The sequence below is a fragment of the Sphingobium sp. EP60837 genome, assembly GCF_001658005.1.
Classification (GTDB): Bacteria; Pseudomonadota; Alphaproteobacteria; order Sphingomonadales; family Sphingomonadaceae; genus Sphingobium; species Sphingobium tyrosinilyticum.
Map to the genome: position 1 here is coordinate 1,427,501 of NZ_CP015986.1, position 456,952 is coordinate 1,884,452.

Sequence of the window (456,952 nt, forward strand, 5' to 3'; positions counted from 1 at the left end):
TCCGCATCAGCTTGGCCTTTATGCCGAAGCGCTGTTCCTGACCCAGATTTTCGTGTCGAAATTCATCCCCCCGCTCAACGACGTCGCCTTCCCCGCTTATGCGCGGATGCAGAAAGATCCCGGGCGAATCGCCTGGTCGTTCTGCAAGGCGGTGCGCTTGCTGCTGCTGATTTCCTGCCCGGTCTATCTGGGCATGGCGGTGACGGCCGAGCCGCTGGTCGAAACGCTGTTCGGTGAAAAATGGCTGGAGATGGCGCCGTTCGTATCGGTGCTCGCGCTGGCGATGCCCTTCATGACGCTGCAGGTGATGTTCGCACCGGTCAGCAACGCATTGGGGCGGCCCGGCACCACGGCGCGAATCGCGGCGGTCGGTGCAGTGCTGATGCCCGCTGCCTTTCTTGTCGGCATCCAGTTCGGAGCCATTGGACTGGCCTGGGCATGGCTGGGCGCTTTTCCGATTCTCACGGCAGTGACGGCGTATCTGGCTGGACAGCCCATGGGGCTGCGATTGGTGGACCTGATTCGCGCTTCGGCCCCGGGTCTTGGGTGCTCGATACTGATGGCGGGCGCGGTAGCGATACTCGATTCGCTCTTGCCTGCACTGCCTGCACCGCTCCGCCTGAGCGTGCTGGTGCCCGCAGGCGGCCTTGCCTTTCTTGCCGCACTGATGCTGTGCGCGCGCGGCACGATGATGGAGTTGGCGGCCCTGGTGATTCGCCGGGCGCCGCCACAGCCCGCCTCCGCCTGATGGCTCAGGCGGACTGGATATAATCGCGCAGCGCCGCTGCTTCCGATTCGATCGTATCGATGCGGAATTTGACGAGGTCGCCGATCGACACCAAGCCGATGAGAACGCCATCGACCACGACCGGCAAGTGACGCACGCGTTTCTTGGTCATCAATGAGAGGCAGTGGATGACGGGGGTCTTATCATCGGTGGTGATCGCCGGCGCGGTCATCACGTCGCCGACGCGCCGTTCCAGCACCCCCGCTCCGTCGCGGGCTATATGGTGGACAAGGTCGCGTTCCGAGAAGATGCCGAGCACCCGGCCGTCATCGACGACCGGAACGCAGCCAATCCGCCGCTCCGACAAAAGCTGAACGACTGAGAGGACGCTATCGTCCGACCTGACCTGAGTGACTTCGCGCCCCTTGCCTTGCAGAATCGCGGTGATCGTCATGCCCCGTCTCCTTGCCGTTATGACTTTATGGTCCAGTCCCTTGATGATCCCACTTTCACACCCCAAAGAAAAGGGATGAGACACCCGCAAGCCCTGGATGATCCGCAGATCGCCGCAACGGCATGGAGGCGGTTTCGCCGCATCATGCTGTGGATGGCGGCAGGCGGTGCACTGTGCGTCGGCATCGCGCTGATCTGCCTTCGCCTTTGGGCCGGACCCATGCCATTCCACATGATCCTGGCGACCGTCCTTGGGGTCTGGTTGACCTTCATGCTCGGGACAGCTTTGATGGCGCTCGTGTTCCTGTCGAGCGGAACAGGCCATGACGATCAGGTGATTGACCCGCTGAAGGACGAGGTATCCATTGACGACTGACAATAGGGGCGAACTGGTCCTGCGCGTGGTGCCGCGCCTAACGGAGATCAACAGCAACGGCCATATTTTCGGCGGATGGATATTGAGCCAGATGGACATCGCCGGAGGAATCGTGGCCGGGCGGCTTGCGCGCGGCGCGGTTGCGACCGTGGCGATTGATGGCATGAAATTCATATCCCCCATGCTGGTGGGGGATGTCGTGGCTGTCTATGGGCGGGAAGAAAGGCGAGGCAGGACCTCGCTCGGCATCCGCGTCGATGTGGTCGCGACACGGGGCGTGGACCAGCAGGAGGTCGATCTCACCAGCGGTCTGTTCACCTTCGTAGCGCTGGACGAAGAGCATCGGCCAAGAGTGCTGCCCGAAGGCTGACGCGCAAATGAAAAAGGGAATGACGCACGCGCCATTCCCTTTTTCATTCCGAAGGCCGCTCTTTCGAGCGCCGCCTATTCAGTTCATTCAGCCGCTTCGGCAGCGGGACGCGCGCGGCGGGTGCGCTTGCGGGGCGCTTCCTCTGCAGCGGGCTCGCTGTCATTGTCAGCGCGCGCGATCGATGGCGGCAGGACGGCCAGGTCCAACCCCTCGCTGCCCTCCGACTTTACAACTTCGGCCTTGCGCGGCCGGCCCCGGCGGGGGCGCGGCGCTTCGGCCTCCGCGGCCACCTGCGGTTCTGGCGCGCGATCGGTCACAGGGGCAGGCGCCTCGACTACCTCCATCTGCGGCTGTTCGGAACCGCCTTCATAGGCGGGGCGATCACGGCGCGGACGGTCGCGGCGGTTGCGGCCGTCGCGATTGTCCTGATAGTCGCGGGGCTGTTCCCGGCGGCGCTCGCCTTCATAGCCACGGTCAAACTGCTGCTGCGGCTGCTGCGGTTCAGAGCGACTATCCTCACCCCCATATTCGGAGGTGTCGAAATCATCGCCTTCATAATCGAGATTGTCGTCCGGACGGCGATAGCGCTGTTGCTGCTCTTCCTGTCGGGCGCGGTTGTCGGCAAGGACGCGGAAATAATGATCGGCGAACTGCAGATAATATTCCGCATTCACCCGGTCGCCGGCCATCTGCGCGTCGCGGGCCATATTCTTGTATTTTTCAAGAAGCTGAGCCGCATTGCCGCGTGCGCGGCTGTCAATCCGGTTGCCGTTGTCGCCGCCGCCCCGATTACCACCATTGGGACGACCGTTATTGTTCCGGCCGCGATTACGGCGACCGGCCTGCCTGTTGTTGATCAAGACCTGGTCCTTGCGTTCACTTTGCCAACATTCACTGAAATCATAGTTCAGTCGCTATCCTAAAGCACGGCCCGCTTATCAGGCCGGGTAGGGCTCCGCCGGACAGGGGCTGCGACAGCCCTTGCCCTTACGCTGCCAGAGGCGCTTGCGCAGCAGCGCCGTCGTGACTTTGAAGGAGCGGGAAAACGGCCTTTTCTCAGCTAAGCCCCACAGGGCAGATCCTCAGGATAGTGCCGTCCCTGCTCCTCATGTAGTGTCTTTAAAGCCATAAACCAAGCAAATTTCACGCGGAGCCATGCAATTCCGCCTCTGGTTCAGCAGGTCCCCGGCAGCGTCGCGACAAGGCAACGGTCATGCCCCGCCAGATCCGAGCGGCAGGCGACGCTAAGCCCTTGATCGGAAAGCAAAGCAGACACGGTTTCGCGCTGATCATAACCTATCTCGATTGCGGCCATTCCATCCGCGGTAAGCAGGCGGGGCAGCATGGGCGCGATCCGCCGGTAATCGTCGAGACCCTGGGCACCTGCATATAAGGCGCCTTGCGGTTCATGCAGCACATCCCCTGCAAGCGCCGCATCGCGAGCGATATAGGGGGGGTTGATCAGGACCAGGTCAAACGGCCCGGTCACGCCCTGCCCCCAGTCCCCAAGGCAGAAGGACGCCCGGCTGTCCAGCCCGAACCGCTCCGCATTGCCCCGCGCCACGGCCAGCGCAGCGGTAGAGATATCGACGCCCAGCCCCGTCGCCTCTGGCCATTGGTCGAGCGCCGCGAGCAACAACGCGCCCGAACCGGTCCCCAGGTCAAGGATGCGGGCCGGTGGCCGGTCTTTGAAATGTTCGATAGCCGCTTCGATCAGCGTTTCGGTGTCCGGCCTGGGTATGAGAACATCGGGCGTGACATGTAGGCTGATTGTCCAAAAATCCCGCATGCCGATGATATAGGCGACGGGTTCGCCAGCGATACGGCGCTCTATCAAAGCCCGGTAGCCGGAGGGCACAGCCAGTTCACGCTGGCGGAGCAGAAGGTCGTTTCGATCCAAGCCTAGCGCATGGGCGAGCAGCAGTTCGGCGTCGAGGCGAGGCGTATCGCTGGTCTCTTGAAGACGGGCGGCCGCATCACGCAGCGCCTGCGCGATACTCACCCGATGCCGTCCAACTGGGCGAGGCGCGCCGCTTCATCTTCAGCGATCAGCGCGTCGATAATTTCGGAGAGGCCGGGGCCTTCGAGAATTTCCGGCAGGCGGTGCAGGGTCAGGTTGATGCGGTGATCCGTCACCCGGCCCTGCGGAAAATTATAGGTGCGGATGCGCTCCGAGCGATCGCCGGACCCCACCATCGCCTTGCGGGCCCCCGCCTGCTCGCTTTGGGTGCGCTCCCGCTCTGCTTCATAAAGGCGGGCGCGCAGCACCTGCATCGCCTTCGCCTTATTCTTGTGCTGGGATCGTTCGTCCTGCTGCGTCACCACGATGCCGCTGGGCAGATGGGTGATGCGCACGGCGCTGTCGGTCGTGTTGACATGCTGGCCGCCAGCGCCCGAAGCGCGGTAAATGTCGATCTTGAGGTCGCTGTCCGCGATCTGCACATCAACCTCCTCCGGCTCCGGCAGCACGGCTACCGTCGCGGCGGAGGTGTGGATACGCCCGCCGCTCTCGGTGACGGGCACGCGCTGGACGCGATGGACGCCGCTTTCGAATTTGAGCTTGGCGAAGACGCCGATGCCGGTGACGCTGGCCACGACTTCCTTGAAACCGCCCACTTCAGCCGCGTTGGCGGAGATCATCTCCATCTTCCAGCCCTGCGCGTCGGCATAGCGCTGATACATGCGGAACAGGTCGCCCGCGAAAAGTGCGGCCTCGTCGCCCCCGGTGCCCGCGCGGATTTCCAGCATCGCCGGACGCGCGTCCGCGGAGTCCCTAGGCAATAGTTGCAGCGCGAGGGCGCGCTCAGCCGCGGGCAGTTGGCCCTTGATCAGCTGCATTTCCTCCTGCGCCATTTCGCGCATGGCGGCATCAGCGTCAGCGTCGTCACCGCCCGCCATATATTCGAGCGCCTGAAGCTCCTGCCGCAGCCGCCGCACCTCATGCGCGGCCTTGGCCACCGGCTCGATCTCGGCATATTCCTTGGACAGCCGAACGAACTCGTCGGGCGCGAGATCGGCGCGCGTCATCGACGCCTGCACCTCGTCCCGGCGCGCTTCAATCTGCGCGATGCGTTCGGCGGAAATATGCATCAGGTGGCCGTCAGCGTCTCAACCAACGCGGTTAACGGCACCGCCTGTTGCTCGCCCGAGCGCAGATCGCGCAACGCCGCCTCGCCTCGGGCCAGTTCATCGTCGCCAAGGATGATCGCCCAGACAGCGCCCGAAGCATTGGCGCGCTGCATCCGCTTTTTCATATTACCGCGATAGCCCATGTCACAGGCCAATCCTGCACGGCGCAGATCAGCGATGATGCCTGTAGCCTTGGTTTCGGCGGCCTCACCCATCGGAATGACCGCGACACTCGGCTTGTCGAGTTCAGGCGCCTCGATCAGCATCGCCAACCGCTCGATCCCCGCCGCCCAGCCGACCGCAGCCGTGGACGGTCCGCCGAGATTTTCGATCAGTCCATCATAGCGCCCACCGCCCAACACGGTCCCCTGCGCACCGAGGCGATCGGTAATGAACTCGAACGCCGTATGGCGGTAATAATCAAGGCCGCGCACCAACCGCGCATTGCGTTCCCAGGCGACGCCTGCCGCATCAAGGCCAGCCGTCACCTTGTCGAAGAAGCTGCGCGCTTCGTCGGTCAGATAGAGGTCGATATCCGGTGCGCTATCCGCCACAGGCCGGTCACGCGGGTCTTTGCTATCGAGAATGCGCAAAGGATTGCGGTGCAGACGGTCGAGGCTTTCCTCCGACAGCTGATCGCGATGCGCTTCGAAATGGGCGACCAGAGCGGCGCGCCAGGCTTCGCGGCTCTGCGCGTCGCCGAGCGTGTTAAGGTTCAGCGTCACGCCTTCCGACACGCCGAGTTCGCGCAGCAGCTGGTCGGCGAAGACCAACAATTCCACGTCCGCGCCCGGCTCACCCGCGCCGATAATCTCGGCGTCAAGCTGGTGGAATTGGCGGAAACGGCCCTTTTGCGGGCGCTCATAGCGGAACAGCGGACCGTGGGTGGCGACCTTCAGCGGCGCATATTGCTGCCAGCCTTCGGTCACATAGGCGCGCGCAATCCCGGCAGTAAATTCCGGACGCAGCGTGATGCTGTCGCCGCCGCGATCCTCGAACGTGTACATTTCCTTCGAAACGACATCCGTGCTTTCACCCAAGGAACGGGCGAAGACGGCAGTGGCTTCGAACACCGGCACTTCGACGCGTTGAAAGCCGTAGAGCCTGCGCACCCGGTCGAAGGTCGCAACGACATGGGCGAAGCGTTCCTGGAACGCCTCGCTCATACCACCCAGCATGTCCTGCGTACCGCGCACCGGACGCGGGGTTTCGATTTTCGCCATGGGGATGCGCCTTTAGCGGCAAAGAAGCCCCATGGAAACGCGCTTTTTTGCCATATGATAAGGCTTCGGCCAATGGGGGTGGACGGCGCCGGTCCGGCTCGTCATTCTGGGCTCCTTAAGGCGTTCCAGCCGCATCTTTTTTTCGGAGATGGCCATGATCCGCAGCCTTGCTGCCGCTCTTCTGCTTTCCACCGCAATCGCCAGCCCCCTATTCGCCCAGAATGCCGTAAGGTCAAAGCCTGCCGCCCTGCCCGTCAACTACGCGAGCCCTGCGCCGCGCGATGTTCCTTATCCGGGCGGCGCCATCCGCCTGGAGGTCGATGCCAGTGATACGGTGCAGCGCATCTTTCGCGTGAAGGAAACCATCCCGGTGGCAGCGAGCGGCCCGATGACGTTGCTGATGCCGCAATGGCTGCCCGGCAATCATGCGCCGCGCGGGCAAATCGAAAAGCTCAGTGGCCTCACCTTCACCGCGGACGGAAAGCCATTGGCTTGGAAACGCGACCCGCTGAACGTCTATGGCTTTGTCATTGATGTGCCGCAGGGCACGAAACAGGTCGTCGCGGAGTTCCAGTTCCTGTCCGCCACCCAATCCAATCAGGGCCGGGTAGTTGTCACGCCCAAGATGCTGAACATCCAGTGGGAGTCAGTATCGCTCTATCCCGCCGGCTATTTCACGCGCCAGATTCCGGTGCAGGCGACCGTCACCTATCCCGATGGCTGGCAGGCGGCGACGGCGTTGCGAGGGAAGAAGAGTGGATCGACCGTCGCCTATGAGACGATCGACTATGAAGCCTTGCAGGATTCGCCGATCTTTGCCGGTCGCTATTTCAAGCCGGTGGACCTCGGCCACAATGTCACGCTCAACATGATCGCCGATGATGCCGATGAGCTGGAAGCCAAGCCCGACCAGATCGCCAAGCATAAGAAGCTGGTCGATGAAGCGGGCGCGCTGTTCGGCGCCTATCATTTCAATCATTATGATTTCCTCTTCGCCATCACCGACGAGATGGGCGGCATTGGCCTTGAACATCACCGCTCATCGGAAAATCAGGTGGAGCCGGGCTATTTCAAGAAATGGAGCGAGGGCGAGGCGCTGCTTGACCGCAACCTTCTGCCCCATGAGTTCACCCATAGCTGGGACGGCAAGTTTCGCCGCCCCGACCAGCTGTGGACGCCCGATTTCAACGTGCCGATGCAGGACAATTTGCTGTGGGTCTATGAAGGGCAGACGCAATTCTGGGGCTATGTGCTTGGCGCGCGCTCGGGCCTGTTCACCAAACAGGAGACGCTGGACGCTTACGCCCATATCGCGGCCAAACTGGACACAACGCGCGGCCGCGAATGGCGGCCGATGGAAGACACGACCCACGACCCCATCATCTCGGCGCGGCGGCCCAAGGGCTGGTCTAGCTGGCAGCGGTCCGAAGACTATTATAATGAAGGGTTGATGATCTGGCTGGAGGCCGATGCGATCATCCGCCAGCAGACCAAGGGCGCCAAGGGCCTGGATGATTTCGCCAAAGCCTTTTTCGGCATCAATCCGGGGGATTGGGGACAGGTCGTCTATAATCGCGGCGAGGTGATCAAGACGCTGAACGCCATCGCTCCCTATGACTGGACCGGCTTCTTCGACAAATATGTGGACAGCACCACGCGCGAAACACCCAAAGGGGGTTTCGCCTTGGGCGGATACAAGCTCGTCTATGGCGACACGCCCAACGCTTTTACCAAGGCGGCCGAGGGCAAGAATCTCGACCAAAGCTTCGGTATCGGCCTGATCGTGAAGGGCGATGGCGAGGTTTCGAACGTCGTCTGGGACAGTGCCGCCTTCAAGGCGGGCCTGGTCACCGGCGCGAAGATCGTCGCGATCAATGGCGACGAATATTCCGCCGACGTCTTCAAGGCTGCACTGAAGGCCGCAAAACCGATGCAGATGATCGTCAAACAGGATAAATACTATCGCACTTTGACGCTCGCATATTCAGGCGGGCTGCGCTATCCGCGCCTCGAAAAGACAGGAGAGGGTGAAGGCAGCCTGGACCGGCTGCTCAGACCGAAAACATGAATCACCCGTAACGCCAACGCGTATCGAAAAAGGCTTGAAGTCCATGAATATCGAACTGATCCCGGTCGGCGACGATCCGCCCAACAGCTTGAACGTCATCATCGAGGTCCCCGTGGGTGGCGAGCCCGTCAAATATGAGTTCGACAAGGCATCGGGCGCGCTGTTCGTGGATCGCATCCTGCACACGCCGATGCGCTATCCCGCCAATTACGGCTTCGTGCCGCACACCCTGTCGCCCGATGGCGACCCGCTCGACGCGCTGGTGATCGCGCGTTCGCCCTTCGTGCCCGGCTCTGTCGTGCGCGCGCGTCCGATCGCCGTGCTGAATCTGGAAGACGAAGCCGGTGGCGACGAAAAGCTGGTCTGCGTTCCCGACAACAAGACCTTCCCTTATTATAGCGACGTCGATGAGAAGGACGATCTGCCCGGAATCGTGATGGAGCAGATCGAGCATTTCTTCACCCACTATAAGGATCTGGAAAAGCAGAAGTGGGTGCGGGTCGGCACATGGGGCGGCGCGGAAGACGCCCGCCGCATCACCATCGAGGCCATCGAACGCTACAAGGCTGAGAAGAAGGCGGCGTAAGCGCCACTTCAACTGTTAAAGAGGCCGCGCGGGAGATGTCCTGCGCGGCCTTTTTTCATGCCCGGTGTCGGCCACCAACCGTCATTCCAGCGAAAGCTGGAATTTCAGGAGATGTGGCGCTACATGGCCTGAGACCCCAGCTTCCGCAGGGGTGACGGTAAGGTGGCGCGTCACCTCCCATCCACACCAACCTCTCACATCGACGACAAACATCAAATCAGCCGATCCGCCTCTAGCGCCGCGGCAAGCGAATCCCGCCCACGCGGCATGCGGGCGTGCAGCCGGGCGTCGGCTTCCGCCAATCGCTCGACCCCCATCGTCAGCTGCTCCTCCGGCAAGGTGAAGGGCAGACGCAGGAACCGTTCGAACGCGCCGCTGACGCCGAAGCGCGGCCCCGGCGCCACCCGTACCCCGTGACTTTCCGCGATCGCCGCCAGCGCGGTCGCTTCGGCGCGGGGCAATTCAGCCCAGAGCGAGAGACCACCGGCCGGCGATTCGACACGCCAGTGCGGCAGATGTTTTTCGATCTGGGCGATCAGATGATCGCGGCGGGCGCGCAACAGATCAGCACGAGGTCCTAGCCCCTCATCGCCGTCGATCAGCTGCGCAACGGCAAGCTGCTCGACCACCGGGCTGGCCATGTCCATCGTCGTGCGCAGCCGCCCTAGCGCTGCGATCGTCTGCGGATCGGCGCGGATCCAGCCGACGCGCAGCCCGCCCCAGAAGATCTTGCTCGCCGACCCCATGGTGATGACCTGGCGGCCGGAAGGATCATGGATCGCCACCGGCGGCGGCGCAGGGAAGTCGAGCCCCATCGCGACCATCGTCTCGTCGATGATCAGCGGCGTATGGCTGCGCGTTGCGGCGGCGACCAGCGCGCGCCGGGTCGCTGGATCCATGCTGCGGCCAGTGGGATTGTGGAAGTCGGCGATGACATAGGCAAAGCGCGGGCTGGTCTGGCGGAAGGCCGCCTCTATGGCGTCAATGTCCCACCCTTGCGCGGGGAGGCCGACGGGCACTGGCACGACATGGGCGCGCTGCAGCGCCTGGATGACATTATGATAGGTCGGATGGTCGATCACCGCCCGGTCACCCGGTCCGGTCAGCCATTGCAGCAGGAGAGCGAAACCCTGCTGCGCGCCGTTGGTGACGATGATCTGGTCGGGGCTGGTGGGACAGCCGCGCCGCTCGAACTGCGCAGCGATGGCGCGGCGCAGCGGCGGCAGTCCCAACGGATCATAGCCCAGCTCTCCCAGGAAAGCGGGCAGCGCCTCCACCGCCGCTTGGCAGGCGCGGCCAACGCCCGGTGCGGCTGGCAAGGCGGCATGGGTCCAGTTGAGGATATTGCCATGAGAAACCATGTCGATCTCAGGCGTCTCCAGCTCCACCCGGCCTGGTGGCAGACGAGTGACGCTACCGGAACCCTGACGGCTTTCCAAATAGCCTTCATCGCGCAGCCGATCGAAAGCGGCCGCGATGGTCGTGCGGCTGAGGCCCAGCGCAGCGGCCAACTCCCGCTCGCCGGGCAGCCGGACATTGAGGCCGACGCGCCCGTCCAGCACCAGCATGCGCAACGCCTGGGCCAGCTGGCGATAAGCCGGCTCGGCGCTCTCCTCTACCCGCCAGGCGCCCAGCAGGCGAAGCAGCGAAGGAGGGCGAAGCGCGGAAGTGGACATGACCAGTTCTTTTCAAGAGGAGAACGACAAGTCCACCTATCGTCAAATGGATGTGTTGTAAAAGGCCATTTTATTGCAAGCCAGCGGAAGACCCTTGCCCCCTGACCGGCCAGCAGAGCCCGCTGGCCGGTCCTTTTCTTTTATCAGCGACCGATCAGCCGCATCGAGGCGCTCGACACCCAACCGCTCAAGCAAGGCCCTTCATAGGACTGCTTACGTTCGGCTGGTTCCGACAAACCGCAATCTCTGGTGGTATCTTCCACGACCACGCCCAGCCATTTCTGGTCGAGGCTACGCGTGCAGACATAGGCCCGGCCACCTTCCGCCAGACGCGCAACTTCCTGCGCCTCGGCAAAGGGCGCGGCACGGATAGCGAGGCCGCGAGCGCCGACGCGCACCGCCTGCCCCATCGCACCGCATGGGTCGAGCCGAGGGCCATCTTCCCCGATCGTCACCGGACGCCTGATCTTCGCTTCCAGCCGCGTCTCCGGCATATCTTCACGGGGTGCGCCGGCGATAGAACTATTGGGCAAATCCTGCAGCACGTCGCTGCTGTCGGAGCAGGCGCCAAGCATGAGAAGAAAAGGAAGAATGGCGCGCATTCCACGCTGATAAACCCCGGCGGGGACAAGCGGAAGATGCCATGTTTCGCTTTAGTTTCTTAGGGGATGTCCCTATATGCTCGCCATGAGCGAGGAAAGTCAGAACAGCCCCAACAGCAACGCCTATGGCGCCGACAGCATCAAGGTCCTGAAAGGGCTGGATGCCGTGCGCAAGCGGCCCGGCATGTACATTGGCGACACCGATGACGGGTCGGGCCTGCATCATATGGTGTTCGAGGTCAGCGACAATGCGATCGACGAGGCGCTGGCCGGACATTGCGACCGCATCTTGATCACGCTCAACCCCGACGGGTCGGTCAGCGTGGAGGATAATGGGCGCGGCATTCCGACCGGCATTCACAAGGAAGAAGGCGTGTCGGCGGCGGAGGTCATCATGACCCAGCTGCATGCGGGCGGAAAGTTCGAGAACACCAACGACGACAATGCCTACAAGGTCTCAGGCGGCCTGCACGGCGTCGGCGTCAGCGTGGTGAACGCGCTCAGCGAGTTCCTGGATCTCAATATCTGGCGGGACGGCAAGGAGCATTATATGCGCTTTGCCTATGGCGATGCCGTCGCGCCGCTGAAGGTCATTGGCGACGCACCCGAGGGGAAAAAGGGTACGCGCGTCACCTTCCTCCCCTCGACCGAGAAGGTCCCCGGCGACGGCGGCACCTTCAAGAATCACACCGAATTCGATTTCGAGAAGCTGGAGCATCGCTACCGCGAGCTGGCGTTCCTGAACTCGGGCGTGCGGCTGTTCCTGATCGACGCACGGCACGAGGAAAAGAAGGAAATCGAGCTGTTCTACGAAGGCGGCATCGCGGCCTTCGTGAAATATCTCGACCGCAACAAGACGCCGTTGATGCCCGATCCCATCGCGATTTCGGGCAGCCGCGACGATGTGACCATCGACGTAGCGTTGGAGTGGAACGATTCTTATTATGAGAATGTCCTCTGCTTCACGAACAACATCCCGCAGCGGGATGGCGGCACGCATCTGGCCGCCTTCCGCGCCGCGCTGACCCGCACCCTCAACAATTATGCCGACAAGTCGGGCATGTTGAAGAAGGAGAAGGTGTCGCTGACCGGTGAGGATATGCGCGAGGGCCTGACCGCGATCGTCTCGGTCAAGCTGCCTGATCCCAAATTCTCGTCACAGACCAAGGACAAGCTGGTCAGCTCCGAAGTCCGCCAGCCGCTGGAAAGCCTGATGGCCGACAAGATGGCGGAATGGCTGGAAGAGAACCCGCAGCACGGCAAGATGATCGTGCAGAAGGTGATCGATGCCGCCGCCGCCCGCGAGGCCGCGAAGAAGGCGCGTGAACTGACCCGGCGGAAAGGCGTGATGGACATTGCCTCGCTGCCCGGCAAGCTCGCCGACTGTCAGGAGCGCGACCCCGCCAAGTCCGAACTCTTCCTGGTCGAAGGTGATTCGGCCGGCGGCTCCGCCAAGCAGGGCCGCAACCGGCACAATCAGGCGATCCTGCCCCTGAAGGGCAAGATCCTGAACGTCGAGCGCGCCCGTTTCGACCGGATGCTTTCGTCCAAGGAAGTCGGCACGCTGATCCAGGCGATGGGCACGGGCATCCGCGACGATTTCAACCTGGAAAAGCTGCGCTACCACAAGATCGTCATCATGACCGACGCCGACGTCGATGGCGCGCATATCCGCACGCTGCTGCTGACGTTCTTCTACCGCCAGATGCCGCAGATCATCGAGGCGGGGCATCTCTATATCGCCCAGCCGCCGCTCTATAAGGCGACGCGTGGCCGGTCCGAGGTGTACCTCAAGAATGAAGCGGCGCTGGAACAATATCTGGTCGATAATGGCGTCGAATCCATGGCGCTGGAAACGACCCAAGGGAAGCGGTCGGGCGACGACCTGCGTTCATTGATCGAGCATGGACGGCGGATGCGGGCGGTGATGCGCTATGTGCCGCGCCGCTATAATCCCGCGATCATAGAGGCGCTGGCGATCAACGGCGCGCTCGATCCGGAACTCAGCAATGACGCGCAGGCCGAGCGCCTGGACAACACGGTCAAGTGGATGGATGCGCAGGACAATGAGGGCAACTGGAGCGGGCGGGTCGCCGAAGAGGGCGGCTTCCACTTCGAACGTCTGTGGCGCGGCGTCACCGATCATCACATGATCGAACATGGCTTTATCGGATCGGCCGAGGCGCGCAAGCTGCACACCATCGCCGCCGAGGAAGCCGACAGCTATCGTAACACCAGCCGCCTCGTAACCGCCAAGGCCGCTGCCGCCGCCGAGGAGGCAGGCGAGGATGATCTGCCGGTCTTGGCGAAGGGCGCGGTGGCAGTAACGCGGCCGAGCGAATTGCTGGAAGCGGTGCTGACCGCCGGGCGCAAGGGCTTATCGATCCAGCGCTACAAGGGCTTGGGCGAGATGAATGCGGAACAGCTGTGGGAAACCACACTGGATCCGGACAATCGCTCCATGCTGCGGGTAGAGGTCGAACAGGCGGACGTCGCCGACGAAATCTTCACACGCCTGATGGGCGATGTGGTCGAGCCGCGCCGGGAGTTCATTCAGGACAACGCGCTGAACGTCGCTAATCTGGATGTGTGATTTTTCGGGTTGAAGCGGTTATTTGATAGCCGCTTCAACCTATCAGCCGGACCGCAGTCAACGACCATTTGTTGTTCCCGCCGGGTAGATCGCACGTATTAGTAATGGTCGCATTGCCACTAAAGGAGAGGCGCAGCGCGACCATCTGAAAACAGTTTAGTGACATGCCTGACGTGCCGTTGAATGTCAGCGTATCGTTGGGGAAATAGAAGGCTCCGCTCAGCGTCGAGTTTGAATTTCCATTGATCTGACAGCATTGATTGCTCGCTGCCGCCCTACTGTCCCGGTATATGGTGATGCCATTATAGGTGCCACTGGTCGATTGAGTAAGATCAACCTCCGCGCCTCCATTGATGTCCATAGTTGCGAAGCTGTTCGCGTTGTTTGGCGTAGTGCTGGTGAGCACAAACGTACAACCCGAACAAGTGAGATGACCCTGAGCTCCTACCTGCAGACCGGCATTGTTGGCGCCATTAGCTAAATAGTAGGTTCCAGACGACAGTGTGAGGTTGCCCTGAACGTTGATGGTTCCATAACAGCCCGGCGGATGAGTAGATCCGTCGTCGGTCGTTCCAGACGGAACGTCGATAACTTTCCAAGTATTGTTATTGATTTTGCACGCGCCGTTCGAAACATCGCTGGTGCTGGGATCATAATTGTTGCCTGCTAGCGGGTCGGTCAATGCGGCGTGATTGGGCATTAGCAATGTGCCGCTTGCATATGCTGTCGATGAAGGAATCCCCCCCATGGCGACGATCGGCGACACCCTCACCGTAGGCTGACCGTTCACATTCACGGCGTTCGTGGCGATCGAGTTGGTCCCTGCGCCGCACCCCAGATCTAAGGTCGAATTGCCCGCGAAAGTAATGCCGGTGTTGTTGCCGCTTTCCTTGGCAAAGAAGCAGACCTTTCCATCGGAAACCACCGCAGCTCGCGCTTCGGCGGCTACATCGGATGTAGAGCGGCCGAACAATGCCATGAGGGGGGTCGGCTGAGTGCTGACAAGGCGCACATACATCGCTGATGCGTAGGTAGTGCTGCCGCTCGTATAGGCCCCGGGCGTGATCGTGGCGGTTGCGCTCGGAACAAGGGGGTTCTGCGTCAGCGCTTTGTTCGCCTGTGCAGTGGCGGTGCTATTTGTCTGGTCCTGATAGAGCGAATAGGCTCCGGCCATCGCCGCAGAGTCAGCCTCCCGCTGCAATTCCCGCTTCACATGCGCCAGCTGCATCGTGTGGACCCCGAGACCCGCTGCGCCGATTGCGACAGGCAGCGCCAGGGCAGTCAGCATGAGCGCATTGCCCCGCGCGTCGGACCAGAGCGTGCGAAGACCGGCAAGGCGGTTGAGGAATGGCATGGTCAGGTCCTCGGCTTAGCTGATGACATAGGCTCTGCGCGTTTCCGACAGCGCGATGGTCTTGCTGCCGAGCACATAATTTATCGTCAGATTATAGCCCATCGTGATGGTGACGTAGCTCGGCGTTCCGCTTGTGAAGGTGACGGTCGGCGCGACGATGTTCGCCGGTTCCATCCCGAATCGCTTGGCCGCTATTCTCGCCTGAATGTCGGCCTCGCTGGGCTTGGGCCATGTGGTCGCATATCGCGCCGCGTCTTCGACGGTGCTCCGCAGTCCCGCCTGCGCGTAAAAGAGGACGCCCAGCGCCGGGATAGCGATCAGCATGCCGAGCAGGACCGGCGCGACGAGCGCGAATTCGAGCACGCCGACACCACGGCAGTCCAGCGCGAGCTTGCAGAGGAGGCGCAAGAACCTCATTGTATCCTCAGCACTCCGGTCACGGAAATGGGCACCACTCCGTTAGAATTACCCAGCGCTCGCGTCAGGGGGCTGAGCGCAAAGGACGGCGTGAAGGTCGTTGAAATCTGAATCTGCGTGTAGCGCGCCGTTTCACCCGAAGCGCATGTGCTGCTCCAGCTAGTCGCAGTTCCGCCGCATTCCAGTGTCTGGGTGACAGTTACCCCCGCCGCATCGACATTCGCCTGGGCCGCCGCCTGCGCCTGTATATCGCTTACGGCGATATCCTTGCCCCCCATCCACGACATTTCCAGGCCGCGATTTACAGCCTGTTGTATTTTCATTTTGGCAGCGCCGTAGCGGGCGATATCAACCGTACCCATGATGGTGAGGGCAAGAAACGGCGCGACCATTGCCGTTTCGACCAGAGCAACGCCGTTGGCATCGCTGAACAGCGCGGCAAAAAGCCTGCGAGGGGATAATGCTGTGTCGCCAGCGCGTTGAAAACGCCGCCGGCTCCCCAGCTGGGGCCGCAGCAATCGGCCTGAAATGGCATGCAGCATGAAAAATCCACCAAACACAGAGGATTTTCTACTCGCGCATGCTGTGCATTTGCTTAAATAGCGTGGTTAATTACGAATTAAGACCTACGCTAACAGTCCATATATACCCAACGATATATTTATAAACTGCTAAAAGGGAGGCGAAGTATGAAAGCATGGCTGTTTATTACGGGCATGCTGCTTTTAACCGGGTGCGGCCGTAAAGAAACGATGGCGGACCTAAGCACTAATGATGCGCCGATTGCTCAAACCGTGATCGCCGCCCAACCATCTGTGCCACAGGTCGCTATGTCTTCTACGCCTCGCGAATCGGCTTCGCCCGCGCCAACTCCCGTCGATACGACTCCACTCAGCAACGAGACTCGCTATCGCGCGCTGGGTACGGAGCCCTTCTGGGCCGTAACGGTCAAGGGATCGACGGCCACGCTGGAGCGCCCCGACAAGTCACCTGCGCATTACCCCATCACCCGCGCGGACGACGGCCGTACGGTTCGTTACATCGGCGACGGCTTTTCCATAATCGTCACGGAAGGCCCCTGCAGCGACGGCATGAGTGACGCCCATTGGGCCGACCGCGTCGCAGTGTCTTTCGGCGAAGGAACATTGAAAGGGTGCGGCGGCGTCCGCGAGGATTTCTAGTCCGTCCGCATCGCTTCGGCCACCAGCGCTTCCGCTTCGATCAGCAAGGCATCTTCCGCCGCCGTCTGCGCCACCTGTTCGCGGCCGATCAGGATCAATACGGGTACGGCCAAAGGACTCACCCGGTCGAGATCGATATGCAGCATCGTCGCCGACGCGCGGTCGATCAGGTCGCCCAGCCGCCCCACATCCGTCATCCGTGCCCGGGCATCGGCCCAGGCAGCCTTTATCAGCAGATGATCGGGCTGATATTTGCGCAGTACCTCATAGATGAGGTCGGTCGAGAAAGTGACCTGCCGTCCCGTCTTGCGCTTGCCGGGATGTTGCCGCTCGATCAGTCCCGCGATCACTGCAACATCGCGGAAGGCCCGCTTGAGCAAGCTGGATTGCTCCACCCATTCGACAAATTCATGATCCAGAATGTCGGCCGAAAACAGGCTTTGCGGATCCGTCACGGGCTTCAACCCATAGACGGCCAGCGCATAGTCATTCGAAACAAAGCCAAGCGGCATCAGCCCCTGCGCGTCCATACGTCGGGTCAGCAGCATGCCCAGCGACTGGTGCGCGTTCCACCCTTCGAAACTGTAGCAGACCAGATAATGGCGCCCCTCATGCGGGAATGTCTCGATCAGCAGCTGCCCCGGCTCGGGCAAGGCGGACCTGTATTTCTGCACTTCCAGCCAATCGCGGACATCGTCCGGGAAGCGGCGCCATTCCTCCGGCTCCGCTAGGAAATGACGGACCCGGTCGGCAAGCCGCGTGGACATGGCCATGCGGGTGCCGCCCCAAGTGGGGATTCGCGCCTGTTTCGATGTGGCGCGCACGACAAGGTCGGTCAGGTCCATGCGCACCACCTCCAGGGCAGTGCCGGAGAAGAAGAAGCTGTCGCCCGGACGCAATGTCGCGGCGAACCCCTCCTCCACCGTGCCGAGCTTGCGGCCATTGGGGAAGCGCACGTCGAGGACGGGTTGATCGACGATGATGCCCGCATTCAACCGATGCTGCTGGATGAAGCGCGGATGCGAGACGCGCCATAGCCCGTCGGCCTCACGCATCAGCCGCTTGAAACGATCATAGGCCCGCAGCGCGTAGCCGCCCCCCTCTATGAAGTGAAGGACGTTGGCGAACCCCTCGTCGGTCAGCGCGCTATAGGGCGTTGCGGAACGTATCTCCGACAGCAGCTCCTCTTCACGAAAGGGCGCGGCGCAGGCCAGCGCCATGACATGCTGGGCCAGGACATCCAGGCTGCCGGGGCGGAAGTCGTCCGCGTCGCGCTCCCCCTCCTCCACCGCATCGAGCGCGGCACGGGCTTCAAGATATTCAAAGCGGTTGCCGGGGATCAGAATGGCTTCGCTGGGGCAATCCAGCCGGTGATTAGCGCGGCCGATTCGCTGGAGCAGGCGGGAGGACCCCTTGGGCGCGCCCATCTGAATCACGCAATCGACATTGCCCCAATCGACACCCAGGTCGAGGCTGGCGGTTGCGACGAGCGCGCGCAGCTTCCCCGCCGCCATTGCGCTCTCGACCTTCCGCCGCGCTTCGACCGACAGGCTGCCATGATGGATGGCGATAGGAAGGTTCGCCTCATTCACCGTCCACAGTTCCTGGAAGATGAGTTCGGCAAGCCCGCGCGTGTTGCAGAAAACCAGCGTCGTCTGCCGCCGCTCGATTTCCGCCATCACCTGTTTCGCGGCATATTTGCCCGAGTGGCCCGACCAGGGAATACGCCCCTCGGGAATGAATATGGCGACGTTGGGATCGGCCCCCTGCTCCCCGATGACCGGCGTCACGCTGTTGATGTCTCCATCGGGCGCAAGCCAGGCGCGGTAGGCATCCACATCCGCGACCGTCGCCGACAGCGCCACGCGGCGCAAGTCCGGGTTGATCCTCTGCAACCGCGCAAGCGACAGGCTGAGCAGGTCGCCGCGCTTCTGCGTCGCGAAGGCGTGAACCTCGTCGATGATCACGGTCTGCAGTTGTGCGAACATCAGGAAGCTGTCCGGATAGCTCAGGAGCAGCGAAAGCGATTCGGGCGTGGTCAGCAATATCTGCGGCGGCCGCGCCCGCTGCCGCGCCTTGCGATCGGATGGCGTGTCGCCTGTCCGGGTTTCCACCCGGATCGGCAGGTCCATTTCCTCGATCGGCGTCAGCAGATTGCGGCGCACGTCCACCGCCAGCGCCTTTAGCGGCGAGACATAGAGGGTATGAAGCCCCTCACCGGGACTGTCGATCAGATCGACGAGCGTCGGCAGGAAGCCCGCCAGCGTCTTGCCCGCCCCCGTGGGCGCCACAAGCAGCGCATGATCCCCGACGCGCGCGGCGGCGAGCATGTCCATCTGGTGACGGCGCGGCGTCCAGCCGCGAGAGGTGAACCATTGCTCCAGCGGTTCAGGTAGGGCTTGGCTCATGAACGGGATGTAGGGTGCCGGGCAAGCGCTGTCACGGGCCGGGCGAGCGATCCATTCTGTCGAGCGCCGCCATGCGGTTGTGGCCCTTTGCCCTGCCAAGGCGTTACACTGCAATCGATGCGGCGCAGCAGAATGCCGCCCAAGCAGGAGAAATACGATGACCGGCGAAACCGAGGCCGATCTCACTGGTGCGGAACCCGCCCGCAACCGCCGACGTCCCAAACCCGCGATCATGGAGATTGGCGGCCGCAAGCTGAAGCCCGCGACCCTGATGATGGGCCATGGCTATGATCCCACCCTGTCCGAAGGCTCGCTGAAGCCGCCGATCTTCCTCACCTCCACCTTCGCTTTCGAAAGCGCGGCTGCGGGCAAGCGCCATTTCGAGGGCGTGACCGGCATCAGGCCGGGCGGCGCCGAGGGGCTCGTCTATTCCCGCTTCAACGGTCCCAATCAGGAAATTGCCGAAGACCGGCTGTCTGTCTGGGAAGAGGCGGAGGACGCCTTGCTCTTTTCCAGCGGCATGTCCGCTATCGCGACGACATTGCTTGCCTTGGTGCAGCCCGGCGACGTCATAGTCCATTCAGCGCCGCTCTACGCCGCGACCGAAGCGCTGATCGGCCGCATCCTCGGCAAGTTCGGCGTACAGTGGCTCGATTTCCCCGCGGGCGCGACGGAAGAGGAGATTGGCGCGGTCATCGAACAGGCCAAGGCGCTGGGCCGCGTCGCCCTCATCTATCTGGAGAGCCCGGCCAATCCCACCAATGTGCTGGTCGATGTGGAAGCAGTGGTGGCGCGGCGCGATCAACTGTTCGGCGGTGAAGCGCATGTGCCGCCCGTCGCGATCGACAACACCTTCCTTGGCCCGCTGTGGCATCATCCGCTTGCCCATGGCGCGGACTTGGTGATCTACAGCCTCACCAAATATGCGGGGGGTCATAGCGATCTGGTGGCGGGCGGCGTACTCGGCCCCAATGGCCTCATCAACACGATCCGGCTGATGCGTAATACCATCGGGACGATCCTGGACCCGCACAGCGCGTGGATGCTGTTGCGCAGCCTGGAAACGCTGGAATTGCGCATGACCCGCGCGGGCGAGAATGCCGCCAAGGTCTGTGCTTGGCTGAAGGACCAGCCGCAGGTCGAAAAGGTCGTCTATCTAGGATTCCCCGAAACGGAGCGGCAGGCCGACATTTACCAGCGGCATTGCACCGGCGCGGGGTCCACTTTCTCGCTCTACCTCAAGGGCGGCGAGGCGGAAGCCTTCGCCTTTCTCGACGCGCTCAAAATCGCCAAGCTCGCGGTCAGCCTGGGCGGCACGGAAACGCTCGCCAGCCATCCAGCGGCGATGACGCATCTGTCCGTGCCCGCCGAACGCAAGAAGGCGCTGGCGATCGGCGACAATATGGTCCGGATCTCCATCGGCTGCGAGGATGCCGACGACCTGATCGCCGACTTCGCCCAGGCGCTGAAGGCGGTGGGATGAGCTTGGGCCACCCCGTCATCCTGATCGGCCAGCCGCTGCTGAAACCGCTATTGCCCCTGTTACAGCCGCACTATGATGCGCTGCCTCTGTGGGAGGATGAAGGAGAGGAGCAGCGGGGCGAGGCGCGGGCCATCATCTGGGCTGGTGAATTTGCACTTCCTACCGCCCTGCTCGACTCCATGCCGCAGCTCGGCCTCATCGCCTGTTTCACGGTGGGCTATGACGGCGTCGATCTTCAGGTGGCACGCCAGCGCGGCATTGCCGTGACGCATGGGGGAGACGCCAATGCGGAAGATGTGGCTGACCATGCGATCGGCCTGATACTGGCCCACCGCCGTTGGATCGTCGAAGGCGATCGGCAGTTGCGCGCCGGACTTTGGACGCCGGAATCGAAGACGCGCACCCGCTCCATGGGCGGCGCACGACTGGGCATCGTCGGCATGGGGCATATCGGCTTGGCGGTCGCCCGCCGCGCCGAGGTTATGCGGATGCGCATCCATTGGTGGGGACCGCGCGACAAGCCCGGCCTTTCCTGGCCGCGCGCAGAAAGCCTGGAGGCGATGGCGCTGGAAAGCGACATTCTGCTCGTCACCGCGCGCGCCGATGAGGACAATCGCGGCATGATCGATGCCGCCGTCATGGATGCGCTCGGCCCGGAAGGTCTGCTCATCAATGTGGCGCGGGGACAGCTGGTGGACGAAGGCGCGTTGAAAAACGCCCTGCGCAACGGCCGCCTGGGCGGCGCTGCGCTTGATGTGTTCCAGCAGGAACCGACGCCCGCCGTTGGTTGGGCCGACGTGCCGAACTGCGTCCTGACGCCACATATTGGCGGGGCGACCGATGAAGCGGTGGGGCGCATGGCGCAGATGCTGCTCGCCAATCTTGAGGCTTATTTTGCGGGGAAACCGCTACTGTCGCCGGTTACCGAGGGTCCCGCTTGACCTCAGGACCAGTCCACCCGCGTCCAGCCGCGCTGTGCCGCCAGCTTCGCCAGCGGCTTATGCGGGTTGGAAGCAAAGGGCAGGTCGGCAAACTCCAGCATCGGCGCATCCGACACATGGTCCGAATAAGCGCGGATCTGCGCCTGGGCGCGATCGATTGCCTCGGCGGCCATCCACGCCTTGATCATCCGCAGCTTGCCCGTGTCATAGCAATTCTCGCCCGCAATCTTGGCGCGGACATAACGCAGGTCCTGGCTCAGATGATCGGTTGCGATCACCGCGTCGAAACCCAGCCGCCGCGCAATCGGCTCGACATAGAGACGGTAGGATGCCGTGGCGAGCACCAGCTGGTAACCGTCCGCCTTGTCCCGCGCAATCTGGGCGAGCGCCCCTGCGCGAACATTGGTCGCCAACACTTTGGCCGCATAGCTTTCGACATGCGGCATCAGCTTGGTCCGCTCGACATTATAGCCGATCATGAGCGCCTGGTTCAGCTCCTTCAGGCGCTGGCGACTGATCAGCTTCACTACATAAGCCAGCATCAACAGAATGACGCAGGGAAACAGCACCAGCCGCCATGGCGCCATCGCCCTGGCAACGTGGATCAGAAAGCCCGTATAGGTGCCGGAAAAGGTCACCGTGCGGTCCATGTCGTAGATTGCGAGACGGTGCGTCATGCCGTTTCCGAAACTTTTGGGTCCTGCTGTCGTTCTATCGTGCGGATGGGCCGTTTCGGCTTGCCGTGCAACCGATAATGGACCACTAAACCGCCTTGATGAACAAAGCCGCCGATCTTGTCGAAGAAACGCGCGATGGCGGTACTGTCATTCGGCTTCTAGGGCATCTCTCCATTGCATGCCTGCGTGATCTCCCCTCGCGGCTGGAGGCTGTTGCTGGACCTGTCGCGGCGATCGATCTGTCTGACGTCGATCATATGGACACGATCGGCGCCTGGACCGTGCACCGCACCGCCAAGCGGCTGAATTGCGACGTCACCGGCGGCGGCGACGATGTGCAGCGGCTGATAGAGGCGGTTGGAAAGCTGGACGAGCCGGTCAATATCCGACCCGATTATGTCCCACCCATGCAGCGCGTCGTCGGTCAGATCGGCGAAGCCGTCGTCACCGCGGGCTCCACCCTGTTCGGCCTCGTCGGCTTTTTCGGCGGTACGTTGCTGGCGACCTGGAACGTCATCCGCCATCCTAGTCGCTTCCGCGTTAACGCGGTGGTGCAGCGGTTCGAAGTGGTCGGCGTATCGGCGCTCGGCATCATCGGCCTGATGAGTTTCCTCATCGGCATCGTCATCGCCCAACAGGGATCGGTCCAGCTGCGCCAGTTCGGCATGGAGATGCTGACGATCAATCTCGTAGGCCGTCTCACCTTCCGTGAGCTGGGCGTGCTGATGACCGCCATCATGGTGGCGGGCCGTTCCGGCTCCGCCTTTGCGGCGCAGCTCGGTACGATGAAGCTGACCGAGGAGATCGATGCGATGCGCACGATCGGAGTGTCGCCTATGGAAGCGCTGGTGCTGCCGCGAACGCTCGCAGTCGTCGTCATGATGCCGCTGCTCGGTTTCTATTCCTCGGTCGTGGCAGTGATCGGCGGCGGTTTCCTCTGCGCCGTGTCCCTCGACATTCCGCCCATCACCTTCGTTCAACGGCTGCGTGAGGTGGTCCCCATCACCGATCTCTGGGTAGGCCTGCTCAAAGCGCCCGTCTTCGGCGTTATCATCGCGCTCGCGGGCTGTTTCCAGGGCATGCAGGTGAAGGGCAATGCCGAGGAGGTTGGCCTCCGCACGACGTCGGCCGTGGTTCAGGCGATTTTCCTCGTCATCGTCATAGACGCCTTCTTCGCCGTATTCTTCACTTGGCTGGGCTGGAACTGATGGCGGAGGAGGAGGAAGTCGCCGCCGAGGAGGCTCGCGTCAACAAGGCTGTCGAAAAAAGCGACATCGCCATCTCGGTGCGCAATCTCAAAAACAGCTTTGCCGACCAGGTCGTCCATGAAGGGCTCGACCTCGACGTGCGCAAGGGCGAGATTTTGGGCGTGGTCGGCGGATCGGGCACGGGCAAGTCGGTGCTGATGCGGTCGATCATCGGCCTGCAAACGCCCGATGAAGGCGAAGTCCGCGTCTTCGGCGAATCCATGATTGGCCGCTTGGACGATGAGGCGCTCGCCATCCGCAAGCGCTGGGGCGTGCTGTTCCAGGGGGGCGCGCTCTTCTCGACCCTCACGGTCGCTGAAAATGTCGAAGTGCCCATCCGCGAATATTACCCCAATATCGGTTCCCAACTGCGCGACGAGATTGCGGCCTACAAGATCCGCTTGACCGGCTTGCCCGCTGAGGCGGGGCCGAAATATCCCGCCGAATTGTCGGGCGGCATGAAGAAGCGCGCTGGTCTGGCGCGCGCGCTCGCGCTGGATCCGGACCTGCTGTTCCTTGACGAACCGACCGCCGGGCTCGACCCCATCGGCGCGGCGGCCTTTGACGATCAAACGCGCAGGTTGCAGCAGACGCTGGGCCTCACCGTCTTCCTCATTACCCATGACCTCGACACGCTCTATTCGATCTGCGACCGGGTTGCGGTGTTGGCGGACAGGAAAGTGATTGCGGTCGGCACCATCGACGAGCTGCTGGCGACCGATCACGCTTGGATCCAGGAATATTTCAACGGTCCTCGTGGCCGCGCCGCGACCGCGGCCGTGACCCGCGAGCGAGAGAAGACGGCCGAACAGCCATCGGACGGAAGGCGATAGGATATGGAAACCCGCTCCAACCATGTGCTGGTGGGCACGGTCACGCTGCTCCTGTTGGCAGCGATCATGATCGCCGCCTTCTGGTTTTCGCGCCTCTCGGAGGGCGACAACATGGAATATGACATCTTCTTCAAACAGTCGGTGAACGGCCTCGCTAAAGGATCGAGCGTCAATTATTCGGGCGTTCCTTCCGGCCAGGTCGAGAAGATCGAATTGTGGAAGCGCGATCCCAGCTTCGTGAAAGTACGCATCTCCGTGAAGGAGGGGACGCCAGTCCTTCAGGGCACAACCGCGACCATAGCGGGCGTCGGCTTCACCGGCGTCAGCGAGATTGTGCTGGATGGCGCAGTGAAGGGCGCGCCGCCCATCGGTTGCCCTGCCGAAAACCCGCTCTCCGCCTGCCCCGATGGCGTTCCCGTCATCCCGACCAAGCCCGGCGCTTTGGGCGAACTGCTCAACAATGCGCCGCAATTGCTGGAGCGGCTATCGACCCTGACGGAACGGCTGACGGAGCTGCTGAACGACAAGAATCAGCAGTCGATTGCCGGCATCCTCGCCAATGTCGAGCGTGTCTCCGGGGCGCTTGCCGACCGCAGCCCCGAAATCGCCGCGACGCTAGCCGAGGCACGCGTCGCCGTTCAGCGCACCGGCATCGCCGCCGAGCAAATTGGTAAGCTTGCCGCGACCACGGATTCCATGCTGACGGATGAAGGCAAGCCGCTGATGGCTGATCTCCGCAAGAGCGTGCAGTCAGCAACCCGCAGCATAGACACGCTCGACAAGACGATCGCCGAAGCGCAGCCGGGGGTTCGCGCGTTCAGCAACCAGACGATGCCCGAAGTGAATCAGCTGGTGCGCGACCTTCGTGAAATGTCGCGCGCCTTCCGCGGCGTCGCCGAAAAGCTCGATCAGCAGGGCGCGGGCTCGATCGTCGGATCACCCAAACTGCCCGATTACAAGCCATGAGAGGGAGCGAGATGATGTTCCACAAGAAACCTGTTCCGCTCGCCCTAGCCCTGGTTGCCGCGCTTTCCGGCTGCGTCTCCTTCGGCGGCAAGCCTCCCGAACGGCTGCTGTCTCTGGATGCGGCGCAGAAGGTAGCGCCGGGAACGCTACGCACCGTGTCCGCAGGCTCGACGATCACGGTCGCCGATCCCGAAGCGCCCAAGCTGCTGGACACGGTTCGCGTGCCTGTGCGCACATCGCCGACCTCGATCGCCTATGTGACGAAAGTGCAATGGGCCGACACGCCCCGTCATCTGTTCCAGAAGCTGCTGTCGGAAACCATCGCCGCGACCAGCAATCGCATCGTCCTCGATCCCGGCCAATATTCGGCGGATGCCGGCCAACGGCTGATGGGCGAACTGGTCGAATTCGGGCTCGACGAATCCAGCAACAATGCCGTTGTCACCTATGACGCCATTCTCGCTGGCCCAGGCGGCACCGCCCTCGCCCGCCAACGCTTCACCGCCAGCGCTCCGGTGGGTGGCAAGATTGATGCCGGGAATATCGGTGTTCCGCTAAACCAGGCTGCGAACAAGGTCGCGAGCGACGTAGCGGCCTGGCTGGCGGCCACCGGCCGCTAACCCTTGTCGTCCCGGCTTGGCCGGGATGACAATCACCCTATTCCAGACTCTTGCCCACCTGCTCGGTCACGTCCTTCGACAGACCAGGTTCAGCCAGGATGCGCTGCAACTCTCCCCGCATCAGGGCCGCGCGCTCATCATCGAACCGGCACCACCGGCCCAGCGGCGGCACCAGCCGCGCCGCGGTCTGCGGGTTGAGCTTGTCCAGTGCGATGATGCAGTTGGCGACCAGCCGGTATCCCTTGCCCGACCTGTGATGGAACGCCCACTGATTGCCCCCAAAGGCGCCGTAAAGCGACCGGACCCGATTGGGATTGGACAGGGTGAAATCCGGGTGCCGCCCCAGTTCTTCCACCAGATCGACCGTATCGGGGTGGAGGGCGAAAGCCTGCGTCTGGAACCATTTATCCAGTGTCAGCGCGTCATTGCGGTAGCGATTATAGAAAATATCCAGCGCCGCTTCCCGCTCGTCACTGGCCCCGTTGGCGAGCGTCGCGAGCGCCGCCTGCCGTTCGGTCATATTGTCGGCCTCGTCGAATTGCGAAAAGGCGACTGCCGCGCCATCCGGCACGCCAGACGCGACGAGGAAGATCAGCGCCGTGTTCCGCAGCTTGCGCGCGCCCTTGGCAGCGGATGAGAGCGAAAAGCTGTTTGCCTTGGTCCTCGCATGAATGTCACGCCACAGCGGCTCCAACTCTTGCCCGATCCGCCGTTGAAGCGCATCGCGCGCAATGTGGATCGCATCCGGATCCACCTTCGCCATCTGATCGCCAAGATAAGCTTCGCTCGGCAGGCGGATTGCCTCAGCGATAAAGGCGGGGTCGAGATGCGGATCGACAACCGTGTCACGGATCGCCGCAACAACCGCCGCCTCATCAACATTCTGCCCCGCGATACGGCCGACAAGCACATTGACCATGAGCTGTTGCATAGCTTCATAGCGGGCGAAGGGATCATCGTCATGGGCCGACAGAAACGCTAGATCGCCCTGGCTACGGTCCGTCGCAACGATCACCGGCGCGGAAAAGCCACGATTGATCGACAGGACAGGGGCCTCAGCGAAACCGCCAAAGGTAAAGCTCTGCTGCGGCTGGGTCAGCATCAACAGCTCTTCGCCCTTGTGCGCGCTCCCGATCCTATCAAAAAGGGCAGTCCGCAGGGGTATCGCCATGGGCTGCTTGTCCGGCTGTCCCGGCGTCGGCGGCATGCTTTGCTCCAACAACAGTTCGACGGTTTGCGTCGCTTCATCATGTCGCAGGGTGGCGCGGACATGCGGCGTCCCGGCCTGTTCATACCAACGGCGGAACTGACCAAGGTCGATCCCGCCCCCCTCTTCCATGGCCCTGACAAAATCCTCGCAGGTCGCCGCCTGGCCATCGTGCCGCTTGAAATAGAGATCACTGCCAGCCCGGAACCGCTCGGGACCCAGCATCAGCGCCATCATCCGGATCAGTTCCGCTCCCTTGTTATAGATGGTCGCGGTGTAGAAGTTGCTAATCTCAATATAGGATTCCGGCCTCACCGGATGCGCAAGCGGCCCGGCATCCTCCTGGAACTGCGCGGCGCGCAGAACACGGACGTCCTCGATCCGCTTGACCGCATGGCTGCCCATGTCTGCCGAAAAATTCTGATCCCGAAAGACCGTAAAGCCTTCTTTCAGCGACAGTTGGAACCAGTCACGGCACGTGACCCGATTACCCGACCAGTTGTGGAAATATTCATGCGCTACGACCCCCTCAACCCCATCATAGTCGATGTCGGTAGCCGTCTCCGGATCCGCCAGAATATAACGTGAATTGAATATGTTAAGGCCCTTATTCTCCATAGCGCCGAAGTTGAAATCGGCGACGGCGACGATGTTGAACACGTCCAGATCATATTCGCGCCCATAAACGCGCTCATCCCATGCCATGCTGTTTTTGAGCGCCTCCATCGCATGCCCGGTACGGGGCAGGTCAGCTTCCTTCACCCAGATGCCGAGCTTCACCTCGCGGCCGCTCATCGTCACGAAGCTGTCCGCGTTGCAGGCCAAATCTCCAGCCACCAGTGCAAAGAGATAGCAGGGCTTGGGGAAAGGATCGGTCCATCGCGCCCAATGCCGCCCATCCGCCGAACTGCCTTGCTCAATCGGATCGCCATTGGCCAGGAGAACCGGAAAACGCGCCGGATCCGCCTCCATGCGCACTGAATAGCGCGACAGCACATCCGGCCGGTCCGGGAAGAAAGTGATGCGGCGGAAACCCTCTGCCTCACACTGGGTACAAAGAAGCCCGCCGCTAGCGTAGAGCCCCATCAGCTTGCTATTATTCTCCGGCGCGAGTTCGACGAGTGTTTCAATCTGATGCGCGTCGCCCGTCAGCGGAATTATCAAGGCGCCGCCATCCAATGTCCACTCCCCGCTTTCCAGCGGACGGCCATCCACCTTCACTTCCAACGGGACGAGGCCATCGCCATCAAGCTTCAGGTAGCGGTCATGAGCGCCGTTACGCGCAACGCTCAGGACCGCGCGTATCTGAGTGCGTGCGGGGTCGAGCGCAAAATCCAGGTCGATTTCGGGCACCAACCAATCCGGCGGCCGGTAGTCCTGGCGGCGGATGATTGCGGGAGAGGCGGCGTTGGTGGATTGCATATCGGCCATGACTGCAACCTAAGAAGCCGCCCACCAAAAGGCCAGTAGCGCAGCGATCTAATTACGCCGAGCTAGTCTGCCGGATCAGATCCGCTCCCCGGACAGGCGCTGACACAGCATATCGAGTTGATCCAGTGTCGAGTAGCGCAGCAACAAGGTGCCGCCCGCGCCTTCTCCATGGGCGATATCCACCTTCAGCCCCAAAATGTCAGCCAAATGCTGCTCCAGCGCTTCGATGTCAGCATCTTTCCCGTTCGAAGCCGCTACATTGAGGGCGCGGGGTGGCGCTCCATCGCCCTTCTTCGTGCGGCGGACCAGATCTTCGGTGTGGCGCACCGACAGACCCTTGGCCTCGACAGTGCGGGCAAGCACCTCGCAATCCGGCGCGCCGATCAGCGCGCGGGCATGACCCATGGAGAGCTTCTGCTCTACAACCTGCTGCTGCACGGCCGCGGGCAAATCGAGCAGGCGGATAAGATTAGCAATATGGCTGCGCGATTTGCCGACCAGGCGTCCCAGGGCTTCCTGGCTGTGATTAAAGTCGGCAATCAGCTTGCGATAGGCTTCTGCCTCTTCAATGGGGTTCAGATCCTCGCGCTGAATATTCTCGACCAGCGCGATTTCCAACGTTTCCGCTTCATCGAAGTCCCGCACGATCGCCGGGATTCGGTGCAATTGCGCCCGCTGCGCCGCGCGCCAGCGCCGCTCCCCAGCCACGATCTGAAAACCACCACCATGGGGGCGCACGATGATGGGCTGGATGACGCCCCGCTTGCCAATACTGTCAGCAAGTTCGGCCAAGGCGCCCTCGTCGAAGTGGCGGCGGGGCTGCTCCGGATGAGGCTGGATCAGCGCGACTTCAATGCTCTGAATGGCTTTGGTCGAGGCAGAGGGCGTCGTCGGAGCGACGGGCTCTTCCCGAGCGACATCCCCCAGCAGAGCCGACAGGCCACGTCCCAATCCATGTGGCCGCTTGCCAACCTTCAACTTCTCATCATTTTCGTTGCTCAAGCTGCAGCCTCCTGTCGAGGCAGGCGCGAGATCAATTCACGGGCTAGACGCATATAGGCTTCTGATCCTGAGCAGCGGAAATCATAAATAAGGGCGGGCACCCCATGGCTGGGAGCCTCGGACAAGCGGACATTGCGTGGAATAACCGTGGAAAAAACAAGGTCGCCCAGGCATGCGCGAACGTCATCGGCTACCTGTTCCGTGAGCCTATTGCGCCGGTCATACATGGTAAGCGCCACGCCCATGATAGATAGGCCAGGATTGAAGCGCCCGCGGATTCGCTCCACCGTCTGCAACAGCTGAGATAAGCCCTCCAAGGCGAAAAATTCACACTGCAATGGCACTAGCAAAAACTGGGCCGCGACCATGGCATTGATCGTCAGCAAACCCAATGAGGGGGGGCAGTCGATTAGGCAAATGTCCCATCGTCCTGTCTGTGCCTCATTCAGGACGCGTTCCAACCGGTGCGTGCGCTCCTCATATTCGATCAGTTCGATCTCGGCACCCGACAGATCTTGCGTAGCGGGTACAATGTCCAACTTCGGCACGCGGGTAGGCAATACCGCATCATCTACCCCACAATTTCCGACCAATAAGTCGTAGCTCGACCGGGCGCGCTCGGACTGGTTGACCCCCAACCCCGTCGATGCGTTGCCCTGCGGATCAAGGTCGATCAGCAACACTCGCAGGCCGGTGGCGGCTAGGCCGGTCGCCAAATTGATAGCGGTAGTGGTCTTTCCGACCCCACCTTTCTGATTGGCGATGGCAATTCGGATCATCCTCGACCTTTCTTGCTCCTGGGCATTACCGAGCGCGCTGTGATGATGGCGCTATCTGGATCGGTGACGCTTCGTTCCACGTGAAACACACCTTGCCATGTTGGTCGCGCCGCCTCCAGTTCATTTTCGGCATTTCGTCCTTTTGGCAGCAGCCAGATTGTCCGATCGCTTGACAGATGATGAGCAGATGCCAGCAACCGTGGCAAGGGCGCATAGGCACGCGCGCTGATTACAGCCGCCGGAACTGTCTTGGCAGTCTCTACTCGCCCTCCAAATATCTGGGCGTGATCTAGTCCCAACTCAGCGATTACAGCGCATAAAAAGTCGATCCTCTTCCGTCGGGCTTCGACCATCAGCACGGGGCGGTCCGCCAAAATGGCAATAACGATAGCCGGCAGCCCTGCCCCCGAGCCTAAATCGATCCAAGCCCCGTCAAGGGCCGAATGAGCCAGAGGCAATAATTGGGCGGAATCAACAATGTGCCGAGCCCAAACATGACCTCGGGTGGATTCAGCAATCAAATTCTGGACATCCATCTCCGCCAAGAGAAGGCGAACATAGCGTTCGAGCTTGTTCATTGTTTCACGTGAAACATGTAACTGCGTGTTCAGCCAAGTCTTGGCTTCTTCTTCCGTCATGCGGCGCGGCGCCTTACATGAACTAGAAGCGCGGCCAGAGCTGCCGGGGTGATGCCCCGTATGCGTCCCGCCGCAGCCAGCGTGTCAGGGCGCGCCCGTTCAAGCCGCTCGACCATTTCGCTTGAGAGGCCGCCGATCGTTGCAAAGTCGAAACCCGCGGGAATGAGTACACGCTCATTCCGCCTTAGGTCGGCTATCTCTGCCGCTTGTCGTTCGAGATACGGTGCATAGTGAGCGTCCTCGAGAATCTCGTCGCGTAAATCATCTTCGATCAAGTCCAGCGAAGGGGCCATCGAACATAGCAGCCCTCTGGACACTTCAGGAAACCGAGCCCATTCGAACAATGTCCGACGCGCTCCATCCTGCCGCACGTTGGCGCCCGCTTTGGCCATCTCTGTGGCCGTTATAGGTCGCTCCATCTCAGCGACCGTAATTTGCCGCTGACGTGCTCGGCGCTCATAATAGGCCGTTCGTTCCGCACCGATGATGCCATGCATCTGTCCAATTTCCGCTAAGCGGCTCCCCGCATTGTCCGCCCGTAGCCGCAGGCGATATTCCGCCCGCGCCGTTAGCATGCGGTACGGCTCCGTGACGCCTTGCAGCACAAGGTCATCAATCATCACGCCGATATAGCTGCTCGCGCGATCGAGAATGAGCGGCTCTTCGCCACGCGCACGCGCCGCAGCATTGACCCCGGCAACCAGCCCCTGTGCCGCGGCCTCTTCATAGCCTGTCGTGCCATTGATCTGCCCGGCGCAAAACAGCCCTGGCACCTCACGCATTTCCAAGCTGGCGTCCAAGGCCCTTGGATCAATATGGTCATATTCAACCGCATAACCCGGGACGACAATTTCCGCGCTCTCCAGACCGACCATGGAGCGCACCATCGCCAGTTGAACATCGGCGGGCAAAGATGTGCTGATGCCGTTGGGATAAACGAGATGATCCGCGAGCCCCTCCGGCTCAAGGAAGATTTGATGACCATCACGGTCGCCAAACCGCATCACCTTGTCCTCAATGGAGGGACAGTAGCGCGGCCCGCTCCCCTCGATCGCGCCGCTGAACAAAGGCGACCGCCCCAAGCCAGCCCGGATAATGTCGTGCGTGTTATTGTTGGTGCGGGTTATCGCGCAGCTTAATTGCGGCAAGTACCGCCGAGCGGATAATGCCGACATCGTCCACGCGCCGCTGTCCGACGGCTGCTCATCCAACATCGCCCAGTCGATCGTCCGGCCATCGAGCCTCGGCGGCGTCCCGGTCTTTAACCGGCCCATCGGCAGTCCCAGCCCGCGCAATTGAACACCCAAAGCCGCCGCCGCGCGTTCACCCGTCCTGCCGCCTGCGCTGGTATCCTCGCCGCGAAACAGTTTTCCGCCCAGGAATGTGCCGGTTGCAAGCACTATGGCTCGCGTCTCAAGGCGGCTCCCGTCAGCCAACTCCAATCCGCCAACTTCGCCATTAGTCAGCAGCAGCGCCGACGCCTCGCCTTCAATCATCTCTAGCCCCAGCTGCGCAGCGATCATCCGATGGATGGCGGCGCGATAATGCGCGCGATCAGCTTGAATACGCGGGCCTTGAACTGCTGCGCCCTTGCTGCTGTTGAGCATCCGGTAGTGGATCGCCGCCGCGTCCGCCGCCCGCCCGATAAGTCCGTCGAAGGCATCCACCTCGCGGACAAGATGCCCTTTGCCGAGCCCGCCTATGGCAGGGTTACAGGACATGGCCCCGACGGTGGCTCGTTCAAAGGTTAGCAATGCGACACGCGCGCCTTTGCGCGCCGCTGCAGCAGCAGCCTCACAGCCGGCATGGCCACCGCCTACCACAATCACATCAAACGCTGTCCGCATGGCGCGGCCCATATCAGAGTTAGGGCACCATGGTCAAAACTGTTCCACGTGGAACAAGCTATTTGCCGATGCAAAATCCTGCAAAGAGCCGGTCCAGCATATCCTCTGTGCTTGCCCGCCCGGTCAACCGGTCGACAGCCTCGCGCGCTTGGCGCAATTCTTCGGCGATAATGAGAAGATCTGCGCTGCCTGCCGCTGCTTGAACATGATCACGTAGGAGGCGTACGCCTTTCCGTTGACGCTCATGCAACGCATAGTCGCCGGTCGATGGAAGCAATTTGGACGCACGGTCCAGTAGCAGCGCGATTAGCTGTTCCATCCCCTCCCCTGTCAGAGCTGAGATGGGTAACCCCTCCCCTGCCACCTGGCGATCGCATTGAGCAGCAAGCTGGATCGCATCGGCGCGTGGAAGTTGAGCAGCTTCTCCGAGCCACAGAATGATATCAGCGGCTTCAACCGCAGCCCGCGCGCGGTCCATCCCGATGGATTCGATTACGTCGCTGGTGCTTTCCCGAAGACCCGCCGTGTCGGTGAATAAAAAGGCGGTGCCGCCCAAAGCCGCCGGCACTTCAATACGGTCACGCGTTGTTCCCGCGATGTCCGACACGATAGCCGCTTCCCGTCCGACGAGCGCGTTCAGCAAAGTTGATTTGCCCGCATTCGGCGGCCCCGCCAGCACCACCCTTATACCGTCCCGCAGCCGCTCCGCCGAGGGAGCGCTAAGCGAATCGCCAAGCTCATCCGCCAGGTCGGCCAAGCTCGATGTGATACGCCTTTCGGTCGCGTCGTCCGGCACATCATCTTCGTCAGAAAAATCGAGAGCCGCTTCCGCCATGGCAGACAAGTTCAATAGCGCCGCCTGCCACCCTTCGATCCTGCGCGAAAAATGGCCTTCACTCATGAGCAGCGCGGCGCGGCGCTGCTGCTGTGTTTCTGCCGCCAGCAGGTCGGAAAGACCCTCGACCTCATTCAAGTCCATCCGCCCATTTTCGAATGCGCGGCGTGTGAATTCCCCTGGTTGGGCCGGGCGCAGCCCAGGCAGTGCGCTGAGCGCATCCTCAACCGCCGCGATGACGGCCCGTCCCCCATGACAGTGAAGTTCGACCAGATCTTCGCCGGTTGCCGTCCCCGGCCCAGGCAACCATAATGTCAGCGCCCGGTCTAGTGGAGCACTGTCGCGGAAGTCTGTGAGCAGCATCAAGCGCGCCCGGCGCGGCGGCGGCACAGATCCCGTCAAGGCTTCCAGCGCCTCACACGCCGAAGGGCCGCTGACCCTTAAGACGCCGATGCCGGCGGGCGGCGCGCCGCTCGACAGTGCGAAGATCGTATCGGTCACATGCAGCTTAGGATTTGTCGCCATTCTTCCCGGCAACACTCGCCATGCCAATATCCATCATCTGCCGGAACAGCCGCATTCCTGCGTCTCCCAAAGGGGAGAAGCTTTTGAACATCGTTTCCATCTGCTCGACATTGGCGATGCCGTCGAAACTGTCCAATACCGTCTTCACATATTTATCGTGAATTGGCGTGACGTCCGGCAGGCCCAGGAAGGTCCGGGCCTCGGCAGGGGTGCAATCTACGTCCACGGTCACTTTCATCGTCGGCAACCCTTTTGCTGCGGCCAGACAAGCGTCATGCCGCAACATGGGTCGTAAAGGCAAATAATTTGGCTTTTTGGGCTGTTGGCCACCTCGGAAAAGGCGATTATGCCTGCATAAGCACACATAAGGGAAAGGATTTCCGCCATGGGAGAATATAGCTCGGTCTCCGCTTTGGAAGGCGACGGCCAGTTTGACGTGTATGTGGCTCGCCCATCGGCGAAGCCCCGGGCGGCGATTATCGTCATTCAGGAAATCTTCGGCGTGAATGAAGGCATCCGGCGGAAATGCGATAACTGGGCGCAGCAGGGCTATCTCGCCCTTGCTCCTGATCTGTTCTGGCGGGATGAGCCCCATGTCGAATTGGACGCGGATATCCCTGAACAGTTCCAGACCGCTATCGGCCACATGCAGAAGCTCGATCAGGACAGCGCAATCTACGACATCGAAGCGACCATCAAGGCGGCTCGCGCGGAATTGGGCAGCGGCGGTAAAGTCGGCGTGGTGGGCTACTGCCTCGGCGGCCGCCTCACTTTCATGGCGGCCTGTCGTACCGACGGGGATGCCTTTGTCGGCTATTATGGCGTCGGTATCGACAATCTGCTCGGCGAACAGCATGCTATCGGCAAGCCGGTCCTGCTGCACATCCCGACCGCCGATGGCTTCGTCCCGCCAGAGGCTCAAAAGAAGATGCATGATGGATTGCAGGATAATCGCCACGTCACGCTTCATGACTATGAAGGCCTCGATCATGGCTTCGCTGCGGAGATGGGGGTCCGCCGGGACGAGCAAGCGGCGCAGCTTGCGGACAAGCATACCGCGGACTTCTTTGCCGCCCATCTCTGATTGGAAGGTTCATCGATGACACAGGCCTGGCGCATGATAGCCCGCTCGACGGGCGGCCCTGAAGTAATTAAGCGGGAAGCCTTCGACCCACCCAGCCCTGCAGCTGGAGAGGTGCTGATCGCGCAGGACGCCATTGGCCTGAACTTCATCGACACCTATTACCGATCGGGCCTTTACGCAGCACCCCTGCCTCTGACGCTGGGGGTCGAAGGGGCGGGCTATGTCGCGGCCCTGGGCGCGGGCGTCGGGGGCCTCCAGGTCGGGGACAAGGTCGGCGCTGCCGGTGGATTGGGTGCATACTCCACGCATCGTATCGTCGCAGCCGATCGCGTCATCAAAATTCCTGACGCGATCGGCACGGACGCAGCGGCCGCGATGATGCTGAAAGGCATGACGGCCTGCGCGCTTGCCGAAGATGTGCTGCCGCTGGAATCTGGCCAGGTCGCGCTTGTCCACGCTGCGGCAGGCGGCGTCGGATCCGTGCTGGTTCCCTGGCTGCGCGACAAAGGCGTCATCGTCATCGCCCATAGCGGCTCAGCGAAAAAGGCCGCGACGGTGACGGCCGACCACAGTCTCTGTGGCCCCTTCTCCGAACTGGCCGATCAGGTGCGAGCGTTGACGGGCGGCAGGGGCGCTGACGTCGTCTATGATGGGGTAGGCAAGGACAGCTGGAGCACGTCGCTTGCCTCACTGAAGCGTCGCGGCATGATGGTGAGCTACGGAAATGCCTCAGGGCCGGTGCCTCCGGTCACGCTGCTGGAATTAAGCCGCGCCGGTTCGCTCTACGTCACTCGCCCGACCGTGTTCGATTATGTCGCCACGCGCGAAGAATTGGATCATGTGACCGCCCGCCTATTTGAGCGCATGCAACGAGGCGTGGTCCGCCCGCTCATCGGCCAGCGCTTCGCCCTCTCGGACGTTGCCGAAGCGCATCGCCAGTTGGAGGCAAGGCAGACCGTGGGCAGCACTGTGCTGGTGCCATGACCGGTCTGTACGCTCCCTTGGCGTCTGAATATGCATCTACCGATCAAAGCACTGCTCGCGCCATTTTGGGCGGCGCAACTTCACCGGCGCAAAATCCTTTATTGATAACCCGCTCATCGGATCGGCCCGGCTAAACGCCTTGGGCTTACATGCCGCTCGAGTGCGTGCGGCGCACGCAATGGCCCGCTGGCGGCGTGCTGGCCTCGCGGCGCATGTACATCCGGATGAACGCGACAGCTTTCAGCGGGATGGTGTGGTTGAGATCCGTGACTTCCTTCCTCCCGCGCTGTTTCAGCAACTCAGACAGGAACTACTCGGCTTCCGCGGGGCGGCTCGGGAAACGGTGCAAGGCGACACGATCACCCGCCGTATAGCGATCGATGTCGAGCTTCGGAATAGCGCCCCTACTATTCGCCATTTCGCCCGGCATCCACGCTGGCGCGCTTGCCCGCTACATCGCGAGCTTTGACATGGAGCCCCTACTCTACCTCCAGTCGATCCTGCCAAATCGCCATGATGCGCCGCCCGACCCGCAGTTGCAGATCCATACCGACACATTCCACCCGGCTATGAAAGCGTGGTATTTCCTGAATGACGTTGGAGCCGAACAGGGTCCCTTCGCCTATGTCAGGGGCTCGCACAGGCTAACGCCGGAAAGGCTGGCATGGGAAAAAAGCCGCAGCCTCACGGCGCGGGACGGCGTCTGCCGCCTTTCCGGCCGGGGTTCGCTTCGCATCAGGGAGGAGGAACTGGCGGGGCTAAGCCTGCCTCAGCCCACGATCTTCGCGGTGCCTGCGAATACGCTGATCGTCGCCGACACCTTCGGCTTCCATGCCCGCTCACCCGCCAGCACGTCAGAGCCGCGCGTGGAAATTTGGGCTTACAGCCGCCACAATCCCTTCCGGCCGTTCCGCGGCTGGGATATCGGCAGGGTACCGGGCATTGCCGAAAGGCGGATTGGCTGGCGCTGAAGATTGGCGGACATGGCGAGCGGATTGATCAATCAGCCCTGGCGCGCCGTGGCCTTAAAGCGAGCGACGGACGACTAACCCGTCGCTCGCCGCATAGCTTCAGCCAAACAGCGTCAATATGCCGACATTATGATCGACGACGCCCTCATAGATCATCTTCACGGCGACATAGATGATGACGGCAAGGCCGACATAGGCGATCCAACGGAACCGCTCGATATATTTGGCGATGATATTTGCCGCCACGCCCATCAGGGCGACCGACAGGATCAGGCCGATGATCAGGATGCCCGGATGATCGCGCGCCGCGCCCGCGACCGCCAGGACGTTGTCAAGGCTCATCGAAACGTCGGCAACGGCCACGGCCCAAGCCGCCGCGGCGAAGCTCTTGGCGGGGCGCAGACCGGAAATATCGTCGTCGCTGGTGTCGCCGGGCGTGTCACCACCCCGCTTGGGATGCAGCTCCCGCCACATTTTGAAAGCGACCCACAGCAGCAGCAGGCCGCCCGCCAGAATCAGGCCGACAATCTGCATCAGCTGCGTCACGACCAGCGCAAAGCCGATCCGCAGAACCAGCGCGGCGATGATGCCGATCAGGATGACGCGTTGGCGCTGCTGCGCCGGCAGGCCCGCGGCGAGCGCGCCAACGACGATCGCATTGTCGCCAGCCAGCAGGACGTCGATCATCAGCACCTGGCCAAAGGCGGCCAGCGCGGCGGGAGAGCCGATATTGCTGAAATCGTTGACGATGTGCCCCCAGATGTCGGCGGGCGAGCCCAGCCCCTGCGCGGCGGCAGCGGCAGTCGTGATGAGGTCGAGCATGGCGGCCTAACGAAGCTCCCGCTTACTGGTTCATCGAATCGAAGAAGTCTTCGTTGGTCTTGGAATCCTTCATCTTGTCGAGGAGGAATTCCATCGCATCGATCGTGCCCATCTGCATCAGGATACGGCGCAGCACCCACATTTTGGACAGCTTGGCCTTGTCGACCAGCAGCTCTTCCTTGCGGGTGCCCGACTTGCCGACGTCCAGCGCCGGGAAAATGCGCTTGTCGGCGACCTTGCGGTCCAGCACGATTTCCGAGTTGCCGGTGCCCTTGAACTCTTCGAAGATGACTTCGTCCATGCGGCTGCCGGTGTCGATCAACGCCGTCGCGATGATGGAGAGCGAGCCCCCCTCCTCGATGTTGCGCGCAGCGCCGAAAAAGCGCTTGGGCCGCTGCAGCGCGTTGGCGTCCACACCGCCGGTCAGCACCTTGCCCGACGACGGCACCACCGTGTTGTAGGCGCGGCCAAGGCGCGTGATCGAGTCGAGCAGGATCACCACATCCTTCTTATGTTCCACGAGGCGCTTGGCCTTCTCGATCACCATTTCGGCGACCTGGACGTGGCGCGACGCGGGCTCGTCGAAGGTCGAGGAGACGACCTCGCCCTTCACGCTGCGCTGCATGTCGGTGACTTCTTCCGGACGCTCGTCGATCAGCAGGACGATCAGGAAAACTTCAGGGTGATTGTCGGTGATCGCCTTGGCGATGTTCTGGAGCAGGACCGTCTTACCCGTGCGCGGCGGCGCGACGATCAATGCGCGCTGCCCCTTGCCCTGCGGCGAGACGATATCGATGACGCGCGCCGACTTGTCCTTGACCGTCGGGTCCAGCGTATCGAGCACCAGCTTCTGGGTCGGATAAAGCGGCGTCAGATTGTCGAAATTGACGCGATGGCGGACGACTTCAGGATCGTCGAAATTGACCGACATCAGCTTGGTCAGCGCGAAATAGCGCTCGCCATCCTTGGGCGCGCGAATTTCGCCTTCCACCGTATCGCCGGTTCGCAGGCCGAATTTGCGGACCTGATTAGGCGAAACATAAATATCGTCAGGACCGGCCAGGAAATTCGCTTCCGGGCTGCGCAGGAAGCCGAAGCCGTCGGGCAACACCTCGATCGTGCCCTCGCCCATGATCTGCTCGCCATTTTCCGCTTCGGCCTTGAGGATCGCGAACAGCAGGTCCTGCTTACGCAAGGTCGATGCGCCTTCGACGCCCAACTCCTCCGCCATGGTGACAAGGTCGGCGGGTGATTTCTTCTTGAGGTCCTTAAGGTGCATTCGACTAAAGTCCGATGGAGAGAGATGAGGAAGGAAATTCGAAAATCGGGGAGAGCTGCCCGGTATGAAGAACACGGGAGACTCCGGCGCTGGACGGCCGGAAGAGATTGTTCGCGTTTAGCGACCAGCCTGCCCCCAAGTCAAGGCGCAGCAACGCCCCGCACGCAGGGAAAATGCGTGGTTGATGACCTTCGTCGGCAGAAGGTGCAGCAGTTGCGGCGATAGACCATGGCGACGCCTTCATGCTATGAAGGGCCATAACAGCCGGAGAGGTGAGGGCATGAGACATTTTCCTCTCGTCCCCGCAATTGCTGTCCTCATATTCAGCCTCCCTGCGGCGGCGCAGATGCCCCCTGCAACCGATCCCCCTGCGGTCGTGCGGACGCTGTCCACCGACGACGATCGTGTCTCCATCCCGATCCATATCAGCGGCAAGGGACCGTGGAACTTCATCGTGGATACCGGGTCGCAGCGCACCGTCATCTCCCGCGACCTTGCCGAACGGCTCGCCCTTCCCACGCGCCGCTCGGTGACGATCGTCAGCATGGCGGGTCGCAGCGAAACGCGCACCGTTGCTGTCCCGCAACTTGGCTATGGGGATGCGACGATCAACGACATCGAGGCCCCAGTGCTGGAAGCGAACCATCTGGGCGCAGCGGGGCTGCTTGGCCTCGACAGCCTGCATGCCAAGCGCCTGTTGCTGAATTTCCGCACCGGGCGCATGGAGATCGGCTCGAGCCGCCCGAAGTGGCGCGATCCCAACGCAATCATCGTCGAGGCGCGCCGCCGCAAAGGACAGTTGATCCTGCTCCATTCCGACGCGAACGGGCTTAAGGTCAACATCATCCTCGACACCGGCACGCATCTCAGCGTCGGCAATCTGGCGCTGCGAGACAAGCTCATCCGGAAAAAGCGCGCACCGCTGATGAGCACCGTCAGCCTGCTCAGCGTCACCGGCGAGACGTTGACCGGGCAACTGGGTCGCATCGGCCGCATCCGCATGGGTCCCATCGCCTTGACCGATCTGCCGGTCATGTTCGCCGATGCCCAGCCTTTCCGAGAACTCGGCCTGCAAGACAAGCCGACCCTGCTGCTCGGCATCCAGGCGCTCAAGATGTTCGACCGCGTCGCCATCGATTTCGGCCGCGGAAAGGTCGATTTCCTGATGCCCGACGCTGGTTCGCTCGATCGGCAGCGCTTCGCCGCAACCCCGCGCAAAGCCGGTTAGGGGATTAGTGGGGCGCGGACCGCTGCCGGTCGCGGCCCAGCACCTGGTCGATCCATTGCTGGTCCAGACGCGGCGGCATCGTGCGCGCTGCCGGAGCCTGCTCGATCGGTTGCTCATCCTGCTCCGGATCTTCCTGATCCTGCTGCTGGTCTTGGCTGATTGGCAGGCCGTTCTCATCGACCATCATGCCGCCACCGGTCCTATTGTCGGGCTGGCCATAATACGCTTCCTCGTCCGGCTCCAACTGCCATTCGGGCAGCGTCACCTGGGTCTCGAACTGCTCGACCGGGCGGCGAGACACCGCGACTTTCATATAGTCGGCAAAGGCATGAGCCGGAGCGCGTCCACCCTGCAGCACGCCGACAGCGCGCGCGTCATCGCGGCCCATCCACACGCCGGTGGTGATGCCGCTGGAAAAGCCCAGAAACCAGCCATCCTTGTTGCTGCTGGTGGTGCCGGTCTTGCCCGCAACCGGCCGCCCGATCTGCGCCGCCTTGCCGGTGCCGGTACTGACCGCCGTCTGCATGAGGTCGGTCATCCCGGCCGCAACCCAAGGCGCGACTAGCACGCGGCTGGTATCGTCCTGATGCTGATAGAGCAGCCGGCCGTCAGCGGTCGTCACCTTGGTGATGCCATAGGGCGTAACCGCCACTCCCTTGCGCGCGATCGAGGCGAAGGCCCGGGTCATGTCGATCAGCCGTACGTCCGACGTCCCCAAAACCATCGAAGGATGCGTGTTGATCGGCGTCGTGATGCCGAAGCGGCGCGCCATATCTGCAACGGTCGGGAAGCCCACTTCAACACCCAGCTGCGCCGCGACGGTGTTGATCGAATAGGCAAAGGCGGTGCGGATATCGATGTCGCCTGAATAGCGCCCGGAACTATTGCGCGGGCTCCAGCCGTTGATCGTCACCGGCTTGTCCGTGACGCGCGTATCGGGCGTATATCCCGCCTCCAGCGCCGCCATATAGACGAAGATCTTCCACGCCGAACCCGGCTGGCGGGTGGCGGTGGTCGCGCGATTATAGTTGGACGTCACATAGTCCAACCCACCCACCATGGCGCGCACAGCCCCGTCCCGATCCACGGACACGAGCGCTCCCTGCGCGCCCGCAGGCACATTGGCCTGGATCGCCGCCGTCGCCGCCTTCTGCATCCCGAGGTCAATGGTCGTATAGACCTCCAGCGGCTCGTTAGGCTCATCGACCAGCACGTCCAGTTGCGGCAGCGCCCAGTCGGTGAAGTAACGCACGCTGTTCTGCGGCGGCTCCGGAGCCATCTTCACATCATTGAGATCGATGCTGGCCCGCTCCGCCGCGCTGATCGCGCCATTTTCCTGCATCAGCTGCAGCACCACGCCCGCGCGGCCAATGGCGGCCTCGGCGTCGGCAGTGGGCGAATAGCTGGACGGGGCCTTGACCAGACCCGCGATGATCGCTGCTTCAGGCAGGCGGAGCGTGGTTGCCGAATGACCGAAAAACTTCCGGCTTGCGGCGTCGATGCCATAGGCCCCCCCGCCGAAATAAACCTTGTTGAGATACAGCTCCAGAATCTGCCGCTTGGAGAATTTCCGCTCCAGCGCCAACGCCAGGATCATCTCCCGCACCTTGCGGCCCCAACTATAGCTGTTGTTGAGGAAGATGTTCCGCGTCACCTGCTGCGTGATGGTCGATGCGCCCTGCCAGCGGCGGCCCTTGCCCCGGTTCTCCAGCGCCACCCACGTGGCCCGCGCCATGCCGATCGGATCGACGCCAGGATGCAGGTAGAAACGCTTGTCCTCGGTCGAGATCATGGCATCCACCATGACGTTCGGGATCTGATCATAGGCAAGCCAGCGGCCAAAACTCGGCCCCAACGAAACGATCACGCTCCCATCGGCGGCATGCACGCGGATCATCTGGCCGTTGGGCGAGGATTTCAGCGATTCATAACTGGGCAGCGACTGGTAGGCGATGACCACCGCGACCACTATGGCGAACAGTCCACCCAGCGTGGCGACCAGTCCGAACTTCACGGCGCGCACCAGCCACAGCCTCGCCCTGCCCGGCGTCCCCTTGCTCTTGCCTGATCGTGCCATCTATGCCGCTCGCATACGCGCTAAGTGAACGGGCGGCCAGCGGAAATCAGGCGCAAGCAACCCTTGAAACTCGGTTCTCAAGAGAAGCGAGGCTTTACCGGCGATGAATAATTATTCAACCTCGTCCCGCGCTTTGAAATCCAGCGACGCGCTGTTCATGCAATAGCGCAGACCGTTGACGCCAGGACCGTCAGGGAAGACATGCCCGAGATGGCCCTCGCACTTCGCGCAGCGTACTTCAGTGCGGATCATGCCATGGCTGCTGTCGCGAATTTCTTCGACCGCATCGATATCGACGGGCGCCGTGAAGCTCGGCCAGCCCGATCCGCTGTCATATTTCTCTTCCGCGTCGAACAGCTCCGCGCCACATCCGGCGCAATAATATACGCCGTCGGCCTTGTTACTGTTATATCGGCCGGTGAAAGCCCGCTCGGTCCCCGCTTCGCGCAGGACATGATATTGTTCGGGGGAAAGGCGCTCACGCCATTCAACGTCGGTCAGGTTGAGCTTGTCCATGGGCGCAATATGGCGAGCCCGTCCCCAGCGATCAAGCGCTTAGCAGGCCACCCATATGCCTACCTCCCATCCGTTCGCTGGGGCGAAGTCGAGACGTCGCGCGCAATCTCTCCCTATTCCCGCGAAAGGAGATGCACATTTTCTCTACCGCTCGCGCGCCGCCTGCCGCGCGATCGCCAGCAATTCGTGCCGCACCATCAGGTCGCCCAGTCCCCTGCCCGACCGGCTCGCCCGCTCGGCTTGCGCCAGCCGCTGGATGACGCGCGCAATTCCATGCGCATCCCACAGCCGCACCTGCCGCGTCACCACACCCTTTTCCTTCCAGAACACCTGCTTGCCTGCCGCCTCGACCGCCGCATCCAGACGCCCGCTATCGTCAAAGGACGTCCGGATATTCGCCAGCAGCATCGCGCGGGTTAGCAGCGGCCGCAACACCGCGGCCATTGCCGTTCCAGCCTCCGCCAGCCGCCCCAGCTCTCGGTGCATCGCGCGAAGATCACCGCCAAGCACCGCGTTGACCAGCGGCGCGGAGTCGGCGTCGGGGTTGTCCGCCGACAGGGCGTCCAGCGCCTCGCTTGTCGCATCGCCCGGCCGGTCCGGCGCCGCGTCAAGATAGAGCGTCAGCTTCTCGATTTCGCCCGCCATCAACGCACGGTCGCCATTGGCCAGATCGACGATGCGCTTGGCCAGCTCCGGCGCAAGGCGCAGCCCCCCTTCCCGCGCGATGGCTACGGCGATCTGCTCCGCCTCCCGCGCGTCGGGCTGGTAGGACGCAAAGGCCATCGCCGCCGGGCTGTCGAGGACGAGCTTGAGCAGCTTGGACGTACCCTTCAGCGCGCCCGCGGTAGCGATGACCGGGTTACCCGCCGCCTCCGCTTCCAGCAGCGCAGACAGCGCAGGCAGCGATTCTTCTCCCATGCCGTTGATGCGCACCCACCGCTTGTCACCGAACATGGAGAAGGACGCCGCCTCGTCCGCGAGCCGCGCCGGGTCGTCGCGCAATGTCCGCGGGTCCAAATCCACGCGCTCCGCCTCCGGGCCCATGGCGCGCTCCAGCCGCTTGGCCAGCGCCGCGCTCCCGGCTTCATCCGGTCCGTACAGCAGGAAAAAACGTATGTCGGCCGACGGTGCGTCGAGCGCCTTTTCTATCTGGCCCCGATTGGCCTTCAACGCTGCTGTTCCCGCGCGGCGTACAGCGCGAGCCGGGTCACGATCTGGTCGGCGATGGTTTGCGACAGTCGCTCCAGCGCCGTATCTTCCGCCGCGATGGTTGCATATTCGCTCGACGTGACATCGATGCCCGCATCCGAACCGGCGGTGTCATCGATGACCTGGGTTCCCGTCGCCGTATCGATCAGTTGATAACGGGCCCGCAGCGTCCGCCGCTCGCGCGTGACCGCGGCGTCCGCCCGAAGACCAAAGCCGCTGATCTGGTCGTCCAGCTTCACCACCAGCTTGTAGGTGGGGCCATTGCCGCTCATCGCCGCCAGCCGGTCATTAAGCGCATTGCGCACCAGCCAGCCGCCCTTGCCCTCGATCGCCGCGACCTCGACATTACCCAGCCGCTGCGCCACTGCCCCATGGCTGCCCCCGCTATAGACGGGATGCAGCCCGCAGGCAGAGAGCGAAGCGAGCAGGAGAAGGGGGACGGTGCGTTTCATAGACCAATCTCTATCCGTTCGGGCTGAGTCTGTCGAACGAGACGGGTGGCTCGTTCGAACAGGGCGGTCGGAGCTTGCTAGATAACCAGGTTCACCAGACGATCAGGCACCACGATCACCTTCTTGGGGCTCGCCCCATCCAGCGTCCGCACCACATTGGGCGCCGCCAGAGCCAGCTTTTCCAATTCCTCCTTGGGCGTACCCTTGGGCACGGTGATCGTGTCGCGCAGCTTGCCCATCACCTGGCAAGCGATGGTGACTTCATCCTCGACCAGCAGCGCCGGATCGACGTCAGGCCACGCCGCCTCGGCGATCAGACCTTCCTCGCCGATGTCCGCCCACGCTTCTTCGGCCAGATGCGGGGTCATCGGCGCGACCAGCAGCGCCAGCGCCCGGATCGCCGCGCTGCGGCTGGCCGAGGGCTTGGCCTTTTCGACCGCGTTGGTGAGTTCGTAGATCTTCGCCACAGCCTTGTTGAAGGACAGCGCCTCGATATCCTTGGCAACGCCGTCGATGGTCTGGTGCAGCTTGCGGTCGAGCGCCTTGTCCTGCCCTTCCGCCCCCTTATCAGCCTCGCCAAACAGCCTCCAAAGACGGTTTACGAAGCGCCAGGACCCTTCGATGCCGGCCTCGGTCCAGGGCAGGTCGCGCTCCGGCGGGCTGTCGGACAGCATGAACCAGCGCACCGCGTCCGCGCCATATTGGGCGATGATGTCATCGGGATCGACGACATTCTTCTTGGACTTGGACATTTTCTCGACACGACCGACCGTAACCAGCGCGCCACTGTCCAGCATCACGACCTTGTCGCCCTGCCGCTCCACATCCTGCGGGGCCAGCCAGGTGCCTTCGGGCGACTTGTAGGTCTCGTGCGTCACCATCCCCTGGGTGAAAAGCCCGGTGAACGGCTCCGCAAAGCCGATTTGCCCCATATGCTGCAGCGCGCGGGTCCAGAAACGGGCGTAGAGCAGATGCAGGATCGCATGTTCCACGCCACCGATATACTGACCGACCGGCAGCCATTTTTCGACCGTCTCGCGGTCGAACGGCTTGTCCTTGGGCTGGCTGGCAAAACGGATGAAATACCAGCTGGAGTCGGCGAAAGTGTCCAGCGTGTCGGTCTCCCGCCGCGCCGCCTTGCCGCATTTCGGGCAATCGACATGCTTCCAGGTCGGGTGGCGATCCAGCGGATTACCGGGAATGTCGAAGCTGACATCCTCGGGCAACACTACGGGCAGCTGATCCTTGGGCACGCCCACGGCCCCGCAATCCTCGCAATGGATCACCGGGATCGGCGTGCCCCAATAGCGCTGGCGCGACACGCCCCAGTCGCGCAGGCGGAATACGGTGGTGCCAGTGCCCCAGCCCTCGCTTTCGGCGCGGCGGATAACCTCGGCCTTCGCATCCTCGACGCTCATACCGTTGAGGAAATCGGAGTTCACAAGGCGGCCCGGCCCGGCATAGGCTTCGTCGCCAATGCCCTTGTCCTCATCGCCCTCCGCAGCGACCACGCGCTCGACCGGCAGCATATATTTGCGCGCAAAGTCGAGGTCGCGCTGGTCATGCCCCGGCACCGCCATGACCGCGCCCGTGCCATAATCCATCAACACGAAATTCGCGACGAACAGCGGCAACTTGCGCCCGGTAAAGGGATGGATCACCGACAGGCCGGTGTCATAGCCCTTCTTCTCCTGCGTCTCGACCTCGGCAGCGGCGGTGCCCGTATGACGGCATTCCTCGGCAAAGGCGGCGAGCGCCGAGTCCTTGGCTTCCAGTGCCAGCGCCAGCGGATGATCCGCCGCAATCGCCGCGAAGCTCGCCCCGAAGATCGTGTCGGGACGGGTGGAGAAAACCTCCAGTTCGCTAATGCCGTCAACGACCTCATCCAGCTTGAAGCGGAATTGCAGACCGACCGACTTGCCGATCCAATTTTCCTGCATCAACCGCACCTTTTCGGGCCACTGGTCGAGCGTCTTCAAACCCGCCAACAGGTCATCGGCAAATTGAGTGATCTTGAGGAACCATTGGCTAAGCTTGCGCTTCTCGACCGGCGCGCCGGAGCGCCAGCCCTTGCCATCGATCACCTGCTCGTTCGCTAGCACGGTCATATCGACCGGGTCCCAATTGACCGCTGATTCCTTGCGATAGACGAGGCCCGCTTCCATCATGTCGAGGAACAGCGCCTGTTCCTGCCCATAATAATCCGGCTCGCAGGTCGCCAGCTCCCGGCTCCAATCGAGCGCAAAGCCCAGCTTCTTGAGCTGTGTCCGCATCGTCGCGATATTCTCGCGCGTCCAGCTGCCCGGATGCACCTTCTTTTCCATCGCGGCATTTTCGGCCGGCATGCCAAAGGCGTCCCAGCCCATCGGATGCAGTACCTCATGTCCCGTCATCCGGCGGAAGCGCGCCAGCACGTCACCCATCGAATAGTTGCGCACATGGCCGATATGGATCCGCCCGGAGGGATAGGGGAACATCTCCAGCACATAGGAACGCGGCTTGTCGCTGCTGTCGGACGCCTTGAACGTCTGCTTCTCGTCCCAGACGGCCTGCCATCGGGCGTCGGCCTCCAGCGGGTTGAAGCGCCTTTGCATCTATTCCAGTCCTCAAAATGCAGGCGGGCTGAGCTTTTCCAAGCCCAGCCCCAGTTATTCAGGAAAATCCGTTAAACGAAATCTTATCCGGCAATCGCCATCCGGCGCAGGTCGCGCGCCTTGGTCAGGATGATCTCTTCCAGCTTCTGCACGGTCGCGGCCTGGACCGGCGCATCGATCCACTGACCGCCCTGGTTGACCTGTCGGCTGGCAGCCACGCGCAGCGCATCAGCGCGCAGATCCTGGTCCAGGATCGACACGGTCAGCTTCATCCGCTCGTTTGGGCTGTTGGGATTGGCGTACCAGTCCGTGACGATCACGCCGCCGTTCGAATCCGTCTGCACCATCGGCATGAAGGACAGCGTGTCCAGCGTCGCGCGCCACAAATAGCTGTTGACGCCGATGGTCGTCACTTTGGACGCGGCCAGATCGGCCTTCGGACGCTCCTTGGACCCGCCGCCACAAGCAGCGAGCGGCAGAAGCGCGGCCAGCAGCAGACCGGCGGAAACAGAAGCGCGTAGGCGGCGGACCATCAGGCATGTCCCATATTGAGGAAAAACGCCCCGCTTCTATAGAGAAGCCGTGGCAATGGGCAAGGGGGACCGCGGACGCGTAAGAAACGCTTCGCCGACCCGTGCGTTTGGACTCTGTGTGTTCCGTGCAACAGCGCGGACAAAAAGGTCATGACGTACTACCCATTGCAGGCTCTCAGGTGTACAGGTTTAGAAAATTAGTCGGTGGGGAAGAGATTCGCGTCATGCGTATGAAGAGGGGACAGTTAGCATTGGCAGGCTCGGCTATCGCCGTGGCCGGCTTCATGCTGTCTCCCGCTCTTGGCGCCGCAACCGATCTTGTCCGCATGCGGGCTGACGTGCCCGTTTCGCTCGGCGCGCTCGGCAGCATTTCTTCCTTCACCCCAACGACCAAAGACCCGCGCCTTGCCGCCGCTTACGCGCGCATCGCCGCCTCGGCCGGTCGTCAGAATTTCCGCTTCACGCCAACCAGCGGCTCGCTCAGCGGGCAGCGTTCGGTCACCGTGATGGTGCGCGCGGCCGATCTCAATGATCGCATGACCGTCAGCCGTACGCTCGATCCCGTCAGCATCGCTCCCGTCGCCTTCAGCCTGAACAATGCGCATAACTGGCGCAAGTTCGCCCTGCCTGAAGCGGTCGGCCGCAAGGAACTCGACCCGGTTTCGATCGATCAGATCGCGGGCGCAAAGAATTTCTCGCTGGATCAGGGCACCAAGAATCGGTTCAGCACCAAGGTGATGATCGAAAGCCGCCGCGATCCTGGCGCTGCCGTTCGCGCGCCCAATGCGGACAAGGATTATTCGCTGGATCTGGCCAGCTCCTACTCGCTAACGCGCAATCTCAACGTCACGGCCGGGCTGCGCTACAACAACAGCGTCATCGGCCGCCTGACCCCGATGACCGACGAGCGGCAGGATAATCAGGCCGTCTATTTGGGCACGGTATTCAAATTCTGATCGGACGGAGGGTCTTGAACCCTCCTTCGGTCGTACCAGCCAATGCTATCGCATAGCCCCAGCTTCACCTGATCATTCCCTAGCGTTCCTCTGCGAACCCAAGTTGGACGAGGACTCTCGACAAGCCCCATGCGGACGGCGGGTGAGTCTGCTCACGACCATTACCGAACATTTGCTATCAAGGTGTCAGCCGAACCAGTAAGTTGCGGTAACGCCGCCATCCATCAACAAATCGCTGCCGGTAATAAACGCCCCGTCCTGTCCCATGAGCAGTGCAGCGGCGGTTTCTATCTCGTCCGGCGTCCCGGCGCGCTTCGCCACAGAGCTTTCGATCATCTTGCGATAACCTTCGCCGCGCGGCCCCGTGAGTTCGTCATTCGCAAGGGGCGTGATGATGATGCCTGGACTTATGCTGTTGATCCGCGCTCCGCGCCGACCCCAGCGCACCGCCTCGGCCATGACCCGCAGCACATTGCCGCGCTTCGAAAGTTGGTAGGCGTGCAATGTGTCCTTCACCTCGCCAGTTTGCAGAAACGGCAAATTGAGGAGGTCTTCGACAGGGGTCATCGCCAACGCCTTGCTCTGCTCCACCGGAAGCGGGCCAAGCCTGTGCCCCGATTGAGAAGAAATAACGACGCCCGAGCCGCTGGGCGCCATGACATTGCCAAATAGCTCAAGCAAAAGCGCAGTGCCGTAAAGATCGACCTTCAATATGGTCTCGACCGGTGCTTGCGACGGCGACACGCCAGCCGCCTGTATGAGGCCAGTTATATCGCCCATGCCCGTCGCCTGCCGCACCAGCGCCTCAACGGATTGGCGCGACGATACATCGACCGTGGCGGTGGTGACTTCGAAACCCGCATCGCTCAGCGTCTTGGCCGCGGCGTCGGCATTGTCCTGTCGGAGGTCGGCAAGCAAGAGCGCCCTGCCGGAGCTAACCCGACGCGCGATTGCTTGACCAATCGACCCTGCTCCAACGAGAACGACGACGTCCGTCACGAAAGCTCCTTTCGTTTGCGGACAGAAGTCTGCCGGTGCTGCCGAGTTCCAGTGGCTCTCCCCTATATCGGCTTTCCACTCTTCCGACCAACCTTCCGGACAACATCGCCTCCAGACAAGCAAACTTCAGTGAAAATCACGGCTCCCCCTCAATGCTGCCCGCATTTTCCTCCCTCATCCTATTCCGTCAGCCCATCGATCGCCGCCCAGCCTGCCGCGCCAATCCCGCGCAGCAAACCCCGATGCTTTGCACTCACGCCCCCCAGCGCCATCACCGGCATGCTTGCCCGGTGCGCCAGGGCGGCAAAGCGCCTCCGGCCGAGTGCCCTACCCCCTGGATGCGACCGTGTCGGGAACAAAGGCGACAGAAAGATGAGATCAGCCCCCGCACGCTCGGCCGCCTGCAATTCGCGCGCATTATGCGCCGCCATGCTGTGCCACAAAGGCCGCACCGTGCCGCTGACGCTGCGCCCGTGCCATCCGTCCGCGCCCCAGGCCGCCGCCTGCCGCGCGGATCCCGCAAGCAGCAGCACCAGTCGCCTGCGGCGCGCGATCGTCGCCAATTGGTCAAACAGCCGCCGCCGCTCCCGACCGCCGCTCGCATGATGGCGAAAGAGGATGCCACCCCTCCCCTGCGGCAAGCGCGCCGCGCCCTTCAGCAGTGCCGCCGTCGAAACCCGTTCGTCGGTCACCAGCCAGGTCGAAGGCACATTTTTTGCGTAGCGGGCTCTCATTGCCCTCGCCTATAGCAGCCACCATGACGACCGACAGCATCGAAGCCACAGAACGGTTGAACGCCGTGCGCGAAACCATGGGCCGCGCCGCGCGCCTCACCGGCCGCACCGCCGCAGACATCACCCTGATCGCCGTCTCGAAAACGCAGGAGGCTGCCGCCATTCGTCCCCTGATCGCCGCAGGCCAGCGAAGCTTCGGCGAAAACCGCGTTCAGGAAGCGCAGGGCAAATGGCCAGAACTGCGCGCCGAAACCCCGGACATCGCACTGCATCTCGTCGGCCAGCTTCAATCCAACAAAGCCGCAGACGCCGTCGCGCTGTTCGACGTCATCCATTCGCTCGACCGCCCTTCGCTGCTTACAGCCCTCGCCAAGGCAATGGATGCGGCGGGCAAGCGCATTCCTTGCTTCATTCAGGTCAATATCGGTGCGGAAGAGCAAAAGGGCGGCTGCGCCATTGCCGACACCCCTGCCCTGCTGCGCGCTGCGCGCGACGCCGATATTCCCGTGGCGGGCCTCATGTGCGTGCCCCCCGCCGATGTGGAGCCCGCGCCCTATTTCGCCCTGCTGGCGAAGATGGCGCGGGAAGAAGGCGTCGATCGCCTCTCCATGGGCATGTCAGGCGATTTCGAAACGGCGATCATGCTCGGCGCGACCGATATCCGCGTCGGCACCGCCCTTTTTGGAGAACGCCCTGCGCCCGCCCGCTCCCTTCCGGGAAGCGGGCGGGGCATGATCAGAAACTCCCGCGCAACGTGATGCCGTAAGTGCGGGGTTCGGCCAGATAGGCCGAAATCAGCTGGTTCGCCATCGGCGCGCCCCGCGCGAACTGACCGGTCGTCGATGTGCTTGGGCTGCTGGACTGCAGCGGGGCGCTGAAGGCGACCTGCGTATAATCCTGGTTGAAGATATTCTGGCCCCAGAATTCCACTGCCCAGCGCTGTTCCGGTCCGCGAAGACCAACACGCGCGTTGAACACCGCATAGCCGTCCTGCCGCTTTTCGGGGAACAGATCGGACCCTGTGTTAAAGTCGCTCGTCATGCGCCCATCGACATAGAAGAGCGCTGACAGCCCGCTGGAACCCAGCTCGGGTGTCCAAGACGCGCTGACCGTGGTCACCACCTCCGGCGCCTGCGAGTTAATCGATCCGGGCAGCAGGAACAGCGCCTGGTCTAGCGGCACAGAGCCATTGCCGCTGCCGACCAGCCGGTTGGCGAACTTGGCCTGAACATAGGTCAACCCGCCAGCGAATCGCACATTACGCACGGGCGTCGCCGCCAGCTCCAGCTCCACGCCCTGACTGATCAGGCCAGGCCCGACATCATCGCTGTCACAGGTACGGCTCGCCGAAAGCGCCCCGTCACAGCCATTGATATTCTGGACGACGAAGCTGGTGCCGTTGAAGGTGTTCAACTGGAAATTCTTGAACTCCTGCCGGAATGCCGCAATGTTCGCGCTCCATTTGGGCTGGGTGTATTTCAGCCCCACTTCGAACGCATCGACCTTCTCCGCTGCAAAGCGCAGGCTGGTAACATCGGCGTTGCTCCGGGGCGAAAAAACGGCCGGAACAGGGTTTAGCCCTGTCGATCCCAGCTGGAAACGATCAAGATTAAAACCGCCCGCCTTATAGCCCTTCGAATAGCTGCCATAGACCAGCAGTTCATCCACCGGCTTCCACGACAGCACGGCCGTTCCGGAAAACTGGCCATCGCTGATCCTGTCATTAAGGTTCAGCGCGTTGAGCCCGGTCGAGCTATTGCCCAAACAGCCCAGCGTCAGGATGCCCTGCGCCAGCGCCGCCGCGCTACCGAGCGCCGGGGTGGTTGCGATCTCGAACAAGTCGTTGAGCGCTCCCGGATTGCGGGTCTGCAACGCCGCGCAGGTCGCATTATTATTGTTGAAATCTGCCGAGAAACGCTTGCTCTCATGGGTGTAGCGCAGCCCCAGCGTCAGATCGAGCTGCTTGGTGATGTGGATGATATTGTGCGTGAAGAGCGCCCAATTCTCGCTCTTCTGACGATATACGGAAGCGAGATCGCCCGTACCGCTGGGGATCGCCGCCAACGCACGCAGCCCATTGCCCAGACCCGTTGACAGCGCACCAGCCGCACCGGCTCCCAGGGCAGGAGTCAAGGCGGCGTTGAGCTGCGCCTGCGTGCCGGTGATCAGCGCTTGTGTCGCCAATCCGCTGCCGCACGCCGCCAGCTGCTGCGCCGTCAGGTTGCTGTTGACGCCCGCACCCGCCATCAAACGGCAGGCTGTAAACCGGCCATAATCCGCGCCGAAGCGGATATTGTCCTCCAGCGTCAGCTTCTCATGCGCGTAGTAGCCGCCGACCAGCCAGTCCAGCACCTCGCCAAAGGCCGAACCCTGCGCCCTCAGCTCCTGCGTGAAGGTGCGGAACTGGCGATAGGTGTTGGGGTCGCGATAGAGCAGATCCGCGCCGCTATAGTCATAATCGCCATAATCCTGGCTCTTATAATCGCGGTAGGCGGTGATGCTCGTCAGTTTCGCGTCGCCCAGGTCGTAATTGACCTCGCCCGACACGCCCCAATCCTTGACCTTGCTGCCATAATTGCGGCCCGCCGTGATGGTCAGGTCTCTGTCATAGGGATCCGTCGGGAACACGCTGCCCTGCCCGGACAGGATCGCCGCTATGCGGTTGAAGGGCGCAGTCGAATAACCCCCACCCGCGACCGGCCGCCGCTCGCGTGTTTCGATATAGGCCGCGCCGCAGCAGCTTTCGTCGCGATGGGTATAATCGCCGATCAACCGGATCGACAGCGAGTCGTTCGGTTCGAACAGCGCCTGCCCGCGCACGAAATAGCGATCGCGATCGTTGGTCTCGCCCACCTTGCTGCCGCTCGTATCGACCAGATCGAAAAAGCCGTCGCGCTTCGACCATACGCCGTCAAGGCTGAGCGCCAGCTGCTCGGAGACAGGGCCGGTGATGCGCCCGGCCAGCCGCCAATAATCATAATTGCCGTAGGTGACCTCGGCCTTGCCCGCCAGCTTGAACTCGGGTGCCTTGCTGATCACGTTGATGAGGCCCGCCGAAGCGTTGCGGCCGAACAGCGTGCCCTGCGGCCCGCGCAGCACTTCGACCCGCTCGATTTCGCCCAGTTCGTTAAGCCCCGCGCCCGTGCGCGACCGATAGACGCCATCGATGAACACGGCGACCGAGCTTTCGAGGCCCGGATTGTCGCCCACTGTGCCGATGCCGCGGACGCGGGCCGACGCATTGGCTTCCGACCCCGTCGATGACACAAGCAGCGACGGCGCAAGCTGGTTCAGCGTACGAATGTCGCTGGCGCCGCTATTCTGCATCGCCTGGGCGGTGACCGCCGACACGGCGATCGGTACGTCGGACAAGGGGCTGGCGCGGCGCGTCGCGGTGACGATGATGACGCTGCCATCCTCCTCTGCTGCCTGTTGCGGCGGCGCTTCCTGCGCCTGAACGTGGGACACGGATCCGGCCAGCGCGACCACACCGGCAGACAAAAGCCAAAGATTTTTCTTATTCATGGGACCCTTCCTCTCCTGCAGCGCCTGGTTTTCCAAGTCGGCCTTAGGAGTGCGATTATGCGGACACAGCGGATCAAAGGCAAGCTAACCAAGCCTTTACAACCCTTTGCGCCCAGTTGTTGCCGTATTCTAGCGCCATGTGGTCTAGCAGCAACAGCTTAACGCCGCGTTTCCGTAGCGTCTCTACCCCAACGGGAAACGCAGCATCCGGTCCGCGACGGGCACCAGCGCCATTGCCCCCGGACCCACCGCACGGCGAATTTCCCCATGCCCCGCGTCCAGCCCGCCGGTCAGCGCGCCCAACGCTGGCAGGATCAGTTTGGATGAGGATCCGACGAAGCAGCGCCGCGACACATGCCGTCCGCGCAAAGAAAGGCGGAATTTGGGGTGAAAATGCCCCGAAATCTCGGGTCGCGGATCGACCGGATCGGCTTCATGCCGCAACCAGATGCCATCGACCTCGGCTTCCACCATGCGCCTGCCTCCGGGCGTTTCCGCCATGCCCACATCATGATTGCCGGTGATCCACAGCCAATCCAACCGCGCCGTCAGCGCACAAAGCCTCTCACGCACCTTGGCAGGCAAGCGCGCCGCCCCATCTGCATCGTGAAAACTGTCGCCCAGGGACCAGACGGCGCGCGCGCGCGTCCGTTCCACCAGCATCTCGATCATGTCGAGCGTCGCCTGGCTGTCATGCGGGGGCAGGAACTGACCGAACCGACCGAACCAACTCGCCTTTTCGAAATGCAGGTCCGCGACCAGCAACGCCGAGTGCGCAGGCCAGAACAGCGCCGCCTCGGGCAATGCCAGAAACTCGTGACCCGCGAACGAAAAGGGAACCATGCCCCGCCTATGCGCGCTCGCGCCCGGCCTTTCAAGAGGGCGATGAAGCCGCTATGGGCGCGGCATGGCTCCGCCCTTCACCATCGCCGCGCTCTATCGCTTCGCGTCCTTCGCCGACCCAGAGGCGATCGCGGCGGAATTGCGGACACTCTGCGCGCAGCTTGAAACCTGCGGCACGCTGATCCTCGCGCGCGAAGGGATCAACGGCACGGTCGCGGGCAGCGATCAGGCCATTGCCGCACTCCTCGGCCATATCCGCGCCCTGCCCGGCTGCGCCGATCTGGACGTCAAATACGCCACCGCTACCCAGGCCCCCTTCGGCCGCATGAAGGTGAAGGTGAAGCAGGAGATCGTGACCCTGGGCGCAGGCGATCTTGACGCTGCGGCGCAAGCAGGCCGCCATCTCGACCCGGCGGAGTGGAACGATCTGATCGCCGATCCCGACACGATCCTGATCGATACGCGCAACGCTTATGAAGTGTCGGTCGGCAGCTTCGAGGGCGCGATCGATCCGGGCACCCGCTCCTTCCGTGACTTTCCCGGCTGGTTCGACAGCTTCGCTGCAGAATTGCGCGAACAGGGACGCGAGCCGCGCATCGCGATGTTCTGCACCGGCGGCATCCGCTGTGAAAAATCGACCGCGCTGGTGCGATCGCGCGGCTTTGAAGAGGTCTATCATCTGCGCGGCGGCATCCTGCGCTATCTTGAGGAAATGCCCGAAGACCAAAGCCGCTGGCGTGGCGACTGCTATGTCTTTGATGAACGGGTCGCGGTCGGCCACGGCCTGAAGCCCGGCAACCATGTCATCTGCCGCACCTGCGGCCTGGCCCACCGCCCGGATGCGCCGCACGATTGCGCGGGTTGAACGCGCGCCAGCCGGCCGGAAGCCTAAACGATATAGCGGTGCAACGCTCCGCCATGTTCCCGCAGCCACGCCCGCGCAGGCCGCGGGTCCTCTCCCAATATCCGCGCATGCGCCGCGTGAAAGGCGGGGCTGTGGTCCATGTGCAGCAGATGGGCGAGTTCATGCGCCACCGTCGCCCGGCGTACATGCGGCGGGCACAGGATCAAGCGCCAGCTATAGCGGATCGCCCCGTTCGACGCGCAGCTCGCCCAACGGCTGCGCGGATCGCCAATGCCGACCGACGCCACGACCAGCCCATGATCGCGCGCCATCGCATGGCTTTCCATCTCCAGCACGGCCCGAGCCCGCGCCTTGAGCCAGCGCAGCACGCGCGGTCCTACTGACTCCGCCACGCCCCCCAGGATCAGCCGATCCTCGGCCAACCGGACCGAACGCGGCGCGCCCTGCGTCCAGCAGATCCGCACCTCCCGTCCCTCCAGCGGGAAAATCGCGCCATCGCCAAACATGACCAGGGCAGGCTGCGCCGCCATTTGCGTCCGGACCCATCCCTCATGCCCCTGCGCCCAACCGAGCGCGCGATGAAGGTTCGCTTTGGTCGGAAGCGATAACCTTAACTCGCCCCGCGCCCGGTCGAGCGACAGGCGATAGGCTTTCGCCCGGGCCGATCGGCGGACGCGCACCGGCACCGCCACCCCATCGACCAGGATCGCGCCTTCAGAGTTCTCGATCGACAAGATGATTTTCCCAATCGCCCGCATCTGCCTCGGCGATCGTCCAGCCGCGCACGGACTCCTGCGCCCGGTGCACCGCTTCCCGATCGCCGCTGATCAGATAATGCCATGACGGCAAAGGCTTTCCCTCGCTACGCAGCCGGTAGGCGCAGGTGCGCGGCAGCCAGCTGATCGTCTTCACCTTCTGCGGTGTCAGGCGCACGCAATCGGGCACGAAGCTGCGCCGTTCCTTATAGTTGGTGCATTGGCCGCTATGTCGGTCGAGCAGGCGGCAGGCGACGTTGGTCGGGTAGATACGCCCCGTATCTTCATCTTCCGCCTTGTGCAGGCAGCATTTGCCGCAACCGTCGCACAGCGCTTCCCACTCCGCGCGATCCAGCTTGTCGAGGGGCTTTTCCCAGAAGTTCAAACCGTCACTTGACCCATTTTTCGAGGAAGGCGAGCACCTTGTCCGGTGCGCCTTCGTCCTGGTCCGGCGTTCCCGGATCGTCCACCGGAACCAGCGCAACCGGCTGGCCATCCGGCCCGAACAGATAGGGCGTCCGGCTGTGGCTTACCAGATAGCCGCTGTCCTCCTGCGGCTTTTCCTTGTTGAAGATGACGACGAAATCCTTCGCCACCTTTGCAATCTCATCGGGCGTGCCGGTCAGGCCGATCAGGCGCGGATGGAAGGCAGCGACATAGGCCTTCAGCACCGCGGGCGTATCCCTCTCAGGGTCCAGGCTGATAAACACCGGCTGCACCTTGGCCGCGCGCCCGGCGTCGGCCTTCTCGAACTGCGTGAACGCCTGCATGATGCGTTGCAGGTCAAGCGGGCAGACATCGGGGCAATAGCTGTAGCCGAAATAGACCAGCCGGTACTTCCCCTGAAAATCTTGCCACTGCACCTTCTTGCCATCCTGGTTCGTCAGGGTGAAGGGCGCGCCGATCCGCGCTCCGGCAAGGTCGCCGGGCGCGCTCCCTGACTCGCTTGATGCATTGCCGCCCGCGCCCATATTACAGGCAGCCAGCAGGGCGGTGATCGGCAGCAGGATGGAGCAAAGCGCTTTGTTCATGGCGCCGCCAGCCATGCCCTGCTATGGGCGCTTTTGCAAATGCCAACGGGGCTTAACGACGATGACAAGAGGTTTTCCGGCTTGGATGGGCGCAGGCCGCGCCGCTGCTCTGGCTCTCGCGCTGCTGTCGCCGATGGCGGCGCATGCGCAGTTTTCGGACAGCTACAACTTCCTGAAGGCGGTCAAGGACGCTGACGGGCAGAAGGTCACCGACCTTATCCAGAAGCCCGGCTCGACGGTCATCAACAGCCGCGATGTCACCAGCGGTGAAACCGCCCTGCACATGGTCATCGCGCGCCGTGACGTCACATGGCTGTCCTTCCTCCTCGCCAAGGGCGCCAATCCCAACCTGACCGACAATCGCGGCAATACCCCGCTGATGAATGCGGTCCAGGCCCGGTTCGAGGATGGAGTCCGCACGCTGCTTGCTGGCGGCGCTCAGATCGACAAAGCGAACGGCAGTGGCGAAACGCCGCTGATCCGCGCGGTGCAACTGCGTGACGTGGGACTGGTCCGGCTGCTGATTGCGCAGGGCGCCAATGCCGACAGGCGCGACACCATCGCCGGCATGTCCGCGCGCGACTATGCAGAGCGGGAATCGCGCACCCCCGGCCTGGTCGAAGCGGTGACAGCGGCCAAAACCAAGGCAGCGCCCTCCGGCCCAGTGCAAGGTCCGGTTTTCTAGCAAGCGGTTCGTCAGGACAAAGGATCCAGGCGTCACCTTGCGCTAAACGCCTGGCCTTCCCATCTTCATTCCTGCCATCCTTCGCGAAGAGGCAGACCATGAACCGCAAGCCAATGGATATGGAGAAAGCCTGGGAACAGGCGCTCGGCAATATCTTCCAGCCCTATACGGGCACGCAGCACGGATCGACGAAGGCGATGGACGCCTTCGGCGCGGCGCTAAGCTCCAGCAGCTATGACATTCGCCGCCATCTGGCGCGAACCGCGGCGCGTCAGGGTTCCACCGCGCTCAACCAGTTCCTCGCTGAGGAATATTGGGGAAAGCGTCCCTACTAATCCCGCGCGGATCCAGCCTTTACCAGCCCAGTTCCGCTGCATGGTCCGGATCGGCGAGCGCAGTCAGCCGCCGCGCCGCGCGCCTGGCGAAGCGCAATGTCTCAGCTTTTCGCCGCGCCGCCGGAAGCGGCTCCACCGGGGCAGGCCGCAGCAATTCGGCATCATATTGATCGGCCACGATCAACCCGGTCCGTGCGGGCCATAATGCCTCGCTGTCGAACAGCGACAGGTCGAAACCGGAAGGCACCGCCCAGAAAAAGCGGTCGCAATAATCCAGATAATCGGGCCATTTCATATCGCCCAGCAGGTCTGCGCGGCTGCATTTGATCTCGACGATGGTTATCCGCCCCGCGCTGTCCAGCGCCATGATGTCCGCACGGCGGCCATTGGGAAGCGGCACTTCCAATATCCCGCTCATGTCATGGCGGAAAAACAGGCGCAACGTGCCGCGCGCAACGGCCAGGGCCGTGCCATCGGTCAGGGGCGAACAGCCTTGCGCTACGGGAGAAGAGGAACTGGCGGTCATCGCACTATGATAGAACAGGAAGGGAACAAAAGAAAAGGCCGGTTCAGCATTAACTGAACCGGCCTGCTGTTTCCTAAGTGCGACCCGAGGAATCAGCGATAGAAGATATGATTGTCGATCGCGGCCAGCTGGCGCTTGCCCCAGCTCGGCGAAACGCGGCGGGCATGGAAGAACAGCGCGCCTTCGGCCTTGCTGTCCCAGCCGTCCTGCATGGCGATCTGTGCGATCGCGACCGCCTGGCGCCAGCTTTCGGTCGCCATCGGGATCGCGGGCATGCCGCGGCCACGAACGAAGCTGAACTGGCCGGGCTGATAGACGACGCCGCACAGGCTGCTGGCGAACCGGCCGGACTTTGCTCGATTGATGATAACGCGGGCTACGGCGAGCTGGCCTTCCAGGCTCTCACCCTTGGATTCAAAATAAACTGCACCCGCGAGGCACTTCATGTCGCCATCGAGCGTTTCTGCAGCTCCCTGGGCATCAACCAGGGCGGAAAGATTGTCGGCGCGCACATCGGCGCTATCGGAAAGGGTGCCCAGCGGCTGCGCGACTTCGCGCGGCGCGGAGAAAACAACAGCAGGCTTTGCGGCCGCCGGAGCTGAATTCAGCTCTTGATGTTCCGGAAGGGAAACGACCGACGGAGCAGCTTCATTGGCGCTCGACATGTCGGCCGCTGTGACCGCCGCTGTGGCGGACAAAGCAAATGCCGCGGCAATCGCGGCCTTCAGACGAAGACTCATTACAACTCAAAAACGTGCGGTTATTGGCCGTGGACGTCGGGTCAAACCCGTAACTTACAATCGACGTCTGGCCGCCCCCCGTCTGCGTGTTTACCTCCCCCGCCCCCCACGGGCGAATTTGGCAACCTGCGCGTTAAGCGTTGCAGGGGCCGATGCCTTCCCCCGGCCGGAGAGTCAACGATCAGCAGATCGTTTCAGCGGCGAACCGTTCCGCATCCGCGATGTCGAGTTCGATAATCCACAGGTCGGGGTCCGCCCGCCGCCTGCGCGCTATATATTGAGATAGCGAATCCACGCCCTCTTCGGGGGCGGGCCCGCAACGCACCAACTGATAGTTTCCGGCAAAGTCCGGCACCCGTTCATAGAGGCCCTTTCCCTGGCCCCGTTCGGCTGCTTCAATCAGGATGGCGCCGCTGATTTCATCGCCTTTGACCAGCACGGTGGCGAAGCCGCCCGCCGCCGCAGAGCGCCTGATGAGAACGCCGACCAGCATGGCGCTGGTCAGCCGTTCAGCCTGCATAACCCGGCAATGACGATAGCGGAAATTGAGAGCGCATGAAGGTCCCGGTCCCGCGACCCACTTCTTCGCCCTCCATATCGATCAGACTCGCTTCGGCGACGAACACACGTCGCTTGCCGCTGATCCAGCGCCCTTCCGCCCGAATCCGTCCGGGGCCAATGGGCCGGGTGAACAGCAGGTTGAAGGCGGTTGTCAGCAGGAATCGGTCGCTCACCAGGCTGTTCGCCGCGTAGAAGGCGGCATCGTCCATCATCTTGAAATAGACCGTCCCATGCACCGCGCCGGCGGCGTGGAACTGTTCTTCGTCCACATCGAACTCGATGACCGACCGGCCCGCCTCGGGAATCGTCAGTTCGGACCGGAACATCCGGTTGATCGGAGCCGACCGGTACAAACCTTCCAACGCCCGGAAATGCGCCGCTTCGCCGCTTGGCGCGCTATCAGGCTGCATCACGCGCTTCGCCACCGGCCAGCAACGCGTGCAGCGCCTCGGCCGATTTTGCGCCCCTCAACCGGGCGACATGCGCATCTTCACGCAGATAACGCGACACTCGGGCCAGCGTCTTCAGATGCTCAGCCCCGCTATCCACAGGGGAGAGCAAAGCGAACACGACATCGACCGGCGCATCGTCCACCGCGTCGAAGGTCAGCGGCGGGCGGAGCAGAACCACGACCGCGCGCATCTTCTGAAGGCCCGCAATCTTTGCATGGGGAATGGCGATGCCCCCGCCAAAGCCGGTCGATCCCAGCCGCTCCCGTTCCGACAGCGCGTCCGACACCATATCGGCTTTCAGCCCATAGGCGGCTGCGGCCAGTTGCGCAATTTTCTGGAAAAGAGGCTTCTTGCCGTTCACCGACAGGCCCGTAGCGAGCGCATCCGGCGCGACGATATCGTTGAAATGAACCATGACCAACCTGGAACAGCCGAGGCGCGCCATGCCCCAAAATCGCGCGTTGCCCGGGGATATAAAGCCCGGCCCCATAGGCCGCCTGCCGCTCTAGGTCAACTGGCGCCCTGGGGCCGGAACCCTTGTCAGCCGCGCGGTTCCACCCAGCCGATCGTCCCGTCATGACGGCGATAGACCATATTATAGGCCGATGTTCCCGCATTCAGGAACAGCAGCGCATTGGTGTTGCGCAGGTCCAGCATCATCACCGCGTCGGATACGCTGGCTTCGGGAATATCTACGCGGGTTTCCGCAACGATCAGCGGCGCCTCTGCCGGTTCCTCTTCCTCCTGCGACGATGCAAAGATGGTATAGCCCGCGCCGTCCAGCCCATTCAGGTCATAGCCATTGGCACGCTGCGCCTCCGCTGCTGCGGCCTGGGGATGGCGATCTTTCAAACGGCGCAGATAGCGCCTCAGCTGCCGCTCGATCTTTTCTGCCGCCTGGTCAAAGGCCGGATGCGCTTCCTGCGCTTCGCCCGCCCCTTTTAGGATCAGGCCGGTCATCACATGGCAGACGATGTCGCAATGAAAGGCCCCGTGGGGCGCAGGTCGGAACGTGACCTGGGCGGAAATCGTGCGAGCGAAATATTTCTCGGCCATCGCCTCCAGCCGGGTCCAGACATGCTGCTTGAGCGCGTCGCCCGTGTCGACCTGATGCCCGGAAACACGAATATCCATATGCCTTCTCCTTGTTCTTGCCGGGCTGCGGGAAGCAGTCCGGGTGGCGCGAAGCATGAAGGGCAGGGCGTCAGACCAGCCTTCAAGCCTCCTCCAGCCAGAGCGGCTTTTCCAGCGTCGCGACAAACGCTGCATGCCGTTCCAGCTCCGCCGCGCTGACCGTGAAGATTCGCGCGGGACGAACAGGGCGAACCGCGGCGATGCCCGCAAGTTCCACCCGAATGGCGTCATTATCCTCCTCTTGTGCAAGACCGAGGCCGATTTGACGGCCGCCGGTCAGTTCGATGTAAAGCTGTGCCAGCAGTTCAGCGTCGAGCAATGCGCCATGCTTGATGCGATGGCTGCGATCGATGCCGTACCGGGTGCAAAGCGCGTCCAGGCTATGCTTGGCGCCCGGATGCAACTGGCGCGCGATCGCGACCGTGTCGATCATCCGCGCCATCGTCACTTCGGGCAAGCCGCAAAGCTTCAATTCATGGTTGAGGAAGCCGAAATCGAACCGTGCATTATGCGCGACCAGATGGCTGTCCTCCAGAAAGTCGAGCAACTCCGCGACCCCCGCCGAAAAAAACGGCTTGTCCTTTAGGAAGATGTCCGAAAGCCCGTGAATCGCCTCGGCCGCCGACGGCATCGCCCGCTGGGGATTATAATAAGCGTGAAAGGTTCGCCCTGTCGGGACGCGGTTCACAAGTTCAATGCAACCAATTTCCACTAGCCGATCTCCCGATGCGGGGTCGAATCCAGTCGTTTCGGTGTCGAAAATTATTTCGCGCATCGCCCTCTTCACGCCGACTCTGCCGGACTTGTCCTTATCGGCCCGTCTTTGATCCAAGGCAAGCGACCAAGCGCCGCACCTGGGCCCGCGTGACGGCGAATGTGGTGCCGGTATGGATGATATAGTCCGCCCGCCGCCGTTTTTCAGCATCAGGCGTCTGCAAGTGCAGGATTTTCCGGAATTTCCCCGCCGTCATGCCGGGCCGCCGCAGCACGCGCTTGCGCTGTTTCCACGCAGGCGCGGTAACGACGATGACCCCCGCCAGCTTGCGATGGCCATGTTTCTCATAAAGCAAGGGGATGTCGAGCACCACGAAGGCACGCGCGCGGTGGCGGCGCAGGAAAGCCATGCGCTCTTTCTTCACGGCGGGATGGACGATGGCCTCCAGCGCCTTCAGTTCCTGTGGATGACCGAACACCGCCGCCCCGAGCTTGGGCCGATCGACCCCCATCGGACCCGTCGTGCCAGGAAAGCGCGCCTCGATCGCCGGCAACAGCTTACCTTTAGGCCCCTGCAACCGATGCACCTCGGCGTCAGCGTCGAAAACCGGCACGCCTTCGCGCCGCAGCATCGTCGCGACCGCCGATTTTCCCATGCCGATGGACCCTGTGAGCCCGTAGATCTTCATGGTTACACCGCCAAGAGCAGCGCGCGCAGTTCATCATCCCGTTCGCGCGGCGCTTGCGCATCGAAGAAAATATCGAAAGCCAGCGCCGCCTGCCCGATCAGCATCTCCAGCCCATCCAGCGCCTTCAGGCCCTGCTCCCGCGCTGCCTTCAGCAGTCCGGTCTCCAGCGGCGCATAGACAATGTCATAGACGGTCGCGTCCCGCCTCAGCGGCCGGAGGTCCAAATCCAGCACCGGCTGCCCCACCATGCCGAGCGAACTGGTGTTGACAAGCAAATCGGCGGCGGGAAGCGCATCCGCCATGCCGATCACCCGCCCCTTAACCTTGGCCCGGTCAAGCAGCGCCTGACCCTTGGCCGGATCGCGCACCATGACCGTGATGTCCGGCACCCCCAGGCTGGTCAGCGCAAACAGGATCGCCCGCGCCGCACCGCCCGCGCCGACAATCACGGCGCTCTCGCCCTTCCATTTGTCGCGCAGCAACGGCTGCAGGAAACCGCCCGCATCGGTATTGGTGCCAATCAAAGGCCCACCCGTCTCGCTGGCGATAGTGTTCATCGCGCCAATCCGCTCGCGCACTCCGCCCGGATCGTCGGTATAGTCCATCACCGCGATCTTGTGCGGAATGGTGACATTGCATCCCAGCCAGTCAGGATCGGCCCGCCGTTCCAGGAAATAGGCCGCCAGCCCCTCGCTCGTCACATGCGTCTTGCGATATTCCGCTTCGATGCTCAGGCAATCGAGCCAGAAATTATGGATGAGCGGCGATTTGCTGTGCGCGATCGGATCGCCGATCACTTCGGCATAGGGGAGCGTGTCGGTCATGACGGCAGAACGCCCCGGACACGCAGAAAGTCAAGCAGCGGCAGCAGGGGAAGGCCCTGAATCGCAAACTGGCTGCCTTCCACCTTGGCGAACAGCTGCACGCCCGGCCCTTCGATCCGGTAATTGCCGACACACCAGCGGCATTGCTCCCATTCCTGGTCGAGATACTGTGCGATGAAGGCATCCGACAGCAGGCGGACCGTCATCCGCACCCGCTCGACATGGCGCCAGATCGGCTCGCCATTCATTGCGATGACCGCTGCGCTGTGGAGATGATGCACCCGCCCCGACAGCAGGCGCAAAATCCGTTCCGCGTCCGCCCGATCAACCGCCTTGTCGATCATCATGCCGTCGTCCAGGCTCAACGTCTGGTCACAGCCCAATATCAGCCCGCCCGGCACGCGCCGGGACACTCTGAGCGCCTTCAATTCCGCCAGCGCATCGGCCAGGGCCCGCGCGTCCAAGCCATCGGCCCGCAACGCTTCCTTCGCCGCCTCCTCATCGACGCCCGGCGACAGCGCCTCGAAAGGCACCCCCGCCGCGCTCAACAGCGCCCGACGGCTCGCGCTTTGCGATGCCAGCACGATCATGCGTCACTCCCCTCCGCCAGCACGCGGTCGTTGAACAGGTTGATGATGGCCGCCGCCGCTTCCTCGATCGACCGGCGGGTCATGTCGATCACCGGCCAGCCATTGTCGGCGAACATCCGCCGGGCAAAAGCCAGCTCCTCCTGCACCTTTTCCAGATCGACATAGCTCGTCTCGGGCGCCTGGTTGAGCGACAGCAGCCGGTTGCGACGAATCTGCACCAGCCGTTCGGGACTGACGGTCAGGCCCACGACCATCGGATGCTTGAGCGTGAAAAGGCTGCGCGGCGGCGGCGACTGCACGACCAGGGGGATATTCGCAGTCTTGTACCCACGATTGGCGAGATAGATGGAGGTCGGCGTCTTGGACGCGCGCGACACGCCTGCCAGGACGATATCGGCCTCCTCCCAATTTTCATGCCCCACCCCATCATCATGGGCGATGGTGAACTGGATCGCCTCGATCCGCGCGAAATAGGCTTCGTCGAGGATATGCTTGCGGCCCGGCCGATTGCGCGTTTCCTGCCCCAATATGTTGGACAGGGCGTCCGTCACGCTGTCCAGCGCGGCGACATGCGGCAGGCCCAGCGCCCGGCAGCGCGTTTCCAGCCGCCGCCGCAACTGATGATTGGACAGGGTGAACAGCACCAGTCCCGGATTGGCCGCGATTTCCTCCATGATCCGGTCAAGATGGACATCGGACCGCACCATGGGCCAGAAATGGCGCACCGCCTCCACATTCTCGAAGGCGCCGATGGCCGCCTTTGCGACATTTTCCAGTGTCTCTCCGGTGGAGTCCGACAGCAGATGCAGATGGATACGCGACATGAGGCACATCTCTGTGAGGAGGCTGTGGATAAAGCAAGGGATAGGTTGCGGGCAAAACTACCCCTTCTGGATAGCTCCCATTAGCCGGAATCTTATCCACACACCCCCAACAGGCGGCCATTTTCATCCACAGCCTGTGGATAGCGTGGATAGAGCGACTGACTCGGATCGGAATCGATGGGCCTGGAGAGTCAAGCTGTTGGCAAATCGGGGCACAGCGCATAAACCCCGCTGCCAAGCGCCCTACTATCTCCATCATCCTTTTAAGAATCTAAATAAGAGAGTTTATGACGGGACCAGATGCCGGCCTTTCCACCGGGACTTCCAAGCCGCTGCTTTCCGTCCTGAAGGGTGAAAGCCTTGCCGTGCCGCCGATGTGGCTGATGCGCCAGGCTGGCCGTTATCTGCCTGAATATCGGGCGCTTCGGGCTGAGAAAGGCGGTTTCCTGGAACTGGTCTATGACAGTCCCGCAGCGGCTGAGGTCACGCTCCAGCCGCTCCGCCGTTTCGGCTTTGATGGCGCGATCCTCTTTTCCGACATTTTGATCGTCCCCTATGCGATGGGGCAGGATCTTTGGTTTGAAACGGGGGAGGGGCCTCGCTTGGCGCCGATCCTTAGCGAAACGGACCTGTCGGCGCTCAAACCCGATCTCAGCCGCTACGAGGCGGTCTATGAGACGGTGCGGCAGGTAAAGGTGGCACTGGACCCCGCTGTCACCTTCTTGGGCTTTGCGGGCAGTCCCTGGACCATCGCGACCTACATGGTGGCTGGGCAGGGCAGCAAGGACCAGGGCGCGGCCCGCCGCCTGGCTTATCAGGACCCCGAACGCTTTGGCGGGATCATCGACGCGATCATCGATTCCACCGTCCTTTATCTCTCCGGCCAGATTCAGGCGGGCGTCGAGGCGGTGCAGCTATTCGACAGCTGGGCAGGCAGCCTCGCACCGCTTCAGTTCGAACGCTGGGTGATCGAGCCCAACCGGCGGATCGTCGAGAAGTTGAAGGCGCTTCATCCCGGCGTTCCCGTCATCGGCTTCCCCAAGGGCGCAGGCGCGAAGCTTGCCGACTATGCCGCGGGCACCGGCGTCGATGCGATCGGCGTCGATGAAACCATCGATCCGCACTGGGCCAACCGCGTCCTCCCGCAGGGGCTGCCCGTCCAGGGCAATCTCGATCCGCTGGCGTTGATCGCCGGGGGCAGAGCGGTCGAGGAATCGGTCGATAATATCCGCGCCGCCTTCGCGGGCCGTCCGCATATCCTCAACCTTGGCCATGGCATCCTGCCCGACACGCCGATCGCGCATGTCGAGGCGCTGATCGCCTATGTGCGGCAAGGAAAGAAGAGCTGATGCCCTATCTTGGCGCCGCCTATCTGTGGGTGAAGGCCGCCCATCTGATCTTCGTCATCTTCCTGATGGCGGGCCTGTTCATGATGCCGCGCTTCTTCGTTTATCACCACCAATGCCCGGTGGGATCGGACGAGGACCGCAAATGGATCGACCGGGAAGGGCGGCTGCTCAAGATCATCCTCAATCCGTCGCTCGTTCTGGTCTGGGTCTTCGGCCTGATGCTGATGGTGGAAATTGGCGCCTGGAATTTCGGCTGGTTCCACCTAAAGCTGCTCTTCGTCCTTGGCCTCTCCGCCTATCATGGCTGGATCGCCGGCTATGCGAAGAAGCTCGCAAAGGGCCATCGCCCCATGAGCGAGAAGAAGCTGCGTCTGGTCAACGAAATCCCCGGAATCGCGGCGGCGGTTATCGTCGTGGCGGTTATCGTAAAGCCATTCTGACTCTGACTCTCGTCATCCCAGCGGAAGCTGGGATTTCGCGTCCCGACGCTGAACGTCAAAGATTCCAGCTTCCGCTGGAATAACGAACGTCAGGTAACCGGCTCAACCGCAATATTGTCAATCAACCGCGTCCGGCCCAGCTTCGCCGCGCCCAGCAGCCTTGCCGGGCGGTCCAGCACATTCATCGGCTCCAGCGTCACTGCATCGCACAGCGTCACATAGTCGATCGGATCAAATCCATGCGCCGCGAGCATCGCGATCGCCTTGGCGAGAGCGGCCTCCACGGCCACGCCCTTCTCCATCTGCCGCGCCGCTTCGCCCAAGGCGCGGGGCAGGGCCAGCGCGTCCTTGCGCTCTTCCTCGGTCAGATAGGCATTGCGCGATGACAGGGCGAGCCCATCTTCCGCCCGCTCCGTGGGCACGCCGATGATCTCGACTGGCATGTCCAGATCCCGCACCATCTGCCGGATCATCGCCAGCTGCTGATAATCCTTCTCCCCGAACAGCGCGACGTCGGCCTGCACCTGGTTGAAAAGCTTGGACACCACCGTCGCCACGCCATCGAAATGTCCCGGCCGCGCCGCGCCATCCAGTCCCTCCGTCACGCCCGAAACCGAGATATTGGTGGCATAGCCCGCCGGATACATGACCTCGGCTGTCGGCGCCCAAAGTATGTCCACGCCTGCCGTCTGCAGCATCTGCGCGTCCTTGGCTTCCCGGCGCGGATAGCTGTCCAGATCCTCATTCGCGCCAAACTGCCTGGGATTGACGAAGATCGACACCACCACATGCCCCGCATGCCGCCGCGCTTCTTCGACCAGCGCCATATGCCCTTCATGCAGCGCGCCCATGGTTGGCACCAGCGCGACGCGCCGTCCGTCGCTTTTCAACGTTTCGATGGCGGTTCGCAGGGCAGGAAGATCACGCAGCGTTTGCACGGGACGAGGGGCTCCGATATGGCAGCAGGGGACGGGGAATATCCTGCTAAGGCACGACCCGACAATAGGGTCAAGAATCGTTGCGGCAATAAACGGGGTTATCAATGGGTACGAACACCCAAACGCACCATATCGTCTTCGCCAATGAAAAGGGCGGGACCGGCAAATCGACCACGGCCGTCCATACCGCCATTGCGCTCACCGCGCTTGGCCACAGAGTGGGCATGATCGACCTCGATCCGCGCCAGCGCACCGTCACGCGCTACATGGAAAACCGCGCCGAAACCGCTCGCCGCCGCGGTATCGACCTGCCCGCGCCCGACTTCGCCGTGTTCAAGGGCGACACGGTCGAGGCGTTGGAGGAAGAGGCCGCCGCCGTGGCCGAGGGCAAGGATTTCCTGGTCGTCGATACGCCCGGCCGCGACGATGTCTTCGCCCGTCACATGGCCGCTCGCGCCCACACGCTGGTGACGCCGATGAACGACAGTTTCGTTGATTTCGACCTTATCGGCCAGGTGGACGCCGAAACCTTCAAGGTCCGCCGCCTGTCCTTCTATTCCGAACTCATCTTCGAAGCGCGCAAGACCCGCGCCAAGGCCGATGGCGTCTCCATCGACTGGGTCGTGCTGCGCAACCGCGTCCAGCATCATGACGCGCGTAACAAGAAACGCGTGGGCGATGCTCTGATGGAACTGTCGCGCCGCGTCGGCTTCCGCGTCATTCCGGGCCTTTCGGAACGCGTGATTTTCCGCGAACTCTTCCCCTCGGGCCTTACCCTGCTCGACAAGGGGCATCTCGGCGATCTGGGCGTCAGCCATATCGCCGCCCGCCAGGAACTGCGCGAGATGGTCTCGGGCCTCGCGCTTCCCGCTCGCGCCGAAACCGCACCGCTGGATCTGCTCGGCGCGGCCTGATGGGTCTCTTCGCCCTGCTGCTTATCGGCCTTGCGGGCTGGCTCATCTGGACGGGACGGTTGCAACGTATGAGCGCAAAGGATGGCATGGCGCTGGGCGCGGCGCTGGTCGGCGCCGTCATGACCGCCAAGGGCAAGCCGCTCGTCGGCGCGCCGCTGCTCATTGGCGCGACTCTCTTCTTCTTCGCGCAGGGGCAGAAGGCAAAGCCAGCCACGCCGAAGGCGCGGCCCACCCCGCTGTCCGACGATATCGTCAAAGCGCGCGCGCTGCTTGGGGTCGGAGCCGACGCCGACGCGGGGGAGATTCGCGCCGCCCATCGCCGCCTGATCGCCTCGGTTCATCCCGACCGCGGCGGGACGGAGGCGCTCGCCGCCCAGATCAACGCCGCGCGCGACCTCCTTCTGGCGCAGCAGGCGGAAAGCGGGCAATCGCCCGGCCGCTAAGGCCCGGGTAAGGAGAAGCCGCGTCATGGCGCATCATTTCCACCCTTCGCTCATGCGCGAATATGACATGCGCGGCGTCTTCGGCCGGACGCTCCGGGAGGAGGATGGCTATGCCGTGGGCCGCAGCTTCGGCACGATCGTCAGGCGCAAGGGCGGATCAAGGGTCGCGGTCGGCTATGACGGCCGGCTGAGCTCCCCGCCGCTCGAATCTGCGCTGGTTCGCGGCCTTATTGATAGCGGGGTGGATGCCGTGCGCATCGGCTTGGGGCCGACGCCCATGCTCTATCATGCCGAAACGGTGCTGGATGTGGATGGCGGCATCCAGATAACCGGCAGCCATAATCCCCGCGATCATAATGGCTTCAAGCTGGTGCTTGCGCATGAGCCCTTTTTTGGGTCGGACATTCTGCGCATGGGCGCGCTGGCGGCCGCTGGCGACTGGACGGAGGGCGCTGGCAGAATCGAAAATGCCGCCGTGCTCGACCATTATGTCGCCCGCTTGGTCGAGGGCTTCGACGGCGGAGCTTGGCGCATCGGCTGGGACGCGGGCAATGGAGCCGCCGGAACGGTCGTTGAAAAGCTCGTCAAGCTGCTTCCTGGAGAGCATCACACGCTCTTCACCCAGATAGACGGCAATTTTCCCAACCATCATCCCGATCCCACCGTTGAGCGAAATCTGCAGGATTTGCGCGCGCTTGTCCTTTCAAAAAAGCTCGATTTCGGCGTGGCTTTCGACGGCGACGCCGACCGGATCGGCGTGATCGATGGCAAGGGCCGGGTCATCTGGGGGGACCAACTGATCGCTCTTTTTGCCGAAGTGGTGCTCAAAAACAGTCCCGGCGCGACGATCGTGGCGGATGTGAAGGCTAGCCAAACGCTGTTCGACCGCATCGCTGCGCTCGGCGGTCGGCCGCTCATGTGGAAAACCGGCCACAGCCTGATCAAGTCCAAAATGAAGCAGGTCGGTAGCCCGCTGGGTGGCGAGATGACCGGCCACATCATGTTCGCTGACGATTATCCGGGCTATGACGATGGCCTCTATGCCGCCGTGCGCCTGATCAGAGCAGCGACCAGCCTGGGCCGCAGCATCACCGCCCTGCGCAACGCCATGCCCGATCTGCCCGCCACTCCCGAACTGCGATTCCCGGTTCCGGAGACCCGCAAATTCGCTTTGGTGGACGAGATTGCCAAGCGCCTCCGCGCCGTTGGAGCCCGCATCGACGAGACCGACGGCGCCCGGGTCACGACCGATGACGGCTGGTGGCTGCTGCGCGCTTCCAACACGCAGGCCGAACTGGTCGGCCGGGCGGAGGCGCGTGATCGTGCAGGGCTCGATCGCCTGCTGGACGCGCTATATTCGCAGTTGCGAGAATCAGGCGTGACGGACGCTTGATCCGCCATCAACCAGCGGCTCGAAACTCGCCGGTCCTATTTTCTCGCGCAAGTAACGGGTTCAATTCCCTTACGTAAAGCTGCGCATATCCTGACGATTGCGTCAAACGCAATCAACGGCGCTTCTTTCGCATTTGCAACAGATGCGAGTCAGCCGCAAAAGGGACGGGCCTTTCAGGCATCCTCTCCTAAAAACTTTCATAGCCGTCCTTCGGGACGGCTTTTTTTTTGTTCTCGATCGGCCACTTTCCCGAACAAGAAATTAACCATGTCGCTGCTAACCGCCATCCTCAGTATAGAAGTTTCGCGGCTTGGGGGCCGCCACGACCAGTTTGAGGGGGGATGTAAATGCCTGTTAACCGCCATGCCGCCGCTTTTCTTGTGTCTGCAGCGGTGCTTTCAGCGGTCCCTTTGCCGGCTCTTGCTGGGGGGTTCTATCTGCAGGAACAATCGCCAAAGGAAACCGGCAGGGCGCTTTCGGGCGGGGCTGCGGCTGCCGACGATCCTTCCACCGTTTATTTCAATCCCGCGGCCATGACGCAGCTGCCGGGTATCCAGACTTCGTCTGGTGGCGTCCTGCTGTTCGCATCGGCCCGCCAGCAGGATCGCGGAACCACGCGCACGGTGCCTGGCCTTCCCGGATCGGTGCCGGTTGGCGGCACCTCAGGCGGCAATCCCTTCGACAGCCTTATTCCCGTGCCCAGCTTCTATGCGACCGGCCAGCTGTCCGACCGGCTGTGGCTTGGTCTCGGGGTGACGGCGCCCTTCGGGCTCAAGCTCGACTATGCCAATGATTTTTCCGGCCGCTATGACTCGCTGCATACCGAACTCAAAACCTATAATGTCCAGCCGTCGGCCGCCTATAAGCTGATGGACAACCTGTCGATCGGCGGCGGCGTCGATGTCCAATATGCAAAGGCAAAGCTGACCAATGCGCTGCCCAATCTGTCGCCGCTCGCGGCCGATGGTCATTTTCAGGTAAAGGGCGACGATCTGTCCTTCGGCTGGAATGCCGGTTTTTTCTACACCAGCGGCAGGACCAATTGGGGCATCCACTATCGTTCGGCCATCAAACACCGGATCGAAGGCAGCGCAACCTTGTCGGGCCTGTTAGGTCCGCTGGCGGTCGTCAACGGGACCAGCGATGCCAGCACCCCGCTCAACCTGCCCGATATCGTCACCGCCAGCATGATGCACCGCTTGAGTGCGCACGCTCGCGCGATGCTGACGGCCCGCTGGTATAATTGGTCGGTCTTCCGCGACATTGCCATCACCTCCGGCGCCGGCACATCGGTCAAGGAACTTCATTATCGCGATAGCTACAGCGTCAGCGCAGGCGGCGAATATGATGTCAGTCCTGCGCTCACGCTCCGCGGCGGAGCTATGTTCGACCGCACGCCGACCAATCCGCAATTTCTGACGACGCGCGTCCCCGATGGCGACCGCGCCTGGCTGTCGGGCGGCGCGACCTGGAACATGTCACCGGCGCTGGCGCTCAATCTCAGCTACGCCCATAATTTCATCAAGCGGGTGACGATCCTGCGCGCCGACCATTATTATTCCGATCCGGCCGCCGTCACCGTAACGACGCGCTCACGGACCAGCGGCAATGTCGATCAGATCGCTGCATCGGTGACGGCGCGGTTTTAACTTCGCTGATGAATCACTATAGGGGCTCCATCAGCACGGAGCCCCTTTTTCATGTCCGACCATAATCCCGGCCTGCGTCCCTGGCGCGATATCGCCCGGCGGCAATCCCGTCAGATCATGGTCGGCAATGTGCCTGTAGGCGGCGGCGCGCCGGTCACGGTCCAAACCATGACCAATACGCCGACCTTCGACGTCAAGGCGACGATCGACCAGATTCGCCGCTGCGAGGAAGTGGGCGTGGATATCATCCGCGTCTCCTGCCCGGACGAGGAATCGACCGCGGCGCTCAAGCAGATCGTTCGCGCCGCCCGCGTGCCGATCGTCGCCGACATTCATTTCCACTATAAGCGCGCGCTGGAGGCGGCGGATGCGGGCGCGGCCTGCCTGCGCATCAACCCCGGCAATATCGGCAGCGAGGGGCGGGTGAAGGAAGTGGTCGATGCCGCCAAGGCCAATGGCTGTGCGATCCGCATCGGCGTCAATGCGGGTAGCCTCGAAAAGGACCTGCTCGAAAAATATGGCGAGCCTTGCCCCGAGGCGCTGGTCGAAAGCGCGCTCGACCATATCAAGCTGCTGCAGGACCAGGATTTCCACGAATATAAGGTGGCGGTGAAAGCAAGCGACGTCTTCCTCGCCGTCGCGGCCTATATGCAGCTTGCCGAAGCGGTTGATTGTCCGCTCCACCTCGGCATCACGGAGGCGGGCGGCCTGATCGGCGGCACGGTGAAAAGCGCGATCGGCATCGGCAACCTGCTCTGGGCCGGGGTCGGCGATACGATCCGCGTCTCCCTTTCCGCCGAACCGGAAGAGGAAGTGCGCGTCGGCTATGAGATCCTCAAATCGCTCGGCATCCGCACGCGCGGAGTCAAGGTCATCTCCTGCCCCAGCTGCGCGCGGCAGGGCTTCGACGTCATCCGCACCGTGCAGGCGCTCGAGGAACGGCTCCAGCATATCCACACGCCGCTCTCCCTTTCCGTGCTGGGCTGTGTCGTCAATGGTCCGGGCGAAGCGCGCGAAACCGATATCGGCCTGACCGGCGGCGGCGCGGGCAAGCACATGGTCTATCTCTCCGGCCTCACCGACCACACGATCCAGGACGAAGGCATGATCGACCATATCGTCAGCCTGGTCGAAGCCAAGGCGGCAGAGATCGAGGCCGCCAAGCTGGAGGCCGAGACGACTGACGCTGGGAATGCCGAGGCGGCTGAGTAGAGCAGGGGCCTTGCCCATTCGATGAGAGCGGGATCATCCATTCCCGTTCGGGTTGAGCGTGTTGAAGCCGATGCCCCGCCCTCCGTTCGCTTCGAACGAAGTCGAGAAGCCTTTGCGCATGCCTATCTCGACTTCGCTCGATATCAACGGCTGTTGACCTGAATCCGGATGCGGCCAACCGGCGGCACCCCTCCTTCCTTCGCCCTGAGCTTGCCTAACCGAAGGTCGCCTAAGCCAACGGCCTTTCTTCCCCTTCACGGTTCGATGCTTTAGCTGAAGATGATGGCGCACTCCCGAAGTCTGGCGATCCCCTTCTCCGTCTGCTGCGCGGCCGTCGCGCTCTTTGCCATTATGGACGCGACGATGAAGGGCCTCAGCCTCTCCATCGGCCTGTTCAACGCCCTTTTCTGGCGCGCGCTGACGGGCAGTCTGCTGGGGATCGCGCTCATGCTGCTCACGCGGCAGCGCTGGCCTGCGCCAGCCGTGCTGCGCCTCCATTTCCTGCGTGGCGCCGTCGTTTCGCTGATGGCCAGCCTCTTCTTCTGGGCGCTCATGCGGCTGCCCCTTGCCGAAGCCATCGCCCTTTCTTTCATCGCGCCGCTGATCGCGCTCTATCTTGCCGCCCTGCTGCTGGGGGAGCGGATCGAGCGCACGGCCATTGTGGCATCGCTGCTGGGTCTGTTGGGCGTCGCCGTCATCCTCTCCGGCCGGATGCAGGGCGGCTATGATTGGGACGCGCTGCTCGGTGCGGCGGCGGTGCTGCTGTCCGCTGTCCTTTTCGCCTGGAACCTCATCCTTCAGCGGCAGCAGGCACAGCTCGCTTCCCCGGTGGAGGTCGCCTTCTTCCAGCATATCGTCATGTTCGCGCTGTTCGGACTCTGCGCCATGACCGCGGGCCTGGTGCCGGGACTGGCGGCTTTGCGCCTCGATATGCCCACCTTTCATTCCTGGCTGCTGATCGCCATGGCGGCGGCGCTGGCCTTCACATCGCTGGCGTCATTCGCCTGGGCCTATGCGCGGGCGGAAGCGCAATATCTGATCCCGGTCGAATATACCGCCTTCATTTGGGCCGCGATCATCGGCTGGCTGGCCTTTGGCGAGCGGCTGACGCTCTCAACTTTGGCCGGGGCGGGGTTGATCGTCGCCGGTTGCCTCATCGCCGCGCGCACCAGGCGGCCGATCGAAATGCATGAAGGAATCGCATAGCTCGCCTACTGTCGCCTTCTCAAAATCCGCTCCAATTCGCTATTTCCTTCACTGTTTCGACAAGACGAGCCGAAAAGCCGGACTCTTGACGGCGACTCCTCCCTCGGCGCATTGTGCCGGAACGGAACATTTGGGGGACATTCGAGACCATGGCTGTCAGCCGCGGAGCCAAGCGCACGCCGGAATGGCGCGAAATGCTGAAACGCAGCCTGATCCGCAGCGGCGCGCTGATCAGCGCGATCGCGCTGATGCTGGCGACCCTGTTTCTCGCTCTCGCTCTCCTGAGCTTCCGCTTGAGCGACCCATCGATGATGACGGTCGCCGACGATCAGGTTCAAAACATCATGGGCTGGCCCGGCGCCTGGATCTCCGCCTTCCTCTTCACCCTGCTGGGCGTTCCTGTCGCGCTGATCCTTCCCCTTCTGGCGATCACCGCCCGCCGTCTTTGGGGCGACCAGGACATGACCGGGTGGAAATCCCAGTTCGGCAAATGCCTCGGCGGAATTGCCCTTGTCGGCATCGCGCTCGCCATGTTCCAGCCAGACTCCCTGATCGATCTACCCTCGGGCTGGGGCGGTCTGGTCGGTCTTGCGACGGCCAATGGCGTGCGCAGCCTCACGGCCCAAGCGGGCGCTGCGCAGGGCTGGATCACCGGAGGTCTCGTCGTCCTGGCGCTGATCGGCGGGCTCGCCCTCTGGTATCGTAGCCTCGCCTTGGAAAAGCCGATCCTTGCTCTCCGCCGCCCGTCCATGCCCAAGCTCGCCCTGCCACGGCCGAGTTTCGCACTGGCAGGCGCCGGCGCCTCGACCGATCTGGATGATGAGGAAGAGGTGGAGGACCGTGTCGTCAGCCCGCGGCGGACCGTGAGCAACGAACCCAAGCCGCCGATCACCATCCAGACGCCGAAGCCTGCTCCAGCCCAGCGGCAGATGGCACCGGTGTCGCAGGACGATCTGTTCGGTAACAGTTCCCTGCCATCGCCCGACCTGCTCAATCCGATCCCGGCGAGCCAGAGCCAGAAGATCGATAAGGCTGCGCTGGAACGCAACGCCCGCCTGCTCGAAAGCGTGCTCGACGATTTCCACGTCAAAGGCAATATCGTCGAAGTCCGCCCCGGCCCGGTTGTCACCATGTACGAGCTGGAGCCCGCGCCCGGCATCAAGGCAAGCCGCGTCATCGCGCTGGCCGATGATATTGCCCGCAACATGTCGGCGCTGTCAGCCCGCGTCGCGACCATTCCAGGCCGCACTGTCATCGGCATCGAACTGCCCAATGCCAACCGCGAAGGCGTTTCCTTCCGCGAACTGATCACCTCCGAACAGTTCGCGCAGGAAGCGACGCTGCCGATCATCCTGGGCAAAAATATCTCGGGCGAGCCGATCATCGCCGATCTCGCGCCCATGCCCCACCTGTTGATTGCGGGCACCACCGGATCGGGCAAGTCGGTGGGCCTCAACGCCATGATCCTGTCGCTGCTATACCGGATGACGCCGGACCAGCTGCGCCTGATCATGATCGACCCCAAGATGCTGGAACTATCGACCTACGACGATATCCCGCATCTCCTCTCGCCGGTCGTGACCGAGCCGAGCAAGGCGATCCGTGCGCTCAAATGGGCGGTCGAGCAGATGGAGGACCGCTATCGCATGATGGCGTCGATCTCCGTCCGCAACCTTGCCAACTATAATGAGAAGGTCCGCGCCGCGAAGGCTAAGGGCAAGCCCTTGGGCCGCCGCGTCCAGACCGGCTATGATCCCGAGACCGGAAAGCCGATTTACGAGGAAGAGCAGCTCGATTTCCAGCCCCTGCCGCAGATCGTGGTGGTGGTGGACGAGCTGGCGGACCTCATGATGACGGCGGGCAAGGAAGTCGAATTCCTGATCCAGCGCCTCGCCCAAAAGGCCCGCGCAGCCGGTATCCACCTGATCCTGGCGACGCAGCGCCCGTCCGTCGATGTCATCACCGGCGTCATCAAGGCGAACCTGCCGACCCGTATCAGCTTCTTCGTAACGTCGAAGATCGATAGCCGCACCATATTGGGCGAGCAGGGCGCAGAACAGCTGCTCGGCAAGGGCGACATGCTCTATATGCACGGTGGCAAGGGCCTGATGCGCGTTCACGGTCCCTTCGTGTCGGATGACGAAGTCCGCGTAGTCGCCGATCACTGGCGCGCTCAGGGTCAGCCCGACTATATCTCCGCTGTGACCGAGGAACCGGAAGAGGGCAGCTTCGCCCTTGACGGTGTGGACCTTGGCGACGACAGCCCCGACGCCCAGCTATTCCGCAAAGCATGCCAACTGGTCTTTGAAAATCAGAAGGCGTCCACCAGTTGGCTGCAGCGCCAGCTCCGCGTCGGCTACAACAGCGCTGCACGCCTGATCGAACGAATGGAAGAGGAAGGGCTGGTCGGACCGCCCAATCATGTGGGCCGCCGCGAGGTGCTGCGTGATGAGAATGGCAATCCGCTTTGATCACGATTGCGTCAAATGCAATCACTTGCCCGCTCTATGCATTTGTCAAAAGGACCGGCACCGTTCAATGAGGGCGTGCCTTTCAGGCATCCTCTCCTAAAAACTTTTCAGGCTGGTCTTCGGACCGGCCTTTTTTTTGTTCTTGCCAGCCCTTACACCCCGGACGCGCGCTTTAGCCGCTGCTGAGCGTCTGCGTGTTCAGGAACGCATTCAGTTCACTATGGGTTCAATGGGTCATCCCTATTCCTGACCCTCAACAAAAAGCGGAGAAGAATGCATGAAGCGCTCGGTTGCGCCCCTCCTCCTGGCCCTCGCTGCCGCGCCACTGGCGAATCTTGCTGCCCCTGTCCAAGCGCAGCAGACACAGGCCGGTCTGGAGCAGGTGAACGCCTATATCCGTGGGGTCACGACCATGACCGCCGACTTTACTCAGACTGACCGGAACGGCCAGACACTGACCGGCAAGCTCATCATCAAGCAGCCGGGTAAGGTCCGCTTCCAATATCAGAAGGGCGTACCGCTGCTCATCGTCGGCGACGGGAAGGCGCTGACGATGATCGACTATGAAGTCCGCCAAGTGCAGCGCTGGCCGATAGGCAGTTCGCCCCTCGGCGCTCTGCTCGATCCTAAAAAGGACCTGTCGCGTTTCGGCAAGCTGATCCAGACCGGCGACCCCAAGGTGCTGAGCGTCCAGGCGCGCGATCCGAAACGCCCTGAATTCGGCACCATCACCATGATCTTCCAGCGCGATGCGTCTGGTCCGGCAGGCCTGCAGCTTTACGGATGGGTCGCACTGGATTCGCAAAATAACCGCACCACCGTCCGCCTTTCCAACCAGCGGTACGGCGTCGCGGTGGCAGATTCGGCCTTCCGCTGGAACGACCCGCGGCCCAAGGGGCGCGCTGCTGGGGGGTGAAACGGGTTTGGCATGAGATGGACGGATTCGTCATTAATCCTGTTCATCTTGGGCTCATATCCGAAGCCCTAAAAAGAACTCCACGGCGCGAGACGAAGACCGGGATTTCCCCCCTGTTACCCGGAACCCCGCTCTCGCCGCAAAGCGCTTAAAGGGCGCGATCGAGACCCCCGTTCCATGCCCCCGGAGCGGGGGTCTTTCTTTGTGGTCACGCGAAATCGATCATCCCGGCTAACATGGTCGGGCGCTCCAATGCCCGCCAATCACCGATCTTGGGTGGGACTGGGCGTCATCTCGACTGGGCACGGCTCGCTCCTTTCATCTACTGCCCTTGCACGCCCCGCCGCACGGTCTTAGGGGATCAGCATGCCGCAGACACTCAGTATCGCCTCCTGGAACATCAACAGCGTCCGTGCCCGGATAGACATTGTAGAGCGGTTCCTGACCGAAGAAGCGCCTGACATTTTATGCCTGCAGGAAACAAAGGTGGTGAATGAGACATTCCCCACCGACATGTTCCGCCGGATGGGCTACGTGCATCAGGTGTTGAACGGCCAGCGCATGCACCACGGCGTGGCCATTATGAGCAAGGTGCCGATCCATGAAGACGACCGGTTCGACTGGCAGGCCAATGGCGAAGCGCGTCATGTCGGCATCCGGCTCGACAATGGGGTGCGGATCGAGAATGTCTATGTCCCTGCGGGCGGGGATGTGCCCGACCGCGCGATCAATCCCAAGTTCGGGCAGAAGCTCGACTTTCTCGAGCGCATGATCCAATGGTCCTCGGAACTGGAGGACAAGCCGACGATCCTGACCGGCGATTTCAACATCGCGCCCATGGAATGCGATGTCTGGAGCCACAAGCAGTTATTGAACGTCGTCAGCCATACCGCAATCGAATGCGAACTGCTGGGACGCTTGCAGGACTCCAATAATTGGGTGGATATTGGCCGCAAATTCTTTCCGGCGCCGCAGCGGCTCTACACTTGGTGGAGCTACCGCGCGCGGGATTGGGCGGAATCGGATCGTGGCCGGCGGCTGGACCATATGTGGATGACGCAGGATGTAGCGGATAAGGCGATCGGCCATCGCGTCGTCGAACCCGCGCGCAGTTGGACCAAGCCGTCGGATCACATCCCCATCGTCACGGAGTTCGCCTTCTGATGGGCCTCAGGTCATGAAAGGGCGCGCCGCCGCCCGCGCCATCGATGCGCTGCGCCGGGGCTGGGCGGTGACCGTTCATGCCCCTGACGGCGCGCTGCGCATCATGGCTGTCGAAGGGGCCGACGCGGTGACGCTGGCCGACTTCGATCCACTGGGCAAAGCCGACATATTGGTGGCGGCCGCACGTGGCGAAACGCTGAAGCTTGCCAACCAGCTTGCGGCGGCCGATCCGGACATGCCGGTGTTGATTGCCCGTGCGCCGTGGATCGACGGCGATGTCGCCATGGCCATCGCCGATCCGGTACTCGATCTGGCCTCGCCCCTGAAAGGGCCGTTCGCCGCTAAGCCTGTAACAGCCCCGCAAGCCGCCAAGACTGCGTTGAAGCTCGCCCGGCTCGCTGGCATCTTGCCGGCCTTCTTCGTGACGATAGATGGCGACAGCGAAGCAAGGGTCAGCGCGGATGAGGTGGAGGCTTATGATGACGCCGCCCATCTGGCCATCGCGACGCGGGCGCGGTTGCCCGTCTCCGCCAGCGAAACCGCCGAGATCGTGGCTTTCCGCAGCCCAGACGAGCCGCGCGAACATGTCGCGCTGATCATTGGCAAGCGCGATTCTTCGCCGCCCGTCGTCAGGCTGCATAGCGAGTGCTTAACCGGCGATGTGCTGGGCAGTCTCAAATGCGATTGCGGGCCGCAACTGCACGAGGCTTTGCATCAGATCGCAGGTTCGGCCTGGGGCGTACTCCTTTATTTGCGGCAGGAAGGGCGAGGCATCGGCCTCATCAACAAGCTGCGCGCCTATGCCCTGCAGGATCAAGGGTTCGACACGGTCGATGCCAATGTCCGGCTCGGCTTCGCCATCGATGCGCGGGATTTCTCGGTAGCGGCTCGCATGCTGGACCTGCTCGGGATCGGCGGCGTGCGTCTGCTCACGAACAATCCTAAAAAGGTGGAGGGGCTAGAGAAGGCAGGCATCAAGGTGGCGGAGCGGCTGCCGATCATCCTGCCCGCCAATCCGCATAATGAACAATATCTGGCGACTAAGCGCGACCGCACGGGTCATCAGCTATGACGGTCATCCGTGTCGATAGCGCCGCCGGGCGGCTGCGCTTCGGCGGGATCAACATGGCCTGCACGCTGGGCCGAGGCGGGCCTTGCGCAGCGGATGGCAAGCGGGAGGGCGATGGCTGCACGCCGCTGGGTACATGGCCCTTGCGTGGCGTTTTGCTGCGGCCCGGCCGGATAGAAGCAAAAGGCATACGTCTGCCCTGGCGTTGGGTGAGGGAAGGCGACGGCTGGTCGGACGACCCCGCCGATCCATCCTACAATCGCCCGGTGCATTTGCCGCGGCCCTTCTCTGCCGAAGCGCTGCTGCGCGACGATGATGCCTATGACGTTATCGTCGTCCTGGGGCATAATGATGCGCCGCCGGTGCCGGGACGGGGAAGCGCTATCTTCCTTCACCTGTCCGAAGGCCGCCCGACCGCAGGTTGCGTCGCGGTTGATCGCCAGGACATGCTGAAGCTGCTGCCGCTGCTGTCGCCCGGCGATGTCATGGAAATCGCGTAGGAGCCGGCCCTTACGCCTGCTCCAGCGCATCCCCCACTTCGCCGCCTGCTGCCTCGCGCAGCCGCCTTTCCAGCGTCTGGATCCGCGCCTTGCTTTCGATCTTCCCGCCCAGCAGGTCCGTCACATAAAAGGTATCGACTGCCCGCTCGCCATAAGTGGCGACATGAGCGCTGTGCACCGTGACCTTGGACTGGAACAGCGCGTTGGCCAGGCTGAACAGCAGGGCAGGGCGGTCCCGGGCGTTGACCTCGATCACCGTGAAGCGGTTGGACGCCTTGTTGTCGATCAGAACATTGGGCTCGATCCGGAATGCCTCGGCGCGGGTGCGGGGCAGCGGCCGTGCCTCCAGCTTGGTGATCATGCGGTGCCGATTGGCGAGTGAATCCTCGATCGCGTTGCGAATGCGGGTCAGCTGCTCCGGGCTGTGGAATGCGCCGCCCAATGGATCCTGCACGAGGAAATTGTCGATCGCCACGCCGTCACGCGTCGTATGGATGCGGGCGTCGATAATGTTGCCGCCCGCCAAGTGGATGGCGCCGGCGATGCGATAGAAGAGACCCGGATGGTCCGCCGCATAGACGGTTACGAGCGTCGCCCCGCGCTGAGGATAATATTGCGCCGCGATCGACAGCGGGGAATCGCCGGACTCCAGAATATGCTGGGCATTGTGGATCAAGATATCCTCCGGCTCCGCAATCCAGTAGGATTCCGGCAAGCGCTTGCTCAGCTTCTGGAAATCGGCAGCGGACACGCCCAGCGCCTGGCGCAGCGTCTCCTGCTTGGCGGTGACCCGCTCGCTTCTGCCCTTCTGCTTGTGGCCAAGCCTAAGCACCTCCTCGGCCGCCTCATAGAGGTCGCCCAGCAATTGGCGTTTCCAGCTGTTCCAGACCCCCGGGCCGACCGCACGGATATCGACCACTGTAAGGCAGAGAAGCAGCCGCAGCCGTTCGGGGCTTTGCACCACTTCGACAAAGTCCAGGATCGTTTTGTAATCGGCCAAGTCGCGCTTGAATGCGGTCGCCGACATTAGCAGATGGTGCCGCACCAGCCAGGCCACAGTCTCGGTTTCAGCCGCACTGAGGCCGAGCCGGGGACAGAGATGCTCCGCTACCTCCGCGCCGAGCAGGCTATGATCGCCGCCCCGCCCCTTGGCGATGTCATGCAGCAGAACGGCGATGTAGAGTACGCGGCGGGACAGCAGCCTTCCCATGATCTCGGTCGAAAGCGGATGATCCTCCTTCAATTCTCCCTTTTCGATCCGCGCCAACAGGCCGACGGCGCGAATGGTATGCTCGTCCACCGTATAATGATGGTACATGTCGAACTGCATCTGGGCGACGACGCGGCGGAAATCGGGGATGAAGCGGCCGAACACCGACGATTCATTCATCCAGCGCAGCACCGTCTCCGGATCGCGCTGCGATGTGAGGACATCCAGAAAGGCTGTGTTGGCACGCGGATCACGGCGGATCTTCGCGGTGATGAGACCCGCGTCCCGGCTCGCCGTACGCATTGCGCTCGGATGAATGGCGAGCTCATGGCGATCGGCCACCGCGAAAATCTCCAGCAGCCGAACCGGGTCTTCCTGGAAAAAATCATCGCTCGGCAGCGCCAGGCGCCCGCGGTCCAGCACAAATCCGTCCAGCTTCTTAGGCCTGCGGAAGATGGACGGAATATAACGCCGCCCTTTGGGACCTAGCTGATCATCCAGATGCGCCAGGAAAACGGCGGTAAGATCGCCAACTGCCTTCGCGTTCAGGAAATAATAGCGCATAAAGCGCTCGACCCCCGACCGGCCCTGCCGTCCGGTAAAGTGCATCCGCGTGGCGGTTTCCAGCTGCAGGTCGAAGGTTAGGCGGTCCTCCGCCCGTCCTGTGATCATATGCAGGTGGCAGCGCACCGCCCACAGAAAATCCTCCGCCTTCTGGAATTGGCGCAGCTCCAGCTCAGTCAGCAGGCCGACATCGACCAGTTCGGCGACCGATCTTACCCGATTTACATATTTACCGATCCAGAAGAGCGTGTGGAGGTCGCGCAGCCCGCCCTTGCCTTCCTTCACATTGGGCTCGACGACATAGCGGCTGTCGCCCATCCGTTTGTGCCGCTCGTCGCGTTCCTCAAGCTTTTCAGTGACAAAGGCGCGCGCGGTGCCCTGCATCACTTCCGCGTCGAAGCGCTTGGCCGTGTCTTCGTAAAGAGCGCGATCGCCCCAGACATAGCGGGCCTCCAGCAGCGCGGTGCGCACCGTCAGGTCCGCCTTCGCCATGCGCATGGTCTCATCGACGGAACGGCTGGAATGGCCCACCTTCAGCCCCAAGTCCCAGAGCGAATAGAGCATCGATTCGATGACCTGTTCGGTCCAGCCTGTCGGCTTCCAGGGCGTGATGAAGGCAATGTCCACATCGCTATGTGGGGCCATTTCTCCTCGCCCATAGCCGCCCACCGCCATCAAGGTGATGCGCTCTCCCGTGCTGCGGTTGCTCGCGGGATACAGATGATGCGTCGTCGCGTCATAGAGTAGGCGCAATATCTGATCGATCAGGAAGGCGAAGGCGGTGACCGCCTCCCGGCCCCGTGTCGGCTTCGCATCCAGGCGACGAGCGACGTCAATGCGTCCAGCGTCCAGTGCAGCCTTCAACTCCTTCACGATCATTCCGCGCAGCTTGGCCGGATCGCTCCGATATTCCTGCGCCAAGGCATTGATGCTGTCGGAAATCGCGCGCCGATCAATGATCGAGCGGCGCGATCCCAGGGAGGGGAACTGCATGACCATGGGTTTAATCTAGTCTTCGCTACTGGCTGCGGCCAGTTGTTTCAGGTGATAAAGCTGCTCCAAAGCCTCGCGTGGCGACAGAGCGTCGGCATCGATCGCGTCGAGGGCTGCGCGCAAAGGATCGACTTTGTCCTCCTCATGCGCCGCTGCCGCCGCGAACAGCGGAAGGTCGTCTAGACCAGCGGCGATGCCCCCGGTCTTGGCCTTGCCCGCCTCCAGACGCGTCAGCACATCCTTGGCGCGTTTAAGCACCGCCGGCGGCAAACCCGCAAGCCGTGCAACGGCGAGGCCATAGCTGCGATCGGCGGGGCCCTGTGCCAGTTCGTGGAGCAGGACAAGGTCGCCCTTCCACTCGCGCGCCCGTACATGGTGGAGCGAGAGCGCCGAGAGCGTCTCCGCGAGCCGCGTCAGCTCATGATAGTGGGTCGCGAACAGGCAGCGGCAGCGATTGACCTCATGCACCGCTTCGACCACCGCCCATGCCAGCGCCAGCCCGTCATAGGTGGATGTGCCACGCCCGACTTCATCCAGGATGACGAAGCTGCGCTCCGTCGCTTGGGCAAGGATAGCCGCGGTCTCGACCATCTCGACCATGAAGGTCGAACGCCCGCGCGCCAGATTGTCCGACGCGCCGACGCGACTGAACAACCGATCGACCAGGGTGAGCGTTGCCGATTGCGCAGGCACATAGGCGCCAGCCTGGGCTAAGATGACGATCAAGGCGTTTTGCCGGAGGAAAGTCGATTTACCGCCCATATTGGGGCCGGTGACCAGCCAAAGCCGGTCGCTCGCCCCCAGGCGGCAATCATTGGCGACAAAGGGCTGGCCTTCCCGCCGCAGCGCATCCTCGACCACCGGATGGCGGCCGCCGATGATTTCAAGGCAGGGACCTTCGCCATCCTGCGGCAGGAAGTGCGGCCGCTGCCACCCGCCCTCGGCCGCTCTTTCGGCCAACGCGGCCGCCACGTCGAGCCTGGCGAGCGCGTCGGCGGCCAGCGCGATCTCGGACTTGCGGGTGAGGGCGGACTCGATCAAATCCTCCAGATGCGCCGCTTCCGCCGCCAGCGCATGAGCGCCTGCTTGGGCGACCCGGCCTGCCTGTTCATGCAGATCGACCGAATTGAAGCGCACCACCCCGGCCAGCGTCTGACGATGCGTGAAGCCGCTATCCGGCTGCATCAGCGGATCGGCTGCACGCGCTGGCACCTCTACATGATAGCCAAGCACGCCATTATGCCGGATCTTGAGCGAACCGATTCCGCTCTGCTCGCGATATTTCGCCTCCAGCGCTGCGATGGCGCGGCGCCCGTCGCCCGCCATGCGCCGCAGTTCGTCCAGCGCCGGGTCATAGCCATCGGCGATATAGCCGCCGTTTGCCGTTTCCGTAGGCGGGCTCGGCACCAGCGCCCGTGAAAGGCTATCCACCAGCGCGCCATGGCCATCCAGCGCCGGAAGCAGTTGCAGCAGCAGCGGCGGTTGGTCTGGCAGCCTCCCCAGCCTTTCGCGCAGCATTCGTGCTTCGTTCAGCCCGTCCCGCAACTGCCCCAGGTCGCGCGGACTGCCCCGGCCCACTGCAATACGACCCAACGCTCGGCCAATATCCGGGAGCGCCCGCAGCGCGGCGCGGAGCTGGTCGCGAAGCAGCGGGTCATCGTGGAAAAGTTGGACCAGGCCCAGCCGTGCCTCGATCAGTCCTTGATCCATCAGCGGCGCAGACAGGTCCTGAGCCAGCAGCCGTGCGCCTGCGCCCGTGACGGTGCGATCCACCGCTCCCAGCAGGCTGCCCGGCCGCGCGCCGTTCATCGTGGTGGTGATCTCCAAGCTTTCCCGTGTCGCTGCGTCGATGGCGACATGCGCACCGCTCGTCTTGCGCACCGGCGGAGCGAGAAAGGGCAGGGTGCCTTTGCCCGCATGGTCAAGATAGCCGATCAGCCCGCCCATCGCCGCCAGTTCAGCGCGTCCGAACTGGCCGAAGCCATCCAGTGTCGCAACTCCGAACAACCGCTTCAGCGCCGCCTCGGCCCTGTTGCTGGAAAAGGCTGCCCGATCGAAAGGGTGCGAGTCTGCCAGATCAAGCGCCAAGCCATCGGGCACCACGACCTCGCTCGGCCGCAGTCGCGCGAGTTCGGCGGGCAGATCGGCAGGGCGCAACGTCAATGTCTCGAACCGCCCTGTCGAAATATCGGCCGCCGCGATCCCGATTTCACCAGCGCCGTCGCCTCCTGTCTGCGCCAAGGCGACGAGCATGTTGTCGCGCCGGGAGTCGAGCAGCGTCTCCTCGGTCAGCGTGCCCGCCGTCACATAGCGGACGATCGCCCGGGCAACGAGCGCCTTGCTCCCCCGCGCCTTTGCCTCGGCCGGGGTTTCGGTCTGTTCGGCAATGGCGACACGGTGTCCCGCCTTGATCAGCCGGGCGAGATAGCTTTCTGCGCTGTGCACCGGCACGCCGCACATCGGGATCGGCGCGCCGCCATGTTCGCCCCGGCTGGTAAGCGCAATGTCCAGGGTGGCCGCCGCCGCCTTCGCATCGTCAAAGAACAACTCGAAGAAATCGCCCATGCGATAGAAGAGGAGGCAGTCCTGCGCCTCGGCCTTCAGCGCCAGATATTGCGCCATCATCGGCGTTGGTTGGTTTGCAGCAAGGTCCTTGGGGCTATGCATGGTCGTCAGGCGATAGCCGCAAGCGGCACATCAGGAAAGAGCGCGAAAAAACGTGTTTCTCGCGCTTGCCGACAGGTCACGCTTGCCGCTAGGGCCATTGTAGGAAAAAGTGGGGACGGATGTGTCATGGCCGATAAGTCGAATGTGGAATTTTCTGAGCGCGAGGCGCTGTTTTTCCATTCGACGGGTAGGCCCGGCAAGATCGAGATCATCGCGTCGAAGCCCATGGCCACGCAGCGTGATTTGTCGCTCGCTTACTCGCCCGGCGTCGCCGTTCCGGTGCGCGCCATCGCCGAAGATCCCGCAACCGCCTATGACTATACCGCCAAAGGCAATCTGGTCGCCGTCATCTCCAACGGCACGGCGATCCTGGGTCTCGGCAATCTCGGCGCGCTCGCGTCCAAGCCGGTGATGGAAGGCAAGGCGGTGCTGTTCAAGCGCTTCGCCGACGTCGATTCCATCGATATCGAACTTAAGACCGAGGATGTCGATAAATTCATCGACGCGGTCGAACTGATGGAGCCGACCTTCGGTGGCATCAATCTTGAAGATATCAAGGCACCCGAATGTTTCATCATCGAACAGACGCTGAAAGAGCGGATGAACATCCCGGTCTTCCATGATGACCAGCATGGCACCGCGATCATCGCGGCGGCGGGCGTCATCAATGCGGCGATGCTGACTGGCCGTGACCTCAAGGACATGAAGGTCGTCGTGAACGGCGCGGGCGCGGCGTCCATATCCTGCACGGAGCTGATCAAGGCGATCGGCGTGCAGAATGACAATGTCATCATGTGCGACTCCAAGGGCGTCATCTACCAGGGCCGCTCCGAGGGCATGAACCAGTGGAAGTCGGCGCATGCGGTGAAGACCGACGCACGCACGCTTGCCGAGGCGATCAAGGGTGCCGATGTGTTCCTTGGGCTGTCGGTCGCTGGCGCAGTGTCGCAGGACATGGTGAAGGAGATGGCTGGCAAGCCGATCATCTTTGCCATGGCCAATCCAGATCCCGAGATCACGCCCCCCGACGTGCTGGAGGTGCGCCCCGACGCCATCGTCGCGACCGGCCGTTCGGACTATCCCAACCAAGTCAACAATGTGCTTGGCTTCCCCTTCATTTTCCGTGGCGCGCTCGATGTGCGGGCCACCGGGATCAATGAGGCGATGAAGGTGGCGGCCGCGCAGGCGATTGCCGAACTGGCGCGCGAGCAAGTGCCCGAGGAAGTCGCGAAAGCCTATGGCCGCTCGCACAGCTTCGGCCCGGATTATATCATCCCCGCGCCTTTCGATCCGCGCCTGATGGAAGTCGTGCCCGCCGCCGTTGCGCAGGCTGCGATGGAAACCGGCGTCGCGCAGAAGCCGATCGCCGACATGGCGGCCTACCGCCAGTCGCTTAAAGGGCGGCTAAATCCCACGACTTCCGTGCTGACCACCGCCTATGAGGTGGCCAAGGCCAATCCTAAGCGCGTCGTTTTTGCCGAAGCGGAAGAGGAAGTGGTGCTGCGCGCTGCGATCCAGTTCCGTGACCTTGGCTATGGCATCCCTGTCCTGGTTGGCCGTCACGAGGTTTATGACAAGCTGCAGGCGCTCGGTGTCCGCGATCCGCAAAGCTTCGAACTGCACAACAGCGTCAATTCGCCGCTGGTGCCGGACATGGCCGATCGCCTTTATGAACGGCTGCAGCGGCGGGGCCATCTGCGCCGCGATTGTGAGCGCATGGTCAACCGGGATCGCAATATCTTCGGTGCGTTGCTCGTCAGCATGGGTCATGCCGACGCGATGATCACGGGCGTGACGCGCCCCTTCGCCCAGACGCTGCGCGAGGTGAAGCGCGTGATGGACCCGGCGGTCGATCGCACACCGTTCGGCATCCATATCATGGTATCGAAGGACAAGACGGTGTTCCTCGCAGATACGACCGTCAATGAACGGCCCTCCGCCCATGAACTGGCCGACATCGCCGAAGGCACTGTCGCGGTCGCGCGCCGCATGGGCCATGATCCGCGCGTCGCCTTCCTGTCCTATTCCAATTTCGGCAATCCGCCCGGCGGCCATCTGGAAAATGTTCGGGACGCCCTCAAGGTGCTCGACAGCCGGGATGTCGATTTCGAATATGAAGGCGAAATGACCGCCGACGCGGCGCTCAACCCAACGGTGATGAAGAATTATCCTTTCAGCCGCCTGTCCGGTCCCGCGAACGTGCTCGTCATGCCAGGACTCCAGTCCGCGAATATCTCGGCCAAGCTACTGCGCGAATTGGGCGGCACGACGATGATCGGGCCGATGCTGGTCGGAATGGAAAAATCGGTGCAGATCGCCACCATGGCCTCGAATGCGTCCGAGTTGCTGACGCTTGCGGTACTCGCTTCGGCAGGCGTCGCTATCTGATCCGGTCAGCGGGGCGTTCAGCCCTGCCGCCAGAGCGCCACTTCGTCGGGCCCGTCGATGTCCAGGCCCAGGCCGGGCCGGTCGATGGTCAGGAATGGAAGGCGAAGCCGCGCGGCCTCGGCCCGGTGCGCGGCAAAGCTCCCTTCGCCGTAACGGAAACGGAATTGCGATGCGGCGGGCAGGGGCAGGGACAATGCATTGGTGCCCTTCCCCGCGCGGTCAGGCCCGCCAGCAACAGCGTCCGCAGCTACATCAAGCAACGCCGCCACATCTTCGGGTTCGATCGTCGGCAGATCCGCAGATAGCAGGAGCAATCGTCCGATCCCCTCCCGGACGGCGGTGTCCCGCGCGCTTGTCACTGCTGCATTGAGGCCACGCCCCGGATCGGCAAGCAGGCTTATGTCCGCATCCAGCCCATGACGCGAAGGCCCAAGCAGTAGCACCTGGTCCCGCCCGGCCACAGCCTGCGCGGCAGAAACCGTCTTATGCAGCATCTCGGCCACCAAAGCCTGCCGCTCGCTATCGCCCAGCGCCGGGGAGAGCCGTGTCTTGCACGCCTCTGGAGCCTTGATCGGGATGACGATCCAGCAGCGCACGGCTCAACCTGCGATCCGGTCCGCCAGTGCCAGAGCGGCGCGCGCGACTCTCTCCCGATCCTCCAGCGTCTTCATCAGCGTGTCAGTGACGTCATGCGGGATCAAAAGGTCAGCCGCATCGTCCCGTCCGTCGATCAGCAGCCCGTCGATCACACCCGCATAATGCGCAGCAATGCTCTGGTTGGTGACGGCCAGCCCCAACTCGCCCATCAGCTTGGCGGTTGGCCCCTTCACTGCCTGCCCGCCAACGATCGGGGAGACGGCCACGACCGGAGCCTTTGCCGCCGCCAGCGCCTCGCGGATGCCCGGCACCGCCAGCACCGGATCGACGCTCAGCCAGGGATTGGACGGCGCGATCAGGATGGCCCGTGTCTCCGGATCGCTGATCGCCTCGATCACGCCGGGCGCTGGGACCGCACGCGCGGCGCCTTCAAATCGGATCGCCTGTACGGCAGGAGCGCAGCGCCGTTGGACGAAATAACGCTGGAAGGGCAGATCGCCTTCGTCAGTTGTTAGGTGGGTGGCGACCGGGTCATCGCTCATTGGCAACATGGTCAAGCCTAGCCCCCATGCCGCAGCGAAGCGGGCCGTTGTCGCACTCAACGTCTCCCCGTTCGCCAGCAGGTGTGAACGCAGCACATGCAGCGCCAGATCGCCGTCGCCCAGCAGGAACCAATTCTCGCCGCCCAGCGACTTCAGCACATCCATGAAGCTCCAGCTTTCGCCTTCACGGCCCCATCCCTGCGCCGCATTGGCCTTGCCAGCGAGCGTGTAAAGCAGGGTGTCAATGTCCGGCGAAACCGCCAGCCCCATATGGCGGAAATCGTCGCCTGTATTGACGATTGCCGTGATGTCCTTCGGCCGGCATACCCGCATCAGCCCCAAAACGAGCTTGGCTCCGCCCACCCCTCCGGTCAGCACGACGATGCGGCTCATCGGAAAAGATCCTCCTGCAGCGGGCGAACCAGCGCGGCGGCAGGCGCATCGCCATCGGGCAGCGGCAAGCCGCGGATCAGCACCGCCGGTATGCCTTCCGCACCCTCGCCAGTGGCCAGCGCCGCTGCCGTCGCGATCTGGTCTGCAAGTGCGATCTGCGTCACCTCCAGCCGGCGGCCGTCTCTGTCTTGCTCGCCTCGGCGATCAACCAACGCGGGCAGTCCCGCTGCGCCGATCGCAACGCCGACCACACCATGCCGCCATGGCCGCCCGAAACTGTCGGATATGACCACCGCTGGCGCGATCCCGCTTTCACCGGCAAGCGCACGGCTTAGCCCTGCCGCCGACCGATCAGGATCGATGGGCAGCAGCAGCGCCCGCTCCGATCCGCCGGGTCCGATGTTGGACCGATCAATGCCGCTGTTGGCCATAACATGCCCCAGCCGGTGGCGGGTGATCAGCACATGGGGCACGGCGCGCACGACCGCGCTGCTTTCGCGCAGCACCAGTTCGACCAGCCGAGCATCCTTGCGCGTCGTCTCTGCCAGCGCCAGCGCCTCGGGGCTGGGCTCCACCTCGTCCAGATCGACCATGCGGCCTTCCGCCTTGGACAGAATCTTCTGGGTCACGACCAGCACGTCATTTGCCTGCACCGGCCATAGTCCGGGAGCCTCCAGCCCCTCTCGCAGCAGCGTCGCCAGGTCGTCACCGGCGTTGATTTCCGGCATGCCGGTCAGCGGATGAATCGCAATCATAGCGCGCTGTAACGCGCCCGCGCGCTGGTGGGTAGCCGCTCCATGGCGCGAATCGGCGGCGCCTGCCGATCGACAGCGTGGTTTTCCTTGCCAGCCTTATAGCAAGGCGCGAACAATCCAGGCTGAACGCCCTCTCAATCCCGACTCTCGGAAAGACCAGCCATGACCGACGCCGTAGAATTTGACAGCACTACCTTCCGGCGCGTGCTGGGCCATTATCCGACAGGCGTTTGCGTCGTGACCGCGGTGGATCAGGATGGTCCCACCGGCATGGTGGTTGGCTCCTTCACTTCCGTTTCCCTCGACCCGCCGCTGGTGGCCTTCTTTCCGGCGAAATCCTCCAGCAGTTGGCCGCGGATCGAACAGGCAGGACGCTTTTGCGTGAATGTGCTGGCGAGCGACCAGCAACTGCTCTGCCGCCAGTTCTCGGCCAAGGGCGCCGACAAGTTCGCGGGTGTGGCGCATCGCGTGTCTTTCCTGGGCTCGCCAATCTTGGACGGCGTCGTCGCGTGGATCGACTGCACGCTGGAGGCGGTGCATGAGGCAGGCGACCATTATATCGTCCTCGGCAGGGTCAAGGCGCTGGAAGTCGATCGGCCGGACAAGCCGCTGCTTTTCTTCCAAGGAGCCTATGGCGAATTCGCGCATCTCCCCTGACATGGGCGGCTGCGTTACCGCTCCTTAACACGGGTTGGTTAAGGCGGTCGGATCATGACCGACTTGCTGATCACCATTGACACGGAGTTGTCGGCCCTACTGCACGAGCGCGGCGTCGGCTTGGACGACAATGTCCGCTCTTCGATATGGGGTGTATGCGCGCAGGGCCGCGCCTATGGTATCGGTTGGCAGATGGACGAGCTGGAACGGCATGGCCTTAGAGGAGTGTTCTTTCTCGACCCCATGCCCGCGCTTGTCCATGGAACCGAATTTCTAAAGCCTATCGTCGCCGCGATCGCTAGGCGCGGACATGAGGTGCAGCTTCATATCCATAGCGAATGGCTGCGTTGGGCCTCTGGGTCTCCTCTTGGAGGGCGGCAGGGCCGCAATATCGGCGATTTCGCCCTGGATGATCAGGTGACGTTGCTGACGTTGGGGCAACGCTTGCTGGAACAGGGAGGCGCGCCCGCCGTCACGGCCTTCCGCGCGGGCAATTTTGGCGCCAATGATGATACGCTGCGGGCGCTGGCGCGGGTCGGCATCAATTGGGACAGCAGCGTCAATCCCGCTTATCGCCGCTATGGCTGCCGCATCAGCGGCGCGGGCGACCAGATCGGCCCTTCGCACAGGTTCGCCGTCTCCGAACTGCCTGTGTCGGGCATTATCGATCGTCCGGGCGGCTTTCGTCCCGCTCAGATCTGCGCCATGTCGGCTGGAGAGATGCGCATGGGGCTGCGTCACGCCGTACAGGAGCGCCATCCGGCCTTCGTCGTCGTCACGCACAGCTTCGAAATGCTCTCGCGCGACCGGCAGCGTCCCAATCATGCGGTGATGCGCCGTTTCACCGCCCTATGCCGGCAGGCCGCGGAGATCGCGAACTTGCGCGTCTGTGGCTTTCGCGACCTTCCCCCCAGCCTTGCCGATGAGAAGAAGCCGCTCCAGACCCGCGTGCCGCCCAACCGCCTGCGCACCGCCGGCCGCATGGCGCAACAGCTATGGGCAAGCTGGTGTTATGAAAGGCGGCTGATCCCGGCCTGACGCCGGCAGCAGCGGCCGAAGCCGGATCGACGATGGAAAGGTGGCGGAGACGGAGGGATTCGAACCCTCGGTACCGTATTCACAGTACGACGGTTTAGCAAACCGTTGGTTTCAGCCACTCACCCACGTCTCCAAACATGGCCTGAACGCCCGCTTGCGGCGGGACAGCGGCTAGGCGAGAAGCGCTATAACGGCGGCTTTCGCGCAAGGCAACGGGTCTATGCCACGAAATTCTCGCAATTCTGCCTATCGGATTCGTTCCAGCCCGGAATCGACTCGGATCGCCGTTCGTTCATTGTCGTTTCAGCTTGCTATCCGATAATCTAACAGATGGTTGAAGAGCGGGAATTCGGGGAGTTGCGGGCATGATCGGGATGGTAAAGCGGATTACGGCCCGCGTCGCGCGTGGCGGCACATGGGTCTTGGCGACTGCTGGCATGGCGGTGACGCCGCTCGCTGCGCAGGCGCAGGTGCGCACCGTCGATCCCAACACCGCGATTGATGCAGACCTCGCCCCTGTTCCGCCATCGAACGGCGCGCCTACCGACCCGGGCGTCGATAGCAGCGTGCCGCCTTCAAGCGCGGCCACGCAGGATTCGGTCCCTCCTGCTACGGGCAGCAGCACTGCGACGGGCGCGCCCGTCACAGCTAACTCGCCGCCCGCCGCCCTCACTCCAGCTGAGTCCTACCAGGAAGATGATCTGATCGGCGCGGCCGAGGGCGTGTTCGGCAAGGGCGCCGAGGGGCTTGCCGGCATGATCGAAAAGATCCTGAAGGATCAGGGGCGTCCCAACGCCTATATCGCCGGGCGCGAAGCCTCGGGCGCGTTCGTTGTTGGCCTGCGCTACGGATCGGGCACTCTCAACCATAAGGTCGAAGGGCGGCGACAGGTCTATTGGACTGGCCCATCCATCGGTTTTGATGTGGGCGGCAATGCCGCCAACACCTTCGTCCTCGTATATAATCTCTACGACACGCAGGACCTTTACCATCGCTTCCCAGCGGCCGAAGGCACGGCTTATCTGGTGGGTGGGTTCACCGCCAGCTATCTGCGCTGGGGCAGCGTCGTGCTAATTCCGATCCGGCTGGGTGTCGGTTATCGGCTGGGCGTCAACGCCGGTTACATGAAGTTCACGGAAAAGCGGAACTGGCTGCCCTTCTGATGCCGGTTCAGAGCGGGAAGCTGAGTTGCTGTCCCGCCTCTGCGCCCTCCTCCTGGTCGAGATTGTGCACGCCGAGGCCCAGCAGCCGTGCTCCCATGCGGAGCGGCAACTGAGCGACCAGCAAGGCGCGCCCGGTCTCGGCCAGCAGTTCCGCCGAGCGAACCGGCGCGCCCATGCTTTTTGACCGGGTGATGATCCGAAAATCCGCAAATTTGATCTTCAGTACCACAGTCCTGCCATAGGCGCCGCTTTTCTCGATCCTGCTCCACAGACTCTTCGCAATCCGATCGATTTCGGCGACCAGCGCCTCCTCCGTCAGGAGATCGTCGACAAAAGTGTCCTCGACGCTGACCGACTTTCTTTCCTGCCGTTCATGCACCGGCCGGTCGTCTTCACCCCGCGCAGCCCGGTAATAAAAGGGTGCGGCGCTGCCGAAATGCTGCTGCAGGAAGGGAAGGTCTCGCGCTCGCAGGTCCGCCCCGGTTTCTATGCCCAGGACATGCATCCGCTGCGCCGTCACAGGTCCCACGCCATGGATGCGCCGCACCGGCATCTTCGCCATGAAGTCTGCACCTTCGCCGGGCCGGACGACGCAAATGCCGTCCGGCTTGTTCTGGTCCGAAGCGAGCTTGGCGATCAGCTTGTTGTAGGAGACGCCTGCAGAAGCGGTGAGGCCGGTCTCCTCTCGGATCATCCGCCTGATCTCTTCGGCGATCATCGTTGCGGATGACATGCCCAGCTTGTCCGTCGTCACGTCGAGATACGCCTCGTCCAGCGACAGGGGCTGGATGATGTCGGTAAAGCGGGCGAAAATCTCCCGCACCTGCGCCGAGACCGCGCGATATGCCTCGAAACGAGGCTTCACGAACAGCAGGTCGGGGCAAAGCCGCCGCGCCCGCGCGCCCGGCATGGCCGACTTTACGCCAAAGACGCGCGCTTCGTAGCTCGCCGTGGCGACCACGCCGCGGGGCCCGCCGCCGCCAACCGCGATCGGTTTTCCCCGCAGTTCGGGGGCGTCGCGCTGTTCGACCGACGCATAAAAGGCATCCATGTCGATATGGATGATCTTGCGCGGCGGGCTCTCCATAGCGCGGCTTTATGCCACAGCAGGAACGAAAGGGAAACGCGAAGCCTTCAGCTCAGGGCTTCTTGTCCTTGAGCGACAGCAGGGCGGCAAAGGGGCTCGCCTGCTCCTCGCTTAGCACACCTGCTTCGCGAAGATAGGTGTCGGCATCGAGCGAGCGCGGATAGGGCGTCATCGCCAAAACCACTGTTTCGGCTACCGCTTCACCCATGTCGATCATCTGGCCATCAAAGCCGATGACATCGCAATCTTCCGAATCGATCTCCAATTCTTCCCCTTCCGCCGCCTCGCCGCTCTCGGCTACGAAGCGCAGCAGGAAATCAGTATCGATCTTCTCCGGCACCGCGACGCCCGTAGCGACGCATGGCTGGGCCAGCTCAGCCCGCACCCGCCCGCGCGCCACGATCGCGCCATTTTCCTCGCTCATCGCATAGTCGGCTTCCAACCGGTCGAGCGCCAACAGGTTGAAGCGCCGCGCCAATGCCTCGCGTTCACTGGCGTCGGCGGCAATGGTGACGCCTTGCGCGTGCCGGGCGATTTGATCGATGCGGACGGGCCGCGAAAATTCAGGTGCCGGGCTGCTCATCCGAGGTCTCCCGTCAGCAGCGCGTCGCGCGACAGCGCGGCGAGCCGAATCCAGCGCGCGCGCAGACAAGATTCGACATGGGTGATCGCCTCCCCCGCAGGCACCTCCCCGCGGTAGAGGTTGCGTACCAGCGCCTCCCGCAGTTCCGCTTCGCCCGAAAGCGCCGCGCGGTAGGCGGCCGAACGACCGCCCAAGGCGCTCACCATCCGGCCGATATGCTTGCCGACCACCACATCGCCAATGCCCTCCTGCCGGAGCTGCCCGTCCATGTCATCGACGAACAACTCGGTCAGCCATACGCTTTCTTGGCTGGCGCCCAGCGCCTCCAGCCGCATCAGCACCTGCGCCAATATGGCGACGATCATGTCGAACCGGCCGTCGATCGTATCGGGCACCTTGCCTTCCAGATACCAATGCGGCTGACGTCCTTCATGAACGGTAGCCTGATAGAGCGGCTGCATCGCGTCCTTTGGGTCGCTGCGCGCAAACAGGCGCTGGAAGAGGTTGGGCATGATGAAGCGGTTTCCTGGCTGAACGAAGCGGAGGCCCCCTTGCCGGGGCTCGCGCATTTCCATATTGATCGCTGGGCCGCGCGATGCAATGGCGGCTTTGGTTTTCGCGTTTTCCGGGCTCGTCCCGGCAGGAGAAGTTCATGCGTCTGTTCAGCCGACATCTGTTGCTTGCCGTCGGCCTCGGCGCGCTTGTCCTGGGCGCATCGGGCTGCACGCGCATCCGGACCCATCAGGGATATCAGGTGGACAAGCTGCTGGTCGATTCGATCCAGCCCGGCGTCGATAACCGCGCATCGGTCGAAGGCACGTTGGGCCGTCCCAGCTTCACGGCGCAGTTTGGCGATCAGGACTGGTATTATGTGTCGCGCGACATGCGCGCCCTGGCTTTCTCCAATCCCAAGCCCGCGGCGCAGACCATTCTGCATGTCCGCTTCGACGCGGCGGGCAATGTGGTCGCTGTTGATCGTATGGGCTTGGAGCAGGTCGCGAAAATCTCGCCCTCCGGCGACAAGACCCCCACGCTGGGCCGTCATCGCAGCCTGTTCGATGAGATTTTCGGAAATATCGGCGCGGTGGGCGCCGGTGGTATGGGCGGGGCTGGCGGCGGCAGCAATACTGGCGGCGGCGGCGGTCCCAACGGCAGCTAAGCGTTGGGCAAGTACCTGACCCTTTTTCTCCGTTCATTACCGAACCGCAACGATGGACGCATGTAAATAGCGACTGTTGCTTAGAATCCACCATCTCCCGAGTCCCCCGAGCCTAATGCAGCGCGACTGGCGCGGACATGGTTATTGGATGCGATCCAAGTCTTTGTTCTGGTTAAGAAAGCCAATTAATCTTGGCTATTAATAAATAGAGACTCGCAACCTTGCCGGGTGAGGCATATGCTTCCATCATGTCCTCTGCAGTAAGCCAAAAGTAGTATTTCAGGCGCTGCATCTATGACATAGTCAAAAGGGTTAGGATAAAATTTCCAAGCCTTAACAAACTGTTAGCGGATATTGTCACTAACTCGAAATTTCCGCTCGCAGGTCAGGACTCTGACGGCACAAATGTGCTAGTCATAAGTTGTTGAAAGAAAAAGAAAGGGTCGCACTGCAGGCATTTAGTCACTGGTCTTTCATGCTTCGTTTGGGGCCTGCTAACGAACGTGAAAGGGATCATGAGGGGACTACCCAATGGCTTACCCAGTCAATGTGCGTCTGTTGTGCGGTAATGCAATCGTTCGAGAAGGTTTGAGCCGGATCCTTATGGATAGGGATTTCCGGGTCTGCCAATATCCAAATATTGCCACTGCGCTCCAAAAGGTGGAGGTCCCGGAAGAAGACACCGGGCCATCCTTGCTACTGATAGATAATGGCACTGAGGAGCTGGACGCGGACAGCGTTGAAGTCCTTCAGCGGCGATTCCCTTGCTCCTACCTGGTTGTCTTGTCCGACCGGTTTGACTTCCAGACTATGCTCAAGGCGTTCCGGCTGGGCGCGATGGGTTATATCATTAAGGAAATCAGCTGCGATCGCTTGGTTGCGACGCTGCAGCTGGTCGCGATGGGCGAACGGGTACTCCCGCCGCAACTCGCCGACGAATTGCAGTCACGGCCGACGTTGACGGATGCGCTGGAAATAGAACGTCCAGTGGATGCGGCCAGCCTGTCGGATCGCGAGCTTGAAATCCTGCGCTGGCTCATCATGGGATGCCCCAACAAGGTCATCTCCAAGCGGATGGACATCAGCGAGGCGACGGTGAAGGTTCATGTGAAGGCCGTGCTGCGTAAGCTGCGCGTCAAGAACCGGACCCAGGCCGCGATCTGGGCGGCGAACCATGGTATGCGCGGCCGTGTGTCGGAAATCGAACCGGCTATCCCGGTGGAGGTCACCATCCCCCATCCGGCTCAGCTTCCGCCGCTCGAAAGGCTCGCGGCCCCCCTCAGCCGCGTCTGATATCGCCCGCGGCCCATAAAGGGCCGCGGCGCTGCCCTCATGGTTAGAACTTACTTCAGATCGGCCGTCTCGGTTGAGGGGCGGCCGGCATCTCTGTGCCTGCCTGGCGCAGGGTTGCGGAGCTGGCCGACGCCACACTCTGGCACGGCCGCTCCGTAACCACATGGCGGCGAAAGATTGGGCGGCCTGTTGATCGGTTTGCAAAACTGCTATGCTTCCGCCGTCCAAGACTCACGGCAAAGGGAGAGGTCCCATGGCCACGCGCTGGACCATCAAGGGCAAGGAATTCGTGCACTGCAACTGTTCCTACGGTTGCCCGTGCCAGTTCAATGCATTGCCCACACATGGTCATTGTCAGGCTATCGCTGCAATAGATATCGAGCAGGGGCATCATGACGAAACTGATCTATCCGGGCTGCGCATTGGCCTGATCGTCGCTTGGCCAGGGCCGATCCATGAAGGCAATGGCCAGGCCGTGCCGATCGTCGATGAACGCGCCGATCTGCCTCAGCGCGAGGCGTTACTGCGCATCATGAGCGGCCTCGACACCGTGCCTGGCGCCACTTTCTTCCAAGTTTTCTCCACCACCTTCACCAAGGTGCATGAACCTGTCTTTGCCCCTATTGACCTGCGGGTCGATATAGACCGCCGATCCGCGCGGCTGGACATTCCAGGCTGGATCGACGCGCGTGGAGAACCGATCGTCAACCCGGTGACGGGGGAGGAGCATCGCGCGCGCATCAACCTGCCTCAGGGATTCGAATATGACGTCTGCGAAGTCGGCCGCGGCTGGGCGCGGACGCAGGGGCCGGTCGATGTGCAACTCAGCGATTCCCATGCCCAATTTGCGCAACTGCACCTGACCGAGAGCGGCGTTGTCCACTAGGCAGGCTTCCCCGCCCGGCCGGGCGGGGCTTGCCCTCAATCACCTGCTCTCCCGCCACAGCCTGATCGTCGGAGCCGCCTTGCTGGCGCTGGGGCTGATGGCCTGGGCATGGCTTCTGTCCCACCCCCATGCGCTCATGGCTGACATGCCTGCGATGCCGGGCAGGGACATGGCTGGAATGGAGATGGGCGGCATGACCATGAGTGCCGATCCCTGGTCCTTCGCCTATCTGGCCACGGCCTTCGCCATGTGGTCGGCCATGATGGTTGCGATGATGCTTCCCTCCGCCGCGCCGATGATCCTGCTCCATGCGCGGATCGACAGGTCCGACAGCGAGAGCATGCGGCTGCTGCACAGTCTTTTGTTCGTCGCTGCCTATGTCGCCCTGTGGACCGGATTCTCGGCCCTTGCCGCAGTCGCGCAGGCATTGCTGCTGCACAACGGCCTCTTGTCCGCCGCCACGCTTGCGCTCGACCAAAGAGGAGCTGCCTCGGCGCTTCTGCTGCTGGCAACCGCCTATGAGTTGACACCCGCCAAGCATCGTTGCCTCGAAAAATGCCAGTCGCCGCTCATCTTCATCCATCGCTATTGGAAGGCCGGCGCTGCGGGCGCATTCAGCCTCGGTATGCGGCATGGACTTTATTGCGTGGGCTGCTGCTGGGCCTTGATGCTGCTGCTGTTCGCAGGCGGCGTCATGAACCTTGCCTGGATCGCTCCGCTCACCATCCTGGCCGCCATTCAAAAGGTAGCGCCACCGCGCTGGCGGCTGCACCGCTGGACCGCGGCGCTGCTGCTCCTGCTCGCGGGCCTCCTCGCCATCCTGTGACGCTTAAGAACTGGCCGGTAGACGCCTGCCGCCTCCACCCCAGGTCTCGCGGGACTATGCCATCTGCACTCACTCACGCCAAAAACCGGATCGGCGAAAGCCGCACCGGATGAGGTTTGAGGGTCTTATCGTCAGGCGACGGGAGATCGGATAATGAAAGCAGATTGCTGATCGCTGCCAGCGTGATCCCGATCATGGGCTCATCCGATCTACGACCCGCCCGGACCTGGTGTACGCGTCGCTCATCACCGATCCGGAGAGCCATCTGATTGAGGTCTTGTCACGCCTGAACCGATCCCAGAGGCACCCCTTGGAGCCTCGTCCGGCGAAGCGGCGAGTTCTTCCAATTCCGTGTTGGAAAACAGCATCTGCCGATAGGCATCACGCGGCACCTGCCAAATCTCGATGTCGGATTCGTTGAAGATTACTTGTGTGGCATCCGGATCGATGGAGAAATTGAACCCGATTTCGTCCGGCTGCGGGAGCGGGTTGGCAATGCCTTCATGCTCGCTGCCTTCAATCCCAGATGAGCTTAAAGTGCTGGCCAATCTGCGTTCCACAAGCCATGCGAGAGCCAGTTCGGTCAATCCCGCGCCCGGTGCATAGAAAAGCGGTTCGCTAACGTCGGTGCGCATAGCTTCCCGCACGATGGCTGACGAGGCAGGGCTGGGGGTCCATGACGTGCGTGACCGCATTGCCGCGTCAGCACCGGCTATTGGCTTATGTTTTCCATTAAGGTTCATGACCGTGAGCAGTTCGCGCGCCCGCGCGGCGCCATCGCTTGAGTCACGCCCGCTACTGAAATTGGCCGGGAGGTGAGAGCTGATTATCAGCGGAATATTCACGGATGACAAAGGTTATGGTGCGCCAGCTGCAACAAGCCATCTGGATCGCCCGCGAAATCATTGTCTAGGATGACGGGTGCAACTTTGCGTCCCTCATCAGTCCTAGCAGAGAAGCATGGTACCGAAGCTAGCGGCGAGAGCGAAGACTGAGCCGACAAAGCCCTGCGATGCACTTCAACCACCTTCGTCTCCCCTGAAGTCTATGACGAATGCTGATGGCGAAAAAGTCGGAGGAGGCATAATATGGATTTTTAAAAGGGTATAGCTCTGCGCTATGCGTTGGCTAAATATATGAAGCAGCCCAATGCTTTATCTAAATGGCCAACCCACCGAACGCCCAGGAGGCACTTGTCATTTTGAGCTGCGGCCGGTCCGCTTTTGCATGCCATGCGCAAATTAGTGGCTTGATGTAGTTGTCCTTCGAATGGGTCGAAAGCCAACAGTCTTGATAGCAATCGACTTGGCTCGGACATGGAGGGTTTCGTAGATCAGCAGCGACCCTGCCGCAATGTGTGCGTCCGCCTTCGGCAAGATCTTCAGCAGATCGCACGGCGTTCAGCGAAATTGAAGGTGGAGTACCGCTCGGCCGGTTGACCTACCACTTGTATGAGTATATTTGCTTGTATGAGTAAATCAGCTCCTGAGCCTTCATGGTGAACGGAGCCGAACGACCGTGGCGATCTTCATGGCCATATTCGTCCAACATTGATGCCATTCTGCCGCTGACATCATTGCCAAGGGGCGGTGGCCCGCCTCGGAATTGCTGAAATAATCTGGAGATTCACTTTTGATCGATGGTAGCATCCTGATCGGCGGCGAAAGCCGTCAGCGCGAGCCAAGATTTCAGGGCTTCGATGCGGCAAGCGGCGTGGCACGCGCCCAAAGTTTTTCCAGCGCGGGGAAGGAGGATCTGGCCGACGCCTGCAGGCTGGCTGCAAACGCTGCGGAAAGCTTCGCCATGCTCAGTCCCGAAACTCGTGCCGGCTTTATGGAGGCGGTCGCGCAGGAGATCGAAGCGATTGGCGACGATCTGATCCTCAACGCCATGGGTGAGAGCGGCCTGCCGCGTGCGCGACTGGAAGGCGAGCGCGCGCGTACTATCAACCAGCTCCGCCTTTTCGCGTCCGAAGTTCGCGTGGGCCTGTGGCTCGACATAACGATCGATTCCGCGCTTCCTGATCGCGTCCCGCCACGGCCTGACCTGCGCCGTATGAATGTGCCGCTCGGCCCCGTCGCGGTTTTCGGCGCATCGAATTTCCCCCTCGCCTTTTCCGTTGCCGGCGGCGACACCGCCTCCGCCTTCGCGGCTGGGTGTCCAGTAGTCGTGAAGGGCCACCCTGCGCATCCGGCCACCGGGGAGCTTGTCGCGCGGGCTATCGTGCGAGCGGTTCTCGGGTGCGGCCTTCATCCCGGAACCTTCTCCTACTTGCCGGGCGCATCTCACGAACTGGGCAGTGCGCTTGTGGCTGATTCGCGCATCAAGGCGGTTGGTTTCACCGGCTCGCGTTCTGGCGGACTGGCGCTCGCGGCTATAGCGGCAAAGCGGCAGGAGCCCATTCCAGTCTACGCGGAAATGAGCTCCATCAACCCTGTCATACTCATGCCCCACGCCCTTAAGACGCGCGGCGAAGCTCTCGCTGCAGCCTTTGTGGGATCACTGACCCTCGGTGCGGGTCAGTTCTGCACAAATCCTGGAATCGTGATCGCTCTTGAAGGACCTGATCTCAACCGCTTCCTCGCCGCCGCGAAAGCCGCTGTCACATCCGCATCACCCCAAGTGATGCTGACGCCCGCTATTCGCACCGCCTATTCGAAAGGGGTCGCCGCATTGCGCGACAATCCTGGCGCCGATTTGCTGGCAGTCGGACCCGACGATGCAACTTGCGGCAGCGCCGCTTTGTTCGCCACCAGCGCCGAAGCTTTCGTCAGCGACGCCGCCCTGCGCGAGGAGGTGTTCGGCGCATCGTCGGTGGTGATCCGGTGCAAGGATGCCGATGCGATGGCGCAGGCGATCAAGGGGCTAGAAGGACAGCTGACAGCCACGATCCACCTCGACGCGGAAGATGAGGCAGCCGCTTTGCGCGTCCTGCCCCTCCTCCAGGCGAAGGCTGGTCGTGTGCTTGCCAATGGATGGCCGACCGGCGTCGAGGTAAGCTGGGCAATGGTCCATGGCGGTCCCTACCCTGCGACCACGGATGGGCGCACCACGTCCGTCGGCACCTTGGCGATGGCGCGCTTCCTGCGGCCGGTCTGCTATCAGGACATGGCTGACGCGCTGCTGCCGCCCCCGCTGCAAGAGGCCAATCCGTGGAAACTACCCCGTCGTCTCAATGGTGCGAAGGAGGCCGCATGATACGCTCGCTGATACAATTCACCGATGGCGCGGGGCGGGGGGTGGCCGCGCTCAATGCGGACGGCGAGACGCATCGGCTGGTCGCGGTCTCATCCATCCGCAGCCTGGCGCTTGATGCCATCGCGGCGGGCGTCACGCTGCTGGAACGCGCCAATGCCTGCCGCGGGAATCGGATTTCACTTGAAGGAGTGACCATCCTGCCACCGATTGATCATCCGGACCCAGCGCATCTGATGATAAGCGGCACGGGCCTGACGCATCTGGGGTCGGCCGAAGGGCGCGATAAGATGCACAAGGCCGCTGCGGCAGGACATGCCACCGACAGCATGCGCATGTTCCTGATGGGCGAAGAAGGCGGAAAGCCCGATCCCGATCAGGAAGGGGTGCAGCCGGAATGGTTCTACAAGGGTGACGGATCGATTCTCGTCTTGCCAGGCAATCCTTTCGCCATGCCGTCCTTTGCAGGTGACGGCGGGGAAGAGCCGGAGATTGCGGGCATTTACCTGAACGGTCCTGACGGTACGCCCTTCCGCCTCGGCTTCGCTCTGGGAAATGAATTTTCCGACCATGTGACGGAGAGGGTTAATTATCTGTGGCTTGCCCATAGTAAGCTTCGGCAGGCGGCACTGGGCCCGGAACTGCTGCTGGGCGAATTGCCCGCGGACATTCGTGGCTCCAGCCGCATACTGCGCGATGGCGCAACGCTGTGGGAGCGGCCGTTCCTGTCAGGCGAAGCGAACATGTCGCACAGCATCGCAAATCTCGAGCATCATCATTTTAAATATCAGCAATTCCGGCGGCCAGGCGATGTCCACGTGCATTTCTTCGGAACCGCCACACTCTCCTTCACCGACAAGGTAGAGACGCAGCCGGGAGATGTGTTCGAAGTCATGGCCGATTGCTTCACCTTGCCCGCCCGGAATCCGCTGATCCGTGCAGCGGACGAAGGCTTGGCAAGGGTGAGGGCGCTTTGACCGGTTCATTGCAGAGGGGCTGAGCGCATGAAATCGCGCGAGCATCATGAGCAAGACAGGAGTCTGCGGATTCATCAGTCCGTCGCGCGCCAATTGGGCATTGCCATCCTCTCAGGCGAATATCTGCCAGGTCATGTGCTAGGCGGAGAAATCGGAGCATCGGAAGCCTTGAGGGTCTCGCGCACCGCATATCGCGAAGGCATTCGGCTGCTCACAGCAAAGGGTCTGCTGGAGAGCCGTCCGAAGGCCGGCACGCATGTGACCCCGCGCTCGCGGTGGAACATGCTGGATCCTGACCTGTTGGCCTGGATGTTCCTGTCGGGACGGCCGGATCCACGCTTCGTGCGCGAGTTGTTCGAACTGCGCGGCCTCATCGAGCCTCCCGCTGCCGCCATGGCCGCCGCACGCCGCACGGACGATCATGTGCGGCAACTGCGCGCAGCGTTGGACATCATGCGTGAGGAAGGCCTTGCCACAGCAGAGGGCCGCGCGGCTGACCAGCGTTTCCACAGCACCATCCTCGAGGCGGCGGATAACGAATTGCTCGCATCACTGTCCAGTTCGGTAGGTTCGGCAGTCACCTGGACCACACGCTTCAAACAGGAACGCAGCATCGACCCCCGTCCATCCTTCGCCGATCACCTGGCCGTTTTCGACGGAATTGCGGCCGCTGATCCGGTACGCGCCCGCGCCGCTATGGAAGAACTGCTGCGGCTTGCGCTTGAAGATATGGGAATAACTGGCGAACCTGAAGCGGGTGCCGCCAACGCTTCGCCTAACCCCGGGGCTTGAACTGAAAGGCGTCCAGCGCACTCAAGAATGAAAGGAAGACGAATGATCGCCAACGAGTTTGGAGCCAGAGGTATCCGCGCCAACAGCATCGCGGCAGGCGGCGTGGCGGACGCACCCATGTCCGGCGGCGGGATGGCCATTCCTGCGATGCGCCAGCTCTACATGCGGGAGATCCCGCTTTAGCGGTCAGGCATGTCGGTGGACGTCGCCAATGCAGCGCTCTGGCTGGCAAGCGAGGAATTGAGCTTCGTGACAGGTCAGGTGATCCATGTCAGCCCATAGATCAGCGTCGTCGATGTCGAAGCGCAGAAGCGCGAGATTGGGATCGGTTTTCCCGCCGGGAAACCAGGCTTCGGCAGGTTTTGACCAAAGCTTGTCGATCATAGCAAAATGCAAAAATTTCGGACTCCAACTTGACGCGGCGGATATCCAATTTCGTGCAGCCAATAGGGCAGCGCTGCGCATTCAATCTGCGGGCTAAGCAACAGTTAATCTTGCGCTCTTGAGGTTCGCAGAACTGTTGCCTGCGAAGATTGTGAACTCACCCGGCTCCACGCGCCAATTCATTCCCTTGTCCCAGAAAGCAAACGCATCGGGGGTGAGATCAAAGCTGACGGTGCGCCGCTCCCCCTTGCGCAATGTCACGCGGCGGAAGGCCTTGAGCTCAAGTACGGGGCGGGGCACTGACGCCACCATGTCGCGAACATAGATCTGCACCACTTCGTCCCCGTCGCGACCGCCACTATTGGTCACGTCCACCTCGACCCGCACGGTCTCCATCTGGCCGATGCTCGATTTCGCCAAACGAGGCTCCGATATGTCGAAGCTGGTGTAGCTGAGGCCGAAGCCGAACGGGAACGCCGGGGTCCGCTTGCCCTCGATATAGGGCACTTTGTCCGCCGAAGGCTGGTGGTTATACCAGTCCGGCAGTTCACCGACGGATGCGGGAAAGGTGACGGGCAGCTTGCCGCCGGGGTTCACCCGTCCGAACAGTCCGTCCGCAATGGCCTGACCGCCCTGCTCGCCTGGATACCAGGCGACCATCAGCGCGCTCGCCCCTTTCGCCAGTTCGTCGACGATGAGCGGACGACCGTTGATGAGTATTCCGACGACCGGCTTGCCGCAGTCCAGCACCGCCTTCACCAGCGCATCCTGATCGCCGAAGAGGTTGAGCGTTCTGCGGTCACCCGGCAGCATAGGCACGACCGCCTCTCGCGTGGTCGCCTCGGTATCGCCGACGCACAGGATGACGATGTCGGACCGGCGGGCGAGCGCCACCGCCTCCGCGATGCGGCGCTGGTTGTCGGCGGCGGGGACAGGCCGGATGGGCACGGTTTCGGGCGCGCCGACGCCCGGCATGTTGATCCACACGCCGTCGGTCTGTTCGATCACGACGCTCTTGCCCGCGCCGGCGCGCAGCCCCTCGAGGATGCCGACTGCATGGGTGGGTTCGCCGGAATATCCGCCGCGCAGCGCCTCGCGCGAATTGGGACCGATCAGGGCGATGCGCGTCGCGCGCTTCGGGTCGAGCGGCAATATCCCGTCATTCTTGAGGAGGACGAGGCTTCGCTCGGCCAGCCGGCGCGCCAGCACCGGACCCGCCGGGTCGTTGAGCACCCGGGCGGCCCTGGCTGGATCAGCATAGGGATGCTCGAACAACCCTGCCTCGAACTTGAGGGTGAGGACGCGCGATACCGCCGCGTCGATGGTCGCCTCATCCACCTTGCCCTCGCGCAGCATCGCAGGAAGACGGGCATAGCTGGCGCCTTCCGGCAGGTCGACATCGACGTCGGACCGGATCGCCAGCACCGCCGCTTCACCAGTGTTCGCCGCCATCTTGTGCACGGTCGCGTTCCGACACGCCGTTATAGTCGCTGAAATAGGCCCCGCTGAAACCGAGCAGCCCCTGCCCCGTCCGCTGGAGAAGGTCCGCATTGCCATGCGCCGGGACGCCGGCAACCTCGTTATAGGACGGCATTACGATGGCGGCGTGGGCGTCGCGGACCGCGCGCTGAAAGGGCGGCAGATAGACTTGACGCAGCGTTCGCTCCGACATGTCGGATGGGCCGACGTTCAGGCCATTTTGCGGCGTGCCATGGACGAAATGCTTGAGCACGGCGAAGACGCGGTCCGGCGCGATCGGCCGGCTCGGCCCCTGAAGGCCGCGGACGGCGGCCGCGCCCATCTCCCCGACATGAAACGGGTCTTCCCCAAAAAACTCCTCGCTGCGACCCCAGCGCGGATCACGCAGCAGGTCGAGCACCGGACTAAGACCGACGGTGATGCCGCGGAGCCGCGCCTGCCGCCCAACGAGCGCAAAGCCCTGCTCCACCAGATCCGGGTCCCAGGTACTGCCCAGCCCCGTGGGCGTCGGCAACATGGTCGCGCCCTTGACCGCAAGGCCGTGGGCCGTCTCCTCGTGAAACAGCAACGGAATTCCGAGACGGGTCTGTTCCACCGCGAAGCGCTGCATGTCGTTGATGAGGGCGACGGCGTCGTCAGGGTTCCGGAAGCGCTCGGTGGCGAACTTGTTCGTGCCGGCCTTGTCGGAGGGGCGCCCGATCTGGCCGATGCCATTGGGAAGCGCGATCTTCGCCTTCTCGGCTGAGAATTTGCCCGTTGCGGGATCCAGCAGCTTGCCTTTGCCGAACCAGGCGCACTGGAGCTGCGCGACTTTCTCCTCCAGCGTCATGCGGGAGAGGAGGTCCTTGACGCGCCGATCGGTCGCAAGGCGGGGATTCTTATAATCCGGCTGGGATGCGGCCATAACCGGGGTTGCCATCAGGGCGCTGGCGGTCGCCGATCCCAGCAATGTTCGCCGCGAAACTTTCATGCAGGCCTCTCCATTCCAGATCGTTAATTCATACGCGCCCGTTCAAAGCTGATGAGGTTGTACCGTGGGGGGCCTCAGCTTCTCACAAGCAAAGAGTAGTTCGCGATAACTTGTATCGCGGGCGATGCTTCACTTGCGATGAAGTTGTGAATTATGGCCGCCACCTCGAGCAGAATCCATGCGACGGTATGGTTACGTGGATATCATGTCCAGCGACAGCATCGCGGGCTTCAAGCCTTCGCTTTCGATCCTGACCAGGGTTCGTCCCGCTTCGCCAGTGGGCCGCAGGATCAGCAGCGCGCGCCCATGCCAGCTTTTGGCGACAGGCTGCTGGAAACTGGCGACCCCGCGCGGATTGGCGTTGCCGAAGCCCACCAGTTCCGCCGGACCCTTGCACTGGCTGGTCAGGACATGGGCAGCGTCGGGCACCAGCCGCCCGGCCGCATCCACGACCTCCACCGTTACAAAGGCCAGGTCGTTGCGATCCGCACGCAGCTTCATGCGATCCGCTTTCAGTCGCAGCGCGTTGGGCGCGCCTACCGTTTCCAGCGCCCGTTCGCCGATCTTGCGACCGTTCCGGAAAGCGCGGGCGACAAGGCGTCCCGGCGCAAATGGCACATCGAATTGCGCGACCGATCCGTCGTTCTCGGTCAATGCCTTCTCTGCCACCCGCCTGCCGTTCAGCAGGAGTTCGACTCTGTCGCCGCGGGTGTAGATCGACACGTTCACCGGCCGCCCTTCCGCGCCGGGCCATGTCCAACTTTGCAGCTCATCGCGCCAGCCCCACGGCGTTATCTTTTCCCTGGCATCTGCTTGGAGCGGGCGCTGCACCGTCATTTCAACCGTGCTGAGGCCCCAGATCACGTCGCGCAGCAGTGACTGTGGCTTTTGCTGGCCGATAAGGTCGATGTCGCCGCAATTGGCGCCGAACCACGGATATTTGGCGCCGGAGAAATCGGGGGTGGACAATTCACCCCGTCCGATGCCTGCTTCGCCGAGATAGTCCATCGCGGTCCACACGAAGTCGCCGATCAGCCAGGGGTGGCGTTCGGTCCTCCGCCAGATCGCATCGATATCCTTGGGGAAGCTTTCCGTGCCGACGAACACCCGATGCGGGAAACGCGCATGGTCCGGTTCATAGCTTTTCGGCCTGTAATTATAGCCGGCGACATCGAGGAACTGGGTCCCGGCCTGATCGGGCTTGCCATCCGCCCGCACCACATCGGGTCCGTTCGGCGTGTTGATCGCCTGCGTGATCGGCCTTGTATTGTCCAGGCGGCGCAATTCTGTGGTCAGCATCCGGGCGGTCTTGACGCCTTCGGGCGATCCGGTTTCGGGGATCTCGTTGCCGATGCTCCACATGATGATGCTGGGGTGATTGCCGTCGCGCGCGACCGTCGCACGGAGGTCTTCCCGCCAATGATCCTTGAAATACAGCGCATAATCATCGGGGTTCTTGCCCACGTTCCAGCAATCGAAGGGCTCTGACATCACCAGCATGCCCAGCCGGTCGCACGCGTCAAGGAAAGCGGGGGATGGCGGATTGTGGGACGTACGCACCGCATTATAGCCGCGCGCCAGCATCAACTCGACCTTGCGCTCCTCTGCCCGGTCGATCGCGGCCGCGCCCAGATGGCCATTGTCATGATGGACACATCCGCCACGCAATTTGACCGCAACCCCGTTGATCCGTAGGCCATGCTCGGCATCGACCTCGACAGACCGGATGCCGAACGGCACTGCCAACTTGTCCATCTGCTGGCCGTTAATGTCCAGCCTGCATTCGGCGCTGTAAAGACTGGGATTTTCCGGCGACCACAGGGCAGGGCGGGGAAGCTCGATCGTCAGCTGGCTTTCGGCGGCTGCCGCCACTTCCTGCCGCGCGACGCTGCGGCCCCGCGCATCCTTGATCTCGACCTGCAACATCGCGCCGGGCGCCACGCCTTCGACACGCGCGCGGACCTGCATGGTGGCAGAGGACGCGGAAACTCGCGGCGTCGCAACCGCAATGCCCCAGAGCGCAAAGCGCAGGCTGCGCGTCACGTTCAACCTGACATGCCGGTGAATGCCCGATCCTGAATACCAGCGGCTGTTGTGGCCCAAATTGGCGACCCGCACCGCCAAGACATTATTACCCGACGGATCGAGGTGCGGCGTGAGGTCGAAGGAAAAGGGCGTGTAACCATGAATGTGCCGGCCCAGGCTGACACCATTCAGCCAGACCTCCGCATCCATATAAACGCCGTCGAACATCAATTCGACGCGCGCATCCTGTGGCAAGGCGGGCAGGCGCAGGCTCTTGCGATACCAGCCGACGCCACCGACGGTGAACCCCGTGTCGCGCGCGCCGCCCGACCGGCTCGTCGCGCCCATGAGGGCGCGTCCGCCGTCGAACGGCCCCACCGACTTGGGCACGCCCTTTGCGGATTCCCACAAGGGCGCTGTATCGAAAGGCAATATGGTCGAACTGACCTTTATGTCTGAGGAATCGAGGTCCTCGATGCTCCAATCATGGGGCAGATCGACTGTTCGCCACTTGGCGTCGTCGAAGGATTTGGACGCGTAGTCGCTGCCGTCGCCGCGATAAAAGCGCCAGCCGAGCGACAGCGGCTGATCACGTCGATCAGCCAATGCTGTCTCCGGAACTGCCGCGATCGCGCGCACCGGGGCCATCGCCCACAAGGTCATGGCACTGCCGATCTTGAGCGACGTCCGCCGCGAAAATGTCTTTTCCAGGACCAAAGCCTCTCTCCCGATCATCCAGGGTCTGCCACCTGTACTTATTGACCGGCGGCCGAATTAACTCCTACAATAACGAACGACGCCGTGCAATTAGGGAATTATTGCAGTAGCAATAAGCGTCTAGGCCAACCTGAAAGCGGCAAGCCGATCAACAATGCATTCATCGAGGTGTTCACTAGCAAACTGTGCAGCGAATGCGTGAACATGGTGATCAGGAACATCCAACGACAATGCATGCAAACCCAAGCAGGGCAACCAGCCTGTTGGACCCGCTCCAGGCAGAAACTCTTGGCCCGAGCGGTCCAAACTCGGTTGGCAGCGCACCTGCGCCGCAGTTTGCTTGAGCGGACCCGCCGCCGTCACCGACGCATCACAGGCTGAGGTCTGAGTTCTTGGGATCAAGATAGGCTCGCAACGTGAGGGCCTGAGGCATAGATTCCTGCTGCGGCAATCGCCTTGGCCGCCCGGCGACCCGAATAGATGCAGTCGGCGAAGCTGAGACCGCTGACGTAGAGGTTGGAGCAGATGCCGACCGCGCTGCGCCCCGCAGCATAGAGGCCGGGAACGGGTCCGCCAGACAGCCCTTTGACCGCGCCGGTCGCCTCGTCCACGAGCAGGCCGCCGACCGTCATGCAGGAGAGCGGGAACAGGCGCGCGTCGGTGGAGGCATCGACTGCGTAGAACGGACCGGTGGTCAGTTCGGCCATCTCGTCGGGCGCCTTGTGGAATGGGTCTGCGATGTCCCCGCGCGCGGCGCGATTGTACTTGTCCAGCGAACTTGCGAATACCTCCCGCGAGAAGCCCATCTTGGCCGCGAGGTCCGCCGGCGTGGCCGCCTTGGTCGCGCCGACCAGGCAATTCACCAAGGTGATGTCGCGTTGGAAGCTCAGCACGCCTTCGCCGAAGGCGTCCTTCAAGGCTTGCCGCCATAGCTTACGGTCCATGATGATATAGGCCCGGCCATCATGCCGCTCGAGCATCTCGTCACCGATGCGGGCGCCGTACCAGGTCTCGTTGAGGTAGCGCCGGCCTTCTCCGTCCACCACCATGGCCCGGCCCCAGGCGTGCGGCGGCGAGAGAAAGCGCCATCCGGACACGCGCTCCATCAGGCCGGTCTGCCCGCCGGCCGAGACGCCCAGCATGATGCCGCTGCCATTGTCACCCAGAGTGCCGTTGGGCAGGCCGGCCGAGCAATGCGGGGCGAAGTGCCGGACCATCTCGGGGTTGCAGATGAAGCCCCCCGCGCTCAGGACGACCCCCTTTCGGGCACGCAGCCACAGGCTGGTGCGCGCGTCGGCCGCGAGCGCTTCTGCCTTGGCGAGGTAGCGATAGCCGATCGCGACGGTCAGCTGCGCGCCGGGCAGAGTCGAGGGTAGCATGGTCATCCACTTGTTCGCCTTGGCGATGAGCCGCGAGTGGCGCTCGCGAACGACGGGATCGGCGAGCCGCTCGGCCCGGACGCCGATGACCCGGCCGTCGGCATCGACCGCCACTTGGCGAACGTCGGAATGCGTATGAAATTTCAGACCTCGCGCCAGCGCCGCTGCTTTCAGCGGTGCGTAGATGCCCACGCCGAGACCGAACGGGTTCTTGCCGTTGCGGTGGACCGTCCGATGCCCCCGGGCCGCCGGCCGGGTGAGATCGCGGAACGGGCCGGCCAAGCTGCTGTCGGGGTGGTAGAGGAACTTGTCGAGCGGCGGGTAGCTGGTTTTCTTGGCATAGAGCGTGGCGCTGAACGGCGCGCCGTGCTGCCGGAGCCATTCGAAGGTCTCGGCGCTGGACTGGCAGAAATCGCGCAAGGTCTCGGCCGAGACCACATTGCCGACTTCGAAGCGCAGGTACTCTTCCATGCTCGCCGGATCGTCCTCCACGCCAGCTTCCTGCTGGATCGATGTGCCCCCTCCGGCATAATAGACGCCGCCATTGGCCGCGGTGGAGCCACCGCCTTCATACAAGTCGAGCGCGATGACGGACAGGCCTCGTCCAAGGCCGTCGAGCGCGGCCGCGACCCCCGCGCCGCCCAGGCCCACGACGATCATGTCGGCTTCGTCGTCCCAGGCATGCCGCTCCGGGTCGTCGAGCCGAAGCGGCGCATCGATGGCGAGGCCCCACTGGCTGATCGGCTGACCGGCAAGGGGAACCGGAGCAGGCGGGCGCAGGTGCCACGGATCAACCGGCAAGTGTGTCGCTGCCGTTTTCTCGGTGTAGTCCAATGCATGTCTCCCATGTGGATCAGGGCTGTCGATCCGCGCCTCTCGCTGCTTCGTAAACTTAAACTTGACGTATGGTCAAGTTGTTGTTTGTCCGCTATCGCACGGCGAGCGAAAGTGACATGAGGCGCAGCCCGGACAATGAGAAGCGGTGAAAATCCATGAGGTCTCGAAGGGGGGGGCGGCCGGAAGCCGCGGAAACGGCGAGATTGGGGGGTACTATCCTCGCTGCTGCCGAGGCGGCTTTCCTTAAGTTCGGCTTCAGCAAGGCGAGCATTCAAGCGATCGCGGCAGCCGCTGGCACAAGCAAGCAAACCGTGTTCGCGCGCTTCGGCAGCAAGGAGCGGCTGTTCATCGAGGTGAGCAACGCCCTGCTTAGGGAGCGCTTCTCAGCCGAACCGAGCCGAGGCGCGCCGGTGCGAGACAAGCTGATCGAGGTGGCCGCGCAAGCCTTGGATGCCATGCTCGATCCCAAGATGGTGATGATGTTCAGCATCATCATGGGCGAGGCCAAGCGATTTCCCGAGCTTGCGCGCTTGGCCGATGAAGATTCGACTTTCCCCGGACGAGAACGGATGCTGGCGATCATCGCCGAGGCCGCCGCAGCGGGCGAAGTGCGGTGCACCGATCCGCGCCGGGCGATGCTGATGTTGCAGGACATGGTTCTGAGTTCTCCACTCCGGGCGGCCATCGCCGGCGCGGACGACATGCCGGCGGACGCGCGGCGCAACTGGGTGACCGACGCGGTCGATATCTTCATGGACGGTTTGCGGTCTTCCAATTGACCTAATTTGCGCTCGTCGAGAGCTGCAACGCTGAGTTGGCGGCGATTCCCTCCAGGGCGGGTTCTGGTCGCCTTGCCATGTTCGCTAAGCGCCCCTGATCTGCGCCGTCGCGATTGCGGACTCCAAGCAAGGAGAAGTTTCCCAAAGAACTTTCCCTGTCGTGATCGCCGCTTATCAGGGCATGCGATTGAATGTCCAGCTGCTCCTCGCTCTTCAACTCGACGAACCGCATCGTTGGTCGGGTCGCGGCTTCCGGGATTGCCTCCGCGTCACGGTCGTCGTTCTTCTGCGCTTTGACGTAAGGGCGCACATACTCGGGCGGCATGAGCTTGACCGTGTGACCTTGGGCGAGCAACAGGCGGCCGAGATAATGGGCGCCACAGCACGCCTCCATTGCGACCGCGCATGGCGCATATTTCGACGCAAAACTCACGATACCCGCCGATCGCATTCGTCGACGCAGCACCACCGCGCCCCGTTCGTCCAACGCCGCGACGCTGCAGCTGTTCTTGCCTAAGTCGATGCCGATCATCACAATGGTCATGGCTCGCTCCTCTCTGTTAGCACCGGCATCCTATCAGATGCCGGAGAGGTGGGGCGGGCCATTCCATAAACGATCAGCTCTCGATCAGGGCAACCCCTTCTGCTGGGAGATCGAACTGCAACTCGCGCTTCGGCCCGAGGCGTACTGTCTGGGCGGGAGCGATTTCGCTCGCCCGGCGCAGGGTCGCAATCTGTGCAAGCGTGGGTAACTTGGGAGACCCCATGGCGTGCCATGCCGACACAAAGGAACCGCGTTCCTGATCGACATATCGCACCTTGATGGCCTGTCCAGGCTTCAAATCGGGTAGGCTGACGACCATGCGTTTCGCAGAGCCGACGACCGTACGGGCGGGATTGGCGCCTGGAATACCTGCAGGTTGTGATGTTTCCGCGAGATTCCACACCAGTGCCGCCAAGCGGCCGTCTCGGCGCCGTGAGGCGAGCGTCGGTCCGTTCGCGACGAGCCGCTGGTCGCCGAGCGCATGCAATAGCCGGTAGGTGTTGTAATTGGGTCGGGGGATACCGCGGTTCATCATCCCGAACCCCATCGCACCATCCTGCAGAAGATAATCGGTCGGTCCGAGTTCCTCGTACGTGCCGCTGAGCGTCCAGTGCGACATCATGTCTGCCTCGCCCAGAACGTTCGCCAGCACATGAGCGATCATCGCCGGGGAGTCCGATGCCCATTCGTCAATATAGAGTGGCAAGTTGGGAAAGGCGCTGGCTCGAACCTTCGCTCGGGCGCGCCGCACAGCCTCCGGCACTACGTCGTTAACCGACAGTTTCAGGTCTGACCCGAAAAGTTCTTTCTGTGCGTCGCCCGGATAGACGTGAGTGGAGACAAAATCGACCGGCGCATTCTCCGCCTTGCAGAAGGCGAGGAACTCAGGAATCCAGGATGTCGCTGAGGTCGCCGGGCCGCCCACCTGCAGCCTCTGGTCGATGCCCTTCACTGCGACGGCAGCCGACTTGTAAAGCTTGAAATAGTCGGCCTGCGTGCCCGACCAGAACCAGGGTGCTAAATTTGGCTCGTTCCAGACCTCGATCGGCCATCGAGCGACTTTCTCGATCCCATAGCGTTCCACCAGGAAGCGGGCGAAATCACCAATGAATTTGCCCCAATCTTCGTAGCTGGTGGGCGGTGTGTTGATGCCACGGTAGTAGCCGAAAACGCTCGACCCCGCGGCTAGCTTTTTCGGCATAAAGCTCAGCTCGATGATTGGGGACAGGTCACGTTCTACCAGCCCGTCGTACACCTCGGCGACATTCTTGAAATTGGGAGTACGGGCGCTGCTCCGCTGTAGCGTCGAGACATATACGCCGAGTTCGTCGTTTAAGATCCCATGGAAACGAACATAGTTTAGATCAATTTCTTTGCGAGCCTGATCGATGTCTCGGCGCCAGCTTTCTCGCATCGTTATGGCCGCACGATCGCTACCAACCGCATTCCAAATGTGCTTCAGCGGGCCGGCAATAGCGGAGCCTATGGTGACGCGGAGAATTTCAGGCGCGGCCACGGCCTGCGCGATCCCACGCGTGGCTGTACCCAGAGTTAGGGCGGCGCCAGCTCCTGCCACGAAATCCCTGCGGTTCATATTTAGCCTTCTCTAGCTGTGTCGGGGATTACAGAGAGATATGCACGGCTAATTGCCGCCTGCATCTCGTTCACTGACAATTTTCTCATGATAAAGCGGTCGATTGCCGACACTAAGACGCCCCCCTCCGCGCAAACTTTAATGATACTATATCGTTCGATAGTAGCAGGGCTGGCGAGACAAACAAGCGGCTTCGCGCCGCAGTATGAGGATAGCTGGCTGTCGGTATGAAATGGTCCGCACTGGGTGCCTCGCTGTCTGGCAGCTGCCAGACTCTCGAACGACCGGTTGTAGCGTTGCCGCCATTCCCACAATGGCACCGGAACGGCGGAAGCTGGTCGAGAGCCGACGCCGGGCGTGTTAGGCGACATGCAAAACTGACCCCCTCGCGTCACTGAAAACTGGCCCCCTCCGGAAGGAGGACGGGACAGATGAATATGGATGATGAGACGATCTCCGCAGTTGGCTTGCGGAGGGACGCGATGCTTGAGCCTGATGAGGTGACGGCGATGCTGAGGTTGAGGAAGCTGGGCTGGGGCAGCAAGCGCCTGGCGCGAGAGTTTGGCTGTTCGCGCACGACCGTAAAGCGATATCTTGGGGCAGGCCGGTGGCAACCCTATCAGCGGCGGGTACTTCGCGGGATGTTGGCCGGTCATGAGACATGGCTTCGTGAGCGATTTTTCCGGCACCGGGGCAATGCCGATGTCGTTCGGCAGGATTTGGCCCGTGAACTCGGTGTCGTAGCGAGTTTGCGGACGGTTGAGCGAGCAGTGGCTGGCTTTCGGCAACAGCTGGCGGCAGAAGCGCGCGCGACGACACGGTTCGAGACGCCGCCAGGTCACCAGCTTCAGATCGATTTTGGCGAGAAGCGCGTCTGCATCGGTGGTGATAGGGTCCGAATATATGTTTTTGTCGCGACCCTGGGCTATTCCCGCCGCCCCTTCACGATGGCATTCCGCCATGAGCGGCAGTCGGCCTGGTTCGATGGCATGGAGGCAGCCTTTCGCCATTTTGGCGGCGTAACCGAAGAGGTGCTGCTGGATAATGCGGCGGCGCTGGTCACGCGCCATGACGCGGCGACGCGGGAAGTTGTGTTCAACGATCGGCTACATGCTTTCTCACGTTACTGGGGCTTTCGGCCGCGGGCATGCGCGCCCTATCGTGCTCGCACCAAAGGCAAGGACGAGCGCGGCGTCGGCTACGTAAAAAACAATGCACTAGCGGGTCATGGCTTTGCCAGCATGGAGGCACTGGAGCAGCATCTGGCCTGGTGGATGCGCGAGATCGCGGATTTACGCTGCCATGGTTCGACCGGGGAACCCCCGCTGCAGCGCTTTGTCCGTGACGAGGCGAGCAAGCTCAGGCCCTTGAATGGCCGGCCGCCGTTCCGGCAGATCCGCGAGCTGGTGCGCAAGGTGCACGGCGACTGTGCCGTCGAGATCGATACGAACGCCTACTCGGTTCCCTGGCGCCTGGTGGGCGAAACCGTGCAGGTAACAGTCAGTGCTGGACGTGTGTCGGTCTTCCATGCGGGGCGGTTGGTTGCCGAGCATGCCGAGGCTGCGGGTCGCCATCGCCGGCTGACAGACCCTGCGCACTTTGTCGGCGTTGCGGGCGCCAACGGTCCTGTGCGGCGTGCCGAAACCTTCGAGGAGCCACGGCTGCATCTGCCCGAGTTGCTGCGCCCCCTGGCTGAATATGAGCAGCTGGCAGGAGGGCGTTGGTGATGGCTATCGACCATGAAACGCTGCTGGGCTGGCTGAGCCGGCTGAAGCTCACCGCTATCCGCGACCAACTCGATACGTTGCTCGATGAGGCCGCGCGGCAGGATCTGACCATGCGCGAGACATTGGCGTTCCTGTGTGAGCGCGAAATCGCGCGCAAGGACGAGCGCCGGGTAGAGATGGCGATGAAGATCGCTCACTTCCCGCATGCCCGCGAACTTGACGGGTTCGACTTTGACGCCCAGCCCAGCGTCGATCCCCTTCAGATACGGGAGCTCGCCACGGCCCGCTGGGTCGCCCATGGAGAAGCAGTGCTGCTGCTGGGTCCACCGGGCGTGGGCAAATCACACCTGGCGATCGCGTTGGGCCGGGAGGTGATCCGCCAGAACCATACCGTGCTGTTCACCACCGCGCAGGCGCTGGTTGCCGCCTTGGTAAAAGCCCATGGCGAAGGGCGACTTGAAGAGCGCCTCGCCTTCCTTGCCAAACCTAAGCTGCTCATCGTGGACGAACTGGGCTACCTCCCGTTCGACCCAAACGCCGCGCATCTGTTCTTCCAGCTAGTGTCACGCCGTTATGAGCGAGGAGCGATGCTCATCACTTCCAACCGCAGCGTGGGAGAATGGGGAACCGTCTTTGGCGATCCGGTGGTGGCCACCGCAATCCTGGATCGTCTTCTTCACCACAGCCACGTCATCACGATACGCGGCGACAGCTACCGATTGCGCGAAAAGCGACGGAGTGGCCTTTTGCAAAAGGCCACTCCGTCGCTTGAACCAGCAGGCAACGAACCATCATGAAAGGGGGCCAGTTTTAGGTGTCGCTAAGGGGACTCTTTCCGATGTCGCTTGAAAGGGCGACCGGCAGCTTTCCTCAAATCCCGCCTCCGAACCGGACATTCGCCTCCGGCCAACTCTTGTCGTTTTCTGTCTGTGTCCGACGGTCCCATTTGGGCCATTTGCTCGCCACCGGTATATGTTCTGTGTCGGGAAACAAGATCGATGGTTTGACCCCCGGTGGAGCCGCAGCTACCGCCGAAGCTATGATCGTTCTGCTATCTCCAGCGAAGACGCTCGACTTCGAGCGTGCGTTGCCGCCCCTGACGGTTACTGCGCCGCATTTTGCGGAGGAGGCGTGCAGCCTCGCCCGTTCGGCGGCAAATCTGTCGCAGAAGCGGCTTGCAGAGCTGATGCATATTTCGCCGCGCCTCGCGAAACTCAATGCCGACCGCTTTCGTGATTTCTCCGATTTACCGCAAAGGCAGGCGCTCTATGCTTTTGCCGGTGACGTATATACCGGCTTCGAGGTTGACACGCTCGACGAGGCCGGCGTCGCTTTTGCACAGGATCATGTGCGGATGCTATCGGGGCTGTATGGGTTACTCCGGCCTCTTGACGTCATTCGACCCTATCGTCTGGAAATGGGAACCCGGTGGGCGCCCCGCCACAGAAAGCTGACCGACTGGTGGGGCGATCGAATTGCCGCGCTGCTGCGGGCGCAGGTCGCGGAAGAGGGATCGGGTGTCGTGCTCAATCTGGCCAGCCAAGAATATTTCGCGGCTGTCGAAGGCAGGCTCGAGGGCCTGCGCGTGATCCACGTTGATTTTCGCGAGCCGGGTGCCAACGGGCCTCGTTTCGTGAGCTTCAATGCGAAGAAGGCGCGGGGCATGATGGCGCGGTGGATGTGTGAACACCACATAACCGACGTTGAGGCCATGCGCGGCTTCGACAGTGACGAATATCGGTTCGACCCGGCTGAGAGCGACGCTGTGCATTGGCGTTTCATCCGGTCCTGAGCAGTGTACGAACTGACTACCTGCACCTCGGTGCCGAAATTCGATCAGCCTCGGGAATGAAGCCTTTGACGGCTACTGCCGGGCTGCGTCATCTTCTCCCATCCGTCGCCCGTAAACCGGTGACACATCACCGCTGGTGCGTCCATGGAGCGCCTCGATCTCAGCCTTGCGCTGCTCCAGATACAAGTCGCGATAGGCAGCATAGGGATCATCTTCCTTGCGGATCTGCTGGACGGTGTCGTCAAAGGCGGCACGCTCGCCAAGCTGGTTGAGGATCGTCGCCGGAATGACATAGGCTGGTTTAGTGAATGGCTTTCCGATCAGGAAAGGCACTGCCATCTTGTCCACGGTGTCGCCGATGATATCCCGCAAAGTAGTCGGTCCAACGATCGGCAGATACATGTAGGGACCTGGTCCAACGCCATAATAGCCCAGCACATTGGCCAGACCGTTGGGACGATAGCGCAGGAAAAAGGGCTTGCGCTTTGCCATGTCGAACAGCCCAGCGACGCCTAGCGTCGAGTTGATGGTGAAGCGCCCGGCTGTTTCCATTGCCTTGCCGGGCTTCAGCTGCAGCATATAAGCCGCGAAGACCACCGGTTCCTGCAAGTTGGCGAAGAAGTTGCGAAAGCTTTTGCGGACTGGCTTGGGCAGGCCCTTATTATAGGCTTTCGCCACTGGCTCGACCACTGCTCTGTCCACGGACTGAACCGCCTCGAAGCTTTTCGCATTAAGATTTTCAAACGGGTCTCCAGGCGGAGCCCGTTCTGCGCCGGTCACGACGATGTCATGGATCTGGTCGTCCGCGCCGTTCGCCGAAGGAGGAGCTACGGCTATACCCAAAGCGGCTCTGGCGCTTGCCACATCCACCAGTGGCGAAAGTTCGGGTGCCGGTGCATCCAGCCTCGCCGCCTGCGCACCCATCATCAACATTCCCGCGGCCAGGCCCGGTAGCAGCATAGTCCCGTCCTTTTGCAACGGCCAATCGCCACACGCGGCCAGGCCTTCACGTTCAAATTGCATTTCGGACCTACTCTTCAAGTGGTCTGCGCCTGCGCCGCTAAATGCGACGTCGCGCCCCGTCAATAGAGCTGATTTTCCGTTAGGACCGGGCTTGCTGATGCTTCAAATCATGACGGTGAGGTGCGCAGCGGACGGTACCGGCTGGTCACTCATCTTCAGAGGTTAAGTGCGATATCGCCTTGGGCGTCACATTCCCGTCTGCTCCAGTGCCAGCCAACCCTCTCAACAGCATCGGCAACCATCAACCATCAACTTTGTACGGCTATGCTCTTCAGGCTTAAGTACGTGGGTTGCGGGCTAGGTCATCGAGATAATCGGACCATGCTTGCATCATCGCTACACGTTCTTCGCAATACTCTCCCCGGGGCATAGGCCCGCCGAACCGCGTCGGCTTCAGCATGTGCTAATCGGCGTTCAACAGCGTCCGGATGCCATTTACCCATTCGTTGAGCAGGGTGCTCGCCCTGGCTCGAAAGCTGTGACTTGTCATCTCGTCGCCAGAGTGGCCCAGTCTACGCAGCGCTCCGTTCAAAGCGTTCTCGGACATCGGGCGCTTCATAGACTGGAAGCCGGGAAATACAAACTTCCCTGCCCCAGTGACCTTCTGAATGGAAGCAAGGATTGCCAGCGACTGCCTCGACAACGGTACGCGATGGGGTCGGCGCATTTTTCATCTTTTCCGCCGGGATGCACCACAACGCCTTGTCGAAATCGATCTTGGCCCATTCGGCGTGACGTAGCTCGCCGGGGCGGACGAAAACATGAGGCGCAAGTCGCAGAGCTGCCCGTGGGACCGCATGGCCGTCAAAGGCCTCGATCGCCCGCATGAGCGGTCCGACCTGCTGACTGTTGGTGATGGCGGCCAAATGCTTGCCCTTAGGGGTAGTCAGCGCATCTCGCAGCTTGGCCGATAGGTCATGCTCTACCCGCCCGGTGGCGATTGCGTAGCGAAACACCCTGCCACAGACGCTTCTCAACCGTCTCGCGCTCTCGTTTTGCCAGCCACTCTTCGGCCACCGTACGAAAACCGGTGGTTGCTTCAAACGGTTCGCGCGCCTCAGCCTCCTTGCGCGTTGCTGTCGGGTCCGAGCCGGCCGCCAGCAGCTTGCGGGTTGCTTCTCGTTTCTCTCGCGCTACCGCTAGGGTGATCAATGGGAACACTCCCATCGCCATTGTCTTGGCCTTGCCCTCGAAACGGTAATTCATGCGCCAGTAGCGCCCCCCCTTGAGGAGTAATCAGAAGATAGAGTCCGTGCCCCTCTGCGAGCGTGTAGGGCTTCTCGCGAGGCTTCGCTTTTTGAGCGCAAGGGATGAAAGTGCCAGGAGGGTATCTCCTGTGGCCATGCCGGCCGATACCCGCGAAGATACCCTCAGGTACCCCGAATTCTCAAATTCACGAGCGGAAACCAGCGCACACGAGATATAAAAAAACCGCTGAATTCAGCGGTTTTTTCGAGCTCTGCGGATTTCGCCGGAAGAACAAATGGTGCCCAGAAGAGGACTCGAACCTCCACGACCTTGCGATCGCCAGCACCTGAAGCTGGTGCGTCTACCAATTCCGCCATCTGGGCACGGGGTAGGACGGCGCGATTAGCCTTTGCCCTTCACCCTGTCAATCTCGCCCATACCATTATTTTGCTTCCTTTCTGGTTTTCTGCGAACCAGCTTCTATTGGCGCGAAGCAGGACGCATCCTTCTTCCAATGGAGAAAAGCCATGGCCCCTTTCCAAGCCGCGCCGCCCGCGCTGTTCGCCCGTCCCGATGGCGTCCGGCTCGCCTATCGCCACCGCGCGGGCGCGGGGCCGACGATCGTCTTTCTGCCCGGATATATGTCCGACATGGAAGGTGGGAAGGCGGTGGCTATCGATGCCTGGGCGGCGAAGACCGGCCGGGCCATGCTGCGCCTCGACTATGCAGGCAACGGCGCCAGCGAGGGCCGGTTCGAAGATGGCACGCTCGCCAGTTGGCGCGACGACGCGCTGCTGCTGATAGATGCGCTGACGCAAGGGCCCTTGCTGCTTGTCGGATCGTCCATGGGCGGCTGGCTTGCCTTGCTGATTGCGCGCGCCAGGCCCGATCGCGTGGCGGGGGTCGTCGGCATCGCCGCTGCGCCGGATTTCACGGAATGGGGCTTCAGCGACGCGGACAAGGCGCTGCTTGCGACGGAGGGACGGCTCCTGGAGCCCACGCCCTATGGCGACGATCCTTTGGTGACGACGCTCGCCTTCTGGCAGTCCGGCCAATCGCTGCGCCTGCTCGGCGGCGAGATTGCGATCGACTGCCCCGTGCGCCTGCTTCAGGGGCAGGAGGATCGCGACGTCCCCTGGCAGACCGCGCTGCGGCTGGCCCAGCGGCTGCGTTCATATGATGTGCAGACACTGCTGATTAAGGACGGCGACCACCGCCTGTCTCGCGACGGGGATATTGCGCTGCTGATCGGCACGCTCGGCAGCCTTTTGGACACGCTCTGATGCCTTTCTTCCTCTCGCTCCTCCTCCTGACCCCGCAAGCCTACGATCCGGAAACGGAAGCAGTCCTGAACCGCCCGAAAAGGGCGAGAGCCGCGCCCGTCGCGCCCTCCACTCCGCCATCCGCGCAGCCTGCCGCCGCGGACGGCCGTATTCCTGTCCCGGAAAAATTCGCCAAGCCGTTTCAGGCGTGCCTTGACCAAGCGCTGGAATCTCCCGACCAGGGCATCGCTTTCGCGCAAAAATGGCGGCTGGAGGGGGGCGGCTTCTACGCCCGCCATTGCATGGGCTTCGCCTATGCCCGTGCCGAGCGGTGGGCGCCCGCTATCGTCGCCTTCGAACAGGCTGCGGATGAAGCCGAACGGGGCGGGGAGATGGCCCAGAGCGCACGCCTTTGGGCACAGGCCGGTAACGCCGCCCTGGCGGCTGGCGACCCGGCGAAGGCGCGCAGCGGCTTCGACGCGGCGCTGGCGCGAGGTCTGCCCGATGGCATTGAAAAGGGCGAGACCCATCTTGATCGCGCCCGCGCCTTGGTCGCCCTCGGCGACGCCAAGGCCGCTCGCGAATCCCTTGATGTCGCGCTGACGCAAGCGCCGCAGGACCCGCTTGCCTGGCTCTTGTCCGCCACGCTGGCCCGCCGATCGGGAGAATTGAAGCTTGCCCAGGCGCACATCGCGCGCGCGGTGCAGTTGTCGCCCGATGACGCATCCGTCGCGCTGGAGGAGGGCAATATCGCCGTCCTCACCGATCATGCCGATATCGCCCGTTCGGCCTGGCAGCGCGCCGTGAAGCTGGCGCCCCAGTCCTCTGCGGGGAAGGCGGCTGCCGACAATCTCACCCGCCTGCCTGCCGCAACCCCGCCGCCGAGGTGATGGCGGTCAGTTCAGGTAGAAATCGACCGTCGTGACCACCCGCACCTTTTTGTAGGGCGTGTCGCTCGACCCATCGGCCTCGCCGTCGCGCGGGTCGATCGAGAAATAGCCCTGCGTAGCACTCTTGATCCCGCCGACACTCGCCCCGCTGTCGCGTGCGAACTGTTCAGCCGCCGCTCGCGCGTCCTTGGTCGCGGCCGCAACCATCGGCGGTTTGACGTCATTAAGCTTGGTGAAGCTATACCGCATGCCCGACCCTTCCTGCAGCGTCACGCCGCGCCGAACCAGATCGAACTGCTGCGCCACGGCCCGCTGTGCGCGTGCGATGTCGGTCGTGCGCAGCAACATGCGTTGCGTGATGGTGATCGTGTTCACGCCATTGTTGATGTATTGATTGACCCCTGCGCCGGTCGGCGTCAGCGCCTCGGGCTTGAAGCCGAGGCTCGTGAAATAGGCTTTCAACTCCTTGGTATTATTGTCGATCTCCGCCCGCACCGCAGGCAGGTCGAAGCCCGTCGCTGCATAGCTGATCGACCAGGTCGCGAGGTCGGCCGTCACATTGCGTTCGGCCAATCCCCGAACGGTGACGGAGCGATCCGCTGCCTTCGCCCGCTTCAGCCCGTCGCCCAGCAAATAGCCGCCGCTCATGAGCCCAAGCGCCAGCAATCCGGCACAGCCCAGTAGCACCTTGTCGCGATACTCCAGCCCCATCTGCCTCTCCTCTTTCATCCCAGCCCGCGCCGCCCTATCTTGGGAACATTCCTGCCTTACCCGAGATGAACCGTTGCTTTATGGCGACGAACGGAGCGACCCTTGACCAAATATCTGCACACGATGATCCGTGTAACCGACATCGACCGCACGGTCGCCTTCTTCAACCTGCTCGGCCTTCAGGAGCAAAAACGCTTCGACAGTGAGCAGGGCCGCTACACGCTCGTTTTCCTCGCCGCGCCGGGAGATGAGGAGGCGCAGGTCGAACTTACCTATAATTGGCCCCCGGAAGATGGCAGCGCAGGCGAAACCTATGGCGAAGGGCGCAATTTCGGACATCTCGCCTACCGGGTCGATAATATCTACGACGTCTGCCAGCGGCTGATGGACGCAGGCGTCACGATCAACCGCCCCCCGCGCGACGGCCACATGGCTTTTGTCCGCACGCCGGACAATATTTCGATCGAGCTGCTGCAGGATGGTTATCTCGAACCCGCCGAGCCGTGGGCCTCCATGCCAACTAGCGGTCATTGGTGAGCGCCATGCTGCAGGTCGTTCGCGTCCCCGTCCTCTCCGACAATTATGTCTGGCTGCTGCATGACGACGCCAGCGGCGAGACCGTTGCCGTCGATCCCGCCGTCGCTGACCCGGTGCTGGTCGCAGCAGCCGAGCGGGGCTGGACGATCGGTCAGATATGGAACACCCATTGGCATGGCGATCATGTCGGCGGCAACGCGGCGATCAAGGCAGCGACGGGCTGCCGGATCACCGGACCCGCTGCGGAAGCGGGGAAGATCGGCACGCTTGACCGGCAGGTGGGGGAGGAGGATCAGGTCCGCATTGGCGGTCATGTGGCGACCGTCATGGAGGTGCCGGCTCACACTGCGGGGCACATCGCCTATCATCTTGCGGACGACCGGATCATCTTCGTCGGCGACACGCTCTTCGCCATGGGCTGCGGCCGGCTGTTCGAAGGGACGGCGGAGCAGATGTTCGCCAATATGGCGCGGTTCGCAGCGCTCCCGGACGAGACGACCGTCTATTGCGCACACGAATATACGCAGGGTAACGGTCGCTTCGCCCTTACGGTTGAGCCTGACAATCAGGCCCTGGCCGCCCGGATGAAGGAAGTGGATGCCGCGCGCGCTCGGGGCGAAGCCACCGTGCCGACCACCATAGGACAGGAGCGGGCTACCAATATCTTCATGCGGGCTGGCGATGTCGCGGAACTCGCGCGGCGCCGCACTGCCAAGGATACGGCCTGACGGTTCCGGCGTTACTCCACCGTCTCCTTAAAAGGAGAAAAGCTGGAGAAGTGCCATGCGGAAATGCATATATTTGGCGCCGCTGATATTGGCCGCCTGCGCGGGCGGGAACGAGCCTTCGCGCCTAACCGAAAGGCAGGCCGCTCGGCTCGAAACGGCGCTTCAGGGCAAGGTGGCGGGTGAACCGGTCAGCTGCGTCAATCGCAACTCCGCCGCCAGTCTGACGGCGATCAGCGACAGTGTGCTGCTCTACAGGGTCAGCGGACGGTTGATCTATCGCAACGACCTGATCGGCGCCTGCACCGGACTGGCGCGCGGCGACACGCTCATTGTCAAGACCTACGGCACGCAATATTGCCGCGGCGACATGGCGCGGAGCGCGGATCTTGTGACAGGATCGATCACCGGAGGCTGCGCGCTGGGGTCTTTCACCCCCTACCGTACGCCGGGCCGCTGACGGTCAGCCCTTATACAGCGCGTCCAGCCGTTCCTGATAGCGCGCCCGGATGACATGGCGGCGGATCTTCATCGACGGCGTCATCTCGCCATTTTCGATGGTGAAAGGCTCGTCCGCCAGGATGATGCGCCGTACCCTTTCGGTGACCGACAGGTCGTCATTGACCCGATCGACCGCCGCGCGCAGCGCCGCCTGATAGGCTGCGTCCGCCTCGATCCCCTCAACGCCACGGCCCTGCGTCGCCGCCCATTCGCGCGTCCATTCGGGGTCCGGCACGAGCAGCCCGACCAGATGCGGACGCCGGTCGCCATAAACCATCGCCTGGCCAATCTCAGGCTGCAGCGTCAACATGCCCTCGACCTTTTGCGGGGACACATTGTCGCCCTTGTCATTGACGATCAGGTCCTTCTTGCGATCAGTGATGCGGATACGCCCCTTGCCGTCGATCTCGCCGATGTCGCCGGTATGCAGCCAGCCATCCTTCAGCGCCTTCTCAGTCTCCGCCGCGTTGCGCCAATAGCCCTGCATCACCAGTTCGCCGCGCACCAATATCTCGCCATCCTCGGCGATCTTCACCTCAACGCCATTCAGCGGTGGGCCGACCGTATCCATCGCGATGCCCGTACGCGGCCGGTTGCAGCTGACCACCGGCCCCGCCTCGGTCTGGCCATAGCCCTGCAGCAGGGTCAGCCCCATCGCATCGAAGAACAACCCAACATCGGGATTGAGCGGCGCGCCGCCCGACACCAGCGCCTTCATCCGCCCGCCGAAGCGTTTCGCGATCTTGGGCCTCAATGTCCGGTCGAGCAGCAGCTTCATCGGCAGGTCGGCGACCGACTTGCCGCCCCTTTGCTCCTTCGCCGCGATCCGCAGCGCCTGGGACAGCAACCAGACGGGGAATTTCCCCTGCTTCTCGATCGACTTGATGATGCGGGCGCGCAGCACCTCAAATAGGCGCGGCACCACCACCATGATCGTCGGTCGCGCTTCCTCGATATTGCTGGCGAGCTTTTCCAGCCCTTCGGCATAATAGATTTGCGCCGCCAGCATGATCGGCAGGAATTGCCCGCCGCTATGTTCATAGGCGTGGGACAGCGGCAGGAAGGACAGGAAAACCTCGTCATCCCAGCCGAAATCCTCCGATACCAGGCGTCCCGCGCCCTCGATATTGCACAGGATCGCGCCATGATGCTGCATCACCCCGCGCGGCGCGCCGCCCGTGCCGCTGGTATAAATGATGCAGGCCAGGTCCTCGCGTCCCGCCGTCTGCTCGGCCGCGCAGGCGTCCGGATCGGCGATGTGGGAGGCTATCAGGTCAGTCCACACATGGCAGGACACATGGCCCTGTGCCCCTCTCAACGGCTCCATGCCCACGACGAAGCTCGCCTGCGACCGCAGCACGGCGGGCATCAGCGCCTGGGCCAGCTTGGCCGTCGATACGATCACCGCCCGCGCGCCACTGTCGGTCAAGATATGCTGATGATCGCGCGTCGTGTTGGTAGTGTAAGTGGGAACGGTGACGCATCCCGCCGCCATGATGGCAAGGTCCGCGATACAGAATTCAGGCCGGTTCTCGCTCACCAGCATCACCGGATCGCCCGGCTTCAGACCTTGCGCCTTGAGCGCTGCGGCAAGGCTCGCGACCTGCTGCGCCACCTCGGTCCAGCTCAGCGATCGCCAGCCGCCAGCCGCCTTGCGCCACAGAAATGGCAGGTCGCCCATCTCCCTCGCGCGGGCGAAGAACATCGTTACCAGATTGGGATATCGTTCGATCGCCCGCAAGCCGCGCAACTCCTGAATATCAGCGCGTCACCTGCGCGCATCCGCTCCGTCGCCGCTATAGCCGCGCCGAGCCGTAACGGTCACGCATTTTCAATCGAATAGCCCGTCCTGCAGCCCGGTGGGGGGATTAAGCCCCAGATGCTTCCATCCCGGCCCGTTGAGGCAGCGCCCGCGCGCGGTGCGGGCGATCAGGCCAAGCTGGATCAAATAGGGTTCGATCACTTCCTCGATCGTGTCGCGCGGTTCGGACAGGCCAGCCGCCAGCGTTTCCACCCCAACCGGCCCGCCGCGATAAATATCGGCGATCATCATCAGGTAGCGCCGGTCCATCAGGTCGAGGCCCAGCTGATCCACCTCCAACCGGCTCAGCGCCGCATCCGCCGCTTTGGCGTCCACGGCCTCAACGCCTGCAACATTGGCGAAGTCGCGTACCCGTCGCAGCAACCGCCCGGCAATGCGGGGCGTTCCCCGCGACCGCCGCGCGATCTCGATCGCGCCGTCCGATGTAATGCCCAGGTCCAGCAGCCGCGCCGCGCGCCGCACCACCAGTTCCAGTTCCTCGACCGTATAGAATTGCAACCGCACTGGAATGCCGAAGCGGTCACGCAGCGGCGTCGTCAGCAATCCTTGCCGCGTCGTCGCGCCCACCAGCGTGAAGCGCGGCAGGTCGATCCGCACCGATCGCGCCGAAGGCCCCTCGCCGATCATCAGGTCCAGCGCACGGTCCTCCATCGCTGGATAGAGCACTTCCTCGACCGCCGGATTGAGCCTGTGGATCTCGTCCACGAACAGCACATCGCCCTCGTCCAGATTAGTGAGCAGCGCCGCGAGATCGCCCGACTTGGCGATCACCGGGCCCGATGTGGCGCGGAACCCAACGCCCATTTCCTTGGCGACAATCTGCGCCAGCGTCGTCTTGCCAAGGCCAGGCGGGCCGAAGAACAGCACATGGTCCAGCGCGTCGCCGCGCTGCCTCGCCGCCTCGATAAACACGCGCAAATTCTCGCGCGCCGCTTGCTGGCCGATAAATTCCGTCAGCGATTTCGGGCGCAGCGCCGCATCCACATCCTCCACACGGCGGGTGGAGGCGACCAGCCGATCCTCACTCATGCGCGCCTGCCCCCGTGGCTGCCTCTATGCCGACCCCCCTCACTTCGCGGCCTTCCGCAGCGCAAGCCGCACCAGCGCATCCAGTGTGGCGCCTTCGCCCAGTTCCTCTTCCGCCAACGCCACGGCACTGCTTGCCTCGGCCGGTTTGAATCCGAGATTCTGGAGCGCAGAAATTGCGTCTGCGCCAAATCCTTGAGCGGCGACCAGGCCGATGCCTCCGCCCAGCACCGCGCCTGCTCCCGGCGCCGCGCCGATCTTGTCCTTTAGTTCGTTGACGATCCGCAGCGCCAGTTTGGGGCCCACGCCATTGGCTCGCGCGACCATCGCCTTGTCGCCGGTCGCGACCGCTCGATGCAGCTCCGCTGGCTCCAGCGCCGACAAGATCGCCAGCGCCACGCGCGATCCCACGCCCTGCACCCCGGTCAGCAGCCGGAACCAGTCTCGCTCCTCCCCGCGCGCAAAGCCGACCAGCCGGATCGAATCGTCCGACACCAGCATTTCAGTATGCACCGTGACCGCTTCGCCCACCGGCCCCAGCGCCGCCAAGGTCCGTGACGACGCGCCGACCAGATAGCCCACGCCCCCCACATCGATGATGGCGTGGTCCAGCCCCGTGCTGTCCAGCCGCCCCTTGAGCTTAGCGATCATGCCCCGCACCCTTTGGTCATGATCTGTTCTTTACAGCGTCTTGGGCCGCGCGCCAGTCAAAAGCGTTCACGCTGCGGCACCATTTGCCGCGCCGGGCGTAATGCAGCGCGATCCGTTGAAGACAAAGGACTTGCCACGCCCATGCCAGCGCCGCTGCTTTCTCCCCAGGACTTCGCCTGCCCGGCCATCCGCCTGTCCGGCCCGGTCGATCAATCCATGTATCTGCACTTCAAGGACGGCCTGGCGAGCGCGCCGGGGGACGGGCTGGTCGTCATCGAAATCTCCACCTTGGGCGGCGACCCGGAAATTGCGCGGATGATGGGGGAGGATGTCCGCTTTCATTCGGAAATCAGGCCAGCGCAGCGCCTCGTATTCCTCGGCAAGACCGCCGTCTATTCGGCAGGCGTGACCTTCATGGGCTTTTTCGCGCGGGAGAACCGCTATCTGACCCGCGGCACGCGCGTCATGATCCATGAACGGATCATCACTCGCGACATTCACCTGCAGGGCCCGCTCTCCACCTGCATCGCGCCGTTGAAGGCTGCACTCAACGAGATTGAATCGTCGATTGCGATCCAGAATGAAGGCTTTTCCAACCTGGTCCTCGGCTCCACCATCTCGCTGGAAGAGGTGCTGCAGCGCGCGCCGGAAAACTGGTATCTGGAAGCGAATGAGGCTGCCGATCTCGGCCTGGTCGCCGCGATACTCTGACGCCGCTTGCCTTCGCGCTGCTTTTGCGGCTTGTTGCGCGATATGCAGCGCAGCTCTTCCCGATCGCCGGTCTTTCCCTGGCGGTACGGCATGTTCCTGGTGCTGCTCCTATCCGCCTTGCCGCTGGCCTGGCTGATGCCCTGGCACGAAGCCGTCATGGCCGGGTTCGATTGCGCGGCGCTGGCCTTCCTGATCGCAGCCCTTCCGCTCGTCCATGCCGATCCCGACGACATGCGCCGGACCGCGCAGGTGAACGACGCCAATCGCCGCCTGATGCTGCTCCTGACCGGCATCGTCTCGCTGGTGGTGCTTGTGGCGGTAGGCGCGGCGGTCGGCCAGCACGGCGGGCCGGACTCGGCGATCATCGCCCTGCTGCTCGCCACATTGGCCCTCGCCTGGCTGTTTTCCAATTTCGTCTATGCCATGCATTACGCCCATATCTTCTACCTGGCCGATGGCGCTGGCAAGGATCGGCGGGGGCTGGAATTTCCCGGCACGGAAGAACCGGATTATAGTGACTTCCTCTATTTCGCCTTCACCTTGGGCATGACCTTCCAGACTTCGGATGTGTCCATCACCGCCAGCCCCATGCGCCGGGTGGTCACGGCGCAATGCCTCGCCGCCTTCCTGTTCAACCTCGGCATATTGGCCTTCACCATCAACGTGCTGGGCGGCGCATGAGCAGGGTTCACCGCTTGCTTACCATTTCCCGGCATAAGCGCCGCATGACCGCTTCGGCCGATCCCTGCCCCCGCTCCGCCGTCAGCCATGGCGTCGGCCTCGCCGGCTTGGCGGGGCTTGGCCTATGGGCGCTCGTCGCCCGGCATTTCGGCATGAACGGACCCAATGCAGGCTTTACGGCGGTGATCGCCTGCGGCCTGCCGATGGTGCTGTGGTCGCTGCTGGTGGACAAGGTTCACCGCAACGCCTCCACCAACATAGACTGGCAGGCACCGCCGCGCAGCTGGCGCGCCATTCTCGACATCAGCTTGGTCAAGATCGCCGGTCTTTGGGCGACATGGCTCGCCATCGCGATCTTCTACTGCCTCGCCCGCTGGTATTGGAGCGGCAATTATCGCTATTCCATGGACCTGTTCATGGGTGCAGCGCCCTGGCTGCTCGCCTTCTCGCTACCTTATGTAGCCTGGCTCGACCGGCGACTGACGGAGCCAAAGGACGCCACCTATGCCTTCGGCCAATGGGTGATCGGCGGCGCGGCGGGCAAGCCCGATATGAGTCAGGTCGCCAATCATGCCCGCGCCTGGGCGGTAAAGGGCTTCTTCCTCGCCTTCATGCTCTCGATCGTGCCGGGCAATTTCGCCAGCGTCGTCGATTGGCGGCTGGATCATGCCCTCGCCAATCCGGTCAACCTCGCCGCCTTCCTCATCGCCGTCATGTTCATGATCGACGTCTGCATGGCGACGGTTGGCTATCTGCTGACGATGAAACCGCTCGATTCGCACATCCGCTCGGCCAATCCGTCACTGGCCGGCTGGCTCGCGGCGCTGATCTGCTACCCGCCCTTCGTGCTGATGGGAGGCGGCGGCCCGCTCGACTATCATGCGGGCGGCGCCGAATGGGATGTTTGGACACAAGGTCATAGCGCGTTGCAATGGCTGCTCGGCGGCTGGCTGGTGCTGCTGACGGCCCTTTATGCCTGGGCTACGGTGGTGTTCGGCATTCGCTTTTCCAACCTCACCCATCGCGGCATATTGACGCACGGCCCCTATCGCTGGACCCGCCACCCGGCTTACCTTTCCAAAAATCTCTTCTGGTGGTTCTCAGCGCTGCCTTTCCTTACCGTTTCGGGCAGCCTCACCGACATGGTGCGCAACTGCGCCATGCTGGCGGTAACCAACGCCGTCTATTATTGGCGCGCAAAGACGGAGGAGGCTCACCTGTCCACCGATCCAAAATATCGCGCCTATAGCCAATGGATGGAGCGCAACGGCCCCGTGCCGCGCTTCTTCGCTTGGGTCACAGGCCGTGGCCGCGCCACTGCGGCGGTTGTGCCCGCCGAATAAAGGCTAATAGCTTTCCTCGGCATAGACCCGCGAAAGGTCGCCTTTCCATTCGCCATGATAGCGGTCGAGCAGAAGCTCGGCATGGGTGCGCCCCGTTGCGGCGATCTCGTCCAGCGGCGCCAGATAGCCGGTCTCATTGTCGCCAGCGCCATTCAGCTGTGCCCGCGCCTTCAGCCCGCTGCGGCTGATATCCAGCACTTCCCCGGCAATATCGCGCAGCTTCCGCCCGCCCGGCACCGGCGCGTCCAGCGCAAGCTTGGGAGCAGCATCGCGCAGCGTCTGCCGCTCGTCCATGGTCCAGTCCTTCACCAGGTCCCACGCCGCATCCAGCGCACCCTGATCATAAAGCAGCCCGACCCAGAAAGCCGGGAGCGCCGTGATCCGGTCCGCCGGACCCCCGTCAGCCCCGCGCATCTCCAGGAAACTCTTCAGCCGCACCTCGGGGAAGGCGGTGGACAGATGGTCCTCCCAATCCTTCTCGGTCGGCTTCTCGCCCGGCAGGACCGATAGATTGCCATCCAGAAAGTCCCGGAAACTCAAGCCCGCAGCGTCGATGTAGCGGCCGTTTCTGTAAACGAAATACATCGGCACATCGAGCGCATAGTCCGCATAACGCTCATAACCGAAGCCATCCTCGAACACGAAAGGCAGCATGCCGGTGCGATGCGGATCGGTGTCCGACCAGATATGGCTGCGATAAGACAGCATGCCGTTGGGCTTGCCCTCGGTGAAGGGCGAATTGGCGAACAGCGCGGTCGCCAGCGGTTGCAGCGCCAGCGATACGCGGAACTTCTGCACCATGTCCGCCTCGCTACCATAGTCGAGGTTGGTCTGGATGGTGCAGGTGCGCAGCATCATGTCCAGGCCCATCGACCCCACGCGCGGCATGTGGCGCAGCATGATGTCGTAACGGCCCTTGGGCATGATCGGCAGCTCGTCACGCCGCTTGTCGGGCCACATGCCCAGGCTCAAAAAGCCCAGCCCCAGCATGTCGCCGACATATTTGACCTGTTCCAGATGCCGCTCGGTCTCCATGCAGGTCTGGTGAAGAGTCTCCAGCGGCGCGCCTGACAGTTCCAGCTGCCCCGCGGGCTCCAGGCTGACGGTGCCATCCCTGCCGGACAGGGCGATGATATTCTCACCCTCGAACACCGGGCTCCAGCCATAGCGGGTCAGGCCGATCAGCAGCGTGTGGATGCCGCCCTGCTCGTCATAGGAGGGCGCATGATGATCCGCCTTCGCATAGACGAACTTCTCATGCTCGGTGCCGATGCGCCAGCGTTCCTTGGGCTTGGCGCCCTTCGAGAAGGCCGCGATCAACTGCTCGCGGGTCTCGATGACGGGATCAATTCCACCTGAATCGGTTCTGGTACTCATGCCCCGCCTTAGCCTGTCCCCCCGGCGCGTCAATCAGAGCGCGCGGGGCACAAATAGGTTGCACCGCAGGGCGCTGCAATCCCATTTCGGTTTGAAACTATTGCCAGTCGCCATTCAGCGTCATCCAGGCAGAGGTCGCGGCGATCGCCGCTGTCTCTGCCCGCAATATGCGCGGCCCCAGCGAAACCGGCACCGCCTTCGCCACAGCCCGGATCGCTTCCCGTTCCGCCGGATCAAAGCCGCCCTCCGGGCCGATCAGGAATGCCGCAGGCCCTTGATGCGCCCGCAACGTCTCGACCAGCGGTTCGCCGCCCGTCTCATCGGCAAAGAATAGCCAGCGCTCCTCCGGCCACTCCCGCAGCAGCGCGTCCAGCTTCACCATCCCGCCAAGCTCCGGCAGCGCGGTGCGCCCGCATTGCTCCGCCGCCTCGACCAGATGGGCGTGCAGCCGGTCGAGGTTGAGCTTGTCCACCACCGCCCGCCGGGTCAGCACCGGCTGCAGCTTCGCCACCCCCAACTCGCATGCCTTTTCCGCGATCAGATCGATCCGCGCCTTCTTGACCGGGGCGCAGCACAGCCAGAAATCAGGCACATCCTCCAGCGGCTTCGTCTGGCTCACACATTCCAGCACCAGGTCGCGTTTGCGCACGTCCCTTACCCGCGCCGCCCATTCGCCGGACCGCCCGTCGAACAGCAGCACGATATCGTCCGGCTTCACCCGCATGACGCTGATCAGATAATGGGCGGGGTTGCCATCCACCGGCACGGCGACGCCTTCGTCCAGCTGCGTCTCAACATGCAGGCGGGGCGCGCTCTGCGGTGGCCATGCGGGGGTTGCGGTCATCGAAGAATCCATCCATCCGTTCGGGCTGAGCCTGTCGAAGCCTCTCTCTCCCCTAAAGAGCAAAGGGAGCCCTTCGACAAGCTCAGGGCGAACGGAGATGTATCTTGAGCGACACCATAGTCCCGGACAGCCAGGCGCGCGGCCTGCTATCCCGCTTGCCCGGAACGCCCCGCGCCCTCGCGCTGCTCGCCCGTTTCGACCGCCCGATCGGCTGGTGGCTTCTGTTCTGGCCCGGCGCCTGGGCGGTCGTATTGGCGGGAGGAGCAGGGGATCGATGGCCGCTCGTCCTCTGGCTCCTCCTCGGCAGCATCGCGATGCGCGGCGCGGGCTGCGTCTTCAACGACATTGTCGATCGCGATCTCGACCGGAAAGTCGCGCGCACCGCCGCCCGCCCGCTCGCCAGTGGCGCGATGTCGGTAAGGACTGCCTGGGCCTGGCTGATCATGCTGTGCCTCGTCGGGCTCATCGTCCTGCTCCAGCTTCGCCCCTATGCGCAGCTCGTGTCGCTCGGCAGCCTCGCCCTTGTCGCAGCATACCCCTTCATGAAGCGGATCACCGGCTGGCCGCAGGTCTGGCTTGGCTTGGTATTTTCGTGGGCCGCACTGGTCGGCTGGAGCGAAGTCATGGGCGCGCTCACAGCGCCTGGCCTGCTGCTATACGGCGGCACCATCTTCTGGGTCGTCGGTTATGATACCATCTATGCACTGCAGGATCGGGAGGATGATGCATTGATCGGTATCGGCTCGAGCGCCTTGTCGATGGGTCGGCATGTCCGCGCGGGCGTCACAATCTGTTACCTGATTGCCCTGTCGCTCTGGGCCGCGGCGATCTGGCAGGTCCGTCCCCAACTGCTGGCGCTCGCCGCGCTGTTGCCCATGGCGGCCCACCTCTTCTGGCAAGTCGCGACACTCAAGGAGGATGGCATCGATCCGCTCACGAAGTTCCGCTCCAACCGCTTCGCCGGGCTGCTGATGTTCCTCGGCTGCCTTGTGGTGGGCAGCGCATGAGCGGTCCGCAAGAGGGCGAAGATTGCTGGCGCATTGCCCGCGCCGCCAAGGCCAGCGTCATCATCGATGCCGACTGCTATTTCCGCCACGCCCGCGCCGCGATGCTCAAGGCGAAACAGCGCATCATGTTGATCGGCTGGGATTTCGACGCCGCCATCAGTCTGATCCGGGAGGATGAGGCAAAGGACGGCGCCCCTGTCATCATCGGCGATTTCATCAGCTGGCTGGTGGAGCAGAAGCCGGAGCTCGAAATCTTCCTGCTGCGCTGGGACATCGGCGCCATGAAGTCGATGGTGCAGCCGTCTAACCTGTTCACGACGGTCAAATGGATGGCGCATAAGCGCATCCATGTGAAGCTCGACAGCCACCACCCGCCCGCCGCCTCGCACCATCAGAAGATCGTGGTAATCGACGATTGCTTCGCTTTTTGCGGCGGTATCGACATGACGAGCGACCGATGGGATACGCGTCATCATCGCGATGGCGATCCCGGCCGCTATCATCCGGACGGCTCGCCCTATGGTCCTTGGCATGACGCCACGACCGCGCTGCAGGGGGATGTGGCGATGGCGCTCGGCCACCATGCCCGTGCCCGTTGGAAGGGGGCGGGCGGCGGCGATTTGGAACCGATCCTGGGCGAACATGATTGCTGGCCGGACGCGCTGCCGGTGGAGTTCGAACAAGTCGATATCGCCATCTCCCGCTCCGCGCCCGACATGGACGATCAGAACCCGCTTATCGAGATCGAACGGCTCTACATCAACCAGATCGCCTCAGCGAAGCGCTGCATCTACGCCGAAAGCCAATATTTCGCCTCCCGCCGCATAGCCGAGGCCATTGCGGCGCGGCTGGGCGGTCCCGACGGCCCGGACATCGTCATCATCAACCCCGAACAGGCCGATGGCTGGCTCGAACAGCAGGCGATGGACACCGCCCGGGCCCGCCTGGTCGAAGCCCTTCGGGCGCGCGACACTTATGGCAAGCTGCGCGTCTATCACCCCTTCACCGTCCGCGGCGAACCCATTTATGTCCACGCCAAGATATTGATTGTCGATGACCGCGCGATCCGCGTCGGTTCTTCCAACATGAACAATCGTTCGATGCGGCTCGACACCGAATGCGATGTCACGATCGACACCAGCCTGCCCGCAAACAGCGGCCATGAAGACCAGATCCGCAAGATTCGTGACGACCTCATCGCCGAACATCTCGACCTGCCGCTCGAACGCGTGGCCGCCGTCATCGCCGAACGCGGCCTTATCGCCGGCATAGAGGAACTGCGCGACAAGCCCGGCCGCACCCTGCGCCCCTATGTTACGCCCAACCTCAACGATGTGCAGGCATGGCTGGCGGACAATGAAGTGCTGGACCCGGAAGGCCCCGCCGAAATGCTGGAACCGATGACCGCTAAGGGCCTGTTCCGTCGGATGAAGGCAGTGCGCTAACCCCACCTCCGATTTCCGCGTTGCTAAGCCCCGTTCGCTTCGAGCGAAGTCGAGAAGCTGTTGCGCAAGGCTTCCCGATAAGGCTCGAAGCGAACGGAAGCCGCTTACTCAGCCGCCAGCAAAGCCTCCGCCCCGCCCAGATTGACCGACACCAGCCGGCTCACCCCGCGCTCCACCATCGTCACGCCGAACAGGCGGTGCATCCGCGCCATCGTCACCGCATTATGGCTGACGATCAGGTATCGCGTATCCGTCTGCCCGACCATCACGTCCAGCAGATCACAGAATCGCTCGACATTGGCGTCATCCAGCGGCGCGTCCACTTCGTCCAGCACGCAGATCGGCGCGGGATTGGTCAGGAACAGCCCGAAGATCAGCGCCACCGCCGTCAGCGCCTGCTCCCCGCCCGACAGCAGCGTCAGCGCCGCCAGCTTCTTCCCCGGCGGCTGCGCCATGATCTCCAGCCCAGCCTCCAGCGGATCGTCGCTGTCGATCAGTTCCAGATGTGCCTGCCCGCCGTTGAACAATGTCGTGAACAGCCGCCGGAAATGCCCATCCACTGCCTCGAACGCCGCGAGCAGGCGCTGCCGCCCTTCGCGATTGAGGCTGCCGATCGACCCGCGCAGCCGATTGATCGCTTGGGTCAACTCCTCGCTCTCCGCGCGGCTGGTCGCCTGCGTCGTTTCCAGCTCTTCCAGTTCCTGCGCCGCGACCAGATTGACCGGCCCGATCCGCTCCCGCTCGGCGGCAAGCCGGTCATGTTCAGCCTGCTCGCTCTGCGCGATTCGGATCTCCGCACTCGCGAAACCCAATTTTTCGGGCAGCACGGGGGGTGGGCATTCAAATCGCTCGCCCGACAGCCGGTTGGTCTCGACCCGCTTCTCGTCCGCCGCCTCGGCCCGCGCCGCAGCGGTCGCGCGGCGCTCCCGCGCCTGCGCCAGCATCTCTCCGGCCTCGCTCGCCCGCCCCTCGGCAACCCGCAAGGCGGCCTCAGCCTCGCTCTCGGCCTTCCGCGCCGCTTCAGCCGCCTCGGCCAACCCAGCGCTCTGCTCGGACAAGGCCGTGATCGCCCCCGCCAGCCTGTTCGGCTGCTCCGCCAGTTGGGCCCGTTCCGCCGCAATCGCCTCGCCGCGTTCGACCATGGCCGCGATCCGCTTGGCCGCCTCGCCAGCCCGCGCGCGCCAGCCCTTGGCCTCCGCGTCGGCAGCCGCCATCCGTTCACGGTCGCTCGCCAAGGCGCGGTCAGCGAGCGCCTGATCCGCCTGCGATTGGCTGACCGCCAGCCGCGCCTTCTCGCTCGCCTGGGAAAGCGAAGCGACCAGCGCCCGCGTCTCCGCGCCATCGGGCACGGCGGCGTGCGCGGCCTGCGCCTTGTCATGCTCGCCCCGCGCGCCTTCCAGGTCGGCTCGCGCCTCCGCAATCCGTTCCTCGATCGCTTCGCGCCGCCCGGAAAGCCGCTCCAGCGCCGTCGCGGCCTCATCCGCCGCGCGCAAAGCGGTGCGCAGCTGCTGGTCCGCTCCGCCTAGCTCCGTCCGGGCCTCCGCCAAGGCCGTCGCCGCCACGCGCTCGCGCCCAGCCGCACCATCCTGCGCCGCGCGCGCGGCTTCGACCTCCGCCTCCGCAGCCGGCCGTGCCGCCGCAATCGCCTCCAGCCGGTTGAGCCGGATCAGCCGCTCCGCCGCCGCCGCGCCGCCTTCCGCCGCGGCATAGCCGTCCCAGCGCCGCAACTGCCCATCCGTCGTCACCAGTCGCTGTCCCACGGCGAGCGCCTGCCCCTCATCCGTTTCGACCACCGCAACCTGCGCCAGCCGCCGCGCCAGTTCCGCAGGCGCGGTCACGAAGGCCGCCAGCGCCGCGCACCCCTCGGGCAAGGCGGGGTCGCTCTTCAGCGCCGCCGCGCCACCCCAGCGCCGGGTGCCCTGCACCCCGATCGGCGCTTCCAGATCATCCCCCAGCGCTGCCGCCAGCGCCCTTTCATAGCCCGGTGCCGCCTTCAGCTGGTCGAGCGCCCGCTCCCGCCCGGAGCCGCCTTCCACCGCCCGCTTGAGCGCCGCCGCCTCGCTATCCAGCGCCGCCAGCCCGGCGCGGGCCGAAGCCAGCGCCGCCTCCGCCAGGGCCCGCTCGTCAGCCGCCGCCTGCCGCGCCGACTCCGCGTAACGAATGGCGGCCTCTGCCGCATCCCGATCCGCGCCCGCCTGCGCCTGCGCCGCCAGCGCTTCCGACCGCTTCGCCTCCAGCGGCTCGGCATCCGGCAAAGCGCCAGCTTCGCCCTCCAGCCGCGCCACTTCGCGCTCCGCCCGCTCGAGCCGGCTCCGTGCCGCCATCAGCGCCGCCTCGGCCACGCGCAACTCGGCTTGCTCGCCCGCTTGCCGCGCCATCGCCTTGGCCAGTTCCAGCTCGGCATCGCGCGCCGCATCCTCGGCCCGCGCGATCCGCCCGGCAAAGTCCGGCCGCATTGCCTCCGTTTCGGCGATCCGTCCTTTCAGCGCCGCAATCTCGTCGTCTAGCCGCGCAATCGCCTCGGCAGCATCATTGGCCAGCGTCCCCTCACGGGCCCGGTCCTCCTCCAGCCGCTCGGCCTGCTGCGCCAGATCATGCAGCCGCCGCACCACGCCATCCCGCTCGGTCCGCAGAGCCGCGAGCCTGTGTCCCGCCTCATTCTCCTCGTCCCGCGCCGCCTGCGCTGCCGCCCGCCGTGCAGCAAGCGCGTCCACCGCCGCATTGGCATGGACGGCCGCCGCGGCCTGCGCCTCCTGCGCGCCGCTGACGGCGCTCTCCGCTTCCGCGGCTTCCTTGCGCGCCGCGTCCGCGCTCGCCGCCGCCTCGCGCCAGCGGGCGAAGATCACGCGGCCCTCGGCCACCCTTATCTGCTCGGACAGCTTGATATAGCGCTCGGCCGCCTTGGCCTGCCGCCGCAGGCTGCTCGCCCGCGCTTCCATATCGGTGAGTATTTCGTCCAGCCGCACCAGATTGGCCTCGGCGGCGCGCAGCTTCTGTTCGGCATCCTTGCGCCGTACATGAAGCCCGGAAATGCCCGCCGCTTCCTCCAGCATCGCACGCCGTTCCTGCGGCCGCGCGGCGATGACGGCGGCGATCCGGCCCTGGCTCACCAGTGCCGGGCTGTGCGGGCCGGTCGCGGCGTCGGCGAAGATCAACGAGATGTCCTTCGCCCGCACATCGCGACCGTTCGCGCGATAGGCGCTGCCCGCCCCGCGCTCGATCCGGCGCGTGACCTCCAGCTCGCCGTCCGCGCCGACCTCGACCGCGTTGAACAGCTCACCCTGCTCCTGCACGGTCAGCAGCGACACTTCGGCAAAGTCCCGCTGCGGCCGCGTCGATGTGCCCGCGAAGATCACGTCGTCCATGCCCCCGCCGCGCATCGACTTGGCGCTGGACTCGCCCATCACCCATCGGATGGCTTCCAACAGGTTCGACTTGCCGCAGCCATTGGGCCCGACGATGCCGGTCAGCCCCGGCTCGATCCGCAACTCCGTCTGATCGACGAAGCTCTTGAAGCCAGACAGTTTGAGACGTTTTATCTGCATGGGCCAAAGCCCCGCGAGACGACGCCGGGGCAGCGTTCCGCCACCCCGCCTTCAGCGGGAAGCTGGCTCCAGAATGTCAGCCCCCCCTTGGCCAATCAGATACCTGCTTCCTTGAGCTTGGGCTGCAACGACGCCCAGTTGGCGACATTGTCGATCTTCACATTGTTCAGGATGAAGGTCGGCGTGCCTTCGATCTGATACTGGCTGTTCGCCGCCTCGACGCCCTTCGCCAGCTTTTCGGCTGCGGCCGTGTCTGCCAGGCACTGTTTGGCCTGATCCTCGGCTATGCCGCGCTGCTTGGCGAAATCGACCAGCCCCACCGCCTCGGCCAGATTGCCGAAACGCTGCGCGGGGGGCGCGCTCATCAGCTGCTGATATTTGGCGTCACCCAGGCTCTGCGCCTTTTCGAACATCGTATTCTGGTTGGCGAAAAACTGGTCGCTGATCGGATAGAAGACATCCTTGCCGCCGCACCGGGCGAGCAGGGCGGTCGAAATGTCGATCGGATCGCGCACGAAGTTGCGCAGCTCGTAGCTCATCTTGCCGCTATCGACGATCTTGCGGATTTCCTCCGAAGCTTCGGCCGCGAAGTCGCGGCAATGGCTGCAGGTGTAGGACGCATATTCGACCAGCTTCACCTTGGCCTGCGGATTGCCCATCACAAAGCTGCCCTCGGGCGTCTCGGTGACCGTGGTGGACCAATTGGTCCCGGCAGGCGCGGCGACAGCGGCGACGGGTTCACCCGCGACGGAATTTTCCGCATCCTTCTTTCCACAAGCGGAAAGGCTTAGCGACAGGGCGATCAGGGCAAGTCCGGTAAAGGCTTTCACTTCGGCAAGGCTCCGTTGGTCGGGCGTCAGGATCAAGGGTTTAGTTCAGCGAGCGGCCTTGGGCAATGCGTCGCGCAACGACGCCCAGCTTGATCCGCTTGCCAGCGCGCCGTTGATGGTGAAGCCCGGCGTGCCGCCGATTTTCACCTTGTTCCACGCCTCGTCGGTCATGGCCAATATCTGCTTCATCGACGCGGGATCGGCGATGCAGGCGTCTAGCTGCGCCGGCGTAAAGCCGCGCTTGCCCATCAGCGTGTAAAGCCCGGTATTGCGCCCGATATCGCGCAGCGCTGCGATCTGTTCCGACGGCTTGGCCGCGCCGCGATCATAGGCTTGCAACTGCTCCATCCAGGCGTCCTGATTGGCGAACAGCGCCTCATGATTGCCGAAGAAACGCTTTGCGCCCCCGCATCGCGCCAGCAGTGCGGCCGTCAGATCATATTTGTCGCGCACCGCGTTGCGCACCTCGACGCTGACCTTGCCGCCCTTCACATAATCGGCCTTCAACGGCGCGCTCGCCTCTCCCACGAAATGGGCGCAGTGCGAACAGGTGTAGCTTATATATTCGACCAGCTTGGTCGGCGCGGCCGGATTGCCCAGCACATGCCCGCCGATCGGCGACAGCGCCACGCGAGCGGTCCAGTTCACCGCGGGCGCGGCGATCAACGCACCGGGGAGGGCGATCAGAGCAAGGATAGCCAATCGAATTTTCGTCATGCGATAACCCAATGAAGCGCCGCCCCTGTACGGCCGTTGAATTTGTCTGCAGCCGCCTCCGAAAGGCGGGCCGTCTCACTGTTAACGGATCTTCGGCAACCCGTTTGAATTTACAAGCCCTTGCGCCAGCGACTCCAATACGGCCCGTAGCTCCGGATCGCCAATGTCGCGCAGCGAATCGCCAAGCTCCACCGGCACCGGCTTCAGGTTCCGCGGCGGTGGCCGCCGCTCGGGTGCACTTGACCGCACCTCGCCCTGCTTCATCGCCACCTTGGCGACGGCGGCATAGCCGAAGAAGCGATTCACCCGTTCGATAATGTCGGGCAGTACATGCTGGACCATCGGCGCATGGCCGCTCATCACCGTCAGCTGCAGCGTGCCGCCCGCCTTCTTCCCCACCGGGAAGCGGATCGATTCGGGGGCGGAAATCTCCGCATAATGCGATCCCACAATCTCCGCCCAGCGGGTGACGATGCTGGACTGAACAAAGCCGAACTTGCGAAAGGCCGCCGCGCCGATCTGCGGCATCAGGTCGGCGATTTGCCGGGCTCCACCCACGCGCGGACGCTCCGCCGCCTCGGCAGCTCGGCTTTTCATTTTGGGTGTCGCGGGACGTTCCGTCATGGCCCGCTTAATGGCATAGGGCGGCCATGGACGTCGAGCGGAACCTCATGAAAATCGCAGCAGATCTGCTGGCCCATTATGACGTCCATGCCCGCCGCCTGCCTTGGCGCGCCCCGCCGGGGGTCAATGCCGCCGACCCCTATCGCGTCTGGCTGTCCGAAGTGATGCTCCAGCAGACGACCGTCGCCGCCGTTGGTCCCTATTTCGCGAAATTCACGGAGCGCTGGCCGACGGTCGAGGCGCTCGCCGCAGCAGAGGACGCTGACGTCATGGCCGCTTGGGCGGGCCTTGGCTATTATGCCCGCGCCCGCAACCTCCTCGCCTGCGCGCGTGCGGTGGCGAATGACCATGGCGGCGTCTTTCCCGACACAGAGGGCGGCCTGCGGAGCCTACCCGGCGTCGGGGCCTATACAGCCGCCGCCGTTGCCGCCATCGCCTTCGGTCGCCGCGCGGTCGTGGTCGATGCCAATGTCGAGCGGGTGGTCGCCCGCCTCTTCGCCATCGACACTCCGCTGCCCGCCGCGCGGCCCGCCATCCGCGTCGCTGCCAACGGCATCACGCCCGACGCCCGTGCGGGTGACTTCGCCCAGGCGATGATGGACCTTGGCGCAACCATCTGCACCCCGCGCAATCCCGCTTGCGGCATTTGCCCGCTGCGCTCCGATTGCGCCGCCCTCCTCACCGCCGATCCAGCCGCCTTTCCCGTCAAGGCCGCCAAGAAGGCCAAGCCCCATCGCCTTGGGCATAGCTGGTGGATAGAGCGGCCGGACGGTCGTGTCTGGCTGGTCCGCCGCCCGGCCAAGGGCCTGCTCGGGGGCATGCGCGCGCTTCCATCTTCCGACTGGAGCGCCGCGCCGGACGCGACCCCGCCGCTCGCCGCAGATTGGACGTCGCTGGCGGAGCCCGTCGCCCATGTCTTCACCCATTTCTCGCTGGCCTTGACCGTTCATGTCGCCCATGTGGCGGAGGACAGCATGCCGCCGGAAGAGGGCGAATGGTGGCCACTCGCGCAGATTGGCGAGGCGGGCCTGCCGACCCTGTTCCGCCGCGCGGCGGATGCAGCGATGAAGGAGAGAGATGTCCACGTCCACTGACCAGCTTGGCTTCGCCGGGGGGCGGCTCGACCGGGCCGACCATATTCGCGTGAACCCCGATCTTGTGGCGCAGGCCCTCGCGTCGCCGGAAGCCCGCTGCCTCGTTCTGGACGGGCTCGACCCCGTCACCCAGGATGGCCATCTGCTGATGGAACCGATTTTGCCGGACGCCCGGATCGAGGACCATCTTCTCCTTGGTCTCGACGACAGTCAGCGCCCTATCTTCGCCCGTCTCACCGAGGAAAGCGGCGCGAATTTCGTGCCCAGCCCACGCAGCCGCACCATCGCCAACGAAGTCCCCGCGGACGAGGTCGCCCTATATGGCGCCGCGCGCAGCCTCGTCCACTGGCACGGCCGCCATCCTTTCTGCTCGGTCTGCGGTTCGGCAACCAAGCCGGAAAAAGCGGGCTGGGCGCGCCGTTGCGGCTCCTGCGACGCCGAACATTTCCCCCGCGTCGATCCGGTCGTCATCATGCTCGCTGAACATGACGGCCGCGTCCTGCTCGGCCGTCAGCATAGCTGGCCCGAAGGCTTCTACTCCGCCCTCGCCGGCTTCATCGAACCCGGCGAAACGATCGAGGAAGCGGTCGCGCGCGAGGTCAAGGAGGAGGCAGGTCTTGTCGTCCGCTCCATCCGCTATGTGATCAGCCAGCCTTGGCCTTTCCCCTCATCACTGATGATCGCCTGCATGGCCCAAGCAGACGACGATAAGCTGACTCTCGACGAGACGGAGATTGCGGAGGCGATCTGGTGCGACGCCGATGATGTCCGCGCGGCTCTGGCGTCTCAGCCCGGCGCGCGCTTCAACTGCCCACCGCCCATGGCGGTCGCCTATCATCTGCTCAAACATTGGGCCGATGCGCAGGTTGCCCCCGCAGGAGCAAGCGCGTAAGGCCCAATCCCCACCCTTAGCAGGAACGCCCCGCACCCATGCTCAGCCTCGAAGAAGCCCAGTCCCGCGCGCAGGATCTGGTGAGCGCTGCGCGCAGGGCAGGGGCCGATGCTGCCGACGCCATCTATGCCTGCAATGCCTCGACCACCGTCGCGGTGCGCCTGGGCGCGCTGGAAGATGTCGAGCGTTCGGAAGGCGAGGAGATCGGCCTGCGCGTCTTCATCGGCCAGCGGTCCGCCAGCATCGCCGCGTCGGACATGAACCCCGCGACCCTTGGCACGCTCGTCGATCGCTGCATCGCCATGGCGCGCGAGGCGCCGGAGGACCCCTATGCCGGGCTCGCCCCTCAGGACCGCCTGCTGCGCGGCACACTCCCCGCGCTAGACCTAGCCGACCCGAGCGATCCCGAACCCGCCTTGCTGCGCGAACGCGCCCTTGTCGTCGAGGAAGCCGCCCGCGCCATCTCCGGCGTCACCAACAGCGAAGGCGGCGGCGCATCCAATGGCCGCAGCCAGGTCGCCCTTGCCACCAGCCACGGCTTTGCGGGTGCCTATGCGGGCACCAGCCACTCTACCTGGGCCAGCGTGCTGGCGGGCAGCGGCGCGGACATGCAGCGCGACCATGCCAGCCACAGCGTCCGCCATCTCGATGATCTTGAAGACCCCGCCGCCATCGGGGCCCGCGCGGGCGAACGCGCCGTCGCGCGCCTCAATCCTGCGAAGGTCGAAAGCGGCGTCCTCCCCATCCTCTTCGACCCGCGCATCGGCTCCAGCGTGCTTGGTCATCTGATCGGCGGCATGGTCGGCCCGGCTATCGCCCGCCGTTCCAGCTTCCTGCTGGATTCGCTTGGCGAAACCCTGTTCGACAGCGCCATCACCATCATCGACGATCCGCTTCGCCCGCGCGGCATGCGCTCGCGTCCCTTCGATGGCGAAGGGCTCCCCGTCGCCCGCCGCGCCCTCATCGACAAGGGCGTGCTGACCGGTTGGCTGATGGACAGCGCCTCCGCCCGCCAGCTTGGCCTGGAACCCACCGGCCACGCCAGCCGTGGCGGCAGCGGCGCGCCCGGCGCAGGCGTCACCAACGTGCATATGGAGCCGGGCAGCGCCGCGCCCACGGAACTGATGGCCGACATCAAGCGCGGCATCTACGTCACCGAACTCATCGGCATGGGCGTCAATGGGGTCACGGGCGATTACAGCCGGGGCGCGGCCGGTTTCCTGATCGAGGATGGCGCGATCACCGGCCCTGTTTCGGAAATCACCATCGCCAGCAATCTGAAGGACATGTTCCGCGCCTTGGTGCCCGCGAACGACCTCGTCTTCCGCTATGGCATGAACGTGCCCACCATCCGCATCGACGGGATGACCGTTGCCGGGGGCTGACATCGACCTGCGCGCTCTGGTAGGCGCGGTTTCGGACGCCGCAGACCGCGCGCTCACCCTCTGGGCGGGCGGCCAGACGCAAGTGCGCCAGTGGGAAAAAGTTCCCGGCCATCCCGTCTGCGAAGCCGATCTCGAAATCGACGAGATGCTGCGCCAGAGCCTCAGCCTCATCGATCCCACCGCCGGCTGGCTGTCGGAGGAAACCGCCGACACGGTCCACCGGCTCGACCTCGCCCGCGTCTGGGTGGTTGATCCGATCGACGGCACCCGCGACTATCTGCGTGGCCGTCCAGGCTGGGCTGTCTCCGTCGCGCTGGTCGAACATGGCGCGGTGCGCATCGGCATCCTTGCAGCCCCCGCCCGCAACGAACTCTGGCTCGCCCAGTCGGGGGAGGGGGCCACCCGCAATGGCCGCACGCTGCGAGCAGGTTCCCGCGCAATCTTGCCCGGCGCGCGCGTCCCTGCCGACCAGCTCCCCCGGCACGATCGCGACCTCATCGCCGTGCACAAGCCGAACAGCATCGCTCTTCGCATGGCCATGGTCGCCGCCGATGAAGCCGACATCGTCGCCACCGTTCGCTGGGGCAATGAATGGGACGTGGCCGCCGCTGCGCTGATCGCGCAGGAAGCAGGGGCCACCGTCACCGACGCGCTCGGCGATCCTCTATCCTTCAACCGCCCGGAGCCCACCGCCTTCGGCCTACTCTGCACCGCCCCCGGCATCCATGCCGCAGCAACCGATCGCCTCGCCCCCCGCGCCCGAGAACTGCTGGGACGCGGCTAGAGCGAAAGGAAGCGGGAAAGGCCCCATGGGCCTCGCGTGCACAAAGATGCAGAGGCGACCTGCTCCGATTCTTCCCGTCGCCCGGCGCGAATGAAGCGCGTAGTGGCCGAATGTCAGAGGCTCTTAAAGCTTCCCGTACTTCGCCTCGAACCCGGCCTGATCCCCGGCGGCGAGATATTTCGCCTGATCGATCCACTGATCGCGCACGGGCCGCCCCTTGAAATTGCCGAGTTTCGCGTCGATCGCGGCCAGATCGGCATCGGTCCAGCTTGCGATCTGGGCATAGCGGGTGACGCCCAACTCGATCAGCAGCAGGTTGAGCTTGGGCCCGACGCCCTTTAGCTTCAGCAGATCGTCGCGCGCATCGGCCGACGCGGGAGCAGGAGGGGTCGGCTCCACAGCGACGGGCGCGGGCGCGGCCTCGGCGACCGGCATAATCGGCTCAGCCGCAACCGCCGCAGCGACGGCTGCTGATGGAGTGACGTCCCGCGGCTCGACTTCCACCGGCCGCTCGGCCTGAACCACATCAACGGTCTTCTTGCGGCCAGCCAGCAGGAAGACGACGCCGATCAGGATCAGCAGCGCGATCAGCAGCCACAGGCCATAATCAATGAAAAACTGCTGCATCAATCCGTCCTCCCTGTTTCGTCCCATTATCTAGGGGAGTGCCGCCTGTTCCGGCAAGAGCGTCAGCGCCCCTCCCGCTCCACTTCGCGCCAGCCAATGTCCCGGCGGCAGAAACCGCTGGGGAAATCGATCGCATCCACGGCCTGGTAGGCTGCCGCCTGCGCCTCGCCGACGCTGCTGCCGCTCGCGGTCACGTTCAGCACCCGCCCGCCATTGGCGACCAGCTTGCCGTCCTTCCCCACCGTCCCTGCGTGGAAGACTCGCGCGCCGCCCGCTTCCGCCGCCTCGATGCCGCCAATCGCGCCACCCTTTTCCGGCGTTCCCGGATAGCCCTTCGCCGCCATCACCACGGTTAGCGCCGTCCGATCGGCCAGCTGCACCGGACCCTGCTCCGCCAGCCGCCCCTCGGCCACCGCGAGCAGCAGTTCGACCAGATCGCCGTCGAAGCGCAACATCAGCACCTGGCATTCCGGGTCGCCAAAGCGCGCATTATATTCGATCAGCTTCGGGCCTTCGTCCGTCAGCATCAGCCCCGCATAAAGAACGCCTGTATAAGGCGTCCCTTCCGCCGCCAGCGTATCGACGGTCGGCCGGATGATCTTTTCGATGACTTCGGCTTCCAGTTCAGGCGTCAGCACGCGCGCGGGGCTGTATGCGCCCATGCCGCCGGTATTGGGGCCGGTGTCGCCGTCGCCCACGCGCTTATGGTCCTGCGCGGAGCCAAAGGGCAGGATCGCGCTGCCATCGGTGAGCGCGAAAAAGCTCGCTTCCTCGCCGCGCATGAATTCTTCCAGCACCACTTCTTCGCCTGCTGCGCCGAACGCACCGGAAAACATGGTGTCGAGCGCCTTCAGCGCCTCATCCCGCGTTTCCGCGATGATGACGCCCTTGCCAGCGGCCAGGCCATCGGCCTTGATCACTACCGGCAGGCCAAAATCTTCCAACGCCGCGATCGCGCCATCCTTGCTGTGAACGCGCTCATATCCTGCGGTCGGGATATTCGCCCGCTTGCACAGGTCCTTGGTGAAGCCCTTCGAGCCTTCCAACTGCGCCGCCTTCTTGCCGGGCCCGAACACCGGATAGCCCTTCACCCGAAGATTGTCGGCGAGGCCATCGACCAGCGGCGCTTCCGGCCCGATCACCACCAGCCCGATCGCATGGCGCAGGCAGAAATCCACCACGGCGCGATGATCCGTGACATCCAGATCGACCAAGGTCGCATGCTGGGCTATGCCGGGGTTGCCGGGCGCTGCATAAAGGGTCTTGAGGCTTGGCGATTGCGCCAGCTTCCAGGCCAAAGCATGTTCGCGGCCGCCGCTGCCCAACAGAAGGATGTTCATTTCGCCCATGTCCCCGGAATATGAAGCTGGTTTCGATGCGTCGGGCCGCCTGTTAGCGGAGGAAAGGGCGGGCGACAACGCGCCGCCGCTCTCGGTGAGCGAATTGTCGGCCATATTGAAGCGCACGGTCGAGGACCGCTTCGGCTATGTCCGCCTGCGCGGCGAAATCTCCGGCTTCAAGCGCGCGGCTTCCGGCCATCTTTATCTCTGCCTCAAGGACGACAATGCCGTGATCGACGGCGTGATGTGGAAGGGCGGAGCCGCGCGCCTGCCGTTCGCCCCGCAGGATGGGGTAGAGGTGATCGCGACCGGCAAGCTCACCACCTACCCCGGCCGCTCCAAATATCAGATCGTCATAGAGCGGATGGAACTGGCGGGCGAAGGCGCGCTGATGGCGTTGCTCGAAAAGTTGAAGCAGAAGCTCGCTGCCGAGGGGCTTTTCGACCGCGACCGCAAACGCCGCCTGCCCTTCATGCCGCGCACCATCGGCGTCGTGACCTCGCCCACCGGCGCGGTCATCCGCGACATATTGCATCGCCTGGAGGATCGCTGCCCCACCAACGTCCTGCTCTGGCCCGTGCTGGTGCAGGGACAGGGGGCGGCCGAACAGGTCGCCCGCGCCGTGCGCGGCTTTTCTGACATGAAGGCCGGCGGCCCGCACCCCCGGCCCGACCTCGTCATCGTCGCGCGCGGCGGCGGCTCGATTGAGGATCTGTGGAGCTTCAACGAGGAAACCGTCGTCCGCGCCGTCGCCGAATGTTCGATCCCGATCATCTCGGCGGTCGGTCATGAAACCGACACCACGCTATGCGATCATGCCGCCGACATGCGTGCGCCCACGCCGACCGCCGCCGCCGAAATGGCGGTCCCGGTCCGCGCCGATCTGATCGCGATGCTGACCGAGCAGGGTCTGCGCATGAACCGCGCAGTTCGGCGCGGCGCTGCGCAGGCGCGCGAGCGGCTCGACATGCAGGCTCGCCTCATGCCCACGCCAGACACGCTGCTCGCGCCGCAGCGGCAGCGGCTCGACCAGCTCTCCGACAATCTAGGCAACTGCCTGCGCCACCGCCTCGCCGACGCGCGCGGGCATCTGGGGCAGGCCGGCGGTGCGCTTCGTCCCGCGCTCCTCCAGCAATATCTGAACCGGGCCAAGGAACGGCTCGACCGCCTCCGCCTTCGCCCGGATTATCTCACCCGCGTTTTCCATGACCGCGCCACGGCCTTTGACCGGCTCTCGCGCCTGTTCGTCTCGGTCAATCCCGACCTTCCCCTCCAGCGCGGCTTCGCGCGCGTCATGGCCGGGGATCGCCTCGTCAAGACCACCGCCGACGCCCGCGCGGCAGGGGCCGTCTCGCTCCATTTCGCCGATGGCGCGGTAGGGGCAGTGATAGAGGGCGGCTCACCCCCAACACCCCTTGAGAAGCCGCCAAGCCAAGCTATATCCCCTTCATCCCGTCCCGCCCGCAAACCGCAGGAGAGCGGGGAAACCCGGCAGCAGGACCTTTTTTCCTGATGCCGCCGAAAAGCGAAAAAGGCCGCCTGATCCCATGCTGATGTCCAACCGTGATCGCCCGGCCCGGCTGCATTATATGGCCTACAGCTTCCGCGTGCTGCAGGCGGGCGACCATGTCGTCTGCGCCGTCACTGGCCAGAAGATTCCGCTCGATGACCTGCGCTATTGGAGCATCGCGCGCCAGGAACCCTATGCCAGCGCCGAAGCTTCCGCCCAGGCCGAACTTAAGGCCCGCGCCCCGCACTGAAAAGGCTAGCGCTACGCCGCGCCTGCTGGCAGCGCCGTCTTTCAGCCCTGATTTCCCCTCGGGACTACGCAGAAACGAGTCGCGCATCACCCGCGTCTTTGTCGCCGGGCGCATGCCTGCTCGCTGACCCCTATTGCCTCCGCGCAACTTATCCCCTTCCGCCCGCGCGCTGCCCGCAGCAAAGTTCTGCGGGCTTTCGCAGCGCTGTAACAATGTTATTAAACGGTCGTAAAAGTCCCGTTTCTAGTCGATGTGGCAAATTTACGACAGTGCAACAGCAAATTTAACCGCCGCCAGCAACATTGCTTTACACTCTTAAAACGACTGCGCAGACTGATGCGGCACGGATGAAGAGGGGTTTGCTGTCGGGCTCCTAACGCCCCTCTTCATGCGTCGAAAAGCGAAGGACGTGGGCTGCGCCTGCGTCGCTCCAGAGCAAGGGACTGGACTGTGAAGACACTCTCGAACAATTCGTGGCTGCGCGGAAGCGCGGCGCTGCAGGCGCTTGCATATGCGGGCGCCGGTTTTGCGGCCCTCGCCGCGCCTGCCTTCGCGCAGGACACTCCCGCAGGCACCGTGGCTGAAGAGCCTGAGGCCACCATCATCGTTACCGGGTCGATCCTGCGCCAGGACGTGAACAACACGCCTTCGCCCGTCTCGGTCCTGACCTCCGAATCGCTGGAACAGCGGGGTATCCAGACCACGCAGGAAGCGCTGCAGCGCATCTCGTCGAACAACGGCGCGGCGCTCACCAACAGCTTCTCGGCCAATGGCGCGTTCGCGGCAGGTGCGTCCGCGGTCTCGCTGCGCGGCCTCACCACCAGCTCGACCCTGGTCCTGTTCGACGGCCAGCGCGCCGCTTATTATCCGCTGGCGGATGACGCGACCCGCAACTTCGTCGATCTGAACACCATTCCGGACGACATCGTCGATCGCGTCGAAGTGCTGCGCGATGGCGCGTCGTCCACCTATGGCGCAGACGCCATCGCAGGCGTCATCAACGTCATCACCAAAAAGCAATTCAAGGGGATTGGCGGGCGTGTCGAAGCCGGCATCACCGAACGGGGCGACGGCGAAAATTACCGCGCTACCCTGACGGTCGGCACCGGCGACCTTGGCCGTGACGGCTATAATATCTACGCCAGCGGCTTCTGGTATCGCCAGAACGCCCTCTACAACCGCGACCGGCCTTATCCCTATAATTCGCAGGACCAGTCGGGCATTTGTCGCGATGGCGTCTGCGGTCCGCAGGTCGGGCCCAATGGCGGTTCGATCAACCCGTCGAGCACCGGCTATGTCGGCTGGGCCGACGCAACGGGGACGAGCGACCGCCGCTCCTTCGCCACCACCTTCTTCGTCGCGCCGACCGACTCCAACAGCGCGCTCGACGATCCGCTCGGCCGCTATCAGTTCCTCAATCCCGCCGCAGGCTGTATTGCCGGAGAGACGCCTTACACCCTGACCGCGGCTGAACTGGCGGACACCGACCAGAATGCCTTTGCGCCCACGACGGTCTGCCAAGGCGATCTGGTGCGGCAATATGGCGTCATCTCGCCACGGATCGAACGCTTCGGCGGCGCGCTCAAGGCGACCGTCGCCGTCACCGACGACATCGAAGCGTCATTCACCGCCAATTATCTGCAGAGTAAGGTCAGCTACAGCGGCGAACCGGCGACGATCCGCGCCAACGGCCCGGCCGGCATCGCCTTCCCACGCTTCAGCACCTATAACAGCGGCCCGCCCAACGCGCCCGGCTCCTTTGCGCTGGCGCTGCCGGTCTATGTGTGCCCGCTGGTCAATGGCCTGCCCCAGCCGAACTGCGACGCCACCAACGGCACGCTCAACCCCAACAACCCGTTTGCCGCGCAGGGGCTGCAGGCCCGAATCCTCGGCCGCATTCCCAATCTGACCGAATTTAACGAAACGATCAGCCGCACCTATCGCGGGGCTTTCTCCATCGCGGGGCCGGTCACCGACAATTGGAATTTCGCGGCGGACATTGTCGGCATGGTCACCGACCTTACCCGCACATCGACGGGCTATGTCTATATCCAGAACCTGCTGAATGTGGTCGCCGACGGCAGCTATAATTTCGTCAATCCGCTGTCGAACAGCCAGGCGGTGCTCGATTATCTGTCCCCGGACAATATCACCAAGTCGAAATCCGAACTTTATGCCGCACAGATAAGCTTCAACGGCACGCTGTTCGAATTGCCTGCTGGGCCGGTCCAGCTCGGCTTCGGTGGTCAGATTCGCCTGGAATCGATCGATGCGCCTAGCGCCAACGCCGACTTTGCCGGGCCTACGCAGCGCTATTTCGTCCTGAATGCCTTCGGCACGAAGGGTGAGCGCGTCGTTCGTTCGGGCTTCGTCGAACTGAACGTCCCCGCCTTCGAAGGCTTCGAAGTCAACGCCTCGGGTCGCTACGATAATTATAACAGCGGGCAGGACGCTTTCTCGCCGAAGGTCGGTTTCCGCTACAAGCCGATCGATGCGCTGACGCTGCGCGGCACCTGGTCACGCGGCTTCCGCATCCCCAGCTTCGCGGAAGCCAACGCGCTGCCGACGACGGGCTTCGTCAACAACACGGCATCGACCTTCCCGGAATCCTATCTGGCGCAATTTGGCTGCACGCGGGCGACCTTCACCAGCTGCCCGACCTATCTCAGCTCCAGCAGCTATGGTCAGACCCAGCTCGCCAGCCCGGATCTGAAGCCGGAAAAATCGACCAGCTGGACGGCGGGCGTCATCTTCGAACCGACGCGTAACATCCGCCTCAGCGTCGATTATTACAACATCAAGAAGAAGGGCGCGATCATCCCCGCGCCGTTCGGCCCGGCTTTGGCAGCCTATTATTCGGGCCAGGCGATCCCGGCGGGGTACAACATCATCCAGGACTCCCCCGATCCGCAAAATCCCGGTGTCCTGCCGCGCGTGGCCTATGTCCAGGCGCCGCTTATCAACGCCAACACGATCCGGTCCGAAGGTCTGGACTTTGCCGCGACCGGGCGGTTCAACTTTGGCGATGTTCGTTTCACCAGCTCGGTGGAGGCGACCTACATCATCAATCTGGACACGACCTTCGCCGACGGCAGCCGCGAAAGCTATGAAGGGACGATCGGCAATTACAGCCTGACGGCTGGTTCCGGGACGCCCGAATGGCACGGCAGCTGGACCAACACGCTGGAATGGAACAAGTGGACTATTTCGGCGACGGCGGAATTTTTCGGCGGCTATAATCTGTCGGCAGAAGACGTCGAAGGCCCCGGAGCGTCGGGCGGTTGCGGCATGCTTTCGCCGCAGTTCGTCAAGTGCAACGTGGACGACTATATCACCGTCGATCTCACCACCAGCTACAAGCTCAACGACAATTTCACGCTCTATCTGAACGTGCTCAATGTCTTTGACGATCTGCCGCCGATCGATCCGGTCACCTATGGCGCGAACAACTACAACCCGGTTCAGGGCGGCACCGGCATCTACGGCCGCGCCTACCGTCTGGGCGTCAAAGCCAACTTCTGATCGAAGCGATCAGGGCTAAAAAGGGGAGGGGCGCCGGTCATTCCGGCGCCCCTTTTTACGTGCTTAAGTCCCCGCACCTGAAGGGGAGTCGTGTATGGCCGTCACCCCACAGTTAACTGAAGCGCCCCATCGCCTTCATCCACCTTCACCCGCGACCCATCGGGCACTTCACCGCGCAGGATCAGGTCGGCCAGCGGGTCCTGCAGATAGCGCTGCACCGCCCGCTTCAGCGGCCGCGCGCCATAGACCGGATCATAACCGACCCGCCCGAGCCACGCCCGCGCGCCGTCCGTCAGGTCCAGCACCACCTTGCGGTCCTTGAGCAGTTTCTGCACCCGGCCGACCTGGATATCGACGATCGGGGCCATATGGCTTGCGCCTAGGCGATGGAACAGGATCACCTCATCCAGCCGGTTCAGGAACTCCGGCCGGAAATGCGCCCGGACGATGTCCATCACCTGATCCTCGACCTTCTCCACCGGCTCGTCGTCGGCAAGGCTGGCGATGAACTGGCTGCCCAGGTTCGACGTCAGCACGATGATCGTGTTGGTGAAGTCCACCGTCCGGCCTTGCCCATCGGTCAGCCGGCCATCGTCCAGCACCTGCAGCAGCACGTTGAACACATCGCCATGCGCCTTCTCAACCTCGTCGAACAGCACGACCTGATAAGGCCGCCGCCGGACCGCTTCGGTCAGCACGCCGCCTTCCTCATAGCCGACATAGCCCGGAGGCGCGCCGATGAGGCGGGCGACGCTGTGCTTCTCCATGAACTCGCTCATGTCGATGCGCACCATCGCGCTGTCGTCGTCGAACAGGAACCCGGCGAGCGCCTTGGTCAATTCCGTCTTGCCGACGCCCGTCGGGCCCAGGAACAGGAAGGAGCCAAGCGGCCGGTTCGGATCCTGCAAGCCCGCGCGGGACCGGCGCACGGCGGTCGCCACGGCCTTCACCGCGTCGGCCTGCCCGATGACGCGCTTGCCAAGCTCTTCCTCCATGGCGAGCAGCTTCTCGCGCTCGCCTTCCATCATCTTATCGACCGGAATGCCCGTCCAGCGCGACACGACCGAAGCGATGTCCTCGCTCGTCACTTCCTCGCGCAGCATCGCGTCTTCTGTAGCGCCTTCCACTTCGGCGATCTTCCGCTCCAGCTCCGGGATGCGCCCGTACGCCAGTTCGCCCGCTTTTGCGAGGTCGCCCGCCCGCTGCGCCTGCTCCAGTTCGACGCGGGCGGCGTCCAGCTGTTCCTTCAGCTTGCTCTCGCCCGCGATCTTGTCTTTTTCCGCCTGCCAGCGCTGGGTCAGCGCCGCCGACTGTTGTTCCAGATTGGCAAGATCCTCCTCCAGCGCGGCCAGCCGGTCCTTCGACGCCTTGTCGGTCTCTTTCTTCAACGCCTCGCGCTCGATCTTCAACTGGATGATCCGCCGGTCGAGATTTTCGATCTCTTCAGGCTTACTCTCCACCTCCATGCGCAGGCGGCTCGCGGCCTCGTCCATCAGGTCGATCGCCTTGTCCGGCAGGAAACGGTCTGTGATGTAGCGGTTGCTGAGCGTCGCCGCGCTGACGATCGCGCCATCGGTGATCCGCACGCCATGGTGCAGCTCATATTTTTCCTTCAGGCCGCGCAGGATGGAGATGGTGTCCTCCACCGTCGGTTCGCCCACGAAGACAGGCTGGAAGCGCCGCTGGAGGGCCGGGTCCTTCTCCACATATTTGCGATATTCATCGAGCGTCGTTGCGCCGATGCAATGCAGTTCGCCGCGCGCGAGGGCGGGCTTCAGCAGGTTGCCCGCGTCCATCGCGCCTTCGGACTTCCCCGCGCCGATAAGCGTGTGCATCTCGTCGATGAACAGGACGATCTGGCCTTCCGCGCCCTTCACCTCGTCCAGCACGCCTTTCAGCCGTTCCTCGAACTCGCCGCGATATTTGGCGCCCGCGATCAGGCTTCCCATGTCGAGCGCCATCAGCGTGCGGTCCTTCAGCGTGTCGGGCACGTCGCCATTGGCGATGCGCAGCGCCAGGCCCTCCGCAATGGCGGTCTTGCCGACGCCAGGGTCGCCGATCAGCACAGGGTTGTTCTTTGTCCGCCGCGCCAGGATCTGGATCGTGCGCCGGATCTCCTCATCACGCCCGATGACCGGGTCCAGCTTCCCTTCCCGCGCCGCTTCGGTGAGGTCGCGCGCGAACTTCTTCAGCGCGTCATAGCGATCCTCCGCACCCACCGTATCGGCCGTGCGGCCACCGCGCAGATTATTGATCGCCGCGTTCAGGCCTTCCGCCTTCACGCCCGCCGCCGCCAAAGCCTTGCCCGCCGCCGTCGTGGTCGCAAGGGTAAGCGCCAGCAACAGCCGCTCGACGGTGACGAAGCTGTCCCCCGCCTTGGCCGCGACCTGCTCCGCGCTGTCAAGCACCCGCACCGCGTCATTGTCCAGCCCCGGCGTCTGCTGCGCCCCGCTGCCCGATACTGCCGGCACTTTGGCCAGCGCCGAGTCGGTCTCGCGCACCGCCACCGCCGGGTCGCCGCCCGCAGCCTTGATCAGGCCAGACGCCATGCCTTGGCTGTCCTCCAGCAGCGCTTTCAGGAGATGCTCCGGGCTGATCCGCTGATGGCTCATCCGGATCGCGACGGTCTGCGCCGATTGCAAGAAGCCCTTGGCGCGGTCAGTGAATTTCTCGAGGTTCATGCCATCCTCTCGGGGTCTATGATGTCAGCCATGTAGTGTTGCTAAAAAGACACACAAGGGGCGCTTCTCCAAAAAGCTTTTCAATTCTCTATTTTATTGACGGTTTGCCGCCTTCTCCGCCGCCGGCGCAAATTCATCCCCAAAAAAATCCCCCAAATACCATCGCGGCGCTTCATCAGAATCGGCGATTTCCCGGGCAATCGCATAATTCACCCGCGCGAATTTCGCCGCCGCCTCCCAATGGAAAGGCAAGCTCATCTGATCGGACGGCTGATGGTAATCCGTCTTCAAAAAATGCCTGAAAGCCTCTCGCCCCTGTCCGGCAAAGCCCGTCATCAGGAAGACGGCGGGAACCCCTTCTTGCACGAAGCGATAATGGTCCGACCGCGTGAACAGCCCCTCATCCGGCAGCGGGTCCCGCGACAAGGTGATGCCCGATTGCTCGGCCGCCTTCCGGACAATCGGCCCCAGCGTCGAATGTTCAGCGCCAAAGGCTATCACATCCTTAAAATCATAGGTCAGGATCGGCATGTCGAGATTGACCACGGCCACCATTCGCCCGCCGCTGGGCGTCACCGGATGCTTCGCCAGGAACTGCGAACCGAGCAGCCCGTCTTCCTCCGCCGTCACCGCAGCAAACAGGATAGACCGCCGCGGCCGCTTGCCCTCTTGCGCAAAGACCTTGGCCACCGCCAGCATGGTCGCGACGCCAGCCGCGTTGTCCATCGCGCCGTTATAGATCTTGTCCTGTCCCTTGGCTCCCGGCCGAATGCCCAGATGGTCGAGATGGGCCATCAGCAGCACATATTCCTTCGCCAGTGCAGGGTCAGACCCCGGCAACAGAGCGAGCACATTGCGGCTTGCGGTAGTCCTGACCCGGTTGCTTCGTTCCAACCGCACCGTCGGCCGAAGCGGAAAGCCCTTCATCCGCATGCCTTTCGCCGCCTGCTTCCGGACTATCTCCAAGGACGACCCCGCCCCCGCCAGCAAAGCCTCGGCCGCCGCGCCATTGGCATAGGCGCTCGCGACGACGGCTGGAGTCCGGCTAAAGCTCCGCCCATCCACATCCGCCCAACTGACTGCAGGGTCGCCCCCTCGCTCGCGCAGCCTAGCCCAGGGAACGCGCGCCAACTGATTCTCGCTGGGGATGGTGATGAGACCGATCGCGCCTGCCGCCTGCGCAGCCATCACCTTCTCCGCCGCCAGATGCGCGCCTATTTCGCTCGGCAACCCTGTTGGCGCGCCGGAAAGCGCGACCGCGAATTTTCCCTTGAGGTCCAGCCCGGCATAATCGTCAATCTTCTCGCGCACTGACGCGACGCCGTGGCCGACAAACACCGCCTGCGCTTCTATGCTTTGCCCGGGCTCGCGACCAAAGGCGCTAATGACGACGTCGTCGCCATTGTTGAACCGTCTGCCGCCGATGGTGAGCGATGGCGGCGCATCCTTGTCGAGTTCGGCGATGGTGAGCGTCACGGGCTGATACCAGCTTCCCGGCAAAGCCTGCTGCAAGCCCAGAGCTTCGAACCGCGCAGCGACATAGCGGGCGGCAAGGTCATAGCCGCGCGTTCCTGCGTCCCTCCCTTCCAGCAGATCGTCGGCCAGAAACCCCACATCTGCGCGCATCTCGCCGCTGGAGAGGGCAGGCGGCTCATCCTTGGCTGCAGGGGCTGGGCCGGAGATAAGGAGGGAGAGCGCACAAGCGGAAATCAGGCAGCAGCGCACACCCATCAGGTTTCACCCTCTCTCTTGTCGGATCATGAGGTTATCGTGCGACGCTCCCCTGTCCAGCGGAATGCGTATTGCGTGCCTAAAACGCCCCGCTATGCTGCGCCCATATCTGGCGTGCGGCCGCATGCCACTGATTTCATGAGGCGCTGATGACTCTTCCTCCTCTCTCGCGCCGGCTGATGCTGGCGCTTGGCTTGTCCTCTCTCGCGCTCGCACCGATGGCGCCTGCCATTGCCGCGCCCGGGGTAGCTGCGCCTGCCCCGCTCTCCAGCCTGATCTCGGCGGTCGATATTCCCTATCAGCAGTTCACGCTTGAAAACGGGCTGCGCGTCATCGTCCATACCGATCGCAAGGCTCCCGTAGTGGCTGTTTCGATCTGGTATCATGTCGGGTCGCGTTTCGAGCCGCAGGGGAAGACCGGCTTCGCCCATCTTTTCGAGCATCTCATGTTCTATGGATCGGAAAATGCGGACGGCCCCTTCTTCGGGCGGCTGGAGGATATCGGCGCGACCGATTGGAATGGCACCACCTGGTTTGATCGCACCAACTATTTCGAGACGGTGCCGACAGGCGCGCTCGATCGGGCGCTGTTCCTCGAAGCCGACCGGATGGGCCATCTGTTAGGGGCTGTCACCCAGACCAAGCTCGATACCCAGCGCGGTGTCGTCCAGAATGAAAAGCGGATGGGCGAGAATGAGCCCTATGGCCTCGTCGAATATGCCCAGCTCGCCGCCATGCTGCCGGACGGGCATCCCTATCGCCACTCGACGATTGGCTCGATGGCGGATCTGAACGCGGCCAGCCTTTCCGATGTGCAGAATTGGTTCAAGACGCATTACGGCCCCAATAATGCCGTGTTGGTCCTTGCCGGGGACATTGACGTCCCCACTGCAAAGGCGAAGGTCGAGAAGTGGTTCGGCAAAATCGCGGCTGGTCCCGCGCCTAAGGATGTCGATGCGACGGTTCCGACGCTCGACAAGGACGTCGAGAAGGTGATGCACGACAATGTCGCCGCCACCCGGCTCTATCGCAACTGGATCGTCCCCGGCGTCAATTCGGCGGAGCTGCCTCAGCTTGACCTTGCCATGGCGGTATTTGGCGGCCTCAAATCCTCTCGCCTCGACAATATCTTGGTGCGGGGAGAGAAGGTTGCTGTTGGCGTCAAGGCGAGCATCCAGCCCTTTGAAAAGCTCTCGATCGCGGAGATCACGGTCGATGTGAAGCCGGGCCAGGATGCTGTGGCCGTGGGCCGACGACTTGATCAGCTGCTCGCCGACTATCTTGCCAAGGGACCGACGAGCGACGAAGTGCAGCGCGCCGCTACCCAGCAGCTTTCAGGCACCATCGGGGGCTTGGAGAAGGTTGGCGGCTTCAGCGGTAAGGCGGTGACGCTGGCGGAGGGCGCGGTCTATTCAAATGACCCTGAAAAATATAAGAAGGACCTCGCGCTCTACGCGACTGCCACGCCGCAGTCGGTGACCCAAGCTGCGCGCAAATGGCTGGGACGGCCGGTGTTCCGGTTAACGGTCGCGCCCGGTGAGCGTTCGCCCGAGGATAATGCGCTGGCGGGCAATGCGACCCATCATCCCGCCTATTTTCGCGATCCCAAGAAACCCGCGCCGGTTGCCGTCACGCCGCCACCGCCTACCAAAGTCGCGGAGCCGGCGATCGAGCCGGTCAAGGATCTGGAATTTCCCGTGGTTGAGCATGCGACGCTGAAGAACGGCATACCAGTGGTCTTCGCGCGCCGTGCGACTGTGCCGGTGGTCCGCGTTTCGGTGTCCTTCGATGCGGGCAATGCGGCCGATGACAAGGCGAAGCTGGGCACGGCGGGGCTGGCCACGGCGCTGCTCGATGAAGGCACGAAGACGCGCAGCTCGATCCAGATTGCCGAGGAGCAGGAGCGGCTGGGCGCTTCGATCAGCGCTGGCAATGGCATGGATAATACCAATGTCGGCCTTTATGCGCTCAAACCCAACCTCGACGCATCGCTGGGACTGTTGGCCGATGTGATCCGCAATCCCGCCTTCGCGCCCGCCGAGGTGGAGCGCCTGCGCGGGCAGCTGCTGACCCGGATCGCAGCGGAAAAGACCGAACCGATGCCGATCGCGCAACGCCTGCTGCCGCCGTTGCTTTACGGGCAGGCGCATCCCTATGGCATCCCGTTCACGGGCTCTGGCACGGAGAGCGGAGTGAAGGCGGTGACGCGGGCGGACTTGGTCGCGTTCCACGACAAGTGGCTACGTCCGGACAATGCGACGATCTTCGTGACCGGCGACGCCACGTTGGCCGATGTGATGCCGCTGCTGGAGAAGCGCTTCGGCAACTGGAAGGCGCCCAAGATCGCGAAGGGCACCAAGCTCTTCCGGACGGATCGGATGATGCGGCCGTCGCGGATCATATTGGTGGACAAGCCACAGAGCCCGCAGTCGATGATCCTCGCCGGGCTGCTCACAGGGAAGCAGGGAACCGACAATCCGGTAACGCTGATCACCGCCAATGAGGTGTTGGGCGGCAGTTCGACCTCTCGCCTAATCATGGATCTGCGCGAGACCAAAGGTTGGGCCTATTCGGCGGGGAGCGCGCTGCCCGGCGTCAAGGAGACGATCCCGCTGCTGGTCTTTGCGCCTGTGCAGACCGACAAGACGGGCGAGTCCATCGTCGCTGCGCGCAAGGACATTGCCGACTTCCTGACGAGCAAGGGAACGACGCAGGCCGAGCGAAACCAGACGATCAATAGTCAGATCCTCTCGCTGCCCGGGAGTTTCGAGACCTCGTCCGATCTGCTGGGAGCGATGATGCGCAACCGGCTGCTGGGGCGGCCCGACGATTTTTATGAGAAGCTGCCGGCGATCTATCGGGCGATGACTCCGGCAGACCTGGACAAGGCGGCGCGCGAGGCGATCAATCCGGATCGGCTGATCTGGGTCGTGGTGGGCGATGCGAAGCTTGTGCGGCCGCAGCTTGACGCGGTGGGCCTGCCGGTCGAGATGGGCACATTGGCCGACTGACGGCAGATAAGGAGAATGACGATGGCTGGTGTCGATGGAGCCTATGATTGCGTGGCGAAGACGCCGCTGGGTGAGCAGAAGGGCGTGCTGACGGTCGTCAGTTCGGGTGACAGCTTCCATGGCACCTTTGCTGGGATGATGGGATCGCTGGATGTGGCCGAAGGGAAAGTCAGCGGCAACAAGCTGACCTGGAAGATGAACATGACGATGCCGATGCCAATCACCATGGATTGCGAGGCTGAGGTTAGCGGCGATAGCATCAGCGGAACGATGCAATTGGGCGCTTTTGGAGCGGCTGGCTTTTCAGGGACGAAGAGGGCCTGACATCCGGGATTCCGGGGGTTTTGGAACTCTCGGAATTTGAATGCGAAAAGGAAATAGCGACTTAAACGGGATTTTTTGACACGGTTAATTTAGTTGGCTATCTAAATATCATGTCTCGGTCGGAACTTACGCAGTCTTTGACGCAGAAGATGCCGCAGGTGGTTCGCAGTTGGCGTGGACTGGCGGACGAGGCGTTGGCCGAATTTCGCGTGTCTAACAGCGCGGGATGGTGCCTGGTCCATCTTGAGCGGCTGGGGCCGGACGCACGGCAGGCGGATCTGGCTGAATTGCTGGGAATTACCCAGCCATCGCTGGTGCGGACGCTGGATCAGCTGGAGGCGATGGCGCTGGTCGAGCGGTTGCCCAATCCCGATGACAAAAGATCGAACCGCATCGCTTTCACCCCGGCAGGAAGAGAATTAGCGGGGCGGATCAAGGAGCGGCTCGATGGCTTGCGGCGCGAATTGCTGGACGGCGTGCCAGATGCCGCGATCGAAATTAGCGTCAACCTGATGGAGCTTCTCGGCCGCCGGATTGCCGAGCGCCGACAGCGGTCATGATCGCTCGTTTCGGCTGACGTTAACGCTGGGCCAATGCCCGTCGCAGTGCATGGCGGGTATCGCTTGTCGGTGTTATTGGGACTGAGCAGCCCGCGCCTATCACTGATCGCTGATCGCCAATGAGCGAGTTCGCGAGCTTTCCTTATGGGACGATCGCGCAGCTAGCGCGGGTGGTCGTTCGGGCCAGGAAAAAGCCCGCCGATCATGGGACCGGCGGGCTCTCCTGAAGCATTGGTGCGACCCGAAGGCTTCAAATTTCCTGTGTCTGCTGCATTTTCCGGGCCGTCAGGCGAGGGCCACCTGACATGGAAATGCTCAATATTGAACCGTGACGGTCACCGCGCGGCGGTTCTGTGCCCAGGCGGCTTCGTCCGAGCCGAGCGCGGCGGGACGCTCCTTGCCGTAGCTGACCGTGTTGATGCGGCTGGGATCAATGCCCAGCGAGGCGAGGTAGTTTTTCGCGGCGTTGGCGCGGCGTTCGCCCAGAGCGATGTTGTAGTCGCGGGTGCCGCGCTCGTCCGCATGGCCTTCGATCGTGACGCGGACATTGGGGTTCTGCTGCAGCCAGGCTGCCTGGCTCTGCAGAGTCTGCTGGTCCTGGGCATCGACATCATATTGGTCAGTGTCGAAGAAGATGCGGTCCGACGAAACGGAGGCGACGAAATCCTCCTGGCTGCCCTTGGTGGGGCCACTCGTGGCAGGACCTGTGCCGGTTCCGCTCTGCGCGCTGGTGTCGGCGGGCGGCGGGGGAAGGTCCTTGGGCGCCTTCTTGCCGCAGGCGGCGAGCGCCAGGACGGACACGGCGATCAATAGGGGGCGATTGAGTTTCATGAGGGTCTCCTAAAAGGGGATGGATCAGGGAAGCAGCGGGCCCCAGGCGGGGTCGGAGCCGCTCAAGGGCGTGGGAATGCGGCGTTCGTTGACGCCGGTAAGATCGACCTGCCAAACCTGGCTGGAGCCGTCGCGGCCGGGCGAGGTGCGGAAATATTGCAGGACGCGGCCGTTGGGCGACCAGGTCGGCTGCTCATCCTGCCAGCCATTGGTCAGGATGCGCTCATTGCCGCCGTCCGGCGTCATGACCGCAATCTTGAAGTCGCCGCTGATCTTGGTGAAGGCGATCAGGTCACCGCGGGGGCTCCATTCGGGCGTGGCATAGCGGCCGCCGCCATGGCTGATGCGGCGCTGGCCGGAGCCATCGGCGTTCATGACATAGATTTGCTGGCTGCCCGAACGGTCGCTTTCGAAGACGATCTTCGTGCCGTCCGGCGAATAGCTGCCACCGACATCGATGCCGGGTGCGGTGGTGAGGCGAACAGGCTGGCCGCCCTGCGCCGAAACACGGTAGATGTCGGTATTGCCCGCAGCGGCCATGGAAAAGAGGATGTTGCGGCCATCGGGCGACCAGCGCGGGGCGAAGGTGGCGTTGTTGCTTTCCGTCACCAGCTTCTGACGGCCGCTGCCAATGTCATAGACATAGATGCGCACCCGGCTGCCGAGATAGCTCACATAGACGATCGACTTGTAATCGGGGGAGAAGCGCGGGGTCAGCGCGATCGACTGGCCGTTGGTGATGAAGCGGTGGTTCGCGCCGTCCGAATCCATGATAGCGAGGCGCTTGGTGCGGTTCCCCTTCGGCCCGCTCTCCGCGATATAGGCGATCCGGCTGTCGAAGAAGGGGCTTTCGCCCGACAGGCGCGCATAGATGGCATCGGCGCATTTATGTGCGGCCCGGCGCCAGTCGCGCGGGGCGACGACATAGCCCTGGCGGGTCAGTTCCTGTTTGAGCGCGACGTCATAGAGATAGCAGCCGACAGTGATGTCGGCTTCTCCGCCGGTCGTGCGCACGAAGCCTTGCACCAACGCCTGATAGGCGCCCCATTTGTCATAAGCGGGGCTGGTGACTTCGGGGAAGGAAATGGCCGGGATGCCGCCGGGGCCCGACGGATCGAACAGGCCCGAGCCCTTGAGGTCGGTCGCGATCACGTCGGCGATCTTGCGGCCGAGTTCGGTCGAAGAACCCGCCGGCGTCGAAACTTCCGCCTGCGCGGGCAGGGCGGGAACGACGATCTTCAGATTGCTGTCGATCTCACCCGTCACATCGACGGACAACTGGGCGAGCGCGGGAGGGGCAAAGGCTGCGCAAAGGGCAAGCAGTGCGGTTATTCCGAAGCGTTTCATCGCGCTTTCCTTGCATAGACTCTGAGGGGTTTGAGCCAGTTCCACTGGTCATAATATTCGGCAGGCAGATTCTGGAACGGGGATGCCTGCATGACCGCCTGGATGGCCCGTTCCTTGTAAACGGAAACCTGGGGCCGATTGCTGTCATTCACCCCCTGGACGTCGATGACTTCGGGCCTTCCTATCACCCGCCCGTTGCGGTCCAGCTTTACGTCCAGGAGGGCGACGAGCAATTCGACATCAGCGCCCGATGGCAACCGAAGGTGCGGATAGATTTGATTGCTGATCACATTATTGAGCGCGGCCTTCTGCGCCGGGCCCATGGTGGCGGCTGGCGGGGGCGCGGGTTTGCGCGGAGCGTCGGACTCGGCGTCGATGCCCTTGAGGAAATCCTTGCCGAGCAGCGAGCCCTTGGGCTTTTCCGCCTTGCCTTGGCCGGAGGCGCGGGCCGGGGCGTCCCCCTTCGCCTTGGGCGCGGGCTTTTGCGACGCCTTGGCGGGCGCAGGCGCGACGGCGGCAGGCTTGGGCTTCTGCGGGGCGGGCTTTTGAGCGGGCTTTTCAGGCGCGGGCTTGGGCTTGGGCGCGGCCTTGGGCACATCCCTCTTGGGCGGTGCAGGAGTGGGCTTTGGCGCCGGTTTCGCGGCTGGCTTCGGCGGCGCAGGCTTTGGCGGTGGCGGAGCGGGGAGGGGTTCCGGTTCCGGCATGGGCGCTGGTTCGGGAACGGGCGCGGGGGCGGCGTCCTCGGTCGGACCTTCCTCTGGCGCGACGCTGGGCGGCGGAGGCTGGGTCGAGACCTGCGGCGCCATGGACTTCAAGTCCACTTCGTCCACCAGGCTGACGTCCATGGGGGGGGAGTTGAGCTTCAGCGGATTGGGGGTGGCGAGGAAGCCGACCGACAGCAAGCCGAACAGCAGGACATGTCCCGCCGTCGCAACGCCAAGGCCGATTTTCTCCGCGCGTTCCATCGCCTGGTCCTATGGCCCCTATTCTGAACCGCTGGTGACGGCGTTGTCATTGCCGCCGGTGCTGACGAGCGCCACTTTGTTGAGGCCCGCGCGGTTGAGTTCGCCCATGACACGCATGACGCGGCCATAGTCGAGGCCCGTGTCGGCGCGCAGGAAGATTTGCGGCGGCTCCGCCTTGCCCGCATTGGCCGAAACGATTTCAGCGAGGCGGTTGGGAAGGTCGGCGTCGCTGATTTCGGTTTCGTCGATATAGAGGCCGCCGTCGCGGTCAATCGAAACCACGGTCGGCTTCTGGTCCTGGTCCAGCCCCTTGGCGCGCGTTTCGGGCAGGTTCACCGGCACGCCGGTGACGAGCAAGGGCGCTGTCACCATGAAGATGATGAGCAGGACGAGCATGACGTCCACCAGCGGGGTGACGTTGATGTCCGCCATCGGCGCGCGGCCGCGGCCTCGGCGATGGGAGGGAGGGCCGGACATGGCCATTTACAGGACTCCCCAAACTGTTGGACGCAAACCTGTCCCCGTTCGGGCTGAGCCTGTCGAAGCCCTCCACTTTCCCTGGCGAGAAGAAAGGCCCTTCGACACGCTCAGGGCGAGCGGGAGGAGGGGCGGGTGAGCGGCGCCAGAGATCCCAGCTTTTGCTGGGATGGCGGGGCTCAGGAGCTCAATCACCGCTGCGCCTCCAGCTCGCGGCTCAGGGTCGAATAGAAGCCATCCGCAAAGCGGGTGAGCTTCGATTCCATGCGATTGATGCCGTGGCTGAAGCGGTTGTAGGCGATGACGGCCGGGATCGCCGCGAACAGGCCGATGGCGGTGGCGAAGAGAGCTTCGGCAATGCCGGGCGCGACGACGGCGAGCGAGCTGTTCTGTTCCTTCGCGATCGCGGTGAAGGCGCGCATGATGCCCCAGACAGTGCCGAACAGGCCGACAAAGGGCGCGACCGAGCCGATGGTGGCGAGGATATTGAGCCGGTCGGACAGGCGATCGACCTCCGCCGCGATCATGCTCGACATCGAGGTCGAAAGCCGGTCGCGCGTGCCGTCGCGATCGATCACCTTCTGGGCGGTCGAGCGGCGCCATTCGGTGACGCCCGCGGCCATCACCTTGGCGGCGGGAAAGTCTGCCGACTTGCCGCGCGCTTCGTAGAAGCGGTCGATATCCTCCGCTTTCCAGAAATCATCCTCAAAGGTGCTGCTCTGGCGGCTGGCCCTGCGCAGCGTGACGCTGAAGCCGATGATCATCGCCCAGGTCCAGATGCTGGCAAGCACAAGGCCCAGCATCACCACCTTCACGACGATGTCCGCCTGCAGGAACAGGGCGAGCGGCGAAATGGTCGCAGCTTCGGTGGCGGCGCCGACTGCGGCACCGACGTCGGGCATCGAAAGGCTCATGGGTTGATGTCTTCCCCTATCATCAAACGGCTGAAAATATCGATCCAGGGCTTGGGTTGCCGCGTAGGACGGCCCCGGTTGGTCAGGAAGGCGACAGAGACTTCGCCGTCCGTCAGTATTTCATCGTCCCGCCTGACTCTTTGCTGAATGGTGCAGGCGACCGGGCGGATGGCGGTGACGCGGCTTTCGACCATCAGGTCATCATCGAGCCGCGCCGGGCGCTTATAGGCGATCTTGAGATCCGTCACGGCATAGACGCCGGTCCCATCCTCCTGCGCGGCGCGCTGATCGATGCCGACAACCCGCAGCATGTCGGAGCGGGCGCGTTCCATATAGCGCAGATAATTGGCGTGATAGACCAGGCCCGAAAGGTCCGTATCCTCGAAATAGACGCGCACAGGGAAATGATGCACCGCGGCGATGAACCTTCCGGTCGCCGGCACGGGCATGGACGTTGTAACGGACATGCGCGGCCTTTTAACCATCATGCGCGCGCGGCGCAAAGCCGGAAATGCCCGATCAAAAACCGTTCTGCCGAGTGAACGGGTCTGTCCATCCTATCCGTGGGCGATGCTCATCGCGCATTGACACGGCCTGCGTTGTGATTGCCTTGCAAAAGCGCTGGCCGATTGCCCGCCTTGGCGCTACTGGGGCGCCAAATTGATTTACACGGAGACAATAGCAATGACCGACATTCGGACCGTAGGCGTCATTGGCGCCGGTCAGATGGGCGCGGGCATCGCCCAGGTCACGGCGCAGGCCGGCTATGACGTGATCCTGTGCGACGTCGATCTGGAGCGCGCGCAAAAGGGGCTGCAGGGCATTTCCAAGCAACTTGCCCGCGCGGTGGAAAAGGGCAAGCTGAGCCCCGAGGAGTCCGAGGCGGCATTCGCCCGCATCCGTCCGAGCGGGGACCTCAAGCCCTTGGCCGAGGCGCAGCTGGTGATCGAGGCCGCGACCGAGCGGGAAGAGATCAAGCGCAGCATCTTCACCAATGTTGGCGCGGCGATCACCCCGGGCACGATCCTGGCGACCAATACCTCCTCCATCCCGATCACCCGGCTGGCGCAGGTGGTGCCCGATCCGGCGCTGTTCGTGGGCATCCACTTCTTCAACCCGGTGCAGGTCATGGCGCTGATCGAACTGATCCGCGGCCTTGCTACGTCGGACACGACGGTCGCTACGGTCGAAGCCTATATCGCGCGGCTGGGCAAGCAGGTGGTGCAGGCGTTCGATTCCCCCGGTTTCGTCGTCAACCGCATCCTGTTGCCGATGATCAACGAGGCGGTTTTCGCGCTGGGCGAGGGCGTGGCGGATATTCGGGACATCGACATGGGCGTGCGCCTGGGCCTCAACCATCCCATGGGGCCGCTGACGCTGGCGGATTTCGTCGGGCTGGATACCTGCCTTGAGATTCTGAACGTGCTGCGATCCACGACGGGCGATTCAAAATATCGCCCGGCGCCGCTGCTGGTGAAATATGTCGAAGCTGGCTGGCTTGGGCGGAAGACCGGCAGGGGCTTTTATGATTATTCCGGCGCGGAGCCGGTTCCTACGCGCTGACAGAGGCTGACCCCGTTCGCGTCGCGCGACACGAACGGGGTGGTTTACGACGTTCGTTCCGCGCCGAGCCGGTGCTTGCGCATGCAATGGCGCAACTGGTCATAGGTCAGGCCGAGCGCCTTCGCGGTCGCCCGTTGATTATAGCGGAGGCGTTCCAGTGTGGTCTGCACAATGGCGGCTTCATGGGCATCGACGGCTGCGCGCAGATCGGTGACGGGGGCCGTGACGGGAACGGCGGTGGCAGCCACTTGCGCATCAAGCGGTGTGGCTGACTGCGGCTTCCAGGGTGAGGCGAAGGGATCGAAGACGATCTGCGCGATTGCGCCGCCGGGTTCGTTCCAGCGATAGACGGCGCGCTCCACCACATTGCGCAGTTCGCGGACATTGCCGGGCCAGGGATGCGCGTCGAGTTCGGCGAGGCAGGCGGGAGAGAAGCCGGGCCATTCCGGCCAGCCTAATTCGGCCGCCATGCGCCTGCCGAAATGGTCCGCCAGCACCGCCACATCGCCTTCGCGCGCGCGAAGTGGCGGCAGGGTGATCACTTCGAAGCTCAATCGGTCGAGCAGGTCGGCGCGGAAGCGGCCTGCTTCGGCCAGGGCGGGCAGATCTTCATTGGTGGCGGCGACGATCCGGACATCGACCGTCATCGGGCGGGACGCGCCGATGCGCGTGACTTCGCCATATTCGATGACGCGCAGCAGCCTTTCCTGCGCGGCCATTGACAGGGTCGCCAATTCGTCGAGGAAGAGGGTGCCGCCATCGGATTCCTCGAACCGCCCGGCCCGCGCGCGGGCCGCGCCGGTGAAGGCGCCCTGTTCATGGCCGAACAGTTCCGCCTCGATCAAGGTTTCGGGCAGTGCGGCGCAGTTCATGATGATGAGCGGCTCCCCCCAGCGGGGGGACAGGCGATGGAGGCGTTCCGCGACCAGCTCCTTGCCGGTGCCGCGTTCGCCGATGACGAGGATGGGACGGTTCAGCTCCGCTGCCCGGCCGGCCTGCTCGACCGCATCGAGGAAGGCGAGAGATTGTCCGATGAACTGGGTGTTCCGTTCCATGACCAATATATGGTGAAAAATACCATATGTTGGCAAGATGAATCGTGCCAGTTTGACGGAAAAGTCCCGGATTTTGGGCCCTTCCCGCAATTGGCACGGCTTCTGCAATGCTGTCCCGCAAAGCCGTTGAACGGAAGGATTGCAGTTCCCATGGGTATTTTCTCACGCACGCGCGACATAATCGCCGCCAATGTCACCGACCTGCTCGACCGGGCGGAGGACCCGGCCAAGATGATCCGCATGATCATCCTGGAAATGGAAGAGACGCTGGTCGAAGTGCGCGCCTCGGCTGCACGCACCATCGCGGATCAGAAGGAGATGCGCCGCCACATCGGTAAGCTGCAGGGCTTGCAGGACAGCTGGACGGAAAAGGCCCAGTTGGCACTGAGCAAGGACCGCGAGGACCTGGCCAAGGCAGCGCTGGTGGAAAAGCAGAAGGCGGCAGACATGGCCGAGCAGCTGTCCCACGAGATCGAGGTGCTGGACGAAGCGCTGAAGGTGTCGGAGGATGATATCGCCAAGTTGCAGGCCAAGCTGCGCGAGGCGCGAACCCGGCAGAACAGCCTGGTCACGCGCATGGAAAGCGCGCACAATCGACTGCGGATGCGCGAAGCCTATGCGGGCGAGAAGGTGAATGAGGCGTTCGCCCGCTTCGACATGCTGGAACGGCGCGTCGATATGGCGGAAGGGCGCGCGGATGCGCTGGGCCTGGGTCAGGGCCAGAAGAGCCTGGAGGAGGAGATTGCCGATCTCCATTCCGCTGAAAAGGTGGACGCCGAACTCGCCGCGCTGAAAGCCAGCATGACCAGCAGCAGGGGTGCGTGAGGTGATGGAAGATGTGATCGTCCCGATCGCCATCGTGGGCATGCTGTTCATCGGCATGCCCTGGCTGATCCTGCATTATACCACCAAATGGAAGCAGGCGCCCAAGATCACCGATGAGGATGAGCAGCTGCTGGATGAACTGCATCTGCTCGCCCGGCGGCTGGAGGACAGGCTGCAGACGGTGGAGCGGATCGTCGCTGCCGACAATCCCGACTTCCGCCCGTCGCGCCCGCTGCAAGACGATACCTATGATTTCGACCGGAGGAACTGACATGGCTGCGCGCCGCACCAAATTCTACCTCGACAAGCAGAATGGCAAATGGATGGGCGTATGCGCCGGCATCGCCGACTATACCGGGGTCGATGTGACCTGGGTCCGTGTCGGCGCGGTGCTGGTGACGCTGATGGGCGCCTTCCCATGGTCGCTCATCGCCTATTTCGCCGCCGCCTATTTCGCCGAAGCCAAGCCCGCGGGTCTCTATTCCGACCGGGATGATGAGAAATTCTGGCAGGGCGTACGGTCCAATCCCGCGCGTTCGGCGCGGGACGTGCGGTCCAAATTCCGCGACATCGACCGGCGGCTGGCGGATATCGAGGCGTTCTACACAAGCCGCAACCGGCGGCTCGCCGATGAGATCGACAGCCTGCGGTAAAGCCGCGCACAAGGGAGGCATTCGTCCATGAACCAGTTCGAGATGATCGTCATGATCGTCGCCATCGTGTCGGTCGCCAGCATCGCGCGCGCCAAATATGGGATCGTGCGCCGTCATCGGGGCGAGGAGTTGGTACAGCGTGGACCCGATCCCGAAGCGGAACGGCTGCGGGCGGAGCTCAAGGCGCTGAAGGATCGGGTTGCGGTGCTGGAACGGCTTGCGACGGACAGCAGCAGCGCGCTGGAGCGCGAGTTCGACCGGTTGCGCGAGCGGGCCTGAGGAGGAACGAGGTGGACGACCCTGTTTCGATAATCATCCTGGCGCTGAGCGGGCTGCTGGCGCTGGCGATCGTTGCGGCGGCAGCGTTGCGCGGCTGGAGCGGCTGGCTGGAGCTGAAGCGGGCCGAACTGGCGCAGCCGCGCACGGATGCGCCTCCCCCCGCCAGCGCGCGGATAGAGGTGGCGGACCTCAAGGAGCGCATCCGCAAGCTGGAGGCGATCGCGGCGGGCGTCGATATTTGAGAGGAAAGCGGCTTTCGCGGGCCGCTTTTCTGCCTATATGCGGGCTATGACCGATGTGCCTGCCCTTGCCGATCTACAGGAAGAATATGAATTTCTGGATGCCGATGATCGCTATCGGCTGCTGATCGATCTGGGGCGCGCGCTGGAACCGATGCCGGATGCGCTCAAGACCGACGCGACGCTGGTGCGCGGCTGTTCGGCGGCCGTGTGGGTCTATCCTACCGTGCGGGATGACGGGCGGCTGCATTTTCTGGCGGACAGCAATGCGGCGATCACCAAGGGAATCATCGCGCTGGTGCTGCTGACCGTGCAGGACAAGCTGCCTGCCGACATCAGCGCCGCCGACATCGAAGGCGCGCTGGAGCCGTTCGATCTGCGCAATCAGCTCAGCTCCAATCGGACACAGGGCATCCCCAACATGATCGCGCTGATCCGTCAGACGGCCGTGCGCTACAGCTGAAGGGGGAAACCTCTTAAGCAATGCGCGTTCTCCTTTACGCAGGCGAAACGGAAAAGGAGAAGCGCGATGCGCGGCATCTTGGCGCTGGCGGCGATCGGGCTGATCGCGGCATGTTCAGGCGAGGATAAAGGCCCCACCCAGCGCGAGCAGATCGGTCAGCAGTGGAAATATGAAGCCGGGGAGGGCGGCCAGCCCAAGCTCGCCTATATCGGCAGCGCCAACAGCGTCCAGACGATGACGGCGGAGGATACATTTTCCGTGCTGCTGGTCCATCCCATGCCCGAGGGTGGGGGCGAGGTCACGGTGAAGCTGGTCGGTGCGCCCTTTAGCTGCGACCTGTCGGACTGCCGCGTGACGGCGGTGACGGATGATGGAAAGAGCCATGATTGGCGCGGGCGGATGACCGATAACAAGGACGGGATCGAAGTGCTTCCTGCGGCGAAAGCCTATGAGGCGGTGGAGCGGAGCAAAGTGGTGAAGGTCAATCTGGTCGTGGGACCGAAGGACAAGACCTTCCCGTTCGAGTTTCGGGTGGCGGGGTTGGATTGGAAGAAATGACGTCAGCCCCTAGTATATGGTCATCCCAGCGAAAGCTGAGATCTTCCCGAGAGGACGCGCGACCGGCCTGAGACCCCAGCTTTCGCTGGGATGACGGGAAAAAAAGGATGGGTGACGGGGTCGTTACTCCTGCAGCGAAACGCCTGGACTTCTTGGATCGGCGGCCCCCTGCCAATGGCCGTCCGCGCTCCGTTCGGCCGCGTTGGCCTTGAGGCCCATGGGCGCGATTGTCACCTTATGGCCCCAGGCTTCGAGCGGTGCCTTGAATTTCTCCAGCGCGCTGCCCTTTTCCAGGACGAGGCCGCTGGCATCGAAAAACTCCAGGCCGAGCGCGATTGAATCCTGGGCGGAGAGGCCCCAGTCGAAATGGGCGATCAGCGCCTTGGCGACCTGCATGATGATGGTGCGCCCGCCCGCCGCGCCGACGGTGAAGATGGGTGTTCCCTTCGCATCATAGACGATGGTCGGCGACATGGAGGAGAGGGGGCGCTTGCCCGGTTCCACCCGGTTGGCGACGGGCGCGCCGTTCTTTTCCGGCGTGAAGCTGAAATCGGTCAGTTCATTGTTGAGGATGACGCCATCCGCGATCAACTGGCTGCCGAAGAAGCTTTCGATCGTGGAGGTCCAGGCAGCGATGTCGCCATTGCGATCCACGGCAACGAAATGGCTGGTGCCGCTTTCGGGCTGCGGCAGCGCGGCGGTGCGCGGCTGCGCCCCCGGCGGGGAGCCGGGGCGATAATCATTGAGGCTCCGGCCGAGCGCGATGAGCGCGGAGCGCTTCTTCAAATAGCCGGGATCAATCAGGCCCGCGATCGGCACAGAGACGAATTCAGGGTCGCCCAGCCAGGTGTCCCGGTCGGCATAGGCGAGGCGCATGGCTTCGCCGATGACATGCCAGGAGCGCGGATCGTCCCTGCCCCATTGGCCGAGCGGAAAGCGTTCGACCATGCCCAATATCTGGAGGATAGTGACGCCGCCTGCCGAAGCAGGCCCCATGCCGCAGATGGTGTAGGCGCGATAGGGGCCGCAGACGGGCTTGCGCGCCTTCACCTGATAGGCGGCGAGGTCCGCTTCAGTCATCGGCACCGGGTTTTTGGGTGCGTTGGTGACGGTGGCGGCGATCAGGCGAGCGGTTTCGCCCTTGTAGAAGGCGTCGGGACCCTCCGCCGCCACGCGGCGGAAGAGCGCGGCGAGCGGCGGATTTTTGAGTGTCGTGCCGATGGGAGCAGGGGCGCCGTTCACCCCGAAATATTTCTGGATCTCCGGGAAGTCGGCCCAGATCGGCGCGACCGCCTTCATCGCTGTGTCGAGCCGCTGGCGTACCTCAAAGCCATTTTCGGCCAGGCGGATGGCGGGGTCGAACAGGGTGGCCCAGGGGAGCTTGCCCCATTTGCGATGCGCTTCCCATGCGAGCCGGAGATTGCCCGGTACGCCCACCGAATAGCCGCCCGGCCAGGCGGAGCGAAAGGCGAGCGGCTGGCCGTCCGCGCCGATGAAACGATCGGGACGCGCCGCCGCCGGAGCGGTCTCGCGACCATCGATCGATTCGAGCAGCCCCGTCTCGCCATCATGATGCATCAGGAAGCCGCCGCCGCCGATGCCGCTATTATGCGGTTCGACGACATTGAGCGCGAGCATCATGGCGATGGCGGCGTCTATTGCGCTGCCGCCTTGCCGGAGCATCTCCTGCCCGGCTGCAGCCGCGCGGGGATCGGCGGCGGATACGGTGGCGTTGAGCGCTATCGGCTCCCGCGCGGCGATCGGCGCGGGGGAAAGGGTGGCGAAGGCAAGGAGGGCCAGCAGGCCGGGGAGGCGGGGCGTCATGCGCGCCACCCTATAGCCCCGCCCCCGCGCTGCAAGTCCTTCAGATCAGGCGTCGATGCCGACGACCTGGCTGATATGGGTGAAGCCGTCGCGCGCCATCAGCCGCTTTAGCCCCGCGTTGATGCGCTTGGGGAGATAGGGGCCTTCATAGACGAGGGCGCTGTAAAGCTGGATGAGGCTGGCTCCAGCGCGCAGGCGGGCATAGGCCTGCTCGGCCGTTGCGATGCCGCCAACGCCGATCAGTGGCAGGCGGCTGCCCAGGATCCGGCGAAAATCACGCAGCCGCTGCAGCGACAGATCGGTGAGCGGAGCGCCGGACAGGCCGCCGCTTTCCCCGGCGAGGGGAGAGCGGAGCGGCGGGCGGGAAATGGTGGTGTTGGACACGATCAGCGCATCGACCTGATGGTCGAGGCAGGCGGCGGCAATATCTTCGACATCGGCGGGCTCCAGGTCTGGCGCGACCTTGAGGAAGATGGGGGTCTTGCCGGTTCCCCGCGCCGCCATGACGGCCCCCAGCAGCTGGTCGAGCGCTGCGCGGTCCTGCAACGCGCGCAGGCCCGGCGTGTTGGGGGAGGAGATATTGACGGTGAGATAGTCGGCGAGCGGCGCCATGCAGGTCACGCCCGTCACATAGTCGGCGATCCGGTCGGCAGCATCCTTATTCGCGCCGATATTGATGCCGACCACGGGACCGCCTTCGCCTGCGGGCTGACGGCGCTTGGCGACTCGTTCCGCCGCAGCGGCAAGGCCGCCATTGTTGAAGCCCATGCGGTTGATCACCGCCCGATCCTCGACCAGACGGAACAGGCGCGGTTGGGGATTACCGCGCTGCGGCATCGGCGTCAGCGTGCCGAGTTCGGTAAAACCGAAGCCCAGGCCATGCATTTTGTGCGCGACCAGCCCCTCTTTGTCATAGCCCGCAGCAAGCCCGACCGGATTGGGGAAGTCTATGCCCGCGATGTTTTGCGCAAGTGCCGTATCGGCTCGCAGCGGAGCCGGGCTCGGCATGAGGCGTAGGAGCGCGATCGAGAGATGATGCGCACGTTCGGCATCCAGCGCGAAGAAAAGAGGACGGAAGAGGCTGTATGACATGGGCGGCGCTATGCCAGCGCGAGGCGCTTCCGTCGAGTCGCTGTGGCAAGAGCGCAACAGTTGATACAGAAGGATAATTTCCGCGGGGGAATCATTCGGAATCGTCTCGATTCAGTTCAACATATGTCCGTTCCATCCAATCAAACGCGTCCGATTCGGACTTATGACGGACCTGCGACCCGAAGGCTCTAAGCCAATTGGCTGACGAGACCTTTTACTGACCCGGCGGATAAAACCGTCGGGTCATTTTTTTCGAAAAGCTTTCGGAAAATGAAGTGAGCCGCAGTATTCCATCTTGCGCATGCGAGTGGAAGCTTCATAGTAGGCTCATGGGGTGAGTATGGGGCCACATCGTGACGGGGCATCCGGGGGGATGCCACATAAGCTGGAAAAGGACGGAGAACCGTCACTTTCCTATATGGTTGAAGCAGCGCAGGGGCCGGTGCGGCTGCGTTATTTCGCCCCGCCCGAACATTTGCGCTCTTATTTCGGGTCCCTCTACATATTCACGGAAAGTGCGGGCAATTATTCGGACGTGACGCGCGCCGACGTGCCACAGCTGCGCTTCATGGTGCGAGGCACCGGCGATTATCATTTCCAGGACGGAGTAGTCAGGGAGACGCCGGACGTCTGCCTGCTTGGCCCCACCTTGGGCGCGACCCGGTTCGAGTTGGACGGTCCGTCTCATGTCGTTGGCATTTCGCTGCTGCCTGCGGGCTGGGTAAGCCTGCATGGCGGTGACGCCAGCCTGCTGGCGGACCGCTTGCGCGACATGGGGACGGAGAAAAAGGGCGCGCTTACGGCTCTGCTGGCGCAGTTACGGGACTTGGATGATCCGGAGGAGGTGGCTGCCTGCTGTTGGGACCGACTGGCGCAATGGATCGAGCCGCTGCCGGATGCGACCTGGCGGCTGCTGGAGGCGGTGGACGGCTGGCTGATGGATGAGGGGTCGCCCCGGATCGAAGTGCTGGTGGAACGGACCGGCCTGTCGCCCCGTCAGCTCGCGCGGCTGACTAATCGCTATTATGGCTGCCCGCCCAAGCTGTTGGCGCGCAAATATAGGGCGCTGCGCTGTAGCGCCCGGATCGCGCTGGACCAGCATAGCTGGCAGGAGCTGTGTGAGGACGGGCGGTTTTACGATCAGTCCCATTTCATTCGGGAGATCAAGCATTTCATCGGCCTGACCCCGCATCAGTTGCAGACGGAGCCGACCGCCGTGGCGCAGCTGACGCTGCTGCGCCGATCGCTGGGTGGCGATGTGGCGGTGCTGAACCGCTTCAGCTGATCGATCGGCTTAGCAAAAATGCCTTGATTCCGCGGCCGCGCGGGACCACATGCCAATCGGATTGATTCTATCCGATTGAGAATGGTTCGCAATGCGGGGCGCCCGATAGGGACATGAGGCTTTCGAGTTTCGCAGATTATGCCGTGGTGCTGATGTCAGCCGCCGCGCGCCATTGCGGCGCGGCCAAGATGAATGCCACGACGCTGGCCGCCGAAACCGGCATCCCGCTGCCCACCGCGCAAAAGCTGGTGAGCCGGCTGTCGGCGGCGGGCCTGCTCGAATCAAGCCGGGGTACCGGCGGGGGCGTACGCCTCAGCCGCCCGCCTGCAGCGATCACCCTGGCGGATGTGGTGGAGGCGGTTGAAGGCCCCATTGCCATGACCGCCTGCGCGGAACATGGCGCGCATGATTGCTCGCTGGAGCAGGACTGCCGCGTCCGTTCGCATATGAATTTGGCGAATGAAGCGATCCGATCGGCACTGGCCGGCGTAACGATCGCCAGCCTGACACTTCCCCCACCTCCGCTCGTTTCGGGCGAAGTCGAGAAACAAGTGGCGCTATGACCGAAGAAGCAACCACCGTTCGAAATCAGGAAGCCCATGAGGCCGCCGAGCGTGCCTCGACCTACGAGCATGGCTGGTCTTCCGCCATCGAGCAGGATTTCGCGCCCAAGGGCCTCAATGAGGATACGGTCCGCTTCATCTCGGCGAAGAAGAAGGAGCCGGAATGGCTGCTGGAATGGCGGCTGAAGGCATTCCGCCTGTGGTTGACGATGGAAGCGCCGGATTGGGCCAAGCTCAACATTCCGCCGATCGATTACCAGGACGCCTATTATTACGCCGAGCCCAAGAAGAAGGCGGAACTGAATTCGCTGGATGAGGTCGATCCGGAGATATTGGCGACCTATCAGAAGCTGGGAATCCCGATCGCCGAGCAGGAAGTGCTGGCCGGGGTCAAGGGCAGCCGCAAGGTCGCGGTCGATGCGGTATTCGACTCGGTGTCCGTCGCCACCACCTTCCGCAAGGAGTTGGAGGAAGCGGGGGTCATCTTCCGCTCCATCTCCGAAGCGGTGCGCGAATATCCGGATCTCATAAAGAAGTGGCTCGGCAAGGTCGTGCCTATGCACGACAATTATTTCGCGACCCTCAATAGCGCGGTCTTTTCGGATGGGACATTCGTTTACATCCCGAAGGGCGTGCGTTGCCCGATGGAGCTCAGCACCTATTTCCGCATCAACGCGGAGAATACGGGGCAGTTCGAACGCACGTTGATCGTCGCGGACGAGGGGAGCTATGTCTCCTATCTCGAAGGCTGCACCGCGCCGATGCGGGACGAGAATCAGCTCCACGCCGCTGTAGTCGAACTGGTCGCGCTGGACGATGCCGAGATCAAATATTCGACCGTCCAGAACTGGTATCCTGGCGACGAGAATGGCAAGGGCGGCATCTATAATTTCGTGACCAAGCGGGCGCTCTGCCAGGGCCGCAACAGCAAGGTCAGCTGGACCCAGGTCGAAACCGGCTCCGCTATCACCTGGAAATATCCCAGCTGCGTGCTGAATGGCGAGAACAGCGTGGGCGAGTTCTACTCGGTGGCGCTGACCAACAATATGCAGCAGGCCGACACCGGCACCAAGATGATCCACAATGGCAAGGGGTCGCGCTCGACCATCGTGTCCAAGGGGATCAGCGCGGGGCGCAGCAACAACACCTATCGCGGGCTGGTGCGCGTGGCGCCGGGCGCGGAGGGCGTGCGTAACTTCACCCAGTGCGACAGCCTGCTGCTGGGCGACCAGTGCGGCGCGCATACCGTGCCCTATATCGAGGTGCGTAATCCCTCGGCGCAGATCGAGCATGAGGCGACCACCAGCAAGATCAGCGATGATCAGCTGTTCTACGCGATGCAGCGCGGGCTGGATCAGGAAAGCGCGGTGTCGTTGATCGTGAACGGCTTTGCCAAGGAAGTGCTGCAACAGCTGCCGATGGAGTTTGCGGTCGAGGCGCAGAAGCTGCTGGGTATTTCGCTGGAGGGGTCGGTCGGTTGACCCTCGAATCCTTCTCCTACGTCATGCCGGACTTGATCCGACATCCCGCTTCGGTGTGCGCGGGAGGACAAGGCAGCGGGACCCCGGATCAAGTCCGGGGTGACGATGAATTTATAAGTTCAGAGGACTGAGACTTGAGCGACGAAGACGATATTCAGGATGCCCTCGCCGATTTCGCGGAGGATGTCGGCAATGGCCAGTCATGGACCGCCGCGATCCGCATCCTGACGGAAGATTATGAGCTGGAAGAGGGCGAGTTGCAGGCCCGTGCCGCCAAGGATTTCGGCGATCTCGACGCCTATCAGGCCGAGTGCCGCGCTGCGTTGGAACAGGGCGACGTCGCCTTCACCGAGAAGCTCAAGACCGACAAGGCGTTCCACAAGGCCAAGGCTCCCAACCTCGCCCGCATGGGGCCGGTAACCGAGTTCGTGACCGGCATATTGGAAAAGGGCGCGCCTGAGCCCGGCTCCGATTGGTGGCCCTATATGCCAATCAAGCGCCACATCGATACGCTGTTCCCCGCGCCGGGCGATGTGCGCGACATGGCTTTCTGGACCGCGCGGACGCTGCAGCGCGCGCATAAGGGTTGAATGATGCTGACGATCGACAATCTGACCAACGAAATCGACGGCAAGGCGATCCTGAAGGGCCTGTCGCTCTCCATCAAGGCGGGCGAAATCCATGCCATCATGGGGCCGAACGGCGCGGGCAAATCGACGCTGGCCTATACGCTGGGCGGTCGTCCCAATTATGAAGTCACTGGCGGTAGTGCCTCCTTTGACGGTGTGAACTTGTTCAGCTTGGATCCGCATGAGCGCGCCGCCGCTGGGCTGTTCCTGGGTTTCCAATATCCGGTCGAGATTCCTGGGGTCTCCAACCTGCAGTTCCTGCGCGAGAGCCTCAATTCGCAGCGCCGCGCGCGGGGCGAGAAGGAATTGAACGGCGGCGAGTTCATCAAGCTCGCCAAAGAGAAAGCGGGTCTGCTCGGCCTCGACATGGAGATGCTCAAGCGTCCGGTGAATGTCGGCTTTTCGGGCGGCGAGAAGAAGCGCGCCGAAATGGTGCAGATGGGCATTCTCGACCCCAAGCTGGCGATCCTGGACGAGACCGACTCCGGCCTCGACATCGACGCCCTCAAGATCGTGGGTGCGGGGATCAATGCGATCATGCGCAAGCCCGACAAGGCGGTGTTGCTCATCACCCATTATCAGCGCCTGCTCGACTATGTGAAGCCGGACTTCGTGCATGTGCTGGCCGGTGGGCGGATCGTGAAATCGGGTGGCCCAGAACTGGCGCTCGAACTGGAGCGTGAAGGCTATGCCGAGGTGGTTGCGGCGTGACCACGCTCACCCTTCCCACGCGCAAGGCCGAAGAATGGCGCTACAGCGACCTTGACGCGCTGGCCGCAATCTGGCCGACGCCTGCGCCGACGCGTATCGACGTAGCCGCCGGAGAAACTGCGCGGCACCATTTGTTGCAGGACGCGGCCGAAGGTGCAGCGGCGGTGCATGACTATGCGATCAGCATCGCTGATGGGGCGCGTTGCGACTTTCATGTCCTCAATATCGGCGGGAAATTCGGCCGCGCGACCTTCACCGTCACGCTGGGCAAGGGCAGCCATTTCGAGTTGAACGGTGCGATCATAGGCGGCGGCGATCAGACGTTGGAGATCATCACCGCGGTCACCCATGCAGAGCCGGACGCGACCAGCGGCCAGACGATCCGATCGATCCTGGGCCAGCGCGCCACCGGCAGCTATCTGGGCTCCATCAATGTCGCCCGCGACGCACAGCGCACCGACGCTTTCCAGTCGTTCAAGGCGATGCTGCTCGACCGCACCGCGACGGCCAATGCCAAGCCGGAGCTGGAAATCTACGCCGACGATGTGAAATGCGCCCATGGCGCGACCGTGGGCGAGTTGGACAGGCAGGCGCTCTTCTACATGGCCTCGCGCGGCATGGACCCGGCGACGGCCAAGACGCTGCTCCTGAAAGCCTTCGTCGCGGGCGTGTTCGACGATGTCGCCGACGAAGCGGTCAAGGAAGGGCTCGAAGCCGCCGCGATCGCCAAGCTGGAGACGCTGGTATGACCGTCACCGCCTTTGATCAGCTTGACCTGCGCCACGATTTTCCGGGCGTCGGAAGCTGGCACTATCTCGACAGCGCCGCCACCGCGCAGAAGCCCAATGCCGTGATCGACGCCATCGCCCGCGCCTACGGCCCGGACTATGCGACCGTCCATCGCGGTGTCTACGAGCGTTCGGCCAACATGACGCTGGCCTATGAGGCGGCGCGTCGCAAGGTCGCCAGCTTCATCGGCGCGGCTTCGGACAGCGAGATCGTCTACGTCCGTGGCGCGACCGAGGGCATCAACCTCGTCGCGCAGAGTTGGGCAGGGACGCAGTTGAAAGCAGGCGACCGCATCTTGCTGTCGATGCTGGAGCATCACAGCAATATCGTCCCTTGGCAGATCGTGGCCGAGAAGGTCGGGGCGACGATCGACGTCGTGCCTCTGACGGCAGATGGCAAGATCGATCTCGATGCCATGGCCGCGATGATCACGCCACAGCACAAGATGGTCGCGCTGGCCCATGTTTCGAACGTGCTGGGCAGCTTGCTCGACGTCCGTCGTGCCGCCGACATCGCGCATGGCGTAGGCGCCAAGATCCTGATCGATGGTTGCCAGGCCGTCCCGCGCCTTGCCATCGATGTGCAGGCGCTGGATTGCGATTTCTACGTCTTTTCCGCGCACAAGCTGTATGGCCCGACGGGCATCGGCGCGCTGTGGGGCCGGAAGGAATTGCTCGACGTCATGCCGCCCTATCAGGGTGGCGGGTCGATGATCGACAAGGTGGCGTTCGAAAAGACGACCTACGCTCCCGCGCCGACCCGGTTCGAGGCGGGGACCCCGCATATCACCGGCGTGGTCGGCCTGTCGGCGGCGATCGACTATGTGCAGGCCATCGGGCTCGATGCGATCCATGCTCATGAATGTGCGCTGGTCGCCAAGGCGCGGGCCGCGCTGGAGAGTTTGAACAGCGTGCGGGTCTTCGGGCCGGAGGATTCAGCCGGTATCCTCTCCTTCGAGGTGGAGGGGGTGCATCCGCACGATGTCGGCACCATATTGGACGAAACGGGCGTGGCGATCCGGGCGGGGCATCATTGCGCGCAGCCGCTGATGCGTCACCTGGGCGTTGAAGCGACCGCGCGGGCCAGCTTTGGCATCTATAGCGATGAAGGCGATGTGGATGCTCTGGTAAAGGGCATCGAGCGAGTGAGGAAGATCTTCGGATGACCGGGGAACGGAAGATTTTGGTTGAAGAAGTTGAGGCAGTCGATGCGCCGGTCAAGGCTCGTGTCGAAGAGGCTCCGCGCCAGCGTGATTATCTGGAAGGTTTCCTTGCGCAGAAAACTGCTGAGGTTCCTGCGGGAGAGCCGGGGGGCAATCTCTATGATGCGATCATTGATGCGCTCAAGGAGATTTACGACCCCGAAATTCCGGTGAACATCTACGACCTCGGGCTCGTTTACGGGGTCGATGTGACAGATGATGGCCATGCGGTGGTCACGATGACGCTGACGACGCCGCATTGTCCGGTCGCTGAATCGATGCCGGGCGAAGTCGAACTGCGCGTCGGCGCGGTGCCGGGCGTGGGCGATGCGCAAGTGAACCTCGTCTGGGACCCGCCATGGGACCCGCAGAAAATGTCGGACGAGGCCAAGCTCGAACTGGGAATGCTTTGATGACCGCCGAGACGAAAATCCGTGCCCGCCCTGCCGCCGTCATCCTGACCCCCGCCGCTGAGAAGCGCATCGCGGACCTGATGGCGCAGGCCCCCGAAGGCACGATCGGGGTCAAGCTATCGACCCCGCGCCGGGGCTGTTCGGGTCTTGCCTATTCGGTCGATTATGTGGCCGAGGAAGTCAAGTTCGACGAGAAGATCGAAACGCCCGGCGGCATCTTCTATATCGATGGCGCGTCGGTGCTGTATCTGATTGGATCGACGATGGATTGGGTGGAGGACGACTTCACCGCCGGCTTCGTCTTCAACAATCCCAATGCGAAAGGCAGTTGCGGCTGCGGCGAGAGCTTCACGGTTTAGACGCCTCGGCCGTTCGTTTCGAGCTTGTCGAGAAACATGTAGTGCAGCCCTTCAGTTTCTCGACTTCGCTCGGAACGAACGGAGGTTGGTAACATGCCCCACATGCTCATCCTAGGCATGGGCTATACGGCCGCCCGCATGGCCAAACGCCTGCGCGCAGAGGGTTGGTATGTTACGGGCACTCGCCGTACCGCTGATGCCGAAGCACTCGCCTTCGACGACGACAGCGCCGTCAACGCCGCCATCGCTCGGTCAACTCATATCCTGTCGTCCGTCCCGCCCGACGGCGGGGCGGATCCCGTCTTGACTCGCTATGGCGCCGCGATCGCCGACGCACCCGCGCTCTGGACCGGCTATCTCTCCTCTACCGGCGTCTATGGCGATGCGGCGGGGGCCTGGGTGGATGAGAGCAGTCCGGTCGGTTCGGATCGGCGAAGCGCGCGGGTGCAGGCGGATACGGACTGGGGCGCGCTCAGGCCGGATATGCGCCGTTTTCGGTTGCCCGGCATTTATGGTCCCGGCCGGTCTGCGCTGGATCGGGTGCGGGAGGGGAGGGCGCATCGGATCGACCTGCCCGAACAGATTTTCAGCCGCGCGCATGTGGACGATATTGTCGCCGGGATCACCGCCTCCTTCGACGCGCCGCCTGGCGTCTATAATCTCGCTGACGATCTGCCCTGCGCGCAGAACCGGCTGATCGAAGCGGCCTGCACGATGCTGGGTGAGCCGCTGCCGCCGATGCTGACGCTGGAGGAGGCGCAGCTGTCACCCATGGCACGGAGTTTTTACGCCGAAAACCGGCGGGTCGCCAATGGGCGCGCGAAGCGGCTGCTGGGCTGGGCTCCGCGCTATCCGACCTATCGCGAGGGGCTGGCCGCCTGTCTTGCCGAGGCGGGATGAAGCGGTTCGGCTTGTCGCTTACGTCGCGTTAACCAAAGATAGCGATGGATGGTCCCGACGCTTCGCAGGGACTTGAGACATGGATCCGATCGACCGCAACTTCGCCGCGCTCAGCCTACAGATGAGCCGCTTGGCCGTGCCCGAGCGCGCCACGACGGCACCGCCGCCGTCGCTCGCCAGCCTGATCGACCGGGTGAATGCAGCGAAGCGACACTATGAACCGGGACTGCGCCGTTAGAGACTATCCAGATTAGATTGAATCGGGATAGGCTCTATTTTTCCTTGTTTCCGTGATTTCCGAGCCGTGAAATGTTCCATTCACGCGAAGTCATTCTAAGCGCTTTTCGCCCGCAGCGCGATTACCATGCCTGCCACCGCGAGCAGCGCGCCTGCTGCGCTCAATGTGGACCAGCGATAACCCTCCGCCACGGTGGAGATCAGCATGGCGATCACCGGGACCAGCACGCTCGAATAGGCCGCACGCCCCGGCCCCATGCGCTGGATCAGCTGAAAATAGAGCGGGAAGGTGACGACTGACCCAGCAATGCCCAGCCAGGCGATGCCGAGCAGATAGCCCGTGCGCCATTCCATTACGGGCGGGCCAACGGTTGCCCAGGCATAAAGTGCGTCGGCCATGCTGCCGATCAGCATCGCCCAGGTGAGGACCGCCGCCATGGGCAGGCGCCGGGCGATCTGCATACCCTGCATGACATTAGCGGTGGAAGCGCTGAGGAGGCCAGCGGCGCTGAGCGCGATGCCCAACAGCACCGCTTCGGCAGAGACAGGCGCCGCGCGATACTCGCGCAGCAGGAGCAATGCGATGCCCGTGATCGCCACCAGCGATCCCAGGATGAAGGAGCGGCTGACCGGCTGGCGGAAGGCGATCCAGCCAAGGATGCTGTTCGGAATCAACAGCAGGGCATAGACGGTCGCGACCACGCCGGAGGTCAGATAATGCTCCGCGCGATAGACGAAGTTGAAGTTGAGCACGAACTGCGCGATGCCCAGCACCGCCGCAAAGGCGATGCCTGCAGGCGGCAGGCGCAGCGGCACGCGCCGCGCGAATGCAAACAGCGCCATGCCGATAGCGCCCAGCAGGAAGCGGTAGCAAACCGACCAACTGGGCGGAACGGCGGCAAGCTGGTCGCGGATGACGATCCAGGTCGAACTCCAGATCAGCGTCACCAGTAGGAAGGGGATGATGACGCCGCCCTTCGCGCTCTCTCCGCTCATTGGAGCGCCTTCAAGGCGTCGGCGAGGGGCTGGATGCTGGCGGCGTCCTGCGCCCAGTTGGTGACCAACCGCGCCGCATCCTCGCCCCAGTCGTAAAAGTCGAAGCCCTGCGCACGCAGGGCCGCTGCTTCGGGGGCGGAGAGGTGGAGGAACAGTTCATTCGTCTGGACCGGGTGCAGCAGGCGTTCCGGAGCCAACTGTGCCAGCATCGTGGCGGCGGCATTGGCCGCGCGACCGTTGTCGAGCCAGAGACCATCCTCGATCAGCGCGAGGATTTGGGCGGCGAGATAGCGGCCTTTGGAGAGGAGGTGACCGCCGCGCTTGCGCCAGCGCGCCGCCTCCGCCGCGCGCGCGTCCGCGTCCGGGCCGAAGAAGAGCAGCGCCTCGCCCACCATGCCGCCATTTTTGACGCAGCCGAAGGTCAATATATCGACGCCCGCACGCCAGCTGACGTCACCGGGATGGCAGCCCAGATGCGCCATGGCATTGGCGAAGCGAGCGCCATCCATATGCAAGCCGAGGCCGTGATCCCGCGCCACTTGGCCGATCGCCGCGACCTCATGGGGCGTATAGACCAGGCCATATTCGGTTGCCTGGGTAATGCTGATCGCGCGCGCGGGGATCTGATGCACGTCGGGGCGGATCGCCTTCAGCCGATCGATCAAGGTAGCGGGGGCAAGCTTGGCGCCCTTGCCGGGCAGCGGCATCAGAGTGGCGCCATGGGTGTAGAAGCCGGGCGCGCCGCACTCATCGACGGCGATATGCGATTCTTCATGGCACAATATCCCGCCATAGGGCGGGCAGAGGCAGGCGAGCGCGATGCTGTTGGCCGCGGTGCCAGTAGCGACCCACAGGGCGCGGACGGGCGCGGCGAACAGGTCCGAAAAGGCGCTGTCGAGCCGGGCGCTCCAGGCGTCGCCATCATAGCCGCGATCGGCACGGTCTGCGGCGGCGATGGCGGCCATGACCTGCGGGCAGACGGGCGTCGCGTTGTCGGAGAAGAAATGCATGGCGGCGGGGATAATGGCAGGGCGCCTCTGCGCCAAGATGCCAGCATGATCGGAGCGGCCCTTTCGGAACCATAATGAATTGGTCAGTAATGGTGACCAATTGTTTCGTCAGGCCGTTTGTGACATAGGCGGCCCCAAAAGGAGCATCGATCATGGACGTCCAGCAGAAGTCGCGCTTTACCGTCACCCGAAGCAGCAAGGCTGTGTCGGCTGACCAGCGCGCGGTATTGCTGGTGGAACCCGGCTTTGGGCGGCTCTTCACCGATCATATGGTGACGATTCGCTATAGCGAGGGACAGGGGTGGCATAGCCATTCGGTTGGCCCCCGTGAGCCGTTCCAACTCGATCCCGCCTGCGCGGTTCTGCACTATGCGCAGGAGATATTCGAAGGGATGAAGGCATACCGCTTGGAAGATGGCAGCATCGCCATGTTCCGGCCAGAGGAAAATGCCCGCCGCTTCGCCGAATCGGCCGAGCGCATGGCAATGCCGGTGCTGCCGGAGGACATCTTCCTCGAAGCCGTCGAGGAACTGGTGAAGATCGACGCGGACTGGATTCCGGGCGGCGAGGGCAGCCTGTATCTGCGTCCCTTCATGTTTGCGAGCGAGAGCTTCTTGGGCGTGCGCCCGGCGGCGGAGTATATTTTCTGCGTTATCGCTTCCCCCGCAGGCGCTTATTTCAAGGGGGGCAAGAAGGCGGTCACGCTCTGGGTGTCTGAACATTATACGCGCGCGGCCAAAGGCGGCACGGGCGCGGCGAAGTGCGGCGGCAATTATGCCGCCAGCCTGGTGGCGCAGTCCGAGGCGACCAAACATGGCTGCGACCAGGTCGTCTTCCTGGATGCGGCCGAACATAAGTGGGTCGAGGAATTGGGCGGCATGAACGTCTTCTTCGTCATGGACGATGGGGCGATCATCACCCCGCCGCTGTCGGGTACGATCCTGCCCGGCATCACGCGCAACAGCATCATCACGCTCGCCCGCACCAAGGGGCATGACGTGCGTGAGGAGCCCTACAGCTTTGCGCAATGGCGCGCCGATGCCGCGAGCGGCAAGCTTCGCGAGGCATTCGCCTGCGGTACGGCGGCTGTTGTCACCGCGATCGGCACGGTGAAGAGTGTCGAGGGCGATTTCACCATCGGCAATGGCGATGGCGGGATCGTTACCGAAGCCTTGCGCACGGAACTGACGGGCATCCAGCGCGGAACGGTGGCCGATCCGGCGGGCTGGGTGCGCAAGCTGTAAGTGTGTCGAACGGCCTTTTTCTTTGAAGAAAACGGCTGCGACAAGCGCAGCCCGAACGGTTTAGGGGGCGAGGGCACGCTTTCCAATCCTCACCCAAGCGCCTAGAAGAACCTCATGCAACGCTTTGACGTCGTCATTCTGGGCGGGGGGCTTGTCGGCCTGACCCTGGGCATCGCGCTTTCGGGCCATGGGGTGCGCTGCGCCGTCATTGACCCTGCGGATCCGGTGGAGACTACCGCCAGCGGCTTTGACGGGCGCGTGTCGGCCATTTCCTCGACCAGCCATGCCATGCTGTCGGCGATCGGCGTGGCGGCGCTGCTGGAGGGCAAGGGCTGCCCGATCGATCGTATATGGGTGAGCGACGGGCTGGAGCCGGGCGCGCTCGACTTCGCGCCGGAGCCGGACGACGGTGTGATGGGGATCATGTTCCCCAATCGCGACCTGCGCATCGCCTTGGCCCAAGCGGCGGAGAAGGCGGAACACCTCACTAGATTTCAGCCTGACCGCGCTACCCATGTGGAACGCAATGCCGATGGCGTCACGCTGACGCTGGCCAGCGGACAAGAGCTTCAAGGGGCACTGCTGGTGGCGGCGGAAGGGCGCAACAGTCCGACGCGTGAGGCGGCGGGCATTCGTACGACGCGCTGGCAATATAAGCATACCGCCATCGTGACGGCGATCGACCATGAGGTGCCGCACGCCAACACCGCTTACGAAATTTTCTATCCCGGTGGGCCCTTCGCACTGCTGCCGATGCTGCCGGGAACGCGATCGGCGATCGTGTGGACCGTGCCGACGGAGCAGGCGCCGGTAATGTTGAAGCTGTCCGAGCGCGCCTGGCTGGCGGAAGCACAGAAGCGCATGGGCGGCTTCCTGGGCGAAATTGCGCTCGCCGGCCCGCGATCCAGCTATCCGCTGGGCTTCCACCATGCGGCGCGGATTACCGATACCAGGCTGGCTCTGGTCGGCGATAGCGCCCACGCGATCCATCCGATCGCGGGGCAGGGGTTGAACCTCGGTTTCCGGGATGTCGCCGCGCTGGTGGAAGTGCTGGTGGACGGCATGCGGCTAGGGCTGGACCCCGGCGATGCGCAGTTGCTGGCGCGCTATCAGCGCTGGCGCGGGCTGGATGCCATGTCGGTCAGTGTGGCGATGGATGGGCTCGTGCGGCTGTTCGATGTGCCGGGGCGGATTCCGTCGCTGGTGCGGCGGGCAGGACTAGCAGCGGTGCAGCGCACTTCAATGCTCAAAGACCGGTTCATGGCGGAAGCGCGCGGGGAATCGGGCGCACTGCCTAAGCTGCTGATCGGCGAGATGATTTAGGTCACATTCTCTGTCGTTCCGGCGGAAGCTGGAATCTCGACAAGGCATGGCTAACTCCGGTGGTTCATGGTTTCGGTCATCCCAGCATCCGCCGCAGCACATTATCCTTCAGGATGAAGTGATGGCGTAGCGCGGCCGCCACATGCAGCGCTATCAGCGCAGCCCATAGGAAGCCCACAATCTCATGCGTTTCGGCCGAGAAGGCGACGACCGCATCGCCCTTCGAAACGCCGAATTTGGGGACGTCGAACAGGAAGAACCAATTCAATGGCCGGTTCCCGGCCGAACTCATGATCCAGCCCGTCAGCGGCATGACCATCATGAAAATGTAGAAGGCGAGATGCGTGGCGTTGGCCGTGAGCTTTTCCCAGCCCGGCATTTGGGCGGGAAGCGGTGGCGGCTTGTGCGTCAGCCGCCACAGGATACGCAATAGGGTGAGCGCTAGGACGGTGAGGCCCACCGACTTGTGAACCGGCATCACCTGCCATTGGCGCGGCAGGGAATCATGGGCGAAGCCGAGCCAGAGGTTGAAGAGGATCAGGATCGCTATGATCCAGTGCAGCGCACGGGCGACAACATTATAGCGATCCACGGCTGACCCTCTTCCGATGGTGGCGGCTTACCCCTGACGATTGGCGACCAGATTATCCACCACCGACGGATCGGCGAGCGTGCTTGTGTCGCCCAGCGCCTGGGCCGAAACCTCGCCCTCCGCGATCTTGCGCAGGATGCGGCGCATGATCTTGCCCGAACGGGTCTTGGGCAGGCCGGGCGCGAACTGGATGACGTCCGGGGTCGCGATCGGCCCGATTTCGGTGCGGACCCAGGCAACCAACGCCTTGCGCAGAGCATCACTTGGCTCTTCGCCGCTGTTCAGCGTCACATAGGCATAGATGCCCTGGCCCTTGATATCGTGCGGGAAGCCCACGACAGCGGCCTCCGCCACTGCTTCATGCAGGACGAGCGCGCTTTCGACCTCTGCCGTGCCCATGCGATGGCCGGACACGTTGATGACGTCATCGACCCGGCCGGTGATCCAATAATAACCGTCCGCATCGCGCCGCGCGCCGTCGCCGGTCGTATATTTGCCGGGGAAGGTCGTGAAATAGGTCTGGAAAAAGCGTTCATGGTCGCCCCAGACGGTGCGCATCTGGCCGGGCCAGCTCTGCGCGATGACCAGATTGCCCTCGGCCGTGCCGTCCAGCACCTTGCCCTCGCCATCGACGATCTGCGGCACCACGCCCGGCATCGGCAGGGTAGCGGAGCCGGGCTTGAGGTCCGTGGCGCCGGGCATCGGCGCGATCATGGCGGCGCCCGTTTCGGTCTGCCACCACGTGTCGATGATCGGACAGCGATCCTCGCCGACGACATGATGATACCAGCGCCAGGCTTCGGGATTGATCGGCTCGCCCACGGTGCCGAGCAGGCGCAGCGACTTGCGGCTGGTCGAGCGCACGAACTCGTCGCCTTCCTTCATCAGCGCGCGCAGGGCGGTGGGAGCGGTGAAGATGGTCTGGACCTGATGGCGGTCAACAACTTCCCAAATACGGCTGGCGGTCGGATAGTTGGGCACGCCTTCATACATCAGCGTGGTCGCGCCGTTCGCCAGCGGGCCATAGACGATATAGCTGTGGCCGGTGACCCAGCCGATATCGGCCGCGCACCAGTAGATGTCGCCGGGGCGGTAATCAAAGCAGAGTTCGTGGGTCAGGCTGGCCCAGAGCAAATAGCCGCCGGTGGTGTGCAGGACGCCCTTGGGCTTGCCGGTCGAACCAGAGGTGTAGAGGATGAACAGCGGATCTTCCGCATTCATCGGTTCGGGCGCGCAGTCGGCGGAAGCTTTGGCCGCTTCCTCATGCAGCCACAGGTCGCGGCCATCCTGCATCGCGACGGCGCCGCCGGTTGCCTGGACGACCACCACCGTCTTGACGCCGGGGCAGTCCTTCAGCGCCGCATCGACATTGGCCTTGAGCGGCACCTTCTTGCCCGCGCGACAACCTTCGTCGGCGGTGATGACGAGGGTTGAATCGCAGTCGATGATGCGTCCGGCCAGCGCCTCGGGCGAGAAGCCGCCGAAGACGACGCTGTGAATCGCGCCGATCCGCGCGCAGGCGAGGAGGGCGAAGGCGGCCTCCGGGATCATCGGTAGATAGACGGTGATGCGGTCGCCCTTTTTCGCGCCCGCGCTCTTCAGCACATTGGCGAAGCGGCAGACTTCCTCATGAACCTGCCTGTAGGTGTAGCGGCGCGGTTCAGCGTCGGGGGAGTCCGGTTCCCAGATGATGGCGGTTTGATCGCCACGTTCGGCAAGGTGGCGGTCGATGCAGTTGGCGCTGACGTTGAGGACGCCGTCGGCAAACCACTTCACGCCAAAATCAGCTTCGTTGAAGCTGCTCTCATTGGTCTTGGCAGGGAAGGTCAGCCAGTCGAGCCGCTTCACCCGTTCCAGCCAATAGGCGTCCGGGTCCTGGATCGATCGCTGATAATCTGCCGCACGTCCATCCCGGTCGAGCAGCGCCGAAGCGGCCCATTCCGAAGGTACCGGGAAAAAATCGTCAGACATCAGGCATCCTTTCCTTTGCGGTCGCCTGCCCCTCTAGAGACTGTATCCGATCATCGGAAGCCCGGATCGCGCCTCTATGGCCAAAGTTTTCACCGTTATCGCGCCGGGATTAAGCAAGAGCGAGCGATTTTGCTGCTTTCCGAGAGGGCTAGCTCCGCCTAACAGGAAAGCTATGTGGCAGCTCTTCCAATTCCCGCTTTGTCCCTTCTCGCGCAAGATTCGCCTGCTGCTCGGTGAAAAGGGGGTGGGTTATGATCTGGTGCGCGAGTCGCCCTGGGAAGCGCGCGACGAGTTTCTCGACCTCAATCCTGCAGGCACGACGCCGGTGATGGTGGACGTCGAAAAGGGCGTTACGCTGATCGACAGCCAGGCGATCTGCGAATATTTTGAGGAGACGGTGGAGAAATTCCCGCTGATCTCCGGCACGGCGGCGGGCCGGGCTGAGGTGCGGCGGCTGGTGGCCTTTTTCGACCAGAATTTCTATGGCGATGTCGTCGGCCCGTTGCTGCATGAACGGATGAAAAAGCGCCTGATCGAACGTGCGCCCCCCGACGCCCGGGTGCTGCGCGAGGCGATGAAGCGCGCCAATGTGCACATGGATTATATGGATTATCTGCTCGACCACCGCAGCTGGATGGCAGGCGGGACGATGAGCCTGGCGGACATTGCCGCTGCCGCACATCTTTCCGTGGCGGATTATCTCGGCGGCATCGACTGGGCGGGCCATGAGACGGTGAAGCGCTGGTATGCAGGCTTCAAGTCGCGTCCTTCCTTCCGGCCGCTGCTGTCGGAGCGGATGGAGGTGATCACGCCGCCGCCTCATTATGAGAAGCCGGATTTTTGAATGGCATTCCCCTCCGCTTGCAGGAGGGGAAGGATGGTCAGTCGATTTCCGCAGCCAGATAGACGCGATTGCGGCCATGTTCCTTTGCCAGGTACAGCGCGCGGTCGGCGGCCTTGAGCGCCGCGCGCGGATCGTCATAGGCCAGCACGTTGGACACGCCGGCTGAAAAGCTCACCCGTTCCATCCGTTCGCCATTGGTGCGGTTGACGAGGCTGCGGGTCGCAAGGTCCTGGCGCACGCTGTCCACCGCCTCGCAGGCTTCGGCTGCAGTCTTGCCGCGAAACAGCATGACGAATTCCTCGCCGCCGTGGCGTGCTACATGGCACTGGTCGTTGCTGATCTTGGCGAGCAACCCCGCGACGAACTTCAGCACCCGGTCGCCCGTGTCATGGCCGTGGGTGTCGTTGATCACCTTGAAATGATCGATGTCGCAGAAGGCCACGGCCAGCGGCTGGCCTTCCTTCTGGGCCGTGGCGACTTCCTCGCGAAGCGTGCCTTCAAAGGCGCGGCGGTTGGGCAGGCCGGTCAGATGGTCATGCTCGGCGGCGCGGCGGGCGTTGGCGAGGCTTGAGCGCAGGGCGTGGTTCTGCTTCTCATTCTGGCGCAACTGGCCTTCGACCTGACGGGTCTTTTCCACCATCGACCGGGTCAGCGCCACCAGCCGTGCGAGCACGGGTTCATTATCGCCGCCAGCGGCGAGGCCCTTCACTTCTTCCTGCAGGGCTGCGCCATAATCCTTGGCGGAGTTGCGCGATTCGGTCATCAGGCCGGTAAATTCGGACAGATTTTCCTCGACCTTCGCCAGCATGGTGGAGAGCGCCTCGGGCGTCACTTCGTCGGCGCGCTGCTCGGCGACGATTTCCTCCACCCAGCTGTTGCTGATCTTGCCGCGCTCGGCAAGAACGGCCCTGATCGCCTTTTCGACGCCGATCTGCGCGCCGGTCAGATAATCATGCGCCACGCCGAAATTGAGCGGCGTCAGGTCCAGATCATGCGCGAAGAGGAAATGGCCGATCTCGTCATAGAGCTTGCGGCGGCGATTGACCTCGCGGTGCGCGCTGCTGCCCGCACGGCCACGCTGCGGTTCAGCGTCCTCCACGTCCTCTTCGGCGTCGCCCTTGCCCGATAGGCCACGGGCCCATCGCGTCAGGCGGTCAGCCAGGCCGTGCTGCGGATTTACGGATGATGATGCCCCAGTCATGCCCCGGTATAACGGACCGTAGCGAACAAGGTTAAGGGCGCAAAAGGCTAAAAATCACAAATCCCTGATCGGCAGCCCATTTTTCCCGTGCGTCAGATGTCGGCGCCGATCAGCCAGTCACGGAAAATGCGTACCGCGCGGGTCTGCAGCGCGCGCGGGCGACAGACGAAATAATAGCGATAGGGGCTTTCCACCCGGGTCTCCGGGAACAGCCGCACCAGCCGCGGGTCCTGGGCCTCATTATAATGGCTGGCGTGCATGACTGCGATGCCAAGCCCCTGCGCCGCGGCCTCCAGCATCAATTGGCCGGAATCATAATTGTCGATCGCCAACGGCTGCAGGTCGGGCAGCTTGACCGCTTCCTTCCAGGCGTCGAACGACATCACCATGTCGCGGTGCAGAAGGATGGTGTGCTGCGCCAGATCGGCAGGGGAGGCGAGCAGATTCGGCGGCTCCAGCAGCGCCTTGCGCCCGATCAGATAGACCTCGTCGTGATCCAGTTCATGGGCGTAAAGCGCCGGGTCTATATCCTTGGCGAGAACGATCGCGGCATCCAGTCCTTCGCCCAATCGTGCGACTGCATAGGGGGTCGTTTCGATATCGATATGGAGCTGCGGATGCTTCTGCCGCAACGCCCCCAGATGGGGGAAGAGCCGCTGCGTCGCGAAAAGGGGCATGACCGCCAGGCGCAGGCGCAACTGATTGCCGCCGCTCTGAATATTCTCCAGCGCTTGGCTGAGGGAATCGAGGGCTGGCGCGATGTCGTCGAGCAGCTTTTGCCCGTCGGCATTGATTTCGAGCGCCTGATGCTTGCGGTCGAAAAGCGGACGCCCGATGAAACGCTCCAGCGCCTGAACGCGGCGGCTGAGCGCGGGCGTTGAAAGAGCCAGTTCCTCCGCGGCAGCCTTCACCGAGCCGAGCCGGGCGACCTGGACAAAGGCCTCAAGGGCAGTAAGGGGCGGCAATCTGCGCATAGTCGGTCAATAGCTTAGCATTTGATCTGCTGCGACGCGTCATCATCCCGGAATGGGGAAGGTCAGGTCCAGCCATGACCAGCCTCTTTCTACCCACTAGGAAAATGCGTCAACTGGCAAGATGCAAAATTTGCAACTCCCTGATTCTTTTCGCACTTGCGAAATTACATGCTGCAGCGCACATAGAAAAGGCCTTTCAGGCATCCTCTCCTAAAACTTTCCGGGCTGGCCTTTGGGCCGGCCCTTTTTTTGTCTCGGCTTATTATCATCCTCGGGCTCTTTCCTTGGCGTTTGACGTTTCCTATCTCGTTACGCGGTGACAAGAATGGGGATGGCAATGGCCGAACAGGACAGCCCGGAACGCAGGATTCAGGTGGCCAATGCGAGGCCGGAGGATGCAGGCCGTGGGCTTGCGCGCATTCCATTGGCGGTGATGGCGGAACTCGACCTCGCTGAAGGCGACGTGATCGAGATCGCTGGCAAGCGGTCCACGCCCGCTCGCGTGGTGCGGCCGTACAAGGAAGATGAAGGGCTGGATGTGCTGCGCCTCGACGGCCTGCAGCGCGCTAATGCCGGTGTCGGGTCGGGCGATTTCGTGCAGATCAGCAAGGTCGAACCCCGCGCGGCACAGCGTGTGGTCTTCGCACCTGCACAAAATAACCTGCGACTTCAGGGCAATCCTGACGCGCTGAAGCGGGTGTTTTTTCAGCGGCCCTTGGCGTCCGGCGATATCGTTGCGACAGCCGGGCAGCAACAGGTGCCGCCGGGCGACATGCCGCCTCAGCTGCGCCAAATGCTGGCCGCACCTGCCTATGCGCTGCAGGAAATCCGCCTTGTCGTCGTGTCCACCACGCCCAAGGGCGTCGTCCAGATCGATGCGGATACGGAGATCGAACTTCGCGCCGAATATGAAGAGCCGCGCGAACTGCGGCGGGCGGACGTCACCTATGACGATGTGGGCGGGATGGCCGAGGCTATCGACCAACTGCGCGAGATGGTTGAACTGCCGCTGCGCTATCCTGAACTGTTCGAACGCTTAGGCGTAGATCCACCGAAGGGCGTATTGCTGCACGGCCCGCCGGGAACGGGCAAGACGCGCCTGGCGCGGGCGGTCGCCAATGAATCGGAGGCCGAGTTCTTCCTGATCAACGGTCCAGAAATCATGGGGTCGGCCTATGGCGAGTCCGAAAAGCAGCTGCGCGAGATATTCGAGGCGGCGGCGAAGTCGTCCCCCTCGATCCTGTTCATCGACGAGATTGATTCGATCGCGCCCAAGCGTGGCAATGTGACCGGCGAAACGGAAAAGCGGCTGGTCGCGCAGTTACTAACGCTGATGGACGGCCTGGAGCCGCGCACCAATCTGGTCGTCATCGCCGCCACCAACCGGCCCGAAGCGATCGACGAGGCGCTGCGCCGGCCAGGCCGTTTCGACCGCGAAATCATCGTCGGTGTTCCCGACGAGCGCGGCCGGCGCGAGATTATGGGTATTCACACGCGCGGCATGCCGCTCGCTGAGGGCGTAGATCTCGGCGAACTGGCGCGGATGACCTACGGTTTTGTGGGCGCCGACCTAGCCGCGCTGACCCGCGAGGCGGCGATCGAGGCGGTGCGCCGCTTCATGCCGCGCCTCAATCTGGAGGAAGGCACGATTCCGCCCGATGTGCTGGAGGAGCTGTCGGTCACGCGGGATGATTTCATGGCGGCGATCAAGCGTGTCCAGCCTTCCGCGATGCGTGAGGTAATGGTGCAGGCGCCCAATATCGGCTGGGCCGACATTGGCGGCCTGGACGATGCGCAAATGCGCCTCAAGGAAGGCGTGGAGTTGCCGCTGAAAGACCCCGACGCGTTCCGCCGCATCGGTATTCGTCCGGCGAAGGGGTTCCTGCTCTATGGGCCGCCCGGCACCGGCAAGACCCTGCTGGCGAAGGCGGTTGCGCGAGAGGCGCAGGCGAATTTCATTGCGACTAAGTCGAGCGACCTCCTGTCCAAATGGTATGGCGAGAGCGAGCAGCAGATCGCCCGCCTGTTCGCCCGCGCGCGGCAGGTGGCGCCGACCGTCATCTTCATCGACGAACTGGATAGCCTGGTCCCGGCGCGTGGCGGTGGCCTGGGCGAACCGGCGGTGACGGAGCGGGTGGTGAACACCATCCTTGCCGAGATGGACGGGCTTGAAGAGTTGCAGTCGGTGGTCGTCATCGGCGCGACCAACCGGCCGACGCTGATCGACCCTGCCTTGCTGCGGCCGGGACGCTTTGATGAACTCATCTATGTGCCTGTGCCTGACAAGGCCGGGCGTAGGCGCATCCTGGCGATCCACACGGGTAAGATGCCGCTGGCCGAGGATGTCGATCTGGATGATCTGGCGGCCCGCACCGAGCGGTTTACGGGTGCGGACCTGGAGGACTTGGTGCGTCGGGCAGGCTTGGTCGCGCTGCGCCAATCCTTGTCGGTCGATAAGGTCGGGCATGCGCATTTCGAAGCAGCGCTTGAGGAAACCCGCGCCTCGGTCACGCCGGAAATGGAGCGCGAATATGAGCAGATACAGGCGCAGCTGAAACAGAGCGCCATGCGCGTCGAGCCGATCGGCTTTGTGTCTCCCGACATGCTGCGATCGCGCGATCGTCAATCTTAACAAGGGCTAGCGGATTGCGGATTGAACCCATCCGCAATCCGCGCGTTCGCTAACCCAGGCCGGACGTGAGTCCGCCAGCGTGCAAAGCGGCTTGCAAGACATGCCGATATTTGCAACGCCCTGATGTGATGGCAAACAGGCGAGTATTGATGGCCTCCATTCCCCTGAAGAAAAAAGCAGATCCGGCGTCGTTCCTGGGCCAGTGGAGTATGTTCTTCCGGCAGTTCGTGAAGCATCCGGGGATGATCGGCTCGGTCATTCCCTCTTCGCCTGCCTTGGTGAACAGCATGCTGGACCGCGTCGATTGGCAACGGACCCGGTTGTTCGTGGAATATGGCCCTGGCGTGGGCACGTTCACCCGACCGATCCTGGAGCGGATGCACCCCGACGCCACGCTGTTGGCGATTGATCTCAATCTGGATTTCGTCGCCTGGCTGGAGGCGCAGATCGATGATCCCCGGCTCCGCGTCGTGCATGGATCGGCGGCGGACGTGCGCCGCTTCATCGCGGAGGCAGGGCTTCGGCAGGCGGATTATATCCTGTCGGGCATTCCCTTCTCGACCCTGCCCGATGGAGTGGGGGAACTGATCTGCGCGGAGACGCAGCGGGCGATCCGGCCAGGTGGCGAATTCCTGGTCTATCAATATTCGGCCTTCGTGCGAGGGTTACTGCAGGGACAGTTCAACGAGGTCGCTGAGCGCGTCGAGTGGCGCAATATTCCCCCTTGCCGCATGTTCCGGGCCATGAAGACGGAGAGTCTCGCCCAGGCGGCGTAATCCCCGACAGCATGCTGCCGCACCAACGGCTGAGCCATTTTGCGACCCGTGATTTGGCCGTGGGCTGCCCATATGGGTTCGCTTCGGCGCGCTTTCATGCTAAGGGCGCGGGCGAAAGGCCAGACCAAGATGAACGACCTCACCCAGACCCCCGAAATGCTGATTGCGACCATGGGCGCGCGCGCGCGCGCCGCCGCCGCAGTGCTGGCCAGCGCGAGCGACGCGCAGAAGATCGATGCGCTGCGCCGTGCGGCTCAGGCGCTGCGCGACCAGGCGCCGCAGATCATTGCGGCCAATGCGCGCGACATGGAAAACGCCGCTGCCAACGGGCTGTCGCCCGCCATGCTCGACCGGCTGCGGCTGGACGAGGATCGGGTGCTCGCGACGGCGGCGGGAGTCGATCAGGTGGCGACGCTCGTCAATCCGCTGGGCAGCGTGATCGATAAGCAGGTCCGCCCCAATGGCATGGAGTTGAGCCGGGTGCGCGTGCCGCTGGGCGTGATCGGCATCATCTATGAAAGCCGCCCCAATGTGACCGCCGATGCGGCCGCGCTCTGCCTGCGCGCTGGCAACGCCGTGATCTTGCGCGGCGGCAGTGAGGCGAAGGAGAGCAACCGCGCGATCCATGCCGCCATGGCCGAGGGGATCGCAGCTGCCGGATTGCCCGCTGACGCTGTGCAACTGGTCCCCACCACCGATCGTGCGGCGGTGGGCGCTCTGCTCAAGGCGGCCGAGTTCATCGATCTGATCGTGCCCCGCGGCGGCAAGAGCCTGGTGGCGCGTGTCCAAGAAGAAGCGCGCGTGCCTGTGCTGGCGCATCTCGACGGCATCAACCACAGCTATGTCGATGGCGCAGCTGATCCCGAGATGGCGGTCAAGCTGGTGGTGAACGCCAAGATGCGCCGGACCGGCATTTGCGGCGCGACCGAGACGGTGCTGATCGACAAGGCATTTGCGGGAGCGCCTGCCATCGTGAAGGCGCTGCTCGATGCCAAATGCGAAGTGCGCGGCGACGAAGCCGTGCAGGCGATCGACAGCCGCGTCACCCCTGCGTCCAACGAGGATTGGGATACCGAATATCTCGACGCCATCGTTTCGGTTCGCGTGGTGGATGGGCTGGACGAGGCGCTGGCCCATATCGCCGCCCATGCCAGCCACCATACCGACGCGATCATTAGCGAGGACGCGGCCAAGGCCGAGCGCTTCCTGAACGCCGTCGATAGCGCGATCGTCATGTGGAACGCATCGACTCAGTTCGCCGATGGCGGGGAGTTTGGCCTCGGTGCGGAGATCGGGATTTCGACCGGACGTCTTCATGCGCGCGGGCCCGTGGCTCTTGAGGGGCTCACGACCTATAAATGGATGGTGCGCGGTACCGGACAGACCCGACCGTAACCCTTATTACCGTTCGGTTCGGGCTTGTGGAGAAGGGCTCGAAACGAACAGTGGTAGGACTATCCCTTCATCGCCGCGTCAATGGCCTTCAGCTTTCCGAGCAGCGGCTGAATCCACTCCAGTGGCAGCATGACAGGGCCGTCGGAAGGCGCATTGTCCGGATCGTCATGCGCCTCGGCGAAGATCGCTGCTACCCCTGCTGCAACCGCGCTACGCGCCAGCACGGGCGCAAATTCCCGCTGCCCGCCAGAGGCTGATCCAAGCCCGCCCGGCTGCTGCACCGAATGAGTGGCGTCGAACACTACCGGATAGCCGGTTTGCGCCATGACCGGCAGCGATCGCATGTCACTGACCAATGCGTTGTAGCCGAAACTCGCGCCGCGCTCGGTAAGCAGGATGCGCTCGTTGCCTGTTGAGGCGACCTTCTGCGCCACCGCCGCCATGTCCCACGGCGCCAGGAACTGACCCTTCTTCACATTGACGACTGCGCCCGTCCGTCCGGCTGCGAGGAGCAGGTCGGTCTGGCGGCACAGGAAGGCCGGAATCTGAAGGATATCGACCGCCTCTGCCGCTGCCTCTACTTGGCCCGCGTCATGCACATCGGTCAGCACGGGGCAGCCGAAGCGCGCTTTCACCTCGGCCAGGATCGAAAGCCCGGCGTCTATGCCTACACCACGCTGCCCGGAGACGGAGGTCCGGTTCGCTTTGTCGAAAGAGGATTTGAAGATGAACGGCACGCCTGCCTTCGCAGCGATGCCGGACAGTCTGTCCGCCATCATCAACGCATGATCGCGGTTTTCGATCTGGCAGGGGCCGGAGATCAGGACGAAGGGCAGGTCGTTGCCGATCGTCAGCGGCCCGATGGAAACATGTTTGGTCATGCCGTTCACTTCGGCGCTTTCACGAAACGGCGCAAGAGTTGCCCCCGCCACAGCCCCTTGCCATCATGATAATTCCAACAGAACCAGCCAAAGACCAGGCAGGCGGCCAACGACGGCAGCGCCATCGGGTCGCCATTGTCCCGCATATGCCGGTAGAAGGCGAAGTCCGCCCGCCACCGATCCCGCTCGCTGCCGCCACCGTTGATGCCATAGGCATTGTCGTGGCGCCGGCAGCCGATGTTTCGGTTGTATTTGCGGTGGTCTATGAAATAGCAATAGTCGCGTTCGGGTGTCGTCATGGCCCGATGTGGAACAGGGGCCATGGAAAAGTTCAAGCGTAAAGTCTTCTACCTTGGCGGTTTCGATCCGCGCGGGGTGCGGTTCTATCACCAGATGTATCGCGAGCAGGCCGCCACTTACACCCGCCTGTCGGGCGAGGAGGTGGAGGTCAGCGCGCGCCGCTCCGGCCCTGCGTCATCCGCCATCTGGACCGTCACGAACAACAGCGCCGGGGTGGAGACCGATTATGAGTTTCTCCGCTGGGAGGATCTGGTCGGCAAGGTGTGGATCCGCAACCCGCTGTTGCTAGCGTGGCGATCGATCGCCACTTACGGTGCGCATGCGCGGCACATGCAGTTCCTGCGAATGCGTAAGCTGCGGCCAGGGCCGGTTATCACCATCCTCTACCCGCCGCTGCTCGGGGTGCTGATTCCATTGGCGCTGGCGCTGATCCCTGCGCTGCTGCTTTCGCTGCTGATGCCCTTCTGGGCTGCGGCCTTGATCGGCGTCGCCGTCAGCATGGCCTTGTCGGGCCGACTCCTTAACAAGCTGATCGTGCCCTGGCTGCTGCGCTTCATGTATTATAATCATAGCGTCGCCGCCCGTGGTCCGGGCGAGGAGATGAACGCGCGCCTTGATCAGTTCGCCGCCCGCATCGTGGAGGAAATGGATGGGCCTTATGACGAGGTCATCTTCGCTTCCCACAGCAACGGCACCATCTATGCGATGAGCGTGCTGCGCCGCATCCTCGAACTGCGAGGGGACAAGCCGCTGCCCCCCAATTTCATCCTTCTAACACTGGGCCAAGTGGTTCCCGTCATCGCGCTGCGCAAGGATGCCGCCTGGTATCATGACGATCTGAAGACCTTGGACGACAAGCATTTCCGCCTGGTCGATTTCTCGGCCCCCCCGGACGGCGCGGCCTATTATGACGTGCATCCGATCCGCCTTGTGTCGGACCGTTGCGCGGCCCGCGTGGACCTGTTGTCCCCACGCTTCCACCTTTTTTACGACCCGGACAATTATCACAGCGGCTGGTCGAACAAATATGAGGCGCATTTCGATTATCTGCGCGTGGGCGACCGCGTGTCACCGGTAGATTATGTCAGCCTCACCGCGGGCCGCCGCACGGTCGATGAGGCCATTGAACAGTTCAGGACCATCCCGTGAAGGACGCTTTTACTCCACCCTATCCTGAGCCGCCCCGCACCAAGCGCGGCCTGATGAAGCGCTTCCTGCGCGGCTGGCACAGCTGGATCCATGTGCTCTTCGAAAAGAGCTACACGATGAAGCTGGGCGAAATCCGCATGCCCGGCCAGACCATGTACATCGCCAACGAGCTGCCGCTGGTGGACAAGATCCTGCGCGGCGGCACGACCTTTCCCAAGCATCGCGAGCTGGTCCGCAACCTCTCTCCTTTGATCGGCAACAGCGTTTTCTCGGCCAATGGCGAGGATTGGGAAAGCCAGCGCGCCATGGTGAACCCGGCCTTTGCTCATACCGCGCTCAATCGTTCCATGCCGCTGATGGTCGCGGCCGCTGACGATCTGCTCGCCCGTCTCGACGCCGCCGACAGAGCCAAGCCGGTCGATATCGACCCGATGATGACCCATGTGGCGGCAGACATCATCTTCCGCACGCTGTTTTCGGAAGCGCTGGACGAACATCGCTCCAACATCATTCACACCGCCTTCGGCAAGTTCCAGAGGCTGGCCCATAGCGCCTCGATGCTGCGCCTCTATGGCTTCCCCGCCGGCTGGTTCGAAAAGCGGTCCTTGAAGCCCGCCAAGGCCATCCACGACGTTTTCCGCCCCATTGTCGAGGCCCGTTATGAAGGCTTCCATCAGGGCGGTGAAGCGCCTCATAGAGATATTCTGCAGTCGCTGATCGAAGCGAGGCACCCGGAAACCGACGAGCCTTTCACCATTCAACAAGTGATGGACCAGGTATCCACCGTCTTCCTTGCGGGCCATGAAACCTCGGCCAGCACCATGACCTGGGCGCTCTACATGCTGGCCGAATGCGTCCATATCCAAACCGCTGCCCGCGCTGAGGTTGTCGAGCTTACCGGCGACGCCCCGCTCACCGCCGCGATGCTCAAGGACATGAGCGCGATCCGCAACATCTTCCGCGAAACGCTGCGCCTCTATCCGCCCGTCGCTTTCTTTCCGCGCGAAGTCACCTGCCCCATGCCGATGCGGGACAAGCAACTGGAGGAGGGCGCGATGCTGGTCGTCGCGCCGTGGCTGACCCAGCGGAACAAGGACAATTGGGCCTGTCCGCACAGTTTCGACCCCGACCGCTTCGATGATCCCGCCAATGCGGAGATGGTGCGCCAAGCCTGGTTCCCCTTCGGCCGGGGGCCACGCGTCTGCGTAGGTGCGGGCTTCGCCCAGCAGGAGGTGATGACGGTGATCGCCAGCGTAGTGCGACGCTATCGCCTGTCGGTGCCCCAGGGGTTCAAGCCGGAGCCGATCAGCCGCCTGACGATCCGGCCCAGGAGCGGGATGAAGCTGATGTTCGGCGGAATCGAAGCCTAGCGAACTCGCTACCCGCTGTCAGCCTGCGATCCTGCCCACCATTGCCTGCCCCGCTGCGCGTTGCCGCCTATAGCGCCGCTTCAGCACCACGCTCGCCACCAGCAAAGGGGTACCTGCAAGGATGCAGACCGCGCCCAGCATCGGCGGCCACAGCCCGAACAGGCTGTGAAGATTGAGCGCCGATGGCGTCAGCAGCAGCAGAAATCCCGCCGTCAGCAGCCACAATCCCCAACGGCGCGGCCGGACGGCGACCATGCGCAGTTCGTGCCGGTGCGCCTTGCGCCCTTCCTTGGTGGACAGATCATGATGCTTCATGCCCGACAGTAGAGCGGAAAAACGCTGATCCTGTCCAGCGCCCGCCAAGGGGACTTTCGCTTGGTGCCCGTTTCGGCTATCCAGTCGCGATCCCCGGGGGACCGCTCACAGGCGGTTGAGAGGCGGCTGATGTGGCTGCGACCCGCTGAACCTGATCCGGTTAAAACCGGCGTAGGGAGGGACGGCTTGTCAAAAACAATCCGCCCAACCTCCGCCACGCGCGACAAGAGGAGGACGGACTGCCGATGGATACGACTTCCGTCCTTAGCTTGCGCCTGGCCGAAGCGATCGGCCTTTACATGATCGTCGTGGGCATTGGCGGCTTTGTTGCGCCACTGCGCTGGCGCGCGATGATGGAGGAATTGGAGCGCTCACCCGGTCTCGTCATGGCTCTGGGTTTTCCTGTATTCACGGTGGGCGCTGCGCTCGTTCTTATCCACAGCATCTGGACCGATCTGCTTGCCATCATCGTGTCGCTGATCGGCTATATGGCGCTGATCGAAGGCGCGCTGCTGCTTGCCGTGCCGGGGCCGCTCATCAGGATCGGCCGCTGGTCGGTCAAATTCACTCGTGCCTGGGCGATCGCCAGCATCATCCTTGGCACCCTCCTCTTCCTCGCCGGCCTCACTGGCCGCGCCACCGCAATCGTCTGAAAGGAAAATCCATGGCCGACATTCCAGCTCGCACCGAAATGCGCGTCACCACTGGCCCCATCCGTGGCTCGCGCAAAATCCATGTCGGCCCGCTCAAGGTCGCCATGCGCGAGATCGATCTGGAGCCGGGCAGCGGCGAGCCACCGGTGCGGGTCTATGACACCTCTGGTCCTTACACCGACCCGAATGCGCGCATAGACATCATGGCGGGCCTGCCGCAACTGCGCCGTGACTGGATCATCGGCCGTGGCGATGTCGAGGAATATGACGCCCGTGTGATCAAGCCGGAGGACAATGGCCTCAAAGGTCCCGACCGCAGCGGCGGCGTCCAGCCCTTCCCCAACCTCGTCATACGCCCCTTGCGCGCCAAGCCGGGTATGAACGTCTCCCAGATGCATTATGCCCGCCGCGGCATCATCACGCCGGAGATGGAATATGTCGCCGAGCGCGAGAATCTCGGCCGCGCCCGCCTCGCCGAATTTGTCCGTGATGGCCAGGATTGGGGCGCGGAAATCCCCGATTATGTGACGCCCGAGTTCGTCCGTGACGAGGTCGCGCGCGGCCGCGCCATCATCCCCAACAACATCAACCACCCGGAATCGGAGCCGATGGCGATCGGCCGAAATTTCCTGGTGAAGATCAACGCGAACATCGGCAACAGCGCCGTCGCCTCCGATGTGGCGAGCGAAGTCGACAAGCTAGTGTGGTCGATCCGCTGGGGCGCGGATACTGTGATGGACCTGTCGACCGGCCGCAACATCCACGACACCCGTGAATGGATCCTGCGCAACTCGCCGGTCCCGATCGGCACCGTGCCGATCTATCAGGCGCTGGAGAAGGTCGGCGGCATTGCCGAGGAACTGACCTGGGACATCTTCCGCGACACGCTGATCGAGCAGGCCGAGCAGGGCGTGGATTATTTCACCATCCATGCGGGCGTGCGCCTGCCCTATATTCCGATGACCGCCAAGCGCGTCACCGGCATCGTCTCGCGCGGCGGGTCGATCATGGCGAAATGGTGCTTGGCCCATCACAAGGAAAGCTTCCTCTACGAACATTTCGACGAGATCACCGAAATCATGAAGGCTTATGACATCGCCTATTCGCTGGGTGATGGCCTGCGCCCCGGATCAATCGCCGACGCCAATGACGAGGCGCAGTTCGCCGAACTCTATACGCTGGGCGAACTCACCAAGCGCGCCTGGGAACAGGATGTGCAGGTGATGATCGAAGGCCCCGGCCATGTGCCGATGCACAAGATCAAGCAGAATATGGACAAGCAGCTCGAAGCCTGCGGCGAGGCGCCCTTCTACACGCTCGGGCCGCTCACCACCGACATTGCGCCGGGCTATGACCATATCACCAGCGGCATCGGCGCGGCCATGATCGGCTGGTACGGCACGGCGATGCTCTGCTACGTCACGCCCAAGGAGCATCTGGGCCTGCCCGATCGCGACGACGTCAAGGTGGGTGTGGTTACCTACAAGCTCGCCGCCCACGCCGCCGACCTTGCAAAGGGCCACCCGGCCGCCAAGGTCCGTGACGATGCGCTGAGCCGCGCCCGCTTCGAATTCCGCTGGCGCGATCAGTTCAACCTGTCGCTCGACCCCGACACCGCGGAGAAATATCACGACCAGACGCTGCCGGCCGAGGGCGCGAAGAGTGCGCACTTCTGCTCGATGTGCGGCCCCAAATTCTGCTCGATGAAAATCACGCAGGAGGTAAGGGATTTCGCCGCGAAGCAGAATCAGCCCGCGGACGCCTTCATCGCTGCGGAAGATGCGGAGAAAGGCATGGCCGAAATGAGCGAGATCTTCCGGCAGACCGGCAGCGAACTTTATATGGGCGCTGGCGACCGCGAGCGCGATTGACGGAACGGGTGAGCAGGTCGCGGCGCCTGCTCACCAACCTTCACCAGTGATGAAATCGCATTCGCGCGGGCGCCAAGGCTGGCGGGTCGCGGCGGCTTATCTATGTCGATGAGGAGTAGTCCTGCCCCAGAAACATCGATGATGGAATGAAAGTTTCTGGGAAATCTGGAGCGGGCGAAGGGATTCGAACCCTCGACCCCAACCTTGGCAAGGTTGTGCTCTACCCCTGAGCTACGCCCGCTCTGGCGGCCGGAGGAGATGTCCCTCTCGGCGGGTGAGGCGGGCAACTAGCAGCGCTTATTCACCTCGGCAAGGGAGAAATGGCGGGCAGCGTAAATTTCTTCAAATCGCTGTCTGCATCTGCATCCTGTCTTTTTCGGCTTGGCGTGACGCGGCTCGCTGTTAGTCTGCGGCCTGCATCTTTTCGGATAATCCAGGATCATCTTCGGCCGTGCTTCGTCATGGGATCGAGCCGGTAACAGGAGGAGAGGCTTATGACGTCCGACCATCTGACGCGCCGCGGCCTTTTGCAAGGGAGCGCGGCGGCCGCTGCAGCGTTTCCGGCCGTGGGTCAGGCGCAGGCTGCGCCGGGACGCCAGCCCCAATCGAGCAAGGGAGAGCCCATGGTTGCCGTCGAACTGACCGTAAATGGCCGGGAAGCGCATCTGCAACTCGACCCGCGCACCACGTTGCTGGATGCACTGCGGGAACATCTGCACCTCACCGGCACCAAAAAGGGCTGCGATCATGGCCAGTGCGGCGCTTGCACGGTCATCGTCGAAGGGCGGCGGATCAACAGTTGCCTGACGCTGGCGGTCATGCATGAAGGCGAGACAGTGACCACGACCGAGGGCCTTGGATCGCCTGAAAAGCTGCACCCGATGCAGCGCGCCTTCATCACCCATGACGGTTATCAGTGCGGTTACTGCACGCCGGGGCAAATCTGCTCGGCGGTCGCCATGCTGGAGGAGATGGAGGCTGGCATCCCCAGTCATGCAACGGCGAATCTTGAGAAGGTCGCCTTTAGCGACGCGGAACTGCGCGAGCGGATGAGCGGCAATATCTGCCGCTGCGCCGCCTATCCCAACATCATCGCCGCCATCCGCGATGCAGCAGGGGAGGACAACGCGTGAGACCCTTCAGCTACAGCCGCGCCGCGAGTCCCGAGGAAGCGGCGAAGGCCGCCGCCAGCATGCCGGGCGCCCGCTTCATCGCGGGGGGCACCAACCTGCTCGACCTCATGAAGCTGCAGATCGAAACGCCTGCCCATCTGATCGATGTCAATCGCCTTGGCCTGGACCGGATCGAAAGGACGCAAGACGGCGGCCTCAGGATCGGTGCGCTCGTGCGCAATACCGATTTGGCTGCCGACAAGACGGTGCGCCGTGACTATGCGGTGTTGAGCCGCGCCCTGCTCGCCGGGGCATCGGGCCAGCTGCGCAACAAGGCGACGACGGCTGGAAACCTGCTCCAGCGCACCCGTTGCCCCTATTTCTATGACACGCGCATGCCCTGCAACAAACGCAAGCCCGGCAGTGGCTGCGGCGCGTTGAAGGGGATCAGCCGCAGCCTGGCGATCATCGGCACGAGCGACGCCTGCATTGCCCAGCACCCGTCCGACATGGCGGTGGCGATGCGGCTGCTCGACGCCAATGTCGATACGCTGGCCGCAGATGGCGCGCGCCGGTCCATTCCGATCGCGGATTTTCACCTGCTGCCTGGCGATACGCCGCATGTCGAACATGTGCTGAAGCCCGGCGAACTCATCACTTCGGTCACGTTGCCCCAGCCGCTGGGCGGCGCCCATGTCTATCGCAAGGTTCGGGACCGTAGTTCCTATGCCTTTGCGCTCGTCTCAGTGGCGGCCGTTTTCGGCAAGGATGGCGGCGCACGCTTCGCCTTTGGCGGCCTTGCTCCCAAGCCCTGGCGGGTCGAAGCCGCAGAAGCCGCCGCGCCACGAGGAGCCGCTGCCGTGGCGGAGGCGGCGCTGGCCGGAGCACGGCCCACCGCGCAGAACGCTTTCAAGCAGGGGCTGACCGCTCGCACGCTTGTATCCGTCTTTCAGCAGAAGGAGGCCCGGTCGTGAAGTTCGACACGCCTGCCACCAACAATCCCATAGATCGCGGCCGCGTCGTCGGGCTTCCTCATGACCGTATAGACGGGCCGGCGAAAGTTTCCGGCACCGCGCCCTATGCCTATGAGCGTCATGATGTCGCGCCCAATGCAGCCTATGGCTGGATCGTCGGATCGGCCATCGCCAAGGGGCAGATCAGATCTATCGATCTGCGTGCGGCGGAGGCCGCGCCTGGCGTGCTCGGGATCATCACGCATCAGAATGCGGGGCAGCTCGGCAAGGGCAATATGAACACGGCGCATCTGCTGGGCGGGCCGCAGATCGAACATTATGATCAAGCGGTTGCTCTGGTAATCGCCGATACATTCGAAAATGCGCGCGACGCCGCAGAGCTGCTACGCATCGATTATGCGCCGGAACGAGGCCGCTACGATCTTGCCGCCGAACGCGGCAAGGCGGGCGTTCCACAGCCGGGCTTTGGCGGCGATCCCGACAGCAAGGCGGGCGATTTCGAAGGGGCCTTCGCCAAGGCGGCGGTGAAGATCGATCAACATTATACGACCCCCGATCAAAGCCATGCGATGATGGAGCCGCATGCGACCACGGCGGCCTGGAATGGCGACAAGCTTACGCTCTGGACCGCCAACCAGATGGTCGGTTGGGCGGTTGACGAAATGGCGCGTACGCTGAAAATTCCCAAGGCCAATGTCCGGGTTGTCGCGCCCTATATAGGCGGCGGTTTCGGCGCGAAGCTGTTCCTGCGCGCCGACGCGCTGCTGGCGGCGCTTGGCGCACGGTCGGTGGGCCGGCCGGTAAAGGTCGCGCTCGCCCGCCCGCAAATCCCGAACAATACGACGCATCGCCCGGCGACGATTCAGCGCATCCGTCTGGGCGCAAACCGGGACGGCGTCATCGATGCGATCGCGCATGAGGTCTGGTCTGGCGACCTGCCAGGCGGCAGTCCGGAACTGGCGGCGCAGCAGACGCGGCAGCTGTATCGCGGCGCGAACCGCCTGACGTCCCATCGCCTGGCCAAGCTTGACCTGCCCGAAGGCAATGCCATGCGCGCGCCGGGCGAAGCGGTCGGCATGCTGGCGCTGGAAGTTGCGATGGACGAACTGGCCGAAGCGTGCGGCGTCGATCCAGTCGAACTCCGTATCCGCAACGATGTGCAATATGATCCGGAGGCGGGGCCGCAGCGGCCTTTTTCAAGCCGCAAGTTCGTCGAGTGCCTGCGTGAAGGAGCGCAACGCTTCGGCTGGGAGCGGCGCAGCGCCAAGCCAGGACAGATTCGCGACGGCCGCTGGCTGGTCGGCATGGGCATGGCGGCCGCCTTTCGCGGAAATCTGGTCGCGCCCTCCGGGGCGCGGGTGGGCGTGGATGCGCGTGGTCATGTGATCGTGGAAACCGACATGACGGACATCGGCACCGGCAGCTATACGATCCTGGGCCAGACTGCGGCGGAAATGCTGGGCGTGCCACTCGATGGCGTGACAGTGCGGCTGGGCGACAGTCGCTATCCGGTTTCATCGGGGTCGGGTGGACAGTTTGGGGCCAACAGTTCAACCGCCGGCGTCTATGCCGCCTGCGTGGCGTTGCGCGCCAAGCTGGCCGAGGCGGCGGGCTTTCCGGCCGATCAGGCGCTGTTCGAGGATGGTCTGGTGCGACTGGGCAACAAGTCGCAAAAACTTGGCGCGTTGGCGGGACGCGACGGGCTGTGGGCGGAGGATCGCATCGAGTTCGGCGATCTCGCCAAACGCTATGCGCAGGCGACGTTCGGAGCGCATTTCTGTGAAGTGGGCGTCGATATCGATACGGCGGAGGTGCGCGTTCGCCGCATGGGCGGAGCCTTCGCTGCCGGACGGATTCTCAATCCCAAATCGGCGCGCAGCCAGGTCATTGGCGCGATGACGATGGGCGTTGGCGCCGCGTTGATGGAGGAACTGACGGTCGATACCCGCTTCGGCTTCTTCGTCAATCACGACATGGCCGAATATCTCGTGCCGGTGCATGCCGACATTCCGGAGCAGGATGTCTTCTTCCTGGATGAGCTGGACGATAAAAGCTCGCCCATGAAGGCCAAGGGCGTTGGTGAACTCGGCATTTGCGGCGCGGGAGCGGCCGTCGCGAACGCGATCTATAATGCGACGGGCATCCGGCTCAGGGACTATCCGCTTACCATCGACAAGCTGCTGGCGCGGGCGGACGGCTCAGCGCTCACTTGACGGCGCAGCCCCTTTCCGCTTGAGCCTTCCCATTGCCAGGAGGAAAGGGGAGGCTTAAGGCTGCGGCATGAAATATGCACTATCGTATATAATTTGTGCCATGCTGCCCTCGCTTGCCGCTGCCCAGCCGGGGGTGGGAGAGAGGCCCGAGGCCCGTATCGTCATCACCGGCGCGGGCCTACCGCTGCCGCCCGGCACGCCCGCTTATGGATCGGTAGTGATCGAGCGGGAGCGCCTTCTCAACAGCGCGTCGGGCCGTCTGGAAAATGTCCTGAGCGATGTCGCAGGCTTTCAGCAGTTCCGCCGCTCCGACAGCCGTTCCGCCAATCCGTCCGCCCAGGGCGCGACATTGCGGGCGCTGGGCGGCAATGCGTCCAGTCGCACGCTGCTGCTGCTCGACGGCGTGCCGATGGCTGATCCCTTCTTTGGCTACATCCCGTTTAGCGCGCTGACGCCTGAGCGTCTTTCCGGCATCCGGGTCACGCGGGGCGGTGGGGTGGGGCCCTTCGGCGCGGGCGCCGTCGCGGGAACCATCGAACTGGCGAGCGCCACGCGCGATCAGCTGCCGCTCATCGCCGCAAGCGCGCTTTATGGCAGCCGCGATTCGTCCGAGCTGTCGGCCAGCGTTTCACCCGATCTGGGCAGCGGTTATGTGACCCTTTCGGGCCGTTGGGACCGGGGCGACGGCTTTCAGACGACGCCCGCCGGTCAGCGCGTCGCCGCCACGGTTCCCGCTGCCTATGACGGCTGGTCGGCCAATCTCCGGGCGGTCGCCCCCCTGTCGGCCACGTCGGAACTGCAGTTTCGTACGACGCTGTTCCGTGACCAGCGCACGCTGCGCTTTCGTGGCGCGGACAGTATGAGTGAAGGGCAGGATGCGAGCATCCGCTATGTCTCTCGCGGGCGCTGGCAGGTTGATACGCTCGCCTATCTGCAGGCGCGCAACTTCACGAACATCGTGATTTCGGCCACGCCGCCCTTCCGCAAATCGCTCGATCAGCGCGCCACGCCGTCGACCGGCATTGGAGGAAAGATCGAACTGCGTCCCCCCGTAGGCAATGCTCACCTGCTCCGGATCGGCGCCGATAGCCGGTTCGCGAGCGGCGATATGTTCGAAAATGCCTATAATGCGAGCTTGCCCAGCAATCCCGTCACGGCGCGCCGCCACGCCGGGGGCAAGCAGCTGACCACCGGCTTCTTCGCCGAGGATGACTGGACGATCGGCCGTCTGGTGCTGACCGCAGGCGCCCGGGCGGATCGCTGGTCGATCAGCGATGGCTTCTTCCGCGCCACTGCGGCGGTGCCTGTCGCCAACGAATTTCCTGACCGCAGCGGGTGGGAATATTCCGGCCGCGCGGGTCTGCTCTATCGGATAAATGAAGCTTTCACCCTGCGAGGGGCCGCCTATACCGGCTTCCGCCTGCCGACCCTCAATGAACTATACCGGCCGTTCGTGGTGGCGTCTGCCGCATCCATGGTGACGACGCAGGCCAATCCCGCGCTCGCCAACGAAAAGCTGAAAGGGATGGAGGCGGGGGTCGATCTCATGCCCGTCGCCGGGGTCACGCTCGCGGCCACCGCCTTTTACAATCGCCTGGACAATGCGATCGGCAATGTCACGCTCAGCTCCTCGGTCGTGAACGGCCGAACCATCGTCGTGCGGGAACGGCAGAATATCGATCGTATCCTGGCCAAGGGCATCGAACTGACCGCGTCGGCCCGCGCGGGCGATTTTCAGCTGGCGGCATCCTATGCCTACAGCCACAGCAGCGTCCGCGCGCCGGGCGAGGATTTCGACGGCCTCACGCCCGCGCAGAGCCCTCGGCACGCCGCCAGCGCCACGCTGTCGTGGCAAGCTGCTAGGGGGCCGCAGCTTTCCACGACCTTGCGCTATGTGTCCCGGCAATTTGAAGACGACCTTCAGACCGACATTCTCCCTAGTGCGCTCACGGTCGATGCCGTCGCTCGAGTGCCCCTCGCGCGCGGGCTGACGGTTGTTGCGCGCGGCGAGAATCTCTTCGATGAAGAGGTGGTCACGCGCAATGCGGGGGGCTCGATCGATCTCGGCACGCCGCGCACCTTGTGGGTCGGATTGGCGCTAGCCCGCTGAACTGCGTGCTTCTTGCTCCACTTTAGTGAGGGCAGGCGCACCCTTTGCTACAGCGGCCGGAACGATCCGACTTGAGGCTGTGTGCGCGCGTTTTCAGATGACCCCACTGGGGTTCCCTTCCCCCAAGCACGATTGACCGAATTCCGTTCGCCCAGCCCGGCGGAACTGGAAATCTTTGCCAGCCTGGCAGGCCCTGTGCAAAGCGTGGCCCGCAATCGCACGATCCGGCGTGAGGGGGATAGGCCGCAATCCGTCTATATGCTGGTGGATGGCTGGGTCCTGAGCAGCATGACGCTCGCGGATGGCAGCCGCCAGATCGTGAAAGTCCACCTGCCGGGCGATATGTTGGGATCGCCCAGCGTCGCGCTCGACCGCGCGGCTGAGACGCTGACCGCGCTCACGCCCGTCAAGCTGCGGCCGATCAGCCTTTCGGCGCTGGGAAGCCTGTTCATGCGCACCCCGCACATGGCGGCGCTGCTATTCCTCAGCGCGCAGCAGGAACGGGTGATCCTCATGGACCGGCTCTGCTCGATCGGCCGCACCTCGGCCGAATGCCGCCTTGCCGCCTTTCTGGTGCATCTTCACGATCGCCTGAAACGTATCCGGCCGGACATGGGCCCGCGCTTTGAGCATCCGCTGACCCAGGAACAGATTGGCGACACTATCGGTCTCACCGCCGTCCATGTGAATCGGGTGTTTCGTGGGCTGGAGGAAAAGAAGCTCATCCTGCGCGACGGTCACAGCATCGAATTGCTCGACATCGCCGCGCTGCGCAGGCTCAGCGGTGTGTCCGCAAGGACGCTGGCGCAGGATCTCAGCTGGCTGCCCAAGCCCTTACACTGAGCCAGACATTTTTTCTCGCTGTCGATCAGGAGGAGGGGGGAAATGGTGCTGCCGGCGAGGATTGAACTCGCGACCTCAGCCTTACCAAGGATGCGCTCTACCACTGAGCTACGGCAGCACTTTCACCATCCGCAGAGCCTTTCGGGCTGCGGAGCCGGGCCTATGGCCGCGCGCGTCCCGCTTGTCAAGGCGGGTTGCGGCGGGCAGCGCAATTTGCTTATGGCGCGGCCATGACAAGCGGGCAGGACGATCGCAAGGCACGGCTGGCGCAGGCTCTGCGCGACAATCTGCGCCGTCGCAAGGCGCAGGCGCGCGAGGGGACGAGCGAATCTCCACCGCCTGTCTCCACGCCGAAGGATGAGGACGAGCGGGGGAGCTAAGTTCCGCCGCCCCTCGATCACAAGGGTGCGCAGGCCGCCTGCAGCCAAGCCAGCGCATCGCCCTCCAATTGCGGTCCCACAATCTCGATCACCTTCGCATGATAGGCGTCGATCCACTGCCGTTCCTCGGCCGTGAGCAACTCGACGGCGATGGCGTTGCGATCGATCGGTGCGAAGGTCAGTGTTTCAAAGCCCAGCATCTCACGTTCCGCGCCGGGCACTTTGCGCCGTTCCACCAGCACCAGATTTTCGATGCGGATGCCATATTCGCCGGTCTTGTAATAGCCGGGCTCGTTGGACAGGATCATGCCGGGCTGCAGCGGTTCATCGCCGCCGCCAAAGGTCGCGATCCGTTGTGGTCCCTCATGCACCGACAGGAAGCTGCCGACGCCATGGCCCGTGCCATGGGCGTAATCCAGCCCCTCTGCCCAAAGGAACTGCCGCGCCAGCACATCGAGCTGGCTGCCCCGCGTGCCGGCAGGGAACTGCGCCCGGCCAAGCGCGATATGCCCTTTCAGCACCAGGGTGAAACGGTGCTTCATCTCTTCGCTGGGTCTGCCAACGGCGATTGTCCGGGTCACATCGGTCGTGCCGTCGCGATATTGGCCGCCCGAATCGACCAGGTAGAAGCTACCCGGCTCGATCCGACGGTTCGTCTTTTCCTCGACGCGGTAATGCACGACCGCGCCATTGGGGCCTGCGCCGCTGATCGTGTCGAACGACAGGTCCTCCAACAGCCCCGTATCCTTGCGGAACGCCTCCAGCCGAGCAGCCGCCGATAGCTCGTCAATTCCGCCGCCGGGCGCCTCTGTAGCTATCCAGTGCAGGAAGCGGGTCAGGGCTGCGCCGTCACGCGCCTGCGCCGCCTTGTGCCCCGCGATTTCAACGCTGTTCTTGACCGCCTTGGGTAGGACGGCGGGGTCGCGCAGCGGCAGCACTTTCGCGCCGCCCGCTTCCAACGCGTCGAAGATCGCGGCCACGGCCCGCTCCGGATCGGCTGCCACGGCCTTGCCCGAAAATGCTTTCAGCGCGTCGCCGAAATCGGCGCGTGGATGCACCCGCACGGCATTGCCCAGATGCTGCACCAGCGCCTCGTCTATCTTTTCCGGCGCGACATACAGGTCCGCCGTCGCATCGGCATGCACGACCGCATAGGCCAACGCGACCGGCGTGCGCGCGACGTCCTTGCCCCGAATGTTGAAAGTCCAGGCGATCGAATCGAGCGCGGACAGAACCACCGCATCGGCCTTCCGCGCCGTCAGCCAGTCCGCCATCGCCTGCCGCTTTTCCGCAGCGTTCTGCCCGGCGTAGCGATCATCGTGAACAACGAGCCTTGCCTCGCTGGGGGCAGGCCGATCGGGCCAAACCGCATCGATCGGATTGCTATCGACCGCCACCAGCGCCGCCCCGCGCTCCGCGAGCGCTTCGCTCGCCGCTTTCGCCCAGGCGCGCGTGTGGAGCCAGGGATCATAGCCGATCCGGCCGCCCTCGGGCGCATGGACGCCCAGCCAGGCCGCCACCGAAGTCTGCGGCACGCTCTCATAATGCCAATGCGCGGCATCGACCTGCTCGCGCACCTGCAGCGTATAGCGTCCATCGACAAAGATCGCCGCTTCTTCCGGCAACACCACCGCGCTGCCCGCCGATCCGTGAAACCCCGTCAGCCAGGCAAGCCGCTGGGCGTAAGCGCCGACATATTCGCTCATATGCTCATCGGTCAGCGGCACGACGAAGCCATCCAGATGCACGCGCACCAGCTGCGTACGCAGGGCCTTCAGACGGTCTTCATAGGTGGACATCGCAATTCCCTTGATCCAGAGCCCTTGCGCAAGGCGCTTCATAGCCAACATAAGCAGGCATATAGGCTTATGCCAGCATGTCACCGATCGAGAACTTGGACCCTGAATGACCGTCAACAGCACGCCCCCCTCCGCAGCCCGCCGTCCGCACAGCTTCACCCGCCACGGCATCACGGTGGAGGATAGCTGGGCGTGGCTTCGCGATCCGGGCTATCCGGATGTGAAGGACAAGGATGTCCTTGCTTATCTGGACGAGGAGAACGGCTTCTTCGAAAGCGCGATGCAGCCGCACAAGGCGCTGACCGACGGCCTGTTTGCCGAGATGAAGGGCCGCATCAAGGAAGATGACAGCTCCGTCCCGCAGAAGGATGGCGACTATGTCTATTGGCGCGCCTTCGAAATCGGCGCGCAATATCGCAAATGGTATCGCCGCCCCGTCGCTGGGGGCGAGGACCAGTTGATCCTTGACGAACCCGCGCTCGCGGAAGGCCATGAATATTTCCGCCTGGGCGCGCTTTCGGTGAGCCCGGACGGCCGCTACCTCGCTTATGCCATCGACAATAATGGGTCGGAGCGGTTCGAGGCGCGGATAAAGGATCTGTTCACTGGCGAAATCCTGCCGGAGGTCATTCCCGACACCCTGTCATCGCTTGTGTGGACCAGCGACAGCAAGGGTCTGCTCTACGGCATCGCCAACGACCAGTGGCGCACCGACAATGCGCGGCTTCATTGGCTGGGCCAGCCGGTGGAGAGCGATGTCGAACTGTTCCATGAGGATGATGACGGCTTCCGCGTCTCGGTCGGCCTTACCTCCTCGGAGAAATGGATCGTCATCGCGACCGGCGACCATGTGACGACCGAAAGCTGGCTGCTGCCCGCCGACAATCCGCTGGCGGAGCCGCTGTTGGTTTCCGCGCGCAAGCCGGGCCGCGAATATGATGTCGATGAGCATGAAGGCACGCTCTACATCCGCACCAATGATAGCCATCCCAATTTCCGGCTGGTGAAGGCGTCGCTGGCGGCCCCTGGGGAATGGGCGGAAGTGATCCCGGCGGACCAGCATTTTTACCTCACCGACTTCACCCTGTTCAAAGGCTTCTACGTCACCGAAGGGCGGCAGGACGGGCTCGACCAGATCGAACTGCGCGATTACGCGACCCATTCGGCCAAGCGCATTCCTTTTCCGGAAGCCAGCTATTCGGCCAGCCTCGACGACAATCCCGAATATGACGTGACGGAGCTGCGCATCGGTTATGAATCGATGGTCACCCCGGACACGATTTATGACTATCATCTTGGTTCGGGTGAGCTGGAGGTCCTGAAGGTCCAGGAAATTCCGTCCGGTTACGATGCCAGCCGCTATGCGACCGAAAGGCTGACGATCCCCGCGCGCGACGGCACGCCGATCCCGGTGTCGATCGTCTATCCCAAGGACCTGCCTCGCGACGGCAGCGCGCCGTTGCACCTTTATGGCTATGGCGCCTATGGCATCGCCATGGAGCCGGGCTTCTCCACCAGCCGCCTGTCGCTGCTCGATCGCGGCTTCGCCTTCGCGCTCGCCCATATCCGCGGCGGCGATGACCTTGGCCAGCAATGGTATCTCGACGGCAAGCTGGACAAGCGGATCAACACCTTCAACGATTTCGTCGATGTGGCGAAGGGCCTGATCGATCTGGGCTATACGTCGAAGGGCCGGATCAGCATTTCCGGCGGATCTGCGGGCGGCGAGCTGATGGGTGCGGTCGTCAACAGCGATCCCGATCTATGGGGCGCGGTGGTGGCGCATGTGCCTTTCGTCGATGTGCTCAACACCATGCTGGACGAAAGCCTGCCGCTTACGCCCGGAGAATGGCCCGAATGGGGCAACCCGATCGAGGACAAGGACGCGTTCGAGACCATTCTTTCCTATGATCCCTATAATAATGTGAAGGCGCAATCCTACCCACCGCTGATGGTGACGGCTGGTCTCAACGATCCGCGCGTCACCTATTGGGAGCCCGCCAAATGGGTGGCGAAGCTGCGCGCCACCAAGACGGACGACAATATCCTGCTGCTCAAGACCAATATGGGCGCGGGCCATGGCGGCAAGTCGGGGCGTTTCGAAAGCCTTCATGAGACGGCGGAGGAATTTGCCTTCATCCTGTGGCAGATGGGCGTGGCGGAGTGAACATATCCAGTTCTTTCTCGTTCGCCCTGAGCCTGTCGAAGGGCCTTCTTCTTCTAGGAAGACAGAGGAAGGGCTTCGACAAGCTCAGTTCGAACTGACGGGAGATTTAATGGCCTCCACCTACACCACCCAGATCACCGCAGGCCCCGAGCATATCGATGTTCTCGGCCATGTGAACAATGCCGTCTGGGTGCAGTGGATGGAGCAGGTCGCGACCGAACATTGGACCCGCGACGCCGTGCCCGAGCATCTCGACGCCTATGTCTGGGTCGTGACCCGGCATGAGATCGACTATCGCGGCAATGTGAAGGAAGGCGAGACGGTCACTGTACGCACCTGGATTCCCCAGGGGCCGCGTGGCGCGCGCTTCGACCGGCACATGGAATTCATCGGCCCGGACGGCAAGGTCAGGGTCGCGGCCAAGTCCACCTGGGCGATCATCGACAGGGAAAGCGGCCGCATCCTGCGTGTGCCCACGGAAGTCGCGGCCCCGTTCCTGGACGCCTGACTGTTACGCTTGCCGCTTTCTCCCGGAACTCCGTTCAGGGATGGGTCGTTCTCCGCCCCACCAACAGTGACAGGAGAGACTATGCGTAAGATCGGTTATTCTCTGCGCGCCTTTGCCGCTGCCTCGGCGCTTTTCCTCGCCGCCGGTCCCGCACTCGCAGGGGACGAGGAACAGGCGCTGAAGGCCATTGCGCAGGCGCAAGGCAAGATTGACGCCGCCGCCAAGCTGAAGACGGGTCAATATGATCCCGCCGTCCTGGCCAGGGCTCAGGCATCGCTGCGCCTCGCTCAGGAAAGGCTGAAGAGCGGCAAGGAGCAGGACGCCATCAAGGCTGCGGTTGAAGCGCAGGGCTTTGCGGACACGGCGATCGGGCAGAGCCAGGCCAGCGCCCAGACGGACGCGCAGGTTCAGGCATCGACCGCTGCGGCCGCGCAGCAGGACGCCGCTGCCGCCAATGCGCGTGCGGACGCCGCCGAACGCGCCGCCGCCTCCGCCGCGGCCGACGCGCAGGCAGCCCGCGCTGCGGCTGCGACGGCTCCCGTACCCGCCAGCACCACTGTGACCACGGAAACCGTCAAGACTGCGCCTGTCACCACCGTCCGCAAGGCGGCTCCCGCCAAGCGCAAGGTGGTGCGCAAGACGACCCGCGCGCCCGTACGCGCCACGGTGGTGGAAAAGACGACGACCACCGTCACCAACCGCTGACAGGAAACGGGACGGCTCCTGCTTCGTGCGGGAGCCGTCCGGTTCGCAAGATCAGAAAATTCCTACTGCGCCTTGCGCCCACAGAAGCGCGACCAGCAGCAGCAATCCGCTAGCCAGCAGGACGCGCCGCCGCCGATCCTGAATGAAGTGCGCCGCCAGCTCATAACTGCCCGCCGCGCCGACAAGCAGGGCTGCCGCTACCGCAAAGTCGAAGCTGGTCCAGCGCACCTCGTCGGTGAACTGCATCGCCACCAGCGGAGCCAGCAGGATCAGGGCGATCACCGCCCAGGACAGATACCGCCAGTTCAATCTGATCCCGCGCTCCATCATCCGTCCCCTCACTACACCGGCGCTGCTGTTTCTGCGGCGTAACCCACAACGGCGGGCTCCGCATCGCCTTCGCTGCGCTCCGACGCCTGGCGCGCCCACATGGCGGCATAGAGCCCATCGGCCCGCACCAGATCCGCATGCCGTCCGCGCTCGACGACCCGGCCTTGATCCAGCACGATGATCTCGTCCGCGTCCACTACCGTCGAAAGCCGATGCGCCACGACCAGCGTCGTTCTTTTGCGCGATATATTGCGCAGCACGGCCTGGATCTCGGTCTCGGTGCGGCTGTCGAGCGCGCTCGTCGCCTCGTCCAGCACCAGCACCGGCGGGTCCTTCAGCAGCGTCCGCGCGATCGCCACGCGCTGCTTTTCGCCGCCCGACAGCTTCAGGCCCCGCTCACCCACCCGCGTGGCATAGCCCTGCGGCAAGCGCATGATGAAATCATGGATGGACGCCGCCTTGGCTGCTTTCTCGATCTCGGCCTGCGTGGCGTCGGCGCGGCCATAGCCGATATTATAGCCGACCGTGTCGTTGAACAGCACCATGTCCTGCGGCACGATCCCGATCGCGGCGCGCAGCGATGCCTGCGTCACGCGTGAAATATCCTGCCCGTCGATCAGGATGCGCCCAGCCTGGATGTCGTAGAAACGGAAGAGCGTCCGCGCGATCGTGGACTTTCCCGCGCCCGACGGTCCGACGATCGCCAATGTCTTGCCGGCGGGCACCGTGAAGCTCACATCATGCAATATCTCGCGATCGGCGTCATAGCCAAAGCGCACATGCTCAAACCGCACTTCACCGCCATGTGTGTGCAGCATGGGCGCATCCGGCGCGTCGCCAATCTCCGCCGGTGTGTCGATCAGCTTGTACATCGCCTCCATGTCGATGACGCCCTGCCGGATGGTGCGATAGACCATGCCCAGCAGATCGAGCGGCCGGAACAGCTGGGCCAGCAGCGTATTCACCAGCACCACGTCGCCAGTGGTGAAGCTGCCCCGGCTCCATCCCCACACCGTATAGCCCATCGCCCCGGCCATCATGAGGTTGGTGATCAGCGACTGGCCGATGTTCAGCCAGGCGAGGCTATTCTCCGACTTCACCGCCGCTTCGGCATAGCGCCGCATCGCCGTGCCGTAACGCGCCGCCTCCCGCTCCTCTGCGCCGAAATATTTGACCGTCTCGAAATTCAGCAGGCTATCGACTGCATGCGCGACCGCATTGGTGTCCATGTCCACCATGTCGCGCCGAAGCTGGTTGCGCCATTCGGTGATCGTGCGGGTGAACCAGATGTAGAGCGCGACCATCGCCAGCGTCGCCGCGACCAGGCCGGGGCCGAATTTCACGAAGAAGATGATGCAGACCGCCGCCAGTTCCAGCACCGTGGGCGCGATGTTGAACAGCAGGAAGTAGAGCATCGTGTCGATGCTCTTCGTCCCACGCTCGACGATCTTGGTGACCGCGCCGGTCCGCCGGTCGAGGTGGAAGCGCAGCGACAGGCGGTGGAGATGGACGAACACATCGTCCGACAGCCGCCGCCCGGCTTCCTGCCCGACGCGTTCGAACACCGCATTACGCAGATTGTCGAACAGCACGCTGCCAAAACGCGCGCCCGCATAGGCGACCACCAGCGCGACGGCGAGCCCGGCGGCGGGCTCCATCCCCGGCGCCATCCGGTCCACCGCGCCCTTATAGGCAAAGGGCATGGCAAGGCTGACGACCTTCGCCAGCAGGACCAGCAGCATGGCGATGGTGACACGCCGTCGCAGCGCCGGCGCATCGGCTGGCCAGAGATAGGGTAGAAAACGCCGCAGCGTCGCCCAGACGGGGGGGAGTGGTGTGTTGTCAGGGGTGGATGGCGGCATGGGGGCTATGTAGGTCCGAAGTGCCTACCCCACAATAAGCCCCTCCCGCTGGTGGAGCGGAAGGGGAGGGTGCGATTGCGCAGCAATCGCCAGCAACGTCTCTACCAATCCAGCGGTCGCTTCGCTCGCCGACCCACCCAACCCTTCAAACGAGTCACGCGCCTCGTTTGAACTTGAAAGGGAGGGGTGCGGATCAATCCCGCAGCAATTCGTTGATCCCCGTTTTCGACCGCGTCTGCGCGTCCACCCGCTTCACGATGACCGCGCAGTAGAGGCTCGGCCCAGGCGTGCCGTCAGGCAGCGGCTTGCCCGGCAGGTTGCCTGGCACGACCACCGAATAAGGCGGCACTTCGCCCATGAAGACCTCGCCGGTGGTGCGGTCGATGATCTTGGTGGACTGGCCGATGAACACGCCCATCGACAGCACCGAGCCCTTGCCGATGCGCACGCCTTCGACCACTTCGGAACGCGCGCCGATGAAGCAGTTATCTTCGATGATGACCGGGTCTGCCTGCAGCGGTTCCAGTACGCCACCGATGCCGACGCCGCCCGAAAGGTGCACATTCTTACCGATCTGCGCGCAGCTGCCGACCGTCACCCAGGTATCGACCATCGTCCCTTCATCGACGAACGCGCCGATGTTCACGAAGCTCGGCATCAGGATGACGTTCTTCGCGATATGCGCGCCCGCGCGAGCGAACGAACCCGGCACCGCGCGGAAACCGGCAGCGCGAAAAGCGGCTTCGTCCCAGCCTGCGAACTTGCTAGGCACCTTGTCCCACCAATGGCCCGCACCCGGGCCATTATCGATCATGACATTGTCGTTGAGGCGGAAGGAGAGCAGCACCGCCTTCTTCAGCCACTGATTGACCTGCCAACCGTCGCCCGTGGGCTCCGCTACGCGCGCCGCGCCGCTGTCCAGCATCGCCAGCGCCTTGTCCACGGCCTGGCGCACCGCACCCTGCGTGGAAACGCTCACATTGGCCCGGTCCTCCCAGGCGGCGTCGATGGTGGCGATCAGATCTTGGCTCATGGTCTTTCCCCAATGATGTCGGCCAGGAATGGCGTCAGATGGTCGGTTTCAAAATCGATGAAGTCCGGATGATGCTCGTGATTGCCCGCTTCGGAGCCATTATTCACCCAGATGGTTGTCATGCCGATCGCCTTGGCGGGCTTCAGGTTGCGCGCCATATCCTCGAAAAAGGCGGCGCGCGTCGGGTTGACGCCATGCACGCGGCACAGTTCGGCATAGCCCGACGGATCGGGCTTGGGCACATATTGGCAGGCATGGATGTCGTGGATCAGCTCGAACGCGCCGGAAAGGCCCAGCTTGTCCAGCACGCGCCCCGCATAAGCCGCATCGCCATTGGTGAAGATCAGGCGGCGGCCGGTCAGGGCGGTGATATAGGCGTTCAGCGCCTCGTCCACCTCAAGCCGATCCATCGAAATGTCATGGACATAGTCGAGGAAAGCACGCGGCTCGATGCCGTGATGGTGCATCAGGCCCGACAGCGTCGTCCCATGCTCCATGAAATAGCGCTTCTGCGTGGCCTTCGCGACATCAGGGTCGCAGCCGAGTAGCCCCTGGATGAACTCGCCCATCTTGACGTCGATCAGCGCGAACAGGTCCGCCTTCGCCGGATACAGCGTATTGTCCAGATCGAAGATCCAGCAATCGACATGGGCAAGTTCTGCGCGCATGGCCGCGCCCTAATCCTGTGCGGCAGGGAGGGCAAGTGACTAACCCTCCTGCGCGCGGCGTTGGGAGCTAGCAGTTTGGCGCGTCGCTATCCTCATAGAAGGTCTGCACCGCCGCCCAGGCTTCCTCCGCCGTTTCAACCCAGGTCAGCAGGTTGAGGTCCGACGGCGAAATCACGCCTTCGTCAGCCAGCGCATCGAAATCCACCACTCGCGTCCAGAATTCGCGCCCGAACAGCAATATGGGAATCGGCTTCATCTTCCCCGTCTGGATCAGCGTCAGCAATTCGAACATCTCGTCGAACGTGCCAAAGCCGCCCGGAAACACTGCCAAAGCTCGCGCGCGCAGCAGGAAGTGCATCTTGCGTAGGGCGAAATAGTGGAACTGGAAACTCAGTTCCGGCGTCACGAACCGATTGGGCGCCTGTTCATGCGGCAGCACGATATTCATGCCGATCGTCTGCGCGCCGACGTCCGCCGCACCGCGATTGGCCGCCTCCATGATCGAAGGCCCTCCGCCGGAGCACACCACGAAATGGCGGCAACCGGCTTCCGTCACAGGATATTGCGCCGCCGTGCGCGCCAGCTTGCGCGCTTCCTCATAATAGCGCGCTTTTTTCCCAAGATTCTCGGCAATCCGCCGCTGTTCGGGCGTCGTCGCGGCGTCGATCCGCGCTTGCACCTGTTCGGGCTCGGGAATGCGCGCCGATCCATAAAAGACAAAAGTGGATTCGATCCCCGCCTCGTCCATCAGCAGTTGGGGCTTCAGCAACTCCAGCTGAAACCGCACCGGCCGCAGATCCTCGCGCAGCAGAAATTCGGCGTCTTGAAAAGCCAGGCGATAGGCGGAACTGGTTGTTTGGGGAGTGCCAACCGCCTTGCGGGCATCGGCGGCTTCCTGCCGGGCGGGACGGAATTTGCGTTCTTCGATTTCTTTTCTTGTCATTCAGACCAACTTAGGAACGTCAGCGGCAGAATTCACCAGCTTTTCTTGTGATCAGCGGCAAAAATATCCATGTTTTTAAATCCGCTTAGCGGCAAAAGCCGCCGCGGCCGCCCATGTCGAAATGAAAATGATCGCGATGCGCGACATTGTAATCGGGGCTCAACACTGTCCGGAACCGTTTGCAGGCGCTGGCGCGGACGATCTCCAGAAACTGCCGCGTCTGCCGGTCGCCATTCCACCCCTGTTCGATGGTGATCCGCCGCCCGTCGGACAGGACAAAGGCCGACACATCGACGGCATTGCTGTGCGCATGTTCGGACAGCTTCCCACTCCCCGCGATCGGCCGGCAATTATAAGTGCCGAACGTCTCGATGCGCTCGATTTCCGCGCCCAGGATCAACCGTGCGGCGGGCTGTACGCCATAACGCGCCCAGGCCGCGAAATTGGCCGCCAGATTGCAGGTCATTGCGCCCAAATTGGTCGCCGGAACTCCGATGTCGAGCAGCTTGACGCTGCCCATCGCCGTGCAGCCGCCGCCGAAATTCTGGTCGGGCAAGGGGGTGAACAGCACGGATTGCGACTGCAGCTTCACCATACATTGCCGCAGTTCCAGCGGCGGCGGCGCGGCAGGCCGTGCGTCCCGGGGCGCCTTGGACGCGCGTTCCACCCGGCCGCGCGGCACGATGTCTCCCCCGCACGACGCCAGCGCGAAACTCACCGCCAGCAAGGCCGCCTGACCCATGCGGCGCATAGCCATCGTCCCCCAAGCCCGCTCTTTCATGGTCAATCATTTATCATGACAATCTGCCCTGTGGGTTAACGAGCGGAACGGTTCGTCGCATCCAGACAGTCGACTGGACTCTTTGGCCGCTTGACTCTTCCCCCGCGATCTTTAGAGCGGCCGCCGGGCCACGCGGTCCCAACGCCGCGCGTGCTCTCTGCAAGGAGACGCATTACATGACTGATATTACTGCCGCCGACGCCACTCTTGCGCCCGCCGCGGCCAAGCCCGCCACCAAGCCGGCTCGTCCCTATTTCTCTTCCGGTCCCTGCGCCAAGCCTCCGGGCTGGAGCGCCGACAAGCTGAGCGCTGAATCTCTCGGCCGCTCGCACCGCGCCAAGATCGGCAAGACGCGCCTCGCCTACTGCATCGACCTGATGCGCGAGCTGCTGAACCTGCCCGAAACCCACCGCATCGGCATCGTGCCTGGTTCGGACACCGGCGCCTTTGAAATGGCGATGTGGACCATGCTGGGCGCCCGCCCGGTCACCACGCTTGCCTGGGAAAGCTTCGGCGAAGGCTGGGTGACGGACGCCGCCAAGCAGCTCAAGCTCGATCCGACGATCGTCCGCGCCGATTATGGCCAGCTGCCGGACCTCGGCACGGTCGATTTCAGCAATGACGTCCTGTTCACCTGGAACGGCACCACCTCGGGCGTGCGCGTGCCCAATGCCGACTGGATTCCGGCCGACCGGCAGGGTCTGACCTTCGCCGACGCCACCAGCGCGGTCTTCGCCTATGAGATCGACTGGACCAAGATCGACGTCGCCACCTTCTCCTGGCAGAAGGTGCTGGGCGGCGAGGGCGGCCATGGCGTGCTGATCCTCGGTCCTCGCGCCGTCGAGCGCCTCGAAACCCACACCCCTGCCTGGCCGCTGCCCAAGGTCTTCCGCCTGATGGCGAAGGGCAAGCTGGCCGAAGGCATCTTCAAGGGCGAAACGATCAACACGCCTTCGATGCTTGCCGTCGAGGATGCGATCTTCGCGCTGGAATGGGGCAAGTCGCTGGGGGGCCTCAACGGCCTGATCGCGCGCAGCAACGCCAATGCGGCGGCGCTCAACAAGTTGGTGGAAGAACGCGACTGGCTCGGCCATCTCGCCGCCGACGAAGCCGCCCGTTCGACCACCAGTGTCTGCCTGACCGTCGAGGGTGCGGACGAAGCCTTCATCAAGTCCTTCGCGGCTCTGCTGGAGAAGGAAGGCGCCGCCTATGACGTCGCGGGCTATCGCGACGCCCCGGCGGGCCTGCGCATCTGGTGCGGCGCGACCGTCGAAACCGCCGATATCGAAGCGCTGGGTCCGTGGCTCGACTGGGCCTACGCGACGGCCAAGGCTGCCTGATTAGCTTCACCGCGTCACCCCGGCCTTGAGCCGGGGTCGCGCTTCTTCTTCATGTCCGCCCGCAGATAAGCGGGACCCCGGATCAAGTCCGGGGTGACGAGGAAACATAGGAATTCTACATGCCCAAGGTACTTATTTCCGACAAGATGGACCCCCGCGCCGCCGCGATCTTCCGTGAACGTGGCGTGGAAGTTGACGAGATCACCGGGAAGACCCCGGACGAACTGAAGGCGATCATTGGTCAATATGACGGCCTCGCGATCCGCAGCGCGACCAAGGTCACCAAGGAAATCCTCGACGCCGCGCCCAATCTCAAGGTCATCGGCCGCGCGGGCATCGGCGTCGATAACGTCGATATTCCTGCCGCTTCGGCCAAGGGCGTGGTTGTCATGAACACCCCGTTCGGCAACTCGATCACGACCGCCGAACATGCCATCGCGCTGATGTTCGCGCTGGCCCGCCAGCTCCCCGAAGCCAACGCTCAGACCCAGCAGGGCCTGTGGCCGAAGAATGGCTTCATGGGCGTGGAAGTGACCGGCAAGACGCTGGGCCTGATCGGTGCAGGCAACATCGGCTCGATCGTCGCCAGCCGCGCGCTCGGCCTCAAGATGAAGGTCGTCGCCTTCGACCCCTTCCTCACTCCGGAACGCGCCGTTGAGATGGGCGTGGAAAAGGCCGATCTCGACACGCTGCTGGCGAAGGCGGACTTCATCACGCTGCACACGCCGCTGACCGACCAGACCCGTAACATCCTTTCGAAGGAAAATCTCGCCAAGACCAAGAAGGGCGTGCGCATCATCAACTGCGCCCGTGGCGGTCTGGTCGATGAAGCCGCGCTCAAGGAAGCGATGGATGCGGGCCATGTCGCGGGCGCCGCGCTCGACGTGTTCGTGCAGGAACCGGCGAAGGAATCGCCGCTGTTCGGCACCCCCAACTTCATCTGTACCCCGCACCTCGGCGCATCGACCGACGAAGCGCAGGTGAACGTCGCGCTTCAGGTCGCCGAACAGCTCAGCGACTATCTGCTCGATGGCGGCATCACCAATGCGCTGAACGTGCCGAGCCTGTCGGCTGAGGAAGCGCCGAAGCTCAAGCCCTATATGGCGCTGGCGGAAGAACTGGGCAGCCTTGTGGGTCAGCTTGAGGGTGACCATGTGCAGGGCGTGTCGGTCGAGGTCGAAGGCCATGCCGCCGAACTCAACCAGAAGCCGATCACCGCCGCCGTGCTCGCGGGCCTGATGCGCGTCTATTCGGACACAGTGAACATGGTCAACGCGCCCTTCCTGGCGAAGGAACGCGGCCTCGATGTGCGCGAAGTGCGCCATGACCGCGAGGGCGACTATCAGACCCTCGTCCGCGTCACCGTAAAGACGGAAAGCGGCGACAAGTCGGTCGCGGGCACCCTGTTCGGCCACGGCAGCCCGCGTCTGGTGGAACTGTTCGGCATCAAGGTCGAAGCCGATCTGGAAGGGCACATGCTCTACATCGTCAACCAGGACGCGCCGGGCTTCATCGGCCGCCTTGGCTCAACGCTGGGCGAGGCGGGCGTCAATATCGGCACCTTCCACCTTGGCCGCCGCAACCAGGGCGGTGAAGCGGTGCTGCTGCTCTCGGTCGATGGGGCGGTAAGCCAGGAGGTGCTGAACGACATCTGCAAGCTTGCGGGCGTCAAGACGGTGAAGCTGCTGCGCTTCGCTTAAATTTCCACTCCGTTCGTGCTGAGTAGGGTCTGAGCCTGTCGAAGACCCGTATCGAAGCATCCTTCGATACGCCATTTCGATAAGCTCAACGGCTACTCAGCACGAACGGAGGCTGGATAATCTGGCCGATGTTGCTAAAGGGCCAGCCCATGACCAGCATCCCCCCCGGCCTCCTTCCCGAAGGGCTCTCCGACCGTCTGCCGCCGCAGGCCGAAGCCTCCGCGCGCCTCGCGCGGCGCGTGCTCGATACGGTCGCCGCGCATGGCTATGAGCGCGTCATGCCCCCGCTCGCCGAGTTTGAGGATACGCTTGTCGGCCGCTTGAAGTCGATGCGCGCGCAGGATCTCGTCCGTGCCGTGGACCCCGTTTCACAGCGCAGCCTTGCCCTCCGTCCCGACATGACCGCGCAGGTGGGCCGCATCGCCGCCACCCGCCTCGCCAGCGCCCCGCGCCCGCTGCGCCTCTCCTATGGCGGTCCGGTCATCCGCCTGCGCGCGAATCAACTCCGCCCCGAGCGCGAGCGGCTGCAAGTCGGCGCTGAACTGATCGGCAGCGACAGCACCGCCGCCGCCGTTGAAATCGTGAATGTCGCGATCGAGGCGCTGCAGGCCGCAGGCGTCACCGGCATCACCATCGACTTCACCTTACCGGACTTGATCGACAGCCTCGCCGCCGGTCCGCTCCCGCTCGCGCCCGAAGAGATCGAAGCCGTACGCGCCGAACTCGATGCAAAGGATGCAGGCGCGCTCGCCGCGATCAGCCCGGCCGCCGCTGCTTATCTTCCGCTGATGGAGGCGACCGGCCCTTTCCATCCCGCGATGGAAAAGCTCGAAGCCCTCAACGCCCGGCTCAATGGCGCGATCGACAGCCGAATCGCGGGTCTGCGCGCTATCGCCAAGCCGATCGGGTGGGACATCACGCTGACGCTCGATCCCACCGAGCGCCATGGTTTCGAATATCAAAACTGGTTCGGCTTCTCGATCTTCGCGGAAGGCTTCATTGGAGAGATCGGCCGCGGCGGCAGCTATGCCATCACTCGCGCCAATGGTTCGGAAGAGCCCGCCATGGGCTTCTCCCTCTATCCCGACCCGCTGATCGATGCGGGCTTCGGTGCGGAAAGTCCCAAGCGCCTGTTTCTGCCGCTCCACCATGACGAAAGTCGCGCCGCGCAACTTCGCGGGGAAGGCTGGCAAACCATCGCCGCGCTCACCGCTCAAGAAAACGGTGAGGCGCTGCGCTGCACGCATTGGCTGGACGGCGACGAGCCGCGCCCCTACTGACTTGACGCAGAGGGGGCAGCGCGGCTAACGCGCGCCCCGCAACAGGGCGGCACGCGCCCACTCGATCCTACCGGCATGCCGAGTCCCGTCGAAGGGCATGGCCGGTCCGCGCGGCGGGCGGAGGTCTGTATCCATGGCAAATGTTACGGTGATCGGCGCCCAGTGGGGCGACGAAGGCAAGGGCAAGATCGTCGACTGGTTGTCGGAGCGCGCCGACGTCGTCGCGCGCTTCCAGGGCGGCCACAATGCCGGCCACACGCTGGTTGTCGGCGAAAAGGTCTATAAGCTCTCACTGCTCCCCTCAGGCATTGTGCGCGGCACGCTGTCGGTGATCGGCAATGGCGTGGTGCTGGACCCCTGGCACTTCCGCGACGAGGTCGCCAAGCTCAAGGGGCAGGGCGTCGCCATCACCCCCGACAACTTGCAGATCGCGGAAACCTGCCCGCTGATCCTGCCTTTCCACCGTGACCTCGACGGCCTGCGCGAGGATGCGTCGGGTGCCGGCAAGATCGGCACCACCCGTCGCGGCATTGGCCCGGCCTATGAGGACAAGGTCGGCCGCCGCGCCATCCGCGTCTGCGACCTAGCGCATCTCGACGATCTCGGCCCGCAACTCGACCGCCTGACCGCCCATCACGACGCGCTGCGCGTCGGCTTCAACGAAGCCCCGATCGACCGCGACGCATTGATGGCCGAATTGCGTGACATCGCCGACTTCATCCTGCCCTTCGTCAAGCCCGTCTGGCTGACGCTCAACAAGGCGAAGGCCGAAGGCAAGCGCATCCTGTTCGAAGGCGCCCAGGGGACCCTGCTCGACATCGACCACGGCACCTATCCCTTCGTCACCTCGTCCAACACGGTGGCGGGCACCGCGGCAAGCGGCACCGGCCTTGGCCCATCGGGCGCGGGCTTCGTGCTGGGCATCGTCAAGGCGTACACGACCCGCGTCGGCTCGGGCCCGTTCCCGACCGAACTGGAGGACGAAACTGGCCAGCGCCTGGGCGAACGCGGCCATGAATTCGGCACGGTGACGGGGCGCAAGCGCCGCTGCGGCTGGTTCGACGCCGTGCTGGTGCGCCAGTCGGTCGCCGTCTCGGGCGTCACCGGCATCGCGCTCACCAAGCTCGACGTGCTGGACGGCTTCGATACGCTCAAAATCTGCGTCGGCTACAAGATCGGCGATCAGACCTTCGACTATCTCCCCGCCCATGCGCAGGACCAAGCGAAGGCCGAGCCGATCTACGAGGATATCGAAGGCTGGCAGGACACCACCGCCGGTGCCCGCAGCTGGGCCGAGCTGCCCGCGCAGGCGATCAAATATATCCGCCGCATCGAAGAACTGATCGGCTGCCCGGTCACGCTCGTCTCCACCAGTCCCGAGCGCGAGGACACCATCCTCGTGCGCGATCCCTTCGCGGATTAAGCGCGATGGCCGGCGAACGCTTCGAGCGCCACAAGCAGCCATGGACGGCGGATGAGCTGCAAAAGCTCCACACGCTGGCGAAGAAGGGCATGGCGCTCAAGGCGATCGCCAAGGCGCTGACCCGCAGCGAGGAATCGGTGAAAGCCCGCGCCAAGCAGGACGGGCTTTCGATTGCAAAATTACGTTAGGGCGCCGAGGGGCTGTTCGGGTGGTTGTTGCCATTCCTCCTAGAGCCGTTCCGTTTGAGTAGGCTCGAACCTTCGCTCGAAACGAATGGCATTAATATGTCCGTTCAGGCCGAAAGCCGCCGTCGAGGAGCCGGTTCCACCTAAGGCCAGCGCGTCGCACTGGACGCCACCGTCCAGCAATGCGAGAACAGCCGCATGGCACTCGACATCCTCATCCTCTACGGCTCCTACCGCACCGGCCGCATGGGCATCCGCCTTGCCGACTATCTCATCAACGGCTTCCAGCAACTCGGCCATCAGGCCGAACTCATAGACGCGATGCAGGTCAGTCTTCCCATGCTCGACCAACGCTATAGCGACTATCCCCCTGGCCAAGCCCCCGAAGCCATGACCGCGCTCGCCGAGCGCCTGACTGCCGCCGACGCCTTCGTCTTCGTCGCGGGCGAATATAATCGGGGCGTGCAGCCCGGCCTCAAGAATCTCACCGACCATTTTCTCAAGGAATTCGATCGCCGCCCTGCCGGGATCGCCAGCTATTCGGCGGGCCGCTATGCCGGGGTCAACAGCCACGCGGCCTGGACGGTGACCCTCTCCGCCATGGGCATGACCGTCATCCCCGAGCGCCTCAGCGTCGGCCAGATCGGCCAGACACTCGACGAGCAGGGACAGCCGCAGGGCGACGGCGGCGCGGCGCTCGAACGCAGCTTCGCCAGCTTCGCCCGTAGCCTCATTTGGTGGGCGGAAGCGGCGAAGGCTGCAGGCTGACCTGAACCCCGTTCGTCTCGCGCGAAACCGAGAATGCGAGGCTTTTCGCCCCTTCGCCAAGCTCAAGGCTTTGCTCGACGCTACCAGCAGGGAAACAGGATCACGCCGGCCCCTTCGCCTGCTCCTTCTCCTCTCCCGCCGCAATCACCGTGGCCGCCACCAGATCGCCGGTGACATTCAGCGTCGTCCGACACATGTCTAGGAAGCGATCGACGCCCAGCACCAGCCCGATCCCCTCCGGCGGCACGCCAACCATGCCCAGGATCATGGCCACCACGGGCAGCGATCCCGCCGGGACCCCGGCCGTGCCGACGCCGCCCAATATGCACACCAGCATCACTGTCAGCTGCTGCGCCCAATCCAGTTCGATGCCGAAAAACTGCGCGAGGAAGAGGACGGTGATCCCCTCGAACATCGCCGTTCCATTCTGGTTGGCGGTCGCTCCGATCGTCAACACGAACCGGGCGATCCGCCGCGGCAGGTGCAGCCGCTCTTCGGCCACCCGGATCGCCGTCGGCAGCGTGGCGTTGGATGAGGCCGTCGCGAAGGCCATCAACATCGCATCCTGCACATCCGTGAAGAAGCGTAACGGCGACCGCCGCGCGCCTAGGGCGAGCAGCAATGAATAGACGCCGAACATCTGCAGGCCGAGCGCAAGCAGCACCACGCCGACATAGGCCGACAGCCGTTCCAACAGTTCCCATCCGAACTGCGCGGCGAGGTTGAACATGAAACAGGCGATGGCGATTGGCGCGATGCGGATGACCAGGCTCATCAGCCGCATCGTCACTTCGAACAGCCCCTCCATCGCCGACAGCAGCAGCTTCGTCTGTTCCGTGCGCACCAGCATCAATCCGATGCCGAAGAACAGGGCGAATACCATGACGGCCAATATGTCGTTATTCGCCATGGCCTTGACGATATTGTCCGGCACCATGGCAAGCAGCGCGTCCACGCCCTTGGGAGCCTCCCCGCCACGCGCCAGGATAGCGCGCGCGCCTTCCCCGGCATTGTCCAGCATGGCGTGTGCCTGTGCCGGATCGATCCCGTCGCCCGGCCGCAGCAGGTTGACCGCCGCCAGGCTGATCGCCACCGCTATCCCTGACACCACCAGCGTGTAGAGCAAGGTCTTGAACCCCACCCGCCGCAGCGAGCGCATTTCGCCCATCTCCGCGATGCCCACGATCAGCGCCGATACCAACAGGGGGATGACCAGCATGAACAGCAGCCGCAGGAATATCTGCCCGATCGGCCCCGTGACATAGTTGGTGGCAAGATCGACCCAGCGCGCGTCCCGCGCGGTAGCGTGGACGATAAGGCCGAGGGTCATGCCGGTGAGGAACCCGGCCAGCATTTGCCATTGCAACGAAAAGGCGGCTTTGTCCGGCGTCTTCATCGGCTAGCTTCGCTCCCTCCGCGGAGGAAACCGTTAAGCGCGCGTAATGTTTCGGTTGGGCGGGTTAGCCTTTCCGCTTCAGGTCAATCGAGGCACGGCACTCTTTTCGGGGAGCGCGCCCAGCAACACACAGGCAGCGCGTCCTCAGCCCCGACGCTCTTCCTCCACCATGTCCGTCGCCAGTTCCAGCCCGGCGCGGCCATGGGCGGCCGTATGTGTGGGCGCTTTGGGATGGGGCACATAGTCGGACTCCTCGACCTCCAGCATTCCTTCCCATTTGGTGATGACGGAGGTGGCGATGGCATTGCCCAGCACGTTGGTGGCGGTGCGGCCCATATCCATGAAATGATCGACCGCCAGGATGAAGGCGACGCCCTCCACCGGCAGGTCGAACTGCCCCAGCGTCGCCGCAACCACCACCAGGCTCGCGCGCGGGACGGCGGCGATGCCCTTGCTCGTCACCATCAGGACGAGAAGTATGGTGATCTGCGTCGCGATGGGCAGGTCGATGCCATAAGCCTGCGCGATGAAGATGGTCGCGAAGGTCGAATACATCATCGACCCGTCGAGATTGAACGAATAGCCCAGCGGCAGCACGAAGCTGTAGATGCGCCGTGGCACGCCGAACCGGTCCAGCTGCTCCAGCATCTTGGGATAGGCCGCTTCCGACGAGGCGGTGGAAAAGGCGATCAGCAGCGGTTCGCGCACATATTTGAGCAGCTTGCCCATCCGCCGCCCCAGGAACAGCGCGCCCGCGCAGCACAGCAGGATCCAGAGAGCAAAGAGCGACAGGTAGAATTCACCCACCAGTTCGCCGAAGGTCTTGAGTACGCCCAAGCCTTCAGTCGTGATCGCCGACGCCAGCGCCCCGAACACGGCGAAGGGGGCGACGCGCATGACATAGCTCGTCACCTGCAGCATCAGCTCGACCATCGCCTCGATCACGGTGACGATGGGCTTGCCCCTCTCGCCGATCGCCGTCAGCGCCACGCCCACGAAGAGCGAGAACACCACGATCTGCAGGATCGAATTTTCCGCCATCGCCCCGACCATCGAGGTGGGGAAGACATGGAGGACGAAATCCTTGAAGTTCAGCGCCTCGGTATTGACCCCCGACTCCGCGCCGCTCCGCACCAGGTTCAACCCTTCGCCGGGCGCGAAGAAATTGACGAAGATGAGGCCCAGCGTCAGCGAAATCAGGCTGGCGATGATGAACCAGGCGAGCGCCCTTCCGCCGATCCGCCCCAGCGCCGCGCTGTCGCCCATATGGGCGATGCCCGCGACCAGCGTGGAAAAGACCAGCGGCGCGATGATCATCTTGATGAGGTGGAGGAATATGTCGGCGAGCAGGTGGAAATAACCCGCCACATCCTTGGCCAGGACCTTGTCGCCGCCGACCCACAGATTGGCTGCAAAACCTGTGATTACCCCCAGCACCATGCCCGTCAGGATGAAGGCCGTCAGTCGATTCCGCATGCAACCCCTCTAAGCCGTGCTGGCCCGCACATCTAACAGGCGCCCGGCCGCCCGCCTATCCTCTTGAACGAACGAGCGTCCGGATTCCGCGCTTTGGAAAGCTCAGGGATAAAGCAGCCCCTCGTGCCATCCATCCCCTTCGCGCAGGAACAGCCGTCGCTCATGCAGCCGATGCTCGCGGTCCTGCCAAAATTCGATCCGGTCCGGCACCACGCGAAATCCCGACCAGTGCGGCGGACGCGGGACGGCTCCTCCCTCAAACCGGCTTACCGCATCGGCATAGCGCGTCATGAACGCAGCGCGGGAGGGCAGGGGGCGTGACTGGTCGGAAGCCCAGGCGCCCAGCTGGCTATCCCGGCTGCGCGTCGCGAAATAGGCATCGGCGGTGGCCTCGTCCACGGTCTCCACCGGCCCTTCGATGCGGATCTGCCGCCGCAGCGATTTCCAGTGAAACAGCAGCGCCGCATGCGGATTGGCCAGCAGCTCCTCGGCCTTGCGCCCTTCGAAATTGGTGTAGAAGACAAAGCCTTCGGGTCCATGCCCCTTCAGCAGCACCATACGCACAGACGGCCGCCCGCGCGCATCGGCGGTCGCCACCGCCATGGCGTTGCTGTCGTTGATCTCGCTGTCGCGCGCTTCGCCATACCATTGGTCGAACAGGGTGAAGGGGTCGGTCATGCCCTTGATCTAAGCCGCTCATTCGCCTGTGTCGATGGTCACGCCGCTTGAAGGATCGTGACGCTTTCGCCACATATGGCGCAAACACGCTTCTCACGAACAAGGATAGACATTCGGCAATGGCGGATCCCTACTCCACTCTGGGCGTCGCGCGCGGCGCGAGCGAGGCAGAGATCAAGTCGGCCTACCGCAAGCTCGCCAAGGAGCTGCATCCCGACCGGAACCAGGACAATCCCAAGGCGGCGGAGCGGTTTTCCGCCGTTTCCAGCGCCTATGACCTGCTGTCGGACAAGGACAAGCGCGCCCGCTTCGACCGTGGCGAGATTGACGGCGACGGCAATCCCACCGCGCCCTTCGGCTATGGCGGCAATGGCGGCGGCTTTCGCGGCCGTCCCGGCGCGGGCGGCGGCTTCGAATTCAACGAAGGCGCGGATTTCGGCGATATTTTCGAAGGACTGTTCGGCGGCGGTGGCGCCCGGCGGGGGGGCGGCGGCTTTGGCGGCGGCTTCGGGCGTGGCGCCCCGCCGCAGAAGGGCGCGAACGTCTCTTACCGCCTGGCCGTCTCCTTCGTCGATGCCGCCACGCTGGCCCCGCAGCGCATCACCTTGCAGGACGGCAAGACCATCGACCTGAAACTCCCCGCAGGCGTCGAAACGGGCACGCAGATGCGCCTGACCGGCAAGGGGCAGGCCGGACAGGCCGGGGCAGGGGACGCGATCGTCACCATAGAGGTAAAGCCGCACCCCTTCTTCATCCGCGACGGCGACAATGTGCTGCTGGACCTGCCCATCACCCTCGATGAGGCGGTGAAGGGCGGCAAGGTCAAAGTGCCCACGGTCGATGGCCCGGTCATGCTCGGCGTGCCCGCAGGCGCGACCTCAGGCAAGACGCTCCGGCTGCGCGGCAAGGGCTTCACCCACAAGGGCGGGGAGCGCGGCGATCAGCTCGTCCGGCTGATGATCGACGTGCCGGGCGACGATCCGGCGATCAAGTCACTGGTCGAAGGCTGGCAGGACAGCCGCGCCGTCCGCGCCCATCTGGGCGTCTAGGGCGTTAACGGGGGCGAGGAGACTGCATGCCGAGCCCTTCACCCTATTCGCCCGAATCCCGCCGCAAGCGGATCGCGCAAGACGCCCGAGCCCATATCAACCGCCACATCGCCAAGGTGCGCCCCGGCAGCCAGACCTTTGAAATCATGAAGCGGGTGGCAGTCGGCACCTATAATGACGGCTTCATCCATGCGGGCAATCTTGCCTATCTGTCGCTGATGACGCTCTTCCCCTTCTTCATCGTCGCAGCGGCAGTGGCGAGCATCTTTGGCCGGTCGCAGGACGGCCTGGCGGCGGTCGGCGCTTTTCTGGAGACCGTCCCGCCCAGCGTCGCCTCCGTCGTGAAGCAGCCGATCATCGACGTACTGACCGCCCGTACGGGACCGCTGCTCTGGCTTGGCGGTCTCGTCGGCCTGTGGACAGTCGGAAGCCTTATCGAAACCATCCGCGACATTCTTCGACGCGCCTATGGGACGAAAAGCACCCGGTCGTTCTGGCACTATCGCCTGACCGCGATCGGCATCACGCTGGTCAGCGTCTTCGCCGTCATGTTCGCCTTCTCGCTCCAAGTCGCCATCACCGGCATCGACCAGTTCCTGCATCAGATTCTGCCCTTCGCCGACGAAGCGATGCAGATCGTCACGCTGACGCGCGCTGTGCCCATGCTGATCCTGTGTTTCGCGCTTTATTATCTCTATCTCTCGCTCACCCCCAGCGCCTACAAGGACAAGCGCTTCCCCAAATTGCCCGGCGCGGTCGCCACGGCGCTCTGGTGGTACGGCGCCACCATGCTGCTGCCACCGACCTTATCGCTGCTCGGCGACTATAACCTGACCTATGGCAGTCTGGCGGGCGTGATGATTACGCTTATTTTTTTCTTTCTCGTCGGGCTTGGCGTGGTAATTGGCGCGGAACTCAATGCAGCCCTTGCTGAATTTCCCGAAGAGGAACTGGAGCGGGTCGCGGCGGATAGCAAAGGGAACGGGACAGTAGAATGACGGGCTTGATGGCGGGGAAGCGGGGGCTCATCATGGGCCTTGCGAATGACAAGTCTTTGGCATGGGGCATTTCCAAGGCGCTGCGGGCGCAGGGGGCGGAGCTTGCCTTTTCCTATCAGGGCGATGCGCTGGCGCGGCGCGTGCGGCCGCTGGCGGAGGAGCTTGGCTCGGATTTCCTGATCGATTGCGATGTGTCGGACATGGAAAAGCTCGACGCCGCCTTTGCTGAGGTAAAGGCGCGCTGGGGCAAGCTCGACTTCGTCGTCCATGCCATCGGCTTTTCCGACAAGAATGAGCTGCGCGGCAAATATGTCGATACCAGCCTCGACAATTTCCTGATGACCATGAACATCTCGGCCTACAGCTTCGTCGCCGTCGCCCGGCGCGCGCGCGAACTCATGGCGGAAGGCGGCAGCCTGCTGACGCTGAGCTATTATGGCGCGGAAAAGGTCATCCCGCACTATAACGTGATGGGCGTCGCCAAGGCTGCGCTGGAAACCAGCGTCAAATATCTGGCGATGGATCTTGGCCCCGAAAATATCCGCGTCAACGCGATTTCGGCCGGCCCCATCAAGACGCTGGCCGCCAGCGGCATCGGCGATTTCCGCTACATCATGAAGTGGAACGAACTGAACAGCCCGCTCCGCCGCAACGTGACGATCGAGGATGTCGGCGGCGCTGGCCTCTATCTTCTGTCCGACCTTGCGGCAGGTGTGACCGGCGAGATCCATCATGTCGATGCGGGCTATAATGTCATCGGCATGAAAGCCGAAGACGCGCCCGATATCGCGCTCGACAAGGGCTGAGTTGAAAAACCCAGCCGGTTAGGTTATATGGTCACGGTACACCGCGCGGCTGGGTTCCGCTTCGTCATCTATGTCGATGATCATGCGCCCGCCCACATCCACGCGGTAGGTTCGGGTGAAGCGAAGATCGACATCTCTGGCGATAAGCCTCGGCTTGTATGGACCCATGGCCTGACAAGGGCAGAGGTTCGCCGCGCGATGACGATCGTCGTGGAACAGCAGGCAATGCTCTTGTCGCGGTGGAGGAACATTCATGGCTGAAATCAGCGACGCTGCCATCGATGCGGCCTTGGAGCGCGGTATGCTCGCCCGTGAGTTGGAGCCGCGCGCAGCTGCGGCGCATTATGACGCCACCTCCGAACGCGTGGTCGTGGACCTTACCAACGGCTGCACCTTCGCTTTTCCACCGCGGCTGGGGCAGGGGCTGGAAAATGCCACCGCCGATCAGATTGCTGCAGTGGAAGTCAGCCCGTCCGGTTACGGGCTGCATTGGGCGGAACTGGATACCGATCTTTCCATCCCGGGTCTGATGGCTGGCCTGTTCGGCACGCGTGCGCATATGGCCCGCCTTGCCGGGCGCGGACGTTCCCCGGCAAAGGCTGCGGCTGCGCGAGCAAATGGTGCGAAAGGCGGCAGACCCCGCAAGCAGGCAGGCATATGAGCTTCAACACATTCGGCCGCGTACTCCGCTTCTCCACCTGGGGCGAAAGCCATGGTCCCGCCATTGGCGCTGTCGTCGATGGCTGCCCTCCCGGACTGCCCCTGAGCGAGGCGGACATTCAGCCCTTCCTCGACAAGCGCAAGCCCGGCACCTCCAAATTCACCACCCAGCGCCGTGAGCCCGATGAGGTCCGCATCCTTTCGGGCCTGTTCGAAGGCCGCACCACCGGCACGCCGATCAGCCTGATGATCGAGAATACCGATCAGCGCTCAAAGGATTATTCGGACGTCGCCAAAGCCTATCGCCCCGGCCATGCCGACTATGCCTATGACGCGAAATACGGCTTTCGTGACTATCGCGGCGGCGGCCGCTCCTCCGCGCGGGAGACCGCCAGCCGGGTTGCCGCGGGCGCGGTCGCCCGGCTCGTCATCCCGGATGTCGATATCTTCGCCTATGTCAGCGAGATTGGCGGCGACGCGATCGACTATGCCCGTTTCGACGCGGGCGAGATCGACAATAATCCTTTCTTTTGCCCCGATCCGGAAGCCGCAAAGCGCTGGGAACAGTTGGTGGACAGCGCGCGCAAGGATGGCTCCTCGCTCGGTGCGGTCGTCGAATGCGTCGCCAGTGGCGTGCCCGCAGGCTGGGGCGCCCCCCTCTATGCCAAGCTCGACAGCGAACTCGCCGCCGCGATGATGAGCATCAATGCGGTCAAGGGCGTGGAAATCGGCGACGGCTTTGCCGCAGCACGGCTGCGGGGTGAGGATAATGCCGACCCGATGCGCCCCGGCAATGACGGCAATCCCGTCTTCCTCGCCAATCATGCAGGCGGCATTGCAGGGGGCATTTCCACCGGCCAGCCCGTCAAGCTGCGCGTCGCCTTCAAACCGACCAGCTCGATCCTGATCCCGGTCGAAACCATCACGCGGGAGGGCGATGCCTCCGACATCATCACCAAGGGCCGGCACGACCCCTGCGTCGGCATTCGCGGCGTCCCAGTTGTTGAAGCGATGATGGCGCTTGTCCTGGCAGACCAGAAATTGCTCCACCGTGCCCAATGCGGTGGCGACTAACGGGCTGAAACGAGCCGATTACCGGGTAAGCGCGCGATTCTAGCGAGACGACTCACCCAATCTACGTTAACATCCTCCCCATCGATCGCCCGCGGGAGGGCGAGCGGCAGTGCGTAAGCCTGGGGAGCGTCATTCCTGAACGGCCTTTGGGCCAAGAATGGATTGACGGTCAAAACGTCCCCTTGAGCCGCGAACACGGGCCAGCCATATAATGTGGCTGGCCCATTTCGTTTGCAGTTCGCTTACTCGTCGTCCCAGCGGACGCTCGGACCTTGAGCCATGTCACGCCTCCGCCAACGGAGCTTGGCTGCTGCTCAAGACCAATCCCGTTCAACCGGCCCTATTCAGTTGCACAATGAAACGCCATCATGACGTCATTCCTAAGGAACGCTCATGACCAGTCTCCCCTTCACCCAGGTTGACGCCTTCACCGACACACCCTTCACCGGCAATCCCGCTGCCGTGATGCCGCTCGGCCGCTGGCTCGATGACGCCACGCTCCAGGCGATCGCACAGGAAAACAACCTGTCGGAAACAGCCTTCACCGTACCCACGCCTGATGATCCGGACGCGGACTATGCGCTGCGTTGGTTCACCCCGGCTGTGGAGGTGAAGCTCTGCGGCCACGCCACACTGGCGAGCGGCCACGTGCTGATGGGAGGACGCACCGCCATCCGCTTCCGGACCCGTCATGCGGGCGTCCTTACTGTCACACGCGACCGCGACGGCTATGCCCTCTCGCTGCCCGCCTGGGACGTGGAGCCGCGCCCGTTGCCCGACCTTGCGGCAGGGCTAGGCGGCACACCCCTTGAATCGCATTGGCGCGAGGGCGGCTACAGTCTTTTCCTCTTCCCCAACGCCGCGGCCGTGCGCGCGCTCACGCCCGACTTCGCCGCACTCAAGGCGCTCGGTGACATCATGCTGATCGCCACCGCGCCGGGGGAGGACAGCGACATCATCAGCCGCGTCTTCGTTCCGGGCGGCGGAGTGGATGAAGATCCCGTCACCGGCTCGGCCCATTGCCTGCTCACGCCCTTCTGGGCGAGCCGCCTTGATAAGACAAAGCTCAGCGCGGTTCAGGCGTCCCGGCGCGGCGGCCGCTTGGGTTGCCGTCTCGAAGGCGACCGGGTGATCCTCACCGGCGCCTGCCGCACGGTGATAGAGGGGCAGTTCCTGCTCTAGGCGGCAAAAAGCCGCATCAGCTTTGCCAGCCTGCGTTTCAGCGCCGCGCGCTGTTCCTTGTCCGGCGACATACCGATCCGCACTACCGTCAGCGCCTGCCCGGGCGAGATAAGTATATATTGCCCGCCATGCCCCGCGCAGCCGAACAGGCTCTGCGGGGCGTCGCCCGGCATCAGCACGCTCTCTTCGCTCTCCCGGTTGAGCCAGAGATGCGCGCCATAGGCAGGATTGCGCCGGGAAGGCGTGCGCATGAAATCGACCCATTTTTCCGGCACGATCTGATGCCCGTTGGGCCCGCGCCCATGATTGCGTAGCAATTCGCCGAACTGCGCATAATCCCGCGCCGTCATATGCAGGAAGCTGCCGCCGATCATCGTGCCTGCCGCGTCATATTCAGCCGTCAGGCTCTTCAGCCCCGCCGGAATCTTCAGCCGTCCGTCAATGAAGGTCTGCATCGCCTGCCGCCGCGCATCGGGATCGGCGTTGTTGGTCAGCATCCGCGCCATCAGGTCGGTCAGGATGAGCGTGCTGCCGGTCGAATAGGAAAAATGCGACCCCGGCGCATGGGCCAGCGGCTTGGCTTCGGCAAAGGCGCTCATATCCTGCGCGCCGTCAGTGAACAGCATCCGCACCGTATCGGCCTGCGCCAACGGCTCCTCATCCTCGACATGGTCGAGCCCTGACGTCATGGCGAGTAACTGCCGCAGCGTGATCCGCCCGCGCGGATCGCCTTGCTGGCTCCAGGCCGCAACCGGCACCGGCGAATCGAGCGCCAGCCGACCGTCCGCGACCATCAGCCCCACTAGCACCGCCGTCACGCTCTTGCCCATCGACCAGCCGAGCAGCTTCGTCTCCGGCCCAAATCCCGGCGCGTACCGCTCCGCCACGATCTCGCCCCGGTGCATGACGACCAGCGCCCGCGTTTCGCCCACATCCTCGTCGCCATCGAACAGCGGATCGATCGCCGCGCGCAAATCTTCCTCATTGACGCCCGCGTCCGCCGCCACATGATAGCGCGGTTCCGGATCGGCCGCGCGCACGGCAAGCGCTCCGGCTCCCATCAATGACAAAATGGCGGCCGCCGCGCCAATCTGCTTTACCCTTTTCCGCTCGAGCTTCATAAGCCGCGCCCTTAGCACGGCTCATCGGAAAGGGGAGCATGTCCAGCCGCCCGAAATGGATTTATGCGCTCGCAGCCATCGCGGCCTTGCTGGTCCTGCTGCTCGCCTGGAACTGGACCGCGCTGCGTGCCCGCGCCGCCGTGGGCGCGGGATTCGGCGCGCGCGTCACTTGTTCCTGCCGCTATGTGGAGGGCCGCTCCATCGACAGCTGCAGGCGAGACAAGGAACCGGGCATGGCGCTGGTGACGCTCTCCGACGATCCCGAATCACGTGCCGTTGAGGCCGCCGTCCCCCTCCTCGCCTCCCGCACCGCCCGCTACCGCAAGGGCTGGGGCTGCCTGCTTGATCCGATGGACTGAGATGCGCTCCGACGTCCCGGCCCTCCTCCATGACGTCTTCGGCTTCCCGGCATTCCGGGGCGTCCAGCAGCAGGTCGTCAGCCGCATCATGGCGGGGCAGCCGACCCTCGCCATCATGCCGACAGGCGCGGGCAAATCGCTCTGCTACCAACTCCCTGCCGTTGCGCTGGAAGGCTGCTGCGTCGTCATTTCGCCGCTCATCGCCCTGATGCACGACCAGCTCCGCGCGGCACAAGCTGTCGGCATCCGCGCCGCCAGCCTCACCAGCGTGGATAGCGACTGGCGCGAGACGCAGGATCGGCTGCGCAACGGCGATCTCGACCTCCTCTATGTCGCCCCCGAACGCGCCAGCGGCGAAGGCTTCCGCAGCCTGCTGCGCGCCACCAAACTTGCCCTTTTCGCGATAGACGAAGCCCATTGCGTGTCCGAATGGGGCCATGATTTCCGCCCCGACTACCGCCTGCTTCGACCTCTGCTGGACGAGTTTCCCGACGTCCCCCGCCTCGCGCTTACCGCCACCGCGGATCATCACACGCGCGAGGACATTCTCGTCCAGCTCGGGATCCCGCATGATGGCATGATCATCGCGGGCTTCGACCGACCCAATATCCGCTACGCCGTCCACCCCCGCGACGGCCTGCCGCGCCAGCTCTCCGACCTGATCGCCGCGCGCGAAGGCCCGGGCATCGTCTATGCGCCCACCCGCGCCGCCACCGAGAGGCTGGCCGAAACCCTCACGCGCACCGGCCGCCCCACGCGCGCCTATCATGCCGGGCTCGACCCTGCCGTCCGCGCCGCAAACCAGGCCGCCTTCATCTCCAGCGAGGATATGGTGATGGTCGCCACCATCGCCTTCGGCATGGGCATCGACAAGCCCGACGTCCGCTTTGTCGCCCACGCCGCACTCCCCAAATCGATCGAGGGCTATTATCAGGAATCCGGCCGCGCAGGCCGCGACGGCGAACCCGCCGAAGCCCATCTCTTCTGGGGCGCCGACGATTTCGCCCGCGCCCGCCAGCGCATCGGCGAACTCGACCCCAGCCGCCAGCAGGGCGAGCGCACCCGCATCACCGCGCTTGGCGGCCTCGTCGAAACGGGTAGCTGCCGCCGCGCCATCCTGCTCCGCCATTTCGGCGAAGATCCGCCAGCCAGCTGCGGCAATTGCGACAATTGCCTCAATCCGCCCGCCAGCATCGACGCGACCGAAACCGCGCGAAAATTCCTCTCCGCCGTATATCGCACCGGCCAAAGCTTCGGCGTCGGTCATATCGAGCAGGTGTTGACCGGCGCGGTCACCGACCGCATCCGCGAGCGGGGCCATGACAAAATCTCCGTGTACGGCATCGTTCGCGGAGAGGAGATCAGTCTGCTCCGCCCCGTCTCCAGGGCGCTCATCGTAAAAGATGCTTTGCAAACTAACGAACATGGCGGCCTGGAACTCGGCCTCAACGCCCGTCCGATCCTGCGCGGTGAGGAAGATGTCAGCCTGGTCTTGCCCCCGCGCAAGCAACGGCGCCGCCGCAACGCCCGCAATGGCAGCGCGGAAAACCCCGTCGGCGATCCCCTGTTTGACGCCCTGCGCGCCTGCCGCCGCGAACTGGCGCAGGAGCAGGGCGTGCCGCCCTATGTGATTTTCCACGATTCCACCTTGCGCGAAATGGCCGAGCAGCGCCCGGCAAGCCTCGCTGAACTCGGTCACATCAGCGGTATCGGCCAGCGTAAGCTCGACGCTTATGGCGACGCCTTCCTCGCCGCCATTCGCCCTTATCTCTGATCGGGGAGAGGAGGAGGGGGTTGAATCGCCCCGTCTCTAGGCGCATGGCACCGGCAAAGGAGTCCTACCCATGTTCCGCCAGCTCACCCCCACCCTTTATGTCTCCCCCCAGATCAGCGTCGATCAGGTGCAGGAAGCCAAGGCGCTGGGCGTGACCGTCATCATCAACAACCGACCTGATGACGAAGAGCCCGGCCAGACTAACGGCGCCCAGATCGAGGCCGCTGCTGAGGCGGCAGGCATCGCCTACGCCGCCGTGCCGGTCGCCCATGGCGGCTTTGCCCCTTGGCAGCTCGACGGCATGGCCGCCGCATTGGCGCAGGCGGGGGAGGGGAAGGTCCTCGCCTATTGCCGCTCCGGCACGCGCAGCACCCTGCTATGGGCGCTCACCCGCGCCCGCGCAGGCGATCATCCCGCCGCCCTGTCTGAAAAGGCGGAGGCAGCGGGCTATGACCTTACCCCCGTTCGGCAGATCATGGACGCGCTCTCCGCAGGCTGATGCCCGCCGCGTCCGATCCTTATGACGCCATCGTCCTGGGCGCTGGCGGCGCTGGCCTCATGTGTGCCGCAACCGCTGGCCAGCGCGGCAAGCGCGTCCTCGTCATCGATCATGCCGAAGCGGCGGGGAAGAAGATCCTCATCTCCGGCGGTGGCCGTTGCAACTTCACCAACATCCACACCGCGCCAGACCGTTACCTGTCGGCCAATCCTCATTTCGCCAAGTCCGCCCTCGGCCGCTACACGCCGCTGGATTTCCTGACCCTCGTCGAACGGCACGGCATCGCCTGGCATGAAAAGACATTGGGTCAGCTCTTCTGCGATCAATCCGCGCGCCAGATCGTCGCCATGCTGCTCGCCGAGTGCGACGCTGGCGGCGTCACCATTCGCCTCAACCACGGCATCACCGCCGTCACCCATTCGGACGGCCAATTCACCGTGGCCCATGGCGACAAAACCGCCGCCGCGCCCGCGTTGATAATCGCCACTGGCGGCCCCGCCATTCCAAAGATCGGTGCGACGGGCTTCGCCTACGACCTCGCCCGCCAGTTCGGCCTCAAGGTCGTCGAGCCGCGCCCCGCGCTTGTCCCGCTGACCCTCGGCGGCGAAGACCTTCTCTTCCGCTCCCTCTCCGGCGTCTCGACGCCCGTCATAGCGCGCCATGGCAAGACCAGCTTCCGCGAAGCCGCGCTCCTCACCCATCGCGGCCTTTCCGGCCCGGCGATTCTGCAAATCTCGTCCTATTGGCGTCATGGCGACAGCATCAACATCGACTTCCTGCCGGACGCCCCCAGCGGTTGGCTGACGGAAGCGAAGCGCGCCAAGCCCCGCGCCTCGATATCGGCGACCCTGCGCGCCCATCTTCCCGACCGGCTGGCGGACGCCTTGGCCGAACGGCTGGCCCTATCCGGCGACCTCGGCAATCTCCCTGACCGAAAGCTCGAAGACGCCCAGCGCCGCCTCGCCGCCTGGTCATTCACCCCCAACGGCACCGAAGGTTTCGCCAAGGCCGAAGTCACCATCGGCGGCATATCCACCACCGAACTCTCCTCCCAGACGATGGAAGCCCGCCGCGTCCCCGGCCTCTACGCCATCGGCGAAGCCGCGGATGTCACCGGCTGGCTAGGCGGCTATAATTTCCAATGGGCCTGGGCCAGCGGCTGGGCGGCGGCGCAGGCGCTCTAACCTCATCATCTCTATCGTCACCCCGGGCTCGACCCGGGGTCCCGCTTAACATTGCAATCAGAAGAAGCGGGATGCCGGCTCAAGGCCGGCATGACGGTTTAGTTGTCGGCTAACGACCATTTGTGGACATTTGTGTCCTGAAATCATTGCCCGAATAGCGGACATAGTCGCTTTTAAGGCGATCAGTTTTCCGGAAGGAGCTTTCGCTCCTCGGCCTCCTTGCCCGCCTGCGTCCTTGACGTGATAGTGGTGCCTATCGAGGCGGCAACAATGCCAGCGATACCGAGCCACTTCGCCAGTGGCAGCTTCTCGTGCAGTAGCAGTGCACCCACCACCGCCCCGACCGCCGGTTCGCCGCTGGTCAGCACGCCGAAGGTGCGGGTTGGCAGTCGGCGCAAAGCGAACATTTCCAGAGAGTAGGGGATCGCACTCGACAGCAGGGCTACGATCAGCGCCAGGCCAAGTACGTGGGGCGCGAACAACGTGGCTCCGCCTCCAGCAATGCCGAACGGCATTGCCAGCACCGCCGCCACAATCATGCCAAAGGCGGGTGCTTCAGTACCCAAGGCATCGCCCGCGCGACGGCCCATGACGATGTAGCTTCCCCAGAAGACCCCGGCTGCAAGTGCGAGCGCGATCCCGACAGGATCGAGCGTGCTTCCGCCGATGCGTAGCGGCAGCAGCAGCGCCAGACCGGCCACTGCCAACGCGATCCACCCGAAGTCGCGTGGGCGACGCGAGGCAAAGGTCGCGACCGCCAGTGGCCCGGTGAACTCAAAAGCCAGCGCAATGCCGAGCGGGATACGATCGATCGCCATGTAGAAGAGTAGGTTCATCGCGCCCAAGGATAGGCCGTAGGGGAGCGCGGCATGCAGCAGGTCCCGGGTGAACCGCACGCGCCAGATCCGGAAACCGACCGACAACAGAATGGCGGCCAGCATGAGACGCAACGCCGTGGTGCCAGCAGGCCCGATGACGACGAAGAGCTTCTTTGCAACGGTTGCCCCAAGAGTTATCGAAATCATGGCACCCACCACCGCCGCGAGCAGCGCAAATGCCGTGTGAAGCGTGTCAGCATCATCATGTTGCGTGCGTGGATTATCTTGGGCCATCGCCGGGCATTAGCCGAGTGGCTTGATAATTGGTTTCTATGAAAGCGCAGAAGAGATAATTATTATCGCAGGCCATGGTAGACGTATTTGACCTCCGCATTCTGACGACGTTGCAGGAAGACGCTCGCATTTCGATGCCGGAGCTGTCGGAGCGCGTGGGGCTTTCCGCGCCCGCATGCTACCGCCGCGTAAGAGCGCTCCGCGATCAGGGTTCGATCGAGAGGGAGATCGCGCTTGTCGCGCCCGGGACTATGGGCTGGCCGGTGACAATGGTCGTCCTCGTAATGCTGGAGCGGGATCGCGGACGGATCATCGATGAGATCGTCGCTCGCTTGCAGCGCGCGCCGGAGGTGACGGATGCGTGGTACGTCACCGGCGACCACGACCTAGTGCTGCATGTCGCAGCGAAGGATATGGCGAGCTACGATGCATTCACCAACCGCGTTCTTCATGCGGACGAGAATGTCCGGAGCTTCACGACGTTGGTCGTCATGCGCCAAGCTAAAACAATGGCGCCGCTGCCGCCAGCTGGCAGCATCAAGGTGCCCTGAGCCTTGTTTCCCGGGCCGAAATGCTTCTCCGGAGGGGTGGCGATGCCGCGTAATGGCGGCTATCTTCGCGCGCCTTCCCGCAAACGGCGGGTCCCCAATCCACCCAGCGAAAGCTGTGATCTATTCCACAAGAACGGCAGCCAACAAAAAAGCGGCACCCAGCTCCCGCCAAGCGCCGCTTCTACAACCAAATCCGCGAAGACCTCAGCGGCAATCCCCGCGCTCGACCTCACGGCCCGCCAGCGCACCCGCGCCCGCGCCTAGGATCAGCCCGGTCGTGCTTGGCCGGTTCCAACGCCCGCCGCGTCCGATCTCCCGGCCCAACAGCCCGCCCAGCACGCCGCCGACCACCGCGCCGGTCGTGCCCGACGTGCAGCGATCGCTATAGGCCCGTGCGCGATAGGGGCGGGGCGCATCGCGATAATGTTCCTCGCGATATTCGCGATATTCCACCGGCCGCCGATCATAATCGCGATAACCCCGGTCATAACCGCGATCCTCGCTTTCATAGCTTTCGCTGCGATAATAGCTGCCGTCATCGCCCTCATAGCGCTCGCTATAGCGATAGCTGCTCTGCGCCAGGGCGGGCGTGACGGTGACGCCCGCCATCGCAGCGCTGGCGATCGAAACGGAGATGATGAATTTGCTCAACATGGCATGCCTCCACTGACCCTTATGGAGACCGATATGGGTGGCCTGCGATGACCGCTGGATGAACATGCGGGCGTGCTACGGCTTGAACAGAGCCTTCAGCGCGATCAGCCGCACTCCACCGTTACATGCTCCATCCGCGGCAGCGCGCGGACCCGCTGGCGTACCTTGGCGACATCGCCGCCAGGCGCCAGGCTGATGATCGCGGCATGCGCATGCGGGCCGATCCGCCAGACATGCAGGTCGCGGATGGTGCCGCCTTCCGCCTCGACCAGACCCTTGATCCGCTTCGTCAGCGCGGGCTCGGCCGTATCGAGCAGGATGGACGCTGTGTCCTTCATCAGCCCCCAGGCCCAGCGCGCGATCACCACGGACCCCAATATGCCGACTGCCGGGTCAAGCCACCACCAGCCCATATAGCGCCCCGCGAGCAGCGCGGCGATCGCAAGCACGGATGTCAGCGCGTCGGTCAGCACATGCACATAGGCCGCACGCAGATTATTGTCGGCATGGCCATGCTTGTGGCCATGGTCATGCGCGTGATCATGCTCATGGTCGTGATGATGGTCATGGTCATGATGGTTATGGCTATGATCATGTCCCAGCAGCACTGCGCTGATCAGATTGATGGCAAGGCCGATGACAGCGACCAGCGTCGCCTCACCAAATTTCACCGAAACCGGCTCGAAGAAGCGCAGCACCGATTCGATCAGGATGAACAGCGCGGTTACGCCGAGCAGAAGGGCGGAGGCAAAGCCCGACAGGTCGCCAACCTTGCCCGTGCCAAAGGTAAAGCGCGGGTTGCGGGCATGACGGCGGGCATAGCCATAGGCGGCCGCCGCCACCGCCAGGGCGCCTGCATGGGTCGCCATGTGGAACCCATCCGCCAGCAGCGCCATCGATCCGGTGATCCAGCCGAAGACGATCTCCACAACCATCGTGGCGGCGGTCAGCCACACCACCCACAGCGTGCGCCGGGCATTCTGGTCATGGCCCGCGCTGAGGTAGATATGGTCGAAATAATGCTGTTCCTCGTCCTCGCCGAGGAAGGGGGCTTGGACAGCCGATGGAGCGTGGTGATGATGGTCGTGCATAGTCATTTTCCGTAGCGGCGGATCAGCGCCAGCATCTCTTCCGCCGCCGCCTCTCGTTCCTTGTCGGTCAGGCCGGGGCGGGCGACATGGTCGCGCATATGCTGTTCGATCAGTTCTTCCATCAAGCTGCCGACCGCGCCGCGCACGGATGCGACAAGCTGCAATGTCTCCGAACAGCCCGCCTCGCCGGACAATTGCCGCTCGATCGCGGCGACCTGGCCGGCGATCCGCCGCACCCGCGCGAGCAGCTTATCCCTGTTTTCCACCACATGCATAGGATACTCCCCTATGCTATAGGGCAATTTTCGTCAAACGCGTTTAAGTCGCTATTTCTTACATTAATTCCCTTCCCGCCACCGCTCCGCCTGCCTAACAGAAGGGATGGCTCAGACCTTCGACTGCGACTTGGCGATCCTCGGCGGCGGCCTAGCCGGCAGCCTGATCGCACTCGCCTTCGCCCGACTCCGGCCCGATATCGACCTGCTCCTGATCGAGCGGGACCAGGTTCTTGGCGGCAACCACCTCTGGTCCTTCTTCGACAGCGACATCCGCCCCGCCGATCGCTGGCTGATCGATCCTCTCGTCACCCACCGCTGGCCCCAGGGTCACGAAGTCCGCTTCCCCACCTACCGCCGCGTCTTGGACGGCGGCTATAACAGCATCGCCTCGGCCCAGCTCGACGCCCATGTCCGCCATGTCCTCGGCGACCGTGTCCTGCTGAGCACGGAGGTTGTGGTAGCGGCCGCCGATCATGTCACCCTATCAGACGGCCGCAATATCCGCGCCCGCGCCGTCCTTGACGCGCGGGGTGGCGGTGACCTGTCGGCGCTAGACTGCGGCTGGCAGAAGTTCGTTGGCCAGGCCCTTCGCTTGGCGCATCCCCATGGATTGGACCGCCCGGTCATCATGGACGCCACCGTCGATCAGTTCGACGGCTACCGCTTCGTCTATCTGCTCCCCTTTGGCGATCGCACCATCTTCGTCGAGGACACCTATTACAGCAACAGCCCAGCCCTCGACCTCCCAGTCCTCGCCGACCGCATCGCGAGCTATGCCGCCCAGCAAGGGTGGCGGGTGGAAGATGTCGTCCATCAGGAAAGCGGCATCCTTCCCGTCGTCCATGGCGGCGACTTCGATCGCTTCTGGCCGCCAGAGGATAGTGTCCCTCGTGCAGGCGTGCGCGCTGCATTGTTCCAGCCAATGACCGGCTATTCGCTGCCCGACGCTGTCGCGACCGCACTCTGGCTCGCCGATCAGCCGCTCAACAGCCTCGCCACCGCAACCCGCGACCGCGCTGCAGCGCATTGGCGATCGGGCGGCTATTACCGCTTGCTCGGCAAAATGCTCTTCCTCGCCGCGCAGCCGGACCAGCGCTGGCGCATATTCGATCGCTTCTATCGCCTTAGTCCCCATCTTATCGGCCGCTTCTACGCAGGCCACTCCACCTGGGCCGACCGCATCCGCATCTTGTGCGGTCGCCCCCCCGTGCCCATAAGGAGCGCCATGCGCGCATTGTTGAGCCCCTCCGCCTGATGAACCGTAAAGCGATCGTCATTGGGGCAGGCTTCGGCGGCCTCGCCCTTGCCATCCGCCTGCAATCGGCCGGGGTCGAGACAACGCTGGTCGAAGCGCGCGATCGCCCTGGCGGCCGTGCTTATATGTGGGAAAAGGACGGCTTCGTCTTCGACGCAGGCCCCACCGTGGTCACCGACCCGGATTGCCTTGCCGAGCTATGGCGCTTGTCCGGCCATGACATGGCGGAGGATGTCAGCCTCGTGCCCGTCTCGCCCTTCTACCGTCTCAACTGGCGCGACGGCACGAATTTCGACTATTCCAACGACGAAAACGCCCTCCGCGCGCAGATCGCTAAGCTCAACCCGCAGGATGTCGCAGGCTATCAGCGCTTCCTCGATTATTCGGAGGGCGTTTATGAGGAGGGCTACCGCAAGCTCGGCTCGGTCGCCTTCCTCGATTTCGCCTCCATGGTCCGCGCCGCCCCCGCGCTCGCCAAGCATCAGGCGTGGCGTTCGGTCTATTCGGTCGTCTCCTCCTATGTGAAGGATGAACGGCTGCGGCAGGCTTTATCCTTCCACACCCTGCTGGTCGGCGGCAACCCGATGCAGACCAGCGCCATCTATGCCCTCATCCACAAACTGGAAAAGGATGGTGGCGTCTGGTTCGCCAAAGGCGGCACCAACCGGCTTGTGCAAGGCATGGCGACGCATTTCGAGCGGCTCGGCGGCACACTGCGCCTCGCTGATCCTGTGGTGCGGATCGAAACCCATGGCGACCGCGCCGTCGCCGTATCGACCGCCTCGGGTTGGCGGGGGGATGCGGATGCGGTCGCGACCAACGCCGACCTCATGCACAGCTATCGCGACCTGATCGGCCATCATCCCCGCGGGCAGAAGCAGGCGGAGAAGCTCGCCCGCAAGCGCTGGTCGCCCAGCCTCTTCGTCCTGCATTTCGGCATTAAGGGCAGCTGGCCCGGCATCCCGCATCATATGATCCTGTTCGGTCCCCGCTATGGGGGATTGCTGACCGACATCTATGATCATGGCGTGCTGCCGCAGGACTTCTCCTTATATCTGCACCATCCGACGGTCACGGATCCGTCGATGGCGCCTGACGGCCATTCGACCTTCTATGCGCTCGCGCCGGTGCCTCATCTGGGCAAGCTTCCGATCGATTGGGAGCAGTTTGGTCCCGTCTATGCCGAGCGGATACTGGACGAGATTCAGCACCGGCTGATCCCCGACATCCGATCGCGCATCGTGACCCAATTCCATTATGCACCGCCCGATTTTCAACATGACCTTTCCGCCCATCTGGGCAGTGCCTTCAGCCTGGAGCCGCTCCTGACGCAAAGTGCCTGGTTCCGTGCCCATAATCGAGACGATGTGATCCCGAACCTCTATCTCGTGGGCGCGGGCACTCACCCGGGCGCGGGCATTCCGGGCGTGGTCGGCAGCGCGAAGGCGACCGCCGCGCTGATGCTGGAGGAGCTGGTTTGAAGCGTCTTGCCGTCTATTGCGGCTCAGCCCTACCGGCTGATCCCGTCTATGTCGAAGCGGCGCGCCATGTCGGCCGCACCCTGGCCCAGCGCGGCATCGGCGTCGTCTATGGTGGCGGGCGGCTGGGCCTCATGGGCGCGGTTGCCGACGCGGCGCTGGAGGCGGGAGGCGAAGTGGTCGGCGTCATCCCGGATGCACTGGTCAGCGCGGAAGTCGCGCATCGCGGCTGTACCGAGCTTCACGTCGTACAGACCATGCATCAGCGCAAGGCGCTGTTCACGGACCTGTCCGACGGCTTCGTGACCTTGCCCGGCGGCGTCGGCACGATGGATGAACTGTGGGAGGCGATCAGTTGGGCGCAGCTTGGCTACCACGCCAAGCCCGTGGGCTTGCTCAACGTCGCCGGCTTTTACGACCAACTCATCGCCTTCAACCGGCATATGATCGGCACCGGCTTCATCCGCCCGCAGCATGCCAATATTCTCGTGCACGCAGCTGCGATCGAACCGCTGCTCGATCAGATGGCCGCCTACCAGGCTCATGAGCCGATCTTCGCCATAAAAGCCGATCGCCTCTAGTCATCGCTGGCGCTTGCGGGATGGAGAGGGGACGGGCATGTCGCCAAGCGTGACCCATTTTGACCGCTCAACCCTGGTGGCCCACGCCCGCGATAGCATCGTCCGGGGCTCCAAATCCTTCGCCCTGGCTTCCAAGCTGTTCGACCGCGAAACGCGAGAACGCGCATGGCTTCTCTATGCCTGGTGCCGCAAATGCGACGACATCGCCGATGGTCAGGATCATGGCGGAACGATGCAGGGCGTTACGGACGGGCAGGCGCGGTTGTCGGCGATACGCGTGCTTACCGATGCGGCCTTGCGGGGCGAGCCAACCGGCGATCCCGCTTTCGACGGCTTCGGCCTCGTCATGCGCGAATGCCGCATCCCAGACCGCTACGCCCACGATCTGCTCGAAGGTTTCGCGCTCGACGCCCGCGACTGGCGGCCCCACAGCGAAGCGGACATGCTGCGCTATTGCTATCATGTCGCCGGGGCTGTCGGGTGCATGATGGCGGTGCTGATGGGCGTCGATCCGGAGGACGAAGCCACCCTCGACCGGGCTTGCGACCTTGGCCTCGCCTTCCAGCTTGCCAACATCGCCCGCGACATCAGTGAGGATGAGGCGGTAGATCGCTGCTACTTGCCCGAGGAATGGTTGGTCGAAATGGATATCCCACCTGGCGAGCATATGAAGCCATGGGTTCGGCCCAGGCTCGCCATCCTGGCCCGCCGCCTTGCCGACATGGCTGCGGCTTATGAGGACAGCGCCCGCCACGGCACCGGCGCGCTACCGCCTCGGTCGGCTTGGGCTGTACTCGCGGCAGCTGGCATTTATGGCGACATAGCCCGCGAAGTCGCTCGCCGGGGCGAGCAAGCGTGGGACCATCGTGTCGTTACGCCCAAGCTGGAAAAGCTGGGCTGGGTTCTTCGCGCCGCCTTGCAAGTCTCAGGCCGCGCCCGCCGTTGGCCAGTCGTGACGGCGCGCCCTTCGCAGCTTTGGACCCGTCGAGCAGGCTGACAAAAAAAGGACCGATACTTTCGTACCGGTCCCAGGCGTGTTCGCAGGAGGAACAAGGTGAGGCGGGCGGGCCGTTCTTTCCGGCCCACCCTGCCGAATTCTTAGTAGTTGTAGGCGCGTTCGCCGTGGCTCGAGAGATCCAGACCTTCCATCTCGGCTTCGACGTTCGGGCGCAGGCCCATGGTCTTGTCGATGATGAAGTAGAGGATCGCGCTGCCGATGCCCGAGAAGAGCAGGGTGAACACGACTGCCTTGACCTGGATCCAGACCTGAGCCGGGATGCTGTAGGCTTCCGGATGGAAGGCCGCCGGGAAGACGGTGTAGTCGAACACGCCCTGGCCGCCGAGCGACGGCGCCGCGACGATGCCGGTGGCAATGGCGCCGACGATGCCGCCGATGCAGTGCACGCCGAACACGTCCAGGCTGTCGTCATAGCCGACCTTGCCCTTCACGAACGCCACGAAGATGTAGCAGATCGGCGAAACGACGAAGCCGAGGACGATCGAGGTCATGGGAGCCGCAAAGCCCGCAGCCGGGGTGATGGCGACCAGACCAGCAACCGCGCCCGTGACCGCGCCCAACAGCGAAGACTTGCCATGGTGGACCTGCTCGACCAGCGACCAGCTCACCGCCGCCGCGCAGGTGGCGACCATGGTGTTGATGAAGGCGACGCCGGTGACGGCATTGGCTTCCAGGTTGGAGCCAGCGTTGAAACCGAACCAGCCGACCCACAGCAGGCTCGCGCCGATCATGGTCATGGTCAGCGAGTGCGGCGGCATGGGTTCCTTGGGGAAGCCTACGCGCTTGCCGATCATGATCGCGCCGACAAGGCCAGCGATACCGGCGTTGATGTGGACGACGGTGCCGCCCGCAAAGTCGAGCGCGCCCCAGCCCCAGAGCAGGCCGTAGTCGGTCGGAGCATCAACCAGGAAGTCCGGGCCAGCCCAGTACCAAACCATGTGCGCCATCGGGAAATAGATCACCGTCAGCCACAGCACCACGAACACCATCAGCGAAGAGAATTTCACGCGCTCCGCAAAGGCGCCGACGATCAGCGCCGGAGTAATCATGGCAAAGGTCATCTGGAAGACGACGAACACGAATTCGGGCAGATAGACGTTGTTGCTGAACGTCGCGCCGTAGGTGGTGCCATCGACGCCCATCAGGAACGCCTTGGAAAGCCCGCCGAAGAAGGGATTGGAACCGCCCGAAGTGAAGGCGATCGAATAGCCCCAGCAGCACCAGACCAGGCCGGCGACCGAAACGATCATGAACACCTGCATGAGGATGCTCAGCATGTTCTTCGTGCGGACCAGGCCGCCGTAGAAGAGCGCAAGGCCCGGAACGGACATCATCAGGACCAGCGCGGCCGAGATCAGCATCCAGGCGACGTCGCCCTTATTGACCATGCCCGCCATCGCAGCGGCGTCTGGCGCCTTGATCGGCGCGGCGAGCGCCGGCGCGGCCGCGAGAAGGGTCAGCGCAGCCGCCCCCATCACGCCGCAAAACTTCTTGGAAAAGGTCATTATTCCCCCCTTCTTACAGCGCGGTTTCGCCGGTCTCGCCCGTGCGGATGCGCACGGCCTGACCGACATCGAGGACGAAGATTTTGCCGTCACCGATCGCGCCGGAGTTGGCAGCCTGCTGCGTGGCTTCCACCACCCGCGGCGCGAGGTCGTCATCGCAGACCACCTCGATCTTGATTTTCGGAACCATGTTCGTGGAATATTCGGCGCCCCGATAGATTTCGGTTTGCCCCTTCTGGCGGCCGAAGCCCTTCACCTCGGACACCGTCATGCCGGCGATGCCGAGCGAGGAGAGTGCCTCGCGGACATCGTCAAGCTTGAACGGCTTGATGATAGCCATGACAAGTTTCATGTCGCCCCCTGTTTAATGGTGTGCGGCGACATTCCAGCAAGAGGCGTGCCAATTCGGCAAAGTCGTTCTGTTCGGGACTTTTCTCAGAAGGTTTCCATCTCGACCGCTAAAAAAATGGGCAGCGGAAGGGTGATGCCCAAAAAATGGGCAGCGGAGCGTCTACCAGTTTTCAGCCTGCTGAGCGGCCTCTTGTTCCTCGGCCAGGGTCTTTCGCCCAAGTACGGCATTCCGGTGCGGGAAGCGGCCGAACTGCTCGATCATGTCATGATGATCGCGGGCAAACTCCAGCGAGCGGCTGTCGCCTGCCGCTTCGAACAGGCTAAGCGACAGCTTCTGATCTTCCAGATCTTCACTGTGCTGAAACGGCATGTAGAAGAATAGACGCCCCGCCCCGCCAATCTGTATGTCATAGCCATGGGAGATCGCTCCACGGGCTACGGCGCGCGCCAGCTCATCTGTTGCATAAGCCTTTGGGGTGCCGCGAAACATATTCCGGGGCAGTTGATCGAACAGCAGGACGGCGGCGAGGGCATCGTCGGCGCGGTCGAGAAAGACCTCACCCGCTAATAACCGCTTCTCTTCCCACAGGGTCGCAAAGCGGGTCGCACATTGCCGATCCAGATCGGCATCATGGGTCCACCAACGCTGCTCGCCAACCTTGTTGAACCAAAAGTCCAGAAGCGCCGCAGCCCAGTCGGCGGTAACGGCATCATGGCTGTCCGTCAGCATGTTCATACAGAAATAAAGATGCGGCGGGACAGTGGTTCCTCAGCCCGTAGCGGCGGCGCCTCAGGTCGCCGTGCCGCCTACAGTCAGACCCTCGATAAGCAGTGTCGGCTGCCCCACACCCGCGGGCACGCTCTGCCCGCCCTTCCCGCACATGCCGATGCCTTCGTCCAGCGCCCAGTCATTGCCGATGCCGGCAACCTTGGTCAACGCGGTCGGTCCATCGCCGATCAGCGTCGCGCCCTTGATGGGCTCGCCCAGCTTTCCATTCTCGACCTTATAGGCTTCCGTGCAGGAAAAGACGAACTTGCCCGACACAATATCGACCTGCCCCCCACCGAAGCTCTTAGCGAAGATGCCGGACTTCATGCGGGACAGCAGCTCCTCCGGATCATCCTGCCCGCCCTTGATGAAAGTGTTGGTCATGCGCGGCATGGGCGCGTGCGCATAGCTTTCGCGGCGGCCGTTGCCGGTCGGCTCAACGCCCATCAGGCGGGCGTTCAGGCGATCCTGCATATAGCCTTTGAGGATGCCGTTCTCTATCAACACATTTTCCTTGGTAGGCGTGCCTTCGTCATCGATGGACAGCGACCCGCGCCGGTTCAGGATCGACCCGTCATCCACCACCGTCACGCCCCGCGCGGCGACGCGCTCACCCATGCGACCGGAAAAGGCGCTCGTGCCCTTACGGTTGAAGTCGCCTTCCAAGCCGTGGCCGATCGCCTCATGCACCAGTACGCCCGGCCAGCCCGGCCCAAGCAGCACGGTCATCTCACCTGCAGGCGCGGCGACGGAGCGCAGATTGACGCGCGCATGCGCCAGCGCTTCGTCGATCGCGCGGTTCCAGATCGCGGGATCCATCACCTCATCGTAAAGATAGCGCCCGCCAATGCCGAAAATGCCGGTTTCGCGGCGGCCATTCTCTTCCAGGATGACGGACACGTTGAGCCGCACAAGCGGCCGTATGTCGGTTGCGGTAAAGCCATCGGGGCGCACGATCTCCACCACCGACCAGCTACCCGCCAGGCTGACCGACACCTGCGCCACGCGAGGGTCGCGGGCGCGAGCGGCAGCGTCGATGGCGGCGCAGAGCGTCACCTTCTCGGCGAACGGCACGATCTCCAGAGGATTGGCATCCGTATAGAGGTGACGGTTGGTATGCTGCGGCGGCGGCGCGGGCTGGCCCTTGGCCGGATCGAGCAGAGCCAGCGTTTCCGCCGCGCGCCGGATCGCCGCTTCGCTGATGTCATTGGCATGGGCGAAACCTGTCATCTCGCCGGACACGCCGCGGAGGCCAAAGCCCGCATCGGTCGAATAGTCGGCGGTCTTCAGCCGTCCATCGTCGAAACCGAAGCTCTCGCTCGCCCGATATTGCAGATATAGCTCACCATCATCGCACTTCTTAAGTGCGTCGGCCGTCAGGCGGCGCGCGCCATCGGGATCGAGCAGGCCCGGGCGATAAAGAAGGCCGCGCGCATCGGTGAACTGGGAAGCTATATCGGTCATGCCGCCCGATATAGGCGCGGCAATTCCTGAGCCCAATCAAAATCGCGAGCGGTGCCTGGGTTAGAGGCTCGCGCCCGACGAAATATCCGGTAAACCGGCGACCTCCGGCGTGTCGGCCGGGCCGCCGATCAGCACGAAGCGACGGTCGCAATAGCCGCAATCGACGTAGCCATGCTCATCGATCTCCAGGAAAACGCGTGGGTGGCCCAGAGCGGCGGGAATGTCGCCCGATCCGTCGCAGGCGACGCGGGGCTTGGTGACTCGAAGGATTTCGGGCGGCTGGATCATGATGCGCTCGGATTAGCAGCGGCGGCATGGCATCGCAAGAAGGGCGTGGTGGGCGATGACGGGCTCGAACCGCCGACATTCTCGGTGTAAACGAGACGCTCTACCAACTGAGCTAATCGCCCTATGCCGCGCCCTGCCTGGTGCAGCCGGAGCGCGCCTATCTAGGCTAATCGGCGCGCGGGTCAAGCCTTGATGACGATCGCGTCACGCGCACAGGAAGCGGCGGCTCGCCATGAACCAGCGGGTCAGCGCCTCGACGGTCTCGTCGGCCAGGGCAATGAAGACGCGGCGGCCATCGTGCGGGTCGGCCTGGCGCTGGACAATGCCCTTGTCGGTCAATGTGCGAATCCAGCGCAGCGCGGTGGTCGGCGGCACGGCAGAGGCGATGCACAGGCTGGACACGGAAACCCGCTCTTGCTCCAGCCGCGCAGCCAGCAGGTCGAGCAGCATGTCCCAAGCTGGATCGGCGAACAAGTCGCCAGGCAGGAACTCCTCGCGCAGCCGCCGCGCCCGCAACAAATCTCTCACCTGCGCGGCGCTAAGCGGCGAGGCATCCGTTGCAGGCTGGTTGCTGCCCATGGGCTCTACCGCCGGCATGCCGATATAATCGCTGGCGCGGTCCGATATGCGCGGGCCCAACGCGAAGGAGGGCGTGGCATGGCGCGGGCGGGACGTCAGAGCCTCCAGAGTGCGGGCGAGACGGCTGACTTCTTCGCTTAACTGCTGCAGGCGGACGCCCTCGCTTTCCTGATTGACCTCATGAACCGTGCGCTGCGGCGTTGCGCTTCCAGCCGTCAGCAGCGCGGCAGCCAGGTCGGCATGATCAGGCGTACAAAGCAATTGCGTTCGTTCGCTCCGGATGCAGGCGAAGGCGAGATCGATCGTGTCGATGCCCGTGACCATGATGACCGGCACATCATTCTGCACCGCCAACGTCTCGACCTGCACCAGCAGTCGCTCGAGCATGGGCGAGGGTTGCGCGCAAAAGAGCAGGATCACGTCGCAGCCGATCTGCATGTCCAGCCGCAAGGACGCCTGCTCCAACCCTACGCTGTCCAGCAGCCGGAACTGCGCGGCGGGCGCCAGACCTTCAACATCATCGAGGAAAATATCGTCTGCCAGGATCAGCAGGCCGGCCCTTTGATCCTTTACTCCGTAGCTTTCCTCCATCCTCAAGCCTAAGCCCGCTGCGGACCGATCCATTTCCACCTGTTAACTCCTGTCCCTGCTTTGTTCTGAGCTTATCGCAATATCGCGGCGCTGCGCCCGCTCTCTCCTCCATATCGGACATGGTGATGAAGGATTGCCGGCCGATGCTCGGCTGCCGCTACGAAATGCAAGGAGTTGACCGCCGCTACCGCCAAAATGGTGTGGCCTTTCGCCAAAATGGCGCGAGCGTAAGCGCAGCCCGATTTATCTCCGAAATGGACTCTTCTTCTGGCACAAGAGTCTCAGCTAGCCGTCCTTCTGGCGAAATCGATATAAAGCTGACGCAATCGGGTCGCGACAGGTCCGGGCCTGCCGTCCCCGATCTGCCGGCCATCTATGCGGACGACCGCCTGACAGAGCGTCGATGCGCTGGTGATGAAAGCCTCGCGAGCCGTCAGAGTTTCCTCGACCGTAAATGGCCGGTATGTGACGCTCATGCCGCTTTCCAGCGCCAGGGCGGTAAGTGCTGCCCCAGTGCAACCGGCCAGCACAGCTTGCGAATAAGGGCGGGTGACGATGCCCTCGTCGGTAACCAGAAAAGCGGTCGAAGATGCGCCTTCGGTAATGAAGCCATCCTCCACCATCCACGCTTCCTGCGCTCCCGCTTCCGCTGCGATCCGCTTGGCCATCGCTTGGGCGAGCAGGCCCACGCTCTTGATGTCGCGCCGCGACCAGCGCTGATCTGGCGTCGTGACGACCGCAATCCCCGTGCGGGCGGCCGGACTGTCCAGAAAATGCTTCGCCTGCGTGAACATCAACAGCGTCGGTTGCAAAGCGGTCGATGTCAGGAAATCGCGCCCTGCATCAGCGCCGCCCGTCAACTGCAAGTAGATCAGACCTTCATCAAGCTTGTTCCGCCTCGCCAGATCTTTCTGAACCGCCTCGATCGCGTCGGAGGAGAGGGGGAGGGTAAGGCCGATTGCGGTTGCCGATCGTTCCAGCCGCGCCATGTGTGAATCGCTATCGACCAGGCGGCCCTCGATCACCGCAGTGACCTCATAGACAGCCTCCGCGAACAGGAAGCCGCGGTCGAGTACGGACACCCGGGTGTCGGCAAGCGGCAGGAATTGGCCGTTGAGATAAGCGATCGACATGAACGGACGGATTTCCCCTGCGCGACAAGATAAGTCCACCGATGTTGCCGGGGCGATGTTCTGGGTCAAGCAGCGATCGTCAATCCAACGCGCTCACGCGCTCTCCTATATTGCGCAGCTCCTCGACAAAGCGCGCCCGTTCGGCCGCTTTGCGCGCTTCATCGGGCACGCGCAGCAGGAAACTGGGGTGAACCGTCACCCATCCCTCGACGCCATTGTCCAGCGGGATCGGCGCGCCGCGCGTGCGGCTGATCGTCACGGCTTTACCCAGCATCGCTCGCGCAGCTGTCGCGCCCAAGGCGACCAGGATGCGAGGCCGGATACGGTCCAGTTCCTGGTCGAGCCACCAGCGGCAGGCCTGAATTTCCGGCGTTTCCGGCGTCTGATGGATGCGCCGCTTGCCGCGCTGCTCATATTTGAAATGCTTGACCGCATTGGTGACATAGACGCTGGCGCGATCAATTCGCGCCTCCTCCAGCGCTCGGTCCAGCAACTGTCCTGCCGGACCGACGAAGGGGCGTCCCGCAAGATCTTCCTGATCTCCCGGCTGCTCGCCGACCAGGACGAGCCGCGCGTCCAGCGGCCCTTCGCCAAAGACCGTCTGCGTCGCGTCCCGGTACAAAGGACAGCGGGTGCAGGCCGACGCCTCCTCGCGCAGCGCGTTCCAGGCGACCGCGACGTTACCCGGCCGCGCTGGCACTTTCGGTGGTGTGGCGATCATGCTTGCCTCCCTTGCCTGTGCGCCCGCGACCAGTTCGGGGATGAGCGCTGCTTCGGGCAAATTGCGCCAATATTTTTTTGGCATTTCGGACAGCATCGCGCGTTGCTTGAGCCGCGCGGGATTGAAGGTTGCCGCATAATAGCTCTTCCATACTTCCTCGACCGGATCACCCGCAGGCGCATCCGCTCGGGTCGCCCCCGGACCCTCGCTCAATATTTCACCATCCCAATGGATGCTGATCTCGGGCGTAAGGATGGACCAGCGCATCGACGCGAAGCGCCTTACAAAGAAGCCGGCATTAGCGCGCACGATATGATGATCGGGTTCGAACCAAGCGACGAAGCGTGGCCGGTCACCTTCATCCACCTCGCGAAAGCGCACGAACGCGCGCATTTTATGCATGTCACGCCGTACCGCTTTTGCGAGACTGTCTGTTCGGCGCATCAAGGGGTCAGCTTGATCGTCCATTCGTGACGGCTGTTGCCGCACATTCAGCAGCAATTCGTAGAGCAGGGCGAAACGTTGCTCGTCCCGGTGCAGAATCGCACTCTCGGCGAGGTTCAGGAACGCGCGCGGTACGGAAAAGCCCCCGCCCGTGTTAGGACGGGGCGGCTCGTCGAAGGACAGGAGCGAGGCCGCCTGCCCTTCGACCCGCCAGTCGATATCCTGCGCTGGGACATTGGCCGATGCGAAACGCCGGGCGGCCGTGCGCCACCCTTCGAAATCGTCCGGCCCGCTCAGCAGCGCCTGATACATACGTGCCTCAATCGGCGGCTTCTGCCCGCTGCAGTTCGGCAGGCTTGCGCTTGGCGAAGGCGGCCGCCAGCTTCTGTTCCTCTTCGTCCGTCAGTTCCGCTGCGGCGTCGGGGAACATCTCCTCTTCCTCCTCTTCGATATGGTGGAGGTAGCGCTTCTTCAGCTTGTCGAAGGTCTCACGCCATGCAGCGCTGTTAAATTCCAGCTCCTGCAATTCTTCGAGATAATCCTCGATTTCCTTATGCTCTGACACGCTATGCTGTGCATCTTCCCGCAGGTCGGGCCGGGCGAGCATCGTGGCGTAGAGCGTTTCTTCCTCCGCCGCGGCATGTGCGGTGACTTCTACCCGAAACTGCTCGAACAACTGTTCCAGCCGCTCATGATCGTCCTGGGCTTGGGCCATCTGCTCGAACAGTTGGCGGTGGACGTCATGATCCTGCTTCAGGCGGTCGAAAATTGTCGCATTGGCCATGGGGTGCTCCTCTAGATACAGAGGGCACAACGAAGGCTGCCGAACTTTGGGTCCCGTTGTTTAGCCGAACAGGAAGCGGAAGATGATCGCGACTGGTATCCAGAGCAGACTGCTGGCGATGCTGGCCAGCCAGACTTGTGCGACATCGCGGCGAAAACGGAGGTCGAGCCCTGCACTGGAAAGGCCGCTGTCGTCCAATATTTCCCACCTGCGCTCAAGCCTGCGCGCAGCCACGCCGAAGCCGCCGATCGCGACGATAAGCGCAAGGTGAAGCAGCAGCGAACCGCCCATCCTCGCGACGATTCCGATCTGGAGCAGGCAGAAGACGACAAGCGCGGTCGCGAGATGGCTGCTCATGCGCTTGGCGTAGCGGCCGCCATGATTCTGCGCAGAAGCGTTTTTGAATAGCGTCGCCACCAGCAATCCCCTCCATTCCTGCGCTCAAGAAAACATGAAGCGCCGCGCTTATCAACGGCAAAAGCAAGGGTTCAGGTAAAAAGCTCGAATTGAGTCGGGGGAGGGGTCAGCCGTCTCTTCAGATCAACTTTGTCGATCAGGTGCAGGGGCCGCCAATCGCTCGCGATGAGGAAGGGCCGAAGTTTGGCGATCGAACTGGTCAGCCGCGCGACATCGTCCAGTCTGAGGCGGCGTTGCCGGCGGCTGGCTAAAATGCGATCGACGGCCTTCACGCCCAAGCCAGGCACCCGCAGGAGCATTTCGCGGGGCGCGCGGTTCACATCCATGGGAAAGATACCCCGGTGCCGTAACGCCCAGGCGAGTTTGGGATCGATATCGAGCGGCAGATGGCCGGTCTCGGGATCGGTCGCTTGTTCAATGTCGCTAACCGAAAAGCCATAGAAGCGCATCATCCAGTCGGATTGATACAGCCGATGCTCACGAAGAAGGGGCGGGCGTTTGAGCGGCAGGACGGCGCTGGGGGACGGGATGGGGGAGAAGGCGCTGTAGTAGACCCGACGCAGGGCGTGCCGGTCATAGAGGGAGCGCGCCCGCCGGAGGATCGCTCGGTCATCCGCGCCGTCAGCGCCAACGATCATCTGTGTGGACTGCCCGGCCGGGGCGAAGCGCGGTGCATGGCGGTAGCGTTTTCTCGCGTCACCCATATCCTCGATCGACGTGCGCAACTCCTTCATCGCGCCTTCGATCCGCTTCTCGTCCTTTTCTGGGGCGAGCCGTTTCAGTCCCTCTTCGGTCGGCAATTCGACATTGATGGACAGCCGGTCGGCATAAAGCCCGGCCTGATGCGTCAATTCAGGGTCGGCGTCCGGGATCGTCTTCAAATGGATATAGCCGCGAAAGTCATGCTCTTCCCGCAGCGCTCGCGCGACGCCGACCAGCTGCTCCATCGTGTAATCCGGCGACCGGATGATGCCGGATGATAGAAACAGCCCCTCAATATAATTGCGGCGGTAAAAGTTCAGGGTCAGATCGACCACCTCCCAAACGGTGAAGCGCGCCCGGCGCACATCGCTGGACCGACGATTGATGCAATAATGGCAGTCGAATATGCAGCTGTTGGTGAGCAATATCTTGAGCAGTGAGATACATCGGCCGTCCGGAGCATAGGCGTGACATATGCCCATGCCTTCGGTCGATCCCAGCCCGCCTTTGCGGCCTGACAGGCTGTCGCGCTTCTTCGTGCCCGATGACGCGCAGGACGCATCATATTTGGCGGCATCGGCAAGAATCTCGAGCTTGTGGCGGGTAGACAGGACTGACATAAGTTCATGATATGTTCTTTTGAGGGCACTGTCCTTGATCTAGATTGCGCCTGCGTTTTCACCGCGCGATGGGTCAACTTTTCCAGCTGGGGTCGATGCGGTCGATCAGCCGCACCATCGCCTGAAAGTCGGGAACGCCGGGGCCGACCGGAAGCTGCACGCCGCCGATGTCGCGCTGATGCACGGCGATCACTTCATCAGGGATATCGAGCGGTGTGCCAGCCGCGCCCGTGGCGACCTGGATTTCGCAAGCGCGTTGAAGCATCCAGTGCATGAGGAATGCATTGGGCAGGCTGTCCGCCATGACCAGCGTGCCATGATTGCGCAGCATCATCAGTCGTCGGTTTCCGAGATCAGCGATCAGCCTTTCCCCTTCTTCAGGCCGCAGCGTGATGCCTTCAAAGTCGTGATAGGCGATTCGCCCGGTAAAGGCGGCCGCGTAGAAATTGGTAGGACGTAATCCTTCCTTGGTCGCGCTGACCGCCATGGCCGCAGTCGTGTGGGTGTGGATCACGCAATGGGCGTCAGGCAAATGACGGTGAAAGACGCTGTGCTGTGTAAAACCGGCTCGGTTCACCGGATAGGGACTGCCGTCCAGCACATGCCCGTCTATGTCGATCTTGACCAGGTTGGACGCGGTCACTTCCGAATAGAGCAGGCCGAAGGGATTGATCAGGAAGGCGTTATCTTCGCCCGGCACGCGCAATGTGATGTGATTGTAGATCAGCTCCGACCAGCCCATATGGTCGAATATGCGGTAGCAGGCCGCAAGCTGCTGGCGCGCTTCCCACTCCGCAGCGGGCGCATTGGATACGGAAATGGCGGTGGCCATGGCGATCCTCCTCTTATCCTGTAATGCGACTATCCGCCGTCGCGGCGCCGCTGTCGAGCGAAACGGCTTTAGGGTTGAATTAGGCCGACTCTGCTGGTAGGGCGCGCCCCACACGGCGCAGGCTGGCCTGCGACGACTCATCGCTATTACTTTCGGTAGGCCCGTCGGGAGGGGTTTGTTTCCTGGCGAACCGCCCGCTTTCGACTGGAGTTTGACTGGCTTATGCAAATCATCGTTCGCGACAACAATGTCGACCAGGCCCTGCGCGCGCTCAAGAAGAAGCTGCAGCGTGAGGGCGTGTATCGCGAGATGAAGCTGCGCCGTCACTACGAAAAGCCTTCGGAAAAGCGCGCCCGCGAAAAGGCGGCTGCGGTTCGCCGCGCGCGCAAGCTGGAGCGCAAGCGCGCTGAGCGCGACGGCGTCCGTTAAGACGTTCGTTGTCCGGGGCGGCTGTTCGGCCGTCCTTCCCTGCTGATTCCCGCACCTGCGAGGCTTAGGTCCATGTCCACGACCGCTGTTCCCCTTCGTCCCATCGCCAAGGGGTCGCTGACGCGTCTCTGGATCGGCGTTGCCGCCGTCGCGATCGCCGCTGGCGGACTGGCCTGGGCCGGGCAGCGCGGAGTTGAGGCTTCGCCCGCAAGCTATCTCGCACATAATGCGGGAGAGGACGGCGTGGTCACGACCGAATCGGGCCTGCAATATAAGGTGCTGGAAGAGGGTGCGGGACCCAGCCCCACCCCCGCCGATGTGGCCTTGGTAGGATATAAGGGAACGCTGCTCGACGGCACCGTCTTCGACGAGAACCCGCAGACGGCGATGCCGGTGGACGGCGTTGTGCCTGGCTTCTCCGAAGGGCTGCAGAAGATGAAGAAGGGCGGCAAATACCGTCTCTGGATTCCGCCGCAGCTTGGCTATGGTGAGCAGGCCGCTGGCCCGATCCCCGCCAATTCGGTGCTGGTGTTCGATGTTCAACTGCACGACTTCAAGTCGAAGGCGGACATCATGCGCATGCAGCAGATGATGCAACAGGGCGCTACCCCGCCACCGCTTCCCGGAAACTGATCAGATCATCTGCATTGGAAGGGCCCGGTTTCCGGGCCCTTTTCTATTCCACGACAACGATAGCGCCCGCGCCGGGCTCGTCTTCCTGCGCCTTCGAGCGTTCCTCCAGATACACTTTGATCATCGCGACGATGGGGTCGGCCAGGAACAGTCCCAATATTCCGAACAGCGCACCGAACAGAATCTGCGCGGCCAGCACTAGCGCTGGAGCGAGGTCGGTCGCACGCTTCGCCACCATGGGCACGATCAGGTAGCCGTCCACGATCTGCACCACCAGATAGACGAAAAAGGCATATAGCCCGGCATCGGTCCCTGCCGAAAATCCCACCAGGACGATCAGCACGCCGGAGATGATCGACCCGATATTCGGCAGGAAGGCAAAAAGCCCCGTCAGGATACCGAGCAGCCCCGCCATCGGCACGCCCCCCGCAAGCAGCAGCAACCAGGTGCCCACGCCCTCGACCGCCATGCCGATCAGCCGCCCGAACATCAGCCGGCGCAAGGTCCAACCCATCCTATCGACCACATTATAAAAGCTCAGCCGCTTGCCCATTGGCAACATCCAGGCGACGCCGCGTTCATACAACCGGGGCTCGGCCGCTATGAAGATCGCCAGCACCAGCATCATGACACCGCTGGTCACCGCACCCATCATCGTACTGACCGCCGCAGTCACGCGGCCGATGGAGTTGAAAGCTTGGCTCGCGAGGCTTTTGAAGTCGTTTGGCGTGGCGGTGACGCCCAATTGCTGCATCCAGTCGCCAAGCCGGTTGATCTGCGTTTCGACGATCGACCGCATAGCCTGGGCCTGCAGCGCCAGGCTCGATCCCGTCAGATAGAATGTGTAGGCGAGAAAGAGCAGCGCCGCGATCAGCACGATGATCAGCCGCCAGCCCCTGCCGATGGGCAGGACGCGTCGCAGCAGGCGTGTCCCGCCATCCATCATCGTTGTCAGGACCAGCGCTCCCATGATCAACATGATCGGTTGAGCGAGCAGCACCAGAAGCCCTGCGGCGAACGCCATGCCGATCCATACGCTCGCGCGCTTAATCTCATGCTGGACGAGGGGGCTGCGAAGTTCGCTGGGGCCGGGTTCCTCGATATGGACGTGCTTGCCGCTCAATCACCAGCCCCTTGTTAGACACGTTATTTCGGGGGTGGAACGCTCTCGGGTCGCAGGCTGTTCCCGGCTCGGCCGCCGCGCAGGCCATGGATCCAGCTGAGCGGGTTCCAGGTGGAATCGCCATCCAGCGAGAAAGTGATGAATTCCGCCCGGCCGCCGATGGCTTCCCATGGAACCGGGCCGCCCAAGCCATTTTCTTCCAGCGGCGCACGGCTGTCGGCGCTATTGTCGCGATTGTCGCCCATCAGGAAAACATGGTGCGGCGGCACGCGCACCGGCCCATACCAATCCAGAGCGCTAGGGCCCATGTCGATGGTGAGGTAGCGTTTGCCGTTCGGTAGAATTTCCTGCCGGACGGGCAACTGGCAATAGTCCTCCCCATCGGCACCCGTGACGCGCGCACCTGGGAACTGGGTGGGAGAGCAAGGCGCATTGCCATCAACGGGGATGCGCACGGGCCTCAACGCCTTCTGCGGGACCGCTACGCCATTTAGAACAACCTGGCCGCCTCGCACTTCTATAATGTCACCGGGCAGTCCGATTACGCGCTTGATATAGTCTTCGCGCCGATTGTGCGGTGAGACGATGACGATATCGCCTCGGTCGGGCAGGTGGCCGAAAATCCGCCCTTTCAGGAAGGGCAGGGGATGGAAGCTGGGCGAAACATAGGACCATCCATAAGGAAATTTGCTCACCACCAGCCGGTCGCCTTTGAGCAACACCGGCATCATGGATTCGCTGGGAATGTAGAAGGGCTTGGCCACAAAGCTGTGAAAGGCCAGCACGGCGAGGATCAGAAGAGCGATGCTCTTCACCTCATGCCACCAATCGATTGCGCCCTTGTCCGCCCGCGCTTGAACCGGCGGCGCTGGCTCTTCAGCAGGCAGCGGATCATTCTCGCTCATATCGGTTGCCGTCATGCTGGGCTTCTCGGATGCAGGGGGTGCGGCCTTCACTGCGGCATGGCCTCGATGATGACGAACGCCTGTGCCCATGGATGATCATCGGTTAGCGTGACGTGAATGATGGGCTTGTGACCCGCAGGGACCATGGACTGAAGCTGGGCGAGCGCTCCGCCGGTCAGCTCCAGCGTTGGCGCGCCGCCCGGGCGGTTGACGACGCCGATATCCTTCATGAACACACCGCGGTTGAAGCCGGTGCCCACGGCCTTGGAAAAGGCTTCCTTCGCAGCGAAACGTTTCGCCAGCGTTCCAGCCTTGGTGAAGGGGCGGCGATTCGCTTTTGTGCGCTCTATATCCGTGAAGACACGCTGCTCGAATCGCGCACCGAACCTATCAAGCGAGTTCTGGATCCGCTCGATATTGCAGAGGTCGGAGCCCAAGCCGATGATCAACGCACCAAGTCCATCTGCCGCCGCATTTCCCGAATGCTGCCTTCCAACCCGCCAAAGATCGCCTCGCCGATCAGAAAATGCCCAATGTTGAGTTCAGCAACCTGAGGAATGGCGGCGATTGGGCCGACATTGTCGAAGGTGAGGCCATGGCCTGCATGCGGCTCAATACCGTTTTTGGCGGCAAGGGCTGCGGCGTCGGCGATCCGTCGCAACTCGTCCGCCCGTTCAGTGCCCGAAACATGGGCATAGCGGCCCGTATGAAACTCCACGACTGGTGCGCCAAGGCGGATTGCTGCTGCGATCTGCGCTGGATCAGCCTCGATGAACAGGCTGACGCGAATTCCTGCGTCCCCAAGTGCCTGCACGATCGGCTTTAACGCTTCGATTTGGCCTGCCGCATCGAGACCGCCCTCGGTCGTCCGTTCCTCGCGCTTTTCCGGCACGATGCACGCTGCGTGCGGCCGATGCTTCAGCGCGATCTCCAGCATCTCCTGGGTAGCCGCCATTTCCAGATTGAGCGGCACGGTGAGCGCCGCCATCAGCGTCACGATATCCTCGTCCCGAATATGACGCCGGTCCTCGCGCAGATGTGCCGTGATGCCGTCGGCACCGGCCTTCACCGCCAGCAGTGCGGCCTTGACGGGATCGGGATGTTCTCCCCCTCGTGCGTTTCGGATGGTCGCAACATGATCGATGTTGATGCCCAGGCGCAGATGAGCGGGGGGATGCTGCATGCTACTTATTGCTTCCGGCTTCCTGGCTTGATCGCGGGTATGGCCGCCAATTCGGGCGGCACCTCTTCTGCTTCATAAACCGGGAAGTTGATGCTTACGAGCGGATAGAAGGGTACGCCCAACTCGACTTCACCCGCAGACCGGTCAACCAGCGCAGCCTCCGCGATGACGATGCCGCCTTCCGCTTCAACCGCTTCTATCGCCTGACGCGAAGAAAGGCCGGTCGTGACCACATCCTCAACCATCAGCACCTTCTGTCCCGGAGTGATGGTGAAACCACGGCGAAGTTCAAATATGCCTTCGGGCCGCTCAAGGAACACGGCATCCTTGTCGAGCGCCCGGCCGACTTCATGACCGATGATCAGGCCCCCCATGGCGGGCGAAACCACCAGGTCGATTTCCTGCCGCAATTCTCGGGGCAGCTTCTGCACAACGGCTCGCGCTAGGCGGCCCGCGCGCTCAGCGTTCATCAATACGCGCGCGCATTGAAGATAATTGGCGCTACGGCGGCCGGAGGAAAGAATGAAATGTCCCTCCAGCAACGCTCCTGCTGCCCTGAATTCCGCCAGTACTTCCTCGTCGGTCATCCGATTTCGATCCATCCGCGCATGCCGCGGCCTCTTTTCAGGGCCGGCTGGCACTTCTTATTCAAACATGAGCCGCGCCCATGACGCGCCCCTGTGCGCGAGGTGCGAGATAGGCGGAGGACAGGGGCGTTGCAACAGTGAAGAAAATCTGCTCCTGCCCGCTTGAGGCATCAAAAAACCATGCCTATAAGCCGCGGCAGATCGACCGGGCGGAGGGGGACGCGTATGCGCGCGCCTTCGTTGCAGCGGCGCCAAGGGGTTACGGGGTAAGAAGACGCTTATGAAAATGGTGAAATCGCTCGTTCTCGCCGGGTTGCTGGCCTTCGCGCCGGCCGCGGCGTTGAACAGTCAGGCGTTGGCGCAGGACAATGCTGCTGTCGCAGCCTCCGCTGCTGACAATGCGGCCGCGCCGGCCGACTCGAGCGCCAATGCGGCGGCTCCGGTTGCGCAAGCTGCTCCGGCAGCCAAGGTCGCCGCGCCGCCCCGGATGAAGCCGACCGAAGGTATCGGCATGCCGCGTCCGGGCGAAATCACCCTGCAGGAGCAGTTCAGCCCCACCGGCCACACGGCCCGTTGGCTGCACGACGTGCTGTTGCTGCCGCTCATCACTATCATCTCGGTCTTCGTTCTGCTCCTGATGCTCTATGTGATGGTGCGTTTTCGCCGCAGCGCCAATCCGGTGCCGTCGAAGACCTCGCACAACACGCTCATCGAAGTGATCTGGACGGTGGTGCCGGTGGTCATTCTGCTGGTCATCGCGGTGCCCTCGATCGGCCTGCTGGCGGACCAGTATAAACCCGCGCCCAAGGATGCGCTGACCGTCAAGGTGACCGGCTATCAGTGGTATTGGGGCTATGAATATCCCGACAACGGGATCCCCGAATATGTTTCGAACATGCTCCCCCGGGACAAGGCCGAGGCGAATGGCGAGCCCTATCTGCTCGCGCCTGACAATCGCATTGTTCTTCCGGTCGGCCGTCCGATCAAGCTGATCATAACGGGCGCCGATGTGATCCACGCCTTTGCTGTACCGTCGCTTTGGCTGAAGATGGATGCGGTCCCTGGCCGTCTCAACGAAAAGACCGTCACCATTGAGAAGCCCGGCGTTTATTACGGCCAGTGTTCGGAGCTTTGCGGCGCGCGCCATGGCTTCATGCCTATCGCCGTCGAGGCGCTGCCTCCCGCCCAGTTCGACCAATGGGTTCTCTCGCAGGGCGGCAAGCTCCAGGGCGCTGCTGCAGCGGCGACTGCCGCCGCTGCTGCCCCGGCTGCCGCACCCGCCGAAAAGCTTTGATGTAAGGGCATAGACGCCATGACAACCATTACCGCAGATCATCACGGCGATCATGCTCATGAGCATCATGACGCCGATCACAAGCCAGCCTTCTTCCAGCGCTGGTTCATGTCGACGAACCACAAGGACATCGGCACCCTCTACCTGATCTTCGCGATCCTCGCCGGCGTGATCGGCGGCGCGATTTCGGGCCTGATGCGTGCCGAACTGGCCGAGCCGGGTATTCAGTACCTCCATACCTGGGCGCAGCTCAGCGACGGCCCTTCGGCCACGCTCGACCAAGCCTATCACCTTTGGAACGTGCTGATTACCGCGCACGGTCTAATCATGGTTTTCTTCATGGTTATGCCCGCCATCATCGGCGGCTTCGGCAACTGGTTCGTTCCGATCATGATCGGCGCGCCGGATATGGCGTTCCCGCGGATGAACAATATCAGCTTCTGGCTGCTCATCCCCGCCTTTGCCCTTCTTCTGGGTTCGACCTTCGTTCCCGGCGGCACCGGAAATGGCGCGGGCACCGGATGGACGGTCTATGCGCCGCTCTCGACCAGCGGTTCTGCGGGTCCGGCGGTGGATATGGCGATCCTGTCGCTCCACATCGCGGGCGCCAGCTCGATCCTGGGTGCGGTGAACTTCATCACCACCATTCTCAACATGCGCGCGCCGGGGATGACCCTGCACAAGATGCCGCTGTTCGTTTGGTCGGTGCTGGTTACCGCCTTCCTGCTGCTGCTCGCGCTGCCGGTTCTCGCTGCGGCGATCACCATGCTGCTGACGGACCGTAACTTCGGCACGACCTTCTATGACGCCGCCGGCGGTGGTGACCCGGAGCTGTACCAGCATCTCTTCTGGTTCTTCGGTCACCCTGAAGTGTACATCATGATTTTGCCGGGCTTCGGCATCGTCAGCCAGATCATCTCGACCTTCAGCCGCAAGCCGGTCTTCGGCTATCTGGGCATGGCTTACGCCATGGTCGCTATCGGTGTTGTGGGCTTCGTCGTCTGGGCGCACCACATGTTCACCACCGGCATGTCCGTGAACGTGAAGATGTATTTCACGGCCGCGACGATGGTCATCGCCGTCCCGACCGGGATTAAGATTTTCTCGTGGATCGCGACCATCTGGGGTGGTTCCATCAGCTATAAAACTCCCATGGTGTGGGCGCTCGGCTTCATCTTCCTCTTCACGGTAGGTGGTGTCACCGGCGTTGTCCTGGCGAATGGCGGCGTCGATGACGTTCTGCATGACACCTATTATGTCGTTGCGCACTTCCACTATGTGCTGTCGCTGGGCGCGGTGTTCGGCCTGTTCGCAGGCTTCTACTATTGGTTCCCCAAGATGTCCGGCCGGATGTACAACGAGTTCCTCGGGCATCTGCACTTCTGGGTCTTCTTCGTCGGCGTGAACATGCTGTTCTTCCCGATGCACTTCCTGGGCCTTTCGGGCATGCCTCGCCGCTATCCCGATTATCCTGAAGCTTTCGCTTACTGGAACGGCGTTGCCAGCCACGGCTATGAAATCATGGCGGTGGGCGTGCTGATCTTCTTCGTGAACGTCTTCTGGTCGCTCGTTGCTGGCAAGAAGGCCGAAGGTAATCCGTGGGGTGAAGGCGCCACGACGCTGGAATGGACGCTGCCAAGTCCGCCGCCGTTCCACCAGTTTGAAACCCTGCCGGTCATCGACTGACGATCGGCGAAAACAAAGGCGCTCCGATCGACGGGGCGCGGGGTAGCGGTTACGGCCGCGGACCCGATATAAGCAGTCCCGGCGTCTTTGATGGCGCCGGGCTGCCGCATGAGGAGCATATGGCAAGTTCGCCGTTCATGGCTGGAAGCTCGTCTTCCACAGTTATCGCGCATTGGCGGGATTTTATCGCCCTGACCAAGCCGCGGGTGATGACGCTTGTTGTCTTCACCGGCCTGTGCGGTCTGCTCGCGGCCCCGGCTCACATTCATCCGGTTCTGGCCTTCACCGCCATCCTCTGCATTGCGCTGGGAGCCGGCGCTGCTGCGACGCTCAACCAATGGTATGAAGCCGATATCGATGCGAAGATGAAGCGAACGGCGAACCGGCCGCTGCCGGCCGGCCGCATGGATCGGCAGTCGGCCCTCCACTTTGGCGTGGGCCTATCCTTTTTCTCGGTTTTGTTGATGGGCGTGGCGACCAATTGGCTCGCTGCGGCTGTTTTGGCGGTGTCCATCCTCTTTTACGTGTTCGTCTATACGATCTGGCTGAAGCCGCGAACGACGCAGAATATCGTGATCGGCGGAGCTGCCGGAGCATTTCCTCCAGTGATCGGCTGGGCCGCTGTTACAGGTGACATTGGCGCTCTGCCCGTCGCACTGTTCATGCTGACCTTCTTTTGGACGCCGCCTCATTTTTGGGCGCTCGCGCTGTTTGTGAAGACCGATTATGCTGCAGCCAACATACCGATGCTGCCGGTCGTATCTGGCGAAGTCGCGACGCGGCGGCAGATTTGGTTCTACACCGCGATCATGGCTGTGGCGGCGATGGCACCCGTTCTGCTGCGCCTGACGGGGCTGATCTATGGCGTTGTCGCGCTACTGGGCACCGGGCTGTTCGTCGTCTTCGCATTCCAGGTTTTTCGGCGGAGGGAAAGCGACTCAAGCCGCATGGGGCCGGAGCGGCGCTTGTTCAAATATTCGATCCTATACCTCTTCCTTCTCTTTGGAGCGGTGGTGGTTGATCGGTGGGTGCTGGCATGACACCCGAGGAGGAAAAGCAGGTGCGCAGCAGGCAGAAGTCACGCGCGATCGTGACGGGGTTGTTGCTCGGCGCGCTGGTCATTCTTTTCTACGCCATCACCATCGCCAAGATCGGCGGAGGCCATTGATGGCCAGCTTGCCGCCTTCGCCTTTCGACCGGGATCGTCGTAATCGGCGGACGCTTGTGGCGATGGCGGGCGTCGGCTTCGCGATGCTCGGGCTGGGTTTCGCGTCGGTCCCGCTTTATCGCATCTTTTGTGAGCGTACGGGTTTCGGGGGTACGACGCAGCGCGCATCAGGGGATCTGAAGATCCAGCCAGCCGTGGGCCACAGCCTGTCAATACGGTTCGATTCGAATGTTCAACCGGGCATGCCCTGGCAATTTTATCCGGAGCATCGGACGGACACGGTGACAGTCGGTGCGCGGGACATGGCGATTTTCATTGCCAAGAATATGTCCGACAAGCCGGTTACGGGAACCGCCAGCTTCAACGTTACGCCAACGCAGGCGGGAGCCTACTTTACCAAGATCCAATGTTTCTGCTTCACGCAGCAGACGCTGCAGCCGGGCCAAGAGGTGCGGATGCCGGTGATCTATTATGTCGATCCAAAGATTCTGGCGGATCCCGACAACCGGGATACTCAGCAAATTACGCTTAGCTACACCTTCTATCCTGTTGAGCAGGATAAAAAGCCAAGCTAAGGCAATCCACGATAACGCGAACCGCGAACAGGGAAGAGTACGTCATGGCAGGCGCCAAGCAGCACGATTATCATATTCTACCGCCCAGCATCTGGCCGCTTTTCGGATCCATGTCGGCGCTGGTGATGGCCTCTGGCGCGATCATGTGGCTGCATCCCGACGCCATGCCTGCGGGCGGCGGTTGGGTATTCCTGATCGGCGTCGCCGGCGTTCTGTTTACGATGTACAGCTGGTGGGCCAACGTAATTGCAGAGGCGCATGCTGGCGATCACACGCCCGTAGTCCAATTGCACCTGCGCTATGGCATGATCCTCTTCATCGCCTCTGAAGTCATGTTCTTCGTGGGCTGGTTCTGGTCCTTCTTCGACTTCTCGCTGTTCCCGAGCCAACTTGCGCCGATTGAAGGGATGTTCCCCTCCAAGGGCATCGAGGTGATGAACGCGTTTGAATTGCCCTTGCTCAACACGTTGATCCTGCTCTGCTCGGGCACCACCGTTACTTGGGCGCATCATGCACTGATTCATGGCGATCGGGAGAGCCTCAAGACCGGCCTGTGGCTGACGGTGATCCTGGGTCTGCTCTTCTCGTCGATCCAGGCCTATGAATATGCGCATGCGCCGTTCCCGTTCGGTGGCAGCCCCTATAGCTCGGCCTTCTATATGGCGACGGGCTTCCACGGCTTTCACGTTCTGATCGGTACGATCTTCCTGATCGTCAATCTGGTCCGCGTCTATAAGGGCCACTTCACTCCGCGCCAGCATTTCGGCTTCGAAGCCGCTGCCTGGTACTGGCATTTCGTTGACGTCGTCTGGCTGTTCCTCTTCGTCGCGATTTACGTGTGGGGTGGCTGGGGCGCTCCGATGCATGGCGGCTGAGCGCTGATACGTCTGAACAGTGAACGGCCGGGCTTGTCCCGGCCGTTTCCTTTTGCCGCTAGGATAATTATGGCTGTGAGGATGCTGCTGTCCGAACCTACGCTGCGCCCATTCTTTTCCAGCGTTTCCTTTCGAGTATCGACTGATATTAGTCAGACGCTCCCGCCGTCGCCGACTGTGGGCGTGATCTCAACGGAGCAGCGGCGATGAAGAATGTACGCTTTCCGCTTTTGGCCACCTTAGTAGTCGCCGCCGCCATTCTCGTCATGATCGGCCTAGGTGTGTGGCAGCTACAAAGGCGTGGCGGAAAGGAGGCCATGCTCGCGCTGGCCGCGGCCAATCCCGCCAAACCGCCAATCAGCTTTCCAGCCATGCCGCCCGTGCCGGCCGAAATGCTGTTCCGCCGTTCGTCTCTTCATTGCCTCGATGTGGTCGGATGGCAGACGGAGGCTGGCCGCGCGGCCGATGGATCGGTCGGCTATCGCTATATCGCTCAATGCTCGACCGGCGCGGAAGGCCCCGGGGCGCTCGTAGCGTTGGGCGTCGCCAAGCAACCGGACCTGGCACCCCGTTGGAAAGGCGGTCAGATAAGGGGCTGGATCTCCGAGGAGCCGGATCACCGGGCCCTTCTTTCGCGGCTTGGCGGCAATGTGCTTCCCTTACGGCCTATGCTGATTGCGGAGCGGGCTCCCGAAGGGCTGAAGTCTGTCGCTCCGCCGAGTGTCGAGGATGTGCCGAACAACCATCTCGCCTACGCGGTTCAGTGGTTTTTCTTCGCCGCTGTCGCCGCGTTCATTTACGTGCTGGCGCTGAATAGGCGGACGCCTCCCGGCGCATCGTCGTAAAAACTTGCTCCGCGGGCTTCGCACCGCTACCGCGCTTTCCCATCATGCAATATGTGAGCACCAGAGGAAGCGCCCCCGCGCTGGGTTTCGAAGATGTGACGTTGGCAGGGCTGGCGTCCGACGGCGGGCTGTACATCCCTGAAAGCTGGCCGCGTTTTCCGGAGGCCGAGATCAGAGCCCTCGCGGGTCTCCCCTATGTCGAGACCGCGGTGCGGGTCATGGCCCCCTTTGTCGCCGGATCGCTCAGCGAGGATGAACTGCGGGATCTGTGCACTACGGCCTATGGTCGCTTCAGCCACCAAGCGGTGACGCCGTTGGCGCAACTGGATCACCAGCATTGGCTGCTGGAGCTGTTTCACGGCCCGACGCTGGCGTTCAAGGACGTGGCCCTGCAACTGCTCGGCCAGTTGTTCGAGCGTTTCCTGTCGCGGCGGGATGATCATCTGACGATCGTCGGTGCGACCTCGGGCGATACAGGATCGGCGGCGATCGATGCCGTGGCGGGGCGTGATAAGATCGATATCTTCATGCTGCATCCCGAAGGCCGGGTTTCCGACGTTCAACGGCGGCAGATGACGACGGTGCGTGCACCCAACGTCCATAATATCGCGATCGAGGGCAGCTTTGACGACGCCCAATCCTTGGTGAAGGCGATGTTCAACGACGCCGCATTTTCCAAGCGCTTCAACCTGTCGGCGGTGAACAGCATCAATTGGGCCCGGCTGATGGCACAGGTCGTCTATTATTTCTATGCCGCGGTTCGTCTGGGCGCACCCGACCGACCGGTGGCCTTCTCGGTCCCCACCGGCAACTTCGGTGATATATTCGCCGGCTATGTGGCCGCTCAGATGGGCTTGCCAGTCGCCAAGCTGATGGTCGCAACCAACGTGAACGATATTCTGCATCGCGCGCTGGCTGATGGCGACTACAGCCAGGGGCAGGTCGTGCAGACGGCGACGCCTAGCATGGACATTCAGATCAGCTCCAATTTCGAGCGGCTGCTTTTCGATGCAGGCGGGCGGGATGGCACTGCGCTGGCGGAACAGATGAAGGGGTTTGAAGCGAGCCGTGCGATGCGCCTCACAAATGCGCAGCGCGCGGGTGCGGCCAAGCTCTTGACCTCGGCCCGCGTGGATGGTGACGCCATGAACATGGCGATCCGTTGGGCTTTTGACGGTTCTGGCCAGGTGATCGATCCTCACACCGCAGTCGGCCTCGCCGCAGCACGCGAGCTGGAAATCGATTCGAGCGTTCCGATCGTTACATTGGCGACCGCCCATCCGGCCAAGTTCCGTGACGCGGTCGAGCGCGCCACTGGTATCCGTCCGCCTCTGCCTGCACGCATGGGCGACCTGTTTGCGCGCGAAGAGGCTTATGCCAAGCTGCCTGCCTCCTTCGATGCGATAACCGCCTATGTCGCGGAGCGCGCTACGCCAAGGGCATGAAGCTCCATACTCTCATCGGCGAGCCTTGGGCTGATTATGGCCTGATCGACTCGGGGCATGGACGCAAGCTCGAACGCTACGGCCGCTTTCGTTTCATCCGGCCGGAGCCACAGGCGATGTGGGCGCCTGCAAGTGCCGATTGGAAGGCAGACGGGGAGTTTGTTCCCGGTTCGGACGAAGAAGGTGGCGGCCGCTGGGTGCATGCGCGACCGGTGCCTTCAGAAGGCTGGCCTCTGTCCTGGAACGAAGTCACTTTCGAAGCAAGTTGCACACCCTTTCGCCACTTGGGCTTTTTCCCGGATATGGCCCCGGTCTGGAGCTGGATGCGCGAGCAGGTCGAAGGGGTCGAGCAGCCTCACATCATGAACCTGTTCGGCTATACTGGCGTCGGCACGCTGGCGATGGCGGCTGCGGGTGCACAGATGGTCCATGTCGATGCGTCCAAGAAGTCGGTGGCCCAGGCGAGAGCCAATGCCGCTGCTTCGGGATTGGAGGATCGGCCTGTCCGCTGGATCGTCGATGATGCGGCAAAATTTGTCGCGCGGGAAGTGCGGCGAGGGCGACGTTATGACGGCATATTGCTCGACCCCCCAAAATATGGCCGTGGGCCAGATGGCGAGGTCTGGCGGCTTGAAGAAGATCTGCCAGGCCTTATCGCCAATTGCCGTCAACTGCTCGATGCAGACAGCCGCTTCCTGTTCCTCACGGTCTATGCGGTGCGCATGTCTGCGCTCGCAATCGGGGAACTGCTGAGACAAGTCTTCGCCGACCTCCCCGGTGATGTAGAGGCGGGCGAGTTGGCCGTGCGGGAGGAAGCGCGTAGCTTAGCATTACCTACGGCGATCTGGGCGCGTTGGCGGCGCTGAGCGTTAGCTGCGGCGGTCCAGCATAGCTAACCCCTCAGCCCAATCCTACCAGCGGAACGATATCGACGGGCCGCCCATTACGCCGCAGTTCGATGGTGATGCTCGGCCGTCCGGGGCCGGCGCTGCCCAGCGGATCGCCCTGGCGCACATTATCACCCACCGACGCGGACAGGCGGAGCAACCCGGTGATCAGCGTCGTCCAGCCGCCACCATGATCGAGGATCATAATCTGTCCGTAACCACGATAAGGCCCGGCGAAGACCACTCGCCCCGCTGTGGGTGCGACAGCCAGCGCACCAGCCTGGGTCACGATGGTGAGACCGCGCGATCGCACCCCGCTTTCTGACAATTCACCCATCCCGGTAACGAGTTGGCCCATGACTGGCAGCCGATAAGGCGGCGGGCCGCCCGATTGGCGTCTCAGCGTCGGGGCTGGCGCAGCCGTGAGGTCAGGGCGAGCGGGACGGAGGAGGGGGCCCGGTAGTGCCGCCAGTTCGTCACGCAGATCGCCGGCCGCCTGAAGCCGATCCATCAGATCGACGATGTCGCGTGCCCGTTCGCCAAGCGCCAAAGCACGATCGCTCTCCAGACTGGCGTTGGAGCGATAATCCTTTGCCGCCAGCCTTTTTCGGGTTTCGAGTGTCTGAAGGGCCAACTGGCGATCCCGCAGATCAGCTTGGCTCTGCGCTAAGGATCCGGCAGCTTGTTCGGCGGTTTCGCGCAGCGCCCGGCTACGTTCCAGTTCGGCGCGCAAACCCGCTGTGCGATCTTGGATGACGGGAAGGATCTGACCCAGAACGGCGCGCATGTGCACCGCATCGCTAACCGATCCGGGCTGCACCAGCGCCAGCGCCAATGGACGGCGCGCCATCATCTGAAGGGCCGCGGTCAGGCGCACGACAGGTTCCTGCTTTGCTGCAAGTCGCGCGGCTTGGGCGCGCTGCATGCGGGCGATGATCGCGATGCGTGCCTGAGCAGCCTGGATGTCAGCCTCGGCCTGCTGGATGCGAGCAGCCATGGCGGCGGCGCGGCGGCGCGCTTGATCAGCCTCATCTCGGGCGGCGCTGGCCTGCTGCTCCAGCCGTTCCGATCGCTCCCGTGCCTGTTCGGACTGAATACGGGCTGCCTTGAGCGCAGCTTGTTCGTGTTGAAGGCTGGTCTCGCCTGTGCCGCCAAGGATGAGGCCGGGCGCGGGCATGGCGGCCAGGCGCGCGGCGGCGATGAGCGCTACAATGCCGATGCCCACTGCGCCAATCGCCGACCGTTTCACCCTTGCCCCCCGTCGGCCATGTTCAGAGCCCACCAAAGCTGATTATCCGGAAATCCGGGTAGCTGTCGAGCAATGAGCGCATCAGCCTTCACGATGATAGGGGTGGCCCGTCAGGATCGAACAGGCGCGCCAGAGTTGTTCGGAGAGCATCGCGCGCGCCATCATATGCGGCCAGGTCATGGCGCCGAACGCGATCAGCAGGTTGGCATTCGCCCTGTCGGCATCATCAAAGCCGTCGGCCGCGCCGATCAGGAAGCGGCATTCGCGCGTGCCCGCGTCTCGCCATCCCTCCAGACGTCGGGCAAACTCCATGGAGCTCAGCTGCTTGCCCTTTTCATCGAGCATGACGGTGATGGTGCCCGGCTGCGCGGCCGGCAGCTTTCCGCCGCGATCGGGCAGTTCGGTAATCCTGTGCGGCATCGTCAGCCGCTTCATATAGCGATCGACCAACTCGGCTTCGGCCGACCGTCCAATCTTCCCGCGCGCGATGATATGGAGGAGCATGGCTGTGCCCCTAACCTGTCAGCGCCCGCTTGTCGAAGACCGCTTCAGGCGGTGCCAGCTACCGGCGCATCGACAAAGCCCCACATGCGCTCAAGATTGTAGAAGCTGCGCACTTCGGGGCGGAACAGGTGCACGATCACGTCGCCCGCATCGATCAGCACCCAGTCAGCGACCGGCAAGCCTTCGACGCGCGCAGAGCGGCCGGTGGCCTGCTTGATGCGTTCGGCCAGCTTCTGCGCCATTGACGCGACCTGACGCGATGAACGCCCGCTGGCGATCACCATATGGTCGGCAATGCTGCTTTTGCCTTCAAGCGGGATGGAGATGGTTTCCTGCGCCTGGTCGTCGTCGAGCGACTTTAGGACAAGGTCGTGCAGGGCGGCAACGCTGTCGGCACTTTGGGCCGTGTCGTTGGCGGGATGTGGTCTGGTCAAAAATGCTCCATTCTAGACAATCAACCGGCGCGTGAGCGGATCGCGCACGCGTGCAAGTTCATATTCGCGATGCCAGAGGGGTTTCGCCTGCCGTAGCAGGGTCGCCGATCTTGGATCAGGGCGAAAGCGCAAAAGCACAAGCGCCGGCGGTCTCCAATCCGTCCAGTCTGCACTCTGGCGCGCGGGCCGGACGAAACGCCGCAGCCAGGCCATGGCCCCAGAGCCACGGGCAGCACCATCATAACCGGGACGGGCGATTACGGCAATGGGCATATGCCGCGCAATGCCGCGCCAATCTTTCCACTGGCCGAACTGCGCCAGATTGTCGCCGCCCATCAGCCATATGAAGCGGTTCCGAGGAAAGCGGCGGGTGATCGCCCTGACCGTGTCAATCGTATAGCGGGTCCCCAGCGTCTGTTCGATCGCAGTGGCGCGAATCGGCCCGCGGCGAGCCATGTTCCGCGCGTGGCGAAGCCTTGCGGTGAGCGGAGCCATGCCCTTGCGCGGCTTGAGTGGGTTTCCTGGGGACACCAGCCACCAGACCTCGTCAAGCCGCAGAGCCTCCGCCGCGAACAGCGAAATCGCGCGATGGCCGCCATGGGCCGGGTTGAAGGAGCCGCCCAAAAGGCCAATGCGCGCCATGCTTCTAGTCAGTTTCCACTAACCCTTTGGCCGCGCGCAACCCGCCGCGGCCGCCGCGTGCCAATTGGCGTTTCAGCTCTTCGGGCGTCGGGGCGATCAGGAAACCGAAACTGACACAGCCTTCCCGCGTTTCGACCGCATGGTGCAGCCGGTGTGCCTGAACAATCCGCTTTATATAACGCGTGCGGGGCACATGGCGATGCCCGATCCGGCGGTGGACCAGAATGTCATGAAAGCCGAGGTAGATGAGGCCATAAGCGGCGATGCCCGCTCCGCAAGCAGTCGCCCAGACGCCCCAGTTCCATTGCACGCCGCCCAGCAGCAGCAGGATGGAAGGCATTGCAAAGATCACGAAATAAAGATCGTTCGCTTCCCACAAGCCGGTGCGGACGCGGTGATGGCTCGCATGCAGGAACCATCCCGGGCCGTGCATGACCCAGCGGTGCATGACATAGGCGAAGCCCTCCATTGCAGCGACCGTGGCGGCGAAGATCAGGAATGGCAAGAGGGCCGACATGGCGCTCTATATAGGGGCGTAGATGGAAGCGCGCGACCCGTAATGCCGCTTACATGAAAAAGGCCGCGACCCTGCGGATCGCGGCCCTCCTCTTCATTATCCGGATGAAATCAGAAGGAAGCGGTGATCGAACCCACCACGCCGGCCTTGCTGATGTTGCGGCCGCTCGGGCTGTAGAGCGACTTGTTGGTGTCCACATAGCTGACCCCGAAGGTCAGGTGGCTCCAAGTGTAAGTCGCGCCGACGCTCCAGTCGGTATATTCGTCACCGATCGTCAGATAGCTCGGGCCAAAGCTATGGCCGAGATGCGCCGATACGCCGATGGGGGTGTTAGGAACGCTGGCCGACAGGTCGCCTGCCACGTAGAGATTGTCTTCCTTGCCGCCGCCGATCGACAGCGCCTTTGCTTTAGGCGCATAGGCTGCGCTGAGCTTTGCGGTGGCCGGGCCGAAGGTGCCCTTGATCGAAGCGTAGGGTTCGACGAAGTCGGTGTTCGCGCCGCCCGAACCCGGATAGTAGTAATAGAGGACGCCGACATCGACGGTGGCTGCGCCAAAGGTCGTCGAATAGCCCGCAATCAGGTCGAGTTCCTGGTCGCTGCCAGCTGCGACATAATCATCGATCGACGAACCCCAGGTCGAAACATAGAAACCTGACTCATGGGTGACGGTGATGCCGCCCTGCAGCGCGAAGCGCTTGTCGGTCTGTGAGATGCCACGGAAACGGTAGTCGGTCACGACAGCGGCGTTGCCGGTCACAGTGAGCGCCGGAGTGGGCTCTTCCTGGGCAAATGCCGGAACGGAAAGAGCAGCGAGAGCGACGGCCGAGAGGCCGAGAATGGACTTACGCATTGGATTCCCCTTGGTGATGTCTGCGACAGTCCCACCTGCGTCAGGATCCCGAAGTCTCTTTTCCCATCAAGGGCCGGACCGGGTGTTCTGAACAAAGCAGGGCATGCCGCCCGTTGCCGCGCCGCACAAGAAATTATTGCTCAAATTTATTTTTTGATGCTGAAATGTTGCTAGACTGCAACAATGAGCAGAGCGGCCTCTTACCCCCGCATTTTTCGGAAGCGGAGGAGGCCAGCGTCGAGGTCGGCAATGAGGTCAGCCGGATCTTCAAGACCGATCTGCAGGCGGACCACAGGGCCTTCCGCCTGCCAGCTTGTGGCGGTGCGGTAACGGGCAGGATCAACCGGCAGGGCGAGACTTTCAAAGCCGCCCCAACTGTAGCCGATCCCGAAATGGGCGAGGCCGTCGATCAGGGCGGCACGTGATTTTTCGTCGCCGCCCTTGAGCACGAAGCTGAAGAGTCCGCTGGAGCCGGAGAAATCGCGTTGCCAATGTTCGTGGCCGGGGCAACTGGGGAGCGCGGGGTGGAGGACGCGGGCGACGTCGGGTTGGGCGGCGAGCCAGTGGGCGATCTGGAGCGCGCTTTCCTGATGGTGATTCAGGCGGACCCCGAGTGTGCGAAGGCCGCGAGAGGCGAGCCAGGCGTCGTCCGGGCTGACCATTTGGCCGAGGAGATAGGCGGTCTGGCGGATCTTAGGAAAGAGATCTGGGGTCGCGGTGACCGAGCCGAGCATGACGTCGCTGTGGCCGACAATATATTTGGTGCAGGCGAGGATCGAGATGTCGATGCCGTGGACCATGGCGGGGAAGAAATAGGGTGTGGCCCAGGTATTATCGAGCAAAGTGGCGATCCCCTGCTCCTTTGCAAGGGCGGTGATGGTGGGGATGTCCTGGACCTCGAAAGTCAGGCTGCCGGGGCTTTCGAGGAAGATGGCTCGGGTATTTTCATGAATTAAACCGCGAATTGAAGCGATTTCGGCGAGCGGGTCATAATAAGTCGTTTCGATACCGTAACTTTTTAGCATTTGCTGGCAGAAGTTGCGGGTCGGGTCATAGGCGCTGTCGACCATGAGGAGATGGTCGCCGGGTTTCAGTACCGACAGCAGTGCGCAGGCGATCGCGGCGACGCCGGAGGGGAAGAGCATCGTGCCTTCCGCGCCCGGCTCCATTTCGGTGAGCGCGTCGGCCAGGCTCCAGGCGGTCGGCGTGCCCTTGCGGCCGTAGAAGAGGCGCTCATGCGTGCTGCTGCTGGCGGCGCGGCGCAGATGCGCGACATCGTCATAGAGAATGGTCGAGGCGCGCCAGACCGGCGGATTGACGATGCCGCCGGGCTGCCCCGGCATGCCGGTCCATTCAGGCTTGCGACCGGCCTGCGCCAGCCGGGTGAGGGGCTTGCGGTCGTCGCGGTCCTTGGTCATGCCGCGGCCCCCGTCGCCTTGGGCGTGGCAGGATCGAGGCCCCATTCGGACCAGCTGCCGTCATAGAGGGTGACGTCCGTTTTGCCGAGCAGCTCAAGCCCCGCGAGCAGGATCGCGGCGGTGACGCCGCTGCCGCAGGTCGTGACGATCGGGCGCGAGAAATCCGTGCCGGCATCAAGGAAGAGCCGCCGCAGTTGCTCGCCCGTCTTCATGCTGTTGTCGGCGTTGAAGAGGCTTGCCGAGGGAATATTGCGCGAACCGGGTATATGGCCCGAGGCCATGCCGGGACGCGGTTCCTTTTCTTCGCCGGTGAAGCGGGCCGCGCCGCGTGCGTCGATGACCTGGGCGGCTTGGTCGTCGAGATTGGCGATCAGGTCGTCCTTCGTGCGCACCTGCCCTTCTGCACGGCGAGCGAGGGCGTTGCCGCGCGGGATGACGGGCCAGCCGGTTTCGGTCGGCCGTCCTTCTGCGACCCATTTGGGGAGGCCGCCGTCGAGTATGGCTGCGGCCGCGCCTACGCCATACAGGCGCATCATCCACCATGCGCGCGCGGCGCTGTGGGTCGGGCTGTTGTCATAGAGGATGATGCGGCTGTTCGTATCGATGCCTAGCGCGCGGCAGCGTTCCTGCATGAAGGCGTCGCTGGGGAGCATGCCGGGGCGCGGATCGTCGGCGTCGGCGAGGGTGGGCAGGTCGAGATAGGCGGAGCCGGGGATATGAGCGGCCTCGAACTCGGCGCGCGGGTCACGCGGAGTGCCGGGGAGAAAGAGGCTAGCGTCCAGTATCTTGAGGTCGCCTTTGCTCAGCTCTGCCGCGAGCCAATCGGTGGAGATAAGAATGTCCATGCCGCCTCTTTTCGGTGCCGTTTCCAGCTTTTTAGGGACGGGCGGAGGTGGTGGGAAGGGGCTACGGGCCCCTCTCCCGTCAGCCCGGTCAGGCGGGGCTGCCACCTCGATCAGAGTCGCATGCCTCCGATGACACCCTAAAGGGGCGAGGGAAAAGGGTCAGCTCGCCAGTTCAAGCGCGGTTGCGCGGCTGCCGGGGGAACGGAACTGGCGTGGGCCCTGGTCCATGCGGAAAGGCGCAAGGCGGTCAGCGGGTGGGGTTTTTTCCTGGCCGACGATGTAGGCGCGGCCGGTGCGGCCGGTGCCGGTGGGGGCGGCGCTCGCGTCATTGGCCCAGCGATATTGGGCGTCGAAGGCCACTAGCGGGATCAGCAGAGCGCGGTCCCCCATCTGCACCGGCGCGATCTGATCGGGCAGAAGGCGCAGTTCGCCGGTTACGCAATGGCTTTCACCCGGCGCGATCGACACGGCGGAATGGGCGGGCATGCCAGCGGCCCCGGCGAAAAATTGCTGCAGCATCGCCTGCTGACGGGTGTCGGCATTAGCGATGAGGGTGCGGATCAATATGTCGTCGGCCGCGTGCGATCCGCGATTGTGAAGCGTGAGGCTGTAGCCGATCGTCGCGCCCATCAGCGACAGGCGGGCGTTGCGCACTTCCAGCGACAGGTCGAGCCAGGGGCGATCGGTTGCCGCAGTGGCGGCTGCCGGAGGCGCTGCTGGCGTGGGAACCGGGGCTGCAGGTTTGAGCTGCGGCTTGGCTGCCGGGGCGGGTGGCCGAGCCGGCGGCGCGGGACGCGGCGGGGTCGGCGTGACGGCTGGCTGCTCGGCGAGAGGCTCCTCAACAAGGCTTTCCTCCGCCAACGTGTCGTCCCGGCGGCGGCGGAAGAATAGCCATGCGGCGAGGGCGGCCAGCAGGGCCATGCCGCCCGCGATCCAAGGCCAGGAAGAGGATTCGGCGGACGCGCTGGGTCGTGCTTTGGGGGCTGGCGGGGCGGCAATCGGCGGCGGGGCGGCGCGGGGGGCGGTGGGGGACGCGGGAGCTGACTGCGGTGCGGCCGGGGCAGGCGCCGGGCTGCTGCTTCCCGCTGGAGCTGCGGGCTCAGCGGGTTCCGGGCGAGGCGCGACGGTAGCCGGACGCCGCTCGGCCGGGGAGGGCGTCTGCGGCTGCGGTGCGGGCGGTGCGACGATCGGCGGTGGTGGCGTAACGGTGGCAGGCGGCGTTACGGGTGGCGGCGTGACAGGCGCGCCGCGGAAGACGTCAAGCTCGGGGCCCTGGCGGCTGGGGTCGGCAGGCGGCTGATTGGTGCGGGGCAGATTGAAGACGGGTTCGCCGCCCTCCTGCTCCTGAGCGAAGGAAGGCGTGGCCAGCAGCAGCGGCACGGCGGCAATGATGATGACTGGACGCAACCCCATGGGGAGCAGCCAAGGCAATGGGTCCGCTGAACGGGAGGTGAACGAGGAGGAGCATCGGCGCTGCGGTGACATTAGGCGTGCAATGACGTAGATGGCCGGTCATGACTGATACGCCTGAAACTGTAAAACCAATCCATCTTGGGCAGAGCAGCGCCTTGCCTGCTTCTCCTGAAGAGGCGGTGCTCGACTATGTGCCCAATCCGCGGCCCGGAAAGCCCTATCTGGTGCGCTTCACCGCGCCGGAATTTACCTCGCTCTGTCCCGTCACAGGCCAGCCTGACTTTGCCCATCTGGTGATCGATTATGCGCCCGGCGCGACGATCGTCGAATCGAAGTCGCTGAAGCTGTTCCTCGGCGCGTTTCGTAACCATGCGGCATTCCATGAGGATTGCACGGTGGGGATTGGCGGGCGGCTGTTTGCGGAGATGCAACCTTTGTGGCTGCGGATCGGCGGCTATTGGTATCCGCGCGGGGGGATTCCGATCGATGTGTTCTGGCAATCGGGCGAGCCGCCTGTGGGGTTATGGCTGCCTGCGCAGGACGTGCCGGGGTATCGCGGGCGGGGGTGAGCACCCTCATCCAACTTCGCCTAGCCGACAGGGTCGGCAAGGCTGCGTATCCTTCTCCCGCTCGCGAGAGAAGGATCTGGAAGGACGCGAAAGCCCTCTCCCGCTGGCGGGGGAGGGTTGGGTGAGGGCGGAGAGCTATGCTGGCTATCAGGCGTATCAATCCGAACGCCGTTCGGTTGCGACGAGACGCGACGGAATGCGAAAAGCGGCTGTGGGCGGTGCTCCGTAATCGGCAACTGGATGGCTTCAAGTTTGGGCGGCAGGCGACAATCGGTCCTTATGTCGTCGATCTGCTGCGCGCCGAATATCGCCTGATCGTGGAAGTGGACGATGGCCAGCATGGGGATGACCTTGATCTACAACGGACGCGGTTCCTGGAGCGGCAGGGATATGCCGTGACCCGATTCTGGAATCATGAGGTTATTGAGAATCTGGATGGCGTGCTCGCCAGCATCCGCAGCAGCCTTACTATTAAACAAATGAACAACAAAGTTCGACCAACCGCTTGACCGCGGGCGAGAAAGGTTCGATCCCGCAACTATCGTGGCGCTAGGCCGTTGGGGCTGCGCCGTTCTCAACGTGTCGGAGTTGCGAACCTGATGTCCTTTTCCAAAATTTCGTCCTTGTTGCTGGCGGCTGCTCCGCTGGCTTTGACCCAGCCCGCATGGGCGCAGGCGTCCGCTGGCCCTGCGCCGGGGATCACGACCCAGTTGCCGCGTGGCGCCGCGCCCCGTCATTATGCGATCGAGGTGACGCCTGACGCGGCGAATTTGAAATTCAGCGGCAAGGCGACGATCGACCTTGATGTGGCGCAGGCGATGCCGGTGCTGGTGCTGAATGCCGCCGATCTGACCATCAGTGGCGTGACGCTGACCCCTGCCAAGGGCAAGGCGATGAAGGGAACGGCCAGGATCGATGCGGCTGCGCAGACGGTGGCGCTGGATTTCGGCAAGCCGGTGGCGCCGGGCAGCTACAAGCTCGACATTGTCTATGCCGGGGTGATCAACACGCAGGCGAACGGGATGTTCGCGCTCGACTATACCGACAATGCGGGGAAGGCGAAGCGGGCGCTGTTCACCCAGTTCGAAGCGCCCGATGCGCGGCGCTTTGTCCCGAGCTTTGACGAGCCGAGCTACAAGGCGACCTTCGACCTATCCGCCATCGTGCCCACGGGGCAGCTGGCGGTCAGCAACATGCCGGTCGCGACGTCGAAGGATCTGGGCGGCGGCAAGACGCGGGTGACGTTCGGCACCAGCCCCAAAATGTCCTCCTATCTGCTCTTCTTCGGGCTGGGCGATCTGGAGCGGGCGACGAAGATGGCGGGGGCGACCGAGGTTGGTGTCATTACCGGCAAGGGGAATACGGGGAAGGCGCAGCTGGCGCTGGATGCGTCGGCGGCGATCCTGCCATGGTATAATGACTATTTCGGCGTGCCTTTCCCGCTGCCCAAGCTCGATAATGTCGCGGGTCCGGGTCAGAGCCAGTTCTTCTCCGCGATGGAGAATTGGGGCGCGATCTTCACCTTCGAGCGCGCGCTGCTGGTCGATCCACGCTTTACGTCGGAGGGGACGCGGCGGACCATTTACTCGATCGTCGCGCATGAAATGGCGCATCAATGGTTCGGCGACCTTGTCACCATGGCCTGGTGGGACGATCTGTGGCTGAACGAGGGTTTCGCCAGCTGGATGGCGACCAAGGTTACCGACAAGCTGCAGCCGGACTGGGAAATGCTGCTGACCCGCGTGGGCGGACGCGAGCGGGCGATGGCGCTCGATGCGCTGGCGACGACCCATCCGGTGGTGCAGAAGATCCATACCGTCGATGAGGTGAACCAGGCGTTCGACGACATCACCTATGAAAAGGGTGAGGCGGTCATCACCATGCTGGAAGGCTATGCGGGTGAGGATGTGTGGCGGCAGGGTATCCGTAGCTACATGAAGCAGCACGCCTATGGGAATACCGTGACCGACGACCTGTGGAAGGCGGTCGAGGGTGCGGGAGCCCAGGGGCTCGTTTCGATCGCGCATGACTTTACCAGCCAGCCGGGCATTCCGCTGGTGAAGGTGGAGAGTGCGCAGTGCAAGGGCGGATCGACTGTCCTTGCCCTGTCGCAGGGAGAGTTCAGCCGCGACCGGAAGGACAAGGCACCGCTCAAGTGGAATGTGCCGGTGATGGCGCAGACGATCGGCGGGGCGCCGCAGCGGTTGATCCTGAACGGGACGGCGTCGGTCACGCTGCCGGGCTGCGGGGCCTATGTGATCAATGCGGGGCAGACGGGCTATTACCGCTCGCTCTATCCGCAGGCGAATGTGCAGGCTCTGGTGAAGGGGTTCACGCGGCTACCATCGATGGACCAGATCGGGCTGATGGCGGATAATTTCCAGCTGGGGCTGGGGGGCTACCAGCCGATCGGGCTGGCGCTCGACATGGTGGATGCGGTGCCTGCAAGCGCGAGCCCGGCGGTGCTGGCGGAGGTGCCGGATTATCTCGACAGCGCCTATCTGATGTTGGAGGGCGACAAGGCGGCGCAGGCGCGCGTGGCCGCTTATGCGTCGCGCAAGCTGGGACCGGTGCTGGCGGGTGTCGGCTTTGATGCGAAGGCTGGTGAGGGGCCGCAGGTTCCGGTGCTGCGGTCGGCGCTGGTGGCGACGCTGGGGGGCATGGGCGACAAGGCGGTAGTGGCGGAGGCGAAGCGGCGCTTTGCTGAACCTGCCTTGCTCGACGGGCCGCTGCGCAATGTGTGGCTGCGGATCATCGGCCAGAATGCGGATGCGGCGACATGGGAAAAGCTGCGCGCCATGGCCAATGGAGCGAAGAGCGACCTGGAGAAGAGCACGCTGTTCGCTTTGCTGGGGGCGGCGAAGGATGAGGGGCTGGCGCGTAAGGCGCTGGACCTGGCGATGACCGACGAGCCGGGCAAGACGACCAGCGCGGCGATCATCTCCGCCGTGGGGGCGGAGCATCCGATGCTGGCGGTGGATTATGTGCTGGCGCACCGGGCGCAATATGAGGCGCTGATCGACGTGTCGGCGCGGAGCCAGGCGATCGCGCGGCTGGGCGGCGGATCGGCGGACCCCGCGATGGTGACGAAGCTCGACGCTTATGCCAGCCAGTATCTGACGCCGGAATCGCGCAAGGTGGTGGATCGGTCGATCTCGGCCATCAAGACGCGGATCGAGACGCGGGCCAGGCTGAAGCCCGCTCTGGTAAGCTGGTTCGCGAAGAAGTGAGGGAAGGGCGGTGGAGCGATCCACCGTCTTTTCTTGTCAGAAGGCGAGGGACGCCTGCCGCTTGAGGCGGGTGTAGAGTGCAGCGATAACGCCTGCGAAGATCAGAAGGGCGAGCGGCACGGCCCAGGGATTTTCCGCCACAAGAGCGAGCGGGGCGTCGCTGTCCGTCGCAGCGACCATCCCGGCGAAGGCGACGCCGAACAGGCTTTCCCCGACGATGAAGCCGGTCGCCATCAGCACGCCCATGCGCTCGGCAAAGTCGGGGTTGGGCTGACGCACTGCCCAGCGGTTGTAGAGATGGCCGATGACCGCGCCGACAGGGATCAGCAGGGTCAGCGCCATCGGCAGATAGATTCCCATGCCGACGGCAAGCGGGGGCAAGCGCAGCTTGCCGGCCTTCCCCAGCAGTTCGTCGATCGCGACCACCACCGCGCCGATCAGCGCGCCGGTGCCGATCAGGTTCCAGTCGAGATCGCCGCCCAGCACGCCCTTGGCGAGGGCGGAGATCAGGGCGGCCTGGGGCGCGGGGAGGGCGCTGGCCTTGGCACCCGGTGCGCCTGCGAAACCGAAGGCGCTGTTGAGAAGGTCGAGGACCGGCGGGATCACCAGCGCGCCGAAGATGACGCCGAGGACCAGCGCGACCTGCTGCTTCCAGGGCGTCGCGCCGACCAGTTGGCCGGTCTTGAGGTCCTGGAGATTGTCGTTCGAGATGGTGGCGATGCCGAAGACGATGGCGGTGACGAACAGCGCATAGGCGATCAGCGCCTGGGACTGTTTGGGATCGCCGCCCGATCCGTAGATGGCCGCGAGGATCAGCGACGCGCCCAGCACCGCGAGGATGCCGACGCCCGAAATCGGGCTGTTCGACGCGCCGATCAAGCCCGCCATATAGCCGCAGACGGAAGCGATAACGATGCCCGCGACCAGGATATAGGCCAAGGTCAGGATGAGGATCGGCACAGGATTGAGCGCGATCGGCCCGCCTTGCGCGAAATACCAGAGCAGGACCGCGATCGGCGCGAGCGAGGCGAGGATGGTGCCGCCGACAATGCCGATCGGCAAGTCGCGCTCGGTGAGTTCAAGCAGGCCGCCCTCGCCCGCCTTGCGCCGCTGTGCCGCGGCAATGGCGGAGCGGATGCCGCTGATGATCGGTCCCAATATCTTGAGTAGCGTCCAGATCGCCGCCACGCCGATCGTGCCTGCACCGATGAAGCGCGCCTTCATGCGGAAGGTGGTGCCGACCACTTCTGCGATATCGGCCCCGGCCGGCAGGGGCGAGGTGAGCCAGGGAACGAGCCCGACCCAGCTGATCAGCAGCCCCACGAACATCGCGACGCCCACCGACAGACCGACGAGATGGCCAACGCCGATCAGCGCCATGGAAAAGCTGGTCGAAAGGGATGTCGCGCCGCTGCCGAACTTGAAAAAGGTCGCCGCTTCCTCCGCGATCAACTTCGTCTTGGCGATGATCGAGAAGGCGGCGGCGGCGAGCGAACTCATGATGATGGCGGCGAGGCCGCGTTTATTTTCTTCCAGCCCCTCGCGCGATCCTGCGCCGACTTTCAGCACTTCGGCGGCGGCGACGCCTTCGGGATAGGGCAAGTCCGAACCCGTCACCAGCGCGCGGCGCAACGGCACCGAATACATGACGCCCAATATGCCGCCCAACGCGATGGTGAAGGCGGACAACCAGTAGGGAAAGCCGGTCCACCAGCCGATGATGACGAGGCCGGGCAATACGAAGATGATCGCCGACAAGGTGCCCGCGGCCGAGGCGATGGTCTGGACAATATTATTTTCCAGGATCGTGCCCGTCGCGAAGAGCCGCAGCACGGCCATCGAAATGACGGCCGCGGGGATCGATGTAGCGAAGGTCAGGCCGATCTTGAGGCCGAGATACACATTGGCCGCGGTGAAGAGCAGCGTGATGAGCGCGCCTAATATGACGCCGCGAAGCGTCAGCTCCGCCATGGGCGCGGCCTTGGCCGAATCAGTCGTCACCAGCGTCTCCCCCTCGGGTGTCTTTTACAGATGTATGGTAATAATGTTGCCGGACCGTGGATCAATCGGAAAGTGAGGCATGGTGGACAGAGGCCGATGGCCGCACGCTCTGACCCGCGGCAGAGGCCATTTCCTTTCGGTCGAGCCAACCGTCCACCAGACTGTTCCACCGGCTATAGCCGCGCGCGTTCATGTGAAGTCCGTCGGGTCCGAACAGCGAGGCGTCCGGCAAGCCGTCCCGCGCGAGCAAGGCGCTGCCCACGTCGAGATAGTCAAAGCGCCCGACCCGGCTTCGCGCCGCGACCGTCATGTTGACGGCCGCCATCTTCGGCCAGAGCGTCCAGCGGATGGGGCTGGGTTTAAGAGACAGATAGGCGATGCGCGCCTTGGGATAGTCGGCGCGCAGCCTCTTGAGCAGCGCCAGCACGTCATGCGCCACCGCCCCAGGCGTCGCGCCGCCTGCCAAGTCATTCTCCCCCACATAGACGAGCACCGATTGTGGCGCGGCGCGGGGGAGGAGGCGGACGTAATAATGGAGGACGTCGCGCGTCGTAGCCCCGCCGAAGCCGCGATTGAGGGTGCCCCTGTCGGGAAAACTGCCGCCGGTATTCCAGAGGCGGATGCTGGAGCTGCCGAGGAAGAGGACAGCGCCTGGCGCAGTTGCGTCCACCTCATTGGCTTTGGCGAAAGCGGCGATTTCGTTGGAGAAGGGAAAGACAGGATCGGCATTTACGCGCGGCGCTTCCGACGATCCGGGCGTCTCCGTCTGCGCGACTGCCAGCGCCGGTGCAAGCAGCGGCAGGACGAGAGCCGCGAGCGATCGTCCGGACGCTCGCCTCGACCCGCGAACCTCAATGCCGATGAAGCGACCGCAATTGATATTTACCGTTGGCATAGGTGCCGAACATCCCCGCAATGGCCGGATGGTCCACAGGCTCCCCGCTATCGTCGGCGAGCAGATTCTGCTGGCTCACATAAGCGACATAGCTGGTTTCGCCATTTTCGGCGAGGAGATGATAGAAGGGCTGATGCTTGTCCGGCCGGGATTCTTCAGGAATGGCCCGATACCACTCCTCGCTATTGGCGAAGACGGGATCGATGTCGAACACGACGCCGCGAAAGCCGAAGCGGCGATGTTTGACGACATCGCCAATGCTGAAGCGCGCATGGACAACGGGCGGTGCAGTGATGTCGGCTCCGAAAATTGCGGTCGTGTCGGTCATGATGGCAATTTAGGACGCTCGCGCCTTGTTACAAGAAAAATACGGTCCTGGCCGCTTGGCAAGCCGACGATCATTCGCTAATGGCCGCCGCTCGACCGGGTCGGCGCATGCTGAACCTTCTGCGGAGAGGTGGCAGAGTGGTCGAATGCACCGCACTCGAAATGCGGCGTGCCGGCAACGGTACCGAGGGTTCGAATCCCTCCCTCTCCGCCACTTAAGCATCCAACCGGATCCAAGGGCATCCATAAAATCCCGTATTAACGGGATTTTAGGCGATTCGCGTGTCCAAGCGCATCCAGCGATATCCAGCCCAAGCCAGCGGCATTTGGGGGCATTTTGGGGGCATCGAATTGAGGATTTGGGGGCATGCTGACTGACGCTGCAATTCGAAAGGCGAAGCCTAGGGACAAGGACTACAAACTTGCCGATTCTGGGGGGTTGTATCTGTTCGTAACGAAAACCGGCCACCGCAGCTGGCGGCTCAAATACCGCTTCGCAGACAAAGAGAAGCGCCTCGTGTTGGGAAGCTACCCCGATCTGTCGTTGGTCGAGGCTAGGGGCATGCGGGATGACGCCAAACGGATGTTACGAGACGGCCGCGATCCGGTGATCGAGGCGAAGAAGCGCAAGCTCGCCAACGTGGCTCAGATGGAGAACACGTTCGAGAAGGTGGGCAGGCAATGGTATGCCGATCAAGTAGCTCGTTGGAAACCTGTACATGCGGCCGATGTCATCAACAGTCTGGAGCGAGATATTTTTCCTGCCATTGGAGGGCTTCCCATAACCGACATCGACGAGCCCCTTCTCCTCGCCACACTCAAAAAAGTTGAAGCGCGAGGGTCTATTGAGACCTCTCATCGCTTACTCCAGCGGTGTTCAGCGATATTCAAATATGGCAAGGGTCTCGGTGCGTGCCGCGAGAACCCTGCCGCTGATATGAAGGTCAGCCTAAAGGCCGTTCCCCCTGCACGCAGGTGGCCTGCGCTGACGGAGATGGATGAGATTCAGGCGCTGATTCGTGCCGTTGATCGCTCGGCCTCTCATCCGATTACCCGCCTCGCATCAAGAATGATGGCGCTGACTGCTCAGCGACCAGGGATGATTCGAACCGCGCCCTGGAGCGAATTCGAGGGCATCGATTGGGATAAGCCAGATGAGCGTGCCGATAGGCCGCTGTGGCGTATCCCGGCTGCCCGGATCAAGCTCATGCTCGTACTCCGTGAAGATGAGGTGTTCGAACATATTGTCCCGCTTTCGCACCAAGCTGTGGAGGTTCTTCGTGTCGCCCGTCTTCTTTCGGGTCGCGGCCCCTTAGCGTTTCCTGGGGCGCGCAGCGGCTTGGAACCGTTGAGTGAAAATGCCGTCGGATATTTGTACAATCGGATCGGGTATAAGGGGCGTCATGTCCCGCATGGATGGCGTTCATCCTTTTCCACCACGATGAATGGCCTGGTGGAGCGATCGCACCCAGGTTCAGATCGTCTCCTGATCGACCGGCTCATTATCGACCTAATGCTAGCGCACATCCCGGCAGGGATGTCTGGTAGCGAACTCATCTATAATCGTGCGGCTTACATGGAGCGGAGAAGGGAGCTGGCGCAAAAATGGGCGGATCTAATTATGGAGGATCAACAGTCTGCTTCGGTGCTCTTGAGCGGCCCAAGGAGGTCTAGGGCTAACACACGTTGAGTGCGGTTAGGGGCAATCTTGGCGGCGAAGCATCTTCAATTTTTCGTGACGCGCAATGCTGCGCCACGTATAAGATGCTCCAGGCATTATATACGGTGCTTTATGTCCCCGGCGCAACGAATAATGCATCATATTCTATGCTTTCGACACTAAAAGTAGTGCTAAGAGCTTTGAGCTTTGAAACGTTGGTCATATAATGTCCGTCATGACCAGCTATGATGATTCAGGTCCAGCGTCCATCTTCGATGACAGGGCCTGGGAAGAGACCGCAAAAAACATGCTGCGCGCCGAAATGATGCGCCGCGGCATTTCCTATGCGACTTTGGCTGAGATGCTTTCCGGCATCGGCGTCGGCGACAACGAGTTGAACGTGAAAAACAAGGTCGGCCGCGGCAAGTTCAGCGCTGTCTTCCTCTTGCAGTGCTTGATGGCGCTGGGTGTCGAGTGGATACAGGTCCCGAAGTCGCTTGATGAGGCATCCGGAAGGGGTGGTGCGCAGCATCTCGCGAAAGGCCCTCGCGCGCCAGGCGAAGGAGGGATGGCCAGATGATCAAGACCAGACAGCGAGTCATTGACCACGGGGAGGTGTTCACCGACGAACGTGAGGTGAATGCCATGCTCGACTTGGTCAAATCCGAGACGCAGAGGATCGACAGCAGATTCCTTGAGCCCGCCTGCGGATCGGGAAATTTTCTGATCGAGGTCCTTCGTCGCAAGCTGAGCATTGTCGAGGAACGCTATGGGCGGGGACAACTCGAGTTCGAGCGATACTCTATTCTGGCACTTGGCTCGATTTATGGCGTCGACCTGCTGGAGGACAACGTATCTGAATGCCGTGACCGACTCTACGAATATTTCAACGACATTTACTCGCGCTACTTCGGCCCGGAATGCCGCGATGAATGTCGTTCCTCGGCAAGATATGTTCTGGATCGTAACATCGTTTGCGGTGACGCGCTCACGATGACGACCGTAGGCCGTCGACCCCAACCGATCGTCTTTTCGGAGTGGTCTCCGGTCAATGGCAGCCTCGTGAAGCGCCGCGATTACTCGCTGGCACATCTCTTGGTATATCAGCCGATGGAAGGTCCCAGTCTGTTCTCCGATTTGGGGGAGGAGGCCTTTATCCCGAAGCCCGTCCGTGAATTCCCTCTGACTCATTACCTGAAGCTGGCTGAGGCTGAGCATGCTTGAGATCAACTACAATCCCGACGTCCTCAGCTGCCTGGCAAACTTAAGCAACGACGAGGTCTTCACACCGCCAGAGCTGGCGAACGAGATTCTTGATCAGCTTCCAGCTAGCCTGTGGTCTGACAGCGGCGCTACTTTCCTCGATCCAGTTACCAAATCCGGGGTGTTTTTGCGCGAGATCGCAAAGCGCCTGATCGAGGGTCTGAAGGGGGAGTTCCCAGACGAGCAGGAGCGGGTCAATCACATCTTCAAAAACCAGCTGTACGGGATTGCTATCACCGAGCTCACTGCGCTTCTGGCCCGTAGATCGGTTTACTGCTCCAAGAGCGCAAACAGCCCCTTCTCCGCCTGCACCGACTTCGATGGTCCAGATGGCAACATCCGGTTTAGCCGGGTCGAGCACACATGGGATGGCAATCGCTGCAGATACTGTGGTGCTTCAAAATCCTTGATGGCGCGTGGCGATGATCTCGAAACGCATGCCTATAAATTCATTCACACTGACAAACCCGAAGGCCTCTTCGACATGAAGTTCGACGTCATCATTGGTAACCCTCCATACCAACTCTCGGACGGTGGGCACAACGCAAGTGCGAGCCCAATATATCATAAGTTCGTGGAGCAGGCGAAGAAGCTCAATCCCTCTTATCTGATCATGATCATCCCAGCGCGCTGGTATTCCGGAGGTAAAGGCTTGGACGGATTTCGGGCTGAGATGCTGGCGGACAAATCTATCAAAAAGCTCGTCGACTACCCGAAGCTATATGACGCCTTCCCCGGCGTTAAAATCCGTGGAGGGGTATGCTACTTTCTCCGCGACAAGAATTACCAAGGTCCGTGCGCGATTCAGACGATGTGGGACAACCTCCCGCTCGGTGATCCGATGGAACGCCATCTCAATCAATACGACGTTCTGGTTCGGCGCAACGAAGCAATCTCGATCTTGGAGAAGGTTAAGGGGTTCAGGGAAAACGGGCAGCGGGAGGGCACCTACGATACCGTGGTGTCCAGCTCAAAACCGTTCGGGTTCAGGACCAACTTCCATGGGCGGGCTTATCGACGTGGATTGGCCGATCCAGTGAAGCTCTACGGATCACAGAAGGTCAGCTGGATTGATAGAGGCCAGGTCCAGCAGAATGCTGAATGGATCGATCAGTGGAAAGTGTTGATGTCTGCCGTGCAGGGAACCAGCGCTGCCATTGAATCGAAGTTCCTCAGCGCTCCCAAGATCATCGCCCCCGGTGAGGTTTGTTCGGAAACCTACAATGTGGCCGGCAGGTTCGACGACCGCGAATCGGTAGTACGCTGCGCGAGTTATCTTAAGACCCGTTTTGTCCGGTTCTTGGTCTCGTTGCGTAAAATTTCCGTCCATGCGTCCAAGGACGTCTACAGCTTTGTGCCAGTGGTCCCCTTTGACCGTATGTGGACTGATGAGGCCCTCTATAATCGCTACGGCCTGACCGATGCCGAAATCGCTTACATCGAGGAGACAGTGGCGCCGATCGAATTGGAACTCGATCTGGAGTCAGTCGATGCCTGATCCGTTTTTTCCGCCTAAGCCCGACATCAATCCCAAAATTTACGCCTATCGAGATAAGAGCCCTGCTTACGAAGGCATGCTCAAGGTCGGCTTTACGGCACGCGATGTCGAGAGCCGCGTAGCGCAGCAGTATCCGACCAAGCGCCCAGGTGAGTTGCCCTACGAAATCGTGCTCGAGGAGAGCGCGGTCTGGAATGATGGAGGCTCTTTCACCGACCGCGATATCCATCGTCAGCTTCGTAAAAAGGGGGTCCGCAATCCCGCGGGCGAATGGTTCAAGTGCAGTGTCGATGATGTCCGCGCCGCTGTCCTGGCGGTTCGTGAAGGCATCGACAACGAAGACAACCGGACGCAGAACTTCAAGATGCGTCCGGAGCAAGCGGCCGCGGTGGAGAAGACCGTGCGGTATTTCACCAGCTTCAACGATGACGAAGGAAACCATACTCCGCACTTCCTCTGGAACGCGAAGATGCGCTTCGGGAAGACGTTCGCTTCGTATCAGCTTGTGAAGCGCATGGGTTGGAACAAGGTGCTTGTGCTCACCTTCAAGCCGGCCGTGCAGAATGCCTGGGAAGAGGACCTCAAAGGCCACATCGACTTCGAGGGGTGGCAGTTCGTGTCACGGGGCGGCCTGTCCGAGGCTGAGGTTGATATATCCCGTCCAATCGTGTGCTTTGGCTCTTTCCAAGACTTCCTCGGCAAAAACTCCGTCGGCGGTATCAAGGCCAAGAACGAGTGGGTTCACGCGACCAATTGGGACTGCGTGATCTTCGACGAATATCATTACGGCGCTTGGCGCGAGAGCGCGAAAGAATTGTTCGAAGCCGAGGATCGCAGGGAATTGGAATTCGCCCAAGGCGATGGTCTCGACTACTTCTCCGAGGAGAACATGCCGATCACAACGGGCGCATACCTGTATCTGTCAGGAACCCCTTTCCGCGCGATTGCATCGGGGGAGTTCATTGAGGAGCAGATCTACAACTGGACCTATTCCGATGAACAGCGGGCGAAGGAGCAATGGGAAGGCGAAGACAATCCCTATGCCTCTTTGCCGCGAATGGTGATGCTCACCTACCAATTGCCTGATGCGATCCGGGAAATTGCCATGCAGGGTGAGTTCGACGAGTTTGACCTCAATGTCTTCTTTTCGGCCGAGGGCGAAGGCGATCAGGCACGTTTCAAATACAAGGACGAGGTTCAGAGCTGGCTCGATCTCATCCGCGGGTCCTACGAGGAAACTGCGATAGACAATCTTCGGCTTGGCAACGAGCGACCGCCGATGCCGTTCTCAGACGTGCGCCTCCTGAATCTCTTGTCGCACACCTTCTGGTATCTGCCGTCCGTGGCAGCGTGCCACGCGATGAAGAACCTGATGTCCGAGCGCCAGAACCGCTTTTATCATGACTACAACGTGATGGTTTGCGCGGGTAGTAGAGCTGGTATCGGCGTGGCGGCGCTCCAGCCTGTCCTGGACGGCATGGAGGATCCGCTTAAGTCCAAGTCTATCACTTTGTCGTGTGGGAAGCTGACCACCGGTGTGTCCGTGAAACCATGGAGCGGCATCCTGATGCTTCGAAACATCTCTAGCCCGGAGAGCTACTTCCAGGCGGCGTTTCGCGTGCAGACGCCCTGGGTCGTCCAGAATCCTGATTCTGGGTCTCCATCCAGGCGGGAGATCGTCAAACAGGAATGCTACGTTTTCGACTTCGCACCCAACCGCGCGCTCAAGCAAGTAGCTGATTACAGTTGCCGTCTCAATGTGGACGAGACGAACGCCGAGAAGAAGGTCGAGGAGTTCATCCACTTCCTCCCTGTTCTGGCTTACGACGGCAGTTCCATGCGCCAGATCGACGCCGTCGGCGTGCTCGATATGGCGATGAGCGGGACGACAGCCACACTGCTCGCGCGGCGCTGGGAAAGCGCGTTGCTGGTGAACGTGGACAACAACACCCTGCAGCGACTGATGAACAGCGACGCCGCCATGCAAGCGCTGATGAAGATCGAAGGCTTTCGTAATCTCAATCAGGAAATCGAGACGATCATCAACAAGTCAGAATCGGTCAAGAAGACGAGGGCCGAAGCCAGCGATCGTGATCTGACGGCAAAGGAAAAGAAGGAGCTCAGTGAGGAGGAGAAGGAATACAAGAGTGTCCGCAAGGAGATCCAGACGAAGCTGGTCAAGTTCGCGACGCGCATCCCGATCTTCATGTATCTCACGGATTACCGCGAAAAGTGCTTGCGTGACATCATTACACAGCTCGAGCCAAGGCTATTTAAGAAGGTCACCGGACTGGGAATTCCGGATTTCGAACTCTTAGTCAGCCTGGGCGTCTTCAACAGCGGGCTGATGAATGACGCCGTCTACAAGTTCAAGCGATATGAGGACGCTAGCTTGTCCTACACTGGACTTAATCGCCACGAGGGTGCGGACGTCGGCCTATACGACACTGTAATATCGGCGCACGAATTCGTCTGATCCGGAGCGTGTGACCGCGATTGGTTTATCTGCTAGATAAGATTGGCGCCGGAATCGGACCTAGCGGTGGTGGACCGTTTCGCTGCCTATAACTCTGGCTGGGAAATGCCAAAGAACAGCAATGAGTTTTTGACGAACCGCTATGGGTTCATCACGGACTACTTGAAAGAGGCCTTCCACTACCAGTTCAAGCATACCTACCGCTATGAGGCGGTGAACCGGCAAATTCACTATGGACAAAGAGCAATGATCGGAATTTAAATTTTTGGGCTTGAGCACCATGCATCTACTTCTTCCTCCCGCCACCCAGCGCAGTTCCAGGAGATATGAATTTGTGCCGGGAATGTTCCGGCTGCTATTTTATTGTACAACGTAGACCTTTTTAACCCTGTCCTGCGCATGACGTCAGGAAGGCGCAGGAATGTTGAATTGGATCCGCTCGTCGGCATCTTCGGTCCCGATGACGTCCCATATGACATGCATATGGGAAGGATAGCGCAGATGAGGCCTGTCCGCTCTTTGGCCGGGAGATGGCTAAGTGCGTGTGCCAAGCTCGACACCAACTCCGCTACGTCGTCAGAATCGGCTCGGTGCGCGCGGATTGCTGCGCGAGCGGCGGACGATTGAGTATTTATTGCGCGGGCGTTGGTCATGGCTAACCTTAGGTTCGGCCATGGCGCACTTCGCGGTAGATGATGGCAAATTTAATCCCAAGCGGTAGTCGGGCAGCAAATCCAGCTCTTGCACTCCCATCATGCCTATCGTGTCGGCGAGCGGCACAGTGCCTCGACTAATCGCACTTTTCATCGGGTAATCTCGCTTTGCATCTTTTAGCAGGGATATGCCGGCCACGTTGCCATCTTGCTCATGCGATTTCATTTGTTTTAACAGAGCGAGAGCATCTCCGTTCGAGCTAAATCCTGTACCGGCTTGATCATCCTTCAGGATCAGTGTTCTAATAACGAAGAGAATTGCGGTGGCGTCCTTCTGCCTCTTGGCGGGGAGATCCGCTGTTAGCCATCCTTGAAAAGCGATCTCACGTCGATTTGCATTGATCGACGTCAGATCTCTTTTTCTTCTCGATAAGTTAATTAGCCGGTGAGCGGCAAAGGCGAGTTGAATGCCCGCGCTTACACCAAAAAAATAGGTAGATGCAGCTGTGCTTTTAAATCTATCGCTTCCATGTCTCGGGGAAGCCTTAAAAGATGGATCGGCTTTCACTTGGACAAGGTATTCTTTCATCTCGAGGAAAAAGTCGTATAGCTCTTTGCTGATATGACCGAAGCTCTCGTCGTGATCGACCTCGGAAATGCCTAGAGAACTTGCAGTTTGCTGCGCAAAGCTTTCATCGAATCTTTGAGCGAGCACGGGAGGTTGCCCCCGAAGCATTGGAAGCTCGTTAATTTTTCGTCTATTTTGCTCAAACCGATAGATATACGCATTGACGATGTCGGACACGAGGTCAAACGCAGCACGTTCCGTCACGTCAGTATAGCCGAAAGGCAAAAATTTGCCAGCGTCCAACGCCACGGCTCGTGCTGCGATAAGTTGCATTTCGAACATCGAATAAAGCACCAGCAGGTCCGCAGTGCATGAGGTCGCATGGACCAGATGTTTTCCAGCCAAGGCCGAAATTGCGATTGAATTTAGAGCGTCTTCTAAATTCCCGCTAATTATATCGACAAATAGCAGCGGATCTTTTTCACGAATCTTGATAAGATTTGATGCCAATTCCGGTAGTTGAATCTTCAAAGCTTTAGCAACAAGGTCCCGGCCCTCCGCATGAGGGCAGGCACATAGCATGTGGTTCAAAACATTAATAATGTGGTCTTCGCTTTTGTCCTCAAGGCTGAGGGCGAGATCGCGTGGCATTCGGATGCGATGGTCCATCAGGTGTCCGATGGGTAAACTAGCGAGATCCGCTTCTGTGAACAGGCGAGCTAGATACTCTTGTCGGTCCATCCCATGCGTCTGGACCCGCAGCACGACGTCCTTAGCCAACGCGCGGATCATCTCCATGTCCACCGGTCCGCTTCCAAAGCCGCGCGGAAAAAAATCTGAAAGATCTTCGAACATGTATATTTGCTCCGGTGGATTGGATCCACCCCGTGGAGGAAGACCCTAAAGGTCTGATTAAAAATCGAATCGTATACCGCGCGGCGTTCCTCCATTCCTGTCTAACATCGTCCTCATCGAGCCACCGTGGTTCGGTTTAGAGGAGGACGTAAAGATGACTAACGATGAAGCGGAACTCGGCGCGGAGGTCGCACGTGAGTTGCTGGCAGATCGCGAATTGCTTGCTGCGCCCCAGGTAGCGGCCGCCCGGTTCGTGAAAGCGCTACTGGCGGCGAACCCTCGGGTGAAACTGCCCGCGATTGTCGCCAACCAGAGGGCCAAGGATTGGATGGAGGCCGCGCGCGTTACGCAGTCGATCCTCCGTGAGGCGCTGGCTGCTGGTCGCAAGGAGTTGAAATCGGCTAGCGCTGAAACAGCGCTGAAAAGGCCAAAGAAGCGCCAGAAGTATGCGCCCGTCGATGCCGAGCCGGTCTCGATGCAAAATCCGCGGCAGCAAACCGCTTCGGGAACTTCGGCCCCCGCGGACGCGAGCAGCGCTCACAGCGTCATTGCTCCCAAGCGCGCACCTCACGCTGATCTCTACAGTGACCTGATGGTGCCGAACTAACTCTCCTTTCTAAAGCTTTTCATCAAAATGGCGGGCGCCTTGATCGTGTCATCTGCCCGCATTTTTTCGAAATGACGCCCAACAGGACTCAAAATCGTGACCATTATTATCGATCAAAATGCTGCCAGTCACCGAGAGCCACGTGCCGTTGAAGGGGCTTCTGTGATCTTCGTCACCGGAGGCAAAGGAGGTGCAGGTAAGTCATTAAAGACCTTAAAATTTATGCGTTTGTCTCCCACTAACCGGCCACAGGCTCCCTCGCAGAAATGGCGTTGAAAGCTCCGGCAGGCGCCGATTAGCTAGCGTATAACCCGCGCCGGCATGGATTGAAGAACTGCCGCCAGGCGCTCTGCGCTTCCGTCAAGAAAGCTCATCAACTCGATCAGCGACCTACATTGATCAAATTATTCGAGGAGTGCACGTTATGTCTGCAAAGACAGGATCAATTTGCCCTGAATTTCCGCCACTCGCGACTTCACCGCCTGCGCCTATCATTGTCGTCAATGGCGACAAGGGCGGAATCGGCAAATCTCTCATTGCGCGTATTTTGGCCGCATTTCTCCGGTCAGCCGGCTACCTCGTCATCGGCTTCGATTGCGATGCGCGCAATGCGCATTTGGATCGATATTATCGTAGGGTCATGCCCGTGACGAGGGCTTATCTTCGCCATACGGATGGTTGGGGACTGCTTCTTGACGGGTGGGAGAATTCCCCTTCAAACGCCGTCCTCCTTGTCGATATGCCCGGGAATATCGGCGACGCGCTGGAACGCGAGATGCACCGGGTCAATCGGGCCGTAGCAAAGCTCAATCGCGACATTTTGCATGTTTGGGTGATTGATGAGGAGGCGGACGGAATCACCCTGTTGAACCGCGTCAAAGATTTCGCGCCACCAAAGCAAACTCTGATCGTGATGAATGGGCGGTTCGGCGATAGCCCCCACTCATTCGTGCTGTGGCACGAGTCCGAACTGCGCGAAGAAATGCTTGCGGCCGGAGCGTCGGAGACCTTCATTCCGGCGCTGCAAATTCGGCCTCGTACGAAGATCGCCCGCGCACGTTGCCCGTTCGATGATTTGTCGATGTTGACGCTTAGCGTGTCCGAACAGGTCGATTTTGAGCTGTGGTGGGACGACATCATCCGAGCCTTTCGTCCATTTTGCGTACAGTCGGGGCTGGTCCAATGAGACAACTTGTCGAACAGATGTATCGTGATCTGTTGGAGCGCGAAGCAAGTTCCGAAGATTACGTCAAAATGGAAAAATTCCTACGGCGCCTTCCTGTGGGAATGCGGGACTCACCCGGTGTCCTTGCTGAGATAATCTTCCGGTCAGAACATATCCGCCAGATTGATGAAGTCGTCCAGAAGGCCTCATTCGAGGCGCAACAGACCGTTCATCGAGACCTACCCAAACGAGTTGAGAAGGCAGCGGAAACTGCCTTCTATACCTTCCGCGATCTGATGCCAGTCGACAGTCGGGACGCGATGGCGCGCCTGTATCGCTGGGGCGCGTTTTGGATGCTGTTCGTTTTGATCTTCGGCCTCGTCACTGGTGGGGCCAGCACCAAATGGTGGCTCTCGCGTCCGGAAATACGCCACCACGCAATCTCGGAAATCAACTTCAATCATTGCATTGATGCCGTCTTCGGAGCAGCAGCGATCAAACAGCGGAATGTCGCGAAAGATGCAGATTACGGCGTGGAACAGTTCCGCAGCGACGCTCGCATTTGTGCGGCAGAATACGCCGACCGCCTCGCAAATCAGTAGTAGAAGGCCCGTCAGTTCAACGATGTTGTACTGACAGGCTGTCCCCTCCGCCTTCGGCTCCGTCCGCAGATAGCTGCGGGTTTAAGTTTAGTGTGCTTTCAAATTAGCCTGGGAGGAAATTAGCCAGGGCTGGCCTTCGACTACCGCGCATCAGCGCGGTGACGTCAGCTTTGTCGCGTGGCCGCTCTGGCGCTGCCTCAGTCGAGGCCGGACCTGGCCGGGGAGGAGCGTTGCCCTCCCCTGGACCCCTCCCTCCAAGACTTTTCGAAACCCTTGTTTCTGGAGAAAATGAAATGACCCATCGCTCAGGCAGCGAGGTTCGTGTGCGCACCGTCGTGCTTCCCACGCGCTGGTCACCTGCCGAATATGATCTCCTTCAGGAGATCGCAGAACATTCGGACATCTCAACTGCTGAAGTGCTCCGCCGTTTGGTCCGGCAATCGCACCCCCAGCTCATTCCTTCGCGTCAGTTGGTTCATGATGTCCGGCGTATCGGCCAGAACATCAACCAGATTGCGCGTCATGCGAATACCGCGCGCTCCGTCGAACTCGTGGGCGAGCTGCAAGCCGCCTATGCCGACATGCTCGACGCCGTCCGCAGGATGCTTGCGTCGTGATCCCCTCAATCACATGGGGCAGAAACTTTTCCGGCCTGGAAATATATCTTACCTACAATCGCGATCACGAGATCCTCGATCTGCGTGAGGTTTCTTCACTCGGGAATGCATCTGCTGAAATGACCTTGGTCGCCGAGCAGGCGCCCAGGGCCAAAGCGGTCGTGATGCACATTTCGCTTTCCGCGGCCGTAGAAGACGGGGAGTTATCTGACGAGACATGGAAGCACATCATTGATGATGTTATCCACGAATTTAACCTTCACGGCCACCAACTGGTTGCCGTTCGCCATCGCGATAAAGGCTATGACCACATTCACCTCATGATCTGCACCGTGTCGCCTTTAACTCTCAAGACACCTTCGAAGCAGGCTTTCCTCGCGCCACATGCGCGTCAGAAAGGGGTTGCTTCGTTCGCGCTGAAAAAGACTGCGATTGAGCAGTTACCCGTGACTGATGTTGTGTGGCGATCGTTCAATCAGTTTGCACTGTTCCGGCTTCAAGACCTGTGCAGGGCGATCGAGAAGCGGCTCGAACTGCGCCAATTGCGTACCCACCTCGAGATGGAGGGCGTACGAGAAGTCGGGCCGTCGCGTCGGACGAAAGCCGCCCATGAACATCGACAGGCCCGCACTGGTGAGCGGTCTTTGCTTGAAAGGGCTGACGATATCCGTGCCGCACTGGACCTTCGGAGCTGGCACCAAGCTGGCCGGGCTCTCGCCGCCATCGGTGTCGGCTTCGAGGCTGCTTTGCGCAAAAGCAAAAAGGCAGGGGCGAAGATCATTGGGCTAACGCTGTTTGATTTGCGCAGCGTCAACAATCGAATCAAGGCCTCCGATTTGGATACCGCGGAGCGCCGATATGGGTTGCTTCAAATTGAAAAGCGCCGCCCTGCGGACGCTATCACATTCGAGCAGTGGTGGCCGGAAAATACCGACTATCTGCGCGCCTGCCCGGGGATTAAGGTCCAAGAGGTGCGACCAGACCGGACAGAATTTAATCTATACCGGACGCAGCATTTCGAGGCGCGCCGACTGGCGCGTCTCGAACGGGAGAAGCTGAAACGCTCGCACCGGGCGAAGCGGAAGGCTCTGTCTGAGCGGTTGACCAAACAGCGCAAGGAGGAAACTGCACGTCTCCCTTCATCGCAAAGGCGATCGTTCAGCGTCGCGTTCACGAAGAACGTGCGATTGCCTCAGCTCAAGGCGCTGGACGATGAACATCGGACGCAAATAGGCAAGCTTCGAGTACCGCGCTTGTTGAGCTACGCGCTTTTCATGGCGCAGCGCGTGCCCGAAAAAACCGTGGTCAAGCATAATGATCCGGTGTTCTACGAAGTGCCCGCTCACAAACCAAGCACGAAGGAAGCTGTTGTGGAGCGATCAGCCGTTGCCCCCTTGCACACGCAACCGCATGCTGAACCTCGGGTCGAAACTGACGCCGACATCGATCGTCAACTGGCCTGGCTTGCGCAACAATCAGGCCGTTCGCGTTGACATTGTGAGAGAGCCGAGCTCCGCCAAGGCCCCCGGAATTGCGAACCCGTTCTCAGACATGCGACCATTACTGTCGCAGAATGTTGCACAACTTGGCTCGTCTAAAAGGCGTGGAAAGTTAACAAGAAAATCGTAGCTCCAACGAGCCGATAGCGTTAGCTGGACGCGGAAAATGGGGGGCTGATTTGCAAGAAGCGGAGTTTAAGGCTTGGCTTGCCGAGCGGGGAGCAAATACTGAAAACGGTCGAAACACTCGTGCGCACGCGGTGCGAACGATCGAGAATAACCTAGCTGCGCTGGACTCTCCTCATTCGGATCTCGCCGAAGCCTGGCAAGCGGACAAATTCCTACATTTGCGTCAGCGTCTGAAGGCAATGCAGGCCGACTTTCGGGAGGGCGGCAGTGATTTCAAGACGCTCATGCCGCAGTCTGAGAGGCCGCTAAATCGATTGGCTAGCTGGCGCTCCTGGCTGGGCCAGTACGGACAGTTTTTGGAAGGGGCGGTACTGGGCGATCGGTACGCCGATGCTATCCGACTGCATGTCCTTGAAAACTACATTGAGCCGGCACGAGAGCGCGAAGAGGATAGCGTTGAGGTCCTGGTACGCGACGTCAATGCGGCTCTCGGGCTGAAGGAGGCTTGGCCGAACATCTGCCAGGCTCTTGCCGGCCGCAAGTTTCGCGAAATGGCTGATGTGAGACTGGCTGAGCGTGTCGGCGCGAATATCAGCCCGGCAACGGTCTTGCGTTTTGATCTCGCGGCAAATGACGGTGACATCGAAGGGGAACTGCGTCAGCGATACGGCGTCCCGATTGTGGATACCGCTAAGATGCTGGCATTTGGCCTGCCAGATGGGCGTCAGCTTGCCTGGGAGCGCACGGTCTCGGTAGCTCAAATTTGGATTGAAGACAGTGTCGATCGAGAGTCTTGCCCGCTTCCTATTCACCGTACGTACCTTCCCACACAGGCGCGGCATTCTAATCTACCGCCTCGGCTGAAACATAGGGCGGCAAATGGACATAGGCCGCGACCCGTTTTGATCGTTCGCCCAGCGGATGCAGTGCAGCTTGTTGAACTGCTCGATTGGTATGACGATGCCGGCCCTTATGTCGATCGTGACTGGCTGGATCGGTTGCGTTCTGAATTTCTTGAGCGCCATCCGGGGTTTGTAAGCTTCGAGGACGGCGCCAGCTATGCGTCCAATGAGGGCAGCAAAAGACGCAATCTGGTAGAACATGCACAAGCTTTGGTAGGTCAGCTCACGGGCGAAGCGAAGGATGAGCCGTCCTTAGGCTCATCGTTGCTCGACCTGCTCGTCGGCAAAGCCGGGGTGCCATGCGAGCTTCTTGATTGGCGGGTGATCAATATTGTCCAAGCGCTTCGGACTGACAATCCAGGAGTGGTGGAGCAAGCAGCTGAGGATCTCGCTCAGGCCGGGGACGACGTTGCCGGAGTCATGGCTTTCGTCGGCGCTACCTGGCCGCTGATGCTGCCTCATGCGCAAGCAAATCCTTATGCCGAAAGCCGAACGATATCGACCATGCTTCGGGCGTTGATCGCTCCCGACGGAATGTTTGGTATCCGATCCACCCCCACTGACAATGCATGTTGGATGTTAACCGGGAGTCCCGCTTTCGGACCAAACCCATTGAGCGAAGGTGAGTTGGCCGGCGTGATGCGCCTTGTCCGCACGATGAAACGTATCATGCGCGACGAGTGGCAATGGGCGCCTCGCGATCTCTGGGACGCCCAAGGTTTTGTTTGGGAGACCTGCCAGAAGCGATTACCGGAACCCGAAGCGGCGGTCAGCGAGAACAACGGTGAGACGCCAATCTGGCTTGTGACTTCTCGCGATGGGGACGCTGACGGGTTCGCCAGCTTCGTGGAACGTGCCACATGGCATCTGCTCTACGATAGCGACAGCAAGTATAATCATATGGTTCGCGAGATGCAGGCGGGCGATAGGATCGTCTTGCGAGACTATCTGCCAAACCAGCGGAATGCGCCATTTGAAACCAACGGCAAACCGGTCAGCGCCATGCGGATACGGGCAACCGGGATTGTGACGGGCAAGGGGGAAGACGGTCGTCAGGTTCGAGTGGATTGGACTCCGTTGCCCGAACCTCTGCTGTGGTGGCTTTACACCAACAATGACACGATTTGGCGGCTCCCACTTGACCGTGATGCGGCGCGTAAGCTCGCCGCGTTCATTTTTGAAGGCGAAGCACAAGATATCGCCTGGTTTCTGAATCTACCTTTCTGGCGTGACCGCCTCAACGCATCGCAGGATGACAATATCATGCTCAATCCGACCAATCTCATACTGTTTGGACCTCCCGGCACGGGTAAGACCTATTCTACGGCCCGCGAAGCCGTACGCTTGTGCGATGGTTTGGCCGACTTTGCGGAAACGGGTGAAGGGCGGGCTTCTCTCATGGCTCGCTATCGCCAGCTCGAAGCAGAGAAGCGCATTGCGTTCGTTACTTTCCATCAGGCCTATGATTATGAAAATTTCGTGGAAGGCTTGCGGCCTGACGAGGATGCCGAAGAACAGGGAGCTGGTTTCCGGCTAAAGCCATATCTCGGCATTCTACGGGAGATTTGTGCGCTCGCTGAACATGCTCGGAAAAAGGCGGAAACAGGCGAATCGGGTAGGTCGATCGATCTTTCCACCTGCCAATTTTGGAAGATGGGCTTGGGTGCCATTCGGCAGGAGGAAGAAGTTTACGAGGCGGCGCTAAAGGACAATTACATTGCCTTGGGTTGGGGGAGAGCCGAAGATTGGAGCGATGATCGCTTCTCGACGGTAGAGGCGATCAAATCCCATTGGTTAGCGCTCTACCCGGAAAGCCAGGAGCCCAGCAATTGGACTCAAACGCACCGCTTTCGCAACGACATAGCAATCGGGGACATCGTCATCATTCCCTACGGCAATAGCGCGTTTCGAGCTGTGGGGCAGATTGTTGGTGACTACGAGTTCATAGCAGAAGCTGAAGGCTATTTTGCCCACCGTCGTAAGGTGAAATGGCTGCTGACAACAGATGAGCCACTCCCGCTCGATGCAATCATAGACGGCAATTTCACGATGCGAACCGTGTACGAGATACCTCGCAAGCGGATCAACATTCCAGCATTGAGTCGGTTGCTTACGACTGACGGTGAATTGAATGACGGTCCTGCTAAGCCAACGAAACCTGACGAATTCGTCTTGGTGATCGATGAGATTAATCGGGCTAACATCTCCAAGGTTTTTGGAGAACTGATCACTCTCTTGGAACCGGATAAGCGGTTGGGCATGGAAAACGCTTTGACGGTTCGACTGCCCTATTCAAAGGTAGAGTTTGGTGTTCCTGCAAACCTTCATGTCATTGGCACGATGAACACCGCTGACCGGTCTATTGCATTGCTCGATACTGCACTCCGTCGCCGCTTTAAATTTCGCGAGATTGCCCCTGACCCCCAGCAGCTCAAGAATGCTGCAGCAGCAACGAACATGCCTCTCGTCGAGATATTGAGGACAATAAACGATCGCATTGAATATCTGGTCGATCGTGAGCACCGTATTGGGCATGCCTTTTTCATGGGCTGCAAAACGTCCGACGATGTTGTCGACGTGATGCGCGATAAGATCATTCCGCTGCTTCAGGAGTATTTCTTCGAAGATTGGAGCCGCGTTCGGACGGTGCTTGGCGACGGGTTCATTGGCCAGGGAGTGATCAAGGCTCCACCTGGTATGGAGGGTATTGATCGCGAGCGTTGGTTTGTTCGAGATTTCTACAGTGCTGAACCGAAAATTTCGCTCTCTGATGCTTTCGCCCGTCTTCTGGGCAAAGCGGCAATTTTGTCAGCGGTCAACGAGGATGATGCGCCGGACGCGGAGAACGACGTCGCATGACGCATCTCCACGTGCCCGAGTGGGGACGAGTAGCAATCGGTCCAGATGGCTTTTCCCTGGCGCAGGCTGAGGCGCTGCTGGCTGCCGCTCGGGCACATCCGATGGGTGGAGAGGATGGGAGCGCCATCCTGACCGATCATCGTCACCACCTGCGGGCCAAACAGATGGTGGGGGTCATCGCCGCACCAGGTTGCAGCTTAGAAATCTTGCCGAAAGTCGATCCTGAGGCCGAACTGGGTGATCTCCCGACGGTTCGGTCCCGCCTGATTTCCTTGCTGGACTTGGCGCTGGGGCTGAACTTGGCGGACGGTGCTCAGGCAGCCTTGGCTCACGGCGCAGAAAACCTGCTCGATATTTTGATCCGCCTTTTCGCGCAGCGGCTTCTAGCCCTGGCTCGCCGAGGCTTGCATCGCGCTTATCAAGCCCGCGCTGAAGATCTGCCGACACTCCGCGGAAAGCTCGATATTGTCCGCCAACTGACAGTTCATGTGGGGCGCCCGGATCGGCTCGCCTGCCGCTTTGATGTGCTGTCTAGCGACACACCGCTGATGCAGGTGATGAAAGCAGCCGTGGTCTTTCTGTCTCGGTTGGCCCGCGCGCACGACACGCGCCGACTGCTAGAAGAACTGCGCTTCGTTCTGGCAGATGTCGCGGATGTGCCTATTTCCGCACTTCCCTGGGAGAAGGTCAGGATTGATCGCACCAGCCAGCGGTGGGAAACTGTCTTCGCTTTGGCGAAATTGCTGCTCAGGCGTGATTGGCAGGGAACGACTTACGATCATCGATCACACAACGGCATAACGCTTCTCTTTCCAATGAATGACCTGTTCGAAGCAGCGGTCGCTGCCCTGCTACGGCGGGCTTTGTCAGGAAGCGGCATCAGCGTCGTGGAGCAGGGAGGCCTTCGTCATTGCTTGGGCGAATGGACAAAAGATGAGGATTGTGAGGGACGCGTTTTCCAAACGCGACCTGATATTCTGCTCCGTCGTGGAGGCAAGGATCTCGCCATCATCGATACCAAATGGAAAAGTCTCACCCGGGATGCCTCAGTTGGAAAGAGGGGGGTGGCCCAGGGCGATGTGTACCAGATGATGGCTTATTCCCGGCTCTATCGGTGCGATCGGCTGATGCTGCTCTATCCGGCGATGGCGGGGAGCGGAACGGCCCTCAGCCACCGCTTCGGTATAGCCGGAGGGCGAGAAATGCTCGCTTTGGGGCTAGTTGATTTGACGGCGCAGATGAACCTCGTCCAAAACGAATTGAAAAAAATGATTTTCGACCTTCTGCCTCGTGAACTCGAGAGTGATCTGAAGTTGGCTACAGCATGATCGGTCTACGTCCGGTGCATTGCAACGTCCCTGCGCCGATCTGATCAGCCCCTCCTCGGCGGTAGGGCCTAGCGCTCTTGCATCGTACTGCGCAGTGGAAAGGCTGTCCGGCGGGACAAGAACTAAAATTTGCCGATGCGTAAGTAAATCAACTTTTCGGCACTAGCTGTCTGTGCAACAGATCCGATGTTGGTTTTGTTGGCAGTCGACAAGGGGGCATTCTGATTGATAGCTGCATCTCGTCAAAGCACCCGCTGGTTTGCGCCATTCACCCAAGCGCACGGAATTCGAGGCGAATGATGGTGCGACCATTTTTGTCGCTTGATCGTGCCAAGCTGTAGCGCATGTCAAGAATCCATCAATTCAGCGCCAGCTGCCGTCAACCATGGCGACGCGTAATCTCGCTCAGATCTTCGTGATCGCTGGCTGTTCGGTAGCGCCACGGAGTTTTTGGCGCTTACAACCTAGCGGCCGCCCATCGGTGGAATCTCGCATCTGATGAATAATTGGCCTCAGAAACTCTTGAGTTGAAATTGCATGACCGCACTGAAGACCACGCCGCAGGCGACCATACAGCAGATCCAGACCTTGCTCTCGGAAAGTTACGGCTCGGGATTCACGATCTTCAAGGAACTGATTCAAAACGCTGATGATGTCGGCGCTAGCAGGCTTCTCTTGGCGGGGCACGACGGCTTCCCTGATGCTAACAACGTGCTGCTGCGTGCGCCTGGGATCTTTGTCGCCAATGATGGTCCGGTGAGTTCGAGCAACTGGGAGGGACTGCAACTGGCTGCCGGTGGCAGTAAGGGTGGTGATGGCCAGGCGGTCGGCCGCTTCGGTTTAGGCCAGAAGGCGCTTTACCACCTGTGCGATGCATATCCCGTGTTCGCCCGGATCGATGGCGGTCCTGAGCCGACCACGATGATCCTCAATCCGTATGAGGAAATCGCTGAGGCCGATCACGCCCGCGCATGGAAGTCGCTTTCGGCGAAGGACGAAATGCTGTTGGCTGAGTGGGCCGATGGTCAGGGGATGGGGATGGGGCTCGTGCTCTACATCCCGTTGCGCACTGATAAGCTGCGGCCCAGTTCTGACTCTCGGATTAGCCTGACCAGCGCGCAATGGAATCCTCGCGACGCATTGAAGGATATTGTAGATGGCGAGCAGCTCCACGCCACAATAAGTTGCCTGCGTCACCTCGTGCGGATCGACATCGAATGCCCGGGCGAAATACCCTGGCGCGCCGAAGTTCAGCCGGGGGGCACGCGCCTCTCCGGCCCTGGCGATGACGCCCAGCGTCAGATGGAGGCAGCGTTTGGGGGGCGTTTCACTGTAAACGGGCAAGCGTGCGAGGTACATGGCGCCCAGCGCAGCCTTACCGATGGAACGGCTGTGACGCTGAGACAAGAAGATGACTGGCCCTCTGCCTGGACGTTGACCGGGCTGGACAAGGCGAAAGCCACGCCACATGGAGCGTCGATCATTTGCCGGCACCCAGTAGGTCCTGGCAAGTCCGCGCGGCTACGCATATGGCAGGGCGTCTATCTGCCACTGGGTGACCCGGCCAAGGACCGCAGCGTCGTACTTGGCGATCCCGCGCTCCCAGGAAGTGAAAATGTAGACATCGTCGTCCACGGTGACTTCTTTGTGTCGAGCAATCGCGCGAGTATTCTTGTTAGCGACGGTAACAGGGGGCAGGACGCGATCAAGCTTCGCTGGAACGAAGCCTTGCAGGCCGAAGCTTCGCTTCCCTGCGTGCTCGACGCTGTGGCTCAGGCGGTCCTCGGCATTAAAGCCAACAACGACCGCTATGAGCTGATTCGTGCTCTTGGTGAAAGTCGTTGGTGGCGGGAGAGGGCGAGAGCGATTTGCGGAGGTCGCGCGCTAGTGCGACGACTCGATGGGAGCGATAGCAACTGGCGCATTGAGAAGGCGCCCCAGCTGCGCCCTATGCCTTCTTCCGAGGCAACTCGCCCGCGCCGCCTCACGGAGGCGTGGAAGGGCTTTCTTGATTGGTGCACAGCAAATGAGTTCGTTCTCGCGCAAGGCGTCACGCTCGGCGAAGCGCGCCCTGCGTGGGAGGATCGTGAGCTGGCCGAGTTGGTAGCCGGCTTCGCCCCAGCATCTTTATCGAGCAAGGATGCCGCCAATACATTGGTCGAAATTCTCGATTACAATGCCAGCACGGGCGGCGGCGAGATTGGTCCGTTGGCCCGGGCCGCAATCGCGAATGCGTTTCGCGCTGCGATGCGCAATGGCACGAAGTTGGCGCCGATGGCCCAGCTCAGGCGACTGACTTTGCATCTGCCGCACGATCAGGTGCTCGTCCTCCCCAAGTCGGTAACCGATCCGGAGTTGCTCGCCCGCCTTGCAGAACTTCCAGACACATTGTGCATTCGCGCAGAATGGATAAGCGAGGAGCAGGCGAAGCAAACGCGTAGGCTTGCGCGTGACGAAGCAGTGTCGTTGCTGGCTGTGCTTGAATCGGTGACCCAGCGGCCGAGCCGCATCTTTGATCAGGCGCTCGCACTCATCGGACTTATTTTGCAGAACGGCCCGACGCTTGCCGAACTGGCGCGCGACAGCAAGGCAGCATCGCTGAAGGTCATCCCCGTTGTGCGGGTTGATGATCGAGCAGACATCATGCTCTCCCCCGCGGAAGTTCTTGATCTCATGCGCGAGAAGCTGCTGTTCCACCACGGTCCGCACTCGCAGCTTGAAAAGCTTGCCAGCGCGATTGTTGAGCCGGCGATCTACCACTTGCGGCAGAATATCGCGCTCACCCCGCCGCCGGGCATGTCGCTGGCTTCGTCGAACACGGTATCCGACAAGGTCGCGGTGCTGGGTAAAGTTCTGCAGTTCGGCCCGATTTCAGCGCGGGTCGAACTGTTCAAGGAATTGCGCGAACATATGCCGGCACCGCTGATGCGGCGCCTGATAACGGGCGAACCGGGCCTCCGTGATCAGGTCACGTTGGCGCGGCTTGTCGGCTTGCCTGTGGCGCTGGGATCTCTCGTCCATAAATTGATGGCGGATGATGTCTCGATCCGTTTGCTTGACCCGGCCATCGCCGACAAGCTCGGCCACGAGGAGGCGCGCAAGACCGACATCGAGGATCTCGATCTGGCCTGGCTCGGTGAACAGCTGGTGCGTCGGCGCAGCTTCGTCGAGCCATTTAGCAAAAATCAGGCTGAAACTTTACTCACGTCGGGCCTCTCGAAAGAAGTCCTGATGCAATTGGCGTTGCACCGGGCGATGAATGAGGAGGGACTGCACCGCGCGGACACGCTGCTTCGAGGTGGGCTCAATGCCGTTCCCGTGACCATGCGAAGCCTCGTGCGGATTTTGGACCCTTGGCCTGATCCGCGCGCGTCTGCCGTGCAAAATGACCTGATAGTCGGATGGAGTCCGCAGCGCCAGGTTAGGCTCGCCCTAGACAGCGCCGAACCGCATCGGTTCTGCTCGGAGATCGCCGAGGTGCTGGGCAGTATCGCGTCACTCAAGGATTCGATGGATGCAGATCTGCGTGATCGGGCTTGGTTGGCGGTGGATGGGCGCAGACGGGCACCGCGCGATGTGCTCGACCTGCCGACCTGCGCTGCCGAAGCGTGGACCCAGGTGATGGCCGCGCCAGCCCCGGTACTGCGCGAGCACTTGTCCTCCGACCTGCTTTCGGCGCTTGATCGCCATCGCCTCGTCGACGATCGAGCGACGGCTTTCCGCCGGGTGCTGCGCGACGCGGCCGAAAGCCGCCTGGCGGGGTTGATCGTCGATACGTTGAACTGGCGGGCGGATCTGACAAAGCTTGCGCACGCGCGCTGCGACTTGGCCGAAGGCGTTTGGCCGATCGTTGCTAGCACGCTCCGCAACTTTGCGGATGACGAGGCGCTACGAGCGGTCGTGGCCGGCATCCGCTTTGCTGCCCCCGATCTCGATGCCGTCGTCGATCAACTCAATGCGCTGGCCGGAATCTCCGCGCGCGATGGTCAAGTCGGTGAGGCCGCCCGCAGGTTGTGGCGCGCCGGTTTTGAGAAGCATGCTCCAGACCTGCGTACCGAAACCGGTTTTCTGCCCGCCGATCTGCTGGTGGAAAGCGAGGCCGGTCGCTTTGCGCGTGCCGACGAGCTGGCCCTCTCTGCCTCAGGTGTGGAGCCGCGCGATCTGTTAGCGCGGCAATGGCGGTTCGATGTGCCCGCCGATCATTCGCCGGCCGCACTTGGCAAAGAGGTAGCATGCCGGCCGATCGGGGACATGGTTGACGCGCTGTTCAAGCCGTTCCAGCCCTTCCACGAACTGCACACTGCGGTGCTAATGGTTCTGGCCATGTTGGGGCGCGACAAGGCCATTCGTCGGGTCGCTAGCCAATTCGTGGGCAATCCCGGTCTCGACGATATATGTGCAGACCTTGATGACAGGTCGCGCCGACAATTGGGCTTGTACGATCCGCTGGCCGACCACATGGCGCGCCTGCGCCTCGACGTGGTTCCGGTGCAAGACGGCCAGGCACTGGCGCTGTCAGCCGCGGGCACGACTATGCTGGCCGCTGCCGAGCGGGAAGGCGCTCTGCTCTACGGCTGTTTAAAGACCGGTGATGGATCCCATAGTTGGCAGCTGACGATGTCGCCGATCGAACCTCGGGATCTAACACACGCCACGAATCTGCTGCGCGATGCGGTGAAGAAGCTGGTCGAACCGATCGGCATGAGGATGCAAAACCAGTCTAGCGCGGTGCTGGCCCAATTCGATGGCTACCTGGCCTCCGACCAAGCGACTCTTGACGAACTAATTGCCGACATCCGCGATGGCTTGGCCGAGCGGATCAAGAAGCTGACCCGCGGCGCTTATCTCAAGTCGGCATTGAGCCGCTACGACGACGACCGCAAGCAGGGCCGACACGAACAGGACGATACCGCCGCGCGGCAGCGCGCCAAGGACAATCTTTGGGCGGCGATCTCCCGTCCGGAGGCGGGCAAGGAATTGCTCGCGGCGATCCGAGAGAAGATGTTGCGGCGCAATTACGCGCCATCGCGGACGCTGTTCGAACTCTTCCAGAACGCAGTCGATGCGGCCCGGCAGAAAGGCCAGCCTTCCGACGTTCGGGTCGAGGCCGAACGCGACGAAACGGGCGCGATCCGCCACCTTCGCTTTATCCACTGGGGGCGGCCGGTCAACGTGCCGGGCGGACCGCTGACGCCGGCCCGCTACGCGCGCGATCTCGATAACATGCTCGATCTCGATTCGTCTGAGAAGGAAGCAGATCACGGCAAGCACGGCCTTGGCTTCAAGACAACCCACATGTTGAGCGACAATGTGAGCGTCGCTAGCGGGCGGCTGCGCTTTCGCATCGAAGGTGGGATGATCCCCAAAAATTGGGAAGATGGCCGCGCGCTTCAGCACTTGCATAACACCAAAGACGCGCAGGCGACGATCATCGATATGCCGATTTCCCCCGGTCTGGAGCATGCTGCAGCCGATGCGTGGAACTGCTTCGTTGAGGTCGCACCTTTCCTTCCCGTTACCGCGCCAGAAATCGGCGAAATCGTGATCAAGGACGGCGGAGAAACCCGTAGTGGCGAAGCCTCCGTCACCGAGGTGGCGCGGGGTATCGCTGCGGTCCAGTATGGCCACGACCAGCGCGCTTTGCGCCTAGATCTTGGTCGCCAGCATTATCTCTACGTCAAGCTCGTCGAGGGTGCGCCAGCGCCGTTCGCCAAGAGATGGAGCCGGCTGTGGAACCTTGCTCCGCTTGATGGCGAGACGGTGAACGCCGCGTGGTTGATTGATGGCCGGTTTGAGATGGACCAGGGCCGACGCGGGCTCCATGGTCAGGGAGAAGACAAACGCCGCGCTATGCGCGCGCTTGGGGCCCCGCTTGGTGATCGGCTAGTCGAACTTTTTCAGGGCTGGGACGAGATAGCGCCTATAGCTGGGCTGGCTGTCGATGGTCGCGACGATTTCTTCGCGCTCTTAATCGACCGCATGATCGATGACACGCATGACCAACTTGCCCTTGAACTGCATGGGCGAGTTGGGCAGTCTCTCCAAGTTGGCGCATTGCGCGGACTGGCTGCGCTCGTCGATGCATGTCCGGTGGTACCACTGTCCGGAGGCGGTCTGGTTTGCGCTGATGAGGTTGAGGGCGTCTATCGCAATACCCTAGCAGATCCCGCGACATTGCAGCGCGTTAGAGCTTGGGGCGATGAACTCGGTTTTCACAACCACGCGATAAACGCGGGGTGGGCCGCAAATCTAGAGGCACTCGGCTTCGACAAGGTGGCCGGGATCGATCTTGGCGTCCTCGCAGAGAGGCTGTTCTCCGGTGGCGGTGTTGATCCGGTTCGTGCTGCGGCGTTCGGCACGGTGTTCAATTCGAGCGAACGCCAGAATTGGCATCCTGAGGAGCGCCAGCGGGCGGAACGCGCGTTGCGCGATGTATTACTGCTGCCTGAGGACGGCAGCTATGTGCGTTCTAACCAGTTATTGTTCCCGCAAGACACACGCGAGACTCAGGAGGGCGAGACTGAGCGACAGCGTGCCGCCTTTGCGCCCGCCGCGGGCAGGCTTAACTCTGACTATACGGGCAATGCGGTGGAATTTGCTCACCTCGTGCGCGCGCTGGCGGGCTATTCTCAGACCATCGTACGCAGATATCTCGCGACCGCTAATCAGGATTCAGCTCGCCTTTTTGCAGCCCTCACCTATTTGGCCGACCGGCCCAGCGAGATTGGTGGGATTGAATGGCTTTCAACCGTCGCCGATCTTCAGTCTTTACCCGAATATCATCAGCTTACCCGCCAGCAGCAGCTTTCGCTTGAAGCCCGCCTCGTCAACGACGACGAAGATCCTAGCGCTCCCCAATCCCCGTTCGATTTCGAGGACGATGTCGAACGCAGCGCCGAGGAAATCCTTCAAGACGTGGCCTCCTGGTGGGAGGAAAACCGCTTCACCCTAGTTGCGCGGCATGATCGCCTCACATATGGCGAGCTCTGCGACCGGGCGGACCTCATTAACATGGAGGACGTCGCCTGGTTCACGCTGCTTTCGCTCGGTTCTTTTCAGACGCTGGGCCGGATCACGCCTCAGCAGTCACGTGCCTTCATCGAGCGCTGTGTAAACGAAGGATGGTGGCGCGATCTGGCGACCATCAACGAAAGTGATCGCGAACTGAAGCCCTACGTTCAGCGATTGCTCGACTGGACAGAGATCGGCGCGGCAGACGACTATCTCCTGTGGCGACGTTGCCTTGGCGACATGTGCATGATCGCGAGGCATCTTGAAACCTATCGCGAGATTTTTCTCAATCTTCCGCAGATGGTGCGCCAGCATGACGACCAATTGGCGCTCCGTGATTTGCTGCGCCCGTCCAGCAGCCACATCGTCGCCCGGATGGGGCTAGATGCCGCCCCAATCGCCCGGTCCCTCGGCATGGGCGCAAATTGGATCGTTCGTGAGTTGGCGAGGCGCGGCGTCTATGACGAGGATGATGCGGCGATCGTCCAACCCTTCGCGTGGAGCGCGCGGCTCCGAATCCGCCAATTTGCCAGTGCGATCGGCCTCGGCGATTTCGAATCAGGCATCGATGAGGGGCGAGGCTTGTACGACGCCGTGATTGATGAAGTGGGAATCGAGCTGCCCTTTGGAACAGACGGCGACTTGCCGCTAGAGCTGCTCAATACCCGTGAACCCGGCCGCGGATGGTTGCCCGCCCGTGCCCAAATTCTCAACGGAACCTGGATCGCCCCTGATCTCGATGAGGTGATGGAAAATGCTTGATGCCGCCGATGCGCTAGCGCCCAATACCCCCGTTTCGCACCCGATTCACGGTACTGGACAAGTCATTGCCGATACCGGTGCCACGGTAGTGGTACGTTTCGGCGCGGAGATCCAACAGGTCCTGCGTTCCGAACTCGCTCTTGCCCGCTCGCTCGAACTTGCGTTGGGCGCCGGCCAGCTCGATGATAGCGCCGATGGCCTGCTGCGTGCCAGCGCGCTCGCGATCCGTTCGGTCAACGACCAGTGGGGTGTGTTCTCGCGCTCGCGCGTGCAGCTACTTCCACACCAACTCTGGGTCTGTCACAAGGTCAACCGCCAGTGGCCGTTCCGCTGGTTGGTCGCCGACGATGTGGGCCTCGGCAAGACAATCGAGGCGGGCCTGGTCCTCATGCCACTGGTGGCACGCGCGCAGGTGCGCCGCTTACTGATACTCGCGCCCGCCAAATTGGTGCCGCAGTGGCAGGCGCGACTGCGCCAGATGTTCGATCTCCGCCTGCAGATGTACGACCGTGAGGTCGACAAACCCACTGCCGATTTCTGGGGAACGGCGCAGATGGTCGTTGCCTCAGTTCATACACTTAGGCGCGAGGTCGCTGAGGGTCGCGCTGAGGCCAGTCGATTCCTGGATGCCGAGCCGTGGGACGCGGTGGTCGTCGATGAAGCGCATCACCTTCATGCCGACGAGAGAACAGGGGAGACGCTTTCGCTTGAGTTGTTGAAGGAAATGGAGAGGCGACAGAAAATCCGGTCGCTGCTGCTGTTCACCGGGACGCCACACCGCGGAAAGGATCATGGTTTCTTCTCTCTGCTGAGCCTGCTTGATGCCGAACGGTTCGGGCCGGACAAGGACGTCGATGAGCAGCTCGCAGCGTTGCCCGACTTCATGATCCGCAACAACAAGGCTACGGTCACCGACCTCAAGGGCGACCGACTGTTCACGCCGGTAACAGTTGAGACGCGCGACTATGCCTTCTCCGAAGCCGAGGCCGCGTTCTACGAAACACTGAGCGCCTTCATCATCGACGGCCGCGCCTATGCCTCTACGCTTGATGGACGGGCGCAGTCTGCCAGGATGCTGCTCCTAATTGCGCTGCAGAAGCTCGCCGCATCCTCGATCGCGGCTATCCGTAGCGCGCTGATCAAGCGTCGGGCAAAGCTGGCGGCCGTGGCCGAGAATGCGAGAGTGGCGCTAAGCATTCCCGAGGAGGCCGAAACGCTCGACGAGCAGGCGGTCCAGGTAGAGAACACCTTGGCGCAGATGCTGGTAGAGCTGATGGACGGCGAGGTCGCGCGTCTCGATGAACTGCTGGAACTCGCCGAGCCGATCGTGCGCGAGCAGAAGATCGAGCGACTTGTCGGCCTGATCGACAAGGATTTGCCGGAAAATGAACCGGTCCTGCTGTTCACTGAATATAAGGCGACGCAGGCGATGGTCGTCGATGCGCTTCACGCTCGCTTCGGGCATGGATGCTGCGCCTTCATCAACGGTGACGGACGGCTCGACGACCTTTCGCTCGCGAATGGCAGCCGCGGCCCGCGTAGTTGGACTCGGGAGGCAGCGGCCGACGCATTCAACGGTGGGAAGGTGCGCTTCCTCGTGTCGACGGAGGCTGCAGGGGAAGGCATCGACCTTCAGGAACGCTGCGCTACGCTGGTTCATGTGGACATGCCATGGAACCCGATGCGGCTGCACCAGCGGGTTGGCCGTCTGTCGCGTTATGGTCAGAAGCGGCCAGTCGAAGTTTTCATCCTGCGAAATCCAGACACCGTCGAGGCGCGGATCTGGGATCTTCTCAATGCCAAGCTGGAGCGCATACAGGCCGCACTCGACGTCGCGATGGACGAGCGCGAGGACATCAGCCAGCTGGTTGTAGGCATGAGCGGTCCGGCGACGATCGAGGCGATCTTTGCCGATGGGCAGACGCGCGGGAGGGAAGGGCTGACTCAATGGTTCGACCAGCGTTCCGCCACGATCGGTGGGCGCGACGTCGTAGAGAGCGTTCGGAATATGCTTGGCAGCGTCAGCCGCTTCGATTTCGCGCAAGTCGGGCGTAATCTGCCCCAAGTTGATCTGCCAGATCTCGAACGATTTTTGAAACTGGAGCTGGAACGTCAGGGGCGGCGCGCCATGAGCCGCGCCGACGGATTAGAGGTGAACTCGCCCGACGCCTGGAGCAAGTCCGACTACGCCATCAATAAGAAGTACACAGGCCTCGTGTTCGATCGCAACGCTCCGATCGACTCAAAGCAGGCTCCGACCAGATTGGTAGGCGTCGGCCATGCACTGTTCGACCGCGCTCTGCTAGAAAGTGAGATACGCGACGTGTTCCTCGTGACGTGCAGCAGGCTTGATTCTCCGCTGCTGGTTGCCACTATTAGCGATGAAGTCACTGGCCAAGGCCAAACGGTCAGCCGCGTTGTAATCGGGGCGTGGCAGGATCCTGAGGGCAAGGTGCACATCCTTCGCGACTGGGAACTGTTACAGCGGTTGAACCGTCTTGGCCGATCGGATGCGACGATAACCTCCCTGCAAAGCGGAGGCGCGGCTCTGGCAACGCTCACCAAGACCTTGCTGGCGCACGCCTATGAGGCAGCTCCAGGCATCGCAGAAGGCATGACCCGTCCGACCGTAAGAGGCGAAGTGTTGCTTGTCCCTGAGGAGATGGCATTTTGAGCGAACGCACCTTTTCTCAACGGCTCCGTGAGTGCGCGCGTACCGGAAAGTGCCTCCTGTGAGAACGAGAGGCGCCAGACAGCAGAATCGAAGCCTACCCGATCGGAGTTTTCATCAACGGCCACTCCGTTAGGACATCGCGCATCTTGGGTCCGAACATCAGAGCGTGTCCGGATGCAAAATCAGCGGGCTATCCACTGATCACAGATAGTTCGCTACGACCACGGGCGACGGGCGTCACCTCAATCTTCACGGGAATCCGCTCTTTTATTTCGTCGACATGGCTGATGACGCCCACTCGGCGCCCGGTCGCATGAAGATGTTCCAAGACGGACAGGGCTTGGCCAAGGCTGGCGCCGTCCAGTGCGCCAAAGCCCTCATCGATGAACAGACTTTCGATCTTGAGGCCCCGGCCGGTCGACATCTCGGCAAGGCCGAGTGCCAAGGCAAGACTGATCAGGAAACGCTCGCCGCCTGAAAGATTGTGAACCCCACGGATTTCGCCAGCCATGTCATGGTCGATGACCTGGATAAGCATGTCGCCACTGGGGGCGCGTTGGAGTTCATAGCGGGGCTTGAGATCCGCCAGCCTCGAATTTGCGTGCGCCAGCAGGCGATCAAGCGTCAGCCCTTGGGCAAAGCGCCGGAACCGAGCGCCCGTCGCATCGCCGATGAGTTCATCAAGGGCGAGCCATACCCGCGCTGCTGAGCGCTCACGTTCCAAGTCGGCACGAAGCTTCGTAATCTGCGTCCGAACCTCATCATCCCGGCGGAGCACGAATTGGGCATCTTGGAGCGCCTGCTGGGCCGCCTCGTCAGTTTGTTTGGCTTCGCTGACTGCCTGAGCAAGGGCATCGCCGGACAGGGAAGGAGGGTCTGTCTGGTCGTGGCGGCTCAGATCCTGCTGTCGTTGGGTAAGGAGGGCAGCAGCCTGTTCTGCGGCCCTCTCGATGTTGGCAAGAGCCTCAGCCTCCTGATCGATGGCCTCCTGTCCCGTTTGCGCTGCGTCGGCGACGGCGTCTTCTTCGATCGCCAACTCAGCAAGGCGTGCGTGAAATCGACCTTGGCGATCCAGATGGTCCTTGATCCTGCGCTCTGCTTCTTGGTCCGCGGACTCTTTGTGAGCGGTTGCGGCCGCCTGCTGCTCTCGCGCCTTGCTGGCCTCTACTTGGGCAACTTCCAAAGCTCGGCGGCTCTGCGATAGGGCCGCTTCGTTGCGGGCGACGACGATATCCACCGTGTCGCCGCCAAGCACGATCTTCCGAGCGTTCGTTAGCCGAAGCTGATCTGCCTCCCACCCCTTCGCTTGAGACTCGATTTCATCGAATCGGGCGGCGGCTGTGGCGGTCTCTGTACGCGCGTCAGCAACCGATTTCTCCAACCCCGGAATTGCGGCGAGAAGCCGTGAATGTTCAGCAGAGTGGGCGCGCCAAGCCTTGGCAGATTCGTCGAGCCAGGCTGCGGGGTCAGCTAACTGTCGCCAATCTGCGCTGCCGCCGAACCTAGCGTCGATCGATCGCGCGAGCCGATCTCGTGTTTCTGTAGCGTGCGATCGTCGCTCCGCTATGCCGCTCAATTTCTGTTCGATATAGCGCGCTGTCTGAGCGGCGAGACCGGAGGCTGCGCGGCATTTCTCCCACTCGTTTCGAGCCTTTTCATCGGCGGCCTGCGCAATTGTGACTGCGGTCCTCGCCTCCGTCATCGAAGTGCGCTGCTTGTCGAGCGCGGTGAGTTCACTTTGCAGAGTAGCTTCGAAATCTGGCCCGGCCGGATCAAGGCCCACCGAGTTGCACTTTTCTGACAGGATGGCAAAGGCAGATTGAGCATTATTGCTGGCCGCAGCCAATGCAGCGGTCTGACTTTCTATGTCGTGGTCCAGCCGGAGGATTGACTGGTCAGTAGCCTGGATCCCTGCGGCCAGGGCGGCCTCTTCAGCGGTCTTTGAAGACAGTGAGGCGTCCAGCTGGGCGATGCGCTCCCGCTGCTCCCGAAGCTGTAGGCCCAAGAGCGAGTCGATCGCACTCAACGCATGTTCGGTCGCCCCGCAAACCGGGCAGGCCTGACCGTCCTCGAGTGTTGCGCGAAGTTGCATTGCCGCTTCGCCCGAGGCCGTTTCGGCTAGCTCGCCGGCACGCCGTGCCTCCTGCAATTGCGCTCGCAGAATAGGAAGGGAGGAGCTGACCTGGGAATGCCGGACGACCAGATCTTTGCGTTCGGCCTTAGCGTCATCGAGATTGCTGCGTAGACGGACCAGGAGATCACGGGATGTTTCTACCTGAGCTTCTTGATGCTTCCAATCTACTAGGAGAGGGGAAAGACCTCCCAGGCGATCCCGTTTTTCAATGATCGCTGAGAAGGCGGCATCGGATGGTGCTGATGCCTTAGCCTCGTCCAATATATTGCGAGCCCATGTGGCAGCTGCGGCGGTTCCCTCTTCCGCTGCCTTGGCGGCTTCCCATGTGGCGTTGGCCTCTATTTTGGAGGCCTCTGCTTCCTTTACGCTCTCTGAAAGCTCGGACAGCTTTATATCGACGGCTGCGATCTCGACGAGCTCTGCAGCGAGTTCCTGCTCCTGTGCAGCCAATGTGGCAAGCCCGGCGTTCGCCGCAAGCCACGATGCCTGGCCGTCACGAGTTTCTGCAGCCTCTGCCAACAAGATGTTGGCGGCCTGCTCAAGCTCCCGACATCTGGACAGGGCTTGCGCGCGCGTAGCGCGGACGCCTGCTATGCCATCAAGCGATGCGTTTGTTTCGAACAGCTTCCGGTCGAGCACACGGGCTTCTTCGATCTCAGGAGATTGAGCGGCGACCCGTTCCGTCTCAAGCTGGAGTTGAGCTGCTGCATGGCTTTCTTCAGCTGCCGTCTGTGTCGCGCGTTCGCTCGCCTGCTCAAATTCACTTTGCCGCAGGACAACAGTTTGGCGCGCTTCCTGCGCCAGCGTGGCTGCGTCTTGGACGGCGGTCCAGTCTCCTGCGAGGGCGAACGCGGCTTTACGCAGGCGCAATGCCTCATGCCGAGGGGCGGCTTCTTCGCGGGCGGTGTTCGCGATCGATACGGCCAACTCACATTCCGTTACCTTGTTGGCCAAGGCCGTACGATCGCTTTCCCAGCGAACAGCTTTAGAGAGTTCTCCAAGCGTAGACGCGGTGCGATCTGCAACGTCCTTCGCGGCACTGTGCTGCTCTTCGGCGATCTGGCGTGCTTCGTCGTCGAGGCCGTTCTGCGCCTCAATGCGGTCTAGGATTGCCTGCTGCTGGGCCCGGATCGTCGTAGCCTTTTCATGAGCTGCGCGGCCAAGACTCGCATAAATATGCGACCCCGTCAGCCGTTCGAGTAGCTGGGCTCGCTCGTTATCGTCAGCCTTGATGAAGGCCTCGAAATCGCCCTGTGCCAGGAGGACGGCCCGACGAAACTGCTCAGCTGACAAACCGACGAGACGGTGAATCTCCGCCAGCGTTTCAGTTTTGGTCCCGCCCAAGATCTCGCCGTCAGCAAGGCGCGTGAGGTTGTGCCGAGTGGCCTGCATGCGGCCATCGGTCTTCTGACGGGCGCGCTGAACGGTCCATCGAGCACGGTATCGCTCGCCGTCCCGGCCCACGAAGTCCAATTCCGCATAGCCCTCACCGGAGCCATGCCGAAGGATGGCCCTAGGATCTCCTGCCGACAACTCGTCACCTTGGGCCGTTTCGATCCTGGCGCGTGCCGGTGCTGCGCCGAGGCGCGGTACAGAATCGAACAATGCCAGGCACATGGCGTCGAGCAGGGTAGATTTCCCTGCGCCTGTCGGGCCGGTGATGGCGAAGATGCCGGCGTCGCTGAGCGGCTCGGCTTCGAAATCAACTTCAAAATCGCCGCTCAGGCTTGCGAGATTACGGCCGCGGATTGCCAGGACACGCATTAGGCGTCCTCCCTCGATGCTTGAGTCTCGATGAGAAGGGTTTGAAACGCTTGCTTCAAATCGTCCGGCGGTTCGCTGCCGTGAGCCCGCTCGAACAGCTCTGCGAAAACGGCATCAGGAAGCAGTTCGGCTAGATCTACATCGCGCTCAGCGATGGCTTGGTTGGTGGCCTCACGAGCCGAGACCCGTGCAATGCGCGTCAGCCGCGCGGCCTTCCCATCGAGCGCCGCCATGACTCGAGCTTGTAGGTTCGGTTCAGGGCCATCAAAGAGGACTGAAATTTCCACAAATGGATGCAGCCCGCGAGGCATATCGGGATCGAAGTCCAATCCCTGGATTTCGATCTCAACCTCGCCGATCGGCTTTGGACCGTCGGCCGGGATTGTCAGAAAGGGGACAAGGCGGGGAATTTCTTCCTCCCGGACGCTCGCGCCGTCCGGCGCAAGGTCGACTATGCTGACTGAATGGCGGTAGAGCCTTTCCGTTGCGGACAAGGGGAACGGCGAACCCGCATAGCGGATCAGAGTATCGCCCTTGATCGTCTGAGGGCGATGAAGATGGCCAAGCGCAACATAAGCTGCTCGGTTGTCAAAAAGGGCTGTGGCTTGGGCCTCCTCCCCCCCTAAGGTGATTCGACGTTCTGAATGTTCAGAGATGTCCCCTTCCGCGACGTGAAGGTGACCAGTCACCATGAGAGGCAGCCCGTCTGCTCGTGCAGCGCCCGCCGTCAGAACATTGGCGTACAACTCGGCAAGTCCGCCAGCGCCCATATCTCCCGGCCGGCAGTATGGGACGGCTGCCAACCAAGCTGCGGCCTTACCCGTCCGATCGGTGAGCGGGATCAGCAATCTATCTGGGTCTGCGATGCCGTTTGTGCGCGGCAGGGAGCCCACAAGGTGGATGCGCCCAGGGCCGAGAAGTGCGGCGGGTAGATTGATCCTCGCGGCGCTGTCATGATTTCCGCCAATGATGACGATCTGCAGATCGGGGCAGCGCGTCGTGGCATCCCGTAGGAAGGCATAAAGCCGTGCCATGGCTGACACCGGCGGGTTCGCCACATCGTAAATGTCGCCCGTAACGAGCAGCAGATCCGCTTCTTCGGCCACGAGGCGATCAAGGAGCCAGGAGAGAAAAGCCTCATGCTCTGCCTCTCGTTCATGGCTGAACAGCTCATGCCCAATATGCCAGTCAGAACTATGGATCAGTCGGAAGGCGGGTATCGATTCGGTCATCGGTTGAGTTTCGCAAGATTGGCGACAAGAATGGACGTAACTGGATTGCGAGGGAGATGTTCAGCGTAGGCTTAGCGGCCATCTCCGCTTTGGCAGAGGTGCCTGGCAAGGACGATCATGGCTTCCGTATCTCGCCCGCAATAAGCTCGTAGCGCCGTATGGAGCGCCGCTCGGCGTTCTTCCGTTGTTGCGGGGGAAATGGCCTCCAGATAGGCGGCTTGGGCGTTCCCGCCGTCTTTGACCTCAAGCTCTGAATAATCAAGATCTGGGGCTACAGTGGGCAGAACGGCTTTGATCGACCAACTGCCGCGCTGGTCACGGTGATACCAGTTGGCGCGCGTGACCGGCAAAAGGTCAACGACCCGCTCAATGATCGAATTGAGATCGTCCGCCAGATCGGGAAAAAAGCCAGCCAGTTCGCGGAGGCGCCCCTTTTCAAAGCTAGCGTTGTAAGCGACTACCGCGCCCGACTTGGGGATCATCGTCACCAGCGCGTCGGCACAGGCCCTGCGTGGGTCCGCCCCGTCCAGGCTGAGGAATTCATGGTGCTGAAGGCCTCCATCCTCCGCTTCCACATGAGCGGAAAACTGGAACGGCACCTGTTGATAGGGGCGGGTACCCACCCAGCGAGGAATGGCGAAAGCGATCGTCTCAAAGTCCAACCACGTTCGGGGAAAGGCCCAATCCGACATGGCGGATCGGGCGCCCTCTATGTTGTGATCGGGCTCGCCGGTTAAGGTGGCTTGAAACACCCGTTGATGGGTCGGATTGGTCAGCGCCGCAGGGTCGACTTCGAAAAGATCCTCGACCCCGCGTCGTAGCCACTGATTGCCGCCCCCGTATGGAAGCACGGTCACCGGCCATTCCGGGCCTGGCGGGAGCGCTGCCTCGCAATATGCTGCAAAATTGCATGGGAGCCCTTCGCAATGGGGGCCAGGAACGATGCGTGGTTCGCTACCAGTAAGCGTTTCGCATGCCGCTGCGACCACCGCGGCTCGCGTTTCGATGCGATCCTCGATGTTGGAGGTCAAGTCGCTGTCGAAAAACAGCCCCTCGAGCGACCGATCACTTTTGAGGACGAAGTCAGAGTCCAGATGGCGGATCGCTGCGCTATCGATTTGCACGCCGGCTTCACGGGCGACCCAGACCTGCGTAGCCAAGTCATTGACGTGATAGTCCTTGGGCTTAGTCGAGCTTTTGACCTCGGCCATGTGCCAACCACCGAGGCCATTTGGCTCGAGAATATCGACACGCACCAGAACGCCATCATGCTGAAAGGTGGCTTCGAAGATAGGATCCTCGTGACCGTTTTCCAGCAAAGCCTTCGTCGTCGCCAATGCAGCGGACAGATCGGGTTCAGCCTCCACCATGATGCCGCCCGGCAAGAGCGAGCAGGCAGCCGCGCCAACCTCGTGCCCGGCAGCGAACCGGGCTTCTGCGCCCTCATCGTCTTCCGCGAGTTCAGGGCGATGAACCGATAGCCATAGCCGCTTCGGGCATTGCTCGAAGTAGGTGATCCTCGATTTGGATAGACCATGCGGGCGCGATGAGACGCTCATGCTGCCACCCACATGATGAGATTGAGGAGGGGACGGAAAAATCTTGGAGAGCCGATCGTCATGGTTCAGCCATGCATCGTTGGTGCGACAGAAATGGTCGCTTCGGTTGGCTGGGCCTGAGACGGTAACATCGTCAACGCAGCCACGATGCGCTGGCGCATCATCTCAATCAGGGCGTCAGGCTGCTCGATGACGAGCTCGTTGCCCCAAGTGAATAGATGCTCGGCCAACTCTCGCATGCCGCCGCTGGTGAAGCGGATGAGAAGATCTCCATTTTCGATCTCTTCCATTTGCTGATGGCGATGGAAGCGCCACTCTCGCGCTCGCGAGGCGGCCGATGCGTGGACGCGAAGCACGACGTCTTGCTTCTCGTCTCGCCAGACAGCGAAACTGTGGGCCAGCCAGGCGTCGATGTCCCAGTCATCCGGGGCGCACCCAAGCTTTTCGCTGAGCCGGGGGTCGATCATGCGATCCAGTCGGTAATAGACCGGATCATTCTCGCGGTCGGGCATCTTTCCGACCAAGTACGACAGGGGGCCATGGACGATGCCGTATGGAATGACCCGCCGCCAGCGGGGCTCCTGCTGCTGAACTGCGGCATAGCTGAACTCGAGGCAGCTACCGGACAATATCGCAGCTTGGACGGTCGCGATTGTCTCAGGCGGCACGGTCGCGACAGGACCTGCGGTGACCATCGTCCGCTGAAGCCGAGTGAGCGCTTCTAGGTCAGGATCAATGCGGCGTTTCTCGCGGTCGTCAAACGCCCCTTTCACCTTGGCCAGAAGGTTGGCGAGTTGATCGGCGCGAACTGTCTGGCCAGCTTCTCGTCGTCCGTCCACCTCGGCCTGCAAAGCTGCAACTTCAGCCGCAGTGGGGCGGGTATAAACGCGGCGAAGGCTGTCCCGGATGAGAAAGCGCTTTCGGCGATCTTCTGTCACTTCCTCAAGGTCAAAGTGCCGAGCGATGACGTCGCGCATTCGCTCGGCGGTTCTGCGGTTGACGCCGAGCGTTTCCGCCATCTCATCGAGAGTCAGACCTTCTGTCGATTCCGATAGCGCGTGCACGAGCGCTAACAATCGATCCAGTTTGGCCATACGATCGGTCATGCTGCACTACCCCCATTTATGTCCAACTACGTCCGCACCCGTCGCTTTTTCAAGAGCCTAAAGGCGGAAATGGAGGCCCGCGACTCGTCGAGGTGCGGCGTTGTGGACTGGAGGAGCTGCGCTGGCTCTGAGGACCTACCGCGACAGAAGCTGATCTGCCATTGCGCCGATGCGTTCATATCCGACGATCCGGTTTCGCCAAGCTTCGGGGATGCCGTTCTCGCCATAGAGCGCGCCCGCCAGTTGACCCGTAATAGCAGCCGTCGTGTCAGCGTCCTCGCCGAGATTTGCGGCAGTAAGGACAGCCTCTGCGAAATTGCCGGTGCGGCCGATGCACCAGAGTGCCGCTTCAAGCGAATGGGCCACATAGCCCGACGCGCGAATGTCCCGCCTCGGCTTACCTCGCCAGGATCCGCCAACAATGTGGGCGATTTTCCCAGTTACGCTGTCTGTGTGGATGCTGAGAACATCGTCGAGGCTGCTGCCGCAAATCGCGATCGCGATCATTCGTGCGTAGATGACGCAGGCATCTACGGCCTCAGGCGCTCCATGAGTGACACGGCTTTGACGTGCCGCTGTTTCTGCGAGCGAAGGAGTGTCGTCATGATACCGCAGAGCGATTGGCGCCAGGCGCATTAAGCTGCCGTTCCCCGCGGTGGAGGGGTCGGTTGATCCCGCGATGGGGTTTCCCGTTCGCTCCCAGTGCGCCAATGCTGCACTGACGGTCATGCCGATGTCGAAGCAGTGCCCGTTTGATGAATAGGCTCCCTCATCTCGCCATGCGACGAAGCGCTTCATCAGATCCGCTTCATCGATGCCGTTGCAGGATATGAGGCTGTCCGCCAAGGCGAGCGCCATTGACGTGTCGTCTGTCCATTCGCCGGGCTTTAGGCCGAAGGGGCCGCCACCGATCATGTCGATTAGAACGGGATAGCTGTCTCGGCGCGCGAACTCCAATGTAGTTCCCAGTGCGTCGCCTACGGCCAATCCAATCAGAGCGCCTCGGCCTCGATCACGCGTGGCCGCGAGCGTCTGGGCGGGGCTCGCTTCTGCGACTGCGACTTTTTGCTGCACGTAGGTGAGTTGCTCATGCGTTTCGATCGCTCCAGGACGAGCCATTCGCACTTGGCCTATGGCAGCCTTGGGTTCGGTTCCCAGCTCGACCAGCAGGCATGCGGCTATCATTCCAGCGCGTCCCAAGCCGCCCTTACAATGTACCACGATGTCGAAGCCCTGACGTAGCCGCGAGCGCAGATTTGCGCCGATGGTGGTCCATTCCTGCTCGAATAGCGGCCCCGGTATGCTCACGTCAGCAATGGGCAGATGGAACCAGTCCATGTGGCGCGCGCGTACTTCTTCCCCGAGCCGATCCACGCCGAGGCTCTGGAATTCTGAGGGCTCGATGAGAGAAACGATCGCCGCCGCTCCGCTAGCCTGAATGGCGTCTAGATCGACGCGAAGGTCGCGGTCCCACGCACCCGTCAGCGCATCATGCTGCTTTTTCCCCGGGCAGAATGTGATTCCTATTCTGCCGCCGTTGTCGCGTGTTGGGACGAAAGCGATTTGCAGCGGATGGCTCGAACTCGTGCGGGGGGTATGGGCAGCGTCTCTTTGTTCCATTCTTGTCCTTTCGGGCCATCCCTGATGGCACCAGCTTGGCGTTGGTCAGCACTACTACGACCGAATCTGACAGATACGGTCGTAACTACTCCGTCATGGCCTTCGTGAGGCCGAACTGTCTTGACCCAGCAGTCACGATAGGGTGGTGAAAGCTTAAGAGGGGGAAATATCATGAAGATTGATCGAGATACGCTGAAAGAGGCAGGAGCCAACGCCGCAAAGGTCGGCCAGAGAATTGGCGAGAAGACTGTCGATGGGGTGAAGAAGGCTTGGGAAACGGAGATGGGGCGCACCGCCATCACCGGCGCTGCGGCCGGCGGGGCTATCGCTGCGGTGGTCCCGTTCGTTACGGTTGGAGCCGGCTTGCTGATCGGTGGCGCGATTTCCGTGTTGGCGAAGAACGCCAGGGCGGGTCAGTAAACCTCGTCTGGACCGGAAGCCTGCCAATGGCGAGACGGTCTCAACCTGCCATGGTCAGCCCCACCTCAGCAGAGGTTGCGGGGGGATCGAGAAACGCTGAACGGAACCTAAGATGTTTGGAATATTCCTGCTGGCGGCTGTAACCGTCGTTGATGGCGATACCCTGCGCTTGGACGGAGAACGCGTGCGTCTGGTCGGTATCGATGCCCCTGAGATACATGGGTGTCAGGCGGGCCGCGCCTGTGCTCCCGGCGATGGCCAGGCGAGCAAACGCAGCCTACAAAATCTGATGAACGGATCCCTCAGCATTCGCCGCGTCGGACACGACCGCTATGGGCGTACCCTAGCGCATGTCTACGTAAACGGCGTGAATGTTGCCTGTGAGCAGATCGGCCGCGGGCAGGCGGTTTACATGAGGAAGTGGGACAATGGGCTCGAATTGGCGCGGGAGTGCAGGTGATGGCTCGTCGCTGGGATGAGAAGGGTACAGAGGCGGATGGTCCTGCATTCCCTAATCTAGTGGCTTTGGAAGCAATCATTATTGGAGGGCTTATCCTGCTGGGCACGGGCATGATGTTGGTATCGGGCGTAAGGTGGCTCTTTGGTCTCTTCGGTTGAGAGGGAACGGGATGAAGGGCGACAGCCAAAGCGATCGCACGGTCATGCATGCTAATCGCATCGCGATGGCTCGCGATCTGGTAACAAAATCGCGTTCCGGTTCGACAAACCGATTGGCCCGAGAATTGGGTATTCAATATGCCTATGCACGCCGCATTATGCAGGATCTGGAGGAGTCCGGGTTGGTGAGTGCACCGGACAAACGCGGCGCGAGAACGGTTGCCTCATGTGTATCTGTCTCGGAGAAATGAGTTGGCGCGGCTAATTCTTATTGCCTTCTTGTTGGTCACCGGCGCCGTTTTTCTGCGCTTGGCTTGGAATGCGGCGCTTAAGATTTTGCGGAGCATCGCCAAAATCGCCTATATCTCAGCGAAGGTGGCGGGAGCGGCTCTGGTGGCGGGATTGGCTGGCCTCGTCGCCTTCTTTGTTCTCCCTATCACTGTCGTCGGTGACTGGTTTGGAATCGCGGTTGTGAGTGTCGCGATCGCAGCCTTCATTCTGTGTTGGAGGAAATTGGCGATTCGAGACGGACGCGCCGCTCGTCCGCTGTCCCCGATGGAAGAGGATCAGTCGACGTCCTTCGCGATCGTCGAGGAAGCGATCAAGCCTGAGGCGGATCCGCGCATCGCTGAGGCGTGGGAAATGGCGGGAGAGCTTGCACCGGAATACGCCCAGCGTCTTTCTGCAGCTAGGCGCCGCTGCGCTCAAGTGTTGGAGATGGCAGCTGGGGACCCGGTCGAATGGAGCATCGTCGATTGTTCGACATTCATCTCGCGCACTGTGCCAGATGCGGTTTCAACGGCAGCCGCGCTGATGAAGGACGCCGACCACTCAGAGCGGGGCAGCCTCGCTAGTGAACTGGTCGTTGATCTGGAACGGATCGCGAACCGCGCGCGCGAGGAAGTCGAAAGTCGTCGCCGTCAGCTTCGCAACAGTTGGCACGTTATCCGAACTCATATTGCAAGCCGGACGGCACGCGACGCCTCCTGATGGTGCGGCGGCGAATTCTGACTTTGTGGCTGCCGCACGTCAACGACGCTGATGCTTTAGACATTGAAGTCCGGGACGGCCCCGAGCCGTCAAGCCGGTGAATCGACCACCGGGTAGTGCGGCATCGGCCATTCATGATCCGCGTTGTCCATCATCAGGTCGATAAACAGGGGCAGAAGGGAGCCCAGCAAGGCGCCGCAATCTCTAACTTGAGTGCGGTTGACCTCGCTATTCCAGGTTGCCCCTCCGTGGACCAATTGGTTTCGCAGGACGTACAGGCGTCCAAACAATATCGAAAGCAAGGTGGCCGTGTCGTGACGACGAAGAGCGTTCGCCGTAGCAACGCGCTCCCGTTCCAGCATTTCGCCCCAGTCCTCGAAGCCCGCGATGCGATTATGATGATGCCAGAAAGGTGCGAAAACGTAGCGGTTGGCGAGCAGCAGTCGAATTTCCTGGCTGAAGCGCTGCCATACCATGTCGTAAATTCGATGTTTGCCATCGAAGCTGACTAATGTGGAGAAAAACCGCCCGAACGCATCGCGTTCGCGCTGACTCTCGCCGCCGAGGGCTAACCCAACGTCACCTGCATAGGCTGCGTTAAAGCCAATCCAAAGAAGAATGAAACGGACATCTTCGTCTTCATTTTCGGCTTCAGCCCGGCGTAGCCAGGAGAGCGCCCGATGAACTCTCAGGGTCAGAGGTACGGGAAAGGCGTCTCGAATGCTCCGCTGCTTTTTCTTGAGCGCCTCGGGATGGAGCGGGCTAGAAGAAGGGTATCGAAAGGACATATGTTCGGTTTTTCATCCAGATGCCTAGAGGGTAATTCGTGGATGTTACGAGCATGTGCAAGGCTCATTTTTGGATGCAGTCTCTCAGGAAAAAAATTGGCGTTTCGCGCCGTACCCGCCGCTCGTCCACTGCGCTGCCCGCTGTGGAAGACAATCAGGCGATGTCCAAGCTATCGAGCCTGCTGCGGCGGCCGGCGGGGAGCGCCCTGATTGGTGACGGGTTGAGAGTCAGGATACTCATCCCGTCACGGCTTGTTCGCTCATTCTGCCGCCGCGGCGGCAGTCGAGCCTTCAACCTCATCCGAGTCGATAAAGACGTTTCTTGCGACATTGCCGATTTTGTTTGTGGTGAAGGCGATTTATCGAGAGATCAAGCGCAACCGGCATTTTGATGAAGAACCGCTGTTTCGAGGATATTTCCCGACTGCAGCGCAGACCATGGCCAGCAATCGACGCGTTCGCGGAGGCAAGATTGCTCGCAAGCCGGAACTCGCCGCCTACATTGCTGATCGCTTGTTGGCGGCTTGGTCGCCAGAACAGATTGCAGGTTATCTTCGGCGTCATCGCGGTCACCGGGACGCGGTGTGCCACGAAACCATCTACCAGTATGTCTACGGCGCTGAGGGACGGCACCATAATCTTTGGCGGCATCTGCCAGTTGCCCGCCGTTCGCGCCGGCAACGTTATGGCCGAAAGCCGCGCGGTCTCCATATACCCGTGGCCAATACGATCGGCGCGCGGCCGCAGGAAATCGCGGATCGCAGCAGCTTTGGGCATTGGGAAGGTGATCTCCTGATCTTCCGGAGAGAATATGGCAAAGCCAATCTCACCTCGCTGGTCGAACGCTGCAGCCGCTTCACCTTCCTGACGCGTAATCTGAGTCGGCATTCTGCCGGTGTCATGGCCGGCATTGATCGGCATTTACGCGACATGCCTCCCCCCCTCCGGCGCAGCATCACCTTCGATCGAGGCACGGAATTTGCTGCCTTTGCGACCCTGCGGAACAGGCTCGGCATCACCAGCTATTTCTGTCTTCCCTCAGCGCCCTGGCAAAAAGGCGGCGTGGAAAATTGCAATGGGCGGGTACGGCGCTTCCTACCCTCCGACACCGACCTTGCACTGCTCTCAGACAACGAAATCCAGGCGGTTGCCGATCGCCTCAACAGCACACCTCGCAAGTGCCTGGGTTATCGCACTCCGCATGAGGTTCTGGGGGAGCAGATCGCCCTCTTCAAAGCCGGATAAATTTTGCCATCCGGGGTGGGGCTCGCCCCACCCCGGATGAAATGCTACGCATCACAATGGGTGTCGCGCTTCAAATCGAAACCGCCATATCCCCTTTTGACGTGAGCCTTATTGTTCGGAGATATTTCGATCAGGCTAATAGCTGGGGCGGTGGGCTAATCGTCTTATAAAGGCTGGATTTCGAACGGATTGAAGCTGTCATGCCCTCGGAAAATCGCGAGGGGTGCGGACATCGAGCGTCGGGAATAGGCCGCGCATATGACCGATGTTCCAGGTCACGATCGTGGGGATACCGTGTACCACCGCTGTTTCGCCGATCATTCGATCGTAGAGGCGAGCCCCGATCCCGCCATCGGACGCATAGCCGCGTACCGTGTCGAACGTTTGCGCCGGCGTTAGGCCAATCAATTGGGTGACGGTTCTCACGCTTTCCAGCGCAGCCCAGGCTTCTTCCGCCGTAAAACGAAAAGGCGCGTGCGTTCCGCGACGCGTCAGAGTGCTATAGGCTTCGGCATAGCTATGCGCGGCAACGCCCAGCAGATGATCGCGACCAGCGTCGAACAAATCGGCCGACGAAGCATGATGCTCGTGGTCGCCTGCCAACGCCGCTATAATCACATTGCTGTCGATCAGTGCGTCAATCGTCAATGTCACGCTCACGGGAACGATCGAGAGCCTCATTGGCGCTTTCGAGGCTGACCGGTTTTCCGCTCGACGGACGAACCAGCAGGGCGCCACGCCGCACCAGCTTGCCGGTGTTAGCCGGAATACCCGGCGGGACATAACCTCGAAGCGCGTCCTCGATCACCTCACTGGCCGTCATGCCGGTGAGCTTCGTAAGCGCATGGACCCGCTCGCGCGCAAAAGCCGAGCGGACGTTGAGCTGGATATTTTCGGAACGACCCATGACCGACTCCTTTGCAGTCAGATATCATGTCGACGCTCGGCGGGCTATCAAAATTCAGTTTTGGCTAGCCTTGGAATCTGGCATCGTCGTTTCGTCCTGGCAGAAAAGAGGACTTGAGGGAATCGACTTCACTGGTCCAGTTTCCAATCATTATCTGCAATGATGTTTCGCATGTTCCAAACCACGCGTGGATTAGGTCCTCCTGCGCCGCTGAATTGGGGATATACCGTAAAATGCGTGCGGAAGCCCGGCTTCAGGTCGAGCGACAGATTATCATGGCTTTCGCTGACCGGAGTGCACCGGTCGATCGGCTGGTCGGGTGTGTCGCATTCGTAAAGGCGACCGACCAGAGCCGCGCTTTCGAGTGCCTCCCTCCCATGGTTTTGAAACCATCCTTTCACGGAATAGCGAAGCTGCTGATCGTCAGCGTTGGATTGAAGAGCCTGCTCCTCGATTGTCCATTCTGCGATGGGAGAGCTTGCGGGTAGCTCATGTTCGCTCCACCAATCTTGAAACGCTAGAAATCCCAGCCATGCGACGAGCGCGTAAACGGCCCAACGGAAAGGGGCTACCTGCATCATTAATGCGAAGGCGATGCCCGCGCCCACCCAGGCTAGAAGATCATTCTCGCGTTCCGCCACACCTGCTCCTTGCCGTTGTTCGGAATCAGATGACATGACCCTGCGTCAAAAACGGTCATAAGACCTGCAGTTGGATCTCGATCTTAACCACCCGCCTTCTGAGAGGCTGATATGCGAGCCGTTCGCGGTTGGTTGGCGCTGAGCCATTCCGCAACCGCTGAGACACCTTCAGCATTTCAAAGCTTATCAAAAACTGATCCCATTCGCGGCGCGAAAAGGCGTTCATAGGTTCGCAGCAAATGGGCGTCGGTCATGCCTGAAACATAATCACAGATGATCCTCATCGGATCGGGAGCACTGGCGAATTTGGCGTACGCATCGCTGGGCAGGAATCTCTTGGGCTCAGACTTCATGACCTCGAATACGGCGATTACCATCATCTGCCCTTTGAACTCGAGATGCTGGACGCTGGGGCTACAAATGACTTCCTCGTAAACCAGTTTCGTTACCGCAGCCAGGAAGTCCGCCACGGGTTTTGGGACCTCCGCACGATACCGAAGCCTCGGCTCCTCAAATTCGGCTTCGTCTTGGATCTGGATGCTCGGGATGACGAAGTTGAGGATCCGGTTGATCTGGTGTTTGCGGTCGTTACCGTCACCAAATAGGCGATCGAGTAGGCCCCCATAGACGTCGTTGCCATACTGCCCGCGATATTGGCTATTAAGATAGTCGAGTAGGCCTTGGCAGGCCGCGGCGGGGACGTGCGTTTGAAACTGCTTTTGATCTATCAGTCTGAGCTCGAGCGCGTCCTCTAGGTCGTGGATGCCGAAGCTGATATCATCTGCAAGGTCCATGATCGAGCAAGCGAAGGATTTATGACGTGCCTTGGCATGCCTCCCTGCTCGAATGTCAAACTGGCGGAAAGCATCCAGATCGCCCTTGGAGAGCGGGGAGAGGATCCAGTCCACGACATCCTGTTCGCAATCCAAAAAGCATTTCGGAGGCTCGGATACCTTGCGATCAAGCAGCGGCGTGCCGCTTGTATCTGCTAACATTCCCGGACGGAGGTCTGGGTTGGCCACTTCGCTGAACGACGCGGGGTATTTGAGAACGCCGAGCAGCGTCTCGCGCGTCAGGTTAGAGCCGGCAGCCTCAGAGAATTTCTCCAGGCGCGATAGGATCCGAAGCGTTTGGCCGTTCCCTTCAAAGCCGCCATGATCTCTCATGCAGTAGTTGAGGGCAATTTCGCCGCCATGGCCGAATGGAGGATGCCCCAAATCATGGGTGCAGGCGATCGCCTGAAGGAGCGCATCTTCGGGAAGGTGCTCGAGGGCTGGATGGCCGGGCAGATTATGGACGAGCTGTTTGGCTAACCCGCCAGCGATCTGCGCGACTTCAAGCGAATGCGTAAGGCGGGTGCGGTAGAAATCGCTTTCCCCCAGGTTGAGGATTTGGGTCTTGCCCTGCAGCCGTCGGAAGGAGGCCGAGTGAACGACGCGGCCATAATCCACGTCACCCTCAGACCGCGTGTCGAAAGACTTTCGCAACTCTGGTGTTCTGCGATCGAGCCAGCTCATCATGTCTCCAGTTCCTCAGCACAATATCTGCCCGCTAGCATGGAGAATGAAGTGCGGGAACCGACCCTGTTTCGCTACTGACGCGCGGCTGCTGATAAACGTCGCAAGAAGGCGGAGTTCTATCCTCAAACCTCACCACGGATCAGAGAGCCCTGCTTCTGCGGCGCCGGTTGCGGGCGACGCTCCCACAAAAAATTAAGAGCTTAGACCGTAACGACTGCGGAATGATGACTTCTGGAACGACAGGGATTGGCTCAATGCGACCAATTTTGTCGTGCAATCAGATATCATCCCTCAGCAGTCCTTGGGATTGACGCATTCTTGAGAGGGTCCTGCGGGCATTGACAGGAGAAGATCGAAATTGACGCAGCGTAATATCACCCCGGTGGATATCGAGATTGCAGAACTCCTCTATCCTGAGCTGGTTGAAGCGGCACGGGGCGGGGAGAAGCTTACTTGTCTTCAGTTGATTGACCGAGCGAAACAGCGTCATCCGGATAATGCGGCGATTCAAAAACAAGTGCCAGTCGGGCTCGGTCGCCGGCTGGCTACAGTTCGTGCGTTTACAGCGCCTCTTGGCTACCCGGACCTCACCTGTCTTGTAGTGCAACCGCGGACCAACTTGCCTGCTGATGTTTTCCCGAATCCCGAGGCTGAACAGGCGAAAGTCGCTGCTTTCGACTGGAAAAATGTGGAACCCGCATTTTTCGTGCAGTTGGGAGAATGGCGCAAAGTCAATGAACGCAAAGCGAAATGTGATCGCGGGACCGCCGTGAAAATCGTATGGGACTATTACTCAGCCAACCGCGCTCGGATGCCCTCTGCCATCCAGCAGTTTAGGGAGCTTCTGATTGATGAGGTGATGGGTGGTGAAGACGTCGAGCAGGCGTTCGCCGCCATCGTTTCAGAGCTTGCGCCAGAAGCCGCGTGATAACTAAGCATTTTACGGTAAATTAGAGGTGTGAGGAAGCAGAAGAAAGCAGGGCTCCCGCTAATGCGCCTTCATTTTACACTTCGTCCGCTTTAGGCCCTCCGGAATGGTCAGCTTGGCTGGGTCGTGGTCGGCACGGAGTACCAACCGCTTTTTTGCGGATCAATCAATGGGCTCTTTTCCGCTTGCTGGCGAGCGGATAGGACTTCAATTCAACTTGCGTGTTCGAAATTGATAGGAGCTTCTGGGGGATGTCCCAAATATCATGTGTTGACGCCATTTGGGACAATCTACCCAGCCGTAGGGAACTACACAGTCGACTGGATCACCTTGCGCTTCCTGCCGATGCCAAAGTATTGATGGGGCGGCTGCTCGAAACTACTGCAACAGTAGCCGGCCGGATTATTGAGGTTGGACGGCGCATCCTATCATTCGTGCTAGAAATGGTGCGAAGTTTCCCCGGTACTACGCTTGGAGCGCTGGTCGGGCTTACTGTTACGTCGCTCGTGGGTTCTATCCCACTACTCGGCTTTGTTCTCGGGCCGATAGCGGGGCCACTGCTTGCCGCATTCATGATCACCCAGGGCGCCCTTGCTGACATGCGTAATAGCACCGTTGAACGGCAGATAGCGCTGTTTGGAGCGAAGCTGGATGCGGTGGTGGCGAATGGCTGAGTCGTTGAGCCCTGTCACTAGCGGGGACCTGATCGCTTTTGATGAGACTGGCATTAAACAGGTGGTTGCAGACCCACTGCGCTTTAAAAAACATCTCCAAATAGGGGAGGATGCTTTCGCGCTGCTCAAGGCGAAGAAGCAACTTTCTACCGTTTGGGAAACTGCCGGCGCGGCCGCGACCGGCGCTGGGATCGCAAGTTCTTCAGTCGTTGCTGGCACCTTCTTTGCCCCCACAGGCCTTGCAGCGTGGCTTGGACTGGCAACCGCTGCGACGCCTGTTGGCTGGGTCGTTGCAGCGGCGGTGGTCGCTGGCGGTGGCTATTATGGCGTTTCGCGCTGGTTGTCCGGCAAGACCGACAAATTTGTTGATACGATACCGAAATACATCAACTCCCCGATTGACGTGCTGGGGGCCGCCCTCGTCGATTTGCTTGGTAGTCTCGCTCTTCGTGTATCCGCGATCGACGGCCGGATCGACCCAGCGGAGCGCACATGCATCCTGGAGCACTTCGTGCATGACTGGGGCTTTGACCATACCTACGTTTCGAGAAGGCTTGATGCCCTTGTGCCTCGATCTGATGAAACGCGGGTGAAGGCACTAGCTAGAGACCTCTCCAAGTTTCAGGCAAGCAACCCTGATTGCAACGCACCTGCGATGCAGGCGGAATTGATGAGATTTCTGCGTGAACTGGTTGCTGCGGATGGCGTCATCGATGAACGTGAAGAATTGGCGCTCGAAGCGATTGAGCGCATCCTTCAAGAGGAAAGCCGCATTACGGCGGCTAAAGTTGGTGAAGGCTTGGCTGAGGCGTCAAGGACGGCAGGAGAAGCTGCCAGCTTGCTCGGCAGTGCCGCAAAATCCGTTGGCGGCATGTTGACACGAAAGGTGATGGAGGCTTCTCGCGGAGTGCGGACTTCGACAAAGTCTTAATCGAGACATTGGCAAATCTCTTAGTGCGCCCGGGTATACGCAAGGCCATCAGCCCTCCGAATTCCGAAGCGCAGCAGTCACGGTACTGACCAGCGTTCTCCATCGGCAAGGCGCTGGACAGGCGGAAGATCGATTCCGGGGGCATCCCAGGACAAACCGTGCACCGGGACTAGTGCGCGGGGGTTTATGGCGTTGGCAAAACGAGCGATGTCGGAAGGGCTGGCGTGGCCGCTGGTGTGCAGGTGCAGGGCCTTCGCACCTGCCTGCCGGGCACGTCCCCAACCCGTGTTTGGTGCTGCTTCGTCCAAGTAGCCGCGCCAATTAGAGAAGACGTATGCATCGCGCTTTGTGAAGCCGAGGCCGCCGCGCGCGAACTCTGCCACCATGGAGTCTCGCGTCATAACTATCGCGCGACCGCCTGAAAGGCGCTTGCGGGAGGTGGCATATGGTTTCCGGGCAAGAGCGTCGACCCAATCGTACCGTCCCTGCCTTGCATAGAGGCGCTTTCCGGCGCCGGTAATGATTACTTGCAACTCCGGGAAGCGCGGATCGCCGGGGAAAGGGATCCCTGTGCCAGGTGCAATCCGCTCCAGCACGTCTGCGCCATAGAGGTCCACCACCAGGGAACGCCCAGTGCGCTTCGCGGCGCGGAACAATGTGACTGTCCGGTCGAGATTCTGGGCGGACCAGTTTACGAAGATGTGCCCCGGCACCTCCCGGCAAAGCTGGGCAAAATCGTGCTCCAGCTGCGCTTCGGTGACTACAGGCTTATGGGTTCCCAGGTTCGTGCCTTCGACGATCAGTGCGTCGACATCTGGGGGCGGGTTGGCGATCATCGCCTCTACGAGTGCGGCCTTACGCCCGTGACAGCGAAAATCTCCAGAATAGAGTATGCGGCGGCCCTCTGCTTCGATCAGGAGCATGTACGCGTCAGCGGCGCTGTGGTCGGTGAGAAATGGTGTCACCGTGAATGCGCCGAGGGCGAGAGGACCCGACCTAGCCCGCCAAGTAGAGATCGAACGGGAAAGCGGCGTCCCGAACAGACCCGATGTCAGCCGCATCAGTTCCGCTGCTTTCTCTCCGGTCCAAAGAGGCCAGTGCGCGGGCAGTTCGTCGATCAGGCCCCAGTGATCCATGTGCGCGTGACTGAACAGGACGGTGGCCGGACCGTTGCGATCGAGTGTCTCGGGTAGGAGGCCAGAGGCTTCGCGGGCCGCGTCGAGTGGCCGGCCAGCATCCAGGATCAAGCGCTCGCCTCCTGAGGCGACTAGTTCGATGCACGAGCCGCCGATCGCGCGTGTGCCGCGATGAACAATCACCTCAAGCATCAGGGGCGCGGTTCCACTTCCGCGATCTTGCCTGGGACCAGAATGCATAGGCAGGAGGCCGCAGGCTTGCAGTCAATTGGAAGGACTTTGATACCAAACCGTTTGAGACGCGCCTCATGCTCGTTTTTCAAGAAGGAATTCGCATGGGCCAAATAGCGCTCCATCTCTGTACTGCGCGGCACTCCATCGGCTCGGGGCGAACAGTAATTGCCGACGACCACTCCGGGAGGAAGGATCACGGATGCTGCATCGCCGGCGTCGGCAAATGTCTGCCAAGCCGCGATGGCCGGGCCGGTCTTGCCGAACATTTCGGCTAGCGCGAGAAGGGTGCGTGCAGCTTCGGAATAGGCTGAGCGTACCTCGCTGGGACCGCCGTCGTGATCCATCCAGCCCACATATTTGCGAAGTTGATCCACGACGTGTGGTGCCGCTGGTTTATTGTGTTCGGACCGTAGTTCACCGTTCACGGCGCATTTCGCTTCCCAGAACCCGATGTCTTGACCCTGCGCGACCACTAGATCCATGCGCGGTGCGACTCTTCCCCTGGCATCGGGACGGGCAGGAAGAGCCATCTCCAGATCCAACGTGCCCGCAGTGACCGCGACCAAATCATCTACGAAACGCTTCTCATCACCTGCATAGGTTTCGGCGGCGTGAACCCATTTAGCGATGTCCATCATGGGTATCGCCGTCCCATGATCGAGCGAGAAGGACGTGTATTTTTGAGCATATTTGCTCTCGTCTTCATGCCCTCTAACGACGCCCGCCACATATTTGTCGTGAACTTCGAAGCGAGGCGAGCCAGAACGTATGCTCAGCTTAGCTACGGACTGACCCTTTACATAAAAGTTCAAATATCCATTGCGCACCGCAACGCGTAGTCCATGTGGACCCGCATCTTCGCCCGGCAGCACCCAGCGGTCGAACAGAGCTTTAATGACGGCGACATCCCGGTAGTTGCGCAGGACATCGACGTCGAATTTGCGTTCAAAGAGTGGCATGCAGGCTCTCTACTCATCAGTTGCGACAGATTTGGTCATGGAGATCATTGGATCAGTAAGGGCAGTGTCAGCTCGGCCGGGGACGTGGCGTCCGTTGCCTGCTGTGCCATCAAGACCGTTCGGCCGCCTTCCTGCAGAAGGTCGATAACACCAGTTCGGGAGAGCTTATCAACGCACTGCTGAATCCGCCGACTTGCCACCGGAGGGTTGTAACCTTTCGGCCAATAGGCGCTGACGATTAAACCCGGACGGCCGATTATGGCTGGAGGTAGATGCGTGGCTATTGCGCGCCACAAAGAAGCGCTGCGAGGGCATGTGCCGCTACGGAAAAGCTCGTCCAGATTCACCAGTGTCTCGGCCGCTTGACACAATTGGGCCGCTGCGGCGTTGCCGTCATCCTCATTCTCAATGGGCTGCAACAAGGCCGGGGCGCCACCATCTCGCCCGTGCAAATTGTGGGAGCAGGCAGTCATGACGTCCCACAGAGCTATGCCGGCCGGGTAGTTAGTTCCTACCTGAGCAACGGCAATGCGACCTCCATATCGGCGGTCTCCGGAACCAGACTCCGCGGTCACGCCTATTACGCCAGGGTTAGCTGCGATGACCTCTTCGAGGAAACAGGAACCCTCGTATCGTGTCGTACACGCCTCCTCTATGCTGCTGATTATCTCATCCGTTCGCTTCGGGGTCGCAAGTGCTGCAGGGCGATAGGTCCGCACACCGCCATCGGCGGTCACGGTAAGCAAGGGTGCGGCATCAGCCGAAAGCAAAGAGCCCACTTTCCTACCGTAATGATAGATGGCGATGCTGTCCTTAAAGGGCATCATCCGCAGTGGCGTCTCTGGCGAAAGTGGACAACCCGGCCGAGCCCATCGCTCGAAGAGGGCGCGCACAGCGTTACCTGGATGTGCCGCGTCCCACCGAGCCAAAGAGGTAAGCGTGGGCTGGAGGCCGCAGATCAGGCGGCTTCGGCGATCGGTTGCTGATCTGGCCGCCAGTTCCAGGGCAGGAGTTCATCCCAGCGGGCAGCAGGCCAGTCGCCAGCGATCTTGGCGATGACATCTGCGATATAGGCCTGCGGTTCGAGGCCATTGAGCTTTGCGGTTTCGATGACGGAGTAGATGGCGGCGGCGCGATCGCCGCCCGCCTTTGAGCCGGCGAACAGCCAGTTTTTACGGCCCAGGGCCACGCAGCGCATGGCGCGCTCCGCGATGTTGTTATCGATTTCCAGGCGGCCATCGTCGAGGAAACGCGTAAGCGCCACCCAGCGCTTGCGGCCATAGGCGATCGCTTTGGCCATCTCGGACTTGGGCGAGAGCCGGCGCAGGGCATCGTCGAGTGCCTGGCGCAACTCGTCGATCAATGGCTGGGTGCGGTCCTGCCGGCTTCGTCGCCGGATCTCGGGTTGCTGGCCTCGAACCTCTGCTTCAATCTCATAGAGCTCGCCGATGCGTTGCAGCAGGTCGGTGGTAAGCGGCGTCGGCTTAGTGGCGTGAATGTCGAATATCTTCCGCCGGAAATGCGCCCAGCAAGCAACCTCGGTGACGCGGTTCGTGTCGTAGAGCTTGTCATAACCGGCATAGCCATCGGCCTGGAGATAGCCGGTGAAGTTGGCCAGCTGGCGTTGGGGATGCGCGCCTGTGCGATCGGTGGTGAACTCATACCAGACCAGCGAGGGGGTCGTGGCGCCGGAGCCGCGATCATCGACGGCGTAAGCCCAAAGCCTGCCGGTGGCCGTTTTGCCGCGGCCCGGATCAAGCATGGGAACCGGCGTATCGTCGGTATGGATCTTCGAGGCGGTCAGGCCGACCTCCCGAATGCGACTGACGATCGGATCGAGCAGCACGGATGCCTGCCCGACCCAGCCTGCCAGCGTTGAGCGATCGATCTCGATGCCCTGCGTCGCCATGATCTCGGCCTGGCGGTAAAGCGGCAGATGATGGTCGAACTTGGAAACAACGACATGGGCCAGCGTGCCAAAGGTCGCTTTGCCCCGGGCAATGGCTTTTGCCGGCGCGGGCGCCTGGATGATCTTCTCGCAGGACCGGCAGCTATACTTGGGCCGGATGGTCCGCACGACACGCCACTGCACCGGCACGGCATCGAGCATCTCGTCGCTATCCTGTCCCAGCGGCCGCAGCATCCCGCCGCAGTCGGGACAGGTGCAGGTGCCTTGCTCAGGCTCGATCCGCTGTTCCTCCCGCGGCAGATGGGCGGGCAGCGCGCGAACAGGCACTGACCGACCGCCATCTGCCGGATCCGCCTGCCGCGCGGCAGCGACGATGGCCTCGCCTTCGAGTTCTTCGAGGGCCAGCTCAAGCTGTGCGATCTGGGTATCGAGCTTCTCGGACGACTTGCCGAACTGCATCCGCTTGAGGCGCGCGATCTGCACACGCAGCGTGTCGATCAGGATGTCTCGAGCAGAAATATGGGCGTGGGCCGCCGCCAATGCAGCTTCGAGCTCGGCGATCCGAGCGTCTTTGTCAGCGGTGGAAAGGCCTGCGTCCGACACCGCGATCCTATAGCGGAACAATGGTCATAATGCCAGGAAAAGCGCCGGAAAATGGGCGTTTATCCCGCTAATGAAGGGGTGAACGTGCGCTCGGGCCGGCGCCAATCTATGCCTTCCAACAGCATGGAAAGCTGGGCTGCGGTCATCACCACCGATCCAGTCTTGGTCGATGGCCACACGAACCGGCCACGGTCCATCCGCTTGGAGAAAAGGCACATGCCCTGACCGTCATACCAGAGCAGCTTCACCAGATCGCCGCGCTTCCCCCTAAAGGCGAACAGCGCGCCGGAATGCGGGCTTTGCTCCAGAACCTGCTGCGTCATCACGGCAAGGCCGTCAAAACCCTTGCGCATGTCCGTCGCCCCGCAGGCCAGGAATATCCGCGTGGAGGGCGGCAGCGGGATCATCGCGTCAGGATACCAATCACCCGCGAAAGGGCATCGGCATCTACCGTGGCGTCCACACTCACCCTGATGCCCGACGGCAACTCGATGCCGATCACGCCATCGGTGCGCGCCGCGGTCGTCAGCGCGGGCAAGGCCAGCTGCTCGCTGATCTGCACCTCCGCAAATGCCGGCTCCGCCAGCTTGCGCACCCCGGCAAGCTCACCGGACATCGCCTGCCGCCGCCATGTGTAGATCGAACCGCTGCCAACCTCATGGCGCTCACAGGCTGAGCGCACGCAACCCTCGGGGCCAAATGCATCCCGCAGGACGGCCAGCTTCTGTTCCACCGTCCACCGCCGCCGGCCCGACACCCGGCTAACGATCTCTATCCGACTACTCATACGACCGCTGTAAGCGCTGTTTCCCACCCACCTTGCACGCCGTGGTGATTGGGGCAGACGTTGGGCGGTATGGAAGCCGACAGCCTTACGAGCGCACTGGACACCCGCACTGGAGTTGGTCTGGAGCCTGTCCGCCGCCCTGAGGTGCTCCGCAGCATGGCAGGTCGGCGACGGATCTGGACGCTGGAGCAGAAGCTGGCGATAGTCGGGGAGATGGCGCGTTGCGGCAACATCGCTGAGTTCGCACGCCAGCACGATATTCGCACGTCGTTGCTCTACACCTGGCGTCGGGAGCTGCGCTATGTTTTGGAAGCCGGTCAGGCCACTAGCCATGCGGAGCCGATGTTTGTGCCGGTCATGGCCGACAGTCCCAAGCCGTTGTCGAGCGATGTCGCGATAGAGGTTGAGATGGGAGGCGCCGTCGTTCGGATCGGCCGCACGGCTAAGGCCGATCTTGTGGCAGCGGTGATCCAGGCGTTGCAGGTACAGCGATGATCGGGATTGGTCCGGGCACGCGGGTCATGGTGGCGACGCGCCCTGTGGATTTTCGCAAAGGGCCGGACGCCTTGGCGGCGCTGGTGAGCGCAGACTATGGCGGTGATGCATTTTCTGGCGTGATCTACGTCTTTCGAGCGAAGCGCGCCGATCGGATCAAGCTGATCTGGTGGGATGGGACCGGGCTATGTCTGATGGCGAAGCGTCTGGAACAAGGCGGTTTCAAGTGGCCCAGTATTCAGGATGGCGTGATGCGTCTTTCTGCCGCTCAGTTGGGCGCGCTTCTGGAGGGATTGGACTGGCGCCGGGTTCATGGCGGGCGTCGACCGCAGGCCCCGCAGATTGCCGGTTGACGGGGCTCTGTATCGTTGATTCACTCTCTCCATGCTCAAGCAAGCGGACCTCCCCGACGACATTGACGCGCTCCGTGCGCTCGTCCTGGAGCAGTCGCGGATGTTGGCGGAAGAGCGGGCCGCATCTGAGGTCCGACTGGCGGAGCTGAACGTCGCCAAGGGCGAGGCAGACGCCGAGATCGAGCGCCTCCAGTCGATCATCAAGGCCTTCATGCGGCACCGTTTCGGCCGCCGGTCCGAACAGCTCGATGCCGATCAGCTCCAGCTGGGACTGGAAGATGTCGAGATCGCCCTTGGGCACGCCCGCGCGGCCAGAGAGGCTGTTGCGCCGCGGTCCCACGGCGATCAGCCCCGCAAGACCAACCGTGGCTCATTGCCCGCGCACCTCGAGCGGATCGAACAGATTGTCGATATCGAGGAGAAGGCCTGCCCTTGCTGCAGCGGGACGCTCCATCAGATCGGCGAAGATATTGCCGAGCGCCTGGACGTCGTTCCCACTACCTTCCGCGTGCTGGTGACGCGCCGCCCGCGTTATGGCTGTCGCTCGTGCGAAGGCGCGATCGTCCAGGCGCCTGCCCCGGCGCGGATAATCGAAGGCGGGATACCGACCGAGGCGCTGATCGCCCAGGTGCTGGTGTCGAAGTATGCCGATCATGTTCCGCTATACCGTCAGGCTCAGATTTATGGCCGGCAGGATATCAGGCTCGATCGCTCCAGCCTGGCGGACTGGGTGGGCCGGGCGGCATGGTATCTGCGGCCGCTGCGCGACCGGACGCTTGAGGAGCTGCGGCGATCCGAGCGGCTGTTCGCCGACGAGACGACCGCGCCGGTGCTTGATCCCGGACGAGGCAGAACGAAGACCGGCCAGCTATGGGCCTATGCCCGCGATGATCGACCATGGGGTGGCGCAGGTCCGCCGATGGTCGCCTATGTCTATGCGGCAGACCGAAAGGCCGAACGGCCCGACATCCACCTCGGAGACTTTGCAGGCATCCTGCAGGTCGATGGCTATGGCGGCTACACCGCCCTCGCCAAGCGGCGCGGGCAGCAACTCAGCCTCGCCTTCTGCTGGTCCCATGTCCGGCGCAAATTTTACGATCTAGCCGCCAGTTCTCCGGTCGCGACCGAGATATTGCGACGGATCGCCATGCTCTATGCCATCGAAGACGACGTACGCGGCTCGCCCGCTGAACAGCGCCGCGTTCAACGCGCCGAACGCAGCCGCATCATCGTAGAGGACCTTAAGCTCTATCTTGATGGCCGGCTCCGGCAGATCAGTGCCAAGAGCAAGTTGGCTGACGCCATTCGCTATGCGACCAGCCGCTGGGATGGCCTCGTCCGCTTCATCGACGACGGCCGCATCGAACTCGACACCAACACCGTCGAGCGTTCAATCCGTCCCCTGGCCCTGAATCGTAAGAACGCGCTCTTCGCCGGCTCTGACGAAGGCGGCGACAACTGGGCGGTCATCGCCACGCTTATCGAAAACTGCAAGCTGGGCGGTATCAATCCCCACGACTGGCTGACCCAAACCCTCACCGCGCTCGCCAACGGCCATCCCGCCAATCGCGTTCATGAACTCATGCCCTGGATCAACGTGGGCTGAGAACACCGCTTACCGACCGCTCGTATGAGTAGTCGCTCCACCGCTAGCTGAAACCTCGATCTCGTCCGACACCGGCCACCCCGCTCAAAGAGCGACAATCATCCCGGCGAATGGGTGCCGCGCAAGGCGGCCGTCAGACCCCGCTTACCCAAAGAGCTGACGTCGTAAATTTGAAGCATCTTTATCCGATTTCCGTGGGTTGACTGCATCCCTCAGGATTTTGGATGTCCACATCCAGACGTCATTCTGGTCGCTGAATGGGGGGTATAGGGAAAGGAATTTATGGCTGCTGCGGTGAGCCGGAAAGCAGGCATCAGCATGAACTGGTGCCCACCTGCAGAAGGCCTCCGACTATCGGCATGTGGATGAATAGTTCGCAGGGAATACCAGGCCGCGCCTTGTCGAGCGCGTCAGCGTAGAGCTGGATTTGCGGGCCGTGCCCAACCGCTCGTGCATCCCAGCTGTCCGGCGAACCCGGGAAGGATTTGTGATCGATGATGGCGAAGCCGCTGTCATGCTCGATCAGTAAGTCGATGCGACCCGTTACAAGCTGATCTCCGATCCGGGCTGAAACAGGGGCCTCACGATGAATTCGGCCGCCCGGCCATCGCTTCGAGATCTCGGCGAACAGTCGGTCATTGGCCCCAAGGACGTCCTTTGCGGCAACCTGATGCACCCCCCAGCGATCGAGGATCGCTTGTGCTTGATTAAGCCGGGTATCATACGGATCATCAGGCTGATCGGCCGCAATGATAGCGTGGACGGCTTCGCCGAGCAGGTTCATGTCGGGGCTGCCTGCGAACGGCAAACGCGGGCCAATCGTAGATTTCTCCACGATGATGAAGGTTTCGCCGCTGGAAGCCTCGCTAGGGCGACGATGAAGCGGTGCTCGGTGCCCCGTCGGTCGCGTGATGCGCCCGAATGAGACAGCCGGAGGTTGAGCCTCCACGCCTTCGCCGCATACCAGCGTTGTGGTTCTTGCCGGAAAGGATTTCGTCCCAGCACGGATATCTCCACCGGCGGTACGTGGTAAAGCGAAATGCTCCGTTTCGTTCCCATCGAGAACCTTCAACCAGTGGAGTGACCCTTTAGCTGGGGGCGCAAACACAAGATGATCGCGAGCGCGGGTCATGCCGACGTAAAGAAGGCGGGCCTCCTCATCCCTCGATCGGATCGAAGCCTGCTTCCCAAGTGTCGAACTGGGCGCTGAAGCATCGAGATATACGTCCTTTTCTTGGCTCGCATATGGCCAAGGCCAGTAGCGGATCCAGCGTCCGGCGAGAGGATTTTGCCAATCCACGTCACGATCAGCCTCGGCCATGGGTTCGAACAGTCGAGGCTTTGGTTCTTTGCCTAGCCCGGTCAGGATTACGACGGGCCATTCAAGCCCCTTCGCTCCATGGTAGGTCATGACTTTAACAGCATCGTCCCGAAGGCTTCGCGGGCGGGCTGGGTTCTCTGCAGCCAACGCGAGTGCCAGCCCAGAAGGCGTCGCAGGAGATCCCTCGCCCGCGCAGCTTTCCTCATAGCTCCGAGCGAAGCCGCGAAGCGCTTCGAGATCATCGAGACGAGCCGGCACGTCGCCCCAACTTTCGATGTGGCGATTGAGCTCAGGGAGAAGGATGATCGCATCGACGAGGTCGGCTGGCGTCAGCGACAGAATGCCCTCACGAATCTCTTGGAGGGCCGCCGAGATGGGTACGATGGCGAGCAGTGCCTCGGAGGCATTTTCAGCGCCAAGCGCCTCAAGCCAGGTTTCTGATTCTGGATCCTCGGTGAAGAAGCGGGCAAGTTCGGCAAGCGCGAGACGGTCTGTGGGATCTGCAACCCAGCGGAACGCGGCCATCACCAGTTGGACGTGGGGTGTTTGCGCCAATCCTTCACGCTCGACGGCTGCCTTGACGCCTTGCTGGCTAAGCGCAGCCGATACTTTGGCGATATCGGCTTTGCTACGGCACAGAATAGCGATGTCTCCGGCGCGTAGCGCCCGAACGCCTTTGGGCCTGGCTGCCACTTCCCATGGTTGGTCGGCCGTCACCATCTCGCGGATTTGGGCGGCCAATGCGGCATATTGAAGCTCAAGCTTTCCTTCGAGCCACCAAACCGCGAGCGGCGCCTGCGTGAATCCTTCTTCGCTGCGACCCGTTCCGCTGAACGCATGTTCTTCCGCTTGAAGACCCATCGCGCTCAAAGCCGGCTCAAAGGCAGCGTTGACCAGGTTTATGATGCCCTCACGGCTCCGGTATGACGTCGCTAGCACATCTTGCGATTCGCTCGACGACGCCGCTACCCCCGCGAACGCGGCTTGGGTGAGGGCGCTGTCCGCATTGCGGAAGCCGTAGATGGCCTGCTTGGGGTCTCCCACCCACGTGCTTGCGTCGACTAAGCCGGACATTGCTGTGAAAATGGCGACTTGAAGCGGGCTGGAATCTTGAAACTCATCGACAAACAGCCGACCAATGCGCTCACCGAGCCCCGCGGACATCGCCGGGTTATGAAGGACGTCGAGCGCGAGCGCCTCTTGGTCGGTGAAGTCCAATAAGCCGCGCTCTGCTTTATAAGCTTGGAAAGCGGTCAGGGCTTCGGCCGCACAGGCGAAGACCGACCTGATGAACTGGCTGCAATCTTCACGAAGCCGCGGATGTGCAGGATGGCGGCCGGCTGCTTGAGCAACTGCCTCAAGAGCGTCGATGAAAGCCTGACCATCTTTCTTAGCGCAGCTCACCTTCGAGAGGCGAGCCCAGTTGGGCCAGGAAATCCGTTCTCCTCGACGAATGCTTGAATCGGTTTGGCGAAGCAACGCAATGTGGGATTTGGCAGTCGCGCTCGATTCAGCGGGAACCGCATCCACTGCCGAACTTACGGCCCTTCGCAAATCTGCGTCGAGATCGTCACTGCTCTGGATCGACACCGGTGGTAGCAGTTCGAGGAAGGTTGCGACTGATCGCTCCGCCGAAACGGATAGATCTTGGGCGGGAATTCCATTCGCTCGAGCTAGCTCGATCAAACGCCTGACGGTCGTCCGCCAATCACTTCGTTCAGCGTCAGCGGCTCGTTTGGGCTCGAAGAATCCCATGACATCGGCGAGCGAGTTCAGCGTCGGCGCGTGACGCTCGATCGCGGCATCGGCGGCGATCGCGAAAATTCGGGGCACGCTGCCTTCGGGAATGACCTCGGCTCGCGGAGATCGCCCAAGAGCGATGGCGTTCTCCGATACAATCTGACCGCAAATGGCATTCACCGTTCCAAAGCGGGCTCCAAGCAATCGGGCCGCCTTATCCGGCATGCCCAATTCGAACAGTTTGGCTCGGGAACGCTCGATCAGTTCGTCCGCTGCTTTCACGGTGAATGTGGTTGCGACGATCGTCTCGGGATCACGGGATGTGACCTCCGTCGCGATGTTGCCGACAATGCGGGTGGTTTTGCCGGCGCCGGCAGACGCCACGACGGTCGTGATATTGGGAGCGGTCATCTTCAGTTAGCCTCCACGCCCACGCGACAGAGCGCTGTGAGTTCGCAATAGCGACACGGTTCGGTCCCCGGCTCGATCGGGAGATCGGCCGGTATGTGGGCCTCGGCCTCATCGGCACCCGTCGCAACCGCAATCCCCTCCCGGGCTAGATCGCGCCACACCTGCCACGTCGACACGAGATTCGACCATGTGTCGGGCAGGCTATGGTCGGATTCGACCGATTCCTCCGCCAGGAACGAACCGCTCAGTCCGATCAGCTGTCGCTGGTTCAGCATATAGAATGCGCCTGGAGCAGGCGTGGTGCTGTTGGAATTTGCTATCGCACCGTATGTCGCGAGCTGAATCGAACGACCTTCGGCGAGCTCGTTGCGTCGCGTTTTAGCGCTCCTCGACCATTTCAGATCAATTACGCCTGTGCCGTGAGCCGGATGCTCTATCAGCATGTCGATGCGGCCCTTGACATCCGGTCCATCGACGAACGTCCTTGCGCGTTCAATTTCCGTCCCAATTACCTTTACGTCCATCGCCTGTAGAAGACGTGCGAGTTGCGCCAGAGCAGCTGGGACTTTGACCCGGGCCGATGCAAGCTCGCCCGCATATTCTGGCTGCTGAAGCGGCGTCGCGATCGCGCTAAGCAATTCGTCAAATAGATCGTTGGCTTGCAAGAAAACGGCTTCAGGATCCGGCACAGGACCTGGCGGGAAAACGCGATTCGCTAATTCATGAGCGAGGTTTCCAAGCAGCTGGCTTGTGCCAGGGATCTCGGCAACCCGGCCGCCTGAGAGTCGCAAAACGTCGAGGAGGAGCCATCGCATATGGCAATCCGCAAGATGCTCGAAGCTGGTGGCGCTTTCGACGCGATCGTCGAGTTTGGCGATCACAGATGCCGGCAGAGACCAGCGAGGGCGCTGTGCTGGCAGGAGGTTTGGAGTGATCGCTTCACGGAGAATCTCGCACCCTGCGAGCTCATGAGACGGCCCGTGCAATAGCTGTTCTGCTGGCCATTGGATTATGTCCTTAGCAGGTGTCGTCAATGGGTTCAGCTGATGGGCGAGGGGATGGCTCGTCGTCTCCTCCCCCGCCGAAAGCGCCGGTGAGAAAAGAATGACGCGCTCGCCAGCGCGATTCACTGCGTTGGCGTTATTCCACCCAATCCGGGCGGTTATCGCGGCCGGCGATTCGATTTCGCAGCCATGAACCTTAAGAGCAGCAACCTCAGCGGCGGTCCATGGCGATGAACTTACGCGTTCTCCAGGACCTTTGAAGTCCCACCAAAGTACATTCTTAGCATCGCCCCAAATGGCGCCTGGATGACGCACGGCACGCAAACCCCCCGATGTCGCTATGTGGTTGGGGTTTTGAGCGCCGTCCGCAAGCACCTGGTCGGTCATACGTCCTAGCAGCAGCGGAGAGAGCATCTCGACGTTCAGAACATCGATCGCTTGCACGAGGGCCTGCGCGGCACCAACTAGCGTCAGAAGAAGCGGATCAGCATTTCCAGCATTCGTCTCGAGCGCCCATTGCGCGACGCGAGAAGCGATCGACTTGGCCGCCTCCGCAGGCATGCCTTCGTGCCGCGGGTATAATTCTCCAGACGTCCATTGCCTCCACGCCGCAACCTTCGCATCGCGCTTTTCTTGAGGTTCTGTGGACATCCTTTCGGCAAAATCTGACTCGATATCAACCCATGCAGCGAGCCATGCTGGCCCGCCTGTGCCAGGCTCGCGGCTCAGTGCATAGGCGAGCTTGCGCGCCGCACGTCGCGCAATGGGGGGACGCGGTAGCATGAGCAAGTCAAGCATCGCCTTCGCATTGTATGGTGCCCAAGAAGCGGCGAAGGCGAGCGGGAGCACCTGAAGTGCTCCACGCCACGGCGACGAGGCCGACAAGCCCAGAGCGGGAAGCCCGCGAGCTTGAAGCGCGCGGTCCAGCAGCGCGGTGTCTCCATCAGCGCTCACAATGACCGTGCCATGCAACTCGGCTTCAGAACAATGGGCGAGCCAATCTGCAGCTGCTTCCGCCGCCGCCAAGGCTGTGTCCGCGTGGACGATCACGAAGCTACCATCGCCTGTTAATGTCGAGGGTGAGCCGCCCGCGAGAAAGGCTTGCACGTGGCCCAGGTCATTGGAGGAAATTGCACAGGCAGGAGCCTGCGAGATTTCTACCCCCGATCCCTCCAGCGTATCGATAAGGCGCGGCCAGAGAGGCGGCAGCAAATCTCGGGGCTCGACCAGCTCGATTGAAGCGAGCGGCGGGCTTGCACGGGCCTTGACCGCATCGCAGAGCGTGCGCGTGCGATCTGCGATCCCGGGGGGAAGGGGCGGACCAGCCTCTTCCACCACCGCGAATGCATCAACACGTGGGGCGCCAATAGGGCTGCCGGACCAGCCGCCGGCGATCAGTTCATCTCGCCAATCGAGCAATGATGCGGCAGTGGCCCACGGATCAAGGGTGAACGACTGACCGAAGAACAGGTCCGGGGCTGTGGCCAGCGCGGTACGCAATTTAGCAGCGTAGCTGGAAACTCGAACCGCATGTGCCACCCGGGGAGCTGTGAGGCCAAGCTGCACCTCGAGCATCTCTATCAGGCCTTGTGGCCCCACGACGGCGGCATTGAAGACGCCTTCATTCGGGCCCGGAAAATCCGGAAAGGAAGGGCCATCGCATGAAAGGCCGAAGATAAGCTTCATTCTTAACTATCCCCCATCCGCGAGCTGCCTCGTCAGCGCACGGCATTGCTGGCCGTAAGCGCAAATGCTTTGTCATGTCATTAATGAATGCGCCCACGACAAAGTCGGTCGTCACAGTTTCGGCTCATGAAAACAGAGCCTTGGCGCCTTCCTCTAGTATCGCCAAGCTGTGCCCAATTGCTCGGAAAGGTGGCACCGGATCAATCCCGCAAGGCGGCTGCTGGAAGCAGGATGTTTGAGAGGTTGAGTGGGGGAATTTTGGCTGTCGCTGAGAAGTGAAATGTTCCTCAGGCGTCGGAGGGCAGCCGCCTCCGCGCCAAGTCGAAGAGACTAAATATGGTATATGTGAATGAAGAAGATCGGCAGCGGATCTCGGACGGCGAAGATGCTGCTCGCGCGCTTGCCAAGATGGGGGGCTGGGCCACTCAGCCCTGCGATGGGCTATTCCCGCAGATTCTGAGCCAATATCGTTACAGTGAGCGGGCCGGGCTCGTTCTTGGTCACTGGCGTCGCGAAATTTCGTTCAGCAAATTGATCGAGGCAGTCCGTCAGATACGAACGGACATCCTTATCCTTGAGCCAGGGCGCGACACCTCGGCGCGGAAGACATATTATCTTTCGCTGATCCTCGCTCGGGCCGGCGAGGTCCGCCTCCACCGGGGCCTGCGGCTCTGGTCTGCCGACTTCGATTCGCCGCTGTGGGTAGTCGCAGATCCACGGGATAGGGATCTCGACCCCTGCTTTTTCAGCATTCGGTCGACCGGCGTTGCAGAGGAAGCTGGAGCACCGTTTGGTGATCCGGTCTCTGCTGCGACAGGCTTGCGGATCGCCGATCTTCGCTGGGTCGCGGAAATCGGAGGAAACTTCGTATGAGCCACGACGAGAATTTGCATTGGGAATCGTACCTTCCCGCTGGATGGCGACCGCTGTTTCGCCAGCTGTTGGCCGATCTGCATTCGGCTGGCATTTCGGTGAGAGTGACGCAAGCCAAAGAGAAGTTCGGGGAGCTGAGAGTCTATATCGATCGGCCTGACCAAGCTGCAGCGCCGCTCATTGCAGCCGCTGAGCAGCGTTCGACCCGCATGTGCCAAGAGTGTGGCGCTGCTGGCGAACTCATGGTCGGTAATTATCTCTATGCCACCCTTTGTGAGAAACATGGGGCCGGTTTCACAAAACCGCTCGGGCGGCCGATGATATCGCTGAATCTCCGGTACCCAAAAGACGATTGAAGACGAGCGCTGCCGACACCAAGCGGCAGCGGTTTCGATCGGTTGAGAAGAGCTCAGGTGACTGAGCAGATGAGATGAAAATCTTGGGGTGATGCGCGTCCAAGCTCAGCGGATCGCGCCCCTAAAAGGAAGATAATGAATATGTTTAGCTCGATGAACGCGCACCCCGGCTCGGGTGCGCCAACAATCCCGTTCGTCCGTGACGCAGTCCAGCGCGCGATGATCAAGGTCGCTTGGGAAATCGGCGGGGCCATCAGCGTCGATCCGGCCTTTGGGGGTGGAGCGCTCCTGCTTCAGGAAGCCAACCTCTTGATCCTTGGTACGTCAGCATTTCGGCCCCTTGGCGAGCAGCTGTTCGGCCAGATCGGTGACCTCTACGGCATGGACACTCTGCTCGTCCGGTTCGACGCATATCAATGCAGCTTCGATATTCTTTTTCATGGCGAAGGCGAGTGGCTGTCGGATTATCGGCAAAGCCTTTTGGGCGGACAGGTCTGGTTTGTTCCCGCGCATGAAGACCAATCCTTCACTGTCAGGGCTGATAGTCAGGGGCTCTTCCTCAATCCCCCGATGCTGCCGAACTCATTTCAGCGGCCTAGTGCGACCGAGATCCAGCCGGCAGGGAGGGACGTCGCATGACCCAGAAGAAGTCGAAGTCGGGTCCAGAGGAATTGTCTTGCTTCTATCTCGATTGGCCCGGCCATCCTCAGTTCCGCTACATGCGTTGGTATTGGAAGTCAGACGGGGCGCGTATCGGCATTGCCGCCCCCGTGTTGGCGAAGCTCAACCCCTCTGGCCATCAGGCGGCTCGGCATGACCTTCTCCTTCCGAGCAGTGCGCCAGGGGAATATGCGGACCTGCGCTATTTGCTCGAACGCTATGATGCTACCCAGCCCGTGATCGAACGGAATGGTTATGCTCAGTTCAATATCATTCTCGACGCCGACCGCCCTCTCCACGCCGATTGGGAGCTGGTCCGCGCCTGGGCACTGAGCTATTTCGTGCGCGAGCTGCAACTTGCCGCTGTCCTCGTCCTGCATGCACCATTCCTGGCGGGCTCCGCGAATGAACCCCATGTCCATATCCTGGTGCCAGCTCGGCGGCTGACTGCGAATGGGTTTGGGCTGCACGCCCGTGACACTTGCTCCGATGCAGGTGCGGCTGATGCGCTTGCCAGCTGGTTGGCGTATAACGGGGTGGAAGCCGTATGATGCGGGGACACCCGGCCGGCGTCTGCGCTCGGGCGAAGCATGATCTGGTAGTTGTCTTCCGCTGTGGCAAACCTGCTTTCGTGGTGGTCCACTTCGCCTATGCAACGGAATTTTTGGATATCCGGCATATCATGAACAAACCTGCCTCGGAAGCGAACGGCGCTGCTCAACCTGAACGTTGATCAGGGCTAACGGCTTAGCAAGGAATGAAGAATAAGGCCGGACGGTGCTTGCTATCACCCCTTCGGCGCTACCTGCGACTGACACATGGCCGTCAATTTGGAGCAACGTCAATTTATGGCGAGGACGCGCCATGGACGAATTCGCCCGAGCCGAGGCTGCCGTCAGCGAAGCGCTCCTGTTGCTATCGGAAGTACCTGGGCGTGGCGAAGCAGTGAGCCTGCCGCATCTTGTTGGCCAACGCTTCGCGGCGTTGGGCGAATTGGTGAGTGAAAATGGTGCGTTCGCGGCCGAGGGGAAGGGCGTAGCTAAATCACTTGCCGAATGGAACTTACATCACACCTTCCGGTCCCTATTGTGCCATGGGACGGCGACGGTGACCGTCGATCATCGTGGCCGATGGCATCTGGTACTGAAAATGCTCACCTTCAGATCGGGCGAAGCCGTCCGCGAGTCGATGGTCATAGATGAAGAAGAGGCTGCCGAACGGCTGACCGCGCTGCATGCCTCACGCCAGCGGCTAGAAGGTAGGTTGCGGGGCATGACGGCCGGCATCTGTCGTTAGCCTCGAGGTAAGGTTCAGCGCAGATTGAACGTATTGACGTCTGTCAGGGCGTGATCGACCACGGTCGCGGAATTTGCCTTCATCAATTCGGGGTACGTTGAAGGCGAAGCTTTGCCGTCATGCCTCTGCGCCTGCATCGCAGGCGTCGCCAGCCCAAGCTAGATAATGACCATCAAATTGGAAATCTCGACGATGCTAAGAACAACACGCCGGAGTAACGGCGACGGGGATCAATCTGTCTCATCGAAGCGAGGGCGCAAGCCTTTGCCGATCGTGGAACACCCGGTCCCAAAGTTCACAGATTGGGTCGATCCCCCCTCTTTTCGCGAAGCGCTCGTCCTCCATCTGGGGCGTTTTTCCGAGAGCTATTATCAACTCCACCGCTGTATTGTTCGGCCCGGGGAGAAATTTGATCGCGCGACCCTGCAATCGTGGGTCGAGGGACGTCGCACCCCGCAAAGCACGACCAGCCTTGAGCTGCTAACGCGAATTGAGCGGCGCTACGATCTGCCCTTGGGTTACTTCAAATCGAAGCTGCCGAATCCCGCGCGTGCGGCTTCGGGTCTATTGGTGAAGGGGCTGCCGATGGCTGAGCAGCGGCGGCTGGCTTGGCACCTGCCCGATGATTTTAACTCCAGGTCGCTCAAGGAGCAGAAGGAGATCCTGGATTGGGTTCAGAACGTCGTGATCTCCGGCGCCACCGAATATCGCCGCTTTCAGGCTCAAGCCATGAAGCTGCGCTACGCGATCCGGTTTCCTTCTCTGACAGGCAAGCAGATGAGAGCGTCGATTGCGAGCGATGAACTTTGCAATCTCGATGACCAAGCTGACCATATCGGCGTGGTGGATGCGCCGCCTCGTCTGGTGTTGGAGCTGACCGAGCTTATCCGCTTCAAGACCGCCACCCTCACCGACATCGGCTTCCAGCGCATCGGCGTCTGGAACGAGGAAACTACGGCCCAGAAGATCGAGCATTTCGGCCTCATGTTCGGCGCTTTGGCCGCCTCGCCGTCGGGGGCCGTTCATGGGCATGGCGTGCCGCTCAAGGACATCTCGTTCGCCATGCTCATATTTCCGCGCGTTTGGGACTGGTATGTCCAGTGGCGTGAGCGGCGACGCGGCTTCTTCACTCGCTGGGAATGCGACATGCTGCGCAATGCCATGGCGTTGGTCCGTTCCGAGACTGGTTGGCTGCGTCAGCATCCAGAACTTGCTTCACGTCTTGTCCCCGTCGAAGGCCTTATATCGGCTGAGGAAGTCGCAGCTGTGCGTGCCGATTGGCAGAGCGCTTGCGATTTTCTCCATGCGCATGCTGGCGCACGAGTGAAGGAAGTGGAGCGGGTAGCGCGGATCCATCGTGATCCATTTGAGCCGATACTGCCGATCCTGGAGGCGTCGAGTCCGGTGGCGGAATATCTGAAGATTGCCGATGAAATTCTGAAGCTTCGCCCAGACGCGCGGCGGTTTCCGCGTGCGGCCGCGGAAGTGGCTCGCTCATACCTCATCATTCGCCTGGGCCTACATCTTGGATTGCGACAGAAAAACTTGCGGCAGCTGATGGTCTGCCCGCGAGGGCATCTGCCGCGTTCAGAACGGCAGCTCGAGGCTCTGAAGCGCGGTGAAATTCGCTGGAGCGAGCGCGACCATGGCTGGGAAGTTTTTGTGCCTGCTGTTGCGTTCAAGAATGCCCATTCATCCTTCTTCGCCGGCAAGCCCTTTCGGTTGGTCCTGCCCGATCTCGGCGGCCTCTATGACCATATCAGCGCCTATATCGAGCGGCATCGCCTCGCCCTGCTCAATGGTGCGGAGGACCCTGGCACCTTTTTCGTCAAGACGGTTAAGAGGACCAGCCGGGACGCATCATATAACCAGAACACATTTTATGAGGCATGGAGGCTCGTGATCCAACGCTATGGTGTCTTCAATCCATATACTGGGCGGGGCGCGATCAAGGGATTGCTGCCGCATGGGCCGCACAATGTACGGGACGTTCTCGCCACGCACATCCTCAAACATACCGGCTCCTATGAGCAGGCAAGCTATGCCATCCAAGACACGCCGGAGATGGTAGCCAAGCATTATGGGCGCTTCCTACCGCAGGACAAAGCGGCGATGGCCGCTCAGATTCTGAACCGGGTATGGGAAGCTGCTTGAGGTGGAAAAGTGGGGCCGGCTCAGCCGGCCCCAGTAGAAGAACTTGGATCAGCCAAGCCTTCGGGTCGCAACGTGAAACTGCTCGGGATCCTACTGATTCGGATAGGAAGAACGCGACATCATCACCGACACTCGTGCGGTCGCAATTCGCCTTCGGATCCTGCCGCGCAAACCAACCTTGTCAGAAAAATCGATCGTACAGATAATTGCCTGCGATCAGAGCGGCAGCCCCCGCAAGCAGCGCGAATTCTATCCGCACAGGCCAAGGATTGCCCTTGGTTGCGAGATTATCATGCCGGTCTTTCCAGCGATATCGTTGCCGCATGAACGGTGCGTCGCCCAAAAAGCGCCCCGCCGACTGTGACAAGCGGGGCCAGTTGAGGATCGGGAAAAGAGGGCGTCCTCGCGGGACGCCCTTCTCCGTCAGCTCAGCCGACGCTTAGTAGCGCCAGGAGATGCCGAGCGAGAGCTTGTTGTTGTCGACGCGAATGCCGTTCGTGTCGAGATCGCGATTGAGGCCGGCGCTGCCGTAGTCCTCGATCAGATACTCAACCCGGATCGAGGTCTGAGTGCCGATGCGCGTTTCGAGGCCCGCGCCATAAACGAGAGCGTCCTGGGTGTCCTTCTCGGTGAAGGCATCAACGCCGTCGTCGTAGCTCAGCTTGAACTTGGTCGACTGCCAGCCGCCCTTGGCATAAAGGCCGGTGCTGTCGGCGAGCATGAAGCCAAGGCGAGCGCTCGCGCCGAAGGACTCACGGGCGCGGACCTTGCCGCTGATGCTATCGGTGCCGTCATCCAGGCTCACCGACGCGCTCGCGCCCGAATAGTTGGCATTCGCCTCAACGCCGAAGAAAACGCTGTTCGTCAGGGCATAATCGTAGCCGACATAGAGGCCGCCACCGACGCCATTCGCGCTGATGCCGTCTAGGTCGAGGTCAGCAAAGCCGAGATCGGTGCCTTCGGCCTTCACTTCATAGGCATCACGGCTGATCTGTGCGCCGATATACGGACCGGAAAAGGTTTCTGCGTGAGCGGAAGTGGCACCGGCGAATACGGCCAGCGCAGCGATTGCAAGCTTGTTCAATTGATCCCCCTTGGGTTGTTCACGAAATCTTATCGTTACGGTCGCGACCCGAACGGGCATCTAGAAGTCGCTCAAGAACGCGTCAACCCTCTGAATTTGCCTGAATGTTGGGAGCCGATGCCCAGCCTGTAGGATATGCTGGTATCGATTGCGCGAACGTCACTTTGCCTGTTGAGCGATAATTTCATCCATATCAGCCACCGACAACGATGGCCCGATCGACCATAGCGATCCGAAGCGCTTCAATATCGGTCGGGGTGACGATCGACAGGAGCTTGAGAAGAAGGCCGTCTGCGGTTTTCTCAAGCAGCTTGGTGCCGGGGCTCCAATGCTTTTGATCGCGGATGGACCGGAAAAGTCCCTGCCTTTGCATTTTAACGAGAACGCGCTCTATCCACAGCCCGTCGTCAGCTATACATCGCTAAACACCACAGGGGTTTATGTCGCTAAGCCAATTTTACACTCGCTACCAGCCAGTCCTAGACTTCCTGATAGAAGGGAACCCGGCGAGTTTCAAATCTCTTAAGATCGTCGACGAGTCGGGCGGCCAGGCCGCCGTCGAGCGCTTGGCTGCGTCAGAGGATTTCCAAATCTTGGCATCCCAGCTCATGGCGGCCAACCCGTTCGCTGCGATGGGACGTCTCACCGATGAGGTGCGGCATAGCAACTTCCTCGCCTACCTTCTGACGCCTTGGCAAACCCATGGATATGGGACCGATGTGCTGTTTGGCCTTTGTCCGGCGTTTCGAGGCACAGAATCTGCGCCTCCCTCTGATCCCAAAGACATCATCGTGCTTCGCGAGCATGTCGGCGACGAGTTCGCGGTTGTCTCGGATCAGGCCACAGCGTCGAGAGACCGTCCCGGACGGCCGGATGTCATTGTGTATGACCCCATTCTTCGCCGTCTTGCGATCATCGAACTGAAGATTGGTTCAGCTGAGGGCCCCGCTCAGAGGAGGCGCTATCGTCAGTGGGCCACAGAGTTCTTTGCTAAATACTACTCCGACGGCCCCAGCTGGCAATGCAACTTCATTTTCCTTGCGAAGGACGCTGACGCCACAACGACGGTGGCGGAGGGGGTGATGAACGCGCGGCCGTTCGAAATTCCTACTGGCGGCTCGTTCGAATCGGACATCCACGAAGACAGCGTGTGGACTATGGCCCATTACGGCCATGTCACGCAGGTTCTTTCCGCCGTCATTGATCAATCCTCTCCGCGGGCTGGAGACCAGATGGTCAAGGATTACCTTGCCTTCCTCGGCGAGCACGTTTGCCCGTCGCAAGGGCTCTTCAGGCCCATCGTCCAGAAGCTCGTAGCCGAACATCAGGCAGCCCTTGACGCCGTGAGGCAGGAGCGTCGGAAACTTCGCCAGGAAGTGATCACGGCGCTTCAGCCGGCGTTTGAGGATCTCGGCCTACAGATTACCGAGATGAACAACGGTCAATTCACCGGCAACCCGTACAATGCAGTATCGCTAAGCTATGTCCGTAGCGACGATGGCGATCTAGTCGGCTGGGGCGCTGATGCAACGGAACTGACGTGGCAATTTTCTGTCTTCGTGAAGGGAAGCGGAACTGCACTCTGTGCCGAACTTGAAAAAGCAGATGTGGCCAGGCGCGGGACGTGGTCCGAGCGGTTTAGATACAAGGCGCAGCGAGAATCCGCGGGCAAGCGTGTCTTGACGATCAAACTGCCCATGCCGATCCAGCAAAAGCCGTATCCCCTGACGCGCGCGAACCTCCCGTTCTTGGTCGAACACCTCCGCATGAGACTACGGACGAAGGCAAAGTTGCACATAGATCAGGCTCGTCTCTAAAGACCTGTCTGCCGGACCTGCATGCATCGCAGATTCAAGGGGGGAAGCTGGTAATCGCCACATCCCCGCCGGTGGATGCTCCATCGCCATCCCCCCCGAAGCAGACATGCCGGGTCTCTCCCCTGAAGCTGGCAGGAATGACTTGGCTTGGGACTTTCCGGCGTTCCTACGTGGTGCATCGAAAGCGAAGCTTTTTCAGGAGCAGACATCTTTCGCTAGGCTGGACTTTCAGCAGCGCAGCAAGCTTCGATCTGCGTTGGGGCCGTCAGGATGCGTGTCCAGATGCCGTGACGGCTCCAGCGGTTCCAGCGATTGTAGACCGTCATTGATGGACCATGCTAAGCCGGGCAATCGGCCCAACAGCCACCCCACTTGAGTATGTGTATGATGCCCGATATCACCCGACGATCATCGACGCGCCGCGCGCCGGATTCAGTTGGCCATCTCGCTGTAACGTTCGCCAAATTCGGCGAGTTCAGGATCTGAGCAGACGACGATGATATGACTGCCAGCGGGATGACGCTTCAGGCGGGTAAGCGCGGCGTAAATCCCGGCGCGGGTTTCGTTGCCGCGGGAGCTAGCGATGTAGACCACGAGCAGGCGCGTTTCCCAGCCCTTGAAGCTGTGGAAGGTTGTGGCTTTGATGCGTGGCTGCCCCATCCAGAACGCCATCTTAAGGCGACCTTCTATCGCCTTGTCGTGGTCGTAGGTGTGGGCGATATTGTGCCTGTATCCCGTGTATGTTTCCAATTCGCCGACCACCTTCCGACCATGATCAATAGTATCGCATAAAAAAACGATGTCGGTGTTGGACGTGCCATTGTCCTTTATGTTGAACTTCATCTGATGCACCGCATAGGTGCACTTCGCGATGGCCTCTTGCTCGGAACATTGGATCCAGCGAACCGAGCTTCGGTCGAGTTCGAGGCTGCCCTGGTCGGGTTCGGCCAAGTCGCGGGTGGCGGCAGGGAGGAACTGCGTGGCGAAGTCGCTGGCAAGGCGCAAAGCATCTGACGGGACGCGGTAGCCGAGTTTGAGTTGTGACCAGGCCCCCTCGAACCCGGCACCCGACATCGCTTCTTCGGTCCAGTTACTAGCTGTGCCGTAAACGTCCTGGGTGACATCGGCGACCAGCACCATTTCCCCGCCCGGGCGGCAGATTTCGCGCAGGGCAGCCCACCAGTGCGGCAGGAAGTCCTGCCCCTCGTCGACAAGCACGGCATCGGACTGTTCAAACCGGCTGACAGCCTTGGCGGCCTCCCTGGCAAGGCGTGGTACCTGGTCATTCAGTATCGGGCCGCTGATCGCGCTGATCCTCCGCTTCTTCTCCCTGCCATCAAGACCGGGGGTGCCTTGTATTGCGGCGATTGGTGCCATGATTGCAGCATATCGATCGAGAAACCCTCGATGCTCGATCCGTCGGTCTTGGCAGACATCCTTGCACCACTCGTGGAAATGCGTGAACGTCACGTGTCTCATGGGGTCCGGCACGGATCTGCCACTCCTCACGAGGTCTTGCAGACCACGCACGATCATGTCGCGCAAGTAGTGCCAGAGCGTGACGTTGAACGAGACGACGAGGACCGCTTTGCCCTCGCTGGCGAGCCGGGCGGCGCGGGCGGCCAGCACGACCGATTTGCCCGATCCTGCGGGCCCCCTGATGCGGCGATAGCCCGATCGGGTGCGCGTCTCGGCTAGGGTGCGTTGGTGACTGTCCATGACTAGCGGCTCTCGCTGTGTCTTCCCAAAATCGGGTTCAACGAGCCATTTCCGCAAGTCATCGGCGTGAGCGGGCCGCATGACGGGGCGCTTTTCGGGGTTGAGCAGCGGCATCCAGCGCTGCAAACCCTCTGCCGTCAGGTCTTCCATCCCAGCGACGGGGAACCAGTGGTCGCGGCTCTGCGGCTCCTTGTTCTTCAGGAATGGTGTTTGCAGTTCGAGGACCCGGTCGCGCGGGGCGAACGGGAAGATCACGATGGGGGTGACTGCGCCGTATCCAGCCCGCTCGGGCAAGCGCGGGCAGTAGATGTTGAAGATTTCCCTCTTGTATTTCCGGATCGTGGCGAACGGGTTCGGGATGGCAAATTCTTGGCCATCTTTCCGGGCGCAGAGTTCGTGGTGCCCATTGTCACGGGATTTGACGAAGTAGCCCATCGCGTTGAGGTCCCAGTCCTTCACCTCGATCACGACGATGCCGACATTAGGATTCAGGATAACGAAATCTGGACGCAAGCCGTTCAGGTGGGGCTGAAGGTAAATCTCCCAAGCCTCGTCCAGTTCGCGATCGAGCAGGTCGAAGACCCGGCGCTCGCCAGCGGTCAGCGGCTGCCTGAGACCTTCGAGCACGTGCCGGGGAGGATCGACGATACGGGACATGGGCGACCTTTTCGAGCAGTAGAGAGGGTGACATTCCAAAACCCTTTATCGAACGTTTGCTGATTGTTTTCGCTTGTTGCTCTCGCCCGAAGCACGCCGTCGTGGTGCCTCCGGCCCCGGAGCGAGCCGGGTTAGTGAATCCACGCGGTGGTGACGACGTGGCCGTTTTCGGCCACGACCACGTATGCGTTGCGGGCGCGCTCAAGTCGGCGCGAGTCCGCCCCCATCTGCGCAACGAACCGCCGCCAGGTGCGATCGGTGAAGGCATAGCTGAAGCATCCCCCACCTGCGTGGCGCTCCTCGCCAAAGTCGATGACGGCATCGATGATGTCCGGTGACATGCTGCGTTGCTGGCTGCGCAGCGCCGCGTGTTTGCTGAGTTTCGTGCCCGAGACGGCGCACGAGGCGAGACGGCGGCGATCAAACGGGTTCACTTGCTGCCTCCCTCGAACGCAGCCTTTGATGCGGCACGATGGGCCTGAAGTTCGTCGAACCGCTCGACGTCGGCATTAGTGCAAGGGTAAACGGGTTCGGGCTTATGGCCGAACGGTCGGGGCAGGACGAAACGGCCGGGGTACCGCGCATCGTCAAGAAAGCGGGCTTCTGCGAAGGGATTGGCGCGGGCCTCTTCGATCATCTTGTCTGAATAGTAGGCGGGATACCAGTTCGCCGGATGGCAAAGCGCGGCCGTCAATTCCTCGTATTCTTGCGCCCATTCGGGATGTTCCCGTTCGTAGCCCTGGCGCCACAGATCGAGCCTTGCCTGACTTGCTCGCCGCCGGTCTTCGAGCATCGCGCGGTGCGCGGCCGCTTGGTCGGCCAGATCCTTGCGAATGAGCTCGGCCAGCTGGTTCAGGTCGCCCTTGCTCGCAATCTGGGCCTTGTCGATGCTGGTGGAGAAGCGCAACTCGCCGCGGACCAGCCTGCGGATGATTTCCGGATCTCCCTCGGCGACGAGATCGAGCAGGGCAACGTGGGGATTGAAGCCGTCGGCGTCGGGTACATGGCCCGGCCAGTCTTGTTGCCACATGTCGACACTGACACGATTGTCGGCCTGTGCGACCATCCGGCTCAAAGCCTCCCAGAACAGATTGCGCGCGATGGCCGTGGAGCCATGCTCGGGTTCGAGCCCGAAGCATTTGTGATCATTGGCTGCCTTGCAATCGAGGTCCAGACCTTCGACTTCGTCCAGGCTCCCACACCGCTCGATGCGGATGCCCCGGTTCCTCGCTTCGCGCTCCTGCGCCGCGACGAAGGCATCGTCATCGGCGGGGATCTGGAGCGCCCGGGCCGCGACGGTCGCAAACAGGATCGGCGCCAGTTCAAGGATCTGGGTCTGGGAAACGTTGAAGACCAGCTTCATGGCCGCGTAGGCATTGTGCGACGCCGCCGACACTCGGCCCGAAACGATGACGCCTTCCATGCTATCCGCAAAATCCGGGTCGAAGTCCTTAAGGCTGCAACCAAGAGCTTCGGCTAGCTTAAGGATGGAAGCGGGCTTGGGAATCTGGTGGCCATTGGCCCAGCGGCTGATCGAGCGGACGTCGAACGAAGTTCTTTCGGCCAGCTGTTTCTGGCTGACCCCGCAGGCCTTCATTTTCTCGCTTAAAAGTTCTGCCTTGAATGCCATGTTGCATCTTCCTTTGATTGGTACGATGCCGGTTGTAAGTCAACGCGCAGGGCTTTTTCAGCCGGTAAATTTTGTCCTTCAGCGTTGAAGGCATGGCAAAAAACAGCGTTATTTTTTTGCCAGCTGCTTTTATGAGACAAAATAAGGGACAAAATTTGTCAAGGCCACCGTTGTGGGCAGTTCTACCAAGCGCCTTCACAAGTCAGCCGCAGGTCTTGAGGGCGAATCGGGCTGCTCGATCGGGAAACAGGGCGAGCGGTCCGGCAGGCGGGCCGCCCGGCGCGCAGCGTTGACCCCCTCCAACATAGCAGCGGGGCCATATTTCATCGCCATGCGCGGTAATAGCGCCGGCCAGGCTACCGTCGCCACCATGTCATGAAGCGGGCGAGGGCGATCACGCCTTTGTCGCGACGTAGCAGGCTACATTACCTCGCATGAAATCGGCATGGCCAACTTGATCTATATTTCAAACCCCTCGTCTCGCTCGAAGGGCGAAGTACGTCCGCAGAATGCCGAAACCGCCTCGAAAGCCGCGCGAAACCGCAGAATCGGCAGGAAATCGACAAGCCGACAACGCCTGGGCGTCCGCCATCAGTTCCATCACCCCGAAATCACCGGTTCTTCGAGGCGTTTAAATGCCGGGTTCCGGCGTTTTCGGACATTCAAGCGCCCGCTGCCGAACGGCGTGACCTGGTGGGGAACCGACTCCGCTGGTCAGACCACGCTCATTATGGGCGGGAGGCTCGATCAGCCGTGAGAGTTGATAATTGTAAATCAATGGAAATCGTGGCTGCGGATCGGCACCATATCTTCGTCTGGTTTGTCCTTGGTATGAAAGGAAGGTGACGCGAGTGTGCGGCCATATGGGAAGCCGGGGTAGCGCGGATCAGGGCCGCCGCCATGGCTTGCGCCATCGCCGCGACCCGGCGCCATCTTGAACTCGGCTCGCCCAATCGACCGCAGCATCTCATCATGATCGGTGATCCGATCACAGATGATATGGATGACCTCGCCCTCTTTCTGCAGCCGTCCCCGCATGGCGATCATGGATGCGGACATCACCTGTCGGCGATAGACCTCGAACTTGTTCGGCCAGAGGATGCCGTTGGCAACCCCGGTCTCGTCCTCGATCGTGACGAACAGCACACCCTTTGCCGATCCTGGCCGCTGCCGCACGAGGATGACGCCGGCTACCTCGATATTGCGCCCGTCACGGATCGATCGAAGATCGGCGCAGCGCACGATCCGCATGTCGTTGAGCTGAGGGCGGAGGAAGCTGAGTGGATGATCGCGCAGCGACAGCTGGAGCGAGCGATAGTCCTCCACCACCTCACGGCCCTCGGTCATCGGCTGTAGCACAACAGGGGCCTCAAGGCCTTCCGGCGAGAACTTGCCTTCTCGCTGATCAGCGGCGGCAAAGAGGGGGAGGGGGGCTTCACCCAGGCCCTTGACTTTCCACAATCCCTGCCGCCGATCCTGCGCGATGCAGGAAAAAGCATCAGCTTCCGCCAGCCGCTCGATTGCGGCGCGCGGCACGCCCGCGCGGCGCCAGACCTCCTCGACACTTTCGAACGGCGCGGGGCCGCGCGCGCCAACGATCGCCGCGCCATGAATGTTGGCAAGGCCGCGCACTTGCCGAAATCCCAGGCGCACGGCTTTGTAGCTTCCGCGCGCTGGTTCGAGCGTACAGTCCCAATGGCTGTGATTGATCGAGACCGGCCGCACCTCTACGCCGTGGTTGCGGGCGTCGCGCACGATCTGCGCCGGGGCATAGAAGCCCATCGGCTGGGCATTTAGCAGCGCGGCGCAGAACACGTCGGGATGATGATGCTTCATCCAGGAGGAGGCATAGGCGATCTTGGCGAAGCTCGCGGCATGGCTTTCGGGGAAGCCATAGCTGCCAAAGCCCTCGATCTGCTTGAAGGTGCGCTCGGCGAAGTCCTTCGGGTAGCCGCGCGACACCATGCCGTTTACCAGCTTGTCGTAGAAATGGCTGACGCCGCCGGTCAGCTTGAACGTCGCCATGGCGCGGCGCAGCTGGTCGGCCTCGGCCGGCGTGAACCCGGCGCCGACGATCGCGACCTTCATCGCTTGCTCTTGGAACAGCGGCACGCCCAGCGTCTTCTCGAGCACGGCACGGAGTTCGGGCTTGGGGTATTCCGGCTTTTCCTTTCCTTCCCGCCGCCTGAGGTACGGATGGACCATATCACCCTGGATGGGTCCGGGCCGGACGATCGCCACCTCAATCACCAGATCGTAGAATTCCTTCGGCTTGATCCGGGGCAGCATCGACATTTGCGCCCGGCTCTCGATCTGGAATACGCCCAGCGTGTCGGCGCGCTGGATCATGGCATAGACGTCGGGGTCATCATTCTGGAGGTCGGCCATGCCGACCCTGATCCCCTTATGCTCCTCCAGCAGGTTAAAGGCGCGGTTCATGCAGCCGAGCATGCCAAGGCCCAGCACATCGACCTTCATGAATTTGAGGGCATCGATATCATTCTTGTCCCACTCGATGATCTGCCGGTCCTCCATACGGGCCGGCTCGATCGGCACCAGATCGTCGAGCCGGTCCTGGGTCAGGACAAAACCGCCGGGATGCTGGGAGAGATGACGCGGCGTGCCGATGAGCTGGCGGGAAAGCTCCAGCGTGAGTTTTAGCCGATGATCGTCGGCATTGAGGTTGAGGCTCTCGATCTGCTCGTCCGTGATCCCGTCCATGGACCAGCCCCAAACCAGCCCGGTCAGCATCTTGGTGAGGTCGCGCGGCAGTCCCAAGGCCTTCCCGACCTCGGCCACTGCGCCACGGGTGCGATAGCGGGTGACCACGGCGGTCAGCGCCGATCGGGTGCGGCCATAGGTCTCATAGATCCACTGGATGATCTCTTCGCGCCGCTCGTGCTCGAAGTCGACGTCGATATCGGGCGGCTCCTTGCGCTCGCCGGAGACAAAGCGCTCGAACAGTAGCTCATGCTGGATCGGATCGATCGAGGTGATGCCGAGCATATAGCAGACGCAGCTGTTCGCCGCCGAGCCGCGCCCCTGGCAGAGAATGCCGCGTCGTCGGCTTTCGGCGACAATCGCATTGACGGTCAGGAAATAGGGCGCATAGCCGAGCTGGTCGATCAGCCGCAGCTCATGATCGATCTGGTCGCGATACGCTTTGGGCAGCCCGCTCGGCAACATCCGTTGGGCCGCTGCATCCGTGAGCGCCGCCAAGGCCTGCTGCGCGGTGCGCCCCTCCATCACCTGCTCATAGGGATATTGATACTGGATCTCGCCAAGATCGAAGCGGCACTCAGCGGCGATATCGGCGCTGGCCTGGATCGCGTCGGGAAAGGCGGCGAAGCGTCGCTCCATTTCCTCTGGCGACTTCAGGTTGCGGTCCATATGGCGCTCGCGTCTGAAGCCGAGCCCATCGATGGTGGTCTTCTCGCGGATCGCGGTCATGACATCCTGGAGCGGCCGGGCGTCGGGGGTGTGATAGAGTATGTCGCCCGTGGCGACGCTGCGCACGCCAGCCCGACGCGCCATGGCATTAAGCGCGTGGATACGAGCGAGGTCATCCGGGCGCCGGCGCAGCGACAGCGCCATATAGGCGCCGCCGCCGAAGACGTTCCGTAGATCCGAGAGGTTGGCAAGCGTCGCGCTGTCAGGCAGGTCCGGCACCAGGATGGCGATCATGCCCTCGGCATGGTTAGCGACATCGGACCAGTCGAGCATGCAGCAGCCCTTGCCGCCGCGCGCCTTGCCGACGGAGAGCAAGCGCGTCAGCCTGCTCCACGCTGAGCGGTCTGTCGGATAGAGCAGCAAGGCCCGACCATCGGTGAGATTGACGCGAGCGCCGGCGATCATACGAACTTGAGTCGCTTTCTGCGCCTCCCAGCCACGCACCACGCCTGCGACGCTTCCCCAGTCCGCAAGCCCTAAAGCTTTGTGACTGAGCAGGGCGGCAGCGGAGAAAAGCTGTTCGGGCGAGGAGGCGCCGCGAAGGAACGAGAAATGGCTCGTCACCTGTAGCTCGACGTAGCGGGCCATCAGCCGAAGATCCCGTGCATGTACCAGCTTAGATTGCCGGTCTGCTCATCGACGCCATCACCACGGCGGAACAGCCAGAAACGCTCGCCGCCGGTTGCTTCGACCCGGAAATAGTCCCGAACCGCCCACATCTCGCGGGCGTTGCGCCACCACTCGCCATGGATGCGTTCCGGGCCGTCTCCTGCGATGACACGATAGTCGGTCCGACGCCAGGTGAAGCGGCGGGGCGGATGATCGGGTAGCAGCGCCACGACATGGGAGAGAAGCTCAGGCTTTTTGAGCATCCGCACGGGCCGCTTCCAACCCGGCCAGCCAAGAGGCCTGGCGAGCGGCTCCATCCGCCTGACCGCGCGTTCGGGTACATCGCTTTCATGAGAGGAAAGGCGGAAGGGGGCGTCGGGTTCGATCCGCCCAGCAAGTTGATCGACCAGCGGCGCGATGTCGGGCGCGCGATCGCTGGCCCCAAGCTCGGCTTCCAGCGTCTGCGCCTTCAACTCCTCCACTCGAGGCGTGGTGAGCGACATCGCCTCGATGCCAAGACCCGGATCGATCTTTTCGACCCGCATCGCGAGCATCCGCTTCACATGTCTGGGCTCGCGCGTGGCGCGCGCAGTGCCGATCGCGATCCGTTGCTCCGTACCATCGACGATCAGGCAGGTGAGATGCGCCGTGCGCAGCCCCATGCCGCGCTCCTGTAGGATGATGACCAGATCATCGACGAGATCGCCGATCACCTGGGTGATGGCTTCGGCGGTGCCGATGGGTTCGAGCAATCGCCGCTCCACGCGCGGCGCCTCGAATGGCACGACCGGGACGATCGGTTCCGCTAATATTCCGCGCGCCTGGTCGAGCCGCCGGACGGTGGCGAGTCCGAGGCGCTTGGCCAGCGGGCCGCGTGGCATAGGATAGAGATCAGCGATCCGCTCAAGGCCGAAGCGCGCGGCCGACATCAGTGCCTCGGGTTCGAGCCGCAGAGCTGCGAGTGGCAGATCGGCGATCGCCTGGGTCTCTGTGCCGGGCGGCAGCAGGGTGATGGCCTTGCCGCCATAGCGCGCCAGCGCATGGGCGGCGCCAGGCGTACCGGCGATGGCGATGCTGGCGGTAAAGCCCAGGCGCCCGAGGAAGCGCAGCAGCCGTCGGCAGAAGCGTGCCTCACCTCCGAAGAGGTGGGTGGTGCCGGTGAGATCCAGCCACAGTCCGTCTTTGCCTGACCGGCAGGCTGTCGGCGTCCAATGACCGACTGCGTGGAGCGCCAGGCGCTCGAGCCAGGCCCGATCGGCATCCGGATCTGCGTCGCGAACCTCAAGGTTGGTCACGAGCGCGCGGGCGTGCGCGGCCGCCATGCCGGGACGCAGGCCAAGCTCAAGCGCCACCGGGCAGGCGGCGGTCACCACGTCACGCTGCCCTGTCCGGGCGATCAGGATCGTGGGCTGTCCCCATAGCGTCGTCCATGTAAGAGCGGGGGCCGAGCGGATGCCGGCGGCGCCCTCATCAGCCGGCATGGCTTTAAAGGGATGCTCCGCCGACTCGCTGCGACGGCCCATTTCGCGCATGGTCGGCCGCTGGTGCGCGGGCAGGGCGTCAATCTCGCTCTGGCTTGGGCGCTGGGCATCATCCCGCGCCCAACGCGCGCCGGGCCGCCAGCCACCGCCGCGGGGCACCGAACAGGCTCCTGGATTGTCGTCGATCGGTCCTGCAAAGCGCGGAGCGAGCGACGGGCCAGCGGGCTCAGGCCGCTTGGCTGGCCGCTCCGACCGCCGCAGGCGCTCTATGGGCAGCTGCGGCAGGTAGAGCGAGGCGACCCTGATCATCGCACGCGTCCAGTTCGAGGGAGAAGGGATTGCCGTTTCGCTGACGGACGAGCTCGACCGACCAGCGCGCGCGTCCGACCCCGGGATGGGGAAGACGCGCCGAAGGCACGCAGCCGATCCGCCAACGGGTCATGGCGGAGGAGAGGCCGCTCAAGGGGCAGCGATCACGGACACGATAGCGGCGGTAGAGCAGCATTGGCGTCTTGCCGTCAGAGGCCGCGAGCTGCAGCCGCCGGGTCGCGGTCTGGTCGGCTGACTTTACCTCAGCGATCACGCAGGCGAGCGAGCCGTCGCGCAGGGCGTCCTCGGTCATGGCGAGGACGGCGCTGTCGCTCGTGCCCTGCGCATAGAGAAGCTTATCCGGGCCAAGCCCTACCTGCTCAAGCCCGGGCGCATAGAGATCGAACCTGGTGAGCGCCCAGAAGACCGTGAAGCCGGGCTGAGTTGCAAAACGGGCGGCGATGCCGGCCGCGAACAGCGTCGCGGCAGCGTCATCGCTGAGCGTCGCAGACGCGGCGGCAATCTCGTGCAAGGCTGCGCCATCCAACCCACGATCGGCTAGGCGCTGGTCGATCGCGTCGATGCCGAAGGGCAGGGCAGGCCCCCGCGCGGCGCGCGCCTGCGTGAGTTCCGCCAGTAGGGCGGCAAGAGGAGTGGTGGCGCGGGGCCGGTCAGATGTGGAAGCGGGGCAAATCATGGGAACATATCGACTCAGATGTTCCCTTTATGTTCCGTTCGGCCGGGCGATTCGTCAAGCGGATGAATCGCCATTTTTCCTCCGCCCGTCTTCAGATGGATCAGTCTGCAAGCATTTGCAGAGTCGCCGGGTCGCGCTCTCCGTCGAACCAGCGGTCCAATGCGCCCGCGAACGACGGACATGGCTGCGCCGCTTCGAACAGGGTTAGCGATGAGCGCAGCTTCATGGCGTCCACGCTACCGAACACGGCGACGGGGTCATCAGTGGCCAGTTGCTGTAGCGCTTCAACACATTCGCGATAGCGCGGGCCAAGCAGGTCGTGATCAAGAAAGGCGCGGGCTTCGTCGATCGACGCGATGCCATAATAATGGGCGGTCGGACTTTGCCCCAGGCCCCGCAGCTGCGGGAAAATGTACCACATCCAGTGCGAGCGCTTCGCTCCAGCCCGGATCTCCGCCAATGCGGTGGCGTAGCTATTTTCCTGCGCCTCGACGAAGCGGGCGAGGGTGGCATCGGTGGTCATCAGAGCAGCGCTCTCTGCGCTGGCGGCGAGCCGTAGACTTGGGTGACGGGCAAGGTACCTTGTGGCAGCCAGCGCAGCACCTGCCCAGCGGGCACGCTCGGATCGAGCCAGTCGACCCATTGCTCGCGGGTGAGGGGGATGATCTGCCTATGATGGTAGGGCGCCACGTCCGGTCCCGCGTCCATGGTGAGCATAGTGAAGGCTTCGCCCACCGGGCTCTCCCGCCAGATGCCCGCGATGCAGAAGCAGCGATGATCGGCCATGGTGAAGAGCCATTTGTCGAGCCGCTTCTGCTTGGGATCCGCGGGATCTGTAAACTCGTAGAAGCCGTCGGCCAGGATGAGGCAGCGGTGAGAGGTGAACTCGCGCCCCTCTGAGCGGAAATTATAGACCGGCTTGCCCTTCGTGCCCGGCCAGCTCCATCGTCGGTTGACCAGCTCCCCTGTACCCCGTTCGCCCTCCACCGATCGAACGATCGGCGCCATGTCGGTCATCTTGATGTCCTCGCGCGCGGGCACGTTGGGCTTACCCTCGGGCATCTTGATCTTGATTTTGAGATCCTCGAAATCCTCGGCGATTGAGGCGATGTCGACCTCCAGCCTATAATCGTTGCACATCGCTCCTCCTTCTTGGCCGCGCTTGCTCCCGGTCATCCGGCAAACCGGATTGATTGGAGGTTTGGCGTACGCTGGTACATCAACGCAGGACCAGTCCGACCGGTTCGCCTCGGCAGTGGCTTCGTCCTTGTGCAGTCGATGTCAAAGCCACTGCACCTTGTATGTCGCATTTTCTGACGCTATCTTGCGTCAAGATTACTGTGTCAGGAAGTGTTATGGACCTGTTAGAATATGCCGATCACGGACTTTTTGCTCCGAGTAAGATCGCGGCAGCATTCCGCACGACCAGCGAGGAGGTTGCCCGCTCGGCCGGCTTGGGTCGTGACGCTGTACAGCGCAAAGAGCGCTTGCGTTCCGATAAAACGCAGCGCCGCCTGAGGGAAATGATCGAGGTGATCACCAAAACCAGCCCGCGCTTCGGATCCCCTCTCATCGCCTATGCCTGGTACAGGTCGGAGCCACTGCCGGGATTCTCCGGCCAGACGGCCATGCAACTCGTGCAGGATGGCAGGGCGAGCGAGGTGCTGGAATATATCGACGCTGTCGACGCAGGCGTTTACGCCTGACTGCGTTCATGCGCTACCAGGGCAAACTCTACCGGGCGCTGAACCCAATCTATGCGCGCGAGCCACTTTCAGGCCGGGGGGCTGCCCTATATGGCGGCCGTTTCAATCCCAAAGGAACGGCCGCTCTTTACGTCGCAACCTCATTGCAGACGGCAATTAGAGAGGCAAACCAGGTCGGAGATCTCCAACCGACGACGATCGTCTCCTACGATGCAGATATCGCGAATGTCTTCGACGGTCGTGATGCTGCTGAACTCGGAAAGTACGGGATGACCCCAACCAGCTTAGGCGAGCCGGCCTGGCGCGATCAGATGAAGAAGGCCGGGAAAGCGCATACCCAGATCTTCGCTGAAAGCCTCATCTCCGAGGGCTTCAACGGCTTGCTCGTTCGCAGCTTCGCTCGCGGCGCCACCGATGGCGATATCAATCTTGTGCTCTGGAAGTGGAGTGATAGACCCCCGTTGAAACTCGGGCTCATCGATGATGATGGACGCCTGAGTAAAATCTGAATCTTCGATGGGGCGATTGATCGCCATTTCCTGCCAAACCTCATGCGGAAGCGTTGCCGATCATACCAGCCATACCGACGTAATTCGCTGCGGTGTGAACGTTGATCAGCCCCAGCGCAGTCGGTCACCCTACCGGCTGTAGCATCAACCCTAGTTGCCGGGGAACCTTGCTCCCGCTTATTGTTCCCTGTATGTTCCTTACATGGACTCGAAAGCAACCCCCTTCGACTCCGACGCGATCGGAAGTCGCCGTGCCATCATCCGGCGTAACCCGGAGGACATACAAGAGCTTGAGATGATCGAGGCGGCGTGGGGTTCCAACCCGCGCTTTAGTGATGGCGTGCGCTATGAGTTCATCCGATCGGAAGGGCGATCATTTCCGAGCAATCGCTGCCTGGTGCCGGCTTCGGAATTTCACATCCGCAATGGCGAGAAGAAATTCCGGGTGACCATGGAGGACGGCAATTTCTTCTATCTCGCCGCCATTTGGGAGCCCGCCATGGGCGACTGGCCGGTCTGCTATCGCATCATCACAGTTGACGCGAACCCAGAGGTGATGCGCTACCAGGAGCGTCACGGGGCCATCATCCAGCGCTGGCAGGTCATGAAGTGGCTGGATTGCCAGGTGCCCGAAACGGATCTGTTGGTCACCCCGCCTGCGCATCTGTTTTTGGTCGAAGAGATCCTGACCAAGCCTCTGCAGACCAGCCTGGCGTTTTGAGCAGAAGCGGGGCGGTGAATATGTTCGCGCATCCATCCGCCAGTCAGGCCGATCTGTTCGGACAGCCGCTTCTGCCGGGGCTGCGGCAGGAGCATGAGTTCATCACAGCGGAAGAGGAGAGGGCGTTGATCGCCCTGATCGATGGAAGCGATCTTACACCCTTTCGCTTCCAGCAGTGGACGGGCAAGCGTCTGACCCGGAGCTACGGCTGGAGCTATGATTTCCAGACAGGTGCTTTCACGCCAACCGAACCGATGCCGGATTGGCTGCTGCCTTTGAAGGCAATGACGGCGTCTTTTGCTGGTCTTCGGGCTGAGGCTCTCGTCCAGGCTTTGTTGATCCGCTATGATCCAGGCGCCGGCATCGGATGGCATCGCGACGTCCTGTTTTCGAACATATCATTGGGATATCGCTGGGCGAACCTGCCGCGATGCGGTTTCGGCAGAAGATAGTAACGAGGTTTGAGCGACGGAACGCGCCACTGGCACCGCGCTCGATTTATCATCTGAGTGGCCAGGCACGGCACGCATGGGAGCACAGCATTGCGGAAATGCAAGCAACGCGCTGGTCGATCACTTTTCGCAGTCTCGCCTAGCGGCCTTCGTTCGTTCAGATGCGGATAGGGTTCGGGAGGGGAGGAAGCATGAGGATCCAACTGATCTGCAGCTTCATGAGCGTAATGGGGAAGAACCAGGAAAGAAATATTTTGTGCGAACTAATATCGTGATCGACGATGATCTTATGATCAAGGTGCTCCGTACTACTGGCTTTAAGACGAAGCGCGAGGCGGTGGAAGGGGGGTTAAGGTTGCTCCTCTCGCTCCATTCGCAGGCCAAGCTTTGTAACGATCGCGGCAAGATCGCCTGGGAAGGAGATCTTGATACGATGCGGATTGATCGATGATCCTCGCTGATTCGAAGGCTAAAATCGACACGCTAAGTGTTTTCACATGAACGATGACATAGGTGACAATCGGCCGAAGCTGGGGCACATCTGGCTGCGGGCGAAGTTTGCGCCGCAGAGTCCGCCGCCCTATACCGAAAGCTATCTCGTCTCGGGTGCGCGGCGCACCGACGTGATCGCTGATCGCACGGTCGAGTTCTACCCGCGCTCCTATGCGACTGGTGACGACATCATCGCCAACCTGCGCTTTGCCCTACGCTATGAACCCCTGGATCTGGGCGTGCTGGCCGCGACCTTCGTTGCTATCGACGCCGAGGTCATCGCGGCATGGGTCCGCAATGAGCCGAGCGGCAGCTACGCGCGGCGCGCCTGGTTCTTCTATGAGTATCTGACCGGCGAACGTCTCGACGTGCCTGATGCCGCGGCCGGCAATTATGTCGAGGCGCTCGATCCGCAGAAGCATGTCGCCGGGGCGCGGCGGAACTCGTCGCGTCACCGCATCATCGATAATCTGCTCGGCACGCCGGACCTGTGTCCCACAGTGCGCCGCACGGCGAAGCTGGAAGGCCAGATCGGTGTCCACATCGATGCCGAGGCACGCGCGATCATCGAACGTTATGACCCGGCCGTGCTCGCCCGCGCAGTCCGGCATCTCTTCACCAAGGAAACGCGCGCGTCATTCGCGATCGAGGGGGAGACGCCCAGTCCGGATCGGATCGAGCGGTTCGTCGCGGCGCTGGGCGCCGCCGCCAGCTTTGACACGGGCGACAAGGAAGCGATTCTTCGGCTGCAAAATGCGATCGTTGATCGCCGCTATGCCGCGACCGACTGGCGCAGCTTCCAAAATTTCGTCGGCGAGACGGCCATTGATCTCCGCGAGGAGGTGCATTTCATCTGCCCCCGACCTGAAGACGTTCCCTCGCTGATGACGGGCTGGATGGCGCTGATGGCGCGGATGCTCGCTGACGACATCGAGCCTGTCGTAGCAGCGGCAGTCGCGGCTTTCGCCTTCGTCTTCATTCACCCGTTCGAGGACGGCAACGGCCGCATCCACCGCTTCATCGTTCATCACGTGCTGAGCAAGACAGGTTTCAGCCCAGAGAGCATGATCTTCCCTGTGTCGGCCGCCATCGTCCGAGATCGGCGCAGCTATGACGCGGTGCTGGAGAACTTCTCAAGACCCCTGTTAAGCGCGATCGATTGGGGCTGGACCAGCGAGCGCGAGATCGCGGTTTGCAACGACACCGCGCCGCTCTATCGCTTCTTCGATGCCACCTCTGTCGCCGAATATCTCTATGACCGCGTGATTGATACCGTCCTTACGGACCTGCGCGAAGAACTGGGCTTCCTGGCTGTGTTTGACCGTGCGCTGGAAGGTGTCCGCACCATCGTCGATATGCCGAACCGCCGCGCCGCGTTGCTGATCCGCCTGATGCTTCAGAACGGCGGACGTCTTTCCAATAGCAAGCGCGGTCAGTTCGACGAACTGACCGATGCCGAGATCGCCGAGATGGAGCAGGCGGTGCAGTGGGCGCTGGCCGAAGCGGGGGATATACCTCGTGCGGCAAACGCCTTCTGAGAGATGTGACTACCCGAGGCTATCTGCGATGGCGGTCACGTGGGCGGCACACTAGGATCCCTGTACCCCACCAAGCTTGCCGCCAGTCGCATCGACCAGCAGCCGTTCGGCATCGCGCCAAGGGCGGTCATTCAAGTGCCGCGGTTACTTGGAATCGGACAAAGATGGCTCTGCATCAATTTGCTTTCTAGCGGGTTGAACGCACGGCTGCGTTTAGCTGAGGCTGTCTCGGGTTGCAGGGAGGAGCAAGCTCCATTGTCCGACCGGTTCGATCTTGTCTTTTGACCATATGAGCCATATATATGGCTCATATGAACGAAGGAGAATAATGATGATCGCGGAAGCATGCGGCCTTGCTGACTCGCTCGGGCTAAAGACAGGCCCGCGATCACCGCTGGCGATCGCGAACCGCATCAAGGCTGGACTCCCGCTCTCCTCGCTAGAGCGGTTGTCGAAGGCTATCGCGCCGGACGACGCTAGCTTCCCGTATCGCTTCGTGCCCCGTGCAACGCTGACGCGGCGCAAAGGCGCCAGCGAGCCAAAGCTCACCGTTGACGAAGGCAATCGTGTCGCGGCCGTCGCAAAGGTCTGGGAATTTGCGATGGAGATCTATCACGATGAGATCAAGGCGCGCGAGTTTCTCTACCGTTCGCACCCAATGCTTGAGAACCAGAGGCCGATTGACGTGGCTACCGACACGGGAATTGGTGCCGATCTTGTTATCAATCTCCTCGGCCGAGCAGCCTATGGCGGCGGCGCTTGAAGCCGGGGATCGTTGACAGGGTTCTCTACAGCTACCGGATCGGTGACCCTGCAGGAAAGCATCCAATCTATGATGACGAGGGAGCCCGCCTTTTCCCGGGACGCTGGAACACCCCGCGCAGCCCAATGCTCTACACCTCTGAGCATTATGCGACCGCGCTGATCGAGAAACTCGCCCACTTCAACGGGGTGCTTCCCGGGAACCAGCACTACATCCGCCTCACGATTCCGCCGGGCGTCAGCTACGAAGAATTCCCGCAGACTTCCCATCCGGGCTGGGACGGGATCGACGATTCGATTTCGAAGACCTTCGGTGCCACATGGTGTCTCGAATGTCGCTCGTGCATACTCATCGTCCCATCAATTCCCGGCGGTCGGATCGAGCGCAACTTTCTCATAAATCTGCGTCACCCCGACGCGGGCAAGATCACTCACGACATGGCGAGTCCGGTACCTTGGGACCTGCGCCTGTTCCAGATTTAGCCACTTTTTTGCGCGGACCATCGGCCGGGGCACAGTGCGCCAGTTCTGGCCATTACCGCTGGCAGGTCCGTTTCCCAAAAACTGCCGCTCCTAAAGCCTGGGCGCCCGTCAGATCTAAAGGCCGAGTTTCGAGCAATGCTGCAAACAACAACCTGGAAAAGTCAGAAACCCGCGCCGCATTCATGACAGACCACGTTGGAAATCTGGTCAGCGACGGTCAGGTGGTAGGTCATGTGCTGGCCATTCTTATGCAAGGACGCCCCGCATCCAAAACAATGGGTCTGCATCGTGCCGGTACCGCACCCGCTGCAGCGGAAGTACCATTTCCTGTTTCCACTCTCCGTACGATCCGGCTTCACATCAGCAGGCTCGTGCTTCTTGCCGCAAGCGATACAGAAGGTGGCGGTCGAACGGCATATCTCCGTTGTACCGCCCCAGGGTCCTGCACTGCTTCCATTCCGAAGCTCTCTGGCCTCGGGTGCAGGGAATATCTGCTGCAGTTCAAGGGCGATCAGCCGCCGCAGATTGGACAGTGACGCGGCACCGGATATGGGATCGGCAGCGAGCTGGATGCTGCCACGAGCGTGCCCTGTAGGATGGTTCTGCCCATAGTCGCAATCTCGCCGCCAGCTGAGCGGGGAGGTTCGGTGTTCGATCGCGGCCTTAGCGGGCTGCAGAATGAAGACCCTGTCCCCCTCCTGGCCATATTTCTTGATATCGACCAGCGACGTCAGCATCGAGGAAAGCTCGTCCGGCTTCCACCGCGTGCGAAACTTGGCGTCCATGACCAACCCGGCCTTTGACTGGGAATGCATAACATCCCTAAAGATCGACCGGCGTTCCCCTTGGGAAGCTCCAACGGCGAAGCGCAGGCGAAAGTCTGGCCGACGACCATTCGCCAACACAGGCTCAACGTCGAGACAGGCGGACATTCTTGGATGGGTCCGGGTGAAACTCAGCGAAAAGCCAGAGTCATTATGCATCCGCGGCTGGGTGACAGACGCGACTACATGTGTCACCCAATCGTCCTGCGGCTCAAAGCCGAAATCCTGAATGAGGACGCCGATGATCTTGATCAGGCACCAGCGCTCGTAGAGCGCGCTGGCATGCAAGGTGTTGATACGTGCTAGCCGATCGAGTGTATCGCCACTGAGACCAGTGCGCCGTTCGAGCACTGACACCTTCTGGAAGGCGGCAAGTGCCGCAGCATAGATCGGTGACTGGAAGAAGCGCATTCCCATCGGAAATGCCGAGCTGCTGGGAACCTTGAGGTGTTCCCAGTCGGCGTCCTGCTGCCCCAGTGCATTGGCAACTGCATCCAGTCCGGCGCAGATCGCCGCATTCCGCGCGCCGCGCTCCGCAAAGTGGTTAGCGCGCGTAACTGCGCTGTTCGCCTCGAGGCGATACTCTTCCTGTTCCCGGCGGGTAGTAGGGCGACGCCATCCATGCTGCTCATATCGTGATCGCGCAGCCTCGCGCCGCTTGAGAACCGGTGAATGGGCGTCCGCACTCGATATATGTGTGAATGCGGCACGACGTCCAACCTTATTGGGCGTCTGAAACTTCGTGATAACCGCGTTTCCAGTCAGATCTAGGCGGACATCTTTGTCGAAACGGGAAGTGGCAATAACCAGATCGTGTAGGTCTTCCGGGAGCCGGGCGACGCTGAAATCTATGCCCTGACGGCCGTCATAACGATCATCCCTGTCGGGGTTTCGATAGAAGAACTCCTTGACTCCGCCCCTCTCACGCCTGAATTCCTTGCCGACTGTAAACCGATACAGTCGTTCGGTCTGCCCCGGCGTGGGTGTAGAACCTGGCCATTCGGCGATGGCGTCTAGGCGGGCGCGGATGTCGGAAAGCTGATTGTCAAAGATTTCCGGGTCGATGTCCACGTTTTCGACGGCGAGTAATTCTGCCGCCCTCGACCTCTCCCGATTTGCCCTTGCAGTGAGATGGGACTGATGATGGCTGGACGAACGCGCGACCGATCTGGCTAGACGGCGGCAGTGTTCGACAAGCCCGCGCAGATAGCGGTTCTCAGGAATATCAGAACTTTCCTGCGCTGTACGGCCAGGGTATGTACGAGCACCTGGCCGGCGCATGACGGCTCGGAACGTCTCCGGATTTGGGCGAACCTTGGCCGTCGCCATAACGGCGGTCACTTCGCGAATTTCGCACGCAGGATGTTCGAGAACGCGGCCAGCCGCATCGGCGAACGCGCGGAGGGCGTCAAGAAGATCGCGGCTGCTATCCGACCCGATCTCCCCCAATGCCCCGGCGCGGCTTCCTATCGCCAGCCAGACCAGTTCATCCGTGAAATCCTCCAGATAGTCCTGAGCATGTGCGCGATCGAGTTCCAGAGCCACGGCGTCGAGGATGAGCTTCCGGCTTGATCCAAGGTCAACCGAGAACGAACCGAATGAGCGGTGCATTTCCGATATGTGCTTGTGCCCAGCCTTGTTCCAACCTGTTTCGGGAATCCACCATGCTCCGCCGCGTTCGTCCAACACCTTTAGCCATGGGAGGCGCTCATCCTGGGCGTTGATAGTGCAGGGCTCGACATCTGCCAGAGCTCCGGACAGTTGAAGGCCAAACCATGGCGCGGGATCACGGAAGATGGACACTTCGGCATGCAATGTGCCGCCCGGGCTCGTCTCGATCTCAATGGGATAGGTCGAAACCTCAACCTGACGCGCTACGCCTCGGGCCTCCCATTCGATGTTGAGATAGTGCGCCAGAACCCCCACGTGATGGTTCAGCGCAGCCAGTAGTTGATGATGCCGTTGTTGCCTTCGGCCAACTTGATCATGCGCTCCAGATCCGACACGCTGCTCGTATCCGGATCAAGGCGTGCGTTTTCAAATCGCCTTGTCAGTTCGGCGCTCAGTTCCATCAGGAGTTCGCGGCGCGGCCTCCCATTGGCTGCAGGACGCGCCGAATCGAACGCGAGCTTCGGCAGGATCTTGTGCTTGATCACATTGTCCAGTGCCTCGTCTGTACTGATACCTGCTGCGGTTGCGGCACTGATGTAGCCTTGGGACTGGCGCACGGCACGCAACCCGAATTCCACGCCCAGCGGATCGAGATACTGACGTGCGATCTGCGAGAGGAACATTACGTTCGCATCGCTGCGATCGAAAGCAGGATATTCCGCGCGGCTACCCAGTTCGTGTGGCAGCATCCGCAAAGGACCATCGAGCGGTGGCAATGCTTCTGAAGCATCCTGCACCTCACGCTCGATCGCGTCCCAATCGGCCAGCATGGGGTTTCGGAACCGCAGGACTTGTACGCGATCGAGAACCTTGGGCGAAAGCTGGTGGGTGGTGTCGTCCATGTTCACTGCGCCGAATATCCAGACGTTGCCGGGAAGTGTCAGCGAGGTAGGCATGCGAAGCTGGGCCGATAGCGAGCGCCGGAGGCGTGCATGATGGATCAAAACGGATTCATTGTCAGCCAGTCCTCCGAGCCTGTGCAGCTCCGCGTTGGCCTGATCGTGACGAAGGATCTCCTCCAACGTCGCCGTATCTGCCAGGCCGGAACGGCGGCGGGCTTCGGCTTCGACGCCCAGAAAAATGCCCTGCTCCACTACGACATGGCGCTCCTCGTCGGCCGTGTAGAGGTGAATTTCCGGCGATGTGGAGCGACTTTCCAGCAAGCTGAGGAAGTCGGCAAAGTAGTGCTCCACTCGAGCAAGATTCATCTCGTCCAGACAGATGAAGTGCGGCACGTGCGGGCTGCGCGCCGCAGCCTGGAGTGCGAGAAGGAAAGGTGTGGACTGGTAGCTCCGCTCGATCGGATTGTAGTAGCCCAGCAGATCTTCAGGGCCGGTCCAGTTCGGCTTCACCGGAATGACGGTGCATCTCCCGCCGATCACTGTCGCCGCTGCACGCACCAGACTCGTCTTGCCGGACCCAGAGTCTCCTGCCAGCACAATGAGATCTCGCGTGCGAAGCAGCGCCAGGAAATCGCGAAGCTGGGCCTGCGAATAGAGCAATCCGCTATCAGCCAGGCTGCGCTGAAGCAGTGGCGCCAGGCGGGCATAGTCGCCGCCGAGGGCATCCATGAAACTGACGCCAAGGCGCTCGTCCTGCGCAACGGCAATGTCTGGCAGCAGCGCAGCGACGTCGTCGGCATCGGCCAATCCGAGGGCAATCAGACGATTACCCTTTTCCGTGAGCAGATCGGTCAGCCGACGGTAGGTGATTTCCATAAGCTGCTTCTCTTGCTCCATTGTGCTTCTATACATGGCGAACCGCTGTTTCTCGACGCCAAGCCGGACTTGAAGGTCGGCGGCGGCTGTTTCGGCTTCAACGGCATTCTGGCGATGCTTGGCGAGCTCGGCCTCGATTTCTGCTCGAGCGACAAGAGCATCGTCCTGTGCCTGGCGACGCTCAGCATCCAGCCTGCCGAGCGCCTCGACATTGTCGGCGTGGCGGCGAGCAAGTTCTTCGTCCTCCTCCAGGATTGACTTACGAACGTGATTCTCGATCTCATGCCGCGCCAAGCTCGAAATACGTCTCGCCGATTCCGCACCGGATGCAGCGATCTGCCATTCTGCAGGGGCTTCAGCCAACGGTCGCATTGATCCCGACCGGACGTTGAGCAGCCAAGGATTTCGACGCTTGCGCCGCTCAGTCAGCGAGGAAAGCTCAAGTTCCGCGATGGCCCATTGGTTGCCGGCCTCGGCGGCGCGTTGGCCGATTACCTTACGGGAAGGCCCTGGGGGTACGAATGCGGCCGACGCATCGGCCACATCGCGACCTGAAACCCCAGGAAGCGTGGGATACAGCAAGCCCACGCCGCTTTCTGGGTGTTCAATATCATCCAGGAACCAGAGTTCACGGCCATCCGAAAGAATTTTGACCCATACGCGGCCCACGACCCATATGGGTCCCGCATGGTTCAGCCCCCAGGCGCTACGCAACTCATGCAGAAGATCAGCAGGAACTCGTTTAAGGGCTGATTCTAGCGAGGCATCAGGAACACCACTGGTGCCATCAGACCTTCGTGAGACTTGTTGTTCAATCTCGGCACTCAATGCAACTCCGCCTCGCGGCACGTTAGGTTGAAGCAATTGCAGACTCTCAGGATCGTCGAATTCGTTCATGATTAAATCGGGTTAAGGTACGATAAAGATTTTTAAACATCAGCAAACTCTATTCTGCCGCTGCTAGCAGAACTCCCGTGGTTTCCCTGTACCAAACCGAAAGTTTTATCTCCAGACCGCCGTGAAGAGCCTTGAAGGATGCTGGAGTGAACTGCCCGGCAGCAACGCGCCCTTTCAAATCGCTTCAGAATCAATTTGTGGCACCTACGAGCCGACCGTCTGGTTTCCGGTGCTTGCCGGATCGGTCAGCGGCTGAGATGGGCGGAGGGCCTTCTCGAAGAAGATCCGGTGCGTCGCCTCCGCCATGCCCTCGAGGTCGATGATTGTCCGGTCGATGTCGAACAGCTCGGCGGCGCGCTCATAGGCATGCCAGCAGTCGAGTTCTCGCGGAGTCAGCATAATGGTCCGCCTGACATACTCATCATTGGCGGCTGCGATCCGATGTACCTCCTCGTCGCTGAAATCGGCCAGCTTCGAGAAGATCAGGAACACGTCGAACCGATCGGGGGGAAATGCCTTGGCGACGCGCAGCAGGTGCTGGACGTCGTCCTCGGTGATCGGTTTCCGCGTCTTGCACTCACCGATCGCGACCTGGACCCGATAGTCCCGGCCTCGATTAACGAGAAACACGAAGTCCGTCTCACATTTGTGGATTTCGGCTCCATTGGGTTCGAGCGACATTGCGGTCGTCATCGCAAACGAGGTCGGCTCGTGCAGATGGTGGAGTTGCAGCAGGGTCAGCATGACGGGGATCGCGCCCTCCTGATTATCGTTCCGACCGAACAGGCCCGATCGCCGATAGGCCCAGTCCCGATCGCGCAACTGCGGCCCTACATGAAATAGGTTCCCGCAATATTCGCACTTGGCGTTGGTGCGGATATCATCGAGCGACTGCCAGAACTCGAGCTGGCAACTGGGGCAATCGAGCTTGAGGCCGGGCCTGAACACTTCCTTGCGAAGCAGGTGCGCCAGCACCGCATCATTGGTCAGGCGCACGCCGGGCGGGCGCGGCTCTATGTACAAGCTCTCATAGTCGCTGAGAGGATGGTCACTTCCTTCAGCGCGGATTGCCTGCTTTGCGGCACTCGTCGTGAAGCTCCTGTCCGGCGGATAGCGTTCGATCAGATCACGCACGCCGCCGATCCGAAAGACGCGACAGCCATCGACGCCACCCATCTGGCGCACGAGCCGGTTGCATACGAGGCCGGCGGGACTTGGGGCCGCCGAGATTCCGACGCTCTTGAAAATTTCTTCGAACAGCTTTCGCGTCTCGATCGCTCGTATCGTAAGGTCGTGTGCCGATCCGCCGACGACGACGCCGAGCGATCCTGGTTCGGCCCGCGCCTTGTTCCAGTGCACGACGCCGTTGCGACCATAGAATTCGTTCAAGTGCGGCAGGAACGGCGGATGCAGCGTGAAACGCTCGTTGCCGAGCAGACCGATCCCCGGATCGACAGAAACGACATATTGCTGGTCTGAAAGGCCCCCGTCGTCTTTCAGCGGCGAATTCGGGATCATGAAAGCGATCGTCGGCTGCTCTTTTGCATCATCGACCGAAGCGAGCACGCTCTCCGTCCCAAACATCATGATCGGTGCTCGCACATTCAGCCCGTTCCAGATGACAGGATTCACCGACCTGAAAATTTTTTGCTCGCCGAAGCCAGCAAGGTCCAGGGTCTTAGGGTCGTTTCGCGACCATATCGCCATGCCTTGGCGCCAGGCGGGGCCGATCGGTTGAGAGCCGGTCTGTGGAGCAACGCGCCCCAACCACTGGTCTCGCAAATGATCGAGACGCGCCGCTTGCGCCGGGTCGTAGAAGATCAGGGGAATGTCGGTGGCCCGCAGGTTCCAGTAGCTGACGAGATCATCGAAATCCGCGGCATTTCCTATGTAGAAGCCGGGCTGATTGTGGCTCGAGCGCACCGCATAATGCTGCTTCATGGCGAACCTGTTGAAACTGGCAAGGGACATTTGGGCCATCCCGGGAAGCTCGATCGGAATGTCGTGCGCCAATTTGTAGAGCGGTGCCCGGAGATGCTGTTGGATCAATCCGCGATAGTCGTGCGCGCATTCCCCGGTCGGAGGCAAACCGCCGAGGGTCGCAAGCAACATGTCCGCAAGTGGATCTTCATCGCTCCATTGGTGGAGGACGACCAATGCGTCGGCCTGTGGGTTATTCTTGTAATGCTCTTCGAACAGCATCCGCGTGGGCGCCAGAAGATCGGCGAAGGTTGACGTTTTGCCGGTGTGTCCGCGGTCGATCACGAACCTGCGCTGGTAATCAGGCCATGGTAGATGAGCCTGTGACTCGATGAAACCCGTGACGGCTGCGGACTTCGCTGCGGCATGAAGGCAGTCCACTCGGAAAAGGTCGATCAGAGCACGCGCTTCTGTAGGATCGTCGATAGGAATGATCGGATTGAAGCGTCCGCCCCACAACGAAAAGGAACAACGCGCGGAGTAGCGGAATGCAGCTAAATCGCCGCGCTCCACGCACCACCCGATCCTGACTGGCCGATATCGCAGATTTATCGATAGGCTGCCCAAAATCCTGCCCTATTTGAAATTCGTCGCTACGCTCATGCCACGGCAACCGGCGAAAGTCCCAATGCCGGTTCATCGCAGTCTGCTCAAGATGCATGCTTTTATGTGAACGGGCATCTGCTTTCGGCAAGCGACCACGCAGCGATAAAGGCTGCATCCAGTCACTCTCGCTCGAATGGCTAGTTGATCTAAGGTCTAGTTTCCTCGTCGCGCACTAAATGCGGTCTGACCGCAAGCGGCCAGGAGACGCCATAGCTCGACGTGTGAATGTACGGCAACTTCCAGTGATTCCATTCGCACCCGTTTATGGCGGCTATGTTGGCGACAGTGGCTTCGTGAAGATCGGAACCCATTCGCTACTGGAATTTGTCTACTGCAGGTTAGGTCCACCGATCTTCTCTAGGCCCCATTCTTCAGGCGGTTCAAAGATCCGGACGTCAGTCTCGACGGACCGCGCCCGTGCCAGCAGGCCCGGTTTGTTATAGGTCCAGGCCCGGCTCTCGAAACGTTCCTCGCTCAGCGAGGTGATGAGCATCGCGGCTCTTGGGACCCGCTTGGCGATTCGCCGCAGGGTCATGTGGTCCTCATTGCTCATCACTGCCGGCGTGTCCGGATGTGTGTGCCAGTCTCCAAGATAATCAAGATCGCCGGCGCTTGCCGAAAATGCCTTGCCTATTTGCTCCAGTTGCCAAGCATGATCGGGTATGAAGGCGTGCCGCCCATGCATTGCCCGCGGTCCGGGGCCGATGACTCGGGCCACGATCCGATCCTCCCCGTCGTGCCAACCGAGCATAACGCCGCCCGTTTCCAGCGGATGGAATGCAGTGCCCAGTTCAAGAATTCGAAGATTTGCAGTGGCGCTCAGCCAGAGAGTCACGCTACCTCCCGGCCACAACAAACTGGGTGCGCACGGGCATGCCCGACTTCCCAGGTCGGTAAGACCCGCCTCCCGTCCTTGAAGTGCGAGAGGACGGCAACGTCCCAATCACCCGCGTCGAAGACATCCGGAATGGTGACGGCTATCGCACCGCGAACCACTTGCAGCGACACTTCCTGCAGATCGAAAGCGCCCCCTGTGAATGTCGGCGCGTTGCATCCGACCGGAAGTACGCTGCCCCCGGTGTCTTCCGCGGGCAACGGTAGCGTGCCGTCAAGCCATTGAGATTGTACGCATAGGAAACATGCTGGATGATCGGTCGCGAACTTCGCAACCACGCCGCCTGCGGCGCCAAGGGTTGCATATCCGATCACAAGAGGGGTTCCGATGTCTTTGCAATGGAACGCCAGCGCCTGCTGGCATTCCGTTGATGCCGACGTGTCGATCACGACGTCAACCGAGCGGATCAGCGACCGCAATTGCTGCAAGATGTTCCCTTTGAGTTGTCCCAGTTCTTGCGAGTCAGAAAGCGCCGCGCCGACTTTGGTTTGGCCGCTGGACACCTGCGTCCACGGGTAGTTTTGCTGGATGAACGCTGCGAGCACCTCGGACTTGGAAACACCCCATACCGACCGACCGAGCGGCCAGCGAACATAATTGCCGGGCTCGACGAGGTCGGGATCGAACAGGCTGATTTCCTTGAAACCGGCTCGCGCCAGCTCAATAGCGGCGAAGCTCCCGATCGCACCACATCCTATGAGCAGGGCCTTCTTACCGCGCAGCGCGCTGGCGACCGGCAATCGGCTGAACATGTCGTCGGAAATGCCATAGCCCCGGACGAAGCTGACATGGCGACGCTTGCCGACCCAACGACTAGCCAGGAAAATCCATCCATCGCCAAGACCATTCGGACCATAAGCGACCTCCTCCTCAATGAGAATCGCCGTGATACTCAAGGGGGCTTTCCCGATCTTCGTCCAGGCGCTTGCTTCACCCTGGAACAGGTTCGCCTCAGCTGCGATCAGTGCTTCCGCTTCGGCCAGGAGGGCTGCCGCGTCCCGCCCATGGGTCGGTTTCATGCGCACCCATCGGGCTGGCAGTGGCGACCACTTTCCTGTTCGCTGCGGCAGTTCGAATGGCTCTGCGAGCCAAACCCCTTTAGCAGGTTTCGTCTGCGTCAGGATCGCTTCGAAAGCTGGGCCGTCCTTCTTAGAGCGCGCTATCGGGCGATCCTGGCTGACGGCTGTCGCTGGGCCGAATTTGCCGGTTGGAGCGGCGCGCCCTTGTCCAAAGTACACGGCAGAGTTGGTTTCACCCTGGCCGTTAAAATAGGTCGAGAGCGGATCTGGATAAGGCTCCTCCGCCTTAGCCGCTTCTTCCCAAGAGCCAGCATTGCGGTGGCCGATGGCATCGAACAGCTGCTGCAACTGGCGGTCGATCATGTCAGCCACAAGTTCGTTAGGGTCCCACTGGCCATTGCCTTGGATCAAAAGGCAGAGGGCCTTGCTTTGCGGATTTTGATGGCGATCGAGTTCAAGATCGGGTGCCGTCACTTCGGGGCGGCAATAGGGATGTAACGAGGAGAACCCGACAAGTAGCCGAATATCTCCTCGCTCCTTGGCCGGCCAGATCGCTTCCAACAGGAGGAAGCCATCTGACTTGTGCTTAACCGAGACCGCAGCGCCTTGGCGTTCAAACGCGGCCAATTCGGCCCGGTACAGGCCGTCCCATAAGTCCCACCAGCCCTCGGCCGCGGTCATCTCTTCAACCAACCGGGCGGTGGGGCGGCGGGTTGGACGGCACCGGCGGACCATCCGGACGGCCGGGTGTATGGCTCGGCGGGCCTTTGGGCACATCGGGGTGCTGCGGATGATCCGGGTGGCCCGGCGGATTTCCATTGTTGTTGCTGTTCATCATGATCTCCTGAGAGGACTCTTGACGCCGTGTCATCATGGACTAGAATCGCGTTCGAGTCCTGATTTGAACTGTATGCATCAGGACTAATTTGCAAATCAAGTCCAGAAATGGACCGGGGAGCTTTTTATGGGCAATTCGCAAGCCGATGCTCGCGCGGGCATGGGAACAACCCGGATTCCGGTCGAGCTAGAGGCCTTTTTCCAGATCGCGGAACGCTGGGAGTTGACCACCGACGATCAGATCAAGCTCTTGGGCTCACCGGGCAGGTCGACATTCTTCAAATGGAAGAAAGAAGGCGGAACGATTCCGAATGATACGACGGAACGCCTCTCTCACATTTTGGCCATTTGGAAGGCCCTTCGTATCCTGTTCACGGTCGACGAACGCGGCGACGCCTGGATGCAAAAGCCCAACGAATTTTTTGATGGCCAGTCTGCCCTGGCTATTATGTTGCGGGGGGGAGTCGCAGACATATATCGAGTTCGGCAATATCTCGATGCTCAGCGTGGGGGTTGATCGCAATGGAGTTGGTCGACATCGAATGTGAACTTTACAGGCTCATTCCGTCGCGTTTCCCGCCCGTTTCTGTTTTCGGCGGCCTTGTGGCAAACGACAGGCTCGATCAACTCGCGGAGATCGAGGCGCGCACCAATCCGCGTTTACAGTCAAGTGAGCGGCTACGAGTCTTGTATGGCGATAGCGGGTCGCCGCAGCTTCAAAACTGGAATCTCGCTCCATTCAAATACCTCAACCCTGAGGGGAGCCGCTTCTTCCCACCTACCCGGCCGGCATTAGAACTTTCCGATTATCAACAGACGGCGCTCGCCGTAGCGGTCGCTCGGCGCGAGGGATTCCTGCGGCGAACAAGTGAGGCCGCACTCGGCTTGGACATGCGGATGCTCAAGACCCCCGTGGCGGGAAAGTTTGCCGACCTTTCGGAAGTTTCGCCCACCCTGGAGCGAGAAAAACGCTGGGAGATAGCAAGAGATTTGCCAGAAGCGGCGGATGGCATCATCTACTGCCCCCCTGAGCGACCGTCGCACCGCTGCTACGCGGTGTTGCGAGGCGACAGGCTTGGGCGAACGATCCAGACGGTTCACTATCGTTTCGCATGGGACGGATCCCGTATTTCAGCGGTCTACGCCTTCGATGAAGTGGGCCGGAGGTTAAATCCCGAGGACCTTTCGTCACCAGATGACGCTCTCGCTGCGTAGTCTCTTGCGGCCATTAAGCCGATCAACGGCCAGCATCGTGCTAATGGTCTGAAATGGAAGATCGGGCCGATGCGCGGTATCAGACACGACGGTCGAAAACGGAATGGCCTTTTCTGAGCCGGTAGAGAAGGGAGGGGCGATTGGCACCGGGCTCGCGACGCTTCTCTCCGGTTTCTTCCAGAAAGCCTCTTTCGATTACCTTGCGGCGGAAAGCATCGATGTTGAGCCTTTCATCCAGGACAATTTCATAGACGCCGTGTAATTCCGCCAGAGTGAACGTCGGCCCCAGGAAACGCGCAGGCAGATCGGAATAGGCGCCCTTGCCCCGCAGCCGCGCGACCGCGGCAGCAAGGATGCTGTCATGGTCGAAGGGCATTCCCCCGGCTACTTCCACTGGCTTGAGTTCCAGTCCCTCAATCTTCAACGCAGGCTCCAGTCGTTCGCGTGGGGATAATGAAAAATAGGCGACGCTGGCCGACCATCCCCGTGGATCGCGATCCGCGCCGGAGAAGGTTGAGAGCTGTTCGACATAGAGATTGGTGAGCCCCGCCTTGGTGCTGAGCACCCGCCGCGCCGTATCGCCCAGATGGCTGTCCTCACCGACATGGACATAGCCGCCGATCAAAGCCTGGCGCTCGGCGAAAGGTTCGGCGCCACGTCGGGCGCGCAGCACGCACAACCGGTCTTCGTTCAATGTCAGCGGGACGATGTCGACGGTCAGAATCGGCTTTTCGAATGACGGGCTCATAAACTGCATCTTGCATCTTATCTAATAAAATGCAAAATGACGTTTATTGAGTCGATAAGGAGATTGACCATGGGACACGGAAATTGGAGCGCCCGCGATTGGGAGGCTTATGCGGCTCGCTCGGTTCATGGCCGCAGCCGCGGCGAGCTTTTCGGCGCCCGGGGTATGGATCCAGCCTATGATCCGGCGCGGATCGGCATGCGGGAGTCGCGCGACAGCGCCGACAATCCGGATTCCACGCCAATCATCATCGGAGTCGATGTAACCGGGTCGATGGGCATGCTGGCGGAAGAGCTGGTTGTGCGCGGCCTCAATGAGACATTCACGATGTTGATGGATCGCAGGCCGGTCAGCGATCCTCATGTCATGGCGATGGCGATCGGGGATGCCTATTGCGACCGGGCGCCGTTGCAGGTCACGCAGTTCGAGGCGGATCTACGTATCGTCGAACAGTTGCGCCAGCTCTGGCTGGAAGGCGGCGGTGGCGGCAATGATGGGGAGAGCTATTGCCTTGCCCATGTCTTCGCCGGCCTCAAGACCGAGCACGACGCCATGGAGAAGCGCCGCCGCGAGGGCTTCCTGTTCACGGTCGGCGATGAACCCGTGTTGGACGGTGTCGAGCGTGATCAACTGGCTCGGGTGATGGGCATCGATGCGCGCCGGGGCATCTCGGGCCGCGAAGCGGTGAAGCTGGCCAGCGCGGGCTATGAAGTGTTTCACATCATCGTCGATGGCAGCTACGCGGCGCGCAACATGCGGAAGGTGCGGGCATCGTGGGAGGCGATCCTGCCCGAACGGGTCCTCCATCTGAAGGACCCGGCGCGGCTTGCTGAAACGATCGTTGCCACGATTGAACTGGTGAGTGGTCGCCCCGCACGAGCCGCGAGCGGCCTCGCCACCTTATTGCCCGAACCGCTGCGGCGCCTTCCCTGGGCCGGGCTGGGGAGGATTTGAGATGCGCGCCTATGCCGTGATCGGCGCGAACTATGGTGACGAGGGCAAGGGGCGGACGGTCGACTGGCTGGCTGCTTCCCTTGGCCCCGATGTCGTCGTAGTGCGCAGCAATGGTGGCGCGCAGGCAGGCCATACCGTGGTGACGGGCGGGCGGCGTCATGTGTTCCATCATTTCGGTTCGGCTACGCTGCGGCAGGGACGTACGCATCTGTCACGCTTCATGGTTTCGCATCCCATCCTCTTTGCCGATGAATGGGAGACGTTGATCGGTTTCGGCGATCCGCCACGGGTAACGGCGGATCCGCGCGGCTGGGTCACGACCCCCTGGGACATGATGGTCAATCAGGCGGTGGAGTTGGCGCGCGGTGGCCATCGGCATGGTAGCTGTGGTCTTGGTTTTGGAGAGACGGTAGGGCGCTCCGAGCAGACTTCCTTCGCGGTGACAGTTGCAGATCTTTGTAGGCCTGATCTTGTGGGTAAGCTGCGAGCAATCCGGAATGAATGGCTGCCTGTGCGCTGCGCGGAACTCGGCATCGAGCTGAGCTCTGGTCCGCTGGCATTTGCGGCGGCCGATGCTTTGCTTGAGCGCTTCGTAGAGCAGTGCCGGGCTTTTTCGGAACGGGTTGTGCTGCAGTCCGATGCCGATCTGCCCAGAATGGGGCCGATCATCTTCGAAGCAGCGCAGGGCTTACTTCTCGACCAGGGTGCAGCTGGTTTCCCATTCGTCACGCGCTCCAGTACGGGTCTTGCCAACATCACTGCCATCGCCACAGAGGCGGGGCTTGGGGAGCTTGAAGCGGTCTACGTCACCCGCTGCTATCTCACCCGTCATGGACGTGGAGGGATGGAGGATGAAAGGTCGATTGACCAATGGTTCAGCGTAGATGATGCAACCAACCTTCCCAATCCTTGGCAGGAAACCGTGCGCTTCGGCCTTCTCGATCCGGCTCGTCTCGGCCGCCGTATCGCGGCTGACCTGGCCGTGGCCGGGGATACTATGGCCGTCACGCCGTCGCTTGCGATCACATGTCTGGATCAGGCCAGGGATGATCGCTTGGGGTGGATCGACGGCGCTGAGGTGCGAAGCGGGCCAGTGCGAGAGATGATGGCGGAGCTTGAGATGGCTACCCGCCTTCCATGGACCGCTGAATTTTGGGCTCCAAGCAACGAATGAAGTCAAAAGTTCAATCATCCGCGTTGCCATTGGCGCGAATACGGCGATTGTCGAGGAGCGGCGGATGCTGGCTATCAGTGCGATAGGTGGCCATCTACTGTGACCGGAAATGTCGCATTTGACTGACAAAGGCGAAAGAAAAGGAGCGTCTATGAAAAAGCCGGTGAGCGTCGCCAGTCTGAGCGAATTTGGAAGAGTGCGGCTGTCAAAGTCGTTTTTCATGCGCGACTTTTTGTTCTCAGACATCGCGGCGATCCACGGGCTTCCAAATGTACCTGATGACCCTGACCTCGCCATCGAGGCGGGCAGCCGCCTGTGTCAGGATCTGCTTGAGCCGCTACAGGACCGCTTCGGCCGGCTGGCCATACGCTCGGCATTCCGCTCCTGCGACGTCAACGGACTTGGCTCCGAGATGATGAATGCCGGTAAAGCGGGCTATAACTGCGCCTCCAACGAGCGGAACTACGCGAGCCATATTTGGGATCGGAAGCGTGACGGTATGATGGGAGCGACGGCCTGTATCGTTGTTCCGTCTTTTTGGGATGCCTTCCAGGAGGAGGGCGATTGGCAGAAGCTCGCATGGTGGATCCATGATCATCTGCCTTACTCCAGTCTCTACTTCTTTCCCAAATACTGGGCTTTCAACATTTCCTGGTTCGAACAACCGGCCAGAACGATCCACAGCTACACCAGCCCAAAAGGCTGTCTGACGAAGCCCGGAATGGAGAATCATGTCAGCACGCATGAGCATGAATGGGCCGGAATAGAAAAAGCGATGAAATCTTAATCGGCGCGCTGACCGCGTCATTTGGTGCATGCGCCGCGCGCTAGGAGAGGGGGCGGTGCTTTCAGTGGGTCAGACGTTGTCGTCGATCATACCGATGATTGGGAAAACTTGCTTGATCTGGCCGTGGGGGATCGATGCCGTCGCCTGTTCGCGATATTGTTTTAGCTCAATAAGGTTGCGATCGCGGGCGAGCAGTCGACCGGCGGTCCACAATGAGCGTTCTGTTTCATCTCGCAACTGGATCAGCACATCTGCATTGATCGATGCCGGTTTGACGCGGTCGAGTAGTACCCGCTCGCCGGCTCTGAAACGCGGTTCCATAGCTTCGCCAGGGATATACATGACAAAATAGCGTTCAGTGTCGCCCAGCCCGAAAGGTGCTGCCATATAGGCTACTGGACGAGAAAGATCGGCTTCCCAGAGTTCAAGCTGCTCGGCAAAAGCTAAGCCGCTCTCCTCAGGAAAGTGGACACTCGCCGCGTACACTGGGATGCCGCTCTGCTTCGAAACCACGGGAAGGGCCGGATCGTCCTTCAGCATGATGTCGGATGTCGGAGATCGCAGCGGCAACGCATCCGTTTCACAGATGGAAAATGCATCCGGAAACGTGGCCCTGAGCTTAGCGACGCTTTGTTGTGAGAGCGAATAGCCGACCGTAGGGTTAGGGTAGATCCGGGTGAGCGTGGAGGGCGCAAGACCTGAGCGGCGCGCAATCTGGCTTGCTGAAAACCCGGTTTCCTTGATCAGGCAACCGATCAGGCTGCGGGCTCTATCCTGATCCCACTCACCGACAAAAGACATGTGTATGCGCCCGTTTTCTTAGCGCGACAGCCAACCACGACCAGATGCGGCCGTCGTCCGTCGCGCCAGCATCATTATGCGCTTCGATCATTCCGGCGCAAACTATAATAGCGCAAATTTGCAAGTGCATATTTGCGCAAATGCATCAGAAAAATTGCGGTTCGGCATACCGGTATATTGCGGCTGCGACCACTTCTGTCATTCTTGAGGGCGCAAACTCACAAAAAAGATTTGCACGGCTTTCGGTCTGGACATAGATGTTTGCGCATGTTGCGCATATTTGCGCAACTGCAGGTGTCATGGGGGGAGTTCCGAACAGTATCAGCGCAAAGCCTTTTGCGTACGCGAAAGCACTGGCGCCCGTCGTTTGCCGCTCATCTGCCTGAGAATCGCAGCCAATAGGGGTTTTGAATGAATAAGAAGTCGAGGTTCAACCGGATGCTGCTGTTGTCAGCCTCCATACCAGCGGCGGCTCTGCTCGCAAACGCTGGTGGTGCATTGGCGGCTCCCGCCACAGTGAACGTGCCGACCGGCGCAGGGACCGGAGCAGCCGTAAACGCCGACATCGCTACGGCCGTCACCACGCCAGCCAATCCCGACCTCACGGTTACGATTGCCAGCGGCGCGGATATCAGCGGCGCGAGCGTCGGCTATGATTTCGTTGCGGGAGGCTTTGCGGCGGGTCAGGGCGACGGCGCTGTAAACCTCACCAATGATGGTCGCGTAACCGGCCTGAGCTTCGGCGGCGTGGGTGCGGCAAGTGCCGCCAACAGCTTCACCGCCACCAACAATGGTGAAGTCGTCGGCAGCGTAAGCGCGACGGACTTTGGCGGCGCGGTATCGGTTACCAACAATGGCACTGTAGGCGGCAGCGTTGTCGGCTCTGGCTTTGGTGACGTCACACTCGCAAACGGCCTGGCCGGCGAAGTGGGTGGCAGCCTTATCGGGCAGACGCTCGACGCCGCCAACGTCTCGATCACCAACGCGGGCACTGTCGATGGCGACCTCGATGGATCGGCCACCACCGGCACCGTCAGCATCGCCAACACCGGCGATGTTGCAGGCAGCGCCTTTGCCTCGACCAGCGAAGGGGCGATCTCCGTTACCAACGCCGCGTCTGGCCGCATCAGCGGCGATGTGTCCGCGGTATCCGAGTCCGGCGAGATCACGATCGCCAACAACGGCCAGGTCTTGGGTCAGACTGACGCGTTCAGCCGCAATACGACCTTCACCTCGACCGGTCCGACGAGCACGGTTTCGGGCACCACCACGACCACCCAGTCGAGCACTTCGCAGCAGACCGTCGGCGGCGATATCGATGGCACTTATGCGGGCATCAATGGCTCGCTGAACTTCGGTGCTGGCAATGACGGCAGCATCACTCAGGTGAGCGGCACGAACAGCACGGCGACCGTGACGGGCACCGTATACGGCGACATCTACTCCGAAGCGTCTGGCTCTTCGTTTGCTACGCAGAACGTGGCTGTGTCGACCGATTCGCGCGACGCGGCGGGCACCGGCTCGGTCGTGAACAGCAGCAACAACACCTTCAATGTTTCGTCGACCGGCGGCACGAGCACGGTCAACATCTCCGGCACGGTTGCCCCAGGCGATTCGGGCCGCAATGGCGATGTTGCCTCTCGCGGCGATACTGCAAGCGCAGTCAATATTAACGGCGGCAAAGTGTCGGGCAATGTCTCCTCGACCAGCCAGGGTATCGCTTTCAATGGGGCAACCACCTCCGAAGACACCGACACCTATGACGCAGGCGTTTTCCAAGGTTCCACCTCGGTAAACGGCACGCAGTTCAATCAGGTGCAGGCAGGCGGAGACGCGGCCGTCTCGCTTCAGGGAAGCAGCTTGGTCAGCGGCAATGTCAGCGTCATTGGTGGCGCGTCTGCCTCGGCAGCAATCGGCTCGGCAGCCAAGGTTGAGCAGGATGTGTTCGTCAGCACGGCTGTTCCGACTGGCCCGTTCTTCTTCACCGTAGGCGATGCTTCCTTTGCGACGTCCAGCACGCGGACGACGGACGCGGCGGGAGACGGCACTCAGGTCGATACTTCGCTGTTTACGGTGTCAGCGCCAGCTGTTGCTGCCAATGCCACGCTCGACAATGCCGGGCGAATTGATGGGGATGCGACCGTCGCAGCGGGCTTCGGCAACGCCACGGCGACCATCACCGGCACTGTTGGCGGCTCGGTGAACGCCAGCGCGTTCGCGTCCACGTCGAGCAACGGTTCCACTTCTGAATATAGCGTTGCTGGCGGACTCAACACGCTGACGTCGCAAACCGTCACCGACAGCTTCGCAGATGCTGGTGGCCAAGCCGATGTCGTAATCGACACGGCCGCTGCGCTGCAGGGCAAAGGCGTGCCAAGCGTTGCAGGCAATGTCTTTGCTTCGGGCGTCGCTGGCGCTTCGATCACGGTCGGCAGCGGCAGTGTCATCGGGGATGCTGCGACGGGTACGGGCGGCAATCTGTTTGCCAACAGCCTGGGCGAAAGCAGCAGCGATGAGACCGTCACAACCTACGCTGCGGACGGTTTCACGCCCGTGACGGTTGCATCGACCTTCAGCACCACTGCAGTAGGCGGCGCCGCTTCGGTCACCAACAACGGCACCGTTCTTGGCGATGTCGAAGTTCAGGGGCTGACCTCCGCTTCGCTCGTCAACAATGGCGATCTGGGCACCGGCGGCAATGTGTTCAGCGTTTCGGCTCTGGATGCTGAAAGCACTGTCACCTTGACCGACACCAACCCCACAAACGCTGGCATCCGTACCCTCGCGGCTACGGTTGCAGCAATGCCTGTGGGCGGCAACGCCAGCTTCACCAACAGCGGAAACGCCTTTGGCGATGTCGAGCTGGAAGGTTTGACGGGCTCGTTCACCAACAATGGTATCCTGACCGGCGTTACGACGCTTGGTGGCTCGGTGTTCAGCGGATCGGCGACGGTCGATGCGACGATCAACACCACCGATGTGACTGTGACCCCGATTGCGGCTGCGCAGACCTATACGGTCGATCAGAATGGTGTGTCGGGCGGTTTCAACGTAGCCGGCGCCGTTTCGACGCAGAGCGAGGTGGCGTCGGCGCTGTCTTCGCTTCTTTCGCCGGCGGTTCCGCTCGATGCATCGCAGGTCGATCCGGCTGCGTTCAACCTGACCGTGGGTGGCGAGGCTGCCATCAAGATCGCCGACATCAAGGCGACGATCAACCTCAACAACGGTTCGATCACGCTAGGCGACATTGACGCGCAGCGTGACGACAGCGGGGCCTTCCTGACCGACACGACCGTCAACCTGAATGGTAACGGCTTCCTTGGTGCAAGCGAGCTCCGGTCGGCCGATGCGACCACGCCCGCCAACTTCTCGCCGGCTGCCACGCTGCCGGAAGAAGCGGAAGGCCTGTTCGGTCCTACTGCGGTTCGCGTCTTGGGCGTCAACACGGTCAACAAGACCGGTGCGGGCACCTTCGTGGTGACGGGCGCCGAATATGTCCCGGCTGAAGGGGCTGCCCCTGCCGCCTGGACGATGGATGTCGGCAATCTCAACGTGCAGGCTGGCGAGCTCCAGCTGGACGTTGACGGTTCGGATGATGCTGTCTTCGGCATCAAGGGCAACATCAACAATGATGCCACCCTGGTCCTCGGCCGTCGTGCACCGACCTTCATTCAGACGGTCGGCAACAGCATCGTCACGCCGGGACCCGAAGCGATCAAGGGCATCGAGCTCTATCAGCAGGGCAACTACACCCAGACTGCCAACGGCACGACGGTTGTAGGCGTCAATCCCTCGCTGGTCCGCTTTGGCAACCTGTCCGTCAACGATGGCGGCGCAGCGCCAGAAGTGCTGGGTCCGATCACCGGTGGGGTCAGCGTTCCCTACTTCACCACCCCGACTAATGCCGGTGTCTTCTCGATCCCGTCGTCGGTCACTGTGGACGGTAACCTGAACCTTGCTGGCAAGGTCGCGGTGACGGTGTCGAAGGATAGCCTCTATTCGACGGGCGACGGCTACACGCTGTTCACCTATACCGGCACCGGCAACGTCACCGCCACCGCGGCACCGACGCTCGCCTCACAGTTCGTCACCTTCGGTCTGAAGCATGACGCGACCGCTAAGACCGTTTCGATCGAGGCGACCCGCAACAGCTACGCCACGGGCGCAACCAATCCCAATGCCGCTTCGGCAGCCGTGGGTCTGGACAGCGCGCTGGCTGACGTCATCGCTCGGGTGAAGACGGATGCTGCTGGCGGCAATGGCTTTGCTTCGGTTACGGAGATCGCCAATGCGCAGGACATCGCCAACATCGCTGCTGGTCTCGACTGGCGCCTGAACAGCGCCCAGGCGGCTGAGGTCTTCAACGAGCTTTCCTCGGCGGAGATCTACGGTTCGCTGGCCGCGGTCGATCAGAACGCGGTCTTCAACACCACCGTCAACCGTCTGGCTGCTCGCCGTGGCTATGGTGAGGCGCTGGGCACCCAGATCTGGTTCAACCCGTCGGCCAACTTCGCCAAGACGGGTGGCACCAAGTCGGGCGCGTCGAAGATCAAGACCAACAGCTATGGTGGCGCCTTCGGTCTCGACGTAGCCTATCAGGAAGACGGCGCCTTCGGCATCGGCTTTGGCTATGGTCAGCATGACGTCACTGCCCAGGGTTCGCAGGAAGAGGCGCAGGTTCGCACCTACACCATCGGTGCCTATGCGACCCAGGGCTTTGGCCCCTTCTACGGCAGCTTCCAGCTGGCGTACGGCTTCTCGAAATTTGAAGTCGAACGCGACCTGGACATCCTCGCTCGCACCATTGAAGGTGACTTCAAGGGCAAGCAGTTGGATGCCAGCCTGGAGCTGGGCTACGACTTGACCGCCGGTAGCGGCCTGGTCGTGACCCCCTATGGTAAGCTGGCGCTGCGTCGCTGGTCGATGAACGGCTTCACTGAAGAAGGTGGCGCTGGCATCGGACTGAAGGTGGATCATGCCTCCAAGACCGTCTTCTCGCCTGTTCTGGGCGTGAAGGCCGGGGCTCTGCTCGGTGATGCCGATGGGATCGCCTATCGTCCCTATGCGAAGGTTCAGTACAGCTTCCAGGGCAGCATCGGCAGCGATCGCACGGTCCAATATCTGGGCGGCGGCGACGCCTTCCGCCTGAAGGGCGTGGATCCGGACGGTAACGGACTGATCGAACTGGGCATTGATGCTTCTGTCAACAAGCGCGTCAACCTGTTCCTCTCTGGCGGTTACGGCTTTGGTGGCCACAACAGCCTCGGTCAGGTCCGCGGTGGCATTAGCTTCGGCTTCTGACACAACCAGTAGCAATGGAAGGGCGCGGCGGTTTCGGCGCGCCCTTTCGTTTGCTTGCCCGCCTTGCTCTCCCGCGCGCGGGGTGGACGATAGCTACGTCCACCGCTGCACTGGAACGTGGAAGAATTCTGCTGCGTCCAAATCTGTCGCGTGACTTATTCACACCCCATCGAGAAATATTGGCGCAGAATCAACGAGTAAACAGAACGTGAACAACTTTGGAACAGGCGCAGAACCTCTCAAGACGATTGCGGGTCTGATTATGGAGAGGCTTGCCCATTACGGGGTTCAGATTTTGACTAACGGGAACGGCGCACTATGCTTTTTCACGCCCTCTCCCGGTCATGTCGGTCGCCCTTGGGTGGCAGGTGAATACGCACAAGGACTGGAAGACGGCGCAACACGAGAGTTGCAGCAACTCGTAAGGGCCTCGCCGATGCTTGCCCGGGCCATCGTAGAGGAACTTACGGTTTCCGGACTGCCCCCGGCCTCCGACTGAACAGCGTCTCTTGGCTCTAACGCGCCAGTCGCATAGCTGCGTATGTACGGGTGAGGCTTTCCTTCTCAGAGACTTTTCGGGCTCTCCCCGCATGATCAGAAAATCAGCATCTGTGATGTCTAGAGAAAATGCCTTAACTTATAGGCAGTTAAATCGATGTAGATGAGAGGCGGAAGCGGCGGCTCAAGCGGGTCGACGCGTTTGGTTAAGGAATGCGCATCAATATGAACAAGATCCCGGTAGCTGCACTTGTCGAGGGCCACATCGTCACACTGGAAGGCGATCGCTTTGTTGATCCGCGGAGTGATGTCGCTGAGCTGACGGCGCCATTGACCGTGGTAGGGCATCATGCCGGGATTCCTACAGCGCAGGATGAACTGCGAGCCTATAAGCTCATCGGCGATAGGAGTGATGTTGCGGCAGAGGATGTTCCTGAGCAGGCCTGCACATTGTTGCTCGTCACGCCGGCGCCCTCGACGAAATTGCTTGTAGCTTATTTTCCTGATGATCAACATGAAGTACCGCTGGATGTCGATGATCAAGACGAGCTTGAATGATTCTTGCGCCGGATGATCCGGGTCCGATCAGGCCCGACGAAGCCTTGGATGTGCGTGTCCTGAAGGTTTTCGACGGCGACGGCTTCCTAGCAAATGTTTGGCACCCACTGCGAGAGGCATGGGTGGAGCGCATCCCTTTCCGGTTGGCGTTCATAGATGCACCAGAAATGGAACAGCCCTTCGGGCCCGAAGCCCGCGACTTTCTGCTCGGGCTGGTAGGTGGCAAAAAGCTTCGTTTGCTTCCGATTGGCAAGGAAGCGACGGGCGGCGTACCTATAGACCCGTATAAACGCCTCCTCTGCATGGCATATTTGACGGAGCAGATGGATGCCGGAAGGGTGGAATATTATCATGAGGGTAAGCGGGGATCTGGCTTGGTGACGAGACCCCGGTGCGTTACCCGCAATATCGAGCTGGAGATGATCGTAAACGGTTGGGCCTGGGTCACAGAGCAATATGCGTTCGACCGCGAAGCGGAATATTTCAATGCACAGGACGATGCCAGGCGGAACCGGCGCGGATTATGGGTGAGCAACAATCCCGATCCGCCGTGGAACTGTAAGCGTCGCCAGAAGCATCGAATGCGGCAAGCGGAGGGGCAGGGGCGACTGATTTAGAGCTGTGCCTCGCTTTCCATATCATCAGACGTTCAGTTCAAGTTGATCCCATTCAATGCCGGCAGCCTTCAACCGCGCAAAAGGGTCAGCATTCTCGTCGTCGAACGACCAACCTTCTGGCATGCGCACTTTCAGGCCGAGCTCGAAGTCGAGGCGCTGTCGTTCAGCTTTGGAGATCATCACGATCTTCAAATGCCGCTCCAACAACTTCGCGACCGCTGACGCATCTGCTCCCGAAGAAAACATCTTCTCGCACTGATTACGAATGAGCGCCAAGGGCACAACATGTTCACGATGGTCAGCGGACGCCCGTGAGCGCCCAGCCATGATTATATGGTTAGGGATCAATGGCTCATCAAGCAAACGCGAGTGACGCCAGTTTTCTTCCCATGACTGATGCATTACCCAAGCAGCTCGTTCAAACACGCGTCTGGTAATTTCTTTTTTGTCGAGTTCAGGTCGCATACTATCCGGCACTATGTAGAAATGATGCCCATTGTAGGTTTGCGTTGGGTTCCGCAAGCCGGCGTATGTCAACATGCTTCAGTTTCAGCTGCTCGAGCATCCGGTTAAAATGTCATCGCGGTCCGCAATTCGGTTAGGATTGAGCTCACAGTGTCTCGATGCTTTTCATTCCGGGCAGCCCAAAGGCGTCGAAGCACACTCTCCTCTATAAAATCGTCGAGTTTCGCGGTTCTCAGCCCAAGGACAAAGTCCGAGAGATCTTCCATCGGCGGGCAATCGCCCGCCTGCTGGAGAATGCCAGCGAGTTGCTTCGGTGTCACATCGAACGCAGTCACGCCCACGTCGTGGACCGCAACCTCTAGGCCAGCGCTCATGAGGACGATCGACAGCACCGAATTTATAGCCGTGCCACGCCAGGTGATGACGTGGGTGTCTCGCGCCGCGGGGATGAGTGCGCGCCGATGGAGGCCGAGTTCGCGAAACGCGGTGCGCCCCTGCAGGAGGAACTTCTTTCCGGCTGCATCGAGATATGCGGGGATCTCGTGGTCAGACAGCACCTCCAGCATCGTCGCGGTGACGTGGTCGTGCAGTTGCTCGTTCGCGGGCCGATCGAAGCGAGGCAGCTTCCCGGATCGATGGGGAACAACTTCGAGCACCTTGGCGCGGTCATCGACCGCCTCTACGCGCCATCTACGGCCTGCGAAGCCTACGAGTGATCCTATCCCGAGGACATTGGTGAGCGGAACGGTCCCGAGGGTACGGCCGCTCGAGACAAGGCGCCATTCCTCGTCCGTCTTGAAGACGGCATAGAAGTCGCGCGCCTGGACCAGTTCCTCCCCCGCACGACCGAGCATGAGGATGCCATCTGGCGATTGTTCGAGAAGTTCGAAACCCTGAGGACCAGCCCCGCGGAGCAAATCGGCGTAGTCGGACGGCGCGAAGGCTAGGTAGCTGTCCCGACCGAATAGGAGCTTGTGCGCCGCGGGCGCACGGACGCCGCCCTCGGATGCTATGAGCGAGAGGGTCTGATGCAGAGCCACCGTGGCAAGCGAGGGGTCTTCTGTAGAGGGCTCGACCCAATTCTCCTGCAGAAGTCGGACGCAGGCGACGGCCCTCACCGTTTCGAGGCGTAGCTTGTCCAGCGGATCGGAATCCGGATCGAGATGGTCTTCGCGGACATAGATGCGGAGCACCGCCGGGCTACCGCGACGGCCGCTCCGACCGAGGCGCTGCTTCAGACCGGAAAGCGATCTAGGCGCACCCACTTGGGCGACCGACTGGACGCTGCCCAGATCGATGCCGAGCTCGAGCGTTGTCGTCGCGACTGCGGTGGTAGGCTGGTCGCCAGCCTTGAGCCGCGTCTCCAGCGTCTCGCGGAGTTCCTTGGAGAGGCTGCCGTGATGCGGGAAGAATTCCTCCGGCACCTTGTCTCGCTCCGACCGCTCGCGGAGGCGGTCCGCGAGTGCCTCGACCGTCCGGCGAGAGGCAGCGAAGGCGAGGTTGTTCGATCCGCGCAGGTTGGCGAAGATATGGTCGGCGATTTGGCTGAGCGCATCGTGCGCACCGTTTTCGGCGATCTCATCGATCCCGACTGCCTCGGGAGGCTCTTCGTATCCTCGAATCTGCAGCCTGACGCCTGGGCCGCTCTTCGGCGCCCGCAATACTGTTACGCTCTGGGGGCTGACCGCGTTCATCCAGCGGCAGGCCGCGTCGGCATCGCCTAGCGTGGCGGAGAGGCCGACCCGTCGCGGGCGTCCGGACGCGATCCTGTCGACGCGACGGAGAAGAGAGGCCAAGTGCAGCCCGCGCGGGCCTTGGAGGAATGCGTGAAGCTCGTCCACGACGATCCCATGCACGCCTCTGAACAGCTTAGTGGCATCGGCGGGGCGGCGCAGCAGGAGGGCCTCGATCGATTCAGGGGTGATCAGCGCGACGCCCGCTGGCGCCTTGAGCAGTCTCGTCTTAGGACCCTGAGGCGCGTCGCCATGCCAACGGGTGATTGGTAGACCAAGGCGTTCGCACAGAGGTTCGAGACGCCTGAACTGGTCGTTGATCAGCGCCTTGAGCGGACTGACGTATAGGAGGCGAAGGCCACCACCTGTCATCTCCGCTGCCTCGGTGAGCAGCGGCAGGAACGCTGCCTCGGTCTTGCCCGAGGCTGTGCCGGCCATGATGATTACGTCGCTGCTGGATCCCAGGATCGAGCGGATCGCCGTGTCCTGTATCTCACGCAGGCCGGTCCATCCCTCATCGCGCACCCAGCGGCGGATTTCAGGATGAAGCCGATCATAGGACGGGGCGTCAGATGCGAAGGTCGACAAGCTCTTCGTCCGCCTCTGGCTCTTCTGGCTCCTCCCTGTCCGGCGAGACAGCTGCGATCAGATCGTGCCACTGCGTGTCACGGTTCTGCTCCAAAACGGACAGAAACTGGACGAAGGCCTTGATGGTGTTGCGGGGTGTGCGGAAATAGGCCTCGCCGATCCGCTTATTGCAATGCTCCATGAAGGCGGTCTTCGCCTCGTCAGGCACGAGGAAGGCCGATGGGTCTCCGAGTGCGAAGACCGACCTGATGTTTCCTAGCAGCACGAGGAGATCCTCGGGCGACAGGCTCTGGAGCCGTATCACTGGTCCGCTGAGATCGATCCGCCCCTCTGTGGCGAAGCTGTTCTCTTCCAACCGCGATTGGAGCGCCTTGTAGCTGTAGAGGCCACGCCGACTGTCGAGTAGGAACTCCGGCGTTCCTCCGAAAACGAAGCCGAGCCCCTCGACATTGCCCTGCAGCACGTCGTTGAGCGTCCTGAGAAGCTGCTCGTAGTTCTGGTTGCGCGCTTGGGAGCTCTGCAGCTTGTAGAGGTTGACCATCTCGTCGAAGACCACGAGAAGTCCTGAATACCCCGCGATGCGAACGAACGCTGAGAGAAGCTTGAATGTGTCATAGACGTCCGCGTCGTCGATTATGCTGCGAACGGGGAGGGCCTGCCGCGCCTCCGTCTTGGTGGGATACTCGGCCCTGAGCCAGCGCAGCGCCGCCGCCTTGAGGCCGTCGTCACCATCCTCGTGGGCGCGCCAGTATGTCTTGAGCACCGTGCAGAAGTCGTGACCGCCTAGCATCTCCAGCAGGGGAGCGAGGCGCCGGTCGATGATTCGCTCGACAGGAGCTCCACCGTCTTCAGCCTCCCGAACGCACTCCGTTACGAATCGCTCGACAATGCTAGGAAGAGCGCCGCCTTCCGGCTTCGTGCGTGTCGCCATGTTCCGGACAGCCTCCGCATAGAGGCCGCGGGCCTGTCCCCCAGTCGCGTGAAGCCTACGGTCGGGAGCGAGATCGGCGTGGACCGTGACGCATTTCCGTTCGAGGGCGATGAGACGCACGAGATTCAGGAAGAAGGTCTTGCCTGCTCCATACTCGCCGATGACGAAGCGAACGGCCGATCCGGCGTCCGCGATCCGGTCGATGTCGCGGACGAGCGCGCCGACCTCCTGAGAGCGTCCGACCTGGATATGCTGGAGGCCCACCCGTGGAACGACGCCGGCGGAAAGGGCCTGAATGATGAGATCCCGGTCCTTGCGTCGGATTGTGCTCAAGCGGCAACTCCCATTGGTTCAAGTTGGTCAGTCACTTCGGAGGAGACGCGCACGTCGTCGTCGTCCTCCACGATCGGCTCGCCCAAATTGTCGAAGCCCCATTCGTTCAACGTCTCGATGGCGCCGTCTGGCATCAGGCGCAGCTCAGCCGCGAGTGCATCGAAATCGGTCCGAGCCATCGGGCCGGCCAGAAGGCGAATAAGAAGATTAGAATGGGGGGCGTCGAGGCCAGCGAAAGCCGATGCGGCGACGCTTGCCTTAGGCGGAGGGGCGGGGGCTGGTTCGGGCTCCTCCTCGACAAAGATTGCCGCGAGCATCGCGGACACCTGCGTCGTTTCGCCGCGGATCCTCTCAAGCCTGGCGGCGTCGATGGCAACGCCCGCCCGCTTTGGCTCGTCAGGCAGCGGCACCATGCGCTCGTCAGTGGCTGGCAGCACCTCCACCGGACCGGCATCCTCGCCGCTGCGATGCAGGGCGGAATAGAGCGTGCTCGCGGGTAGCCCGAGCGCCGCGTGGAGCGCCTCGAGGAACCTAACCTCGTCGGGCAGGACTCGGCCATCTGCTAGCACTGCCTCGACCGCGGAGGCCGCGAGCGCCGCCCTGCTCTCAGGAGCGATGTCCGCCAGCTTCTTCAGGGCTGCACGGACCTTTGGCGGATCCGCAGCGAGAGCGTTTCCGCACGCGAGCAGCCGGATGATCTCCTCTTCCTTGAGCTCGGGTGTCGAGCGCAGACGGCGTTCAATGGCGTCCATCTCTGAGGAGGCGACAGTCCCGTCCGACACTGCGGCCAGCATTGCGACTTCAACCATGCCGCGGGCAGCCGCGTAGACCGAGCGTTCGGGATCGACGGCCCCACCAAGGCTTGCCGGGAACAGGGCGACGCGTCCATCGGCCCGGAGCGCAGCGGCCGGACCGTAGCGGCGATCGGGCTCGAACCCGAGATCCAGCGCGTCGAGCGCGAGGCCCATCTGCCGAACGAAAACTGCAGGCAGCTTCTCGGTGCCCGGCCCTAGCTCCAGATCGAGGGCGCGTGCCACGTCGCCGACCGTTGCCAAGCCGCCAACTGTCGATTGATCGAGCGCGTTCCGGCAATCGGCGAAGGAGGCCCGTCCCCGGCGGAGCTCCAGTGGTAGCAGGAGGTCGCCGCGCAGCGTTCCGCGAGCATTTGGGTCTCGGCCCAGCAGTCGGCTGTAGGCTGATAGATCTTCCATGCAGCCGTCGAGGATCGTGCGAAGGCTATTGAGTGGGGCCTGCGTCCCAGAAATGTCAGGAAGATCCATTTCGATCGAACGGAAGAACGTGTTGCTTGCCGCCTGATATCGGGAGCGGATCTTCGACTTCGGCCGTCGGACCCGTAATCCTTCTGGATTGCGGACAGCGAAGCGGACGCGCCAGAGGCCGAGCAGCTCTTCGAAGCACCGCTGCCCCGGCATCCGGAGGTAGACGTCTGGAAGCGATAGCACCCATAGAAGACAGTCGTCGGCATCGAAGGGCTGGTTTCGCTCGATTCGGCTGCCAAGCCGCACTCGGACATTGAGCGGCAGCTCCATCTCGTAGTTGTGCGGCGGAGCGGATGTTAGCTGCTGATCGGCGTTTTCGCCGTATAGGCAGGAAAGCGCGAGCAGCTTCGACGCATAGGCCGCAAAAGAGTAGTTCTCTCCATGGATTAAAAGGAGGCGCCGAAGCTCGGCGAAGATCGCTGACGCCTCGTCCTTGGCTTCATCGACCAGCAAGCGCTGCTCGAGGCCGTAGAAGAACACGAACACGTAGCCGATCGGGATGTTAGGATCCGTCCGGCCATTCTCCAGCCAGTCCAGATAGGTCCAGCGTGCCCGCGGATCGAGGCGATCGTAGCTCGGCCAGTATGTCAAGGTGTCGCCGGAGGGATCGCCTTGAGGATTGATGGGAAGCGTGGGATCGATCCGGCTCTTGTCACGCGCCGGGTCATGCCGGGCAGGAGTGCCATAGTAGACCATATCCAGAGTGACGGTTCGCGCTCCCACCTGAACCACAGCCGGGTGGTTAACCCAGCAGGCTGGAGCGCGTTGCCTCTTCGATGTCGAAGATGCGGGCGCGGAGGGGCAAGGCCGCGGCGTGGCGACCCCCGGCTTGGTCATCCGCGTTGCATAGTCTGACGCCTGCTCGAGGGTCGAGAATGAGTATCCGCCATAAAGGTATCGGCCATTGGCGCTCAGGCTGACGCCCGGCGGAGCCCTACCGAGGTTCGAAGGCGGAGAGGGCGATGACGCTGTCGCCGCGGTTGTCTCCGTGGGCCGACCGAGTTCGGGCTGTCCGTCAGTGCCTATCGCCGGGGCGCCAGACATCATCTCGCCAAATCGACGCGCGACTCTAGAGAGCCAACCTTCTGACTGGGCCATCATTCTTCCCCCCGACTTAGGGATACTGTCCCAAAGTTATTCGGATTGCCAGAGCCTTACTCTTCCCCAAAAATGGCAAAGTGATCTGAATCAGTTGATGTTAGCCGTAGAATAATAAATGCGGATATAGCAGCGTGAAGCGTCGATCCGCCCGTGCGTGGGATTCGCGGAGGAAGTCGATGACAGGGGGAATGGACGAAATGGTGTTGTTCGGAATTCCGGTCATACCGGTGCTTGTTTTTGCGGTTCTCGTTAGCCTTGCATACGCGTTCGTCCGCTACTTCTTCATTCCCGCGAAGCGGCTGGATGCAAGCCTAAAGCAGATCATCGAGAACGTGGAGGCAGCGCGGGCGAACGGGCTCCGCGACCTCTCGAAGTGCTTCGAACCCGACCGTGCGATCGCCGCCATCTTCAACGAGTATCGCGAGACGCTCCACGTTCAGAAGGATCTCGACACCCAGACGGGCGAGATGGTCGAGAGGGCTGTCCGCTCGACGGTGCCGGCTGAGATGTTTCTCTCGCCACACGCTGTGGTGGACAATCGCGTCCATGCCGAGTTCTTCAAGCATCTGCCCGGCATTTTCACCGGCATCGGCATCATCGGGACATTCACCGGCCTTCTGACGGGCTTGAGCTCCTTCCAGATCTCGGACGATTCCGGTGTAGTCCGGAACAGTCTGACCGCGTTGCTGCATGGCGTGAGCGAGGCGTTCGTCGTTTCGGCCTTCGCAATCATCCTTGCGATGCTCACGACCGGACTGGAGAAATTCCGGCTCAACAGCCTCTACCGCAAGGTAACGCAGCTCGCTCACGAGATCGACGCGACCTATGAGGCCGGTGCAGGCGAGGAGTATCTAGCTCGCCTCGTGACTTCTTCGGAGGACGCCGCCAGTCAGACCAAGATCCTGAAGGATGCGCTCGTCGCAGATTTGCGGGAGATACTCACCGACCTTGCCGATCGGCAGATCAACGCGACGGTGCAGCGCTCCAACGAACTCGGCACGACTATCGCAGGTGCGCTGACCGACGCACTCAAGGGACCGCTCGACCAGATCGCCGGCGCGGTGGGCCAAGTCAGCCAGGATCAGTCGTCCGCCGTGACGAAGCTGCTGACCGACGTGCTCGCGAGCTTCAGCGACCGCTTGGAGAACATGTTCGGCACGCAGCTCTCCGGCATCGGCGACATGCAGCAGCGCACGATTGACGCGATGCAGACTGCGGTCTTGAAATTGCAGGACCTGACCGACAACGTCGAGGCTGCCGGGACGCGAGCTTCTGACGCGATGTCGACCAAGCTTCTCGAGGTTGTTCAGGCGGTCGAGGCCAAGCAGGCCGCGATGTCGGAGGAGCTCCGCACTGTGATCGAAGAGATCCGCTCATCGACGGGCGAGATGCAGGAGGCGACCCAGACCCGCGTCCAGGACATGCTGACTGCGCTTGGTGAGGGGATGGCGCAGGCGATCTCCGCCATTGAGAGACAGGCGGCTGAACGCTCCAGGCTTCAGGCCGAGGAAGACGGCAGGCGTGCTGAGGCGGCGGCTGGCCACGTCGGGCAGATGCGGCAATCCGTTGATGCGATCTCCTCCAACGTCGATGGTCTCGTGGCGGCGATCCGCGAAATGACCGCGGGCGTCCAAAGCGCGACGCGGGATGCGTTCGTTCGTCTCAACGGGGGGGCGGACTCCCTGCTGGCCGCCGCTAACAAGCTCGAGAATTCAGGGCGCGAGGTCGTTGGCGGGTTCGACCGCATCGCGAATGTCACCACTGGCCTTTCGGAGGCCGCAGGCAGCGTTGCCGGGGCGGCTAGGGGCCTCGACTCTGTCGTCTCCGATTACCGATCAGCCCGCGACGCGGTTGCCACCATGATCCAGGATCTCCGCGCTACCGTCGAAAATGCCTCCCGCGAGGCAAGCCTGACCGCGGATGTCCTCAGTCGGATCGAGGGCGCAACGCAAAAACTGGCGTCGGCGCAGTACGAGGCGGACGGCTTCCTGGACGAGGTTGCTGACGTTATCGGCAAGTCGCACGAGAAGTTTGCGGAAGGCATGCGAGGCACGGTCATCGAGGCGAACCGGGTGTTTCACTCCCAGCTGTCCAGCGCCACCGGTTTGCTCAAGGAGGCGATCCAGGAACTCGAGGCCTCCTTACCTTCGACCGGTCGGCAGGCGGCGTGATCTGAATGTTCCAGCGCGTTACTATGGGGCATCGTGGTCGCGAGGAGGGCGAGAAACCCTTCTGGATCTCGTTCGCCGACCTTATGACTGCCCTGATGGTGCTCTTCCTGCTCGTCATGAGCGTGGCGCTCCTTGCCGTGACGCGCACGATTTCGGAGCGCGAGCAGCTTGAGGCCGAGAGGCAGGCGGAGATTGTCAAGCTCCTCGACCGCATCGACAAGGCTGCAAAGAAGCAGGGCATCCGCGTCGATCACAACCGTGCCGTCATCGACTTCGGAGATCGTGCCCGCTTCGATTCGGCGAGCAATGCCCTCAGTCCCGAACAGGAGCGATTGCTGCGGTCGTTTGTCCCGGAGGTGCTCGCGATAGCGCGGGACAAGGGCGGGCAGCGATGGCTGAAGCGGATTGTGGTCGAGGGCTTTACTGACCGGAGGGGGAGCTATCTCTACAACCTGAACCTCAGCCTCCAGCGTAGCCAGCGCGTTCTGTGCGCGCTGATGGCGCGGCCGCAGGCGGGCGAACGGCCCATGGATCGACGCGAGCTAGAGGAGATACGGCGGCTCTTCCTCGTCGGCGGCTACTCCTCAAATTCCGCGAAGGCGTCGCTCGACGCAAGTCGACGCATTGAGCTGCGCCTGGAATTCTTCGGCGTTGATGAACCGGCGGCTGCACCTGTCGACGCGTTTGAAGGCGAATTCGGTACATGCGCCCTCTGAGCCCGAGAATGACGAAGCTGCAGCAGCGGCTGGCCGACGTTGGCGCTGCGGCGTTCCGCGACATGCCGGAGCCCGACCTCCGAATCTTGAAAGGGCATGTGCAGTCACTTCAGGCCATGCTCAGCGGGGCAGGCGCGGGTGCGGGCGCTTCGAACGACCGGATCCAGACGGAGATACTGAGGTTTCGCGAGACCGGCAGGCTCCATGATGTTCGGTCGGCACGCTTGGTGAGCTGGGGAACGCGCCTCAGGTCTGTAGGCCAGCCAGCGCTAATAGAGGACGGTGAACGGTTCGATCCGCTGCTGAGTGAGATTGATGCCTTCCGATCGATGCCCCGGCCATACAGGCGGTGCTGGCGGGGCCTGCTCGATGGCTACGTGAACTACGATCCCCGAAATGCTCGTGGTGCCGGTGATCGGAACTGGCGGGTCCTGCGGGAATATCTGAACGACAATCTTCCACAGCTCGAACGCTCCGGGCAGGCACCGGACTGGCTCGCCGCGATCGACGACCATGCTAACCTGCTGACTGAGGATCCATGCACGCGCTACGGAGCCGAGCTTCTCACCGGGGAGGGGAATCCCCTCGAGGTTCTTCGTCACGATCTCTCCGCGGGTGACACTTCGTGGATCGGCCAGCGCATATTCGAGGCGCAGATCGAGGCAGCGGTAAGGTTCGATGACCGGAAGTTCCGTGATGTTCTCCCGCGCGTCATCGGTTTGATCCTGGAGCGTGATGTGCTCGCGGATCACGGCCTGTCCCGTGTTCTAGATCGCTACTCCGAATGTTCCTCGATCGAGGTCGATCCGGCGCTGTGTGAGACCTCCGTCGGTCGATGGGGCAATCCGTGGCTCGAGCGTAACGACACACTTTGGACACTGGTCCGTCCGGACACGCGACGGATGGTTTCCTCGTGGCACAAACTCCGGCTGATCGAGGACTTCTTCAACCTCCTCTCGGCCGATGGCATCAACGACCAGCGTCGCATCAACTTCTGGAAACGCCACGTTGATCAGATCAGCGACATGCATTTCGCGCTTGGCGACGCCGCCTATCGCGATCCGCGTCCGAGCTTCAAGACCCTGCGGCAGATGATGAAGGGCCGCATGCTCAACCTTACAAACGGAGGCGTTTCCAGCAACAATGCCTTCATCATGCGCATCGCCGGCCACGTCTACGTGGAGTTCGGAGAGGAGGGCAACGCTATGTTCGCCTTCGATGCTGCCAAGCTGCCGTTCGATCTCTCGAAGTTGCAGGTGGCGGGAAACAAGACCGCGCTCAAGCACCCGAGCAACGTCGCGCGTATCATCCACAAGGACGGCGTGGGTGAACGGTGGGAGCGTAAGGCCGATCGGCTCATCGCCTCCCTGTCAGCCGCACGAAGTGGCTCCCAGGTTAGTCATACGACGCCGTCCTACGGCGCGCGCCCATCAGCGCCGCCGCCCCCTATCACCATATCCTCCAACCCCTCACCAGCCCCGCGACCCGCGAGCGCCGACTCCGAACTGTTCGCGTTCTTCGCCAAGCATGGGATCAAGACAGCGGATTCGCGAGATAAGGGAGGTTCGCTATGGGCCTACGCGCCGCGCTTCGGTCCTGCGACGAACGAACTCACCCGTAGGAACTTCGCTTGGGCGGAGCGTCGCGGGGCTTGGTATCTGCGCTCATGATCTGGGGTAGGAAGGCGGCCAAGACGGAAGTGCGCCAGGTGGCCCCGCGATCGCCCGTCGTTGAGGATGGTGGCATTCTCCTGCCGAGCGGTGGCGAGCCGACCCCCAAATCGAAGGCAGCGACGGCGCTTCTCGACCAATTGGCGGATGAGGGGCTGGCCGAGCGGGTGGAGGATGGTCACCGCTTGAATTGGTCCCAGCTCTTCGTGCTGTTGGAGGACGCGGAGGCTGCGGAAGAGCTGGCGATACTCGATCTTCCATCATCCACTGCTGCGGTCCCGAAGATTGTCAGCCGGAAGTCTCTGACCGATAGAGACTTCTCGGTCGCAATAGACGGATGGTTCGATACCGACCGTCGACCAATGTCCGGCGCCAGGCTCAAGGGCGGTGCCCTCGAAGTCGACGGTGGCGTTCAGCTCGTCGCTCCAGGCGTCTGGAACCTTATCGAGCGAATCCGGCGGTTTGCGCGCCGTCCGGAAGGGGAACGGAACGAAGCTGACCAGCGCCGGGCGTGGGGAGAGATTCGTCAGTTGGCAGTAGCCGCTGGCGCCTCGCTCGACGACTTCCTCTATCGAACCGTGGTTCTCACTCCGGACCGACTGCAGATGGCGCTCCGTCGATCGGATGGACTTGGCCTCGTGGAGATCGAACCGTGGTTCGAGGGGGCACCCGCCGACTGGCTCGAGGCGTTTGATAAGTCGGGTCAGGTGCGTGACAGATACGACCTACCAACGCCGCACGGGATCATCCAGGTCATGATCTCGCCGGAGGTCGGCACCGTGCTGCGGGAGGTCAAACGCATGCCCGGTCGGCGCGTGGCTGGCGAGCGGGCGCAGGCGTTCCTCCTCAATCCCATTGCGGCGCTCGGACCGGACGCGGCAGCTGTCGTCGACGAGGACCAGTTCGAGGAGGCAAAGCAGCAGGCGGGCATCGTGTTCGAACAGTTCGCCGCGGTGACACCTGAAACCAATGGAGAAGGTGCTTTGGGGCTGCTCATCACGAGCGGGTCAGGCGACGCTATTGAGACGCGCGAGATCATGCTCGAGGAAGCCGACGTACTCGAGTTCATCGAGGGCGTAGAGCGGAACCTTGATCGTGGCCTCCAGCTGTTTGCTTGGGACGAATACGAGTTCGAGCTTGACGGCGATAGCAGGCTACACTGCGAAGCGCTTCGCCGGGCGCTCGGCCATCGCGAGGATGGGGTCATCACGCACGGCCAGATTTACGACCTCTCCGGCTATTCGGAGCGCGTCGAGGGAATCGGCCAAGAAAAGTCCTTCTACTCACCGCACATTGCCAAGCGCGACGATGGTGAGGGCTGGTTCCCCGAGAATCTAGTTCCGATGATCGGATGGACTGATCCGAACACCGAACAGCCGTGCGTTCTGCCGCTGACCGACAAGCTATCGGCCGAACTCCGCAAGGGGTTGGAGATGGCCAAGGCGAAAGGAGCCACTTCCGTATCCTTGACCGGGTGCCCCACTCCCATACCCGTCCGCGAGGCGGAGGCGATAGTTTCTACGTTCGGACAGGTGCAGGATCAGGCGGCAAAGGGCACCTTCAAGCCAGACTCTCCTGTCCGTCGCGGCAAAAAGCCTACGTTGATCCTCAAGAGCAATATCGGACAGGTCGACTACCAGGAGGAGCGGCTCGCGGCGCTAGCCGAAAAGCCGGCTCCCGCCCGCCTTCCTTCCAGTCTTCGTCCCGGCGTCGCGCTGAAGCACCACCAGCTTGAAGGTCTTGCATGGATGCAACACCTTCTCGCACTGGCCCCGGATAAGTGCCGGGGCGCACTGCTGGCGGACGACATGGGACTTGGGAAGACGCTTCAGATCCTGAGCCTCGTCGCGAGGGCAAGGGAAGAGGATCCCGGTACGCCGCCAGCGCTGGTGGTTGCGCCGCTTTCTCTCTTGGAGAACTGGAAGGAGGAGGCAGAGAAGTTCCTCGAGTCTGGAACGCTGAAGATCCTCATGGCTTACGGCGAGGGCCTCGCTGGTCTCCGCGTCGATCGGTCCTCGGTCGACGAGCAGCTTCGCCGGGAGGGTCTGGTGCGCTTCCTCCGGCCGGACTGGCGGGGTGATGCCGACCTCGTCCTTACGACCTATGAGACGCTGCGCGACCTGGAGTTCTCGTTCGCGCGCGAGAAGTGGTCGGTCATGGTCTGCGACGAGGCGCAGAAGATCAAGAACCCCAACGCGGCGATGACCCGGGCTGCCAAGAAGCAGCAGGCGAAGTTCCGTATCGCCTGCACCGGGACGCCCGTCGAAAACAGCCTAGTCGATCTGTGGTGCCTGTTCGACTTCGTGCAGCCCGGTTTGCTCGGCGCGCTCAACGAGTTCGGGTCGACCTACCGCCGACCGATCGAGGCGAAGAGCGACGATGATCGGGTGAAGGTGGAGCAGCTTCGGGGTATCATCACGCCTCAGTTGCTCCGCCGGATGAAAGCAGATGTCGCGACCGACCTGAAGGCGAAGGTCGTGGACGAGGAAAGCCGCAGTTTGGATATGAGCCCTTTCCAACGCGGCCTCTACGTCGGAGCCATCGACACCTTCCGGCGATCGGGGGCGGCACCGGGGAGCCACCTTGCACTTCTCCACAAGCTCAGGCTCCTTTGTTCCGATCCGGATGAAAACGCGGGTAGCGCATATGATCCGGTTGAGAGCTACCGAGCACGGTCACCGAAGCTGGATTGGCTAATAGAAGTGCTTGAGGTAATCCGCGATCGCGGAGAGAAGGCCATCGTCTTCTGCGAGTTCAAGGCGATCCAGCGCTTGATTCGACACTATGTGCGCGAGGCCTTTGATGTTCCCGTCGACATCATCAACGGCGATACGACCGCCGTGGGGAGCAGCATCGATAGCCGGCAGAAGAGGATTAGGGCCTTCCAGGAACAGCCTGGCTTCGGCGTGATCGTCCTATCGCCCGTGGCCGTCGGGTTCGGGGTGAACATGCAGGCGGCTAACCACGTGATTCATTTCACCCGGACCTGGAATCCCGCGAAGGAAGATCAGGCAACCGACCGGGCCTACCGCATCGGACAGACGAAGGACGTGTTCGTCTACTATCCGACCGTGTCTGCTGGCGACTTCAAGACGTTTGATGTTAAGCTGGACGAGCTTCTTGAGCGGAAGCGCTCCTTGGCGAGCGACATGCTGAACGGCAGCGGCGAGATCGGTCTACGCGATTTCGACGTAGACGAGCTAAGGCCGGTCGATCCCTGATCGCATTGGGTCCGCACATTGTCGGACGGCGAACAGCTGGAGGACCGTGTTACGCAGTAAGGTGGCGGATGTGAGGAGTATAGGAGGCTTGCCACCGAGGCGCTTCACGAATTCCGGCTGTGCGATATGAAAGTGGGGGCATTCACGGGGGCATGCACTATAAAGATGAATAAAATAACTTAATGAAATGAGTGTCTTGAAAAGAATGTTTGGTTCCCTCCCTCTCCGCCATTCCATCTGTTGAAGATCGGTGGTTGACTCGTTGATCCGTCCTGCCCTGCTTCGCTGTCTTGCCTTGCTGCTGGCCATGTGCCCCGCGCTGGCATGGGCGTTTCCAGCGAACCGGCCTACGCCTGGCTATACGCGGGTAGCTATAGAGACATCGGTCGGGACGATCGTGGTTGCCGTGGACAACAAGCGGGCGCCTCGGACTGCGGCTAATTTCCTGGCCTATGTGGATGACGACCGGTTTGATGGCGTGACCTTTTACAGGGCGGCGCGGCGGAAGAGTGATGCGAAGCTGGGGCTGATCCAGGGCGGGATCGATACCGACGCGCGGCGGTCGCTGCCGCCGATCCCGCATGAGCCGACCAGCAAGACGGGCCTTCGCCATCTGGACGCCACCTTGTCGATGGCGCGGCCGAACCGGCCGGATTCGGCGATGGGCAATTTCTTCATCACGGCGGGTGCGACGCCCAACATGGACGCGCGCGGAGATTATATTGGCTATGCGGCTTTCGGCCATGTGGTCGCGGGGATGGATGTGGTGCGGCGCATCCTGGCGATGCCGACCTGCTGCGGGTCCGGGCCGATGCGCGGGCAGATGATCATAAAGCCGGTGGCGATCCTGCGGGCGCGACGCCTGGACGGCGTGGCGCGGCCGACGCGCGGGGTGAAGCCATGGCTGATCGGGTTGCGGCGTAGGCCACTCTCCTGACGCTTTTCCCTCTGGCCGCGACGGGCTTTGCCGTTCAGGATGCGGGCAAAAGGAGGCGGCGCATGGCGGCTGGACAGATCAGGGTAGGGATCGGCGGATGGACATTCGAGCCGTGGCGCGGGACCTTCTATCCCGAAGGGCTGCGGCAAAAGGATGAACTGGCCTATGTGGGCCAACATCTGACCGCGACCGAGATCAACGCCACTTATTATGGCACGCAGAAGGCCGCGAGCTTCGCCAATTGGGCAAAGGCGGTCCCGGATGGGTTCCAGTTCGCGGTCAAGGCTTCGCGCTACTGCACCAACCGTCGCGTTCTGGCGGAGGCGGGGGAGTCGATCGCGAAATTTACAGGCCAGGGGATTGCTGAACTGGGTGACAAGCTGGGGCCAATCCTGTGGCAGTTCATGCCGACGAAGAAATTCGATGCGGAAGATTTCGGGGCCTTCCTGAAGCTGCTGCCCGCCAGTGTGGACGGCGTGAAGCTGCGCCATGCGCTGGAGGTGCGTCACGAAAGTTTCGATGATCCCGCCTTCCTGGCCTTGGCGCGGGATTCAGGCGCGGCGGTCGTGTTCGCGGATCATGACGAATATCCGGCCATCAAGGGCCATGATGTCGGCTTTTCCTATTCTCGGTTGATGCGCACGCGCGAGGAGGAAGCGACCGGCTATCCAGCGGATCAGATAGCGGCTTGGGCGAAGAAAGCGCGAGAGCAGGCGAAGGCAGGCGACGTCTATGCCTTTTTCATCAGCGGGGCGAAGGTGCGGGCGCCAGCGGCGGCTCAGGCGATGATGGTTGCATTGAAGTAACAGGTGCTGTTGCATTTGCTGCAACTGCGAACGCACCCTTTGCGATTGTGACAAAGGGGTTACGCGATCATATGCGTCCTTGTCGAACACGACAGATAACAAAATTTGCAGGACACGAAACATGCGTCACACTTTCCAGGGCGTTGCGTTGATGGTTGCGGTCGGTGCACAGATGCTGACCTTCTACTCGGTGCTGTTCGCTTAAGCGATTACTCGCGCTTTCTTTCTTTCTCATCTTGGGGAAGTCCAAAAAGGCCGCCCAGCGCATTGCCAGGGCGGCTTTTTTATTGCTATTGAAGATGGCGAAATGAGCCCGGATCTGCTCTTCGTCTATGGATCGCTTCGGCCCGGCTTCGGCGGTGAGATGGCTGGCTGGCTTGCATCGGTGGCGCAGGTGGCGGGCACAGCTGTGGCGCGCGGGGCGCTATACAAGATCGATTATTATCCAGGGTTCGTTCCCGGCGAGGATGGCGTGATCGTTGGCGAACTGTTCCGTTTGCCCGATGCCGCCGCGATCCTGGCGGTGCTTGATGAGCATGAGGAGTGTGCGCCACACTTTCCCGCTCCGCAGGAATATCGGCGCGAGCGGGTGAGCGTGGAGACGGCGCAGGGCGCTGTCGATGCCTGGACCTATGTCTATGCGCGCGAGGTCGCGGGGCTGGAGCGAATCGCGAGCGGGGACTTCCTCGGCTGAACGCTTGCGCTTGGGCGGTGAACCGATAGGCTGCGGCTGCCGGGGCATGCGGAGAGGAAGCGCGATGAGCAAGGAGACGGAAGGGGCGGCCACGCCGGAACGCCTGCCCGAAGATTGCAACTGGATCGACAGCATCGGACTGGACCGGCGCAAGCTGCTGATGACGGGGGCTTTTGCAGCTGGCTTTGCAGCGGCCTGCCGTCCGGTTTCGAGCAGTGCAGGGCAGACGTCGGGCGAGGGGCTGGCACAGGAGACGGTATCGATCCACGCCAGCGACGGTTTTGCTCTGCCGGCCTATGTCGCTCGGCCGGAAAAGGCGAAGAAGAGCCCGGTCATCGTCGTCGTGCATGAGGTGTTCGGCGTGCATGAATGGATCCGCGACATATGCCGCCGATTCGCGCGGGAGGGCTATTATGCGATCGCGCCCGACCTGTTCGCCCGTCATGGCGACGCGACGAAGATCGCCGATATCAAGCAGTTGGTGACAAGCATCGTGTCCAAGGCGCCCGATGCGCAGGTGCTGGCGGATATCGACACGGCTTATGTCTGGGCGGGGAGCCATGGCGGCGATGCTGCCCGGCGCGGGATCACCGGATTTTGCTGGGGCGGGCGGATCGTGTGGCTTTATGCCGCGCACAGCGCGCAGCTGGACGCGGGCGTTGCCTTTTACGGGCGGCTGGTGAGCGAGAAGACGGCGCTTCAGCCGTTCAGCGTGGTCGATCAGGCGGCGGCGCTCAAGGCCCCGGTGCTGGGGCAGTATGGGGGGTTGGACAAGGGCATCCCGGTGGCTGATGTGGAAGCGATGCGCGCTGCCCTTAAGAAGGCTGGCAAGTCACCGCCTGATGAGATCACGCTTTATCCCGAAGCGGACCATGGGTTCATGGCGGATTACCGGCCGAGCTATAATGAAGCCGCGGCGACGGCGGCCTGGGCGGCGACGGTCGAGTGGTTTGGGCGCTATGTGAAGGGTGGGAAATAGGCGGGTAGGGCATAGCGTCACATCGAAGCCACCCAGCCCGTTCTGGCTGAGCTTGTCGAAGCCCCTTCTTATAAGGAGAAAAGCCTTAGACAGGCTCAGGCGAACGGGGTTTTATGATGTCGCCAATGCGCAGCGCGCCAGGGGCTATTTCGCCTTCATCGACTGCACGGCAGCCAGCGTGCTCTTCACATGATCGACATAGTTCATCTCGCTATGGACGAAGACGACCCGGCCGTTGGGCGCGATGACGTAGGAGGTGCGGTCGGTCATGCCGGGCCGCATCTTGAGCGCCACGTCATAATCCGAGATGATCGCGGGGCCGGCCGAGGCCACGGCGAACTTGCCCGCACATTCCTTGGTCGAGAAGGCGACGAGATCGTCCACTGGATCGGCCGACATGCCGATAACGGTCGCGCCCGCCTTCTTGAAGTCCGTAATGTGCGTCGCGAACTCGCGCGCCTCTGCCGAGCAGCCGGGAGTGAATGCCTTAGGGAAGAAATAGAGGACGACGGGGCCGCGCTTCAGCTGGTGCGAAAGGGTCAGGGTGAAGGTCTTGCCTGCTTGCGCGCCGCGCGTGGTGAAATCGGGCGCCTTTGCGCCGACCGCGAGCGCCGCCATGGCTCCGGTCGATCCCAAGAGAGCGGCGGCAAGGCCAAGGGCGATCTTTGCGCTCTTCATCATCGGTCGTCTCCATCGTCATCCGCTGTGCACAGGTGATGGCCCCAAGTGCGGCCGCTGGCAAGTCCGGTGGCGGAACCCTTGACCTTCTGGCCGGTTCATTTCGGATGCGCCTGCATATCGCCCTGCCATTGTTGCTGCTTGCCGCCTGTGGAGAGAAGGGCGCGGATAATCCGCGTATGTCCACCGACATAGTCGATGAGCAGGCCAGCTATGATGTGAGCAATGAAACGCCTGCGCAGGACGAGACGCTGACGCCAGAAAATGCTGTAAAGGCGCCCACCCCGGCTGATGCCTCTGCGCCCGCCGAAGCCAAGACGTCTGCCGCTGCTCCGCCTGCCGGGGCTATTCCGGCGGCGCTGCAGGGGAATTGGACGGGGTTGAACGACCGATGCGGCGACCGGTCGGCAGAGTTGGAACTGAAAGTGACGCCGGGCAGCCTCATCTTCCATGAAAGCGTGGGGACGGTGAAGGGAGTGGTGACGGGCACTGGCGGCAAGCTAAGGGTCGATGCGGCCTTCACTGGGGAGGGGGACAGCTGGACGAAGAAGCTGGAACTGCGCCCTTCCGCCAATGGGCGGGAACTGACGATCATCAATGACGGAGCCGCCGTCACGCGCAAGCGCTGCTGATCCTGTTTGTAGGCCGATCGCGTCACTGCCGCGCTTTGCTTTTTCCGCAAAAGCGGTTCCCACTTTTGCACGCGATGCTCTAGAGCGGGCCGATGATCGGCCGCCTGACCTTGAGCGATTTCCGCAACCATGCGGATGCGCTGATCCTTCCCGATCATGCTTTCATCGTGCTGACCGGCGAAAATGGCGCGGGGAAGACCAATATATTGGAAGCGGTGTCGATGCTGGCGCCGGGCCGGGGGCTGCGGGGCGCGGCGCTTCGCGACATGGCGCGGCAGGGTGGTCCGGGCAGCTTCGGCATCGCGGCGGAGGTAGATGGGGTGGTGTTGGGCACCGGCACAAGCCCGCAAGCGCCGGATCGGCGTCAGGTGCGGATCGGGGGCGTGGCGGCCTCGGCCAATGCACTGGCGGACCATATGGCGATCGTGTGGCTAACCCCGGCGATGGACCGGCTTTTCATGGACAGTCCGGGCGGACGACGGCGTTTTCTCGACCGGCTGACGCTGGCGCTGCATCCGGCGCATGCAGTGCATGCCGCCCGTTATGAGGCGGCGATGCGCGCGCGCAACCGGCTGTTGAATGACCTTCCCAGCGCTGACCCGGCCTGGCTAACGGCGCTCGAGACGCAGATGGAGGAACATGGCGCTGCGCTGTCGATCGCGCGGACTGATCTGGTTGCGCGGCTGGGGACGGAGCTGGCTGATCAGCCGGACGAACCCTTCGCCCGGCCATTGCTGGCGATCGAAGGGGAGGACGGCGGGGATGGGCCGATGGCCATGCGGCTGGCGCGGGAGCGGCGGCGGGATGCTGCGGCAGGTCGCACATTGTCCGGACCGCACCGGCAGGACCTGGCCGTTACTCATGCCGCCAAGGGGCAAGCGGCGGCGCTCTGTTCGACCGGGGAGCAGAAGGCGTTGTTGCTCTCCATCCTGCTTGCCCATGCTGCGCTGGTCGCGGCGCATAGGGGCCAACCGCCCGTGCTGCTGCTCGACGAAGTGGCGGCGCATCTCGACCCATCGCGACGGGCCGCATTGTTCGACCGGCTGCGGGCTACCGGCGGTCAAGTCTGGATGACCGGGACGGAGGCGAGCCTTTTCAATGACTTAGGTAGCGCGACGCGGCTAACGGTAACGGCGGGTCAGCTTTTTCGTTCCGCAGGTTAACGCACCTGAACAACCATTCATCGCTCGGCGCTTCTCAACTCGTCCTGGCTCTGCCCTAAGAACGCCACAGGGTTGATAAACAAGAAGAAGTCGGGGGTCGTTTCACACATGATCGGTGCTTTTCGCGCATTTATCGCGACTGCCATGCTTGCGCTTGGCGCTCTGATCGTGACCCCTGCGGCTGCTGGCGTTCTGCAGTGCGCGCCTTATGCCCGTCAGGTTTCCGGCGTCGAACTTTATGGCAACGCCAACACATGGTGGGGTCAAGCCGAGGGCCGCTATGAGCGTGGCCATCAGCCTCGGGAGGGCGCTGTGCTGGCTTTCGCTGCGAGCCGCTCCATGCCGGTTGGCCATGTCGCGATGGTCAGCAAGGTGGTCAGCGATCGTGAAGTTCTGCTGACTCATGCCAATTGGTCCTATCGTGGCGGCATCGAGCGCAACGTGCGCGCCATCGACGTGTCGCCGAACAATGACTGGACCGATGTTCGCGTATGGTATGGCCCCATCGGCGGCCTGGGCCTGCGCTCCAATCCCGCGAAGGGCTTCATCTATCCGGCGCAGGCGAACGAAGCTGCGCCCATCCAGATCGCCATGGCCGATCGCATGATCGGCGGCGCTGCCACGGCGCACGGTGCTTTCTGACCCTTTAACCACTTTCTAAGGGCCGCTGCCTAATCTGATCGGCGGTGGGGCGATTCTCAGAAATTTTGAGGTCGCATTTAATGTTTCGATTTATTCGCGGAGCCGCATGGCTGCTGGCTGGCATGATCGCCACGCCGGTGTTCGGTGCGACCGCTTTGCAGTGCGTGCCCTATGCGCGGATCGTGTCCGGCGTGAATATCCGGGGCGATGCGCTGACATGGTGGGATCAGGCAGAGGACCGCTATGCGCGCGGACATGTGCCGCGCAGGGGCGCGGTGCTGGCCTTTCGTCCCTATGGGCCGATGACGCTGGGCCATGTCGCCGTCGTCAGTAAGGTGCTGGATGATCGCCGCGTGCTGATCCGCCACGCCAATTGGTCAGTGCCTGGCGCGATCGAGGAAGATGTGCTGGCGATCGACGTGTCCGACGCTGGCGATTGGAGCGAAGTGCGCGTGTGGCACAGCCCGACCGGGCAAATGGGCGCACGGACCAATCCGACCTTTGGGTTCATCTATTCCGACAAGGCTCGGCTGCACCCGTTCGAGGCTGATCCGGCCCTGGGCGCCAGCGTTCGCTTTGCGAAGGTTGATCAGGACATGTCGGGTCAGGAGAAGGTTGCGCCCAAGGCTGATGCGCCGGTCGAGGCGCCATCGCGCCTAGCCGGTCTGGGCCGATCGCTGCGCAAGGCGGTGCATGAGCCGCGATTGGATACCGACATGCGCACGATGCAATTTGCTGACGCGACGCCTTCGGGCCGGTCGCTGCGGGACATTATCGCGGATGTGAAGCGGGACGCCCGGCTGCGGTAAAGCAGGTCCAGAGCATTGGCGGTTGGGACCAGAAACCCACATCCGTTCGCTTCGAGCAAAGTCGAGAAGCTATACGCTTAGTTTGCCTCGACTTCGCTCGACACGAACGGAAGAAATTGGGATGGCTTATTCGGCGTCCGCAGCCTTTTCCTCGCCCTCGGCCGCGCGCTCGAACCAGGCTTCGACGGGGCCGGACAGCTTGATCGTCAGCGGCTGGCCGTTGCGATCGCGGGTCTTGCCGGCGGCGACGCGGACCCAGCCTTCGGAGATGCAATATTCTTCCACATCGGTGCGGACCCGGTCCTTGAACCGGATGCCTACGCCGCGCTGCAGCAGGTCCATGTCGAAATAGGGGCTGCGCGGGTTGGTGGAGAGGCGGTCGGGAGGCGTGTCGCTCATGGCTGTTCCAAAGGTCCTTCGTTTCGCGCGGCCTAGCGCTTCGGACTCGCCGCCGTCAACCGGGGCCTGTCATCCACATCGCAGAAGATGCGGCGGATCACGCCCTGTTCCAGCCAGGAGGCGAAACGCATCTCCGCATCGGCAAGGCCGGCGAACGGATAGGCGACAGGCTGGTCGTTAACCGCGCGGCTGGCATGCACCAGCCGGATCATGGCGTCGGGCGCAGTGGTAAGGATGCGGCCGCGCCGGTCGGTGGCCGCGCTGTTGACGCCGACGACATGGCCATCCTCGGCGAAGACGGGGCCGCCGCTTATGCCCGACAAGGTGTCATCGCTTTCGGGCAGGCGCGCGGCCTCCGCCCAGGCGAGGACCGGCTGAGCTTCTTGGGTACGGCCGCGCCGGGCGCTGGCGGGGCCGATCAGCTCCGACACGACCAGGGTGGGGCGGCCTGCGGGAAAGCCCATGTGGAAACCAAGCGATCCGGGCGCGGGCATGCGGTCGGAGAGCGGCAGGGCGTGGTCGCTCGGCACGCCGTCGCGGACGAGCGCGGCGTCGGCCTCTCGGCTGGCCATCACGCGGGAGACCGCGCGGGCGACGCCGCCTTCGTCTATGCCGATGCGGGCGCAGTCATGCGTGACATGTTCAGCCGTAAGCCAGGCGCCGTCGCGGTCCACGGCGAAAGCGGTGCCCATGCTGTCGGCAGGATCGCCGGGCCGGTCCTCGATCACGAAAGCCTCATCGCTCCATTGCGGCATCGGGCGGCGGGGGGAGCGTGGATCGAAGCTTTCGATCTGCAACGGCGGCGGGCGTGTCACCTCGCCGATCCAGGCGAGCGCCAATATGCCGCCCAGCATCAGCGAGAGGCAGCCAAGGCTTCGCCGCGCCACCGTCTAACCCGCCACGGCCGCCGCCGTCAGGCAGGCGATCGCGGCTTTCATCATGGCGAGGAAAATGGCGGCGGACCGCTCATTCGCCTCGATCCGGGCAGAGAGCGAGCCCAGCAGGAAATCGACGAAGCGGAAGGCGATGAGCTGCAATATCAGCGTGACGCTGCCCCAGATTATGACGTCCCAGACGTTGACCGATCCGGCGAGGCAAAGCGCCAGGGGGATGGCGAGGCCGATCGCCGCGCCGCCGAGCGAGATCGCCGCGGCCTCGTTACCGGCGCGGATCAGAGCGAATTCGTCATGGGGCGTAATCCACATATACAGCGCCAGCGCCGCAAGCCAGGCAAGCGTCGCGCAAGCAAGGTGCAGCAGGAAAATGGGGAGCCCCGACAGCAGGCTCTGGATAACGGGCATGGGATCAGTCATGCCCGTTAGGATGCCGCAACCTGACCCCGGCTTCAATCGGGGATCAGGTTACGGCTTTATTTCCGTCGCTAACTCAGACAGTTATCTTTTAGCGGCAAATGCGCACCCGGACGTCGCGGTCGCGATAATAGTCATAGCGCCATTCGGTCCAGCAGCGCTGGCGGTAGCGGTAGTGATGCCGCCGCCCCTCGCGCCAATAGCGGCGATCGCTATCACGCCAGCGGCGGTCGTCCCAGCGCCGGTCCCAGTCACGGTCATTCCGCCAGTCGCGGTCGCCATAGCCGGAATAGCCGCCATAATATTGCGCTTGGGCCGGCGCTGAAGCCGCACCCATGGCGGTGACCGCCAGGCCGAGAGCCGTCGCGCCTTTCACAAAGATGTTCATGTCCTCTCTCCTCACTTGCACCCCGACGCATGGGCGTAAAGCGGGGCCACGAGAGAGAAGATGCACGGGTATGACTGAACCGTCCGGGAACGGCGTTGTCAGCAAGCGTTAAGGGGAATGTGGGCCAGAGGACGGACTTACTTTCCCCGCAGCGCTTCTTCCGCTTCCACCATATAATTGCGGGTGATCGGCAGCGTGCGGCGATCGCGCACATATTGGACCTGGTAGTTCACCATGCTGCCATGTTCGAACACGGTCGCCGCGCCCGCGAGGTAGAAGGTCCACAGGCGGAAGAAGCGCTCGTCATACAGAGCGATGATGTCGGCGCGGTGAGCCATGGCGCGGGCATACCATTCGCGGATGGTGAGGCCGTAGTGAAGGCGCAGCACCTCCACATCGGTGACCATCAGCTGCGTGCCTTCGCTGCCCTGGATCATTTCGGACAGCGCGGGGATATAGCCGCCGGGGAAGATATATTTCTGGGTAAAAGCGTCGGTAATGCCCGGCCCCGCAACACGGCCGATCGTGTGGACAAGCATCACGCCCTCGCGCGTCAGCAACTGGCGGCACTTGTCGAAGAAGGCGCGATAATGAGCGGTGCCGACATGTTCGAACATGCCCACCGACACGATGCGGTCGAAAGGGCCTTCCACATCGCGATAGTCGATCAGCTCGAACCGCACATGGTCGGCGACGCCTGCTTCCTGTGCACGCTGCCGCGCGACCTTCAGCTGCTCCTCGGAGAGGGTGATGCCGGTCACATCGACGCCACAGGTGCGATGCAGATAGAGCGCCATGCCGCCCCAGCCGCAGCCGATATCGAGTACCTTCATGCCTGGCTTCAGGTGCAGCTTGGCTGCGATGTGCGCCTTTTTATCCTCCTGCGCCTGCTCCAGGCTGATGCCTGCCTCATTGTCCGCGTCAGGGAAATAGGCGCAGCTATATTGGCGGTCGCGGTCGAGGAAGAGGGCGTAGAGCGCGCCCGACAGATCGTAATGATGGGCGACATTCGCCTTCGACCGGGTGCGGTGATTGGCGCGCCAGAGCGTCTGGCGGATCGACTTGAACCCGCGCTTGAGCGCGCCCTTGTCGCTGATCGCCTTGCCGCTTTCCCAGCTATTGTTGGCCCGGATCAGCGAGATCAGCTCCATGATGCCGCCGCCTTCGATCCCGACGCGGCCGTCGATATAGGCTTCCGCCATGCCGAGGCGCGGATCCCGGATGATGTCGAAGGGCACGCGCGCGTCGTGGAATTTCAAGGCGAGCGAGGGGAAGGCGGGATCGGGCTCACCGACCGTCACTTTCCTGCCGTCATGATAGATAATGGTCAGCTGCCCGCGTGTGACCAACCGCTTGATGACCCGATCGAACAATTTCATGGGCGCAACCTGTCAGGTCATTTCGCGTCCGTCAAATGCCTGCATACCAATCATAACCGGCGCGGTCCTCCCAATAGCCGCCCTTGCCCCCGCCAATGCCGGACAGACTATCCACCGCCTTGATCTCCATCAGATATTTGGCCTGTTTATAGCCGAGCTGCCGCTCTACCCGCAGCCGCAGCGGGGCGCCATTGGCCACTTTGAGCAGTTGGTCGTTGAGCGCGAAGGCGAGGATCGTTTGCGGATGGAAAGCATCGATCAGGTCGATGCTTTCATAATAGGGCCGTTCGTCGCCCATGAAATCCGCGCAGTGGAAGAGGATGTAGCGCGCCCGGCTGCTCATACGCGCCGCGTCGAGGATAAGGTGAAGCGGCACGCCGCGCCATTTGCCGATGGCGCTCCATCCTTCGACACAGTCGTGGCGGGTGATCTGATCGCGATGGGGCAGGCTGCGGAGTTGGGCGAGCGAGAGCGATAGAGGGCGATCGACCAGCCCCGTAACCTTCAGCCGCCAATCGGCAAAATCGGAGCGCCACAGCGCGCGATATTCCGGCGTGTTCGGATTGGCCGTGCCGTTGGAGCGGAAGAACGGGGAAATCTGGTCCGGCCGGAACTCTCGCGCCATCGCATCGCGCGCCATCAGGCTACGTTGCGCCCATTTGTGGAAATTCTCAGCAGAGAAAAGCGCCCCACGCACGCTTTCATGCTGCGCCAGCCGGTCGCACCCGGCCAGCGTGGCGGTGGCGCCGAGCAGCAGGGCGCGGCGGCTGAGCACCAGGCTCATGGCCGCGGCTCCGGCAGGCGATAGCGGCCGGTGATCATGGAGCGTAGTTCATTGGCAGGACCGGCCAGCAGCACCATCAGTAGATGAACGAGGAAAAAGGCGACGAGCGCGAAGGCTGTGATGAAATGGAGAGACCGGGCGGATTGGCGGCCCCCGAACAGATCGACCAGCCACGGCCAGGCAGCGTTCATGCCGGGCGACATGGTGAGGCCCGTCAAGATTAAGAGGGGCAGAGCGATGAAGATCACTCCAATATAGCTCGCCTTCTGCAGGACATTGTAGCGCAGCGCCGCCTCGCCGGTCGGAAAGCGTAGCCGGGCATGATCGATGATGTCCTGCCATATGTGGCGCGGGGCCAACTCGCCGCGGCGGAAGGCAAGGTTGCGGGCGACATGCCCCCTTAGAAGCGACCAGAGCATGTAGGCGAGAAGGGCGAAGGCGAAGAGCGGTGCGGCCGCGAGGTGCCAATGGCGGGACATGGCGAGGTTATAATGACTAGGCAGGGTGATCCAGCCGCCGAAGCGCTCAAGCTGCAGCCAGGGGCGATCGAAATTGGCCCCGAACTGTCCCCAGTAGAGCCGGGGATGAGCGTTGAAGATGCCAAGCCCGCTGGTGAAGAGGGTGTAGAGCAGTCCGGCGTTCAGCCAGTGCCACAGCCGTACCGGCCAACGATGGCGCAGCACCGGGGGTGCCTGCATTGCGACAGGTGGCGGAGGGCTGGCCATGGGGAACCGTTACTCTTTTGCATCAGGCGGGTCAAAAATCAGGAATAGGTTAGAACGGAAGCGAAACGAAATTAACACGTTCATCTTCTGGCCATAATGGCTCGCCATAAGCGCGGACGGCTTGGGACCCTTGATCGAAAGGGTATGAAAATGCCTTTGAAGCCTCTGAGTTGGAAGCGACTGTTGCGAATGTGCATCATTTACCGATAATCTTCATATCGGTGTTGCAACAGAGAGGAAAGACTATCATATGCGCCCCCGTCCACGACGAAAGATCGTGGCGAGCAGGGATGGAATAAAGGGGCCACTTCATAGCGGCGCTAGGGGCTATAAGCTTCCATACCATTCCTGTCCTATACAAAGAGTGGTCTCCAATCCTTGGATGATGCACTTCTTATCGCATGAGGACTTTATGAAGACTGTGATTCTCGCAGCCGTTGCTGCTGCCGCTGTTGCGGCCCCCGCTTTCGCTCAGGACGCTGCTCCGTTCACCGGCCCCCGCGCTGGCGTGACCGTCGGCTATGACAACCTCGGCAACGAAGGCGTGAGCTATGGCGTGAGCGCTGGCTACGACGTCGCCCTGACCCCGAACCTGACCTTCGGTCCGGAAGTGACGCTGGGCGACAGCACCGTTGATAACGCCGGCGTGGAAGTTAGTCGCGACCTGGCCGCTTCGGTGCGCCTGGGCTACATCCTGAACCCGCAGGTTCTGGCGTTCGGCAAGGTAGGCTATGCCAGCACCCGGATCGAAGCGTCGAACAGCAACGCCGGCTTCGCTCTCGAAGGCGTTCGCTTCGGCGGCGGTCTGGAATATGCCATCAATGGCAGCACCTACATCTCGGCTGAATATCAGCGCACCGAATATGAAGACAATGGCAGCCGCGACGCTGGCGTGGTCGGCATCGGCTTCCGTTTCTAATCCCTCTCGGATCTGAAACACATGGAGGGCGGTCCCATTGGGGCCGCCCTTTTTGTTATGGACCGCGCAGAGTTCGTATAGGGCTTGCTCCGTGGCCTAATCGTCAGTGAAGGCTCAACGCCAGAATTTCATGGGGCGGCGTGGAGATGTCGCGCTGGAGGCGACCGTGAATCTCCCCTCCGCATAAGCGGATCTCTGGCCAAAGCGCGGAGTGTTGCATCGACTTCAGGCGGCGAACTTCGATCTGCTGTGCGGCCTCCGCGCGCTGATCGTCATTACATTGTGCCTGCAAGCGCAAGCATCACGCCGCCCACGACAAGCACAAGGCCCATCACTTCGCTGCGGCTCATCCTTTCGCCAAGATAGAAGTGGCCAAAGCCCAGCGTGAAAGCGACCTCTATCTGGCCGACGATGCGGACCATCGCTACCGGGGCCGTCGCGAAGCCGGTGAACCAGCAGGCAGAGCCCAGCGCGGAGAGCAGGCCGACCTGGCCTGAGACGCGCCAGCTCGACAGCAGCTTGCGCATTTCGGCTGGTTCACGCGCCAGGAGATAACCGCCCTGCATCAATGTTTGGAGCGTCACCGTTACGGCCAGAACGATCAGCGCTGCCAGGATGGGGTCGCTGCCCCCCACCTCCTGCGTTGCCCGGCGGATAGCGACCGCTGTCAGCGCGAAGAAGAAGCCCGAAGCGATCCCGGTTAGCGCCGCGGGTTGACCCAGCGCCTTGATGAAATCGGCAGGCCCCATGCGCTTGCCGCCGGTGGACAGCAGCATCACCCCCATGACGCCGCAGCCGATTCCGGCCCAGGCGAGGGGATGCAGCCGCTCGCCCATCAGCAGGAAAGACAGGATAGCGCCCTGCACCGCTTCGGTTTTCGAATAGGCGGTGCCGACGACGAAGTTGCGGTGCGCAAAAGCCAGGATGAGGAGGTTGGTGGCGATGATCTGCGCCAAGCCCCCGCCAAGGCAGAAGAGCAGGAATAGGGGGTCAGCGCTGGGCAGTGGGCCGGGAAACGCCAAGCGGTAACCGCCCAAGAGGATCAGCGCGAAGGGCAGGCCATAAAGATAGCGGACGAGCCCGGCGGCATTGAGTGACAGGCTATGGCTGACGCGGCGCTGGATGGCCGTGCGCCAGGCTTGCGTCGCGCCAGCCAAGAGGGTGGCCGGGAGCCAGATGGGTGATGTGATCACGCTTAATCCTCCCCATGCGCGGCACGGGGAGAGGGAGCAGCCGCAGGCTGGTGGAGGGGAAGGACGCGGCAGTGGTTCAGTATATGCAGCATCACATTCTCGAGATTCTGGAGAACATCGGCTGCTTTGATCCTCAGCATCCGGATGCCCTGCGCTTTCAGCCACGCATCCCGGCGCTCGTCCTGCGCGATCTGGCTGGCATGGTCGTGACTGCTCCCGTCCACCTCGACCGCGAGCCGAGCGGAGACGCAGTAGAAATCCGGCACATAGGGTCCGACGGGATGCTGCCTTCTAAACTTCATACCTTGTGGGCGCGAGCGCAGCCATTGCCATAGCGCGACCTCTGGCGGAGACATCACTCGCCGCAGGTTACGCGCGAACTCAACCGTCTTTCTGCTCGGCGGCATCGCGCTCTTCCCCTCCACCGCCTTCAGCGGTCCCCCTCCCCATCTTTCGATGGGGAGGATTTGCGCGGTCACGCCTTTTCGAGAAGACCTTCCTTCTTGATCTTCTCCTGCCAGACCAGCGGGGCGAGGCGGTGGACATTTTGCCCTTCGCTGTCCACGGCCACGGTGACGGGCATGTCCTGCACATCAAATTCATAGATGGCTTCCATGCCAAGATCCTCGAAGCCGACGACCTTCGCGCCCTTGATCGCGCGGGCGACCAGATAGGCCGCGCCGCCGACCGCCATCAGATAGGCGCTCTTATGCTTGGCGATCGAATCTGTCGCAGCCGGACCGCGTTCGGCCTTGCCGACGCAGGCGGCTAGGCCCTGCTCCAGCATCATGTCCATGAACTTGTCCATGCGGGTCGCGGTGGTGGGACCGGCCGGGCCGACAACCTCGTCGCGGACTGGATCTACGGGGCCGACATAATAGATGACGCGACCCTTGAAATCGACCGGCAGCTGCTCGCCCGCGGCCAGCATGTCGGCGATACGCTTGTGCGCGGCGTCGCGGCCGGTGAGCATCTTGCCATTGAGCAGCAGGCGGTCGCCATGCTTCCAGCTCTGCACGACTTCGGGGGTCAGATTGTTCAGATCGACGCGGATCGCTTCCTTGCTGGGCTTCCAATCGACCTGCGGCCATTCGGAAAGCTTGGGCGCTTCCAGATAGGCGGGGCCCGATCCGTCCAGCGTGAAGTGCGCGTGGCGGGTGGCGGCGCAATTGGGGATCATCGCCACCGGCTTGCCCGCCGCATGGCAGGGATAGTCGTGGATCTTGACGTCGAGCACGGTGGCGAGGCCGCCCAGGCCCTGTGCGCCGATGCCGAGCGCATTGACCTTGTCATACAGCTCGATACGAAGTTCCTCGATCTTGTTCTGAGGCCCGCGCGCCTTGAGTTCGCCCATATCGATGGGGTCCATGAGGGACTCCTTCGCCAGCGCCACCGCCTTTTCCGCGGTGCCGCCGATGCCGATGCCCAGCATGCCGGGCGGACACCAGCCCGCGCCCATCTGCGGCACCATCTCCAGCACCCAATCGACGATCGAATCGCTGGGGTTCATCATCTTGAACTTGGTCTTGTTCTCCGAGCCGCCGCCCTTGGCTGCGACGTCCACGATGACCTTGTTGCCCGGCACCATTTCGACATTCAGGACGCAGGGCGTGTTGTCCTTCGTATTGACCCGCGAAAAGGCGGGGTCCTGCAGGATCGAGGCGCGCAGGCGATTTTCGGGGTTCAGGTAAGCGCGACGCACGCCTTCATCGACGACTTCCTGCATGGAGCGGCTGTTGTCGTCGAGGCGGCAGTCCATGCCCCATTTGATGAAGACATTGACGATGCCCGTGTCCTGGCAGATCGGACGATGCCCTTCGGCGCACATGCGGCTGTTGGTCAGGATCTGGGCGATGGCGTCCTTCGCTGCCGGATTGGCCTCCGCCTCATAGGCTGTGCCCAGCGCGCGGATATAATCCATCGGATGATAATAGCTGATGAACTGGAGCGCATCGGCAACGCTCTCGATCAGGTCGGCGGTCTTGATGACGGTCATCTTGCCTTCATGTCCCTATCTTACGCCCCGCCCTGCACGGCGGGTCCTCGCCCGCGCGGCTAATGGGGATTCGCTCTTGAGTCCAGCTATCCATTGGCAAAGGGGAACATGTGCCACCATGGCTCCTTCTCCTTCAGCACGCGGGCAAAGCTCGGCCGCGCCTCCAGCCGGTCGAGATAGGCGGCGAGCGCTGGAAAGCCCCCGCGCATCGGCTCCACCTTGTCCGCGTAGAAGAGCGCGGGGGCTGCGGCGCAGTCGGCAAGGGTGAAGCTGTCCCCTGCCGCCCAGTAGCGCCCGGCGATGCGATCCTCCAGCAGCGCATACGCCTTGCCCAGCGTCAGCCGCGCCTGACCCACCCCATAGGGATCATGTGAGTCATCCGGCCGGAGCCGGTCGGCCACGATGGCCTGCATCGGCGTCATGACATAATTGTCGAACAGCCGATCCATCAGGCGGACCTCGATCGCCTCGTCCGGGTCAGGCGGGATCGCGCGGAAGGCGCCGGGGCAATGCTGGTCCAGATATTCTATGATGATGCTGGTTTCGGCGAGCGTCCTGTCCCGCGCCTCATCGCGCAGGACAGGGAATTTGCCGAGCGGCCAGAGCGTCAGCCACGCTTCCGCGACGCCTGGATCCTCCATCATATGGCGCTCGAAAGGCACATCATTTTCATAGAGGGCGATCAATGCCTTCCAGCAATAGGAGGACAGCGGATGATAATAGAGAATCATGTGAAGTCTCTCCCATATGTTCCGGTGGCCCCAACGCGTGCGTCACCGGCAATCTATCCACATATTGATCCACAGCAGCTTGTGGATAATCGCGGGGCCACCCCCTATCCATAGTGAAAGAAGGGCATCCATTCTGACCTGTTTCACGCATTTGCGTGGCAAGCGAAATTTATTTTCGTTCGCATATTGTCCCTCTTGCCTTTTACGAGAGCCAGAGAAGTCCGTGCGTCGCTGCGATGCCACGTGGTTGAATGTCGATGAAGCGAGTCAGCGCTGCACGGAGGGAGTCTCCATATCGTCATTTATCCTCTTGCAAGCATGTGAGGCTGTGGCACTATCCCTTGTATCGGGTTAACGGGGGTTACCCAACAGATTGTGATTGCACCGGCCGGACCATTTTCGGACGAGAGGCGTTTTGTCTCATGCGATCTCGCTGCTGGATAGCCCCGATGCGGATCCGGGCGGCCTTAATCACAAGGCTTGACCGAATCGAACGAAACATGAACATTCGGGGGCTCGAATGGATTTTCGTGACAGCGAACAAACAGGTGCAGATGACGTGGCGACGGTAATCGACGAAGTGGTGGAAACAGTGGCGCAGAAGAAGAAAGCCGCGCCCGCAAAGGCGCCGTCCTCTTCCTCGATCCAGGCGCGCAGGTTTGACGTGGTTACGGATGACAGCCGTGACGCGCTGCTGACCGAGTTCGGCAAGGATACGCTCAAGGACCGCTATCTGCTGCCCGGTGAGAGCTATCAGGATCTGTTCGCCCGCGTGGCTGCCGCCTATGCCGACGACCAGGATCACGCCCAGCGCGTCTATGACTATATTTCGCGCCTCTGGTTCATGCCGGCGACGCCCGTTCTGTCGAACGGCGGCACCGGGCGCGGCCTGCCGATCAGCTGCTATCTGAACAGCGTGGACGACAGCCTGGAAGGCATCGTCAACACCTGGAACGAGAATGTCTGGCTGGCCTCGCGCGGCGGCGGCATCGGCACCTATTGGGGCAGCGTGCGCGGCATCGGCGAGCCGGTGGGCCTTAACGGCAAGACCAGCGGCATCATCCCCTTCGTCCGCGTGATGGACAGCCTGACGCTGGCGATCAGCCAGGGCTCGCTGCGCCGCGGATCGGCGGCCTGCTATCTCGACATCTCCCATCCGGAGATCGAGGAGTTTCTGGAAATCCGCAAGCCCAGCGGCGACTTCAACCGCAAGGCGCTGAACCTGCACCATGGCGTGCTGTTGACCGACGAATTCATGGAAGCGGTGCATAGTGGCGCCGAATTCCCGCTGAAGTCGCCCAAGGACGGTTCGGTCCGTGGCAAGGTCGATGCGCGCAGCCTGTTCCAGAAGCTGGTGGAGACCCGCCTGGCGACCGGCGAGCCATATATCGTCTTTTCCGACACCGTGAACAACACGATGCCCAAGCATCATCGTGACCTGGGCCTCAAGGTATCGACATCCAATCTCTGTTCCGAAATCACTTTGCCGACGGGTCGCGACCATCTCGGCAATGACCGGACGGCGGTCTGCTGCCTTTCGTCCCTGAACCTCGAAACCTGGGACGAATGGAACAAGGACCCCGTTTTCGTCGAGGACGTCATGCGCTTCCTCGACAATGTGCTGCAGGACTATATCGACCGAGCGCCGGACGAAATGGCGCGGGCCAAATATAGCGCCGAGCGCGAACGGTCGGTGGGCCTGGGGGTGATGGGGTTCCACTCCTTCCTCCAGGCCCGGGGCCTTCCCTTCGAAGGGGCGATGGCCAAGAGCTGGAACCTGCGCATCTTCAAGCATATCAACGAGAAGGTGAACGAAGCCTCGATGCAGCTCGCGGTCGAGCGCGGCCCGTGCCCGGACGCTGCCGACATGGGCGTCATGGAGCGGTTCAGCTGCAAGATGGCGATTGCGCCCACCGCGTCGATCTCGATCATCTGCGGCGGCACTTCGGCCTGCATCGAGCCGATCCCGGCCAACATCTACACCCACAAGACGCTGTCCGGCAGCTTCGTGGTGAAGAACCCCTATCTGGAAAAGATCCTCCGCGACAAATCGAAGGACAGCACCAACGTCTGGAACTCGATCCTGGAGCGCGGCGGTTCGGTCCAGCATCTCGACTTCCTCAGCCAGGAAGAAAAGGACACGTTCAAGACCAGCTTCGAAATCGACCAGCGCTGGCTGCTCGAACTGGCCGCCGACCGTACGCCCTATATCGACCAGGCGCAGTCGCTGAACCTGTTCATCCCGGCGGATGTGGAAAAATGGGACCTGCTGATGCTCCACTATCGCGCGTGGGAGCTGGGCATCAAGTCGCTCTACTATCTGCGGTCCAAGTCGGTGCAGCGCGCGGGTTTCGCGGGCGGGGTGGAAGCCGACAATACGATCGATGCGCCTAAGTTCGAACTGGCCGGCGGGAGCACCGACTATGACGAATGCCTCGCCTGCCAATGAGCTAATGGGGGGGATGGGCGCGGCGGTTAACCCTGCCGCGCCCACACAATCGCTCCCGAATTCGTCAGCCTTCGTCCTCTTCCTCTTCGAAAAGGACAGCGTTGGCGCCTGTAGCGGACAGCCTTACGGTGCCATCCTCGTCAACCCCGGCGATCAGTCCTTCGCTGATATAATGATGATGTCCCGCATGACTGCCTTCGCCGCTGTCCGCCTTGATCAGCTTGATACGGTCGCCATCGACATGATCGACCGTGCCGACATGCACGCCGTCAGCGCCGATAATATCGGCATGTTCCTTGATGCTGCTCAGATCAACCATCATATTGCTCCTGTGCCGGGAATGACGGGGTCTGAACGCCCTGCGCGCGCACAGGTTGCGCTAACCCATTAATCGCGGAGCCGACCCATGCCCCTTCTGCAAGCCAGCAAGGTTTACAAGCCTTTCGAATATCCCTGGGCCTATGAATATTGGAAGCGCCAGCAGCAGCTGCACTGGCTGCCCGAGGAAGTGCCGCTGGGCGAGGATTGCCGCGATTGGGCGCAGAAGCTGTCCGACCATGAGCGCAACCTGCTGACGCAGATCTTCCGCTTCTTCACCCAGGCGGACGTGGAAGTGCAGGATTGCTACCACGAAAAATATGGCCGCGTGTTCAAGCCGACCGAAGTGAAGATGATGCTGACCGCGTTCAGCAACATGGAAACGGTCCATATCGCCGCCTACAGCCATCTGCTCGATACGATCGGCATGCCCGAAACCGAATATTCGGCCTTCATGCAGTATAAGGAGATGAAGGATAAGCATGACTATCTGAGCCAGTTCGGCGTCGACACGGACGAGGATATCGCCAAGACGCTGGCCATGTTCGGCGGCTTTACCGAAGGGCTGCAGCTCTTCGCCAGCTTCGCGATGCTGATGAACTTCCCGCGCTTCAACAAGATGAAGGGCATGGGCCAAATCGTCACCTGGTCGGTCCGCGACGAGACGCTGCACTGCGAAGGCATCATCAAGCTGTTCCACGCCTTCGTGAAGGAACGCGACTGCCTGACCCCGTCGGTCAAGGACGACATCATGGACATGTGCCAGAAGACGGTGCGGATCGAGGACGCGTTCATCGACCTCGTCTTCGAAATGGGTCCTGTGCCCGGCATGACGCCCAAGGACATCAAGAAATATGTCCGCTACATCGCCGACTGGCGCCTGGGGCAGCTGGGCCTCAAGCCCATCTACATGATCGATGACCACCCGCTCCCCTGGCTCGCCCCGCTGCTGAATGGTGTGGAGCACGCCAACTTCTTCGAAACCCGCGCAACCGAATATTCCAAGGGCGCCACGCGCGGCCAGTGGACCGAGGTGTGGGACGCGTTCGATCGCCGCAAGAAGCTGAAGGCGGGCGATGCCGCCAATGTGGACGAGGCGAGCGATCCGGACATGTTCAAGGCTGCGGGGATCGCGGCGGAGTGATTTAGCGAAAAGCGAAAGGCGACGTCGTTGGCGCGACGTCGCCTTTCGGCCGAACAGGAAACGCTGCCCCTGTCGGCAGGGCAGAGCTTTAGACCCAACCCTCAGCTATTCGGGTTCTACAGCCTTCTGCCTCCTTAAGCAACCAAGGCGGCCGGAGTACTTAAAATGCTAAGAACCTACCCATCCTATTTTATTTACCGAGATATCAAGGGATTGTGGCGTTGGACCTATGAAGCGTCCAACGGCAAGACCATCGCGGTGAGTAGCGAAAGTTATTCGAACAAGAGCGATTGTCAGCGCGGCATAGACATTATGAAGGCGTCCGACACCAGCCCGATGTGGATGCCAACCGCGGACCTAAGAGCAGCATAGCCAAAAGAACGAGGGTGGAGCGACTAGGCTCTACCCTCTACCTTGTGCCACCCGGCTGCTCTGCCTTGGTCAAGTGGTCTACTGCGTTCGCAGGTGTATCGCAAGAAGCCCTTAAGCGAGTGGGTGTTGTTTCGCTGTCCTACAACTCCTGCCTTAGGCTAGGGTCTCCTGGCTCTTTCAATCTGTGGGAAATAGGAAAAATAGCACCGGCATTTTTCATCAATTAACGGTGTGAACTTCGCTACTTCGCAAAGCTCACGAGAACCGACCACCGCCACCTGTCCCCCCGCTGAACGCGACGTTTTGTTCCGTTCATGCAACGTCCACGCGGGATGAAGTGTTTAGCTCCACAGCCAGACAAGAGATGGCAAGGAGTAGAACATGAAGATGACCCTCAAAGGCACAATCGCTGCGCTGTCGCTCGGCGCGATGACCCTGACCGGCACTGTTGCCATGGCCCAGGGCTATGGCCGCGACGATAATCGCGAGTGGCGCGATCGGGATCGCGATCGGGACGGCAACTGGCGCGACCGTGACGATCGCGACTGGAAGCGCGAAGGCCGCCACGACAATGGCCGTCACAGAGGCCATTGGAAGCGTCCGGGACGCGTCGTTTATAATTATGACTGGAACCGGCCGGACCCGCGCTATGGGCGTTATTATCGCCCCGATCGCTATTATCGCGACGGCTATGAGCCCATCCGCGTGACGCGTCAGACCCGCATCTATCGTGGTTATGATGACCGCTATTATTGCCGCCGCTCGGACGGAACGACCGGGCTGATCGTCGGCGCGGCGCTGGGCGGATTGCTCGGTAGCCAGATCGACCGTGGCTATTCAAACACGGCCGGTATCCTGATCGGGGGCGGCGCGGGCGCGCTGCTCGGCCGCGAGATTGATCGCGGCAGTGTGAGCTGCCGTTAACTACGGCACCAAGGCTGGCGCGCCCCCGACCAGGGACGCGCCAGCCCCTCGGCCACTAGCAGTGCGCCGATCGACTGTCCCTGCCGCGTGACCAGGCGCAGCAGGCGGCCGTAGCGATCCCGATCCCGTTGATAGCTGGCAACGGCGAACGGCCCCGCATTGAGCAGCGCCTGTAGTCGCATCGTCGCCTGCCTGCCCAGGGCGCCCTCCGCGCCGCAGCGCGCGCCGTGGGTTTCGGGTGTATCGATGTCGGCGATCCGTACCTTTTCACCCGCCATGCGGAATGTGTCGCCGTCGATGACGCAATTGTCTGCCTGAACGCTGCGGCCGCATAGGCCAAATTGCGCGCTCAGCGGATCGCGCTGTTGAGATGAAGCTGCTTGGGCAGGGGAGAAGAGGAGGGCGGTTAAGGCGAGTGCGGCGAGCGCAGCGCGCTGGGGAAGGGGAGTGGCCATGCTCCCGCTTTGCCCAATGCCGGCACGGCTGCAGCGCGAAGCTGATCCACCTTCTCGCCAGAATGGCGCGATCGGGGAAGGGGCTTATGGAGCGATGGCCCGTCCATAGCCGCCGCGCCTCGCGGACGAGGCTTCATCCTATTCCTCATCCTCTGTATTGCCGAGGAAATCTTCCTCATCGTCCATCTGCGGTTCCCCGGCGAAGGCGTCATTATCGATCCGTCCGGAACGGTTCATTTCCTCCATCCGCTCGACGAGGTCGGGGGTGTCGTCGGGAATGATCTGCGCGGGGTTCGGCCGCCCGCCGCGCTCGCTGTCTTCAGACAGATCGGTGGAGCGGACGCGGGCGTCGTCGGCGACGTCCTGCGCCTGGGCTCCGCTGTCCCTCTGTTCGTCATTTTCCTCGATCTGGTCGGGGAAGCGGTCCTTGTCGTCCTGGGTCATGGCATGTCTCCTTGCCTGCCCAACCGATCAATCGGGCGCCCGTTCCATGGCAGGCAAAAGGCGCTGGACAGCAGCGGCAGCAGGGGGCAAGAGCCGCGCGATCCTTTCATCCGCTCCTCCTTTCGAAGGAAATCCCATGTCCCGCAAACTCATCTCCTCGGGTTCGCCTTTCGAGGCGCAGGTCGGCTATTCGCGCGCCGTCGTTCAGGGCGACTGGTGCTTCGTCGCCGGTACCACCGGGACCGATCCGGAGACGAAGGCGATGCCCGAAAGCGTCGTCGATCAGGGCGTCAATGCGCTCAAGGTCATCGGCAAGGCGCTGGAGGACGCAGGCTTTTCCTTCGCCGACGTGGTGCGGGTGACCTATTATATCACCGACCCGGCCTATTGGGACGAACTGGGCAAGGCGACCGCCCCGGTGTTCGGCGAGATCCGCCCGGCGGCGAGCTGCATCATCACGGGCCTCATCAAGCCAGAGATGAAGATCGAGATCGAAGTCACCGCGTTTAAAGGCTGACCCCCATGATCACCATGTATGGCATCAAAAATTGCGACACGATCAAGAAGGCGCGCAATTTCCTGGATAATGAGCGCGTCGCCTACAGCTTCCACGACTATAAGGTGTCTGGCGTGGACAAGGGGAAGCTGGAGGAATGGGTGATGGAGCATGGGTGGGAAACCATCCTCAATCGCTCCGGCACCACCTTCAAGGCGCTGGACGCCGGGGACAAGGCGCATATCGACGCCGACAAGGCAATCCTGTTGATGAGCGCCAACCCGTCGATGATCAAGCGGCCGATCCTGGATGTGGGCGGGCAGACCGTCGTCGGATTCAAGGCATCGACCTATGAAGCGGCGCTACACAAGGCGAAAGCCTGACGGCGGCAACGGCGGCTTGTCAAATGAGGCGGGTGGGCGAATAACAGGCACATGCTTTCGCAGAAAACCCGTTACGCCATCCGCGCGCTTCAACATCTCGCCGACCGTTACCGACAGGGGCCAGTACCCCTGAACGAGATCGCGACGCGGCAAAATATCCCGGCGAAGTTCCTGACGGTCATCCTGTCGGAACTGTCGCGCGAAGGGCTGGTCGCGACGCAGCGCGGGCGTGACGGAGGATATTGGCTGGCGCTGGCTCCGGTCGATGTCAGCTATGGTGACATTGTCCGGCTGACGCGCGGATCGCTCGCGCTGACGCCCTGCGCCAGCCGATTCGCGCATGAGACCTGCACTAACTGCCTGCCCGAATCGGAATGCAGGCTTCATCGCGTGATGCTTCGGGTTCGTGACGAGACGGCAAAGGTGCTGGACAGCATTAGCCTGGCGGAGCCCTTCGCGATGGAAGACGCTGTCTAGCTCTTGCGCCGGGCGCGGGGCTTCGCCACATCGGGCGGCATGACCACACCCCCGCTCAAAGCCGCGCTGATCCCTGTCACTCCATTGCAGCAGAATTGCACGCTGTTCTGGTGCACCGCTACCAATCGGGGCGCGTTTGTCGATCCGGGTGGCGACCTGCCACGGCTCAAGGCGGCGGCGGCGCAGCATGGCGTGACGATCGAGAAGATCCTCGTGACGCACGGCCATATCGACCATTGCGGCGAAGCGGGCATGCTGGCCAAGGAGTTGGGCGTGCCGATCGAAGGACCGCATGAGGCGGACCGTTTCTGGATCAATCGGCTGGAGGAGGACGGGCGTAATTACGGCATCCGCGGGCAACTGTTCGAGCCCGACCGCTGGCTGACCGATGGCGACAAGGTGCGCGTCGGCGAACTGGAGCTGGACGTCTATCATTGCCCCGGCCACACGCCGGGGCATGTCGTCTTCCACCATGGCCCCAGCAAGCTGGCGATCGTGGGCGACGTGCTGTTCCAGGGATCGATCGGGCGGACTGACTTTCCCATGGGTAATCACCAGCAGCTGATCGATGCGATCACCGGCAAGCTGTGGCCGCTAGGCGGCGATACCGCTTTCGTACCCGGTCATGGACCGATGAGCGATTTTGCGCATGAACGCCGCACCAATCCTTTTGTGGGAGACGCGGTGCTCGCCTGATTCGTTAGCGCGCGGCCATGGCTGGAGGGGCGGGCACGGCGCGGGTTGCGTGATAGGCGACGTAGAGGGCGGTCACCGCCAGCGCGGCCGTGACGATCCAGGAGAGCAGCGCGCCACCGGCACGCCATAGGGTGGGATGATCGGCGTCCATGCCGATCCCATGCGCAGCGCGGGCCACGACATAGACTAAAGCTCCGATCCACAGCCAGAGCGGCGAGCCAAGCGCCAGCTCGATAAGGGCGAAGAGAATGAGGATGATCGGCGTATATTCGGTGAAGTTGGCGTGCGCCCGCATCCGCCGCGCGAGCAGAGGGTCGCCGCCGTCGCCATGCAAAGCCTTGCTGCCAACGCGAATCCGGGCGCAGCGGAAGGCAAGCCACAGGTTGAGGAGCGCACAGCCTGCGGCCAAGGTCAGCGTGATCGGCAACAGCATCGCATGTCTCTCCCCGTCTTTCCGTTGGCGGCACAATAAACGGCCATGGTTTGGGAACAAGGAAGGACTTGCACCTCGGTCAAAAAGCGCTATAGGCGCAGGGCTTCGCGATCATCCGGGCCGCATGGGTCTGCGGCGCCTGTGGCGTCGGCATCCATCGGATACTGGCCAGTCGCACAACCAGATTTAATTATGGAATAAGGTGCCGACATGGCTGTCCCCAAGAGGAAAACGTCTCCGTCCCGTCGCGGCATGCGCCGTAGCCACGATGCGCTGCGCGTCGAAGCGTTCCAGGAATGCTCGAACTGTGGCGAACTGAAGCGCCCGCATAATCTGTGCGAAGGCTGCGGTCATTATAACGGCCGCGAAGTCGTTGCCGTCGGGGCCTGACGACACACTCTCTCCTGCAAAGGTGTCCTGAAGTGTCTAGCCAACCGCGAATCGCAATCGACGCGATGGGCGGGGATGAAGGCGTGCGCGTGATGATGGCGGGTGTAGCGCTCGCCCGTCACCGTCATGAAGGGCTGCGCTTCACCCTTTTTGGAGATGAGACGCGGATCAAGGCCGCGCTCGATCATCACCCGAACTTGCGCGCGGCGTCCGAAGTGGTCCATGCCAGCGATGTCGTCGCTGCCGGGGATAAGCCCAGCGCCGCCATCCGCAAAAAGGCCAGCTCCATGAGCATGGCCATCGCGGCGGTGAAAGCGGGCGAGGCGGGCGCTGCAGTCTCCTCGGGCAATACCGGCGCGCTAATGGCCATGGCCAAGCTTGCGCTGCGCACCATGCCGGGTGTCGATCGTCCGGCGTTGGCTGCCCTGTTGCCGACGCTTGGCGCAAATGACGTAGTCATGCTGGACCTTGGCGCGAATACGGAATGCGACGCCCGTAATCTCGTTCAGTTTGCAGTGATGGGTGCGGCTTATGCCCGCATCGCTTTCGATCTGGAACGTCCACGCGTTCGGCTGATGAATATCGGCACCGAGGAGATGAAGGGCACGGAGGAAATCCGCGACGCGGCGGCTATGCTGCGTGCCGCCACCAGCCTCCCACTGTCTTTCGAAGGCTTCACGGAGGGCGACAAGATCGGCCGCGGCGAGGCGGACGTCATCGTCAGTGATGGTTTCTCCGGCAATGTCGCGCTCAAGACGGCGGAGGGCACCGCCCGTTTCGTCACGGATTTGCTGCGCACGGCTTTTACCAGCTCTATCCGGTCGAAAATCGGGTTCCTCATTTCCAAGCCGGCGATGCATCTGCTAAAGCATCATCTCGACCCTAACAATCATAATGGCGCCGTATTCCTGGGCCTGAATGGCGTGGTCGTGAAGAGTCACGGCAGCGCCAATGACAAGGGCGTGGCGAATGCGGTTCATGTCGCCGCGCGGCTGCTGGAAGAAGATATCACCCGGCGTATCGCCGCTGACATGGCGGGCGTCAGCGCGCTGACAGGCGCGGCGTCCAAACAGGAGCTCGCCGCAAAGTGATCCGCAGATCCATCCTCCTGGGCACGGGATCGGCTCTGCCGGTCCGCGCAGTCAGCAACGCTGAATTGGCGCAGACGGTCGATACCAGCGACGAATGGATCGTTGAACGTACCGGCATTCGCAATCGGCACATCGCCGGTGAGGGTGAGACGACGGCGACCCTTGCGACCGATGCGGCCAGGGCAGCCTTGGATGCTGCAGGTCTCGCGGCGCAGGACATCGACCTCATCATCCTGGCGACGGCCACGCCGGACCAGACTTTTCCTGCCAGCGCCACCATTGTGCAGGCAGCGCTCGGCATAGACGATTGCGTCGCTTTTGACGTTGCGGCGGTCTGCTCGGGCTTCCTTTACGCGGTCACGGTCGCTGACAGCATGATCCGTTCAGGCGCAGCGCAGCGCGCGCTGGTGATCGGATCGGAGACGTTCAGCCGCATCCTGGATTGGGAAGATCGCACGACCTGCGTTCTGTTTGGGGACGGCGCAGGAGCAATCGTGCTGGGCGCGGAAGAAAGCGCCGATGGGAAGCGCGGTATCCTGGCGGCCAAGCTGCACGCTGACGGACGGCATAACCAGTTGCTCTATGTCGATGGCGGCCCTTCAACGACCAGGACCGTCGGCAAGCTGCGCATGAAGGGGCAGGAAGTGTTCCGTCACGCGGTGGTGAATCTGGCCTCCGTCCTGACCGAAGTCATGGAATTGGCGGGCCTCAGCGCATCCGACATCGACTGGCTGATCCCGCACCAAGCCAATGCCCGCATCCTCGATGCGACCGCGCGAAAGCTGAAGCTGTCACCGGAACGGGTGGTGATGACGGTTGATCGGCATGCCAATACATCCGCCGCTTCGGTGCCATTGGCGCTTGACCTGGCGATGCGTGACGGTCGGATCAAAGCTGGTGATTTGCTGGTGCTGGAGGCGATGGGTGGGGGCTTTACCTGGGGTGCATGCCTTTTGCGCCTGTAAGCCCTTCGATATAGCCAGAATTCTTTGAGGTTTTGCTACAGTTCATCTTGCCGAATCACTCGGGTTATCGCAGGATCTACCACTCTCATCCGCATCAACCCGGCGGGTGGAGTTGGGGACGTTCGATGACTGGCAATGCTACCCTGACGCGTGCGGATCTCGCAGAAAGCGTAAATCGTCACATCGGCCTCTCACGATCGGAGGCGGCTGCCCTGATCGAATCCATATTGGAGCACATGACCTCTGCACTGGAACGCGGGGAAAATGTGAAAATTTCGAGTTTTGGCACCTTCGTGCTGCGCGACAAGACGCAGCGCATGGGGCGGAATCCCAAAACAGGTGTCGAGGTTCCGATCGAGCCGCGACGGGTGCTGACCTTCCGCGCCAGCCAGACGATGCGGGACCGCGTCGCCGCTTCCTGAAGCGCACGCGCTGCATTCCTGCCTGTCCTCCCATGGTTGACCTTTGCGCTCTGATGAGTGCAACATCGTGACCATGGAGAAGGCAGAGGGCGCATTCCTGACCATCAGCGAGCTGTCAGGGGAACTGGGGCTTCCGCAGCATATATTGCGGTATTGGGAAACGCGTTTCCCTCAATTGCGGCCGCTGCAGCGGTCTGGCAACCGCCGCTATTACCGGCCTGCCGACGTCGCGCTGGTACGGCGCATCAATCATCTGTTGAATGTTGAAGGCTTCACTGTCCGAGGCGCACAAAAGGCACTGGCCGATGGCAGCGGGACAGCGGATCAGAGGCTGTCTGCCAGCCCACCGCCTGTTGCGGCGCCGGTCGGTGCGGAAAGGAGCGGGGATTTGCTGGAACGCCTGCAGGCCATTAGAGCGGCGCTGGCCAGCGCAATCGGCGACTGACGTCAGAGCGTGCGTGCATAGATGAGGTCGCGGAAGGGCATGTCGCCGACCATGAAGGTGGTTTCGCCGATTTCGTGAAACCCGTGCCGCGCGTAGAAGCGGCGCGCACGGTCGTTCTGCGGATATACGGCGAGCAGCATGCGCTCGGCTCCGCGCTGCCGGGCATGATCGGCAAGCAGATCCATCAACTGATCGCCCCGGCCGCCGCCTTGCCAAGGCCCAAGCAGGTAGATGCGCTTGATCTCCACATCGTCCCGCTCGGTCGTGGGCACAGGAAGGTCGGGTGGCGTCAGCATGGCATAGCCCACCGGCGCGCCGAGCGGCGTTTCGCCGATCAGCAGCAGTTGCGTAGGCTCATCAAGCGCCGCTCGATAATAGCTTTCGGCATGAGCGGTGCGAATGTGCGCGAGCAAGGCTGGTCCGGGATGGTCATGCGCGAAGCTGGTGATAAAGGTGGCGCCGCCGAGCAGTGACAGCGCGGACGCGTCGCCCGGAACAGCCTCTCGCCAGTGAATCGGCGTCACCGTATCGACCCGTTCACCGGGTTTCCGGCCCCAATGCCGGATCAAGATCCCGTGGGCGAGTGAAGCTGACGAGCGTTGCCACATCCTGCTTGGCGTCGGCCCAGCGATCGATGGCAAGGTCGAGGACGGCAAGGCTGGCGGTTGGGAATTTGACTTCCACATCTTCGCGCAGCGGACTGGCGCCATCATCGGGCACCAGTTCCAGGATCAATTCTTCAAGGCCGGGATTATGACCCGCCATGATGGCGCTGTCAGCCGTTTCGGGAAGGTCGCGTACGAGGTCGAGTAGCGTCGCCACGGATGCCAGGTAGATGCGCCGGTCCCAATGCGGCTCCAGTGGATCGCTATAGCCTTCCAAAAAGGTGTCGAGCGTCTGCACGACGCGCATCGCGGGGGAGGCGACCAGGAGGTCGAACTGCATTTTGCGGCTGCGGGCGAACTGACCGATCAACAACGCCGCTTTCTCCCCGCGTCGATTGAGCGGCCGGTCGAAATCCCGCTCGACCGGGTCGTCCCAGTCGGACTTGGCGTGGCGCAACAGGGTCAACCGCTTCATTTTCGCTCCAGGTCGTGGGTGCCGGATTGGATTCCCTGAAGCCCTAACGCCATGCCATCGCCAAGGCCAGCGAGGGAATAAGCACTGACGGCTATGATCGCCTCGTCCAGTGTCACTCGGCGGATCGGCGTGCCGGGTGGGAAGGCGCTGAGCAACCGGCTGGGCATGGCGGCCGAGAGGATGACAAAGCTGCCCCGGTCTTCGGCGCGGCGGATGAGGCGGCCAAATGCCTGGGCGAGCCGGGCGCGGATCAGCCGGTCATCATAGGCAGCGCCTCCTCCTGCGAGGCGGCGGGCGGCGTGCAGCACGGTAGGCTTGGACCATGGCACGCCCTCCATCACTACCAGTCGCAGCGAATGGCCCGGCACATCGACGCCGTCGCGCAGCGCGTCGGTGCCCAGCAAGGAGGCGCGAGGGTCGTCGCGGAAAATGTCGATCAGCGTGCCAGTGTCCATCGGATCGACATGCTGGGCATAGAGCGGCAGACCGGCCCGCGCGAGACGATCGGCGATGCGGGCATGGACCGCGCGCAGGCGGCGGATGGCGGTGAATAGGCCGAGCGTGCCGCCGCCCGCCGCCTCTATCAATCGGCCATAAGCGCCGGAGAGCGCAGCTATGTCGCCGCGCTTGATGTCGGTGACGATCAGAACTTCGGCGCGCGCCGCATAATCGAAGGGGCTGTGCGCTTCGAACTGCTGGGCGCGCTGGGGCAGGTGGGTTGCGCCGCTGCGACTTTCGGCATTGTCCCAGTCGCCGCCACCCTTGAGCGTCGCCGAAGTGACCAGCACGCCCTGTGCCGGCTTCAGCACTGTTTCGGCAAGTGGCCGGGTGGGGTCAAGCCAGTGGCGATGGATGCCGATGTCGAATTCCCGTCCCTCGATCCGATCGACGGTCATCCAATCGACGAAGTCACCGTCGGCCGGGCCGCCGATGCGGGCGAGCAGCGCCAGCCAGGCGGCGATCAAGTCACGCCGCCACCCAAGCGAAGCGATCGCGCCTTCGATTCGGGCGCGGGCTGCTCCATCGAGCCAGTCAGGCGCGTCTTCGATCACCGCTTCCAGCCGTTTGGCAAGGCGCGTGAGCGGGCGCAAAAGGCCGTCGAGCGCCAGCGCCGCCTCATGCGCGGCTTCGACCAGGGGGCCGTCCGGCTCGGCGAGTTCCGTTTCCAGCCCATAGCCTGCGTCCGCTTCACCCACATCTGCGGCGCGGGCATAGACGGTGCCCCGCACCGCGGCGAGTAACTGCTCGACTGGTCCGAAAGGCTCGCCCGCCACGATGCGCTTCAGCCATTCGTCGGCAGGCAGAGCGCGCGCCGCATCAGCCGCAGCGCGGATCGCTTCGCCACCTTCGTCATCATAGCTGGCGAGGTCAGAGAGGCGCGCCGCAAGGCCGCGACGCCTGCCCCGCGCATTGCCTTCGGGCCCCATCACCCAACGGCGCAGTTCGATCGCCTCTTGTCCCGACAGCGCGACCGAGAAGGTCGAATCGGCGGCATCGAAAAGATGATGGCCCTCGTCAAAGATGATGCGTTGCGGCCGCTGCCCCGTCTCGCGGCCACGTGCGGCATTGATCATCACGAGCGCATGATTGGCGATGACGATATCCGCATCGGCGGAGGCGCGGGCGGAGCGCTCGATGAAGCATTTGCGGTAATGCGGACAGCCTGCATAGATGCACTCCCCCCGCCGGTCCGTAAGCGCCGTCGATCCATTGCGGCGAAAAAGCGTCGGCAGCCAGCCAGGAAGGTCGCCGCCGATCATGTCGCCATCCTTGCTGAACGCGGCCCAGCGGGCGACCAATTGCGCCAGGATCGCGGCGCGCCCTGCAAAGCCGCCCTGGAGCGCGTCCTCCAGGTTCAGCAGGCAGAGGTAGTTTTCACGCCCCTTCCGCACCACGACACGCCGAGCCGCCGTGGCTGGATCGGGAAAGAGGCGTAAGGATTCGCGATCGAGCTGACGTTGCAGCGCCTTGGTATAGGTGGATATCCAGACGGTGCCTTGCGCCTGCGACGCCCAGAGGGAAGCTGGCGCGAGATAGCCTAGCGTTTTGCCGATGCCCGTCCCCGCTTCGGCCAGAAGCATGTTGGGCTGATCGCGATGCTTGCGCGGCCGGAAGCTTTCGACCGCCGCGGCTGCATAGGCACGCTGGCCGGGGCGAGCTTCCGCTCCGCTGCCGGTCAGATGCGTAAGCTGGTCGAGTACGGCTTGCTCGTCGAGGGAGATGGTGCGGGGGGCGGGCCGGGGCGGGGTTTCCTCCCATTCCGGAAGGCGCGAAAAGAGCCAACGCTCCGCTTCGGCAGGACGGGCGACGCGTGGGGCGATGAGGGGCGCCCAAGGCCAGCGCAGGCGGTGCAGTGACTGTGCAGATGTCCATCCGCCCTCCCGCTCCAGCCAGGTCGGCGATTCGAGCGTGGCGAGCAGCGCGGCCGTCGCGTTTTGCAGCAGTTGCGGGATGTCAGCCTCGGTTGCCGGACGTTCCAGGCCTAGCGCTTCCGCGAGCCCTTTCGGGGTCGGCACGAGGAACCGGGCGGGATGGACAAAGGCCCACAGCTCCAACAGATCCAAGCCGTTCAACTCGGGGTAACCAAGGCGCTGTCCGGTAAGCGGTGCGTTGAGGAGCAAGGTGGGCGTCTCGGCCGCGCGGGCGATCGCCATTCCCTTGGCTATCGCCTGCGTCCGGCCACCTTCGCGCAGCCAGATGCCACCATGGCTGGCGTGAAGGGAAGGCAAGGCGGCAGGATCGATCACCCGTCCGGCTTAGGCGAGCAGGAACAAAAGGAAAACTGAAAATGGATCAGTTCATCTGATGCGGGGCCAGATCATCGGCATTCGGCCAACGCGTCCCATGCTGTCCGTTTCTATCATTCATCATGCCGAAGGCGACGTGACTTCTGCTGCGTGGAAATGCCGTTTCCTTTCCGCCCGTGCGGGGTTAGGGGCTGTGCATCATGACTGTCTCCGAAACTCTCCGCCCCGCCGCGCAGGCGTCCAAGGCCTGGCCCTATGAAGAAGCGCGCAAGTTGCTCAAGCGCTACCAAAACGGCGCACCTGAAAAGGGGCACATCCTGTTCGAAACGGGCTATGGTCCGTCGGGCCTGCCGCATATCGGAACATTCAACGAAGTGCTGCGCACCACGATGGTTCGCAACGCCTATCATGCGCTGTCGGATATTCCGACGCGCCTGATTGCGTTCAGCGATGACATGGATGGTCTGCGCAAGGTGCCGGACAATGTGCCCAACCAGGCGATGCTGACCGAGTATCTAGGCAAGCCACTCACCCAGGTGCCCGATCCGTTCGAGAAGTTCGAAAGCTTCGCGCATCACAATAATGCGATGCTGCGCGCGTTTCTCGACCGCTTTGGCTTCGATTACGAGTTCGTATCGGCCACCGACCGCTATCGATCGGGCGCGTTTGATGACGCGCTGAAGAATGTCCTGCGCCATTATCAGGACATCATGGACATCATGCTGCCGACCCTGCGCAAGGAGCGGCAGGCGACCTATTCGCCCGTGCTGCCGATCAGCCCCAAGAGCGGCATCGTGTTGCAGGTGCCGGTCGAGGTGCTGGACGCCGACGCCGGCCTCGTCCGTTTCGAGGATGAGGGCGAAGTGATCGAGCAGTCGATCCTCTCCGGCGGTGCTAAGCTGCAGTGGAAGGTCGATTGGGCGATGCGCTGGGTTGCGCTGGGCGTCGATTATGAAATGGCGGGCAAGGACCTGATCGATTCGGTGACGCAATCGTCGAAGATCTGCCGCGCGCTCGGGGCGCGGCCGCCGGAAGGCTTCAACTATGAGATGTTCCTCGACGAGAAGGGCGAGAAAATCTCAAAATCTAAGGGCAATGGTCTAAGCCTCGAGCAGTGGCTGACCTATGGACCGCAGGAAAGCCTCGCCTTCTACGCCTATCGGGAACCGAAAAAGGCCAAGCAGCTGCACATGGGCGTCATTCCCCGCGCGGTGGACGAATATTGGCAGTTCCGCGGCAATTATCCTAATCAGGCGATCGAGCAGCAGCTCGGTAACCCGGTTCATCATATCCATGACGGGAAGCTGCCCGAGGGTAAGCTGCCGGTCACTTTCGGCCTGCTGCTGAACCTGGTGGGGGTGATGGGCGATGCCAGCCGTGAGCAGGTATGGGGCTATCTCCAGAATTATGTCGCGGACGCCAGTGCGGAAACCTATCCGGAACTGGATGCGCTGATCGGTCATGCGCTGGCCTATCATCGTGATTTCGTTGCGCCGACGCTTAAGCGGCGCGCGCCCGAGGCGAACGAGGCCGCTGCCCTGCGGAAGCTGGATGAGGAACTGGCGGCGCTGCCGACAGGCGCGAGCGCGGAGGATATCCAGAACATCGTTTATGCGCTGGGCAAAGATGAAGCCTATGGCTTTGCCGAGCTGAGAGACTGGTTCAGGGCGTTGTACCAGACGCTGCTGGGCGCGGATCAGGGCCCTCGCATGGGCAGCTTCATCGCATTGTATGGCATTGAAAATAGCCGCCGCCTGATCGCCGAAGCGCTCGGCTGAGCCCGATCGGAACATTCGAACAGCCGGAGCGTTTTTCTTCTGGTCCACCCCCTTTCGGACTGATGGCGTGCCTTGCGCGCGTCATCGGCCGCGCCTGCTCGGAGACGAGCGGCGCGGCCAAGGGGTTTCCGTCAAACAACTAGAGCGTTCCTGGGGCCGAACTTGGCTGACATGCGCAAGCGTGGCTGAGTTGCGCAAAGAAAACGGCCCCCGGAAACCAGGGGCCGTTTCATTTACTCAAACGTCTTCTTTACCAGAAAAAGCCACGATGGACTTCCATGACGCGGCCGCTGCGGACGTTCACCAGCAGCACGTCATTATAGTGCCTTACCCACCGCAAATTGGGGTTGTTGGGACGCGGCAGGCGATAACGATAGGGATCGCTGATATAATAGCGCGAGCTGTAGTAGCTCGGGCGGAGCTGCGACCCTGCTTCCCAGCGATTGTAGCGGAAAGGAGCCCGCCAGTTACCGCCGCGATAAACGTCACGGTGCGAGCGGCGATAGTCGCGCCAATCTTCCCGCAATTCCTGACGCGCGTCGCGCACATCGCGGCGCTGCTCACGCACATCGTGGCGGCTACCATAGCGCTCCGCGTCGCGCAGTTCGCGCTGTTCCTGACGAAGGTCACGCGCGCTGTCGCGTACCTCCCCACGCGATTGGGCCATGACGGCGCCCGGCATCGCTGTGGCGGCGATCAGGCCGAGGATGATCAACTTACGCATATATCTTCTCCCATCAGCTTGGCGGACTGAACCAGCGGGGGATTTAACCTTTGTCCCTGTGGCCGGTTCCGCTGCCAACGGATTGCTTATGCATCTCTCACGCTGAACCATGCGGGAACGAGACTGTCAGGAATCAGTCATTTATGTCGCGAATTGTATCGTCCGTCTGAACAACTCTGCCCTCCGTCAGGCGGTCCAGCGACGTTCCCGAAACCATTTGGTGACGACATATTTGATGCCCTTTTCCACCGGCCGCGCAGCGTGCAGGCTCAAGGGATTGGGTGCGCCATCCGGTTTCATATTGTTCCAGATGAGGATCATGCCCTCGACCGGCGGCACCATGAATTCGCAATGAGGGAAATGCGTTTCCCCGCCTGTTTCGACGGGAGATAGATAGATCATCGCGGTCCAACTGCGCTGGCCGCCCGTCTTCATCATCGCTGGCCAGTAATTTGCGGTAACGGGGAAGAAGTCGCAATGCGCCTTATACTCTTGGCCAAGGGCGTAGCGCTGGCCCTGCAGCGTTTCGCCATGATCCGGCGGCAGGCCCGTAAGCGCACAAATGCGGTCGCTGACAAGGCTCACCAGGACATCCCTAGGGTTTAGATTGCAGCTATGGCTGGTGCGATAGTCGGAATTGGCGCTGCCCGAAAAGAGCGTCGAAGGCTGCGCATCGGAATCGATCATCGCGCGCAGGGCGGCGCACTCCTCCGCATCGAGGAAATGATGGCGGCCATAGATTTCCAGGCCTGGCGCATCGATTCGGCTGACCATGGGATTACGGTCCAGCTTCGCGCGAACCGCTTCGCCGATCCTCGCCCGAATGTCAGAAGCGATGCCGCCGTCATCGATCACGTCCGTCATGTGCGTTTCCTGCCCCGGCGGCCTCATCTGTGCAAATAAAAAGGGCCCGGAGCACTTGGCTCCGAGCCCAATCGATCGTGCAGGATCGATCTTCGCCTTACCAGAAGAAATCGTGGATCACGTCAACGACATAGCCGTCGCGTATATCGACTAGCAAGGCATCATCATAATAGCGGACCCAGCGCAGCGTCCCATAGGCAGGGGGCAGACGATAGGAATAGGGATCGTCAATCCAGTAACTGTTCGAGAACAGCAAGCTATTAAGGAAGATGCCGACCGAGAAACGGGTATAGCCGTAGTCCCAGCCGCGCGGCGCATAGTAGCGACCCGCCCGGTAGCGGTCGCCATAACGTGAGCGGTAGCTGTACCAGTCATAACGGCGATCCTGCCGCCAGCCATTGTCCCAACGCCGCTGGCCGTTCCAGCGCGTACGGTCATCAAACCGGCGTGGATTAGCCAGGCTGCCCCGCCAATGATTGCCGCTGCTCAGGCGATCATCCCGGCGATTATCACGCCATTCGGGCCGCTGCGTTTGGCGATTGTCGCGCCAGTCGGGGCGATCACCGGAGCGGCGATCATCCCGCCATTGCGGCCGCTGGGTCTCCGCCTGCTGCCTGATGCGGGTTTCGTTGCGCGATGCATCGCGAGCCGCATCGCCACGCGCTTCGCCCCTGCGCCATTGACGGTCAGGTCGCGGCTGCTCCGTTTGGATCTGCCCGCGATCCACCTGACGCTGCTGCCAGCGCTGGCCCGCTTGATCGCGCCTGCTGTCATCGCCTCGCTGTTCGCGCGTTGCGTCGCGACTACGGGGGCCATCGCCGTCCTGACGCGCCGCGCGTTCGTCGCCACGGCCGCGCCAGCCATCCTCTCTACCTTGGGCATAGGCCGGAGCGATCCCGCCCAGGACCGTCGCGGTCATCAGCCCTGCCAACATCATTTTCTTCAACATGATCTTCGCTTTCCAAAGGGGCGCCATGCCCCGCATGTTGCTTTTTTATTACCGTCGTCATGTCGTGAGGCTGAACTTGCCTGTCAGCGATTTGAAAGAATCTTCTACATTTCGGAAAGCCTTGCTGCACATGCGTTTGCATGAATGAGTCGCACGGAAAAACGACCAACTGCTGTCGCTCAACTGTAATACTAATCTAAATCAGTGCGCGCGACCTTAACTGCCTTTAGGACCAACGAGTGAAAAGAACGTCCAACGCCGGCCGTGTCCGACAGGCCCTTCGTGATGCGACGATGGTTAACCATCAGCGTGTGGACGAATTATTCTCTGATTTCCCGCTCGATTCTCGTGATGGCTATGGCGCTTTTCTGAGGGCGCATGCGCGCGCGCTCGCGCCGTTGGAGCAGTTGGCGAGGCCGGATGCGCCGCGCCTGCCGCGCCTGATGGAGGATCTCGCTGCGTTGGGTAAAGCCTTGCCTGAGCCGTTGGCGGTGGAGCGGCGGGGCGATGAAGCCTTCCGCTGGGGCGCGCTTTATGCGTTGGAAGGCTCGCGGCTTGGCGGAGCGATGCTTGAACGTCGCGTGCCGCCCGGCCTCCCGCGCGCTTATCTGTCGTCGGTGCATGGCAAAGGCGGCTGGATCGCTTTTCAGGATGCGCTGGACAAAGCCGCCGACGATGGCGGTGAGGATTGGATTGACGGCGCCATTCAGGGTGCCGATGCAGCCTTCGCCCTCTTCGCAGCCGGAGCTGCCGCAGAGCGGGCGGGCCTGAATGGCTGACGGCCGCGAACCGGACGTGACCGCTTTCGCTGTCGATATCAGCAATTGCGATCGAGAACCGATCCATGTTCCGGGGACGATCCAGCCCTTCGGCTTCCTCGTCGCGTTGACGGCGGACTGGCTGGTGTCCCGCGTCTCGGCGAACAGTAGTGCCTTTATCGGCCTTTCGCCCCAGGAGATGCTGGGTCGGCCGATCAGCGAGCTGTTCCGGGGTGAAGCGATACATTCGCTGCGCAACCGCATTACCCTGCTGCGCGGTCCTGATGCGGTGGAGCGGATATTCTCGCTGATATTGATCGACTGTTTTCCCCCGTTCGACATCGCGGTGCATTTTTCCGGATCGCTGGTGGTGATCGAAGCTGAACCTGCCCGCGCCGATGAGATGGAGGCGACCAGCATGGTGCGCTCCATGGTCGCGCGACTGGCCCAGACGGACAGCATGGCGGCCTTTCTGCGCGATGGCGCCAGGCAGGTGCGGGCACTGACCGGCTTTGACCGGGTCATGGTCTATCGTTTCGCCGACGGCGGCGATGGCGAAGTCGTGGCTGAGGCTTTGCGCCCCGGCATCGATAGCTTTTTCGGTCTGCACTATCCCGCGTCCGATATCCCGGCGCAGGCGCGCGCGCTTTATCTGCGCAACATCTTCAGGGTGATCGCGGATGTGCAGGCGCAGCCGGTGCCGGTCGTGCCCATTCTCGACCCTGCTGGCGCGGCGCTGGACATGTCGCTGTGCCTGCTGCGCGCTGTTTCGCCCATCCACATCGAATATTTGGGCAATATGGGTGTGGGCGCGTCGCTCTCCATCTCGATCATCGTCGAGGGGCGGCTTTGGGGCTTGTTCGCTTGCCACCATTATGGGCCGCGCCTGCCCAGTTTCGCCCAGCGCAGCGCGGCGGAGTTGTTCGGCCAGATCTTCTCCA

At 62.2% G+C, this 456,952-nt stretch carries 431 protein-coding genes, 6 tRNA genes, 4 pseudogenes and 1 riboswitch (2 of these 442 cut by a window edge); of the genes and pseudogenes, 230 read left to right on the plus strand and 211 right to left on the minus strand.

Going from position 1 to position 456,952, the window contains the following annotated elements:
• A protein-coding gene (locus EP837_RS06990; protein ID WP_066525789.1) for a lipopolysaccharide biosynthesis protein crosses the window boundary here: on the plus strand, positions 1–748 show its 3' portion. It extends 740 nt beyond the left edge of the window; only the last 748 of its 1,488 coding nucleotides appear in the window; its start codon lies beyond the left edge, outside the window; it ends in the stop codon at positions 746–748.
• A gap of 4 nt (positions 749–752) precedes the next feature.
• Here the strand turns inward: EP837_RS06990 and EP837_RS06995 are convergent, their stop codons facing one another.
• Entirely contained in the window at positions 753–1,181 is a 429-nt protein-coding gene (locus EP837_RS06995; RefSeq protein WP_066525790.1) for a CBS domain-containing protein, read from the minus strand.
• 75 nt (positions 1,182–1,256) lie between these two features.
• On the opposite strand from EP837_RS06995, the gene EP837_RS07000 reads away from it, so the two are divergent.
• Together EP837_RS07000 and EP837_RS07005 are read left to right on the plus strand one after the other, a co-directional pair.
• Positions 1,257–1,556 (plus strand): hypothetical protein, encoded by a 300-nt coding sequence (locus tag EP837_RS07000; RefSeq protein WP_066525794.1) that lies wholly within the window; start codon positions 1,257–1,259, stop codon positions 1,554–1,556.
• Positions 1,546–1,926 (plus strand): acyl-CoA thioesterase, encoded by a 381-nt coding sequence (locus tag EP837_RS07005; RefSeq protein WP_066525796.1) that lies wholly within the window; start codon positions 1,546–1,548, stop codon positions 1,924–1,926. The genes EP837_RS07000 and EP837_RS07005 overlap by 11 nt, the downstream gene beginning before the upstream one ends.
• A gap of 83 nt (positions 1,927–2,009) precedes the next feature.
• On the opposite strand, the gene EP837_RS07010 is transcribed toward EP837_RS07005, so the two are convergent.
• From EP837_RS07010 to hisS, 4 genes are all read right to left on the minus strand, one after another.
• Positions 2,010–2,786, minus strand: coding sequence for a DUF4167 domain-containing protein (locus EP837_RS07010; RefSeq protein ID WP_066525798.1), 777 nt, complete (start codon positions 2,784–2,786; stop codon positions 2,010–2,012).
• A 314-nt stretch (positions 2,787–3,100) separates the two neighbouring features.
• Positions 3,101–3,928, minus strand: coding sequence for a peptide chain release factor N(5)-glutamine methyltransferase (gene prmC / locus EP837_RS07015; RefSeq protein WP_066525801.1), 828 nt, complete (start codon positions 3,926–3,928; stop codon positions 3,101–3,103).
• Positions 3,925–5,016: a peptide chain release factor 1 gene (prfA, locus tag EP837_RS07020; RefSeq protein WP_066525804.1), complete on the minus strand. Its 1,092-nt coding sequence runs from the start codon at positions 5,014–5,016 to the stop codon at positions 3,925–3,927. Before prfA ends, prmC begins: the two co-directional genes overlap by 4 nt.
• On the minus strand, positions 5,016–6,278 hold the full coding sequence (gene hisS, locus EP837_RS07025; protein ID WP_066525807.1) for a histidine--tRNA ligase: 1,263 nt from the start codon (positions 6,276–6,278) through the stop codon (positions 5,016–5,018). The genes prfA and hisS overlap by 1 nt, the downstream gene beginning before the upstream one ends.
• Before the next feature lie 154 nt (positions 6,279–6,432).
• Here hisS and EP837_RS07030 point away from each other — a divergent pair, with 154 nt between their 5' ends.
• Together EP837_RS07030 and ppa are read left to right on the plus strand one after the other, a co-directional pair.
• The gene (locus EP837_RS07030; protein WP_066528896.1) at positions 6,433–8,346 is read left to right on the plus strand and encodes a M61 family metallopeptidase; all 1,914 of its coding nucleotides are present in this window, start codon (positions 6,433–6,435) and stop codon (positions 8,344–8,346) included.
• A 43-nt stretch (positions 8,347–8,389) separates the two neighbouring features.
• Positions 8,390–8,932: an inorganic diphosphatase gene (gene ppa, locus EP837_RS07035; RefSeq protein ID WP_066525809.1), complete on the plus strand. Its 543-nt coding sequence runs from the start codon at positions 8,390–8,392 to the stop codon at positions 8,930–8,932.
• Between the two features lie 212 nt (positions 8,933–9,144).
• Here the strand turns inward: ppa and yczR are convergent, their stop codons facing one another.
• Positions 9,145–10,608 carry a MocR-like transcription factor YczR gene (gene yczR / locus EP837_RS07040; protein ID WP_066525810.1) on the minus strand — a complete coding sequence of 488 codons (1,464 nt, stop codon included), beginning with the start codon at positions 10,606–10,608 and terminating at the stop codon, positions 9,145–9,147.
• A gap of 143 nt (positions 10,609–10,751) precedes the next feature.
• Positions 10,752–11,210 (minus strand): hypothetical protein, encoded by a 459-nt coding sequence (locus EP837_RS07045; protein WP_066525812.1) that lies wholly within the window; start codon positions 11,208–11,210, stop codon positions 10,752–10,754.
• Between the two features lie 85 nt (positions 11,211–11,295).
• Between EP837_RS07045 and gyrB the strand changes: the two genes are divergently transcribed.
• Positions 11,296–13,803, plus strand: coding sequence for a DNA topoisomerase (ATP-hydrolyzing) subunit B (gyrB, locus tag EP837_RS07050; protein ID WP_066528899.1), 2,508 nt, complete (start codon positions 11,296–11,298; stop codon positions 13,801–13,803).
• Positions 13,804–13,837: 34 nt separating this feature from the next.
• Here gyrB and EP837_RS07055 read toward each other — a convergent pair whose 3' ends face one another.
• Genes EP837_RS07055 through EP837_RS07065 form a run of 3 tightly spaced genes read right to left on the minus strand, consistent with a single transcriptional unit; the run spans position 13,838 to position 16,116 of the window.
• Positions 13,838–15,157: a TadE/TadG family type IV pilus assembly protein gene (locus tag EP837_RS07055; protein WP_066525814.1), complete on the minus strand. Its 1,320-nt coding sequence runs from the start codon at positions 15,155–15,157 to the stop codon at positions 13,838–13,840.
• A gap of 15 nt (positions 15,158–15,172) precedes the next feature.
• The gene (locus EP837_RS07060; RefSeq protein ID WP_066525816.1) at positions 15,173–15,574 is read right to left on the minus strand and encodes a TadE/TadG family type IV pilus assembly protein; all 402 of its coding nucleotides are present in this window, start codon (positions 15,572–15,574) and stop codon (positions 15,173–15,175) included.
• Entirely contained in the window at positions 15,571–16,116 is a 546-nt protein-coding gene (locus EP837_RS07065; protein ID WP_066525820.1) for a TadE/TadG family type IV pilus assembly protein, read from the minus strand. The genes EP837_RS07060 and EP837_RS07065 overlap by 4 nt, the downstream gene beginning before the upstream one ends.
• A 288-nt stretch (positions 16,117–16,404) precedes the next feature.
• On the opposite strand from EP837_RS07065, the gene EP837_RS20920 reads away from it, so the two are divergent.
• The gene (locus EP837_RS20920; protein WP_225870510.1) at positions 16,405–16,755 is read left to right on the plus strand and encodes a hypothetical protein; all 351 of its coding nucleotides are present in this window, start codon (positions 16,405–16,407) and stop codon (positions 16,753–16,755) included.
• Here the strand turns inward: EP837_RS20920 and EP837_RS07075 are convergent.
• The gene (locus tag EP837_RS07075; RefSeq protein WP_066525825.1) at positions 16,752–19,163 is read right to left on the minus strand and encodes a ligase-associated DNA damage response DEXH box helicase; all 2,412 of its coding nucleotides are present in this window, start codon (positions 19,161–19,163) and stop codon (positions 16,752–16,754) included. The genes EP837_RS20920 and EP837_RS07075 overlap by 4 nt on opposite strands.
• Before the next feature lie 157 nt (positions 19,164–19,320).
• Here EP837_RS07075 and EP837_RS07080 point away from each other — a divergent pair, with 157 nt between their 5' ends.
• Both EP837_RS07080 and EP837_RS07085 read left to right on the plus strand, forming a co-directional pair.
• Complete coding sequence (locus EP837_RS07080) at positions 19,321–20,646, plus strand: cystathionine gamma-synthase family protein (protein ID WP_066525828.1); 1,326 nt, start codon at positions 19,321–19,323, stop codon at positions 20,644–20,646.
• Complete coding sequence (locus tag EP837_RS07085; protein WP_066525830.1) at positions 20,643–21,587, plus strand: 2-hydroxyacid dehydrogenase; 945 nt, start codon at positions 20,643–20,645, stop codon at positions 21,585–21,587. Before EP837_RS07080 ends, EP837_RS07085 begins: the two co-directional genes overlap by 4 nt.
• A 2-nt stretch (positions 21,588–21,589) precedes the next feature.
• Here EP837_RS07085 and EP837_RS07090 read toward each other — a convergent pair whose 3' ends face one another.
• Positions 21,590–22,264, minus strand: a complete 675-nt coding sequence (locus tag EP837_RS07090; RefSeq protein WP_066525832.1) for an HAD family hydrolase — start codon at positions 22,262–22,264, stop codon at positions 21,590–21,592.
• Between the two features lie 98 nt (positions 22,265–22,362).
• Here EP837_RS07090 and EP837_RS07095 point away from each other — a divergent pair, with 98 nt between their 5' ends.
• Genes EP837_RS07095 through EP837_RS07110 form a run of 4 tightly spaced genes read left to right on the plus strand, consistent with a single transcriptional unit; the run spans position 22,363 to position 25,930 of the window.
• On the plus strand, positions 22,363–23,472 hold the full coding sequence (locus tag EP837_RS07095) for an ABC transporter permease (RefSeq protein WP_066525834.1): 1,110 nt from the start codon (positions 22,363–22,365) through the stop codon (positions 23,470–23,472).
• A complete protein-coding gene (locus EP837_RS07100) occupies positions 23,472–24,344 on the plus strand; it encodes an ABC transporter ATP-binding protein (protein WP_066528902.1) in 873 nt (290 codons plus the stop codon). The genes EP837_RS07095 and EP837_RS07100 overlap by 1 nt, the downstream gene beginning before the upstream one ends.
• Before the next feature lie 3 nt (positions 24,345–24,347).
• Positions 24,348–25,310: an MlaD family protein gene (locus EP837_RS07105; RefSeq protein WP_066525838.1), complete on the plus strand. Its 963-nt coding sequence runs from the start codon at positions 24,348–24,350 to the stop codon at positions 25,308–25,310.
• 11 nt (positions 25,311–25,321) lie between these two features.
• Positions 25,322–25,930 carry an ABC-type transport auxiliary lipoprotein family protein gene (locus EP837_RS07110; protein WP_380805500.1) on the plus strand — a complete coding sequence of 203 codons (609 nt, stop codon included), beginning with the start codon at positions 25,322–25,324 and terminating at the stop codon, positions 25,928–25,930.
• A gap of 37 nt (positions 25,931–25,967) precedes the next feature.
• Here EP837_RS07110 and pepN read toward each other — a convergent pair whose 3' ends face one another.
• From pepN to EP837_RS07145, 7 genes are all read right to left on the minus strand, one after another.
• Positions 25,968–28,568, minus strand: coding sequence for an aminopeptidase N (gene pepN / locus EP837_RS07115; protein ID WP_066525842.1), 2,601 nt, complete (start codon positions 28,566–28,568; stop codon positions 25,968–25,970).
• 75 nt (positions 28,569–28,643) lie between these two features.
• Complete coding sequence (locus tag EP837_RS07120) at positions 28,644–29,570, minus strand: ParB/RepB/Spo0J family partition protein (protein WP_066525845.1); 927 nt, start codon at positions 29,568–29,570, stop codon at positions 28,644–28,646.
• On the minus strand, positions 29,567–30,349 hold the full coding sequence (locus EP837_RS07125) for a ParA family protein (RefSeq protein WP_066525848.1): 783 nt from the start codon (positions 30,347–30,349) through the stop codon (positions 29,567–29,569). Before EP837_RS07125 ends, EP837_RS07120 begins: the two co-directional genes overlap by 4 nt.
• Positions 30,346–30,987: a 16S rRNA (guanine(527)-N(7))-methyltransferase RsmG gene (gene rsmG, locus EP837_RS07130; protein WP_066525851.1), complete on the minus strand. Its 642-nt coding sequence runs from the start codon at positions 30,985–30,987 to the stop codon at positions 30,346–30,348. Before rsmG ends, EP837_RS07125 begins: the two co-directional genes overlap by 4 nt.
• The gene (mnmG, locus tag EP837_RS07135) at positions 30,984–32,834 is read right to left on the minus strand and encodes a tRNA uridine-5-carboxymethylaminomethyl(34) synthesis enzyme MnmG (protein ID WP_066528910.1); all 1,851 of its coding nucleotides are present in this window, start codon (positions 32,832–32,834) and stop codon (positions 30,984–30,986) included. The genes rsmG and mnmG overlap by 4 nt, the downstream gene beginning before the upstream one ends.
• 58 nt (positions 32,835–32,892) lie before the next feature.
• Positions 32,893–34,170: a tRNA uridine-5-carboxymethylaminomethyl(34) synthesis GTPase MnmE gene (gene mnmE / locus EP837_RS07140; protein WP_066528912.1), complete on the minus strand. Its 1,278-nt coding sequence runs from the start codon at positions 34,168–34,170 to the stop codon at positions 32,893–32,895.
• A gap of 7 nt (positions 34,171–34,177) precedes the next feature.
• A complete protein-coding gene (locus EP837_RS07145) occupies positions 34,178–34,432 on the minus strand; it encodes a DUF6489 family protein (RefSeq protein ID WP_066528915.1) in 255 nt (84 codons plus the stop codon).
• 147 nt (positions 34,433–34,579) lie between these two features.
• Between EP837_RS07145 and EP837_RS07150 the strand changes: the two genes are divergently transcribed.
• The 3 genes from EP837_RS07150 to EP837_RS21920 all read left to right on the plus strand — a co-directional run bounded on the left by EP837_RS07150 (position 34,580) and on the right by EP837_RS21920 (position 37,233).
• Positions 34,580–35,278 (plus strand): dienelactone hydrolase family protein, encoded by a 699-nt coding sequence (locus EP837_RS07150; protein ID WP_066525852.1) that lies wholly within the window; start codon positions 34,580–34,582, stop codon positions 35,276–35,278.
• A gap of 15 nt (positions 35,279–35,293) precedes the next feature.
• Positions 35,294–36,262 (plus strand): quinone oxidoreductase family protein, encoded by a 969-nt coding sequence (locus tag EP837_RS07155; protein WP_225870511.1) that lies wholly within the window; start codon positions 35,294–35,296, stop codon positions 36,260–36,262.
• 380 nt (positions 36,263–36,642) lie between these two features.
• On the plus strand, positions 36,643–37,233 hold the full coding sequence (locus tag EP837_RS21920) for a hypothetical protein (protein ID WP_335675537.1): 591 nt from the start codon (positions 36,643–36,645) through the stop codon (positions 37,231–37,233).
• A 99-nt stretch (positions 37,234–37,332) separates the two neighbouring features.
• On the opposite strand, the gene EP837_RS07165 is transcribed toward EP837_RS21920, so the two are convergent.
• Positions 37,333–38,055 carry a YjbE family putative metal transport protein gene (locus EP837_RS07165; protein WP_066525855.1) on the minus strand — a complete coding sequence of 241 codons (723 nt, stop codon included), beginning with the start codon at positions 38,053–38,055 and terminating at the stop codon, positions 37,333–37,335.
• 22 nt (positions 38,056–38,077) lie between these two features.
• Positions 38,078–39,334, minus strand: a complete 1,257-nt coding sequence (gene rho, locus EP837_RS07170; RefSeq protein WP_066525858.1) for a transcription termination factor Rho — start codon at positions 39,332–39,334, stop codon at positions 38,078–38,080.
• 280 nt (positions 39,335–39,614) lie between these two features.
• Between rho and EP837_RS07175 the strand changes: the two genes are divergently transcribed.
• Positions 39,615–40,562, plus strand: a complete 948-nt coding sequence (locus EP837_RS07175; RefSeq protein ID WP_066525860.1) for a retroviral-like aspartic protease family protein — start codon at positions 39,615–39,617, stop codon at positions 40,560–40,562.
• A 4-nt stretch (positions 40,563–40,566) separates the two neighbouring features.
• Here EP837_RS07175 and EP837_RS07180 read toward each other — a convergent pair whose 3' ends face one another.
• The 6 genes from EP837_RS07180 to EP837_RS07205 all read right to left on the minus strand — a co-directional run bounded on the left by EP837_RS07180 (position 40,567) and on the right by EP837_RS07205 (position 47,943).
• Positions 40,567–42,639, minus strand: coding sequence for a transglycosylase domain-containing protein (locus EP837_RS07180; protein ID WP_066525864.1), 2,073 nt, complete (start codon positions 42,637–42,639; stop codon positions 40,567–40,569).
• Between the two features lie 111 nt (positions 42,640–42,750).
• Complete coding sequence (gene msrB, locus EP837_RS07185; protein WP_066525868.1) at positions 42,751–43,155, minus strand: peptide-methionine (R)-S-oxide reductase MsrB; 405 nt, start codon at positions 43,153–43,155, stop codon at positions 42,751–42,753.
• Between the two features lie 144 nt (positions 43,156–43,299).
• Positions 43,300–44,325 carry a DNA polymerase III subunit delta gene (gene holA / locus EP837_RS07190; protein WP_066525873.1) on the minus strand — a complete coding sequence of 342 codons (1,026 nt, stop codon included), beginning with the start codon at positions 44,323–44,325 and terminating at the stop codon, positions 43,300–43,302.
• Entirely contained in the window at positions 44,322–44,816 is a 495-nt protein-coding gene (gene lptE / locus EP837_RS07195) for an LPS assembly lipoprotein LptE (protein WP_066525876.1), read from the minus strand. The genes holA and lptE overlap by 4 nt, the downstream gene beginning before the upstream one ends.
• A gap of 77 nt (positions 44,817–44,893) precedes the next feature.
• Positions 44,894–47,410 carry a leucine--tRNA ligase gene (leuS, locus tag EP837_RS07200; protein ID WP_066525878.1) on the minus strand — a complete coding sequence of 839 codons (2,517 nt, stop codon included), beginning with the start codon at positions 47,408–47,410 and terminating at the stop codon, positions 44,894–44,896.
• An 83-nt stretch (positions 47,411–47,493) separates the two neighbouring features.
• Entirely contained in the window at positions 47,494–47,943 is a 450-nt protein-coding gene (locus EP837_RS07205; RefSeq protein WP_066525880.1) for a DUF3576 domain-containing protein, read from the minus strand.
• Between the two features lie 224 nt (positions 47,944–48,167).
• On the opposite strand from EP837_RS07205, the gene EP837_RS07210 reads away from it, so the two are divergent.
• Positions 48,168–48,899, plus strand: coding sequence for a hypothetical protein (locus EP837_RS07210; RefSeq protein ID WP_066525882.1), 732 nt, complete (start codon positions 48,168–48,170; stop codon positions 48,897–48,899).
• A 186-nt stretch (positions 48,900–49,085) separates the two neighbouring features.
• On the opposite strand, the gene EP837_RS07215 is transcribed toward EP837_RS07210, so the two are convergent.
• Positions 49,086–49,898 carry an SDR family oxidoreductase gene (locus tag EP837_RS07215; RefSeq protein WP_066525883.1) on the minus strand — a complete coding sequence of 271 codons (813 nt, stop codon included), beginning with the start codon at positions 49,896–49,898 and terminating at the stop codon, positions 49,086–49,088.
• A gap of 179 nt (positions 49,899–50,077) precedes the next feature.
• Positions 50,078–50,632 (minus strand): thiamine phosphate synthase, encoded by a 555-nt coding sequence (locus EP837_RS07220; RefSeq protein ID WP_066525885.1) that lies wholly within the window; start codon positions 50,630–50,632, stop codon positions 50,078–50,080.
• A gap of 23 nt (positions 50,633–50,655) precedes the next feature.
• On the opposite strand from EP837_RS07220, the gene EP837_RS07225 reads away from it, so the two are divergent.
• On the plus strand, positions 50,656–51,390 hold the full coding sequence (locus tag EP837_RS07225; protein ID WP_066525886.1) for a YggS family pyridoxal phosphate-dependent enzyme: 735 nt from the start codon (positions 50,656–50,658) through the stop codon (positions 51,388–51,390).
• Here the strand turns inward: EP837_RS07225 and EP837_RS07230 are convergent.
• Both EP837_RS07230 and pdeM read right to left on the minus strand, forming a co-directional pair.
• On the minus strand, positions 51,368–54,157 hold the full coding sequence (locus EP837_RS07230; RefSeq protein ID WP_066528919.1) for a TonB-dependent receptor: 2,790 nt from the start codon (positions 54,155–54,157) through the stop codon (positions 51,368–51,370). The two genes, EP837_RS07225 and EP837_RS07230, sit on opposite strands and share 23 nt — an antisense overlap.
• Positions 54,158–54,340: 183 nt before the next feature.
• Positions 54,341–55,000 (minus strand): ligase-associated DNA damage response endonuclease PdeM, encoded by a 660-nt coding sequence (gene pdeM, locus EP837_RS07235; RefSeq protein WP_066525887.1) that lies wholly within the window; start codon positions 54,998–55,000, stop codon positions 54,341–54,343.
• A gap of 64 nt (positions 55,001–55,064) precedes the next feature.
• On the opposite strand from pdeM, the gene trhO reads away from it, so the two are divergent.
• On the plus strand, positions 55,065–55,865 hold the full coding sequence (trhO, locus tag EP837_RS07240; protein ID WP_066525891.1) for an oxygen-dependent tRNA uridine(34) hydroxylase TrhO: 801 nt from the start codon (positions 55,065–55,067) through the stop codon (positions 55,863–55,865).
• 23 nt (positions 55,866–55,888) lie between these two features.
• Here the strand turns inward: trhO and EP837_RS07245 are convergent, their stop codons facing one another.
• The 3 genes from EP837_RS07245 to EP837_RS07255 are packed head-to-tail and all read right to left on the minus strand — an operon-like array spanning position 55,889 to position 57,666.
• Positions 55,889–56,623, minus strand: coding sequence for a M48 family metallopeptidase (locus tag EP837_RS07245; RefSeq protein WP_082919568.1), 735 nt, complete (start codon positions 56,621–56,623; stop codon positions 55,889–55,891).
• Entirely contained in the window at positions 56,580–57,005 is a 426-nt protein-coding gene (locus tag EP837_RS07250; RefSeq protein ID WP_066525897.1) for a YcgN family cysteine cluster protein, read from the minus strand. Before EP837_RS07250 ends, EP837_RS07245 begins: the two co-directional genes overlap by 44 nt.
• Before the next feature lie 4 nt (positions 57,006–57,009).
• Complete coding sequence (locus EP837_RS07255) at positions 57,010–57,666, minus strand: SCO family protein (RefSeq protein WP_197486242.1); 657 nt, start codon at positions 57,664–57,666, stop codon at positions 57,010–57,012.
• Positions 57,667–57,736: 70 nt separating this feature from the next.
• On the opposite strand from EP837_RS07255, the gene EP837_RS07260 reads away from it, so the two are divergent.
• Together EP837_RS07260 and EP837_RS07265 are read left to right on the plus strand one after the other, a co-directional pair.
• Positions 57,737–58,336 carry an ankyrin repeat domain-containing protein gene (locus tag EP837_RS07260; RefSeq protein WP_066525898.1) on the plus strand — a complete coding sequence of 200 codons (600 nt, stop codon included), beginning with the start codon at positions 57,737–57,739 and terminating at the stop codon, positions 58,334–58,336.
• A 98-nt stretch (positions 58,337–58,434) separates the two neighbouring features.
• On the plus strand, positions 58,435–58,671 hold the full coding sequence (locus EP837_RS07265; RefSeq protein ID WP_066525900.1) for a hypothetical protein: 237 nt from the start codon (positions 58,435–58,437) through the stop codon (positions 58,669–58,671).
• A 19-nt stretch (positions 58,672–58,690) separates the two neighbouring features.
• Here the strand turns inward: EP837_RS07265 and EP837_RS07270 are convergent, their stop codons facing one another.
• The 11 genes from EP837_RS07270 to EP837_RS07320 all read right to left on the minus strand — a co-directional run bounded on the left by EP837_RS07270 (position 58,691) and on the right by EP837_RS07320 (position 65,725).
• Entirely contained in the window at positions 58,691–59,197 is a 507-nt protein-coding gene (locus EP837_RS07270; protein ID WP_066525902.1) for an MmcB family DNA repair protein, read from the minus strand.
• 92 nt (positions 59,198–59,289) lie between these two features.
• On the minus strand, positions 59,290–59,937 hold the full coding sequence (locus EP837_RS07275) for a cell wall hydrolase (protein ID WP_066525904.1): 648 nt from the start codon (positions 59,935–59,937) through the stop codon (positions 59,290–59,292).
• A gap of 181 nt (positions 59,938–60,118) precedes the next feature.
• On the minus strand, positions 60,119–60,457 hold the full coding sequence (locus EP837_RS07280) for a DUF1491 family protein (protein WP_066525906.1): 339 nt from the start codon (positions 60,455–60,457) through the stop codon (positions 60,119–60,121).
• Positions 60,447–60,908: a PaaI family thioesterase gene (locus tag EP837_RS07285; protein ID WP_066528927.1), complete on the minus strand. Its 462-nt coding sequence runs from the start codon at positions 60,906–60,908 to the stop codon at positions 60,447–60,449. Before EP837_RS07285 ends, EP837_RS07280 begins: the two co-directional genes overlap by 11 nt.
• A complete protein-coding gene (locus EP837_RS07290; RefSeq protein WP_066528924.1) occupies positions 60,898–61,365 on the minus strand; it encodes a PTS sugar transporter subunit IIA in 468 nt (155 codons plus the stop codon). The genes EP837_RS07285 and EP837_RS07290 overlap by 11 nt, the downstream gene beginning before the upstream one ends.
• A gap of 125 nt (positions 61,366–61,490) precedes the next feature.
• Entirely contained in the window at positions 61,491–62,084 is a 594-nt protein-coding gene (gene hpf, locus EP837_RS07295; RefSeq protein WP_066525910.1) for a ribosome hibernation-promoting factor, HPF/YfiA family, read from the minus strand.
• A gap of 82 nt (positions 62,085–62,166) precedes the next feature.
• The gene (dnaQ, locus tag EP837_RS07300; RefSeq protein WP_066528930.1) at positions 62,167–62,859 is read right to left on the minus strand and encodes a DNA polymerase III subunit epsilon; all 693 of its coding nucleotides are present in this window, start codon (positions 62,857–62,859) and stop codon (positions 62,167–62,169) included.
• Positions 62,860–62,893: 34 nt separating this feature from the next.
• Positions 62,894–63,487, minus strand: coding sequence for a dephospho-CoA kinase (gene coaE / locus EP837_RS07305; protein WP_066525912.1), 594 nt, complete (start codon positions 63,485–63,487; stop codon positions 62,894–62,896).
• Positions 63,488–63,489: 2 nt separating this feature from the next.
• Positions 63,490–64,311 carry a shikimate dehydrogenase gene (gene aroE, locus EP837_RS07310; RefSeq protein ID WP_066525913.1) on the minus strand — a complete coding sequence of 274 codons (822 nt, stop codon included), beginning with the start codon at positions 64,309–64,311 and terminating at the stop codon, positions 63,490–63,492.
• On the minus strand, positions 64,308–64,901 hold the full coding sequence (locus tag EP837_RS07315) for a Maf family protein (RefSeq protein WP_066525919.1): 594 nt from the start codon (positions 64,899–64,901) through the stop codon (positions 64,308–64,310). The genes aroE and EP837_RS07315 overlap by 4 nt, the downstream gene beginning before the upstream one ends.
• Entirely contained in the window at positions 64,898–65,725 is an 828-nt protein-coding gene (locus tag EP837_RS07320; RefSeq protein WP_066525920.1) for a pyruvate, water dikinase regulatory protein, read from the minus strand. Before EP837_RS07320 ends, EP837_RS07315 begins: the two co-directional genes overlap by 4 nt.
• Positions 65,726–66,012: 287 nt before the next feature.
• Between EP837_RS07320 and hemE the strand changes: the two genes are divergently transcribed.
• Together hemE and EP837_RS07330 are read left to right on the plus strand one after the other, a co-directional pair.
• Positions 66,013–67,074 (plus strand): uroporphyrinogen decarboxylase, encoded by a 1,062-nt coding sequence (gene hemE / locus EP837_RS07325; protein WP_066525922.1) that lies wholly within the window; start codon positions 66,013–66,015, stop codon positions 67,072–67,074.
• Complete coding sequence (locus tag EP837_RS07330) at positions 67,074–67,514, plus strand: CopD family protein (RefSeq protein ID WP_066525923.1); 441 nt, start codon at positions 67,074–67,076, stop codon at positions 67,512–67,514. The genes hemE and EP837_RS07330 overlap by 1 nt, the downstream gene beginning before the upstream one ends.
• Before the next feature lie 89 nt (positions 67,515–67,603).
• Here the strand turns inward: EP837_RS07330 and panC are convergent, their stop codons facing one another.
• The gene (gene panC, locus EP837_RS07335) at positions 67,604–68,452 is read right to left on the minus strand and encodes a pantoate--beta-alanine ligase (protein WP_066525926.1); all 849 of its coding nucleotides are present in this window, start codon (positions 68,450–68,452) and stop codon (positions 67,604–67,606) included.
• A 104-nt stretch (positions 68,453–68,556) separates the two neighbouring features.
• On the opposite strand from panC, the gene EP837_RS07340 reads away from it, so the two are divergent.
• The 11 genes from EP837_RS07340 to EP837_RS07390 all read left to right on the plus strand — a co-directional run bounded on the left by EP837_RS07340 (position 68,557) and on the right by EP837_RS07390 (position 81,389).
• Complete coding sequence (locus tag EP837_RS07340) at positions 68,557–69,366, plus strand: division plane positioning ATPase MipZ (RefSeq protein WP_066525929.1); 810 nt, start codon at positions 68,557–68,559, stop codon at positions 69,364–69,366.
• On the plus strand, positions 69,366–69,809 hold the full coding sequence (locus EP837_RS07345) for a J domain-containing protein (RefSeq protein WP_066525932.1): 444 nt from the start codon (positions 69,366–69,368) through the stop codon (positions 69,807–69,809). Before EP837_RS07340 ends, EP837_RS07345 begins: the two co-directional genes overlap by 1 nt.
• A gap of 25 nt (positions 69,810–69,834) precedes the next feature.
• Positions 69,835–71,202 (plus strand): phosphoglucomutase/phosphomannomutase PgmG, encoded by a 1,368-nt coding sequence (gene pgmG, locus EP837_RS07350; protein ID WP_066525934.1) that lies wholly within the window; start codon positions 69,835–69,837, stop codon positions 71,200–71,202.
• 347 nt (positions 71,203–71,549) lie between these two features.
• Complete coding sequence (locus tag EP837_RS07355) at positions 71,550–72,851, plus strand: OmpP1/FadL family transporter (protein WP_066525940.1); 1,302 nt, start codon at positions 71,550–71,552, stop codon at positions 72,849–72,851.
• 51 nt (positions 72,852–72,902) lie between these two features.
• Positions 72,903–74,063 carry a flavodoxin-dependent (E)-4-hydroxy-3-methylbut-2-enyl-diphosphate synthase gene (gene ispG, locus EP837_RS07360; protein WP_066525943.1) on the plus strand — a complete coding sequence of 387 codons (1,161 nt, stop codon included), beginning with the start codon at positions 72,903–72,905 and terminating at the stop codon, positions 74,061–74,063.
• Positions 74,064–74,345: 282 nt separating this feature from the next.
• Complete coding sequence (locus EP837_RS07365) at positions 74,346–75,269, plus strand: DMT family transporter (protein WP_066528932.1); 924 nt, start codon at positions 74,346–74,348, stop codon at positions 75,267–75,269.
• 149 nt (positions 75,270–75,418) lie between these two features.
• Complete coding sequence (locus tag EP837_RS07370) at positions 75,419–77,740, plus strand: FtsK/SpoIIIE family DNA translocase (RefSeq protein WP_066525945.1); 2,322 nt, start codon at positions 75,419–75,421, stop codon at positions 77,738–77,740.
• Positions 77,741–78,017: 277 nt separating this feature from the next.
• Positions 78,018–78,656 (plus strand): LolA family protein, encoded by a 639-nt coding sequence (locus tag EP837_RS07375; protein ID WP_066525947.1) that lies wholly within the window; start codon positions 78,018–78,020, stop codon positions 78,654–78,656.
• 366 nt (positions 78,657–79,022) lie between these two features.
• A complete protein-coding gene (gene xth, locus EP837_RS07380) occupies positions 79,023–79,820 on the plus strand; it encodes an exodeoxyribonuclease III (protein ID WP_066525950.1) in 798 nt (265 codons plus the stop codon).
• 13 nt (positions 79,821–79,833) lie between these two features.
• Positions 79,834–80,892, plus strand: coding sequence for a GTP cyclohydrolase II (gene ribA, locus EP837_RS07385; protein ID WP_066525952.1), 1,059 nt, complete (start codon positions 79,834–79,836; stop codon positions 80,890–80,892).
• Positions 80,889–81,389 carry a L,D-transpeptidase family protein gene (locus EP837_RS07390; RefSeq protein WP_066525956.1) on the plus strand — a complete coding sequence of 167 codons (501 nt, stop codon included), beginning with the start codon at positions 80,889–80,891 and terminating at the stop codon, positions 81,387–81,389. Before ribA ends, EP837_RS07390 begins: the two co-directional genes overlap by 4 nt.
• A 10-nt stretch (positions 81,390–81,399) precedes the next feature.
• Here EP837_RS07390 and EP837_RS07395 read toward each other — a convergent pair whose 3' ends face one another.
• Both EP837_RS07395 and mutS read right to left on the minus strand, forming a co-directional pair.
• The gene (locus EP837_RS07395) at positions 81,400–84,162 is read right to left on the minus strand and encodes a [protein-PII] uridylyltransferase (protein WP_066525958.1); all 2,763 of its coding nucleotides are present in this window, start codon (positions 84,160–84,162) and stop codon (positions 81,400–81,402) included.
• Between the two features lie 9 nt (positions 84,163–84,171).
• Positions 84,172–86,823 carry a DNA mismatch repair protein MutS gene (mutS, locus tag EP837_RS07400; RefSeq protein WP_066525960.1) on the minus strand — a complete coding sequence of 884 codons (2,652 nt, stop codon included), beginning with the start codon at positions 86,821–86,823 and terminating at the stop codon, positions 84,172–84,174.
• 126 nt (positions 86,824–86,949) lie between these two features.
• Here mutS and EP837_RS07405 point away from each other — a divergent pair, with 126 nt between their 5' ends.
• Positions 86,950–89,211 (plus strand): NADP-dependent malic enzyme, encoded by a 2,262-nt coding sequence (locus EP837_RS07405; RefSeq protein ID WP_066525963.1) that lies wholly within the window; start codon positions 86,950–86,952, stop codon positions 89,209–89,211.
• A 17-nt stretch (positions 89,212–89,228) separates the two neighbouring features.
• Here EP837_RS07405 and cofC read toward each other — a convergent pair whose 3' ends face one another.
• From cofC to cofE, 3 genes are read right to left on the minus strand one after another with little or no spacing between them, the layout of a single operon-like run.
• Positions 89,229–89,807 carry a 2-phospho-L-lactate guanylyltransferase gene (gene cofC, locus EP837_RS07410; protein WP_066525964.1) on the minus strand — a complete coding sequence of 193 codons (579 nt, stop codon included), beginning with the start codon at positions 89,805–89,807 and terminating at the stop codon, positions 89,229–89,231.
• Between the two features lie 3 nt (positions 89,808–89,810).
• Positions 89,811–90,743 (minus strand): 2-phospho-L-lactate transferase, encoded by a 933-nt coding sequence (gene cofD / locus EP837_RS07415; RefSeq protein ID WP_066525969.1) that lies wholly within the window; start codon positions 90,741–90,743, stop codon positions 89,811–89,813.
• Positions 90,740–91,498 carry a coenzyme F420-0:L-glutamate ligase gene (gene cofE, locus EP837_RS07420; protein WP_066525970.1) on the minus strand — a complete coding sequence of 253 codons (759 nt, stop codon included), beginning with the start codon at positions 91,496–91,498 and terminating at the stop codon, positions 90,740–90,742. Before cofE ends, cofD begins: the two co-directional genes overlap by 4 nt.
• 162 nt (positions 91,499–91,660) lie before the next feature.
• Here cofE and EP837_RS07425 point away from each other — a divergent pair, with 162 nt between their 5' ends.
• Together EP837_RS07425 and EP837_RS07430 are read left to right on the plus strand one after the other, a co-directional pair.
• Entirely contained in the window at positions 91,661–92,155 is a 495-nt protein-coding gene (locus EP837_RS07425; RefSeq protein WP_066525972.1) for a flavin reductase family protein, read from the plus strand.
• A 54-nt stretch (positions 92,156–92,209) separates the two neighbouring features.
• The gene (locus EP837_RS07430) at positions 92,210–93,193 is read left to right on the plus strand and encodes a polysaccharide deacetylase family protein (RefSeq protein WP_066525974.1); all 984 of its coding nucleotides are present in this window, start codon (positions 92,210–92,212) and stop codon (positions 93,191–93,193) included.
• Between the two features lie 41 nt (positions 93,194–93,234).
• Here EP837_RS07430 and EP837_RS07435 read toward each other — a convergent pair.
• Positions 93,235–93,326 (minus strand) — tRNA-Ser (locus EP837_RS07435).
• Between the two features lie 232 nt (positions 93,327–93,558).
• On the opposite strand from EP837_RS07435, the gene EP837_RS07440 reads away from it, so the two are divergent.
• Positions 93,559–94,356 (plus strand): DUF1134 domain-containing protein, encoded by a 798-nt coding sequence (locus tag EP837_RS07440; protein WP_066525976.1) that lies wholly within the window; start codon positions 93,559–93,561, stop codon positions 94,354–94,356.
• A gap of 7 nt (positions 94,357–94,363) precedes the next feature.
• On the opposite strand, the gene dinB is transcribed toward EP837_RS07440, so the two are convergent.
• From dinB to EP837_RS07455, 3 genes are read right to left on the minus strand one after another with little or no spacing between them, the layout of a single operon-like run.
• On the minus strand, positions 94,364–95,443 hold the full coding sequence (gene dinB, locus EP837_RS07445; RefSeq protein ID WP_066525980.1) for a DNA polymerase IV: 1,080 nt from the start codon (positions 95,441–95,443) through the stop codon (positions 94,364–94,366).
• A 52-nt stretch (positions 95,444–95,495) separates the two neighbouring features.
• Positions 95,496–96,026, minus strand: a complete 531-nt coding sequence (locus EP837_RS07450; protein WP_066525982.1) for a YceD family protein — start codon at positions 96,024–96,026, stop codon at positions 95,496–95,498.
• Positions 96,023–96,538, minus strand: coding sequence for a ubiquinol-cytochrome C chaperone family protein (locus EP837_RS07455; protein ID WP_066528936.1), 516 nt, complete (start codon positions 96,536–96,538; stop codon positions 96,023–96,025). The genes EP837_RS07450 and EP837_RS07455 overlap by 4 nt, the downstream gene beginning before the upstream one ends.
• 140 nt (positions 96,539–96,678) lie before the next feature.
• On the opposite strand from EP837_RS07455, the gene EP837_RS07460 reads away from it, so the two are divergent.
• The 4 genes from EP837_RS07460 (at position 96,679) to EP837_RS07475 (ending at position 100,190) form a co-directional block, all read left to right on the plus strand.
• A complete protein-coding gene (locus EP837_RS07460; protein WP_066528934.1) occupies positions 96,679–97,185 on the plus strand; it encodes an outer membrane protein assembly factor BamE in 507 nt (168 codons plus the stop codon).
• Positions 97,186–97,716: 531 nt separating this feature from the next.
• Positions 97,717–98,478, plus strand: a complete 762-nt coding sequence (locus EP837_RS07465; protein WP_066525985.1) for a LuxR C-terminal-related transcriptional regulator — start codon at positions 97,717–97,719, stop codon at positions 98,476–98,478.
• 253 nt (positions 98,479–98,731) lie between these two features.
• On the plus strand, positions 98,732–99,364 hold the full coding sequence (locus EP837_RS07470; protein WP_066525988.1) for a DUF1326 domain-containing protein: 633 nt from the start codon (positions 98,732–98,734) through the stop codon (positions 99,362–99,364).
• Positions 99,354–100,190, plus strand: coding sequence for a DUF2182 domain-containing protein (locus tag EP837_RS07475; protein ID WP_066525991.1), 837 nt, complete (start codon positions 99,354–99,356; stop codon positions 100,188–100,190). The genes EP837_RS07470 and EP837_RS07475 overlap by 11 nt, the downstream gene beginning before the upstream one ends.
• Positions 100,191–100,263: 73 nt before the next feature.
• On the opposite strand, the gene EP837_RS21855 is transcribed toward EP837_RS07475, so the two are convergent.
• The gene (locus EP837_RS21855) at positions 100,264–100,386 is read right to left on the minus strand and encodes a hypothetical protein (RefSeq protein WP_257784354.1); all 123 of its coding nucleotides are present in this window, start codon (positions 100,384–100,386) and stop codon (positions 100,264–100,266) included.
• A 49-nt stretch (positions 100,387–100,435) separates the two neighbouring features.
• Positions 100,436–100,825: a hypothetical protein gene (locus tag EP837_RS07480; protein WP_066525994.1), complete on the minus strand. Its 390-nt coding sequence runs from the start codon at positions 100,823–100,825 to the stop codon at positions 100,436–100,438.
• Positions 100,826–101,822: 997 nt separating this feature from the next.
• Here EP837_RS07480 and EP837_RS07485 point away from each other — a divergent pair.
• Genes EP837_RS07485 through EP837_RS22005 form a run of 5 tightly spaced genes read left to right on the plus strand, consistent with a single transcriptional unit; the run spans position 101,823 to position 105,436 of the window.
• The gene (locus tag EP837_RS07485) at positions 101,823–103,388 is read left to right on the plus strand and encodes an aldehyde dehydrogenase (NADP(+)) (RefSeq protein WP_066525999.1); all 1,566 of its coding nucleotides are present in this window, start codon (positions 101,823–101,825) and stop codon (positions 103,386–103,388) included.
• Positions 103,385–104,362, plus strand: coding sequence for an AraD1 family protein (gene araD1 / locus EP837_RS07490; RefSeq protein WP_066526000.1), 978 nt, complete (start codon positions 103,385–103,387; stop codon positions 104,360–104,362). Before EP837_RS07485 ends, araD1 begins: the two co-directional genes overlap by 4 nt.
• Positions 104,363–104,389: 27 nt before the next feature.
• Positions 104,390–105,154, plus strand: a complete 765-nt coding sequence (locus EP837_RS07495) for a FadR/GntR family transcriptional regulator (RefSeq protein WP_066526002.1) — start codon at positions 104,390–104,392, stop codon at positions 105,152–105,154.
• Positions 105,155–105,196: 42 nt separating this feature from the next.
• On the plus strand, positions 105,197–105,337 hold the full coding sequence (locus EP837_RS21240) for a hypothetical protein (protein WP_197486243.1): 141 nt from the start codon (positions 105,197–105,199) through the stop codon (positions 105,335–105,337).
• Positions 105,338–105,346: 9 nt separating this feature from the next.
• Entirely contained in the window at positions 105,347–105,436 is a 90-nt protein-coding gene (locus EP837_RS22005; protein ID WP_225870591.1) for an SDR family oxidoreductase, read from the plus strand.
• Here the strand turns inward: EP837_RS22005 and EP837_RS21520 are convergent.
• The 5 genes and pseudogenes from EP837_RS21520 to EP837_RS07515 all read right to left on the minus strand — a co-directional run.
• A pseudogene (locus EP837_RS21520) lies at positions 105,431–105,541 on the minus strand (pyridoxamine 5'-phosphate oxidase family protein); the annotation flags it as partial. The gene EP837_RS22005 and the pseudogene EP837_RS21520 sit on opposite strands and share 6 nt — an antisense overlap.
• A 90-nt stretch (positions 105,542–105,631) precedes the next feature.
• On the minus strand, positions 105,632–106,990 hold the full coding sequence (locus EP837_RS21245; protein ID WP_225870592.1) for a glycoside hydrolase family 3 C-terminal domain-containing protein: 1,359 nt from the start codon (positions 106,988–106,990) through the stop codon (positions 105,632–105,634).
• On the minus strand, positions 106,971–107,987 hold the full coding sequence (locus EP837_RS21250) for a glycoside hydrolase family 3 protein (RefSeq protein WP_197486245.1): 1,017 nt from the start codon (positions 107,985–107,987) through the stop codon (positions 106,971–106,973). The genes EP837_RS21245 and EP837_RS21250 overlap by 20 nt, the downstream gene beginning before the upstream one ends.
• Positions 107,988–108,179: 192 nt before the next feature.
• Positions 108,180–110,729 carry a glycoside hydrolase family 2 TIM barrel-domain containing protein gene (locus tag EP837_RS07510; protein ID WP_197486246.1) on the minus strand — a complete coding sequence of 850 codons (2,550 nt, stop codon included), beginning with the start codon at positions 110,727–110,729 and terminating at the stop codon, positions 108,180–108,182.
• 398 nt (positions 110,730–111,127) lie between these two features.
• Entirely contained in the window at positions 111,128–112,942 is a 1,815-nt protein-coding gene (locus EP837_RS07515) for an FAD-binding protein (RefSeq protein WP_225870513.1), read from the minus strand.
• Positions 112,943–113,148: 206 nt separating this feature from the next.
• Here EP837_RS07515 and EP837_RS07520 point away from each other — a divergent pair, with 206 nt between their 5' ends.
• A complete protein-coding gene (locus EP837_RS07520) occupies positions 113,149–113,724 on the plus strand; it encodes a TetR/AcrR family transcriptional regulator C-terminal domain-containing protein (protein WP_066526014.1) in 576 nt (191 codons plus the stop codon).
• A 184-nt stretch (positions 113,725–113,908) separates the two neighbouring features.
• Here EP837_RS07520 and EP837_RS07525 read toward each other — a convergent pair.
• Both EP837_RS07525 and EP837_RS07530 read right to left on the minus strand, forming a co-directional pair.
• A pseudogene (locus EP837_RS07525) lies at positions 113,909–114,268 on the minus strand (IS110 family transposase); the annotation flags it as partial.
• Positions 114,269–114,341: 73 nt separating this feature from the next.
• Positions 114,342–115,862, minus strand: a complete 1,521-nt coding sequence (locus EP837_RS07530; protein ID WP_066526017.1) for a GH39 family glycosyl hydrolase — start codon at positions 115,860–115,862, stop codon at positions 114,342–114,344.
• A 431-nt stretch (positions 115,863–116,293) separates the two neighbouring features.
• Here EP837_RS07530 and istA point away from each other — a divergent pair, with 431 nt between their 5' ends.
• The 3 genes from istA to yaaA all read left to right on the plus strand — a co-directional run bounded on the left by istA (position 116,294) and on the right by yaaA (position 119,381).
• Positions 116,294–117,589, plus strand: a complete 1,296-nt coding sequence (gene istA / locus EP837_RS07535) for an IS21 family transposase (RefSeq protein ID WP_156518418.1) — start codon at positions 116,294–116,296, stop codon at positions 117,587–117,589.
• Complete coding sequence (gene istB, locus EP837_RS07540) at positions 117,589–118,386, plus strand: IS21-like element helper ATPase IstB (protein WP_066523638.1); 798 nt, start codon at positions 117,589–117,591, stop codon at positions 118,384–118,386. Before istA ends, istB begins: the two co-directional genes overlap by 1 nt.
• A gap of 242 nt (positions 118,387–118,628) precedes the next feature.
• The gene (gene yaaA, locus EP837_RS07545; protein ID WP_066526022.1) at positions 118,629–119,381 is read left to right on the plus strand and encodes a peroxide stress protein YaaA; all 753 of its coding nucleotides are present in this window, start codon (positions 118,629–118,631) and stop codon (positions 119,379–119,381) included.
• A 72-nt stretch (positions 119,382–119,453) separates the two neighbouring features.
• On the opposite strand, the gene EP837_RS07550 is transcribed toward yaaA, so the two are convergent.
• The 5 genes from EP837_RS07550 to EP837_RS07560 form a co-directional block, all read right to left on the minus strand.
• A complete protein-coding gene (locus EP837_RS07550; protein ID WP_066528941.1) occupies positions 119,454–120,341 on the minus strand; it encodes an MlaA family lipoprotein in 888 nt (295 codons plus the stop codon).
• Positions 120,342–120,807: 466 nt separating this feature from the next.
• Entirely contained in the window at positions 120,808–121,014 is a 207-nt protein-coding gene (locus EP837_RS21925; protein WP_335676074.1) for a hypothetical protein, read from the minus strand.
• On the minus strand, positions 120,917–121,360 hold the full coding sequence (locus tag EP837_RS21930; RefSeq protein ID WP_335676092.1) for a tyrosine-type recombinase/integrase: 444 nt from the start codon (positions 121,358–121,360) through the stop codon (positions 120,917–120,919). Before EP837_RS21930 ends, EP837_RS21925 begins: the two co-directional genes overlap by 98 nt.
• Positions 121,320–121,610, minus strand: a complete 291-nt coding sequence (locus EP837_RS21935; RefSeq protein ID WP_335675538.1) for an Arm DNA-binding domain-containing protein — start codon at positions 121,608–121,610, stop codon at positions 121,320–121,322. Before EP837_RS21935 ends, EP837_RS21930 begins: the two co-directional genes overlap by 41 nt.
• A gap of 278 nt (positions 121,611–121,888) precedes the next feature.
• Positions 121,889–121,975, minus strand: a tRNA-Leu gene (locus tag EP837_RS07560).
• Positions 121,976–122,119: 144 nt separating this feature from the next.
• Here EP837_RS07560 and EP837_RS07565 point away from each other — a divergent pair.
• Together EP837_RS07565 and EP837_RS07570 are read left to right on the plus strand one after the other, a co-directional pair.
• Positions 122,120–122,875 carry an alpha/beta fold hydrolase gene (locus EP837_RS07565; RefSeq protein ID WP_066526026.1) on the plus strand — a complete coding sequence of 252 codons (756 nt, stop codon included), beginning with the start codon at positions 122,120–122,122 and terminating at the stop codon, positions 122,873–122,875.
• A complete protein-coding gene (locus tag EP837_RS07570) occupies positions 122,875–123,744 on the plus strand; it encodes a tetratricopeptide repeat protein (RefSeq protein WP_066526028.1) in 870 nt (289 codons plus the stop codon). Before EP837_RS07565 ends, EP837_RS07570 begins: the two co-directional genes overlap by 1 nt.
• Positions 123,745–123,750: 6 nt before the next feature.
• Here the strand turns inward: EP837_RS07570 and EP837_RS07575 are convergent, their stop codons facing one another.
• Positions 123,751–124,455 carry an SIMPL domain-containing protein gene (locus tag EP837_RS07575; protein WP_066528946.1) on the minus strand — a complete coding sequence of 235 codons (705 nt, stop codon included), beginning with the start codon at positions 124,453–124,455 and terminating at the stop codon, positions 123,751–123,753.
• Between the two features lie 102 nt (positions 124,456–124,557).
• On the opposite strand from EP837_RS07575, the gene EP837_RS07580 reads away from it, so the two are divergent.
• The 3 genes from EP837_RS07580 to EP837_RS07590 are packed head-to-tail and all read left to right on the plus strand — an operon-like array spanning position 124,558 to position 126,177.
• Positions 124,558–124,992, plus strand: a complete 435-nt coding sequence (locus EP837_RS07580) for a VOC family protein (protein WP_066526029.1) — start codon at positions 124,558–124,560, stop codon at positions 124,990–124,992.
• Between the two features lie 5 nt (positions 124,993–124,997).
• Positions 124,998–125,720: a hydroxyacylglutathione hydrolase gene (gene gloB, locus EP837_RS07585; RefSeq protein WP_066526031.1), complete on the plus strand. Its 723-nt coding sequence runs from the start codon at positions 124,998–125,000 to the stop codon at positions 125,718–125,720.
• A gap of 55 nt (positions 125,721–125,775) precedes the next feature.
• Positions 125,776–126,177, plus strand: a complete 402-nt coding sequence (locus EP837_RS07590; protein WP_066526033.1) for a hypothetical protein — start codon at positions 125,776–125,778, stop codon at positions 126,175–126,177.
• Between the two features lie 3 nt (positions 126,178–126,180).
• On the opposite strand, the gene EP837_RS07595 is transcribed toward EP837_RS07590, so the two are convergent.
• From EP837_RS07595 to ruvA, 3 genes are all read right to left on the minus strand, one after another.
• On the minus strand, positions 126,181–127,923 hold the full coding sequence (locus EP837_RS07595) for an AMP-dependent synthetase/ligase (protein WP_066528951.1): 1,743 nt from the start codon (positions 127,921–127,923) through the stop codon (positions 126,181–126,183).
• Positions 127,924–128,049: 126 nt separating this feature from the next.
• A complete protein-coding gene (gene ruvB, locus EP837_RS07600; RefSeq protein WP_066526035.1) occupies positions 128,050–129,069 on the minus strand; it encodes a Holliday junction branch migration DNA helicase RuvB in 1,020 nt (339 codons plus the stop codon).
• Between the two features lie 39 nt (positions 129,070–129,108).
• Positions 129,109–129,717 (minus strand): Holliday junction branch migration protein RuvA, encoded by a 609-nt coding sequence (gene ruvA, locus EP837_RS07605; protein ID WP_066526038.1) that lies wholly within the window; start codon positions 129,715–129,717, stop codon positions 129,109–129,111.
• 141 nt (positions 129,718–129,858) lie between these two features.
• Between ruvA and EP837_RS07610 the strand changes: the two genes are divergently transcribed.
• Genes EP837_RS07610 through EP837_RS07620 form a run of 3 tightly spaced genes read left to right on the plus strand, consistent with a single transcriptional unit; the run spans position 129,859 to position 132,452 of the window.
• A complete protein-coding gene (locus EP837_RS07610; RefSeq protein ID WP_066526041.1) occupies positions 129,859–130,428 on the plus strand; it encodes a peptidase S14 in 570 nt (189 codons plus the stop codon).
• Positions 130,429–130,470: 42 nt separating this feature from the next.
• Complete coding sequence (locus EP837_RS07615; protein ID WP_066526042.1) at positions 130,471–131,109, plus strand: DUF1345 domain-containing protein; 639 nt, start codon at positions 130,471–130,473, stop codon at positions 131,107–131,109.
• 44 nt (positions 131,110–131,153) lie between these two features.
• Positions 131,154–132,452: a methyltransferase family protein gene (locus EP837_RS07620; RefSeq protein WP_066526044.1), complete on the plus strand. Its 1,299-nt coding sequence runs from the start codon at positions 131,154–131,156 to the stop codon at positions 132,450–132,452.
• A gap of 3 nt (positions 132,453–132,455) precedes the next feature.
• Here EP837_RS07620 and EP837_RS07625 read toward each other — a convergent pair whose 3' ends face one another.
• Both EP837_RS07625 and EP837_RS07630 read right to left on the minus strand, forming a co-directional pair.
• Entirely contained in the window at positions 132,456–133,829 is a 1,374-nt protein-coding gene (locus tag EP837_RS07625; protein ID WP_066526049.1) for a glutamate--cysteine ligase, read from the minus strand.
• 97 nt (positions 133,830–133,926) lie between these two features.
• Complete coding sequence (locus EP837_RS07630) at positions 133,927–134,673, minus strand: 16S rRNA (uracil(1498)-N(3))-methyltransferase (RefSeq protein ID WP_066528954.1); 747 nt, start codon at positions 134,671–134,673, stop codon at positions 133,927–133,929.
• Between the two features lie 104 nt (positions 134,674–134,777).
• On the opposite strand from EP837_RS07630, the gene ubiA reads away from it, so the two are divergent.
• Positions 134,778–135,680 carry a 4-hydroxybenzoate octaprenyltransferase gene (ubiA, locus tag EP837_RS07635; protein ID WP_066526051.1) on the plus strand — a complete coding sequence of 301 codons (903 nt, stop codon included), beginning with the start codon at positions 134,778–134,780 and terminating at the stop codon, positions 135,678–135,680.
• Complete coding sequence (locus tag EP837_RS07640) at positions 135,677–137,125, plus strand: phospholipase D-like domain-containing protein (RefSeq protein ID WP_066526058.1); 1,449 nt, start codon at positions 135,677–135,679, stop codon at positions 137,123–137,125. Before ubiA ends, EP837_RS07640 begins: the two co-directional genes overlap by 4 nt.
• A 104-nt stretch (positions 137,126–137,229) precedes the next feature.
• Here EP837_RS07640 and smc read toward each other — a convergent pair whose 3' ends face one another.
• From smc to EP837_RS07660, 4 genes are all read right to left on the minus strand, one after another.
• Positions 137,230–140,670: a chromosome segregation protein SMC gene (smc, locus tag EP837_RS07645; protein WP_066526059.1), complete on the minus strand. Its 3,441-nt coding sequence runs from the start codon at positions 140,668–140,670 to the stop codon at positions 137,230–137,232.
• Positions 140,671–140,765: 95 nt separating this feature from the next.
• Positions 140,766–141,500, minus strand: coding sequence for a thioredoxin domain-containing protein (locus tag EP837_RS07650; protein WP_066528955.1), 735 nt, complete (start codon positions 141,498–141,500; stop codon positions 140,766–140,768).
• A 45-nt stretch (positions 141,501–141,545) separates the two neighbouring features.
• A complete protein-coding gene (locus tag EP837_RS07655; protein ID WP_066526061.1) occupies positions 141,546–142,217 on the minus strand; it encodes a thioredoxin domain-containing protein in 672 nt (223 codons plus the stop codon).
• A gap of 81 nt (positions 142,218–142,298) precedes the next feature.
• Complete coding sequence (locus EP837_RS07660; RefSeq protein ID WP_066526067.1) at positions 142,299–142,841, minus strand: DUF721 domain-containing protein; 543 nt, start codon at positions 142,839–142,841, stop codon at positions 142,299–142,301.
• 26 nt (positions 142,842–142,867) lie between these two features.
• Between EP837_RS07660 and EP837_RS07665 the strand changes: the two genes are divergently transcribed.
• From EP837_RS07665 to EP837_RS07680, 4 genes are read left to right on the plus strand one after another with little or no spacing between them, the layout of a single operon-like run.
• Entirely contained in the window at positions 142,868–143,935 is a 1,068-nt protein-coding gene (locus EP837_RS07665; protein ID WP_066526069.1) for an A/G-specific adenine glycosylase, read from the plus strand.
• Positions 143,919–144,827, plus strand: coding sequence for an NAD(+) diphosphatase (nudC, locus tag EP837_RS07670; protein ID WP_066526071.1), 909 nt, complete (start codon positions 143,919–143,921; stop codon positions 144,825–144,827). The genes EP837_RS07665 and nudC overlap by 17 nt, the downstream gene beginning before the upstream one ends.
• Before the next feature lie 38 nt (positions 144,828–144,865).
• Positions 144,866–146,212, plus strand: coding sequence for a TldD/PmbA family protein (locus tag EP837_RS07675; RefSeq protein WP_066526072.1), 1,347 nt, complete (start codon positions 144,866–144,868; stop codon positions 146,210–146,212).
• Positions 146,199–146,996 carry an inositol monophosphatase family protein gene (locus EP837_RS07680; protein ID WP_066526075.1) on the plus strand — a complete coding sequence of 266 codons (798 nt, stop codon included), beginning with the start codon at positions 146,199–146,201 and terminating at the stop codon, positions 146,994–146,996. The genes EP837_RS07675 and EP837_RS07680 overlap by 14 nt, the downstream gene beginning before the upstream one ends.
• Before the next feature lie 123 nt (positions 146,997–147,119).
• Here the strand turns inward: EP837_RS07680 and EP837_RS07685 are convergent, their stop codons facing one another.
• Together EP837_RS07685 and purD are read right to left on the minus strand one after the other, a co-directional pair.
• A complete protein-coding gene (locus EP837_RS07685) occupies positions 147,120–147,623 on the minus strand; it encodes a hypothetical protein (RefSeq protein WP_066526077.1) in 504 nt (167 codons plus the stop codon).
• Positions 147,624–147,685: 62 nt separating this feature from the next.
• Entirely contained in the window at positions 147,686–148,963 is a 1,278-nt protein-coding gene (gene purD / locus EP837_RS07690) for a phosphoribosylamine--glycine ligase (protein WP_066528957.1), read from the minus strand.
• A gap of 7 nt (positions 148,964–148,970) precedes the next feature.
• On the opposite strand from purD, the gene xseA reads away from it, so the two are divergent.
• The 3 genes from xseA to EP837_RS07705 all read left to right on the plus strand — a co-directional run bounded on the left by xseA (position 148,971) and on the right by EP837_RS07705 (position 154,245).
• Entirely contained in the window at positions 148,971–150,476 is a 1,506-nt protein-coding gene (gene xseA / locus EP837_RS07695) for an exodeoxyribonuclease VII large subunit (RefSeq protein ID WP_066526079.1), read from the plus strand.
• Positions 150,477–150,510: 34 nt separating this feature from the next.
• Entirely contained in the window at positions 150,511–150,723 is a 213-nt protein-coding gene (locus tag EP837_RS07700) for a DUF2093 domain-containing protein (protein WP_066526082.1), read from the plus strand.
• A 450-nt stretch (positions 150,724–151,173) separates the two neighbouring features.
• Positions 151,174–154,245, plus strand: a complete 3,072-nt coding sequence (locus EP837_RS07705) for a TonB-dependent receptor domain-containing protein (RefSeq protein WP_066526085.1) — start codon at positions 151,174–151,176, stop codon at positions 154,243–154,245.
• Positions 154,246–154,346: 101 nt separating this feature from the next.
• On the opposite strand, the gene clpB is transcribed toward EP837_RS07705, so the two are convergent.
• Positions 154,347–156,926: an ATP-dependent chaperone ClpB gene (gene clpB, locus EP837_RS07710; RefSeq protein ID WP_066526088.1), complete on the minus strand. Its 2,580-nt coding sequence runs from the start codon at positions 156,924–156,926 to the stop codon at positions 154,347–154,349.
• Positions 156,927–157,019: 93 nt separating this feature from the next.
• Positions 157,020–158,657 (minus strand): M28 family metallopeptidase, encoded by a 1,638-nt coding sequence (locus EP837_RS07715; RefSeq protein WP_066526089.1) that lies wholly within the window; start codon positions 158,655–158,657, stop codon positions 157,020–157,022.
• A 149-nt stretch (positions 158,658–158,806) separates the two neighbouring features.
• Here EP837_RS07715 and EP837_RS07720 point away from each other — a divergent pair, with 149 nt between their 5' ends.
• The 3 genes from EP837_RS07720 (at position 158,807) to EP837_RS07730 (ending at position 162,552) form a co-directional block, all read left to right on the plus strand.
• Positions 158,807–161,668, plus strand: coding sequence for a M16 family metallopeptidase (locus EP837_RS07720; RefSeq protein WP_066526092.1), 2,862 nt, complete (start codon positions 158,807–158,809; stop codon positions 161,666–161,668).
• Between the two features lie 21 nt (positions 161,669–161,689).
• On the plus strand, positions 161,690–161,992 hold the full coding sequence (locus EP837_RS07725; protein WP_066528958.1) for a hypothetical protein: 303 nt from the start codon (positions 161,690–161,692) through the stop codon (positions 161,990–161,992).
• A gap of 110 nt (positions 161,993–162,102) precedes the next feature.
• Positions 162,103–162,552, plus strand: a complete 450-nt coding sequence (locus EP837_RS07730) for a MarR family transcriptional regulator (protein WP_066526094.1) — start codon at positions 162,103–162,105, stop codon at positions 162,550–162,552.
• A gap of 315 nt (positions 162,553–162,867) precedes the next feature.
• On the opposite strand, the gene pal is transcribed toward EP837_RS07730, so the two are convergent.
• The 6 genes from pal to ybgC all read right to left on the minus strand — a co-directional run bounded on the left by pal (position 162,868) and on the right by ybgC (position 167,553).
• Positions 162,868–163,383, minus strand: coding sequence for a peptidoglycan-associated lipoprotein Pal (gene pal, locus EP837_RS07735; RefSeq protein ID WP_066526097.1), 516 nt, complete (start codon positions 163,381–163,383; stop codon positions 162,868–162,870).
• Positions 163,384–163,407: 24 nt separating this feature from the next.
• The gene (tolB, locus tag EP837_RS07740; protein ID WP_066526100.1) at positions 163,408–164,730 is read right to left on the minus strand and encodes a Tol-Pal system beta propeller repeat protein TolB; all 1,323 of its coding nucleotides are present in this window, start codon (positions 164,728–164,730) and stop codon (positions 163,408–163,410) included.
• Complete coding sequence (locus EP837_RS07745; RefSeq protein WP_066526103.1) at positions 164,727–165,695, minus strand: cell envelope biogenesis protein TolA; 969 nt, start codon at positions 165,693–165,695, stop codon at positions 164,727–164,729. The genes tolB and EP837_RS07745 overlap by 4 nt, the downstream gene beginning before the upstream one ends.
• Before the next feature lie 18 nt (positions 165,696–165,713).
• Positions 165,714–166,178, minus strand: coding sequence for a protein TolR (gene tolR / locus EP837_RS07750; protein WP_066526107.1), 465 nt, complete (start codon positions 166,176–166,178; stop codon positions 165,714–165,716).
• A 185-nt stretch (positions 166,179–166,363) separates the two neighbouring features.
• Positions 166,364–167,086, minus strand: coding sequence for a protein TolQ (gene tolQ, locus EP837_RS07755; RefSeq protein ID WP_066526108.1), 723 nt, complete (start codon positions 167,084–167,086; stop codon positions 166,364–166,366).
• Entirely contained in the window at positions 167,083–167,553 is a 471-nt protein-coding gene (ybgC, locus tag EP837_RS07760; protein WP_066528960.1) for a tol-pal system-associated acyl-CoA thioesterase, read from the minus strand. Before ybgC ends, tolQ begins: the two co-directional genes overlap by 4 nt.
• Positions 167,554–167,770: 217 nt before the next feature.
• Here ybgC and EP837_RS07765 point away from each other — a divergent pair, with 217 nt between their 5' ends.
• Positions 167,771–168,649: a 3-hydroxyacyl-CoA dehydrogenase NAD-binding domain-containing protein gene (locus tag EP837_RS07765; protein WP_066526110.1), complete on the plus strand. Its 879-nt coding sequence runs from the start codon at positions 167,771–167,773 to the stop codon at positions 168,647–168,649.
• A 44-nt stretch (positions 168,650–168,693) separates the two neighbouring features.
• Here EP837_RS07765 and pspF read toward each other — a convergent pair whose 3' ends face one another.
• On the minus strand, positions 168,694–169,704 hold the full coding sequence (gene pspF / locus EP837_RS07770; RefSeq protein WP_066526111.1) for a phage shock protein operon transcriptional activator: 1,011 nt from the start codon (positions 169,702–169,704) through the stop codon (positions 168,694–168,696).
• Positions 169,705–169,854: 150 nt separating this feature from the next.
• Here pspF and pspA point away from each other — a divergent pair, with 150 nt between their 5' ends.
• The 7 genes from pspA (at position 169,855) to EP837_RS07805 (ending at position 172,721) form a co-directional block, all read left to right on the plus strand.
• Positions 169,855–170,529 (plus strand): phage shock protein PspA, encoded by a 675-nt coding sequence (pspA, locus tag EP837_RS07775; protein ID WP_066526113.1) that lies wholly within the window; start codon positions 169,855–169,857, stop codon positions 170,527–170,529.
• 4 nt (positions 170,530–170,533) lie between these two features.
• A complete protein-coding gene (gene pspB, locus EP837_RS07780; protein ID WP_066526114.1) occupies positions 170,534–170,800 on the plus strand; it encodes an envelope stress response membrane protein PspB in 267 nt (88 codons plus the stop codon).
• A gap of 1 nt (position 170,801) precedes the next feature.
• Complete coding sequence (gene pspC, locus EP837_RS07785; protein WP_066526116.1) at positions 170,802–171,182, plus strand: envelope stress response membrane protein PspC; 381 nt, start codon at positions 170,802–170,804, stop codon at positions 171,180–171,182.
• 27 nt (positions 171,183–171,209) lie between these two features.
• Entirely contained in the window at positions 171,210–171,461 is a 252-nt protein-coding gene (locus EP837_RS07790; RefSeq protein ID WP_066526117.1) for a hypothetical protein, read from the plus strand.
• An 11-nt stretch (positions 171,462–171,472) separates the two neighbouring features.
• Positions 171,473–171,703: a hypothetical protein gene (locus EP837_RS07795; protein WP_066526118.1), complete on the plus strand. Its 231-nt coding sequence runs from the start codon at positions 171,473–171,475 to the stop codon at positions 171,701–171,703.
• Between the two features lie 37 nt (positions 171,704–171,740).
• Entirely contained in the window at positions 171,741–172,163 is a 423-nt protein-coding gene (locus EP837_RS07800) for a SufE family protein (protein WP_066526123.1), read from the plus strand.
• Between the two features lie 66 nt (positions 172,164–172,229).
• A complete protein-coding gene (locus tag EP837_RS07805; protein ID WP_066526124.1) occupies positions 172,230–172,721 on the plus strand; it encodes a hypothetical protein in 492 nt (163 codons plus the stop codon).
• Between the two features lie 123 nt (positions 172,722–172,844).
• Here EP837_RS07805 and ggt read toward each other — a convergent pair whose 3' ends face one another.
• Together ggt and EP837_RS07815 are read right to left on the minus strand one after the other, a co-directional pair.
• Positions 172,845–174,545 carry a gamma-glutamyltransferase gene (ggt, locus tag EP837_RS07810; protein WP_066526125.1) on the minus strand — a complete coding sequence of 567 codons (1,701 nt, stop codon included), beginning with the start codon at positions 174,543–174,545 and terminating at the stop codon, positions 172,845–172,847.
• Positions 174,546–174,590: 45 nt separating this feature from the next.
• A complete protein-coding gene (locus EP837_RS07815) occupies positions 174,591–175,637 on the minus strand; it encodes a quinone-dependent dihydroorotate dehydrogenase (RefSeq protein WP_066526127.1) in 1,047 nt (348 codons plus the stop codon).
• Positions 175,638–175,977: 340 nt separating this feature from the next.
• Here EP837_RS07815 and EP837_RS07820 point away from each other — a divergent pair, with 340 nt between their 5' ends.
• The 11 genes from EP837_RS07820 (at position 175,978) to EP837_RS21255 (ending at position 184,206) form a co-directional block, all read left to right on the plus strand.
• Positions 175,978–176,922 (plus strand): helix-turn-helix domain-containing protein, encoded by a 945-nt coding sequence (locus tag EP837_RS07820; RefSeq protein ID WP_066526128.1) that lies wholly within the window; start codon positions 175,978–175,980, stop codon positions 176,920–176,922.
• Between the two features lie 113 nt (positions 176,923–177,035).
• Positions 177,036–177,485 carry an RrF2 family transcriptional regulator gene (locus EP837_RS07825; RefSeq protein ID WP_066526129.1) on the plus strand — a complete coding sequence of 150 codons (450 nt, stop codon included), beginning with the start codon at positions 177,036–177,038 and terminating at the stop codon, positions 177,483–177,485.
• A complete protein-coding gene (gene sufB, locus EP837_RS07830; protein ID WP_066526132.1) occupies positions 177,482–178,966 on the plus strand; it encodes a Fe-S cluster assembly protein SufB in 1,485 nt (494 codons plus the stop codon). The genes EP837_RS07825 and sufB overlap by 4 nt, the downstream gene beginning before the upstream one ends.
• Positions 178,967–179,100: 134 nt before the next feature.
• Complete coding sequence (locus tag EP837_RS07835) at positions 179,101–179,556, plus strand: hypothetical protein (RefSeq protein ID WP_066526134.1); 456 nt, start codon at positions 179,101–179,103, stop codon at positions 179,554–179,556.
• Between the two features lie 3 nt (positions 179,557–179,559).
• Positions 179,560–180,306: a Fe-S cluster assembly ATPase SufC gene (sufC, locus tag EP837_RS07840; RefSeq protein WP_066528962.1), complete on the plus strand. Its 747-nt coding sequence runs from the start codon at positions 179,560–179,562 to the stop codon at positions 180,304–180,306.
• Entirely contained in the window at positions 180,303–181,055 is a 753-nt protein-coding gene (locus EP837_RS07845) for a SufD family Fe-S cluster assembly protein (protein WP_066526136.1), read from the plus strand. Before sufC ends, EP837_RS07845 begins: the two co-directional genes overlap by 4 nt.
• On the plus strand, positions 181,052–182,260 hold the full coding sequence (locus EP837_RS07850; protein ID WP_066526139.1) for a cysteine desulfurase: 1,209 nt from the start codon (positions 181,052–181,054) through the stop codon (positions 182,258–182,260). The genes EP837_RS07845 and EP837_RS07850 overlap by 4 nt, the downstream gene beginning before the upstream one ends.
• Positions 182,257–182,709 carry an SUF system Fe-S cluster assembly protein gene (locus EP837_RS07855; protein ID WP_066526145.1) on the plus strand — a complete coding sequence of 151 codons (453 nt, stop codon included), beginning with the start codon at positions 182,257–182,259 and terminating at the stop codon, positions 182,707–182,709. Before EP837_RS07850 ends, EP837_RS07855 begins: the two co-directional genes overlap by 4 nt.
• Entirely contained in the window at positions 182,709–183,068 is a 360-nt protein-coding gene (locus EP837_RS07860; protein ID WP_066526146.1) for a HesB/IscA family protein, read from the plus strand. Before EP837_RS07855 ends, EP837_RS07860 begins: the two co-directional genes overlap by 1 nt.
• Before the next feature lie 93 nt (positions 183,069–183,161).
• A complete protein-coding gene (locus EP837_RS07865) occupies positions 183,162–183,968 on the plus strand; it encodes an NAD(P)-dependent oxidoreductase (protein WP_066526148.1) in 807 nt (268 codons plus the stop codon).
• 79 nt (positions 183,969–184,047) lie between these two features.
• The gene (locus EP837_RS21255) at positions 184,048–184,206 is read left to right on the plus strand and encodes a hypothetical protein (protein WP_197486247.1); all 159 of its coding nucleotides are present in this window, start codon (positions 184,048–184,050) and stop codon (positions 184,204–184,206) included.
• Positions 184,207–184,301: 95 nt separating this feature from the next.
• On the opposite strand, the gene EP837_RS07870 is transcribed toward EP837_RS21255, so the two are convergent.
• Both EP837_RS07870 and EP837_RS07875 read right to left on the minus strand, forming a co-directional pair.
• Positions 184,302–185,201, minus strand: a complete 900-nt coding sequence (locus EP837_RS07870; RefSeq protein WP_066526149.1) for a DMT family transporter — start codon at positions 185,199–185,201, stop codon at positions 184,302–184,304.
• Positions 185,198–186,211 carry a threonine aldolase family protein gene (locus EP837_RS07875; RefSeq protein WP_066526150.1) on the minus strand — a complete coding sequence of 338 codons (1,014 nt, stop codon included), beginning with the start codon at positions 186,209–186,211 and terminating at the stop codon, positions 185,198–185,200. The genes EP837_RS07870 and EP837_RS07875 overlap by 4 nt, the downstream gene beginning before the upstream one ends.
• A gap of 152 nt (positions 186,212–186,363) precedes the next feature.
• Between EP837_RS07875 and EP837_RS07880 the strand changes: the two genes are divergently transcribed.
• A complete protein-coding gene (locus EP837_RS07880; RefSeq protein ID WP_066526153.1) occupies positions 186,364–187,455 on the plus strand; it encodes a branched-chain amino acid aminotransferase in 1,092 nt (363 codons plus the stop codon).
• Between the two features lie 114 nt (positions 187,456–187,569).
• The gene (locus EP837_RS07885) at positions 187,570–188,778 is read left to right on the plus strand and encodes an FAD-dependent monooxygenase (protein ID WP_066526154.1); all 1,209 of its coding nucleotides are present in this window, start codon (positions 187,570–187,572) and stop codon (positions 188,776–188,778) included.
• A 76-nt stretch (positions 188,779–188,854) separates the two neighbouring features.
• On the opposite strand, the gene EP837_RS07890 is transcribed toward EP837_RS07885, so the two are convergent.
• Positions 188,855–189,370, minus strand: a complete 516-nt coding sequence (locus EP837_RS07890) for a cytochrome b (RefSeq protein WP_066526155.1) — start codon at positions 189,368–189,370, stop codon at positions 188,855–188,857.
• 27 nt (positions 189,371–189,397) lie between these two features.
• Complete coding sequence (acs, locus tag EP837_RS07895) at positions 189,398–191,341, minus strand: acetate--CoA ligase (RefSeq protein ID WP_066526156.1); 1,944 nt, start codon at positions 191,339–191,341, stop codon at positions 189,398–189,400.
• A gap of 172 nt (positions 191,342–191,513) precedes the next feature.
• Between acs and EP837_RS07900 the strand changes: the two genes are divergently transcribed.
• Positions 191,514–192,185: a glutathione S-transferase family protein gene (locus EP837_RS07900; protein ID WP_066526157.1), complete on the plus strand. Its 672-nt coding sequence runs from the start codon at positions 191,514–191,516 to the stop codon at positions 192,183–192,185.
• A gap of 37 nt (positions 192,186–192,222) precedes the next feature.
• On the opposite strand, the gene EP837_RS07905 is transcribed toward EP837_RS07900, so the two are convergent.
• Together EP837_RS07905 and EP837_RS07910 are read right to left on the minus strand one after the other, a co-directional pair.
• Positions 192,223–193,386, minus strand: coding sequence for a GGDEF domain-containing protein (locus EP837_RS07905; RefSeq protein WP_066526159.1), 1,164 nt, complete (start codon positions 193,384–193,386; stop codon positions 192,223–192,225).
• Positions 193,387–193,478: 92 nt separating this feature from the next.
• Positions 193,479–194,360, minus strand: a complete 882-nt coding sequence (locus EP837_RS07910; RefSeq protein WP_066526166.1) for a LysR substrate-binding domain-containing protein — start codon at positions 194,358–194,360, stop codon at positions 193,479–193,481.
• A gap of 337 nt (positions 194,361–194,697) precedes the next feature.
• On the opposite strand from EP837_RS07910, the gene EP837_RS07915 reads away from it, so the two are divergent.
• The 3 genes from EP837_RS07915 (at position 194,698) to EP837_RS07925 (ending at position 199,163) form a co-directional block, all read left to right on the plus strand.
• The gene (locus EP837_RS07915; protein WP_197486248.1) at positions 194,698–196,992 is read left to right on the plus strand and encodes a CDC48 family AAA ATPase; all 2,295 of its coding nucleotides are present in this window, start codon (positions 194,698–194,700) and stop codon (positions 196,990–196,992) included.
• Positions 196,993–197,141: 149 nt separating this feature from the next.
• Positions 197,142–197,768, plus strand: coding sequence for a class I SAM-dependent methyltransferase (locus tag EP837_RS07920; RefSeq protein WP_066526169.1), 627 nt, complete (start codon positions 197,142–197,144; stop codon positions 197,766–197,768).
• A 129-nt stretch (positions 197,769–197,897) separates the two neighbouring features.
• On the plus strand, positions 197,898–199,163 hold the full coding sequence (locus tag EP837_RS07925; RefSeq protein WP_066528965.1) for a glutamate-5-semialdehyde dehydrogenase: 1,266 nt from the start codon (positions 197,898–197,900) through the stop codon (positions 199,161–199,163).
• A gap of 59 nt (positions 199,164–199,222) precedes the next feature.
• Here EP837_RS07925 and kdsA read toward each other — a convergent pair whose 3' ends face one another.
• Entirely contained in the window at positions 199,223–200,044 is an 822-nt protein-coding gene (kdsA, locus tag EP837_RS07930) for a 3-deoxy-8-phosphooctulonate synthase (protein WP_066526171.1), read from the minus strand.
• Between the two features lie 5 nt (positions 200,045–200,049).
• Positions 200,050–200,343 (minus strand): hypothetical protein, encoded by a 294-nt coding sequence (locus EP837_RS07935; RefSeq protein ID WP_066526174.1) that lies wholly within the window; start codon positions 200,341–200,343, stop codon positions 200,050–200,052.
• A gap of 22 nt (positions 200,344–200,365) precedes the next feature.
• Here EP837_RS07935 and EP837_RS07940 point away from each other — a divergent pair, with 22 nt between their 5' ends.
• Together EP837_RS07940 and EP837_RS07945 are read left to right on the plus strand one after the other, a co-directional pair.
• Positions 200,366–201,493, plus strand: a complete 1,128-nt coding sequence (locus tag EP837_RS07940; RefSeq protein ID WP_066526176.1) for a hypothetical protein — start codon at positions 200,366–200,368, stop codon at positions 201,491–201,493.
• A complete protein-coding gene (locus EP837_RS07945; RefSeq protein WP_156518430.1) occupies positions 201,490–202,863 on the plus strand; it encodes a cytochrome P450 in 1,374 nt (457 codons plus the stop codon). The genes EP837_RS07940 and EP837_RS07945 overlap by 4 nt, the downstream gene beginning before the upstream one ends.
• An 18-nt stretch (positions 202,864–202,881) precedes the next feature.
• Here EP837_RS07945 and EP837_RS07950 read toward each other — a convergent pair whose 3' ends face one another.
• Complete coding sequence (locus EP837_RS07950; protein WP_066526178.1) at positions 202,882–203,178, minus strand: hypothetical protein; 297 nt, start codon at positions 203,176–203,178, stop codon at positions 202,882–202,884.
• An 84-nt stretch (positions 203,179–203,262) separates the two neighbouring features.
• Positions 203,263–203,373, plus strand: a riboswitch (TPP riboswitch).
• Between the two features lie 50 nt (positions 203,374–203,423).
• On the opposite strand from EP837_RS07950, the gene EP837_RS07955 reads away from it, so the two are divergent.
• A complete protein-coding gene (locus EP837_RS07955) occupies positions 203,424–203,831 on the plus strand; it encodes a DUF2065 family protein (protein WP_066528972.1) in 408 nt (135 codons plus the stop codon).
• 11 nt (positions 203,832–203,842) lie between these two features.
• On the plus strand, positions 203,843–205,702 hold the full coding sequence (gene thiC, locus EP837_RS07960; protein ID WP_066526183.1) for a phosphomethylpyrimidine synthase ThiC: 1,860 nt from the start codon (positions 203,843–203,845) through the stop codon (positions 205,700–205,702).
• Between the two features lie 166 nt (positions 205,703–205,868).
• Here the strand turns inward: thiC and EP837_RS07965 are convergent.
• A tRNA-Gly gene (locus EP837_RS07965) sits at positions 205,869–205,943 on the minus strand.
• A gap of 253 nt (positions 205,944–206,196) precedes the next feature.
• Between EP837_RS07965 and paoA the strand changes: the two genes are divergently transcribed.
• From paoA to EP837_RS07990, 5 genes are all read left to right on the plus strand, one after another.
• Complete coding sequence (paoA, locus tag EP837_RS07970) at positions 206,197–206,835, plus strand: aldehyde dehydrogenase iron-sulfur subunit PaoA (protein ID WP_066526185.1); 639 nt, start codon at positions 206,197–206,199, stop codon at positions 206,833–206,835.
• Positions 206,832–207,788, plus strand: a complete 957-nt coding sequence (locus tag EP837_RS07975; protein WP_066526187.1) for an FAD binding domain-containing protein — start codon at positions 206,832–206,834, stop codon at positions 207,786–207,788. Before paoA ends, EP837_RS07975 begins: the two co-directional genes overlap by 4 nt.
• Positions 207,785–210,001: an aldehyde oxidoreductase molybdenum-binding subunit PaoC gene (gene paoC, locus EP837_RS07980; protein ID WP_066526189.1), complete on the plus strand. Its 2,217-nt coding sequence runs from the start codon at positions 207,785–207,787 to the stop codon at positions 209,999–210,001. The genes EP837_RS07975 and paoC overlap by 4 nt, the downstream gene beginning before the upstream one ends.
• 100 nt (positions 210,002–210,101) lie before the next feature.
• Positions 210,102–212,111: a TonB-dependent receptor gene (locus tag EP837_RS07985; protein ID WP_225870516.1), complete on the plus strand. Its 2,010-nt coding sequence runs from the start codon at positions 210,102–210,104 to the stop codon at positions 212,109–212,111.
• Between the two features lie 132 nt (positions 212,112–212,243).
• Positions 212,244–212,954, plus strand: coding sequence for a Crp/Fnr family transcriptional regulator (locus EP837_RS07990; protein WP_197486249.1), 711 nt, complete (start codon positions 212,244–212,246; stop codon positions 212,952–212,954).
• Between the two features lie 43 nt (positions 212,955–212,997).
• Here EP837_RS07990 and EP837_RS07995 read toward each other — a convergent pair.
• Positions 212,998–213,072: transfer RNA gene (locus EP837_RS07995), tRNA-Thr, on the minus strand.
• 112 nt (positions 213,073–213,184) lie between these two features.
• On the opposite strand from EP837_RS07995, the gene EP837_RS21260 reads away from it, so the two are divergent.
• A complete protein-coding gene (locus EP837_RS21260; RefSeq protein WP_197486250.1) occupies positions 213,185–213,334 on the plus strand; it encodes a hypothetical protein in 150 nt (49 codons plus the stop codon).
• 17 nt (positions 213,335–213,351) lie between these two features.
• Here EP837_RS21260 and EP837_RS08005 read toward each other — a convergent pair whose 3' ends face one another.
• Positions 213,352–215,133 (minus strand): aminopeptidase P family protein, encoded by a 1,782-nt coding sequence (locus EP837_RS08005; protein ID WP_066528977.1) that lies wholly within the window; start codon positions 215,131–215,133, stop codon positions 213,352–213,354.
• A 106-nt stretch (positions 215,134–215,239) separates the two neighbouring features.
• Between EP837_RS08005 and EP837_RS08010 the strand changes: the two genes are divergently transcribed.
• The 3 genes from EP837_RS08010 to EP837_RS08020 all read left to right on the plus strand — a co-directional run bounded on the left by EP837_RS08010 (position 215,240) and on the right by EP837_RS08020 (position 218,513).
• Entirely contained in the window at positions 215,240–217,300 is a 2,061-nt protein-coding gene (locus tag EP837_RS08010) for a S9 family peptidase (RefSeq protein ID WP_066526194.1), read from the plus strand.
• Positions 217,301–217,409: 109 nt separating this feature from the next.
• Complete coding sequence (locus tag EP837_RS08015; RefSeq protein WP_066526197.1) at positions 217,410–217,808, plus strand: acyl-CoA thioesterase; 399 nt, start codon at positions 217,410–217,412, stop codon at positions 217,806–217,808.
• Positions 217,809–217,889: 81 nt separating this feature from the next.
• On the plus strand, positions 217,890–218,513 hold the full coding sequence (locus tag EP837_RS08020) for a hypothetical protein (protein ID WP_066526199.1): 624 nt from the start codon (positions 217,890–217,892) through the stop codon (positions 218,511–218,513).
• 51 nt (positions 218,514–218,564) lie between these two features.
• On the opposite strand, the gene EP837_RS08025 is transcribed toward EP837_RS08020, so the two are convergent.
• From EP837_RS08025 to EP837_RS08050, 6 genes are all read right to left on the minus strand, one after another.
• Positions 218,565–218,840 (minus strand): hypothetical protein, encoded by a 276-nt coding sequence (locus tag EP837_RS08025; protein WP_082919572.1) that lies wholly within the window; start codon positions 218,838–218,840, stop codon positions 218,565–218,567.
• A gap of 14 nt (positions 218,841–218,854) precedes the next feature.
• Positions 218,855–220,705, minus strand: a complete 1,851-nt coding sequence (locus EP837_RS08030) for an ABCB family ABC transporter ATP-binding protein/permease (protein ID WP_066526207.1) — start codon at positions 220,703–220,705, stop codon at positions 218,855–218,857.
• Between the two features lie 193 nt (positions 220,706–220,898).
• A complete protein-coding gene (gene dapD / locus EP837_RS08035; protein WP_066526213.1) occupies positions 220,899–221,738 on the minus strand; it encodes a 2,3,4,5-tetrahydropyridine-2,6-dicarboxylate N-succinyltransferase in 840 nt (279 codons plus the stop codon).
• Positions 221,735–222,406, minus strand: a complete 672-nt coding sequence (locus tag EP837_RS08040) for a pyrimidine 5'-nucleotidase (protein WP_066526215.1) — start codon at positions 222,404–222,406, stop codon at positions 221,735–221,737. Before EP837_RS08040 ends, dapD begins: the two co-directional genes overlap by 4 nt.
• A gap of 67 nt (positions 222,407–222,473) precedes the next feature.
• Positions 222,474–223,349, minus strand: a complete 876-nt coding sequence (locus EP837_RS08045) for an LOG family protein (RefSeq protein WP_066526217.1) — start codon at positions 223,347–223,349, stop codon at positions 222,474–222,476.
• An 85-nt stretch (positions 223,350–223,434) separates the two neighbouring features.
• A complete protein-coding gene (locus tag EP837_RS08050; protein ID WP_066526222.1) occupies positions 223,435–224,130 on the minus strand; it encodes an extensin family protein in 696 nt (231 codons plus the stop codon).
• A gap of 176 nt (positions 224,131–224,306) precedes the next feature.
• Here EP837_RS08050 and EP837_RS08055 point away from each other — a divergent pair, with 176 nt between their 5' ends.
• The 6 genes from EP837_RS08055 (at position 224,307) to EP837_RS08080 (ending at position 230,826) form a co-directional block, all read left to right on the plus strand.
• Positions 224,307–225,470: a phosphoserine transaminase gene (locus EP837_RS08055; RefSeq protein ID WP_066526224.1), complete on the plus strand. Its 1,164-nt coding sequence runs from the start codon at positions 224,307–224,309 to the stop codon at positions 225,468–225,470.
• A gap of 119 nt (positions 225,471–225,589) precedes the next feature.
• On the plus strand, positions 225,590–227,170 hold the full coding sequence (gene serA / locus EP837_RS08060; protein WP_066526225.1) for a phosphoglycerate dehydrogenase: 1,581 nt from the start codon (positions 225,590–225,592) through the stop codon (positions 227,168–227,170).
• Positions 227,171–227,319: 149 nt separating this feature from the next.
• The gene (locus EP837_RS08065) at positions 227,320–228,450 is read left to right on the plus strand and encodes an ATP phosphoribosyltransferase regulatory subunit (RefSeq protein WP_066528982.1); all 1,131 of its coding nucleotides are present in this window, start codon (positions 227,320–227,322) and stop codon (positions 228,448–228,450) included.
• Positions 228,451–228,583: 133 nt separating this feature from the next.
• Complete coding sequence (locus EP837_RS08070; RefSeq protein ID WP_066526233.1) at positions 228,584–229,873, plus strand: adenylosuccinate synthase; 1,290 nt, start codon at positions 228,584–228,586, stop codon at positions 229,871–229,873.
• A 5-nt stretch (positions 229,874–229,878) separates the two neighbouring features.
• Positions 229,879–230,061: a hypothetical protein gene (locus tag EP837_RS08075; RefSeq protein ID WP_066526237.1), complete on the plus strand. Its 183-nt coding sequence runs from the start codon at positions 229,879–229,881 to the stop codon at positions 230,059–230,061.
• 195 nt (positions 230,062–230,256) lie between these two features.
• Positions 230,257–230,826, plus strand: a complete 570-nt coding sequence (locus tag EP837_RS08080; RefSeq protein ID WP_066526240.1) for an NADPH-dependent FMN reductase — start codon at positions 230,257–230,259, stop codon at positions 230,824–230,826.
• A gap of 100 nt (positions 230,827–230,926) precedes the next feature.
• Here EP837_RS08080 and EP837_RS08085 read toward each other — a convergent pair whose 3' ends face one another.
• The 3 genes from EP837_RS08085 to pdxH all read right to left on the minus strand — a co-directional run bounded on the left by EP837_RS08085 (position 230,927) and on the right by pdxH (position 234,376).
• Positions 230,927–232,222 (minus strand): dicarboxylate/amino acid:cation symporter, encoded by a 1,296-nt coding sequence (locus tag EP837_RS08085; protein ID WP_066526242.1) that lies wholly within the window; start codon positions 232,220–232,222, stop codon positions 230,927–230,929.
• A gap of 144 nt (positions 232,223–232,366) precedes the next feature.
• Positions 232,367–233,698, minus strand: coding sequence for a dicarboxylate/amino acid:cation symporter (locus tag EP837_RS08090; RefSeq protein ID WP_066526244.1), 1,332 nt, complete (start codon positions 233,696–233,698; stop codon positions 232,367–232,369).
• A gap of 102 nt (positions 233,699–233,800) precedes the next feature.
• Positions 233,801–234,376, minus strand: coding sequence for a pyridoxamine 5'-phosphate oxidase (gene pdxH, locus EP837_RS08095; RefSeq protein WP_066526247.1), 576 nt, complete (start codon positions 234,374–234,376; stop codon positions 233,801–233,803).
• 119 nt (positions 234,377–234,495) lie between these two features.
• Between pdxH and EP837_RS08100 the strand changes: the two genes are divergently transcribed.
• The 7 genes from EP837_RS08100 to EP837_RS08130 all read left to right on the plus strand — a co-directional run bounded on the left by EP837_RS08100 (position 234,496) and on the right by EP837_RS08130 (position 240,145).
• Entirely contained in the window at positions 234,496–235,425 is a 930-nt protein-coding gene (locus EP837_RS08100) for a DnaJ C-terminal domain-containing protein (RefSeq protein ID WP_066528984.1), read from the plus strand.
• Positions 235,426–235,451: 26 nt separating this feature from the next.
• Positions 235,452–236,423: a YihY/virulence factor BrkB family protein gene (locus tag EP837_RS08105; protein ID WP_066526251.1), complete on the plus strand. Its 972-nt coding sequence runs from the start codon at positions 235,452–235,454 to the stop codon at positions 236,421–236,423.
• Entirely contained in the window at positions 236,420–237,229 is an 810-nt protein-coding gene (gene fabI, locus EP837_RS08110) for an enoyl-ACP reductase FabI (RefSeq protein WP_066526254.1), read from the plus strand. Before EP837_RS08105 ends, fabI begins: the two co-directional genes overlap by 4 nt.
• Positions 237,230–237,256: 27 nt before the next feature.
• A complete protein-coding gene (locus EP837_RS08115; protein ID WP_066526260.1) occupies positions 237,257–237,490 on the plus strand; it encodes a DUF4160 domain-containing protein in 234 nt (77 codons plus the stop codon).
• On the plus strand, positions 237,483–237,890 hold the full coding sequence (locus EP837_RS08120) for a DUF2442 domain-containing protein (protein ID WP_066526263.1): 408 nt from the start codon (positions 237,483–237,485) through the stop codon (positions 237,888–237,890). Before EP837_RS08115 ends, EP837_RS08120 begins: the two co-directional genes overlap by 8 nt.
• Positions 237,887–238,963, plus strand: a complete 1,077-nt coding sequence (aroC, locus tag EP837_RS08125; RefSeq protein ID WP_066526264.1) for a chorismate synthase — start codon at positions 237,887–237,889, stop codon at positions 238,961–238,963. The genes EP837_RS08120 and aroC overlap by 4 nt, the downstream gene beginning before the upstream one ends.
• A 393-nt stretch (positions 238,964–239,356) precedes the next feature.
• Entirely contained in the window at positions 239,357–240,145 is a 789-nt protein-coding gene (locus EP837_RS08130) for a PhzF family phenazine biosynthesis protein (RefSeq protein ID WP_066526265.1), read from the plus strand.
• Here the strand turns inward: EP837_RS08130 and EP837_RS08135 are convergent.
• Positions 240,142–241,266: a serine hydrolase domain-containing protein gene (locus tag EP837_RS08135; RefSeq protein ID WP_066526268.1), complete on the minus strand. Its 1,125-nt coding sequence runs from the start codon at positions 241,264–241,266 to the stop codon at positions 240,142–240,144. The genes EP837_RS08130 and EP837_RS08135 overlap by 4 nt on opposite strands.
• Before the next feature lie 38 nt (positions 241,267–241,304).
• On the opposite strand from EP837_RS08135, the gene EP837_RS08140 reads away from it, so the two are divergent.
• From EP837_RS08140 to EP837_RS08155, 4 genes are all read left to right on the plus strand, one after another.
• Entirely contained in the window at positions 241,305–241,625 is a 321-nt protein-coding gene (locus EP837_RS08140; protein ID WP_066526272.1) for a hypothetical protein, read from the plus strand.
• Between the two features lies 1 nt (position 241,626).
• Positions 241,627–243,399 (plus strand): DNA helicase RecQ, encoded by a 1,773-nt coding sequence (gene recQ / locus EP837_RS08145; protein ID WP_066526273.1) that lies wholly within the window; start codon positions 241,627–241,629, stop codon positions 243,397–243,399.
• 70 nt (positions 243,400–243,469) lie between these two features.
• Positions 243,470–243,898, plus strand: coding sequence for a TIGR01244 family sulfur transferase (locus tag EP837_RS08150; RefSeq protein ID WP_066526275.1), 429 nt, complete (start codon positions 243,470–243,472; stop codon positions 243,896–243,898).
• Entirely contained in the window at positions 243,898–245,082 is a 1,185-nt protein-coding gene (locus EP837_RS08155) for an NAD(P)/FAD-dependent oxidoreductase (RefSeq protein WP_066526277.1), read from the plus strand. Before EP837_RS08150 ends, EP837_RS08155 begins: the two co-directional genes overlap by 1 nt.
• A 182-nt stretch (positions 245,083–245,264) precedes the next feature.
• Here the strand turns inward: EP837_RS08155 and EP837_RS08160 are convergent, their stop codons facing one another.
• Positions 245,265–246,107, minus strand: a complete 843-nt coding sequence (locus EP837_RS08160) for an EamA family transporter (RefSeq protein ID WP_225870518.1) — start codon at positions 246,105–246,107, stop codon at positions 245,265–245,267.
• Positions 246,108–246,268: 161 nt separating this feature from the next.
• On the opposite strand from EP837_RS08160, the gene EP837_RS08165 reads away from it, so the two are divergent.
• On the plus strand, positions 246,269–246,745 hold the full coding sequence (locus tag EP837_RS08165) for an Lrp/AsnC family transcriptional regulator (protein ID WP_066526279.1): 477 nt from the start codon (positions 246,269–246,271) through the stop codon (positions 246,743–246,745).
• Positions 246,746–246,949: 204 nt separating this feature from the next.
• On the opposite strand, the gene EP837_RS08170 is transcribed toward EP837_RS08165, so the two are convergent.
• The 3 genes from EP837_RS08170 to EP837_RS08180 all read right to left on the minus strand — a co-directional run bounded on the left by EP837_RS08170 (position 246,950) and on the right by EP837_RS08180 (position 248,765).
• Positions 246,950–247,399 carry a glycine zipper 2TM domain-containing protein gene (locus EP837_RS08170; protein ID WP_066528994.1) on the minus strand — a complete coding sequence of 150 codons (450 nt, stop codon included), beginning with the start codon at positions 247,397–247,399 and terminating at the stop codon, positions 246,950–246,952.
• A gap of 104 nt (positions 247,400–247,503) precedes the next feature.
• On the minus strand, positions 247,504–248,496 hold the full coding sequence (dmeF, locus tag EP837_RS08175; protein WP_066526280.1) for a CDF family Co(II)/Ni(II) efflux transporter DmeF: 993 nt from the start codon (positions 248,494–248,496) through the stop codon (positions 247,504–247,506).
• Positions 248,493–248,765: a metal/formaldehyde-sensitive transcriptional repressor gene (locus EP837_RS08180; protein ID WP_066526281.1), complete on the minus strand. Its 273-nt coding sequence runs from the start codon at positions 248,763–248,765 to the stop codon at positions 248,493–248,495. The genes dmeF and EP837_RS08180 overlap by 4 nt, the downstream gene beginning before the upstream one ends.
• Before the next feature lie 106 nt (positions 248,766–248,871).
• Here EP837_RS08180 and crtY point away from each other — a divergent pair, with 106 nt between their 5' ends.
• From crtY to EP837_RS08200, 4 genes are read left to right on the plus strand one after another with little or no spacing between them, the layout of a single operon-like run.
• On the plus strand, positions 248,872–250,023 hold the full coding sequence (gene crtY / locus EP837_RS08185) for a lycopene beta-cyclase CrtY (protein WP_066526282.1): 1,152 nt from the start codon (positions 248,872–248,874) through the stop codon (positions 250,021–250,023).
• Positions 250,023–251,504 (plus strand): phytoene desaturase, encoded by a 1,482-nt coding sequence (locus EP837_RS08190; RefSeq protein WP_066526284.1) that lies wholly within the window; start codon positions 250,023–250,025, stop codon positions 251,502–251,504. The genes crtY and EP837_RS08190 overlap by 1 nt, the downstream gene beginning before the upstream one ends.
• Positions 251,501–252,082 carry a TIGR00730 family Rossman fold protein gene (locus tag EP837_RS08195; RefSeq protein WP_066526286.1) on the plus strand — a complete coding sequence of 194 codons (582 nt, stop codon included), beginning with the start codon at positions 251,501–251,503 and terminating at the stop codon, positions 252,080–252,082. Before EP837_RS08190 ends, EP837_RS08195 begins: the two co-directional genes overlap by 4 nt.
• Positions 252,083–252,119: 37 nt before the next feature.
• Positions 252,120–253,079 carry a phytoene/squalene synthase family protein gene (locus EP837_RS08200; RefSeq protein ID WP_082919574.1) on the plus strand — a complete coding sequence of 320 codons (960 nt, stop codon included), beginning with the start codon at positions 252,120–252,122 and terminating at the stop codon, positions 253,077–253,079.
• A 101-nt stretch (positions 253,080–253,180) separates the two neighbouring features.
• Here EP837_RS08200 and EP837_RS08205 read toward each other — a convergent pair whose 3' ends face one another.
• The 13 genes from EP837_RS08205 to EP837_RS08265 all read right to left on the minus strand — a co-directional run bounded on the left by EP837_RS08205 (position 253,181) and on the right by EP837_RS08265 (position 264,300).
• Positions 253,181–254,605: an ammonium transporter gene (locus EP837_RS08205; protein WP_066526287.1), complete on the minus strand. Its 1,425-nt coding sequence runs from the start codon at positions 254,603–254,605 to the stop codon at positions 253,181–253,183.
• Positions 254,606–254,618: 13 nt separating this feature from the next.
• Positions 254,619–254,957 (minus strand): P-II family nitrogen regulator, encoded by a 339-nt coding sequence (locus EP837_RS08210; protein ID WP_037462870.1) that lies wholly within the window; start codon positions 254,955–254,957, stop codon positions 254,619–254,621.
• A 159-nt stretch (positions 254,958–255,116) separates the two neighbouring features.
• Positions 255,117–255,692 carry a DUF924 family protein gene (locus tag EP837_RS08215; protein ID WP_066526288.1) on the minus strand — a complete coding sequence of 192 codons (576 nt, stop codon included), beginning with the start codon at positions 255,690–255,692 and terminating at the stop codon, positions 255,117–255,119.
• Between the two features lie 54 nt (positions 255,693–255,746).
• A complete protein-coding gene (gene tldD, locus EP837_RS08220) occupies positions 255,747–257,189 on the minus strand; it encodes a metalloprotease TldD (RefSeq protein WP_066526290.1) in 1,443 nt (480 codons plus the stop codon).
• A 60-nt stretch (positions 257,190–257,249) separates the two neighbouring features.
• Entirely contained in the window at positions 257,250–257,477 is a 228-nt protein-coding gene (locus EP837_RS08225; protein ID WP_066526295.1) for a zinc-finger domain-containing protein, read from the minus strand.
• 46 nt (positions 257,478–257,523) lie between these two features.
• A tRNA-Val gene (locus EP837_RS08230) sits at positions 257,524–257,599 on the minus strand.
• A gap of 82 nt (positions 257,600–257,681) precedes the next feature.
• Positions 257,682–258,680 (minus strand): winged helix DNA-binding protein, encoded by a 999-nt coding sequence (locus tag EP837_RS08235; protein WP_197486338.1) that lies wholly within the window; start codon positions 258,678–258,680, stop codon positions 257,682–257,684.
• 248 nt (positions 258,681–258,928) lie between these two features.
• The gene (locus tag EP837_RS08240; RefSeq protein WP_066526298.1) at positions 258,929–259,780 is read right to left on the minus strand and encodes a D-amino-acid transaminase; all 852 of its coding nucleotides are present in this window, start codon (positions 259,778–259,780) and stop codon (positions 258,929–258,931) included.
• A gap of 79 nt (positions 259,781–259,859) precedes the next feature.
• Positions 259,860–261,257 carry a UdgX family uracil-DNA binding protein gene (locus tag EP837_RS08245; protein WP_066526300.1) on the minus strand — a complete coding sequence of 466 codons (1,398 nt, stop codon included), beginning with the start codon at positions 261,255–261,257 and terminating at the stop codon, positions 259,860–259,862.
• Positions 261,258–261,264: 7 nt separating this feature from the next.
• A complete protein-coding gene (locus EP837_RS08250) occupies positions 261,265–261,729 on the minus strand; it encodes a hemerythrin domain-containing protein (protein WP_066526302.1) in 465 nt (154 codons plus the stop codon).
• Positions 261,730–261,789: 60 nt separating this feature from the next.
• Entirely contained in the window at positions 261,790–262,146 is a 357-nt protein-coding gene (locus tag EP837_RS08255) for a hypothetical protein (protein WP_066529004.1), read from the minus strand.
• Between the two features lie 71 nt (positions 262,147–262,217).
• Positions 262,218–263,468 (minus strand): putative DNA modification/repair radical SAM protein, encoded by a 1,251-nt coding sequence (locus EP837_RS08260; protein ID WP_066526305.1) that lies wholly within the window; start codon positions 263,466–263,468, stop codon positions 262,218–262,220.
• A 73-nt stretch (positions 263,469–263,541) separates the two neighbouring features.
• Positions 263,542–264,300, minus strand: coding sequence for a class II aldolase/adducin family protein (locus EP837_RS08265; RefSeq protein ID WP_066526307.1), 759 nt, complete (start codon positions 264,298–264,300; stop codon positions 263,542–263,544).
• A 222-nt stretch (positions 264,301–264,522) separates the two neighbouring features.
• On the opposite strand from EP837_RS08265, the gene rpsU reads away from it, so the two are divergent.
• The gene (gene rpsU / locus EP837_RS08270; protein WP_004208618.1) at positions 264,523–264,729 is read left to right on the plus strand and encodes a 30S ribosomal protein S21; all 207 of its coding nucleotides are present in this window, start codon (positions 264,523–264,525) and stop codon (positions 264,727–264,729) included.
• A 72-nt stretch (positions 264,730–264,801) separates the two neighbouring features.
• Positions 264,802–265,362 (plus strand): FKBP-type peptidyl-prolyl cis-trans isomerase, encoded by a 561-nt coding sequence (locus EP837_RS08275; RefSeq protein WP_066526309.1) that lies wholly within the window; start codon positions 264,802–264,804, stop codon positions 265,360–265,362.
• Between the two features lie 43 nt (positions 265,363–265,405).
• On the opposite strand, the gene EP837_RS08280 is transcribed toward EP837_RS08275, so the two are convergent.
• The 5 genes from EP837_RS08280 to pyrE are packed head-to-tail and all read right to left on the minus strand — an operon-like array spanning position 265,406 to position 269,160.
• Positions 265,406–266,485 (minus strand): AI-2E family transporter, encoded by a 1,080-nt coding sequence (locus EP837_RS08280; protein ID WP_066526310.1) that lies wholly within the window; start codon positions 266,483–266,485, stop codon positions 265,406–265,408.
• A 23-nt stretch (positions 266,486–266,508) separates the two neighbouring features.
• A complete protein-coding gene (gene lepB / locus EP837_RS08285) occupies positions 266,509–267,405 on the minus strand; it encodes a signal peptidase I (RefSeq protein WP_066529012.1) in 897 nt (298 codons plus the stop codon).
• A 32-nt stretch (positions 267,406–267,437) separates the two neighbouring features.
• Positions 267,438–267,839, minus strand: coding sequence for a holo-ACP synthase (gene acpS / locus EP837_RS08290; protein WP_066526311.1), 402 nt, complete (start codon positions 267,837–267,839; stop codon positions 267,438–267,440).
• Positions 267,836–268,573, minus strand: coding sequence for a pyridoxine 5'-phosphate synthase (locus EP837_RS08295; protein WP_066526312.1), 738 nt, complete (start codon positions 268,571–268,573; stop codon positions 267,836–267,838). The genes acpS and EP837_RS08295 overlap by 4 nt, the downstream gene beginning before the upstream one ends.
• A gap of 5 nt (positions 268,574–268,578) precedes the next feature.
• Positions 268,579–269,160 carry an orotate phosphoribosyltransferase gene (gene pyrE, locus EP837_RS08300; RefSeq protein ID WP_066529015.1) on the minus strand — a complete coding sequence of 194 codons (582 nt, stop codon included), beginning with the start codon at positions 269,158–269,160 and terminating at the stop codon, positions 268,579–268,581.
• A gap of 280 nt (positions 269,161–269,440) precedes the next feature.
• On the opposite strand from pyrE, the gene coxB reads away from it, so the two are divergent.
• The 9 genes from coxB (at position 269,441) to EP837_RS08340 (ending at position 277,914) form a co-directional block, all read left to right on the plus strand.
• On the plus strand, positions 269,441–270,454 hold the full coding sequence (gene coxB / locus EP837_RS08305) for a cytochrome c oxidase subunit II (RefSeq protein WP_066526313.1): 1,014 nt from the start codon (positions 269,441–269,443) through the stop codon (positions 270,452–270,454).
• Between the two features lie 18 nt (positions 270,455–270,472).
• Positions 270,473–272,140 carry a cytochrome c oxidase subunit I gene (gene ctaD, locus EP837_RS08310; RefSeq protein ID WP_066526319.1) on the plus strand — a complete coding sequence of 556 codons (1,668 nt, stop codon included), beginning with the start codon at positions 270,473–270,475 and terminating at the stop codon, positions 272,138–272,140.
• 119 nt (positions 272,141–272,259) lie between these two features.
• The gene (locus tag EP837_RS08315; protein WP_066526321.1) at positions 272,260–273,180 is read left to right on the plus strand and encodes a heme o synthase; all 921 of its coding nucleotides are present in this window, start codon (positions 272,260–272,262) and stop codon (positions 273,178–273,180) included.
• A complete protein-coding gene (locus EP837_RS21860) occupies positions 273,177–273,308 on the plus strand; it encodes a hypothetical protein (protein ID WP_257784355.1) in 132 nt (43 codons plus the stop codon). The genes EP837_RS08315 and EP837_RS21860 overlap by 4 nt, the downstream gene beginning before the upstream one ends.
• Entirely contained in the window at positions 273,308–273,883 is a 576-nt protein-coding gene (locus EP837_RS08320; protein WP_066526323.1) for a cytochrome c oxidase assembly protein, read from the plus strand. Before EP837_RS21860 ends, EP837_RS08320 begins: the two co-directional genes overlap by 1 nt.
• A 44-nt stretch (positions 273,884–273,927) precedes the next feature.
• Positions 273,928–274,758: a cytochrome c oxidase subunit 3 gene (locus EP837_RS08325; RefSeq protein WP_066526326.1), complete on the plus strand. Its 831-nt coding sequence runs from the start codon at positions 273,928–273,930 to the stop codon at positions 274,756–274,758.
• Positions 274,759–274,964: 206 nt separating this feature from the next.
• Positions 274,965–275,603 carry an SURF1 family protein gene (locus tag EP837_RS08330; RefSeq protein WP_066526328.1) on the plus strand — a complete coding sequence of 213 codons (639 nt, stop codon included), beginning with the start codon at positions 274,965–274,967 and terminating at the stop codon, positions 275,601–275,603.
• A 44-nt stretch (positions 275,604–275,647) separates the two neighbouring features.
• Positions 275,648–277,048, plus strand: coding sequence for a threonine synthase (thrC, locus tag EP837_RS08335; protein ID WP_066526329.1), 1,401 nt, complete (start codon positions 275,648–275,650; stop codon positions 277,046–277,048).
• Positions 277,045–277,914, plus strand: a complete 870-nt coding sequence (locus EP837_RS08340; RefSeq protein ID WP_066526331.1) for a class I SAM-dependent methyltransferase — start codon at positions 277,045–277,047, stop codon at positions 277,912–277,914. The genes thrC and EP837_RS08340 overlap by 4 nt, the downstream gene beginning before the upstream one ends.
• A 34-nt stretch (positions 277,915–277,948) precedes the next feature.
• On the opposite strand, the gene EP837_RS08345 is transcribed toward EP837_RS08340, so the two are convergent.
• The 9 genes from EP837_RS08345 to EP837_RS08385 all read right to left on the minus strand — a co-directional run bounded on the left by EP837_RS08345 (position 277,949) and on the right by EP837_RS08385 (position 285,808).
• The gene (locus EP837_RS08345; protein WP_066526332.1) at positions 277,949–279,184 is read right to left on the minus strand and encodes a murein hydrolase activator EnvC family protein; all 1,236 of its coding nucleotides are present in this window, start codon (positions 279,182–279,184) and stop codon (positions 277,949–277,951) included.
• Positions 279,185–279,265: 81 nt separating this feature from the next.
• A complete protein-coding gene (locus tag EP837_RS08350) occupies positions 279,266–279,688 on the minus strand; it encodes a 23S rRNA (pseudouridine(1915)-N(3))-methyltransferase RlmH (RefSeq protein WP_066526333.1) in 423 nt (140 codons plus the stop codon).
• Between the two features lie 44 nt (positions 279,689–279,732).
• Positions 279,733–280,122: a ribosome silencing factor gene (rsfS, locus tag EP837_RS08355; protein ID WP_037462830.1), complete on the minus strand. Its 390-nt coding sequence runs from the start codon at positions 280,120–280,122 to the stop codon at positions 279,733–279,735.
• Between the two features lie 12 nt (positions 280,123–280,134).
• Positions 280,135–280,764, minus strand: a complete 630-nt coding sequence (locus EP837_RS08360) for a nicotinate-nucleotide adenylyltransferase (RefSeq protein WP_066526336.1) — start codon at positions 280,762–280,764, stop codon at positions 280,135–280,137.
• 4 nt (positions 280,765–280,768) lie between these two features.
• Positions 280,769–281,281 (minus strand): sterol desaturase family protein, encoded by a 513-nt coding sequence (locus tag EP837_RS08365; protein ID WP_066526337.1) that lies wholly within the window; start codon positions 281,279–281,281, stop codon positions 280,769–280,771.
• Positions 281,282–281,391: 110 nt separating this feature from the next.
• Positions 281,392–282,132: a TorF family putative porin gene (locus EP837_RS08370; protein WP_066526340.1), complete on the minus strand. Its 741-nt coding sequence runs from the start codon at positions 282,130–282,132 to the stop codon at positions 281,392–281,394.
• A 200-nt stretch (positions 282,133–282,332) separates the two neighbouring features.
• On the minus strand, positions 282,333–283,550 hold the full coding sequence (gene metC / locus EP837_RS08375) for a cystathionine beta-lyase (RefSeq protein WP_156518433.1): 1,218 nt from the start codon (positions 283,548–283,550) through the stop codon (positions 282,333–282,335).
• On the minus strand, positions 283,547–284,395 hold the full coding sequence (locus EP837_RS08380) for a sulfurtransferase (protein ID WP_066526345.1): 849 nt from the start codon (positions 284,393–284,395) through the stop codon (positions 283,547–283,549). Before EP837_RS08380 ends, metC begins: the two co-directional genes overlap by 4 nt.
• 159 nt (positions 284,396–284,554) lie before the next feature.
• Complete coding sequence (locus EP837_RS08385) at positions 284,555–285,808, minus strand: PVV-CTERM domain-containing choice-of-anchor G protein (protein WP_066526347.1); 1,254 nt, start codon at positions 285,806–285,808, stop codon at positions 284,555–284,557.
• A 101-nt stretch (positions 285,809–285,909) separates the two neighbouring features.
• On the opposite strand from EP837_RS08385, the gene queF reads away from it, so the two are divergent.
• The 3 genes from queF (at position 285,910) to EP837_RS08400 (ending at position 289,607) form a co-directional block, all read left to right on the plus strand.
• Positions 285,910–286,377, plus strand: a complete 468-nt coding sequence (gene queF, locus EP837_RS08390) for a preQ(1) synthase (RefSeq protein WP_066526352.1) — start codon at positions 285,910–285,912, stop codon at positions 286,375–286,377.
• Positions 286,378–286,514: 137 nt separating this feature from the next.
• On the plus strand, positions 286,515–286,886 hold the full coding sequence (locus EP837_RS08395) for an endonuclease domain-containing protein (RefSeq protein WP_066526355.1): 372 nt from the start codon (positions 286,515–286,517) through the stop codon (positions 286,884–286,886).
• A 90-nt stretch (positions 286,887–286,976) separates the two neighbouring features.
• The gene (locus tag EP837_RS08400) at positions 286,977–289,607 is read left to right on the plus strand and encodes a M1 family metallopeptidase (RefSeq protein ID WP_066526358.1); all 2,631 of its coding nucleotides are present in this window, start codon (positions 286,977–286,979) and stop codon (positions 289,605–289,607) included.
• Positions 289,608–289,643: 36 nt separating this feature from the next.
• On the opposite strand, the gene EP837_RS08405 is transcribed toward EP837_RS08400, so the two are convergent.
• The 3 genes from EP837_RS08405 to hspQ all read right to left on the minus strand — a co-directional run bounded on the left by EP837_RS08405 (position 289,644) and on the right by hspQ (position 292,831).
• Complete coding sequence (locus EP837_RS08405) at positions 289,644–291,578, minus strand: OPT family oligopeptide transporter (RefSeq protein ID WP_380803460.1); 1,935 nt, start codon at positions 291,576–291,578, stop codon at positions 289,644–289,646.
• A 91-nt stretch (positions 291,579–291,669) separates the two neighbouring features.
• On the minus strand, positions 291,670–292,503 hold the full coding sequence (locus EP837_RS08410; protein ID WP_066526360.1) for a GDSL-type esterase/lipase family protein: 834 nt from the start codon (positions 292,501–292,503) through the stop codon (positions 291,670–291,672).
• Positions 292,460–292,831, minus strand: a complete 372-nt coding sequence (gene hspQ / locus EP837_RS08415) for a heat shock protein HspQ (protein ID WP_066526367.1) — start codon at positions 292,829–292,831, stop codon at positions 292,460–292,462. The genes EP837_RS08410 and hspQ overlap by 44 nt, the downstream gene beginning before the upstream one ends.
• Before the next feature lie 123 nt (positions 292,832–292,954).
• Between hspQ and EP837_RS08420 the strand changes: the two genes are divergently transcribed.
• The 7 genes from EP837_RS08420 to EP837_RS08450 all read left to right on the plus strand — a co-directional run bounded on the left by EP837_RS08420 (position 292,955) and on the right by EP837_RS08450 (position 299,988).
• Positions 292,955–293,044: transfer RNA gene (locus EP837_RS08420), tRNA-Ser, on the plus strand.
• Between the two features lie 153 nt (positions 293,045–293,197).
• Positions 293,198–294,520: a tyrosine-type recombinase/integrase gene (locus EP837_RS08425; RefSeq protein ID WP_066526368.1), complete on the plus strand. Its 1,323-nt coding sequence runs from the start codon at positions 293,198–293,200 to the stop codon at positions 294,518–294,520.
• 205 nt (positions 294,521–294,725) lie between these two features.
• Positions 294,726–295,070 carry a DUF6471 domain-containing protein gene (locus tag EP837_RS21265; RefSeq protein ID WP_066529017.1) on the plus strand — a complete coding sequence of 115 codons (345 nt, stop codon included), beginning with the start codon at positions 294,726–294,728 and terminating at the stop codon, positions 295,068–295,070.
• Positions 295,067–295,714, plus strand: a complete 648-nt coding sequence (locus EP837_RS08435; protein ID WP_066526369.1) for a restriction endonuclease subunit M — start codon at positions 295,067–295,069, stop codon at positions 295,712–295,714. Before EP837_RS21265 ends, EP837_RS08435 begins: the two co-directional genes overlap by 4 nt.
• Positions 295,707–297,251, plus strand: coding sequence for an Eco57I restriction-modification methylase domain-containing protein (locus tag EP837_RS08440; RefSeq protein WP_066526372.1), 1,545 nt, complete (start codon positions 295,707–295,709; stop codon positions 297,249–297,251). Before EP837_RS08435 ends, EP837_RS08440 begins: the two co-directional genes overlap by 8 nt.
• The gene (locus EP837_RS08445) at positions 297,244–299,727 is read left to right on the plus strand and encodes a GIY-YIG nuclease family protein (RefSeq protein WP_066526375.1); all 2,484 of its coding nucleotides are present in this window, start codon (positions 297,244–297,246) and stop codon (positions 299,725–299,727) included. Before EP837_RS08440 ends, EP837_RS08445 begins: the two co-directional genes overlap by 8 nt.
• Before the next feature lie 66 nt (positions 299,728–299,793).
• Complete coding sequence (locus tag EP837_RS08450) at positions 299,794–299,988, plus strand: BREX system Lon protease-like protein BrxL (RefSeq protein ID WP_197486251.1); 195 nt, start codon at positions 299,794–299,796, stop codon at positions 299,986–299,988.
• Here EP837_RS08450 and EP837_RS21940 read toward each other — a convergent pair.
• Entirely contained in the window at positions 299,985–300,380 is a 396-nt protein-coding gene (locus tag EP837_RS21940; RefSeq protein ID WP_335675583.1) for a helix-turn-helix transcriptional regulator, read from the minus strand. The genes EP837_RS08450 and EP837_RS21940 overlap by 4 nt on opposite strands.
• Positions 300,304–301,803 (minus strand): hypothetical protein, encoded by a 1,500-nt coding sequence (locus tag EP837_RS08455; RefSeq protein WP_156518435.1) that lies wholly within the window; start codon positions 301,801–301,803, stop codon positions 300,304–300,306. The genes EP837_RS21940 and EP837_RS08455 overlap by 77 nt, the downstream gene beginning before the upstream one ends.
• 154 nt (positions 301,804–301,957) lie before the next feature.
• Here EP837_RS08455 and EP837_RS08460 point away from each other — a divergent pair, with 154 nt between their 5' ends.
• The 10 genes and pseudogenes from EP837_RS08460 to EP837_RS08505 all read left to right on the plus strand — a co-directional run bounded on the left by EP837_RS08460 (position 301,958) and on the right by EP837_RS08505 (position 321,958).
• Positions 301,958–302,410 (plus strand): hypothetical protein, encoded by a 453-nt coding sequence (locus EP837_RS08460; RefSeq protein WP_066526383.1) that lies wholly within the window; start codon positions 301,958–301,960, stop codon positions 302,408–302,410.
• A 424-nt stretch (positions 302,411–302,834) separates the two neighbouring features.
• Positions 302,835–303,149: pseudogene (locus tag EP837_RS22010) on the plus strand (nucleotide-binding protein); the annotation flags it as partial.
• 36 nt (positions 303,150–303,185) lie between these two features.
• On the plus strand, positions 303,186–303,596 hold the full coding sequence (locus EP837_RS21530; protein ID WP_225870609.1) for a hypothetical protein: 411 nt from the start codon (positions 303,186–303,188) through the stop codon (positions 303,594–303,596).
• A complete protein-coding gene (locus EP837_RS08470; RefSeq protein WP_066526387.1) occupies positions 303,593–304,177 on the plus strand; it encodes a hypothetical protein in 585 nt (194 codons plus the stop codon). Before EP837_RS21530 ends, EP837_RS08470 begins: the two co-directional genes overlap by 4 nt.
• A 293-nt stretch (positions 304,178–304,470) precedes the next feature.
• Positions 304,471–304,794, plus strand: coding sequence for a plasmid mobilization protein (locus tag EP837_RS08475; protein WP_066526390.1), 324 nt, complete (start codon positions 304,471–304,473; stop codon positions 304,792–304,794).
• The gene (locus EP837_RS08480; RefSeq protein ID WP_066526393.1) at positions 304,791–306,287 is read left to right on the plus strand and encodes a relaxase/mobilization nuclease domain-containing protein; all 1,497 of its coding nucleotides are present in this window, start codon (positions 304,791–304,793) and stop codon (positions 306,285–306,287) included. Before EP837_RS08475 ends, EP837_RS08480 begins: the two co-directional genes overlap by 4 nt.
• A gap of 185 nt (positions 306,288–306,472) precedes the next feature.
• Positions 306,473–310,183, plus strand: coding sequence for an AAA family ATPase (locus EP837_RS21270; RefSeq protein ID WP_197486252.1), 3,711 nt, complete (start codon positions 306,473–306,475; stop codon positions 310,181–310,183).
• Positions 310,180–311,511 carry an McrC family protein gene (locus tag EP837_RS08495; protein ID WP_066526398.1) on the plus strand — a complete coding sequence of 444 codons (1,332 nt, stop codon included), beginning with the start codon at positions 310,180–310,182 and terminating at the stop codon, positions 311,509–311,511. Before EP837_RS21270 ends, EP837_RS08495 begins: the two co-directional genes overlap by 4 nt.
• Positions 311,512–312,048: 537 nt before the next feature.
• Positions 312,049–319,284: a sacsin N-terminal ATP-binding-like domain-containing protein gene (locus EP837_RS08500; protein ID WP_066526400.1), complete on the plus strand. Its 7,236-nt coding sequence runs from the start codon at positions 312,049–312,051 to the stop codon at positions 319,282–319,284.
• A complete protein-coding gene (locus tag EP837_RS08505; protein ID WP_082919577.1) occupies positions 319,277–321,958 on the plus strand; it encodes a DEAD/DEAH box helicase in 2,682 nt (893 codons plus the stop codon). The genes EP837_RS08500 and EP837_RS08505 overlap by 8 nt, the downstream gene beginning before the upstream one ends.
• Positions 321,959–322,148: 190 nt before the next feature.
• On the opposite strand, the gene EP837_RS08510 is transcribed toward EP837_RS08505, so the two are convergent.
• The 5 genes from EP837_RS08510 to EP837_RS08530 all read right to left on the minus strand — a co-directional run bounded on the left by EP837_RS08510 (position 322,149) and on the right by EP837_RS08530 (position 331,373).
• Positions 322,149–325,856 carry an AAA family ATPase gene (locus tag EP837_RS08510; RefSeq protein WP_066526403.1) on the minus strand — a complete coding sequence of 1,236 codons (3,708 nt, stop codon included), beginning with the start codon at positions 325,854–325,856 and terminating at the stop codon, positions 322,149–322,151.
• A complete protein-coding gene (locus EP837_RS08515; RefSeq protein ID WP_066526404.1) occupies positions 325,856–327,088 on the minus strand; it encodes an exonuclease SbcCD subunit D in 1,233 nt (410 codons plus the stop codon). The genes EP837_RS08510 and EP837_RS08515 overlap by 1 nt, the downstream gene beginning before the upstream one ends.
• A gap of 71 nt (positions 327,089–327,159) precedes the next feature.
• Positions 327,160–328,647: a DUF2779 domain-containing protein gene (locus tag EP837_RS21275; RefSeq protein WP_066526405.1), complete on the minus strand. Its 1,488-nt coding sequence runs from the start codon at positions 328,645–328,647 to the stop codon at positions 327,160–327,162.
• A gap of 65 nt (positions 328,648–328,712) precedes the next feature.
• Positions 328,713–329,753, minus strand: coding sequence for a helix-turn-helix transcriptional regulator (locus EP837_RS08525; protein WP_082919578.1), 1,041 nt, complete (start codon positions 329,751–329,753; stop codon positions 328,713–328,715).
• Between the two features lie 135 nt (positions 329,754–329,888).
• Entirely contained in the window at positions 329,889–331,373 is a 1,485-nt protein-coding gene (locus EP837_RS08530; RefSeq protein ID WP_066526416.1) for an ADP-ribosylglycohydrolase family protein, read from the minus strand.
• Between the two features lie 171 nt (positions 331,374–331,544).
• Here EP837_RS08530 and EP837_RS08535 point away from each other — a divergent pair, with 171 nt between their 5' ends.
• The 4 genes from EP837_RS08535 (at position 331,545) to EP837_RS08550 (ending at position 333,401) form a co-directional block, all read left to right on the plus strand.
• Positions 331,545–331,793, plus strand: a complete 249-nt coding sequence (locus tag EP837_RS08535; protein WP_066526417.1) for a hypothetical protein — start codon at positions 331,545–331,547, stop codon at positions 331,791–331,793.
• 112 nt (positions 331,794–331,905) lie between these two features.
• Positions 331,906–332,253, plus strand: coding sequence for a thermonuclease family protein (locus EP837_RS08540; protein ID WP_066526420.1), 348 nt, complete (start codon positions 331,906–331,908; stop codon positions 332,251–332,253).
• Positions 332,254–332,422: 169 nt separating this feature from the next.
• Positions 332,423–332,662, plus strand: coding sequence for a DNA translocase FtsK (locus EP837_RS08545; RefSeq protein WP_066526421.1), 240 nt, complete (start codon positions 332,423–332,425; stop codon positions 332,660–332,662).
• A gap of 31 nt (positions 332,663–332,693) precedes the next feature.
• Positions 332,694–333,401: a hypothetical protein gene (locus EP837_RS08550; RefSeq protein WP_156518437.1), complete on the plus strand. Its 708-nt coding sequence runs from the start codon at positions 332,694–332,696 to the stop codon at positions 333,399–333,401.
• Positions 333,402–333,490: 89 nt separating this feature from the next.
• Here EP837_RS08550 and EP837_RS08555 read toward each other — a convergent pair whose 3' ends face one another.
• On the minus strand, positions 333,491–334,189 hold the full coding sequence (locus EP837_RS08555) for a HEPN domain-containing protein (protein ID WP_066526424.1): 699 nt from the start codon (positions 334,187–334,189) through the stop codon (positions 333,491–333,493).
• 53 nt (positions 334,190–334,242) lie between these two features.
• Here EP837_RS08555 and EP837_RS20925 point away from each other — a divergent pair, with 53 nt between their 5' ends.
• Both EP837_RS20925 and EP837_RS20425 read left to right on the plus strand, forming a co-directional pair.
• Positions 334,243–334,581: a hypothetical protein gene (locus EP837_RS20925; protein ID WP_156518439.1), complete on the plus strand. Its 339-nt coding sequence runs from the start codon at positions 334,243–334,245 to the stop codon at positions 334,579–334,581.
• Positions 334,547–335,434 (plus strand): annotated as a pseudogene (locus EP837_RS20425) (IS30 family transposase); the annotation flags it as partial. The gene EP837_RS20925 and the pseudogene EP837_RS20425, both read left to right, overlap by 35 nt.
• 198 nt (positions 335,435–335,632) lie before the next feature.
• On the opposite strand, the gene EP837_RS08565 reads toward EP837_RS20425, so the two are convergent.
• From EP837_RS08565 to EP837_RS08580, 4 genes are all read right to left on the minus strand, one after another.
• Positions 335,633–336,082 carry a type II toxin-antitoxin system VapC family toxin gene (locus EP837_RS08565; protein WP_066526426.1) on the minus strand — a complete coding sequence of 150 codons (450 nt, stop codon included), beginning with the start codon at positions 336,080–336,082 and terminating at the stop codon, positions 335,633–335,635.
• On the minus strand, positions 336,072–336,341 hold the full coding sequence (locus EP837_RS21280; RefSeq protein ID WP_066526428.1) for a hypothetical protein: 270 nt from the start codon (positions 336,339–336,341) through the stop codon (positions 336,072–336,074). Before EP837_RS21280 ends, EP837_RS08565 begins: the two co-directional genes overlap by 11 nt.
• 128 nt (positions 336,342–336,469) lie before the next feature.
• Complete coding sequence (locus EP837_RS08575) at positions 336,470–336,982, minus strand: hypothetical protein (RefSeq protein WP_082919580.1); 513 nt, start codon at positions 336,980–336,982, stop codon at positions 336,470–336,472.
• Positions 336,983–337,158: 176 nt separating this feature from the next.
• Positions 337,159–338,502, minus strand: a complete 1,344-nt coding sequence (locus EP837_RS08580; protein ID WP_197486253.1) for an anti-phage deoxyguanosine triphosphatase — start codon at positions 338,500–338,502, stop codon at positions 337,159–337,161.
• Between the two features lie 358 nt (positions 338,503–338,860).
• Here EP837_RS08580 and EP837_RS20930 point away from each other — a divergent pair, with 358 nt between their 5' ends.
• The 3 genes from EP837_RS20930 to EP837_RS08595 all read left to right on the plus strand — a co-directional run bounded on the left by EP837_RS20930 (position 338,861) and on the right by EP837_RS08595 (position 341,035).
• Positions 338,861–339,430: a hypothetical protein gene (locus tag EP837_RS20930; protein WP_156518441.1), complete on the plus strand. Its 570-nt coding sequence runs from the start codon at positions 338,861–338,863 to the stop codon at positions 339,428–339,430.
• Between the two features lie 221 nt (positions 339,431–339,651).
• The gene (locus tag EP837_RS08590; protein WP_156518444.1) at positions 339,652–340,104 is read left to right on the plus strand and encodes a hypothetical protein; all 453 of its coding nucleotides are present in this window, start codon (positions 339,652–339,654) and stop codon (positions 340,102–340,104) included.
• Positions 340,097–341,035 carry a tellurite resistance TerB family protein gene (locus EP837_RS08595; RefSeq protein ID WP_066526436.1) on the plus strand — a complete coding sequence of 313 codons (939 nt, stop codon included), beginning with the start codon at positions 340,097–340,099 and terminating at the stop codon, positions 341,033–341,035. The genes EP837_RS08590 and EP837_RS08595 overlap by 8 nt, the downstream gene beginning before the upstream one ends.
• A gap of 77 nt (positions 341,036–341,112) precedes the next feature.
• Here the strand turns inward: EP837_RS08595 and EP837_RS08600 are convergent, their stop codons facing one another.
• The 5 genes from EP837_RS08600 to tnpA (EP837_RS08625) all read right to left on the minus strand — a co-directional run bounded on the left by EP837_RS08600 (position 341,113) and on the right by tnpA (EP837_RS08625) (position 346,663).
• A complete protein-coding gene (locus tag EP837_RS08600) occupies positions 341,113–342,363 on the minus strand; it encodes an MBL fold metallo-hydrolase (RefSeq protein ID WP_066526438.1) in 1,251 nt (416 codons plus the stop codon).
• On the minus strand, positions 342,363–343,364 hold the full coding sequence (locus tag EP837_RS08605) for a hypothetical protein (protein WP_066526444.1): 1,002 nt from the start codon (positions 343,362–343,364) through the stop codon (positions 342,363–342,365). Before EP837_RS08605 ends, EP837_RS08600 begins: the two co-directional genes overlap by 1 nt.
• 958 nt (positions 343,365–344,322) lie before the next feature.
• Entirely contained in the window at positions 344,323–345,834 is a 1,512-nt protein-coding gene (gene tnpC, locus EP837_RS08615) for an IS66 family transposase (RefSeq protein ID WP_156518539.1), read from the minus strand.
• Positions 345,835–345,935: 101 nt separating this feature from the next.
• Positions 345,936–346,283, minus strand: a complete 348-nt coding sequence (gene tnpB / locus EP837_RS08620; RefSeq protein WP_006957496.1) for an IS66 family insertion sequence element accessory protein TnpB — start codon at positions 346,281–346,283, stop codon at positions 345,936–345,938.
• On the minus strand, positions 346,280–346,663 hold the full coding sequence (gene tnpA / locus EP837_RS08625; RefSeq protein WP_066526457.1) for an IS66-like element accessory protein TnpA: 384 nt from the start codon (positions 346,661–346,663) through the stop codon (positions 346,280–346,282). Before tnpA (EP837_RS08625) ends, tnpB (EP837_RS08620) begins: the two co-directional genes overlap by 4 nt.
• A 69-nt stretch (positions 346,664–346,732) precedes the next feature.
• Between tnpA (EP837_RS08625) and tnpA (EP837_RS08630) the strand changes: the two genes are divergently transcribed.
• The 3 genes from tnpA (EP837_RS08630) to tnpC (EP837_RS08640) are packed head-to-tail and all read left to right on the plus strand — an operon-like array spanning position 346,733 to position 349,117.
• On the plus strand, positions 346,733–347,158 hold the full coding sequence (gene tnpA / locus EP837_RS08630) for an IS66-like element accessory protein TnpA (protein ID WP_082919583.1): 426 nt from the start codon (positions 346,733–346,735) through the stop codon (positions 347,156–347,158).
• Positions 347,155–347,511 (plus strand): IS66 family insertion sequence element accessory protein TnpB, encoded by a 357-nt coding sequence (tnpB, locus tag EP837_RS08635; RefSeq protein WP_066526460.1) that lies wholly within the window; start codon positions 347,155–347,157, stop codon positions 347,509–347,511. Before tnpA (EP837_RS08630) ends, tnpB (EP837_RS08635) begins: the two co-directional genes overlap by 4 nt.
• A 31-nt stretch (positions 347,512–347,542) precedes the next feature.
• On the plus strand, positions 347,543–349,117 hold the full coding sequence (gene tnpC / locus EP837_RS08640) for an IS66 family transposase (RefSeq protein ID WP_066526465.1): 1,575 nt from the start codon (positions 347,543–347,545) through the stop codon (positions 349,115–349,117).
• Positions 349,118–349,430: 313 nt separating this feature from the next.
• Here the strand turns inward: tnpC (EP837_RS08640) and EP837_RS08645 are convergent, their stop codons facing one another.
• Together EP837_RS08645 and EP837_RS08650 are read right to left on the minus strand one after the other, a co-directional pair.
• A complete protein-coding gene (locus EP837_RS08645) occupies positions 349,431–352,589 on the minus strand; it encodes a UvrD-helicase domain-containing protein (protein ID WP_066526468.1) in 3,159 nt (1,052 codons plus the stop codon).
• A gap of 2 nt (positions 352,590–352,591) precedes the next feature.
• Positions 352,592–355,279 (minus strand): PD-(D/E)XK nuclease family protein, encoded by a 2,688-nt coding sequence (locus EP837_RS08650; protein ID WP_066526470.1) that lies wholly within the window; start codon positions 355,277–355,279, stop codon positions 352,592–352,594.
• Positions 355,280–355,615: 336 nt separating this feature from the next.
• On the opposite strand from EP837_RS08650, the gene EP837_RS08655 reads away from it, so the two are divergent.
• The 6 genes from EP837_RS08655 to EP837_RS08685 all read left to right on the plus strand — a co-directional run bounded on the left by EP837_RS08655 (position 355,616) and on the right by EP837_RS08685 (position 360,618).
• Positions 355,616–356,152, plus strand: a complete 537-nt coding sequence (locus EP837_RS08655) for a hypothetical protein (protein ID WP_066526471.1) — start codon at positions 355,616–355,618, stop codon at positions 356,150–356,152.
• Entirely contained in the window at positions 356,149–356,508 is a 360-nt protein-coding gene (locus tag EP837_RS08660) for a hypothetical protein (protein ID WP_066526473.1), read from the plus strand. Before EP837_RS08655 ends, EP837_RS08660 begins: the two co-directional genes overlap by 4 nt.
• Before the next feature lie 135 nt (positions 356,509–356,643).
• Positions 356,644–357,147 (plus strand): hypothetical protein, encoded by a 504-nt coding sequence (locus tag EP837_RS08665; protein ID WP_066526475.1) that lies wholly within the window; start codon positions 356,644–356,646, stop codon positions 357,145–357,147.
• A complete protein-coding gene (locus tag EP837_RS08670; protein ID WP_066526477.1) occupies positions 357,144–357,719 on the plus strand; it encodes a hypothetical protein in 576 nt (191 codons plus the stop codon). The genes EP837_RS08665 and EP837_RS08670 overlap by 4 nt, the downstream gene beginning before the upstream one ends.
• Positions 357,720–358,032: 313 nt before the next feature.
• Positions 358,033–358,464 carry a hypothetical protein gene (locus tag EP837_RS08680; protein ID WP_066526480.1) on the plus strand — a complete coding sequence of 144 codons (432 nt, stop codon included), beginning with the start codon at positions 358,033–358,035 and terminating at the stop codon, positions 358,462–358,464.
• 585 nt (positions 358,465–359,049) lie between these two features.
• Entirely contained in the window at positions 359,050–360,618 is a 1,569-nt protein-coding gene (locus EP837_RS08685; protein ID WP_225870520.1) for a hypothetical protein, read from the plus strand.
• Positions 360,619–361,057: 439 nt separating this feature from the next.
• On the opposite strand, the gene EP837_RS08690 is transcribed toward EP837_RS08685, so the two are convergent.
• Together EP837_RS08690 and EP837_RS08695 are read right to left on the minus strand one after the other, a co-directional pair.
• The gene (locus EP837_RS08690) at positions 361,058–361,702 is read right to left on the minus strand and encodes an outer membrane protein (protein WP_066526484.1); all 645 of its coding nucleotides are present in this window, start codon (positions 361,700–361,702) and stop codon (positions 361,058–361,060) included.
• Positions 361,703–361,895: 193 nt separating this feature from the next.
• Positions 361,896–362,075, minus strand: coding sequence for a hypothetical protein (locus EP837_RS08695; RefSeq protein WP_066526485.1), 180 nt, complete (start codon positions 362,073–362,075; stop codon positions 361,896–361,898).
• Between the two features lie 67 nt (positions 362,076–362,142).
• Between EP837_RS08695 and EP837_RS08700 the strand changes: the two genes are divergently transcribed.
• On the plus strand, positions 362,143–363,519 hold the full coding sequence (locus tag EP837_RS08700) for a PD-(D/E)XK nuclease family protein (protein ID WP_066526488.1): 1,377 nt from the start codon (positions 362,143–362,145) through the stop codon (positions 363,517–363,519).
• Positions 363,520–363,951: 432 nt separating this feature from the next.
• Here EP837_RS08700 and EP837_RS08705 read toward each other — a convergent pair whose 3' ends face one another.
• The 3 genes from EP837_RS08705 to EP837_RS08715 all read right to left on the minus strand — a co-directional run bounded on the left by EP837_RS08705 (position 363,952) and on the right by EP837_RS08715 (position 367,492).
• A complete protein-coding gene (locus tag EP837_RS08705; protein WP_066526490.1) occupies positions 363,952–365,895 on the minus strand; it encodes a nuclease-related domain-containing DEAD/DEAH box helicase in 1,944 nt (647 codons plus the stop codon).
• A 131-nt stretch (positions 365,896–366,026) separates the two neighbouring features.
• The gene (locus EP837_RS08710; RefSeq protein WP_066526492.1) at positions 366,027–366,329 is read right to left on the minus strand and encodes a DUF4258 domain-containing protein; all 303 of its coding nucleotides are present in this window, start codon (positions 366,327–366,329) and stop codon (positions 366,027–366,029) included.
• Positions 366,326–367,492, minus strand: coding sequence for a helix-turn-helix domain-containing protein (locus EP837_RS08715; protein WP_225870596.1), 1,167 nt, complete (start codon positions 367,490–367,492; stop codon positions 366,326–366,328). The genes EP837_RS08710 and EP837_RS08715 overlap by 4 nt, the downstream gene beginning before the upstream one ends.
• Between EP837_RS08715 and EP837_RS21540 the strand changes: the two genes are divergently transcribed.
• Together EP837_RS21540 and EP837_RS20945 are read left to right on the plus strand one after the other, a co-directional pair.
• Positions 367,383–367,613: a hypothetical protein gene (locus tag EP837_RS21540; protein ID WP_225870610.1), complete on the plus strand. Its 231-nt coding sequence runs from the start codon at positions 367,383–367,385 to the stop codon at positions 367,611–367,613. The two genes, EP837_RS08715 and EP837_RS21540, sit on opposite strands and share 110 nt — an antisense overlap.
• A gap of 357 nt (positions 367,614–367,970) precedes the next feature.
• A complete protein-coding gene (locus EP837_RS20945) occupies positions 367,971–368,282 on the plus strand; it encodes a hypothetical protein (protein ID WP_156518448.1) in 312 nt (103 codons plus the stop codon).
• A gap of 17 nt (positions 368,283–368,299) precedes the next feature.
• Here the strand turns inward: EP837_RS20945 and EP837_RS08720 are convergent, their stop codons facing one another.
• The 5 genes from EP837_RS08720 to EP837_RS08740 all read right to left on the minus strand — a co-directional run bounded on the left by EP837_RS08720 (position 368,300) and on the right by EP837_RS08740 (position 375,211).
• Positions 368,300–371,563, minus strand: coding sequence for an error-prone DNA polymerase (locus EP837_RS08720; protein WP_066526496.1), 3,264 nt, complete (start codon positions 371,561–371,563; stop codon positions 368,300–368,302).
• A complete protein-coding gene (locus EP837_RS08725; protein WP_082919585.1) occupies positions 371,563–373,374 on the minus strand; it encodes a DUF6504 family protein in 1,812 nt (603 codons plus the stop codon). Before EP837_RS08725 ends, EP837_RS08720 begins: the two co-directional genes overlap by 1 nt.
• Positions 373,292–374,071, minus strand: a complete 780-nt coding sequence (locus tag EP837_RS08730) for an ImuA family protein (protein ID WP_082919586.1) — start codon at positions 374,069–374,071, stop codon at positions 373,292–373,294. The genes EP837_RS08725 and EP837_RS08730 overlap by 83 nt, the downstream gene beginning before the upstream one ends.
• 100 nt (positions 374,072–374,171) lie before the next feature.
• On the minus strand, positions 374,172–374,594 hold the full coding sequence (locus EP837_RS08735; RefSeq protein ID WP_066526497.1) for a DUF1810 domain-containing protein: 423 nt from the start codon (positions 374,592–374,594) through the stop codon (positions 374,172–374,174).
• Complete coding sequence (locus tag EP837_RS08740; protein WP_066529046.1) at positions 374,594–375,211, minus strand: SOS response-associated peptidase; 618 nt, start codon at positions 375,209–375,211, stop codon at positions 374,594–374,596. The genes EP837_RS08735 and EP837_RS08740 overlap by 1 nt, the downstream gene beginning before the upstream one ends.
• Positions 375,212–375,426: 215 nt before the next feature.
• Here EP837_RS08740 and EP837_RS08745 point away from each other — a divergent pair, with 215 nt between their 5' ends.
• From EP837_RS08745 to EP837_RS08780, 9 genes are all read left to right on the plus strand, one after another.
• Complete coding sequence (locus EP837_RS08745) at positions 375,427–375,777, plus strand: MbcA/ParS/Xre antitoxin family protein (protein WP_066526500.1); 351 nt, start codon at positions 375,427–375,429, stop codon at positions 375,775–375,777.
• Between the two features lie 8 nt (positions 375,778–375,785).
• Positions 375,786–376,286, plus strand: a complete 501-nt coding sequence (locus EP837_RS08750) for an RES family NAD+ phosphorylase (RefSeq protein ID WP_066526505.1) — start codon at positions 375,786–375,788, stop codon at positions 376,284–376,286.
• Between the two features lie 295 nt (positions 376,287–376,581).
• Positions 376,582–377,007, plus strand: a complete 426-nt coding sequence (locus EP837_RS08755) for an SOS response-associated peptidase family protein (protein WP_082919662.1) — start codon at positions 376,582–376,584, stop codon at positions 377,005–377,007.
• Between the two features lie 20 nt (positions 377,008–377,027).
• Positions 377,028–377,459: a hypothetical protein gene (locus EP837_RS08760; protein WP_335675592.1), complete on the plus strand. Its 432-nt coding sequence runs from the start codon at positions 377,028–377,030 to the stop codon at positions 377,457–377,459.
• On the plus strand, positions 377,438–377,602 hold the full coding sequence (locus EP837_RS21945; protein WP_335675594.1) for a hypothetical protein: 165 nt from the start codon (positions 377,438–377,440) through the stop codon (positions 377,600–377,602). The genes EP837_RS08760 and EP837_RS21945 overlap by 22 nt, the downstream gene beginning before the upstream one ends.
• Positions 377,536–377,910 (plus strand): type II toxin-antitoxin system VapB family antitoxin, encoded by a 375-nt coding sequence (locus EP837_RS21545; RefSeq protein ID WP_225870521.1) that lies wholly within the window; start codon positions 377,536–377,538, stop codon positions 377,908–377,910. The genes EP837_RS21945 and EP837_RS21545 overlap by 67 nt, the downstream gene beginning before the upstream one ends.
• 46 nt (positions 377,911–377,956) lie before the next feature.
• Complete coding sequence (locus tag EP837_RS08770; protein ID WP_066526510.1) at positions 377,957–379,489, plus strand: Fic family protein; 1,533 nt, start codon at positions 377,957–377,959, stop codon at positions 379,487–379,489.
• 331 nt (positions 379,490–379,820) lie between these two features.
• On the plus strand, positions 379,821–380,252 hold the full coding sequence (locus EP837_RS08775) for an antitoxin Xre/MbcA/ParS toxin-binding domain-containing protein (RefSeq protein WP_065847313.1): 432 nt from the start codon (positions 379,821–379,823) through the stop codon (positions 380,250–380,252).
• A complete protein-coding gene (locus EP837_RS08780) occupies positions 380,249–380,734 on the plus strand; it encodes an RES family NAD+ phosphorylase (protein WP_066526512.1) in 486 nt (161 codons plus the stop codon). The genes EP837_RS08775 and EP837_RS08780 overlap by 4 nt, the downstream gene beginning before the upstream one ends.
• 161 nt (positions 380,735–380,895) lie before the next feature.
• On the opposite strand, the gene EP837_RS08785 is transcribed toward EP837_RS08780, so the two are convergent.
• The 6 genes from EP837_RS08785 to EP837_RS21285 all read right to left on the minus strand — a co-directional run bounded on the left by EP837_RS08785 (position 380,896) and on the right by EP837_RS21285 (position 391,179).
• Positions 380,896–383,247: a hypothetical protein gene (locus tag EP837_RS08785; protein WP_225870597.1), complete on the minus strand. Its 2,352-nt coding sequence runs from the start codon at positions 383,245–383,247 to the stop codon at positions 380,896–380,898.
• A gap of 245 nt (positions 383,248–383,492) precedes the next feature.
• The gene (locus EP837_RS21550) at positions 383,493–385,844 is read right to left on the minus strand and encodes an McrB family protein (RefSeq protein WP_225870522.1); all 2,352 of its coding nucleotides are present in this window, start codon (positions 385,842–385,844) and stop codon (positions 383,493–383,495) included.
• Between the two features lie 204 nt (positions 385,845–386,048).
• On the minus strand, positions 386,049–388,109 hold the full coding sequence (locus EP837_RS08795; protein ID WP_156518452.1) for a hypothetical protein: 2,061 nt from the start codon (positions 388,107–388,109) through the stop codon (positions 386,049–386,051).
• 649 nt (positions 388,110–388,758) lie between these two features.
• Positions 388,759–389,265 (minus strand): Mov34/MPN/PAD-1 family protein, encoded by a 507-nt coding sequence (locus EP837_RS08800; RefSeq protein ID WP_066526518.1) that lies wholly within the window; start codon positions 389,263–389,265, stop codon positions 388,759–388,761.
• The gene (locus EP837_RS08805; RefSeq protein WP_197486254.1) at positions 389,262–391,025 is read right to left on the minus strand and encodes a ThiF family adenylyltransferase; all 1,764 of its coding nucleotides are present in this window, start codon (positions 391,023–391,025) and stop codon (positions 389,262–389,264) included. Before EP837_RS08805 ends, EP837_RS08800 begins: the two co-directional genes overlap by 4 nt.
• Positions 391,026–391,029: 4 nt before the next feature.
• On the minus strand, positions 391,030–391,179 hold the full coding sequence (locus EP837_RS21285) for a hypothetical protein (protein WP_197486255.1): 150 nt from the start codon (positions 391,177–391,179) through the stop codon (positions 391,030–391,032).
• 129 nt (positions 391,180–391,308) lie between these two features.
• On the opposite strand from EP837_RS21285, the gene EP837_RS08810 reads away from it, so the two are divergent.
• Both EP837_RS08810 and EP837_RS08815 read left to right on the plus strand, forming a co-directional pair.
• On the plus strand, positions 391,309–391,698 hold the full coding sequence (locus EP837_RS08810; protein ID WP_066526520.1) for an MbcA/ParS/Xre antitoxin family protein: 390 nt from the start codon (positions 391,309–391,311) through the stop codon (positions 391,696–391,698).
• 5 nt (positions 391,699–391,703) lie between these two features.
• Positions 391,704–392,396, plus strand: a complete 693-nt coding sequence (locus tag EP837_RS08815) for an RES family NAD+ phosphorylase (protein WP_066526523.1) — start codon at positions 391,704–391,706, stop codon at positions 392,394–392,396.
• Positions 392,397–392,475: 79 nt separating this feature from the next.
• On the opposite strand, the gene EP837_RS08820 is transcribed toward EP837_RS08815, so the two are convergent.
• Complete coding sequence (locus EP837_RS08820) at positions 392,476–393,144, minus strand: NUDIX hydrolase (RefSeq protein WP_066526526.1); 669 nt, start codon at positions 393,142–393,144, stop codon at positions 392,476–392,478.
• 69 nt (positions 393,145–393,213) lie between these two features.
• On the opposite strand from EP837_RS08820, the gene EP837_RS08825 reads away from it, so the two are divergent.
• The 3 genes from EP837_RS08825 to EP837_RS08835 all read left to right on the plus strand — a co-directional run bounded on the left by EP837_RS08825 (position 393,214) and on the right by EP837_RS08835 (position 396,059).
• A complete protein-coding gene (locus EP837_RS08825) occupies positions 393,214–394,098 on the plus strand; it encodes a hypothetical protein (protein WP_066526529.1) in 885 nt (294 codons plus the stop codon).
• Between the two features lies 1 nt (position 394,099).
• On the plus strand, positions 394,100–395,272 hold the full coding sequence (locus EP837_RS08830; RefSeq protein WP_066526530.1) for an adenylosuccinate synthetase: 1,173 nt from the start codon (positions 394,100–394,102) through the stop codon (positions 395,270–395,272).
• Positions 395,273–395,423: 151 nt separating this feature from the next.
• Positions 395,424–396,059, plus strand: coding sequence for a hypothetical protein (locus tag EP837_RS08835; RefSeq protein ID WP_066526532.1), 636 nt, complete (start codon positions 395,424–395,426; stop codon positions 396,057–396,059).
• 69 nt (positions 396,060–396,128) lie between these two features.
• Here the strand turns inward: EP837_RS08835 and EP837_RS21290 are convergent, their stop codons facing one another.
• Positions 396,129–396,860, minus strand: a complete 732-nt coding sequence (locus EP837_RS21290) for a hypothetical protein (protein ID WP_066526535.1) — start codon at positions 396,858–396,860, stop codon at positions 396,129–396,131.
• A gap of 411 nt (positions 396,861–397,271) precedes the next feature.
• Here EP837_RS21290 and EP837_RS08845 point away from each other — a divergent pair, with 411 nt between their 5' ends.
• From EP837_RS08845 to EP837_RS08855, 3 genes are all read left to right on the plus strand, one after another.
• Positions 397,272–402,161: a beta strand repeat-containing protein gene (locus EP837_RS08845; RefSeq protein ID WP_066526538.1), complete on the plus strand. Its 4,890-nt coding sequence runs from the start codon at positions 397,272–397,274 to the stop codon at positions 402,159–402,161.
• Between the two features lie 723 nt (positions 402,162–402,884).
• Positions 402,885–403,217 (plus strand): hypothetical protein, encoded by a 333-nt coding sequence (locus tag EP837_RS08850; protein ID WP_145902204.1) that lies wholly within the window; start codon positions 402,885–402,887, stop codon positions 403,215–403,217.
• The gene (locus EP837_RS08855; RefSeq protein ID WP_066526539.1) at positions 403,214–403,834 is read left to right on the plus strand and encodes a thermonuclease family protein; all 621 of its coding nucleotides are present in this window, start codon (positions 403,214–403,216) and stop codon (positions 403,832–403,834) included. Before EP837_RS08850 ends, EP837_RS08855 begins: the two co-directional genes overlap by 4 nt.
• A gap of 24 nt (positions 403,835–403,858) precedes the next feature.
• Here EP837_RS08855 and EP837_RS20955 read toward each other — a convergent pair whose 3' ends face one another.
• The 4 genes from EP837_RS20955 to EP837_RS08875 are packed head-to-tail and all read right to left on the minus strand — an operon-like array spanning position 403,859 to position 410,265.
• Entirely contained in the window at positions 403,859–404,374 is a 516-nt protein-coding gene (locus EP837_RS20955) for a hypothetical protein (RefSeq protein ID WP_145902206.1), read from the minus strand.
• Between the two features lie 29 nt (positions 404,375–404,403).
• A complete protein-coding gene (locus EP837_RS08865) occupies positions 404,404–406,620 on the minus strand; it encodes a DEAD/DEAH box helicase (RefSeq protein WP_066526543.1) in 2,217 nt (738 codons plus the stop codon).
• Entirely contained in the window at positions 406,601–407,884 is a 1,284-nt protein-coding gene (locus EP837_RS08870; RefSeq protein WP_066526545.1) for an ATP-binding protein, read from the minus strand. Before EP837_RS08870 ends, EP837_RS08865 begins: the two co-directional genes overlap by 20 nt.
• The gene (locus EP837_RS08875) at positions 407,881–410,265 is read right to left on the minus strand and encodes a TerB N-terminal domain-containing protein (protein WP_082919590.1); all 2,385 of its coding nucleotides are present in this window, start codon (positions 410,263–410,265) and stop codon (positions 407,881–407,883) included. The genes EP837_RS08870 and EP837_RS08875 overlap by 4 nt, the downstream gene beginning before the upstream one ends.
• Positions 410,266–410,453: 188 nt before the next feature.
• On the opposite strand from EP837_RS08875, the gene zorA reads away from it, so the two are divergent.
• The 8 genes from zorA to EP837_RS08915 all read left to right on the plus strand — a co-directional run bounded on the left by zorA (position 410,454) and on the right by EP837_RS08915 (position 421,459).
• Positions 410,454–412,436 carry an anti-phage ZorAB system protein ZorA gene (gene zorA, locus EP837_RS08880; RefSeq protein ID WP_052628196.1) on the plus strand — a complete coding sequence of 661 codons (1,983 nt, stop codon included), beginning with the start codon at positions 410,454–410,456 and terminating at the stop codon, positions 412,434–412,436.
• A gap of 5 nt (positions 412,437–412,441) precedes the next feature.
• The gene (locus tag EP837_RS08885) at positions 412,442–413,152 is read left to right on the plus strand and encodes an OmpA/MotB family protein (RefSeq protein ID WP_044661486.1); all 711 of its coding nucleotides are present in this window, start codon (positions 412,442–412,444) and stop codon (positions 413,150–413,152) included.
• Positions 413,153–413,268: 116 nt separating this feature from the next.
• Positions 413,269–414,822: an EH signature domain-containing protein gene (locus EP837_RS08890; RefSeq protein ID WP_225870598.1), complete on the plus strand. Its 1,554-nt coding sequence runs from the start codon at positions 413,269–413,271 to the stop codon at positions 414,820–414,822.
• A gap of 185 nt (positions 414,823–415,007) precedes the next feature.
• A complete protein-coding gene (locus EP837_RS08895; RefSeq protein WP_197486257.1) occupies positions 415,008–418,043 on the plus strand; it encodes a DEAD/DEAH box helicase in 3,036 nt (1,011 codons plus the stop codon).
• Between the two features lie 265 nt (positions 418,044–418,308).
• Positions 418,309–418,980 carry a peptidylprolyl isomerase gene (locus tag EP837_RS08900; RefSeq protein ID WP_443019131.1) on the plus strand — a complete coding sequence of 224 codons (672 nt, stop codon included), beginning with the start codon at positions 418,309–418,311 and terminating at the stop codon, positions 418,978–418,980.
• 62 nt (positions 418,981–419,042) lie between these two features.
• The gene (locus EP837_RS08905) at positions 419,043–419,786 is read left to right on the plus strand and encodes a DUF72 domain-containing protein (protein WP_066526557.1); all 744 of its coding nucleotides are present in this window, start codon (positions 419,043–419,045) and stop codon (positions 419,784–419,786) included.
• Between the two features lie 307 nt (positions 419,787–420,093).
• Positions 420,094–420,480: a gamma-glutamylcyclotransferase family protein gene (locus EP837_RS08910; protein WP_066526559.1), complete on the plus strand. Its 387-nt coding sequence runs from the start codon at positions 420,094–420,096 to the stop codon at positions 420,478–420,480.
• Between the two features lie 64 nt (positions 420,481–420,544).
• Positions 420,545–421,459, plus strand: coding sequence for a dienelactone hydrolase family protein (locus tag EP837_RS08915; RefSeq protein ID WP_066526561.1), 915 nt, complete (start codon positions 420,545–420,547; stop codon positions 421,457–421,459).
• Between the two features lie 144 nt (positions 421,460–421,603).
• Here EP837_RS08915 and EP837_RS08920 read toward each other — a convergent pair whose 3' ends face one another.
• Positions 421,604–422,140: a peroxiredoxin gene (locus EP837_RS08920; RefSeq protein WP_197486258.1), complete on the minus strand. Its 537-nt coding sequence runs from the start codon at positions 422,138–422,140 to the stop codon at positions 421,604–421,606.
• On the opposite strand from EP837_RS08920, the gene EP837_RS08925 reads away from it, so the two are divergent.
• From EP837_RS08925 to EP837_RS08940, 4 genes are all read left to right on the plus strand, one after another.
• Complete coding sequence (locus EP837_RS08925) at positions 422,125–422,769, plus strand: hypothetical protein (RefSeq protein ID WP_225870524.1); 645 nt, start codon at positions 422,125–422,127, stop codon at positions 422,767–422,769. The two genes, EP837_RS08920 and EP837_RS08925, sit on opposite strands and share 16 nt — an antisense overlap.
• 92 nt (positions 422,770–422,861) lie before the next feature.
• Positions 422,862–423,932, plus strand: a complete 1,071-nt coding sequence (recF, locus tag EP837_RS08930) for a DNA replication/repair protein RecF (RefSeq protein WP_066526566.1) — start codon at positions 422,862–422,864, stop codon at positions 423,930–423,932.
• A 108-nt stretch (positions 423,933–424,040) separates the two neighbouring features.
• On the plus strand, positions 424,041–424,574 hold the full coding sequence (locus tag EP837_RS08935; protein WP_066526568.1) for a CHAP domain-containing protein: 534 nt from the start codon (positions 424,041–424,043) through the stop codon (positions 424,572–424,574).
• A gap of 80 nt (positions 424,575–424,654) precedes the next feature.
• A complete protein-coding gene (locus tag EP837_RS08940; protein ID WP_066526571.1) occupies positions 424,655–425,383 on the plus strand; it encodes a CHAP domain-containing protein in 729 nt (242 codons plus the stop codon).
• 126 nt (positions 425,384–425,509) lie between these two features.
• On the opposite strand, the gene EP837_RS08945 is transcribed toward EP837_RS08940, so the two are convergent.
• From EP837_RS08945 to EP837_RS08975, 7 genes are all read right to left on the minus strand, one after another.
• Positions 425,510–425,782: a DUF3297 family protein gene (locus EP837_RS08945; RefSeq protein WP_066526575.1), complete on the minus strand. Its 273-nt coding sequence runs from the start codon at positions 425,780–425,782 to the stop codon at positions 425,510–425,512.
• A gap of 32 nt (positions 425,783–425,814) precedes the next feature.
• Complete coding sequence (locus tag EP837_RS08950) at positions 425,815–426,669, minus strand: S1 family peptidase (RefSeq protein WP_082919592.1); 855 nt, start codon at positions 426,667–426,669, stop codon at positions 425,815–425,817.
• Between the two features lie 3 nt (positions 426,670–426,672).
• Positions 426,673–427,095 carry a DUF350 domain-containing protein gene (locus EP837_RS08955; protein WP_066526581.1) on the minus strand — a complete coding sequence of 141 codons (423 nt, stop codon included), beginning with the start codon at positions 427,093–427,095 and terminating at the stop codon, positions 426,673–426,675.
• Between the two features lie 88 nt (positions 427,096–427,183).
• Positions 427,184–427,480, minus strand: coding sequence for a hypothetical protein (locus EP837_RS08960; RefSeq protein WP_066526583.1), 297 nt, complete (start codon positions 427,478–427,480; stop codon positions 427,184–427,186).
• Positions 427,481–427,617: 137 nt separating this feature from the next.
• Positions 427,618–428,859 carry an SAM-dependent methyltransferase gene (locus EP837_RS08965; RefSeq protein ID WP_066526585.1) on the minus strand — a complete coding sequence of 414 codons (1,242 nt, stop codon included), beginning with the start codon at positions 428,857–428,859 and terminating at the stop codon, positions 427,618–427,620.
• A 31-nt stretch (positions 428,860–428,890) separates the two neighbouring features.
• Positions 428,891–429,643, minus strand: coding sequence for a molybdopterin-dependent oxidoreductase (locus EP837_RS08970; protein WP_066526588.1), 753 nt, complete (start codon positions 429,641–429,643; stop codon positions 428,891–428,893).
• Positions 429,640–430,368 carry a cytochrome b/b6 domain-containing protein gene (locus EP837_RS08975; RefSeq protein ID WP_066526590.1) on the minus strand — a complete coding sequence of 243 codons (729 nt, stop codon included), beginning with the start codon at positions 430,366–430,368 and terminating at the stop codon, positions 429,640–429,642. The genes EP837_RS08970 and EP837_RS08975 overlap by 4 nt, the downstream gene beginning before the upstream one ends.
• Before the next feature lie 412 nt (positions 430,369–430,780).
• Between EP837_RS08975 and EP837_RS08980 the strand changes: the two genes are divergently transcribed.
• Positions 430,781–431,287: an outer membrane protein gene (locus EP837_RS08980; protein WP_066529058.1), complete on the plus strand. Its 507-nt coding sequence runs from the start codon at positions 430,781–430,783 to the stop codon at positions 431,285–431,287.
• A 275-nt stretch (positions 431,288–431,562) separates the two neighbouring features.
• Here the strand turns inward: EP837_RS08980 and EP837_RS08985 are convergent, their stop codons facing one another.
• The 4 genes from EP837_RS08985 to EP837_RS09000 all read right to left on the minus strand — a co-directional run bounded on the left by EP837_RS08985 (position 431,563) and on the right by EP837_RS09000 (position 435,207).
• Entirely contained in the window at positions 431,563–432,480 is a 918-nt protein-coding gene (locus tag EP837_RS08985) for a DMT family transporter (RefSeq protein ID WP_066526591.1), read from the minus strand.
• A 2-nt stretch (positions 432,481–432,482) separates the two neighbouring features.
• On the minus strand, positions 432,483–432,959 hold the full coding sequence (locus EP837_RS08990) for an endonuclease domain-containing protein (protein ID WP_443019108.1): 477 nt from the start codon (positions 432,957–432,959) through the stop codon (positions 432,483–432,485).
• A complete protein-coding gene (locus EP837_RS08995) occupies positions 432,956–434,476 on the minus strand; it encodes a fumarate hydratase (protein WP_066526593.1) in 1,521 nt (506 codons plus the stop codon). Before EP837_RS08995 ends, EP837_RS08990 begins: the two co-directional genes overlap by 4 nt.
• 86 nt (positions 434,477–434,562) lie before the next feature.
• Entirely contained in the window at positions 434,563–435,207 is a 645-nt protein-coding gene (locus tag EP837_RS09000) for a glutathione S-transferase family protein (RefSeq protein ID WP_066526595.1), read from the minus strand.
• A gap of 520 nt (positions 435,208–435,727) precedes the next feature.
• Between EP837_RS09000 and EP837_RS09005 the strand changes: the two genes are divergently transcribed.
• A complete protein-coding gene (locus EP837_RS09005) occupies positions 435,728–437,656 on the plus strand; it encodes a ribonucleoside-diphosphate reductase subunit alpha (RefSeq protein ID WP_066526598.1) in 1,929 nt (642 codons plus the stop codon).
• Between the two features lie 64 nt (positions 437,657–437,720).
• Here the strand turns inward: EP837_RS09005 and EP837_RS09010 are convergent, their stop codons facing one another.
• The gene (locus EP837_RS09010; protein ID WP_066529065.1) at positions 437,721–437,975 is read right to left on the minus strand and encodes a DUF2171 domain-containing protein; all 255 of its coding nucleotides are present in this window, start codon (positions 437,973–437,975) and stop codon (positions 437,721–437,723) included.
• A gap of 87 nt (positions 437,976–438,062) precedes the next feature.
• On the opposite strand from EP837_RS09010, the gene EP837_RS09015 reads away from it, so the two are divergent.
• The 3 genes from EP837_RS09015 (at position 438,063) to EP837_RS09025 (ending at position 440,414) form a co-directional block, all read left to right on the plus strand.
• Entirely contained in the window at positions 438,063–439,118 is a 1,056-nt protein-coding gene (locus EP837_RS09015) for a ribonucleotide-diphosphate reductase subunit beta (RefSeq protein ID WP_066526600.1), read from the plus strand.
• Positions 439,119–439,283: 165 nt separating this feature from the next.
• Positions 439,284–439,490, plus strand: coding sequence for a YegP family protein (locus tag EP837_RS22015; RefSeq protein ID WP_066526603.1), 207 nt, complete (start codon positions 439,284–439,286; stop codon positions 439,488–439,490).
• Between the two features lie 381 nt (positions 439,491–439,871).
• The gene (locus tag EP837_RS09025; RefSeq protein ID WP_066526605.1) at positions 439,872–440,414 is read left to right on the plus strand and encodes a glycine zipper 2TM domain-containing protein; all 543 of its coding nucleotides are present in this window, start codon (positions 439,872–439,874) and stop codon (positions 440,412–440,414) included.
• Here the strand turns inward: EP837_RS09025 and EP837_RS09030 are convergent.
• Together EP837_RS09030 and EP837_RS09035 are read right to left on the minus strand one after the other, a co-directional pair.
• Positions 440,411–440,869 (minus strand): thermonuclease family protein, encoded by a 459-nt coding sequence (locus tag EP837_RS09030; protein ID WP_082919593.1) that lies wholly within the window; start codon positions 440,867–440,869, stop codon positions 440,411–440,413. The genes EP837_RS09025 and EP837_RS09030 overlap by 4 nt on opposite strands.
• A 138-nt stretch (positions 440,870–441,007) precedes the next feature.
• On the minus strand, positions 441,008–441,313 hold the full coding sequence (locus EP837_RS09035) for a hypothetical protein (protein ID WP_066526607.1): 306 nt from the start codon (positions 441,311–441,313) through the stop codon (positions 441,008–441,010).
• A 136-nt stretch (positions 441,314–441,449) separates the two neighbouring features.
• On the opposite strand from EP837_RS09035, the gene EP837_RS09040 reads away from it, so the two are divergent.
• Genes EP837_RS09040 through EP837_RS09055 form a run of 4 tightly spaced genes read left to right on the plus strand, consistent with a single transcriptional unit; the run spans position 441,450 to position 443,365 of the window.
• Positions 441,450–441,830 carry a RidA family protein gene (locus EP837_RS09040; protein ID WP_066529071.1) on the plus strand — a complete coding sequence of 127 codons (381 nt, stop codon included), beginning with the start codon at positions 441,450–441,452 and terminating at the stop codon, positions 441,828–441,830.
• A 5-nt stretch (positions 441,831–441,835) separates the two neighbouring features.
• Complete coding sequence (locus tag EP837_RS09045; RefSeq protein WP_066526608.1) at positions 441,836–442,192, plus strand: ArsC family reductase; 357 nt, start codon at positions 441,836–441,838, stop codon at positions 442,190–442,192.
• 51 nt (positions 442,193–442,243) lie between these two features.
• Positions 442,244–442,669, plus strand: a complete 426-nt coding sequence (locus tag EP837_RS09050; protein ID WP_066526610.1) for an RrF2 family transcriptional regulator — start codon at positions 442,244–442,246, stop codon at positions 442,667–442,669.
• 39 nt (positions 442,670–442,708) lie between these two features.
• Positions 442,709–443,365 carry an MBL fold metallo-hydrolase gene (locus tag EP837_RS09055; RefSeq protein ID WP_066529076.1) on the plus strand — a complete coding sequence of 219 codons (657 nt, stop codon included), beginning with the start codon at positions 442,709–442,711 and terminating at the stop codon, positions 443,363–443,365.
• Between the two features lie 4 nt (positions 443,366–443,369).
• Here EP837_RS09055 and EP837_RS09060 read toward each other — a convergent pair whose 3' ends face one another.
• A complete protein-coding gene (locus EP837_RS09060; protein ID WP_066526613.1) occupies positions 443,370–443,798 on the minus strand; it encodes an MAPEG family protein in 429 nt (142 codons plus the stop codon).
• Positions 443,799–444,008: 210 nt separating this feature from the next.
• On the opposite strand from EP837_RS09060, the gene rpmF reads away from it, so the two are divergent.
• The 5 genes from rpmF (at position 444,009) to EP837_RS09085 (ending at position 447,111) form a co-directional block, all read left to right on the plus strand.
• On the plus strand, positions 444,009–444,188 hold the full coding sequence (rpmF, locus tag EP837_RS20430) for a 50S ribosomal protein L32 (RefSeq protein ID WP_082919594.1): 180 nt from the start codon (positions 444,009–444,011) through the stop codon (positions 444,186–444,188).
• Positions 444,189–444,253: 65 nt separating this feature from the next.
• Positions 444,254–445,279, plus strand: a complete 1,026-nt coding sequence (plsX, locus tag EP837_RS09070; protein WP_066526615.1) for a phosphate acyltransferase PlsX — start codon at positions 444,254–444,256, stop codon at positions 445,277–445,279.
• A complete protein-coding gene (locus tag EP837_RS09075; protein ID WP_066526617.1) occupies positions 445,276–446,244 on the plus strand; it encodes a beta-ketoacyl-ACP synthase III in 969 nt (322 codons plus the stop codon). Before plsX ends, EP837_RS09075 begins: the two co-directional genes overlap by 4 nt.
• Positions 446,245–446,369: 125 nt before the next feature.
• Positions 446,370–446,666, plus strand: coding sequence for an integration host factor subunit alpha (gene ihfA, locus EP837_RS09080; RefSeq protein WP_066526619.1), 297 nt, complete (start codon positions 446,370–446,372; stop codon positions 446,664–446,666).
• A 73-nt stretch (positions 446,667–446,739) separates the two neighbouring features.
• Complete coding sequence (locus EP837_RS09085) at positions 446,740–447,111, plus strand: MerR family transcriptional regulator (protein ID WP_066526622.1); 372 nt, start codon at positions 446,740–446,742, stop codon at positions 447,109–447,111.
• 2 nt (positions 447,112–447,113) lie between these two features.
• Here EP837_RS09085 and EP837_RS09090 read toward each other — a convergent pair whose 3' ends face one another.
• From EP837_RS09090 to EP837_RS09100, 3 genes are read right to left on the minus strand one after another with little or no spacing between them, the layout of a single operon-like run.
• Positions 447,114–447,680 carry a GNAT family N-acetyltransferase gene (locus EP837_RS09090; protein ID WP_443019109.1) on the minus strand — a complete coding sequence of 189 codons (567 nt, stop codon included), beginning with the start codon at positions 447,678–447,680 and terminating at the stop codon, positions 447,114–447,116.
• Positions 447,649–448,191 carry a SixA phosphatase family protein gene (locus EP837_RS09095; protein WP_066526627.1) on the minus strand — a complete coding sequence of 181 codons (543 nt, stop codon included), beginning with the start codon at positions 448,189–448,191 and terminating at the stop codon, positions 447,649–447,651. Before EP837_RS09095 ends, EP837_RS09090 begins: the two co-directional genes overlap by 32 nt.
• On the minus strand, positions 448,188–450,938 hold the full coding sequence (locus EP837_RS09100; RefSeq protein WP_066526629.1) for an ATP-dependent DNA helicase: 2,751 nt from the start codon (positions 450,936–450,938) through the stop codon (positions 448,188–448,190). The genes EP837_RS09095 and EP837_RS09100 overlap by 4 nt, the downstream gene beginning before the upstream one ends.
• 200 nt (positions 450,939–451,138) lie before the next feature.
• On the opposite strand from EP837_RS09100, the gene EP837_RS09105 reads away from it, so the two are divergent.
• Positions 451,139–452,716 carry a lysine--tRNA ligase gene (locus EP837_RS09105; RefSeq protein WP_066526631.1) on the plus strand — a complete coding sequence of 526 codons (1,578 nt, stop codon included), beginning with the start codon at positions 451,139–451,141 and terminating at the stop codon, positions 452,714–452,716.
• Positions 452,717–452,966: 250 nt separating this feature from the next.
• Here EP837_RS09105 and EP837_RS09110 read toward each other — a convergent pair whose 3' ends face one another.
• The 3 genes from EP837_RS09110 to EP837_RS09120 all read right to left on the minus strand — a co-directional run bounded on the left by EP837_RS09110 (position 452,967) and on the right by EP837_RS09120 (position 455,253).
• Positions 452,967–453,440: an RcnB family protein gene (locus EP837_RS09110; RefSeq protein WP_066526633.1), complete on the minus strand. Its 474-nt coding sequence runs from the start codon at positions 453,438–453,440 to the stop codon at positions 452,967–452,969.
• 186 nt (positions 453,441–453,626) lie between these two features.
• Complete coding sequence (locus tag EP837_RS09115; RefSeq protein WP_066529078.1) at positions 453,627–454,304, minus strand: 2OG-Fe(II) oxygenase; 678 nt, start codon at positions 454,302–454,304, stop codon at positions 453,627–453,629.
• Positions 454,305–454,401: 97 nt separating this feature from the next.
• The gene (locus tag EP837_RS09120) at positions 454,402–455,253 is read right to left on the minus strand and encodes an RcnB family protein (protein WP_225870525.1); all 852 of its coding nucleotides are present in this window, start codon (positions 455,251–455,253) and stop codon (positions 454,402–454,404) included.
• A 293-nt stretch (positions 455,254–455,546) separates the two neighbouring features.
• On the opposite strand from EP837_RS09120, the gene EP837_RS09125 reads away from it, so the two are divergent.
• Both EP837_RS09125 and EP837_RS09130 read left to right on the plus strand, forming a co-directional pair.
• On the plus strand, positions 455,547–456,032 hold the full coding sequence (locus EP837_RS09125; RefSeq protein ID WP_066526635.1) for a biliverdin-producing heme oxygenase: 486 nt from the start codon (positions 455,547–455,549) through the stop codon (positions 456,030–456,032).
• Positions 456,025–456,952, plus strand: the 5' portion of a protein-coding gene (locus EP837_RS09130; protein WP_066526638.1) for an HWE histidine kinase domain-containing protein. It continues 1,643 nt past the right edge of the window; the window shows 928 of its 2,571 coding nt (coding positions 1–928); its start codon is at positions 456,025–456,027; its stop codon lies off the right edge, out of view. The genes EP837_RS09125 and EP837_RS09130 overlap by 8 nt, the downstream gene beginning before the upstream one ends.

Bases quoted from the DNA above. Each gene is read 5' to 3' on its own strand.
- EP837_RS06995 (WP_066525790.1), bottom strand. From the start codon at position 1,181: ATGACGATCACCGCGATTCTGCAAGGCAAGGGGCGCGAAGTCACTCAG.
- EP837_RS07000 (WP_066525794.1), top strand. From the start codon at position 1,257: ATGAGACACCCGCAAGCCCTGGATGATCCGCAGATCGCCGCAACGGCA.
- prfA (WP_066525804.1), bottom strand. From the start codon at position 5,016: ATGCATATTTCCGCCGAACGCATCGCGCAGATTGAAGCGCGCCGGGAC.
- hisS (WP_066525807.1), bottom strand. From the start codon at position 6,278: ATGGCGAAAATCGAAACCCCGCGTCCGGTGCGCGGTACGCAGGACATG.
- EP837_RS07030 (WP_066528896.1), top strand. From the start codon at position 6,433: ATGATCCGCAGCCTTGCTGCCGCTCTTCTGCTTTCCACCGCAATCGCC.
- ppa (WP_066525809.1), top strand. From the start codon at position 8,390: ATGAATATCGAACTGATCCCGGTCGGCGACGATCCGCCCAACAGCTTG.
- yczR (WP_066525810.1), bottom strand. From the start codon at position 10,608: ATGTCCACTTCCGCGCTTCGCCCTCCTTCGCTGCTTCGCCTGCTGGGC.
- EP837_RS07045 (WP_066525812.1), bottom strand. From the start codon at position 11,210: ATGCGCGCCATTCTTCCTTTTCTTCTCATGCTTGGCGCCTGCTCCGAC.
- gyrB (WP_066528899.1), top strand. From the start codon at position 11,296: ATGAGCGAGGAAAGTCAGAACAGCCCCAACAGCAACGCCTATGGCGCC.
- EP837_RS07055 (WP_066525814.1), bottom strand. From the start codon at position 15,157: ATGCCATTCCTCAACCGCCTTGCCGGTCTTCGCACGCTCTGGTCCGAC.
- EP837_RS07060 (WP_066525816.1), bottom strand. From the start codon at position 15,574: ATGAGGTTCTTGCGCCTCCTCTGCAAGCTCGCGCTGGACTGCCGTGGT.
- EP837_RS07065 (WP_066525820.1), bottom strand. From the start codon at position 16,116: ATGCTGCATGCCATTTCAGGCCGATTGCTGCGGCCCCAGCTGGGGAGC.
- EP837_RS20920 (WP_225870510.1), top strand. From the start codon at position 16,405: ATGTCTTCTACGCCTCGCGAATCGGCTTCGCCCGCGCCAACTCCCGTC.
- EP837_RS07075 (WP_066525825.1), bottom strand. From the start codon at position 19,163: ATGAGCCAAGCCCTACCTGAACCGCTGGAGCAATGGTTCACCTCTCGC.
- EP837_RS07080 (WP_066525828.1), top strand. From the start codon at position 19,321: ATGACCGGCGAAACCGAGGCCGATCTCACTGGTGCGGAACCCGCCCGC.
- EP837_RS07085 (WP_066525830.1), top strand. From the start codon at position 20,643: ATGAGCTTGGGCCACCCCGTCATCCTGATCGGCCAGCCGCTGCTGAAA.
- EP837_RS07090 (WP_066525832.1), bottom strand. From the start codon at position 22,264: ATGACGCACCGTCTCGCAATCTACGACATGGACCGCACGGTGACCTTT.
- EP837_RS07095 (WP_066525834.1), top strand. From the start codon at position 22,363: ATGAACAAAGCCGCCGATCTTGTCGAAGAAACGCGCGATGGCGGTACT.
- EP837_RS07100 (WP_066528902.1), top strand. From the start codon at position 23,472: ATGGCGGAGGAGGAGGAAGTCGCCGCCGAGGAGGCTCGCGTCAACAAG.
- EP837_RS07105 (WP_066525838.1), top strand. From the start codon at position 24,348: ATGGAAACCCGCTCCAACCATGTGCTGGTGGGCACGGTCACGCTGCTC.
- EP837_RS07110 (WP_380805500.1), top strand. From the start codon at position 25,322: ATGATGTTCCACAAGAAACCTGTTCCGCTCGCCCTAGCCCTGGTTGCC.
- pepN (WP_066525842.1), bottom strand. From the start codon at position 28,568: ATGGCCGATATGCAATCCACCAACGCCGCCTCTCCCGCAATCATCCGC.
- EP837_RS07125 (WP_066525848.1), bottom strand. From the start codon at position 30,349: ATGATCCGAATTGCCATCGCCAATCAGAAAGGTGGGGTCGGAAAGACC.
- rsmG (WP_066525851.1), bottom strand. From the start codon at position 30,987: ATGACGGAAGAAGAAGCCAAGACTTGGCTGAACACGCAGTTACATGTT.
- mnmG (WP_066528910.1), bottom strand. From the start codon at position 32,834: ATGCGGACAGCGTTTGATGTGATTGTGGTAGGCGGTGGCCATGCCGGC.
- EP837_RS07145 (WP_066528915.1), bottom strand. From the start codon at position 34,432: ATGAAAGTGACCGTGGACGTAGATTGCACCCCTGCCGAGGCCCGGACC.
- EP837_RS07150 (WP_066525852.1), top strand. From the start codon at position 34,580: ATGGGAGAATATAGCTCGGTCTCCGCTTTGGAAGGCGACGGCCAGTTT.
- EP837_RS07155 (WP_225870511.1), top strand. From the start codon at position 35,294: ATGACACAGGCCTGGCGCATGATAGCCCGCTCGACGGGCGGCCCTGAA.
- EP837_RS21920 (WP_335675537.1), top strand. From the start codon at position 36,643: ATGTCGAGCTTCGGAATAGCGCCCCTACTATTCGCCATTTCGCCCGGC.
- EP837_RS07165 (WP_066525855.1), bottom strand. From the start codon at position 38,055: ATGCTCGACCTCATCACGACTGCCGCTGCCGCCGCGCAGGGGCTGGGC.
- rho (WP_066525858.1), bottom strand. From the start codon at position 39,334: ATGCACCTTAAGGACCTCAAGAAGAAATCACCCGCCGACCTTGTCACC.
- EP837_RS07175 (WP_066525860.1), top strand. From the start codon at position 39,615: ATGAGACATTTTCCTCTCGTCCCCGCAATTGCTGTCCTCATATTCAGC.
- EP837_RS07180 (WP_066525864.1), bottom strand. From the start codon at position 42,639: ATGGCACGATCAGGCAAGAGCAAGGGGACGCCGGGCAGGGCGAGGCTG.
- msrB (WP_066525868.1), bottom strand. From the start codon at position 43,155: ATGGACAAGCTCAACCTGACCGACGTTGAATGGCGTGAGCGCCTTTCC.
- lptE (WP_066525876.1), bottom strand. From the start codon at position 44,816: ATGAAACGCACCGTCCCCCTTCTCCTGCTCGCTTCGCTCTCTGCCTGC.
- leuS (WP_066525878.1), bottom strand. From the start codon at position 47,410: ATGCAAAGGCGCTTCAACCCGCTGGAGGCCGACGCCCGATGGCAGGCC.
- EP837_RS07205 (WP_066525880.1), bottom strand. From the start codon at position 47,943: ATGGTCCGCCGCCTACGCGCTTCTGTTTCCGCCGGTCTGCTGCTGGCC.
- EP837_RS07210 (WP_066525882.1), top strand. From the start codon at position 48,168: ATGCGTATGAAGAGGGGACAGTTAGCATTGGCAGGCTCGGCTATCGCC.
- EP837_RS07220 (WP_066525885.1), bottom strand. From the start codon at position 50,632: ATGAGAGCCCGCTACGCAAAAAATGTGCCTTCGACCTGGCTGGTGACC.
- EP837_RS07225 (WP_066525886.1), top strand. From the start codon at position 50,656: ATGACGACCGACAGCATCGAAGCCACAGAACGGTTGAACGCCGTGCGC.
- EP837_RS07230 (WP_066528919.1), bottom strand. From the start codon at position 54,157: ATGAATAAGAAAAATCTTTGGCTTTTGTCTGCCGGTGTGGTCGCGCTG.
- pdeM (WP_066525887.1), bottom strand. From the start codon at position 55,000: ATGGTTCCCTTTTCGTTCGCGGGTCACGAGTTTCTGGCATTGCCCGAG.
- trhO (WP_066525891.1), top strand. From the start codon at position 55,065: ATGGCTCCGCCCTTCACCATCGCCGCGCTCTATCGCTTCGCGTCCTTC.
- EP837_RS07245 (WP_082919568.1), bottom strand. From the start codon at position 56,623: ATGCGGGCGATTGGGAAAATCATCTTGTCGATCGAGAACTCTGAAGGC.
- EP837_RS07255 (WP_197486242.1), bottom strand. From the start codon at position 57,666: ATGGCTGGCGGCGCCATGAACAAAGCGCTTTGCTCCATCCTGCTGCCG.
- EP837_RS07260 (WP_066525898.1), top strand. From the start codon at position 57,737: ATGGGCGCAGGCCGCGCCGCTGCTCTGGCTCTCGCGCTGCTGTCGCCG.
- EP837_RS07265 (WP_066525900.1), top strand. From the start codon at position 58,435: ATGAACCGCAAGCCAATGGATATGGAGAAAGCCTGGGAACAGGCGCTC.
- EP837_RS07270 (WP_066525902.1), bottom strand. From the start codon at position 59,197: ATGACCGCCAGTTCCTCTTCTCCCGTAGCGCAAGGCTGTTCGCCCCTG.
- EP837_RS07275 (WP_066525904.1), bottom strand. From the start codon at position 59,937: ATGAGTCTTCGTCTGAAGGCCGCGATTGCCGCGGCATTTGCTTTGTCC.
- EP837_RS07280 (WP_066525906.1), bottom strand. From the start codon at position 60,457: ATGCAGGCTGAACGGCTGACCAGCGCCATGCTGGTCGGCGTTCTCATC.
- EP837_RS07285 (WP_066528927.1), bottom strand. From the start codon at position 60,908: ATGCAGCCTGATAGCGCGCCAAGCGGCGAAGCGGCGCATTTCCGGGCG.
- EP837_RS07290 (WP_066528924.1), bottom strand. From the start codon at position 61,365: ATGGTTCATTTCAACGATATCGTCGCGCCGGATGCGCTCGCTACGGGC.
- hpf (WP_066525910.1), bottom strand. From the start codon at position 62,084: ATGGATATTCGTGTTTCCGGGCATCAGGTCGACACGGGCGACGCGCTC.
- dnaQ (WP_066528930.1), bottom strand. From the start codon at position 62,859: ATGCGCGAAATAATTTTCGACACCGAAACGACTGGATTCGACCCCGCA.
- coaE (WP_066525912.1), bottom strand. From the start codon at position 63,487: ATGAAGATCTACGGGCTCACAGGGTCCATCGGCATGGGAAAATCGGCG.
- aroE (WP_066525913.1), bottom strand. From the start codon at position 64,311: ATGACCGACACGCTCCCCTATGCCGAAGTGATCGGCGATCCGATCGCG.
- EP837_RS07315 (WP_066525919.1), bottom strand. From the start codon at position 64,901: ATGATCGTGCTGGCATCGCAAAGCGCGAGCCGTCGGGCGCTGTTGAGC.
- EP837_RS07320 (WP_066525920.1), bottom strand. From the start codon at position 65,725: ATGTCGCGTATCCATCTGCATCTGCTGTCGGACTCCACCGGAGAGACA.
- hemE (WP_066525922.1), top strand. From the start codon at position 66,013: ATGACGGGACCAGATGCCGGCCTTTCCACCGGGACTTCCAAGCCGCTG.
- EP837_RS07330 (WP_066525923.1), top strand. From the start codon at position 67,074: ATGCCCTATCTTGGCGCCGCCTATCTGTGGGTGAAGGCCGCCCATCTG.
- EP837_RS07340 (WP_066525929.1), top strand. From the start codon at position 68,557: ATGGGTACGAACACCCAAACGCACCATATCGTCTTCGCCAATGAAAAG.
- EP837_RS07345 (WP_066525932.1), top strand. From the start codon at position 69,366: ATGGGTCTCTTCGCCCTGCTGCTTATCGGCCTTGCGGGCTGGCTCATC.
- pgmG (WP_066525934.1), top strand. From the start codon at position 69,835: ATGGCGCATCATTTCCACCCTTCGCTCATGCGCGAATATGACATGCGC.
- EP837_RS07355 (WP_066525940.1), top strand. From the start codon at position 71,550: ATGCCTGTTAACCGCCATGCCGCCGCTTTTCTTGTGTCTGCAGCGGTG.
- ispG (WP_066525943.1), top strand. From the start codon at position 72,903: ATGTCCGACCATAATCCCGGCCTGCGTCCCTGGCGCGATATCGCCCGG.
- EP837_RS07365 (WP_066528932.1), top strand. From the start codon at position 74,346: ATGGCGCACTCCCGAAGTCTGGCGATCCCCTTCTCCGTCTGCTGCGCG.
- EP837_RS07370 (WP_066525945.1), top strand. From the start codon at position 75,419: ATGGCTGTCAGCCGCGGAGCCAAGCGCACGCCGGAATGGCGCGAAATG.
- EP837_RS07375 (WP_066525947.1), top strand. From the start codon at position 78,018: ATGAAGCGCTCGGTTGCGCCCCTCCTCCTGGCCCTCGCTGCCGCGCCA.
- xth (WP_066525950.1), top strand. From the start codon at position 79,023: ATGCCGCAGACACTCAGTATCGCCTCCTGGAACATCAACAGCGTCCGT.
- ribA (WP_066525952.1), top strand. From the start codon at position 79,834: ATGAAAGGGCGCGCCGCCGCCCGCGCCATCGATGCGCTGCGCCGGGGC.
- EP837_RS07390 (WP_066525956.1), top strand. From the start codon at position 80,889: ATGACGGTCATCCGTGTCGATAGCGCCGCCGGGCGGCTGCGCTTCGGC.
- EP837_RS07395 (WP_066525958.1), bottom strand. From the start codon at position 84,162: ATGGTCATGCAGTTCCCCTCCCTGGGATCGCGCCGCTCGATCATTGAT.
- mutS (WP_066525960.1), bottom strand. From the start codon at position 86,823: ATGCATAGCCCCAAGGACCTTGCTGCAAACCAACCAACGCCGATGATG.
- EP837_RS07405 (WP_066525963.1), top strand. From the start codon at position 86,950: ATGGCCGATAAGTCGAATGTGGAATTTTCTGAGCGCGAGGCGCTGTTT.
- cofD (WP_066525969.1), bottom strand. From the start codon at position 90,743: ATGAGCCGCATCGTCGTGCTGACCGGAGGGGTGGGCGGAGCCAAGCTC.
- cofE (WP_066525970.1), bottom strand. From the start codon at position 91,498: ATGATTGCGATTCATCCGCTGACCGGCATGCCGGAAATCAACGCCGGT.
- EP837_RS07425 (WP_066525972.1), top strand. From the start codon at position 91,661: ATGACCGACGCCGTAGAATTTGACAGCACTACCTTCCGGCGCGTGCTG.
- EP837_RS07430 (WP_066525974.1), top strand. From the start codon at position 92,210: ATGACCGACTTGCTGATCACCATTGACACGGAGTTGTCGGCCCTACTG.
- EP837_RS07440 (WP_066525976.1), top strand. From the start codon at position 93,559: ATGATCGGGATGGTAAAGCGGATTACGGCCCGCGTCGCGCGTGGCGGC.
- dinB (WP_066525980.1), bottom strand. From the start codon at position 95,443: ATGGAGAGCCCGCCGCGCAAGATCATCCATATCGACATGGATGCCTTT.
- EP837_RS07450 (WP_066525982.1), bottom strand. From the start codon at position 96,026: ATGAGCAGCCCGGCACCTGAATTTTCGCGGCCCGTCCGCATCGATCAA.
- EP837_RS07455 (WP_066528936.1), bottom strand. From the start codon at position 96,538: ATGCCCAACCTCTTCCAGCGCCTGTTTGCGCGCAGCGACCCAAAGGAC.
- EP837_RS07460 (WP_066528934.1), top strand. From the start codon at position 96,679: ATGCGTCTGTTCAGCCGACATCTGTTGCTTGCCGTCGGCCTCGGCGCG.
- EP837_RS07465 (WP_066525985.1), top strand. From the start codon at position 97,717: ATGGCTTACCCAGTCAATGTGCGTCTGTTGTGCGGTAATGCAATCGTT.
- EP837_RS07470 (WP_066525988.1), top strand. From the start codon at position 98,732: ATGGCCACGCGCTGGACCATCAAGGGCAAGGAATTCGTGCACTGCAAC.
- EP837_RS21855 (WP_257784354.1), bottom strand. From the start codon at position 100,386: ATGATCGGGATCACGCTGGCAGCGATCAGCAATCTGCTTTCATTATCC.
- EP837_RS07480 (WP_066525994.1), bottom strand. From the start codon at position 100,825: ATGCGCACCGACGTTAGCGAACCGCTTTTCTATGCACCGGGCGCGGGA.
- araD1 (WP_066526000.1), top strand. From the start codon at position 103,385: ATGATACGCTCGCTGATACAATTCACCGATGGCGCGGGGCGGGGGGTG.
- EP837_RS07495 (WP_066526002.1), top strand. From the start codon at position 104,390: ATGAAATCGCGCGAGCATCATGAGCAAGACAGGAGTCTGCGGATTCAT.
- EP837_RS21240 (WP_197486243.1), top strand. From the start codon at position 105,197: ATGATCGCCAACGAGTTTGGAGCCAGAGGTATCCGCGCCAACAGCATC.
- EP837_RS22005 (WP_225870591.1), top strand. From the start codon at position 105,347: ATGTCGGTGGACGTCGCCAATGCAGCGCTCTGGCTGGCAAGCGAGGAA.
- EP837_RS21245 (WP_225870592.1), bottom strand. From the start codon at position 106,990: ATGGCGGCGAACACTGGTGAAGCGGCGGTGCTGGCGATCCGGTCCGAC.
- EP837_RS21250 (WP_197486245.1), bottom strand. From the start codon at position 107,987: ATGAAAGTTTCGCGGCGAACATTGCTGGGATCGGCGACCGCCAGCGCC.
- EP837_RS07530 (WP_066526017.1), bottom strand. From the start codon at position 115,862: ATGAACCGCAGGGATTTCGTGGCAGGAGCTGGCGCCGCCCTAACTCTG.
- istA (WP_156518418.1), top strand. From the start codon at position 116,294: ATGAATATGGATGATGAGACGATCTCCGCAGTTGGCTTGCGGAGGGAC.
- istB (WP_066523638.1), top strand. From the start codon at position 117,589: ATGGCTATCGACCATGAAACGCTGCTGGGCTGGCTGAGCCGGCTGAAG.
- yaaA (WP_066526022.1), top strand. From the start codon at position 118,629: ATGATCGTTCTGCTATCTCCAGCGAAGACGCTCGACTTCGAGCGTGCG.
- EP837_RS07550 (WP_066528941.1), bottom strand. From the start codon at position 120,341: ATGCTGCTACCGGGCCTGGCCGCGGGAATGTTGATGATGGGTGCGCAG.
- EP837_RS21935 (WP_335675538.1), bottom strand. From the start codon at position 121,610: ATGAATTACCGTTTCGAGGGCAAGGCCAAGACAATGGCGATGGGAGTG.
- EP837_RS07565 (WP_066526026.1), top strand. From the start codon at position 122,120: ATGGCCCCTTTCCAAGCCGCGCCGCCCGCGCTGTTCGCCCGTCCCGAT.
- EP837_RS07570 (WP_066526028.1), top strand. From the start codon at position 122,875: ATGCCTTTCTTCCTCTCGCTCCTCCTCCTGACCCCGCAAGCCTACGAT.
- EP837_RS07575 (WP_066528946.1), bottom strand. From the start codon at position 124,455: ATGGGGCTGGAGTATCGCGACAAGGTGCTACTGGGCTGTGCCGGATTG.
- gloB (WP_066526031.1), top strand. From the start codon at position 124,998: ATGCTGCAGGTCGTTCGCGTCCCCGTCCTCTCCGACAATTATGTCTGG.
- EP837_RS07590 (WP_066526033.1), top strand. From the start codon at position 125,776: ATGCGGAAATGCATATATTTGGCGCCGCTGATATTGGCCGCCTGCGCG.
- EP837_RS07595 (WP_066528951.1), bottom strand. From the start codon at position 127,923: ATGTTCTTCGCCCGCGCGAGGGAGATGGGCGACCTGCCATTTCTGTGG.
- ruvB (WP_066526035.1), bottom strand. From the start codon at position 129,069: ATGAGTGAGGATCGGCTGGTCGCCTCCACCCGCCGTGTGGAGGATGTG.
- ruvA (WP_066526038.1), bottom strand. From the start codon at position 129,717: ATGATCGCTAAGCTCAAGGGGCGGCTGGACAGCACGGGGCTGGACCAC.
- EP837_RS07610 (WP_066526041.1), top strand. From the start codon at position 129,859: ATGCCAGCGCCGCTGCTTTCTCCCCAGGACTTCGCCTGCCCGGCCATC.
- EP837_RS07615 (WP_066526042.1), top strand. From the start codon at position 130,471: ATGCAGCGCAGCTCTTCCCGATCGCCGGTCTTTCCCTGGCGGTACGGC.
- EP837_RS07620 (WP_066526044.1), top strand. From the start codon at position 131,154: ATGACCGCTTCGGCCGATCCCTGCCCCCGCTCCGCCGTCAGCCATGGC.
- EP837_RS07625 (WP_066526049.1), bottom strand. From the start codon at position 133,829: ATGAGTACCAGAACCGATTCAGGTGGAATTGATCCCGTCATCGAGACC.
- EP837_RS07630 (WP_066528954.1), bottom strand. From the start codon at position 134,673: ATGACCGCAACCCCCGCATGGCCACCGCAGAGCGCGCCCCGCCTGCAT.
- EP837_RS07640 (WP_066526058.1), top strand. From the start codon at position 135,677: ATGAGCGGTCCGCAAGAGGGCGAAGATTGCTGGCGCATTGCCCGCGCC.
- smc (WP_066526059.1), bottom strand. From the start codon at position 140,670: ATGCAGATAAAACGTCTCAAACTGTCTGGCTTCAAGAGCTTCGTCGAT.
- EP837_RS07655 (WP_066526061.1), bottom strand. From the start codon at position 142,217: ATGACGAAAATTCGATTGGCTATCCTTGCTCTGATCGCCCTCCCCGGT.
- EP837_RS07660 (WP_066526067.1), bottom strand. From the start codon at position 142,841: ATGACGGAACGTCCCGCGACACCCAAAATGAAAAGCCGAGCTGCCGAG.
- EP837_RS07665 (WP_066526069.1), top strand. From the start codon at position 142,868: ATGGACGTCGAGCGGAACCTCATGAAAATCGCAGCAGATCTGCTGGCC.
- nudC (WP_066526071.1), top strand. From the start codon at position 143,919: ATGTCCACGTCCACTGACCAGCTTGGCTTCGCCGGGGGGCGGCTCGAC.
- EP837_RS07675 (WP_066526072.1), top strand. From the start codon at position 144,866: ATGCTCAGCCTCGAAGAAGCCCAGTCCCGCGCGCAGGATCTGGTGAGC.
- EP837_RS07685 (WP_066526077.1), bottom strand. From the start codon at position 147,623: ATGCAGCAGTTTTTCATTGATTATGGCCTGTGGCTGCTGATCGCGCTG.
- purD (WP_066528957.1), bottom strand. From the start codon at position 148,963: ATGAACATCCTTCTGTTGGGCAGCGGCGGCCGCGAACATGCTTTGGCC.
- xseA (WP_066526079.1), top strand. From the start codon at position 148,971: ATGTCCCCGGAATATGAAGCTGGTTTCGATGCGTCGGGCCGCCTGTTA.
- EP837_RS07700 (WP_066526082.1), top strand. From the start codon at position 150,511: ATGCTGATGTCCAACCGTGATCGCCCGGCCCGGCTGCATTATATGGCC.
- clpB (WP_066526088.1), bottom strand. From the start codon at position 156,926: ATGAACCTCGAGAAATTCACTGACCGCGCCAAGGGCTTCTTGCAATCG.
- EP837_RS07715 (WP_066526089.1), bottom strand. From the start codon at position 158,657: ATGGGTGTGCGCTGCTGCCTGATTTCCGCTTGTGCGCTCTCCCTCCTT.
- EP837_RS07720 (WP_066526092.1), top strand. From the start codon at position 158,807: ATGACTCTTCCTCCTCTCTCGCGCCGGCTGATGCTGGCGCTTGGCTTG.
- EP837_RS07725 (WP_066528958.1), top strand. From the start codon at position 161,690: ATGGCTGGTGTCGATGGAGCCTATGATTGCGTGGCGAAGACGCCGCTG.
- EP837_RS07730 (WP_066526094.1), top strand. From the start codon at position 162,103: ATGTCTCGGTCGGAACTTACGCAGTCTTTGACGCAGAAGATGCCGCAG.
- pal (WP_066526097.1), bottom strand. From the start codon at position 163,383: ATGAAACTCAATCGCCCCCTATTGATCGCCGTGTCCGTCCTGGCGCTC.
- tolB (WP_066526100.1), bottom strand. From the start codon at position 164,730: ATGAAACGCTTCGGAATAACCGCACTGCTTGCCCTTTGCGCAGCCTTT.
- EP837_RS07745 (WP_066526103.1), bottom strand. From the start codon at position 165,695: ATGGAACGCGCGGAGAAAATCGGCCTTGGCGTTGCGACGGCGGGACAT.
- tolR (WP_066526107.1), bottom strand. From the start codon at position 166,178: ATGGCCATGTCCGGCCCTCCCTCCCATCGCCGAGGCCGCGGCCGCGCG.
- tolQ (WP_066526108.1), bottom strand. From the start codon at position 167,086: ATGAGCCTTTCGATGCCCGACGTCGGTGCCGCAGTCGGCGCCGCCACC.
- ybgC (WP_066528960.1), bottom strand. From the start codon at position 167,553: ATGTCCGTTACAACGTCCATGCCCGTGCCGGCGACCGGAAGGTTCATC.
- EP837_RS07765 (WP_066526110.1), top strand. From the start codon at position 167,771: ATGACCGACATTCGGACCGTAGGCGTCATTGGCGCCGGTCAGATGGGC.
- pspF (WP_066526111.1), bottom strand. From the start codon at position 169,704: ATGGAACGGAACACCCAGTTCATCGGACAATCTCTCGCCTTCCTCGAT.
- pspA (WP_066526113.1), top strand. From the start codon at position 169,855: ATGGGTATTTTCTCACGCACGCGCGACATAATCGCCGCCAATGTCACC.
- pspB (WP_066526114.1), top strand. From the start codon at position 170,534: ATGGAAGATGTGATCGTCCCGATCGCCATCGTGGGCATGCTGTTCATC.
- pspC (WP_066526116.1), top strand. From the start codon at position 170,802: ATGGCTGCGCGCCGCACCAAATTCTACCTCGACAAGCAGAATGGCAAA.
- EP837_RS07790 (WP_066526117.1), top strand. From the start codon at position 171,210: ATGAACCAGTTCGAGATGATCGTCATGATCGTCGCCATCGTGTCGGTC.
- EP837_RS07800 (WP_066526123.1), top strand. From the start codon at position 171,741: ATGCGGGCTATGACCGATGTGCCTGCCCTTGCCGATCTACAGGAAGAA.
- EP837_RS07805 (WP_066526124.1), top strand. From the start codon at position 172,230: ATGCGCGGCATCTTGGCGCTGGCGGCGATCGGGCTGATCGCGGCATGT.
- ggt (WP_066526125.1), bottom strand. From the start codon at position 174,545: ATGACGCCCCGCCTCCCCGGCCTGCTGGCCCTCCTTGCCTTCGCCACC.
- EP837_RS07815 (WP_066526127.1), bottom strand. From the start codon at position 175,637: ATGTCATACAGCCTCTTCCGTCCTCTTTTCTTCGCGCTGGATGCCGAA.
- EP837_RS07820 (WP_066526128.1), top strand. From the start codon at position 175,978: ATGGGGCCACATCGTGACGGGGCATCCGGGGGGATGCCACATAAGCTG.
- EP837_RS07825 (WP_066526129.1), top strand. From the start codon at position 177,036: ATGAGGCTTTCGAGTTTCGCAGATTATGCCGTGGTGCTGATGTCAGCC.
- sufB (WP_066526132.1), top strand. From the start codon at position 177,482: ATGACCGAAGAAGCAACCACCGTTCGAAATCAGGAAGCCCATGAGGCC.
- sufC (WP_066528962.1), top strand. From the start codon at position 179,560: ATGCTGACGATCGACAATCTGACCAACGAAATCGACGGCAAGGCGATC.
- EP837_RS07850 (WP_066526139.1), top strand. From the start codon at position 181,052: ATGACCGTCACCGCCTTTGATCAGCTTGACCTGCGCCACGATTTTCCG.
- EP837_RS07855 (WP_066526145.1), top strand. From the start codon at position 182,257: ATGACCGGGGAACGGAAGATTTTGGTTGAAGAAGTTGAGGCAGTCGAT.
- EP837_RS07860 (WP_066526146.1), top strand. From the start codon at position 182,709: ATGACCGCCGAGACGAAAATCCGTGCCCGCCCTGCCGCCGTCATCCTG.
- EP837_RS07865 (WP_066526148.1), top strand. From the start codon at position 183,162: ATGCCCCACATGCTCATCCTAGGCATGGGCTATACGGCCGCCCGCATG.
- EP837_RS21255 (WP_197486247.1), top strand. From the start codon at position 184,048: ATGGATCCGATCGACCGCAACTTCGCCGCGCTCAGCCTACAGATGAGC.
- EP837_RS07870 (WP_066526149.1), bottom strand. From the start codon at position 185,201: ATGAGCGGAGAGAGCGCGAAGGGCGGCGTCATCATCCCCTTCCTACTG.
- EP837_RS07875 (WP_066526150.1), bottom strand. From the start codon at position 186,211: ATGCATTTCTTCTCCGACAACGCGACGCCCGTCTGCCCGCAGGTCATG.
- EP837_RS07880 (WP_066526153.1), top strand. From the start codon at position 186,364: ATGGACGTCCAGCAGAAGTCGCGCTTTACCGTCACCCGAAGCAGCAAG.
- EP837_RS07885 (WP_066526154.1), top strand. From the start codon at position 187,570: ATGCAACGCTTTGACGTCGTCATTCTGGGCGGGGGGCTTGTCGGCCTG.
- acs (WP_066526156.1), bottom strand. From the start codon at position 191,341: ATGTCTGACGATTTTTTCCCGGTACCTTCGGAATGGGCCGCTTCGGCG.
- EP837_RS07900 (WP_066526157.1), top strand. From the start codon at position 191,514: ATGTGGCAGCTCTTCCAATTCCCGCTTTGTCCCTTCTCGCGCAAGATT.
- EP837_RS07905 (WP_066526159.1), bottom strand. From the start codon at position 193,386: ATGACTGGGGCATCATCATCCGTAAATCCGCAGCACGGCCTGGCTGAC.
- EP837_RS07910 (WP_066526166.1), bottom strand. From the start codon at position 194,360: ATGCGCAGATTGCCGCCCCTTACTGCCCTTGAGGCCTTTGTCCAGGTC.
- EP837_RS07915 (WP_197486248.1), top strand. From the start codon at position 194,698: ATGGCCGAACAGGACAGCCCGGAACGCAGGATTCAGGTGGCCAATGCG.
- EP837_RS07920 (WP_066526169.1), top strand. From the start codon at position 197,142: ATGGCCTCCATTCCCCTGAAGAAAAAAGCAGATCCGGCGTCGTTCCTG.
- EP837_RS07925 (WP_066528965.1), top strand. From the start codon at position 197,898: ATGAACGACCTCACCCAGACCCCCGAAATGCTGATTGCGACCATGGGC.
- kdsA (WP_066526171.1), bottom strand. From the start codon at position 200,044: ATGACCAAACATGTTTCCATCGGGCCGCTGACGATCGGCAACGACCTG.
- EP837_RS07935 (WP_066526174.1), bottom strand. From the start codon at position 200,343: ATGACGACACCCGAACGCGACTATTGCTATTTCATAGACCACCGCAAA.
- EP837_RS07940 (WP_066526176.1), top strand. From the start codon at position 200,366: ATGGAAAAGTTCAAGCGTAAAGTCTTCTACCTTGGCGGTTTCGATCCG.
- EP837_RS07950 (WP_066526178.1), bottom strand. From the start codon at position 203,178: ATGAAGCATCATGATCTGTCCACCAAGGAAGGGCGCAAGGCGCACCGG.
- EP837_RS07955 (WP_066528972.1), top strand. From the start codon at position 203,424: ATGGATACGACTTCCGTCCTTAGCTTGCGCCTGGCCGAAGCGATCGGC.
- thiC (WP_066526183.1), top strand. From the start codon at position 203,843: ATGGCCGACATTCCAGCTCGCACCGAAATGCGCGTCACCACTGGCCCC.
- paoA (WP_066526185.1), top strand. From the start codon at position 206,197: ATGACGTCCGACCATCTGACGCGCCGCGGCCTTTTGCAAGGGAGCGCG.
- EP837_RS07985 (WP_225870516.1), top strand. From the start codon at position 210,102: ATGCTGCCCTCGCTTGCCGCTGCCCAGCCGGGGGTGGGAGAGAGGCCC.
- EP837_RS21260 (WP_197486250.1), top strand. From the start codon at position 213,185: ATGACAAGCGGGCAGGACGATCGCAAGGCACGGCTGGCGCAGGCTCTG.
- EP837_RS08005 (WP_066528977.1), bottom strand. From the start codon at position 215,133: ATGTCCACCTATGAAGACCGTCTGAAGGCCCTGCGTACGCAGCTGGTG.
- EP837_RS08010 (WP_066526194.1), top strand. From the start codon at position 215,240: ATGACCGTCAACAGCACGCCCCCCTCCGCAGCCCGCCGTCCGCACAGC.
- EP837_RS08015 (WP_066526197.1), top strand. From the start codon at position 217,410: ATGGCCTCCACCTACACCACCCAGATCACCGCAGGCCCCGAGCATATC.
- EP837_RS08020 (WP_066526199.1), top strand. From the start codon at position 217,890: ATGCGTAAGATCGGTTATTCTCTGCGCGCCTTTGCCGCTGCCTCGGCG.
- EP837_RS08025 (WP_082919572.1), bottom strand. From the start codon at position 218,840: ATGGAGCGCGGGATCAGATTGAACTGGCGGTATCTGTCCTGGGCGGTG.
- EP837_RS08030 (WP_066526207.1), bottom strand. From the start codon at position 220,705: ATGCCGCCATCCACCCCTGACAACACACCACTCCCCCCCGTCTGGGCG.
- dapD (WP_066526213.1), bottom strand. From the start codon at position 221,738: ATGAGCCAAGATCTGATCGCCACCATCGACGCCGCCTGGGAGGACCGG.
- EP837_RS08040 (WP_066526215.1), bottom strand. From the start codon at position 222,406: ATGCGCGCAGAACTTGCCCATGTCGATTGCTGGATCTTCGATCTGGAC.
- EP837_RS08045 (WP_066526217.1), bottom strand. From the start codon at position 223,349: ATGACAAGAAAAGAAATCGAAGAACGCAAATTCCGTCCCGCCCGGCAG.
- EP837_RS08050 (WP_066526222.1), bottom strand. From the start codon at position 224,130: ATGAAAGAGCGGGCTTGGGGGACGATGGCTATGCGCCGCATGGGTCAG.
- EP837_RS08055 (WP_066526224.1), top strand. From the start codon at position 224,307: ATGACTGATATTACTGCCGCCGACGCCACTCTTGCGCCCGCCGCGGCC.
- serA (WP_066526225.1), top strand. From the start codon at position 225,590: ATGCCCAAGGTACTTATTTCCGACAAGATGGACCCCCGCGCCGCCGCG.
- EP837_RS08065 (WP_066528982.1), top strand. From the start codon at position 227,320: ATGACCAGCATCCCCCCCGGCCTCCTTCCCGAAGGGCTCTCCGACCGT.
- EP837_RS08070 (WP_066526233.1), top strand. From the start codon at position 228,584: ATGGCAAATGTTACGGTGATCGGCGCCCAGTGGGGCGACGAAGGCAAG.
- EP837_RS08075 (WP_066526237.1), top strand. From the start codon at position 229,879: ATGGCCGGCGAACGCTTCGAGCGCCACAAGCAGCCATGGACGGCGGAT.
- EP837_RS08080 (WP_066526240.1), top strand. From the start codon at position 230,257: ATGGCACTCGACATCCTCATCCTCTACGGCTCCTACCGCACCGGCCGC.
- EP837_RS08085 (WP_066526242.1), bottom strand. From the start codon at position 232,222: ATGAAGACGCCGGACAAAGCCGCCTTTTCGTTGCAATGGCAAATGCTG.
- EP837_RS08090 (WP_066526244.1), bottom strand. From the start codon at position 233,698: ATGCGGAATCGACTGACGGCCTTCATCCTGACGGGCATGGTGCTGGGG.
- pdxH (WP_066526247.1), bottom strand. From the start codon at position 234,376: ATGACCGACCCCTTCACCCTGTTCGACCAATGGTATGGCGAAGCGCGC.
- EP837_RS08100 (WP_066528984.1), top strand. From the start codon at position 234,496: ATGGCGGATCCCTACTCCACTCTGGGCGTCGCGCGCGGCGCGAGCGAG.
- EP837_RS08105 (WP_066526251.1), top strand. From the start codon at position 235,452: ATGCCGAGCCCTTCACCCTATTCGCCCGAATCCCGCCGCAAGCGGATC.
- fabI (WP_066526254.1), top strand. From the start codon at position 236,420: ATGACGGGCTTGATGGCGGGGAAGCGGGGGCTCATCATGGGCCTTGCG.
- EP837_RS08115 (WP_066526260.1), top strand. From the start codon at position 237,257: ATGGTCACGGTACACCGCGCGGCTGGGTTCCGCTTCGTCATCTATGTC.
- EP837_RS08120 (WP_066526263.1), top strand. From the start codon at position 237,483: ATGGCTGAAATCAGCGACGCTGCCATCGATGCGGCCTTGGAGCGCGGT.
- aroC (WP_066526264.1), top strand. From the start codon at position 237,887: ATGAGCTTCAACACATTCGGCCGCGTACTCCGCTTCTCCACCTGGGGC.
- EP837_RS08130 (WP_066526265.1), top strand. From the start codon at position 239,357: ATGACCAGTCTCCCCTTCACCCAGGTTGACGCCTTCACCGACACACCC.
- EP837_RS08135 (WP_066526268.1), bottom strand. From the start codon at position 241,266: ATGAAGCTCGAGCGGAAAAGGGTAAAGCAGATTGGCGCGGCGGCCGCC.
- EP837_RS08140 (WP_066526272.1), top strand. From the start codon at position 241,305: ATGTCCAGCCGCCCGAAATGGATTTATGCGCTCGCAGCCATCGCGGCC.
- recQ (WP_066526273.1), top strand. From the start codon at position 241,627: ATGCGCTCCGACGTCCCGGCCCTCCTCCATGACGTCTTCGGCTTCCCG.
- EP837_RS08150 (WP_066526275.1), top strand. From the start codon at position 243,470: ATGTTCCGCCAGCTCACCCCCACCCTTTATGTCTCCCCCCAGATCAGC.
- EP837_RS08155 (WP_066526277.1), top strand. From the start codon at position 243,898: ATGCCCGCCGCGTCCGATCCTTATGACGCCATCGTCCTGGGCGCTGGC.
- EP837_RS08160 (WP_225870518.1), bottom strand. From the start codon at position 246,107: ATGATTTCGATAACTCTTGGGGCAACCGTTGCAAAGAAGCTCTTCGTC.
- EP837_RS08165 (WP_066526279.1), top strand. From the start codon at position 246,269: ATGGTAGACGTATTTGACCTCCGCATTCTGACGACGTTGCAGGAAGAC.
- EP837_RS08170 (WP_066528994.1), bottom strand. From the start codon at position 247,399: ATGTTGAGCAAATTCATCATCTCCGTTTCGATCGCCAGCGCTGCGATG.
- dmeF (WP_066526280.1), bottom strand. From the start codon at position 248,496: ATGACTATGCACGACCATCATCACCACGCTCCATCGGCTGTCCAAGCC.
- EP837_RS08180 (WP_066526281.1), bottom strand. From the start codon at position 248,765: ATGCATGTGGTGGAAAACAGGGATAAGCTGCTCGCGCGGGTGCGGCGG.
- crtY (WP_066526282.1), top strand. From the start codon at position 248,872: ATGGCTCAGACCTTCGACTGCGACTTGGCGATCCTCGGCGGCGGCCTA.
- EP837_RS08190 (WP_066526284.1), top strand. From the start codon at position 250,023: ATGAACCGTAAAGCGATCGTCATTGGGGCAGGCTTCGGCGGCCTCGCC.
- EP837_RS08200 (WP_082919574.1), top strand. From the start codon at position 252,120: ATGTCGCCAAGCGTGACCCATTTTGACCGCTCAACCCTGGTGGCCCAC.
- EP837_RS08205 (WP_066526287.1), bottom strand. From the start codon at position 254,605: ATGACCTTTTCCAAGAAGTTTTGCGGCGTGATGGGGGCGGCTGCGCTG.
- EP837_RS08210 (WP_037462870.1), bottom strand. From the start codon at position 254,957: ATGAAACTTGTCATGGCTATCATCAAGCCGTTCAAGCTTGACGATGTC.
- EP837_RS08215 (WP_066526288.1), bottom strand. From the start codon at position 255,692: ATGAACATGCTGACGGACAGCCATGATGCCGTTACCGCCGACTGGGCT.
- tldD (WP_066526290.1), bottom strand. From the start codon at position 257,189: ATGACCGATATAGCTTCCCAGTTCACCGATGCGCGCGGCCTTCTTTAT.
- EP837_RS08225 (WP_066526295.1), bottom strand. From the start codon at position 257,477: ATGATCCAGCCGCCCGAAATCCTTCGAGTCACCAAGCCCCGCGTCGCC.
- EP837_RS08235 (WP_197486338.1), bottom strand. From the start codon at position 258,680: ATGGATCGGTCCGCAGCGGGCTTAGGCTTGAGGATGGAGGAAAGCTAC.
- EP837_RS08240 (WP_066526298.1), bottom strand. From the start codon at position 259,780: ATGTCGATCGCTTATCTCAACGGCCAATTCCTGCCGCTTGCCGACACC.
- EP837_RS08245 (WP_066526300.1), bottom strand. From the start codon at position 261,257: ATGTATCAGGCGCTGCTGAGCGGGCCGGACGATTTCGAAGGGTGGCGC.
- EP837_RS08250 (WP_066526302.1), bottom strand. From the start codon at position 261,729: ATGGCCAATGCGACAATTTTCGACCGCCTGAAGCAGGATCATGACGTC.
- EP837_RS08260 (WP_066526305.1), bottom strand. From the start codon at position 263,468: ATGTCAGTCCTGTCTACCCGCCACAAGCTCGAGATTCTTGCCGATGCC.
- EP837_RS08265 (WP_066526307.1), bottom strand. From the start codon at position 264,300: ATGGCCACCGCCATTTCCGTATCCAATGCGCCCGCTGCGGAGTGGGAA.
- rpsU (WP_004208618.1), top strand. From the start codon at position 264,523: ATGCAAATCATCGTTCGCGACAACAATGTCGACCAGGCCCTGCGCGCG.
- EP837_RS08275 (WP_066526309.1), top strand. From the start codon at position 264,802: ATGTCCACGACCGCTGTTCCCCTTCGTCCCATCGCCAAGGGGTCGCTG.
- lepB (WP_066529012.1), bottom strand. From the start codon at position 267,405: ATGACGGCAACCGATATGAGCGAGAATGATCCGCTGCCTGCTGAAGAG.
- EP837_RS08295 (WP_066526312.1), bottom strand. From the start codon at position 268,573: ATGCAGCATCCCCCCGCTCATCTGCGCCTGGGCATCAACATCGATCAT.
- pyrE (WP_066529015.1), bottom strand. From the start codon at position 269,160: ATGACCGACGAGGAAGTACTGGCGGAATTCAGGGCAGCAGGAGCGTTG.
- coxB (WP_066526313.1), top strand. From the start codon at position 269,441: ATGAAAATGGTGAAATCGCTCGTTCTCGCCGGGTTGCTGGCCTTCGCG.
- ctaD (WP_066526319.1), top strand. From the start codon at position 270,473: ATGACAACCATTACCGCAGATCATCACGGCGATCATGCTCATGAGCAT.
- EP837_RS08315 (WP_066526321.1), top strand. From the start codon at position 272,260: ATGGCAAGTTCGCCGTTCATGGCTGGAAGCTCGTCTTCCACAGTTATC.
- EP837_RS21860 (WP_257784355.1), top strand. From the start codon at position 273,177: ATGACACCCGAGGAGGAAAAGCAGGTGCGCAGCAGGCAGAAGTCACGC.
- EP837_RS08320 (WP_066526323.1), top strand. From the start codon at position 273,308: ATGGCCAGCTTGCCGCCTTCGCCTTTCGACCGGGATCGTCGTAATCGG.
- EP837_RS08325 (WP_066526326.1), top strand. From the start codon at position 273,928: ATGGCAGGCGCCAAGCAGCACGATTATCATATTCTACCGCCCAGCATC.
- EP837_RS08330 (WP_066526328.1), top strand. From the start codon at position 274,965: ATGAAGAATGTACGCTTTCCGCTTTTGGCCACCTTAGTAGTCGCCGCC.
- thrC (WP_066526329.1), top strand. From the start codon at position 275,648: ATGCAATATGTGAGCACCAGAGGAAGCGCCCCCGCGCTGGGTTTCGAA.
- EP837_RS08340 (WP_066526331.1), top strand. From the start codon at position 277,045: ATGAAGCTCCATACTCTCATCGGCGAGCCTTGGGCTGATTATGGCCTG.
- EP837_RS08350 (WP_066526333.1), bottom strand. From the start codon at position 279,688: ATGCTCCTCCATATCATCGCGCGCGGGAAGATTGGACGGTCGGCCGAA.
- EP837_RS08360 (WP_066526336.1), bottom strand. From the start codon at position 280,764: ATGGCGCGCATTGGCCTTTTGGGCGGCTCCTTCAACCCGGCCCATGGC.
- EP837_RS08365 (WP_066526337.1), bottom strand. From the start codon at position 281,281: ATGTCGGCCCTCTTGCCATTCCTGATCTTCGCCGCCACGGTCGCTGCA.
- EP837_RS08370 (WP_066526340.1), bottom strand. From the start codon at position 282,132: ATGCGTAAGTCCATTCTCGGCCTCTCGGCCGTCGCTCTCGCTGCTCTT.
- metC (WP_156518433.1), bottom strand. From the start codon at position 283,550: ATGACCAAGGACCGCGACGACCGCAAGCCCCTCACCCGGCTGGCGCAG.
- EP837_RS08380 (WP_066526345.1), bottom strand. From the start codon at position 284,395: ATGGACATTCTTATCTCCACCGATTGGCTCGCGGCAGAGCTGAGCAAA.
- EP837_RS08385 (WP_066526347.1), bottom strand. From the start codon at position 285,808: ATGGGGTTGCGTCCAGTCATCATCATTGCCGCCGTGCCGCTGCTGCTG.
- queF (WP_066526352.1), top strand. From the start codon at position 285,910: ATGACTGATACGCCTGAAACTGTAAAACCAATCCATCTTGGGCAGAGC.
- EP837_RS08395 (WP_066526355.1), top strand. From the start codon at position 286,515: ATGCTGGCTATCAGGCGTATCAATCCGAACGCCGTTCGGTTGCGACGA.
- EP837_RS08400 (WP_066526358.1), top strand. From the start codon at position 286,977: ATGTCCTTTTCCAAAATTTCGTCCTTGTTGCTGGCGGCTGCTCCGCTG.
- EP837_RS08405 (WP_380803460.1), bottom strand. From the start codon at position 291,578: ATGGCGGAGCTGACGCTTCGCGGCGTCATATTAGGCGCGCTCATCACG.
- EP837_RS08410 (WP_066526360.1), bottom strand. From the start codon at position 292,503: ATGCCAACGGTAAATATCAATTGCGGTCGCTTCATCGGCATTGAGGTT.
- hspQ (WP_066526367.1), bottom strand. From the start codon at position 292,831: ATGACCGACACGACCGCAATTTTCGGAGCCGACATCACTGCACCGCCC.
- EP837_RS08425 (WP_066526368.1), top strand. From the start codon at position 293,198: ATGCTGACTGACGCTGCAATTCGAAAGGCGAAGCCTAGGGACAAGGAC.
- EP837_RS21265 (WP_066529017.1), top strand. From the start codon at position 294,726: ATGACCAGCTATGATGATTCAGGTCCAGCGTCCATCTTCGATGACAGG.
- EP837_RS08435 (WP_066526369.1), top strand. From the start codon at position 295,067: ATGATCAAGACCAGACAGCGAGTCATTGACCACGGGGAGGTGTTCACC.
- EP837_RS08440 (WP_066526372.1), top strand. From the start codon at position 295,707: ATGCTTGAGATCAACTACAATCCCGACGTCCTCAGCTGCCTGGCAAAC.
- EP837_RS08445 (WP_066526375.1), top strand. From the start codon at position 297,244: ATGCCTGATCCGTTTTTTCCGCCTAAGCCCGACATCAATCCCAAAATT.
- EP837_RS21940 (WP_335675583.1), bottom strand. From the start codon at position 300,380: ATGACCAACGCCCGCGCAATAAATACTCAATCGTCCGCCGCTCGCGCA.
- EP837_RS08455 (WP_156518435.1), bottom strand. From the start codon at position 301,803: ATGTTCGAAGATCTTTCAGATTTTTTTCCGCGCGGCTTTGGAAGCGGA.
- EP837_RS08460 (WP_066526383.1), top strand. From the start codon at position 301,958: ATGACTAACGATGAAGCGGAACTCGGCGCGGAGGTCGCACGTGAGTTG.
- EP837_RS21530 (WP_225870609.1), top strand. From the start codon at position 303,186: ATGCACCGGGTCAATCGGGCCGTAGCAAAGCTCAATCGCGACATTTTG.
- EP837_RS08470 (WP_066526387.1), top strand. From the start codon at position 303,593: ATGAGACAACTTGTCGAACAGATGTATCGTGATCTGTTGGAGCGCGAA.
- EP837_RS08475 (WP_066526390.1), top strand. From the start codon at position 304,471: ATGACCCATCGCTCAGGCAGCGAGGTTCGTGTGCGCACCGTCGTGCTT.
- EP837_RS08495 (WP_066526398.1), top strand. From the start codon at position 310,180: ATGACGCATCTCCACGTGCCCGAGTGGGGACGAGTAGCAATCGGTCCA.
- EP837_RS08500 (WP_066526400.1), top strand. From the start codon at position 312,049: ATGACCGCACTGAAGACCACGCCGCAGGCGACCATACAGCAGATCCAG.
- EP837_RS08505 (WP_082919577.1), top strand. From the start codon at position 319,277: ATGCTTGATGCCGCCGATGCGCTAGCGCCCAATACCCCCGTTTCGCAC.
- EP837_RS08510 (WP_066526403.1), bottom strand. From the start codon at position 325,856: ATGCGTGTCCTGGCAATCCGCGGCCGTAATCTCGCAAGCCTGAGCGGC.
- EP837_RS08515 (WP_066526404.1), bottom strand. From the start codon at position 327,088: ATGACCGAATCGATACCCGCCTTCCGACTGATCCATAGTTCTGACTGG.
- EP837_RS21275 (WP_066526405.1), bottom strand. From the start codon at position 328,647: ATGAGCGTCTCATCGCGCCCGCATGGTCTATCCAAATCGAGGATCACC.
- EP837_RS08525 (WP_082919578.1), bottom strand. From the start codon at position 329,753: ATGACCGATCGTATGGCCAAACTGGATCGATTGTTAGCGCTCGTGCAC.
- EP837_RS08530 (WP_066526416.1), bottom strand. From the start codon at position 331,373: ATGGAACAAAGAGACGCTGCCCATACCCCCCGCACGAGTTCGAGCCAT.
- EP837_RS08535 (WP_066526417.1), top strand. From the start codon at position 331,545: ATGAAGATTGATCGAGATACGCTGAAAGAGGCAGGAGCCAACGCCGCA.
- EP837_RS08540 (WP_066526420.1), top strand. From the start codon at position 331,906: ATGTTTGGAATATTCCTGCTGGCGGCTGTAACCGTCGTTGATGGCGAT.
- EP837_RS08545 (WP_066526421.1), top strand. From the start codon at position 332,423: ATGAAGGGCGACAGCCAAAGCGATCGCACGGTCATGCATGCTAATCGC.
- EP837_RS08555 (WP_066526424.1), bottom strand. From the start codon at position 334,189: ATGTCCTTTCGATACCCTTCTTCTAGCCCGCTCCATCCCGAGGCGCTC.
- EP837_RS20925 (WP_156518439.1), top strand. From the start codon at position 334,243: ATGTGCAAGGCTCATTTTTGGATGCAGTCTCTCAGGAAAAAAATTGGC.
- EP837_RS21280 (WP_066526428.1), bottom strand. From the start codon at position 336,341: ATGGGTCGTTCCGAAAATATCCAGCTCAACGTCCGCTCGGCTTTTGCG.
- EP837_RS08580 (WP_197486253.1), bottom strand. From the start codon at position 338,502: ATGATGAGCTGGCTCGATCGCAGAACACCAGAGTTGCGAAAGTCTTTC.
- EP837_RS08595 (WP_066526436.1), top strand. From the start codon at position 340,097: ATGGCTGAGTCGTTGAGCCCTGTCACTAGCGGGGACCTGATCGCTTTT.
- EP837_RS08600 (WP_066526438.1), bottom strand. From the start codon at position 342,363: ATGCTTGAGGTGATTGTTCATCGCGGCACACGCGCGATCGGCGGCTCG.
- EP837_RS08605 (WP_066526444.1), bottom strand. From the start codon at position 343,364: ATGCCACTCTTTGAACGCAAATTCGACGTCGATGTCCTGCGCAACTAC.
- tnpB (WP_006957496.1), bottom strand. From the start codon at position 346,283: ATGATCCCGCTGCCGCCCTCCACGCGGATATTCCTGGCCTGCGGGGCG.
- tnpA (WP_066526457.1), bottom strand. From the start codon at position 346,663: ATGAGTAGTCGGATAGAGATCGTTAGCCGGGTGTCGGGCCGGCGGCGG.
- tnpA (WP_082919583.1), top strand. From the start codon at position 346,733: ATGGAAGCCGACAGCCTTACGAGCGCACTGGACACCCGCACTGGAGTT.
- tnpB (WP_066526460.1), top strand. From the start codon at position 347,155: ATGATCGGGATTGGTCCGGGCACGCGGGTCATGGTGGCGACGCGCCCT.
- tnpC (WP_066526465.1), top strand. From the start codon at position 347,543: ATGCTCAAGCAAGCGGACCTCCCCGACGACATTGACGCGCTCCGTGCG.
- EP837_RS08645 (WP_066526468.1), bottom strand. From the start codon at position 352,589: ATGACCGCTCCCAATATCACGACCGTCGTGGCGTCTGCCGGCGCCGGC.
- EP837_RS08650 (WP_066526470.1), bottom strand. From the start codon at position 355,279: ATGAAGCTTATCTTCGGCCTTTCATGCGATGGCCCTTCCTTTCCGGAT.
- EP837_RS08655 (WP_066526471.1), top strand. From the start codon at position 355,616: ATGGTATATGTGAATGAAGAAGATCGGCAGCGGATCTCGGACGGCGAA.
- EP837_RS08660 (WP_066526473.1), top strand. From the start codon at position 356,149: ATGAGCCACGACGAGAATTTGCATTGGGAATCGTACCTTCCCGCTGGA.
- EP837_RS08665 (WP_066526475.1), top strand. From the start codon at position 356,644: ATGAATATGTTTAGCTCGATGAACGCGCACCCCGGCTCGGGTGCGCCA.
- EP837_RS08670 (WP_066526477.1), top strand. From the start codon at position 357,144: ATGACCCAGAAGAAGTCGAAGTCGGGTCCAGAGGAATTGTCTTGCTTC.
- EP837_RS08680 (WP_066526480.1), top strand. From the start codon at position 358,033: ATGGACGAATTCGCCCGAGCCGAGGCTGCCGTCAGCGAAGCGCTCCTG.
- EP837_RS08685 (WP_225870520.1), top strand. From the start codon at position 359,050: ATGGCTGAGCAGCGGCGGCTGGCTTGGCACCTGCCCGATGATTTTAAC.
- EP837_RS08695 (WP_066526485.1), bottom strand. From the start codon at position 362,075: ATGCAAAGGCAGGGACTTTTCCGGTCCATCCGCGATCAAAAGCATTGG.
- EP837_RS08700 (WP_066526488.1), top strand. From the start codon at position 362,143: ATGTCGCTAAGCCAATTTTACACTCGCTACCAGCCAGTCCTAGACTTC.
- EP837_RS08705 (WP_066526490.1), bottom strand. From the start codon at position 365,895: ATGTCCCGTATCGTCGATCCTCCCCGGCACGTGCTCGAAGGTCTCAGG.
- EP837_RS21540 (WP_225870610.1), top strand. From the start codon at position 367,383: ATGGAAGCGGGCTTGGGAATCTGGTGGCCATTGGCCCAGCGGCTGATC.
- EP837_RS08715 (WP_225870596.1), bottom strand. From the start codon at position 367,492: ATGAAGGCCTGCGGGGTCAGCCAGAAACAGCTGGCCGAAAGAACTTCG.
- EP837_RS20945 (WP_156518448.1), top strand. From the start codon at position 367,971: ATGGCCAACTTGATCTATATTTCAAACCCCTCGTCTCGCTCGAAGGGC.
- EP837_RS08720 (WP_066526496.1), bottom strand. From the start codon at position 371,563: ATGGCCCGCTACGTCGAGCTACAGGTGACGAGCCATTTCTCGTTCCTT.
- EP837_RS08725 (WP_082919585.1), bottom strand. From the start codon at position 373,374: ATGATCAGGGTCGCCTCGCTCTACCTGCCGCAGCTGCCCATAGAGCGC.
- EP837_RS08730 (WP_082919586.1), bottom strand. From the start codon at position 374,071: ATGATTTGCCCCGCTTCCACATCTGACCGGCCCCGCGCCACCACTCCT.
- EP837_RS08735 (WP_066526497.1), bottom strand. From the start codon at position 374,594: ATGACCACCGATGCCACCCTCGCCCGCTTCGTCGAGGCGCAGGAAAAT.
- EP837_RS08740 (WP_066529046.1), bottom strand. From the start codon at position 375,211: ATGTGCAACGATTATAGGCTGGAGGTCGACATCGCCTCAATCGCCGAG.
- EP837_RS08745 (WP_066526500.1), top strand. From the start codon at position 375,427: ATGGACCTGTTAGAATATGCCGATCACGGACTTTTTGCTCCGAGTAAG.
- EP837_RS08750 (WP_066526505.1), top strand. From the start codon at position 375,786: ATGCGCTACCAGGGCAAACTCTACCGGGCGCTGAACCCAATCTATGCG.
- EP837_RS08755 (WP_082919662.1), top strand. From the start codon at position 376,582: ATGATCGAGGCGGCGTGGGGTTCCAACCCGCGCTTTAGTGATGGCGTG.
- EP837_RS08760 (WP_335675592.1), top strand. From the start codon at position 377,028: ATGTTCGCGCATCCATCCGCCAGTCAGGCCGATCTGTTCGGACAGCCG.
- EP837_RS21945 (WP_335675594.1), top strand. From the start codon at position 377,438: ATGCGGTTTCGGCAGAAGATAGTAACGAGGTTTGAGCGACGGAACGCG.
- EP837_RS21545 (WP_225870521.1), top strand. From the start codon at position 377,536: ATGGGAGCACAGCATTGCGGAAATGCAAGCAACGCGCTGGTCGATCAC.
- EP837_RS08770 (WP_066526510.1), top strand. From the start codon at position 377,957: ATGAACGATGACATAGGTGACAATCGGCCGAAGCTGGGGCACATCTGG.
- EP837_RS08775 (WP_065847313.1), top strand. From the start codon at position 379,821: ATGATCGCGGAAGCATGCGGCCTTGCTGACTCGCTCGGGCTAAAGACA.
- EP837_RS21550 (WP_225870522.1), bottom strand. From the start codon at position 385,844: ATGAACGAATTCGACGATCCTGAGAGTCTGCAATTGCTTCAACCTAAC.
- EP837_RS08805 (WP_197486254.1), bottom strand. From the start codon at position 391,025: ATGACCGCGGCCGAGGGCTGGTGGGACTTATGGGACGGCCTGTACCGG.
- EP837_RS21285 (WP_197486255.1), bottom strand. From the start codon at position 391,179: ATGAACAGCAACAACAATGGAAATCCGCCGGGCCACCCGGATCATCCG.
- EP837_RS08810 (WP_066526520.1), top strand. From the start codon at position 391,309: ATGGGCAATTCGCAAGCCGATGCTCGCGCGGGCATGGGAACAACCCGG.
- EP837_RS08815 (WP_066526523.1), top strand. From the start codon at position 391,704: ATGGAGTTGGTCGACATCGAATGTGAACTTTACAGGCTCATTCCGTCG.
- EP837_RS08820 (WP_066526526.1), bottom strand. From the start codon at position 393,144: ATGAGCCCGTCATTCGAAAAGCCGATTCTGACCGTCGACATCGTCCCG.
- EP837_RS08825 (WP_066526529.1), top strand. From the start codon at position 393,214: ATGGGACACGGAAATTGGAGCGCCCGCGATTGGGAGGCTTATGCGGCT.
- EP837_RS08830 (WP_066526530.1), top strand. From the start codon at position 394,100: ATGCGCGCCTATGCCGTGATCGGCGCGAACTATGGTGACGAGGGCAAG.
- EP837_RS08835 (WP_066526532.1), top strand. From the start codon at position 395,424: ATGAAAAAGCCGGTGAGCGTCGCCAGTCTGAGCGAATTTGGAAGAGTG.
- EP837_RS21290 (WP_066526535.1), bottom strand. From the start codon at position 396,860: ATGTCTTTTGTCGGTGAGTGGGATCAGGATAGAGCCCGCAGCCTGATC.
- EP837_RS08845 (WP_066526538.1), top strand. From the start codon at position 397,272: ATGAATAAGAAGTCGAGGTTCAACCGGATGCTGCTGTTGTCAGCCTCC.
- EP837_RS08850 (WP_145902204.1), top strand. From the start codon at position 402,885: ATGAACAAGATCCCGGTAGCTGCACTTGTCGAGGGCCACATCGTCACA.
- EP837_RS08855 (WP_066526539.1), top strand. From the start codon at position 403,214: ATGATTCTTGCGCCGGATGATCCGGGTCCGATCAGGCCCGACGAAGCC.
- EP837_RS20955 (WP_145902206.1), bottom strand. From the start codon at position 404,374: ATGTTGACATACGCCGGCTTGCGGAACCCAACGCAAACCTACAATGGG.
- EP837_RS08875 (WP_082919590.1), bottom strand. From the start codon at position 410,265: ATGATGGCCCAGTCAGAAGGTTGGCTCTCTAGAGTCGCGCGTCGATTT.
- zorA (WP_052628196.1), top strand. From the start codon at position 410,454: ATGGACGAAATGGTGTTGTTCGGAATTCCGGTCATACCGGTGCTTGTT.
- EP837_RS08885 (WP_044661486.1), top strand. From the start codon at position 412,442: ATGTTCCAGCGCGTTACTATGGGGCATCGTGGTCGCGAGGAGGGCGAG.
- EP837_RS08890 (WP_225870598.1), top strand. From the start codon at position 413,269: ATGCTCAGCGGGGCAGGCGCGGGTGCGGGCGCTTCGAACGACCGGATC.
- EP837_RS08905 (WP_066526557.1), top strand. From the start codon at position 419,043: ATGGCGGCTGGACAGATCAGGGTAGGGATCGGCGGATGGACATTCGAG.
- EP837_RS08910 (WP_066526559.1), top strand. From the start codon at position 420,094: ATGAGCCCGGATCTGCTCTTCGTCTATGGATCGCTTCGGCCCGGCTTC.
- EP837_RS08915 (WP_066526561.1), top strand. From the start codon at position 420,545: ATGAGCAAGGAGACGGAAGGGGCGGCCACGCCGGAACGCCTGCCCGAA.
- EP837_RS08920 (WP_197486258.1), bottom strand. From the start codon at position 422,140: ATGATGAAGAGCGCAAAGATCGCCCTTGGCCTTGCCGCCGCTCTCTTG.
- recF (WP_066526566.1), top strand. From the start codon at position 422,862: ATGATCGGCCGCCTGACCTTGAGCGATTTCCGCAACCATGCGGATGCG.
- EP837_RS08935 (WP_066526568.1), top strand. From the start codon at position 424,041: ATGATCGGTGCTTTTCGCGCATTTATCGCGACTGCCATGCTTGCGCTT.
- EP837_RS08940 (WP_066526571.1), top strand. From the start codon at position 424,655: ATGTTTCGATTTATTCGCGGAGCCGCATGGCTGCTGGCTGGCATGATC.
- EP837_RS08945 (WP_066526575.1), bottom strand. From the start codon at position 425,782: ATGAGCGACACGCCTCCCGACCGCCTCTCCACCAACCCGCGCAGCCCC.
- EP837_RS08955 (WP_066526581.1), bottom strand. From the start codon at position 427,095: ATGACTGATCCCATGCCCGTTATCCAGAGCCTGCTGTCGGGGCTCCCC.
- EP837_RS08960 (WP_066526583.1), bottom strand. From the start codon at position 427,480: ATGAACATCTTTGTGAAAGGCGCGACGGCTCTCGGCCTGGCGGTCACC.
- EP837_RS08965 (WP_066526585.1), bottom strand. From the start codon at position 428,859: ATGAAATTGTTCGATCGGGTCATCAAGCGGTTGGTCACACGCGGGCAG.
- EP837_RS08970 (WP_066526588.1), bottom strand. From the start codon at position 429,643: ATGAGCCTGGTGCTCAGCCGCCGCGCCCTGCTGCTCGGCGCCACCGCC.
- EP837_RS08975 (WP_066526590.1), bottom strand. From the start codon at position 430,368: ATGGCCAGCCCTCCGCCACCTGTCGCAATGCAGGCACCCCCGGTGCTG.
- EP837_RS08980 (WP_066529058.1), top strand. From the start codon at position 430,781: ATGAAGACTGTGATTCTCGCAGCCGTTGCTGCTGCCGCTGTTGCGGCC.
- EP837_RS08995 (WP_066526593.1), bottom strand. From the start codon at position 434,476: ATGACCGTCATCAAGACCGCCGACCTGATCGAGAGCGTTGCCGATGCG.
- EP837_RS09000 (WP_066526595.1), bottom strand. From the start codon at position 435,207: ATGATTCTCTATTATCATCCGCTGTCCTCCTATTGCTGGAAGGCATTG.
- EP837_RS09005 (WP_066526598.1), top strand. From the start codon at position 435,728: ATGGATTTTCGTGACAGCGAACAAACAGGTGCAGATGACGTGGCGACG.
- EP837_RS09010 (WP_066529065.1), bottom strand. From the start codon at position 437,975: ATGGTTGATCTGAGCAGCATCAAGGAACATGCCGATATTATCGGCGCT.
- EP837_RS09015 (WP_066526600.1), top strand. From the start codon at position 438,063: ATGCCCCTTCTGCAAGCCAGCAAGGTTTACAAGCCTTTCGAATATCCC.
- EP837_RS22015 (WP_066526603.1), top strand. From the start codon at position 439,284: ATGCTAAGAACCTACCCATCCTATTTTATTTACCGAGATATCAAGGGA.
- EP837_RS09025 (WP_066526605.1), top strand. From the start codon at position 439,872: ATGAAGATGACCCTCAAAGGCACAATCGCTGCGCTGTCGCTCGGCGCG.
- EP837_RS09030 (WP_082919593.1), bottom strand. From the start codon at position 440,869: ATGGCCACTCCCCTTCCCCAGCGCGCTGCGCTCGCCGCACTCGCCTTA.
- EP837_RS09035 (WP_066526607.1), bottom strand. From the start codon at position 441,313: ATGACCCAGGACGACAAGGACCGCTTCCCCGACCAGATCGAGGAAAAT.
- EP837_RS09040 (WP_066529071.1), top strand. From the start codon at position 441,450: ATGTCCCGCAAACTCATCTCCTCGGGTTCGCCTTTCGAGGCGCAGGTC.
- EP837_RS09045 (WP_066526608.1), top strand. From the start codon at position 441,836: ATGATCACCATGTATGGCATCAAAAATTGCGACACGATCAAGAAGGCG.
- EP837_RS09050 (WP_066526610.1), top strand. From the start codon at position 442,244: ATGCTTTCGCAGAAAACCCGTTACGCCATCCGCGCGCTTCAACATCTC.
- EP837_RS09055 (WP_066529076.1), top strand. From the start codon at position 442,709: ATGACCACACCCCCGCTCAAAGCCGCGCTGATCCCTGTCACTCCATTG.
- EP837_RS09060 (WP_066526613.1), bottom strand. From the start codon at position 443,798: ATGCTGTTGCCGATCACGCTGACCTTGGCCGCAGGCTGTGCGCTCCTC.
- rpmF (WP_082919594.1), top strand. From the start codon at position 444,009: ATGGCTGTCCCCAAGAGGAAAACGTCTCCGTCCCGTCGCGGCATGCGC.
- plsX (WP_066526615.1), top strand. From the start codon at position 444,254: ATGGGCGGGGATGAAGGCGTGCGCGTGATGATGGCGGGTGTAGCGCTC.
- ihfA (WP_066526619.1), top strand. From the start codon at position 446,370: ATGACTGGCAATGCTACCCTGACGCGTGCGGATCTCGCAGAAAGCGTA.
- EP837_RS09085 (WP_066526622.1), top strand. From the start codon at position 446,740: ATGGAGAAGGCAGAGGGCGCATTCCTGACCATCAGCGAGCTGTCAGGG.
- EP837_RS09095 (WP_066526627.1), bottom strand. From the start codon at position 448,191: ATGAAGCGGTTGACCCTGTTGCGCCACGCCAAGTCCGACTGGGACGAC.
- EP837_RS09105 (WP_066526631.1), top strand. From the start codon at position 451,139: ATGACTGTCTCCGAAACTCTCCGCCCCGCCGCGCAGGCGTCCAAGGCC.
- EP837_RS09110 (WP_066526633.1), bottom strand. From the start codon at position 453,440: ATGCGTAAGTTGATCATCCTCGGCCTGATCGCCGCCACAGCGATGCCG.
- EP837_RS09115 (WP_066529078.1), bottom strand. From the start codon at position 454,304: ATGACGGACGTGATCGATGACGGCGGCATCGCTTCTGACATTCGGGCG.
- EP837_RS09120 (WP_225870525.1), bottom strand. From the start codon at position 455,253: ATGTTGAAGAAAATGATGTTGGCAGGGCTGATGACCGCGACGGTCCTG.
- EP837_RS09125 (WP_066526635.1), top strand. From the start codon at position 455,547: ATGGTTAACCATCAGCGTGTGGACGAATTATTCTCTGATTTCCCGCTC.